The organism is Metabacillus crassostreae, from assembly GCF_016908395.1.
GTDB lineage: Bacteria > Bacillota > Bacilli > Bacillales > Bacillaceae > Metabacillus > Metabacillus crassostreae.
Genome location: NZ_JAFBDU010000001.1, coordinates 1,095,223 through 1,528,110 on the forward strand (window position 1 = coordinate 1,095,223; position 432,888 = coordinate 1,528,110).

General features: G+C 33.5%; 409 protein-coding genes, 2 pseudogenes, 1 riboswitch and 1 other annotated feature (1 of these 413 only partly in view). Of the genes and pseudogenes, 61 read left to right on the forward strand and 350 right to left on the reverse strand.

Annotated features, from left to right (window positions below):
- From JOC75_RS05835 to JOC75_RS06440, 121 genes and pseudogenes are all read right to left on the reverse strand, one after another.
- On the reverse strand, positions 1 to 40 hold the start of the coding sequence (locus tag JOC75_RS05835; protein ID WP_204953124.1) for a 2-oxoacid:acceptor oxidoreductase subunit alpha. The gene continues 1,697 nt to the left of window position 1, outside the view; only the first 40 of its 1,737 coding nucleotides appear in the window; it begins with the start codon at positions 38 to 40; its stop codon lies beyond the left edge, outside the window.
- Between the two features lie 191 nt (positions 41 to 231).
- Positions 232 to 1,152, reverse strand: coding sequence for a membrane dipeptidase (locus tag JOC75_RS05840; protein WP_204953525.1), 921 nt, complete (start codon positions 1,150 to 1,152; stop codon positions 232 to 234).
- 206 nt (positions 1,153 to 1,358) lie between these two features.
- Positions 1,359 to 1,619 carry a stage V sporulation protein SpoVS gene (spoVS, locus tag JOC75_RS05845; RefSeq protein ID WP_010193268.1) on the reverse strand — a complete coding sequence of 87 codons (261 nt, stop codon included), beginning with the start codon at positions 1,617 to 1,619 and terminating at the stop codon, positions 1,359 to 1,361.
- 334 nt (positions 1,620 to 1,953) lie between these two features.
- Positions 1,954 to 2,748 (reverse strand): TIGR00282 family metallophosphoesterase, encoded by a 795-nt coding sequence (locus JOC75_RS05850; RefSeq protein WP_204953125.1) that lies wholly within the window; start codon positions 2,746 to 2,748, stop codon positions 1,954 to 1,956.
- 166 nt (positions 2,749 to 2,914) lie between these two features.
- Positions 2,915 to 4,477: a ribonuclease Y gene (gene rny, locus JOC75_RS05855; RefSeq protein WP_420828002.1), complete on the reverse strand. Its 1,563-nt coding sequence runs from the start codon at positions 4,475 to 4,477 to the stop codon at positions 2,915 to 2,917.
- A 641-nt stretch (positions 4,478 to 5,118) separates the two neighbouring features.
- Positions 5,119 to 6,153, reverse strand: a complete 1,035-nt coding sequence (recA, locus tag JOC75_RS05860; protein ID WP_204953126.1) for a recombinase RecA — start codon at positions 6,151 to 6,153, stop codon at positions 5,119 to 5,121.
- A 250-nt stretch (positions 6,154 to 6,403) separates the two neighbouring features.
- A complete protein-coding gene (locus tag JOC75_RS05865) occupies positions 6,404 to 7,654 on the reverse strand; it encodes a competence/damage-inducible protein A (protein WP_239589295.1) in 1,251 nt (416 codons plus the stop codon).
- Between the two features lie 23 nt (positions 7,655 to 7,677).
- Entirely contained in the window at positions 7,678 to 8,259 is a 582-nt protein-coding gene (pgsA, locus tag JOC75_RS05870; RefSeq protein WP_146947078.1) for a CDP-diacylglycerol--glycerol-3-phosphate 3-phosphatidyltransferase, read from the reverse strand.
- Positions 8,260 to 8,410: 151 nt separating this feature from the next.
- Positions 8,411 to 9,292, reverse strand: coding sequence for a helix-turn-helix domain-containing protein (locus JOC75_RS05875; protein WP_204953127.1), 882 nt, complete (start codon positions 9,290 to 9,292; stop codon positions 8,411 to 8,413).
- Positions 9,293 to 9,308: 16 nt separating this feature from the next.
- Positions 9,309 to 10,103 (reverse strand): DUF3388 domain-containing protein, encoded by a 795-nt coding sequence (locus tag JOC75_RS05880; protein ID WP_204953527.1) that lies wholly within the window; start codon positions 10,101 to 10,103, stop codon positions 9,309 to 9,311.
- A 205-nt stretch (positions 10,104 to 10,308) separates the two neighbouring features.
- The gene (locus JOC75_RS05885; RefSeq protein ID WP_146946635.1) at positions 10,309 to 10,566 is read right to left on the reverse strand and encodes a DUF3243 domain-containing protein; all 258 of its coding nucleotides are present in this window, start codon (positions 10,564 to 10,566) and stop codon (positions 10,309 to 10,311) included.
- An 80-nt stretch (positions 10,567 to 10,646) separates the two neighbouring features.
- Complete coding sequence (gene ymfI, locus JOC75_RS05890) at positions 10,647 to 11,369, reverse strand: elongation factor P 5-aminopentanone reductase (protein WP_204953128.1); 723 nt, start codon at positions 11,367 to 11,369, stop codon at positions 10,647 to 10,649.
- Positions 11,370 to 11,465: 96 nt separating this feature from the next.
- On the reverse strand, positions 11,466 to 12,752 hold the full coding sequence (gene yfmH, locus JOC75_RS05895; protein ID WP_204953129.1) for an EF-P 5-aminopentanol modification-associated protein YfmH: 1,287 nt from the start codon (positions 12,750 to 12,752) through the stop codon (positions 11,466 to 11,468).
- Entirely contained in the window at positions 12,749 to 14,026 is a 1,278-nt protein-coding gene (gene yfmF / locus JOC75_RS05900) for an EF-P 5-aminopentanol modification-associated protein YfmF (protein ID WP_204953130.1), read from the reverse strand. The genes yfmH and yfmF overlap by 4 nt, the downstream gene beginning before the upstream one ends.
- A gap of 164 nt (positions 14,027 to 14,190) precedes the next feature.
- Positions 14,191 to 15,429, reverse strand: coding sequence for a bacillibactin exporter BcbE (locus tag JOC75_RS05905; protein ID WP_204953131.1), 1,239 nt, complete (start codon positions 15,427 to 15,429; stop codon positions 14,191 to 14,193).
- 213 nt (positions 15,430 to 15,642) lie between these two features.
- Positions 15,643 to 16,596, reverse strand: a complete 954-nt coding sequence (locus tag JOC75_RS05910) for an ABC transporter permease (RefSeq protein WP_420828014.1) — start codon at positions 16,594 to 16,596, stop codon at positions 15,643 to 15,645.
- 6 nt (positions 16,597 to 16,602) lie between these two features.
- Positions 16,603 to 17,649 (reverse strand): ABC transporter permease, encoded by a 1,047-nt coding sequence (locus JOC75_RS05915; RefSeq protein WP_204953133.1) that lies wholly within the window; start codon positions 17,647 to 17,649, stop codon positions 16,603 to 16,605.
- A complete protein-coding gene (locus JOC75_RS05920) occupies positions 17,646 to 19,175 on the reverse strand; it encodes an ABC transporter ATP-binding protein (RefSeq protein ID WP_204953134.1) in 1,530 nt (509 codons plus the stop codon). The genes JOC75_RS05915 and JOC75_RS05920 overlap by 4 nt, the downstream gene beginning before the upstream one ends.
- Positions 19,176 to 19,427: 252 nt before the next feature.
- Positions 19,428 to 20,504 (reverse strand): BMP family lipoprotein, encoded by a 1,077-nt coding sequence (locus JOC75_RS05925; RefSeq protein WP_204953135.1) that lies wholly within the window; start codon positions 20,502 to 20,504, stop codon positions 19,428 to 19,430.
- 241 nt (positions 20,505 to 20,745) lie between these two features.
- Positions 20,746 to 21,471 carry a GntR family transcriptional regulator gene (locus tag JOC75_RS05930; protein WP_204953136.1) on the reverse strand — a complete coding sequence of 242 codons (726 nt, stop codon included), beginning with the start codon at positions 21,469 to 21,471 and terminating at the stop codon, positions 20,746 to 20,748.
- Positions 21,472 to 21,996: 525 nt separating this feature from the next.
- Positions 21,997 to 24,372, reverse strand: coding sequence for a DNA translocase FtsK (locus JOC75_RS05935; RefSeq protein WP_204953137.1), 2,376 nt, complete (start codon positions 24,370 to 24,372; stop codon positions 21,997 to 21,999).
- Positions 24,373 to 24,462: 90 nt separating this feature from the next.
- On the reverse strand, positions 24,463 to 24,711 hold the full coding sequence (locus JOC75_RS05940; protein WP_204953138.1) for a YlzJ-like family protein: 249 nt from the start codon (positions 24,709 to 24,711) through the stop codon (positions 24,463 to 24,465).
- On the reverse strand, positions 24,708 to 25,445 hold the full coding sequence (locus tag JOC75_RS05945; protein ID WP_338036550.1) for a ClpP family protease: 738 nt from the start codon (positions 25,443 to 25,445) through the stop codon (positions 24,708 to 24,710). Before JOC75_RS05945 ends, JOC75_RS05940 begins: the two co-directional genes overlap by 4 nt.
- Positions 25,446 to 25,732: 287 nt before the next feature.
- Entirely contained in the window at positions 25,733 to 27,394 is a 1,662-nt protein-coding gene (locus tag JOC75_RS05950) for a ribonuclease J (protein WP_204953139.1), read from the reverse strand.
- Between the two features lie 315 nt (positions 27,395 to 27,709).
- Positions 27,710 to 28,588 carry a 4-hydroxy-tetrahydrodipicolinate synthase gene (dapA, locus tag JOC75_RS05955; RefSeq protein ID WP_204953140.1) on the reverse strand — a complete coding sequence of 293 codons (879 nt, stop codon included), beginning with the start codon at positions 28,586 to 28,588 and terminating at the stop codon, positions 27,710 to 27,712.
- 91 nt (positions 28,589 to 28,679) lie between these two features.
- On the reverse strand, positions 28,680 to 29,894 hold the full coding sequence (dapG, locus tag JOC75_RS05960; RefSeq protein ID WP_204953141.1) for an aspartate kinase: 1,215 nt from the start codon (positions 29,892 to 29,894) through the stop codon (positions 28,680 to 28,682).
- 71 nt (positions 29,895 to 29,965) lie between these two features.
- A complete protein-coding gene (gene asd, locus JOC75_RS05965) occupies positions 29,966 to 31,009 on the reverse strand; it encodes an aspartate-semialdehyde dehydrogenase (RefSeq protein ID WP_204953142.1) in 1,044 nt (347 codons plus the stop codon).
- Positions 31,010 to 31,133: 124 nt separating this feature from the next.
- Complete coding sequence (locus JOC75_RS05970) at positions 31,134 to 31,736, reverse strand: dipicolinate synthase subunit B (protein WP_204953143.1); 603 nt, start codon at positions 31,734 to 31,736, stop codon at positions 31,134 to 31,136.
- Entirely contained in the window at positions 31,733 to 32,635 is a 903-nt protein-coding gene (gene dpaA, locus JOC75_RS05975; protein WP_204953144.1) for a dipicolinic acid synthetase subunit A, read from the reverse strand. The genes JOC75_RS05970 and dpaA overlap by 4 nt, the downstream gene beginning before the upstream one ends.
- Positions 32,636 to 33,319: 684 nt before the next feature.
- Positions 33,320 to 33,580, reverse strand: coding sequence for a YlmC/YmxH family sporulation protein (locus JOC75_RS05980; RefSeq protein ID WP_146946654.1), 261 nt, complete (start codon positions 33,578 to 33,580; stop codon positions 33,320 to 33,322).
- Between the two features lie 358 nt (positions 33,581 to 33,938).
- Positions 33,939 to 35,177, reverse strand: a complete 1,239-nt coding sequence (locus JOC75_RS05985) for a M16 family metallopeptidase (RefSeq protein WP_204953145.1) — start codon at positions 35,175 to 35,177, stop codon at positions 33,939 to 33,941.
- A gap of 26 nt (positions 35,178 to 35,203) precedes the next feature.
- Positions 35,204 to 36,184 carry a polysaccharide deacetylase family protein gene (locus JOC75_RS05990; protein ID WP_204953146.1) on the reverse strand — a complete coding sequence of 327 codons (981 nt, stop codon included), beginning with the start codon at positions 36,182 to 36,184 and terminating at the stop codon, positions 35,204 to 35,206.
- A 421-nt stretch (positions 36,185 to 36,605) separates the two neighbouring features.
- Positions 36,606 to 38,732, reverse strand: coding sequence for a polyribonucleotide nucleotidyltransferase (gene pnp / locus JOC75_RS05995; protein ID WP_146946657.1), 2,127 nt, complete (start codon positions 38,730 to 38,732; stop codon positions 36,606 to 36,608).
- Positions 38,733 to 38,888: 156 nt separating this feature from the next.
- On the reverse strand, positions 38,889 to 39,158 hold the full coding sequence (gene rpsO / locus JOC75_RS06000; protein WP_146946658.1) for a 30S ribosomal protein S15: 270 nt from the start codon (positions 39,156 to 39,158) through the stop codon (positions 38,889 to 38,891).
- Between the two features lie 124 nt (positions 39,159 to 39,282).
- Positions 39,283 to 40,230 (reverse strand): bifunctional riboflavin kinase/FAD synthetase, encoded by a 948-nt coding sequence (gene ribF, locus JOC75_RS06005; protein WP_204953147.1) that lies wholly within the window; start codon positions 40,228 to 40,230, stop codon positions 39,283 to 39,285.
- Between the two features lie 65 nt (positions 40,231 to 40,295).
- Positions 40,296 to 41,207, reverse strand: coding sequence for a tRNA pseudouridine(55) synthase TruB (truB, locus tag JOC75_RS06010; protein ID WP_204953148.1), 912 nt, complete (start codon positions 41,205 to 41,207; stop codon positions 40,296 to 40,298).
- Between the two features lie 431 nt (positions 41,208 to 41,638).
- The gene (gene rbfA, locus JOC75_RS06015) at positions 41,639 to 41,995 is read right to left on the reverse strand and encodes a 30S ribosome-binding factor RbfA (RefSeq protein WP_146946661.1); all 357 of its coding nucleotides are present in this window, start codon (positions 41,993 to 41,995) and stop codon (positions 41,639 to 41,641) included.
- A gap of 18 nt (positions 41,996 to 42,013) precedes the next feature.
- Complete coding sequence (locus tag JOC75_RS06020) at positions 42,014 to 42,292, reverse strand: DUF503 domain-containing protein (RefSeq protein WP_146946662.1); 279 nt, start codon at positions 42,290 to 42,292, stop codon at positions 42,014 to 42,016.
- Positions 42,289 to 44,430 carry a translation initiation factor IF-2 gene (infB, locus tag JOC75_RS06025; RefSeq protein ID WP_204953149.1) on the reverse strand — a complete coding sequence of 714 codons (2,142 nt, stop codon included), beginning with the start codon at positions 44,428 to 44,430 and terminating at the stop codon, positions 42,289 to 42,291. Before infB ends, JOC75_RS06020 begins: the two co-directional genes overlap by 4 nt.
- A gap of 19 nt (positions 44,431 to 44,449) precedes the next feature.
- Positions 44,450 to 44,758, reverse strand: a complete 309-nt coding sequence (locus JOC75_RS06030) for a YlxQ family RNA-binding protein (RefSeq protein ID WP_146946664.1) — start codon at positions 44,756 to 44,758, stop codon at positions 44,450 to 44,452.
- A gap of 8 nt (positions 44,759 to 44,766) precedes the next feature.
- Positions 44,767 to 45,036, reverse strand: coding sequence for an RNase P modulator RnpM (rnpM, locus tag JOC75_RS06035; protein WP_146946665.1), 270 nt, complete (start codon positions 45,034 to 45,036; stop codon positions 44,767 to 44,769).
- A 12-nt stretch (positions 45,037 to 45,048) separates the two neighbouring features.
- Positions 45,049 to 46,179, reverse strand: coding sequence for a transcription termination factor NusA (nusA, locus tag JOC75_RS06040; protein WP_204953150.1), 1,131 nt, complete (start codon positions 46,177 to 46,179; stop codon positions 45,049 to 45,051).
- Positions 46,180 to 46,447: 268 nt separating this feature from the next.
- Positions 46,448 to 46,918: a ribosome maturation factor RimP gene (gene rimP / locus JOC75_RS06045; protein ID WP_204953151.1), complete on the reverse strand. Its 471-nt coding sequence runs from the start codon at positions 46,916 to 46,918 to the stop codon at positions 46,448 to 46,450.
- Positions 46,919 to 47,641: 723 nt separating this feature from the next.
- The gene (locus tag JOC75_RS06050) at positions 47,642 to 51,955 is read right to left on the reverse strand and encodes a PolC-type DNA polymerase III (RefSeq protein WP_204953152.1); all 4,314 of its coding nucleotides are present in this window, start codon (positions 51,953 to 51,955) and stop codon (positions 47,642 to 47,644) included.
- Between the two features lie 240 nt (positions 51,956 to 52,195).
- Entirely contained in the window at positions 52,196 to 53,896 is a 1,701-nt protein-coding gene (locus JOC75_RS06055; RefSeq protein ID WP_204953153.1) for a proline--tRNA ligase, read from the reverse strand.
- Positions 53,897 to 54,074: 178 nt separating this feature from the next.
- On the reverse strand, positions 54,075 to 55,334 hold the full coding sequence (rseP, locus tag JOC75_RS06060) for an RIP metalloprotease RseP (protein ID WP_204953154.1): 1,260 nt from the start codon (positions 55,332 to 55,334) through the stop codon (positions 54,075 to 54,077).
- A 15-nt stretch (positions 55,335 to 55,349) separates the two neighbouring features.
- Positions 55,350 to 56,501 (reverse strand): 1-deoxy-D-xylulose-5-phosphate reductoisomerase, encoded by a 1,152-nt coding sequence (gene dxr / locus JOC75_RS06065; RefSeq protein ID WP_204953155.1) that lies wholly within the window; start codon positions 56,499 to 56,501, stop codon positions 55,350 to 55,352.
- A gap of 190 nt (positions 56,502 to 56,691) precedes the next feature.
- On the reverse strand, positions 56,692 to 57,495 hold the full coding sequence (locus JOC75_RS06070) for a phosphatidate cytidylyltransferase (RefSeq protein WP_204953156.1): 804 nt from the start codon (positions 57,493 to 57,495) through the stop codon (positions 56,692 to 56,694).
- 17 nt (positions 57,496 to 57,512) lie between these two features.
- The gene (locus JOC75_RS06075) at positions 57,513 to 58,292 is read right to left on the reverse strand and encodes an isoprenyl transferase (protein WP_204953157.1); all 780 of its coding nucleotides are present in this window, start codon (positions 58,290 to 58,292) and stop codon (positions 57,513 to 57,515) included.
- A 124-nt stretch (positions 58,293 to 58,416) separates the two neighbouring features.
- Positions 58,417 to 58,974, reverse strand: coding sequence for a ribosome recycling factor (gene frr, locus JOC75_RS06080; RefSeq protein ID WP_146946674.1), 558 nt, complete (start codon positions 58,972 to 58,974; stop codon positions 58,417 to 58,419).
- A gap of 2 nt (positions 58,975 to 58,976) precedes the next feature.
- The gene (pyrH, locus tag JOC75_RS06085) at positions 58,977 to 59,699 is read right to left on the reverse strand and encodes a UMP kinase (protein WP_146946675.1); all 723 of its coding nucleotides are present in this window, start codon (positions 59,697 to 59,699) and stop codon (positions 58,977 to 58,979) included.
- Positions 59,700 to 59,938: 239 nt separating this feature from the next.
- A complete protein-coding gene (tsf, locus tag JOC75_RS06090; RefSeq protein WP_204953158.1) occupies positions 59,939 to 60,820 on the reverse strand; it encodes a translation elongation factor Ts in 882 nt (293 codons plus the stop codon).
- Between the two features lie 240 nt (positions 60,821 to 61,060).
- The gene (gene rpsB, locus JOC75_RS06095; RefSeq protein WP_146946677.1) at positions 61,061 to 61,762 is read right to left on the reverse strand and encodes a 30S ribosomal protein S2; all 702 of its coding nucleotides are present in this window, start codon (positions 61,760 to 61,762) and stop codon (positions 61,061 to 61,063) included.
- Between the two features lie 215 nt (positions 61,763 to 61,977).
- The gene (locus JOC75_RS06100) at positions 61,978 to 62,448 is read right to left on the reverse strand and encodes a hypothetical protein (RefSeq protein ID WP_204953159.1); all 471 of its coding nucleotides are present in this window, start codon (positions 62,446 to 62,448) and stop codon (positions 61,978 to 61,980) included.
- Positions 62,449 to 62,532: 84 nt separating this feature from the next.
- The gene (locus tag JOC75_RS06105; protein WP_204953160.1) at positions 62,533 to 62,814 is read right to left on the reverse strand and encodes a hypothetical protein; all 282 of its coding nucleotides are present in this window, start codon (positions 62,812 to 62,814) and stop codon (positions 62,533 to 62,535) included.
- A 175-nt stretch (positions 62,815 to 62,989) separates the two neighbouring features.
- A complete protein-coding gene (locus JOC75_RS06110) occupies positions 62,990 to 63,757 on the reverse strand; it encodes a FliA/WhiG family RNA polymerase sigma factor (RefSeq protein ID WP_204953161.1) in 768 nt (255 codons plus the stop codon).
- An 82-nt stretch (positions 63,758 to 63,839) separates the two neighbouring features.
- Positions 63,840 to 64,340 (reverse strand): chemotaxis protein CheD, encoded by a 501-nt coding sequence (locus JOC75_RS06115; protein WP_204953162.1) that lies wholly within the window; start codon positions 64,338 to 64,340, stop codon positions 63,840 to 63,842.
- On the reverse strand, positions 64,330 to 64,974 hold the full coding sequence (locus JOC75_RS06120) for a chemotaxis protein CheC (RefSeq protein WP_204953163.1): 645 nt from the start codon (positions 64,972 to 64,974) through the stop codon (positions 64,330 to 64,332). Before JOC75_RS06120 ends, JOC75_RS06115 begins: the two co-directional genes overlap by 11 nt.
- Before the next feature lie 10 nt (positions 64,975 to 64,984).
- On the reverse strand, positions 64,985 to 65,449 hold the full coding sequence (locus JOC75_RS06125; RefSeq protein WP_204953164.1) for a chemotaxis protein CheW: 465 nt from the start codon (positions 65,447 to 65,449) through the stop codon (positions 64,985 to 64,987).
- A gap of 176 nt (positions 65,450 to 65,625) precedes the next feature.
- Complete coding sequence (locus JOC75_RS06130; RefSeq protein WP_204953165.1) at positions 65,626 to 67,674, reverse strand: chemotaxis protein CheA; 2,049 nt, start codon at positions 67,672 to 67,674, stop codon at positions 65,626 to 65,628.
- 97 nt (positions 67,675 to 67,771) lie between these two features.
- Entirely contained in the window at positions 67,772 to 68,866 is a 1,095-nt protein-coding gene (locus JOC75_RS06135; protein ID WP_204953166.1) for a protein-glutamate methylesterase/protein-glutamine glutaminase, read from the reverse strand.
- A complete protein-coding gene (locus JOC75_RS06140) occupies positions 68,866 to 69,738 on the reverse strand; it encodes a MinD/ParA family protein (protein ID WP_204953167.1) in 873 nt (290 codons plus the stop codon). The genes JOC75_RS06135 and JOC75_RS06140 overlap by 1 nt, the downstream gene beginning before the upstream one ends.
- A 4-nt stretch (positions 69,739 to 69,742) precedes the next feature.
- Complete coding sequence (gene flhF / locus JOC75_RS06145; protein ID WP_204953168.1) at positions 69,743 to 70,888, reverse strand: flagellar biosynthesis GTPase FlhF; 1,146 nt, start codon at positions 70,886 to 70,888, stop codon at positions 69,743 to 69,745.
- Positions 70,885 to 72,921 (reverse strand): flagellar biosynthesis protein FlhA, encoded by a 2,037-nt coding sequence (gene flhA / locus JOC75_RS06150; protein ID WP_204953169.1) that lies wholly within the window; start codon positions 72,919 to 72,921, stop codon positions 70,885 to 70,887. The genes flhF and flhA overlap by 4 nt, the downstream gene beginning before the upstream one ends.
- Before the next feature lie 113 nt (positions 72,922 to 73,034).
- On the reverse strand, positions 73,035 to 74,114 hold the full coding sequence (gene flhB / locus JOC75_RS06155) for a flagellar biosynthesis protein FlhB (protein WP_204953170.1): 1,080 nt from the start codon (positions 74,112 to 74,114) through the stop codon (positions 73,035 to 73,037).
- Positions 74,115 to 74,117: 3 nt separating this feature from the next.
- Complete coding sequence (gene fliR, locus JOC75_RS06160) at positions 74,118 to 74,894, reverse strand: flagellar biosynthetic protein FliR (protein ID WP_204953171.1); 777 nt, start codon at positions 74,892 to 74,894, stop codon at positions 74,118 to 74,120.
- Between the two features lie 2 nt (positions 74,895 to 74,896).
- Positions 74,897 to 75,166 carry a flagellar biosynthesis protein FliQ gene (fliQ, locus tag JOC75_RS06165; protein ID WP_146946691.1) on the reverse strand — a complete coding sequence of 90 codons (270 nt, stop codon included), beginning with the start codon at positions 75,164 to 75,166 and terminating at the stop codon, positions 74,897 to 74,899.
- 15 nt (positions 75,167 to 75,181) lie between these two features.
- Positions 75,182 to 75,847 carry a flagellar type III secretion system pore protein FliP gene (gene fliP, locus JOC75_RS06170; RefSeq protein WP_146946692.1) on the reverse strand — a complete coding sequence of 222 codons (666 nt, stop codon included), beginning with the start codon at positions 75,845 to 75,847 and terminating at the stop codon, positions 75,182 to 75,184.
- Positions 75,840 to 76,535, reverse strand: a complete 696-nt coding sequence (locus JOC75_RS06175; RefSeq protein WP_204953172.1) for a flagellar biosynthetic protein FliO — start codon at positions 76,533 to 76,535, stop codon at positions 75,840 to 75,842. Before JOC75_RS06175 ends, fliP begins: the two co-directional genes overlap by 8 nt.
- A 13-nt stretch (positions 76,536 to 76,548) precedes the next feature.
- The gene (locus JOC75_RS06180) at positions 76,549 to 76,911 is read right to left on the reverse strand and encodes a response regulator (RefSeq protein WP_204953173.1); all 363 of its coding nucleotides are present in this window, start codon (positions 76,909 to 76,911) and stop codon (positions 76,549 to 76,551) included.
- Between the two features lie 27 nt (positions 76,912 to 76,938).
- Positions 76,939 to 78,171, reverse strand: coding sequence for a flagellar motor switch phosphatase FliY (gene fliY, locus JOC75_RS06185; protein WP_204953174.1), 1,233 nt, complete (start codon positions 78,169 to 78,171; stop codon positions 76,939 to 76,941).
- Entirely contained in the window at positions 78,161 to 79,159 is a 999-nt protein-coding gene (gene fliM / locus JOC75_RS06190; RefSeq protein ID WP_204953175.1) for a flagellar motor switch protein FliM, read from the reverse strand. Before fliM ends, fliY begins: the two co-directional genes overlap by 11 nt.
- A gap of 31 nt (positions 79,160 to 79,190) precedes the next feature.
- Positions 79,191 to 79,619: a flagellar basal body-associated protein FliL gene (gene fliL, locus JOC75_RS06195; RefSeq protein WP_204953176.1), complete on the reverse strand. Its 429-nt coding sequence runs from the start codon at positions 79,617 to 79,619 to the stop codon at positions 79,191 to 79,193.
- Positions 79,612 to 79,833: a flagellar FlbD family protein gene (locus JOC75_RS06200; RefSeq protein ID WP_204953177.1), complete on the reverse strand. Its 222-nt coding sequence runs from the start codon at positions 79,831 to 79,833 to the stop codon at positions 79,612 to 79,614. Before JOC75_RS06200 ends, fliL begins: the two co-directional genes overlap by 8 nt.
- 56 nt (positions 79,834 to 79,889) lie before the next feature.
- On the reverse strand, positions 79,890 to 81,425 hold the full coding sequence (locus JOC75_RS06205) for a flagellar hook-basal body complex protein (RefSeq protein WP_204953178.1): 1,536 nt from the start codon (positions 81,423 to 81,425) through the stop codon (positions 79,890 to 79,892).
- 114 nt (positions 81,426 to 81,539) lie between these two features.
- Complete coding sequence (gene flgD, locus JOC75_RS06210; RefSeq protein WP_204953179.1) at positions 81,540 to 81,968, reverse strand: flagellar hook assembly protein FlgD; 429 nt, start codon at positions 81,966 to 81,968, stop codon at positions 81,540 to 81,542.
- A gap of 11 nt (positions 81,969 to 81,979) precedes the next feature.
- Positions 81,980 to 83,359, reverse strand: coding sequence for a flagellar hook-length control protein FliK (locus JOC75_RS06215; RefSeq protein ID WP_204953180.1), 1,380 nt, complete (start codon positions 83,357 to 83,359; stop codon positions 81,980 to 81,982).
- Between the two features lie 15 nt (positions 83,360 to 83,374).
- Positions 83,375 to 83,974 (reverse strand): MotE family protein, encoded by a 600-nt coding sequence (locus JOC75_RS06220; RefSeq protein ID WP_204953181.1) that lies wholly within the window; start codon positions 83,972 to 83,974, stop codon positions 83,375 to 83,377.
- A gap of 12 nt (positions 83,975 to 83,986) precedes the next feature.
- A complete protein-coding gene (gene fliJ, locus JOC75_RS06225) occupies positions 83,987 to 84,430 on the reverse strand; it encodes a flagellar export protein FliJ (RefSeq protein WP_204953182.1) in 444 nt (147 codons plus the stop codon).
- A complete protein-coding gene (gene fliI / locus JOC75_RS06230; protein ID WP_204953529.1) occupies positions 84,430 to 85,740 on the reverse strand; it encodes a flagellar protein export ATPase FliI in 1,311 nt (436 codons plus the stop codon). Before fliI ends, fliJ begins: the two co-directional genes overlap by 1 nt.
- 9 nt (positions 85,741 to 85,749) lie before the next feature.
- Positions 85,750 to 86,517: a flagellar assembly protein FliH gene (gene fliH / locus JOC75_RS06235; protein WP_204953183.1), complete on the reverse strand. Its 768-nt coding sequence runs from the start codon at positions 86,515 to 86,517 to the stop codon at positions 85,750 to 85,752.
- Positions 86,510 to 87,526, reverse strand: a complete 1,017-nt coding sequence (gene fliG / locus JOC75_RS06240; protein WP_146946707.1) for a flagellar motor switch protein FliG — start codon at positions 87,524 to 87,526, stop codon at positions 86,510 to 86,512. The genes fliH and fliG overlap by 8 nt, the downstream gene beginning before the upstream one ends.
- 12 nt (positions 87,527 to 87,538) lie before the next feature.
- Positions 87,539 to 89,140, reverse strand: a complete 1,602-nt coding sequence (fliF, locus tag JOC75_RS06245) for a flagellar basal-body MS-ring/collar protein FliF (RefSeq protein ID WP_204953184.1) — start codon at positions 89,138 to 89,140, stop codon at positions 87,539 to 87,541.
- A 62-nt stretch (positions 89,141 to 89,202) separates the two neighbouring features.
- Entirely contained in the window at positions 89,203 to 89,529 is a 327-nt protein-coding gene (gene fliE, locus JOC75_RS06250) for a flagellar hook-basal body complex protein FliE (RefSeq protein WP_204953185.1), read from the reverse strand.
- A 9-nt stretch (positions 89,530 to 89,538) separates the two neighbouring features.
- On the reverse strand, positions 89,539 to 89,988 hold the full coding sequence (gene flgC / locus JOC75_RS06255) for a flagellar basal body rod protein FlgC (RefSeq protein ID WP_204953186.1): 450 nt from the start codon (positions 89,986 to 89,988) through the stop codon (positions 89,539 to 89,541).
- Between the two features lie 2 nt (positions 89,989 to 89,990).
- Positions 89,991 to 90,380: a flagellar basal body rod protein FlgB gene (gene flgB / locus JOC75_RS06260; RefSeq protein WP_204953187.1), complete on the reverse strand. Its 390-nt coding sequence runs from the start codon at positions 90,378 to 90,380 to the stop codon at positions 89,991 to 89,993.
- A 545-nt stretch (positions 90,381 to 90,925) separates the two neighbouring features.
- Positions 90,926 to 91,705, reverse strand: coding sequence for a GTP-sensing pleiotropic transcriptional regulator CodY (codY, locus tag JOC75_RS06265; protein ID WP_146946712.1), 780 nt, complete (start codon positions 91,703 to 91,705; stop codon positions 90,926 to 90,928).
- Between the two features lie 30 nt (positions 91,706 to 91,735).
- A complete protein-coding gene (gene hslU / locus JOC75_RS06270) occupies positions 91,736 to 93,142 on the reverse strand; it encodes an HslU--HslV peptidase ATPase subunit (RefSeq protein WP_204953188.1) in 1,407 nt (468 codons plus the stop codon).
- Positions 93,143 to 93,159: 17 nt separating this feature from the next.
- On the reverse strand, positions 93,160 to 93,702 hold the full coding sequence (gene hslV / locus JOC75_RS06275) for an ATP-dependent protease subunit HslV (protein WP_146946714.1): 543 nt from the start codon (positions 93,700 to 93,702) through the stop codon (positions 93,160 to 93,162).
- A 24-nt stretch (positions 93,703 to 93,726) separates the two neighbouring features.
- A pseudogene (gene xerC / locus JOC75_RS24190) lies at positions 93,727 to 94,636 on the reverse strand (tyrosine recombinase XerC).
- A 62-nt stretch (positions 94,637 to 94,698) separates the two neighbouring features.
- Positions 94,699 to 96,009 (reverse strand): FADH(2)-oxidizing methylenetetrahydrofolate--tRNA-(uracil(54)-C(5))-methyltransferase TrmFO, encoded by a 1,311-nt coding sequence (gene trmFO / locus JOC75_RS06290; RefSeq protein ID WP_204953190.1) that lies wholly within the window; start codon positions 96,007 to 96,009, stop codon positions 94,699 to 94,701.
- A gap of 110 nt (positions 96,010 to 96,119) precedes the next feature.
- Positions 96,120 to 98,195 (reverse strand): type I DNA topoisomerase, encoded by a 2,076-nt coding sequence (gene topA / locus JOC75_RS06295; protein WP_204953191.1) that lies wholly within the window; start codon positions 98,193 to 98,195, stop codon positions 96,120 to 96,122.
- 451 nt (positions 98,196 to 98,646) lie between these two features.
- Positions 98,647 to 99,528 (reverse strand): DNA-processing protein DprA, encoded by an 882-nt coding sequence (gene dprA, locus JOC75_RS06300; protein WP_204953192.1) that lies wholly within the window; start codon positions 99,526 to 99,528, stop codon positions 98,647 to 98,649.
- 65 nt (positions 99,529 to 99,593) lie between these two features.
- The gene (sucD, locus tag JOC75_RS06305; protein WP_146946718.1) at positions 99,594 to 100,496 is read right to left on the reverse strand and encodes a succinate--CoA ligase subunit alpha; all 903 of its coding nucleotides are present in this window, start codon (positions 100,494 to 100,496) and stop codon (positions 99,594 to 99,596) included.
- A gap of 18 nt (positions 100,497 to 100,514) precedes the next feature.
- A complete protein-coding gene (gene sucC / locus JOC75_RS06310) occupies positions 100,515 to 101,675 on the reverse strand; it encodes an ADP-forming succinate--CoA ligase subunit beta (protein ID WP_204953193.1) in 1,161 nt (386 codons plus the stop codon).
- Positions 101,676 to 101,948: 273 nt separating this feature from the next.
- The gene (locus JOC75_RS06315) at positions 101,949 to 102,227 is read right to left on the reverse strand and encodes an EscU/YscU/HrcU family type III secretion system export apparatus switch protein (RefSeq protein WP_204953194.1); all 279 of its coding nucleotides are present in this window, start codon (positions 102,225 to 102,227) and stop codon (positions 101,949 to 101,951) included.
- Positions 102,224 to 103,795, reverse strand: a complete 1,572-nt coding sequence (locus tag JOC75_RS06320) for a flagellar hook-length control protein FliK (protein WP_204953195.1) — start codon at positions 103,793 to 103,795, stop codon at positions 102,224 to 102,226. Before JOC75_RS06320 ends, JOC75_RS06315 begins: the two co-directional genes overlap by 4 nt.
- Before the next feature lie 16 nt (positions 103,796 to 103,811).
- A complete protein-coding gene (locus JOC75_RS06325) occupies positions 103,812 to 104,576 on the reverse strand; it encodes a ribonuclease HII (RefSeq protein ID WP_204953196.1) in 765 nt (254 codons plus the stop codon).
- Positions 104,577 to 104,703: 127 nt separating this feature from the next.
- The gene (gene ylqF, locus JOC75_RS06330; protein WP_204953197.1) at positions 104,704 to 105,573 is read right to left on the reverse strand and encodes a ribosome biogenesis GTPase YlqF; all 870 of its coding nucleotides are present in this window, start codon (positions 105,571 to 105,573) and stop codon (positions 104,704 to 104,706) included.
- An 18-nt stretch (positions 105,574 to 105,591) separates the two neighbouring features.
- The gene (gene lepB / locus JOC75_RS06335; protein WP_204953198.1) at positions 105,592 to 106,143 is read right to left on the reverse strand and encodes a signal peptidase I; all 552 of its coding nucleotides are present in this window, start codon (positions 106,141 to 106,143) and stop codon (positions 105,592 to 105,594) included.
- A 295-nt stretch (positions 106,144 to 106,438) separates the two neighbouring features.
- Positions 106,439 to 106,783, reverse strand: a complete 345-nt coding sequence (gene rplS, locus JOC75_RS06340; protein ID WP_146946725.1) for a 50S ribosomal protein L19 — start codon at positions 106,781 to 106,783, stop codon at positions 106,439 to 106,441.
- A gap of 154 nt (positions 106,784 to 106,937) precedes the next feature.
- Positions 106,938 to 107,672: a tRNA (guanosine(37)-N1)-methyltransferase TrmD gene (gene trmD / locus JOC75_RS06345; RefSeq protein ID WP_204953199.1), complete on the reverse strand. Its 735-nt coding sequence runs from the start codon at positions 107,670 to 107,672 to the stop codon at positions 106,938 to 106,940.
- Positions 107,672 to 108,193: a ribosome maturation factor RimM gene (rimM, locus tag JOC75_RS06350; RefSeq protein ID WP_204953200.1), complete on the reverse strand. Its 522-nt coding sequence runs from the start codon at positions 108,191 to 108,193 to the stop codon at positions 107,672 to 107,674. Before rimM ends, trmD begins: the two co-directional genes overlap by 1 nt.
- 5 nt (positions 108,194 to 108,198) lie before the next feature.
- Positions 108,199 to 108,579 (reverse strand): YlqD family protein, encoded by a 381-nt coding sequence (locus tag JOC75_RS06355; RefSeq protein WP_146946728.1) that lies wholly within the window; start codon positions 108,577 to 108,579, stop codon positions 108,199 to 108,201.
- Between the two features lie 186 nt (positions 108,580 to 108,765).
- The gene (locus JOC75_RS06360) at positions 108,766 to 108,996 is read right to left on the reverse strand and encodes a KH domain-containing protein (protein ID WP_146947082.1); all 231 of its coding nucleotides are present in this window, start codon (positions 108,994 to 108,996) and stop codon (positions 108,766 to 108,768) included.
- A gap of 14 nt (positions 108,997 to 109,010) precedes the next feature.
- A complete protein-coding gene (gene rpsP, locus JOC75_RS06365) occupies positions 109,011 to 109,283 on the reverse strand; it encodes a 30S ribosomal protein S16 (protein WP_204953201.1) in 273 nt (90 codons plus the stop codon).
- A 159-nt stretch (positions 109,284 to 109,442) separates the two neighbouring features.
- Positions 109,443 to 110,783, reverse strand: a complete 1,341-nt coding sequence (ffh, locus tag JOC75_RS06370; RefSeq protein ID WP_204953202.1) for a signal recognition particle protein — start codon at positions 110,781 to 110,783, stop codon at positions 109,443 to 109,445.
- A gap of 12 nt (positions 110,784 to 110,795) precedes the next feature.
- Entirely contained in the window at positions 110,796 to 111,128 is a 333-nt protein-coding gene (locus JOC75_RS06375) for a putative DNA-binding protein (protein ID WP_204953203.1), read from the reverse strand.
- A 278-nt stretch (positions 111,129 to 111,406) separates the two neighbouring features.
- On the reverse strand, positions 111,407 to 112,408 hold the full coding sequence (ftsY, locus tag JOC75_RS06380) for a signal recognition particle-docking protein FtsY (RefSeq protein WP_204953204.1): 1,002 nt from the start codon (positions 112,406 to 112,408) through the stop codon (positions 111,407 to 111,409).
- Between the two features lie 14 nt (positions 112,409 to 112,422).
- The gene (gene smc, locus JOC75_RS06385) at positions 112,423 to 115,989 is read right to left on the reverse strand and encodes a chromosome segregation protein SMC (RefSeq protein ID WP_204953205.1); all 3,567 of its coding nucleotides are present in this window, start codon (positions 115,987 to 115,989) and stop codon (positions 112,423 to 112,425) included.
- Positions 115,990 to 116,298: 309 nt separating this feature from the next.
- A complete protein-coding gene (gene rnc / locus JOC75_RS06390; protein WP_204953206.1) occupies positions 116,299 to 117,042 on the reverse strand; it encodes a ribonuclease III in 744 nt (247 codons plus the stop codon).
- 204 nt (positions 117,043 to 117,246) lie between these two features.
- Positions 117,247 to 117,480: an acyl carrier protein gene (acpP, locus tag JOC75_RS06395; protein WP_146946735.1), complete on the reverse strand. Its 234-nt coding sequence runs from the start codon at positions 117,478 to 117,480 to the stop codon at positions 117,247 to 117,249.
- Between the two features lie 118 nt (positions 117,481 to 117,598).
- Positions 117,599 to 118,339: a 3-oxoacyl-[acyl-carrier-protein] reductase gene (gene fabG / locus JOC75_RS06400; RefSeq protein WP_204953207.1), complete on the reverse strand. Its 741-nt coding sequence runs from the start codon at positions 118,337 to 118,339 to the stop codon at positions 117,599 to 117,601.
- Between the two features lie 2 nt (positions 118,340 to 118,341).
- Positions 118,342 to 119,283, reverse strand: coding sequence for an ACP S-malonyltransferase (gene fabD, locus JOC75_RS06405; RefSeq protein WP_204953208.1), 942 nt, complete (start codon positions 119,281 to 119,283; stop codon positions 118,342 to 118,344).
- A gap of 18 nt (positions 119,284 to 119,301) precedes the next feature.
- Entirely contained in the window at positions 119,302 to 120,300 is a 999-nt protein-coding gene (gene plsX, locus JOC75_RS06410; RefSeq protein ID WP_204953209.1) for a phosphate acyltransferase PlsX, read from the reverse strand.
- A gap of 12 nt (positions 120,301 to 120,312) precedes the next feature.
- Positions 120,313 to 120,885, reverse strand: a complete 573-nt coding sequence (gene fapR, locus JOC75_RS06415) for a transcription factor FapR (protein WP_204953210.1) — start codon at positions 120,883 to 120,885, stop codon at positions 120,313 to 120,315.
- Positions 120,886 to 121,052: 167 nt separating this feature from the next.
- Positions 121,053 to 123,098: an ATP-dependent DNA helicase RecG gene (recG, locus tag JOC75_RS06420; protein WP_204953531.1), complete on the reverse strand. Its 2,046-nt coding sequence runs from the start codon at positions 123,096 to 123,098 to the stop codon at positions 121,053 to 121,055.
- A 4-nt stretch (positions 123,099 to 123,102) separates the two neighbouring features.
- Positions 123,103 to 123,981, reverse strand: a complete 879-nt coding sequence (gene sdaAA / locus JOC75_RS06425; protein WP_204953211.1) for an L-serine ammonia-lyase, iron-sulfur-dependent, subunit alpha — start codon at positions 123,979 to 123,981, stop codon at positions 123,103 to 123,105.
- 44 nt (positions 123,982 to 124,025) lie between these two features.
- Positions 124,026 to 124,688, reverse strand: coding sequence for an L-serine ammonia-lyase, iron-sulfur-dependent subunit beta (gene sdaAB / locus JOC75_RS06430; protein ID WP_204953212.1), 663 nt, complete (start codon positions 124,686 to 124,688; stop codon positions 124,026 to 124,028).
- Between the two features lie 307 nt (positions 124,689 to 124,995).
- Positions 124,996 to 126,666, reverse strand: a complete 1,671-nt coding sequence (locus tag JOC75_RS06435; protein ID WP_204953213.1) for a DAK2 domain-containing protein — start codon at positions 126,664 to 126,666, stop codon at positions 124,996 to 124,998.
- 17 nt (positions 126,667 to 126,683) lie between these two features.
- Entirely contained in the window at positions 126,684 to 127,046 is a 363-nt protein-coding gene (locus JOC75_RS06440; RefSeq protein ID WP_146946743.1) for an Asp23/Gls24 family envelope stress response protein, read from the reverse strand.
- A gap of 279 nt (positions 127,047 to 127,325) precedes the next feature.
- Here JOC75_RS06440 and rpmB point away from each other — a divergent pair, with 279 nt between their 5' ends.
- Positions 127,326 to 127,514, forward strand: a complete 189-nt coding sequence (rpmB, locus tag JOC75_RS06445; RefSeq protein ID WP_046514638.1) for a 50S ribosomal protein L28 — start codon at positions 127,326 to 127,328, stop codon at positions 127,512 to 127,514.
- A gap of 230 nt (positions 127,515 to 127,744) precedes the next feature.
- Here rpmB and spoVM read toward each other — a convergent pair whose 3' ends face one another.
- The 18 genes from spoVM to JOC75_RS06535 form a co-directional block, all read right to left on the reverse strand.
- Complete coding sequence (spoVM, locus tag JOC75_RS06450) at positions 127,745 to 127,825, reverse strand: stage V sporulation protein SpoVM (RefSeq protein ID WP_003328987.1); 81 nt, start codon at positions 127,823 to 127,825, stop codon at positions 127,745 to 127,747.
- A 156-nt stretch (positions 127,826 to 127,981) separates the two neighbouring features.
- Positions 127,982 to 128,626: a thiamine diphosphokinase gene (locus JOC75_RS06455; protein WP_204953214.1), complete on the reverse strand. Its 645-nt coding sequence runs from the start codon at positions 128,624 to 128,626 to the stop codon at positions 127,982 to 127,984.
- Between the two features lie 75 nt (positions 128,627 to 128,701).
- Entirely contained in the window at positions 128,702 to 128,878 is a 177-nt protein-coding gene (locus JOC75_RS06460; protein WP_168714468.1) for a hypothetical protein, read from the reverse strand.
- A 100-nt stretch (positions 128,879 to 128,978) separates the two neighbouring features.
- Positions 128,979 to 129,632, reverse strand: a complete 654-nt coding sequence (gene rpe / locus JOC75_RS06465) for a ribulose-phosphate 3-epimerase (protein WP_204953215.1) — start codon at positions 129,630 to 129,632, stop codon at positions 128,979 to 128,981.
- A gap of 1 nt (position 129,633) precedes the next feature.
- Positions 129,634 to 130,518 (reverse strand): ribosome small subunit-dependent GTPase A, encoded by an 885-nt coding sequence (gene rsgA / locus JOC75_RS06470; protein WP_204953216.1) that lies wholly within the window; start codon positions 130,516 to 130,518, stop codon positions 129,634 to 129,636.
- 76 nt (positions 130,519 to 130,594) lie between these two features.
- Positions 130,595 to 132,568, reverse strand: a complete 1,974-nt coding sequence (pknB, locus tag JOC75_RS06475) for a Stk1 family PASTA domain-containing Ser/Thr kinase (RefSeq protein WP_204953217.1) — start codon at positions 132,566 to 132,568, stop codon at positions 130,595 to 130,597.
- Entirely contained in the window at positions 132,562 to 133,320 is a 759-nt protein-coding gene (locus JOC75_RS06480; RefSeq protein WP_204953532.1) for a Stp1/IreP family PP2C-type Ser/Thr phosphatase, read from the reverse strand. Before JOC75_RS06480 ends, pknB begins: the two co-directional genes overlap by 7 nt.
- A 5-nt stretch (positions 133,321 to 133,325) precedes the next feature.
- Positions 133,326 to 134,423, reverse strand: coding sequence for a dual-specificity RNA methyltransferase RlmN (gene rlmN / locus JOC75_RS06485; protein ID WP_420828003.1), 1,098 nt, complete (start codon positions 134,421 to 134,423; stop codon positions 133,326 to 133,328).
- Between the two features lie 2 nt (positions 134,424 to 134,425).
- Positions 134,426 to 135,778: a 16S rRNA (cytosine(967)-C(5))-methyltransferase RsmB gene (gene rsmB, locus JOC75_RS06490; protein WP_204953219.1), complete on the reverse strand. Its 1,353-nt coding sequence runs from the start codon at positions 135,776 to 135,778 to the stop codon at positions 134,426 to 134,428.
- Positions 135,768 to 136,706: a methionyl-tRNA formyltransferase gene (gene fmt / locus JOC75_RS06495; protein WP_204953220.1), complete on the reverse strand. Its 939-nt coding sequence runs from the start codon at positions 136,704 to 136,706 to the stop codon at positions 135,768 to 135,770. The genes rsmB and fmt overlap by 11 nt, the downstream gene beginning before the upstream one ends.
- Before the next feature lie 5 nt (positions 136,707 to 136,711).
- Complete coding sequence (def, locus tag JOC75_RS06500) at positions 136,712 to 137,194, reverse strand: peptide deformylase (RefSeq protein ID WP_204953221.1); 483 nt, start codon at positions 137,192 to 137,194, stop codon at positions 136,712 to 136,714.
- A 66-nt stretch (positions 137,195 to 137,260) separates the two neighbouring features.
- The gene (gene priA / locus JOC75_RS06505) at positions 137,261 to 139,678 is read right to left on the reverse strand and encodes a primosomal protein N' (RefSeq protein WP_204953222.1); all 2,418 of its coding nucleotides are present in this window, start codon (positions 139,676 to 139,678) and stop codon (positions 137,261 to 137,263) included.
- Positions 139,675 to 140,889 carry a bifunctional phosphopantothenoylcysteine decarboxylase/phosphopantothenate--cysteine ligase CoaBC gene (gene coaBC / locus JOC75_RS06510; RefSeq protein WP_204953223.1) on the reverse strand — a complete coding sequence of 405 codons (1,215 nt, stop codon included), beginning with the start codon at positions 140,887 to 140,889 and terminating at the stop codon, positions 139,675 to 139,677. The genes priA and coaBC overlap by 4 nt, the downstream gene beginning before the upstream one ends.
- 276 nt (positions 140,890 to 141,165) lie before the next feature.
- Entirely contained in the window at positions 141,166 to 141,366 is a 201-nt protein-coding gene (gene rpoZ / locus JOC75_RS06515) for a DNA-directed RNA polymerase subunit omega (protein WP_146946755.1), read from the reverse strand.
- Positions 141,367 to 141,368: 2 nt separating this feature from the next.
- On the reverse strand, positions 141,369 to 141,983 hold the full coding sequence (gene gmk / locus JOC75_RS06520; protein ID WP_204953533.1) for a guanylate kinase: 615 nt from the start codon (positions 141,981 to 141,983) through the stop codon (positions 141,369 to 141,371).
- 14 nt (positions 141,984 to 141,997) lie between these two features.
- Positions 141,998 to 142,261, reverse strand: a complete 264-nt coding sequence (gene remA, locus JOC75_RS06525) for an extracellular matrix/biofilm regulator RemA (RefSeq protein ID WP_146946756.1) — start codon at positions 142,259 to 142,261, stop codon at positions 141,998 to 142,000.
- Positions 142,262 to 142,335: 74 nt separating this feature from the next.
- Positions 142,336 to 143,211, reverse strand: coding sequence for a YicC/YloC family endoribonuclease (locus tag JOC75_RS06530; protein ID WP_204953224.1), 876 nt, complete (start codon positions 143,209 to 143,211; stop codon positions 142,336 to 142,338).
- Positions 143,212 to 143,501: 290 nt separating this feature from the next.
- Positions 143,502 to 146,180, reverse strand: coding sequence for a calcium-translocating P-type ATPase, SERCA-type (locus tag JOC75_RS06535; RefSeq protein ID WP_204953225.1), 2,679 nt, complete (start codon positions 146,178 to 146,180; stop codon positions 143,502 to 143,504).
- A 280-nt stretch (positions 146,181 to 146,460) separates the two neighbouring features.
- On the opposite strand from JOC75_RS06535, the gene JOC75_RS06540 reads away from it, so the two are divergent.
- Positions 146,461 to 148,176, forward strand: coding sequence for an Rqc2 family fibronectin-binding protein (locus JOC75_RS06540; protein WP_204953226.1), 1,716 nt, complete (start codon positions 146,461 to 146,463; stop codon positions 148,174 to 148,176).
- A gap of 87 nt (positions 148,177 to 148,263) precedes the next feature.
- Here JOC75_RS06540 and JOC75_RS06545 read toward each other — a convergent pair whose 3' ends face one another.
- Positions 148,264 to 148,788 (reverse strand): GNAT family N-acetyltransferase, encoded by a 525-nt coding sequence (locus tag JOC75_RS06545; RefSeq protein WP_204953227.1) that lies wholly within the window; start codon positions 148,786 to 148,788, stop codon positions 148,264 to 148,266.
- A 361-nt stretch (positions 148,789 to 149,149) separates the two neighbouring features.
- Here JOC75_RS06545 and JOC75_RS06550 point away from each other — a divergent pair, with 361 nt between their 5' ends.
- Entirely contained in the window at positions 149,150 to 150,064 is a 915-nt protein-coding gene (locus tag JOC75_RS06550) for a DMT family transporter (RefSeq protein WP_204953228.1), read from the forward strand.
- A 57-nt stretch (positions 150,065 to 150,121) separates the two neighbouring features.
- On the opposite strand, the gene JOC75_RS06555 is transcribed toward JOC75_RS06550, so the two are convergent.
- The 51 genes from JOC75_RS06555 to JOC75_RS06805 all read right to left on the reverse strand — a co-directional run bounded on the left by JOC75_RS06555 (position 150,122) and on the right by JOC75_RS06805 (position 206,378).
- Positions 150,122 to 150,646, reverse strand: a complete 525-nt coding sequence (locus JOC75_RS06555; RefSeq protein WP_239589301.1) for an NAD(P)-dependent oxidoreductase — start codon at positions 150,644 to 150,646, stop codon at positions 150,122 to 150,124.
- Positions 150,609 to 151,397, reverse strand: coding sequence for a sirohydrochlorin chelatase (locus JOC75_RS06560; protein WP_204953229.1), 789 nt, complete (start codon positions 151,395 to 151,397; stop codon positions 150,609 to 150,611). Before JOC75_RS06560 ends, JOC75_RS06555 begins: the two co-directional genes overlap by 38 nt.
- Positions 151,397 to 152,173 carry a uroporphyrinogen-III C-methyltransferase gene (gene cobA / locus JOC75_RS06565; protein WP_204953230.1) on the reverse strand — a complete coding sequence of 259 codons (777 nt, stop codon included), beginning with the start codon at positions 152,171 to 152,173 and terminating at the stop codon, positions 151,397 to 151,399. The genes JOC75_RS06560 and cobA overlap by 1 nt, the downstream gene beginning before the upstream one ends.
- Before the next feature lie 147 nt (positions 152,174 to 152,320).
- A complete protein-coding gene (gene cysC, locus JOC75_RS06570; RefSeq protein WP_204953231.1) occupies positions 152,321 to 152,923 on the reverse strand; it encodes an adenylyl-sulfate kinase in 603 nt (200 codons plus the stop codon).
- An 18-nt stretch (positions 152,924 to 152,941) separates the two neighbouring features.
- Positions 152,942 to 154,081: a sulfate adenylyltransferase gene (gene sat / locus JOC75_RS06575; protein WP_204953232.1), complete on the reverse strand. Its 1,140-nt coding sequence runs from the start codon at positions 154,079 to 154,081 to the stop codon at positions 152,942 to 152,944.
- 71 nt (positions 154,082 to 154,152) lie between these two features.
- Positions 154,153 to 155,220 carry an inorganic phosphate transporter gene (locus tag JOC75_RS06580; RefSeq protein WP_204953233.1) on the reverse strand — a complete coding sequence of 356 codons (1,068 nt, stop codon included), beginning with the start codon at positions 155,218 to 155,220 and terminating at the stop codon, positions 154,153 to 154,155.
- A gap of 14 nt (positions 155,221 to 155,234) precedes the next feature.
- Entirely contained in the window at positions 155,235 to 155,936 is a 702-nt protein-coding gene (locus tag JOC75_RS06585; RefSeq protein WP_204953234.1) for a phosphoadenylyl-sulfate reductase, read from the reverse strand.
- Between the two features lie 1,122 nt (positions 155,937 to 157,058).
- Positions 157,059 to 157,691, reverse strand: coding sequence for an orotate phosphoribosyltransferase (pyrE, locus tag JOC75_RS06590; protein WP_204953235.1), 633 nt, complete (start codon positions 157,689 to 157,691; stop codon positions 157,059 to 157,061).
- Positions 157,688 to 158,404, reverse strand: a complete 717-nt coding sequence (pyrF, locus tag JOC75_RS06595) for an orotidine-5'-phosphate decarboxylase (protein ID WP_204953236.1) — start codon at positions 158,402 to 158,404, stop codon at positions 157,688 to 157,690. The genes pyrE and pyrF overlap by 4 nt, the downstream gene beginning before the upstream one ends.
- On the reverse strand, positions 158,376 to 159,311 hold the full coding sequence (locus tag JOC75_RS06600; protein WP_204953237.1) for a dihydroorotate dehydrogenase: 936 nt from the start codon (positions 159,309 to 159,311) through the stop codon (positions 158,376 to 158,378). The genes pyrF and JOC75_RS06600 overlap by 29 nt, the downstream gene beginning before the upstream one ends.
- Before the next feature lies 1 nt (position 159,312).
- Complete coding sequence (locus JOC75_RS06605) at positions 159,313 to 160,092, reverse strand: dihydroorotate dehydrogenase electron transfer subunit (protein WP_204953238.1); 780 nt, start codon at positions 160,090 to 160,092, stop codon at positions 159,313 to 159,315.
- The gene (carB, locus tag JOC75_RS06610) at positions 160,089 to 163,301 is read right to left on the reverse strand and encodes a carbamoyl-phosphate synthase large subunit (RefSeq protein ID WP_204953239.1); all 3,213 of its coding nucleotides are present in this window, start codon (positions 163,299 to 163,301) and stop codon (positions 160,089 to 160,091) included. The genes JOC75_RS06605 and carB overlap by 4 nt, the downstream gene beginning before the upstream one ends.
- On the reverse strand, positions 163,301 to 164,386 hold the full coding sequence (locus JOC75_RS06615; RefSeq protein ID WP_204953240.1) for a carbamoyl phosphate synthase small subunit: 1,086 nt from the start codon (positions 164,384 to 164,386) through the stop codon (positions 163,301 to 163,303). Before JOC75_RS06615 ends, carB begins: the two co-directional genes overlap by 1 nt.
- Complete coding sequence (locus JOC75_RS06620; protein ID WP_204953241.1) at positions 164,383 to 165,669, reverse strand: dihydroorotase; 1,287 nt, start codon at positions 165,667 to 165,669, stop codon at positions 164,383 to 164,385. Before JOC75_RS06620 ends, JOC75_RS06615 begins: the two co-directional genes overlap by 4 nt.
- Positions 165,653 to 166,570 (reverse strand): aspartate carbamoyltransferase catalytic subunit, encoded by a 918-nt coding sequence (locus JOC75_RS06625; RefSeq protein WP_204953242.1) that lies wholly within the window; start codon positions 166,568 to 166,570, stop codon positions 165,653 to 165,655. The genes JOC75_RS06620 and JOC75_RS06625 overlap by 17 nt, the downstream gene beginning before the upstream one ends.
- Before the next feature lie 149 nt (positions 166,571 to 166,719).
- The gene (locus tag JOC75_RS06630; protein WP_338036552.1) at positions 166,720 to 168,006 is read right to left on the reverse strand and encodes a solute carrier family 23 protein; all 1,287 of its coding nucleotides are present in this window, start codon (positions 168,004 to 168,006) and stop codon (positions 166,720 to 166,722) included.
- 178 nt (positions 168,007 to 168,184) lie between these two features.
- Positions 168,185 to 168,730, reverse strand: coding sequence for a bifunctional pyr operon transcriptional regulator/uracil phosphoribosyltransferase PyrR (gene pyrR / locus JOC75_RS06635; RefSeq protein WP_204953243.1), 546 nt, complete (start codon positions 168,728 to 168,730; stop codon positions 168,185 to 168,187).
- A gap of 206 nt (positions 168,731 to 168,936) precedes the next feature.
- Positions 168,937 to 169,851: an RluA family pseudouridine synthase gene (locus JOC75_RS06640; RefSeq protein ID WP_204953244.1), complete on the reverse strand. Its 915-nt coding sequence runs from the start codon at positions 169,849 to 169,851 to the stop codon at positions 168,937 to 168,939.
- On the reverse strand, positions 169,851 to 170,318 hold the full coding sequence (gene lspA / locus JOC75_RS06645) for a signal peptidase II (protein WP_204953245.1): 468 nt from the start codon (positions 170,316 to 170,318) through the stop codon (positions 169,851 to 169,853). The genes JOC75_RS06640 and lspA overlap by 1 nt, the downstream gene beginning before the upstream one ends.
- Before the next feature lie 430 nt (positions 170,319 to 170,748).
- Positions 170,749 to 171,072, reverse strand: coding sequence for a TraR/DksA family transcriptional regulator (locus JOC75_RS06650; protein ID WP_146947092.1), 324 nt, complete (start codon positions 171,070 to 171,072; stop codon positions 170,749 to 170,751).
- A gap of 447 nt (positions 171,073 to 171,519) precedes the next feature.
- Positions 171,520 to 174,282, reverse strand: a complete 2,763-nt coding sequence (ileS, locus tag JOC75_RS06655) for an isoleucine--tRNA ligase (RefSeq protein ID WP_204953246.1) — start codon at positions 174,280 to 174,282, stop codon at positions 171,520 to 171,522.
- Positions 174,283 to 174,394: 112 nt separating this feature from the next.
- Positions 174,395 to 174,628, reverse strand: a binding site (T-box leader).
- Between the two features lie 85 nt (positions 174,629 to 174,713).
- A complete protein-coding gene (locus tag JOC75_RS06660) occupies positions 174,714 to 175,220 on the reverse strand; it encodes a DivIVA domain-containing protein (protein ID WP_146946780.1) in 507 nt (168 codons plus the stop codon).
- Between the two features lie 279 nt (positions 175,221 to 175,499).
- Complete coding sequence (locus tag JOC75_RS06665; RefSeq protein WP_204953247.1) at positions 175,500 to 176,276, reverse strand: YlmH family RNA-binding protein; 777 nt, start codon at positions 176,274 to 176,276, stop codon at positions 175,500 to 175,502.
- Between the two features lie 103 nt (positions 176,277 to 176,379).
- A complete protein-coding gene (locus tag JOC75_RS06670; protein WP_204953248.1) occupies positions 176,380 to 176,643 on the reverse strand; it encodes a YggT family protein in 264 nt (87 codons plus the stop codon).
- A 6-nt stretch (positions 176,644 to 176,649) separates the two neighbouring features.
- Positions 176,650 to 177,093: a cell division protein SepF gene (locus tag JOC75_RS06675; protein WP_204953249.1), complete on the reverse strand. Its 444-nt coding sequence runs from the start codon at positions 177,091 to 177,093 to the stop codon at positions 176,650 to 176,652.
- 2 nt (positions 177,094 to 177,095) lie between these two features.
- Positions 177,096 to 177,782, reverse strand: coding sequence for a YggS family pyridoxal phosphate-dependent enzyme (locus JOC75_RS06680; RefSeq protein WP_204953250.1), 687 nt, complete (start codon positions 177,780 to 177,782; stop codon positions 177,096 to 177,098).
- 8 nt (positions 177,783 to 177,790) lie between these two features.
- Complete coding sequence (gene pgeF / locus JOC75_RS06685) at positions 177,791 to 178,618, reverse strand: peptidoglycan editing factor PgeF (RefSeq protein WP_420828015.1); 828 nt, start codon at positions 178,616 to 178,618, stop codon at positions 177,791 to 177,793.
- Between the two features lie 93 nt (positions 178,619 to 178,711).
- A complete protein-coding gene (locus JOC75_RS06690; protein WP_204953252.1) occupies positions 178,712 to 178,966 on the reverse strand; it encodes a YlmC/YmxH family sporulation protein in 255 nt (84 codons plus the stop codon).
- 256 nt (positions 178,967 to 179,222) lie between these two features.
- Positions 179,223 to 180,044, reverse strand: coding sequence for an RNA polymerase sporulation sigma factor SigG (gene sigG / locus JOC75_RS06695; protein ID WP_193559353.1), 822 nt, complete (start codon positions 180,042 to 180,044; stop codon positions 179,223 to 179,225).
- 102 nt (positions 180,045 to 180,146) lie between these two features.
- Entirely contained in the window at positions 180,147 to 180,866 is a 720-nt protein-coding gene (gene sigE / locus JOC75_RS06700) for an RNA polymerase sporulation sigma factor SigE (protein ID WP_146946787.1), read from the reverse strand.
- 54 nt (positions 180,867 to 180,920) lie between these two features.
- Complete coding sequence (gene spoIIGA / locus JOC75_RS06705; protein WP_204953253.1) at positions 180,921 to 181,850, reverse strand: sigma-E processing peptidase SpoIIGA; 930 nt, start codon at positions 181,848 to 181,850, stop codon at positions 180,921 to 180,923.
- A 929-nt stretch (positions 181,851 to 182,779) separates the two neighbouring features.
- Positions 182,780 to 183,928 carry a cell division protein FtsZ gene (gene ftsZ, locus JOC75_RS06710; protein ID WP_146946789.1) on the reverse strand — a complete coding sequence of 383 codons (1,149 nt, stop codon included), beginning with the start codon at positions 183,926 to 183,928 and terminating at the stop codon, positions 182,780 to 182,782.
- Positions 183,929 to 183,972: 44 nt separating this feature from the next.
- Positions 183,973 to 185,256: a cell division protein FtsA gene (gene ftsA, locus JOC75_RS06715; RefSeq protein WP_204953254.1), complete on the reverse strand. Its 1,284-nt coding sequence runs from the start codon at positions 185,254 to 185,256 to the stop codon at positions 183,973 to 183,975.
- A gap of 170 nt (positions 185,257 to 185,426) precedes the next feature.
- A complete protein-coding gene (locus JOC75_RS06720) occupies positions 185,427 to 185,789 on the reverse strand; it encodes a small basic family protein (RefSeq protein WP_146946791.1) in 363 nt (120 codons plus the stop codon).
- A gap of 1 nt (position 185,790) precedes the next feature.
- Positions 185,791 to 186,519, reverse strand: a complete 729-nt coding sequence (locus JOC75_RS06725; RefSeq protein WP_204953255.1) for a DUF881 domain-containing protein — start codon at positions 186,517 to 186,519, stop codon at positions 185,791 to 185,793.
- A 79-nt stretch (positions 186,520 to 186,598) separates the two neighbouring features.
- Positions 186,599 to 187,303 carry a DUF881 domain-containing protein gene (locus JOC75_RS06730; RefSeq protein WP_204953536.1) on the reverse strand — a complete coding sequence of 235 codons (705 nt, stop codon included), beginning with the start codon at positions 187,301 to 187,303 and terminating at the stop codon, positions 186,599 to 186,601.
- Entirely contained in the window at positions 187,293 to 188,078 is a 786-nt protein-coding gene (locus JOC75_RS06735; RefSeq protein WP_204953256.1) for a cell division protein FtsQ/DivIB, read from the reverse strand. Before JOC75_RS06735 ends, JOC75_RS06730 begins: the two co-directional genes overlap by 11 nt.
- A gap of 392 nt (positions 188,079 to 188,470) precedes the next feature.
- Entirely contained in the window at positions 188,471 to 189,379 is a 909-nt protein-coding gene (gene murB, locus JOC75_RS06740; RefSeq protein ID WP_204953257.1) for a UDP-N-acetylmuramate dehydrogenase, read from the reverse strand.
- A gap of 55 nt (positions 189,380 to 189,434) precedes the next feature.
- Positions 189,435 to 190,529, reverse strand: a complete 1,095-nt coding sequence (gene murG, locus JOC75_RS06745; protein WP_204953258.1) for an undecaprenyldiphospho-muramoylpentapeptide beta-N-acetylglucosaminyltransferase — start codon at positions 190,527 to 190,529, stop codon at positions 189,435 to 189,437.
- 367 nt (positions 190,530 to 190,896) lie between these two features.
- Entirely contained in the window at positions 190,897 to 191,997 is a 1,101-nt protein-coding gene (gene spoVE, locus JOC75_RS06750; RefSeq protein WP_204953259.1) for a stage V sporulation protein E, read from the reverse strand.
- Positions 191,998 to 192,093: 96 nt separating this feature from the next.
- Positions 192,094 to 193,449: a UDP-N-acetylmuramoyl-L-alanine--D-glutamate ligase gene (murD, locus tag JOC75_RS06755; protein WP_239589302.1), complete on the reverse strand. Its 1,356-nt coding sequence runs from the start codon at positions 193,447 to 193,449 to the stop codon at positions 192,094 to 192,096.
- Entirely contained in the window at positions 193,450 to 194,424 is a 975-nt protein-coding gene (mraY, locus tag JOC75_RS06760) for a phospho-N-acetylmuramoyl-pentapeptide-transferase (RefSeq protein WP_204953260.1), read from the reverse strand.
- A gap of 400 nt (positions 194,425 to 194,824) precedes the next feature.
- Positions 194,825 to 196,294, reverse strand: coding sequence for a UDP-N-acetylmuramoyl-L-alanyl-D-glutamate--2,6-diaminopimelate ligase (locus JOC75_RS06765; protein WP_204953261.1), 1,470 nt, complete (start codon positions 196,292 to 196,294; stop codon positions 194,825 to 194,827).
- A 336-nt stretch (positions 196,295 to 196,630) separates the two neighbouring features.
- A complete protein-coding gene (locus JOC75_RS06770) occupies positions 196,631 to 198,574 on the reverse strand; it encodes a stage V sporulation protein D (RefSeq protein ID WP_204953262.1) in 1,944 nt (647 codons plus the stop codon).
- Positions 198,575 to 198,724: 150 nt separating this feature from the next.
- Positions 198,725 to 200,905: a penicillin-binding protein gene (locus tag JOC75_RS06775; RefSeq protein WP_204953538.1), complete on the reverse strand. Its 2,181-nt coding sequence runs from the start codon at positions 200,903 to 200,905 to the stop codon at positions 198,725 to 198,727.
- Between the two features lie 112 nt (positions 200,906 to 201,017).
- Complete coding sequence (gene ftsL, locus JOC75_RS06780) at positions 201,018 to 201,380, reverse strand: cell division protein FtsL (RefSeq protein ID WP_204953263.1); 363 nt, start codon at positions 201,378 to 201,380, stop codon at positions 201,018 to 201,020.
- Positions 201,381 to 201,433: 53 nt separating this feature from the next.
- Positions 201,434 to 202,366 carry a 16S rRNA (cytosine(1402)-N(4))-methyltransferase RsmH gene (gene rsmH / locus JOC75_RS06785; RefSeq protein WP_204953264.1) on the reverse strand — a complete coding sequence of 311 codons (933 nt, stop codon included), beginning with the start codon at positions 202,364 to 202,366 and terminating at the stop codon, positions 201,434 to 201,436.
- Positions 202,367 to 202,437: 71 nt separating this feature from the next.
- Entirely contained in the window at positions 202,438 to 202,869 is a 432-nt protein-coding gene (gene mraZ / locus JOC75_RS06790) for a division/cell wall cluster transcriptional repressor MraZ (RefSeq protein WP_146946804.1), read from the reverse strand.
- A gap of 124 nt (positions 202,870 to 202,993) precedes the next feature.
- Complete coding sequence (gene bshC / locus JOC75_RS06795; protein WP_204953265.1) at positions 202,994 to 204,622, reverse strand: bacillithiol biosynthesis cysteine-adding enzyme BshC; 1,629 nt, start codon at positions 204,620 to 204,622, stop codon at positions 202,994 to 202,996.
- Between the two features lie 466 nt (positions 204,623 to 205,088).
- Positions 205,089 to 205,481: a DUF3397 domain-containing protein gene (locus JOC75_RS06800; protein WP_204953266.1), complete on the reverse strand. Its 393-nt coding sequence runs from the start codon at positions 205,479 to 205,481 to the stop codon at positions 205,089 to 205,091.
- The gene (locus tag JOC75_RS06805) at positions 205,482 to 206,378 is read right to left on the reverse strand and encodes a 2-dehydropantoate 2-reductase (protein ID WP_204953267.1); all 897 of its coding nucleotides are present in this window, start codon (positions 206,376 to 206,378) and stop codon (positions 205,482 to 205,484) included.
- 278 nt (positions 206,379 to 206,656) lie between these two features.
- Between JOC75_RS06805 and JOC75_RS06810 the strand changes: the two genes are divergently transcribed.
- Positions 206,657 to 207,121, forward strand: coding sequence for an N-acetyltransferase (locus JOC75_RS06810; protein WP_204953268.1), 465 nt, complete (start codon positions 206,657 to 206,659; stop codon positions 207,119 to 207,121).
- A gap of 171 nt (positions 207,122 to 207,292) precedes the next feature.
- On the opposite strand, the gene JOC75_RS06815 is transcribed toward JOC75_RS06810, so the two are convergent.
- From JOC75_RS06815 to JOC75_RS06830, 4 genes are all read right to left on the reverse strand, one after another.
- Positions 207,293 to 207,943, reverse strand: a complete 651-nt coding sequence (locus tag JOC75_RS06815) for an RsfA family transcriptional regulator (RefSeq protein WP_204953269.1) — start codon at positions 207,941 to 207,943, stop codon at positions 207,293 to 207,295.
- Between the two features lie 351 nt (positions 207,944 to 208,294).
- Positions 208,295 to 209,071, reverse strand: coding sequence for an enoyl-CoA hydratase/isomerase family protein (locus tag JOC75_RS06820; RefSeq protein WP_239589303.1), 777 nt, complete (start codon positions 209,069 to 209,071; stop codon positions 208,295 to 208,297).
- 340 nt (positions 209,072 to 209,411) lie between these two features.
- The gene (gene rpmF / locus JOC75_RS06825; RefSeq protein ID WP_102229597.1) at positions 209,412 to 209,585 is read right to left on the reverse strand and encodes a 50S ribosomal protein L32; all 174 of its coding nucleotides are present in this window, start codon (positions 209,583 to 209,585) and stop codon (positions 209,412 to 209,414) included.
- A gap of 79 nt (positions 209,586 to 209,664) precedes the next feature.
- Positions 209,665 to 210,180 carry a YceD family protein gene (locus JOC75_RS06830; protein ID WP_204953270.1) on the reverse strand — a complete coding sequence of 172 codons (516 nt, stop codon included), beginning with the start codon at positions 210,178 to 210,180 and terminating at the stop codon, positions 209,665 to 209,667.
- A 323-nt stretch (positions 210,181 to 210,503) separates the two neighbouring features.
- Here JOC75_RS06830 and JOC75_RS06835 point away from each other — a divergent pair, with 323 nt between their 5' ends.
- On the forward strand, positions 210,504 to 211,724 hold the full coding sequence (locus JOC75_RS06835; RefSeq protein WP_204953271.1) for a nucleotidyltransferase: 1,221 nt from the start codon (positions 210,504 to 210,506) through the stop codon (positions 211,722 to 211,724).
- Positions 211,725 to 211,870: 146 nt separating this feature from the next.
- Here the strand turns inward: JOC75_RS06835 and JOC75_RS06840 are convergent, their stop codons facing one another.
- Positions 211,871 to 212,896, reverse strand: a complete 1,026-nt coding sequence (locus JOC75_RS06840; RefSeq protein ID WP_204953272.1) for a SepM family pheromone-processing serine protease — start codon at positions 212,894 to 212,896, stop codon at positions 211,871 to 211,873.
- A complete protein-coding gene (locus tag JOC75_RS06845; protein ID WP_204953273.1) occupies positions 212,886 to 213,686 on the reverse strand; it encodes a patatin-like phospholipase family protein in 801 nt (266 codons plus the stop codon). The genes JOC75_RS06840 and JOC75_RS06845 overlap by 11 nt, the downstream gene beginning before the upstream one ends.
- A gap of 468 nt (positions 213,687 to 214,154) precedes the next feature.
- Here JOC75_RS06845 and ylbJ point away from each other — a divergent pair, with 468 nt between their 5' ends.
- The gene (gene ylbJ / locus JOC75_RS06850) at positions 214,155 to 215,378 is read left to right on the forward strand and encodes a sporulation integral membrane protein YlbJ (protein WP_204953274.1); all 1,224 of its coding nucleotides are present in this window, start codon (positions 214,155 to 214,157) and stop codon (positions 215,376 to 215,378) included.
- Between the two features lie 143 nt (positions 215,379 to 215,521).
- Here the strand turns inward: ylbJ and coaD are convergent, their stop codons facing one another.
- Complete coding sequence (gene coaD, locus JOC75_RS06855; RefSeq protein ID WP_204953275.1) at positions 215,522 to 216,013, reverse strand: pantetheine-phosphate adenylyltransferase; 492 nt, start codon at positions 216,011 to 216,013, stop codon at positions 215,522 to 215,524.
- 2 nt (positions 216,014 to 216,015) lie between these two features.
- On the reverse strand, positions 216,016 to 216,585 hold the full coding sequence (gene rsmD / locus JOC75_RS06860; RefSeq protein WP_204953276.1) for a 16S rRNA (guanine(966)-N(2))-methyltransferase RsmD: 570 nt from the start codon (positions 216,583 to 216,585) through the stop codon (positions 216,016 to 216,018).
- A 495-nt stretch (positions 216,586 to 217,080) separates the two neighbouring features.
- Between rsmD and JOC75_RS06865 the strand changes: the two genes are divergently transcribed.
- Positions 217,081 to 217,470, forward strand: a complete 390-nt coding sequence (locus JOC75_RS06865) for a DUF7147 family protein (RefSeq protein WP_204953277.1) — start codon at positions 217,081 to 217,083, stop codon at positions 217,468 to 217,470.
- Positions 217,471 to 217,540: 70 nt separating this feature from the next.
- On the opposite strand, the gene JOC75_RS06870 is transcribed toward JOC75_RS06865, so the two are convergent.
- From JOC75_RS06870 to ylbD, 5 genes are all read right to left on the reverse strand, one after another.
- Positions 217,541 to 217,813, reverse strand: a complete 273-nt coding sequence (locus tag JOC75_RS06870) for a YlbG family protein (protein WP_204953278.1) — start codon at positions 217,811 to 217,813, stop codon at positions 217,541 to 217,543.
- Positions 217,814 to 218,071: 258 nt separating this feature from the next.
- A complete protein-coding gene (locus tag JOC75_RS06875) occupies positions 218,072 to 218,515 on the reverse strand; it encodes a YlbF/YmcA family competence regulator (RefSeq protein WP_204953279.1) in 444 nt (147 codons plus the stop codon).
- Between the two features lie 87 nt (positions 218,516 to 218,602).
- Positions 218,603 to 219,016 carry a hypothetical protein gene (locus tag JOC75_RS06880; protein WP_204953280.1) on the reverse strand — a complete coding sequence of 138 codons (414 nt, stop codon included), beginning with the start codon at positions 219,014 to 219,016 and terminating at the stop codon, positions 218,603 to 218,605.
- A gap of 231 nt (positions 219,017 to 219,247) precedes the next feature.
- On the reverse strand, positions 219,248 to 219,487 hold the full coding sequence (locus JOC75_RS06885) for a YlbE-like family protein (protein WP_204953281.1): 240 nt from the start codon (positions 219,485 to 219,487) through the stop codon (positions 219,248 to 219,250).
- Positions 219,488 to 219,717: 230 nt separating this feature from the next.
- Positions 219,718 to 220,122 (reverse strand): YlbD family protein, encoded by a 405-nt coding sequence (gene ylbD / locus JOC75_RS06890; protein ID WP_204953282.1) that lies wholly within the window; start codon positions 220,120 to 220,122, stop codon positions 219,718 to 219,720.
- A gap of 233 nt (positions 220,123 to 220,355) precedes the next feature.
- On the opposite strand from ylbD, the gene JOC75_RS06895 reads away from it, so the two are divergent.
- Positions 220,356 to 220,844: a PaaI family thioesterase gene (locus JOC75_RS06895; protein WP_204953283.1), complete on the forward strand. Its 489-nt coding sequence runs from the start codon at positions 220,356 to 220,358 to the stop codon at positions 220,842 to 220,844.
- A 392-nt stretch (positions 220,845 to 221,236) separates the two neighbouring features.
- On the opposite strand, the gene JOC75_RS06900 is transcribed toward JOC75_RS06895, so the two are convergent.
- Positions 221,237 to 222,310 carry a CAP-associated domain-containing protein gene (locus JOC75_RS06900; RefSeq protein WP_204953540.1) on the reverse strand — a complete coding sequence of 358 codons (1,074 nt, stop codon included), beginning with the start codon at positions 222,308 to 222,310 and terminating at the stop codon, positions 221,237 to 221,239.
- Between the two features lie 465 nt (positions 222,311 to 222,775).
- Between JOC75_RS06900 and JOC75_RS06905 the strand changes: the two genes are divergently transcribed.
- Together JOC75_RS06905 and ytvI are read left to right on the forward strand one after the other, a co-directional pair.
- Entirely contained in the window at positions 222,776 to 223,132 is a 357-nt protein-coding gene (locus JOC75_RS06905) for a YugN family protein (RefSeq protein ID WP_204953284.1), read from the forward strand.
- A 146-nt stretch (positions 223,133 to 223,278) separates the two neighbouring features.
- On the forward strand, positions 223,279 to 224,337 hold the full coding sequence (ytvI, locus tag JOC75_RS06910; protein ID WP_204953285.1) for a sporulation integral membrane protein YtvI: 1,059 nt from the start codon (positions 223,279 to 223,281) through the stop codon (positions 224,335 to 224,337).
- Here the strand turns inward: ytvI and JOC75_RS06915 are convergent.
- From JOC75_RS06915 to cyoE, 9 genes are all read right to left on the reverse strand, one after another.
- Positions 224,334 to 224,519 carry a hypothetical protein gene (locus JOC75_RS06915; protein ID WP_204953286.1) on the reverse strand — a complete coding sequence of 62 codons (186 nt, stop codon included), beginning with the start codon at positions 224,517 to 224,519 and terminating at the stop codon, positions 224,334 to 224,336. The two genes, ytvI and JOC75_RS06915, sit on opposite strands and share 4 nt — an antisense overlap.
- Positions 224,520 to 224,551: 32 nt before the next feature.
- Positions 224,552 to 225,073, reverse strand: coding sequence for a GNAT family N-acetyltransferase (locus JOC75_RS06920; protein WP_204953287.1), 522 nt, complete (start codon positions 225,071 to 225,073; stop codon positions 224,552 to 224,554).
- A gap of 333 nt (positions 225,074 to 225,406) precedes the next feature.
- Positions 225,407 to 225,874: a DUF420 domain-containing protein gene (locus JOC75_RS06925; RefSeq protein ID WP_204953288.1), complete on the reverse strand. Its 468-nt coding sequence runs from the start codon at positions 225,872 to 225,874 to the stop codon at positions 225,407 to 225,409.
- Between the two features lie 92 nt (positions 225,875 to 225,966).
- The gene (gene ctaG, locus JOC75_RS06930) at positions 225,967 to 226,866 is read right to left on the reverse strand and encodes a cytochrome c oxidase assembly factor CtaG (RefSeq protein WP_204953289.1); all 900 of its coding nucleotides are present in this window, start codon (positions 226,864 to 226,866) and stop codon (positions 225,967 to 225,969) included.
- A 320-nt stretch (positions 226,867 to 227,186) separates the two neighbouring features.
- Positions 227,187 to 227,519: a cytochrome c oxidase subunit IVB gene (gene ctaF / locus JOC75_RS06935; RefSeq protein WP_146946839.1), complete on the reverse strand. Its 333-nt coding sequence runs from the start codon at positions 227,517 to 227,519 to the stop codon at positions 227,187 to 227,189.
- A gap of 4 nt (positions 227,520 to 227,523) precedes the next feature.
- Positions 227,524 to 228,150 carry a cytochrome c oxidase subunit III gene (gene ctaE, locus JOC75_RS06940; protein ID WP_204953290.1) on the reverse strand — a complete coding sequence of 209 codons (627 nt, stop codon included), beginning with the start codon at positions 228,148 to 228,150 and terminating at the stop codon, positions 227,524 to 227,526.
- The gene (ctaD, locus tag JOC75_RS06945) at positions 228,150 to 230,015 is read right to left on the reverse strand and encodes a cytochrome c oxidase subunit I (RefSeq protein WP_204953291.1); all 1,866 of its coding nucleotides are present in this window, start codon (positions 230,013 to 230,015) and stop codon (positions 228,150 to 228,152) included. The genes ctaE and ctaD overlap by 1 nt, the downstream gene beginning before the upstream one ends.
- Positions 230,016 to 230,046: 31 nt before the next feature.
- Positions 230,047 to 231,126 carry a cytochrome c oxidase subunit II gene (gene coxB, locus JOC75_RS06950; RefSeq protein ID WP_204953292.1) on the reverse strand — a complete coding sequence of 360 codons (1,080 nt, stop codon included), beginning with the start codon at positions 231,124 to 231,126 and terminating at the stop codon, positions 230,047 to 230,049.
- Between the two features lie 101 nt (positions 231,127 to 231,227).
- Entirely contained in the window at positions 231,228 to 232,148 is a 921-nt protein-coding gene (cyoE, locus tag JOC75_RS06955; protein WP_204953541.1) for a heme o synthase, read from the reverse strand.
- Positions 232,149 to 233,022: 874 nt separating this feature from the next.
- Here cyoE and JOC75_RS06960 point away from each other — a divergent pair.
- Positions 233,023 to 233,964, forward strand: coding sequence for a COX15/CtaA family protein (locus JOC75_RS06960; RefSeq protein WP_204953293.1), 942 nt, complete (start codon positions 233,023 to 233,025; stop codon positions 233,962 to 233,964).
- A 110-nt stretch (positions 233,965 to 234,074) separates the two neighbouring features.
- Here JOC75_RS06960 and ftsW read toward each other — a convergent pair whose 3' ends face one another.
- Both ftsW and JOC75_RS06970 read right to left on the reverse strand, forming a co-directional pair.
- Positions 234,075 to 235,292 (reverse strand): putative lipid II flippase FtsW, encoded by a 1,218-nt coding sequence (gene ftsW, locus JOC75_RS06965; RefSeq protein WP_204953294.1) that lies wholly within the window; start codon positions 235,290 to 235,292, stop codon positions 234,075 to 234,077.
- Between the two features lie 265 nt (positions 235,293 to 235,557).
- Positions 235,558 to 235,839, reverse strand: a complete 282-nt coding sequence (locus tag JOC75_RS06970) for an Fpa/YlaN family protein (protein ID WP_146946853.1) — start codon at positions 235,837 to 235,839, stop codon at positions 235,558 to 235,560.
- A gap of 219 nt (positions 235,840 to 236,058) precedes the next feature.
- On the opposite strand from JOC75_RS06970, the gene JOC75_RS06975 reads away from it, so the two are divergent.
- Positions 236,059 to 236,559, forward strand: coding sequence for a molybdopterin-binding protein (locus JOC75_RS06975; RefSeq protein WP_204953295.1), 501 nt, complete (start codon positions 236,059 to 236,061; stop codon positions 236,557 to 236,559).
- Positions 236,560 to 236,690: 131 nt separating this feature from the next.
- Here JOC75_RS06975 and JOC75_RS06980 read toward each other — a convergent pair whose 3' ends face one another.
- A complete protein-coding gene (locus JOC75_RS06980) occupies positions 236,691 to 238,019 on the reverse strand; it encodes a PhoH family protein (RefSeq protein ID WP_146946858.1) in 1,329 nt (442 codons plus the stop codon).
- A 298-nt stretch (positions 238,020 to 238,317) separates the two neighbouring features.
- On the opposite strand from JOC75_RS06980, the gene JOC75_RS06985 reads away from it, so the two are divergent.
- A complete protein-coding gene (locus JOC75_RS06985; protein ID WP_204953296.1) occupies positions 238,318 to 238,923 on the forward strand; it encodes a YhcN/YlaJ family sporulation lipoprotein in 606 nt (201 codons plus the stop codon).
- A 332-nt stretch (positions 238,924 to 239,255) separates the two neighbouring features.
- Here JOC75_RS06985 and JOC75_RS06990 read toward each other — a convergent pair whose 3' ends face one another.
- Complete coding sequence (locus JOC75_RS06990) at positions 239,256 to 239,714, reverse strand: pyridoxamine 5'-phosphate oxidase family protein (RefSeq protein WP_204953297.1); 459 nt, start codon at positions 239,712 to 239,714, stop codon at positions 239,256 to 239,258.
- A 209-nt stretch (positions 239,715 to 239,923) separates the two neighbouring features.
- Between JOC75_RS06990 and JOC75_RS06995 the strand changes: the two genes are divergently transcribed.
- Both JOC75_RS06995 and JOC75_RS07000 read left to right on the forward strand, forming a co-directional pair.
- Positions 239,924 to 240,124: a YlaI family protein gene (locus tag JOC75_RS06995; protein WP_146946864.1), complete on the forward strand. Its 201-nt coding sequence runs from the start codon at positions 239,924 to 239,926 to the stop codon at positions 240,122 to 240,124.
- Positions 240,118 to 240,549: a hypothetical protein gene (locus JOC75_RS07000; protein WP_204953298.1), complete on the forward strand. Its 432-nt coding sequence runs from the start codon at positions 240,118 to 240,120 to the stop codon at positions 240,547 to 240,549. The genes JOC75_RS06995 and JOC75_RS07000 overlap by 7 nt, the downstream gene beginning before the upstream one ends.
- 101 nt (positions 240,550 to 240,650) lie before the next feature.
- Here JOC75_RS07000 and JOC75_RS07005 read toward each other — a convergent pair whose 3' ends face one another.
- A complete protein-coding gene (locus JOC75_RS07005; protein WP_146946868.1) occupies positions 240,651 to 240,968 on the reverse strand; it encodes a YlaH-like family protein in 318 nt (105 codons plus the stop codon).
- A gap of 131 nt (positions 240,969 to 241,099) precedes the next feature.
- Positions 241,100 to 242,941 carry a translational GTPase TypA gene (gene typA / locus JOC75_RS07010; protein WP_204953299.1) on the reverse strand — a complete coding sequence of 614 codons (1,842 nt, stop codon included), beginning with the start codon at positions 242,939 to 242,941 and terminating at the stop codon, positions 241,100 to 241,102.
- A 359-nt stretch (positions 242,942 to 243,300) separates the two neighbouring features.
- On the opposite strand from typA, the gene JOC75_RS07015 reads away from it, so the two are divergent.
- Positions 243,301 to 243,486, forward strand: coding sequence for a YlaF family protein (locus tag JOC75_RS07015; protein WP_204953300.1), 186 nt, complete (start codon positions 243,301 to 243,303; stop codon positions 243,484 to 243,486).
- A gap of 174 nt (positions 243,487 to 243,660) precedes the next feature.
- Here the strand turns inward: JOC75_RS07015 and JOC75_RS07020 are convergent, their stop codons facing one another.
- The 3 genes from JOC75_RS07020 to JOC75_RS07030 form a co-directional block, all read right to left on the reverse strand.
- Positions 243,661 to 244,128, reverse strand: coding sequence for a GNAT family N-acetyltransferase (locus tag JOC75_RS07020; RefSeq protein ID WP_204953301.1), 468 nt, complete (start codon positions 244,126 to 244,128; stop codon positions 243,661 to 243,663).
- Positions 244,125 to 244,916: an inositol monophosphatase family protein gene (locus JOC75_RS07025; protein ID WP_204953302.1), complete on the reverse strand. Its 792-nt coding sequence runs from the start codon at positions 244,914 to 244,916 to the stop codon at positions 244,125 to 244,127. The genes JOC75_RS07020 and JOC75_RS07025 overlap by 4 nt, the downstream gene beginning before the upstream one ends.
- A 142-nt stretch (positions 244,917 to 245,058) precedes the next feature.
- A complete protein-coding gene (locus tag JOC75_RS07030; protein WP_146946878.1) occupies positions 245,059 to 245,247 on the reverse strand; it encodes a hypothetical protein in 189 nt (62 codons plus the stop codon).
- A 315-nt stretch (positions 245,248 to 245,562) separates the two neighbouring features.
- Between JOC75_RS07030 and JOC75_RS07035 the strand changes: the two genes are divergently transcribed.
- Positions 245,563 to 246,180 (forward strand): YktB family protein, encoded by a 618-nt coding sequence (locus tag JOC75_RS07035; protein ID WP_204953303.1) that lies wholly within the window; start codon positions 245,563 to 245,565, stop codon positions 246,178 to 246,180.
- An 86-nt stretch (positions 246,181 to 246,266) separates the two neighbouring features.
- On the opposite strand, the gene JOC75_RS07040 is transcribed toward JOC75_RS07035, so the two are convergent.
- Complete coding sequence (locus JOC75_RS07040) at positions 246,267 to 246,536, reverse strand: UPF0223 family protein (RefSeq protein WP_204953304.1); 270 nt, start codon at positions 246,534 to 246,536, stop codon at positions 246,267 to 246,269.
- A 42-nt stretch (positions 246,537 to 246,578) separates the two neighbouring features.
- Positions 246,579 to 247,538, reverse strand: coding sequence for an NAD(P)H-dependent flavin oxidoreductase (locus JOC75_RS07045; protein ID WP_204953305.1), 960 nt, complete (start codon positions 247,536 to 247,538; stop codon positions 246,579 to 246,581).
- 488 nt (positions 247,539 to 248,026) lie between these two features.
- Here JOC75_RS07045 and JOC75_RS07050 point away from each other — a divergent pair, with 488 nt between their 5' ends.
- Entirely contained in the window at positions 248,027 to 249,502 is a 1,476-nt protein-coding gene (locus tag JOC75_RS07050; protein WP_204953542.1) for an aminotransferase class I/II-fold pyridoxal phosphate-dependent enzyme, read from the forward strand.
- Positions 249,503 to 249,717: 215 nt separating this feature from the next.
- Here JOC75_RS07050 and JOC75_RS07055 read toward each other — a convergent pair whose 3' ends face one another.
- From JOC75_RS07055 to JOC75_RS07070, 4 genes are all read right to left on the reverse strand, one after another.
- Positions 249,718 to 249,858, reverse strand: coding sequence for a GapA-binding peptide SR1P (locus JOC75_RS07055; RefSeq protein ID WP_204953306.1), 141 nt, complete (start codon positions 249,856 to 249,858; stop codon positions 249,718 to 249,720).
- A 258-nt stretch (positions 249,859 to 250,116) separates the two neighbouring features.
- On the reverse strand, positions 250,117 to 250,578 hold the full coding sequence (locus tag JOC75_RS07060; RefSeq protein WP_204953307.1) for a tetratricopeptide repeat protein: 462 nt from the start codon (positions 250,576 to 250,578) through the stop codon (positions 250,117 to 250,119).
- 23 nt (positions 250,579 to 250,601) lie between these two features.
- Positions 250,602 to 252,359, reverse strand: coding sequence for a tetratricopeptide repeat protein (locus JOC75_RS07065; RefSeq protein ID WP_204953308.1), 1,758 nt, complete (start codon positions 252,357 to 252,359; stop codon positions 250,602 to 250,604).
- Between the two features lie 407 nt (positions 252,360 to 252,766).
- Positions 252,767 to 253,621 carry a polysaccharide deacetylase family protein gene (locus JOC75_RS07070; RefSeq protein WP_204953309.1) on the reverse strand — a complete coding sequence of 285 codons (855 nt, stop codon included), beginning with the start codon at positions 253,619 to 253,621 and terminating at the stop codon, positions 252,767 to 252,769.
- 146 nt (positions 253,622 to 253,767) lie between these two features.
- On the opposite strand from JOC75_RS07070, the gene JOC75_RS07075 reads away from it, so the two are divergent.
- A complete protein-coding gene (locus tag JOC75_RS07075) occupies positions 253,768 to 255,279 on the forward strand; it encodes a glycine betaine uptake BCCT transporter (protein ID WP_204953310.1) in 1,512 nt (503 codons plus the stop codon).
- Positions 255,280 to 255,329: 50 nt separating this feature from the next.
- Here the strand turns inward: JOC75_RS07075 and JOC75_RS07080 are convergent, their stop codons facing one another.
- Entirely contained in the window at positions 255,330 to 255,587 is a 258-nt protein-coding gene (locus tag JOC75_RS07080; RefSeq protein WP_204953311.1) for a hypothetical protein, read from the reverse strand.
- Positions 255,588 to 256,017: 430 nt separating this feature from the next.
- Between JOC75_RS07080 and JOC75_RS07085 the strand changes: the two genes are divergently transcribed.
- Positions 256,018 to 256,395, forward strand: a complete 378-nt coding sequence (locus JOC75_RS07085; RefSeq protein WP_204953312.1) for a hypothetical protein — start codon at positions 256,018 to 256,020, stop codon at positions 256,393 to 256,395.
- Between the two features lie 114 nt (positions 256,396 to 256,509).
- On the opposite strand, the gene lpdA is transcribed toward JOC75_RS07085, so the two are convergent.
- The 5 genes from lpdA to JOC75_RS07110 all read right to left on the reverse strand — a co-directional run bounded on the left by lpdA (position 256,510) and on the right by JOC75_RS07110 (position 262,822).
- Positions 256,510 to 257,922 carry a dihydrolipoyl dehydrogenase gene (lpdA, locus tag JOC75_RS07090; protein WP_204953313.1) on the reverse strand — a complete coding sequence of 471 codons (1,413 nt, stop codon included), beginning with the start codon at positions 257,920 to 257,922 and terminating at the stop codon, positions 256,510 to 256,512.
- Between the two features lie 3 nt (positions 257,923 to 257,925).
- Positions 257,926 to 259,227, reverse strand: a complete 1,302-nt coding sequence (locus JOC75_RS07095; RefSeq protein WP_204953314.1) for a dihydrolipoamide acetyltransferase family protein — start codon at positions 259,225 to 259,227, stop codon at positions 257,926 to 257,928.
- A 204-nt stretch (positions 259,228 to 259,431) separates the two neighbouring features.
- Positions 259,432 to 260,409 (reverse strand): alpha-ketoacid dehydrogenase subunit beta, encoded by a 978-nt coding sequence (locus JOC75_RS07100; protein ID WP_204953315.1) that lies wholly within the window; start codon positions 260,407 to 260,409, stop codon positions 259,432 to 259,434.
- A gap of 3 nt (positions 260,410 to 260,412) precedes the next feature.
- A complete protein-coding gene (gene pdhA, locus JOC75_RS07105) occupies positions 260,413 to 261,528 on the reverse strand; it encodes a pyruvate dehydrogenase (acetyl-transferring) E1 component subunit alpha (RefSeq protein WP_146946910.1) in 1,116 nt (371 codons plus the stop codon).
- Between the two features lie 631 nt (positions 261,529 to 262,159).
- On the reverse strand, positions 262,160 to 262,822 hold the full coding sequence (locus JOC75_RS07110; RefSeq protein WP_239589305.1) for a YkyA family protein: 663 nt from the start codon (positions 262,820 to 262,822) through the stop codon (positions 262,160 to 262,162).
- 556 nt (positions 262,823 to 263,378) lie between these two features.
- On the opposite strand from JOC75_RS07110, the pseudogene JOC75_RS23890 reads away from it, so the two are divergent.
- Positions 263,379 to 263,459: pseudogene (locus JOC75_RS23890) on the forward strand (YjcZ family sporulation protein); the annotation flags it as partial.
- Between the two features lie 309 nt (positions 263,460 to 263,768).
- Positions 263,769 to 264,323: a peptide deformylase gene (gene def / locus JOC75_RS07120; protein WP_204953318.1), complete on the forward strand. Its 555-nt coding sequence runs from the start codon at positions 263,769 to 263,771 to the stop codon at positions 264,321 to 264,323.
- Between the two features lie 118 nt (positions 264,324 to 264,441).
- Here def (JOC75_RS07120) and JOC75_RS07125 read toward each other — a convergent pair whose 3' ends face one another.
- Both JOC75_RS07125 and JOC75_RS07130 read right to left on the reverse strand, forming a co-directional pair.
- On the reverse strand, positions 264,442 to 265,215 hold the full coding sequence (locus tag JOC75_RS07125; RefSeq protein WP_204953319.1) for a Cof-type HAD-IIB family hydrolase: 774 nt from the start codon (positions 265,213 to 265,215) through the stop codon (positions 264,442 to 264,444).
- A gap of 15 nt (positions 265,216 to 265,230) precedes the next feature.
- On the reverse strand, positions 265,231 to 266,142 hold the full coding sequence (locus JOC75_RS07130; protein ID WP_204953320.1) for a DMT family transporter: 912 nt from the start codon (positions 266,140 to 266,142) through the stop codon (positions 265,231 to 265,233).
- 608 nt (positions 266,143 to 266,750) lie between these two features.
- Between JOC75_RS07130 and JOC75_RS07135 the strand changes: the two genes are divergently transcribed.
- A complete protein-coding gene (locus JOC75_RS07135) occupies positions 266,751 to 266,960 on the forward strand; it encodes a DNA-dependent RNA polymerase subunit epsilon (RefSeq protein ID WP_146946923.1) in 210 nt (69 codons plus the stop codon).
- Positions 266,961 to 266,965: 5 nt separating this feature from the next.
- The gene (gene rnjA, locus JOC75_RS07140; protein ID WP_204953321.1) at positions 266,966 to 268,633 is read left to right on the forward strand and encodes a ribonuclease J1; all 1,668 of its coding nucleotides are present in this window, start codon (positions 266,966 to 266,968) and stop codon (positions 268,631 to 268,633) included.
- A gap of 113 nt (positions 268,634 to 268,746) precedes the next feature.
- On the opposite strand, the gene JOC75_RS07145 is transcribed toward rnjA, so the two are convergent.
- Positions 268,747 to 269,409, reverse strand: coding sequence for a potassium channel family protein (locus JOC75_RS07145; RefSeq protein WP_204953322.1), 663 nt, complete (start codon positions 269,407 to 269,409; stop codon positions 268,747 to 268,749).
- A 421-nt stretch (positions 269,410 to 269,830) separates the two neighbouring features.
- Between JOC75_RS07145 and JOC75_RS07150 the strand changes: the two genes are divergently transcribed.
- Positions 269,831 to 270,931, forward strand: coding sequence for an AbrB family transcriptional regulator (locus JOC75_RS07150; RefSeq protein WP_204953323.1), 1,101 nt, complete (start codon positions 269,831 to 269,833; stop codon positions 270,929 to 270,931).
- Between the two features lie 233 nt (positions 270,932 to 271,164).
- Here the strand turns inward: JOC75_RS07150 and recQ are convergent, their stop codons facing one another.
- A complete protein-coding gene (gene recQ, locus JOC75_RS07155) occupies positions 271,165 to 273,309 on the reverse strand; it encodes a DNA helicase RecQ (protein WP_204953324.1) in 2,145 nt (714 codons plus the stop codon).
- A 277-nt stretch (positions 273,310 to 273,586) separates the two neighbouring features.
- Positions 273,587 to 275,935, reverse strand: coding sequence for an immune inhibitor A domain-containing protein (locus JOC75_RS07160; RefSeq protein ID WP_476703446.1), 2,349 nt, complete (start codon positions 275,933 to 275,935; stop codon positions 273,587 to 273,589).
- A gap of 651 nt (positions 275,936 to 276,586) precedes the next feature.
- Here JOC75_RS07160 and mreBH point away from each other — a divergent pair.
- The 3 genes from mreBH to JOC75_RS07175 all read left to right on the forward strand — a co-directional run bounded on the left by mreBH (position 276,587) and on the right by JOC75_RS07175 (position 278,495).
- Positions 276,587 to 277,594, forward strand: coding sequence for a rod-share determining protein MreBH (mreBH, locus tag JOC75_RS07165; protein WP_204953325.1), 1,008 nt, complete (start codon positions 276,587 to 276,589; stop codon positions 277,592 to 277,594).
- A 468-nt stretch (positions 277,595 to 278,062) separates the two neighbouring features.
- Positions 278,063 to 278,200, forward strand: coding sequence for a protein YkpC (locus JOC75_RS07170; protein WP_168714469.1), 138 nt, complete (start codon positions 278,063 to 278,065; stop codon positions 278,198 to 278,200).
- 28 nt (positions 278,201 to 278,228) lie between these two features.
- On the forward strand, positions 278,229 to 278,495 hold the full coding sequence (locus JOC75_RS07175; protein WP_204953326.1) for a hypothetical protein: 267 nt from the start codon (positions 278,229 to 278,231) through the stop codon (positions 278,493 to 278,495).
- Positions 278,496 to 278,712: 217 nt separating this feature from the next.
- Here the strand turns inward: JOC75_RS07175 and JOC75_RS07180 are convergent, their stop codons facing one another.
- Positions 278,713 to 279,876 (reverse strand): acyl-CoA dehydrogenase family protein, encoded by a 1,164-nt coding sequence (locus JOC75_RS07180; RefSeq protein WP_204953327.1) that lies wholly within the window; start codon positions 279,874 to 279,876, stop codon positions 278,713 to 278,715.
- Between the two features lie 177 nt (positions 279,877 to 280,053).
- On the opposite strand from JOC75_RS07180, the gene JOC75_RS07185 reads away from it, so the two are divergent.
- Both JOC75_RS07185 and JOC75_RS07190 read left to right on the forward strand, forming a co-directional pair.
- A complete protein-coding gene (locus tag JOC75_RS07185; protein ID WP_204953328.1) occupies positions 280,054 to 281,286 on the forward strand; it encodes an aminopeptidase in 1,233 nt (410 codons plus the stop codon).
- A gap of 243 nt (positions 281,287 to 281,529) precedes the next feature.
- Positions 281,530 to 282,450 carry a CobW family GTP-binding protein gene (locus JOC75_RS07190; RefSeq protein ID WP_204953329.1) on the forward strand — a complete coding sequence of 307 codons (921 nt, stop codon included), beginning with the start codon at positions 281,530 to 281,532 and terminating at the stop codon, positions 282,448 to 282,450.
- 378 nt (positions 282,451 to 282,828) lie between these two features.
- Here JOC75_RS07190 and JOC75_RS07195 read toward each other — a convergent pair whose 3' ends face one another.
- Positions 282,829 to 283,752: a ketopantoate reductase family protein gene (locus tag JOC75_RS07195; protein WP_204953330.1), complete on the reverse strand. Its 924-nt coding sequence runs from the start codon at positions 283,750 to 283,752 to the stop codon at positions 282,829 to 282,831.
- A gap of 342 nt (positions 283,753 to 284,094) precedes the next feature.
- Between JOC75_RS07195 and JOC75_RS07200 the strand changes: the two genes are divergently transcribed.
- Positions 284,095 to 285,834 (forward strand): sensor histidine kinase, encoded by a 1,740-nt coding sequence (locus JOC75_RS07200; protein WP_204953331.1) that lies wholly within the window; start codon positions 284,095 to 284,097, stop codon positions 285,832 to 285,834.
- A complete protein-coding gene (locus JOC75_RS07205; RefSeq protein WP_204953332.1) occupies positions 285,831 to 286,568 on the forward strand; it encodes a LytR/AlgR family response regulator transcription factor in 738 nt (245 codons plus the stop codon). The genes JOC75_RS07200 and JOC75_RS07205 overlap by 4 nt, the downstream gene beginning before the upstream one ends.
- Positions 286,569 to 286,744: 176 nt before the next feature.
- On the opposite strand, the gene JOC75_RS07210 is transcribed toward JOC75_RS07205, so the two are convergent.
- Positions 286,745 to 288,364: an ABC-F family ATP-binding cassette domain-containing protein gene (locus tag JOC75_RS07210; RefSeq protein ID WP_204953333.1), complete on the reverse strand. Its 1,620-nt coding sequence runs from the start codon at positions 288,362 to 288,364 to the stop codon at positions 286,745 to 286,747.
- A gap of 191 nt (positions 288,365 to 288,555) precedes the next feature.
- Between JOC75_RS07210 and JOC75_RS07215 the strand changes: the two genes are divergently transcribed.
- Positions 288,556 to 288,984: a hypothetical protein gene (locus JOC75_RS07215; protein WP_204953334.1), complete on the forward strand. Its 429-nt coding sequence runs from the start codon at positions 288,556 to 288,558 to the stop codon at positions 288,982 to 288,984.
- Between the two features lie 144 nt (positions 288,985 to 289,128).
- On the opposite strand, the gene JOC75_RS07220 is transcribed toward JOC75_RS07215, so the two are convergent.
- A complete protein-coding gene (locus JOC75_RS07220) occupies positions 289,129 to 290,022 on the reverse strand; it encodes a CPBP family intramembrane glutamic endopeptidase (RefSeq protein WP_204953335.1) in 894 nt (297 codons plus the stop codon).
- A 355-nt stretch (positions 290,023 to 290,377) separates the two neighbouring features.
- Between JOC75_RS07220 and JOC75_RS07225 the strand changes: the two genes are divergently transcribed.
- Complete coding sequence (locus tag JOC75_RS07225) at positions 290,378 to 291,820, forward strand: carbon starvation CstA family protein (RefSeq protein WP_204953336.1); 1,443 nt, start codon at positions 290,378 to 290,380, stop codon at positions 291,818 to 291,820.
- 207 nt (positions 291,821 to 292,027) lie between these two features.
- Positions 292,028 to 292,288, forward strand: coding sequence for a hypothetical protein (locus JOC75_RS07230; RefSeq protein ID WP_204953337.1), 261 nt, complete (start codon positions 292,028 to 292,030; stop codon positions 292,286 to 292,288).
- A 17-nt stretch (positions 292,289 to 292,305) separates the two neighbouring features.
- Here JOC75_RS07230 and JOC75_RS07235 read toward each other — a convergent pair whose 3' ends face one another.
- The 13 genes from JOC75_RS07235 to JOC75_RS24200 form a co-directional block, all read right to left on the reverse strand.
- Complete coding sequence (locus tag JOC75_RS07235; protein ID WP_204953338.1) at positions 292,306 to 293,244, reverse strand: DUF4349 domain-containing protein; 939 nt, start codon at positions 293,242 to 293,244, stop codon at positions 292,306 to 292,308.
- Between the two features lie 149 nt (positions 293,245 to 293,393).
- The gene (gene lepB, locus JOC75_RS07240; protein WP_204953339.1) at positions 293,394 to 293,954 is read right to left on the reverse strand and encodes a signal peptidase I; all 561 of its coding nucleotides are present in this window, start codon (positions 293,952 to 293,954) and stop codon (positions 293,394 to 293,396) included.
- 350 nt (positions 293,955 to 294,304) lie between these two features.
- Positions 294,305 to 294,730, reverse strand: coding sequence for an organic hydroperoxide resistance protein (locus JOC75_RS07245; RefSeq protein WP_204953340.1), 426 nt, complete (start codon positions 294,728 to 294,730; stop codon positions 294,305 to 294,307).
- A 441-nt stretch (positions 294,731 to 295,171) separates the two neighbouring features.
- Positions 295,172 to 297,034, reverse strand: a complete 1,863-nt coding sequence (locus tag JOC75_RS07250; protein WP_204953341.1) for a PTS fructose transporter subunit IIABC — start codon at positions 297,032 to 297,034, stop codon at positions 295,172 to 295,174.
- Positions 297,031 to 297,954 carry a 1-phosphofructokinase gene (pfkB, locus tag JOC75_RS07255; RefSeq protein WP_204953342.1) on the reverse strand — a complete coding sequence of 308 codons (924 nt, stop codon included), beginning with the start codon at positions 297,952 to 297,954 and terminating at the stop codon, positions 297,031 to 297,033. Before pfkB ends, JOC75_RS07250 begins: the two co-directional genes overlap by 4 nt.
- Positions 297,955 to 298,867: 913 nt before the next feature.
- The gene (gene yknW, locus JOC75_RS07260; RefSeq protein WP_204953343.1) at positions 298,868 to 299,554 is read right to left on the reverse strand and encodes a YknW family membrane protein; all 687 of its coding nucleotides are present in this window, start codon (positions 299,552 to 299,554) and stop codon (positions 298,868 to 298,870) included.
- Positions 299,555 to 299,963: 409 nt separating this feature from the next.
- Positions 299,964 to 301,406 carry an NAD-dependent malic enzyme gene (locus JOC75_RS07265; RefSeq protein ID WP_204953344.1) on the reverse strand — a complete coding sequence of 481 codons (1,443 nt, stop codon included), beginning with the start codon at positions 301,404 to 301,406 and terminating at the stop codon, positions 299,964 to 299,966.
- Positions 301,407 to 301,567: 161 nt separating this feature from the next.
- Complete coding sequence (locus JOC75_RS07270) at positions 301,568 to 302,653, reverse strand: AbrB family transcriptional regulator (protein ID WP_204953345.1); 1,086 nt, start codon at positions 302,651 to 302,653, stop codon at positions 301,568 to 301,570.
- 121 nt (positions 302,654 to 302,774) lie between these two features.
- Positions 302,775 to 302,933: a hypothetical protein gene (locus tag JOC75_RS07275; RefSeq protein ID WP_204953346.1), complete on the reverse strand. Its 159-nt coding sequence runs from the start codon at positions 302,931 to 302,933 to the stop codon at positions 302,775 to 302,777.
- A 380-nt stretch (positions 302,934 to 303,313) separates the two neighbouring features.
- Positions 303,314 to 305,134, reverse strand: a complete 1,821-nt coding sequence (locus JOC75_RS07280; RefSeq protein ID WP_204953347.1) for an ABC transporter ATP-binding protein — start codon at positions 305,132 to 305,134, stop codon at positions 303,314 to 303,316.
- Between the two features lie 8 nt (positions 305,135 to 305,142).
- Positions 305,143 to 306,897 (reverse strand): ABC transporter ATP-binding protein, encoded by a 1,755-nt coding sequence (locus JOC75_RS07285; protein ID WP_204953348.1) that lies wholly within the window; start codon positions 306,895 to 306,897, stop codon positions 305,143 to 305,145.
- Positions 306,898 to 307,210: 313 nt separating this feature from the next.
- Positions 307,211 to 307,453 carry a GrpB family protein gene (locus tag JOC75_RS07290; RefSeq protein WP_338036553.1) on the reverse strand — a complete coding sequence of 81 codons (243 nt, stop codon included), beginning with the start codon at positions 307,451 to 307,453 and terminating at the stop codon, positions 307,211 to 307,213.
- 85 nt (positions 307,454 to 307,538) lie between these two features.
- Positions 307,539 to 307,742, reverse strand: coding sequence for a GrpB family protein (locus JOC75_RS24200; protein ID WP_204953349.1), 204 nt, complete (start codon positions 307,740 to 307,742; stop codon positions 307,539 to 307,541).
- 276 nt (positions 307,743 to 308,018) lie between these two features.
- Here JOC75_RS24200 and mscL point away from each other — a divergent pair, with 276 nt between their 5' ends.
- Together mscL and JOC75_RS07305 are read left to right on the forward strand one after the other, a co-directional pair.
- On the forward strand, positions 308,019 to 308,396 hold the full coding sequence (gene mscL / locus JOC75_RS07300; RefSeq protein ID WP_204953350.1) for a large-conductance mechanosensitive channel protein MscL: 378 nt from the start codon (positions 308,019 to 308,021) through the stop codon (positions 308,394 to 308,396).
- Between the two features lie 161 nt (positions 308,397 to 308,557).
- Positions 308,558 to 309,565, forward strand: a complete 1,008-nt coding sequence (locus JOC75_RS07305; RefSeq protein ID WP_204953351.1) for an NADP-dependent oxidoreductase — start codon at positions 308,558 to 308,560, stop codon at positions 309,563 to 309,565.
- 103 nt (positions 309,566 to 309,668) lie between these two features.
- Here the strand turns inward: JOC75_RS07305 and JOC75_RS07310 are convergent, their stop codons facing one another.
- The 7 genes from JOC75_RS07310 to JOC75_RS07340 form a co-directional block, all read right to left on the reverse strand.
- Positions 309,669 to 310,217: a hypothetical protein gene (locus tag JOC75_RS07310; protein WP_204953352.1), complete on the reverse strand. Its 549-nt coding sequence runs from the start codon at positions 310,215 to 310,217 to the stop codon at positions 309,669 to 309,671.
- 219 nt (positions 310,218 to 310,436) lie between these two features.
- Positions 310,437 to 312,467 (reverse strand): methyl-accepting chemotaxis protein, encoded by a 2,031-nt coding sequence (locus JOC75_RS07315; protein ID WP_204953353.1) that lies wholly within the window; start codon positions 312,465 to 312,467, stop codon positions 310,437 to 310,439.
- A gap of 440 nt (positions 312,468 to 312,907) precedes the next feature.
- Positions 312,908 to 313,603, reverse strand: coding sequence for an exonuclease domain-containing protein (locus JOC75_RS07320; protein ID WP_204953354.1), 696 nt, complete (start codon positions 313,601 to 313,603; stop codon positions 312,908 to 312,910).
- Complete coding sequence (locus JOC75_RS07325) at positions 313,600 to 314,589, reverse strand: DUF294 nucleotidyltransferase-like domain-containing protein (protein ID WP_204953355.1); 990 nt, start codon at positions 314,587 to 314,589, stop codon at positions 313,600 to 313,602. Before JOC75_RS07325 ends, JOC75_RS07320 begins: the two co-directional genes overlap by 4 nt.
- 54 nt (positions 314,590 to 314,643) lie before the next feature.
- Positions 314,644 to 315,912: an ammonium transporter gene (locus tag JOC75_RS07330; protein ID WP_146946997.1), complete on the reverse strand. Its 1,269-nt coding sequence runs from the start codon at positions 315,910 to 315,912 to the stop codon at positions 314,644 to 314,646.
- A 441-nt stretch (positions 315,913 to 316,353) separates the two neighbouring features.
- Positions 316,354 to 317,856 carry a glycine betaine uptake BCCT transporter gene (locus tag JOC75_RS07335; protein WP_204953356.1) on the reverse strand — a complete coding sequence of 501 codons (1,503 nt, stop codon included), beginning with the start codon at positions 317,854 to 317,856 and terminating at the stop codon, positions 316,354 to 316,356.
- A gap of 99 nt (positions 317,857 to 317,955) precedes the next feature.
- Positions 317,956 to 318,459: a metallophosphoesterase family protein gene (locus JOC75_RS07340; protein WP_204953357.1), complete on the reverse strand. Its 504-nt coding sequence runs from the start codon at positions 318,457 to 318,459 to the stop codon at positions 317,956 to 317,958.
- A gap of 249 nt (positions 318,460 to 318,708) precedes the next feature.
- Between JOC75_RS07340 and JOC75_RS07345 the strand changes: the two genes are divergently transcribed.
- Positions 318,709 to 318,996 carry a DUF6509 family protein gene (locus JOC75_RS07345; RefSeq protein ID WP_204953358.1) on the forward strand — a complete coding sequence of 96 codons (288 nt, stop codon included), beginning with the start codon at positions 318,709 to 318,711 and terminating at the stop codon, positions 318,994 to 318,996.
- Positions 318,997 to 319,129: 133 nt separating this feature from the next.
- On the opposite strand, the gene JOC75_RS07350 is transcribed toward JOC75_RS07345, so the two are convergent.
- Complete coding sequence (locus JOC75_RS07350) at positions 319,130 to 320,245, reverse strand: phosphatidylglycerol lysyltransferase domain-containing protein (protein WP_204953359.1); 1,116 nt, start codon at positions 320,243 to 320,245, stop codon at positions 319,130 to 319,132.
- Positions 320,246 to 320,701: 456 nt separating this feature from the next.
- Here JOC75_RS07350 and JOC75_RS07355 point away from each other — a divergent pair, with 456 nt between their 5' ends.
- Complete coding sequence (locus tag JOC75_RS07355; protein WP_204953360.1) at positions 320,702 to 320,881, forward strand: H-type small acid-soluble spore protein; 180 nt, start codon at positions 320,702 to 320,704, stop codon at positions 320,879 to 320,881.
- Positions 320,882 to 321,028: 147 nt separating this feature from the next.
- Here the strand turns inward: JOC75_RS07355 and JOC75_RS07360 are convergent, their stop codons facing one another.
- The 10 genes from JOC75_RS07360 to JOC75_RS07405 form a co-directional block, all read right to left on the reverse strand.
- Positions 321,029 to 321,232: a cold-shock protein gene (locus tag JOC75_RS07360; protein ID WP_204953361.1), complete on the reverse strand. Its 204-nt coding sequence runs from the start codon at positions 321,230 to 321,232 to the stop codon at positions 321,029 to 321,031.
- Positions 321,233 to 321,666: 434 nt separating this feature from the next.
- Positions 321,667 to 322,332 (reverse strand): molybdate ABC transporter permease subunit, encoded by a 666-nt coding sequence (gene modB, locus JOC75_RS07365; protein ID WP_204953362.1) that lies wholly within the window; start codon positions 322,330 to 322,332, stop codon positions 321,667 to 321,669.
- Between the two features lie 2 nt (positions 322,333 to 322,334).
- Positions 322,335 to 323,093, reverse strand: coding sequence for a molybdate ABC transporter substrate-binding protein (gene modA / locus JOC75_RS07370; protein ID WP_239589306.1), 759 nt, complete (start codon positions 323,091 to 323,093; stop codon positions 322,335 to 322,337).
- A 1-nt stretch (position 323,094) separates the two neighbouring features.
- Positions 323,095 to 323,328 (reverse strand): molybdopterin converting factor subunit 1, encoded by a 234-nt coding sequence (moaD, locus tag JOC75_RS07375; protein WP_204953363.1) that lies wholly within the window; start codon positions 323,326 to 323,328, stop codon positions 323,095 to 323,097.
- Positions 323,325 to 323,792 (reverse strand): molybdenum cofactor biosynthesis protein MoaE, encoded by a 468-nt coding sequence (locus tag JOC75_RS07380; protein ID WP_204953364.1) that lies wholly within the window; start codon positions 323,790 to 323,792, stop codon positions 323,325 to 323,327. The genes moaD and JOC75_RS07380 overlap by 4 nt, the downstream gene beginning before the upstream one ends.
- Positions 323,785 to 324,297: a molybdopterin-guanine dinucleotide biosynthesis protein B gene (gene mobB / locus JOC75_RS07385; RefSeq protein ID WP_204953365.1), complete on the reverse strand. Its 513-nt coding sequence runs from the start codon at positions 324,295 to 324,297 to the stop codon at positions 323,785 to 323,787. The genes JOC75_RS07380 and mobB overlap by 8 nt, the downstream gene beginning before the upstream one ends.
- Positions 324,276 to 325,556 (reverse strand): molybdopterin molybdotransferase MoeA, encoded by a 1,281-nt coding sequence (locus tag JOC75_RS07390; RefSeq protein ID WP_204953366.1) that lies wholly within the window; start codon positions 325,554 to 325,556, stop codon positions 324,276 to 324,278. Before JOC75_RS07390 ends, mobB begins: the two co-directional genes overlap by 22 nt.
- Positions 325,557 to 325,599: 43 nt before the next feature.
- Complete coding sequence (locus JOC75_RS07395; protein WP_204953367.1) at positions 325,600 to 326,193, reverse strand: molybdenum cofactor guanylyltransferase; 594 nt, start codon at positions 326,191 to 326,193, stop codon at positions 325,600 to 325,602.
- A 318-nt stretch (positions 326,194 to 326,511) separates the two neighbouring features.
- Positions 326,512 to 326,967: a TlpA family protein disulfide reductase gene (locus JOC75_RS07400; RefSeq protein ID WP_204953368.1), complete on the reverse strand. Its 456-nt coding sequence runs from the start codon at positions 326,965 to 326,967 to the stop codon at positions 326,512 to 326,514.
- A gap of 285 nt (positions 326,968 to 327,252) precedes the next feature.
- On the reverse strand, positions 327,253 to 327,795 hold the full coding sequence (locus JOC75_RS07405) for a peroxiredoxin (protein ID WP_204953369.1): 543 nt from the start codon (positions 327,793 to 327,795) through the stop codon (positions 327,253 to 327,255).
- Positions 327,796 to 328,426: 631 nt separating this feature from the next.
- On the opposite strand from JOC75_RS07405, the gene JOC75_RS07410 reads away from it, so the two are divergent.
- Positions 328,427 to 329,263: a mechanosensitive ion channel family protein gene (locus JOC75_RS07410; protein WP_204953370.1), complete on the forward strand. Its 837-nt coding sequence runs from the start codon at positions 328,427 to 328,429 to the stop codon at positions 329,261 to 329,263.
- Between the two features lie 358 nt (positions 329,264 to 329,621).
- Here the strand turns inward: JOC75_RS07410 and JOC75_RS07415 are convergent, their stop codons facing one another.
- From JOC75_RS07415 to JOC75_RS07430, 4 genes are all read right to left on the reverse strand, one after another.
- Complete coding sequence (locus JOC75_RS07415; protein WP_146947031.1) at positions 329,622 to 329,867, reverse strand: YkuS family protein; 246 nt, start codon at positions 329,865 to 329,867, stop codon at positions 329,622 to 329,624.
- Between the two features lie 179 nt (positions 329,868 to 330,046).
- A complete protein-coding gene (locus JOC75_RS07420; protein ID WP_204953371.1) occupies positions 330,047 to 331,174 on the reverse strand; it encodes an N-acetyldiaminopimelate deacetylase in 1,128 nt (375 codons plus the stop codon).
- Positions 331,175 to 331,231: 57 nt separating this feature from the next.
- Positions 331,232 to 331,942, reverse strand: coding sequence for a 2,3,4,5-tetrahydropyridine-2,6-dicarboxylate N-acetyltransferase (gene dapD, locus JOC75_RS07425; protein ID WP_204953372.1), 711 nt, complete (start codon positions 331,940 to 331,942; stop codon positions 331,232 to 331,234).
- Between the two features lie 124 nt (positions 331,943 to 332,066).
- Complete coding sequence (locus tag JOC75_RS07430; RefSeq protein WP_204953373.1) at positions 332,067 to 332,936, reverse strand: LysR family transcriptional regulator; 870 nt, start codon at positions 332,934 to 332,936, stop codon at positions 332,067 to 332,069.
- Positions 332,937 to 333,076: 140 nt separating this feature from the next.
- Here JOC75_RS07430 and JOC75_RS07435 point away from each other — a divergent pair, with 140 nt between their 5' ends.
- The gene (locus JOC75_RS07435) at positions 333,077 to 333,472 is read left to right on the forward strand and encodes a VOC family protein (protein ID WP_204953374.1); all 396 of its coding nucleotides are present in this window, start codon (positions 333,077 to 333,079) and stop codon (positions 333,470 to 333,472) included.
- Positions 333,473 to 333,481: 9 nt separating this feature from the next.
- Here the strand turns inward: JOC75_RS07435 and JOC75_RS07440 are convergent, their stop codons facing one another.
- The 5 genes from JOC75_RS07440 to JOC75_RS07460 all read right to left on the reverse strand — a co-directional run bounded on the left by JOC75_RS07440 (position 333,482) and on the right by JOC75_RS07460 (position 337,095).
- A complete protein-coding gene (locus JOC75_RS07440; protein WP_338036554.1) occupies positions 333,482 to 334,930 on the reverse strand; it encodes an MDR family MFS transporter in 1,449 nt (482 codons plus the stop codon).
- 155 nt (positions 334,931 to 335,085) lie between these two features.
- Positions 335,086 to 335,535 carry a cyclic-di-AMP-binding protein CbpB gene (gene cbpB, locus JOC75_RS07445; protein ID WP_204953375.1) on the reverse strand — a complete coding sequence of 150 codons (450 nt, stop codon included), beginning with the start codon at positions 335,533 to 335,535 and terminating at the stop codon, positions 335,086 to 335,088.
- Positions 335,536 to 335,823: 288 nt separating this feature from the next.
- Positions 335,824 to 336,342 carry a ribonuclease H-like YkuK family protein gene (locus JOC75_RS07450; RefSeq protein ID WP_204953376.1) on the reverse strand — a complete coding sequence of 173 codons (519 nt, stop codon included), beginning with the start codon at positions 336,340 to 336,342 and terminating at the stop codon, positions 335,824 to 335,826.
- A 341-nt stretch (positions 336,343 to 336,683) separates the two neighbouring features.
- Entirely contained in the window at positions 336,684 to 336,836 is a 153-nt protein-coding gene (locus JOC75_RS07455) for a hypothetical protein (protein WP_168714470.1), read from the reverse strand.
- A 22-nt stretch (positions 336,837 to 336,858) separates the two neighbouring features.
- Entirely contained in the window at positions 336,859 to 337,095 is a 237-nt protein-coding gene (locus JOC75_RS07460; protein WP_146947045.1) for a YkuJ family protein, read from the reverse strand.
- A 636-nt stretch (positions 337,096 to 337,731) separates the two neighbouring features.
- Between JOC75_RS07460 and JOC75_RS07465 the strand changes: the two genes are divergently transcribed.
- Complete coding sequence (locus tag JOC75_RS07465) at positions 337,732 to 337,974, forward strand: glutaredoxin family protein (RefSeq protein ID WP_204953377.1); 243 nt, start codon at positions 337,732 to 337,734, stop codon at positions 337,972 to 337,974.
- Between the two features lie 451 nt (positions 337,975 to 338,425).
- Here JOC75_RS07465 and JOC75_RS07470 read toward each other — a convergent pair whose 3' ends face one another.
- From JOC75_RS07470 to fadH, 4 genes are all read right to left on the reverse strand, one after another.
- Complete coding sequence (locus tag JOC75_RS07470; protein ID WP_204953378.1) at positions 338,426 to 339,103, reverse strand: DUF3993 domain-containing protein; 678 nt, start codon at positions 339,101 to 339,103, stop codon at positions 338,426 to 338,428.
- A 237-nt stretch (positions 339,104 to 339,340) separates the two neighbouring features.
- Positions 339,341 to 339,580, reverse strand: coding sequence for a hypothetical protein (locus JOC75_RS07475; RefSeq protein ID WP_239589307.1), 240 nt, complete (start codon positions 339,578 to 339,580; stop codon positions 339,341 to 339,343).
- A gap of 59 nt (positions 339,581 to 339,639) precedes the next feature.
- Positions 339,640 to 340,863, reverse strand: coding sequence for an EAL-associated domain-containing protein (locus JOC75_RS07480; RefSeq protein ID WP_338036565.1), 1,224 nt, complete (start codon positions 340,861 to 340,863; stop codon positions 339,640 to 339,642).
- Positions 340,864 to 341,312: 449 nt separating this feature from the next.
- Positions 341,313 to 342,077 (reverse strand): 2,4-dienoyl-CoA reductase, encoded by a 765-nt coding sequence (gene fadH, locus JOC75_RS07485; protein ID WP_204953380.1) that lies wholly within the window; start codon positions 342,075 to 342,077, stop codon positions 341,313 to 341,315.
- A gap of 255 nt (positions 342,078 to 342,332) precedes the next feature.
- On the opposite strand from fadH, the gene JOC75_RS07490 reads away from it, so the two are divergent.
- Positions 342,333 to 343,193: a metallophosphoesterase gene (locus tag JOC75_RS07490; protein WP_204953381.1), complete on the forward strand. Its 861-nt coding sequence runs from the start codon at positions 342,333 to 342,335 to the stop codon at positions 343,191 to 343,193.
- Positions 343,194 to 343,247: 54 nt separating this feature from the next.
- On the opposite strand, the gene JOC75_RS07495 is transcribed toward JOC75_RS07490, so the two are convergent.
- The 3 genes from JOC75_RS07495 to ppx all read right to left on the reverse strand — a co-directional run bounded on the left by JOC75_RS07495 (position 343,248) and on the right by ppx (position 349,747).
- Complete coding sequence (locus tag JOC75_RS07495; protein ID WP_204953382.1) at positions 343,248 to 345,335, reverse strand: EAL domain-containing protein; 2,088 nt, start codon at positions 345,333 to 345,335, stop codon at positions 343,248 to 343,250.
- A gap of 513 nt (positions 345,336 to 345,848) precedes the next feature.
- Entirely contained in the window at positions 345,849 to 347,960 is a 2,112-nt protein-coding gene (locus JOC75_RS07500) for an RNA degradosome polyphosphate kinase (protein WP_204953383.1), read from the reverse strand.
- 257 nt (positions 347,961 to 348,217) lie between these two features.
- Entirely contained in the window at positions 348,218 to 349,747 is a 1,530-nt protein-coding gene (gene ppx, locus JOC75_RS07505) for an exopolyphosphatase (RefSeq protein ID WP_204953384.1), read from the reverse strand.
- Between the two features lie 345 nt (positions 349,748 to 350,092).
- Between ppx and JOC75_RS07510 the strand changes: the two genes are divergently transcribed.
- The 4 genes from JOC75_RS07510 (at position 350,093) to JOC75_RS07525 (ending at position 354,402) form a co-directional block, all read left to right on the forward strand.
- A complete protein-coding gene (locus tag JOC75_RS07510; RefSeq protein ID WP_204953385.1) occupies positions 350,093 to 350,587 on the forward strand; it encodes a L,D-transpeptidase family protein in 495 nt (164 codons plus the stop codon).
- 98 nt (positions 350,588 to 350,685) lie between these two features.
- Positions 350,686 to 351,987, forward strand: a complete 1,302-nt coding sequence (locus JOC75_RS07515) for an MFS transporter (RefSeq protein WP_204953386.1) — start codon at positions 350,686 to 350,688, stop codon at positions 351,985 to 351,987.
- A gap of 146 nt (positions 351,988 to 352,133) precedes the next feature.
- Positions 352,134 to 353,663, forward strand: coding sequence for an HD-GYP domain-containing protein (locus tag JOC75_RS07520; protein WP_204953387.1), 1,530 nt, complete (start codon positions 352,134 to 352,136; stop codon positions 353,661 to 353,663).
- 259 nt (positions 353,664 to 353,922) lie between these two features.
- Positions 353,923 to 354,402, forward strand: a complete 480-nt coding sequence (locus tag JOC75_RS07525) for a YkyB family protein (RefSeq protein ID WP_204953388.1) — start codon at positions 353,923 to 353,925, stop codon at positions 354,400 to 354,402.
- Between the two features lie 68 nt (positions 354,403 to 354,470).
- Here JOC75_RS07525 and JOC75_RS07530 read toward each other — a convergent pair whose 3' ends face one another.
- From JOC75_RS07530 to JOC75_RS07540, 3 genes are all read right to left on the reverse strand, one after another.
- Positions 354,471 to 355,025 (reverse strand): HD domain-containing protein, encoded by a 555-nt coding sequence (locus JOC75_RS07530; protein WP_204953389.1) that lies wholly within the window; start codon positions 355,023 to 355,025, stop codon positions 354,471 to 354,473.
- Positions 355,026 to 355,184: 159 nt separating this feature from the next.
- A complete protein-coding gene (locus JOC75_RS07535) occupies positions 355,185 to 356,090 on the reverse strand; it encodes a chemotaxis protein (protein ID WP_204953548.1) in 906 nt (301 codons plus the stop codon).
- Positions 356,091 to 356,255: 165 nt separating this feature from the next.
- Positions 356,256 to 356,906: a glycoside hydrolase domain-containing protein gene (locus JOC75_RS07540; protein ID WP_204953390.1), complete on the reverse strand. Its 651-nt coding sequence runs from the start codon at positions 356,904 to 356,906 to the stop codon at positions 356,256 to 356,258.
- A gap of 287 nt (positions 356,907 to 357,193) precedes the next feature.
- Between JOC75_RS07540 and JOC75_RS07545 the strand changes: the two genes are divergently transcribed.
- Together JOC75_RS07545 and JOC75_RS07550 are read left to right on the forward strand one after the other, a co-directional pair.
- A complete protein-coding gene (locus JOC75_RS07545; RefSeq protein ID WP_204953391.1) occupies positions 357,194 to 358,480 on the forward strand; it encodes an NCS2 family permease in 1,287 nt (428 codons plus the stop codon).
- Between the two features lie 283 nt (positions 358,481 to 358,763).
- Positions 358,764 to 359,165: a hypothetical protein gene (locus JOC75_RS07550; RefSeq protein WP_204953392.1), complete on the forward strand. Its 402-nt coding sequence runs from the start codon at positions 358,764 to 358,766 to the stop codon at positions 359,163 to 359,165.
- 47 nt (positions 359,166 to 359,212) lie between these two features.
- Here the strand turns inward: JOC75_RS07550 and JOC75_RS07555 are convergent, their stop codons facing one another.
- Positions 359,213 to 360,310, reverse strand: coding sequence for an ATP-binding protein (locus tag JOC75_RS07555; RefSeq protein ID WP_239589308.1), 1,098 nt, complete (start codon positions 360,308 to 360,310; stop codon positions 359,213 to 359,215).
- Between the two features lie 541 nt (positions 360,311 to 360,851).
- On the opposite strand from JOC75_RS07555, the gene JOC75_RS07560 reads away from it, so the two are divergent.
- From JOC75_RS07560 to JOC75_RS24210, 3 genes are all read left to right on the forward strand, one after another.
- A complete protein-coding gene (locus JOC75_RS07560; protein ID WP_204953393.1) occupies positions 360,852 to 361,802 on the forward strand; it encodes a GGDEF domain-containing protein in 951 nt (316 codons plus the stop codon).
- A 334-nt stretch (positions 361,803 to 362,136) separates the two neighbouring features.
- Entirely contained in the window at positions 362,137 to 362,793 is a 657-nt protein-coding gene (locus tag JOC75_RS07565) for a hypothetical protein (RefSeq protein ID WP_338036555.1), read from the forward strand.
- A gap of 270 nt (positions 362,794 to 363,063) precedes the next feature.
- A complete protein-coding gene (locus JOC75_RS24210) occupies positions 363,064 to 363,192 on the forward strand; it encodes a hypothetical protein (RefSeq protein WP_275580263.1) in 129 nt (42 codons plus the stop codon).
- A gap of 250 nt (positions 363,193 to 363,442) precedes the next feature.
- Here JOC75_RS24210 and JOC75_RS07570 read toward each other — a convergent pair whose 3' ends face one another.
- Complete coding sequence (locus JOC75_RS07570) at positions 363,443 to 363,628, reverse strand: hypothetical protein (RefSeq protein WP_204953394.1); 186 nt, start codon at positions 363,626 to 363,628, stop codon at positions 363,443 to 363,445.
- Positions 363,629 to 363,707: 79 nt separating this feature from the next.
- A complete protein-coding gene (corA, locus tag JOC75_RS07575; RefSeq protein WP_204953395.1) occupies positions 363,708 to 364,685 on the reverse strand; it encodes a magnesium/cobalt transporter CorA in 978 nt (325 codons plus the stop codon).
- Between the two features lie 217 nt (positions 364,686 to 364,902).
- On the opposite strand from corA, the gene JOC75_RS07580 reads away from it, so the two are divergent.
- Positions 364,903 to 366,060, forward strand: a complete 1,158-nt coding sequence (locus tag JOC75_RS07580) for an aminotransferase A (RefSeq protein WP_204953396.1) — start codon at positions 364,903 to 364,905, stop codon at positions 366,058 to 366,060.
- A gap of 248 nt (positions 366,061 to 366,308) precedes the next feature.
- On the opposite strand, the gene JOC75_RS07585 is transcribed toward JOC75_RS07580, so the two are convergent.
- The 23 genes from JOC75_RS07585 to JOC75_RS07695 all read right to left on the reverse strand — a co-directional run bounded on the left by JOC75_RS07585 (position 366,309) and on the right by JOC75_RS07695 (position 392,325).
- Positions 366,309 to 368,117, reverse strand: a complete 1,809-nt coding sequence (locus tag JOC75_RS07585) for a PAS domain S-box protein (RefSeq protein ID WP_204953397.1) — start codon at positions 368,115 to 368,117, stop codon at positions 366,309 to 366,311.
- 435 nt (positions 368,118 to 368,552) lie between these two features.
- Complete coding sequence (locus JOC75_RS07590) at positions 368,553 to 369,536, reverse strand: quinone oxidoreductase family protein (protein WP_204953398.1); 984 nt, start codon at positions 369,534 to 369,536, stop codon at positions 368,553 to 368,555.
- A 95-nt stretch (positions 369,537 to 369,631) separates the two neighbouring features.
- A complete protein-coding gene (locus JOC75_RS07595) occupies positions 369,632 to 371,386 on the reverse strand; it encodes an acyl-CoA dehydrogenase family protein (protein ID WP_204953550.1) in 1,755 nt (584 codons plus the stop codon).
- Between the two features lie 23 nt (positions 371,387 to 371,409).
- Complete coding sequence (locus JOC75_RS07600) at positions 371,410 to 372,480, reverse strand: phosphotransferase family protein (protein ID WP_204953399.1); 1,071 nt, start codon at positions 372,478 to 372,480, stop codon at positions 371,410 to 371,412.
- A 26-nt stretch (positions 372,481 to 372,506) separates the two neighbouring features.
- Entirely contained in the window at positions 372,507 to 372,917 is a 411-nt protein-coding gene (locus tag JOC75_RS07605) for an acyl-CoA thioesterase (protein WP_420828016.1), read from the reverse strand.
- A 161-nt stretch (positions 372,918 to 373,078) separates the two neighbouring features.
- Positions 373,079 to 373,954, reverse strand: coding sequence for a 3-hydroxyacyl-CoA dehydrogenase family protein (locus tag JOC75_RS07610; RefSeq protein ID WP_204953401.1), 876 nt, complete (start codon positions 373,952 to 373,954; stop codon positions 373,079 to 373,081).
- 123 nt (positions 373,955 to 374,077) lie between these two features.
- Entirely contained in the window at positions 374,078 to 374,641 is a 564-nt protein-coding gene (locus JOC75_RS07615) for a TetR/AcrR family transcriptional regulator (protein ID WP_204953402.1), read from the reverse strand.
- A 106-nt stretch (positions 374,642 to 374,747) separates the two neighbouring features.
- The gene (locus JOC75_RS07620; protein WP_204953403.1) at positions 374,748 to 376,367 is read right to left on the reverse strand and encodes a long-chain-fatty-acid--CoA ligase; all 1,620 of its coding nucleotides are present in this window, start codon (positions 376,365 to 376,367) and stop codon (positions 374,748 to 374,750) included.
- A gap of 47 nt (positions 376,368 to 376,414) precedes the next feature.
- A complete protein-coding gene (locus JOC75_RS07625; protein WP_204953404.1) occupies positions 376,415 to 377,191 on the reverse strand; it encodes an SDR family oxidoreductase in 777 nt (258 codons plus the stop codon).
- Positions 377,191 to 378,423, reverse strand: coding sequence for an acyl-CoA dehydrogenase (locus JOC75_RS07630; RefSeq protein WP_204953405.1), 1,233 nt, complete (start codon positions 378,421 to 378,423; stop codon positions 377,191 to 377,193). The genes JOC75_RS07625 and JOC75_RS07630 overlap by 1 nt, the downstream gene beginning before the upstream one ends.
- 134 nt (positions 378,424 to 378,557) lie before the next feature.
- Positions 378,558 to 378,734, reverse strand: a complete 177-nt coding sequence (locus JOC75_RS07635; RefSeq protein WP_204953406.1) for a hypothetical protein — start codon at positions 378,732 to 378,734, stop codon at positions 378,558 to 378,560.
- 126 nt (positions 378,735 to 378,860) lie between these two features.
- Positions 378,861 to 380,951: a peptidoglycan D,D-transpeptidase FtsI family protein gene (locus JOC75_RS07640; RefSeq protein WP_204953407.1), complete on the reverse strand. Its 2,091-nt coding sequence runs from the start codon at positions 380,949 to 380,951 to the stop codon at positions 378,861 to 378,863.
- A gap of 380 nt (positions 380,952 to 381,331) precedes the next feature.
- A complete protein-coding gene (locus tag JOC75_RS07645; RefSeq protein WP_239589310.1) occupies positions 381,332 to 381,739 on the reverse strand; it encodes a GNAT family N-acetyltransferase in 408 nt (135 codons plus the stop codon).
- A gap of 41 nt (positions 381,740 to 381,780) precedes the next feature.
- Positions 381,781 to 382,647: an NAD(P)-dependent oxidoreductase gene (locus JOC75_RS07650; RefSeq protein ID WP_204953409.1), complete on the reverse strand. Its 867-nt coding sequence runs from the start codon at positions 382,645 to 382,647 to the stop codon at positions 381,781 to 381,783.
- Positions 382,648 to 382,714: 67 nt separating this feature from the next.
- Positions 382,715 to 383,731 carry a S66 family peptidase gene (locus JOC75_RS07655; protein ID WP_204953410.1) on the reverse strand — a complete coding sequence of 339 codons (1,017 nt, stop codon included), beginning with the start codon at positions 383,729 to 383,731 and terminating at the stop codon, positions 382,715 to 382,717.
- 81 nt (positions 383,732 to 383,812) lie between these two features.
- Entirely contained in the window at positions 383,813 to 384,601 is a 789-nt protein-coding gene (locus JOC75_RS07660) for an SDR family oxidoreductase (RefSeq protein WP_204953411.1), read from the reverse strand.
- A gap of 133 nt (positions 384,602 to 384,734) precedes the next feature.
- Positions 384,735 to 385,763, reverse strand: coding sequence for a spore photoproduct lyase (splB, locus tag JOC75_RS07665; protein WP_204953412.1), 1,029 nt, complete (start codon positions 385,761 to 385,763; stop codon positions 384,735 to 384,737).
- Between the two features lie 294 nt (positions 385,764 to 386,057).
- Positions 386,058 to 386,294: a transcriptional regulator SplA domain-containing protein gene (locus JOC75_RS07670; RefSeq protein ID WP_204953413.1), complete on the reverse strand. Its 237-nt coding sequence runs from the start codon at positions 386,292 to 386,294 to the stop codon at positions 386,058 to 386,060.
- Positions 386,295 to 386,462: 168 nt separating this feature from the next.
- Positions 386,463 to 388,184: a phosphoenolpyruvate--protein phosphotransferase gene (ptsP, locus tag JOC75_RS07675; protein ID WP_204953414.1), complete on the reverse strand. Its 1,722-nt coding sequence runs from the start codon at positions 388,182 to 388,184 to the stop codon at positions 386,463 to 386,465.
- 1 nt (position 388,185) lies between these two features.
- The gene (locus JOC75_RS07680) at positions 388,186 to 388,452 is read right to left on the reverse strand and encodes a phosphocarrier protein HPr (protein ID WP_146947172.1); all 267 of its coding nucleotides are present in this window, start codon (positions 388,450 to 388,452) and stop codon (positions 388,186 to 388,188) included.
- 98 nt (positions 388,453 to 388,550) lie between these two features.
- Positions 388,551 to 390,656, reverse strand: coding sequence for a glucose-specific PTS transporter subunit IIBC (gene ptsG / locus JOC75_RS07685; protein ID WP_204953415.1), 2,106 nt, complete (start codon positions 390,654 to 390,656; stop codon positions 388,551 to 388,553).
- Positions 390,657 to 390,937: 281 nt separating this feature from the next.
- Positions 390,938 to 391,777, reverse strand: coding sequence for a glucose PTS transporter transcription antiterminator GlcT (gene glcT / locus JOC75_RS07690; RefSeq protein ID WP_204953416.1), 840 nt, complete (start codon positions 391,775 to 391,777; stop codon positions 390,938 to 390,940).
- Between the two features lie 128 nt (positions 391,778 to 391,905).
- A complete protein-coding gene (locus JOC75_RS07695; RefSeq protein WP_204953417.1) occupies positions 391,906 to 392,325 on the reverse strand; it encodes a DUF6843 domain-containing protein in 420 nt (139 codons plus the stop codon).
- Positions 392,326 to 392,435: 110 nt separating this feature from the next.
- Between JOC75_RS07695 and JOC75_RS07700 the strand changes: the two genes are divergently transcribed.
- Entirely contained in the window at positions 392,436 to 392,864 is a 429-nt protein-coding gene (locus JOC75_RS07700; RefSeq protein ID WP_204953418.1) for a hypothetical protein, read from the forward strand.
- 264 nt (positions 392,865 to 393,128) lie between these two features.
- Here the strand turns inward: JOC75_RS07700 and JOC75_RS24480 are convergent, their stop codons facing one another.
- The 4 genes from JOC75_RS24480 to JOC75_RS07715 all read right to left on the reverse strand — a co-directional run bounded on the left by JOC75_RS24480 (position 393,129) and on the right by JOC75_RS07715 (position 396,411).
- Positions 393,129 to 393,215 carry a putative holin-like toxin gene (locus JOC75_RS24480; protein ID WP_369127096.1) on the reverse strand — a complete coding sequence of 29 codons (87 nt, stop codon included), beginning with the start codon at positions 393,213 to 393,215 and terminating at the stop codon, positions 393,129 to 393,131.
- 158 nt (positions 393,216 to 393,373) lie between these two features.
- Complete coding sequence (locus tag JOC75_RS07705; protein WP_204953419.1) at positions 393,374 to 393,670, reverse strand: hypothetical protein; 297 nt, start codon at positions 393,668 to 393,670, stop codon at positions 393,374 to 393,376.
- Positions 393,671 to 394,692: 1,022 nt separating this feature from the next.
- Positions 394,693 to 395,652, reverse strand: a complete 960-nt coding sequence (pfkA, locus tag JOC75_RS07710; protein WP_204953420.1) for a 6-phosphofructokinase — start codon at positions 395,650 to 395,652, stop codon at positions 394,693 to 394,695.
- A 96-nt stretch (positions 395,653 to 395,748) separates the two neighbouring features.
- Entirely contained in the window at positions 395,749 to 396,411 is a 663-nt protein-coding gene (locus JOC75_RS07715) for a haloacid dehalogenase type II (RefSeq protein WP_239589311.1), read from the reverse strand.
- A gap of 261 nt (positions 396,412 to 396,672) precedes the next feature.
- Here JOC75_RS07715 and JOC75_RS07720 point away from each other — a divergent pair, with 261 nt between their 5' ends.
- On the forward strand, positions 396,673 to 397,707 hold the full coding sequence (locus tag JOC75_RS07720) for an EAL domain-containing protein (protein WP_239589312.1): 1,035 nt from the start codon (positions 396,673 to 396,675) through the stop codon (positions 397,705 to 397,707).
- A gap of 292 nt (positions 397,708 to 397,999) precedes the next feature.
- On the opposite strand, the gene JOC75_RS07725 is transcribed toward JOC75_RS07720, so the two are convergent.
- The gene (locus JOC75_RS07725; protein ID WP_204953421.1) at positions 398,000 to 398,716 is read right to left on the reverse strand and encodes a thermonuclease family protein; all 717 of its coding nucleotides are present in this window, start codon (positions 398,714 to 398,716) and stop codon (positions 398,000 to 398,002) included.
- Complete coding sequence (locus JOC75_RS07730) at positions 398,716 to 399,816, reverse strand: M24 family metallopeptidase (protein WP_204953553.1); 1,101 nt, start codon at positions 399,814 to 399,816, stop codon at positions 398,716 to 398,718. The genes JOC75_RS07725 and JOC75_RS07730 overlap by 1 nt, the downstream gene beginning before the upstream one ends.
- A 314-nt stretch (positions 399,817 to 400,130) precedes the next feature.
- Between JOC75_RS07730 and JOC75_RS07735 the strand changes: the two genes are divergently transcribed.
- From JOC75_RS07735 to JOC75_RS07745, 3 genes are all read left to right on the forward strand, one after another.
- Complete coding sequence (locus tag JOC75_RS07735; protein WP_204953422.1) at positions 400,131 to 401,636, forward strand: phytoene desaturase family protein; 1,506 nt, start codon at positions 400,131 to 400,133, stop codon at positions 401,634 to 401,636.
- A gap of 329 nt (positions 401,637 to 401,965) precedes the next feature.
- The gene (locus tag JOC75_RS07740) at positions 401,966 to 403,084 is read left to right on the forward strand and encodes a glycosyltransferase family 2 protein (RefSeq protein WP_204953423.1); all 1,119 of its coding nucleotides are present in this window, start codon (positions 401,966 to 401,968) and stop codon (positions 403,082 to 403,084) included.
- 114 nt (positions 403,085 to 403,198) lie between these two features.
- Positions 403,199 to 403,429: a hypothetical protein gene (locus JOC75_RS07745; RefSeq protein WP_204953424.1), complete on the forward strand. Its 231-nt coding sequence runs from the start codon at positions 403,199 to 403,201 to the stop codon at positions 403,427 to 403,429.
- A gap of 436 nt (positions 403,430 to 403,865) precedes the next feature.
- Here JOC75_RS07745 and JOC75_RS07750 read toward each other — a convergent pair whose 3' ends face one another.
- The 10 genes from JOC75_RS07750 to JOC75_RS07795 all read right to left on the reverse strand — a co-directional run bounded on the left by JOC75_RS07750 (position 403,866) and on the right by JOC75_RS07795 (position 415,214).
- Positions 403,866 to 405,794 carry a heavy metal translocating P-type ATPase gene (locus tag JOC75_RS07750; RefSeq protein WP_204953425.1) on the reverse strand — a complete coding sequence of 643 codons (1,929 nt, stop codon included), beginning with the start codon at positions 405,792 to 405,794 and terminating at the stop codon, positions 403,866 to 403,868.
- A gap of 289 nt (positions 405,795 to 406,083) precedes the next feature.
- Positions 406,084 to 406,581, reverse strand: coding sequence for a peroxiredoxin family protein (locus JOC75_RS07755; RefSeq protein WP_204953426.1), 498 nt, complete (start codon positions 406,579 to 406,581; stop codon positions 406,084 to 406,086).
- Positions 406,582 to 406,990: 409 nt separating this feature from the next.
- The gene (locus JOC75_RS07760; protein ID WP_204953427.1) at positions 406,991 to 408,316 is read right to left on the reverse strand and encodes a polysaccharide biosynthesis protein; all 1,326 of its coding nucleotides are present in this window, start codon (positions 408,314 to 408,316) and stop codon (positions 406,991 to 406,993) included.
- Positions 408,317 to 408,469: 153 nt separating this feature from the next.
- Positions 408,470 to 409,540 carry a Ger(x)C family spore germination protein gene (locus JOC75_RS07765; RefSeq protein ID WP_204953428.1) on the reverse strand — a complete coding sequence of 357 codons (1,071 nt, stop codon included), beginning with the start codon at positions 409,538 to 409,540 and terminating at the stop codon, positions 408,470 to 408,472.
- Positions 409,537 to 410,628 carry a GerAB/ArcD/ProY family transporter gene (locus JOC75_RS07770; protein WP_204953429.1) on the reverse strand — a complete coding sequence of 364 codons (1,092 nt, stop codon included), beginning with the start codon at positions 410,626 to 410,628 and terminating at the stop codon, positions 409,537 to 409,539. Before JOC75_RS07770 ends, JOC75_RS07765 begins: the two co-directional genes overlap by 4 nt.
- Positions 410,629 to 410,644: 16 nt before the next feature.
- Positions 410,645 to 412,120 (reverse strand): spore germination protein, encoded by a 1,476-nt coding sequence (locus JOC75_RS07775; RefSeq protein ID WP_204953554.1) that lies wholly within the window; start codon positions 412,118 to 412,120, stop codon positions 410,645 to 410,647.
- A 332-nt stretch (positions 412,121 to 412,452) separates the two neighbouring features.
- Positions 412,453 to 413,055 carry a cell wall hydrolase gene (locus tag JOC75_RS07780; RefSeq protein ID WP_204953430.1) on the reverse strand — a complete coding sequence of 201 codons (603 nt, stop codon included), beginning with the start codon at positions 413,053 to 413,055 and terminating at the stop codon, positions 412,453 to 412,455.
- Positions 413,056 to 413,279: 224 nt separating this feature from the next.
- Positions 413,280 to 413,474: a hypothetical protein gene (locus JOC75_RS07785; protein WP_204953431.1), complete on the reverse strand. Its 195-nt coding sequence runs from the start codon at positions 413,472 to 413,474 to the stop codon at positions 413,280 to 413,282.
- 148 nt (positions 413,475 to 413,622) lie between these two features.
- Positions 413,623 to 414,270, reverse strand: a complete 648-nt coding sequence (locus JOC75_RS07790; RefSeq protein ID WP_204953432.1) for an SDR family oxidoreductase — start codon at positions 414,268 to 414,270, stop codon at positions 413,623 to 413,625.
- A gap of 92 nt (positions 414,271 to 414,362) precedes the next feature.
- Positions 414,363 to 415,214, reverse strand: a complete 852-nt coding sequence (locus JOC75_RS07795; protein WP_204953433.1) for a patatin-like phospholipase family protein — start codon at positions 415,212 to 415,214, stop codon at positions 414,363 to 414,365.
- A gap of 349 nt (positions 415,215 to 415,563) precedes the next feature.
- Here JOC75_RS07795 and JOC75_RS07800 point away from each other — a divergent pair, with 349 nt between their 5' ends.
- On the forward strand, positions 415,564 to 415,752 hold the full coding sequence (locus tag JOC75_RS07800) for a YkvS family protein (protein WP_146947212.1): 189 nt from the start codon (positions 415,564 to 415,566) through the stop codon (positions 415,750 to 415,752).
- Between the two features lie 215 nt (positions 415,753 to 415,967).
- Here the strand turns inward: JOC75_RS07800 and JOC75_RS07805 are convergent, their stop codons facing one another.
- The 5 genes from JOC75_RS07805 to queC all read right to left on the reverse strand — a co-directional run bounded on the left by JOC75_RS07805 (position 415,968) and on the right by queC (position 418,935).
- Entirely contained in the window at positions 415,968 to 416,237 is a 270-nt protein-coding gene (locus JOC75_RS07805) for a hypothetical protein (RefSeq protein WP_204953434.1), read from the reverse strand.
- 296 nt (positions 416,238 to 416,533) lie between these two features.
- Entirely contained in the window at positions 416,534 to 417,031 is a 498-nt protein-coding gene (gene queF, locus JOC75_RS07810) for a preQ(1) synthase (protein WP_204953435.1), read from the reverse strand.
- A 76-nt stretch (positions 417,032 to 417,107) separates the two neighbouring features.
- Positions 417,108 to 417,836, reverse strand: coding sequence for a 7-carboxy-7-deazaguanine synthase QueE (gene queE / locus JOC75_RS07815; protein ID WP_204953436.1), 729 nt, complete (start codon positions 417,834 to 417,836; stop codon positions 417,108 to 417,110).
- On the reverse strand, positions 417,833 to 418,276 hold the full coding sequence (queD, locus tag JOC75_RS07820) for a 6-carboxytetrahydropterin synthase QueD (RefSeq protein WP_204953437.1): 444 nt from the start codon (positions 418,274 to 418,276) through the stop codon (positions 417,833 to 417,835). Before queD ends, queE begins: the two co-directional genes overlap by 4 nt.
- The gene (gene queC, locus JOC75_RS07825; protein WP_204953438.1) at positions 418,273 to 418,935 is read right to left on the reverse strand and encodes a 7-cyano-7-deazaguanine synthase QueC; all 663 of its coding nucleotides are present in this window, start codon (positions 418,933 to 418,935) and stop codon (positions 418,273 to 418,275) included. Before queC ends, queD begins: the two co-directional genes overlap by 4 nt.
- Positions 418,936 to 419,171: 236 nt before the next feature.
- A riboswitch (PreQ1 riboswitch) is annotated at positions 419,172 to 419,216 on the reverse strand.
- Between the two features lie 106 nt (positions 419,217 to 419,322).
- On the opposite strand from queC, the gene JOC75_RS07830 reads away from it, so the two are divergent.
- Positions 419,323 to 420,666 (forward strand): DUF2254 domain-containing protein, encoded by a 1,344-nt coding sequence (locus JOC75_RS07830; RefSeq protein ID WP_204953439.1) that lies wholly within the window; start codon positions 419,323 to 419,325, stop codon positions 420,664 to 420,666.
- Positions 420,667 to 420,697: 31 nt separating this feature from the next.
- Here the strand turns inward: JOC75_RS07830 and JOC75_RS23895 are convergent, their stop codons facing one another.
- The 3 genes from JOC75_RS23895 to pucL form a co-directional block, all read right to left on the reverse strand.
- The gene (locus JOC75_RS23895; protein WP_239589313.1) at positions 420,698 to 420,823 is read right to left on the reverse strand and encodes a DUF6254 family protein; all 126 of its coding nucleotides are present in this window, start codon (positions 420,821 to 420,823) and stop codon (positions 420,698 to 420,700) included.
- A gap of 593 nt (positions 420,824 to 421,416) precedes the next feature.
- Positions 421,417 to 421,758: a hydroxyisourate hydrolase gene (gene uraH / locus JOC75_RS07835; protein ID WP_204953440.1), complete on the reverse strand. Its 342-nt coding sequence runs from the start codon at positions 421,756 to 421,758 to the stop codon at positions 421,417 to 421,419.
- The gene (gene pucL, locus JOC75_RS07840; RefSeq protein ID WP_204953441.1) at positions 421,755 to 423,248 is read right to left on the reverse strand and encodes a factor-independent urate hydroxylase; all 1,494 of its coding nucleotides are present in this window, start codon (positions 423,246 to 423,248) and stop codon (positions 421,755 to 421,757) included. The genes uraH and pucL overlap by 4 nt, the downstream gene beginning before the upstream one ends.
- 216 nt (positions 423,249 to 423,464) lie before the next feature.
- On the opposite strand from pucL, the gene JOC75_RS07845 reads away from it, so the two are divergent.
- Entirely contained in the window at positions 423,465 to 425,129 is a 1,665-nt protein-coding gene (locus JOC75_RS07845) for a PucR family transcriptional regulator (protein ID WP_204953442.1), read from the forward strand.
- Between the two features lie 95 nt (positions 425,130 to 425,224).
- Here JOC75_RS07845 and JOC75_RS07850 read toward each other — a convergent pair whose 3' ends face one another.
- The 6 genes from JOC75_RS07850 to JOC75_RS07875 all read right to left on the reverse strand — a co-directional run bounded on the left by JOC75_RS07850 (position 425,225) and on the right by JOC75_RS07875 (position 432,420).
- Positions 425,225 to 425,749 (reverse strand): (2Fe-2S)-binding protein, encoded by a 525-nt coding sequence (locus tag JOC75_RS07850; protein WP_204953443.1) that lies wholly within the window; start codon positions 425,747 to 425,749, stop codon positions 425,225 to 425,227.
- Between the two features lie 52 nt (positions 425,750 to 425,801).
- Positions 425,802 to 428,075 carry a xanthine dehydrogenase subunit D gene (gene pucD, locus JOC75_RS07855; RefSeq protein ID WP_204953444.1) on the reverse strand — a complete coding sequence of 758 codons (2,274 nt, stop codon included), beginning with the start codon at positions 428,073 to 428,075 and terminating at the stop codon, positions 425,802 to 425,804.
- A 277-nt stretch (positions 428,076 to 428,352) separates the two neighbouring features.
- A complete protein-coding gene (locus tag JOC75_RS07860; RefSeq protein WP_204953445.1) occupies positions 428,353 to 429,225 on the reverse strand; it encodes an FAD binding domain-containing protein in 873 nt (290 codons plus the stop codon).
- 9 nt (positions 429,226 to 429,234) lie between these two features.
- Positions 429,235 to 429,852 (reverse strand): nucleotidyltransferase family protein, encoded by a 618-nt coding sequence (locus JOC75_RS07865; protein WP_204953446.1) that lies wholly within the window; start codon positions 429,850 to 429,852, stop codon positions 429,235 to 429,237.
- Between the two features lie 77 nt (positions 429,853 to 429,929).
- A complete protein-coding gene (locus JOC75_RS07870; protein WP_204953447.1) occupies positions 429,930 to 430,943 on the reverse strand; it encodes an XdhC family protein in 1,014 nt (337 codons plus the stop codon).
- Between the two features lie 133 nt (positions 430,944 to 431,076).
- Positions 431,077 to 432,420 (reverse strand): 5'-deoxyadenosine deaminase, encoded by a 1,344-nt coding sequence (locus tag JOC75_RS07875; protein WP_204953448.1) that lies wholly within the window; start codon positions 432,418 to 432,420, stop codon positions 431,077 to 431,079.
- Positions 432,421 to 432,888: the final 468 nt, after the last annotated feature.

Consider the following 432,888-nt stretch of genomic DNA (forward strand, 5'->3'; position numbering starts at 1 on the left):
CTTGCTGTCCTCCAACTTTCCAGGAAAGCTGATTTATCATGTAATTACACCCCTCTATAAAGCAATGTTGAAATTTTTTATATATAACTATCAGTTTATCAATAATCTTGTCGAATTTCATTATTATATCATCTGAAATTTCTTCAGACTACACTAAACGTATCAATTGTAGACTTTTCAACAAAAAATTACAAGAGTTTCACTTTAATAGAGTAAAAGTCTTTGGGTATATCAAAAATTGATATGTTCAAGGAAATTTCGATACATAAACTTATGTACGAGTTCTTCGTTGTAATGTTTTTGAAGCTCATTAAGCAATGTTGCATAACATGCATAATTTTCTAAACCTTCTATTGTTACATCGATCCCATCAAAATCCGATCCAAATCCAAGCTGATTTTCACCACCTAATCCACAAATATAATCCACATGTTTTATAACATCTGAAATTGTTGGATTACTTTTACTCGTTGTAAAAAATGGAACAAACGTCACACCTATCATACCTTTATTTTTTAATAGAGCAACAATTTGTTCATCTCGTAGGTTTCTTACATGCGGACAAATCGAATAAGCATTTGAATGGGATGCAATCGGGTACTTAGCTATTTCTAGTGCTTCCCAAAAGCTTCTTTCACTAGCATGTGAAACATCTGTCCATAGCTGTTTTTCATTTAAATACTCAATAACATTTCGACCAAAGTTTGTTAAACCACCATTTCTTTTTTCATGTGCTCCATCTGCCACCAGATTAGCAAAATTCCATGTCAAACCAACCGATCTAACTCCCAATTGGTACAAAATTTGTAGATTCTTTAACTGATCTCCTATCGCATCACATCCTTCTAAGGTTAAAACTGCGCCTATTTCTTGCTTAGTTAATTGATCAATATCTGATTTTGTTTTTATTAGTTTTATTTCTGGATAAAACTTAACGATTTTTTCATAAAAGATCGTAATTTGTTGTAAAGCAATGTCCATTCTATTAATAAACGGAGCATCTTCAGGAATAAAGATGGCAAAACACTGGATATTATTGTTCATTTTTTTTAGTTTTGAGATTGAAACCTGGAGTCTCTCATCTTGGTAAACGTCTATATCAGGTTCTCTCCATAGCTTATATAATAAATCACAATGAGCATCAAATATTATCATTACTCATTACTCCTTTCTATATTGTGAAAAACTCTCATTTTGTTTTAGATATTTTGAGGGTCAATAAGTGAGTCTTATTGTTCGATAATCAGGTTAATAACCTACTGTGTTTAGAACCTATAGAACATGACAAAACAGGGCTTGACTCTATTGAGTCAAGCCCTTGTATTATTAACATCACATATATAAAGAATCTAACGCTTTCAACGCGGCTCCACAATTAACTTAATAGCTGTTCTTTCTTCGCCATCTATTAAAATATCTGTAAAAGCAGGTATACAAATTAAGTCTACACCACTTGGCGCTACAAATCCTCTAGCAATTGCTACAGCCTTTACAGCTTGATTCAATGCACCAGCACCAATTGCTTGTATTTCTGCTCCACCACGTTCTCTTAATACCCCTGCTAATGCACCAGCTACAGAGTTAGGATTTGATTTTGCTGAAACCTTTAATATTTCCATTTCTAGTTCCCCCTTAGTTTTCAATGAATCCTTGAGTGTTCATTAGAACAATCATTGGCATATCTTGTTTAAAGGCTCCCCTTACCTACCTTTAAACAGTATTAGTTAATCATCCAATGATACTATATTCACTAGAGTTGGAAAATATTCCTGCTTGTTCGTACATTAATTCGAAATCTGCGAATAGAAAGGAAATGCTTATAACAAAATCAACAGTACAGCAAAGCACTAAAAAGGATTTAGCACTAGATCTGTTTAACTAAGATGGAGACATTTTGATTACAATTAAAGCTAAGCGTGAAATATGTGTTTATTGTTGAAGAGCTCTTTTTACTTATTCAAAAAACATATGATCATCATTAATTAGGATACGCTCAATCTTACTTGCTTTTCCAGTTTTATCATCTATATCAATAATAACTCCACTTAATTGTTTACGACCTTCAGCGACATCGTGACGCACAGGTAAACTTGTTAAAAAACGTTTTAGGATCATATCTTTATCCACACCCAATATTCCATCGTAAGGACCTGTCATTCCTACATCCGTAATATAAGCTGTACCTTTATCTAATATTCTATTGTCAGAGGTTTGAACATGTGTATGTGTTCCTACAACAGCAGACACTCGTCCATTCAAATACCAGCCCATTGCCTGTTTCTCACTAGTTGCCTCTGCATGAAAATCCACAAAGATAATGGAAGTTCGCTTCTGAGCTTCTTCAATCAATTCATCAGCTTTTCTGAATGGACAATCTGAAGGAGGAAGAAACGCACGACCTTGTAAATTGATAACAGCAATCTCCTTCCCTCCAACAGTAATAAAGACCATCCCTTTACCTGGGTTATCAACAGGAAAATTTGCTGGTCTGATCATTTTCGTTGCTTTGTCTATAAACTCGAAGATTTCACGGTTATCCCAAGTATGATTCCCCATCGTCACTACATGTGCACCATTCTCGATAAATTGCTGGTACATTTTCTCAGTGATCCCTCGACCATGTGCTGCATTTTCTCCGTTGATAATTACAGCTTGTGGACGATATTTAGTTTTTAATTTAGGTAAATATTCCTTAATCATTTCACGACCTGGTGACCCAAAAATATCTCCAATAAACAATAACTTCATAATTAAAAGCCCTCTCTGTCATATTAATTTTAAGTTTCTTTTTCTTATAAGACTGTCTATATGTATAAATTGCAGTTTCAATTATTTCTTTAAACCTATTTATGTTCCTACTTAGTGTTACACAAAAAACGCAAAAAATAAAGCGGTGCATATCTGCACCACTTTATTATTTTGCATATTCAACTGCCCTTGTTTCACGAATCACCGTTACTTTAATATGACCAGGATAGTCTAATTCTTCTTCAATTCGTTTTCGTATATCTCTCGCTAAGCGATGTGCTTGTAAATCATCAATACTATCAGGTTTAACCATGATACGAACTTCACGACCAGCCTGAATTGCAAATGACTTTTCAACACCCTCATAAGATTCAGAGATTTCCTCAAGCTTTTCTAGACGACGAATGTAGTTTTCAAGTGTTTCACTACGTGCGCCTGGTCTAGCAGCAGACAATGCATCAGCTGCAGCAACGATCACTGCTATAATTGACGTTGGCTCTGTATCACCATGATGAGATGCTATACTGTTGATAACAACTGGATGCTCTTTGTATTTTGTACCAAGTTCTACACCAATTTCAACATGACTTCCTTCAACTTCATGGTCAATTGCTTTACCGATGTCATGTAATAAACCAGCTCGTTTAGCTAACATCACATCTTCACCAAGTTCTGCAGCCATTAATCCAGATAAATAAGCTACCTCAGTTGAATGCTTTAATACATTTTGACCATAGCTTGTACGGAATTTCAAACGACCAAGAATTTTAATTAAATCTGGATGCAGCCCATGTACCCCAACTTCAAAAGTTGTTTGTTCTCCAGTTTCTCGGATGTATTCGTCAACCTCACGACGAGATTTTTCAACCATCTCTTCAATACGTGCAGGATGAATACGTCCATCTTGAACAAGCTTATCAAGAGCAATTCTTGCTGTTTCACGTCGAATAGGGTCAAAGCCTGATAAAATAACTGCTTCTGGTGTATCATCAATGATAAGATCAATACCCGTTAATGTTTCTAACGTACGTATATTACGACCTTCACGTCCAATAATACGCCCCTTCATTTCGTCATTTGGAAGGTTAACAACTGAAACTGTTGTTTCAGCTACATGATCTGCCGCACATCGTTGAATAGCAAGTGACAGGATTTCTTTCGCCTTTTTATCTGCCTCTTCTTTTGCACGATTTTCGCTATCTTTAATCATTATAGCGATATCATGTGTGAGTTCATTTTCTACCTTTTCAAGAATGATTGACTTAGCTTCATCTCGAGTAAGGCTAGATACGCGTTCTAGCTCTGTTTGCTGTTTACGCACAATCTCGTCCACTTTGCTTTCCATCTCTTCAATATGCTGTTGTCTGTCATTAAGAGAATCTTCTTTTTTCTCTAGCATAACTTCACGTTTATCTAAAGACTCGTTCTTACGATCGAGATTCTCTTCTTTTTGTAATAAGCGATTTTCTTGTTTTTGAAGTTCATTCCTTCTTTCACGAACTTCTTGTTCTGCTTCTGTTCGCAACTTATGGATTTCATCTTTAGCTTCAAGAAGCGCTTCCTTTTTCGTTGCCTCTGCATCACGTTTTGCTTCTTCTATAATCTGCTCAGCAGCATTATTAGCTCCAGCAATTTTCGCTTCTGCAATAGATTTACGAACAAAATAGCCAACAACTGCACCGACGATTAGGCCAAGCAAAATGGAGATGATTATTGATACTATGTCCATCATTACACCTCCTCTTGCTATGAACTTGTTTTTCTAGATTAAAGTGTCGGCATGTACATTGTTCAATTTAAGTTGTCAACATACAGCACAAAGCTTTCTGATCATGTTGAACTTTGCGTCTTTATAAGTTTTTAGGAAGACCATTTCAAGTACCAACATTTTGTTTGCTTTTTAAAATTCTTCAATCATCATTCTACAAAATTGTAAAATATACATCCTAATTGTAAATCTGTGAATTTTTATTGTCAAGCCTATGACCGTAGTGATTTCAGTGTTTCTAGCGATTTTGCTAAATAAATCATTGAATCAACGAGATTAATTGTTGCTTTTTGTCGAATCACGTCGCATTAATAGCAGATATTTTCGACACACTATGATTATATCGAGATGAGTAATGATCATGTATAGGTGTTACATCTTCACTAATTGATTTTACGACTATATGTAAGCTGAATCACGCTTTCAATCATGACGGGATTTTCTATGGCAGTGGTTTACAATCTATTTTAGTGATATATTTTTGAAGATATATCTTTTTTAATAGTAACTTATTTTCACCCAATAACTTAGTTATATACTAAATATTTATGTAATACTAAAATTTAAACAAAAAAAGGGCATATCTGCCCTTTTTTACTACCTTACTCTCCTAATAGGTTTAATTCTTCATTCTCAGGAGCAATTACTTCTTCATCTAATCCATAATGCTTACGGATTTTCTCTTGAATCTCAAGTCTAATTGCTGGATTCTCTTTTAGGAATTGCTTGGCATTTTCACGACCTTGACCTAAGCGTTCTTCATTATATGAATACCAAGAACCACTTTTTTGCACAAGATCAATATCTGTACCTAAGTCGACAATTTCACCTTCTTTAGAGATTCCCTCACCATACATAATGTCTACCTCAGCAACTTTAAAAGGAGGAGCAACTTTATTTTTCACAACTTTAATTTTCGTTTTGTTACCAACAATGTCATTTCCTTGCTTTAGTGTCTCTGCTCTACGAACCTCTAAACGTACAGATGAATAGAATTTAAGCGCACGGCCACCAGGAGTAGTTTCAGGATTTCCGAACATTACACCAATTTTTTCACGAATTTGGTTGATGAAGATAGCAATTGTTTTTGATTTATTAATAGATCCTGATAATTTACGTAAAGCCTGTGACATTAAACGTGCTTGAAGACCAACATGAGAATCACCCATCTCACCTTCAATTTCAGCTTTTGGTACTAGAGCTGCAACTGAGTCAATTACAAGAATATCTACTGCTCCACTACGTACAAGAGCTTCAGCTATTTCAAGTGCTTGTTCACCGGTATCAGGTTGTGATAATAATAGTTCATCAATATTAACACCGAGCTTTTGAGCATATACAGGATCAAGAGCGTGTTCTGCATCAATAAATGCAGCTTGACCACCTTGTTGTTGTACTTCTGCAATTGCATGAAGAGCAACAGTGGTTTTACCAGAGCTCTCAGGACCATATATTTCTATTATTCTACCACGTGGATATCCACCTACCCCTAATGCAGCATCAAGTGCAAGTGAACCACTTGGTGAAGTTAAAATCTTTCTATCTGTTTGTTCACCTAACTTCATTATAGAACCTTTACCAAATTGTTTCTCTATTTGTTTTAACGCCATATCTAAGGCAGCTTGACGATCGCTCACAAAATTTCCTCCTCTAAATGAATCTATAATAAATATAACGCATTTTAAATCATTTGCCAAGTAAAAACCGAACATTTATTCGATTGTTTTAGCTATGAAATTTTCTTCATAATTATATTTTGTCTTACTAAAAATTCTATTTTCTCAGCATAATAACGTGCGAAAAGTCAATTTTAATTTTAGTATATCAATTCTAAGAAAAAAGATCTGAATAAGTACCTGATCAGATCTTTTATCATCAATTAGTATATCATTCTATTTCATTTAATAGTTTGACCAAATAGTGACATCCATACTTTACCGTCTTTAGTCTTATTCCGTTTCTTGATCCTGCTAAATTTAAGTTATACACCTTTGTATAATCATCACTAAGTGATATGCCGATAAAGACAGTACCTACTGGTTTATTTTCCTGTGTAGCGGGTCCTGCAACACCAGTAAAGCTTATTCCTATATCACTACCAGTAAGCTTGCGTATTTGTTTAGCCATTTCATTTGCACATTGTTCACTCACTGCACCATATGTTTCAAGAATGTGTTGATCTACTTGTAAAATACTATGCTTAACATCATTCGTGTAACCAACAACACTGCCGTTGAAAATGATTCCTGCACCCTCTAGTGCTGTAATATGCTCTGAAAACATTCCACCAGTTAAACTTTCTGCAGCGGCGATTGTTTTTTTCTTCTCCATCAGAAGATTTTTCAGCTCATTAACAATTGTTGTTTGTTCATAGCCATAGAAAAACACACCAACACGTTCATTTATTTTATTCTCGATTTCATCTAAAAGCTTATTAGCTACTTTTTCGTCCTTATGCTTTGCTGTTAGTCTTAAAGTAACTTCTCCATCTGCTGCTAAAGGAGCTATTGTAGGATTGGTTTGTTGATCAATTAAATCTTGGATATCAGTTTCTAATTGAGATTCTCCTATACCAAAATAACGTAAAACCCGTGAAGTTAATCGATCTTGAAGACCTAATTTTTCATGAAAGTACTCTATGCCATATTTATTAAACATAGGTCTCATTTCACTAGGCGGACCAGGTAATAGCATGTATGTTATTTCATCCACTTGGAAAGCCATGCCAGGAGCCATACCATAGTCATTTTGTAATATGTATGAACCATCTATAACAAGTGCTTGCTTTTTATTGTTTTCAGACATGACACGTTTTGTTTGAGAAAAATATTGCTCAATGCTTTGTAATGCATGTTGATCAAAAATAAGTGTTTTACCAACTGCTTTTGAAATAGTTTCTTTTGTTAAATCATCTTTAGTAGGTCCTAGACCGCCAGTAAATATAATTACATTAGACCTTTTTTGAGCAATTTCAATAGCTTGTTCAAGACGTCCTGGGTTATCACCAACTACTGTATGGTAGTATACATTTAGACCAAGCTCCGCTAATTGCTTTGATAAAAATTGTGCATTACTATTAACGATTTGACCTAGTAATAACTCAGATCCAACAGCAATTATTTCAGTACGAATATTCATTGTTTCCCTCCTTAGAATAAACGTTATTTTGAGTTAATAAACGCTTGTTTATTTTTAATAAAATAATCCCACCCAGAATAAACAGTAAAAAATGTTGCAACCCATAAAGAAATAGAAGCAAAAGGCAGATTAATAAATTCGAAAGGAATATTATGTAATAAAAGAGCTGAAATAGCTATAATTTGCGCCCAAGTTTTAATTTTACCTAACATATTAGCTGCTACAACTTCACCCTCACCTGCTAAAACAAGTCTTAGCCCTGTAACTGCAAACTCACGACTAATAATAAGAATGACCATCCATGCAGGAGCAAGTTCAAGATCAACCAAGATAATAAGTGCAGCAGAAACTAATAGCTTGTCTGCTAGAGGATCTAAGAATTTCCCAAGGTTTGTAACCATATTTAGCTTTCTTGCATAATAACCATCAATCCAATCTGTTGTTGAGGCGATAATAAAGATAATTGCTCCTATAAAATGTGTTAGTAAAATAGACTCTGACCCTAATGTCAATGTTCCCCATTCAAAAGGAGCAAGCATAATTAGCATAAATACTGGAATTAAGAAAATTCGTGAAATCGTTATTTTATTCGGTAAATTCATAATACATATCCTCCGTATTCGTTGTGTGTAAATGGTACATTTTTTCTTCCAATTAAAACAGGACGACTCTAAAAATGTCAGAGCTCTCCTTAAGATATTCGTGAAACAAACTTCATACCTTAGGAGAGGTTTTAGACATTCTTTGAGTCAGTCCCTATTCTTTCATATAAATAATTGTGATATTCTGAGGAGTTTTCTTCGTATCCTCATATTTTAAAAGCTCACCATTAATCTTTAAATCTGTTCCAGGAACGTTGCCGACCCTTACTGTTATTTCAGTTTCTGCTGAAAAATCATTTGTTTGTGTTTCTCCTTTTGGAATTTCCTCACCAAAAAAGGTTTTTCCTTTACCATTTTTAATACCCACCCAAGTCCGGTCTTTTGCGATGACCTCTAACTCAAACTTATCTGTTCCTGAAAGTTCATATACTGTATTTGTACCTTTAACTTCTTTAAACGTTAAGGTTTGTACAGGTTTTTCTTCTTCAGGGGGAGCACTTTCCTCATCAACAGCTGCAGGATCTTCATCTGCTGTTTCTGTTTCTGTTTCATCCTCAGATGAAACATTATCAATTTTCTCGAATTCACTATCACTTACTTCAGTTATGTTTGTTTCATTCTCATTTCCCTGATCATTTACCGCTGCAGTTTGTCTCCAAATCCAAAAGCCAACTGCGATAATTAGAATGAGCAAAATCAAACCAAATTTAGGAAGCAACTCAACAAATTTAGAAGCAGTTTTGGGTAATTCTCTTTGCGTTTTCACCCGTGAAAGTTGTTCAGGGACATCCTCTTTATATGTAGTTGGTACTTCATTCTTGAATTCCTCAAAAAGATCATCTGCATTCAGATTAACAGCTTCAGCATATTGCTTAATAAATGCTCTTGCATAAAATTTCCCTGGCATCATAGAGTAATTACCCTCTTCAATACCTAATAAATATCTTTTTTGAATTTTTGTTATAGCTTGAAGGTCATCTAAACTAATATTTCTTTCCTCTCTTGCTTGTTTCAGTCGATTTCCTAATTCACTCAACCGTAACACCCCATAATTAAAAGTCAAAGCCTGAAAGACTTGGAGAATCAAACCTCATTTGTGGTTCTTCAACATCTTTATACGTAATTTCTTCGTCAGGATCATTGCGAATTTCTATTATATAATCGAAATCATCAATTGTATATTCTGTATTTTGCACAAAAATATCTGGATGCTCTACGACCTTTGTTGCAGATAGTCTCATGATCTCTCTTACTAACTGTAAATGCTTTTCAGATCCTCGTCTAGTAGAAACTATACCATCTATTATAAATACATTATCTTCACTATATTCATCAGCAATCAACTGACTTCTAATTGTTTGCTTAAGAAGTGTTGATGAAACAAATAACCATTTTTTATTGGCATTTACACTTGATGCGACTATCGATTCAGTTTTCCCTACCCTGGGCATTCCACGAATCCCCACTAACTTATGACCATCTTGCTTATATAATTCTGCCATAAAATCAACTAAGAGTCCAAGCTCATCTCTTACAAACCGAAATGTTTTTTTATCATCAGCATCTCTTTGTATATATCTTCCATGTCGCACTGCTAAACGATCTCGAAGCTTAGGTACACGTAGCTTTGTAACAGTTATATTGTCCATTGTATTTAATATTGATTCAAGTCTTTTTACTTGATTATTACTTTCACACTTTAATAATAATCCTCGACGTGAATCATCTACACCATTGATCGTCACAATATTTATTGATAACATTCCTAATAAAGATGCAACATCACCTAGAAGACCAGGTCGATTTTTTTGTATTTCATATTCTAAATACCATTCATATGGCAAAATAAACCCTCCTTATTAGAAGGCTCTGTTAAATTCAAGAAGATTTTGTTGCTACTGGTATTAACAAAGCCATATAAATAAAAGTTCGAATCATCTTCATTATATCATATATGATTTTTCCAAAAGATGAAAGATTTAGAAGTGAAAAGATGTATGAGGAAAATAACTTAAAAGAACTACATTGAAAAAAGAGAGGAAATCTCCTCTCTTAGTTAGAACCGTTATCTTGAACAAGCTTAACCATCATGTTAGCAATAGCGTGCTGTTCTTGCTCTGACGCTACACTCCATAAATCTGCTAGTACTTTTTCTTGAGGATTTTTAGCTTCTACTTGTTTAGCTAAATAATCGCCGATTTCAAAAGCTAAATTAGAAATAACTTGATCATTCATACCTTCGTTTTGTGCATGATCTAAACGATCACCAAGAAAACCTTTCCACTCATTCCAATTATCTAAAACAGACATAGGAGTACCTCCTTTTTTTATTGTTACATGTGTATTATTCCTTTAGGAAAAGCATTTTATTCAAATAAATAAAGAAACCTTTAAATCCATCCTCCATCAACTGATATTACTTGTCCAGTTATGTATGAGGATTTTTCAGAAGCTAAAAATACGACAGCTTCAGCTACTTCGTTAGGATGCCCCAATCGCCCAATAGGAATTCCTTCGGCTAATTCTTCTAATTCATCTTTATTAAAATTTGAAAGCATTTTGGTTAAAATTGCACCTGGTGCTATTGCGTTTACTCTCACTTTACTTGGACCTACTTCTTTTGCCAGAGCCTTTACAAACGAATTTTGTCCACCCTTGACCATTGAATATAATACTTCACATGAAGCACCAGTTATTCCCCATATTGACGAAATAACAATAATATTCCCTGATTTTTTACTAATCATTGGGGGTATTAATTTTTGCGCTAAGCGAAAAGGACTTGTTATATGTAATTGAATCATTTGATCTATTTCATGATCATTCATATCTGTTATTAATCCATAGAAACTATTACCGCTATTTAATACAAGTAAATCGATTGGAACTGAAATTTGATGAATTAGTTCATTAACACCAGATATTGTAGACAGATCTGCTTGAACTGGAATGATCTTACTTTCACTAGCTGTGAATTTTTCAATAAACTCCTTAATTGCTGTTTCATTTTTATTGAAATGAACATATAGTGAATACCCTTCATTCAATAATTTTTCTGCTATGGCAGCTCCAATCCCTCCACTAGCACCTGTTATTAATGCGAATTTCCCCATTTAAATGAACTCCTTAAGATCTTATTATACTTGGTATTTAAAAAGGTCTGACTATTTGTCAGACCTCATTATTATATCATCTATATTTTAGTCATGTTACTTTGGAATAACCTGACAAACTGAAAATAATTTCTCTTCCACAGCTTCATTCAAAACCTGATTTATGTCTTCTTTTGTTAAAGATTCTAATGTAGGAACAACATCAAAGAGGTTCATATCATTAAAAGCATATCTTGTGAATTGATTTGCAATATATTCAGGTGAATTAACAGCCCTTAAAAATGCACCAATTTTTTTCTTCTTCGTAGCATCAAACTGACTAAAATCTCCACCATCCTTTTTTGATGTAATAAGGATATTTTTGATTTTTTCTGCCAAAAGATCTGGGTTATTAGTATCTCCACCGATCATAGCAAAGCCGAAGCCTTTTTCTTCAGTATAATCATAGCTAAATGTATCATCTATTAACCCTTCACCATATAATTCCTCATAATGATTAGAGCTTTTACTAAAGAGCATATCTAAAATAATATTCATTGAAAGCTCATACTTTAATAGTTCTTTCCCAACTCTTTTAGGGTTCTTAGCTTTTAATCCTACTAAACATTTTGAGCTTTGGACATTCATTCGTAGTTTTTCGATTGACTTATATACCTCGTCTTCTTCAATAGGGAATTCTCTTTTAATTTCTTCTTGATTTGTAAAATCCTTTTTCTGTTGATTTTCTCGAACCTGATTCAAAATTTGCTCTGGCTCTACCGCACCTACAATAAATAAAAGCATGTTACTTGGATGATAAAAAGTATTGTAACATTCATATAGCGAATCCTTAGTTATTTTAGCAATAGACTCTACTGTTCCAGCTATATCGATTCTAACTGGATGATTTTGATATAAGTTTTGAATGAGCCCAAAATATAAGCGCCAGTCTGGATTATCATCGTACATATTTATTTCTTGTCCTATGATACCCTTTTCCTTCTCAACAGTTTTCTCAGAAAAGTAAGGTGTTTGAACGAAATCAATTAATGTTTCCAGGTTTTTATCAACATTACTTGTGCTAGAAAATAAATAAGCTGTTCTTGTAAATGATGTAAATGCGTTTGCTGATGCCCCTTGTTTACTAAATTGCTGGAATACATCACCATCTTCTTTTTCAAAAAGCTTATGTTCAAGAAAATGAGCAATACCGTCTGGAACTGATATTGATTTCTCTTCATTTAGAGGCACAAATTTATTATCGATCGAACCATATTTTGTTGTAAATGTGGCATACGTCTTGTTAAACCCTTTTTTGGGCAAAACATAGACATCAAGTCCGTTCTCCATTTTTTCATGATAAAGTGTTTCTTCTAATTGATCAAAACGAATAGGATTTGTCATGCATTTCCCCCCATTCCTTTAAGAAAATAAATAGTATCCAGTTCAATTTTGTTAGCTACCTGTATTACCTCTTCTTTTGAAACATTATCAATTCCATTTAGATAGTCATCAAATGAGCGATGAATGTTTGCAATCACATTATGATAGACGATTTCAACTAATCCATATGGTGTATCAACTGTTTCAAGCAGCTGATTTCGGATTACAGCCTGTGTTTGCTCAAATTCTTCTTTTGAAAACTCACCGTTTTTCATTGCATTCATTTGTTCTTTTATAATTGTCACAGCCTGCTCATAATTCTGTTCTTCAATGCCTGACATTACCATTAATAGCCCTTTATGACTCTCAACTCTAGATGCCGCATAATACGCTAAACTTGCTTTTTCACGGACGTTAATGAATAGCTTCGAATGAGAAAACCCACCAAAAATGCCATTGAACACCTGAAGAGCATAATAATCATCATCTTTATATGTGCTATTTGTTCGATATCCTATATTTAACTTTCCTTGTTTCACATCCTGCTCTTCAAGGACCTCTGTTTCCTTTACAGACTTTTGCTTTTCTGTCTCAGCTGTTCGCTGAGAAGTATTAGTGAAGTTAAAATATTTCTTTACAAAATCTTCTACTTCTTCTTGCTTTGTATCACCCACAACATACATATCTATTTTGTCAGTTGTTATTGATTTTTTGTAATATTCATATAGAGTTTCACCAGTAATTTGATCAACTTGATCAATTTCACCATTTACATGTAGTGCATAAGGTTCATCTTTACACATTTCTTGAACAAGTCGTAAATTTGAGTATCTCATTTTATCATCATAAACTGCCTGAATGCGTTGTTTAAGAGTACGTTTTTCCTGTGTTACAACATCTTCTTTAAACACTCCATTTTCAATCACAGGCTCAAGTAAAATCTCTGATAAAAATTTCACTGCTTTTTCAAGTAATGGTGTTGAGTCTTTTAGAAATTTCTCATTTGCAATTTCCATTCTGAAAGAAATAATGTGATTCTCACCTTTTTTTGCTAGATCAACATGAAGTGTTGCTCCATATAATTCATCCAAATGTTGTCTTAGACTTGTACTCGTAGGATAAGACTTTGTACCTCTCTGAAGAACATAAGGCAATAAAGCTCTATTAGTAACATCAGTTTCATTCAATGGCGCTAATAGCTTTAGTACAATTGTATTTGTTTTAAATTTTGTTGTAGAAATAGTATGTAATGACATTCCGTTAACTTCTACAATTTGCTCATTTATGTACGACATTTTGAACCTCCTTTTATTGACAGTTTTGCTTGTAATTATAACAATACGAGGATAATAAAGGAAATAATACACATTTTCAATCTTTATTTAGTCTTTCTAAGCAATTTAGTATTTATACATAATTAAAGAAGACTGACAAAGGGGATCCCTTGAGTCAGCCTTCTTTATGCAAGCTTTGGCATCTGTTTTGAATTAGGGTCATTTTCCTTGCCTTTATTAGGCTTAATAAAGAGGAGGACCACCATAACTGCAATAAAACTGCTTCCAGCAGAAATATAATAAATGAGATGCTCAGACGCTGTCATAAAATAAGAATATGCAGGTGGACCTGCAGCAACACCGATAAATCTCATTGAACTATATATCGAGGTAATTGTTCCTCTTTCTTCCTTTTCAATACCTTCTGTTATCATTGCATCTAAACTTGGTAAAGTAATCCCGATACCTATACCAGTAAAGACTAAAAATGAAATAAGGAAGATAATGGAGTGTTGAATTCTTAACGCTATAAAAGAAATAGCAACAGTTCCCATTCCAACAATCATCACTGTTTTCATTAATTGCTGATTTTGACCTATTTTTTTGCCTGATATAAAAGAACTTATTGATAATGCTAATAATGGAATCGCAAGTACAAGACCTTTTTGAATACCATCTATTTTGTATTGTTTTTCTAATATATCTGATAAATAAAACAGAACTCCAAATAAAACAAACATAATGATACAGCCTACTGCAAAAATAGAATATAACCATCTTCCATTTTTCTTAAAGATATCTTTCACACAGTGAGTAAACTCTTTGAAAGATTGTTTTTCCTGTTTCTTTTTCTTAGGTATTTTAACTAATAAAAAAACGAGTAGCACACTAATCCCACTGAAAAACGGAATAAACCAAAATGGCAGGTACCATAAAAAAGAGGCTAGTGCAGCACCTATTATTGGACTTAATACTTTCCCAGCAGTATTTGCCGTTTCAGTTAAACCAAGCCCTGCGCTAATTTCATCATCATTTTTAAACATATCACCTATTAAGGGCATCACAACTGGGGCTGCCCCTGCAGATCCTATCCCTTGTAAAATCCGTCCTAATAAAATTATAAAAAAGGGATCATCCATCTTCCATGCAGCCCATCCCGATACTGCTCCTCCAATACCTGCAATAATTAAACAAGGAACCATTACAACTTTTCTTCCAAAACGGTCTGATAAATAACCTGCTATTGGAATTAAAATAATTGCAACGATAGAGTAGACCGTGATAATAAGGGAAACTTGAAAAGAGCTGATATCTAATTTTTTTGCTATGAGAGGTAATACTGGAATTAGCATAGAATTTCCCAAAGTCATAACAAGTGGAACAGATGATAATGCAAGTAAGTCAAGCTTCTTTCCTGATTCCATTTTGTCTTCTCCTTGTCTTCTTATTTATTTGTTACCAAGTACATTTTGTGTAATTTCTCCCTAACATATACTGGAATTTAGTAACAAATCTGCTTATGAGTACCCTTGCATAAGGACCCTTTCTAAAAATAAGATTCCATTCAGCTCGTTATTCAATTAACAAATGAAAAAGCTTCTACAAAATAAATTGTAGAAGCTTTTTTTTCATTACTATTATCTTTTACCTTTTTCATAAGGTGTTCCTAAAGCTTTAGGAGAATCCGCTCGCCCAATAAATCCTGTTAAAGCTAAAATTGTTAATACATAGGGTAGAATGAGCAAATAAACTGTTGGAATATCTTTAAGCAATGGTATTGTGCCACCAATAATACTTAAACCTTGTGCTAAGCCAAAGAACAGTGCTGCTCCCATTGCACCAAGTGGATGCCATTTACCAAATATAACAGCAGCAAGAGCCATAAAACCTTGTCCGCTTATTGTTGCATGACTAAAGTCTCTAGCAATGATTGTTGCATAAACTCCGCCACCAATTCCAGCAAAAGCTCCACTTAAAATAACACCTATATATCTCATTTTTGTAACGTTAATTCCCATAGTATCAGCAGCCATTGGGTGTTCACCGACTGAACGTAGACGAAGACCAAATGGTGTCTTGAATATAACATACCATACAATAAATGCAGCGAATATCGCTATATACGAAGTAATGTAACCTCCAGAGAAGAAAATATCACCAATTATCGGAATATCACTTAAAAAAGGTACATCCATTTTATTAAAGCTGATTGTGATACGATCGGTTTGTCCTTTTTCATAAATATTCTTCACTAAGAACAATGATAAGCCAAGTGCTAAGAAGTTAATAGCAACACCACTAACAACTTGATCAGCTTTAAATGTAATTGAAGCTACGGCATGAAGCAAAGAAAAAATACCTGCTGCAATCATCGCGGCTAATATGGAAAACCATGGTGTGGCATTTCCTAATATATCTGCAAATTGCAAGTTAAATATTATACCGACAAATGCACCAATAATCATTAAGCCTTCAAGCCCAATATTTACAACACCAGATCTTTCACTAAAAACTCCACCTAGTGCAGTGAAAATAAGTGGTGCTGCAACGAATAATGCAGTGGGAATGATAATCTCTAGAGCTTGTAATATACTCACTTATTTCCCCTCCTTTTTAAAACGAAGTAAAATCCAGCGGATAAAATAGCTAGAAGCTACAAAGAAGATAATAAGCGCAATAATAATCTCAACAAGCTCATTTGGAACACCAGCCTCAGAAGGCATATTTAATGCTCCTACCTTTAAACCTCCAAATAAAGCTGCTGCTAAAATAATTCCAATAGCTGCATTTCCTCCAATTAAAGCTACTGCTATTCCATCAAATCCTATACCAGTAAACCCGCCTTTTACTGAAACATATTCAAAAGTACCTAAACCTTCCATGGCACCTGCTACACCAGCGAAGGCTCCAGATATAACCATAGATAGAATAATATTACGATTAACGTTCATACCTGAGTAATGAGCTGCATCATGATTAAACCCTACTGCTCGAAGTTCATACCCTTTTGTTGTTCTTTCAAGTAAAAACCACATAATAAACGCAGCAATTAGGGCAATAAAAATACCATAATGCATACGAGAATAATCAGTCATATTTTCAAAAAACTCAGATCTTAATGATGCAGTTGGGAAAATTTTATCTGATTTATCAGCATTATCTGTCATAACATTACGTATTAAAGCATTTGTAACATGCAATGCAATATAGTTCATCATAATCGTGACAATAACTTCATGCACCTTAAATTTAGCCTTTAAAAATCCAGGAATAAATCCCCAGAACGCACCAGCTAGACCAGCAGCTAAAATAGCTAATGGAATATGAATGATTGCAGGTAATTCAAATGCAACCCCGACCCATACAGCGGCTAACCACCCAACTATTACTTGTCCTTCTACACCAATATTAAAAAGACCTGTACGAAAAGCAAATGCAACAGCTAAACCTGTTAAAATATAAGGTGTTAATTGTCTAATTGTTTCACCTATATAATACGATTCCCCAAAGATCCCATACCATAATGCACTATATCCTGCTATAGGATTATAGCCACTTACAAGCATGATAATTGCACCAAATAATAATCCTAAAAATACAGCAATAACTGGAATTAATAAGTTCATATAACGATTTAGATTCATGATAGCTTACCTTCTTTCTGACGTTTACTACCAGCCATTAAAAGGCCTAGCTCTTGTTCAGTTGTTTCTTTAGGATCTACTATATCTATTATTTCACCTTCATAAATAACAGCAACACGGTCACTAACATTCAGAATCTCATCAAGTTCAAAGGAGATAAGAAGAACCGCTTTTCCATTATCACGTTGTTCAATAAGACGACTATGAATAAATTCAATTGCCCCAACATCTAATCCTCGAGTAGGCTGAGCAGCTATTAAAAGATCTGGATTACGATCAACTTCTCGCCCGATAATTGCTTTTTGCTGATTACCACCAGACAATGCTCTTGCTAATGTAGATGTACTTGGTGTTCTTACATCAAACTCTTTAATAAGTTGTTTAGCTTTCTCATAAATGTTTTTATAATTTAAAACACTTCTTTTAGAAAATGGTTGATGATAATATGTCTGTAGAACCATATTTTCACCTATCGGAAAGTCAAGAACAAGGCCGTGTTTATGTCGATCCTGTGGAATATGTCCAACACCCTTTTCTGTTATTTTACGAGGGTGCATATTTTCTATTTTCTTATCATTTAATTTAATTGTGCCTGAATCGACTTTTCTTAATCCTGTAATCGCTTCAATTAGTTCTGTTTGTCCATTACCATCAACACCAGCAATTCCAACAATTTCACCTGCTCGTACTGACAAATTTAATGATTTCACTTTAAATACTTGACGATTATCCTTTACGTTAAGGTTCTCAATCGTTAGAACATCTTGTTTTGGTTTTGCTGCTGTTTTTTCTGTAGTAAAAGAAACTTCTCTTCCCACCATTAAAGACGCAAGTTCGTTTGGATTTGTCTCTGCTACATTAACTGTACCTATTCCTTCTCCCTTTCGGATAACAGTTACACGATCACAGACTTCCATTATTTCTTTTAACTTATGTGTAATTAAAATAATTGATTTACCTTCGTTAATCAGTGTTTTAAATATTTGAATTAATTCCTTTATTTCTTGAGGTGTTAACACCGCAGTTGGTTCATCAAAAATTAAAATTTCAGCACCACGGTACAGGGTTTTTAAAATTTCGACCCTTTGTTGCATTCCAACAGAAATATCAGCTATTTTTGCTGTAGGATCTACTGACAGACCATAACGCTCTGAAATCTCTTTTACTTGTTTTTCTGCATCTTTTAAATTAATTGAACTACCCTTTTTTGGTTCGTTACCTAAAATAATATTTTCTGTTACAGTAAATGTGTTAACAAGCATAAAATGCTGATGAACCATTCCAATACCTAGATCATTAGCAATATTGGGATTGGTAATATCAACTTTCTTTCCTTTTACTTTGATTTCACCTTTTTCAGGTTGATAAAGTCCAAAGAGTACGTTCATTAATGTTGATTTACCTGCTCCATTTTCTCCTAATAGAGCATGAATTTCTCCTTTTTTCACCTGTAACGTTATATTGTCATTTGCTACTATGCCAGGAAATTCCTTACGAATATTTAGCATTTCAATTACATAGTCCAAACATGCTCACTCCTTTATCCTGAACAACATTAAACATTAATTTTTTTTGCTTATACCTTGTATAAAAATCAGCAAATTCAAAGCTTTCATCATATATTTACTATTAAATACTTAGATAAAAGATTTGAATTTAACGATTTTCAGGAATAAGGGCTGACATATTTAGTCCACTCTCTCTAACAATTTGTTATTACCTCTTTTGCTAGAGAGAGCTGAGACTTCACAATGTAGTCAGCCCATTTCCATTTACTCTTATTTCGTAGGTACTTCAATTTCACCATTAAGAATTTTTTCTTCGTATTCTTTAACTTTAGCTTTAATTTCATCATTTAGATGCTGATCACTCGGAGCGATACCAATAGCACCTTCTTCGATTCCATACTCAATAACTTCGCCACCTGGGAATTCATCAGCTGCAGCTTTTTCAGCTAAATCTTGAACAGCAACGTCAACACGTTTTACCATGGATGTTAAAGTAATATTAAATTCTTCTCCATCTTTTGTTTTACCATTACCTTCTTCGTGTTGGTCTTTATCAACACCAATTACCCATAGTTCACGAGTTGGATCTTCGACTTTCAAATCAATTGCTTCTGAAAATACTCCATTACCAGTTCCACCTGCTGCATGATAAATAATATCTGCGCCTAAACCGTACATGCTTGAAGCAATTTGCTTACCTTTTGCCGCATCACCAAATGAACCAGCATACTGAATTTCAACTTTTGCATCAGGATTTACGGCTTTAACACCTTCAACAAAACCAACTTCGAATTTCTTAATTAAGTCACCTTCAACTCCACCAACAAATCCAACTTTATTTGTTTTTGTTGTTAAACCAGCAACAACACCTGCTAAGAAAGAACCTTGATGCTCTTTAAATGTAATACTAGCTACATTAGGCTGTTCTACAACACTATCAACGATAGCAAATTTTGTATCTTTTTGTTGTTGAGCAATTTCATCTACAGCGGGTTGAAGTAAATATCCAATACCATAGATAAGATCAAAATTCTTACGAGCTAACGTATTTAAGTTAGTTGCATAATCTGCATCACTTTGAGATTGTAGATAGTCATATCCATCAGTCCCTTTTTCAAGACCATTAGCTTCACCATATGCAGTTAAGCCTTCCCATGCGGATTGGTTGAATGATTTATCATCAACTCCACCTATATCTGTTACCATTGCAACTGAGAAGTTATCTTTTGTTTCACCAGCACCTTCTCCGCCACCAGCTTCTTCCTTCTGATCTCCACCACCACAACCTGCTAAAAGAGTACCAGCAGCTAGTAATAATGATAATGCTAATCCATGTTTTTTCTTCATCTTTTTAATGCCCCCTCAATAATTTAAGTATAAGTATTACATTTTACTAAAAAATGATAGTCTATACGAGAACAACCACCTCCTTGAAGTTATGTAATACTAATTTATATTAGATAACTTTAGGTAAAAAAGCAGAAATATTGGAGATTTTCTCACAATGTTTTATATTTTTTCACAAAAAGCTCTGAATAACACAGTAATTTTAATAGTTTATAAAAAGCTCATCCCTTTTATTCTTAACCTATATTCTCTTTCTTACTACATGGAAACTAAAGTTATCAGCTCTAAAGTAATTTAAAGAGTATAAAATAGGTCGATCTTCATCATCGAAATGCATCTGTTTTAGCAATAATAATGATGTTTCAGGGTCACATTCTAAAATAGGAGAAATTTTATCATGGTATCCTATCGGTTCAATATGTGTCACTGCGTAGCTTATATAAATACCGGCTTTTTCTTCGAGAACCTTTAGTAACGATTCTTGTTCATGTTCAAATGTAGCTGGAAGCAGGTCAGTAGGTATTTTATCAAGACAATAAACTACTGGTTCAGCGTTAGCAGTCCTAACTCTTTCTAATAAAAAGATATCCTCTTCCTTTTTACACTTAAATCTTTTAACATCATCGTCTGTTGCACCTATGATTGATGATGAAAGAAAAACGGTTCCAGGAATTGAGTTAGCTTGTTCAATCATACCTGTAACACTATTTAATTGTTCGATACCAGAAGTAAAACGTGGTTTCGCATTCACAAAAGTTCCGACCCCATGTCTTCTTATGATAACGTTTTCTTCTTCTAATGTACGAAGTGCTTCTCTTAAAGTAGCTCTACTTACACCTAAACTTTTTGAAAGCTCAAATTCAGAGGGTAATTTCTCTTTTTCTTTGTATGTACCGTTTTCTATATCCTCTTTTATCTTATCAATCACTTGCAGGTACAAGTGCCGATTATCAGATTTTATGGTCATTCATCCACCCCCACTTTATCCGCTAACTATAAGAGATCAGACATCTGATGTTATACACCTTTCTCTAATCGAAATTACTATAACACGTTTTATGCTAGAAATAAATAGAAACTCGTCAAATTTGTCGAAAGAAGAGAAATAAAATGTTTAAGTTTGATTCTATTGTTAAAAAGCTTTAATACCATTCTTTAGCATTATCCAATTCTCTCCATATATTTCATCTAATATTTTACTCTTAATGTCGTAATTTGTCGATTTTAAAATAAATTTAAAATATTAAGATAATTACACCTATCAAAGTCAATCGATAAAAAAATTGCTTTATAAACAAATTTAACCTATTCCAAAGTGATTGTTTTAAAATAGCAATTTTACTATTTCTGCTTTTGGATTTTGCTTTTCTATTTTAGAAAACATATCATAAAAAAAAGTGATGGTTATAGTTTAACCATCACTTCCATATTTTCTCCTAATTCACATGTGGAATTTTACTATTTAGAGTTTGCCTTCTTTTGTTATTGCTTATTAAGAAGTAAGTTCTTCATGTTTTTCCTTTGATATTAGGACGTCACGTGGTTTACTTCCCTCATAGGGACCTACCACACCTCTTTCTTCCATTGCGTCTATTAATCTAGCTGCTCTTGTATATCCAACTCGAAATCTACGTTGAAGCATTGATACAGAAGCGGTTTGCATATCCACAACAAGTTGTACAGCATCATCATATAAATCATCTGTTACCTCAGTTTTCGTCTCGACAACCTCTGTTGGGATCATTTCCTCCTGATATTGAGCTTTTTGTTGAGCAATAACAAAATCTACTGCTTGTTCAACCTCTTCATCTGATAAAAATGCTCCTTGTACCCTAACAGGCTTTGATGCTCCAACAGGTAGAAATAACATATCACCTCTACCAAGTAGCTTCTCAGCTCCACCCATATCAAGAATTGTTCTTGAATCTGTTTGTGATGATACACTAAACGCAATACGAGAAGGAATGTTCGCCTTAATGACACCTGTAATAACGTCTACTGAAGGACGCTGTGTTGCTATTATCAAATGAATACCAGCGGCACGGGCCATTTGAGATAATCTTGTTATCGAATCTTCCACATCTGAAGAAGCAACCATCATTAGATCTGCAAGCTCGTCCACAATTACTACGATATAAGGAAGTTCCGGCTGCTTTGCTAATTCCTCTTGATTATTTCTTCTAATTATCTCATTATAACCTTCAATATTACGTGTTCCAGTATGTGAAAATAATTCATATCTTCTTTCCATCTCATTAATCACTTTTTTTAGTGCCTGTGATGCTTTCTTAGGATCAGTTACTACAGGTGCTAAAAGATGAGGAATACCATTATAAACATTCAATTCAACCATTTTAGGATCTATCATCATTAGCTTCACTTCATGTGGCTTAGCTCTCATTAAAATACTTGTAATGATTCCATTAATACAAACACTTTTACCACTTCCAGTAGCACCAGCTACTAACAAATGAGGCATTTTATTTAATTCAGCCAAAACAGCATCACCTGAAATATCTCGACCTAGTCCAATTAAAAGTTTTGCGTCAGGTCGGTCATTAGATTTGGATTCTAATACTTCTCTTAAAGAAACCATCGCTACTTCAGAATTAGGAACTTCAATTCCTACTGCTGATTTACCTGGAATAGGTGCCTCAATTCTTATATCCTTTGCAGCTAAAGCTAAAGCTAAGTCATCACTTAAATTGACAATTTTACTTACCTTTACACCTACATCAGGATATACTTCATATTTTGTTACAGCAGGACCTAAATGAACTTGTGTAACTTTTGCTTTTACTCCGAAACTTTGAAATGTTTTTTCTAATTTTCTCGCATTTTCATAGATATTTTTTTTATCTGCCGCTTGAGAATTATGTTTTGGTGCTTTTAATATTTCTATTGATGGCAGTTCATAATCTTTATTTTCTACCTCAACAAATGCCATCGGCTGGAGTACTTCCTGATTTAGATCTTGAGTTTCTTCTGCCACCACTTTTTGTGTGTCTGAAGCATTACTATGAGCTTTATAATCATTATTTGTATCCATTGTATGAATAATCATTTCCTGAGCAGGTTTTTCGGGCTCTGAACTATCAGAGAAGCTTGAAATAATTGGTTGCAGTTCATCTTCTTCAATATCATGTTCCATTTCATTTTCTTTCTTTTCTTTTTGTTCAGCTCTTTTCTGTTTTTGTTCTATTCGTTTTTTCTCCCATGTTTCGGGGAGTCCCTTCATATCTTCGATAAATCCTAGTGTTTGATTTTTAATAAATTTCCCTATAGGTTGAAGTATTTTGGTAAGTGTACCTTGTAAAGAACGGCCAGTAATTAATATAATTCCTATTACTATTAAAACAACAGCAATAATTCTCGATCCTGCCTCAGCAAATAAATAATATGAAGCTGCAAATAATATTGCTCCAAGCATACCACCGCCTAAATCAACCGAACTAGCTTCCCCTCTTACATCCATCCAAAATAGCTCAAGGGTATTTGAAAGGACACTCGGAGAAACAAATGTTCCATTGTGAGAAAGCATTTTAAAAAGGGTTACATGGCTTAATAATAAAAGTGATGCAGTTATACAGAATATACCTGCCATTTGTCTTGAAAATAAAGGAGGTATTTGCCTTTTCCAAATTAAATATAGTGAGAATAATACAATACCAACTAAAAAGAGCATATACCATTCACCACTAAAAAAACGAAATAGATGGACAAAGGCTGTACCAACAAAACCTAATTTTGATATTGCTATAAGAGCTATTGCTAAAATAATTAAGCCAGAAAGCTCAAATTTTAATATACGTTTCCAATCTTCCTTCGGTTTTCGTTGTTTTCTCTGTTTCCCTTTTCTTTTTGTCATTTATATCACCTATGTATAGTAATCTGTTTTCTATTTTTTAAAATTATTTGTTGCAAGAAAGAAAGCAGCCATAATGGCTGCCTACCTCTTTTAATTCATTATACCATAATTCCCTTGATTGGTAGAAATGGACATCGTAACTTTTTGTCCAGGACATATTGCAGAGTCTAAATAGTGATTAGGATCACTGCTTAAAATTCGGACAATTTCAAATTGAGAATTTGTCGTTTCTTGCACAAGTAGTTGTACTCCATTCACTTCAACAATCGATTGTTTTTTATATTCTTCTTCTAATGTTGGAAACATGTGTTCAGTTGGTACCATTGTGTAAAAGATCATTGTAGCATCGTGTCCTCATCTTTAGATTTTTCTAACAAACTATTCAGCTTTTGTATAGCTTGTCCTACACCACCGACTTCATTGATTAAACCATATTCAACTGCATCCTTACCAACCACATTTGTTCCAATATCACGTGTAAGATTCCCTTTTGAAAGCATTAGTTCTTTAAATTTCTCGTCAGTAATATTTGAATGCTTAGTAACAAAATTAATAACTCTTTCCTGCATTTTATCAAGATATTCAAACGTTTGAGGAACACCAATAACAAGTCCTGTTAATCTTACAGGATGAATTGTCATTGTAGCTGTTTCAGCAATAAATGAATGGTCACATGATACAGCAATTGGTACACCAATTGAATGACCTCCACCTAGAACAATTGAAACAGTTGGCTTTGATAAAGATGCAAGCATTTCAGCAATGGCTAGCCCAGCTTCAACATCTCCACCAACAGTATTTAGAATAACTAACAAACCCTCAATATTAGGATTTTGCTCAATAGCAACAATTTGCGGAATAACATGTTCGTATTTAGTTGTTTTATTTTGTGGTGGTAGCTGTATATGTCCTTCTATTTGACCTACAATTGTTAAACAATGAATTTTAGAATCACTGCCCATTTGCGGCACATTTGTTTGACCTAACTGTTGAATTTTTTCAACTATTGAGCTTTCCTTACCTTCTTGTTTTTCAGTGCCTTCACCCTGTATGTAACGATCATTATTTTCCACGTAAGCCACCCTTTCATAATCATTCTGTTTCTTAGTATTTACAAGGGTGGCTATTTCATGCAAATGAAAACTCAGAATAGATAAATGCATTAAATAGAGGATTAATGTTGATTTCATGCTGAGAGAAATTGCCTTTTTAAAAAATACTGATAGTTGAGCAATTTCATTCGTAGGAAAAAACGAATGCATGTAAAAAAAGCAACAGCAAAATTTACTAGAGCATAAAATAAAAAGACTAACTCAATATAAATATTGTGAGTTAGCCTACTGTTTGTCCAAATAAACCCTTACACTTCCATAATAATTGGAAGAATCATTGGTCTTCTTTTTGTTTTCTCGTATAGGAACTGATTTAAAGATTCTCTTATATTTAACTTAATCTGTGACCACTCAATAGCTTGTTCACGCATACTTCTTTCCACAACATCAGAAACAACTTTTGTTGCATTTGCAATAAGCTCTTCTGATTCACGGACATAAACAAAGCCTCTTGTAATAATTTCTGGACCAGAGTTTATTTTCTTACGTTGTTTATCAAGTGTAACAACAACGATCAAAATCCCATCTTGAGATAATAATCGTCGATCTCGTAACACAATGTTTCCTATATCACCAACTCCAAGACCGTCAATTAAAACATTACCAGACGGTACCTTGCCACCTGTATAAACATGGTTACCCTTAAACTCAATAACTTCACCTTTATCAACTAAAAAGATATTTTTATCTTCCAATCCAATTTGTTTTGCTAATTTTGCATGTGCTTTCTGCATTTTGAATTCACCATGTATTGGAATAAAATATTTAGGTTTTGTTAAATTAAGCATTATTTTTAATTCTTCCTGATGTCCATGTCCAGATACATGAACTTGCTTCTCACCAAATACAACATTTGCTCCAGCTCTAAATAGTAAGTCAATTGTTCTTGAGAAAACTAACTCATGTCCAGGCATAGGTGTAGCAGCTATTAGAACTGTGTCTCCACTTCGAACATTAACTTGCTTATGAGTTTGTTTCGCCATTCTTGATATAACTGCTAGTGGCTCGCCTTTGTTACTAGTTGTTAAAATAGCTATTTCTTTTTGTGAATGCTTGTCTATATCATTTATAGAGATAAATAATTCATCCTCAACATCTATATATCCTAAGTTGATTGCCAAGTTTAAAATATTTCTCATATTTTTACCAACGACAGCTAATTTTCTGTTATTCTTAACAGCGGCATTAATAACTTGTTGAATTCTATGCAAATTCGAACCGAAAACAGCAACAATCACTCTTCCTTCTGCATTATACATAACATCAGAGATTTCCTCACCAACAAGTGCTTCTGAGCCAGAATAGCCAGGTTTCTCTGCATTTATACTATCTGATAGTAAACACAGTACACCTTCTTCACCTATTCTAGCAATTTTACCAATATCCATATAATTATCACCAACTGGAGTTTGGTCAAATTTAAAATCACCAGTATGAACGATTGCACCCATTGATGTAAAAAAACTAATTCCGACTGAATCAGGAATACTATGATTTGTTTTGAAAAAGGTTACTTTTGTGCTTGAGAATGATAAAACAGTTTCATTATTTATTTCCTTAACTAAAACAGATTGACTCATACGATTTTCTTTTAATTTCTCACCGACTAATGCTAATGTTAACTTAGTACCGTAAATAGGTACATGGATATGATGTAGTAAATTAAAAATACCACCAATACTTTCATCATGTCCATGAGTAAGGAATATACCTTTTACTCGATCTTTATTTTCTTTAAGATACGTGATGTCTGGTATGACCATATCAATACCAAGCATTTCATCTCCTGGATACATTAATCCCGAATCTACAACAAAAATATCTGAATTAATTTCCACAACAAACATATTTTTTCCGACTTCACCAACACCGCCTAAAGCGATTAATTTAATTTTTTCTGTCTTTTCCATGATTTAATAAATCCTCCCCGCTGAAGTACCCGTTCACCGTCACTTAGAGATATTATAACTGATGAAAGAAATGGAATACAAGGAAATTTTCACCGTATAATTTTTTTACTAATTCTCTTATTAATAGTTTGTTACAAATTAACCTATTTATCTGTTAGAAACTGTGAATGTAATGCTAAGGTTACAGCAGCTACAGCCTTCTACTAAAAATTTGAAATAAAACAAAAATAGAGCAACACTTACTACATATCACTAGTTATCCGGAGTCATGAATAACTTGATATCTTGTAAGTGTTGCTCATAGTTTATAAAACCTTATCTTAAATTGTGATCGATTATTTCCATTAGTTCTATACGTTCAACACTTGTTAATGGTAATAATGGTAAACGAACAGATCCTACATCTAATCCTTTAACTTGTAGTGCCGTTTTCACTGGGCCAGGATTAGGAACAGCAAATAATTGCTTCATGATTGGTAGAAGTGTCCGGTGCAGCTTTGAAGCACCAGCGTGATCTCCGTTCTCAAAAGATGAGATCATTTCTTGCATTTCTTTACCAATTATATGAGATGCTACAGAAACGACACCAGTTCCACCTATAGATAGGATAGGAATTGTTAATCCGTCATCTCCAGAATATAAGAGAAAATCATCACTAGTTTTAGCAATGATTTCTGCCATTGCATCAAGATTGCCGCTAGCTTCTTTAATTGCTTTAACATTAGGAAGTTTTGCAAGACGAACAATTGTATCAACAGACATATTTACAACACTACGTCCAGGTATGTTATACAACATAATTGGCAGTTTTGTTGATTCTGCAATTGCTTTAAAATGTTGATACATTCCTTCTTGACTAGGTTTATTATAATATGGTGTTACAAGCATTATAGCATCTACGCCTGCTTCTTCTGCTTGTTTAGTCAATTTTATTGAAGCTGCAGTGTTATTACTTCCTGTTCCTGCAATTACAGGGATTCTCCCATTTACTTCTTTTACTGTATGTTTAATTAATGCGATTTTTTCTTCTGTACTTAATGTAGGTGATTCACCTGTTGTTCCTGCTACTACTAACGATTCCGTACCATGGTTAATTAGATAATCAATTAAAGTAGATGTTTTCTGAAAATCAATATTCCCGTTTTTATCGAAGGGAGTTACCATAGCTGTAGAAAGTTTACCAAAATGACACATTACCCTCACTCCTTTTGTTGCAATCTAACTAATTAAAGCTTATGAAAAGCTTTATTTATATTTATAAAACCAATAAAGAAACTGGTCTATTCTATTTTGATAGATTAAACGCCTCATGTAAAGCATTAACTGATTTTATCATATCTTCTTCTTTTACAAGTACCCAAATTGTTGTATGGCTATCAGCTGATTGAAGAATTTGTATTCCTCTCTCGGATAATGCAGTAACTATTTTTGCTGTAACACCTGGTACACCCATTATTCCTGCGCCTACTGTAGATACTTTTGCACAATGTCTGTTTACAATAGGGTCATAACCTAGGTCCTGTAAAATGTTGACGGCATGATCTGTCTCTTTATCTATCACAGTATAGATAACCGCTTTTGGCGTTATATTAAAGAAATCTACACTAATTCCTTCATTTGCCATCGCTTTAAAAACTTCTGTCTGTACATCATAGTGTCCTTCTTTTGCTTGAACTTTTATTTGGGTAACATTTGATACATGAGCGATACCGGTAATAAGTCGTTCACATACATCACTACCTTTATTAGCAGAAGAATTAGATGTGACAAGAGTTCCTTCTGATTTTGAATAAGTTGATCTTACACGAATAGGCACTTCTGCTTGCATAGCAATTTCAACTGCTCGAGGGTGGATAACCTTTGCACCTTGATAAGCAAGATTAACTATTTCAGTATATGTTACTTTTGAAAGAGGTTTTGCATTCTCCACAATCCTTGGATCTGCTGTCATCACACCTTCAACATCTGTAAAAATGTCAACAAACTCTGCCCCTAATGCTGCTCCTAATGCTGCTGCTGAAGTGTCACTTCCACCTCTACCAATTGTAGTTGTATCTCCATTGATAGAAGCTCCTTGGAATCCAGCTACTACCACAACATCGTGGGATGAGAGGGTTTCTACCAATCGCTCACAATTCATTTCAAGGATTTTTGCATTCGTGTGTTCTTCATTAGTAATAAAACCAGCTTGAGCTCCTGTTAACGAAGTTGCATTAATGTTCTGTTGATTTAACAAACTTGAAAAAACAATAGAGGAAATGACCTCTCCACATGACAAAAGCATATCTTGTTCACGATTCGATATATTTTCAATGCCACCGTATAGAAGATCATTTAATGTATCAGTTGCATACGGATCTCCTTTACGTCCCATTGCTGAAACTACGACAACTACTTTAAATCCTTCACCAAGTGCTTCTTGAATATGATAAAGTGCCATCTGACGACTATCATCATCCCTTACAGAAGTACCACCAAATTTTTGAACTATAATTTTCAAATTAAAACACCTCTACTATAGACGTGAGAGAAGAGAGCCGGAATTCCCCCATGCTCTCTTCCAAATAAAGATTAAACTAATTTTAACTTAACCAAACTTTCCGCAATTTGAACAGAGTTCCATGCAGCACCTTTTAAAAGATTGTCTGAAACAATCCACATATGGAAACCATTATCACGATCAAGATCTTTACGGATTCTACCAACAAATACATCATTTTTCCCTACGCAATCTGCTGGCATCGGGTATAACTGCTGTGATGGATCATCTTGTAAAGTAATCCCTTCAGATTCTTTTAATAGCTGTTTAACCTGTTCTGCTGAAACATTTAAATCATCAATTTCAACATAAACAGACTCAGAATGTCCTGTTTCAACAGGCAAACGAACACAAGTTGCTGCCACATGTAATTGAGACATATCCATAATTTTCTTTGTTTCATTAATCATTTTCATTTCTTCAAAAGTAAAACCATTGTCTTGGAATTTATCAATTTGTGGAATTGCATTAAAGGCAATTTGATAGTGTTTTTCATCACCTTTTACAGGTAAGATTTCAGGAGAAAATGATTCCCCGTTTAAAATAGCCTGTGATTGTTCTCTCAATTCATTTATTGCAGCAGCACCTGCTCCTGACACAGCTTGATAAGTTGATACAATCACTTTACTTAAACCATATTGTTTACGAAGAGGTTCAAGAGCTACAACCATTTGAATCGTTGAACAATTAGGGTTCGCAATAATACCATTGTGGTTCTTCAATGCTTCTTCATTAACCTCAGGAACAACCAAGGGTACATTTTCATCCATACGATATGCACTTGTATTATCTACAACAATAGCTCCACGTTTAACAGCTTCTGGTGCTAGCTCTTTTGACACACTTCCACCTGCACTAAATAAAGCAATTTGAACACCTTCAAAGCTATCAGGAGTTGCTGTTTGAACTGTATATTCTTCATCTCTAAACGTCACTTTCTTACCAGCTGAACGTTCAGAAGAAAGCAATGTTAATTTTGAGATTGGAAAATTACGTTTTTCTAAAGTATTGAGCATTTGTTGCCCAACTGCTCCCGTTGCTCCGACTACTGCTACATGATAACCTCTTGCTTCCATTAAACTCTATCTCCTTCCAGCTATAATTAAATAAATTATAGCTTCAAATCTTTTACGTATTATTCTATCACATTACTAGTCGTATTGATTGAAAAATTTTTTATAATTTGTTTGAATTGTTACATTATTTCTCAAGATCTTTGAATTTCTCTACAACAACTGGTTGAAATTGTTTTCCAGCCATAGCTGCTAACACTGTATCAAGTAATGATTCCATTCTAGCAACCATAGAATTTGGTTTCTTATCAGGAGCATCCTGACCAAATGGGATAAAGTAAATATCTTTAGTTGCCATTAATTTCATTAAATTTACACCATTTAAGCCTAATGCATCATTTGTTGAAATTCCTAACACAACTGGTCGATGAGTTCTTAACGTTGCTTTAGCAGCCATTAACACTGGTGAGTCAGTTAAGGCATTTGCAAATTTACTCATGGAATTCCCTGTTAAAGGAGCAATTACCATGCAATCTAGAGGTCGCTTAGGTCCAAGTGGTTCTGCTGACACAATGGAATCTACAACCTTATTGCCCGTTAGCTTTTCAATTTTTTCTACCCATTCACCAGCTTCACCAAAACGTGTTGTCGTAGTTTTCATCGTATGTGAAACTACTGGAACAACCTCAGCACCTTCGTCAAGTAGAGATTTGATTTGTGGATATACTTCTTCATACGTACAATGAGACCCAGTAATTCCAAACCCTATTCTTTTACCTGTAAGTTTCATGAAGAAAACCCCTTTCTATTCTTTTTAACCTCTTCCAATAGCTGTGTTAAAACATTTGCAACAATCTGCCCTGCTGTTTTCGGTGCAACAATACCAGGTAGACCGGGAGCTAATAATGCTTTAATTCCTCGTTTTTCTGCATAACGAAAATCAGTACCACCTGGCTTAGAAGCCAAATCTACTATTAATGTGTGAGCAGGCATATTAGCAATAACACTAGAAGTTACAACAAGATGTGGGATGGTATTAATACACACATCAATATCAGAAACATGATCTTCAATATCATTTAGTTGAAATGGTGTAAGACCCATTTCACTAATTCTTGCTAGATGTGCAGTATCTCTTGCACCTACTTTTACGTTAGCTCCTAATGCAGCAAAAGTTCTTGCAACACTCATTCCAACCCTTCCAAGACCTAATACAGCAATATTTGATCCATGGATTGTTATATCTGTGTGTTGAATGACCATCATAATTGTTCCTTCAACAGTAGGAATAGAATTGTAGATTGCTACATCATCACGTTTAAACAATTGAATTAATTTTCTATTTGTATTTTCAACAAGACTATTTAGATAATTATTCGTAATACCAGAATAGATCACACAATGATCTGGTGTTCTTTTTAGTAGATCTTCACTAAATTTAATTTCAATATTGGAAAAAACAGTATCTATTATCCCCTCTTTATCCGTCCCAGGGATTGGTAGAATAATCGCATCTATTTCTTCAAATTGAACATCTTCAATTTTCACTTTTGTAGCACCTGTAAATCCATGATCTAATTGATCAAAACCTACTAGGAATAGTTTTGCCTCTAATTCCGTTAATTTCCGGATAACTTCTAGCTGACGGGCGTCACCGCCGATTACAGCTATATTCAATCCTGTTAACATAATAAAATTTCACCTTCTTTTTTGGCAATGTTATCTATATAGATTTTTTAAGCTATCAGGATAACTTACTTCAACATTCTATGTAGGTAAGCTATTATAGGTGAATAAACTGAAGGAATTTTGAGAAGTGTTTTATAATAAGCATTGTTGATTTTTTATACCTCTTAGCAACTACCTAAACGTTTTAAAATTCAAGATCATGAGCAAACATGTGTATTTAGTCCTGGACTAAGCTGTTGAAGATCAGTAATTGGAATGCCGATGTTCTTATCAATGGAAAGATAAGATAATTACAGGTAATAAAAATTCACAATGACGTTTAACTTAAGAAAAAAGTAGAAGATCATAAAAAAAACGACTAGCTTCTGCTAATCGCTTTTTTAATATTGGCTATGTTAAAGCTTAATGTTGATTTTTAGCACTTTGTTGATTGCAGGTGAATGTATGTGAGACTCCTGCTTAGAGAAGCGTGTCAAAGGGAGACCCCACAGGCGCGCATCTTACAAGGAGACTCCCGGACCTAGGAAAAAAGGGGCCTGTTTTTTCCCTAGGAAGAATTGTTCTTTGAAAAAGCCGGCAGTTAGGATTTTTCATTATATTTCCCTAGGAAAAAAGGTACTTTTTTCCCGGGAAAGCGAATGCCTGTAACGGAAATCAACAACAAAGTTTAACAGAGCCTTAATATTAAGAATCAATCTTTTCAATTTGTTCATTAGGGATATCTAAGATAATCATGTCAGTTCCAATTTTTTTTATGTGTTGCCAAGGAACTCTTATTTCATTTCCTTGCTTTCTTAATCCAAACCATTTTAATGAAGGAATAATAAGAGTTGTTATTTGCCCCGTTTGTTCATTAATTTCAAGATCAGTTTGACCTAATACCCCTAAACGCTCAGCACGTTTAACATCCACAATTTCTTTTCCACTTAATTCACTTAACCTCATGTCCATTCCCCCTTACTACTATCATATCGTCACTAAACATAAAAAAATGCCTACAATTTGAAATTGTAGGCATTTTTATTCTTTTTTTATAACATGGCTATAGCTATCGACAGTTGTAACGAACACTTTTCAGACGTAAGCAAATTAGCAGTGAGCTGACGACATTCGAAAGCTATTTTTCCCGGACTTTTTGAACTTCCCTTATAAGGATGTTCTAAAAGGAGGACAAAAAGAGCCGAGAAGGTCTAGGAAGTGAAGCTACGAGCACCACAGCGTATGCTTTTAATACGTGAGGAGCGGAGTAGTGAGCTGACGACGACATTCGAAAGCTATTTTTCCCGGACTTTTTGAACTTCCTCTATTGAAGTTTGCTTGGAAGCTTACCATCAGGACTAATCAACGAAACAGAATACGAATCAGTAAACAGTTGATTTGCTAATGCGTTTACACTTTCTTCACTTACTTCATTTACTTTTTCAATAATTGAGTCTAAAGAACGGTGTCTACCAAGAACAAGTTCATTTTTTCCATTTCTACTCATTCGGCTATTTGTACTTTCTAGACTTAGCATTAAGCTACCCTTCATTTGCTCTTTACTATTAGCTAATTCTTTAGAAGTAATTCCCTCTCCCTTTAAAGTAGCTAAAGTTTCTTCTATTGTTTCATACAATTGATTAAGCTGGTTGCTTCCAGTACCACCATATATAGTAAGCAAGCCATTATCTGCATATGAGGAATGATAGGAAAAGACTGAATAAGCTAAGCCTTTTTGTTCTCTTACATCTTGAAATAACCGACTACTCATACTTCCACCAAGAATGTTATTTAGAACAATTAAACTATAGATATTTTCATGTCCTACCTCTAATCCATTAAATCCTAAACAAAGATGTGCTTGTTCTGTATCTTTTTGTCTAGAAATTTTCTGATCCATAAACCCTGGCTTTTCAAAAGTACGTTTTGTTGAACCCGTTTCATATGAACCAAATAATTTTTCAACATTTTTAATAAAATCTTCTGACACATTTCCCGCAACAGATATGACTACATTATCAGGTGTATAATGAGAATTCATATACTCTCTTAATGTATCACCATTAAAGGTTTGTAAAATCTCTTCCGTACCTAATATTGGATAACCAAGTGGATGATTACCATATGTAGCCCGACTTAGAATATCATGAACAATGTCATCAGGAGTATCTTCATACATCTTGATTTCTTCATAAACTACATTTTTTTCTTTTTTTAATTCTTCTTCATCAAATGTTGAATGGAAAAACATATCTGATAAGACGTCTAATGCATATTGTGCGTGCTCATCCAACACTTTTGCATAATAACAAGTATATTCTTTAGATGTAAATGCATTTACTTGACCACCAATACTATCAAAGGATTCAGCAATTTCTCGTGCAGTCCTTGTTTTTGTTCCTTTAAAAAACATATGTTCTAAAAAGTGAGAAATTCCGTTGTTATGCTCGTTTTCATTTCTAGATCCTGTACCAATCCAAACTCCAATAGCGACTGAGCGAACAGTAGGTATATTTTCTAATACAATTCTTACTCCATTTTGGCAAGTATATTTCTTGATCAAATTAGCTCCTCCTTCATAGATGCTGCTTATTCATCGCTCTTTTTCTCATTTGTTGCTAATCTCTCTTCATCAGCCATCATTGAAATAGATCCGAATGAGTAGCCTTTTTTCCTTATAGACAATATTAGGGTTTCAAGACTCTCGGAAGTAGGTGAAGTGGGATGCATTAAGATTAAAGCACCATTATGCACCTTACTTGTTACCCTTTCTACTAACACATGCGGCTCTGGACGCTGCCAATCGATTGTATCAACAGTCCACATGACAGTATTCATTGACATTTGATCTGCTATTTTTACTACTTCGTCTCTGAGACTTCCACTTGGTGGTGCAAACCAAGTTGGTGTTACATCTGTAACTGATTTAATGACTTCACTTGTTTTTGAAAGCTGCTCTTTAATATCTGCTGTTGATAGCTTACTCATATCAGGATGTGTATACGAATGATTTCCTACTTCATGCCCTGCATCCACAATCATTTTTGCCATTTCAGGGTTTTCTTTGGTCCATCTACCTTCTAGAAAGAAAGTTGCTTTCACATGGTATTTATTTAATGTTTCGAGCATATCAGGAATATATTCATTTCCCCATGCAACATTAATCAAAAAGGATACCATAGGTTTATCCGGATGACCACGATACATAGGTTCTGCTGGTAAATCTTCTAAATGAACTTCAGGTGATATTTGACGAAAAACAAGGAGTTTTTCATTAAATTCTCCTTTCACCTTCATTTTTTTGTATGATTCTTCAACATCTACCTCTAAACCGTTATAACCTGGAGTAGCCTTCCATACTTTATGAACTTCTGCATTTTGAGCAGGGATATGATAATTCTTAGCTTTCTCAACAATTTCTTTATGTAAACTGTCCTGATGTTTCATTACAGTAATATCTGCATGTTTCATCTGATCAACATAAGAAGAAGTAAATGGATTTTTAATAAATCCAATACTGACCGTTAAAATTAAGATAAACCCAATGAAATGAATGATTTTCCTTTGCATTAAATATCCCCCTTTTTACTAAAAAATATGTAAAAAGAGGACAAGGTAGAACAAGAAAAGGTCTGATATACTCAAATAAGAAGTGTAGATCATGTGTAAAAAGAAAAGTCAGTTGTGTTTCTTCAATAACTAGTTAAAAAAACTAAATCTTTATTTCCAGGTTATCTAGTGAAAAGGAAACAACTATCTCTTTTGTACCATATCATACGAAACTAATTCTTTAAAGTAAATGTACTTAACGTAGATCGTTAATTAATCTGTTTTCTGCATACTATATAGCTTTTCACATATTATAGACTCATGCATTCACCGAAGACAGGTTTCTTTTCTTGCAAACCTACATATATAATGAAAGAAACTCAGAAAAAATCAGTATTGTTATGTAAATTGAAAAAAGCCCGGTACAAAGCCGGACTTCTTTTTAACCTTTTTGTTCTGACTTTTCCTGTTGTTCTTTTTGCTCTTTCAGAACAGCTTTTCTAGATAAGTTCACTCTTCCTTGTTTATCTATTTCAGTTACTTTAACAAGTAATTCATCACCAATAGAAACAACGTCCTCTACCTTACCTACTCGCTCTTCAGCTAACTCAGAAATATGAACTAATCCATCTTTGCCATTAAAAATTTCAACAAAAGCTCCAAACTTTTCAACACGTTTAACTTTACCTAAGTACATTTGTCCGACAACAACTTCACGAATAATGTCTTCGATAATTTTTTTCGCTTTTTGGTTCATCTCTTCATTAACTGATGAAATAAAGACAGTACCATCTTGTTCTATATCTATTTTCACACCAGTTTCTTCGATAATTTTATTTATTTGTTTTCCACTTGGTCCAATAACATCTCTAATCTTATCTGGGTTAATAGCCATCGTTAAGATTTTTGGTGCATAAGCAGAAAGCTCACCTTTTGGCATAGGAATTGTATCAAGCATAGATTTTAGAATTTCCATACGACCTTTTTTGGCTTGCTGTAATGCTTCCTCTAGGATTTCACGAGAAAGACCATCGATTTTAATATCCATTTGTAAAGCTGTAACACCTTTTTCAGTTCCAGCTACTTTAAAATCCATATCACCTAAAGCATCTTCCATACCTTGGATATCTGTTAATACTGAGTAATGCTCTCCAGATTTAACAAGACCCATTGCTATTCCAGCTACCGGTGCTTTGATTGGAACACCTGCATCCATCATAGCTAATGTACTAGCACAAATACTTGCCTGTGATGTAGATCCATTTGATTCAAGTACTTCTGATACTAGACGAATGGTATAAGGAAAATCTTTTTCAGATGGAATGATTGGTTCTAAAGCCCTTTCTCCTAAAGCACCATGTCCGATTTCACGACGACCTGGTCCTCTCATTGGACCTGTTTCACCTACACTGAATTGTGGGAAGTTATAGTGATGCATGAAACGTTTTGATTCTTCAATTCCTAACCCATCTAAAATCTGAACATCACCTAAAGCACCTAATGTACAAATACTTAAAGCTTGAGTTTGTCCACGTGTGAACAATCCAGATCCATGAGTTCTAGAAAGTAGACCAACCTCAGAATATAGTGGACGAATTTCGTCTACACCACGGCCATCAGGTCTGATTTTTTCTTCTGTTATTAAACGGCGAACTTCACCTTTTACAATTTTAGAAAGAATTTGTTTTACTTGTTTTAACGTACTTTCGTCAGCTTCTTTATTTTCATACTCAGCAACAACTGCATTTCTTACATCTTTAATTGCAGCCTCTCTAGCATGTTTTTCTTGAACCTGAATCGCTTGAAGTAAATCCTTTTCAGCCATTTCTCGGATTTCTTTTTCTAATTCTGCATCTAATTCAAATAGCTCAATTTGTGTTTTTTCTTTCCCTACTGCTGCTACAATTTCTTCTTGGAATTCAATTAATCGTTTAATTTCATTATGACCAAACATAATTGCTTCAAGCATTGTTTCTTCAGGTACTTCCTCTGCGCCAGCTTCAACCATGTTTATTGCATCTTTTGTTCCAGCAACAACGAGGTGAATATCGCTTTGATCAGCTTGTTCGACAGTTGGATTAATAACATATTCATTATTAATACGTCCAACAGTTACACCTGCAATCGGACCTTCAAATGGTATATCAGATACACATAATGATAGTGAAGATCCAAACATTGCAGCCATTTCTGAAGAACAGTTTTGATCCACACTCATTACAATACTGATAACTTGTACTTCATTTCTAAAACCATCTGCAAATAATGGTCGAATCGGACGATCAATTAAACGACTAGCCAAGATTGCTTTTTCACTTGGACGTCCTTCTCTTTTGATAAACCCACCTGGAATTTTCCCAACTGCGTATAAACGCTCTTCATAATTAACTGTTAGTGGAAAGAAATCTAGAGGCTTTGGTTCCTTTGAAGCAGTAGCGGTACTTAATACAGCTGTATCACCATATCGAATTAAAACAGCTCCATTGGCTTGCTTAGCTAGTTGACCAATCTCAACAGTAAGTTTACGGCCAGCCCAGTCTATGGAAAACTTTTGCTTTTCTTGTGCCATATATGTAAAACTCCTTCTCTAATTTAATTGCTTTATGTACTAGTATTGACCATTTAAATTGAACATATCAATTTCATTTTTATATGTAAATAGATTTTTGTGATATTCAAATTTAAATACACTAAAAAAGCGGGAAAAATCCCGCTTCTAAAGTAATTAACGACGTAAACCAAGCTTGTTGATTAACTCACGATAGCGAGTTACGTCTTTATTACGTAGGTACGTTAATAAGTTACGACGTTTACCTACCATTTTTAAAAGACCGCGACGTGAATGGTGGTCCTTTTTGTGAACACGTAAATGATCATTTAAGCTATTGATGTCCTCTGTAAGGATAGCAATTTGAACTTCTGGTGATCCAGTATCAGACTCATGTGTTTTATACTGAGCGATTAGTTCATTTTTACGTTCTTGAGTGATAGCCATCCTTTTCACCTCCTTAATTTTACAAAACCCCAGTTACCGAGCAATCGTTGGTGAATCGATTTGCCAAGCAATGGTTTTAAGTTACATTAATTAGAATACTATTTTTCTCATCATAAAGCAAGAACTAAACAAGTTTTTTTTCAAAGAATTGTATTGTAGCTGCTTTATCTAACTTAATTTGCTCAATGAGTTCTTCTACATTATGAAACTTTTGTTCACTTCTTATACGTTTATACCAAAAAACTGTCACATTTTCACCGTAAATTTCATCATTAAAGTTAAAAATATGAACTTCTACACTTGGTTTCAGAGGCTTTTCTTCATGAAAAGTTGGTTTATAACCAATGTTACACACACCTTCATATTCTTGATTCTTTATGTTAATTGTCACCGCATAAACACCTGTAGGTGGAATAATGTAGTCATCAAACACTTCTACATTTGCTGTTGGAAACCCGATTGTTCGTCCTCTTTTATCACCATGAATCACTCTACCTTTTGTTGAGTGAGGCCTGCCAATCAATGTCTGAGCATAAGCAACATCCCCACTCCTAATTACTTCGCGAATTAAAGTAGAGCTTATTTTTCGATCATGATCAGTTTGTTTTTCAACAGTTGTATGTAAGAACTGTTCTCTTGAATGAAAAGGAATTGTTTCCATCGTACCCTTTCCTAAATGACCATATGTAAAATCAAAACCTGCAACAACATGCTTGACATTTAAGTTAATGATAAATTCATCTACAAATTGTTGTGGTAATAGTGCTGCAAATTCTCTTGTAAACTCTACAATAAATAATATATCTACACTCAAATTTTCTATAGTTTGAATTTTATCTTCCAATGGTGTGATGTAATCAATACCTATTTCTTTCCGAAGTACAACTAATGGGTGTGGATTAAATGTCATCACTGCACTTTTAACACCCATCTTGTCAGCAATTTCCTTTGCTTTTAAAATGACCTTTTGATGACCTTTATGAACACCATCGAAATATCCAAGTGCTAGCACCATTTCATCAAATTCATTTTTTTTAAAATTATGTGGATAAGACAGCTTAATAAGTTTCATAGTTAATTCACCTTTTTCTCACTTATAACAGCATACTTTTTAAGAACACTACACCTTAACCTAGCTCAAATCAATAAAACTTTAATTGGTTTCATTAAATTTTGTTTAGTAGGGTGCTTAGCATAGATCGCGATACAATGACTATTCTTATTATAAACAGCAATAGGTGCTCCAACTTCAAGTTGCTCAAACTCATTAGGTAACTCAAGAACTGCGCCGTTTTTTACTTTCTCTGCTAGGTTATCATGGATAATTAGTTTCGGCAAATCTTTTAACGCTTCACCAATTGATATAAGTGAATCCTGAAATGTATTGTCTTCAATTGATTTCTCAATTTCTTCAAACGTCATACAATCGTCTAAATCAAAAACACCTGATTTTGTTCGAACTAAATGAGACATATGAGCCGGATACCCCAGTTGTTCTCCAATCATAACCGCCAATGTACGGACGTACGTTCCCTTTGAACACGTTACGCGAAAACGAAATGTTACGTTGTTTTCGTTTTTCACATCACCTAATAATACAAAATCATGTATTGTAATTGTACGTGATGGTCTTTCAATTTCTATACCTGCTCTTGCATACTCATAAAGCTTTTTGCCATTAATTTTAACAGCTGAGTACATAGGTGGAGTTTGTTCTAATGATCCTACCATTGAAGATAAAACTTTTTCTACATCCTCCCTTTTAATCAAACGATCAACTATCTTTCTTTCAACAATTTCTCCTGATGCATCTTCGGTAGTTGTAGAAAAACCGATCGTTACCTCAGCTTCGTATGTTTTTGATGATGCAGTTAGATATTCTACAATCTTCGTTGCTCTTCCTATGCAGATTGGTAATACTCCTGTTACATCAGGATCTAGTGTTCCTGTATGACCTACTTTTTTTGTTTTTGCCAATCTGCGCATTTTTGCCACACAATCATGTGATGTCATTCCAGCAGGCTTATTTAATAATAATACCCCTTCCATTCTTAACGCCTCCTCATGAATTATCTCAAAATATCACCAATTAATTAACTTTATCTTAAGGCGCTGTTAAGCATTGTTGTTGATTAAAGTTGATCTACTCGTAAGCAAAGCGCCCGTGGGAGTCTCCCTTTGACACACTAATTAGGAGTCTCATATTTCACTAAAAATTAACAAAGCCTCTAAAGATCAGCATTCACGCTTTAACATAGCCTATCTTAATTGTGTAATGGATCCAGTTCTCTTGTCTTCTTTGTAAAGCAAGTGTTTTAGAAGTATAGACAGTTATTTATAGTTCTATCTATGTAAAATAGCTATTTTATTAAACCTAAGTGTTGTTTTTTTGTTTTTTAAAAGCCCTTTTTAAAAAGATCAATAAAATTCTTTACAAAAAGTAAAGGGATAGACGAAGGTGTCTATCCCTTTAAAGGAGTTTATTCCTCCTGTTTATTTTGAGCATTTAACTCATGAATAAGAGTTTCGATTCGATTTCCATAATCAACAGATTCATCAAATTCAAAATGAATTTCAGGTGTTTTTCTCAAGCGAATTCGCTGGCCAATTTCAGAGCGAATAAATCCTTTTGCTTTTGCTAAGCCCTTTAATGTATTTTCTCTTTGTTCCTCATCACCCAGAACAGAGATAAATACTTTTGCAATTTGTAAATCACCTGAAACACTAACATCTGTTACAGTTACGAATCCAATACGCGGGTCTTTAATTTTACGACCGATTATATCGCCTAACTCTTTTTTCATTTGTTCACCGACACGGTTTGCTCTTAAGCTCATGCCAATCACCTCTTCAAATTAAAACCACTCAAATGATGTAATGGTTCTCTCAATTTCAGGAAAGGAATCAAGAAATCTCAATACCTGATTTAATTCTCTTTCTGTTTGTACTTTCGCCGAGCTAACAGCAACAATCCCAAATTTTGTACGTTGCCATGAATCTTGAAAGTCTATTTCTGAAATAGAAACATTAAACTTTTGCTTGGTTCTTGTCAGAACCCGTTGTAAAACGGCTCTTTTTTCTTTTAATGACTGTGAGTCGTATACTATGCATTCACAATCAACATATCCGATCATTTACGTTCGATTTCTTCCATCACATAAGCCTCAATAATGTCGCCTTCTTTAACATCATTGTAGTTTTTAATTGTGATACCACATTCGTAATTTCGTGCAACTTCTTTAACATCATCTTTAAAACGTTTAAGTGTATCAATTTCACCTTCAAAAATAACAATTCCGTCACGGATAAGTCTTATTCCGCTATCACGAGTTATTTTACCTTCTGTTACATATGCACCAGCAATTGTACCAATTTTTGATACTTTGAAAGTTGTACGCACTTCCACTTGTCCAATGATTTTTTCTTGGAATTCAGGATCAAGCATACCTTTCATTGCTGATTCAATTTCTTCAATTACTTTATAAATAATACGGTGTAAGCGGATATCAACTTCTTCAACATCAGCTGTTTTCTTAGCACCTGCATCAGGACGAACGTTAAATCCGATAACAATTGCATTTGATGCTGAAGCTAAAATAATATCTGATTCTGTAATTGCTCCTACACCTGTATGAATAATTTTAACACGGACACCTTCAACATCAATCTTTTGTAAAGCAGCAGCTAATGCCTCAACAGAACCTTGAACATCTGCTTTAACAATTAAATTGATATCTTTAATATCCCCTTGTTTAATTTGTTCAAACAAATCATCAAGACTAAGTTTAGATCCTTCGCTTCGCTGAGCATCAATTTGCTTTTGAGCTCTTGCTTCACCTACTTGACGAGCCGATTTCTCATCTTCAAACACCATAAACTGATCTCCAGCTTGAGGAACATCACTTAAACCAGTAACTTCAACAGGTGTAGATGGTGCTGCTTCTTTAACACGTCGTCCAAGATCATTTACCATTGCACGCACACGTCCAAATGTATTACCAACTACTATTGGATCACCAACGCGTAATGTACCGTTTTGTACAAGTAATGTTGCAACAGATCCACGACCCTTATCTAATTGAGCCTCTATAACTGTTCCAGTTGCACGACGATTTGGGTTAGCTTTAAGTTCTTCTACTTCTGTTACTAAGAGAATCATTTCAAGGATATCTTCAATACCTTCACCAGTTAATGCTGAAACCGGTACAAAGATAGTATCCCCACCCCAAGCTTCAGGAACTAATCCATGTTCTGTCAATTCTTGCATAACACGATCTGGATTTGCAGCTGGTTTATCCACTTTATTTACAGCAACAATAATTGGTACCTCTGCAGCTTTTGCATGGTTAATTGCTTCTACTGTTTGAGGCATAACCCCATCATCAGCAGCAACAACTAAGATTGTAATATCTGTTACCTTAGCTCCACGTGCACGCATTGTAGTAAAAGCAGCATGTCCTGGTGTATCAAGGAAGGTAATTTTTTGATCATTTGCAACAATTTGATAAGCCCCAATATGCTGAGTAATACCACCAGCTTCACCAGCTGTTACCTTTGTATTACGAATCGAGTCCAGAAGTGTTGTTTTACCATGGTCAACGTGTCCCATGATTGTCACAATAGCAGGACGAATCTCTAAGTCCTCTTCTTTGTCTTCTTCTTCATATTTTTCAAATTCAGTTTTTTCAAAGATAATTTCTTCTTCTACCTCAACACCATACTCACCAGCAATCAATTCAATCGAATCTTTATCAAGATCTTGATTAATAGTTGCCATAGTTCCTAAAAGAAGAAGCTTTTTGATGATTTCTGATGGCTCTTTACCTAGCTCTGAAGCTAATTCTCCAACAGTTAAACTACCAGAAAACGTTATTTTACTTGGTAGCTCTTTTTTAGGCTTAGGTTGAGCAGGCTGTTGAAAATTATTTTTACTTTTCTTGTTATTAGAATTGGTATTCTTTTTCCCTTTATTTTGGTTAAAAGGCTTATTATTATTATTATTATTATTATTCGGCTTTGTATTTGAGTTATTGTTTGGTTTAGAATTATTAGTCACTTGTTTCCCCGGTTTCTTTGTTGATTCGTTATTTGTTTTTTGATTATTTGCAGCTGAAGCTGGTTTGAATTTTTGATCTAGCTTTACAATAACATTATCTTCTATAGTTGACATATGATTACTAACTTCAACATTCATTTCTTGTAACGTAGAGATAATATCTTTGCTTGATACATTTGTTTGTTTCGCATATTCATATACTCGCATTTTTGTCATACGTTCACCCCCAAGAATATTAATCGAGCAAGGTTTTCAACTTTGCAGCAAAGCCTGCATCACTGATCGCTACGACAACTCTTGCTTCTTTCCCAATTGCCTTACCTAATAAGTAGCGATCCTCTACTAAAATAAATGGAGTCTCATAAAACTTACATTTATCCGAAACCTTCTTCATTGTATTAGCCGATGCATCCTTTGAAAGAAGAACAAGCTTAGCTTTTTGTTGTCTTATTTCTTTAACAACAAGTTCCTCTCCCGAAATAACTTTTCGTGCTCGATTTGCTAAGCCCAATAAGGACATCCATTTTTGTTGCTGCTGATTCATGTTAATAATTAGTGCTCCTTTTCGGCTAATTGAAGTAACTCATCGTATAAAGAGTCTTCAATCTTTGCCTTTAAATGATTGGCAAGAATATTTTTCTTTTTCGCTTGTAAAATGCACTCTTTATTAAGAGTAATATAAGCGCCACGCCCATTTTTTTTGCCAGTTAGGTCTACAGAAACATCGCCTTCCTTTGATCTAACAACTCGGACAAGTTCTTTTTTTGTTTTCATCTCTCCTGTTGCAACACATTTACGTAAAGGAATTTTGCGATTGCTCATAGATCTCACCTCTTATTCACTTAGCTCAGGTTCATGTATACTCGTTAAAAGTGGTTCGTCACTGTCATCATAATCAGATTCCTTTTTCTCTAAAGGATAAATCCCTGCTTTTTCAGCATCTGACTCACTTTTGATATCAATCTTCCATCCTGTAAGCTTTGCAGCTAAACGGGCATTTTGTCCACGTTTACCAATTGCTAATGATAACTGATAATCAGGAACAATAACAGTAGTAGACTTTTCATCTTCATTTACAAGAACTTCAGCTACTTTTGATGGACTTAAAGCATTTGCAACGAACTCAACTGGATCTTGTGACCATTTCACAATATCAATTTTTTCACCTTTTAGTTCATTAACAATTGCCTGTACTCGTTGTCCTTTTGGTCCAACACAAGATCCTACAGGATCTACTTCTGGATTGTCAGAGTGAACAGAGATTTTTGAGCGATCTCCAGCTTCACGAGAAACAGATTTTATTTCAACTGTCCCATCATAGATTTCAGGAACTTCAATTTCAAATAGACGTTTTAAAAGACCAGGATGAGTTCTTGAAACAAATATTTGTGGACCTTTTGTAGTCTTTTCTACTTTAGTTAAGAAAACTTTTATCCGATCATGTGGTCTATATGTTTCATTTGGCATTTGCTCACTAACAGGAAGTAATGCTTCGATTTTACCTAAGCTTACATAGATAAATTTCGAATCTATACGCTGTACAATACCAGTCATGATATCTTCTTCACGATCAATAAATTCACTATAGATCACACCGCGTTCTGCTTCACGAACACGTTGAGTAACAACTTGTTTTGCTGTTTGTGCAGCAATTCGTCCAAAATCTTTTGGAGTTACCTCCATCTCGATAACATCATTTACAACATAGTTTGGATTAATGCCACGTGCTTCACCAATTGATATTTCTAGGCGAGGGTCATAAACCTCGTCAACAACATCTTTACGAGCAAAAACCTTCATAGTTCCTGTATCACGATTTAAATCAACACGAACATTTTGTGCTTGATTAAAGTTTCGTTTATAAGCAGAAATTAGTGCAGCTTCAATAGCTTCGATAATGATCTCTTTACTAATGCCTTTTTCCTTTTCTAAAATTGTTAAGGCATCTAATAATTCACTACTCATTTTAACGGTTTCCCCCTTAAAAATAAGCTCAATACATATTTCTTCTTTATCTTCTTTTAAATAACCTAGAGGTTGAAAACTGTCAGAGTCTCATTTCATAAAAGTGGCCCAGGGATTTAAAAACGAAACATAATCATTCCCAAAATAAACTTTTCTGCATGCTTTGTGATGGCAAGGCAGATTTCAACATAGCTTCTTCTAATGAACAGATTAAAGAAGAAAAACCTATTTTGCTTACAAGTTGTCTTAAACTTTCATTTCTTTTCTTCTAGAATGTAACCGCTAATCTAGCTTTTGCTACTTTCTCATATGGAATTTCAATCTGTTTTTTTCTAGTCTTAATCGTTACAGTAATTGTAAGAGTTTGACCATCAAAATCAGTTAAAACTCCTTCAAATGTTTTTTCTCCATTAATCGGTTCATATGTTTTTACATGAACTTGTTTTCCAATTGCTTTTGTTACATCTGACTCTTTCTTTAGTGGTCTTTCAGCTCCAGGTGAGGAAACCTCTAAGAAGTAGTTGTGTTGAATTGGATCTAACTCGTCCAACTTCTCACTTAGTCTTTCACTTACTACACCACATTCTTCAATATCAATACCTTTTTCTGAATCGATGAATAAACGTAGAAACCAATTAGCACCTTCTTTAACATATTCGATATCTACTAGTTCAAGATTCATATCGTCTAAAATTGGTACGACTATTTCTTCTACTGTTTCTGTCACTTTTTTGCTCATTCTCTTCCTCCTTGCTAAGAAAAGCGCAAGTGCTTTCGTTATTTTTATTTTTAGCCCTATACTCTTTTCTAATAGTTGTTACAAATTGACTGTGAATAATTGTTATATTGTGTCATTGTATGAAGAAAAGATCGCACTAGCATTTATACGTACTGTTTACTTTTAGTATTAAAGTACAAAGTATTAAATACAGACAATATAAAAGGCTAGAATTTAAAATAAAATAAGATTCAACACTAGAGCTTGACATTTCTAACAGAAGTAATATGATACTACCTTTATTAGTTGCTGAAAAACCCTGCCTTTTGAGCAGGGAATGAGTATGTACAACACTATCCGAAAATGAGGCAATACAATACGAAAGAGTGGGTTTCCCCACTCTTTTTCCTCTGCTTATCGTTAGCATTTCCATTAATAGCATAACATAACCATCATTTTTATGCAAATTTATCCTGATCCAATATAGCATAGGTGTTAACTCTGGAATGACATTTTATTGAGTCAGAAAGCTGTATATCAGAACTCTAATGTTTAAATCATGCAATTAGCATTTGCTTTTAAATTGGGTTAAAAATTGCTTTTTTTATCATATTTAAGTCAATAAGCTTGTAAACTTTAAATAATGAAGAAACTTAAAATAAAGCTGTTTTCTCAAACTCTGTTGCTTTAAATAATACTGTTTTCACAACATGCTTTGTTAGCAATAATCGTTCAGAAAAGAGCTTAAAATAAAGACAATTGATTCTGATCTGGTAGCTCATCCAAACAACCATGTGTTGTTAAATATTCAATGATTGTTTTAGACACTCTTCCCCTTTGTTGAAGATCTTCTTTTGACAAAAATTCACCATCTTCTCTCGCCTTTACAATATTGATGGCAGCGTTTGTCCCTAATCCAGGGATTGAGTTGAAAGGTGGAATTAAACTATTTCCGTCAATAAGAAACTCTGTTGCACTCGAACGATAAAGATCAACTTTTTGGAAGGAGTACCCTCTTTCACACATTTCTAGTGCTAATTCGAGAACTGTTAAAAGATTTTTCTCTTTTGGAGATGCATCTAACCCTTTAACATTTATTTCTTCAATTTTCGCTTTTATTGGTGTGGATCCTTTAACCATTGTGTCTATATCAAAATCATCTGCACGTACGGTGAAATATGCAGAATAATATAGCAAAGCATGATGCACTTTAAAATAAGCAATCCTAACAGCCATTAATACATATGCTGCAGCATGAGCTTTTGGAAACATGTATTTAATTTTTAGGCAAGAGTTGATATACCAATCTGGAACCTCTTGTTTTTTCATCTCTTCTTCCATTTCATCTGATAAACCTTTTCCTTTACGAACAGACTCCATTATTTTAAAAGCAAATGAAGGATCTAGCCCCTGGTAAATAAGGTAAACCATAATATCATCTCGACAACCAATAACTTCGCTTAAGGTACAGATATTATTATGGATCAATTCCTGAGCATTACCTAGCCATACATCTGTTCCATGTGAAAGTCCGGATATTTGTACCAACTCGGAAAATGTTGTAGGCTTTGTATCTTCAAGCATTTGACGAACAAATCTTGTTCCAAACTCAGGAATACCTAATGTTCCAGTTTTACACATAATTTGTTCTGACGTGACACCTAATGATTCAGTTCCACTAAAGATTTTCATCACTTCTGGATCATCTGTTGGAATCGTCTTTGGATCTATACCACTTAAATCTTGAAGCATACGTATAACTGTTGGATCATCATGCCCAAGTATATCAAGCTTTAGTAAATTATCGTGTATAGAATGAAAATCAAAGTGTGTTGTCTTCCATTCAGAACCTGTTGCATCAGCCGGAAATTGGATTGGTGAAAAGTCAAAGATATCCATATAATCAGGAACTACTATAATTCCACCTGGATGTTGCCCTGTTGTTCTTTTAACACCAGTGCAACCTTGTACAAGACGATCAACCTCTGCACCTCTATGAACAATATTGCGATCATTTGCATAACCTTTTACATATCCATAAGCTGTTTTTTCAGCAACTGTCCCTATTGTTCCAGCACGAAAAACATTATCTTCTCCAAATAGAATTTTTGTATAATTATGAGCTGTTGGCTGATATTCACCAGAGAAGTTCAAATCTATATCAGGTACTTTATCACCTTTAAAGCCAAGAAATGTTTCGAAAGGAATATCATGTCCATCTTTTTTATATTGACCACCACAATGTGGACATTCTTTATTAGGTAAATCAAAACCAGAACCAACTGAACCATCATTAAAAAACTCTGAATGCTGACAATCTGGACAAACATAATGTGGAGGCAATGGATTAACCTCTGTTATCTCTGTCATTGTTGCTACAAACGAAGAACCAACAGACCCACGAGATCCTACTAGGTAACCGTCATCTAGCGATTTTTTTACAAGCTTATGAGAAATCAAATAAATAACAGCAAATCCGTGACCGATGATACTTTTCAACTCTTTTTCTAGTCTAGCCTCAACAAGTTCAGGGAGATTTTCTCCATATATGCTTCTTGCTCTTGAATAACTCATCTCTCTGACTTCTTCATCAGCACCCTCAATTTTTGGAGTGTAAAGATCATCTTTGATAGGTTTAATGTCATCGATCATATCTGCTATTTTATTTGTATTATCAACTACAATTTCCTTTGCTTTCTCTTTACCAAGAAATGAAAAACAGTCCAGCATTTCATCGGTTGTTCTAAAATGAACATCAGGAAGCTCATGACGATTTAAAGGATTAGCTCCACCTTGTGAACTCACTAAAATCTTTCGGTAAATTTTATCGACAGGGTTTAAATAATGAGCATTACCTGTTGCAACTACTGGCTTCTCTAACTTTTCACCTAGTTTCACAATATTTGAAACGATCTCTTGAAGTGCAACTTCATCTCTAATATAATCCAAGTCAATTAAATGATTATATACCTCTAAAGGGTGAACCTCTAAATAATCATAAAACGAGGCGATCTCTTCAACTTCCTCTGGAGATTTTTGCATCATACCTTCGAACACTTCACCTTTATCACAAGCAGAGCCTACTAAAAGTCCTTCTCGATATTTATTTAACTGTGAACGAGGAATACGAGGAACTCTGTAAAAATAGTTTATATGAGATATAGAAACAAGTTTAAATAAGTTTTTTAAGCCTGTCTCATTTTTAGCCAAAACAATTGCATGGTATGGTCGTGACCTTTGATACGAATTTCCTTTTCCCATATTATCATTAAACTGATCGTGATATTCAATTTCCTTTTCAGCAGAATCTTTTAACATCTTAATTAAAAGATAGCCTGTTGCCTCAGCATCATAAATTGCTCTGTGATGCTGTGTTAATTCAATATCAAATTTCTTACATAAGGTGTTTAGACGATGATTTTTCATTTCTGGATATAGAAAACGACCTAATTCAAGTGTATCAATAACAGGGTTTTTAGCTTTTGCTTCTCCTAGAAGCTTTTTGTAACCTACATTTAAAAATCCCATATCAAAGCTGGCGTTATGAGCAACTAAAATATCATGACCTATCCAGTCTTTGAACTTTCGTAAAACCTCATCTACATTTGGTGCAGTTCTTACCATATCATCAGTAATACCTGTCAACTCAATAGTGGTTGCTGATAATGGGTGGTGGGGATTAGCGAAGGATTCAAACCGATCGATAATTTCTCCACCACGAATTTTAACTGCAGCAAGCTCAATTATCGTATCATAAACTGCAGAAAGTCCTGTTGTCTCAACATCAAAAACTATATAAGTTTCATCAGGTAGAAACCGATGTTCATCATTATAAGCTATAGGTACACCATCGTTTACAAGATTAATTTCCACACCATATAAAACCTTTACGCCATTCTTTTTACCCGCTGAATAAGCTTCAGGAAAGGATTGTGCCACAGCATGATCTGTTAAAGCAATCGCTTTATGCCCCCACTTTTTTGCTTGCTCTATATACTTGCTAACAGATGTTACAGCATCCATTTGACTCATTGGTGAATGCAGGTGAAGCTCCACCCTTTTTTCATCTTCTGGTGCTTTATCTTTTCTTTCCCTTGGAGAAATTTCATTAATATCATTTGCGATCATAACCAAATCACGTACAAAAGTATCATTTTGAATGCTTCCTCTTACCTTTAACCACATTCCTTTTTTAACAGCTTGAACTAATGCAGCATCTTCTTTGTCTCTAGCGAACATCTTGACAAGTATTGAGCTCGTATAATCAGTAATTTTGAAGGTTAGTAATGTTCTTCCACTACGTAACTCTCTTGTTTCAGCATCAAAAACATACCCTTGAATAGCAATTCTTCTTTCTTCATCTTCAATAGAGACAAGAGTCCGAATGTCTTCATCATCTTTGATCGTATATCCAATTGTTAATGGGCCTGAAAGTTCAGGCATGGATGATTCTTCTCTTTCCGCATTCTCCATATCTGTTAATGCTTGGAAGCCACGTTCTTTGTCTTCTTGCATCTTTTGTTCTTGGAATTGTTTAACTTCCTCTTCGCTCACAGCGACAGTTGTTTCCATTTGAAAAGTTGGGAAGCCAAATTGTTGGAAGCTATCTTGAATTAATGAAGCATATTTACGCTTAATTGTCATTGATTCTGTATCATTTCTTGTTTTGATTATGACTTTGACCCCTTGAACAGTTGGTTTTTGTTCATTTAACAATGAAAGCATCGGTGGAGAAATGCCATCCATTTGCTGAATACAAGTTGACCAATAATCTTGCACTAAATTTTCATCAAATGCTTGGTCTACAGTTTCAAAGGAAAATGTCACATCTGCAATATGAGAAAATGCTTTAGTTATTTTTGAATAAAATAACTGATATATATTAAAAGGGAGGATCTTTTCAAACTGAAAATGAAAGTGCCATTTTTTTATTTGTTTATGAACCGTTAATTTTGCAATAGAACCATTTTTAAAGTGAACAACAGCTGCATCTTCAGTTAAATTTATTTGTTGAAGTAAAAGTTGAAATCGCTCTATTTGTGTTGTCTGATTCTCCATTATCTTTTCCCCTCTCCATGAAGGTAATATCTACTAAAACATATTAGCAATCACAACTGAAGAGGCTGCCTCATTTTTATAGACATCATACATATGTCCATTCACTCGAGTCAGCCTCTTCTCGTCTTATATTTATCTATCTTAACATGCTTTTATAGTTACTGTAAGCTTTTTATAATATCTGAATTTAAGAGAAGCAATAAAATATTATTTTCAGATCCCTTAATTCAACTATTATCATTAACCTAGAATTTCTGTTAATTTTTCAGTAAGATCATTAAGATTAACTTCAAATGACTCTCCTGATTTGCGTAATTTGACCTCTACAATACCTTCATCAGCTTTTTTACCAACGGTTATACGAACAGGTAATCCAATAAGATCTGAATCAGCAAATTTCACACCAACTCGTTCTTGTCGGTCATCTAAAAGTACTTCATAGCCCTTTGTATTAAGCTCCTGATATAGGTTTTCAGCAAGTTCTCTTTGTGAATCATTTTTAACATTAACTGGTATAATGTGAATGCTAAAAGGTGCAATATTTTCCGGCCATACAATTCCGTTTTCATCATTATGTTGTTCAATAATCGCAGCTAATGTTCTAGAAACTCCAATTCCATAACACCCCATAATCATAGGTTGAGCACGACCATTTTCATCCAAAAATGTTGCATTCATAGCTTCACTATATCTAGTTCCTAGCTTAAATACATGACCTACTTCAATTCCTTTTGCAAATTGAATGGACCCTTTTCCATCTGGTGATGCATCACCCTCTAGAATAAAGCGAAGATCAGCATATTGAGAAACTTTAGCATCTCTGTCAAGATTAACGCCCTTATAATGGTGATTTTCTTCATTAGCACCACAAACACCATTAATAATAACAGAAACAGCTTGATCTGCTACAACGTCTATTTCATTTGGAATGTTTATTGGTCCTACATAACCAGGCACACAATTTAATACTTCTTTCGTTTCGTCTGCGGTTGCTAGCTCAACAACAGAAGCACTAAAAAGATTTTTCACTTTTATATCATTTATTTCATGATCACCACGAGCTAATACTAAAACAAATTTTTCATCAACTTTAAATAAAATCGACTTTATACAAGTTTCTTTGGAAACATTTAAAAAAGAAGAAATTTCTTCAATTGTACGTTGATTAGGTGTTACGATTTTCTCAAGCTCATTTTCTGCTTCATTGCTTTTCTCATATTCTGCAATAACCGGTGCCATTTCAACATTAGCTGCATATTGTGAGCTATCGGAATATGCAATTGTGTCTTCACCTATTTCTGACAATACCATAAATTCATGAGTATCAGTTCCACCCATTGCACCTGAGTCAGCGATAACAGCTCTAAAATTCAAGCCACAGCGTGAAAAAACATTTTGATACGCTTCGAACATTTTTGTATAACCTTCATCAAGACTTTCGTTCGTTGCGTGAAATGAGTAAGCATCCTTCATAATAAATTCACGTCCACGTAACACACCAAAACGTGGTCGTTTTTCATCTCTGAACTTTGTTTGAATTTGATATAATGCAAGTGGTAGCCTCTTATAAGACTTCACTTCATCGCGGACAAGGCTTGTGATCATTTCTTCATGAGTTGCCCCAAGAGCAAAATCACGGTTATGGCGATCTTTAAGTCTCATCAATTCAGGACCATAAGAATACCAGCGTCCTGATTCCTGCCAAAGCTCAGCTTGTTGTAATGCTGGCATCAGTAATTCAGATGCACCTGCATGATTCATTTCTTCACGCACAATTTGCTCTATTTTCTTAAGAACTTTATGAGCTAATGGTAAGTAACTATAGACACCACTTGTGTTTTGTCTAATAAATCCTGCTCGTAGCATAAGCTGGTGACTTTTGACCTCAGCATCAGCTGGAATTTCTCTTAGAGTAGGAATAAACATCATACTTTGTTTCATAACGAGCACCTCTACCTTATCAAACTTCTTTAAAATCTCCGGAAACCCTCTAGAGCTCAACGGATAATAAATTTACCCAAATAATTCCAATGTATCAACTTTAATTCTAGTTTTATTTCAATAACACATAATGATCTGCTTTTGATTATCGATTTAGTTTTAGTAAATCAGTATATTTTTATAAAAATAATCGTTGAATATCATTCCATGTAACTACAAGCATTAATAACATAAGTAAAGAAAATCCAATAAAATGAACAATACCTTCTTTTTGTCGATCAATCGGCTTTCCTCTTAATGCTTCTACAAATAAGAAGAGTAGTCTTCCACCGTCTAAGGCAGGGATAGGTAACAGATTGACAATACCTAAATTAATACTTAGAAGAGCAGCCCATCTTAGTAAATTAGTTGTACCAGATTCTGCAACTTGATCTGTCATATCATATATCCCAACTGGACCTGAAAGCATATCAATTGAAAATTGACCTGTAACTAATTTTCCAAACCCTATTAAAATCTCTTTAGTCCAAGTGTATGTTTCAACAAAACCATACTTAAGAGAGCTTACAAAGGATTTATCAACTGGGTTATACGCCCCAATTCTACCAATCGTTTCTTCACCAACTTTAGCAGCATCAGGTACTACTTCATAACTTAAAATATCTCCTTGACGCTCAATTTCAAATGTTAATTCTGTTTCAGGATTTTGCTGAATGATTTTAACGACTTCTGCCCAAGATGAAGTTGATTCTCCTTCAATGGAATGAATAATATCTCCTTCTTGTAACCCTGATTCTTTTGCTGATCCATCATTAGTTAACTGTCCTAATTTTGGATCATCAACAGGAGCACCTTGAAGAAGTCCTAATGAAAAAAGAATGACAAAAGCTAATAAGAAGTTCATTGCTGGTCCAGCAAATATCGCTGCAATTCTTTGTCTTACTGTTTTAGACTGAAATTGACGATTGTATGGTGCAATTTGTATTTCCTGACCATCTACAATAAAATAAGATGTTTCACTAACATCAAATCGCTTTATAAAATCTTCTTCACCGTGTTCGTAACCTGAAATAAACATGTTATGTTCTAAATCAACATTTTCTACTTCAATTACACGAGCATTTGGATACTTTTCTTTATTATTCAAAATAATTTTTTCCACTTGTTCTTCTTTGTTAAAAAGTAACCCCACGTTATGACCAGGCTTAACTTCAATTACTTCGGGATCCTCACCTGCCATTCGAACAAAACCACCTATAGGTAGTAAGCGAATGGTATAGATTGTTTCATTTTTTTTAAATGACAATATTTTTGGACCGAACCCTATAGCAAATTCCCGACAAAGTATTCCTGCACGATTTGCAAATATCAAATGCCCTAATTCATGAAAAAATACAAGAGCACCAAAAATAAGAACAAAAGCTATCACTGTATTCATACTGTATGACCACCCTTATGAGATTAATGTTTGTACAAAATTTCTTGTTAGTTGATCAACTTCTTGAATCTGCTCTAAACCTGGATGTGCGATGCTCTCATGCTTATCCATTGCTCTTTCAATACATTCCTCTATTTGTAGAAACTTAATTTGCCCCTTCAAAAAACTGGCGACAGCTTCTTCATTTGCTGCGTTCAAAACTGTAGGCATTGTTCCACCTATTTTACCTGAATCATAAGCAAATTGTAAGCATTTATATCTGTTAAAATCAGCTTTTTCAAAATGAAGCTTTCCAAATTCCCATAATTCAAGTCTTTTAGATTTTTCTAACGGCAGTCTATCAGGATAAGTTAAAGCATATTGAATAGGGCCTCTCATATCTGGTGTACCTAATTGCGCTTTTATACTACGATCTTGAAACTCTACCAAAGAGTGAATTATGCTTTCTTTATGTAGTAATACATCAATCTTTTCATAAGGAATATTAAATAACCAATGCGCTTCAATAACCTCTAAACCTTTATTCATCATTGTAGCTGAATCTATGGTAATTTTTGCACCCATGGACCAGTTTGGATGATTGAGTGCTTGCTCTACTGTTACTTCATGTAGTTCTTCTCTTTTCTTATCACGGAAACTACCGCCTGAGGCTGTAACAATTAACCGATCAATTGTTTTTTCATTTTCACCTTGAAGACATTGAAATATAGCAGAGTGTTCACTATCAACGGGTAATAACTTCACATTATACTTTGCAGCATGCTCCGTGACTAAATGCCCTGCTGTAACAAGAGTCTCTTTGTTTGCTATAGCAATAGTGATGTTATTCTCAATGGCTCTTAAAGTAGGAACTAACCCTACACTTCCCACTACTGCATTAACAAGACAATCTACCCCATCATAAACTGCTGCTTCTATAAGAGCATTATCGCCATATCCAAATTTAATGTTGTTACTTGAAAATTCTAATTTAAGCTTTTCATATGTTTCTTTGTCTTTTACAGCTACAAATGCAGGTTTAAATTTAGAGATAATTTCTACACCTGTTTTAATGTTACTTCCAAATGACATTGCCACAAGTTGAAAATGTTCAGGATGTGATTCAATGACATCCAAGGTTTGGGTACCTATCGAACCTGTAGCTCCTAATAAGCTAATTTTTTTCACAAGTTCACTTCCAATCAATAAGAATGCGTAAGATACGCGTCCATTTTAACATTAGGCACTGTTAAGATTTCTGTTACAAGCAGTCCCTATTGAAATGAATAAAACCTTTTAAAATGCTTTAAAACTGCCAAACTTAATTTTTCAACTTAATCCATCGTCTGAAACCTTGATAATATAAGCTTTTAAACAATTAGTTAAAAAGGATCAACATAAAATGTAGAAGTGGCAAAACAAATAGCAAACTATCGAATCGGTCTAAAATACCACCATGACCGGGTAAGATCGTTCCAGAATCCTTCACATGATAATGTCGTTTTAAAGCAGATTCAACAAGATCACCGATTTGTCCAAAGATTGAAAGTAAAGTTGTCATCACAATAACCACAAATACATTATCTAAAATATCTGTAAAATAGTGATAGATACAAGCAAAAATTACAGCAAATAAAACCCCACCAACAGCACCTTCAATTGTTTTATTAGGACTTATTTCAGGCCACAGTTTATTTTTACCCATTGCCCGCCCTACAAAATATGCTCCAGAATCAGTCACCCATATCAATAATAATGCATAAAAGATCAGCTCTAGACCACCTTGTAACTCGGAATTTCTAGTTTCAATAAGAAAATAAAAACCGATGCCTAAATAAAAAATTGCAATAACGACGAAACCTACATCATCGAACGTAAATTTATTTTTCGTTACGACAGTATAAGTTAATAACAAAAGTAATGCTAATAATGCAAACTCAGATTTAGAAAAACCTTCTAATAGTACTGTTATATAAGTATTTGGTATTAATAGAACCCATAATATTAATAAACTGACTAGCCCTGGGAAACTAAATAAAGATATTTTTTTCATTTTTAACAGTTCATGTAACGCAATTGATGCTAGCAAGTAAACAAATATAGTAAATGGAAGCTTTCCATAAATAACAAATGGAAGAAAAAGAGCTGCAGCTAATATTGCGGTTAAAATTCGTTGTTTCATTTTTAGTTCATCACCTTTTAAATACCACCAAATCTTCTTCCGCGTTGTTGGTATGTATATATTGCTTGTAAAAGACATTGTTCATTAAAGTCCGGCCATAGTACTTCTGTAAACCAAAACTCAGTATAAGCAAGCTGCCAAAGCATAAAGTTACTTAATCTGATTTCTCCACTTGTGCGAATTAATAAATCAGGATCAATTAATGATCGTGTCATTAAATATGAAGATAAAACATCTTCATCAATGGCTTTGCTTTCTATATTCCCATCTGCAACATCTTTTGAAATGTTTTGAACAGCGGTAATTATTTCTGCACGGCTACCGTAATTTAATGCAAAGTTTAATACAAGTCCATTATTATGTTCTGTTTCTTTAATTGCCTTTTCTACAGCATTAAAAGTATGCTTCGGGAGTTTACTTTTGTCTCCCATTATTCTAACCTGTACATTTTCCTCAATTAATTCAGGTAAGTAGGTATTTAAAAACTCTTCAGGAAGCTTCATTAGATAATCGACTTCCGTTTTTGGTCTTTTCCAATTTTCTGTAGAAAAGGCATATAGCGTAAGCACTTCAACACCGAGCTCATTCGATTGTTTAGTAATTTTACGTACTACCTTCATACCTTCATGATGACCTGCAATTCTTGGAAGTGCACGTTTCTTTGCCCATCTCCCATTACCATCCATGATGATAGCAATGTGCTTTGGTATCTCACCCTTTATTATTTCCTCTTTATTAAATGTTTGTTTGTCAAAAGGCTGAGGAGTTCCCTTTAATTTTTTAAGTAGTTTGAGCATGTGATTCCTCCATCACCCAATAATTCATGATCTCTTTATACCATGATTATGTTAACAGTATTAACAAAAAAACCCCCTGTAAACGTTAGAGGGTCTTTCATTACTTATTGTACATATTTTTTTGTTAAACTTCCATGATTTCTTTTTCTTTATCTTTTGCAACACTGTCTACTTTAACAATGAATTCATCTGTTAACTTTTGGATGTTTTCTGTGTTGCCTCTTAGCTCATCCTCAGTAATTTCACCATTTTTTTCAAGTTTTTTCAAATCATCATTACCATCTCTTCTAACATTACGGACAGCAACTTTTGCTTCTTCAGCATATTTCTTTACTAATTTCACAAGCTCTTTACGTCTTTCTTCTGTAAGAGCAGGGATTGATAAACGAATAATAGATCCGTCATTAGAAGGAGTTATACCTAAATCAGATTTTTGGATAGCTTTTTCAATATCTCCTAAAACTGATTTATCATAGGGCTGAATTACTAATAGACGTGCTTCAGGAACACTTATAGAAGCAAGCTGATTAACTGGAGTAGGAGCACCATAATAATCAACAGATAATTTATCTAGTAAATTAGCACTAGCTCGCCCAGCTCTAATTGATGCTAACTCACGACTTAAAGAACTAACTGCCTTTTCCATTTTATCCTTAGTGTTTGCCAATACTTCTTTAGCCACGTTTATTTCCCCCTTACGATTGTTCCGATATTTTCACCGACAACCACACGTTTAATATTACCTTCTTCCATAATCGAAAAGACAATTAATGGAATATCATTATCCATACATAAAGATGAAGCAGTTGAATCCATTACTGCTAAACCTTCTTTTAAAACATCTAAATAAGATAATGTTTCATATTTTACTGCATCTTTATCTAATCTAGGATCAGCATTATAGACACCATCAACATTGTTTTTAGCCATTAAAATGACATCAGCTTCAATCTCAGCAGCACGTAAAGCTGCAGTTGTATCAGTTGAAAAGTATGGATTTCCTGTTCCTGCTGCAAAAATAACGACACGTTTCTTCTCTAAATGACGAATCGCTTTCCTTCTTATGTAAGGCTCAGCCACTTGTCTCATCTCGATAGAGGTTTGTACTCTAGTTTGAATACCAAGTGTTTCAAGACTATCTTGTAAAGCAAGAGAATTCATTACTGTAGCGAGCATTCCCATGTAATCAGCGGTTGCACGATCCATGCCCATCTCACTACCAATTTTACCTCGCCATATGTTTCCCCCGCCTACAACTACAGCAACCTCAACATCTAACTCAGCGATTTCTTTTACTTGTTTTGCTATTGATTGAATGACAGATGGATTAATACCAAATCCATTATCACCTGCTAGTGCTTCACCACTTAATTTAAGTACAATACGTTGATATTTTGGTTTACTCATATTTACCTCCAACTCTAGTTCCGCTTCTAATTAAAGCGTTAACGGCTCGCTATAGCCTTAGATCGGATAAGCGGTTCATTAATAGAAGGTATTTGACCTTCTATTAATGGGCAGCTTATATTTTTCTTAGTAAAATTACTCTGTTTATCTTCAAAAGAAGGGAACACACAGCTGTGTTCCCTTTTTACATTTTTAGCATCAAGTTTAAATATGTTGTATATTTTTCCGAAAAATGAAAGTTATTTTTTAACTTGGCTCATTACTTCTTCAGCAAAATTGTCTTGACGCTTTTCAATACCTTCTCCTACTTCGTAACGGATGAATGTATTTACAGTACCACCTTTTGATTCAACAAATTGCTTTACTTTTTGATCAGGATTTTTAACAAAGCTTTGGTCTAATAAACAAATATCTTCAAAATACTTTCCTAAACGACCTTCAACCATTTTAGCTACGATATTTTCAGGTTTTCCTTCGTTAAGAGCTTGTTCAGTTAAGATTTTACGCTCATGCTCAGCTTCTTCAGCAGAAACTTGGTCACGAGAAACATATTTTGGGTTAACTGCAGCTATATGCATAGCAACATCTTTAGCAGCAGCTTCATCAGTAGTTCCTTCTAATAAAGTTAACACACCAATGCGTCCGCCCATGTGTAAGTATGCACCGAAAGAATCATTGTCTGTTTTAGAAACGATAGTGAAACGACGAAGAGTAATTTTCTCACCAATTTTTGCAATTGCAGAATTAATGTAATCAGCAACTGTTGTTCCATTATCCATTGTTTCAGTTAAAGCTGCTTCAGCGTCAGCAGGCTTCTTAGCTAATAAGAAATCTGCTAATCCATTAATTAATTCTTTGAAACCTTCATTTTTTGCAACAAAGTCTGTTTCAGAGTTAACCTCTAAAATTACTGCCTCATTACCACTAACTTTAACTAGAGTAGAACCTTCAGCAGCAATACGATCAGCTTTTTTAGCTGCTTTTGCAATTCCTTTTTCACGAAGGTAATCAATTGCTTGATCTAAATCTCCATTTGTTTCAGTTAACGCTTTTTTACAATCCATCATTCCTGCGCCTGTTTTCTCACGTAATTCTTTTACCATTTGTGCAGTTACTGCCATAACGGTATTCCTCCTTAAAGTTCAATTAAATTTATTTAACACTTGTACATTAGCAAGGGATAACCAATATACATCATCTTCCTATTTGAAAGGTTAATGTAGTAGAAATCTCGCTATTGCTTTTCATATATTATATCCAAAACAATAGTTACTCAAAAAATGTTACCCTATAAAAATCATATGTAGCTTACTTTAAAAAAAGGTGATAAAAGGCTATTCCCCCTTATCACCTTTTGCACATTAAGCAGGTGTAGTTTCTTCACCTTGTTTAGATTCTAAAATTGCATCTGCAATTTTTGCAGTTAGAAGCTTAACAGCACGGATTGCATCATCGTTTGCAGGGATTACGTAATCAATTTCATCTGGATCACAGTTTGTATCAACGATACCTACGATCGGAATGTTTAATTTACGAGCTTCTGCTACTGCGATACGCTCTTTACGAGGATCGATAATAAATAATGCATCTGGTAATTGCTTCATGTCTTTAATTCCGCCTAGGAATTTTTCAAGACGCTCAAGCTCTTTTTTAAGTTGTACAACTTCTTTTTTAGGTAGAACTTCAAAAGTTCCATCTTCCTGCATTCTTTGAATATCTTTAAGACGCTTAATACGTTTTTGGATTGTTTCAAAGTTTGTTAATGTACCACCTAACCAACGTTGGTTTACAAAGTACATTCCAGAACGTTCTGCTTCTTCTTTAACAGAATCTTGTGCTTGTTTTTTTGTACCTACGAATAGGATTGTACCGCCTTCAGCTCCAAGTTCTTTAACGAATTTGTAAGCTTCCTCAACCTTTTTAACAGTTTTTTGAAGGTCGATGATATAAATTCCGTTACGCTCTGTGAAGATGTAACGTTTCATTTTTGGGTTCCAACGACGTGTTTGATGACCGAAGTGAACACCAGCTTCAAGCAATTGCTTCATTGATATTACTGACATGATTTGTTCCTCCTAATGGTTTTGATCTCCTCCGCTTATATCATCTTTAAACAAAACTGTTAATTTTACTTATGAAAAAAACAGCACCAATGCTTAAATCTATAAGCGTGTGTATTAACACCAAAAATTAATATACCATATCGAAATATGACAATCAAGGTTTAAGTGAAACTTCTTTTGTAATTAATTGTCGATAAGAGGTTGTCTTCTTCAAATTATTGACGAAATTTTAAGATAAGCTCAATCTCAGTTTTTCCTTTATTAAATTTTCTGGCAATCTGTTCTATACTATAGCCATTTTCATAAAGATTTATAGCCTCGATTTCAAATGGTAATGTATCTGTTTCAGTTAGTGATGATTCACTTATTTCAATCGTATCTTTTACTTCTTCTATTTGACTTAGATGCTTCGGTAGAGCCTCATCCTCATTCTCTTCTGGTTTACTTTGTTTCACCTTATCGAGGTCATAACTATTGGCTTTAACTGCTATGTTATTTACTTTGGCATTCTCGCTATCCTTTTGAACTATTTCCTGAGAAGACAATGCAGAATTGTTCGATAATTGATCTATTAATCGATCATTTTCATCTTTCATCTCAATTAAAAAGCTAGTCATCGAAGTTTCTGTATCTTCTAGAATTTCCCTTTGGCTATCTGTTAAACTTTTCATTGTAGAATATTTCATATAGAGAACCACAATAAAATAAAAAGCTACTACATGAAGTAGTAAACTTATCAAAATTAATATAGTCGTAATAAACATCCTCTCTTATCCAAAAAAATCTATGTTTTTACCTTTGTAAGGATGATCGGGATTCTCTTCTTCTATTTGTTCCTCTTTATTTCTTCTTTCATCTTTACTTTGATGATTAGATTGCTCCTTCTTTAAGAGCAATTTTGCACTTTCATCATTCTCTTGAACTTGGGTTCTCTGCAATTCTACTTGTTTTTGAAGAGAATTTGCAAGCTGGTCTTGGCTTATTTGACCTCTTTGGTTTAATTGCTCCTGTATCTTTCCAGCATCATGTGTACGAGGCAGAGCAATTTGCATTTCAATACTTTTGAAACTCAGAATGAATCACACCCTTTTGTCTCTGTATGTCCATACTCATTCTTTATATCTTGGTGTTATTTATATTGTCCTGGTGTTTAGCAAACAATGGTACCTACATAAGATTAAATGATCCTAGTAAACTATTCGTTTGTTTTTTGCATGTAGTTTTATACTAATGAACAACATTTTCAAGTATTTTTCTTAACTTAAATAGCGCCTTCGAATGGATTTGTGAAATTCTAGAGGTTGATAAATTCATCACTTGACCAATTTCAGTTAGTGTTAATTCTTCTTTATAGAAAAAGCTAATAACTAATTGTTCTTTTTCACTTAACTGAGTAATCACTTCTGACAATTTTTCAATTAATTCTTCTTTAATTAATTTTTCATCTGGCGTTTCTTGGTTATCATCCTTAATAGTAAATCCTAATGTTTCACCGTCATCCTGATCAAACATTTGATCATCTATTGACAAAACATTAGCAAAAAAACCTTCATTTATAACATTAACAACTTCACCTTCGGATAAACCTAGTTCAGTTGCAATTTCTTGTGGAGTTACATTTCTCATATGCCTTTGTTCAAGCTTAACAATGGTTGCTTCAACCTTTTTTGCTCTTTCACGAGAGCTTCTAGGTAGCCAATCCTCTTTACGAAGACCATCAATAATCGCTCCTCTTACTCTAAAAGAAGCATAGGTATCAAATTTAAGGTCACGATTTGGATCAAATTTCTCTAAAGCATCGTATAGCCCAAATAAACCCAGGCTCATTAAATCGTCCTTGTTAACACTTTTGGGAAGACCTACAGAAATCCGTTGAACATGATAAGAAACAAGGGGCATATACTTTTTTATTAGAACATCACCTGCATAAGAGTCACGAACATCTATCCATTTTTGCCATATTGCTTGTTCTTCAGTTAAAGTTATTTGTGACATTTCAATCCCCCTCATCATGATTTTTTAAATTTATTGGCTATGTTATAAACTGCTATTAAATGTGATAAACATAGCCAACCTATTAAATCACTTTTGTACCTTGATTGACTGTTCGAATCATTAATTCACATGTTGCCGGATTAAATTCAATAGTACGACCACTATTTCCTCCAACGTCTTCGCTCAGAAGATGAATATGGTTAGAGTGTAGAATTTTTTTTATAGCTTCGACATTTCTTGGCCCTATCCTCATCATGTCACTAGCAGATTGGAATTGGAACATCTGAGCTCCTCCAGCCATTTTAGCTTGAAGAGACCTTACTTTTGCTCCAGCATCAGCTAACTGACTAATTAACAATGGAATAGCAGTATCTGCATACTTAGCATGATTAAAATCGTTCTTATTAGCAAGTGAAGAATCAGGTAGCATAATATGAGCTAAACCGCCAATTTTATTAATTTTGTCAAATAAAATAAGACCTACACAAGAACCTAATCCTGATGTGCGGATATGATTTGGCATTTTCACTACATTTAAATCTGCGATACCTACTTTAATTATCTCTAATGATTCAAGCTTCATTTGTTACACCCAGTGCTTTGAATAATTTATCAAATGAATCGGGATCTGGTAGAAGGAAGAAATGACCTTTTACTAGATCACTTTCAAGCTGATCTTCTTCTTTTATAACCGTGTCAATTATTATTGCATAATCACTGACATGAGATAATTCAATTAATCCGTGACTAATAACAGCCCCAAACATGTCAACAGTAAATGCAGGTACAGAAGGATATATAGTGAGATTCGTTAGATCAGACAATGAAGAAAGATATGATCCCGTTAGAATATTTCCTAGTTCTTGAAATGCTGATAATCCTAGTTCATTTTCACTTGATTGTGACGAAAATGAGAAGCTTGGATCCATAATCAACTGTTGAATAAAACTTTCTGCTTGTTCAATGCTTAGAACAAAAAAGAGAGAACCAGGTATATCTCCTTCCATTCTTAAAAACACACTGGCAATAACAACATCAGGTCCACCCAAACGTTCCATTAATTCATTAAAGGAAACCACTTTTACATCAGGTACATTCATATCAATTTTTTTATTTAATAGTTTCGAAAGAGATGTAGCAGAGTGACCTGCTCCAATATTACCAACCTCTTTTAAAATATCTAAATGTTCAGGCGATATACCTCCGATAAAATCCATACATTAACTCCTATACACTTAGCTTAGAAGACACATTTTCCGCTTTTAACACCTGTGCTAAGTCAATCATTACAATTAATCTTTTATCTAATTTTGCTACACCCTGGATATACTCCGCCTGCACAGACCCTACTACTTCAGGTGCTGGCTCTATTAAATCTTGATTAATATCAATAACATCATTTGCAGCATCCACTATAAATCCAACTTCAATATCTTCCCTTGAAACAATGATCATTCTAGTACTATCAGAGTTCTCAACTTCTTCAAGATCAAAACGTCTACGTAAGTCAATTATTGGTGTAACAACACCTCGTAAATTAATAACTCCTTTAATATAAGAAGATGTTTTTGGAACTCTCGTTATATGTTGGACTTTTTCAATTGATCGAACTTGTTCAACAGGAATACCATATTCCTCATCCTTTAATTGAAAAACAATAACTTTTACATCATTTGATTGAAATTCACTCATCTTATAAACCCCTTTCTAATAAGCACTTCTATTTGTTAAAACAAATAGTTAATTATTTCTATACTATTATTCAATTGACCGTTGTTCCTATTATCTAATTTTCATTGTTAAATAATCTTATAATAGGAACCTCAAATCAATTTATCTATTAAGTTCTTTCCTTCTTAAAAAGTTGCTTATTTAATTAATGAATTACAGTCTACAATTAATGCGACTTGTCCATCACCTAGAATTGTTGCTCCAGAGATAGCGAAAACGGAATTTAAATAGTTTCCAAGTGACTTTAGTACAATTTCCTGTTGACCAATGAAAGAGTCAACAACTAAAGCGGCCATTTTTTCTCCTTTACGGACAATTATTAATGAAACAAAGTCTTCATTCTTCACAGTATCTGCCATTTCAAATACCTCTGATAAAAAGACTAACGGTACTATTTTCCCTCTAAAATCAATTACCTTTTGATTATGAGCATGAAGAATTTCTTCTTTTTTAATAACGGCAGTTTCAATAATAGAAGATAAAGGTATAGCATATTTTTCATTTTGTAGTTCTACTAACATGACTGAAATAATAGATAAAGTTAATGGTAGTTGAATTGAAAATAGTGAACCTTTTCCTTCTTGAGCATCAATATCCACTGTCCCACCAAGTGATTCTATTGTACTCTTAACAACATCTAACCCTACACCTCGACCAGATATATCAGAAATTTTATCAGCTGTAGAGAAGCCTGAAGCTAATATAAGCTCATAAACCTGTTTATCAGTCAATGTAGAAGCAACCTGAGGTGTAACAATTCCTCGATCGATTGCTTTATTTAACACTCGTTCTCTGCTTATCCCTGCACCATCATCTTCAATCTCAATAAAGACATGGTTTCCGCTATGATATGCTCTTAAAACAACATTTCCTTCTTCAGGCTTACCATTTTTCATTCGAACATCTGGCATCTCAACGCCATGATCTATTGCATTTCTTAACAGATGAACAAGTGGATCACCAATTTCATCTATTACTGTTCTATCCAATTCTGTCTCAGCACCGACAATTTCAAGATTAATTTTCTTATTTAAATCTTTTGCTAATTGTCTAATCATTCTTGGGAAGCGATTGAATACTGTTTCAACAGGTACCATTCTCATATTTAAGATGATATTTTGAAGATCTCCTGAAATTCGAGACATTCTTTCTACCGTTTCATCTAATTCATTATTATTTAGTTCTTTTGATATTGACTCTAATCTACCACGATCTATAACTAGCTCTTCAAAAAGGTTCATCAGAATATCTAAACGTTCAATATTAACACGAATTGTTTTAGAGCTTGTGGCAGCTGCTGCAACCTGCTTTGAGGCTGTTTTCACTTCTTGTTCTTGAACCTTAGTTGAGTTGGTGTCATTAAGAATTACTTCATTTTCCTGAGTTGAAGATTGTGACTGATTTTGAGTTTGATTATTTCTTGAAGTGTCAATGATGTGTACCTGGACATCTTCAATTTCTGAAACCTTCATCACTTTATTTTTGATATCATCACTAGATTCCTTTGTAACAAAAGCGACTGTAAACTTAGAATCAAACTTCTCCTCTTCTAGTAAATCTACTGATGGTATTGATTTAATTACTTCTCCAGAGTTCTCAAGTATTTCAAATACCATGAAAACCCTAGCAGCTTTTAACAAGCAATCCTCTCTAAGAGTGATCGTCAATTCATATGCATGAAACCCTTGTTCTTTAGATTGGTTAATAACTGTATATTCGAAATCATCATAGTCTTCAATTACTCTACTAGATTGGTTAAGTTCATTTGTTACAACAGCTTCTGGTGCTGATTCAGAAGTTAAATCCTCACCCTTTTCTATTTTTTTAAGTAGCTCAACTACCTTTGATACATCCTTCTTACCATCTCCACCTTCAGCAATCGAGAATACCATTTCCTCTAGGTCATCTACTGAAGCAAATACAACATCTAAGATATCGGCATTGACAGATAGTTTTTCATTTCTTATTAAATCAAGTACGTTTTCCATTTGATGTGTAAGACTTGCTAAATCTTCATAACCCATTGTTGCACTCATACCTTTTAGAGTATGGGCTGAACGAAAGATATCATTAACAATAGAGATGTCACTAGGGTTCTTCTCCAACTCTAGTAATTTTTCATTACAAGCTTGTAAGTGCTCTTTGCTTTCTTCTATAAATACTTCTAAGTACTGGTTCATTTCCATTAAGGTACACCCCTTAGTTTCGTCTGTTGTTAATTGTAAAATCAAATTAAAACACTGCTTAATGCACATTAAAGTATAAATACTTAACAGCTTTTTATTAATTCTCTAGAAAATCCACAATAGCTGCTGCAATATTTTGAACATCCTCTACTTTATCAACAAAAGTTGTGCCAACAGCAGCTTTAGGCATTCCATAAACAATAGATGTTTGTTCAGATTCTGATATTGCTTTCACGTGACCTGTATTTTTAAGCTTTTTTAATCCATCAGAACCATCTGCTCCCATACCTGTCATAATTACAGCGATTTTATTATAATCAGGGATTTCAGAAATGGATTCGAACATAACATCTACAGAAGGTCGATGACCGTTTCTTATATCAGATTGATCGATTTTAATTGTTAAAGAAGTTCCTGATTTTATAACCTTTAAGTGGGAGCCACCAGGCGCAATATAAGCAGTTCCATTCTTAACGACTTCTCCATTTACAGCTTCTTTAACTGTTATTAACGAAACTGTATTTAAGCGATTAGCTAAAGATAACGTAAATCCTGGAGGCATATGCTGTACAATAAATATTGGAGCATTAATATCTGCAGGTATTTTCGGTAACACTTGCTGTAGTGCTCTGGGCCCACCTGTTGATGTACCAATACAAACCAATGATTTATTTTTAGAGATTTTGTCGATAAACTTTGGTCTTTCTTTACTCTTTGAGTCTATTTTACTATATTCTTGTTGCATTTTGGGATATTTTTTCGAATTTTGTTGTTGTAATGAATTAGGTATATTAGCTCTTTTTGCCAATTTAACTTTTTCAATTAGATCCTCTTTCACTTTATATAGATCTAATGAAATAGCACCCGAGGGTTTAGCAATAAAATCAAAGGCACCATACTGTAATGACAGGATTGTATTTTCTGCCCCTTCTTTTGTTGTACTAGATAGCATAATGACAGGTCTTGGGAACTGTTTCATAATATCCTTTAAAGCCTCTAGACCATTTTTAACGGGCATTTCTACATCTAGTGTTACTACATCTGGATTTAATTCCTTAATTTTTATTAAAGCATCTTCACCATTCCTAGCTACACCAACAACTTCTATATTTTCATCCTCATTTAGAAAATCAGTAATTAGTTTTCTCATAAAAGCTGAATCATCTACAACAAGTACACGTATTTTTACCATTATATTTGCCTACCTTTCATGAAGAAACTCTTTAATTTCGATATAAAAGGTGTTGATTCTGGTATTTCTTCATCTTTATGACTTCTAGTCAAAAAGTCCTTAGAAATTGATAAAAGTGCTTTGCTTGCTTTGCAGCTCGGCTGATATAAAAGAACTGGTTGTTGATCTATAACAGCTTTCATTATTGAAGAATCATCAGGTATAACTCCTAATAAAGTAATTTCACGGTTTAAGAACTGTTTCATTGTTTGAAACAATCTTTGAAAGGTTTGATCACCAACTTTATTGTTAAACGCACGATTTACAACAATGGAAAAAGGCATTGTTTGGTGATTTACACAAATATTCTTAATAGCTGAATAAGCATCTGTCATAGAAGTCGGTTCTGGTGTTGTTATGACAATAATTTCATCAACAGATAATATAAACCTTAAGCTATCTTCTGAGATGCCGGCCCCCATATCGAAGATTATAAAATCGTATGCTTTAAAGAGATAATCTAACTCATTTAAGAACAGGTGAAACCTTTCTTCATTCATTTTAAAAATATCACCTAAACCTGTACCACCTGATATATAATCTAGACCATTTGGACCATGAGAAATGATATCAACTAATGAAAGATTTCCTCGAAAAAAGTCAACAATTGAATGATTTGAGCTTTCACCAATAAGGATGTCAATATTCCCCATACCTATATCTAAATCAAATAATAAAACTCTTTTATTTTCTTTTTGTAATGCTAAGGAGAAATTAAGAGAAAAATTTGATTTCCCAACTCCTCCTTTTCCACTCATAACAGCAATCGATTTAGCTCGAAGCTTTAAACTTTTTAATCGTTCTCTTAAACGTTCTGCTTGATCATTCGCCATATGATTACCTCAATATTTGATTAACTATTTTTTCTCTAGTTGCCATTTCAATATCATCTGGAACATTTTGACCATGTGTTGTATATGCTATTCCTTTTTTCGTTTTCAGCATCACATCAAACAAAGTACCCCTTGTAGAGGTTTCATCCATTTTTGTAAAGATGAGTTTATTAATAGGAATAACTGAAAATTGTTTATACACAGCAAGCATATCGGTTGCTTTCGCGGTAGCTGCTAAAACAAGAAAAGTTTCCATTTCATCAGTAAAATCTATTAGCTTCCGAAGGTCATTAACATACTGCGAGTCAAGAAAATTCCTACCTGCTGTATCAATAAAAACATAATCATACATAGCAAACTTCTTTTGTGCAGCTTTAAAATCGTCAATACTATAACAAACCTCTAATGGTACATTAAGAATTTTTGCATATGTTTTTAACTGATCTATAGCAGCAATTCTATATGTGTCAGTCGTGATAAACGCTACCTTTTTTTGCTTCTGTATCACACATTCAGCTGCTAATTTAGCCAACGTTGTAGTCTTACCGACTCCTGTTGGACCTATCACATTTATATATTTTTTCTTATATGATACTCCACCAAAGTCTATATCTTTTAAAAGCTCGATAAATAACTCATTTTCTTTAAGCTTTAGTTTCTCTTTAGTAACTTGTCCATTTTGTTTATACCAATATTCTAATAGCTCCGACATAATCTGTCCTCGAATATCTGGATTAACATCTCTGATTACAAGTTTATTTAACATATCCTGAAGTAGCTCTGGATAATATTCATTCTTTTCATTTGAAGAGATTGATTTAATCATCTTTTTCATTTCGATTATTTCATTTAAAAGTGAATTATTTTCAGTAACATTTGAGTCTGTTTGTTCATTTATTTTCTCTTGTTTTGTTGTTTCTGTAAGCTTCGATTTAACTTTTTGAGAATTTTGTGTATCCTCGTTCATTTTTCGAGGTATATCAGGATCCATCGCAGCAATTACTTCAATCTTTTTCTTAGCAAAAAGTCCTAAAAATCCACCTGTATAAATCATTTTTGAATTTAGAATCACGGCGTCATTACCCATCTCAGACCTAATTTTTTTCATAGCCTCTTGCATAGATGGAGCAATATATTTTTTTACCTTCATTCGACATTTACCACCCCAATGCTCTGTACTTCAACATTTGCTTCTAACTCATTATAAGATAAAACCGGAACTTGCGGAAAATAGCGATCTGTTAATTGTCTTACATACATACGAACAGCAGGAGAACACAACAAAATTGGTGTTTGCTGTTGTAATGCAAGCATTTCAACCTCTTTTGCTACAGATTCGATGATTTGTTGAGAAACATCTGGACTTAATGATAAGTAATTACCATGTTCAGTCTGTTGTACACCCTCAGCAATTAGTTTTTCTACTCTCCCAGATAGTGTGACTACTTTTAAAATTTGATCTTGATCAACATATTGAGTTGTGATCTGTTTAGCTAGAGCTTGTCTAACATATTCTGCTAACAGCTCTGTATCAGAGGACATCTTCCCATAGTCTGCTAATGTTTCAAAAATAATCGGTAAATTTCTAATCGAAACCTTTTCTCGTAGTAATTTTGCGAGCACTTTTTGAATATCACCTATATTAAGTGGTGATGGTGTTACTTCTTCTACAAGAATTGGATATGACTCTTTTAAATGATCAATTAATTGTTTTGTTTCTTGTCTACCTAACAATTCATGTGCATGCTGTTTAATCACTTCCGTAATATGAGTAGACACAACAGACGGTGGATCTACTACTGTGTATCCGTACATTTCGGCAGTGTCCTTCATTTCCTCATTAATCCACTTAGCAGGTAATCCAAAAGAAGGCTCTATCGTATCAATTCCTTCAATTGAATCCTCCTCTATTCCTGGAGCCATTGCTAAATAATGATCTAATAAAATCTCACCCTTAGCTAATTCATTACCTTTAATTTTTAAACGATATTCATTAGGTTGTAACTGAATGTTATCTCTTATCCGTACAACAGGGATAACAATACCAAATTCAATTGCTAATTGTCTTCTTATCATAACAACACGATCAAGAAGGTCTCCCCCTTGATTTGTATCAGCTAATGGAATTAACCCATAACCAAATTCAAATTCAATCGGATCTATATTCAATAGATTAACAACACTTTCAGGACTTTTCATCTCATCCATTTCTGTTTCCTGCTCTAATACTTCTTCATCAGGTATTTGTTCTTTTTTAGACTTTGTAATCATATATCCGCCAATACCTAATAGCGCAGCGATTGGAAGTGTTAAAAGAACACCGATTGGAGTAAATATTCCTAATAAGAAAATTGTCCCAGCAGCAACATAAAGCATTTTAGGATAAGCAAATAATTGTGATGTAATATCTGATCCTAAGTTACCCTCTGATGCTGCTCTAGTTACAACGATACCAGTTGCGGTAGATATTAATAATGCAGGAATTTGACTTACAATACCATCTCCGACTGTAAGCATCGTAAAATGTGCTGCAGCTTCTCCTATTGGCATTCCTAATTGCATCATACCGATAATAACACCAAATAGCATGTTAATTAGGACAATGATAATACCAGCTATTGCATCACCTTTAACGAATTTACTAGCACCATCCATCGCCCCATAAAAATCTGCTTCATTTGATATTTTATCTCGACGTTCACGTGCTTGCTGCTCTGAAATCATCCCAGCATTAAGATCGGCATCAATACTCATCTGTTTACCTGGCATAGCATCAAGTGTAAAACGTGCTGCAACCTCAGAAACACGCTCAGATCCTTTTGTGATAACGACAAATTGAATAACGATTAAGATGACAAAGACAACAAAACCTACTAAAACATTACCACCTGTTACAAATGTTCCAAACGTTTCAATAACCTTACCTGCATCTCCCTCAGCTAAAATAGCACGAGTAGTTGATACATTTAAACCTAGTCTAAATAACGTTAGCAATAAGATTAACGAAGGAAAGATTGAAAATTGCAACGGCTCATTCATATTCATTGACGTAAGAATAACTAATAAGGCAAGAGAAATATTAATTATAATTAAGAAGCTTAATAACCAACCTGGAAATGGAATAATAAGCATCGCTACGATTAAAATAACACTTAGTAATACCGATAAATCTCTTGCAGACATGTTTATTCTCTCCTTAAAACCAATCATTCTTTCTATATTAACGATAGGGGAATCTATTTTTGATTATACGTTGACTTTCTTTTTAACAGATTGATTTGCAATATCATAGAAGTTTAAACAGACTTTGCTTGATAAACATAGGCAATAATTTCAGCAATAGCTTGGAAAAACTCTTCAGGTACTGCATGTCCAATTTCTACTTGATCATATAGTGCCCTTGCAAGTGGTCTATTTTCTACCATCATTACATCATTTGTCTTTGCGATTTCTTTTATTTTTTGAGCAACTAGATCGACACCCATTGCAACAACAAATGGTGCATCCATTTTTGAATCATCATATTTTAAAGCAATTGCATAGTGAGTTGGGTTTGTGATAACAACATCAGCAGTTGGAACATCCTGCATCATTCTTCTCATCGCCATTTCACGCTGTCTTTGCTTAATTTTCGATTTGATTAGTGGGTCACCTTCAGATTTTTTATACTCATCTTTAATGTCCTGTTTAGACATTCTCAAATTCTTTTCATGATCATATCTTTGGTATAAATAATCTAGTAATGATAGAAGTAATAAAGCTCCTGAGGCAAATAACCCCATCTTAACTGTAAGTTGTGCAATATAAACGAAAGATTGCTGAACTGTAATATGAGATAACATCAAAATTTTGTCCAGGTCTAACCAAAGAACCGCAAAAGTAACAAAACCTACAAATGAAATTTTGAGTAAGGATTTTAATAATTCTACAATAGCCCTAACCGAATATATTCTTTTAAATCCTTGTATCGGATCAAGCTTATTTAGTTTCATTTGTACAGCCTCTGTAGAAAAAAGAAAACCGATTTGCAAATAATTACTCAACACACCAGCCACTAAAGCAACTCCCATAACTGGAGCTAATATAATTGCAGATTGATATGACATTGTAAGAAAAAAATCATGAACATTTTGATCTGTTAAATTTAAAAGTAAAAAATCTTGAAACGTACCTCTCATCATATTTAAAATACGATCTCTCATAAAAGCGCCAATGAATATGAACGATAAAAAAATTGTTAATAACGATATTGCTGTATTTACATCAGCACTCTTAGCAACTTGCCCTTTTTTTCTAGCATCCTGCTTTTTTTTAGGAGTAGCTTGTTCAGTTTTCTCACCAGCGAAAAATTGTAAATCTAATGATAATAACTTCATACACTAACTACCTCCTAACAATTGCATTAATCCACGCATTGTATAAGCCATTGTTTCAAATAGTTTTTCCATCAATAAAAACAACGAGCCCATAACTAAAATCAACATAATAAAGCTGACACCTATTTTTAATGGCAATCCAACAACAAATATGTTTAATTGTGGTACAGTTCTAGCAACGACACCTAAAGCAATATCTACTAAAAAAAGTGAACCTACAACAGGAATTGACATTTGAAAAGCTATTATAAACATTGAATTAAATGATTGGATAATAAATTCAACGATGTTTTCTTGACCAAAAGGAAGAACTAGCTGATCAATCGGAACAAATTGATAGCTGTAAAAAACTCCATCTAACAAAAGGTAGTGTGCATTAGTACTTAACATTAATAAAAATGCAAAAGTGTATAGGAATTGTCCTACAAGTGGACTTTGACCTCCTGTTTGAGGATCGATAACATTGGCTATTGCAAACCCCATTTGAAAATCAATGAAGCTACCAGCTATTTGAATAGCCGCTAAAATAAAGTAGGCAGAAAAACCAATTAATAATCCAAAGATTGCTTCTTTAATAAGCAACATAATAAATGTACTATCTAATTCAATAATTGGAGGCTCCAGAGAAAAAAACATAATCCATGACAACATAAATGCAAAGCCAATCTTATGAATATTAGGGATATTACGATATGAAAACAATGGTAAAGTTACAAAAAATGCAGACACTCGCATAAATACTAATAAAAATGCTGGATAGTTATCTAATACAGTTATCATCTCTACCCAATAAACCTATTTAAATTTCCAAAGATATCTTGTGCATAGGACACAAGTGTTGTTAGCATCCATGGACCAAAAAAGATTAATCCTAGTAAGACAGCGACAATTTTCGGAATAAATGCAAGTGTTTGTTCCTGTATTTGAGTAGTAGCCTGAAAAATACTAACAGCAAGACCGATAATTAAGGCTAATAATAATAGAGGCCCACAAATAATTAATGTCGTATATACAGCCTTTTCTGCCAGAGAAATGACAAATTCTGAACTCATTTATTATCACCCGTTCTAAAAACTTTGTAACAACGATTTAATGATTAAATACCATCCATCTACTAATACAAATAAAAGAATTTTAAAAGGTAATGAAATCATAACTGGAGGTAGCATCATCATCCCCATGGACATTAAAACACTAGCAACAACCATATCAATAACTAAAAAAGGAATAAATATCATAAATCCAATTTGAAAGGCTGTTTTAATTTCACTAATAGCAAATGCTGGAACAAGTGCAGTAAGTGGAATATCTTCTACTGTTGCTGGTTTTTCAATCCCCGCATAATTAAGAAATAATGCTAGATCTTTCTGTCTAGTATGCTTACTCATAAATTCTTTAAATGGAATTGCTGCACGTTCATAGGCTTCTTCTAAACCAATTTCTTCATTAAAAAGCGGTGTTAATGCTTGTTCGTTTACTTCTGAAAATGTTGGAGCCATAATGAAAAAGGTTAAAAACAAAGCAATACCAATTAAGATTTGATTTGGTGGCATTTGTTGTGTAGCTAAAGAGGTACGAACAAACGAAAGAACAATAATAATTCTCGTAAAGCACGTCATTAGTATTAAAATACTTGGGGCAATTGATAGTACTGTTAATAATAATAGTAACTTTACAGACGTACTGACATTTTCCGCATCACTATTATTAAAAAACTCCATAAACTCATTCATGCTTGCCTAATCCCTTTCTTTTAACATCCTCAAGCTGTTTCGCTCTTTCTTCCTTTAACTTTTTCAATTGTTCGTTAAATTGTAATGAAAATGTTTGACTAGATTTTTGTTCAGGTTGATTTTTTTTATGAGTAGAAATAATTGTTGTAACTTTATTAATAATATCCTTAGGTTCGATCATTTGATCTTGCTTTCGTTCAAACTCTTCAATCAAATCTCGGCTTTCTTCATCATCATCTATTTCTTTTAATAATGTAATGGACTCACCTACACCAACAACCAAAATTCGCTTTCCTACTTTGATCATTTGGATAGATTTACTTTGACCAATACTTGTGCCACCCATATTAACAATGCCTTGACCTTGGTAAGAAAGCCTATTTCTTTTCGTAACAAATTTCAGTAAAAAATAAATTAACGCAAGAACAAAGGCTAAAGCACCAAACATTTTAATAAAATCAAATGCAGACACAGATATATCACTAGCTTCAACTTCAGAAACATCTTCTACTTCTTCATTATTATCTACAGTACTATTTTCATTGTTATTTTCAGTTGTATCTTGGTTTTTTATATTATCAAAAACACTTTCATCTAATGATTCCTCCGCAAATACTAAAGTTGTAGTTTGCGGAGAAACAATGAAAAGAGTTAATAAAAACAATATGAGGTAAGTTTTATGAAGCAATTTCACTCCACCTTTAGCTTAATGTTTTTCCAATAGCCTCTAAAACACGATCTGCTTGGAATGGTTTTACAATAAAATCTTTAGCACCAGCTTGAATTGCATCAATAACCATTGATTGTTGTCCCATTGCAGAACACATAATAACCTTTGCACTACCATTAATTTGTTTAATTTCTTTTAATGCTTGAATTCCATCCATCTCAGGCATTGTAATATCCATTGTTACTAGATCCGGCTGATGCTCTTTGTATTTTTCAACAGCTTGTGCTCCATCTGCAGCTTCAGCTACTACTTCATAACCATTTTTCGTTAAAATATCTTTAATCATCATTCTCATAAATGCTGCATCGTCAACGATCATAATTCTGTGTGCCATAATATTCCCACTCCTAATAATAATTATTTATCTAAGTTTATTTAACCGCTCTGATTGACTTGCTATATCTGTAACACGAACCCCAAAGTTTTCATCAATAACAACAACTTCGCCTTTAGCAACTATCTTGTTATTAACTAAAATATCTACAGGTTCTCCTGCTAGTTTATCTAATTCAATGATAGATCCAGAAGATAATTCTAAAATTTCTTTTACTGATCGTTTAGTTCTTCCTAATTCAACAGTCACCTTTAATGGAATGTCTAGTAACATATCAAGGTTTTGTATTTCCTGCTGCTGATATTGTATAGGCTCAAATGAAGCAAATTCAGCAGGCTTTACATTAACTGTTGGTTGCTCTCTTTGTGCATATTGCTGTGGAGCTGTATACATAGGCTGACTAGGCTGTCCCATATGCTGTGGTTGATGCATATGTTGTTGATCATATTGATGTTGCTGTTGTTGCGGAATTTGCTGCTGACTGTAAGCTGCCTGTGGAGATGTTGATTCTTCAACAACTTCTTTAACAGCTTCTATCGTTGCTGCTTCTTGCTTAGGATTAATTAATTGATCAATTAAATCTTTTGCAAAATATAAAGGTAATAATTGCATGATATTTGAATCAATTAATGTTCCTATTTTAAGTCTGAAAGAAACTTGGATCATCAAATCTGAATCAGGTATTTCAGCATTATCTGTTACATTTGCTTCAAGTAACTCAACTCTAGGTGGAGATATATCTACCTTTTTATTAAAAATAGTAGACATAGACGTCGCAGCAGATCCCATCATTTGATTCATTGCTTCTTGAACTGCGCTAACCTGAATTTCACCTAGCATTTCATCAGGATTTGTTCCATCACCACCGATCATCAGATCTGCAATGATTGCCGCATCACTTTGCTTAATAACTAAGAGATTACTTCCTGAAAAACCTTCAGTATAATTCACCTCAATCGCAACATATGGATGCTCAAATTGCTTTCCTAGTTTGCTTTTGCGAACAACGGATACACTTGGAGTCGTAATTTCAACCTTCTGCTGTAGTAATGTTGAAAGAGCTGTTGCTGAACTTCCAAAAGAGATGTTACCTATCTCTCCAATAGCATCCTCTTCCATTGCATCAAAATAATCTTCTGTTTTAAGTTGATCATTTTCACTACTATTCTCACTTGCATCAGCAGGGCTGTCATTATCATCGCTTGATCCTTTTAATAGAGCATCAATTTCATCCTGTGATAACATTCCATCACTCACCATCTTCGTCACCTCTCGATAAGTGGTCAATAATTTGAACCGCTATTTTTTTGTTTAATTTCCCTGGTTGTCCAGTAAACTTTGGCTTATCACCAATATTAACTACTAATGGTTGGTCGATGGTGCTGTCTAATTGGATAACATCTCCTATTTGCAACTGAAGAAAATCTTGAATTGACAAATCAGAAGAGCCAAGTTGAGCAGATATCAAAAGATCTGCCAAATGAATTTGCTTTTTAAGAGCTTCAATTTCATTTGGTTTTGGTTCTTTTCTATCAGATTGCATCCAGTAATGACCAGATAATTTTGGTATGATAGGTTCAAGAACAACATGCGGAATACACAAATTAATCATTCCACTAGTTTCGCCTACCTGAATATTAAGTGATATAACAACGACCGTTTCATTTGGTGAAACCATTTGTAGAAACTGTGGGTTAACTTCAAACTCCGACATCATCGGTTCAATTTCAATTAACGAATCCCATGCTTCTGCATAATTTTCTAAAGCTTTTTCAAAAATATTAGAGATAATCTTTGTTTCAATTTCAGTTAAATTCTCAATTTTATTAACACTAGAACCTAATCCACCCATAACCCGATCCATCATTGCGTATGCTATATTAGGGTTTACTTCCATAAGAACTCGTCCTTCTAAAGGTTGAACCTCAAACACATTAAGAACGGTCATTTTAGGAATTGAACGTATAAACTCCTCATAGGGCAATTGATCAACTGAACCGACAGCTATTTGAATATAAGTTCTCAGTTGTGCAGAAAAATGTGTAGTTAATAATCTTGCAAAATTATCATGAATTCTTGTCAAACTTCTAATTTGATCTTTTGAGAACCTTAAAGCTCTTTTAAAGTCATAAACTTTTACCTTTTTACTTGTTTCTTCTTTTTTCAGTTCGTCTGCATCCATCTCACCAGTGGAAATAGCAGACAGCAAGGCATCAATTTCACTTTGTGATAAGATATCACCCGCCAAAGATTTCACCTCCTATTATAATTGTCATATTCTATTGAAGGATATAGGAAGTGGTATAAACCTTATTGACCTTGCCTTCTTGCATTAATTCATTTATTTTTTGTTTAATTAATTCTTTAAACTTGTCCATGCCTTCTTTTCCTTCTAACTGTTCAGTTGTCATGTTGCCCAATTCAGAAATTATGATATCACGAACTTGAAACTCACGTTGCGTTAATTCTTCCATAGCTTTTTTTGAATCTGTTTCAATTTTAAATGATAAACGTACTATATTACCACTGGATAAATTTGTAGTGATCTCTGGAATGTCTACAGAAGCTTCAACAACTTCCTTTGCTGACGGCTGTTTGTGCTCATCTTCATCTCCTAAAAATTTCATAACAACAACTAGTGCTGTTACCCCAATAAGTGTAATAGATACGATAATGACAAGCATAATACTTAAAAGCTTCTTATTCATCGTCCAATACCTCCGAGTCGTTCCTTAGCGACAAAACGTTAATCTTATGATAAAATTTAACAATTTTTTTACATACCTCTTGTTCAGATTCTTTTACAACATACTTATGATTATTTGATAAAGTGATTGTTGTATCAGGAAATGACTCAATAACTTCTATAAATAAAGCATTTAAGGAAAATGACTTGCCGTTTAATCTAGTTAATTGGATCATAGATTTTTAAGGGCTGACTTAGGTTATAGTAAGTCGGTCAGCCCCATCCCCCTTTATTAACGTTTTAAGCCCATAAGCTCTTGTAGAATCTCATCTGAGGTAGTGATTATTTTCGTATTAGATTGGAACCCACGTTGAGCTACAATCATTTCTGTGAACTCTTCAGACAAATCTACGTTTGACATTTCCAGTGCACCAGCAACAATAGATGCTGCTCCATCAGTGCCTGGTGCAAATAATTCATTTAAGGTTATACCATTTCCATTTTTATCAACAGTACCTGAGTTAGCTGATTCTCTGAATAAGTTTCCTCCTACTTTTTCTAAACCACCTGCATTTGCAAAATTTGCAAGTCTTATTTGACCAGCTACATTTAATTGACCACTGTTATTAACAAATGTAACTGTACCATCAGGTCCGATTGAAAAGCTCTTTGCATTTAATGGGATTTGAATAAGTCCCGCTTCCCCACTTAAGCTATCTGACCATTTTGGTAAAAGTAAATTTTCAGCAGCGTTTTCGAGTGTTACAACAGATTGGGCTACTTGATCTAAATCAACTTTGAAATTTGTTACTTTATCAATTAAAGATTTTATCGAATCTACATCGTTATTAGGTACTACCGCACCACTTGCAGTCGGATTTAGTGTAGCAGGATAGTCTGTCCCTGAAGTAAGCTTAGAAACAATTGTACTAATCGGGCTAACAATTTCGCTTACAGGAGCACCATTAAAAGTTGTAATACTATCATTTAATTCCTTAACTGCTTCTCCGTCAGCATTCGTGTCATTAAATTGCTTCACTATATCATTAAAACCATTTCCACCAGCATAACTATTAACTCCTGGATCAGAAACATAATCATTAAAATCATTATAGGCAGATTGTAATGCTCCATAAGCAGCTGATGCAGTTGCTGCTGTTCCTGTGGATACTGCATCATTATATTCAGTATATGCAGTCAAAAGTGTGTTGGTTTTATTCTCAAGCACTTTAACAGCATCAAGGGTATTCTTATATGACCCCTGGAATATATTTATCGCAGCTAATGCAGCATTTGCTTTATTGATTTCTGGATTAGTAGGAAGAGATTTTTCACCTGTTTCACCAACTAAATACATTCCCTCTGCAGTAACTAAGTAACCTCGATCATCTAAATATAAATTTCCAGCTCTTGTATAACTAATGTCCATAGCTCGATCTATCGCTCCAGTAATCACATTGCTGCCCATTTGATTACCACGATCAACCCCAACACGAGCTAAATCAGAAATAGTTGCAACTGGGAAAAACCCATCTCCAGCAAGTGCTAAATCAAGTGTTCTAGCTGTTGTTTGTGTGGCACCTGTAGTATGAATAACATCAATAGAAGAGCTTTGCGAACCTAATCCAATTTGTTGAGCGTTTGTTCCACCACGATTTTGATTTGCTGCACCTGCTCCTGAAATTTGTTGGCTGATTAAATCTTTAAATGTCGTACGTGACTTCTTAAAACCATAAGTATTTACATTTGCAATGTTGTTACCAATAACATCTAATTTCATTTGAAAATTTTTCATACCACTTATACCAGAATACATGGACCGTAACATAGTTTTTCTCTCCCTTTTGAAAAATAGAAATGAATTGTACTACCCATTACTATTTTTATTAATTAAGTATGAAATAAGTTTTGTTAACCTGACAATTCTTAGAACAATATCTATTTATGCTTGACTAATCTTTTTAATTAGGTCACTCGATACTTCAGTGCCATCATTGAGCTCAACTAATATATTATTTTCAGTTTGTTTAATCGATTTTACAATTCCGACTCCCACACCATTATCTGCAGTTTCACTTTTATATTCGATTTCTTTGCCGATTAGTTCTGAATACTTGAGAAAGTCAGCTGGACCACTTTGTGAATTAACAAATTTACTTAATAGAGAGCTCATATTTGTCATCTGCTCCAGAGACGAAAAGCTAGCCATTTGAGAAATGAACTCTTTGTCTTCCATTGGATTTAATGGATCCTGATTTTGCAGCTGTGTCATTAATATTTTTAAAAACTCATCTTTCCCTAAATTTGAGCCTGTATTTCTAACTGATACGTTCTTTGAAAGCAAAAGGTTTGTATCTATTGTCGTACTCATATAGCTACCTCCTACACCATAATATTTAAAGCATCAAGAAGAGTTTCTTTAAAATTACCTTCACGATCTTCTTCATCTGAATAAACTTGATCTTGTTGATCATCTTCTTTATTCTCTTTATTCTCTTTATTCTCTTTATATTGTTTAAAGAGTTGAGACTTATCCTCTGTATATACGTCAAAACGATCAATCTCAATATTTATATTTGGTAATGATTGTTTTAATTGTGAACTACTAAACTCCAGTAACTCTTTAGCAGACTGACTATTAGCAATTATTTGAGCTGTCATTGTACCGTTATGTTTTACTAACTTTATAGTAATCGATCCTAAGTGTTCAGGTGTTAGCTTCACAATCATTCTTCCAGACCCATTATTAAGTTGAGATAATCTACTTTCTTTCAATATTTCTAACAGTTTATTAGTGAATTCAGACTTGGCTGAGTTTACTTCACCCTCAGAATTTATTTGTTGATATTTTGGAGATAATGACTCTAAATTAAGAGAAATTGTCTGGTCCAATAATTTACTAGACCCTTTATTATCAATGATTTGTTTCTGAGATAATAGTTGGTTATTTGGTAGAGTGTCCTCCATTTTATGTTCATTCATCAATAATTTATCTAATAAATGCTGTATTTTATTCTTATCTTCAGATAACAATATCTTTTCTAAATTTTTAGTAGAATTTTCTTTAGGAAGAAACTCTTCAACAATAGTTTTCATAGAATTTTTTAGAGATTTATCAGGCATATCCGATAATAAACTATGATAATATCTTGTCTCTTCTTTAAGATGCTTATTACCTAAGATAAATTGTAACTGTCCTTCTAACAAAGCCTTATCATCAACATTCATAGCATTTAATGAATTCATTAAATCCTTCGTATTATTGTTAGGAGGAGAATTATAACTAGAAAACTCACTTTCCAGTAATTGATTTAATTTTGAGAGGATGCCTTTTTTTATAGGTGAGTCTATTTCAGTAAAATTATTCATTTTACTAACAATCAGGAGCAAATTTACACCTAAAGGTATATCAAGATTTTCATTACTAAGCTCATTAAATGCTATGTCTGAGTTTAGTACTTCTTTCAATTTTGATAATAAATCCAAAATAAATTCATCTTGATTTTCTTCAGATATATTATTTGAATCTACCAATCTTAAATTGGAATCTTGTAGAAATTCATTCACCTCATCTAATATATCTGAAAGATTAGGTAAATCAGGATCTTTTTGTTCAACACTCATTTTTCTATTGCTTGAATTAGCACTTGAATCAATTGAAGATAAGATATTTTTGAATTTATTTTCACTTGTGTTCGTATTAACTTTTTCTTTAACTTGAGGAGTAACATTTTTCGTTTCAAAAAATAGAGAAATATTCATAACAATACCCCCTTTCTACTGTGCACTTGTTGCTAAAAGATTCGTAAACTTCACAGCATCTTCAACAGTCATCTTTGTCAATATATCAGCAACTTGCTTATCATCTAATGAAGTTAGAATAAGCATTGCATCATCCTGAGATAGATTAGGAATAATCTCAGCTGCTTTTTTACTTGTCATATTATCGTATAACTTTCCAATATCTTTTGCTTTAGTTTCAGATTCTGAGGTAATATTTATTTCTTCTAACTGTTTTTCTAAAGAACTAATATCTTGATTAAGTTTTTGGATTTCTTTTTCTTTTAAAGTTACATCCTTCTCCAAGGCACTAATCATTGTTGTTTGTTCTTCAATTGTTTGATTTAATTTCTCATTTTCTTCTTCCTCTAAAGATGTTTGCTTTGAGGTGTCTGAGGTTTCTGCTTGTTCTTCTTTAAATAAATTTTCAATAACAGGTACTTTTTGTAACACAGTTTTTGATTTACCTATAACATCAAAGCCTGCAACAGATAAAATGACAACTACTAAAGTAATCGTGAAGAGAATAGGAATCAAAATAACAAAGAAAAACCACTGGATTTTCCCATAATCCTGTTTATCATTTTCATTTTTCATTTTTCATATCACCTAATTTCCACGATACATATATGACTGAATCGAAAGATCATCCATATGCTTGTTCTCTATATATTTCAAGTCAACTAAATAATCTTCTTGTTGTTTTTGTTTTAATTTCTCATATTTTTTTACTTCGATATTTTTTTGCATCAATTTAACCTGTTGTTCGTTCATTCTGTTTCTAGTTAAAGAAACTAATTTTTGGTAATGTGCAATAGTTTTTTCTATATTCGTTACGAATTGTTGGTAATGTCGGATTTCATGAACAGATATTCCTTTATGAAGTCCTGATAAGGTATTCTCTTCTAAAATTTCTTTTTGTTTCAGAGATTCATATAATTTGTGTGCCATATTTTCAAAATCGTTAACAGATTGGTTGTATTCCGCTAATGATTTCTCTTTTTCATTTTCTTTTATATCCATTACTTTTTGAAATCGAAATTGAAAAGTCATTAAAACTCACCTTTTTCCATAAACTCTATAAGAGAATAGATGCTTTGATCGATTGTTACCTTATCTTCAACACTTTGTTTTAAATATGAGATAATTTTTGGATAATATCTTATCGCTTCATCAATTTCTTTTGATGAACCTCGTTTATATGCCCCAATATTAATTAAATCTTCTGAGTTTAAATAGGTTGAAAGAAGATCTCGTAATTTTGTTGCAGATGCTTTATGACTGTCATCAACAATTTGATTCATAACCCTGCTAATACTTTTTAATACATTAATTGCAGGAAATTGTCCCTTATTTGCTAATTGACGATCTAAAACAATATGACCGTCTAAAATCCCTCTAACGGTGTCTGAAATTGGTTCATTTAAATCATCACCATCAACTAGAACTGTATAAAATGCAGTAATTGTTCCTTTTTCATTTGTGCCAGTCCGTTCAAGTAACTTCGGTAATATTGCAAAAACCGATGGTGTATACCCCTTTGTAGTAGGTGGTTCTCCTACAGCTAAGCCAATTTCACGTTGAGCCATCGCAACTCGAGTAACAGAATCCATCATAAACATGACATTTAACCCTTTATCGCGAAAATATTCGGCCACAGCTGTTGCTGTATAAGCAGCCTTGATCCTCATTAATGCAGGTTGATCTGAAGTAGCTACAATGACAATTGACCGCTTGAGCCCTTCAGGTCCCAAATCGCGTTCAATAAACTCTCTAACCTCTCGACCACGCTCTCCTACTAGTGCGATCACATTTAAATCAGCATTTGTATTACGAGCAATCATTCCCATTAAAGTACTTTTACCAACACCACTTCCTGCAAAAATACCAACACGTTGGCCCTTTCCTACAGTTAGTAGGCTATCAATAACCCTTACTCCTACTTCAATCTTTTCATCAATAGGAGGGCGCTTCATTGGATTTGGTGGAGATTGGTCAGTTGGTACACTTGTTAATCCTGTTGGTAAACTAGATTCATTTAATGGCTGACCAAATGCATTTATTACGTGACCTATCAAGCTTGTACCTACTTTTATCTTAAGAGGCTCATTTGTTGCCTCTACAATACTTCCAGGAGAAATATTTGTTACTTCCAAATAAGGCATTAATAAAACATTTTCATCCTTAAAGCCAACAACTTCAGCTGGGATTTTAGTTTTTTGATTAGAGCCTGTGTAAATATAGCATAAATCTCCAATTGAGCTCTCGGGTCCTCTTGATTCAATCATTAACCCAACAACCCTCTTCACTTTACCAAATCGTTTATAGGAATCTATTGTGTCAATTACTGTCATAAGATCCATTGCTCTCAATTAGTGCTCACCTCTGTTTAAAAATTCTGTTAGCTGTTGTTTTAATTGCTCTAATTGAGTATCAATACTTAAATCAATTCGTCCATAAGCAGATTCTATAAAACAATCATTCTCATTTAATTCTGCATTTGCATAAACATTTATGTCTGTGCTATTTGTCACAAGTGATTGTAGTTCATTTTTTTGCCCTAAAACAAATTCATAAAAAACAGGATGAACGTGTATTTTAATATTTTCGTAATCCTTCACTTCTAGAAGTGCCTTTTTAACGATAGGTAAAAAGCTTTCAGGTGTATTATCTAAAGTTGAATTCAAGATATTCTCAGCTACTTTAATAGCTAGATTCAGTATCTCGTTTTCTGCCATCTGAATTTTTTCATCGTAATTTAATTTAGCCATATCAACAATTTTTTGAGATTCAGTAATAATTGACTCGTATTGCCTTAAAGATTCCTGTCTACCAAGCTCTATACCTTCAGCGTATCCTTCTTGTCTAGCCATCTCAAATACTTGTTCACGTTCTTCATCCCATAACGTCTTCTCATGAGTAAGCTGTTCCATTATTCTAGTTTTTTCTTCAATCGCTTCTTGAACAAGTCGTTCAGCTTCATCATTTGCTTTTTGAATAATTAACGACGATTGAAGAGTGATTTCCGGATCTTGGACCTCTTTATATTTGTCACTTAGTATGTCTTGTAAGGTTTGAACTGATATTTGTCTTCCATCTTGATTATTTCTGGTAAAATGTGACTTAATAAGCCTAGACAATAATATCATCTCCTCCACCACGGGCAATGACTATTTCACCTGCTTCTTCAAGTCGTCTAATCACTCCAACAATTCTTGATTGAGCCTCTTCTACATCTCGGAGTCTTACAGGGCCCATATATTCCATTTCCTCTTTGAATGTGTCTACCATTCGTTTAGACATATTCTTGAATACAACATCACGTACTTCTTCGCTAGCAACTTTAAGAGATAGCATTAAATCGTCGTTTTCTACATCTCTTATGACACGCTGAATAGCACGGTTATCAAGAGTAACAATATCTTCAAATACAAACATTCGCTTTTTAATCTCTTCTGCAAGCATTGGATCTTGGATTTCTAATGAATCAAGTATCGTTCTCTCTGTAGTTCTATCTACACCATTTAACACTTCAACAACTGCTTCAATACCACCAGTTTGTGTGTAATCCTGAGTCACAGTTGAAGATAATTTTCTTTCTAGTATTTGTTCTACTTCATTGATAATTTCTGGTGCAGTTCGATCCATAACAGCAATCCTTCTAGCAACATCAGCTTGCAATTCTTGTGGAAGTTCAGATAAAATCTGTCCAGATTGTGCTGGCTCTAAATAAGACAAAATGAGTGAAATTGTTTGTGGATGCTCATTTTGGATAAAATTCAATATTTGGGACGGATCAGCTTTTCTAGCAAAATCGAAAGGCCTTACCTGTAATGATGATGTTAAACGGTGAATAATACTTGATGCTTTTTCTTCACCTAACGCTTTTTCTAGCACCTGCTTAGCGTATGAAATACCACCCTGAGAAATAAAATCTTGAGCCATTGCAATATCGTGAAATTCTTCAATTATCTCTTCTTTTTTATTAGCTTCAACTTTTCGAACTCCTGATATTTCTAAAGTTAGTTTTTCAATTTCTTCTTCTGATAAATGTTTATAAACTGACGCTGACACTTCAGGACCTAAAGAGATTAAGAGAATGGCAGCTTTTTGTTTACCATTTAACGTGTTATTTTCTTTCCTAGCCAATATCTTAACCCCCTAATCCTCTGAAATCCATGTACGAAGAAGTTTGGCGAAATCTTCCGGTTTTTCTTTTGCCATTTTCTCTAGTTGCTTCTTACGAACAGTTCCTTCAGTTTCAACTTCATTATTTATATCCTGTACATTAATTGGATCTTGTATTTCAAATTCTTCATCTTCAAATTCTTCTTTTTCTTGTTTCTTCTTTCTAACCAGTAAAATTATTAGAATAACAATTGCCAATAATAGTACTCCAGCAACGATCCAAATCCACATTGGGATTGCTTGCTCAGCTTGTGCTTCAGCAAATTGTTGCTTACCATCAAACGCTTGAACAGATACTACAACCTTATTTGCAATTTCTTCATCTGTTAATGGTTCTTCATTGGCTTCCTTATTTATAGATGTTCGTATAACTGTAGAGAGAATTTGTTGAATATCTTCTTCTCTTTCAGGAGTGAAAGATAATGGATCATCCGGATCTGGTGGTTCAACCATTACTTGTATCCCTAAATCACGAACTTTGTATGGACTTTCAACTATTTGTTTATTAATCCGGTTTACTTCATTATTAATTCTTTCCTCAATTCGTTCGTAATCACCATCACCAGTACCCTCTGCTGCTCCTTCGTAACCTGGGATATCCTCAGCACCAGCACCGTTTACACCACCAGCAGCTGCAGCACCGTTACCTGTATAAGCTTCTGTTATTCTTTCAACACTAACAGCAATACCTTCATCATTTCCTTCAACAACTGGAGAAACTAGGTTTTCTTCTCTCGTTTCTTGGGTAAAGTCTATATCAGTAGTTACTGCTACAACAACTTTATCCTGACCCATCATTGTACCTAAAAGCTTTTGAACATTTCGTTGTATATCCTGTTCAATTTGCGATTTAATTTCTTGTTGTGAAGCATAATTTGCACCTTGAGATGAATTTGTTCCATTATTTAGGTCATAATAATTAAAGTTTTGGTCCATTATGACGATATTATCTGTAGTAAGATTTGGTACACTTTTAGAAACTAAATGAAATAATGCATTTACATTTTCTTGATCTAACTGAGAACCAGGTTTTAAGTTAAGAACAACTGATGCTGATGAGCCTTCAACTTGATCGCCTACGAAAACTGATTCAGTTGGAAGGTTGATCATTACACTTGCATCATTTACTCCCTCAATACCCTTCATTAAGTTTGCTAGCTCAGTTTGTGTGGCTTTTAGTTTAATAACATCAAACTCTTTATCTGTCATTCCAAAACCAGTGTCTTGTCCAAAAAAGGAATAATCAATAACTCCAGAGTTTGGAACTCCTTCTGCAGCAAGTTCAACCATTAATGAATCAACTAATTCTTTTGGAACCAAGATTGATGAACCATTATTTATAATTTCTGATTTAACTCCTTTAGCATCTAACGTTTCTTTTATCTGCCCTGTCTCTGCTGGTGAGAGATTTGAGTATAGAGGGACCAAATTAGGCTTAGAGATAAAATAAGTTAGCGAACCAGCTATAACAAAAAACAAAATTGTACTAACTATTGCTAGTGTTTTTTGTCCTTTGGTTCTGCCTTGCCAAATAGTTAATAGTTTATTTTTAGTGTTCGTTAGTTTCTCGTTCATTCCATAAAATCCCCCGGTTACGATGACATGCGTTTTTTCTTACTTATAACATCAACTAGTAATTAAACTTGCATTCTCATCATCTCTTGATAGGCTTCTATTACTTTATTCCGTACTTCAACAGCCATTGTTAATGCAACACTTGATTTTTGAGCAGAAATCATCACATCATGTAATTCAACATTTTGACCACTAGCAAGGGCATTCGTCATTTTGTCTGAATTAGTTTGTGCTTGATTAACTTGATTTATTGACTCTTTCAAAAAATCTCCAAAGCTTACATTGTTTGTAGCAGTATTTTTATCTAATCCGATTGCTGGTTTTTGTTGTAGTTGTGTTTGTTGTAATTGTTGTGTTGCAATTTGAAATGGACTAACGCGATTTATCATTCATCTCACCTATTTCCCGATTTCTAAAGCTTTCATTAACATTCCCTTTGTTGCGTTCATCGTAGTTACATTTGCTTCATATGAACGTGTACTACTTATTAAATCAACCATTTCTTTTAATGGATCAACATTTGGCATTGCAACATATCCTTCATCATTCGCATCTGGATGCTCTGGATCATAGATAAGTTCAAATGGTGTATCATCTTCTACTATTTCAGTAACTTTTACACCATCTGTTTTAGCTGAAGATCCCATTGCTTTATTCAAAAAAGATGAAAAATTAGTACCATTGGGCTGAGTAACAACCATTTTTCTTCGATATGGTTGCCATTCACCATCAATAAATTCCCCTCTAGTTGTATCCATATTAGCCATATTTGAAGAAATAACATCCATTCTAACTCTCTGTGCTGTTAATGCAGAACCAGATGTATTAATCGCATGAAAAATTGACATAATTACCTTCCACCTTTAATTACTGTTTTTAACGAATTATATTTACTACTTAAACGATCAATCAACGCATTATATTGAATCTGGTTTTTTGCCATTGCAGTCATTTCTTGATCAATATCAACATTATTTCCATTGTGTTGATAGTTGGTGTTATTTTTCGTTACAATTTGATGAGCTCTAGAAGCAGAACCAAAGTCTATGTGTTTTTCATTTGTTTTAATTGCATTAAACTTACTCATCTCATTTGACAGAGCTTTATTAAAACGTACATCTTGGGCTTTATAATTTGGTGTATCTATATTGGCAATATTATTTGATATTACTTTCTGTTTTGCAGTCGAATATGATATTGCATTTTCTAAGTTTGTAATTGTGCCTGAAATAAGTTTCATAGTGTCCCCTCACAAAATAATAAATACGATCGTATCGTATAGTGTCGAAATCTGTTACTTGATATTTCAATTGTATGAAATAATAGTCTTAAAGTCTATCAAGACTTTGTAAAAAAAAGTCGGATTTTCTATATATTTTACATTAAGGACTATTGGACTATGCGCATTGTTAACTGAATTTTAATGTTAAAGTAGCATATTACAAAGGTTTAACAGATATTGAGGGGTGTTATTTCTTCTTGTACAAACGTAACACATTTTTCGACAAATCCCTACATATAATTTTTTTCCAATTTTAATAACAGATGCAGGATTTATTAATCAGATTAGTGTAAATAAGTAAGAATTACACAATTGTTTCATTACTATTATTAACAATCCAAAGACCTAGGAAAAACTTACCTCACCTCTTCACTCTCTATGAGTTAATAAATAACCTTTGATGAAAATTCAAATGTTGAGGCACCAATTAAACTAAAAACTTAAGGTTTCGTTATAAAACAGAAAAAAGCACCTCTATTTTAAAAATAGAAGTGCTTTTTTTATTAATTTGCTTTCATTTTTTCTAATTCTAAAAGAAACTTATCATTTAAAACTTTAATATATGTCCCCTTCATTCCTAAAGAGCGGGACTCAATAACTCCTGCACTTTCAAGCTTTCTTAGTGCATTTACAATAACTGAACGTGTAATTCCAACTCTGTCTGCAATTTTACTTGCTACTAACAAGCCTTCATTACCATTTAACTCTTCAAATATATGCTCAATCGCTTCGAGTTCACTATATGATAGAGAGCTTATCGCCATTTGAACAACAGCTTTACTTCGAGCTTCTTCCTCAATTTCTTCTGCTTTTTCTCGTAGAATTTCCATTCCAACTACAGTTGCTCCATATTCAGCTAAAATTAAATCTTCGTCTTCAAATTGTTCTTGGACTCTTGCTAAGATCAACGTACCTAGACGTTCACCGCCTCCAATAATAGGAACAATAGTAGTCAAACCATTTTTGAACAATTCACGATTTTCAATCGGAAATGCCGTATATTCACTGTAAACATCAATATTTGATGAAGTTTCAGTTATATTAAATAGATTATTCGTATATCCTTCTGGAAATTGACGATCCTCTAACATTTTTTTCATTCTTTCATTTTCAATTAACTGATTTACTGCAAAACCTAAAAGCTTTCCTCTTCTGCTTACAACGAATATATTCGCTAAGATCACTTCACTTAATGTTTCGGACATCTCCTTGAAGTTCACTGGTTTTCCTGCTGCTTTTTGAAGCATTGCGTTAATTTTACGCGTTTTTTGTAATAGAGCCATAATTGGTTCCTCCTGTAACATATTAAGTTGTTATAATATGAATTGACTTAAGTCTTTATTTTTAGATATTTTTCCTAATTTCTCTTCAACATATTGCGGAGTAATGACAATCTTTTCTAAATTTATGTCTGGAGCTTCAAAAGAGAGATCCTCTAACAAGCGTTCAAGTATTGTATGTAATCTTCTCGCTCCAATATTGTCAGTATCTTGATTTACTTCAAATGCTACTTCTGCTAATCTACGTATAGCATCGTCAGAAAATTCTAATTGTATACCTTCTGTTTCGATTAATGCCTGATATTGTTTTAACAATGCATTATCTGGTTCAACTAATATTTTAACAAAATCATCTATGCTTAATTTAGTTAATTCTACACGTATTGGGAATCTTCCTTGTAGCTCTGGAATTAAATCAGAAGGCTTGGCAATATGAAAAGCTCCTGCTGCAATGAACAATACATGATCTGTTTTTACTGATCCATATTTTGTGACCACTGTTGATCCTTCTACAATCGGAAGAATATCTCGTTGCACACCTTCTCTTGAAACATCTGCAGAAGCTCCACCTTTTGATTTCCCGGCAATTTTATCGATTTCATCAATGAAGATAATTCCTGACTGCTCTGCTCTAATAATAGCATCTTGAGTTACTTCATCCATGTCAATTAATTTACTAGCTTCTTCATTTATTAAAGCTTTTCTAGCTTCGCTTACTGTTAGCTTTCTTTTCTTCCTTTTTTTAGGCATGAAACTACCTAACGCATCTTGCATATTCATTCCCATTTGCTCCATCCCAGAGCCTTGAAGCATGTCAAACATTGATGCTTGTTGTTCATCTACCTCTATTGTTACATATTGATCTTCCAATTCACCTAATGCTAATTGATGTGCAATACGACGACGTTTTTCTTGGATACTACTTTCTTCAGCAGTAGTCTCATCCTGTTCTTGACCTTGATTAGCACCAGCTCCTCCAAATAACATCTCTAAAGGATTTTTAGCTGTACTTTGCTTTTTCTTCCCAGGAACAAGAATATCAACAAGTCTTTTATTAGCATTTTCTTCTGCAAGTCCTTTTACATCTGCAATCTTTTCTTCCTTTACAAGGCGAACCGAAGTTTCTACTAAGTCTCTAACCATTGACTCAACATCTCTACCAACATAACCAACTTCAGTAAACTTTGTCGCTTCTATTTTAATAAAAGGAGCACCAGATAGTTTAGCAATTCTTCTCGCTATTTCCGTTTTCCCAACACCCGTAGGTCCAATCATAAGAATATTTTTAGGAACAACTTCATCCCTAAGCTTATCACTTAGAAGACTTCTTCTATAACGGTTTCTAAGTGCTACCGCAACCGCTTTCTTAGCATCCTTTTGTCCTACGATATATTGATCAAGTCTTTCAACAATTTGTTTTGGTGTTAGCTCTTTATTCAATCTATATGCCTCCCTTTTTAAAGTTCTTCGACAATAATATTTAGATTGGTGTATACACAAATTTCACCAGCTATTGTTAATGCATTTTGTGCAATATCTTTCGCAGATAAACTTTCACCTGAGAAGCGCTTTAATGCACGTCCCGCAGACAAAGCATAATTACCACCAGAACCAATTGCTAATATTCCATCATCAGGCTCAATAACCTCACCAGTTCCTGAAACTAGCAATAAATGTTCATCATTCATGACAATTAACATTGCTTCTAATCGCCTTAGAACTTTATCACTTCGCCATTCTTTTGCTAGTTCAACAGCAGCTCTTTGTAAGTTACCATTGTATTCTTCAAGTCTATTTTCAAATAACTCAAATAATGTGAACGCATCTGCTACAGATCCTGCAAAACCCGCAATAACTTTACCATTAAAAAGCTTTCTTACTTTTTTTGCAGTATGTTTCATAACCACTGCGTTACCGAAAGTGACCTGGCCATCTCCTGCCATTGCAGCCTTACCATTATGTTGAATAGCAAATATGGTTGTCGCATGAAATTGGTTCATATATTTACCTCCTTGTACTCTCTATTAAGCTCTTGGGTGGTGGGACATATAGATTCTTTTTAAATGAGCTTTGGTCACATGAGTATACACTTGTGTTGATGACAAATGTGTATGACCTAACAATTCCTGAACACTCCTCATATCTGCACCTTCATTTAGAAGATGTGTTGCAAAACTATGTCTTAACATATGGGGGTGAATATGAAGTGTCGATGAAGCTTTTTTAATTAATTCACTTAAGATATGTCTTACTCCACGATCAGTTAATCGAGTACCACGGTGATTAACAAATAAATAAGTATGTTGATCTGAAGTATTTAATTGACTGGTTAGAGTATTTCTTGCTTCTTTAATATATTGCTCAAGAGCATCTAATGCATAGCTTCCAAAGGGAATATATCTTTGTTTTCCACCTTTCCCATTAACAAGAACTGTTCCGATGTGAAAATCAAGATCTGTAAGTTTAATATTACAGCACTCACTAACACGCATTCCAGTTCCATATAAAATCTCAATCAACGCCTGATTTCTTTGCCCTAAAGGAGTTTCACAATCTGAGACCAAGAACAGTTTTTCAATTTCTTTTTCATAAAGAAATTTAGGTATTTTTTTGCTCTGTTTTTGGTAATGACACTAATGAAAATGGATTTTCATCAAGCATTTCTTCTCTTACCAAAAACTTAAAAAAGCTTCTTAATGCAGATACTTTTCTTGAAATTGTTTTCCTAGAATACTTTCTTTTATGTAACTCCGTCAAATATAAACGTGTATCATTATATGTAATTTCTTCTAGATGTTCGAGTGCTTGCTCTTCCATAAAGGAAGAAAAATTCTCTATTTCAGTGACATAATTCACAACTGTATATTGTGAATAACTTTTCTCAATTTGTAAATATTCAACGAACAAATTTAACAAAACCTTAACATTATTCATCAAAACACCTCACAAGGGCTACTAAATGTTATCACAACTTTAGTAGCCCTTGCAAATAGTTTCTATAAATTTTTCGAAATGTTTTGAATTGTTTCTATTGCTCGATTAGCATGCATTTCATTTCTATCTTTTTTACTTTTTATTCTTGTCGGCAACTCGGCAAAAATGCCGAAATTCGCATTCATTGGCTGAAAATTATCAGGATTTGTCGTTGTAATATATTTAGCCATACTTCCAATAGCAGTTTCATGTGGAAACTCTACTAATTCTTTACCTAAGACAAGGTTAGCAGCATTTATCCCTGCAACTAAACCTGAAGCAGCGGATTCTACATAACCCTCTACTCCCGTCATCTGTCCAGCAAAAAATAGATCTTCGCGATCTTTATATTGATAAGTTGCCTTTAAAAGTCTTGGTGAATTTATAAATGTATTACGGTGCATAACACCATATCTTACTACCTCCGCATTTTCCAATCCAGGAATGAGTGAAAGTACTTCTTTTTGAGGTCCCCATTTTAAGTGAGTTTGAAAACCTACTATATTATATAACGTTCCTGCTGCATCGTCTTGACGAAGTTGAACAACTGCATAAGGTCTTTTCCCTGTTTTAGGGTCCTCTAAACCAACTGGTTTAAGGGGACCAAACAACATCGTTTTTCTTCCTCTTTTAGCCATTACTTCAAGAGGCATGCAGCCTTCAAAAAATATTTCTTTTTCGAACTCTTTTAGTGGTACTGTCTCAGCGGAAATTAATGCTTCATAAAAACGATCAAATTCTTCTTCAGTCATTGGACAATTTAAGTAAGCTGCTTCACCTTTATCATAACGTGACTTTAAATAAACTTTATCCATATCAATGCTATCTTTTTCTATTATTGGTGCAGCTGCATCATAGAAATAAAGATACTCTTCACCAGTTAACGTTTTTAATTGATCTGATAGATTTTTTGAAGTGAGCGGACCTGTTGCAATTATTGTGGGTCCACTAGGAATCTCTCCCATCTCTTCATTAAATACAGTAACGTTTGGATGCTCTTTAACAAGCTGAGTAACTCTCCCAGCAAATTCATGACGATCTACCGCTAATGCTCCCCCTGCAGGTACAGCACATTCATCAGCAGCTTTTATTATAACAGAGTCAAGTACTCTCATTTCTTCTTTTAGGACACCTACTGCGTTTGTTAGCGTATTTGCTCGTAAAGAATTACTACAAACTAATTCAGCAAATTTATCTGTGTGATGTGCAGGTGTCTGTACAACAGGTCTCATTTCATATAAATGAACCTTAATACCTCTTTTAGCCAACTGCCATGCTGCCTCACTACCTGCTAAGCCTGCACCAATTACATTTACAAAAGCCTCTTGATTCATGTTGATAATTCCTCCAATATCATTTTAACTATGTACTATTAATTATGTTTGTTCAACAATGTCATGTTTGGAATAATACAAAGATAAAGAGGTGAGCTAAAGAGGCTCACCTACTTTTGTTGTTCTTCTTTGTAGTCACATTCCATACATTGGACTTGAACACCTTTTTTAAGCTTTTTCTCAACCAACATATTATCACATTTTGGACAATTTCTTGCTATTGGTTTATCCCACGATAAAAATTCACACTCAGGATATTGATTACATCCGTAAAATATACGACGTTTTTTTGATTTACGTTCTACAATCATGCCTTCTTCACAGCTAGGACACTTAACACCAATTTCCTTAACAATCGGTTTTGTATTTCGACAGTCTGGGAAATTGGAACAAGCCATAAACTTACCATATCTACCCATCTTATAAACCATATGATGGCCACATTCTTCACAATCTACTCCTGCTGGCTCATCTTTAATTTCAATTTTCTCCATCTCATTTTCTGCTTTAATTAATCTAGGTGAGAAGTCTTTATAAAAGTCATCAATAATTTTTATCCATTCTTTCTGACCATCTTCTACCTCATCCAAACTATGCTCCATGTTAGCAGTAAACTCAACATTAATAATTTCAGGGAAAAACTCCATGATTAGCTCTAATACAATTTCACCAAGCTCTGTAGGAATAAATCTCTTATTATCAAGAGCAACATAACCTCTTTTTTGGACAGTATCAAGGGTAGGAGCATATGTTGATGGACGCCCAATACCTAGTTCTTCTAAAGTTTTCACTAATCTTGCCTCTGTATATCTCGGAGGTGGTTGTGTAAAGTGCTGTGCTGGTTCAATATCCTTCGAAAATACTTCATCGCCTTCTTTTAAATCTGGTAATAGACGATCTTTTTCCTCTATTTGATCATCATTTCCCTCTACGTATACCTTCATGAAACCTGGGAATTTTATTTTTGAACCGGTTGCTCTAAAAATCACTCCATTGTTAACCAAGTCAACACTCATCGTATCTAAAATACCAGGTGCCATTTGACTTGATACAAAACGTTCCCAAATTAGCTTATAAAGTCTTAATTGATCTCTACTTAAAAACTGTTTCATTGTCGCTGGATCACGCAGGGTTGACGTTGGACGAATTGCTTCATGTGCATCTTGTGAATTTGAATTCTTCTTGGTTGATTTCACATTATTACCAAGATAGTCTTTACCATATTTCTCTTCAATATATTGACCAGCCTCTGTTTGAGCTGTTTCTGATATTCTTGTTGAATCTGTTCTCATATATGTGATTAACCCAACAGTTCCCTCTTTACCAAGTTCAATTCCTTCATAAAGTTGCTGTGCAATCATCATTGTTTTCTTTGCTCTAAAATTTAATTTACGTGCAGCTTCTTGTTGAAGAGTAGAGGTTGTAAAAGGAACTGCAGGATTTCTCTTGCGTTCTTTTTTTGTAACCCTATCAACACTAAAGCTGTTTCCTTGAATATTTTTTAAAATATCTTTCACATCAGCTTCAGAACTCAATTCTTTTTTCTTGCTTTCTATTCCATAAAAAGAAGCATCAAAAGCTTTTTGTCCTTTTAGAAACTGACCTTCAATTGACCAATATTCTTCTGGAACGAATTTCTTTATTTCCTTTTCTCGGTCAATAATTAGCCGTACCGCAACAGATTGAACTCGCCCAGCACTTAATCCTTTTTTAACTTTCTTCCACAAAATTGGACTAATTTTGTAACCAACAAGTCTATCAAGAACTCTTCTTGCTTGTTGTGCATCGACAAGGTCCATATTAATTGATCTTGGATGTTTAAAGGATTCTTTTATTGCATCTTTTGTAATTTCATTGAAAACAACTCGACAATCAGAATGAATGTCTACATCAAGACTGTGAGCTAAATGCCAAGCAATTGCTTCCCCTTCACGATCCGGGTCAGCTGCGAGGTATACTTTCTTTGCTTTTTTTGCTGCCGTTCTTAATTCTTTAAGAACAGATCCTTTTCCTCGGATCGTAATATATTTAGGTTCGAAGTTATGTTCAACATCAACACCTATCTGACTTTTGGGCAGATCGCGAACATGTCCCATTGATGCTTTTACCTTATATTTTTTCCCTAAATACCGTTCAATTGTTTTTGCTTTTGCAGGTGATTCCACTATGACTAAATACTCCGACATAACTTTTCCTCCTTAAGAGGTATTCTTTTTATATTTGTTTTTATGATTTTTTTATGCTTATTTGTAAATCAAAGTTTTAAAAATAAAAAATCTATAGCTTTTTATTATATTGAAGCCCCTTACTTCTTATTTAAAACCTCAGGGCTGCTATCTAGCTAGATTTCAATTGTGTGAAATCAATTTTTTATATGATTCTTTAACAATGTATTAAAACCTAGCCTGAATGTTTATAGTAAAATTCTATTTTATATACCTTCAATGGTGTTTAATCATTTTCCACAGTAATACATGAAATGATCAATTACTTTCTAAATCTCCACTATTATTAAATATAATTTTATGTTTTGTCAAACTATATTAAAGAAATTATACCTATCATATACCATTTTACTATGAAAGAACATGAATATTTTAACTAAAATTACAGATAATGCTATATCTTACTCAACAATTAATCAAAAAAATGAAATTCATCTTTGATATCCTCTGCCTTTCGAACAAGTTTAGCTCCACTTAAGATTAGTTCATTTGTTCCTGAACTACATTCTTCAAAAATAGAACCAGGAACTGCAAATACTTCCCTATTTTGCTCTAAAGCTTGATGTGCAGTTATAAGAGAACCACTTCTTCTTTTAGCTTGTATGACAATTGTACCAATTGATACACCACTAATTATCCTGTTTCTCATTGGGAAATGCCATTTTTGGGGTTTAGTATCTGGAGGATGTTCAGAAAGCAATAAATGTGAAGTAATTATTTTTTCAGACAGTGGAATATTTTCTTTTGGATACACATGATTTAGCCCTCCTGCAATAACCGCTATCGTTTCACCATTGTTGGACAAAGCCGCTTCATGTGCAATTGTATCAATACCTTTAGCCATACCACTAACAATCACCCAATTTACTTTAATAAGAGGTTTTAAGATATGTTGTAATGCTAATCTTCCATATTGAGAAGGAAATCTAGTTCCTACAACGCTTAATAATTTTGAATGACTCGCTAAGCTAATATTTCCTTTATAGAAAAGTATTGGTGGAGGATCAGCAATTTGTTTTAACAAGGTGGGGTAATTATCTTGAAAAGTAGTTGTAAAGGAGATTTTATTACGGTTATATTGATCATTTAGTTGTTCAAAACAGAGGCTGTTATATTCCTGCTTAATTAGAGTTGCTTGTTGTGCCTGTATATTCAAGTATTGTGTCCACTCTATTTCTTTGAACAGTAAAAAGTTAGTTAACGTTGGGTCAATTTTTAGTAGATTATTAATAAGTTGGTTACTCACGCTTTTACAATGTGCCAATAAAAAAACTCTTTTTATTACTCCATTCATTTGGTCCTCTCCTCCTTTTAAACATGATTAAAAGGAACAGGCTAGAACCTGCTCCTTTTTTATAATTAATGTGTTTTACATTTTTCCAATAATCCCTGCTCTTTTAAAACAGAGATAAGAGTTTCACCCATTACAGAAGGTGTATCAGCTACTTTAATACCACATTCATTCATTGTTTTGATCTTTTCTTCAGCTGTACCCTTACCACCTGAAATAATTGCTCCAGCATGACCCATACGCTTTCCTGGAGGTGCTGTTTGACCACCAATAAAGCCTACTACAGGTTTAGTCATATTAGCTTTAACCCATTCTGCAGCCTCTTCTTCTGCAGTACCACCGATTTCACCAATCATGATCACTGCATATGTGTCTTCATCTTCATTGAAAGCTTCAAGAACATCAATAAAGTTCGTACCATTAACAGGATCTCCACCGATACCCACAGCAGTAGATTGACCAATCCCAGCTTGTGATAATTGGTGTACAGCTTCATAAGTAAGTGTTCCTGAACGTGATACAACTCCGACATGACCTTTTTTGTGAATATATCCAGGCATAATACCTATTTTACATTCGTCAGGTGTAATAACTCCTGGACAGTTTGGCCCTACTAGTCGTGTTTTCTTACCTTCCATATATCTCTTAACATTTACCATATCCAATACAGGTATATGCTCTGTGATACAAATGACTAGATCAAGTTCTGCATCTACGCCTTCCATAATTGCATCAGCAGCGAAAGCAGCAGGTACATAAATAACAGATGCATTTGCACCAGTTTTTTGAACTGCTTCTTGAACTGTATTAAAAACAGGTACTCCTTCTACTTCAGTGCCACCTTTACCAGGTGTAACACCACCAACAATATTTGTACCATACTCAAGCATTTGCTTAGTATGGAATAGAGCAGTTGATCCAGTAATACCTTGTACGATTACTTTTGTATCTTTATTAATAAATACACTCATGTTTGTCCCCTGCCTTTCTTACTCTACTAATGAAACGATTTTTTGTGCGCCGTCAGCCATCGACTCTGCAGAAGTAATATTTAATCCAGATTCATTTAAAATTTTCTTCCCTAAATCAACATTTGTTCCTTCAAGACGAACAACAAGTGGAATTTCCAAGCCAACCTGTTTTGTTGCTTCTACGACACCTTCTGCAATAACATCACATTTCATGATTCCACCAAAGATATTTACAAAAATACCTTTAACATTTTCATCAGACAGAATAATCTTAAATGCTTCTGTTACTTTCTCTGCAGTTGCACCGCCCCCAACATCCAGGAAGTTTGCGGGATCTCCACCATAATATTTAATAATATCCATAGTAGACATCGCAAGACCTGCACCATTTACCATACATCCAATATTTCCATCTAATGAAATATAGCTTAAATCGTATTTAGATGCTTCAATTTCTTTTGCATCTTCTTCCTCAAGGTCACGATATTCTACTATATCTTTATGACGGTATAATGCATTTGAATCAAAGTTAAGCTTAGCATCAAGTGCCATAACTTTTCCATCGCCAGTCACAACCAATGGGTTGATTTCAGCAATAGAGCAATCCTTATCAATAAATACTTTATATAATCCCATCATGAACTTAACAGCTTGCCCAACTAGTTCTTTTGGAATATTAATATTAAAAGCAATTCTTCTAGCTTGATAGCCTTGTAATCCTACGGCAGGATCAATGACTTCTTTAAAGATTTTTTCTGGAGTTTGCTCTGCTACTTCTTCAATTTCTGTTCCACCTTCTTCAGAAGCCATTAGAACAACTCGAGATGTAGCACGATCTAATACTAGACCTACATAATATTCTTTCTTAATATCACAGCCCTCTTCAACAAGAAGTCGTTTCACTTCTTTACCTTCAGGACCTGTTTGGTGTGTTACAAGGGTTTTCCCTAAAATTTCTTCAGCATATGTACGTGCTTCTTCAAGGTTTTTAGCAACTTTTACCCCACCAGCTTTTCCACGTCCACCTGCATGGATTTGAGCTTTAACTACCACTACTTCTGTTCCAAGTTCTTTTGCAGCTTCAACCGCTTCATCTACTGAAAAAGCCACTTGTCCATTTGGTACAGACACTCCGTATTTACGAAGGAGTTCTTTTCCTTGGTACTCATGGATATTCATTTGCCATCCTCCTAACCTATTTGCAAGAATAAAAATTAGACTGCGCTTTCATTTTATATAATAGTTTGAACATTGTCTATAATTCCACGCAAAATAGTAAAATCCTTTTTTAAATTTAATTTTTATTTTTTTAGTATAAAGCTATTTTAGTGAGTTTATAAACGATTTTAATTATAAAGAAAATTTATTTTATAAGGTTATTTACTTTTTTCATTTCTAATAGTCCTTTAGACCCCTATAGGTTTTATAGGAGTCTAATGCACAAGATTTTATTTATTTTTTCTTTATATCATTTTCCAACTGATAAACAAAGGCAAAAATCTCAGCAACTGCTTCATATAATTCATCTGGTATTTGTTGATGAATTTCTAACTTGGATAATAATTCAATTAGTGCTGGGTCTTCTTGTATATGAACTTGATGCTTCTGTGCTGTTTCTACGATTTCATCAGCTACAAGACCTTTTCCTTTTGCGATTACTATTGGTGCTTGTTCTTTTTCAGCATTATATTTTAAAGCAACTGCTTTCCTTGATTCATTTTCTTTACTCATATCCAGAGATCAACTCCTGTATAAGACAAATTCCCCTGATTATTCGTTAGTAATTTAAGTGGCTTATCCGATTTTACAGTTAATTCGATAGGCTTTACAGTTACTGAGGTTAACTGATAGTTCATCTCTGCTAATGATTGCTTTAATAAATCAGTTTTCCTTAATACGAACTCCTTTAGATCTTTATGATCATTTGTAATAGAAATTGTCATTATCCGATTTTGAATTTGAACATCAATCATTACGTCGGCTAATTTAGGTAATTGCAAATAGAAGAATATTCGACAAAAAGATGGGTCTATACTCCCGTCTTTTTGTTTCTTTCCTTCCCATTGGATCGTCAAATCCGATTGATGATCTAAGAAAAAAAGTGGTATTTGTGTAAAAATTTGCTGTGTTGGACCATGATCCTGTGTTAGTAGTGAATGACCATGTAAACGTTGAACTAAATGCTCCATTTGTTCTTTTAGAACAGGTAAATCCACTTCTTTACTAGCTATAATTAATAATTCTTTTAAAGATTGGATATTGTTTTTATCTTCACTCCCATTCATAACTTGTGAAAATAATTTAACATGACCTAACTGTTTCTCAAGACTTAAAAAATTTGTTAGCACTTCATCCTTAGTGAAAGAGCTCGTCATTTCAGTAGCAATCTTATTTATAAAATCTGACTCAATTTCACTTAACAATTTCGGTAAGTTAACATATCCATTTAAGTTTTGTACTGATTGCTTCGTCACTTGCTCACTTGTATCAAGTAAATTTATTATTTCTCCCTTAACTTGATTGAGAATTTGTTCATCTTGCAATTTTATATTTAATTGAGCTAAAATACGTTGCTCATTATTAGTAAGATCTCTATGAAGTTCTGGATTACCAATAAAATTAATTACTTTTTCTATTAAATTATTCACTGGATATTGCTTCAAATTTATTAATGATTTTGTCAAATGCAAGATATTAGGACTGTCTCCTTCGACATTTTGTAATGAATCGATAAGTGAATTAATTTGATTCGTTAAGGGTATATCCGTTTGTGCTTGAACTAAAGCCCTGATTATCCCTTGTGATATTGGGAAATTTTCTTTTATAGCATATTGAATTGCTTGTATTGTCTCAGGTATTGCTTGTTTGTTTGTATGTTTAATAACTTCTATAGCTGCACTAAACTGCTGACTTGTAATTGGTAGCTCTTCTTTCAATAACTGCTTAGCAAGTAGAATATTTTCTTTTGAAGGTTTTTGATGAAATAGTTGCACTAAATCTTTCGCAGCCTCTTGCTTCGAATTCTTATCATATTCAACCTGTTTTAACATTTTTAAGGAAATTCCTTGTTTCATTGAACCTCCTACTCTAAACCAATAATTCTCATTTATCGAAATTGACGTTTCTAGCTGTGCAACAAGCTTAGATTGACCTAATTGGATCAACGCCTTTTGATCAGGAAATAATTTTACTACTCTGCCTTGAACGATTTGATTTTCTTGTAAAGATAATTTATTTTCTGATTGTGACAACGTAAAACTGTGTTTAAGGAGATTTGAAAATGCATTTATGGGATTCATTATTATTCTCCTATTCTTATAGCAATGCTTTAACTGGGGCGAAACTTTTTCGATGATATTCAGTTACACCATATTGCTTTAATGCCTCTAAATGAATTTTAGTTCCATATCCCATATGTTTATCAAATCCATATTGAGGATACTCCTGAGCAAGATTCATCATCATACGATCTCTAGTAACCTTTGCAATTACAGAACTCGCAGCAATAGACACACTTTTTGCATCACCCTTGATAATAGATTGTTGATCGATAGATATATCTAATTTCATCGCATCCAGTAACAAATAATCTGGCTCTATTTTCAAATCCTTAATTGCTTCAGTCATGGCTAGCTTAGTGGCTTCATAAATATTAATGTGATCAATTATTTCTGGTGAAACAATTCCAATACCAATAGCTTCTGCATTTTCTTTTATTAATTCAAAATACTGCTCCCTGACAGTAGCTGTGAGCTGCTTAGAATCAGTTAAACCCGGTATGTAGCAATCTTCCTTCAATATAACAGCTGAAGCAACTACAGGGCCTGCTAGTGGTCCTCTGCCTACCTCATCTATACCTGCAAGTAATCTATAGCCTTTTGTACGAGCTTCACGCTCATAACGCAGCATACTATAAAATTGTTGCTGTTTTTGTTTCTCTGCTGCTTCATTCTTATACCACTTTTCAACAAGTTGTTGAACACCCTTTCTACTATCCTTTTGACACTCTAGAAAAAAGGGATCATGTTCGCTTTTGATACTAGCTAATTTTTGCTGTACTTCATTTGTAGTTAATGTCATTAGTTTTCCCCTACACTTTTTTTACATTTTCATAAATTTATACTTTATATATCGTCAAAGTACATAAAAAATAAAGAGGTTGACCCTAACTAACAGAGTCAACCATCCTAAAACTATTTATACTTATTTAAAGCTTATCTTCATTATCAAATTGTGATGGTGTTTCAAATGATAGTCTCCCTAACTTATCCGCTCTAATTTCTCTTAAAATAAGCTCTGATGTTTTATCATAATCAATGTAGCCACCTTGCATCATACACCCACGCTTTTTACCTATTTCATCAAATAAAGAAACTATCTCTTCTGGCAGTTCCTCTAAATTATACCGTTCTTGTAATTGATTTGGATAATGATCTTTTAGAAATCTTAAAGCGAATACAGTAATATCTTGAAGATTTAAAATAGCATCTTTAATAGCACCTGTAGTAGCTAATTTATAGCCGACTAACTCATCCTCAAATTTTGGCCAGAGAATTCCTGGTGTATCCAAAAGCTCTAATTCAGTTCCTACTTTTACCCATTGTTGAGCCGTGGTTACCCCTGGTCTATCTCCAGTTTTTGTTATATTTCTTTTGGCTAATCTATTTATTAAAGTAGATTTTCCTACATTAGGTATTCCGATAATTAATGCCCGAATTGCACGAGGTTTTATTCCTTTGGCAGCCATTTTATCGAACTTTTCCTTCAATAGTACTTTTGAGAGAGCTGTAATTTGTTTTAAACCAGTACCTGTTTGCGCATCAATAGCAATTGCAGGAATATTTTGTTCTTTAAAATAAGAGATCCATTGTTTAGTAATGAAATCATCTGCTTTATCTGCTTTATTCAACAAAACAATTCGTGGCTTTGTTGAAATAATTTCATCAATCATTGGATTTCTTGAAGACATTGGAATTCTAGCATCCACAAGTTCAAAGACTATGTCAATTAGTTTAATTTTCTCAGTTACTTGCCTTCTTGCTTTAGCCATATGTCCTGGAAACCATTGTATTGTCATAAAAACACCTTCTTTACATTACTCAGTAAATCTTATATCTGATATTGGCCAATAAACCAAGCTTGTTTTACCCATAACCTCTTCTATTGGCACAGTACCAATATGTCTGCTATCCTTACTTTGCCGTCTATTATCTCCCATAACAAATATATGACCTTCTGGTACTGTGGGTTGACCAATGATGCTTTCTAAATTAAAGGGTTCAGTTAATGGCCCATCGATAAGTTGATTTTGATAATCCTCAAGATATGGTTCAGCATATTCTTTTCCATTAATAATAAGAGTATCATTTTTGTACTCAACAGTATCACCTGGTAAGCCAATTACTCTTTTAATATAATCTCTATCTGAAGTAGCATGGAAGACTACGATATCAAAGCGTTTTGGTTCACCAATTTTATAAGAAAACTTATTGACGATCATTCGATCTTGCGTATGTAAAGTCGGCATCATGGAGAATCCATCAACTACGATTGGAGCAAAAAAGAAATATCTTATAATAGCAGCTAGTAATACAGCTATTGTAAGTGCCTTTATCCATTCAAGTAGCTCATTTTTCTTTTTTGTCATTTTTTCACCTACTCTAGCAATCATTATAACCACAGTCTATATAGTACTATACCCTATTACAAATGTAGTAATAGAAGTTTTTTAGATATCTTTAAACTTGAACTTGGTTGTTGGTCACCTTGTACCTGAACTCAGTCCTTTGAGACTGTTTTTTCAATTTTGAAAGTGACAAATTAAATTATAGACTTAAGAATAGCCTATTGAAAAAGGAGCTTGTTTAATAACAAGCTCCTTTTCAACTATACGGACAGTTAGCTGACCCATATATTTGAGACTTAGCATAAGCTAAGCTATCTTATCGAATTTCTTTGATACGCGCTTTTTTACCACGTAATTGACGTAGGTAGTAAAGTTTAGCACGGCGAACTTTACCGCGACGAATTACTTCTAATAACGCGATCTTTGGTGTGTGTACAGGGAAAGTACGCTCAACACCTACACCGTAAGAAATCTTACGAACTGTAAATGTTTCACTAATTCCACCACCACGACGCTTAATCACAACACCTTCAAACACCTGAATACGCTCACGAGTACCCTCTACAACTTTAACGTGTACACGTACTGTATCACCAGGACGGAATGCAGGAAGATCAGATTTTAATTGTTCTTTTGTGATTTCTTCAATTAGTTTTTGCATCGTTTTCAACTCCTTCCAACAGACGCTCATTCCAATATATTCATTGCAGCGGAACATCGTTTTAAAGCCTGCTCTCTCCGAAAGCATCCACAAGGAGCCTTCTTGAGCAAGTCACGAGATTCATCATACCATAAAGACTATTGACCTGCAATAGTTAGTTCCCATTTTTTAAGGTTTTTATAAATGATTGTTGCTTTTCTGTTAGTGGGTAAGAATCTAATAAATCTGGTCTTCTATTAAAGGTCCTTCTAAGAGACTCTTCCTCACGCCACTCTGCTATTTTTTTATGATTTCCTGAAAGAAGTACATCTGGAACCTTTAGACCTCTAAAATCTGCTGGTCTAGTGTAATGAGGGTGTTCTAACAATCCAGAGCTATACGAATCAAGTACAGGTGAATCTTCATTTCCTAATACACCTGGTAACAGACGAACAACACTATCTGCTATGACCATAGAAGCAAGCTCACCACCTGTTAATACAAAATCTCCAATAGAGATCTCATCTGTAACTAGATTTTCTCTTATACGCTCATCATAGCCTTCATAATGGCCACAAATGAACAATAGGTGTTCTTCTTTAGCAAGTTGCTCTGCTTTTTCTTGTGTATACCTCTCACCTTGAGGACACACAAGAATAACTTTAGGCTTTGAATTTGTTTTATTTTTAATATCTTCCACTGCATCAAAAATAGGTTGTGGCTGTAAAACCATTCCCGCTCCTCCACCATATGGGTAATCATCAACATTATGGTGTTTGTTTGTGGAGTAGTCACGAAAATTCATTACTCTAAATTCTACTGCAGCTTTTTCTTGCGCCTTTTTTAAGATAGATTCATTTAAAACACCTTGAAACATTTCAGGAAAAAGTGTTAGAAAGTCAATCTTCATTAGTCTAGTAATCCCTCCATAGGAGTGATGATAATTTTCTTATCCTCAATATTAATTTCACTAACAATATCATCAATATATGGTACAAGTAGATCTTTTCCTTCTTTTCTTTTCACAACCCAAACATCATTTGCTCCAGTAGCTAAGATTTCACGGATAACACCAATCTCAAGCCCATCATTTGTAAACATCTTACAACCAATAATCTCATGGAAATAATACTCTCCGTCATCTAACTCAGTCAATTGATCTTCTGTTACTTTTAATAATGAACCTTTAAATGGCTCAACATCTTGAATAGAGTTCATTCCTTTAAAAGTCAATAAGTCAAAGTTTTTATGAACACGATGACTATCAACTACTACTTCAAGATGTTCCTCAGAGTTTTCTTTAAATATGTATAGTTTATTTCCTGGCTGATATCTTTCATCTGCGAAATCCGTCTTTGAAATAACACGAACTTCTCCTCTAACTCCATGTGTATTTACAATCTTTCCTACATTAAACCATTTTTCTGCCATAATTATCACCTCAGGCGTATTTGATCTATAATTCCATCTTTAATCACAATTGTTTTTTCTTTCATTATTTCTGACCAATTATCACCAACATTTACTTCTATAATAGCTTCTACTTCTTTTTCTTTTAACTCGCTACCAAGTGGTAAGATATTGACTTGCTCTAGCTGAAATTCAACGAGCTTGATTTTCTCTCGTCTTTTATCTATCTCTTTTAGATATTGAGTTGCTAATGATTTACTCGTTTTTTCGATTTTCTTATATTCAAAATACAATTGGTCACATTCTTGTTCTAGTCTTTTTTTCTTTTCTGTAAACTGTTTGATTAATTCTTGTTTACTTGTCTCAGTTATAGTCTGTTTGACCGTTACGTGGTGGAGTATATTCATTATTGTTCCTCCCCTACTAAGCTTCATACAACAATAAACCTTCAAGTAACCTATATTTATCCTTCATCTCTATCTCTATAGTTCAAGAAAAGCACAAGGTCCCTGCTTAAGACCTTTTTAGCTAAACTCTAAATTTTTATACGTTCTTACCTATCAAAAAAAGGTGAGGAATCTTCCTCACCTTTTTCAGTCGTTAATTTCAAGTTGAATTCTTTTAGATGAATTAGATCCTGCTGCATATACAACAGACCGAATCGCTTTTGCTATACGTCCTTGTTTACCAATCACCTTGCCTACGTCATCTTTATGAACAGATAAACGAAACGTAATTTGATCTTCCTGAACAAGTTCAGTTATTTCAATATTCTCTGGTGAATCAACAAGTGGTTTAACAATAACAGCGATCAACTCTTTCATCTCATGTACATTCATTACTTGCTATTTTTTGCGTTATGGAATTTTTCCATAATGCCTTGTTTAGAGAACAAGTTACGAACTGTATCAGAAGGTTTAGCACCATCCTGCATCCATTTTAATGCTAACTCTTCATTGATTTTAACTTCTGCTGGTTGAGTAACTGGGTTGTATGTTCCAACTACTTCGATGTCACGTCCATCACGTGGTGAACGAGAATCTGCTACTACAATACGATAAAAAGGAGATTTTTTTGCTCCCATACGTTTCAAACGAATTTTAACTGCCATTTTATAAAGCACCTCCGAAAATGTTTCAACAAGATAGTATATTATCAAATAAATTATATGATGTAAAGGTTTTTTTCTTGTCAGAAGAAAATTCCTTTAGAAAAACGAATTAAAACCTAAGTTTGTAGTCAATTTTGATATATAAATCATCATAAATTGTTACATAAAAGGAAATTTCATCCCTTTTTTCTTACCTTTTGACATTGTTGTCATTTGTTTCATCATTTTTTTCATGTCTTCAAATTGCTTTAGCAGGCGGTTTACTTCCTGAACAGAAGTTCCACTTCCTTTAGCAATTCTTTTTTTACGTGAAGCATTCATCATTTCAGGATTGATTTTTTCAGCAGCTGTCATTGACTTAATAATTGCTTCAACATGACTAATCTGTTTTTCATCAACCTGTAAATTTTTCAGACCCTTCATCTTATTAGCACCAGGTAACATGCCAATTAGATCCTCTAAAGGACCCATGTTGCGTACCTGACCTAACTGTTCAAGGAAATCATCAAAAGTAAATGATGCAGTTCTCATCTTTTGCTCTAACTCTTTTGCTTTTTCAGCATCAACATTTGTTTGAGCCTTTTCAATGAGTGTTAAAACATCACCCATCCCTAAAATACGTGAAGCCATTCGTTCAGGATGAAATGCTTCAATTGCATCTAGTTTTTCACCAAGACCTACAAACTTAATAGGCGTCTCAGTAACAGAACGAATTGATAATGCCGCTCCACCACGTGTATCACCATCAAGTTTCGTAAGAACGACCCCTGTTAAACCGAGCAATTCATTGAAGCTTTTCGCCACATTTACAGCATCTTGACCAGTCATTGCATCAACCACTAAGAAGATTTCGTCAGGTTTTGCAATTGCTTTAACCTGTTCGAGTTCTTCCATCAAATGCTCATCTATATGTAGACGACCGGCTGTGTCAATTAACACATAGTCATGATGCTCTTCTTTGGCATGTTCAAGAGCCCTTTTAGCAATTTCAACTGGGCTTACTTGATCACCTAAAGAAAACACAGGCATATCTAACTGTTTACCTAACGTTTCCAACTGTTTAATTGCTGCAGGGCGGTAAATATCTGCAGCTACTAACAACGGTTTACGATTATGTTTCTTTCGCAATAGATTTGCAAGCTTTCCAGTTGTCGTTGTTTTACCAGCACCCTGTAAACCAACCATCATAATCACTGTTGGTGGACGATTTGAAACAGCAATTTTACTCTGTTCTCCACCCATTAGTTCAGTTAGTTCTTCTTTTACAACTTTAATAACCTGTTGGCCTGGTGTTAAGCTTTTCATTACCTCTTGACCAACAGCACGTTCACTTACGCGTTTAATAAAGTCTTTCACAACTTTAAAGTTTACATCCGCTTCTAACAGAGCAAGGCGAACTTCTCGCATCATCTCTTTTACATCCGCTTCTGAAACCTTTCCTTTACCGCGTATTTTCGCCATCGTATTTTGCAGTCGGTCGGCTAATCCTTCAAATGCCATAAATGCCGCCTCCTAATCTAATTTCTCAAGTTCATTTAGTAATGTATCAAACTCTTGTTGATTTTCCATGCTAGACGAAAATTCTCGAAGTTTTGTCATTAATTTTTGACGCTCTTGAAATTTTTGAAATAATAATAGCTTTTCTTCATATTGCTCTAGCATTGCATCAGTACGCTTAATGTTATCGTAAACAGCTTGTCTACTAACATCATACTCTTCTGCAATTTCACCAAGGGAGAAATCATCTAGATAGTATAACGACATATAGCTTTTTTGTTTAGGCGTTAGCAACGATTGATAAAAATCAAAGAGAAAAGTCAGCCTCGTCGTTTTTTCAAGCGTCATGTCGTCACCCCTTTGTTAAGTGAATTACCTTTACACCTTAACATTCTACATATGTAGCTTTTTCTTGTCAAGTATAAACTAAATGAAGTCTATTTAAGTAAGCATTGTTGCTTTAAGTTTAAAGAAATCCCCTTAAACAAGTACTCTTTTTGTGTGTTTAAACAAATAAAAAGCTCTAGACACCGGATAGTATTGACTCAAAATAAAAAGTCAAATTTATACAATGTAGATTAAACATTATAAAAACTTGACTTCTTTATCTTACTCTTAATCTTTATCTATTCTTCTTTTTCCTGTTCTTCAATAATCTCCGAGAAAAGACCATAAACATATTGATTTGTGTTAAATTCTTGTAGATCATCCATCTTTTCACCTAAACCGACAAATTTAACTGGAATATCTAACTCGCCTTTAATAGCTAACACAATTCCACCTTTTGCTGTTCCATCCAGTTTTGTTAGGACAATACCTGAGACATCAGTTGCTTGTGAAAATTGCTTTGCTTGAGTCATTGCATTCTGTCCAGTTGTAGCATCTAAAACAAGTAAAACCTCATGTGGAGCTCCAGGTATCTCTTTTTCAATAACGCGTTTTACCTTTTCAAGCTCCTTCATTAGGTTCACTTTATTTTGGAGTCTTCCAGCAGTATCACATAGTAGCACGTCTACTTTACGGGCTTTGGCTGCTTGTACAGCATCATACATTACAGCAGCAGGATCAGAACCCTCAGATTGCTTAATAACATCTACTCCAACACGTTGACCCCATACTTCAAGCTGCTCAATTGCACCCGCTCTAAAAGTATCTCCAGCAGCTAAAAGGACAGAATTCCCTTCGTTCTTTAGCTTGTGTGCTAATTTACCAATAGTTGTTGTTTTGCCAACACCATTAACTCCTACAAATAAAATAACATTTAAGCGCCCTGCCTCAAGATTTAGGCTATTAGATTTCTCCTCATCCTCATCACCTTCATAAATCTCAACAAGCTTCTCAGAGATAACTGACTGAACCTCTTTTGTATCTTGGATATTTCGTCGTTTAACCTCCATTTTTAACTCATCAATCAGATCCATTACTGTTGCCACACCAACATCTGCACTTATAAGAAGCTCCTCAAGTTCCTCAAAGAAATCTTCATCAACTTTTCTATATTTTGCTACAAGATCGTTCATCTTCCCTGCAAATGAATCTCTTGTTTTAGTTAAACCATCTTTAAATTTTTCTGTAACAGAATCTGTTTGCTGTGTAATTTTTTCTTTTAATTTTTTAAAAAAGCTCATACATACTCGTCCCTTCAACTAGATTGTACTAATTCTTTTGTTTCTTCAAGTCTAACAGATACAAGCTTAGATACCCCTGATTCTTGCATAGTTACTCCATACAAGACATCGGCTTCTTCCATTGTTCCTTTGCGGTGTGTGATAACAATAAATTGAGTTTCATGACTGAATTTTTTCAAGTACTGAGCAAAACGATACACATTTGCTTCATCCAATGCTGCCTCAACTTCATCAAGTACACAAAATGGAACAGGACGAACCTTTAAAATTGAAAACAAGAGTGCAATGGCAGTTAAAGCACGTTCTCCACCTGATAGTAACCCTAGATTCTGCAACTTTTTCCCTGGTGGCTGAGCGACTATATCTACACCAGTATTTAGAATATCTTCAGGATTAGTTAATTTCAGCTCAGCTCGTCCACCACCAAATAGCGCCTGAAAAACAGATTCAAAATGTGAGCGAATGGCATTGAAGGTTTCCTCAAATCGTTTTATCATTTCTTCATCCATTTCATCAATAACTTGGTATAGAGTATCCTTTGCTTCTAATAGGTCATCTTTTTGTTCTGTTAAGAAATTATACCGCTCTGATACACGTTCATATTCATCAATCGCTCCTAAGTTTACCGTTCCTAACTCATCAATTGCAAGCTTAATTAGCTTCACTCTTTTTCTAGCATCATTAACATCTATCTCTAAAGTATACTGCTCTTTAGCACCTTCGTATGTTAAAAAATATTCTTCACGAAGATGATTTAAACGATTATCTAATTCAACATCTAAACGATTAAGCTTAACTTCTTCATCCTTTAATATATCGCGCAGCTGTTTATCTTGACGTTTTAACTCTTTCAATTCTCTTTCTTCATTTTCAAGCTTTTCCTGAAGTTGAAGACGTTCTTCTCTTCTACTAGCTATTAATTCAATGGTTTTCGTTTTATCCTGCAGCTTCATTTTTGCTGCTTCTTCTAGTTTTTCCTCACCTGAAGAGCTAGAGTTCATCTCATTTGAAAGCAAAGAATAATCATCTGTCGTTTCTTCATATTTCTGTTCTGATTGTGAAAGCTCTTCTTGAATTCTTTCAACTTTTTCTTTGTGATTTTCGTATACTTGTTGCTTGCTAGCAAGTACAATTTTTAATTCGGTTAATTCATTCTGCAATTCATCTTTAGATGTTTGCTGTGAGGTTTTCTTTTTCGATAATGAATCAATTTCTGCATCTAATTTAACTAATTTTTCAGCAATACTTTGTAAATTTACTGAAAGTTCGTCTTTTCGTTTTGCATTCTTCACCTTTTCTGAATCAAATGATTCTAACTCAGCGTCATAAATTTTTAAATGATCATTTATATTTTTTTCATTTAATTCAATCTCTCTTATTTCACTTCTAATCTTCTGTTCTTCTAAACGTAACTCTTCCCCAGTAGCACGTAACTGCTCTTGTTCTCTTTCTTTATTTTGGATAGCTTGTTTGGTAGACTTTACATCTTGTTCAAGCTCCGCTGTTTTTTCTTCCATTACAGCTAACTTACCTACAAGTGTTTCTAACTCACGTTGACGACTTAATAAAGAGTTATTCTTTTGCTTTACTGCTCCACCTGTCATTGATCCACCTGGATTAACAACATCTCCCTGAAGAGTTACAAGTCGGTAGCGATAATTCATCAGCTTAGCAATCTCATTAGCTCCTTTTAAATCTGAAGTAACAATGACAGTACCTAACAAATTTCCGATAATTGATTTAAACTGTTGATTATATTTCACCAAATTTGTTGCAACACCAACAAAAGCTTGGTGATTCTTAATTGTTGTAAGATCATGAGGGTTTATTGATCTTTCTTTCATCACAGTTAAAGGAAGAAAGGTTGCTCTACCAAAAGAATTCGATTTTAAAAATTGGATAGCTTTTCTCGCAGAAGCTTCATCTTCAACAACTACATGTTGCATAGAGCTACTTAAAGCAATTTCGATTGCTGTTTCATATTCTTTAGCTGTAGAGACTAACTCTGCAACTGCCCCATGTATGCCAGGAATCTGATCTTTGGCCTTTAATACTTCCTTTACACCTTGAAAGAATCCTGCATAATCTTCTTGCATTGATTCTAGAACTTCTTTACGTGACCGTGACTGTTGCAAAAGCTGATATGCTTGATATAATGCAGATTCTTTTTTTTGATATGAATTTTTTAGATTATCTAACTTGTTTGATAAATCGCGAAACCCTTTTATCTGATCTGATAACTTTTTCTCTATTAACGAATAATTTTCTTCTATTAGCTTTTTCTTTTCATATATTTCTTCACGTTCAGTTACATAACGTTTGTTAGAATCTAAAAGTCGTGTATTTTTACGTTCTTGTTGACTCAATTGTTCATCTATATAGCTAATTTCATTACGTGCTGATGCTTGTTCATTTAATAGCTCAAAGTACTCACTTTTCAAACCTTCAATTAATTCTTCCATATTTTGATCATATGTTGAAAATAGCTTTTGCTTTTCGGCTAATTGATGCTTGATAGCTTTTAGTTCACTTTCACTGCTATTTAAGAAAGCCTCCTGCTGTTGTTTATCTTGCTTCAAAAGAGAAATACGCTCTTTTAGCTCTACAATTGTTTTTTCTAATTGAGCCTTATTTTGATGTGCATTTTTCTTACGTTCTTTAAGGACTTCTTTACGACCTTCTAATTTCTCAAGTTCCTCGCTAGCTAATAACAAAACCTGTTGAAGGTCATCTATAGAATCGTCCAGTGCAGTTAAATGATCTTTCATCTTTTCAACATCTGCTTCACGCTTTTGCATCATTGCTGACAGATTTAACTCTTGATCCTTGCCTACCTCAACAGATTTTGAAAGAGCTTCATATTTTTCGTGCAGCTCTTCAATTTCATAAACCGTTAACGCAACTTCTATCTGCTCCAGTTCTTTCTTTTGTTCAAGATAATCCTTAGCAATAGATGCCTGAATTTTCAATGGTTCAACTTGTACCTCTAACTCATGAAGAATATCTTGAACACGATTTAGATTTTCTTGTGTTTCTGCTAATTTATATTCAGCCTTCTTTTTTCGAGATTTGTACTTTAGTACACCGGCAGCTTCTTCAAAAATACTTCTTCGTTCTTCAGATTTACTACTTAAAATCTCTTCTACCTTACCTTGACTTATAATTGAGAATGCTTCTTTACCTAATCCAGAATCCATAAATAAGTCCACAATATCTTTTAAACGACATCCTTGTTTATTAATAAAGAACTCACTTTCACCTGAGCGGAAAACTCGACGTGTTACACTCACTTCATGGTAATCTATAGGTAAAAATTGATCCGTATTGTCTAAAGTAAGTGTAACCTCTGCTACATTAAGACCTTTTCTCGAATCACTTCCTGCAAAAATGATATCTTCCATTTTTGCTCCACGAAGAGATTTAGCAGATTGTTCACCTAACACCCATCTTATACCATCCGTTATATTACTTTTGCCACTTCCATTTGGTCCAACTACTGCTGTAACTCCATTAACAAAATCAACTGTTACTCTTTCAGCAAAGGACTTGAATCCTACAATATCCAATCGTTTGAGGAACATTGTGATCCTCCTTACTATTCTATTTATGTTTTTTCCTTTGTTATACTTCCTTGGTTTATTTAACTAATTAGTAGATGTAGTACAATTCAAAAAAATTTTAAATCAGTTAGACCTTCAACTGACTTTTATCCTATTATTTTCGATAAATAATAATCCTTAAATATTTTATCACAATATGTCGAACCTAGGTGATAACTTTAAAGATATTTAATCTAAGAAAAAAGGACAACTCGTTATTTGTATGATTCCCTTAACTAATAAGAAGTGTTAGGGTTACACGTACAAACGAGCCTGTCCTTTGAAGAAATTTTATTTATTAATTTGTTGCAATTTAGATAATGCCTCTTGAGCTGCATGCTGCTCTGCTTCTTTTTTTGATTTTCCGCTTCCTGTACCAAAAACTTCGCCATTTAAAGAAACAGTTGATATAAATTCACGATTGTGAGCTGGGCCTTTTTCTTGCAAAATTTTATACTCTAACATCCCTTTTGTATCACGTTGGACAAGCTCTTGTAGTTGGCTTTTAAAATCCATGACATGAGAAAAAGCACCCTCATCCACTTTCGGAATAACAAACTGGTCTAAAAATTGTACTGCAGCATCTAAGCCTTGATCTAAATATAAAGCACCAATAAATGCCTCAAATACATCTGCAAGCAATGCAGGACGAGCACGACCACCTGTCATCTCCTCACCTTTACCTAGCAGGACCAAGCTTCCAAAAGAAAGATGATTTGCAAATGCTACTAACGATGGTTCACAAACAATCGCAGCACGCAATTTTGTTAACTCACCCTCACTCATCATGGGATATTTTTTGTAGAGATATTGGGATATCGTCAGTTCTAGAACAGCATCACCTAAAAACTCCAATCTCTCATTATCTTCATATGGCTTTTTACGATGCTCATTTACATATGATGAATGTGTAAATGCTTGATATAGAAGTTTTTCATTCTTAAAAGAATGACCTATACGCTCTTGAAATTTTTTAAATTCCTCTGCTTTTTTTGCAAAGGTTCTTCTTTCTTTATAATTAATATTTCTTGCCATAACATAGGAACCTCCATTTTAAAAGCGAAAGCTACGCCTTAGATAAGTCACTTCATAATTGAAGGGAAATTCCTTGAATTATGGAGTGGCTTATGTCAAGTTAAACTTTTCATTTAATCATATTCTCAACTAACTTTTACCTAATTTAAAAGAACGTTAAAAAGGGTTAAAGTCCCGTAAAGCTACGGGACTTTTAAAGCAACATTATTGTGTGCTATTTATGTAGTTAACAGCGTCACCCACTGTACCGATCTTTTCTGCATCTTCATCAGAAATTTCCATATCGAACTCATCTTCAAGTTCCATAACAAGCTCAACTACATCAAGGGAATCTGCACCAAGATCATCTTTGAATGATGACTCTAACTTTACTTCAGCTTCATCAACACCTAAACGGTCAACGATAATCTTTGTTACACGTTCTAATACATCTGCCATTTTACTTCACCTCCCCTCAAGTATTATAGTGTATTTCATTTTAAAAAACTAGGTTTCATCTATTAATTTTCGATGAAAGATAGATATTTAGCTACTAAATATTAATAGCTAGGCTCTATTACATAAACATTCCGCCATTGACATGCATTGTTTGACCTGTAATATATTTGCTTTTATCAGAAGCAAGAAATGTAACTAAATTTGCAATATCACTTGGTTCTCCTAATTGTGCGAGTGGAATTTGTTTAAGCATTTCTGATTTCACTTCTTCAGACAGTTCATCCGTCATATCTGTTGAGATGAATCCAGGTGCTACAGCATTAACGGTTATATTCCGTGATGCTAATTCCTTAGCTGTTGTTTTTGTTAAACCAATTACCCCAGCTTTAGCTGCAACATAATTTGCTTGCCCAGGATTCCCGCTAACACCCACGATAGAAGTTATGTTAATGATACGACCATTTCTTTGCTTCATCATTTGTCTAGTTACACCTTTTGTACACAGAAACACACCTTTAAGATTTGTATTGATAACATCATCCCATTCATCATCTTTCATTCTCATTAAAAGATTATCACGTGTGATTCCTGCATTATTAACTAAGATATCTAATGAACCAAATTCCCCAATAACTGCTTTTATCATCTGCTGTACATCATCTTGGTTTGACACATCTGCTTTAATTGCAATTGCCTGTCCACCATTTGCTTTAATTTCATCAACAACTTCATTTGCTTTTACTTCATTGCCAGCGTAGTTAACAGCAATACTTGCTCCATTAAGAGCTAAATCTAAAGCGATAGCTCTTCCAATCCCTCTGGAAGCACCTGTAACAAGTGCAACTTTGTTCTTTAACATAACTATTCCCCCTTAAGTTTCTCTATAACAGATGTCATCGTTTCAAGATCATAAATATTATGTACAGTTGCTGAACGATCTATTTTTTTAACTAACCCTGTTAAAACTTTTCCCGGACCAATCTCAATAAAAGTTGTCACACCATTATCAAGCATAGCTCTTACTGATTCTTCCCATCTAACAGGAGAGTATAACTGTTTTACTAGTAACTCTTTAATTTCTTCTTGATCAACAACAGGCATTGCTGTGACATTTGCAATAATAGGTTTGTAGGCTTCATTAAATTTTAATTCAGATAGTACTTTACTTAATTGTGATGCTGCCGGCTTCATTAACTCAGAATGAAAAGGTCCACTAACTACTAAAGGTATTGCTCTTTTTGCTCCCTTTTCTTTAGCTAAAACTGAAGCTTTTTCAACACCCTCAGTTGTTCCTGAAATTACAATTTGTCCTGGGCAATTTAAGTTTGCTAATTGTACAGAATCACCAGCATTAGAAATCTCGTCTGTAATAGCTTCTAATTCTTCTGATCCCATACCTAAAATAGCAGCCATTGCTCCTTTACCAGAGGGTACTGCTTCTTCCATAAATTCACCACGTTTTTTTACAGCATAAACTGCATCCTCAAAGCTTAAAACACCAGCAGCAACAAGTGCAGTGTATTCACCTAAACTATGACCGGCTAGGTAATCAGGTTTAATATTATACTTTTTTAAGCCTTCTAAAATAGCAATACTTGTTGTAAGTAATGCCGGCTGAGCATTAAAAGTTTGTGTTAATGTTTCCTGAGGCCCTTCAAAAATTAATTCTGAAAGATTTTGAGCTAATTTTTGATCAGCCTTCTCAAAAATTATTTTCGATTCCTGGATTTGGTCAAACAATTCTTTCCCCATTCCAACTGTTTGAGATCCTTGTCCTGGAAATAAAAATGCGATTTTTGACATACAAAAAGCCCTCCCAATTTATGCTTTGTTCTTTGCATTTGCTTCTAATGAATCATAGATTGTTTCAGCAACATTATTTGATACCATATCACGAGTCTGGCGAATTGCATTATAGATCGCATTAGCATCAGAAGAACCATGTGCTTTAACAACAGGTGCTTGTAAGCCAAATAAGGCAGCACCACCGTATTCTGAATAATCCATCTGCTGTTTAATCCCTCTTAGTTGGGGTTTTAACACACCAGCTGCTAGCTTCGATTTAAGATTGCTAGTTAAAGCCGATTTCAACATAGAAAAGACAGATAGTGCAGTTCCTTCTATTGTTTTCAATGCTATATTCCCTGTAAATCCGTCTGTAACAATAACATCTGCTACACCATTCATTAAATCACGTGACTCGACATTACCGACAAAATTAAGGTCCGTATGTTTTAATAACTCAAAAGCCTGTCTAGTCAATTCATTACCCTTTTTATCTTCAGTGCCAATATTCAATAAACCAATACGTGGGTTTTTAATTCCCCGTACCTTTTCTACATAGATTGAGCCCATTATTGCATATTGCTGAAGATGCTCTGGTTTTGCATCCACATTTGCTCCCACATCTAAGAAAAGAAATCCATCACCGTTTAAAGTCGGTAATGTAGGTGAAAGTGCCGGCCTTTCAATCCCTTTAATACGTCCAACAACAAATAAACCAGCTGTCATCAGCGCACCTGTATTTCCTGCTGATATACATCCGTCTGCTCGTTTTTCCTTTACTTCATTAGCCATTAATACCATGGAAGAATCTTTCTTCCTTTTCACTGCACGAACAGGTTCATCAGTGCCTTCTATCACTTCATCAGTATGTATAATTGTAATTCTAGTAGAATCTGTTAAGAATTGTTTTATTTGATCTTCTTTCCCAAAAAGAGTGACCTCTAAATCAGGAAATTCAGTTATAGCTTTCATAACTCCTTCTACAACTGCTTGAGGAGCATTGTCTCCACCCATTGCATCAATTGCCAATTTCATTTATATCGTTACCTACCTTTGTATTGGATTTGAACGAAACATTTCAAATTCTCCAGAAAAAACCAATTCATTCACTACATAACTATTTACTTCGATAAGCGTTCTTCTATTTACTGAATCATTTTTAATAATCTTTGCTTTTGCAATAACACGTTCATTTTCTTTTACCTGTCTTGTAAAATGAATATTTGCTTTAGCAGTAAGTGCTAATTCATCATTAATCATCGCAACCGCTAACGAATTTGCTTGTGCAAATAAATGGTGACCACGTGCAATTTGATTACGACTAAAAACATGCTCTTTTTTTATTTCTAATATTGAGATGGCAGATTCATCTAGCTGAAGATCTATAATATCACCGATTACTTCCTCTATTGGTAGTGCTTTAACTTCATCATCAAGTTTTTTCTCTGCCACATGCTTAATTCGTTCTCTTAATTCAGGAATAGATAATTCGAGACGATCTAACCTAATCGTCTGAATACTAACTTGAAACTTTTCAGCAAGCTCTTCATCTGTAATAAATGGAGTGTTTACTATTGTTTCCTGTAGTAATAGTTGTCTATCTTTTTTGTTTTTTTTCATAATATTTATGACACCGTCCGAACTATTAAGACTAGGTACTAATAGTAGTATATAGATAAAGAAAACAGATTGCAAGACAAATGCAATCTGTTTTTAATAGGTAATCTGTTTACAAACATAGCTCCAATAAGGTATACTTCGTACTTTTAGAAATGAATTTATGTCTCTCAATCTAATTTTTCTCCATCAAGGATACCGGAGTGAGTTAACTGTATTCTTAAACCAGCATATTTTTCATCTATCCAAAATGCATCTGATCGCACTAGCTCTACAGCATCTTGTCTTGCAACCTCTAAAGCACGATAATCATGCACCATATCAGCAACTTTAAACACTGGCATTCCACTCTGTTTTTTCCCAAAGAAATCTCCAGGTCCTCTAAGCTCAAGATCTCTTTCAGATAAAACGAAACCATCATTCGTTTCCGTCATAATCTTCATTCTTTCTTTACCTGTTTCCGATTTTGGATCTGCAAGTAATATACAATACGATTGTTCACTGCCTCTTCCAACTCGTCCACGTAGTTGGTGCAGCTGTGATAACCCAAAACGCTCCGCATCATAAATCACCATTGTTGTAGCATTTGGTACATTTACCCCTACCTCTACAACAGTGGTTGACACTAATACATGAACATCATTTTCACTAAAGCTTCGCATTACAGCGTCCTTTTCATCTGAGGATAACCTACCATGCATAAGTCCCACTTTATATCGATTTTGAAAAAATTGAGTTAGCATACTATGAACATCCAATGCATTTTGTACATCTAACTTTTCAGATTCTTCTATTAAAGGACATATTACGTATGCTTGACGTCCTTTTGCTATTTCTTTTTCAATAAATGTTAAGATTCGATCTAACATATCTGGTTTAACCCAATATGTTTCAATTGTTTTTCTACCAGCAGGTAACTCATCAATGACTGACACATCCATTTCTCCAAAAGCAGTAATAGCAAGAGTCCGAGGAATAGGTGTTGCTGTCATAAACAAAACATCGGTGTTTGCTCCCTTTTCTCGAAGCATCCGCCTTTGTTCAACACCAAATCGATGCTGCTCATCTGTAATGACTAATCCTAGCTTATGAAAATGGATTTCATCTTGTATTAAAGCGTGAGTACCTATTAATAATTGAATATCATTATTCTTAAGTCTTTCTAACAACTCTTTTCTTTTCTTTCCTTTAACAGAGCTAGTTAAGAGAGCAATGTTAATATTAAATGGTTCAAACAATTTATACAAAGACTCGGCATGTTGTTCTGCTAGTATTTCAGTTGGAACCATTAATGCTCCCTGATATCCTGAAAGTATAGTCGCATATATTGATATTGCTGCTACTACTGTTTTACCTGAACCAACATCTCCCTGTAGCAGTCTATTCATCCGATAAGGTGATTTCATATCATTCAATATTTCATCTATCACTCGTGATTGTGCCCTTGTTAAAGGAAAAGGCAATGCTTTAATAAATAGGTTTAGATCATCTTGTGAATATTGTTGTTTCAATCCTTTAGATTGTTCTCTTTGGACCTTTCGTAAAGCCTGCATTTTCAATTGAAACAATAGAAATTCTTCATAAACAAATCTTCTTCTAGCTTGTTTTAAGTTTGTCTGCTCAATTGGAGCATGCATTGTTTGAATAGCAACTTTTCTTGTCATAAGTTTATATTTTTGCAAAAGCTCGGAAGGAAGTATCTCATCGATCTCTTTGAAATATTCCTTCATAGCAATTGAAATGAACTTTCTCATTCCTTTAACCGTTAACTTCCCTCTTACAGAATAAACCGGCTCTATTCCAGATGTTTCCTTTTTTGGTCCGAAGTTAACTTCTTGGGCTGTTATTGTTTGTCGATTTTTATCCCATTTTCCAGTAACAGTAATTGTTGAATTCAGGATAAGCTTACTTTTAAAATAAGGTCTGTTAAAACACACAACGGAAAGCAAATAGCGTCCTACTAATAATCTAAACGTGAGTCTCGAACGTTTTTTTCCAAAGTAAGTAAGATTCGGTTCACTGTGTATAACACCTTCAACAGTAACACGTTCATCATGTTTAACTTCTTCTAAATCTTTTAGACTATTGTCGTCATAACGATAAGGAAAATACTCAATCAAATCATTAATCGTATAAATCCCCATATCTTGCAATAGTACTGCTGTTTCTTCTCCTACTCCTCTTAAGGTAGTAATTGGTTCTACTAGTCTATTTATCACGTTATTTTTGCGAATCCCCGAAAATCTTGGCCTTAAGTTGTTGACCAGTAGGAGTCGCTGCTAACCCCCCTTGCGCTGTTTCTTTTAAAGCATTTGGCATCATCTGACCTATTTTAAACATTGCATCAATTACCTCATCACAAGGGATTCTACTTGTAATTCCTGCTAAAGCCATATCTGCCGCAACCATTGCATTCGCAGCTCCCATAGCATTCCTTTTCACACAAGGAACTTCTACTAATCCAGCAACAGGATCGCAAACAAGTCCAAGCATATTTTTTAACGTAATTGCCATTGCAGTTGCCGCTTGACGTGGTGATCCACCCGCTAACTCGACTATGGCAGCTGCTGCCATGCCAGAAGCAGATCCTACCTCAGCTTGACAACCCCCAGCTGCACCTGATATTGAAGCATTGTTGGCGATAACAAAACCAAATGCACCTGATGTAAATAAAAACTCAATCATTTCTTTTCGGCTAGGGTTCAGCTTATTTTTGACAGCAAAAAGTGTACCGGGAACAACACCGGCAGAACCAGCTGTTGGTGTTGCACAAATCGTCCCCATCGCTGCATTTACTTCGTTAGTCGCAACTGCTTTACTTACCGCATCAAGGATCGTGCTTCCTGATAGAAACTTCCCCTCATCAATATAAGATTGTAATAGTACAGCATCTCCTCCAGTTAAACCAGAATGTGATTTAACTCCTGCTAAGCCTCTTTCAACCGCTTGTTCCATAACAACTAAATTACGTTCCATTTGTGCCATAACATCTTCACGTGTTCTATTTGTTACGTTACACTCCTGTTGAATCATTATTTCCGCAATTTTGACGCCTTTATTCTCAGCTAGTGAAACAAGCTCTTCCACATTTCGAAACATAATGATTTCTCCCCTCCATATGCATTTATAATCATTCTGTAAAGCTAATCATCTATTTTAGTTACTTGTAATATATTTGGTAAGGTTTTTAACTCTTCTAAAACGTCTTTACTTAAATTTTGATCTGTTTCAATTGTCATCAATGCTAGCTGACCAACTTCTTTTCGAGAAACATCCATATGCCCGATGTTGATCGCATGTTTTGCCAGTATATTTGCAACAGAAGCAATTGCACCGTAACGATCATTATGAACAACCAAAATAGCAGGATGATTTCCAGAGAGCTTCAATTCAAAACCATTAAGCTCAGTGATCTCAATCTTTCCACCACCGATTGATACTCCAACTAACTCTAATTGACCGTAATCATCACCTATAATCAATCTTGCAGTATTAGGGTGATCTGTAATCGCATCTTCTTCAATAAAGGTTATCTTTATTCCTTTATCTTTCGCTATTTCTAAGGATGATTTTATTCGTTCATCATAGGTATCGAAATCCAACAAACCACCAATTAGCGCAATATCTGTTCCATGACCACGATATGTCTGTGCAAAAGAGCCATATAGCGAAATCGTTGCCCACTTTGGTTCCCGATCAAATAAGGTTCTTGCCACCCGACCAATTCTTGCCGCACCCGCAGTATGGGAGCTAGATGGGCCAATCATAATTGGACCAATAATATCAAAAACACTTCGATATTTCATTGTTAATCCTCTCCTCATTTTCATATCATTAAAGGTAAAAGAGTGAACCAAGTGTATAAATTGATTTATAAATTTAAGTGAATTTAATGTATTGAGTATTTAAAAACATTCTAATTCTTAGTTTAACAGATTTTACTCTCAACGGTACTTAGACAAAAATAACTATAAAATATTTATTTATTCAAATATTTCAATGAATTAATAAAAAACAAAAGAAAACCCGACACGTGGCCGAGTTTTCTTTTGTTTTTTAATTAAGCTGTTTTTTGTGCTTTTGTAATTCTAGTTTTCAGAAAAGAGCCTTTAATTATTCTACTGAGAATATATAAGAATACAGAGGCTGTTCACCTTTATGAACCTCAACCTCGACATGATCAAATTTCTCTTCAGCAAACGTGACAAGTTTTTCAACTTCTTCATCATTTGCATCTTCACCTTGAATGATTGTTAAGATCTCGTCATCTTCAGTAATCATTTCAGAGAGAAGTTTTTGAGAAGCTAATAATTGATCACGTTCAGTCAAAACAATTTTCCCATTTGAGATTCCCATAAAGTCACCTTTTTCAATATCAAGGCCATCTATATTGGTATCTCTAACAGCGAATGTAATTTGACCGCTCTTTACACTACTTAAAGCATCAACCATTGTCGACTCCACATCACTTGGCTCTGCAGTTGGATTGAACGAAAGTAGGGCCGCCATTCCTTGTGGAACAGTTTTAGAAGGAATAACAATCACATTCTCATCTACTACAGAAGCAGCTTGCTGTGCCGCCATAACGATGTTTGAATTGTTCGGTAATATAATAATATTATCAGCATTAACCTCATGTATGGCTTTCACGATATCCTCCGTACTAGGATTCATCGTTTGACCACCTTCAATGACCATGTTTGCGCCAATACTTCTAAATAATTCTGCTATTCCACTACCCATTGAAACTGTTACAATGCCAAACTTACTTCTTTCTTTTTTTGTATCCTGCTTTTGTGGAAGGTTCTTATCTGCTTTTTCACCAACGATATCTGTATGCTGTTGACGCATATTTTCAATCTTCATGTTAATGAGATTACCATATTTCTGTCCATATGATAGAACATCACCTGGGTGTTCAGCATGAATATGTACTTTTGCAAGATCCTCATCAGATATAACTAACAAAGAATCTCCAAATTCACTTAAATCATTACGGAAAACTTCTTCATCAAAAGTTTTTTTACCATCTTCAAAACGGACCATGAACTCAGTACAATAACCAAACTCGATATCTTCTGTATTCATATGACCTTGAACATTTTTATGATGCTCAGCGTTTACAAGATCATCCATTGAAAGTCTATTTGCATTAATCTCTAACTTTTCACCTTTTAAGATTGCCAAGAATCCTTCATAGACAAAGACTAATCCTTGTCCACCACTATCTACAACACCAACTTCTTTTAAAACAGGAAGAAGATCAGGTGTACGCTTCAAAGAAGCTTCAGCTTCCTTTAATGTAATTTCCATCAATTTATCAATTGATGATTCAGTTTCTGAAGCGATTACAGCAGCTCTAGCAGCATCTTTTGCAACTGTTAAAATAGTCCCTTCAACAGGTTTCATTACAGCTTTATAAGCAGTATCAACACCAGCCTGTAGTGCATCAGCAAATTCAATAGCTGTAATTGTTGCCTTTGATTCTATAGATTTTGAAAATCCTCTAAATAATTGAGATAAAATTACTCCTGAATTACCTCGAGCACCCATAAGTAAGCCTTTTGATAACGCTTGACCAACCTTACCAATATGATCTGACTGATGGTTGCGAACTTCTTTAGCTCCTGATGTTATCGATAAATTCATATTTGTTCCAGTGTCTCCATCAGGAACAGGAAAAACGTTAAGTGCATCGACTAATTTTGCATTATTCGATAGGTGGTCTGCACCTTGCAAGATCATCTCTGCAAAACGCTTACCATCTAAGGTTGTAATTGACACAGGTAATTTCCTCCTTACTATGGGTTCGAAACACGAACTCCTTGTACAAAAATATTAACGGAATCAACAGAAAGTCCTACTGTCTGATCTAATGTATATCTTACCTTCGTTTGCACGTTATGTGCGACCTCAGAAATTTTTGTACCATAGCTGACAATAATGTACATATCAATATTAATTGAATCATCATCTTGGCGAACAATAACACCCTTGCTAAAGTTCTCTTTTCTAAGAATCTCTGTGAAGCCGTCTTTTATTTGATTCTTTGATGCCATTCCAACAATACCGTAGCAGTCGATTGCGGCACCGCCCGCAACAGTTGCAATGACCTCATTGGATATATCAATTTGTCCGTACTTAGTTTTTAATTCAATGGACATGATGGTTCCCCCTTTGGAATTGTTCGCACTGGCTATAGCTATTTTACTATAAGCAACTTCATTTTAAAAGCGATTATAAGTCCGAAGTGAAAAAAGCAGACATCCTTATTATTATACAACAACATCAAAAATACTATGTCAAGGAAAAATTCTTGAAAGGAGTCCATCAGAAGTATTGCATTCTAATGGTAGTTATGATAAATTATTAAAGTATCTCATGGCTATGTACATGACTATCGTAAAATATGTAAGGTTTTTTTGTAGTAAGGAGGGAATAACATGGCACGTAAATGCGTTGTTACTGGTAGAAAGACACGTTCAGGTAATTCACGTTCTCACGCGATGAACGCTAACAAACGTACTTGGGGAGCAAACCTTCAAAAAGTTCGCATCTTAGTTAACGGTAAACCTAAAAAAGTATATGTATCTGCTCGCGCTTTAAGATCTGGTAAAGTTGAGCGAGTTTAATTCATTTTAAACTTACTTGATGAACATTCAAAAAGAAGGTAGCGAAGCTATAAAACTTTTATTCAAATAAAGATTTAATTGCTTAACGATCAGCTTTTTGAAAGAACCTATAAAGCAGAAAACATGAATGATAGCTTATCTTAGTAGCTAACTGCTACTTTGTTTCATATTCATACAATATTAAACGAATAAGCTAAGAAAAAAGCACCGAACATAACGGTGCTTTTTTCTTAGTCTTTTTTAAACGAACCGAGCATCGCTCGAACTATTCCTCCTAAAAACTTCGGTAATTTGATCGTATAGAATTTCATTGTTTCCCTCCTCAACCAAATCGATTAAACAAGTTTTTGCTAGCTTGTTCAAAGGTGTTTTTACTACGTCATAATCAAAAATATAAATCAGTTCTCTAGCATTATATTCAAGTTTCTCAAAAAAATGACGCCTATAACCACTTTGGACAAACAATGCTAATCACAGCTTCTTATCATTATTAATATGCCATCTTCAAAAGAAAAAGTACCTACTTCATGAATGAGTTCATTACTAATACATAATGTTGACCCTAATCCAATATGACAATTTTTTAAAGGATACTTAAAACCCTCCAACGATATTCCCTTCACCTCTAGGCTTATCGGGATAAATGATGTATATTTTTTATCTGTGTCTTTCTTTATTGTATATGTACCAGGAGTATGAAGCGTGATACGATTTTGTTGATCTATTATTTCTATTTCTGTTTCACTTTTTATTGAGTGAATTAACAGGTGAATATTTGCGAGTAAGTGGTCAATTCTCCCGCCTGTTGCGCCAAAAATTTTAATACTTTCCGGATTTTGATTAATAGACCATTCTAATGCAATTTCTGTATCAGTTTTATCTTTTTCTGGAGAGAAGATTGCAACCTCTTCAATACTATCTACCAGTTCGTTCATTTCCGATGAAGAGATTGAATCAAAATCTCCAAAGGCATTATGAATTGGTAACCCAAATTCCTTTAAGTATGTCACTCCTCTATCTACACCTATCCATGTAACTTCATCAGTATGGTAATCTTCTATATTTGCTAAATATTCTCTAGGACCACCTGCAACAATCGCAATTATCATCATTGTTTCTCCTTTATTACTTTCGTTAATGACATTGATATGAAAAAAGCCTGACATATAAATATGTCAGAGCTTGGTTTAAAATGAGCTATCATCATAATCATACCTAAATCCATCATTTTGAGCAGAAGAATTTTTGTCTAACTTCTTTAATACCGATTCATACTGTTCTATTTCCTCGTAATCAGTACTATTTATAGCTGCTGTCTTTAAGGCTTGTTCAATGATAGCCAAATCATTTTTTGAAACGTCCATTAAAACCCTCCTTTTAAAATTTCGACTTAAGTCTAGTCTTTATTAGGATGGGAATTAAATCGTTTTTTATAAATTTTTTTAAAGAATCTTATTTCTTGTGTTATTTCGTTGTTTCCTTTAAATCTTGAATCGCTTTACGTCTATCAGCTTTATTAAAAACTGCAGAACCTGCAACAAGAACAGATGCCCCTGCTTCAACTACTAGCTTTGCTGTTTCTTCATTAATTCCACCATCAACTTCAATCTCAATAGATAAGTTTCTAGTTTTAATTATATCAGACAATTGTTTAATCTTCGGTACTACTTGAGGGATAAAAGCTTGCCCTCCAAAACCTGGATTAACAGTCATTAACAACACCATATCAATTTCCTCTAACACATGGAGAATTGATTCGATCGGTGTATGAGGGTTAAGAACAACACCTGCTTTTATACCCTGGGACTTAATCAATTGTATTGATCGATGTAAATGCCTGCATGCTTCGACATGTACAGTAATGATATCTGCACCTGCATTAGCAAATTCTTCAATATATAAATCAGGCTGTTCAATCATTAAATGCACATCAAGTGGCAATTTAGTAATAGGACGAATTGCATTAACTATTAATGGACCAATTGTAATATTTGGAACAAAATGACCATCCATAACATCTACATGAATATAGTCAGCACCAGCTTGTTCTACTTCTTTAATCTCTTCTCCCAATTTTGCAAAATCTGCCGATAAGATTGACGGAGCTATCTTTATCATATTAGTACCTCGGCTTTCTATCTTTTATTTCTTCTAAAAATGTTACATAATGGTCATACCTATACTGTGGGATCTCTCCATTATCAAGTGCTTGTTTTACAGCACATTTTGGTTCTCTTATATGTGTACACCCTCGAAATTTACAGTCACTGCTTCTTTCTCTCATTTCAGGAAAACAATATGATAGATCTTCTACCTCTATTCCAGTAAAATCAAGCGAGCTAAACCCAGGTGTGTCTGCAACAAAACCATTTCCTACAGATATTAGTTCAACATGTCTAGTTGTATGTTTTCCCCTACCAAGGTGTGAAGATATGTCGTCGGTTTTCAAGTCAAGATCCGGCCTTAACACATTTAATAAAGAAGATTTACCAACACCAGATTGACCAGCAAATACAGAAATATTGTTTTGTAAAAGTGGTAAAAGATCTTCATCAACAGTTGACTCTACTGTTGATGTTAACAATACTTTGTACCCAATATCTTCATAGTCTTTTGCGTAGTTGTGAACTTTCTTTTTCACTTCTTCTGAAGAAATAAGGTCTGACTTACTAATGACAATAAGCGGTTCAATATCATTAGCCTCTATAAGTACAAGAAAACGATCTAAAAGAGTTGGACTAAAATCTGGTTCAACAGCAGAAAATACTAGTATTGCTTGATCCACATTGCTTATAGGTGGTCTTACTAGTTCATTCTTTCGCTCAAATACTTCAAGAATATAACCTTCTTGATCATTTTCCGCCTGATACTTCACCTCATCTCCTACTAAAGGAGAAATATTATTTTTGCGGAAAATACCTCGACCTCTACACTGAACTAATCTACCTTGATCTTGCACATAGTAAAAACCACTAAGAGCTTTTACAATTTTCCCTTGTGGCATGGATAACCTCCTCGATGGTATTTCACCATTTGATTTCTTATAAGGTAATCATAGCTATCAAAATTTAAAATATCAATTAATCGACTGGATAGGGTATTGTTTTAGAAGTAACAACCTTATTATCAACAATAATTTGATAAAACGCACTTTCACTAGGATTAATCACGAATTCTAATTTTCTTTCTTGGGTACTAGTTATTTTAAAGGTATCGTATGGTTCAGAGATTGAATTTTCAGCATCATCAATTAATATTGACACTTCTAATTCCTGACCTTCTTCAGTTGGTTCATATGGAATGACAACTGTTTCTGACACAGTTTTAGGCGGCTTAGCTTTTGGACCTAGAGAATAAACAAGAGATAGATTCGTACCCTTTTGAACCTCCTCACCAGCACTTGGTGATTGCGAGATAATTTGACCTTCTGGTACTTCTTCTGAATGAACCTCTGACACACTTGCGTTAAATCCTTCTGAACTGATATACTCATCAACCTGGCTTTTCGTTTGCCCTTTCAAGTCTTTAACTTTAATAAGCTTCGGACCAGCACTAACAGTAAATTCTATCGTATCTTCTGAAGGTATCACATAATCTCCTACCTCAGGGTCTTGAAAAAGAATAGTTCCAGCTTGTGCAGAGTCATGTGTTTCTTCTTTCACTCTTATATCTGTGAATCCATTCATTTCAAGTATTGATTTTACCCGATCAATGTTTCTGTCCACATAATCATCTAATAAAACTTTTTCTTTACCAGTGCTTTCGTGTATGATAACTGTTGAACCTTCTTTTACTACCGTATTCGCTTCAGGATCTGTTTTAATAACATAACCTTCTTCTATTTCTTCATGAGCAACTAGTTCTGGATCACCAACTTCAAAACCTGCTTCATATAAAATACTTACAGCATCTTCATAAGATTTATTTGTTACATCTGGTACTTCAATATCCTTTGGTAAGAATAACGATGGAATGACTGTAACAGCAGCAATAGCAGCAAGTCCCAGTATCACAAAAAGTGTAATAATAAAAACACCAAGTTTGCTTTTTTTCTTTTTGGGCTTTTTGGTCTTTTTACTTTGCTTCTTATTATCATTAGATTGATTATTTACTGGAGGACGAACTAGAGTATCATCCAATTTGTTTTTTTCAATCGTGTCATTCGTAATAATCGGTATGGCTTTAGTCGCTTCATCGTCATCAGGAATGGTAAAACGTTGTTCTGAAATTCTACTCACTTCAAACACAGTTTCTAAGTCTTTTTCCATTTCTTCTGTAGATTCATAGCGATGAAATGGATCTTTAGCTGTTGATTTTAAAATTATATTTTCCAGGCTTTGTGGAATATCAGGATTCCATCTTTTTGCTGATGGTGTTTCAGACTGTAAATGCTTTAGGGCTATCGATATAGCTGACTCCCCATCAAATGGCAAACGACCTGTTAAAAGTTCAAATAACACAATACCTATCGAGTAGATATCTGACTTTTTATTAGCTAATCCACCTCTTGCTTGTTCAGGAGAAAGATAGTGTACAGATCCTAATACTGAGTTTGTTTGTGTGATAGTTGTTGAACTTAATGCCATAGCAATTCCGAAATCTGTCACTTTTACATTTCCATGATGATCGATTAAGATATTATGAGGCTTAATATCTCGATGAATGATTTGATTATCATGTGCATGTTGAATAGCTGCTACAATTTGAAGCATAATATTTACTGCTTTTCTTGGATGTATTGGGGCAAATTGTTGGATATATTGCTTTAGTGTTTGTCCCTCTACGTATTCCATTACTATGTAATAAACTCCGTCTTCCTCACCAACATCATATATACTAACAATATTAGGGTGAGCTAGACTTGTAGCAGATTGAGCTTCTCTTCTAAAACGTTTAATAAATTCATCATCGTTGGAAAAATCAAAACGCAATACCTTCATTGCTACTTCTCGTTCTAGAATCATATCTTTAGCTAAATAGACATTTGCCATTCCGCCGCCGCCAATTACTTCTAGAATTTTATAACGACCACTGATTCTTTTGCCAATTAACACGGCTCTTCACCTAATTCATCATGCGTCGCCTTTTTAATAACAACTAAAGTAATATTATCCTCTCCACCATGATCATTTGCTAATTGCACTAATGTAGTTGCTGTTTTTGAAAGGTTATCATTATTTGTCAATTCTTTTTCCATTGTTTCGTCTGTAATCTTGTTTGATAGTCCATCTGAACATAATAAAAGAACATTATTTTCTTCAAATTCAATCGTTTTCACATCTAGCTCTACTGTCTGTTCAGTACCTAGTGCTCTTAATAGTACATTTTTCCTTGGATGATGTTCTGCGTCTTCCTTAGAAATTTGACCTGATTTTACTAATTCATTTACTAGAGAGTGGTCCTGTGTAACCTGTTTATAGCCACTATTATTTAATAAATAGCAACGGCTATCACCAATATGACCTATTGTCGCAAAGCTAGATGTCACGATTGCACCAACAATTGTTGTGCCCATACCTTGACATTCCGGGTTCTCAATAGAATGCTCATATACAGCTTTATTTACTACTGCTACCTTATCTCTAAACCAAGTTTCAGCATCTTGTGGTCCATCAATTTTCTCAACTTCATTCCATAATGACTCGAATGTTGAGATTGTCATTTGGCTCGCAACATCTCCAGCCAAATGACCTCCCATACCATCAGCTACAATGGCTAAAATCCCAACATTATTTTCAAATACACCAACACTATCTTCATTATGCTGTCTTACTTTTCCCCTATCAGATAAATAAGCTCGTTCCAAAGCGGTCACCTCGTCTCCTCTTTACGCTCCTTAGCTCGTAGTTGTCCACATGCTGCATCTATATCATGGCCTTGTTCTCTTCTTGTTGTTACATTTAGACCATGCTTTTTAAGCGTATCTTCGAATAATGTAATTTGTTCTTTCGGCGTACGTACATAATTTCTTTCAGGTACATAGTTTACTGGAATTAGATTAATATGACATTTTAGCCCTTTTACAAGTCTAGCTAGTTCTTCAGCATGTTCAACTTGATCATTTTCTCCACCAAATAAACCATACTCAAAACTTACTCGTCTACCTGTTTTATCAACATAGTACTTAACAGCTTCCATTAAATCTGGTAATTTATATGCACGATTTATCGGCATAAGCTTAGAACGCAATTCAGAATTAGGTGCGTGCAATGAAATGGCAAAATTAATTTGTAATTTCTCATCCGCAAACTTATAAATTTTTGGAATAATACCACTTGTAGATACAGTGATATGACGCGCACCAATGTTAAGACCATTATCATGATTGATGATTTTAAGGAATGACATCATTTCATCGTAATTATCAAAAGGTTCACCTATACCCATTATTACAACATGACTTACTCGTTCTTCAAATTCATCAAGAGCCTGCTGTACTTTTACAACCTGAGCAACAATTTCTCCAGCTTCTAGATTTCGTTTTAATCCACCTAAAGTTGAAGCACAGAAAGTACATCCAATTCGACAGCCCACTTGAGTTGTTACACAAACAGAATTCCCATATTCATGTCTCATTAAAACAGTTTCAATTGAATAACCATCATGTAATTCAAAAAGAAACTTTATTGTGCCGTCCTTTGATGTTTGTTGAATCAGTGTTTTAAGAGTTGTAAGCGTAAAGTTTTCATTTAATAATGTTCTTAAGCTTTTTGATAAATTTGACATATCATCAAAACTTGTAGCTCGTTTAGTATATAGCCATTCGAAAACTTGATTTGCTCTAAACGCTTTTTCTCCATTATTTTTTAGCCAATCCTCTAATTCATGTAATTCCAAAGAATAAATCGACGGGTTTGCTTTACTTTCTTCGTTGTCTTTCTTCGTTCTCGTTGTTTTTGCTTGTTCCAATTTTAACCCTTCTTTCGTAAACATACTATATAAAATCCATCTGTTCCAAAATAATGAGGCAATAGCTGGATCTCTCCGTCTTGATAATACGGCTGTAGCTTTTCTGGTAATAAATCCTTTACGGCTATATCACGTTCAAATTCTGGATGAGTATCTAAAAATGCTTGTACAACATCATGATTTTCTTCATGATCGATTGTGCATGTACTATAAACTAACACACCATCTCTTTTTAATAAAGGGGCAACAGCATGTAAAATGTTTTTTTGAAGCTCAGCAAGCTTTAAAATATCATCTTCAGTTTTAGTATATTTAATATCAGGCTTTCTTTTGATAACGCCAAAACCAGAGCAAGGTGCGTCAACTAAAATTCGATCAAAGCTTTCTTTCTCAAATTTTTCTCCAGCTAACCTGCTGTCTAATGCCTCAGCTTTTATATTTTGGAGATTTAAACGCTCTGCCTGTTGTTGAATTAGTTTCACTTTATGCTCATGTAGATCTAGTGAATGAACAGTACCTGTTCCACCCATTCGTTCTGCTATATGAGTAGATTTACCTCCTGGTGCCGCACATGCATCTAATACAAGATCATTTTCCATTGGATTTAACGCCCGTGCTACTAACATGGAGCTTTCATCTTGAATGGTTAAGAGTCCATCAGAAAAAGCCTTAGTTAATGCAAGATTTCCCTTTAAACCTTTAATAGCATCCTCTGATAAATCTCCTTTTTCAACCGCAATCCCATTTTCAGACAAGATTTGCACAAGCTCTTTCACAGAATTTTTCATTTTATTAACTCGAGCAGTTTGAGTAGGAGCCTTTAAATTTTCTTCACACATTTGTTCAGTTTCTTGATAGCCGAACTGCTTTACCCACTTTTCTACTAACCATTTTGGATGACTAGTTTGTATTGATAATCTTTCAATAGGGTCTTCGATGTTATTAATATCTGGAATACCTTCACGTTGGACCGTTCTTAGTACTCCATTAACAAAAGAAGAAATCCCTTTATGTCCCCGTTTTTTTGCAACTTCTACAGCTTCGAAGAAAATAGCCCTCTCAGGAACTCGATCAAGATAAACCATCTGATATATGGATATACGAAGCAGTATTTGCACCCATGCTTCAATTTTCTTCGCCTTTTTTAAAAATCCAGCTAAGAAATAATCTAACGTTTTTTGTCTTTGTAAAGTTCCATAAACAATCTCAGTTAAAAGGGCAATATCCTTGTCCTTAACATGGTGCTTTTTTATCATTGTGTTCAATAGTAAATTGCTATACGCTTGATTTTTCTCGATTTGAAGCAATGTTTCTACTGCAACATCTCGAACATTCATTTGCTTTTTATTCGTCATTTTGTAATTTATCTCCAACTGAAATAGTGGTCCCTCTTAAAAAGTCTTCTCCACTCATCTTCTTTTTTCCTGATGGCTGCAGCTCAGTGATTTTTATCGCTGTTCCATTGCCAGTTGCTACAACAAACCCATCTGTATCAATACCAATTACAGTACCTGGTTTTGCATCATTTTTATTTGGCATCTTTTCACTCCACCATAGCTTAAGGACCTGGTTGTTTAACATTGTAAAAGCGACAGGCCAAGGATTCAGTCCTCTAATTTGATTGTATATTTCTTCTCCTGTTTTACACCAATCGACCTTTTCTTGTTCTCGCTTAATGTTTGAAGCAAATGTTGCTTGTGAATCGACTTGCTTTATAGGTGTAATCTTTCCCTCCAATAAATTAGGGATTGTTTCTAGAAGTAATGTTACACCTGCTTGACTTAATTTATCATGTAAAGACCCAACAGTATCACGTTCTTCAATTTCAACCTCTACCTGTGTCAGAATATCACCTGCATCAAGCTTTTCTGCCATATACATGATTGTTATTCCTGTTTTTTTCTTACCTTGGAGGATTGAATAATGTATTGGTGCGCCTCCTCTTAATTCAGGTAGAAGAGAAGCATGAACATTTATACAACCGTACTTTGGAGCTTCCAATAGTCCTTTTGGTAGTATTTGACCAAATGCTGCTGTAATTATTAGGTCTGGCTTTAATGCAAGAACATCAGCAACTTCATTCCGTATTTTTTCTGGCTGTAGAACTGGTAATTGATGTTTCTCAGCTTCTACTTTTACAGGAGGTGGTGTTAATGCCTTTTTTCGACCTTTAGGACGATCTGGCTGTGTAACAACACCAACTATATTATATCCTTCATTAACAAGACTTTTCAAAACCGGTACAGAAAAATCTGGTGTTCCCATAAAAACGATTCTTGTCATAATAGTCATCCTTCCGTGCTTTCTAAATCTTCTGCATCCAAATATTTTTCAACTTTTGATGTAAATAACACACCTTCCAGATGATCTATTTCATGTTGAATTGCTCTTGCAAGAAATCCCTCTGCCTCAAGTGTTCTAACTTTTCCTCTTCTGTTATATGTTCTAACTTTAACATAATTAGCCCGACTTACTTCGCCATATAGTCCTGGAAAGCTTAAACATCCTTCTGGTCCAGTCTGCACACCTTGTTTTTCGAGAATAACAGGATTTATCAACTCTATTGTGCCGTTTTGATCATCAATGTCAACAATTGCTATTTTTTCTGATATACCAATTTGTGGTGCCGCTAACCCTACACCATCATTCTCAATCATTGTGTCATACATATCTGCTAATAATTTCGAGAGTTTCCGATCAAAGGTTGTAACCTCTTTACAAGGTTGTTCTAAAACATCTGCTGGAAACATAACTATTTCTCTAACTGGCAATTCTGCTCCTCCAAACTATCTTTTATCTTAACAAGTGTTTATTCTTCACTTTTAAAAAATTCATTATCACATCATCGAGCTAGGGTTCAAATCCACTGTAATCAATAAATCATTCGAAGTTATGTCTTGCTGAAAGTATTCGATGATTTTCCTTAGTGTCTCATTCAAGTTTTTTTCTCGTTTGTATTTTACCATGCATTGGTAACGATATCTATCTTTGATCCTTGGTATTGGTGATGCAACAGGCCCGAGAATTTTGGTTTCATTTGAAACATTTCTTTTTAAAAATTGTGAGACTTTTTCAGTTACTGACACGACCTTTGTTATTTCTGGATGTGAAACAGTTACAAGAGCAATATAATAATACGGTGGATACGCATGATTTTTTCTTAATAGCATTTCTTGTTCATAAAATAAATCATATTCATATTGGCTAGCCAACTGAATACTGTAATGCTCTGGGGCATATGTTTGAATAATCACTTCACCAGGAAGTTCATGTCTTCCTGCTCTTCCACTTACTTGTGTTAATAATTGAAAGGTTTTCTCTGAAGCACGAAAATCCGGTAAATTGAGCATTGTATCTGCAGCTAGGACACCAACTAATGTAACATCAGGAAAGTCAAGGCCCTTTGCAATCATTTGAGTCCCTAATAAAATATCAGCTTCTTTATTTCCGAATTTTGTAAGTAGCTTTTCATGTGCACCTTTCTTTCCTGTTGTATCAACATCCATCCGAATTATTCGGGATTCCGGCAGTACCTTTACCAACTCTTCCTCTACTTTTTGTGTACCTGTACCAAAAAAACGTATATGCTCACTTTGACATTCTGGACATACCTTTGGCATATGTTCCTCATGACCGCAATAATGACACTTTAGCTTTTGTCCATGTCTATGATAAGTTAAAGAAATATCACAATGTTGACATTGTATAACAAATCCACAATCACGACACATAACAAAGGAAGAATAGCCTCTTTTATTAAGAAATAGAACTGATTGTTCTCCTTTACTTAACCGATCTTGGAGCTTTTCAATTAATGAAGTTGAAAACATCGTACGATTTCCACTTCTTAACTCTTCTCTCATATCAATAATATCCACACTTGGCATTGAGCGCCTATTTACTCGTTCCTTTAAGGTTAATAGTTTATAAACACCTTTTTGAGAGCGAGCAAACGTTTCTAACGTGGGTGTTGCACTGCCTAATACAACAGGACATCTATGAAGCTGTGCCCGATAAATTGCAACGTCTCTAGCATGATAACGAGGGTTTTCTTCTTGCTTGTAACTTGATTCATGTTCTTCATCAATTATTATCATTCCTAGGTTATCAAAAGGAGCAAATATTGCTGACCTAGCACCTACAACAAGTTTAACTTCTTTGCGTTGAATCTTTCTCCATTCATCATATTTCTCTCCTATTGAAAGACCACTATGTAATACTGCGACTTGTGAGCCAAACCTACCTTTAAATCGATGAACCATCTGAGGAGTTAGAGATATTTCTGGTACGAGCACAATTGCTTCTTTTCCATTCTTTAATACTTCCTCAATTGACTGAAGATACACCTCTGTCTTACCACTACCTGTTACACCGTACATAAGAAAAACTTCATGATGAGAATGTTTAACAGAAGACAAGATCGGAGCGATCGCGTTTTGTTGTTCTTGATTTAATTGAAGAGAAGATGTTTGCTTAAAGTTTCTATCTTGATAGGGATCTCTATAGATTTCTTTACTTTCTTCAATTAGAACCCCCTTGGAAATGAGAGACTTAACTGAAGTGTCAGAAGTTTTTGCTTCCACCAGTAGTTCTTGTAATTGGATCTGACTCTTTGAATTTAATTTAAAATAGTTGAGAATGTCCATTTGCTTTTTTGCATTTGAAGGTAACTCGTTAATTAATTGTTCTAGCTGACTTACTGGTACATTTAATTTTATTACCTTGACCATTTTTTTGTTCGTTTTTTGTTTCACTTTATAGATAAGTTCTAGATGACCAAGTTTAATTTGTTTTTGTATGAAAGCAAGTGAAATCGTTTTTTCAATATCTTTTAAAATCACCTGACCTGTTTTTTGAAAATATGGATGAAGCATTTCAGGTAAGTTTACTAATTCTTGATCTTTAGCTAGTCTGATTACTTTTTCGTATTTTGCTTTCATTGCAGCAGGTAGCATTACTTGAAAAGCAGAAATTTTAAAACATAATGTTTTTTCTGTTAACCAATGTCCTACTTGTAACAGTTCTGGAGTTAAACAGGGTGTTAAATCCAATAATTCGGTTATAGACTTTAACCGATTAAAATCAGAATGGTTTTTTGTTTCAATAATAAACCCTTGAACCTTTCTTGGACCAAATGGAACGATCACTCTCATACCTGGTGCAACTAGTTCTTGCCATTCATCAGGTATTTTATAATCAAAGGCACGATCTGTTTGCATAGCTGGCACATCGACAATTACACTCGCAAACTTCATGTTCTTTCTTCCTTCAGCATGTTTTCAATTTTTTCTAGTAATTTTATTGCAACATCTCTTTTCGACATAAGTGGAAGCTCCACCTTATTGAAATCACGATCATACATCGTGACAATATTTGTATCTGTCCCAAAACCCGCACCTTTTGTTGTAACATTATTTGCCACAATCAAGTCTAGGTTCTTTCTCGTTAATTTAGATTTTGCATATTCCTCTAATGAATTCGTTTCTGCCGCAAATCCAACTAATAGCTGTTTATTTTTACGTTCACCTAGTTCTTTTAAAATATCTGTTGTTTTTTCCATTTCTATTGTTAAATGATCTTTTTGCTTTTTTAGTTTCTGATCATATGTTACAACAGGACGATAATCAGCTACAGCAGCCGATTTTATTACTACATTTGTTTCCTCATAATATTCAAGCACTTTCTCTAGCATATCCTGAGCAGACTCAATCATAATGGTTTTCACTAGGTCTGGTGGATTGAGGTTCGTCTTTCCTGAAATCAATATTACATTCGCCCCTAATTTAGCTGCCTGTTCTGCTATTGCATATCCCATTTTTCCAGAAGAATGATTTGTAAAGTAACGAACAGGATCAATTTTTTCCCTAGTAGCTCCTGCAGTAATTAAAAAATTCATTCCTTTAAAGATTTGTTTACCTTCTTTTTTACTAAAGTAGTCCTTTAAAAGATCAACAATTTTCTCAGGCTCTTCAAGTCTCCCTTTTCCAACATAACCACAAGCTAAAAAACCTTCACTTGGTTCGATAAATTTATATCCAAATTCATCTAGAGTTTTTATATTTTTTTTAACAGCAGGATGATCATACATATGTACATTCATAGCGGGAGCAATCCACACTGGTGCAGTTGAAGCTAAAAGTGTTGTCGTAAGCATATTATCTGCTATACCATTTGCCAGTTTACCTATAATATTTGCTGTAGCAGGTGCAACAAGGACAATATCTGCCCAATCAGCAAGATCTATATGGGAGATAACTTGTGGATTTTTTTCATCAAAGGTATCATAATAAACATCATTACGAGATAAAGCTTGGAAGGTTAGAGGTGTAACAAATTCCATTGCTGACTGACTCATGATGACCTTTACTTCTCCACCAGCTTGGATAAGCTTGCTTGTCAAAGCTGCTGCTTTATACACAGCAATACCACCACTAACACATAATAAAATCTTCTTACCGTTTATCATGATTACCCACCTACCTTTCCAATCTATCTTTCCTAATCATCGATATTTGTTAAGCCTTACTTATGACTTAATCTTCTATAAGTAGCCATAAAGGTACTAAAATTTATAAGAATTACAAGCAACCAACCCAGTATACAATATTAACAATAAAGCTTAGGAATTTGTACTATAGCAAAGGGCCAGACCTCTCAATCAAAAATAGATAGTGAAGATGTTCCCAAGATCACTTCCATCCAGATTTATTGAGGGGTCAGGCCCTTTTCACTGTTAAATTTTTTACTTTTCTACTCTTTTATAATTTAGTAGTCCTTCATTAATTTCCTCTAGCGCTTTACCAACATATTTAAAAGAAACAGGCTTAGCAATTTGTTGATCACTTTCTTCTTGCATTTCACGTGCTCGTTTAGCTGCAACAGTAACAAGAGTATATTTAGAATCTAACTTATTCATTAAAACATCAATAGAAGGATATAACATTTTTATTCAACCTCCAGAATTTTTTTATAACGAGGTGCAACTCGTTCACGACGACAATGCTCTGCTGTTACAATTGCCTTAATTCGATCACATGCTAATTCAACATTATCATTTTCAACAACATAATCATAGGCATCCATCATAACAATCTCTTCTTTTGCTACTTTCATACGATTGTTAATGAGCTCTTCTGACTCTGTTCCTCTTGTTACAATTCGATTTTTGAGTTCATTTAAGCTAGGAGGACTTAGAAAAATAAATAAACCTTCAGGAAATGCATTCCGAACTTGAAGTGCACCCTGAACTTCTATCTCTAGAAATACATCTTTTCCTTCGCTCAATGTTTTTTCTACATAATCAACTGGCGTACCGTAATAATTACCTACATATTCAGCCCATTCAAGAAGTTTATTTTGAGAAATAAGCTCTTCAAAATCCTCACGTGATTTAAAGAAATAATCAATCCCGTCTACTTCACCTTCACGTGGCTTTCTAGTTGTCATTGAAATTGAATATTCAAATGCTGTGTCTTCCTGTGAAAATAATTCTTTTCTAACAGTCCCTTTTCCTACACCAGAAGGTCCTGATAAAACAATTAACAAGCCTCTTTCTTTTATCAAGTTGCTATTCCCTACCCTTCATCTGACAGATCTTCTTTATTTGATAGCCTTTGAGCAACCGTTTCTGGTTGTACAGCAGATAAAATAATATGATCACTATCCATAATTACTACTGCTCTCGTTCTGCGGCCATATGTAGCATCTATTAACATTCCTCGATCTCTTGCGTCTTGAATAATTCTCTTTATTGGAGCCGATTCAGGACTAACAATTGAAATGATTCGGTTGGCAGATACAATATTTCCAAAACCGATATTGATTAGTTTAATGCTCATACATGTGCTCCCCCTAATTAAGGACAAAACTATTTTTGCCTTATAAGCCCTTTTATAATCAATGAAACGTTTCCCTATTCAATATTCTGAACTTGTTCTTTCAATTTTTCAATAATACTTTTTAATTCAACAACATTTTTTGCAATAAGTCCATCATTTGCTTTAGAACCGATCGTATTTGCCTCTCTATTTAATTCTTGAACAAGAAAATCAAGTTTCCTTCCGACAGGCTCTTGCTCTATGAGCGTTTCCTCAAATTGATGAATATGACTATGTATTCTCGTAAGTTCTTCGGTTATATCAGCTTTGTCAGCAAATAGAGCTACTTCGGTTAAAATACGATTTTCATCTATATTACCTGTTATAAACTCTCCAACTCTTTTTTTGATACGCTCACGATAATGCTCAACAACATCAGGAGCAATTTTTTCCAGATCAAGTGTTATCTCTTGAAGGCTTTTAACTCTCTTCTTTAAATCCTGAACTAGTTGTTGCCCTTCAATAGCTCTCATGTCTGCTAATTGCTTAACTGCTGTTTCAATAAGCTGAGCAATCTCTATTTCATATTCATCACTTGGGAGAGATTCTTCAGTAACCTCAATACCTGCACCAAAAGACAAAATATTTTCTAAGGATATCTGGTCTTCTATTGAATAACGTTCTTTTATTTCTTTTAGCGAATCAATAAATTGATCTACGATCGCCCAATCAACCTTTACTGTTTTGTTTGCTAGAAACTCACCTTCAAAATTAATGTAAACTTCAAGTCGACCACGATTGATTGATTGAGAGATGATTTTTTTAATTTTGTCTTCAATTCCCATAAATTGCTTGGGCATTTTAAGATTAATATCTAAAAACCTGTGGTTGACAGACTTCATTTCAACTGTAAAAAAACATGATCCTATTTGTTTACTAGCACGACCAAAACCCGTCATACTGACTACCATTATGTATCACATCACTTTCTTTTTAACTCATTAGATAAGGATTAAAAGCAAGCGAAGTTATGGGACTTACTAATAATAGTTATGAACTTATCTAATCTTTACTTGTTACTGTCAGTAATCCCCATTATACCTTATAGCATTCATGGATTTCCTTAGGGGTTGACTACTTGTAAAGAACCGGATAAAAAGAATACGACCTTGAGAATATAAGGATTTTTTAGACTATGTATTTAAAAAACAAGTAAAGGGGATGACTTTTTGGGTCATCCCCTTATGAATTATATCATATTCTAGGAAGATTTTCTTGTTAAAAGTGAGCCAGCTAATAAAAAAGTTGGAATTGCCGACATACCCAGTATTAATAACCAATCTCTTAGCAGTATCGGAACTGTATGGAATATCGGTTGTAATGGCGGATAATAGATAACAATTAACATTAAAACTATAGAGGAAATCACTGCCCAAATCAAATACATATTTTCAAATGGATTTCTCTCGAAAATTGACTTTTCACTTCGACAATCAAATACATGTATAAGCTGTGCCATAACAAGTGTTGCAAAAGCTATTGTTTGTGCATAAGCTAAATCCTCTGGATTGCGATAATAAACAATCATAAATGCAGCTAGAGTTGCTATTCCAATTAAAAACCCTCGAGATATAACCTTCCAGCCTAACCCTCTAGCAAACACCCCTTCTTTAGGGTGTCTAGGCTTTCGCTTCATTAAATCTCCTTCTGGTTGATCTAAGCCAAGTGCCATAGCTGGCAAGCCATCTGTAACAAGATTTACCCAAAGTATTTGAATTGGTACTAAAGGTAATGGAAGTGCTAAAAGCATAGCGAACAACATAACTAATATTTCCCCAACATTCGAAGCTAATAAATAGCGAATAAACTTTCTAATATTTTCATAAATATTTCTTCCTTCTTTAATTGCAGATTTTATTGATGCAAAATTATCATCAACAAGCACAAGTGAAGAAGCCTCTTTAGCTACATCTGTTCCAGTAATCCCCATTGAAATCCCAATATCTGCAGCTTTTATAGCTGGTGCATCATTTACACCATCACCAGTCATTGCTACAATATGTCCACGATTTTGCAAAGCTTTTACAATCTTAAGTTTATGTTCTGGAGAAACTCTGGCAAAAACATAAACATCATCAACAACACCTTCCAGCTCTTCAACAGATAATAATGATAATTCCTTACCTTCCATTACTCTTCCGTTTTTTGGTAAAAGCTGCAATTGTGTAGCAATTGCTTTCGCTGTTATAACATGATCACCTGTAATCATAACTGTTTTAATACCTGCATCTCTGCATTCTTTTACTGCTTGTTTTACTTCAGGTCGTGGTGGATCAATCATCCCTTGTAAGCCAATGAACACTAAATCCTTCTCTGCTTCAAAACTAGAGTTGATTTTATCCGAGGCTTTTAAAGGTTTAAAAGCTATTGCTATTGTACGTAATGCTTGAGATGCTAGAGATTCTATTGCAGCTTTTACCTTATTACTATAATCACTTGTCATACCTTCCTGTCTTTCACTCCATAAGATATTAGTCGAAACACCTAATAATACATCAGGAGCACCTTTAGTCACGACAAAACGATTACCACTTTTGTCTTTTACAATCACACTCATCATTTTTCGTGCAGAGTCAAAAGGGAATTCTTCAATAATTTCAAAACCGTGTAGCAATTTTTCCTTTTTTAAGCCTGCTTTCATTGCTGAAACGATTAATGCACCTTCAGTTGGATCTCCATCTAAATGATATTGCCCTTCTTTTTCAATAATCTCTGCACTGTTACACAAAGAGCCGAAGGTTAGAATTTGCTGAAGTGTTTTTGTTTTTGTTACATCAACTTGTTGTTCATTAAATAAGAACTCACCATGTGGATGATAGCCTGTTCCAGTAACATTCCATAATTTATCACCAGACCATACATGTGTAACAGTCATTTTATTTTGTGTCATTGTACCTGTTTTATCTGAACAAATAACTGAAGCACAACCTAGTGTCTCCACAGCAGGTAATTTACGAACAATAGATTTTTGCTTAATCATTCGCTGTACACCAAGTGATAACGCAACAGTAACAATTGCAGGAAGTCCTTCTGGAATAGCCGCTACCGCTAATGAAACACCAGCTAAAAACATATTATAAAGATCATGTCCTTGAAGCACACCAATACCAACTACAAGCACTGTTAATAATAAAGCAACAACTATTAATATTTTTCCAAGTTGCTCTAAACGTCTTTGAAGAGGTGTTTCCATCGTTTCAGCATTTTGAAGAAGATCTGCAATTTGTCCCATTGCAGTATTCATCCCAGTACCAATTACAACTCCAACACCAGAGCCTCTCGTTACTAACGTTCCCATAAAAACCATATTCGTTAAATCTCCTAGACCGACATTATCTCCTGCAATCGGTTGAGTAGATTTTTGAACTGGAAGAGATTCACCTGTAAGCGCTGATTCCTCTACCTCCAAGCTTTTATTTTCTATTAACCTCATATCAGCCCCAATGCGATCTCCACTTGTAAACTTTACTACATCACCTGGTACCAACTCTTTCGATAGAATCTTTACCCATTCACCATCCCGTAATGCCATTACTTGAGGAGCAGACAGCTCCTTTAATGCTTCTAGTGATCTTTCAGCACGCCTTTCTTGAAAAAAGCCTAAAACCCCATTAACAATAACAATAGCGATAATAGCTATAGCATCTATATACTCACCTAAAAGGCCTGAAATAAGAGTTGCTGCTAATAAAACAAGCACCATAAAATCTTTGAATTGACTTAAAAATATAATAATAGCTGAAGGACGATCAGCTTCTTTAAGTTCATTTAGTCCAAATTTCTGCTCCCGTTTTTTAACCTCCTTTTCCGTTAGCCCTGATTTTACATCTGTATTAATTGAATTCATCACTTCTTCTGATCTCATCTCATGCCATTTCATGAATCACCTACACACCCCTTAAACACAAAAAATTTTAGATGTTAGCTATCCTTATTACATGGACTACCCTCTCCTATAAGACAACTTATTCAGCCTCGTCCAAAAACATGCTATAATCAAGAAGAAAACTTGTATTAGTTTTATATGTAGAAAAAAGGAGCTTTTCTAAAACAATATCTACTATAAATAGGTCAGATTAAATCTTAATAATACTCAATAAAAAAAGAAATTTCTTATCATTCTCACATACAACGTAGATGTTAAAAAAGGAGTTTTACCCATGTCATTCGACGGTTTATTTACATATACAATTACACATGAATTAAAAGAAGCTTTAAATAACGGGAAAATCACAAAAATTCATCAGCCCTATAAATACGATCTTATTTTTCAAATAAGATCAGGAGGTAGAAATCACAAGCTTTTTATTTCAGCTCACCCAAGTTATGCTCGTATACATATAACAAACGAGAATTATGAAAACCCAAGTGAACCTCCTATGTTTTGTATGCTTTTAAGAAAGCATTTAGAGGGTGGCGTTATCGAGAATATCCAACAATTAGAAATGGAAAGAATTTTTATTATTGATGTTAAAAGCAGGAATGAACTTGGAGATACCACAACAAAAAGGTTAATTGTAGAAATTATGGGCAGACACAGCAACATCATTTTGCTCGATAAAGAGAAGAACACCATTTTAGATAGTATTAAACATCTGTCACCAGCAGTTAACCGTCACAGAACCGTATTACCTGGTCAGCCATACATACTTCCACCTAGTCAAGGAAAAACAAATCCATTTGATGCTGATGAAGAAACATTACTCAAGAAATTGGATTTTAATGCAGGGAGAATTGACCAGCAGCTAGTCGAAAATTTTGCAGGAATTTCGCCTTTATTTTCTAGAGAAGTAACACACAGAGCTGGACTAATCAATCGTACGACAATTCCTAAGACATTTTTAGCTATGATAAAGGAATTAAAAATGGTCCAAGTTACTCCACAAATTTTTTATAAACAAAATAAAGAAATCTTTTATATGCTAAACCTAACTCATCTTAGTGACTATGAGCAAAAAAGCTTCACTTCTATTTCCGAGTTACTAGATCGTTACTATTACGGCAAATCTGAGAGAGATCGCGTTAAACAACAAGGAAATGATTTAGAACGTTTTATCATTAATGAAAAGAAGAAAAATGAGAAAAAAGTAAAGAAATTAGCTGCAACTTTAGATCAAGCTGCAAAAGCTACTGAGTTTCAGCTATACGGGGAATTATTAACCGCTAATTTATATGCAATTAAAAAGGGTGATAAAACCGCTGAGGTGATTAATTATTATGATGAGAATAATGAAACAATCATCATTCCATTAGATATTCAAAAATCACCTTCTGACAATGCTCAAAAATACTTTTCAAAATATCAAAAAGCGAAAAACTCAGTTGAAGTTGTTCAGCAGCAGATCGAACTGGCTCAACATGAAATCGATTATTTTGAAGGTTTAACACAACAGATTGGATCTGCTTCACCAAGAGATATAGAAGAAATTCGTGAGGAGTTAATAGAAGGAGGCTATTTAAAACAAAGAAAATCTAAAACAACCAAAAAGAAAAAACTGCAAAAGCCAAGTCTGGAATATTATTTATCAAGTGATGGTACTGAAATCATAGTCGGTAAAAACAATAAACAAAATGAATTTTTAACAAATAAATTAGCTGCACGTGATGATGTCTGGTTTCACACAAAAGATATCCCAGGATCACATGTTGTTATCAGAAGCACAAATCCTTCGGAAAAAACACTATTAGAAGCTGCAAATATTGCCGCCTATTTTAGTAAAGCTAAAAACTCAAGTTCTGTTCCGGTTGATTACACTGCAATTAGATATGTAAAAAAACCAAATGGTTCAAAACCTGGGTATGTTATCTATGATAATCAACAAACCGTTTATGTTACGCCAGATGAAGATTTAGTATTTCGTTTACGGAAGAGTTAGTAAAAAGGTACAATCTCTGAAACTGGTCTTATAAGGTTAGAAAATTCTGGAGAGAATAACACATTTCTTGTTATCCTCTCTTATTTTCTATTCCTCGATCCAAAATCTTTTGATCACATTTCCATTATCTTCAACAAAATCTAACTCTTCTATTCCCCCATTATTTTTAATTGTTTTATATGATCCTATATTCCATTCATCACAGACAACCAATACCTTTTTAATTCCTAATTTCTTTGTTTTTTCTAAAGCTAAACGTAAGAGTTTAGTAGCATATCCCTTTTTTCTTTCTGATGGACGAATACCATAGCCTATATGACCTCCTCTAGTTAAAAGAAAGTCTGTTAACTCATGCCGTATATTTACTACACCCAAAATTCGATTTTCTTCGTTTATAAGCCAATAGGTTGAGTCAGGAACCCAGCCTGTTGGTAGATTAATGCCTTTTTCGTTATTAGTTAGAAACTGAATCATATTATCAAAGTTTGTTGGATCTTTTTCAATAACCCAAGGAATCATCTCTTCCTTACTTTGAACCCATTCATCATAAAAAGAAAGGTACTCTTCTTTTAAATCCGTTGTTGGTTTTATCAGTGTTAATGAACTACTCATTATCATCTGTCTCCTTATAAAAAATTAAATTTCTCATATTTTATCATGTTTTCCTTTTTTAAGGCTCTTTTTTGAATGATCATAGCTAATTGCCCTAATTATTTAGTAGAAACATTGTTGTTATAGCAAAATAGGTACAAATTTATGAAGAAAAGCTGCGACCTTGCTTTATTATACAATGTTGTTTACTTGAAGTTATTAAAAGCAACAAAGTTTACGAAACAAGCCTTTCTCAACAAGATTTGTATAGGCAAGCAGGATCTTTTATAAAATCCATTAAAAACAATTATGGTTTCCATTTCTAAATTCTTACTTTTTTGTTAAGATTAATTTTACATGTTTGTGAATGGAAGTGGTCATTATGCAGAAAAACATAGCCTATTTGTACATTTTGTTAGGTGCAACTTTATGGGGTATGATTGGTATCTTTGTTAGCTTTTTATACAAAGCAGGATTTACCCCGACCCAAGTTGTCGCAATCCGAGCTTTATCTGCTTGTTTTTTTCTTTTATCTTTTGTTTTGATCAAGAATAGAGAGATGTTAAAAATTAAGGTAGCTGATAGCAAATATTTTATTGGAACTGGAATTGTCAGTATTGTTTTCTTTAATTGGTGTTTATTTAACAGTATAGAGGAAACATCAATTTCGATAGCAAGTATATTGTTATATACAGCTCCTGCATTTGTAACCATACTTTCTAGAATTGTATTTAAAGAGTTTTTTACATTCCGTAAAGTGTTAGCATTACTATTAACCTTTTTAGGATGTATGCTAGTAATTGGTCTTTATCCTAGTTCAAGTCAAGCTATTTCCGTTTATGGATTAATTTTAGGAATTGGTTCAGGGCTTTTTTATGCCATGTATAGTATTTTTGGAAAACTCGCTCTTAAAAAATATAAATCTTTAACTGTAACTGTTTACACTTTTATTTTTGCTTCTGTGGGAATCCTACCATTTAGTCAATTATGGAATGTTTTGGATTTGTTTCAACATGTAAATGTCTGGTTTTACATAATTGGATTAGGTTTTTTATCAACTGTGCTAGCGTATACCTTTTACACGAAGGGTCTTGAAACAGTAGAATCAAGTCGTGCCTCAATACTTGCAACAGTTGAACCGGTTGTTGCTTCCTTAATGGGGTTTTTTATTTTTCAGGAAAAATTAAGTGCTTGGCAGTACATAGGAATCATATTAGTGATTATTGCGGTTATTGTTGTACAGGAAAGACGAAGTGGAGACACATTAAGGCCCTCCCTCACGAAGCAAGCTTTGTAGAATTTAATAATACTCCAAAACATTAATAATAAAGAAGAGAAAATGACTATTATACATTCATTTCCCCTTCTTTTTTTTATTTTCTTGTCTTTTTTCATACATAATATCTAACTCTTTAATAAAAGATTCATCAAATTGCTGTGAAATCTGCTCACAAATTTGTTTAGCTAACTTGGGACTAGCACCATTTGTTGAAACAGATAGGGTTAATCTGCCTTTTTGAATCGATTTAGGGACAATAATATTTCCCTGCTCTGCATTACTTGCCACATTAATAAGTTGATTTGGTGTTACTTGTTTAGCAACCCATTCATTTATTTGATGATCATTTGTTGCTGCAATAATTATAAAAGCCTCTCTAAGATCAGACAGTTCAATTTTCTTTTTCTTCCAAATAAGTTGACCACTTTTTGCCAATTTTTCAATTTCCTCTACAGCTTCTGGACTAACAACTATTACATGTGCATCTTCCTCTAAGAAAAGCTGAAGGCGACGAAGTGCAATGCTTCCTCCGCCTACTATGAGAACATTTTTATTTTGTACATTAATGTGAAGAGGCAGCATAGTTAATTCCTTTATCAAATGTATAAGAACCATCGTTATTAACTATTGCTTCATTAACTCTTTCAACAAAAATATCCAATAAAATCGGATGTGGTCCAAGGTAAGAGCACACTTCAACTTTACGGCTACCCCAATCATATTTCGCAATTGTTTCATCTACTTCTTTCTTTAGTAACCCAGTAAAAATTAGGTATGGAATGACATATATCGATTGTTCATTAGATTGATAATATTCTTCAATACTTTGTGAAAATTTTGGTTCAGCTGCTGTTAAGAAGCATGTATGAACTTTCTTAAGATTTGTTTTAGCATGTAATCTAGAAGAAATCTCATTTAAATCATTCACTACATCCATATCACTGCTACCTCTTCCAACTAAAATAGCAACAGATTCATCACTAATAGGTGATAGGTCATTCATTTTCTCAACAAGCATTCTAGTTAATCGATCATCAACACCGATTGGTTTACCATACGTTACCTCAATGTTCGGAAAATGAGCTGCAGCATGAACAACTTCTTCTGGTATATCACTTTTAGCATGTGCTGCCGTTAGAAGTAATAACGGAATAACTGCAATATGTGTTGCACCTTGCTCTACACAAGATCTGAACCCTTCATCAATAAAAGGCTCTGCTAATTCCAAAAAACACACCTCTTGTATGGGAGCATCAACTTTAGGTTTAACTAATTCAATAAATTCAACTGCTTCATCACGCGCCTTCGGAACTCGACTTCCATGGCATACATATAAAACTGCTTGCTTCATTATACTAGAGCCTCACTTTGGGATTTATTTGAAATCATATCTTCAAACCAACTTAGCCTCTCTCTTAAAGATACAACTTCACCAACAATGATCATACTTGGATTTGAAATTCCCTCTTGTTTAACACGGTCATATATATTTTCAAGTGTACCAATGACCGTTTTTTGCACATCTGTTGTCCCCCAGTTTATTACAGCAACTGGTGTCTGAAGGGATTTACCATATTTAATAAGCTGACTTTGAATATATGGTAAATTACTTATTCCCATGTAAATAGCTAATGTATCAATACCTTTTGCAAGTGATTCCCACTTAGCCTGCTCATCAATCCCTTCTCTTCGATGCCCTGTGACAAAAGCTACACTCGCACTTAAATCTCTATGTGTAACAGGAATACCTGCATATGCTGCTGCTGCAACTCCTGATGAAATACCTGGAACAATTTCATAGGGGATGCTATTCAAGCTTAAGGCTTCAGCTTCTTCTCCCCCCCGTCCAAAAATAAACGGGTCTCCACCTTTAAGCCTAGTAACAACTTTACCACTTTTTCCGTATTTTACTAAAAAATGATTAATTGTTTCTTGCTTCATCGCATGATAGTTCGGTAGCTTTCCACAATAAACAAGTTCACACTCTTTCTTCGCATGCTTTAAAATATCTTTATTTACTAAACGATCATATAAAATAACATCCGCTTTTTGTATGCATTTGAGTGCTTTTATCGTTAATAATTCCGGATCACCAGGGCCTGCTCCTACTAAATATACCTTTGCCATCATTACTCCCCCTTTCTGTTTACATAATCACTTTTCTTATCTTACATAATAACTCAATTAATTAGAAAAGTAGCAACCGGCTTTCATCACCGATTGCTTATTTTTCAAAATCTATTTAACTTTTATAAATGAACCTCTATGATTAGTTCAATTATTAATTAAGCCTTTACTAACAAGGAAATCTACGATAGATTTAACTGAATCCTCAACACTTTGACTTTCAGTATCTACTATTATAGCAGGGTTTTCCGGTTCTTCATATGGAGAATCAATTCCTGTAAAATGTTTAATTTCATTGTTTCGTGCTTTTTTATATAATCCTTTAGGATCTCGGACTTCACATTCATCTAATGAACATTTAACATATACTTCAAAAAATTCATTTTCAGCTAGGATATCTTTCACTTGTTGTCGGTCTTCACGGAACGGTGAGATAAATGCAGTTAAAACAATCTGACCACTGTCAACAAATAATTTAGAAACTTCTCCAATTCGACGGATATTTTCTTTACGGTCTTCATCCGTAAATCCTAGGTCATTATTTAAGCCGTGTCTAATATTATCTCCATCAAGTACATAAGTCCCGATATTTTCTTCGAAAAGATATCTAGCAAGTGCATTGGCTAATGTTGATTTACCTGACCCTGACAAACCAGTAAACCATAAAACATAGCTTTGATAATTGTTTTTCTTTCTTCTTTCTTCTTTTGTAACAGATGTATTATGCCATACAATATTATTAGTAGTCATAAAATAATCTCGACCTCCTTATGAATTGACTGTTTGTTTCATTCCTTTTATTAACACTTCAACAACTTCTTTACGACTAAATGTACTCGGCGGTAGCTCACCATTACGAAGCATTGCACGAACCTTTGTACCAGATAAAATAACTCTGTCCTCTTTACCATGTGGACATGTTTTAGATGATGCCATTGCCTCACATTTTGTGCAATAAAAGCTATGTTCAAAGAATAAAGGTGAAATCCCTAGTTCATCTGCAGTAAAGTTTGTGAATATTTTTTGTGCATCATATGTTCCGTAGTAATCACCAACACCAGCATGATCTCTACCAACAATAAAATGGGTACAACCATAATTTTTACGAACAAGTGCATGGAAGATAGCTTCTCTTGGTCCAGCATATCGCATAGCTGCCGGGAATACTGCAAGGTGAACTCGATCTTCTGGATAATAATTCTTTAGTAGTACTTCATAGCTTTCCATACGAATATCTGCTGGAATATCATCAGACTTCGTCTCCCCAACTAAAGGATTTAAGAACAAACCATCTACAGTTTCTAAAGCAGTTTTTTGGATATATTCATGTGCACGGTGAACTGGATTACGTGTTTGAAAGCCAACAATTGTTTTCCAGTTAAGCTCCGAAAATTTTGCTCTCGATTCCTTTGGATCTAGATAATAATCTGCAAATTTCTTTTCAGGACGTGACACAAGCTTTATTTCTCCACCTACATAAACATTACCACGGTCAAACATTTTTTTAACACCAGGATGTTCTAAATCTTCTGTACGATAAACATTCAATGCTTCTTTTTTCTTATCTGGTGTAAAAATATCAGCTACCTTAACCGTACCATATGTAACACCGTTTGCTACAAGACGTACTTCTTCCCCAACAGCTAAACTAGAAGCCTTGTCTTCAGAAATAGGTAACGTAATTGGGATACTCCACACTGCTCCATTTGATAATTTCATATTTTCAACAACAGATTCATAATCTTCTTTAGTTAAAAACCCTTCAATAGGGCTGTATGCGCCAATTGCAATTAATTCTAGATCACTTAAAGCAATACCATCAAGTTCAATTTCTTTACTAATGTTAGAAACATCTTCACCTAATGATAATTTTTGAATTAATGTTCCTCCGTGTGGCTGTAAGCTCATTTTTAAATCCTCCAGTTCATTTATTGTTTAACAATTTCCAATTCATTAAGATCTGCTTTATAGGAATGATCTTATATTCCTCCACCTTCTTGATGTACTGTACGTCTTTCTTGATTACTAGCCTTCATTAAGCTTATAGCACCAATTGTAGCTAGCAACAAACTAAGTAAAACAAATATTGTATAAAAATCACTTTCGATTAATAATTTTACTAAGAAATAAGACATCGTCAGTGAAACAAGTGGTGATATTAACCAAACCATTAGCATCTTTTTAACAATCTTTTGTTGAAAAACTGTTTTACCTGATTTAGCAATTCCAATTCCAAGAATAGAAGATGTTGTTATTTGTGTTAATGGCACCGGAATACCGAAAAGCGAGGCAATAATAACAAGCGTTGCACCAGTTCCTGATATGAGGACACCCTCAATTTTGGAGAAGCTTGTAATTTTCTTACCATTTGTCTCTAAAACTCTACGACCAAGAAACAAAGCCCCAAGTGCAACGAAAGCACCTCCTATGAAAGTACCTTTTGAAACTGTTATAATACCAGCACTTACTAAAGGACCCACTGCATTTGCAACATTATTCATTCCAGCTGAAAAGGCTTCAAAAAAACCAGCAAAAATCAACAAATAAGTTATAATCTTACCCTCAAATGAATATTTTTCAGACAACTTGAAATAATGCAATATTTTAATAAATAAAAATGCTATAACAAAAGCAACAATTGGCACTATAACCCAAAACATAACAATCCATAGCAAACTATTAATATATAATGCTTGAAATGCAATACCAACGCCAACAACAGATCCAACTGTTACTTCACTTGTTGACAGAGGTATACCTAATAGATTTGATAAAAAAAGTGAAAAGGTTGCTGAGAATAGGATAATAACAACAATTTTAATTGAGATAAATGATGTTGGGATGATCCCAGAACTTATTGTTTTTACAACCTCTCCACCACCGATTGCTGCACCTAGTATAACTCCTATACCACATAATATTAATGCATTTCTGGGATTTTTAATTGCCCCAGATCCATAAGCAACTCCCATTGAAGCTGCTGCTCCACTTGCCCCTATATTCATGGCAAAAAAGAAGCTAATTACAATCGCTATTATTTCTAACATCTTTTAGTTTCCTCCTATTGATGGAGGCCACATTCTGTTTTCATTTGCCCTGACCATCTTCCAGATCTTAAATCATCTTCATTAAATGCAGGTTTCGTGCAATGAAAACAACCGATACTTGGATATCCTCTGTCATGAAGGGGGTTATAGATTAGGTCATTTTTATGAACATATCTCCATACATCCTTCCATGTCCAGTGAATAAGTGGGCAAACCTTTACCGAATGAAAGCGTTCATCCTTGTTAATAAAATTAACGTGCTTTCTAGTTTCAGATTGTTCACGTCTAAGACCTGAAATCCATGCTGTCGCACCATTTAATGTTTCTTCTAATGGGATAATTTTACGAATGTTACAGCACTTGTTTGGTTCTCTCTCCCAGAGCTTATCACCATGTTGAGCAGCCTGCTCTTCTAATGTAAGCTTTGGTTTTTTTAACTGTATATTTAAGGAAGGATACTTTTCTTTTACTTTATCAATAAGCTCATATGTTTCCTTAAAGTGAACATCAGTGTCTAAAAAAACAATCTTTGCATCAGATTTTATTTTTGAAATCAGATCGATAAGGACAATCCCCTCAATACCGAAGCTACATGCATAAACAACATCATCACCATAATGGTCATACGCCCATTTAATTACATTCAAAGCACCACGATATGTTTCATCAATTTCAAAATCTTCTTTAGGTTCTACCCAATTATGAAAAGTAAGCATTCTTCGTTACACCTCTTTCAATCTATTATTCATTAAAAACCATTTATTCGTACATTAATAATCGGAATTATATTTAAAGCCGAGTATTTTAATATGAATTATTTTATGAAGAACACATTCATTGTGTTCCTTCACCCAATGTTTCTTGGAATGAAGCACAGTCTCTACTTCAACTCCTTGAAATTATTATACTATTGACAAAATTTTAACACAATTACCTTAAAAGTCAACCCGAGTTTACTGATAGGATTAATATTTTTTCTTATCTTATATAACTTAAACATAGTTCTTATATCATGGAAAATAATAAGACAGCTTTTAGATATTCTTACATACACGTTCAATTAATCAGAGATATCAATAGTTGATCCGTTTGTTCACAATATTGTTAATCACAAAGAGCATCACTTTTTAAAGCCAACAAAAAGACTCTGAATTAAGGTGTTTGGTTTGAGGAATATGTTATACAGAGAAACATATATTAATAGTATGTAGAATTTTGTGTGTAGGAGGTCATTATTGTTGTCACTTTTAGTTAATATACTCATTGTCTTTATAAGCTTTTACTTTTTTTGCTTATGTAGTGCTCATGTTTTTATGTACAAGCCAGACCTACAGCTCTTAAAGCATATGAAGAAACGTCCAGTTACCTTTCTTTTTTCTATCTTAGGCCTTGCTGCTTTCTATTTGTTAAAAAAACTAAAACTTTCGGGTCGATGGTTTTATCCTGCTTATATGGGGTTATTTATCTTCCTTTCGACTACCTCATTTATCATGATGGTCTCTTCTATATAAGTGATGTTTTTACTAAATTAGCTATTATCATTAATGATTATTGATCAGATTATTAAATACCTTTGGTTTAGATTTTCTAAGCAGTTATTTTTATTTTTGCTAATTGATCAATTATAATGGCAATTTTCTGAAAGTTGTTGTTTTTAGACGTATTTATCTGTTGAAAACCAGTAGTGTGTTATCAAATAAAAGGTTCGATTTGTAGAAGAAAAGATGCCACTAGACATTATACAAAGTTGTTTTCATCCTGATTCTAAAACACAAAGTTTACGAAAACAGCCATTATAAAAAAGCAAAAAGTAATCAATGCTTTTTGCTTTTCATACTTTAAATATTTAACCAAGCTTCAGAAGAGGGATTTTGTCTCCACATTTTTAACTTGTTTATATCATCGTCACTGACATATCCTTCTTTTGCAGCAACCTCTATTAAAGTATCATAATCACATAAAGATTTCGAATCTACATTTGCCTCAGTTAGCTTTTCTTCACCAACAGCTAAACCATAAGTAAAGATTGATACGATGCCAAGAACTTCACATCCAGAAGCTCTAAGTGCCTCAACAGCTGTGATTGCACTACCACCTGTTGAAATTAAATCCTCGACAACAACAACCTTTTGATTCTCTAGAATTTGTCCTTCAATTTGATTTCCTTTACCGTGTCCCTTTGCTTTGCTACGAACATAGCACATTGGTAAATTCAGTTTATCACTTACCCATGCTGCATGGGGAATTCCAGCGGTAGCAGTGCCTGCAATCACATCTACCTCTGGGTAGTTTTCTTTAATTAGATTTGCTAGACCTTCTGCAATTTTTGTTCTTATTTCAGGAAAGGATAATGTTAAGCGATTGTCACAATAAATGGGCGATTTAATTCCACTAGACCATGTAAAAGGTTCATTTGGTTGGAGATATACAGCCTTAATTTCTAGTAAATGTTTTGCTATAGTTGTTTTCATTCCTCTATACCCTCCCAAGATTTCTTTACATGTAGATATGCTTCATACGGATTTTGTTGTTTTGTGATGCTTCTTCCTACTACAATGGCAGTTGAACCGAGTAAACGAGCTTGGTCAGGAGTGGCAATCCTTGTTTGATCATCCGCAGAATCCTCTTTCATACGAATACCAGGAGTAACTGTAATAAATGAATCTCCAATTTCTTCATTTATAACCTCTACCTCATGTGTAGAACATACAACTCCATCTAATCCACTTTCTTTAGCTAACTTTGCATAGTGAAGCACTACATCATCAAGGTTTCTATTTATTAAAAGTTCATCTTGAACCATTCCTTGTGAAGTACTTGTAAGCTGGGTAACTGCGATACAAGTAGGACGCTTCTTACCAGTAGGTGTTCCTTCATTTAAACCTTCTATCGCAGCTGTCATCATCTTTTTCCCACCTGCAGCATGAACATTTACAAGATCTACTTCAAGCTTTGCTAAGCCACGCATTGCTTGTTTAACAGTGTTAGGTATATCATGTAACTTTAAATCTAGGAAAATATCATGACCTAACTGTTTAATGTGAGAAATAATTGAAGGTCCCTCTTGATAGAAAAGCTCCATCCCAACTTTCACAAAGAGCTTTTCCTCTTGAAAATGACGTAAAAATTCATCTACTTCAAGACGATCTTGAAAATCAAGAGCTATAATTAGGGGTCTTTGCATCAGTTTTCCAGCTCCTTCCGATACACTCTTTAACAGAATTAAAGCCTAACTCATTTAATTTTCCAGGTAACTGCTGGATGATTTCCTGACAAACAAACGGATTCACAAAATTTGCCGTGCCTACTGCAACAGCACTTGCCCCTGCATACAAGAATTCAATAACATCGTCCACATTTTGTACGCCACCCATTCCAATAATCGGAATGTTTACAGCTTGGCTAACTTCATACACCATACGAATAGCCACTGGTTTAATAGCAGGACCTGATAATCCACCAGTTTTGTTCGCTATCACTGGTTTTGCAGTTTTTAAATCCAGTCTCATACCAATTAATGTGTTGATCATCGTTAACCCGTCAGCACCAGCTTGTTCGATAGCTTTGGCCATTTCAACAATATTTGCAACGTTTGGAGAAAGCTTTACATAAACAGGTACTGCTGAAACCTCTTTGACTGCTTTCGTTAACTGTGCTGCAACTTCTGGTATTGTTCCAAATGCAATTCCACCTGTTTTTACATTAGGACATGAAATATTTAATTCTAATGCATGCACATTATTTGCTTGACTAATTTTTTCGGCCACATATACATAATCATCAATTTGAGAACCAGCGACATTCGCAATGATTGGCACATCATATTGTTCAAGCCAAGCCAATTCTTCTGATATGATTTTTTCAACTCCTGGATTTTGTAATCCAATAGCGTTTAACATACCTGCTTCTGTTTCCGCTACACGTGGTGTAGGGTTACCAAAGCGGGGTTCCTGTGTGCTTGCTTTAATCATAATTGAGCCGAGTTCACTTAGATCATAAAAATTGCTATATTCTCTTCCAAATCCAAAACATCCAGAAGCTGGCATGATTGGGTTTTTCAATGATAAACCAGGCAAGTTTATTTGTAGCATATTATAAAACCACCTCTCCAGCCTTAAACACAGGACCATCACTACATACTTTTTTATAGCTTGTTCCTGTTGGATCTTCAACAGTGTGACAGACACACGCAAAGCAAGCCCCAATACCACATCCCATTCTTTCTTCAAGAGATAAAAACAGTGGTTTATGACCATGTAGCTTTTCTAGCGCTCTTAACATTGGGGTTGGTCCACAAGTATACATAGCATCAAATGTTAACTCATGATCTGTTATTGCATTAGTAACGAATCCTCTGTATCCATAAGAGCCATCATCAGTTGTAATAATGGTTTTGCCTAATTTTGAAAATTCCTCTTCTAAGAAAACAGCCTTCTTTGATTGAAAACCTAATACATGTTGTACTGTAACACCTTTAGCAACTAATTGTGTTGATAGCTCTAATAAAGGCGGAACACCAATTCCTCCCCCTACCAAAAGCACAGTTTGACCACTTGTAACCTCATCAACTGGGAATCCATTTCCTAATGGACCAAGTACATCAACCACATCTTCAGTTTTCTTAAGAGAAAGGAGCTGTGTTCCAGCTCCTTCTGCACGATAAATCATAGTAAATTGCTTTTTCTCTTTGTTAATTTTAGAGATACTGATCGGTCTTCTTAATAGAGGAGTTGTCCCTTCAGATACTTTTAAATGTACAAATTGACCAGGACTACCCATTTCAAATACTAGCTCTCCTTGAAGTGTTAATTGGAATATTTTCTCTGCAATGTTTTCATGTTTCGTTACGACCATCAGCTCTTTTTTAATCACGTTAAGCTCACCTCTAGCTGTTTATTAATTTTAGGCATTGTATCTGTTGAGAATGTCATAGACTCAAGTACACGTAAAATTGCTACAGCTGTATCTAATGAAGTTAAACATGGAATACCATTTTCAACTGATTCTCGACGGATTTTAAAGCCATCTCTTGCTGGCTGCTTTCCTTTTGTTAATGTATTGATAATAAATTGTGCTTCACCTTTACGAATAACATCTAGTAAATTATGCTCTTTTGAACCAATTTTGTTTACAACTTTAACTGGAATATTATTGTTTTCAAGATAATCTGCTGTACCACTTGTTGCAAGAATTTGATATCCTATTTGATGGAATCTACGTGCTATTTCTAATCCTTCTTCTTTATCTTTATCAGCAATTGTTAATAAAACTGATCCATGGTTTTTAATTTGAATACCTGATGCTACTAAAGCTTTGTAAAGTGCTTTTTCTAACGTGATATCTTTCCCCATAACCTCACCTGTTGATTTCATTTCAGGTCCAAGCGTAATATCTACATTACGAAGTTTTGCAAATGAGAAGACAGGAGCTTTTACGTATACCCCTTCACTTTCAGGATAAAGACCCGTTTCATAACCTAAATCTGCAAGATCCGCTCCAAGAATCACCTTGGTTGCTAAGTTCGCCATCGGCACACCCGTTATTTTACTTAAAAATGGTACTGTACGACTTGATCGTGGATTTACTTCAAGTACAAAAATCTCACCCTTAGATAAAACAAATTGGATGTTAAGAAGCCCTACTATATTTAACCCTTTTGCAAGCTTAATAGTGTAGTCAATAATATTATTTTTAATTTCTTCAGATAAAGATTGAGGTGGATATACAGCAATTGAGTCACCAGAGTGGACACCAGCTCTTTCTATATGTTCCATAATTCCTGGGATTAAGACAGTCTTACCATCAGAAATAGCATCTACTTCAATTTCTTTACCTGTTAAATATTTATCGATTAATACTGGATGCTGTGGATTAATTTTCACAGCGTTATTCATGTAATGTAATAGCTCAGCTTCTTGATAAACAATTTCCATTGCACGTCCACCTAGGACATATGAAGGACGTACTAATACTGGGTATCCGATATTTGTTGCAATTTTTACTGCTTGCTCGACAGATGTAGCTGTTTTACCAAGTGGCTGAGGAACTCCTAATGAAACTAATGTTTGTTCAAACTTATCGCGATCTTCTGCTCGATCAATATCTTCTAATGTTGTTCCAAGGATCTTAACTCCTCTTGCTTGTAATTCACTTGCTAAGTTAATGGCTGTTTGTCCACCGAATTGAACAACAACACCTTTTGGTTTTTCTAAATCAATGATGTGCATAACATCTTCAATTGTTAATGGTTCAAAATAAAGCTTATCTGAAATACTGAAATCAGTTGATACTGTTTCAGGGTTATTGTTAACAATGATCGCTTCATAACCTGCTTCTTTAATAGCCCATACTGAATGAACTGTTGCATAATCAAATTCAACACCTTGACCGATTCGAATCGGACCTGATCCTAGTACAACAACACTTTCTCTTTCTGTAACAATAGATTCATTTTCATCTTCATAAGAGCCATAGAAGTATGGTGTAGATGATTCAAATTCTGCTGCGCATGTATCAACCATTTTATAAACTGGAATGATATCTGCTTGTTTACGAAGTTCATAGATTTCACGTTCATTTGTGTTCCAAAGATTAGCAATTTCAGAATCTGCAAATCCCATTTCTTTTGCCTTTTGTAGAATTGTTAGGTCATATTGATTTTCTTGGAGCTTTGTTTCAAACTTGATTACTTTTTCTATTTTCATTAAGAAAAATAAATCAATTTGACTCCACTCATGAATTGTTTCTTTTGTAACACCTCTTCTTAATGCTTCAGCAATGTAGAATAGACGCTCATCACCAGCACGGCGAATACGTTTTTCTATTAAATCATCCTGGAATCCTTCAGCATTTTTCAAGCGTAAGTAATCAACATCAGATTCTAAAGAACGAACTGCTTTTAATAATGATTCTTCTAATGTTCTTCCAATCGCCATTACTTCACCAGTGGCTTTCATCTGTGTTCCTAATCGACGATTTGCTGATTCAAATTTATCAAAAGGCCAACGTGGAATTTTTGAGACAATATAATCAAGAGCAGGCTCAAAGCAAGCATACGTTCTTCCAGTTACTGGATTTTTCATTTCATCAAGAGTTAACCCTACTGCAATTTTCGCCGCCAATTTTGCAATTGGATAACCAGTTGCTTTTGAAGCTAATGCTGATGAACGACTTACACGTGGATTAACTTCAATAATGTAATACTTAAAGCTATTTGGATCAAGTGCAAGCTGAACATTACAACCGCCTTCTATTTTTAATGCTCTAATAATCTTCAAAGATACATTACGAAGCATCTGATATTCACGATCACTTAATGTTTGACTTGGTGCAAATACGATTGAGTCGCCGGTATGAACTCCAACAGGATCAAAGTTTTCCATATTACACACAACGATCGCATGATCATTTGAATCACGCATAACCTCATATTCAATCTCTTTAAAGCCAGCGATACTTTTTTCAAGAAGACATTGTGTAACCGGGCTATGCTTTAATCCACTTGAAACGATTTCGATTAACTCTTCCTCGTTTTCGCAAATTCCTCCACCTGTTCCACCTAAAGTATAAGCAGGTCTAACAATAACCGGATAGCCAATACGTTCAACAAAAGCGAATGCCTCTTCTAGGTTGTGGATAATATCACTTTCTGGTACTGGTTCATTTAACTCATTCATTAATGATCTAAAAAGATCTCTGTCTTCAGCTTGTTTAATTGCTGATAATTTTGTACCAAGGATTTCTACATTACATTCATCTAATACACCTGATTCTGCAAGTTCAACAGCCATATTTAATCCCGTTTGTCCGCCTAGTGTTGGTACTAAAGCGTCCGGGCGCTCTTTTCTAATAATATTGCTTAAAAACTCTAATGTAAGGGGCTCAATATAAACTTTATCTGCAATTTCTGTATCTGTCATAATCGTCGCAGGGTTAGAGTTAACAAGAACAACCTCATATCCTTCTTCTTTAAGTGCAATACAAGCTTGTGTTCCTGCATAATCAAATTCTGCTGCTTGACCGATTACAATTGGACCTGATCCGATAACAAGAATTTTATTAATATCTGTACGTTTTGGCATTATAGAACCCCTTCTTTCTTATTAAGTTCAATCATATTTAAAAATTGATCAAATAATCCGTTCGAATCCTCAGGACCTGGAGACGCTTCTGGATGGTATTGTACTGTAAATGCTGGAACATGTTTGTGCTTGAGCCCTTCAACCGTCCCATCATTTAATGCAATATGTGTTATTTCTAAATCAGTATTATGAATTGAATCTTCTCTTACTGTATATCCGTGATTTTGTGATGTAATATCAACTTTACCTGTGCTCAATTCCTTTACAGGATGATTTGATCCACGATGACCAAATTTCATTTTTTCTGTATCAGCACCACTTGCTAAGGCAAACAACTGATGTCCTAAACAAATCCCAAACAAAGGAACCTTGCCCAATATTCCATTAATCATTTCAATCGCTTGTGGAACTTGTTTTGGATCCCCAGGACCATTTGAAAGCATAATTCCATCAGGTTTTAGCTGTAATACTTCCTCTGCAGTGACTGTATGAGGGACAACAACAATATCACAATTACGCTTATTTAATTCTCTTAAAATACCATGCTTCATTCCATAGTCTACCAAAACTACACGATGACCTCTCCCAGGACTTGGATAAGCTGTTTTCGTTGAGACCACTTCTACTTGATTTGTTGGTAAATCTGTTGCTTTAAGTTTATTAATTACATCCTCAACATTCGCATCCCCTGAGCAAATAGCACCTTTTAATGTTCCATGCTTTCTTATAATTCTAGTTAGTTTTCGTGTATCTATCCCTGCAATTCCGGGTATGTTTTTCATTTTAAAATATTCATCAATTGAATATTCACTTCTCCAGTTAGATGGGTAGTCACAATATTCTTTTACAACAAAGCCGTTGATAAAAGGAGTGATTGTTTCAAAATCATCACGATTTATTCCATAGTTTCCTATTAAAGGATAAGTTAAAGTAACAATCTGACCACAGTAAGATGGATCTGATAAAATTTCTTGATATCCAGTCATCCCTGTATTAAAAACGACTTCACCATAATTTTCTTTATCACTTCCAAATGCTTCACCTAGAAAAATTGTTCCATCTTCTAAAATTAATTGTCTTTTCATACTGTAACTCCTCCCTTTTTCCATGCAATATTTCCATCAACGATTGTTAATGTTGGCCAACCCTTACAAGACCATCCAGTAAATGGTGTATTCTTCCCTTTTGAAAGGAAATTCTCCGGATCAATAGTAGCTTCTAAGTCCAAATCAACTACTGTTATATCAGCTACTTCTCCAACTTTTAGCTCGCCACTTCGTAATCCAAATGCTTTCGCTGGTTTAACAGTTAAATAATCGATTATTTGCTTAAGTGTGAATTTGTTTGTTAAAACAAGATTTGTATACAATAATGGGAATGCCGTTTCTAATCCAACAATCCCGAAAGGTGCTAACTGCATCCCTTCTGCCTTCTCACTTGCAGCATGTGGTGCATGATCTGTTGCGATAAAATCAATCGTTCCATCTAATAAACCCTCTATTAGTGATTCTTGATCAGCTTTTCCTCTTAAAGGAGGATTCATTTTAAAGTTAGGATCTAATCCTGGAATATCATCTTCACAAAGAAGCAAATGGTGAGGTGTAACTTCTGCTGTTACGTTAATTCCAGCTCGTTTTGCATCTCTTACTACTCGAACCGATTCCTTTGTACTAATATGGCACACATGATAGTGACACCCGGCAGCTTCAGCTAAAAGAATATCTCTTGCAATATGTACAGATTCACATACTGAAGGAATTCCGTTAATACCTAGCTTTTTCGAAAACTCTCCTTCATGAACTGAACCTTTATTAATTAATGTATTTTCTTCACAATGTGCAACAATTGTAGCTCCAATTGATGCTGCTTCCTTCATTGCCTCTAGCATTTTTCCTGCCGATTGAACACCAACACCATCATCTGTAAAAGCAAAAGCACCAGCATTTTTTAAAGCTTCAAAATCTGTTAATTCTTCTCCAAGCTGTCTTGTGGTAATAGAAGCATATGGCAATACCTTCACTACTGCCGTTTCTTTAATTCTGTTTTGTAACCATTCCATTTGTTCCTTTGTATCAGGTACCGGTCGAGTGTTAGGCATTGGAGCAATTGTCGTAAATCCGCCTTTTGCTGCACTTTGCGTTCCCGTTTCTATAGTTTCTTTATGTTCACCACCTGGTTCTCTTAAATGAACATGAAGGTCGATAAAACCCGCTGATACAAGCTGACCATCCACTAAAATTTCCTCGTAGCCATCAGTTGTTAAAATTTCTCCAATTTCTACAATTTGATTGTTTTCTACCTTTACGTCTGCTCTTTTTAATTCACCAAGATCATCTATGATAAAACCATTTTTAAGAACAAATAACATGTTTATTGACCTCCTGTATGTGATTAATTTGTTGTAAAGCTCTCTTTAAAACTGCCATTCTAGCAAAAACACCATTTTCCATTTGTTTAAAGATTCGAGATCGTTCACATTCAATTAAATCTCCATCAATTTCTACATCTCTATTTACTGGAGCAGGATGCATAATGATCGCATGTTTTTTCATTTGTCTTTCTCTTTCCTTCGTTAAACCATATTGAGACAGATAATTTTGTGCATTTGCCTTTTGTTCATGTCTTTCATGCTGAATGCGAAGCAGCATAACTACGTCTGATTGAGAGATTGCCTCATCAACTTCAACATATGTTCCATTAATATTTAATGGATCTTGCCATTCTTTTGGTCCCGAGAATAGAACTTTTGCACCAAGTCTAGTTAAAACCTCAGCATTTGAACGAGCTACACGACTATGCTTAATATCACCATGGATAGAAACCGTCAAATCTTTAAAGCCACCAAACTCTTGCTGAATCGTTAACAAATCAAGAAGAGACTGTGTTGGATGATGACCACAACCATCTCCAGCATTTATGATAGGAATTGAAACCTTTCCAATCAAATCCTCAAAAAAATGATCTTCCTGATGCCGTATCACTACTGCGTTTGCACCGATTGATTCTAACGTTTTCACTGTGTCATATAACGTTTCACCTTTTTGAACACTTGAATGCTCAGCACTAAAATTTAATACTTCAAGTCCTAACTTTTTTTCAGCTACTTCAAAGCTAAATCTTGTTCTTGTGCTTGGCTCAAAGAATAAGTTTGAAACAAACATCATATTCGATGGCTTCCATCCATTTCCTAACTTATATTGCTGAGCATCATAGAGAATTTCAATAATTTCTTCATTAGTAAGCTCGTTCATCATCAGTAAATTTGACATAATAACCACTCCTTAGTAAAAAAACACCCTGATTCAAATGATCAGGGTGTTTTAAAGTAGAGCAAATTTAGGTATAGATATACCTTCATATTGCCTTACACCCTTTCAAGCCTCTCTGGACTTACATTAAAAGATCTAAGCAAATTTATTTATACAGTTTGATTATCATTAATTGTAGCTTCTTTATCTTGAGGTAAAACCAAGTTTAGAATAATACCGATAATTGCTGCTAAAGCCATACCATGTAAATCAAAGTTTTCAATTTTAAGTGTTGCTTCGCCAATTCCGATCACAAGGATAACCGAAGTGATGATTAAATTCCTTTTGTTTCCTAGATCAAGTTTACTATCAATCATCATTCTTAATCCAGAGGATGCGATGATTCCGAAAAGGAGTATTGATACCCCCCCCATTACAGGTGTTGGAATTGTACTGATAAACGCTGAAATTTTACCAATGAATCCAAACACAACCGCTAACACGGCAGCTCCCAAAATAACTAACACACTGTATACTCTTGTAATTGCAAGTACACCAATATTTTCACCATAAGTTGTATTTGGTGGGCCACCAAGCACAGCTGCAATCATTGTTGCTACACCATCACCTAATATTGAACGATGTAAGCCTGGTTTTTCAATATAATCTCTTCCAACAACTTTACCTAAAACTAGTTGATGCCCAATATGCTCTGAAATTGTTACAACAACAACCGGTACCATTAGAAGGATAATGTCCAGTGAAATTCCCGGTGTATAATCAACGAATGGGATAACAAAATTTGGTACTTGGAACCAGTTTGCTTCGATTACTTTTGAAAAATCTATGATACCAATTGCTAAAGAATATAAGTAACCTCCTGCAATCCCAAGTAGTACCGGTATAAGATTGAAAAAGCCTTTTAAAAAGATTGAACTTAAGATTGTAATTAGTAATGTTACAAGAGCTACTGTAAAATACTGCAGGCTATATTCATTTGCATTTAGTGTTGCCATATCAACAGCTGTACCTGCTAACCCTAATCCGATTACAATAATAACAGGACCAACTACAACTGGTGGTAGAACCTTCATTACCCAATTATGACCAGTTGCTTTTATAAGTAGAGCAATAAGTCCATAAACCAAACCAGCTAAAAAGCTTCCTACCATTGCTGCACCTACACCAGCCTCAGCCTTAGCCACGATGATTGGTGTTATGAAAGCAAATGATGAACCTAGATATGCAGGTACTTGCCATTTTGTAATAAGTAGAAAGGCAATAGTTCCTAATCCACTTGAAATTAAAGCAACCGCAGGATCTAATTCAACAAGAAATGGTACGAGTATTGTTGCCCCAAACATGGCAAACAAGTGTTGAAAGCTTAACGCTATCCATGTTAAAGGTTTTGGAGTATCTTTTACATCTAGTACGATTTGTTTTTCATTTTCATTCACTGAGAGAACCTCCGATATGTTTTTCTTGTTAGTTATAATGTGTGAAAGAATCACTGTTTAAACAAAAAACCTCTTCGCCATAGGTGCAAAGAGGTACAAGAAGGTTTCAAGCATAACTCATGCTTGATTCCTAATGTGCCCCTTTGTAGCCTCTCTGGACCAATCTTAAAAGGGTTTATTATTCATTTTCATGTATTGTTACTTGGTCATTTTGATCAGCTTCATGAAGTTCTACAACAATCTTCTCTGACCCTGACGTAGGTATATTTTTCCCTACATAATCTGCACGTATTGGCAACTCTCGATGACCACGATCAACTAAAACAGCTAATTGAATATTTGCAGGCCTTCCGATATCTACAAGAGCATCCATTGCTGCTCTAACAGTTCTTCCTGTATATAATACATCATCCACTAAGATGACTTTTTGATTTGTCACATCAACCGGTATATCCGATCCTTTTACAAGTGGTTCTTGATCACTTGTTTTTGTAGACAAATCATCTCGGTATAGGGTGATATCTAATTCCCCAATGGAGATTTTTTTTCCCTCAATCTGTTCAATACGTTCAGCCAGTCTTTTGGCCAAATATATACCGCGAGTTTTGATACCTACAAGGACACTATCTTCAATGCCTTTATTTCTTTCAATGATTTCGTGAGCAATTCTAGTTAATGCACGACTAATTGCTTGTTCATCTAATACAACCGCTTTTTGAGACATTATTTAATCTCCTTTCCCTTTCGTTACTATAAAGTAACCTTGAAAACGAAAATACCCTCTCACCGATAAGTGAGAGGGTACACGAAGACATAGTTATACTTAGCCTATTAGCTAAAGTACTATTCCGTTTTCCTTCTCAGCCTCACGGGACTGTGTTAAAGGTTCTTATTAAGTTACATTTATTATGACAAACATGTAGAAATGTGTCAACGATTATTTTTTATGTCTTGTAACACTTGTTCAAATTCCTTTGGAAGCGGTGCTTCAAATTCCATATACTTCTTTGTACGTGGATGTTCAAAACCTAAAATTCCTGCATGTAATGCCTGTCCATTAATAGGCATTGTTTTTTTCGGTCCATATTTAGGATCACCAACTAGTGGATAGCCTATATATTTCATATGAACACGTATTTGGTGTGTTCTACCTGTTTCTAGTTGACATTCGACAAATGTAAAATTCTCAAAACGCTCTAATACATGAAAATGAGTAACAGCTTCTTTGCTACTTACATTTGTAACAGTCATGCTTTGACGATCAACTTTATCACGACCAATTGGTGCATTAATTGTTCCATGATCATGTTGTATTGTTCCATGAACAATTGCTTTATAACGTCTTGTAACAGTTTTATCAACGAGCTGTTGAACTAATGATTCATGTGCCATATCATTTTTTGCTACCATTAATAATCCTGACGTATCCTTGTCAATACGATGAACGATTCCTGGTCTTAACACACCATTAATACCTGAGAGATCCTTACAATGAGCCATTAAACCATTTACAAGTGTTCCATTTAAATGACCTGGGGCAGGATGTACTACCATGCCTTTTGGTTTATTCACAACAAGAACATCTTGATCTTCATAATAAATATCAAGATCCATTTCCTCTGGTACCACATCTAATGGTTCCGGATCAGGAATTGTGACAACAATGTTATCATTTACTTGACATTTATAATTCGTCTTAATAATTTTATCATTAACTTTAACCAATCCATCTTTAATCCATATCTGAACTTGAGATCTTGACCACTCATCATTAGATGTTGAAAGAACTTTATCAATTCTCTCACTTTTTAATTCTTCATTTACTTGTATTTCAACGATGTTCATTATGCTTGCTCCTTCTCTTGTTTCCCTTCAAAAAACAACATATGAATAAATAATAATATAACACCTACACAGAGTGCAGAATCTGCTACATTAAAGATTGGGAAGTCGTAAGAAAAAATGTATGTATTTATAAAATCAACAACTTCTTTACGAAATAAACGGTCAATGAAATTACCAATTGCTCCACCTAGCATCAATCCTAGAGCAACACCCATTACCTTATTTTCCTTTGTATATTTCTGAATATAGTAAATCATTCCAACAATCACAATTGTTGTTACTATATAGAAAAACCACATTTGACCTTGTAAAATTCCCCATGCAGCTCCCTTATTTCGATGGGAAGTAATATATAAGAAATTTTCTATTATTGTTATATTTTCTCCAAGCTCCAAATTTTTCACGATAAACCACTTCGTCACTTGATCTATGGCAATAATAATTGCTGCAATTAAGTAATAATACACTTTAGTCCCCAACTTTCCTTTATTCTCTTTACACATTTGTCCTTCTGAATTGTACCATATAAAAAAACAAAGCGTAAAGAAAATCAGGAATAATTAGCTAATCAGGAAATAACTCTTTAGGTTTATTGAAAGGTGTTTTTTATAAAAACTTGAGAGTTTAAAATAATGTATTTAAAAGTCATTATGAAGATGACCCAAACCTTCTTTATTTAAGGCTCATTGCTGAAAGATTGTTGCTAATAGACATCTTTATCTGTTTTCTAAAGTAACCAATGCGTTATCGCATAACAGGTACGATTTGTAGAAGAAGATGCTATTAGACTTTATACAGAGTTGTTTCCAACATGATTCTAAAAACAACGAAATTTACAAAAACAGCCTTATTTAAAAGAAAAATTTGAGTCAAAACATAAAGGCAGATAAACTATAATTAGAAGTCACTGCCTGTAATATAGGTCTCTTCATGATGATAATCATATTGAGGGAGAGTTTTTCTTTCATATAATTCCTGGAAAAAGAAATCAAATTTTGTTCTTGCTGTTGGGAGTATCCTTAGTTTTTCAAAGGGAATTTCTTCACCCGTTTCTTCACAGTAACCATAAATTCCTTTATCAATCTTCATTAAGGCACGCTCTACATCTTGAAGTTCTTCTTTAATATGATGCATTAAGGTATGACTTTTCCCTTGATAATCACTATAAGTCATATCAAATAAACTGTGATCAAAAAGCCTAGTTCGCAGTTCTTCTTTCATCACTTGTAATTCATATTGAATCCCAGAAAATTTATTCAAGATGGACAACTCCTTATCCTTCTCATGGTGTAAGATTATTCTTTCCTGAAAAAACTAAACTCACCCTATTAAGAATTTTCCTGTGATTGAAATGGTTGTTAATGTGTATGATAAATTTGGTGAATGGATATTTTTTACCCAACCTCACTTATCTTCAAACATTTTTAATTAAAATTAGGCGGATACCATGTTTCTAATTTCATTTGAAGTTATTGTCCCTTTTAAATGTTTTCATATACTAAATGAATAATTCCTCAGGAAACTCTGCCATATCACTAAATAACTTTGAAAAGTACTTAATGGAAATCAAAAAATGGTTATTACGATGTTGCTAGTATCAATTAGCAAACATCGTAATAACAAAGAAAAAAACAGCCTTCCATTAAAGGATGGCTGTTTTTTCACTACTTAATAATGCTCATTAACAATTGAAGCACATCGTTTACAAAGTGTTGGATGTGATTCTACTTCACCGACTTCTGGTGTGACAATCCAACATCGATCACAAGTTTCTCCATCCGCTGAAGTAATCGTAATTTTAACAGTATCAAAAACTTGAGCATTTTCAGGTGCTTCAGTATAATCACCTGCAAGATTAAAGCCAGATACAATAAATAGTTGCTTTAAGTCTTCATCAACTGATTCAAGAAGTGCCTTAGTTTCTTTATTAGGATATAAGGCAATGCTTGCCGTTAGAGATTTCCCGATTATTTTTTCATTTCGTGCAACCTCTAATGCCTTTAATACATCATCACGTAGTAACATGAACGCATCCCATTTTTTCTCTAGCTCAGTGCTTTGAGGATAATCTTTCACCTCAGGCATATCTACTAACTGAACACTTTCTTCAGTAACAGAATCAATTTGTTCCCATACTTCATCAGCTGTATGTGGGAGAATAGGTGTTACTAGTTTTACTAATGACATAAGTGTTTCATAAAGAACTGTTTGAATTGCACGACGTTCATTATTTTCTTTAGATTCAATATATAAAACATCTTTTGCGAAATCCAAATAGAATGAGCTTAATTCAATTGTACAGAAATTGTGTACTGCATGATAAATTGCGGCAAATTCATAGTTCTCATAAGAATCTTTAACACGTTTTGTTAGGTTATTCAGTTTCACAAGCATATAACGATCAACATCACGTAAGTTTTCCACGTTAACTGAATCTGTAGCAGGATTAAAATCAGCTAAGTTTCCTAACAAGAATCGGAATGTGTTACGAATTTTTCGATATACCTCTGCAACTTGTTTTAAGATTGCATCAGAAACTCTTACATCTGCTTGATAATCAACAGAAGCTACCCATAAGCGAAGAATGTCTCCACCTAATTGTTTCATTACTTTAGCAGGTATAACTGTATTACCAATTGACTTACTCATTTTGCGACCTTCTCCATCAAGAGCAAAGCCATGACTTAATACACCTTTATACGGTGCTACGCCAGTTACAGCAACTGCTGTTGATAACGAAGAGTTAAACCATCCACGATATTGATCAGAGCCCTCTAAATATAGATCTGCAGGTCTTTGAAGGTCATCTCTTTCTAATAATACTGCTTGGTGTGAAGATCCAGAATCAAACCATACATCCATGATATCTTGTTCTTTCGTAAATTTACCATTTGGACTTCCTTCATGTGTAAAGCCTTCTGGTAAAAGATCAATAGCCTCACGCTCGAACCAAACGTTAGATCCATGTTCTCTGAACAAGTTTGATACATGCTCAATTGTCTCATCCGTTATAATTGGCTCATTATTTTCTGCATAAAATACAGGGATAGGTACACCCCAAGCACGTTGACGGGAAATACACCAATCTCCACGATCACGAACCATATTGTATAGCCTTGTTTCTCCCCATGCAGGCACCCATTTTGTTTCATTTACAGCTTTTAAAAGGTCCTCACGGAAATCTTTTATAGATGCAAACCACTGTGCTGTAGCACGGAAAATAGTCGGCTTCTTTGTTCTCCAATCATGCGGATAAGAATGTGTAATAAATTGAAGCTTTAATAATGCTCCAACCTCTTGAAGCTTTTCTGTAATTGGCTTATTAGCTTCATCATAGAATATACCTTCAAAACCAACAGCCTCTTTTGTCATATATCCTTTTGCATCAACAGGGCATAATACATCCAAACCATATTGTTGACCAACAATAAAATCATCTTCCCCGTGTCCAGGAGCTGTATGAACACATCCAGTACCACCATCACTTGTTACATGCTCACCAAGCATAACTAGTGATTCACGATCATAAATAGGATGCTTTGCAACTACTTTGTCTAGCTCAGCTCCTTTAATTGTTCGATCAATCTCATAAGACTCCCAACCAATTGTTTCCGCAACTGCTTTAACAAGGTCAGAAGCTACTACAAACTTGTCACCATCAACAGCAACTACACTATATTCAAGTTCAGGATGAACAGAGATTCCTAAATTTGCAGGAATTGTCCAAGGCGTTGTTGTCCAAATAATAATTTTCTCATCATTTGTCAATACACCTTTCCCATCTTGAATCGGGAAAGCTACATAAATAGATGGTGATCGTTTGTCAGCATATTCGATCTCTGCTTCAGCTAAAGCAGATTCACTTGAAGGAGACCAATAAACTGGTTTTAACCCTTTATAAATATAGCCTTTTTTCGCCATTTCTCCGAATACTTTGATTTGTTGAGCTTCATATGCAGGATCTAATGTTACATAAGGATTTTCCCAATCACCGCGAACTCCCAGACGTTTAAATTGCTCTCTTTGACCATTAATTTGCTCCCAAGCATATTCTTCACAAAGCTTACGAAACTCAGCAACTGACATTTCTTTTCTTTTTACTTTTTTATTTTTTGTTAATGCTGTTTCAATCGGCAAACCATGCGTATCCCAACCTGGAACATATGGAGCACAAAAACCACTCATTGATTTGTAACGAACAATAAAGTCTTTTAAAATTTTATTTAATGCATGCCCCATATGAATGTCGCCATTTGCATATGGTGGTCCATCATGTAATACGAAAAGTGGTCGATTCTTCGTACGTTCTTGAACTTGTTTGTATATATTCATTTCTTCCCATTTTTCTTGCATTAATGGTTCTCTGTTCGGTAAATTTCCACGCATAGGAAATTCAGTTTTAGGCATTAAAAGAGTATCTTTATAATCCATGCTTAATCCTCCAGTATAATTTAGTGAAAAAAATATTAAGTGATCTGACCTTGATTCCGTTGAAATATTAAGGGATTAATTGGTGAAAAACGCAAAAAAACCTTCACATCCCACAAGGGACGAGAAGGTTTTCTCGCGGTACCACCCTATTAGATTAATCATACAAAAATTAATCCACTCAAGCATTCTTAACGTGAATGAAACGCCATATCCTACTAACAAAATTAGGTTTCAGTATGGAACTCCAGGGTGATCTTCATCCTGTATACTTATCTCGAGCTCACACCATCCTCGATTCGCTTAATAAGATATATTACAGGAATACTATCCCTTTCAACATTTATTATATAAGGTTATAAAAAACTTGATCTCTTCATAATAATTTCTCTATGTTTTCGTATTATATGCGATAAAAAAACAAAAAGTCAAGTTTAGCTTTTAGCTTCTTCTGTTTCACCAAAAATTGGCTCTACTTCATATTCCATTAAATGATCCCAATCATCATTTTTAAGTAAATCCAATTGAGCTTCAATTAACATTTGGAATCGTGTTCTAAATACTTTAGATTGTTTTTTAAGTTCTTCAATCTCAATTGCGATTTTTCTAGATTTTGATAAAGATTCATTAATTATACGGTCAGCATTTTTCTCAGCTTCTTTAATAATAAGCTTAGATTCTTTCTGAGCATTACGCTTAACATCTTCTCCAGCTTCTTGAGCGATAATAATTGATTTATTCAGAGTCTCTTCAATATTAGTGAAGTGATTTAATTTTTCAGTTAATTCAGAGACACGAGCTTCCAATTCTTTCTTATCACGAATGACCATTTCATAGTCTTTAATAACCTGATCTAAAAATTCGTTTACTTCATCTTCATCATATCCACGAAATCCTTTGTTGAATTCCTTGTTATGGATATCTAACGGTGTTAAAGGCATGGATGCCACCTCCAATATGTAGTTAAATAGTTAATCCTTGACAACATTATAAATCATATTTCGACAGTTATGTTGAAAAAACCTTTAATTTCTTATTTTTATTTAGTTTTTTCTCTTTTTTAGTATAAAGGCATTGTTAAAATTTAGTTGTTGATTCTGTTACAGGCACTCAATTTTCCGATCTCATGTCTTTCATTACAATCAACAAGGTGCTAAAAACAACATTAAGCTATAACATAGCCATTATAAAGAAAAATACCCTATGTAAAAAAACTATATTTATTTCTGTTTTTCAACAATAATTCGGAAACGATCTTTCTTTGTTTTACCTTCAATAGACGCTAATTTACTTCGACCATATCCTCTTATTGAAATGGTATCTCCTTCTTGGCATTCAAATGATGTAGAATCAACTACCTTCCAATTCACCTTCACCAACTCATTATTGATTAGCGGCTGAATTTTCTGCCTTGAAATATTATAGATAGCAGCTCCAACTACATCTAATCTTAAAGATGAAACGGTAGTAATGAGTTCCTGAATTTCATCCTCATGTGGTATAAGTTCATTAAGAGATATCTGTTTAAGGTTAATTTTAGAACGACCCACTTCATTAAAGTTCATATTCAAATAATCAGATACCTCATCAGCACATATAATCTGTACACTATCTTGATAAAATCGGATATCTCCAAATTTAGAGCGTTTAAGCCCTAGACTCATTAGCGAGCCTAATACTTGTCTATGACTTAAAGTAATAAATTTACTAGCATATTGTACTTCAAAAAGAGATAAATGGAAGTCTTCCTGACTAGGCTCAAAATAATCAGGATACAACAAAGCCCTTTTTCTCTCTGTTTCATGTACTCCACCTAGAAATGAAACCTTCACTTCTGCATTTTCTCCAATAACCGATGAAACAATCTCCTGCTCACGAGGATCTAGAAAATCTGTTAATTTCGGACTATATTGTATAAGGACATTTTCTTTCCATTCAACAACCTGGTCAATAAAATGATGTTCTTCACTACGAAAATGTTGATAAATATGATTCATATAAACACTCCACTTAAAATAACTCGAGTTTAATCATTAATAATTACCTGCGCCGGACAAGGTTTTAAATTAATATAATAAAAAAGAGGGACCATATAGTCCCTTAACCTATCATATTAAATATTGAGGCTACTCCATATTGAGCAAACCTTAAAGCCAAAATTGCTACAATTGGTGAAAGATCAATCATTCCTAGTGGCGGTATAATTTTACGAAAAGGTTCAAGGTATGGCTCAACTATTTTTGCTAGCAATCCACCAAAGCTTGATTCTCTGGCACCTGGGAACCACGATAATAAAATGTATACGATAATCGCATAGGAATAGATCGATAACACTGTACTAATAATACTGTATAAAAAATCCATGTTTGTTTACCACCTTTGATGTTCTTCTTCTGATACTAATTCTGAAATTGATCCTGTTACATCAACATTATCGGGTGTACAAAGAAAAATATTCATTCCAACTCGTTGAATATCTCCACCGATTGCATAAACTGTTCCACTTAGGAAATCAACAATCCTTTTAGCTTGGTCTCTTTGAATGCTTTGAAGATTTACAACAACAGCTTTACGATTTTTTAATTGATCTGCTATTTCCTGTGCTTCAGCATAAACTCTAGGTTCACTTAAAACAACTTTAGAGGATTTTTGTACACTTTGCAAACTAACCACATTTTGTTTATGATTTTGAGGTTGTTTTTGTGGTAATGCTTGCTGTTGACTTTCATACTCATTTTCTTGTTCATCTTCAATATATTCATATTCTTCATCTTCTAATGCAAAAAAACTTTTAAATCTGTTTTTTATTGACATTTCTATACACCTCCATTTTCATTTCCAACAAGTGAAGTGCCAATTCTTATATAAGTTGCTCCTTCTTCAATTGCGATTTCGTAGTCATTAGACATTCCCATTGAAAGCTCCTTACAAGGTGCTGAAGGTAGCTGTAAAGCTTGTACATGTAGTTGGCATTTTTTTAGCATAGCAAAGCATTGACGAATACGTTTGGTATCATCTGTATATGGTGCCATTGTCATTAAACCCACAACTTCTATATTAGAATATATAGCTAACTCTTTAATAAAACCTTCAAGCTCTTCCGGTTTACAGCCATGTTTTGACTCTTCTCCGGAAACATTAACCTGTACAAAACACTTTACTGGCTTCTCAGCTCGCTTATTTATTTCTTTAGCAAGTGAAAGTCGATCTAAAGAATGTATGTAGTCAACTTTGTCCAGGATGTTTTTTACTTTTCTTGTTTGAAGGGAACCAATAAAATGCCATATTGCTTTATCACCAATCTCATGATACTTTTCACTTAAGCCTTCATCTCTGTTTTCACCTAGATGAAACACTCCAGCTTCAACTGCATCTCTAGCACGTTGTACACTAACATACTTTGTAACAGCAACGACTTGTATTTCATCTGAATTACGCCCAGTTCGCTCACAAATGCTTTTAATATCATTTCTTATTTTATTGAAATTCGCTTGAACATCCATAATAATTGTTAAGCCTCCTCATTAATACCAATAAAGCTTAACATTCTACCAGTTTTCCCGTTATCTCTTCGATGTGAGAAATAAAGCTCAGCTTCACAACTAGTACATTGTTTTGAAACCAAAATATTTTCTTCTTTTATTCCTGCATGAAGTAGCAGATTTTTGTTAAGCTTTTTTAAGTCTAATTTATATTTCCCGGTTGTTAACGTTTCATATGGCTTTGAATACACTTCAAGAACTTCACTATCTATTGCTGAAATAACTCGTTCATCAACTGTGTAACAGCAAAATCCAATAGATGGACCAATTGCAACTAGTATCTCATTACGAGGAATCTCTTCATCAACACTCCAGCAATTTATCATTTCACCTGCAATATTTTGAACAGTTCCTTTCCACCCAGCATGTGCAAGTCCTACTAATTGTTTCTCCGGATGAAAAAAGTAGATAGGTACACAATCTGCAAAACAAAGTGATAGCATGATTCCTGTTTGGTTTGTATAAAAAGCATCACAATTTACCATCCCATCAGAATATTTCAGTGTACCTCTTCCACTGTGTTGTTTTGTAACCTTTTGAATGTTATTAGAATGTGTCTGTTCAGCAAATACCCAAGCTTCTAAAGGAGCATTTAATTTTTCCGCCAGTCTATTTCTATTGTTTATAACAGCCTGATGATGATCATGCACATGTAACCCAAGATTTAAGGAACAAAAATCCCCAGTACTCTCTCCACCATTTTTTGTTGTAAAACCAACCTTCAGTCTATTATCTTTTTTATTCCACGAATCTAAAGTCAAGTATGATTCATCTCTGTGCTGAAAAGGCTCTGCTATCATCTTGCTCAACCCTCATTTTCGACATTTATTACATAACGATCGACTTTATTTTACCACATCTTGCTGATAAGGTTTAGCATGAAAGTGAATTTATTCATCTTGGACTTCAATTTGTCGATTCATTCGGACTAAAATGACATCTTCACCTATCTTTACTATATTTCGCCATGGAATGACGAATTCCTCGTCTTTACCAAAAAAACCAAGCATTCTACCTTGACCACTAATAATAATTGCTTGTATTTTACCAGTTGTAACATTTATATCAAAATCATCAATATTTCCCATTTTCTTTCCGTCAGAAACGTTAACAACATCTTTTGTTTGAAAATCTGAGATATACATATAAAAATCCCCCTTAGTCTTTAACTTGGATTTATTATCGATTTCTTTGATTTATTTCATTATTTATAATCAATGTCCAAACTACTCTTATTTATATGTATGTTAGGAAGGGGCAAAAAAATTCGAATGGTTTTATATTTTTCTTTTACTATGTTTAATTTGAAAATGTTTTATTGATTCAGAAATTAATATTCAACGAGCTGACTCAAATCGTTCCTTTGAAAAAAAAAGAAAAGACTACTTTAAAAAAGTAGCCTCAATTTTGGATATTTTTATTCATTTGTTTTATTGCAGCTTTTTCTAAACGAGAAACTTGAGCTTGTGAGATACCAATTTCTTCAGCAACTTCCATTTGCGTTTTCCCTTGAAAAAATCGTTTTCGAAGAATCAATTTTTCACGACTATTCAAGCGCCTCATGCCTTCTTTTAACGCTAATTCTTCAATCCATTGAATGTCACGATTTTTTTCATCACTTAGTTGATCCATGACAAAGATTGGATCACCTCCATCATTATAGATGGGTTCAAATAATGAAACTGGATCTTGAATGGCATCAAGTGCAAAAACAATCTCTTCGTGCGGTACATCTAACACCTTCGAAATTTCTTCTGCAGTAGGTTCTCTCGACGTTTCACTCATAAGACGTTCTCTAACTTGGAGAGCCTTATATGCGATGTCCCTTAAGGAACGAGACACGCGGATTGGGTTGTTATCTCTTAAGTATCTTCGTATTTCTCCGATAATCATCGGTACAGCATATGTTGAAAATTTGACATTCTGGCCTAAGTCAAAATTATCGATTGATTTCATTAATCCTATACAGCCAACTTGAAACAAATCGTCAACAAATTCTCCTCTGTTGTTAAAACGCTGGATAACGCTAAGTACCAATCTTAAGTTGCCATTCACCAGCTCTTCTCTTGCTGATATGTCTCCGCTTTGCATCTGCTTAAAAAGTTCCCTCATTTTCTCATTCTTAAGAACCGGAAGTTTTGAGGTATCAACCCCACAGATTTCAACTTTATTTCTTGTCACCTTTTTCCCTCCTAACAGGAGTTGCTGTACAGAGTTAAGTATCTCCTCGAGTGGAAAAAATATGCACAAGCTATTAAAGTTAGGTGGGGGGAATAACCTCTAATTAATTGATATTATAGGCATTATCAAGTTTAAAAAAATTTTTTAAACCATTTTGTTGAATTCTTTTTGTAATCTTTTGATAATTCTCTTTTCTAGTCTTGAAATATAGGATTGAGATATACCAAGCATATCCGCAACGTCTTTTTGCGTTTTTTCTTCTCCGCCAAGTAAACCGAACCTAAGCTCCATAATTTGCTTCTCCCGATCATTAAGCTGGTGAAGAGCCTTCATTAACAATTTCCGATCTACGTTTGCTTCAAGATCTTTTGTAATGATGTCATCTTCTGTCCCCATTACATCTGATAATAATAATTCGTTTCCATCCCAATCAATATTTAACGGTTCATCAAAAGAGACTTCTGATCTCAATTTATTGTTTCTTCTTAAATACATAAGAATTTCATTTTCAATACATCTTGAAGCATATGTTGCTAACTTGATTTTTTTCTCCGGATTGAATGTATTTACAGCCTTTATTAATCCGATTGTACCAATGCTAATTAAATCCTCAATGTTAATTCCTGTATTTTCAAATTTTCGAGCTATATAAACAACTAATCGTAAATTACGCTCAATTAAGATGGATCTTGCTGCTTGGTCACCACTTGGTAGCTTTTGTAGTAATACTTCCTCTTCATCTTTTGATAGGGGTGGTGGTAGAGCTTCACTACCACCGATGTAATAGACCTCATCGGTTTTAATCCCTAGTTTAATTAATAGCTTATACCATAAATAAGTTAGATGTAATTTTAATTTTTTCATTTTCCTCCCCCTTCTAAAATAAAAGAATCAGAGTAAGATAGAAATATGTGATTGTTAAGATACATTCTTAATTGATTGACCTTGGAGCATTTTCGGATGAACAATACATGAATATTCATCTTCTGAAGAGAGCTTTGTTCTATTTAGGCCAACAATCGTTTTTTGCACCTTAATTTTCTCATCTTTTGTTTCTATCCACACTTCATCAGGTTTAAATCCCAGCAAAAATTGATGATCAGTTCCAATAACACGATAAGGTATAATTCGCACTCGATGTTCCCATGGATGGCTTTCGCTAGATTCACTTAGCGATTTCATAACATCATCCTGTAAAGCCATGTCAATTAGCTGTTTTGGTATGTAATCTTGTACCATCAATGTGTCAATAATCATCACTGGACTTCTTGTAATAGGATCTACAAGCTGATTTCCACTATCAATCAAACCATTTAAAGTGAATTGAATTGCATCTACTTTAATCGTAACAGTTACCAATTGTTCATAATGAATCTTCTTTGCTTCTATACCTTCTAGACGCTTTCTTGAAAAAATCCAAACAACAGGAAACCCAATTAATATAAATAACCAGCTTATCGGATGGCCAAAACCATTTGAATTTGTCATTAAGATTCCGTCTAAATAATTAACCTCTGACTGTAGAAAATAATGTGCACCTATCATTCCACCACCTACCATAAAGGTGACAAAATAGAAAGTTAACAATCCATGAAAGTAATAGCTAAAACGTTTAAAACCAAATGCTATTAAAACCATTAAGATTGAAATGATCATTTTGCCAACTGGGTGTGTAGCAATAAATGCTAAAGGTGTAAACATCATTAATACAATACTTGAGCCCAGTAGAGAAGCTAGAAAAATCCTAAATTTAAATACTTTTCTTTTTAAGGTAATTGCTGTTAGAAGAAGTAAAAACAAATCAAAGGAAAAGTTCAAGAGCCAAATAACGTCTAAGTAAATAGACATTTGTTACTCCTTTCCCCTATGTAAGATAATAGGTCCTTCTCATTTACTAAAAGCTTTGTTGTGTTGTTGATGTTTGCTTGGTAACAAGGAAAGTCTAGTTCCTTTACCTTGAACAATCTGTGACTCTTCACTTTCCACTTACAATGGGTTTTCTCAACAATAGTTACCCGTAATGACGCACAGATTCGGCATATATCAACAGGTGATTTAACAAAGTTTTTCTTTAAATCGAATCAATTTAAGAACCTGTTAGCAACTAGTATAAATCTTCATAGACAGGAAGTCTGTCAATTACTGCCGATAAAGTGTAAGTATTTTTGCAAGATTATTAGAATTTTTGTCGAGTTAGCATAAAAAGGAAAAACCTTTTCTTAGTTATTTATTTTTACCTTCGCATCATCTCTTTTAACTTTCAATAAGATATACTTCCGTAAATTTGGTTAACTCCACTGCCTTGATTCAGTAGTTTCTTAGATTCAAGATCTAGCTTTTCTGCAAAAAGTAAGGGCATTATGAATTGACCTAGTACCGCTATATCAAAGGGATATTACAGGGAAAAAGAAGCAACTTCCCTGAAAAAATTCTACGAAACCAGCTACATTTTAAACGGTGAACTAGAAGGTTCATGAGAATAAAATACCTTTCAATAAAGAGCCTTTATCTCATCTATCTCTAAAAGCCCATTAATTTTTTATGCTCATTATTTTTAATTAGTAGGCGTTGTTAAACATTTTTATTGATTTCCGTTACAGGCATTCGCTTTCCTGCGAGCGTACTGGGAGCTTCCTCCCGCAGGAGTCTCATACCTTTCACTTCAATGAACGAAGTTCCAACATTAAGCTTTAATATAGCTTAAAAGTAAGTATCAATATAAAAATAAAAAGAGGTGCTAAATTCTTTTGAATTTTAGCACCTCTTTATGGGTCAAGTTAACGACGCTTATTACGGTTTCTTAAGAAAGTTGGAATATCTAATGTATCATCAGATTGTTGTTGCTGAACATTATTACGAGTTGTATCTTGTGGCATTTCCTCACGCTTATTTTCACGTTTTGGAGCCGGCTTTGTCATTGTATTAGTGGCACCACTAAACTGGCGTGGTGGTTGCTTCAATGGATTTGTATCTTGTTCTGCAAACCCTGTTGCTATTACCGTAACAATAATTTCATCTTTTAGATTCTCATTAATAACAGATCCGAAAATCATATTTACTTCTTGATCAGAAGCAGTAGCAACAATATCAGCTGCCTCTTGTACTTCATACAAGCTTAAATTCATTCCGCCTGTAATGTTCATAAGAACGCCTTGAGCTCCATCAATCGATTTCTCTAATAATGGACTAGAAATAGCTTTCTTCGCTGCTTCTGAAGCACGATTTTCTCCTGTAGCTACACCAATACCCATTAGGGCAGATCCTTTATTAGACATAATTGTTTTTACATCTGCAAAGTCTAAGTTAATTAACCCTGGTGTTGCAATTAAATCTGAAATACCTTGTACACCTTGTCTTAATACATTATCTGCTTCTCTAAACGCTTCTAACATAGGAGTATTCTTATCTACAATCTCAAGTAAGCGATCGTTAGGAATAACAATGAGTGTATCAACAGATTCCTTCATTGCTGAAATACCGCCTGCTGCTTGCATTTGACGTTTACGACCTTCAAATGTAAATGGTCTAGTCACAACACCAACTGTTAATGCTCCTAAATCCTTAGCAATCTGGGCTATAACAGGAGCTGCACCTGTTCCTGTTCCACCACCCATTCCAGCCGTTACAAAGACCATGTCAGCGCCTCTTAATGCTTCTTCTAGCTGCTCTCTACTTTCTTCAGCAGCCTTTTTCCCAACCTCTGGATTAGCACCTGCACCTAAACCTCTAGTAAGTTTAGAGCCTATTTGCATTTTAACTTCTGCTTTAGATAAATTTAAAGCTTGTGCATCAGTGTTAACTGCTATAAATTCAACACCCTGTACTCCATGTTCTATCATTCGATTAACAGCATTGTTACCACCGCCACCTACTCCGATTACCTTGATGGTCGCCAAGCCGTCAATATTTGTATCAAACTCCAACATGCGAAATCCTCCTAATCCATCAAATGACTTCTAATTGATGTGTACTATTCAAAGAAGTAGCCAAAAAATTTCTTTACTTTATTAGATTTTTTCTCTTCTTGCTGTTTTTGCGGTTTTGTACGATGTTGCTGAGGTTCTTGAGCTGCTGCTACCTCAATAGCATTTACCGTAACATTTGAACCAATTTTTCTACCTTGTATCTTTGCATTTTTATGAGCGAATTGAATTAAACCTACGCCTGTCATATATTGTGGTTCTCTTACACCAATATAATCCGGACTGGCGATTCTTACACTATTTTGAAGGATTACTTGTCCTAATTCAAGTACACCTGGCATTCTAACCGTACCTCCAGTAAGAACAAATCCACCAGGTAAATCTTGTATTCCGAGTCTCCTTAATTCATGTACTAATAGCTCGTAAATTTCTTCCATTCTTGCTTCAATAATATCAGCTATCTCTAATTGATTAAAGGTTCTTTTTTGATCAGAGCCTATTACAGATGCCTCAAATATTTCGTCTTCAGATGCATGGTCATAATAAGCATGTCCATACTTGAGTTTAATTCGTTCAGCTTCATCTGTTGTAGTTCGAAGTCCGATAGATAAATCTTTTGTTATGTGCTCTCCACCAAGAGGTAGAACACTTGTTGCTACAAGATGGTTTTGTTCAAAAACAGCTATTGTTGTTGACCCTCCACCAATTTCAACTAGAGCAACACCTAGATTTTTCTCATCCTTTGATAATGCGACAGAACCTGCTGCTAATGGTTGTAAACAAATGTCTGTAATCTCTAAGCCTGCACGCTCTACACAACGTAATAAATTATGTAAAATCGTCTTAGAACCTGTAATGATTGTTCCTTCCATCTCTAGACGAACACCTAACATCCCTCTTGGATCATTAATCTCATCTAAACCATCAACAATAAATTGTCGTGGAATAACATCTATTATTTCTCTCTCAGGCGGAACTGATATAACTTGAGCAGCATCTAAAACCCTTCTAACATCTTCATTAGATATTTCACGGTTCTCACTGGAAACAGCTACTACTCCATGACAATTTTGAAGGTGCACGTGGTTACCAGTAACACCCACAACAACCCTTTTCAAAGAAATTCCAACCATTCGTTCTGCTTGCTCTACTGCTTTTTTTATAGAATGAACGGTTTCATCTATATCAACTATAGATCCTTTTCTCAATCCTTCTGATTTTACATTACCAACACCAATTATGTTCAAAGCATCATTTGTCATTTCACCAATAATTACTTTAACACTGGATGTACCGATGTCAAGACTTACAAATAGTTCATTGCTGTTCATTCTAAGGCACCTCCTCATCTATTACTACTCTTCTTATTCTAATCTTCGAAGAACAACATGACAATGAATCTAGTTTTACATATTTGTAACAAAATATTTTTTTAATATTTATTGATTTTTGCTTCACTAGTGTTTATTCGTCAAATAATTCGAATTCCCTTTTTAAATAATCAAGTTTTTTTCATTTTTTCTCTAGAAATTGACCATTTTGAAATTAAAATTCTTCTTATCACTGCGATATTTTGGAACAATCTAACACCAAAAGCAAAAACAGCTACTAGATACAAGTCTACACCAAGATGAACACCGAGAAAAGCTAAACTTGCAGCAAGTATAATGTTAAAGAAAAAACCGGACACAAACACTATTTCATCATAGATATCTTGCAAGTGTGCTCTAATACCACCTAATAATGTATCAAGTGCTGCTAAAATCGCGATTGATAAATAATTAGAGTATTCCGGGGGAATTCGTAGCTCTGATACAAGACCTAAAAAAACACCTAAAATCAAACCTAGTATTGGTAGCCACATATTATCCCCCTTCTTTCTCTGCTTCTATAGGTTTCATGTTTTTCACTCGAATTGTGTCTTCATATGCTGGAATTGTTATGTTTTCTTCTGGGTTAGAAATAAACAAACTTAGATTATCGATTGCAAAATCCTCATCTGTTGTTGAAGCATTCATTCGATTATAAAGCTTTTCGACATTTTCGGAAATAACTTTTATTTCTATCGGAAAGTTATGTAAACTGAAATTATCCATTTTAGTTTGGCCATTGATGTCACGTATGACCGTAGAGTTAATAACTCGCCTTCCTTGAATGGAAATATCTTTTGCTCCGTAAGAATTCAATTCATTTATTAACCTCTTAAGTAATTCAGGTGAAATGTCTTGAACTTGGGACCCAATTAATTCTTCAGAAAACAATTTGTCTATCTTAATCGTAATACCCGAACCTTTTACCTCTGTTAGTCCCGCTTCTTCCTTTAATATATTTAATGTCTCTTTTAATGCTGTCTCCGGATTCTGATCTTCTTCATTTTCATAGGTTTTTAGCATCTCATTATATTTTCTTATTTCACTTGAAAGTTCAACTTGTAATTGTTGCTGTTTCTTTAAATCTTCTCTTAGCTGCCACATATCTCGGGTATCTCTTACGATAGGTTCTTGTATTGTGTGAAATTGCACCGCAAGCATCATTCCAAATATCATCAAAAGGATAGTAAAGCTAATTCCTCTTTTCCAATCCTTACTTTTCATACAAACCACCTAGCTATTCTTTTCTTATATAAACTTTACTAAATCTTACATAGCAGCAAGAAGTAAAAAAGTCTAGATCTTAAGAAGACGATTTTTGCTCTTGCAATAAAGGTTCCATTTTTATCTTATCTTTTTTTTCAATAGATACCACAATGTTATCATAAGCAAGTTGATCAATAATTCCTCCAGTAATATTTAAAGATGGTATTAAAACATTTGGATCACCAATCGCTGTTATTACAAACGGAGCAGGAAATTGGTTACCATCAACGGTTATGACAGGTCCGTTGCAATATATATAGGAGTGACTTGATAACCTCTGACCATTAACAGACACTGAGTCAGCACCAGAGATATATAATTCATTGATTACATCAAAAATATGGCTTTCATGAACAATATAATTGTTGACATTTTCTCCCTCAGGCACATATGATGCATCCTCTAAAACAACCTCTACACCTTTTCCCTCGACCGCAACATCCCCAACATACATACGGTACTTTTCTACATCTTCTACTAGATTAAAATATACCTGTTTCTGATCTTTTAATGCTTCTTCTATTTTCTTTACTTGTTCCTGTTTCGCATATAATTCTTTTTGAAGTTCTCTATTCATTTTTTCATTCATAACTAATTGAGACCTTATTTCATATTCTTTATCCCACTGCTCAGGGGAAATTGTCTGATTTTCGTTTCTTTCCTTAGTCAATTGAAAAGAATATGAAATTAAAAAACCTAAGACAAGAAGGACAAGGGATAAAATAACATAACTACCCCTCAATTTCACTTTCATTTCCTTCCTCCTCTTTATTTAATTGATCGTATGACCTAAAGTAGGATCCAACTTCTAAGTGAATAACACCTCTACTATTCTCATCAAGCGAATTCACTATACTTGGGTAAGATTCCATTTTTTTTGAAAATGTTCGCACTGAGGCAATAACTTCAAAACCATCATTCATATATAATTTAATAAGCCAAGGATCTGTCTTTCCTGGAGTATGATGTATTTCGGAAATTGAATTTGTTATAGTAGGTGATATTTTTTTTAATTCACTAACTAGTTCTTCAATTTCTTCATCACTCTTCCAATTTATTAAAATTGGAGCATCAGCTGGTGTTGTGACAACCTGATCTTGAAGTGCTTGTCCATTTTCTAAGATAGGATAATATGCACCTGCTTTTTCAAGATAAGCAACACTTTCAAACTCCTCTACCTGCAAAATGATATAATTAGGGAGTTGTTTTTGGATCTCCACTTTTTTGATTTGCAAATGCTTTTCAATTTTTTCTTTTACAGTTTCAGAATTTATATTCCAGAAACCTGTTGACTTTGATATGCCGCTCATTTCAATAATTTCATCTGAAGTCACATAATTATTGCCACTTACAGTTATCCTAGAAACTTTACTTAATGGAGATTGAAAATAGATAACAAGTAATATTAATAGGAAAAATATTGACAAAAAAGAAATAAGTCTGCGATTAGTCTTGTGTTTACGCTGCTGTTGTAATTTAGGTATGCGGTCTTCTAACGAAACAACTTTTTTTTCCAATCAATTCACCCCACCCTAGCATGGATAAGCTAGGTAGTTTTTCATTTTTTATTGAATAATAGTAAGTTTAAGATCTACTTGTTACCTCACAAAAAAATAACGTTTTTAATGTAAATGATAAAACAAACGGCATTTAAAATGCCGTTTCAGAGTGTAGACAAACCCCTTTTTCAGAAAAAGCACTAAAGAAAAAGGGGTTTTCACTTCATGAATTCCACATATATTGATATCAATTCAAAAATACCATACTATATATTGAACCTTATAGAGATAAAGAAAATAGCTGCTGACTTTGTCGACAGCCTGAAACGGCATTTAAAATGCCGTTTATTTTATCTAACTATTTTTTGTTATTATAACACAATAAAAGGAAATATAGGGATCTAATGTGATTATTTACTACCTATTATTTCAACTTCCGTTTCCATCTTTATTCCATACTTATCAAAAATTGATTTCTTAACAAAATCGATTAAATCTAACACATCCTGGGCTGTTGCTTCACCGGCGTTCACAATGAAATTACCATGCATATCAGATATTTTTGCTCCACCTATTTGGTAACCCTTTAAACCAGCTTCTTCAACTAATTGACCTGCATAATTAGGCAATGGATTACGAAAAATACTGCCAGCGCATGGGAAATTCCAAGGTTGTGTATCTCTTCGATAGTCTTTGTTTTTTTGCATAATCGCAACAATGTCTTCCTTTTTACCTTGTTGTAGCTGTAAAACAGCCTCAATACAAATCCCAGGCCTTTTCTCTTGAAGAACAGAGGTACGATATGAAAATTCTAATTCTTCATTTGTTAACCAAGTTAATTGTCCATCCTCAAATAAAACAAGAGCTTTGTTTACTATTTTAGACATATCAGATCCATGAGCACCAGCATTCATATATACCGCTCCACCAATAGACCCAGGTATGCCACTGGCAAACTCTAAACCTGCTAGACCCTTCTTACTAATAATTGTAGCTAACTTTATGATAGAATACCCTCCACCAACAGTCAGCATATCACCATCAATTTTCAGATCATCTAGTCCATTACCTAATTTAATGACAACACCTTCGATTCCCTTATCAGCAACTAGAAGATTTGAACCTCTTCCAATGGCTCTCCATTTAGCACCGTTAGATTTAATAATTTCCAATGCCTTTTTTAAATTTTCACTATTAGAAGGTTCAATTAATATATCAGCAGGACCACCAATTCTAATTGTAGTATGTTTTGCCAGCGGTTCATTTTCAAGCACTTTTCCTATGTTAGCATCTTTTAATTGCATCAATAATTTACTCATCACTACCTCCTTGATATAAACAGAGAGAAAATCAATAACCAATATCTATTTCTATTTATTTCCCACTAATTTTTTGCATAACTTCATATAATCTTTGAGCTGAATCTGGTATACCTAATCTTTTCGATGCTTGACTCATTTCATCTAGTTTTATTTGATTTAACAAAATATGATCAATTGTCGAAAGGAGAGTTTCACCATTTAATTCTTGTTCTTTTAGTAAGATAGCAGCATCCTTATCACTTAATGATCTAGCGTTAACTTCCTGATGATTCGCAGTAACGTATGGACTAGGAATTAAGATGCTTGGTAAACCAAGTGCTGTAATCTCAGCTAATGATGTTGCACCTGCTCTAGACACAATTAAGTCAACAGCTGATAATACCTCAGGCATATTATGAATAAATGGTTTTATAATAACATGAGAGGAATCACTTAATTTATTAATCTCCTCCATTACTTTTTCATAATGTACCTCACCAGTGACATATACAACTTGATATGACTTACCGGCTAAAGTAGGTATCATTTGTAACACAGCATCATTAATTGCCCTAGCTCCCCTACTACCTCCAAAAATCAGTACTGTTTTTTGATTAGCTTTTAAACCTAACGATTGTCTGCCTTTTTCGGCATCTCTGCCAAGAACCTCAGATGCTCTTGGATTACCTGTTAAAATTACTTTATGCTCAGGAAAGTATTTTTTTGCATCTTCAAAACAAATAGCTACTTTATCAACATATCTAGATAAAAACTTATTCGTTACTCCCGGCAAACTATTTTGCTCATGAATAACAGTTGGTATATTTAGTTTTGAGGCAGCATAAACGACTGGTCCGCATACATAGCCACCTGTACCAATTACAACATCCGGCTTAAAATCCTTCAAATATTTCTTACAAATAGTTACACCTCTTAAAAATCTCGTAATAGTCTTTACGTTCTCAAACGAAATCTTCCGTTTAAATCCAGTGATCTCAATAGCCTTAAAAGGTATCCCTGCTCTTTTCACTATGTTATTTTCTAATCCTTTTTCAGTGCCTATGTATAAGAACTCCACATTAGGATCATGTTTTTTTATCTCGTTAATTAAAGCTAAGGCTGGGTAGATATGTCCACCTGTTCCGCCACCACTTACTACTACCTTCATAGCTGTCCCCCCACTTCTCCTGATATATATGGATTTATTAATTGTTTAATTGAAGATATAAGACTCTTGTTTTTAGAAAATTGTTGTTATTTATCTTAATCATATGTTGTAGAACAGTGATATTTTCTTTTATGTTACTATAATAAGACAATAAAAGATTCTATAGACTGCATTCTTCCAGATACTAAACACAACAAAGCTTACGAAAAAAACAAAAAATCACATATGTAAAACGTATTTAAGGCTGACTATTAAGGACTGCTTAGAGGATATCCTCTTAAGTTTGTCACTCATCAATTGTCAGCCTTTTTTTAACTTCTTATATTGTATATGATAAATAGCTAATAATGAAACTTCTTTTCTTAATTCAGTATTTAGAATATCGACTAACATTCAATAAAACACCAATTGCCATCAACATTAACGTTAGTGATGAACCTCCATAGCTTAAAAATGGAAGCGTAATCCCAGTAACAGGCATCAATCCTGTGACGACTCCTACATTGATCATAACTTGAATGGCAACCATTGTGATAATACCGATTGCTAGAAAACTACCATATAAATCTGGTGCCCCAAGTGCTATCCTAATACCTCTCCATAGCAATAGTCCAAATAATAAAATAACAAAAGATCCACCTATAAAACCAAGTTCTTCTGCTAAAATGGCAAAAATGAAATCAGTTTGAGGTTCTGGTAAATAAAAGAACTTCTGTCTACTTTGACCAAGTCCTAAACCAAACAAACCACCAGGTCCAATTGCATACAACGACTGGATAATCTGAAATCCACTACCTAGTGGATCTTCCCAAGGATCTAAGAAGGAAGTGATTCGTTTTATTCTATATGGTGCTGATAAGACAAGAGCAACAAACCCAGCGACTCCAATTAACCCTAACCATACGAAATGAATAACTCTTGCACCTGATACAAAAATCATCACAATACAGGTTCCAACCATTACTGTACCTGTCCCTAAATCTGGTTGTAGCATAATGATTCCGAATGCAGTAAAAACAAGACCGAGTGAAGGGACTAGACCCTTTTTAAAAGAAGTTATTTTTTTCTGATTTTCAGATAGGAACTTAGCTAAAAATGCTATCATGGCTAATTTCATAAACTCAGAGGGTTGAATTGAAAATGCACCAACACCTATCCAGCTACGGGAACCATTTCGTTCCATTCCTATTCCTGGGATTAATACTGCAACTAGTAGAAAAAAACAAATGATTATTAACATTTTAGACCATGTTCTCCAGGTCCAATAGTCAACATTCATGATAAAAAACATCGCGATTACACCAACACCTGCAAATAACAGCTGACGTTTTGCAAAAAAGAATGAATCATCGAATTTATAAGTCGCCCAAACCGCACTTGCACTGTATACCATGACAAGACCAATTGTTAAAAGAAGTAATGTTAGAATAACTAATATAAAATCTGGTGTAGACCTTTTTGCTGTCAACGCCGAACACACCCCTGTATCAAGTTTATTAAGGGCTGTATCGTCTATAGAAAAACGCGGAATGCTCCGTCTACAAGTAAAACATTGTACAAGCCCTTAATTAAGCTTATGCACGGCTTGAATAAAAATGTCTCCTCTTTCTTCAAAAGTTTTATACTGATCCCAACTTGCACAAGCTGGTGATAATAAAATAACATCTTCTGTTGTGGAAACTTCAAACGCCGTATATACCGCTTGTTCCACATTATCGACACGTTTGATTACTTCTATTCCAGATTCTTTTGCAATCCGTTCTAATTTAGGTGCAGTTTCTCCAAATAAAACCATCGCTTTTACATTTTGTAAATATGGCTTTAACTCATCAAACTCATTACCTCTGTCAAGACCACCAGCTAACAATATAGTTGGTGTATGAAAAGCTTTAAGCGCTTTGCTTGTTGCCAATATATTTGTTGCTTTAGAATCGTTATAAAATTTTCGTTTCGATACTTCTCCAACGAATTGAAGTCTATGTTTTACTCCATTAAAAGAAGTTAACACTTTTCTAATTGAACTGTTCGTCACACCGCGTAGCTTTACCGCAGATATTGCCGCTAGAACATTCTCAACATTATGCTCCCCTGGCAGAACAATATCTTTTAAGGAAATAATACGTTCACCTTTAAACCAAACACTTTCATCTTTAAGATAGGTACCATCCATGCATTCTTTTGTACTAGAGAAAAAAAGCTTTTCAGCATGAGAGCTTTCAGCATTACGCATAACATCCTCATCATCATAATTAATAATAGCTACATCTGTAGAGGATTGATTTTCATAAATTTTACCTTTTGCATAAATATATTCATCTTTTGTTCCATGATAATCTAAATGGGCATCAAATATATTTAAAATCATGGCTATTTTTGGTTTAAATTCTCTAGTTCCTAGTAATTGAAATGAAGATAATTCCATAACAATCACATCATCCTTCGTAGCACTTTGTGCAACCTCGCAAGCAACTGTTCCGATATTTCCTGCAATAAGTGGTCGCTTGTTATCTACAAGAAGCATTTCATATATAAGGGTAGTTGTTGTAGTTTTTCCATTTGAGCCGGTAATGGCAATAATATCAGCTTCAGAAATTTTATATGCTAGCTCTACCTCTGTGATAATAGGTATGTTTTTTTCTTGGGCTAATTTTATTAGTGGATTTGAATAAGGTATCCCTGGGTTTTTTACAACTTCATCAATTTGAAATTCATCCAATATTGTTAGTGGATGATCTCCAGTAATTACTTCGATACCTACCTCGATTAATTCCAAAACTGCTGATTCTTGTTTATTTGCTTTTAAATCATTTACTACTACATTTGCACCAATCTTATGTAATAATTTAGCGGCTGCTAAGCCGCTTTTTGCTAACCCTATAACTAATACATTCTTATGTATATATTCGTTTGTTTTTATCAATTACAACCACACCTCAATATATATTCCAAGTACTGCAAATATTAAACCTATTGTCCAAAATGTCACAACAACTCTCCATTCAGACCAGCCTACTAACTCATAATGATGGTGAAGAGGACTCATTTTGAATATTCGCTTACCTGTTGTTTTAAAGGAAATAACTTGAATGATAACAGATAAAGTTTCGATTACAAACACTCCACCTATAAGTACAAGTAGGATTTCCAGCTTAGTTAATATGGCAATCGTCACAATCGCCCCACCCAATGCCAGTGATCCGGTATCACCCATAAATACTTTTGCAGGATGTGCATTAAAAACTAGGAAACCTAGTACTGCACCTACTACTGCAACTGAGAAAATAGCAACATCTAGTTGAGATTGATTCCATGCAAGTACTGCAAATGCACCAAAAGCTATTGCAGCAGTTCCTGATAACAAACCATCTAAACCATCAGTTAAGTTAACTGCATTTGATCCTCCAACTAACATAAAGATAACTAGAACAACATAACCCCAGCCTAAATCAAAGGAGATATTTGTCCCTGGAATACCAATATCAGTTGAAAATCCATATTGTGTATAAACAATATAAAATATAATAGCGATGATTATTTGCCCTAATAACTTTTGTCTAGACGTTAAACCTAGGTTTCTTTTCATTACAACCTTTATAAAATCATCTAAAAAGCCTAACAAACCGTAACCTACTGTTACAAATAATAATAAATACATCTCGACACTTAACTGAGAGTATTTCCCCGTCATCACAATCGTAGTAATTATGATCGCAAAGATAATCATTACCCCACCCATTGTAGGTGTACCTGATTTCTTTTGATGTGATTTTGGTCCTTCCTCTCTTATACTTTGACCGAATTTTAATCTTCGTAGAAATGGAATAATAAGTGGGGATAATAATACACTTATTAAGAATCCCATCGCAATTGTAATTAAGATCGCCTGCTCTAACATGTATAATCCCTCCTTTCTATCAATGTCTTATTACTATATACGAGCATGTTATATATGCAAATATCATATGTCTTATTTTCAAAAATATGTTTTCCTAACTTAATTTCAATCATCTTATCAACTTCTCTTTCTATCTATGTTACCTATTCTATGATTAAAAAAGTTCTAAAACCACACAATTTTACTTATGTACAATAATCCGATTAGAATAGATTTTTTATTTTTTAATTCGTTAATTCATTTTATATTTTTGTTACAGGAACTCTCTCTGGGCAAATGGATTATTTATTCTCGAAAGCCATCTTAGACACTAACACTTGTCGGCTCACCCTTTATATCTGTTCCTTTAAATAGTTATAATCCGCAGCTTTAACTATCCCGAAAAGAACATCTAAAGAACTTATTGTTTTAATAAGCGGATCGCCTTTATTGCGATTTCTTTGTCGTCAAAGTCAAGAGTTTGATTGCCAATTTGTTGATATGTTTCATGCCCTTTACCTGCAATTAAGATAACATCGCCTTTAATTGCCTTTTTTACAGCCAGCTGTATTGCTTCCTCCCTGTCGTGAATTAAGTGGTAGTGCAAACCTTCCACTCCCTTTTCCATATCTTTCAATATCATTAAAGGATCTTCACTTCTTGGGTTATCAGATGTAAAGATTGGTTCATCACTATAAACAGAAGCAATTTTAGCCATAAGAGGACGTTTGGTTTTATCTCGGTCCCCACCACAGCCTACAATACAAAATACACGACCTGTAGCAAATTGTTTAATTGTTTGAAGTACGTTTTCTAAGCTATCCGGTGTATGTGCATAATCAACGATAACTGTATAATCTTGGCCTGCATCAACTAATTCAAAACGGCCTCTAACTCCTACCATCGACTCAATTGCTTTAATAATTACCTGTAGATCAATTGATGAAGCTAGACAAGCAGCAACTGCAGCTAAAACATTATAAACACTAAACTTACCTACCATATTTATTGTTACTATTTTTTCAGCATTTGGTGTAATAAGATTAAACTGTGTTCCTTGTGATGTCATTTTTATGTCTTTTGCCATAATGTCTGCTTGTTGATCAATTCCATATGTTAAAATTTTTGCAGCAGTCATTTTTTTGTATTCTTTTGAAGCCTCTTCATCCTCGTTTAACACAGCAACCTTTATTTCGTTATGATTGAAACGGTTTCCTAGCTGTGCAAATAAGAGACCTTTTGCAAATTGATAGTCCTTCATCGTTTCATGATAATCTAAATGGTCTTGTGATAAATTTGTAAATACTGCTACATTGAAATCACAACCATGGATTCTCCCTAAATGTAAAGCATGAGATGATACCTCCATAATTGCGTGTGAAACTTTCTTTTTCATCATTTCATTAAAAGTTTTTTGTAGTGTTAAGCTTTCAGGGGTGGTATTTTTAACTGTTTTAATTTCATCGGCAATTTTTATGTACATCGTCCCAATTAGACCTGTTTTCTTATTTGCTTCATTTAATATACTTTCAATAATGTGTGTTGTTGTTGTTTTTCCATTTGTTCCAGTTACACCAATGAGGTGCATTTGATGAGTAGGTTGACCATAAAAAATATCAGCAAGTAAAGCCATTGCTCTTTTAGTATCTTTTACAATAACAACAGGTACATTTACATCTATTTCCTTTTCAGCAAGAATTGCAACAGCTCCATTTTCAACAGCTTTTTTAGCGTAATTGTGACCGTCAACTGTATAACCTTCAATACAAATAAACAGGCTCCCATTACCCACTTCTCTGGAATCCATTTCAATGGATTGTATAAAAGGATTTTCGGTAAAGTCATAGGTTTGATGATCGGTTAAATATGTAAGCAATTCATTTAATTTCATAATATATTCCTACTTTCATTTCAAAGCTTCACTTCTTAGATCACTTAATTGATGTTTTTTGCTCAGTCCTTATTTTATCTTACTTATAAAAAAAGAGCTATCCTTCTTCGTTTTATTTCTTGATAAAAATTGGTTTTTTTTCAGATATATTGTGAATTTATCAATAATCTTAGCTCCATAAAGCTTTGGTATTCAATTGCTGTTATTAACTTTTAAAATAGTATAAGTTGATTAGCGTTAGATGAAAGACTTCAACAGGCAGGACAAATATAATACTAAAACAACAGAAAGAAAGCGTGCCATCTATAATTTTTAAAAATGGCATGCTTTCTTTTATTAATCTTTATCTGATTTTACACTTTTATCTTCACCTAAATAGACACGTAATTTGGAGCCCTCTTTCACTTTCACACCTTCACTTGGGGATTGCTGCACAACAACCTCTCCTTCACCAGAAACATCAAGCTTCAAATTAACTAATTGCTCTGATAACTCTTGCTTCGATAACCCTATAATATTCGGTACCTCTACTAATTTTGTGTCCAACCAGTTATATTCTTTTTCAATCTGGTCTTTTCTAGGTTCAACACCTATTTCAGGAAGAACATCTCTCATTATATTACCAACAATTGGGGCAGCTACAGTCCCACCAAATTGAATTGTACCTTTAGGATTATCAACGGCAACATATATTACAACTTGTGGATCATCTGCAGGAGCAAATCCAATAAAGGAAACAATATGATTATTCTCCATATATTTTCCGTCCTTAACTTTTTGAGCTGTACCAGTTTTCCCACCTACACGATAACCATCAACAAACGCGTTACGTCCTGTTCCTTGTGCAACAACACTTTCAAGAGCATAACGAATTTCCTTTGATGTTTCCTCAGAGATCACCCTCCGTTTTGCCTCAGGAGTTTGTCTACTTATCACTTCATTTGTAACAGGGTCGACCCATTCTTTAGCAATATAAGGAGTATATAATATCCCTCCATTAACAGCAGCAGATACTGCCGTAACCTGTTGGATTGGTGTAACAGAAACACCTTGACCAAAAGCTGTGGTTGCAAGCTCAACAGGACCTACACGCTCAGGCTTAAACATAATACCTGTACCTTCACCTTGTAAATCGATGCCTGTTTTTTGACCAAAGCCGAAATTTTTAATGTACTTAAATAGTGTTTCTTCACCAAGTCTTTGTCCTAACTCAACAAAGCCTGGATTACAGGAGTTTTGAACAACCTCTAAAAAAGTTTGATGTCCATGTCCTCCTCTTTTCCAGCATCTTAATCGAGCTCCATCTACCTCCACAGAACCAGTGTCATTAAATTCATCTTTCTCAAGATCTACCTTTTGTTCTTCAAGTGCTGCAGCTAACGTAATAATTTTAAATGTTGAACCTGGTTCATATGTGCTCCATACAGGTAAATTTCGATTATAAACTATAGGATCTACATTTCTGAAGTTTGCAGGATCAAAATCAGGTCTACTTGACATACCAAGTATTTCCCCGTTATTTGGATTCATTGCAATCGCAATAATTCCATCTGGATTATATGTAGCCTGTACATTATCTAATTCTCTTTCAATAATGGTCTGAACTCTAGAATCAATTGTCAGTTTTAAATTATTCCCATCTACAGGTGCTGTATAATCATCCGCTTCATCAGGCATACGTTGACCTTTAGCATCAGAGAAAAATTTAACATATCCTTTTTCTCCCTTTAACTGTTTATCATAAAATGATTCTAACCCTAATAACCCTTGGTTATCTATACCCGCAAAACCAAGAACATGTGATAAATAACTACCATAAGGATAATATCTAATCGAATCCTCAGCAATGTAAACACCTTTAATATCTAAATCTCTCACTTCATTTGCTTTTTCATGAGAAATTTTCCGTCCCTCAGGATTTATTCGTTCTATAGATACCTTATTAGTAAGATGTCCATAAGCTTTTTCTTCTGACATATTTAAAGTCGCTGCCAGTTTTTTTGCAGCTTCAGCAGGATTTTCAATTTGTCTTGGAACAACATAAATTGAAGGAGCACTCATATTCGTGGCGAGCTTTACACCATTTCGGTCTAAAATTTCTCCCCGTTCAGGTTCGAACGGTATATTTCTACTCCACAGGTCTTTTGCACCTGAAGTTAATGAATTACCAAGAAAGAACTGAACATATCCTAGACGTATATCAATCACTAAAAAAATTATCAACCCAAAAAGCAAAGTTAAAGCAAGTCGCTTTCTTACAGTTACATTTGATACCCGCATATCCTATCCCCCCTTGTCTAGGCTCGTTGTAAAATATATGCTTGTACATAGGAGATTAGAACATAGAAAAGTAGAGATGAAATTTGAAAAACTAGCCCTAAACTTATATACATAATGAAAAAAAGTTACTCAAATTGAGTAACTTCTTAGTTAATTATTCTTCTTTTCTAAAGTTTGATCGTCTGAGGATTTGCGAGTATTTAACGTAATTGTTAATAAATCTCCCACTTTTACGATACTGTCCTTCTTAATACTTTGTTTTGTCACATATCCTGATCCTTCCGTTTTTATCGATAAATCTAAAAGATAACCTAACTTCATAACATCTCTTCTAGACCAATCAGTGATATTTGGCATTTTAATAGAATCGGAAGTTTTCAGCAAGATTTTTTCATCATTAATCACTGCTGTATCAGCCTTGGGATATTGTGAGATAATTTTCTGACCATCACCAAGCATTACTGCTTCTAAGCCTAATTTATCAAGCTCAGCTTTTACTTCAGTGAGATTTTTCTCTTCGAATGATGGTAACTTGATTCCATCATTTTGGTTGGTTGATTCTTTTTCAGAAACAGTACTAGTAGGATCGATTTGTAGGTATTGAAGACTGTTTTTCATAACAGTGTTAAACACCTTTGAAACTGGCATTGCTCCTGCTTGACCATCTAATTTAGGTCTTTGAACTGCAACATAAACAATTAGTTCTGGGTCTTCCTTTGGTGCCATTCCGAGGAATGAAAAAATATAGTTATCATGACCTCTAAGAACTTCACCCGAGTCAGAATACATTTGTGCAGTACCAGTTTTACCAGCAACATTATAACCTTCAATTTTAAAAGGCTTACCTGTACCTTTTTCTCCAGTTACAACTGTTTCTAATAAATTCATCACTTCTTGCGATGTTTTAGCAGAAATGGGTTCACCCACAATCGTTGGTTTCGTTTCCTTAACAATTTCTTGTGTATCTGTATCTACTATCTTTTCAATTACAAATGGTTTCATCATTTTTCCACCATTTGCTATCGCAGTAGCTGCTTGAATTTGTTGAATTGGTGTAACAGCAGATGCTTGTCCAAAAGATGTGGAGATTTGATCACGGTGAAATTTATAATTGAACTTACTATTAACTTCATCTGGGAGATCAATTCCAGTCGTTTTTAAAAAACCAAATGAGTTGAGATATTGGTAAAATCGATCTGTTCCTAAAAGTTTATCAGCAATAATAGAAAAGCCTACATTTGAAGAACGCTGTACACCTTCATTAAAGGTAATTGGTCCCCATCCAGTCTTATTGTGGTCATAAATATCCGGTCCATCTACAGAATATGATCCAGACTGAAAAGTAGCATTACCATTATAGACTCCTTCTTCAATTGCAGCTGCAAGGGTAAAAATCTTCATAGTAGATCCAGGTTCATAGCGTGATGAAACCACATCATTGTAATAAGAGTTAATGTCTCTTACATTTGGATCAAAGCTTGGACGTTGGCTCATCGCAAGTATTTTACCTGTTTTCGGATCTGCAACTACTCCTATAATCTTTTCTGGCGTGTATTCATCTACAACCTGATTCATGGCATCTTCTAAAAAGGTTTGAATTTTCTGGTCAATCGTTAAATAGACATCATTTCCATTTTCAGGTGCCGTTATTTCATCTTTACTATTTGGCAACTTCCAATTGTATCCATCCTTCTGATATTTAACAAAACCATCTTCTTCATGTAAATATTTATCTAAGGTTTTTTCCAAGCCCATCATACCGACAGTTTCTCCACTATCATCTTTTTGCTGAGCATAACCTATTAAATGGGACGCAAATATACCATTTGGATAAAATCGTTGTGTATCACGGCTGAAGATTATCCCAGGAAGTTCAAGCTTCGTAATTTCTTCTTTTAAACTATGACTTATATCCCTTCCTGCTGCACCAAATTCAACCTGGTATAAATCTTTAGAAAGTAGCTTTTCAATTTCATTTATGTCCATATTTATCAAGGGTGCAAGCTTTTGAGCAGTTTCAGAGACGTCAATAACATGTTGAGGGTTATCAGGATCAGTTGTAATTTTATCATCAAGAATTGCTACAAGTTTATAAGATGATTTATCTTCAGCAATAACATTACCTTTACGGTCTAAAATAGAACCACGTTCAGCCTCAATTGTTCTCTGGCTTTTATAAAGTTCTTCGACTTTTGCTGCTAGTGCTTGTCCATGTACAGTACCTGTTGATTGAATGTAAAAGAACCGAATGAATATCGTTAAAAAAAGCAGCGCAAAAAATACTGATAATATTGCAGCTCCTCTATTCATATTTTTATTTTTTTGAGTCAATTTCATACAAAACCTCCCCGTTAATCATACCACCATCGTTCGAAAAATCCTACAATACTTTTAAGGGACTAAACTACTATTAATAAAGTAGTCTAGTCCCCGATTTGAGCTATTAGTCTTGTACTGTTTTCACACTATTTTGATCTAAAGTTAAGCCTAAACTTTTTGCTTTCTCCCAAATTCTTTCGTATGTACTCAGTTCCTCAACCTGAACATGGAGGTCACTATTAAGCTTTGTTTGTTCATATATCTTTGCTTCCATTTTTTGAATATCTACATTCGTTTGATAAATGGTATAACTGCTTGAAACAATTTTCACAGCTCCAATAACAAAAAGTCCAATGAGTAATATAACGAGAAATTTCTCACCTAATGTTATAGAAGCTCTTCTTTTAATAATAATTGGTTCAGTATTAGGTTGATGCTGATGCTGCTCTTGTCTTTGTTGCTCTATTTTTCTTGCTAAATTACTCATACTTATAACCTCCTTAGATAAATTTACACAATGTAAACTTTAATTTTTGTCCTTTATAACTTTTCAATAATTCTTAATTTTGCAGACCGAGCACGATTATTTTCTTCAAGCTCTTCTTCAGAAGGTAAAATTGGCTTTCTAGTTACTAGTTTTGCTTTTGGTTCATACCCCTCCGGAATAACAGGCATATTACGAGGTAACTCAGGTGGTGTTGCAGCCTCCTTAAAGGCTGATTTACAAATTCGATCTTCCAGGGAATGAAAGGTAATAACACTAACCCTACCCTCTGGCTTTAACAATTCAATTGATTGTTCTATTGCTTCTTCAAATACCTTTAATTCATCGTTAACAGCAATTCGTATAGCCTGAAAAATCCGTTTTGCAGGATGACCACCTTTTCTTCTAGCAGGAGCTGGGATTGCATCCTTTATGATCTCAACTAGCTCTCCGGTTGTCTTTATCGGATTGTTTTCTCGTTGCGCTTCAATTTTTCTAGCAATTTGCTTAGAGAATTTTTCCTCACCATATTTAAAGAAGATTTTCACCAAAGCCTCATATGGCCAATTATTTACAACTTCAAATGCAGATACATCTGATTGTTGATCCATTCTCATATCTAAAGGCGCATCATGATGATAACTAAATCCACGTTCAGGTGTATCAAGCTGTGGTGAAGAAACTCCTAGATCAAAAATAATTCCATCAACCTTTTCAACGCCTAACGCTTTTAACTCCTCAGCTAAATAGCGGAAATTACTTTTGATAAAGGTTACTTGTCCCTCATAAATAGCTAATTTCTCTTTAGCATTAGCCAATGCAACGTCATCTTGATCAAAAGCGTATAAATGACCCTTTTGCGATAATTTCGATAAAAGGTAGCTGCTATGTCCAGTACCACCTAATGTACAATCTACATATGTACCATCTTCTTTAACATTTAAGCCGTCTACCGTTTCCTTTAATAAAACGGTTGTATGTTTAAACATAAGTTGTACCACCTTTTCAAATCATTTCTATTAGCTTGTCCACTTTAGTCAATATTTTGCTTAAGTGAAGATTATATATCAAAATCAATCATATTTTCTGCAATCTCTTCAAAAGAATCTTCTTGTTCAGCAACATATTTTTCCCAAATAGGCTTACTCCATAGTTCAATTCGATTTGAAACGCCGATTACAACACATTCTTTTTCTAGTTTTGCATATTGCAAAAGTGGTGTAGCAATATTAACACGACCTTGTTTATCTAACTCACACTCAGTCGCGCCAGAAAAGAAAAAACGGGTAAAGGCACGTGCATCTTTTTTTGTTAATGGGAGAGCTTTAAGCTTTTCCTCAATTGTTTTCCACTCACTCATCGGGTAACCAAATAAGCATTGATCTAATCCTCTTGTTAGTACGAAGGCTTCACCTAAACCTTCTCTAAATTTAGATGGGACAATCATTCTGCCTTTTAAATCGATGGTGTGTTGATATTCTCCCATGAACATGCTCATTGCCCCCACTTTCTTCCCTTAACTCACCACTTCCCCCCACTTATCTCCACTTCTTATTCTACATTTCTTTTCACAAAAAAAAAACCCTGTAATAACAGGATTTTCAAAAAAATTTCATTTATAATTTGACAATTTTATGCTTTTGATTAAAAGAATATGACAAGTTTAGCAAATCTCTTACAAATTCCGGTCCGAATTTGTTTATATAGTAGTAAATATTCCAAATTCTTTCTTGCGGATGTAAATTTGGGACAAGTGACAATTCCATTGATTTATATTTAGAAAGTTGAACCTGATGCTTTTGTTTTTGGCGTTTTTCCACACTTTTCAAAAGAAAATCAAGATGATCTTGGATAAAAGCCCCATTTTTTTGCAACATAGGATCTAGACTAGGATCTATTTCCACTGCAGCATTTATCAGACTTGAGTGTATTGAAGAAATTTCTTTTTTTGCTTCATCAACTATTTTTTTCATATCAACAGGTGTTACCGAATCTAAATACGATTTCATTGCAGCTTCAATTCCATTATGAAGTAGATCCTCGAGCAATACGCTCGTTTCAATTAAATTTCTTTCAATAGATCTTTCCAATAAAGTAATTTGTAGCCTTGGCATTACTGGTGGCATTTTCATTTCCATTACTGAGAAGACTTTCTTTAACTCAGCCCAATATGTTACTTCCCCTGGACCTGCAATAAAAGCAAGTGTCGGGAATAAGAATTCCTGCATTAATGGCCTCGTTACTACATTATTACTGAATTTTTCAGGGGTTGTTTCAATAAGATCCATTAATTCTGCATATGAAAAATGAATATTGATATCAGGTATAATAAATTCTCCGTTTATAGCCCGTTCTATAAGAAATCTCTCTCCATCATGGTGATAAAATAAATTCACACTATTTTCACCTAAGTCAATGATTGGCGAATAGTTATGGCTGATCATTTTTTGTTGTTGGTCAACAACTGCAGCATAAATAGATTGATTTTGTTCTAATATTAACCTGAAGCAAGCTTTCTCCAAATTTCTTAGCTCCGGGTCTCCTGAGTTAATTAGAACCAGTCCTTCATCTCGAAATAAATTCATAATCACTTTTTCAAAAAAATGAACATATGTATCGGACTCACTTATATCTACTTTTAATTGTTGAATTAATTGATTCGTGAAATCAGTTTCACCATAAGCTTCAAAAATTTCCTCGATCCACTCTACTGTTTTTTTCTGGTTTAGAGGTAATTGTGAAACAGATTGTTTTTTTAATGGAGAATCCTTTATTGTATGCTTTTTAGGCACACCGTTTTTGTTAACAAATAGATGATTGATTTCAGCAAAGTCATGATCCTCGCCAGCAATCCAAAATACTGGTATAACAGGTAAACCTAATTTTGCCTCTTGTTCTCTTGCTAAGACAATAATTGAAATTATTTTATGTATTGTATATAAGGGACCTGTAAGTAATCCTGCTTGTTGACCACCAATTACAACAACACTATCTGGATCCTTTAATCTCTCTATATTATTCAATGTTTTATGATACCCAGGAAAACACCTGTTAGTATATTCAAATAAATATGAGCTTAAAGTATCACGCTGAAAGGAGCGATTTTTTAGATCCAGTGCTCTTCTATTAAATAGTTCTTCAGAATGGATATCATAGTCAAAATATGTTCCATCCTCTATTTTATTGTCCATCAAATCATTCATAAATTGATTTGATGAGCGTAGGGAGAGTTCAACAATCTCCATTTAGAAACTTCCTTTCTAGATTAAATCTAAAATTTGTTCCGGCTGTTGACAAAGATATATTTCTTAAGGCTCTTTTCTGAAAGCTTGTTGCTAAGAGACGTCATTATCTATTGTAATTAGTTTGTTATCGCTTAAAAGGTGCAATTTTTAGAAGAAAGGATGCCACTAGATTGTATACATAGTTGTTCCTTCATGATTCTAAAGACAACAAAGATTACGAAAACAGCCTATCTTGATTTATGTTAGATACAATAACTCCATTTCAAGCACTACGCTTTTTAAGGTTTTGAATCAATAAAAAACATCTTATTGCTTTACCTTACTGTATATAAACACGTTTTTTGTCCACAATCCAAAGTAACAGTTTAGTTGTATTATGTATTATTTATCATGATATCTATATCTATCAATTTTGAGTATAGCATTAATGGTAAAGAAACAAAAAAACTTTGCCTATAGGAACATTTTATAATGGTAATGTATTTTGTATGATTCCATCAACTACACCATATAGGGTTAAAAAAAGATAGCTGACAAAAAACACTAAAAATGAAAGCCTCCACACTTTTTTTGAGGCTGTAACTATTGATGGCATTTTCGTTTTTTTATAATCAACGTAGTAGAAAAGGACGATCAATCCAACTAACACTAATACTATGTGAAGAATAAAAGATTTTTCAAAAATAGCTATAAGATGAAAATGAACAGATGTAATAAAGATAATAGTTGTTATGTCAGCTGTCCAAAGAATTGTTTTCTTTTTATTACCTGCGATATAACGTAAAAGAAAATAAATGGCAATTAAGCTCAATAAAGGTAGAGTAACAGCTAATGAAACAAACCATTCAAAAATATCCATCTAATCCCCCCCTTTGTTAACCTCATTCTCAATTCCTTTTACTGCGTAATACAAGAATCTGATATATGGAATGTTTTTTCCATCAGCATGATCAATTAAATAACCCAGTATGGAATCAATCTCTGTTGACCTTCCTTCTTTTACGTCCTTATACATTGAAGAAACATTACCAGCAGTATTTTCACAAATCTTTACTACGTGTAACCAAAGTTCATCTACATCGCTTTCATTTAATACATCGATAACCTCAAGAAACAATTCATATAATAGCTTTTTAAAATAGGGATTGGAAGCCAATTCACCGTTTTTAGCTTTTAACACTGTGGTTAAAGGATTAATTGTCGCGTTCACAACTAACTTTTCTTTTAAAATTGGCTCCCATTCTGAAAATAATTTAAACATAAATATCGAATGCTCGTTATTTATAAGTGAATTCGTTATTTCTGAATCTATTTTCTGCTTATTATAAAACGCCATTTTAGTCAAGCCTATTCCAGTGTGCCTTACAGTTGATTCATCCAATTTTAAAGCTCCATGTTCTGAAACACCAAAGAGAATTTGATGATGTTCTATTTCTGGCATGAACCGAATATGCCCCATACCATTTTGAAGAAACAAGATTGTTTTTGCAGGTTGATCTTTTAACTTTTCAATAATTTCTTCTAACTGATACTGTTTAACAGTAATAATTAAAAATTGCTCTTTATATTCTCTAGAATCATTAGCATTCAGATTCGTATGAAATAAGTTATTATCTCTTTGAACAGTAATTCCCTTTTCATTGATAAGAGTTGCTTGGACAGCTTTGTTTGTATAAAGAGTTACTGATTGATTAATTGAAAGATAATAACTATATAATAATCCTAACGAGCCTGCTCCAATTATACCAACTTCCACTTATTTCACCCACTCGTAAATTGTTCTACACATCATCATTTAATCATCTATAAATGATCATATCAAAGTTACGTTATGAGCACTATAAATTCGTCCTTCTCTCTTTAATATAACTGGGTATACCAAGTAAGAGAGCAAATGAAAACGGTAACTAAATATGTAACAATATTCACTTTCCACATGTTATAATAATTGTAATGTAATAATGTTATGAATTAAATAAAAATTTACTTCGATATAATTAATTATTTATTATATACAGCTAGGAGGAAATGACTATGTTAAAAGTTGAAAGGCTATTAGTCAATTATAAAACATTAGAAGAATTTAAGAAATTTAGAGAGTATGGCATTCAAGAACTTTCGATGCTAGAAGACTTACAGTCAAATATCATCGAAAATGACAGTGATTCACCATTCTATGGAGTTTACTATGGAGACAAACTTGTCGCTAGGATGAGTCTTTACCGAGTTGACAAGAAATTTGATCAATATTTCAATCCACAACAAGACTTTTTAGAGCTTTGGAAGCTTGAAGTTTTGCCTAATTACCAAGGAAAAGGTTATGGGAAAGCACTTGTTGATTATGCTAAAACCTTTCAATTACCTATTAAAACTAACCCACGTGTAAAATCAGGTGACTTTTGGTCAAAAATGGATTTTGAACCTGTGAAATATGATATGGAAAGAGATAAAGGTGAAAATCCTTTAGTGTGGTATCCAGCTGGAGTCTCTGAACAATAAACATAAGGAAAAGTGCAAGCCGGCCTGGAGCTTAGACTTTAAAACTAAAGTGCAGTTTTTATACTTCATCAATCATCTTATAAACAGAAGCAACAAAAAAAGTAGTGGATAAAATCCCACTACTTTTTTGTTGTTTCTAAAATTATTACTCTTTGAAACAGTACTTTCATCTTACTTTTCAACTCTTTCTAATACACCATTTTTATCCATTTGAAACTTCACTTTTCGATTTCTCTCATCCTCTTGTAGAATAACCATTTTTCTAACTTTATCCATCACTTCAATTAAAGCATGATAATCCGCTTCTATTACTTGTAAATTGTTTGATAATGTAGTTTTCTCTTGCTTAAGTTTTTTAATAATCTCTTTCAGTTCCATATTCTCAGTTGTTAACCTTTGATTTTCTGCTTGAATTTCATTTACCGCAGGTGCTTCTTCATACTGTTTAAGAAATGTAATAAGTTCTTTTATTGTATTTGAACTTTGACTTTGGTTTTGATTGACGGATTTCTCATTTGGAACTTCAACCACTTCTTTTTCTTCATTATTTTGATCTTGTTCAACAGTGGATTGCTCAATATCTGAAGTATATGTTCTTAACTCTTTTCTTTGCTTTTTTGCAACTTCAATACCAGTTTTATATTGTTTACGAACATGTGAATTCCATCTAAACCCACATGCTGCTGCAGTTCGAGATAATTTTCTACCTACTTCTTCAAATGCAGCAAGTTGTGTTGCTCCTTCACGTATATGTCTCAGCACCACTTCAGCTAATAGTAAATCTTCATCATGTGTCCATGCATCTTGTCGTGTAGTAGTCATCTTAATACCTCCAATAGTCACTTTTAATTAATACATATGCAACTACTAGAAAAGATAGACTAATTACACTCTATTACTTATAAAAATATACAAAACCACAAATTGCTATTTATCAAAAACTTTCTATAATAAAAGGCTTTACTTTCTTAGGAAAAAAACATGGCCCTCTTATCCTAAAGGGCTAAGAGTTTACTTGTTAGTTGAACTCCTGTGAGATAGCCATTTGACTCCTTCTTTAAGCTAGAATGCTTGTATATCCATCCATGTCCAATCAACACAATCAACAGGTTATTAAAATTCAATATTAAGCTTTATCAGGGCCTAATTATCAAATAACCTTAAACTCTATGTTCATTCCTTTTTTCTGCTCATAAAATTTGCAACAGCTTGATGATGTTCATCTAACTCCCATAACACTGAACAGTTATATATCTCAGACATCATCCGATTATGTAATCCGGTTTGTTTCCATTGATTTACTTTAATTGATTTATATGCTCTTATTACATTTGGGTCGGTAACTAATGAGTTTTCTATAAATTTGTAAGTAACAGGGTAAAAGTCATCCTCAGAAGAGAAAACTTTGTTAATAAAGCCTAGTGATTCTGCTTCTTCAACTAATATCTTGTCTGCAGAATACAAGAGAGACATTGCCTGATCATACCGTAATTTTTCCAAAAGCATTGTTGCTCCACCCCAACCTGTGGTAATCGCTAATTGCCCTTGAATGAATCCAACAGAAACACCTTGTTTAGCTAATCTAAAATCACAAGCTGTTGCTATTTCACAGCCACCTCCTAAAGCAACCCCATTTAATAAAGCATAAGTTGGTACAGGAAAAGTCATTAATTCATACAATATATCTCCCATTTTCGAAAGCATTTGATAGGCTTCTTTTTGTGTTTTCAACGCATGAAACACCTTTATATCTCCACCTGAACAAAAAGCTTTGTCTCCTTCCCCCGTTATAATAAGCGCTTTCAAATCTTTTCTATCTTTAATAGCCTCAAAACTTAACTTAAGTTGATCCATACACTCAAAATCAATTGCATTATATTTATCAGGACGATTTAATCTTAATTCTATAACCCCTAACATAGGTTCACTCATGACTATTTTTTGTTGCATGTTTCTTCTTCCTTTCTTTCATTTAATAAGGACTTCCCTCATAAAGTTGTTTTTTTACATGGAAAAAGTTTAATACGAATCTCAAGTACCATTCTTTTTCAGTGTTTAGTACATATAAGGTTCCTTCTATTAGGAACAGGTATCACAAGACTCCATATCATGCTATTTCCTTCAAGTTACTAAAAAACTCGACAATTCGCAAAGCTTTTATATCAAAACTAAGTTATTAACTTGTTCTACTTACAATTTTGAATAATCTTATCTTATATAGTTCAAAAATATCTTGTAAATATAAAAACGTGAGAATCAATAGATTCTCACGTTTTTAATGGCAAACATATTATTTGCTTACAACGTCTTTTCCTTTGTATGTTCCACATGCTTTACATACACGGTGAGCAAGTTTGCTTTCACCGCAGCTTGGGCATTCTACCATACCAGGTACTTGTAATTTAAAATGAGTACGACGTAGTCTTTTTCTTGTTTTAGAAGTTCTTCTAAAAGGTACAGCCATTATTCCCACCTCCTTAAAGAGCATTACATAGATGAATCCGAATAAATCGGTTCATTGTAAGATATTAGCTAAAATATCATTAGCTTTCTTCATTTTCGAAGAATTTTGCCAGTCCAGCTAATCGAGGATCAACCTTGTTATTCTGAGCTTCCTCAGAAATCACTTCCCAGTCTTTACCTGATTGTGGAGCAGCTCCTTCTACTTTGTCATCATCACAGAAAACTTGTATCGGAATTTCTAATATAATGATTTCTTTTATTATTGGGGTTAAATCCAAAACATCACCATCAACTAGATGAAAATCATCTTCCGTATCATAATCTGCTGGTTTTAATAAAAATGTTTCTGTTGTATCAATTGAAAATGGATATTTAACATCCACTAACGTTCGAGAACAAGGAAGAACCATTGAACCAGTTATTGTTAAGTGAAATGTTGCTTTAGTTGAGCTAAGATCTGCTCTACCAATAACATTTACCGGACTTATATCACGTATGTCTTTATGACTTGTGACAAGGTCACTTACATTAACTTCTTCATCAATCTTCAATCCCTTGCTTTGCAATTGATGTAGTTGACTAATTGTCCATTTCAACGTGTATCACCTCAAGGCAACAAAGGTAATTATAGCCTTCGCAAAATAATTTGTCAATATTTTTTCTTTACAGTGTTAGTATACATGATAATTTCTATAATGCAAAATTAACACCAGTATTTACACCATATATTTTGCCGTTCCGTTAGAACACTATACAGAAAACAATGGAATAAGTAAAGAGGTTTATCCATAACACTTCTTAATCTATAATAGAATTAGGTTTGAAGTGGGATCAGTAAATAGACATGTTTGATTTATAAAGATACCACACTTTAAACACAAATGTTCAAATAGAAAAAATATGAATTGTTGGTGATAACATGAATGTTCTCGGATTGATTGTAGAATATAATCCATTTCATAATGGGCACTTATACCATTTAAAAGAATCAGTAAAAAAAACAAATGCTAATGTTGTTATTGCTGTAATGAGTGGGAATTTTCTTCAAAGGGGTGAACCATCGATCATCTCTAAATGGAAGCGTACTGAAATGGCTTTACTAAATGGTGTTGATTTGGTTATCGAGCTTCCGTATGTGTTTGCAACACAGAAAGCAGAAACCTTTGCAAACGGTGCAGTTTCAATATTAGAAGCATTACATTGTGACAGTCTTTGTTTTGGTAGTGAATCAGGTGAAATTAATCCGTTTCTTCAAACAACTCAATTTTTATTGAAGCGCCAATTAGAGTATGATGAACTAATAAAAAAGCACGTTCAAACTGGAGTGAGTTATCCTAAAGCATTAACCCTTGCTTTTCAAGAATTAGCGGGAGATCAAGAAATACTAGATCTTTCTCTTCCAAATAATATTTTAGGATTTCATTATGTGAGTGCCATTTATAAACAAAAGTCCAAAATTAAACCATATACAATTAAACGATCATCAGCCGGATATCATGATGAAACTATTACAAGTCCTACAATTGCTAGTGCAACAAGTATTCGGAAAACCTTGTTCTCAAGCGACAGTGAGGAGGTGAATATTAGTAATTATGTACCACCTGAAACATTAGAAAGAATAAACAAATATAAAGCTGAAAACACTCTCCTCCATAATTGGGAAAATTATTTTCATTACTTAAAGTACTCAATTTTGACAATGCGTAAAGAAGAAATCCAGTCAATTTACGAGGTTGAAGAAGGGTTAGAAAACCGAATACTTAAGTTTATTATCCAATCGACTAGCTTTCATGAATTTATTGAAAAATTAAAATCAAAAAGATACACATGGACAAGACTTCAAAGAGTATGTACCCACATATTAACAAACACAACAAAACAGCAAATGAAAGATATAACCGAATTATCTCCATACATAAGATTATTAGGAATGACAGAGAAAGGCCAAAAATATTTAAATTCAATCAAAAAGGACGTTCCAATACCTCTTATCTCTAAGGTATCTTCTTTTCAACATCCGTTTCTTGACATTGATATAAAAGCATCATACACATATAACATGGTATTTCAGGAACCAAATCGTTCATTACGACTGCAAGATGAATATACTTCTCCTCCAATTAGAATTGTTAGGAAATAATTAAGCAATTTAGTAGGGATTTTTCAATAATTAATATGATACCAACTTGCTATCTGAATAGAGAGATCAAAAAATGCCTGGATTAGGTGATTAATCCAGGCATTTTTATTTAAAGATCTTTGATTGAAGCTAATTTTCATGATGTTTTAATTCTTAACCTCTATTTTCATTAAATAATTCAATGCATCGTCAAACTCATCGACTGGAATGATTTTCATATTTGTATTAATATCTTCTGCTGTCTTGAGGGCTTCTTGATAATCTGATGTAGAATTGTTTTGTTCATTTGGTGCAAAAAATATATCAACATCATCATGATCAGCAGCAACTATTTTTTGTGAGATCCCTCCTATTGGACCAACTTCACCCTCTGCATTAATTGTGCCTGTACCAGCAATTTTATATCCTTTTGTTATATCTTCTTCAATAAGTTGATTATAAATCTCCAATGACATCATTAAACCTGCTGATGGACCTCCAATTTCTTCGGTTTTTAAGGTAATTGTAGGGTCAACATCAATTTCCCGATCAGTAACTAGCCCTATACCTATCCCTACTTTACTTGGCTGTTCTTTGAACGCCGCTAGCTTAATCTTTGCTTCCTTTTGCTCTCCATCTCTTTCATAATTTATGAGCACCTCATCACCTTCATTCTTTTTACTCACATACTCAATAAATTCCTCTGCTGTTTGAAATTCAATTTGATCAACTGAATATATTCGATCTCCCACATTTAATACATCATAAGCAGGCATATCTTCTACAACACCGTCTACATAGATTCCATTGAATGTAAAATCAACCTTTTTATTTGCTTTTTTATAAGCAACGGCAATCGCAGATTCTTGAGAAACTTCCATCATGTGTAATTGGCGATTAATATATTCTTTATCAGTTTCATCTTCACGCCTAATCTCCTCAAGAGGGTGAAGGTAATGATAGTCATTTAATTTTGCCCAGACATATGTTAGGGGGTTTGCTCTACCAAACCTTACAGTTGTTAAAGAAAAACTACCTTCTTCCTTATCAAATCCATTCTCCACCTCTATTATCGGTTGTAATTCTGAAGCCATCCCTGGCTGTGTAATATAATAAGGAAGTTTGATAAATGTTGTAATGAGAATAATAATTGCTAAAAAAAGGCTCGTTCTAAAAATAGTTCTACCCTTCATCAGAGTTGTTCTCCTTCCATTTCTCGATAAGGTTATGTATTTTATCAACCTGTAACCTTGCTTCCTTTTCACCAATATCAATAATTTCCTTCGTATTTTTAAACGCCCTAGAACTATATTGCTCTACATGTGGACGAATCATGACATCTGAAGCAATTTCCCGGTGATGTACAAGTTCATCCTGCATAATGTCTAAACTTTGTAAAATAACATCAAAAATAGACGTTATATCTTCATTTTTCTTTACATGTGATACATCAACAGCAACGACAATATCTGCCCCCATTTCTTTCACAACTGAAACAGGTACTCTGTCAACTACTCCTCCATCCACTAACAGTCTACCATTAATTTTTTCCGGAACAAAGATTCCAGGTATAGCAATACTTGCTCGAACAGCATCTGCAACAGATCCTTCTTTAAAAACTACTTTTTTCCCATCATATAAATCAGTTGCTATAACAGCAACAGGAATGTCTAATTGATCAAATGTTTTATGATGTGTAAATAAACGAATCAGTTCTTTTACACGATTACCTGAAATAAATCCCATTTTAGGAATTGTATAATCTAAGTAGTATTTTCTTTTAAATGCTAACGCAAATTGGTTCATTCTTTCAATGCTTAAACCTGATGCATAAAAGGTTCCTACAAGAGCCCCCATACTACTTCCTGCAATTAAGTCTATTGGAATTCCTTCTTCTTTTAAAACTTTTAGTACTCCTAAATGAGCAAATCCCCTTGCTCCACCAGAACCAAGAGCTAAACCAATTTTAGGTTCCTTTTTCAAAGAGAATCCCTCCTTTTTTCGCTTACTTTATCTCTTTACATAAGCTGAAGCAAACAGCTTGATATAAAGCCTATTCACTTCTTTTCTTTCTTTGAAATCGTTAATAATAAAACTCATACCAGATAATTTATTCAATTAGCAATCTTAGCAAAGAGCTCCACATAAAAATGTATGTGTAATATATAATGCTTATCCAATATTTTCATTTTATTTCCTTATAAATCTAGATAAAGGTAAATTTCAAATCAGATAATTATTCTATACGTCATTCTTATGGTCTAAAAAGTGTACCTATTCACGTATATTGAACTAATGAGGATTGTACAAGTATATTTGATAAAGCTGATTAAAGCTTTATCAGTATAGTCGTTCATGCTCTGGGTGTGCTTATTTTAGTAAATTCACATTCAGAAGATTATATTTATAATCTGTAAATTATTATGACCGTGATTTAGGAGGCGTCACATTTTGAGTCTTTCAAAATTCAAAACCATATTCTTAGCTATTTTTATTAGTGGTCTTACAATTTCCATCATTTTAAATCCTAAAGAATCACTTGATGCCTCAACTAGAGGATTAGAAATTTGGTGGGAAGTTGTTTTCCCATCACTTCTACCATTTTTTATTGTTTCAGAATTACTCATAGGTTTTGGGGTTGTGAAATTTTTAGGCGTTTTATTAGAACCACTAATGCGTCCTATCTTTCGTGTCCCTGGTGTTGGTGGCTTCGTATGGGCAATGGGAATGGCATCTGGAAATCCTGCTGGCGCAAAGCTTACAGCAAGGCTAAGGCAAGAAAACCACCTTACAGCAATACAAGCAGAACGACTTGTATCATTTACTAGTTCTTCAAATCCGTTATTTATCTTCGGAGCAGTTGCAGTTGGATTTTTTAACAATCCAGCTTTAGGAATCCTTTTGGCATCTGCCCATTATTTGGGGAATTTGTGTGTAGGAATAACGATGAGATTTTATGGTGGATCTAGTGAAACATTACATGATTCAAAGAAGGTTACCTTTCTTTCTTCGATCATGACCGCGTTTAGGGAGTTACATACAACACGAATACAAGAAGGTCGTCCTCTCGGCAAAATGCTTGGAGATGCTGTTATTTCGTCAATTCAAACTCTCTTAATGATTGGCGGATTTATTATATTATTCTCTGTTTTTAATAAAATTCTTTCTATAATTCATGTTACAGAGATGATTGCCTTTATTATTTCCGGTATCTTAGCTCTCTTTCATTTAGCAACTGAACTGAGTGTTCCACTAATAACAGGGATTTTCGAAATCACTCTTGGAAATCAGTTAGTTAGTGAAACTAATGTAAAGTTGGTAGATAAAGTAATGATTGCAAGTTTTATTTTGGCATTTGGCGGGTTATCTATACAGGCTCAGGTTGCAAGTATATTAGCAGATACAGATATACGGTTTAAACCATTCTTTTTTGCAAGAATCCTTCAAGGAGTCTACTCATCATTTATTGCTTACTTGCTCTTCAATCCTCTATATGTAAATATTCAAGCATACAACACAAGTGATTTGCCTGTCATGCTGATGTTGCATAGTCCAGAGTGGGCAAGAAACTATTGGGAGTCTGTTATCCAAATTGGTCCGCTAATTACGTTATCATCACTAATGCTGTATGTATTCTTGTATGGTAGACGCAGTGTCTTTTCTAAGCCATTGTAATAACAGGATTAGCATGGATTATTTTCACATACTCTGTGACACCTAGTTGAATACCTTTAGTGGATATGAATCCTAAAAAAATACAATGATTAACTAACAATCAAAAAACAAAAAAGCCTAATAATAAGGCTTTTTTGTTTTTCCTAATTCATTTCATTATTAAATTTATTTTTTAGAGCCTTTTCAACGACTGACGGTACCAGATCAGAAATATCTCCTTTATATTTAGCAACTTCTTTAACAATGCTAGAACTCAAAAAAGAATATTGATTATTAGTCATCATAAAAAGAGTTTCAATATTATCATCCAGCACACGGTTCATGGATGTGATTTGCATTTCATACTCAAAATCTGAAACAGCTCTTAAGCCTCTTAAAATTGCTTGTGCTTGTTTATCACGAGCATAATCAATTAGTAAGCCTTGGTAAGATTCAACAAACACATTCGGTATATTATGGGTCACTTCTCTGATTAATTCACATCGTTCTTCAACTGTAAATAAAGGCTTTTTCGAAGAGTTGTTCAGCACACAAATATACACTTGATCAAATACCTTTGCCCCTCTTTTAATGATATCTAAATGTCCAAAGGTAATTGGATCAAAGCTTCCAGGACAAACCGATATACTCCCCATCATTACTCCTCCTCTTCAAAATTTTTTAGTCTATATATGGTTATTGAACTCATTCCATATGTTTCATGCTTACATTGAACAAATTGACCAATTTCCATATCTAATTTAACATCTGATCCATGCTCTGTAACGATATATCCTTCTTTATGTAGAAGATTATTATCACCAATTGTATTTATAAGCGCTTTCAATTTTTGTTGCTTGTACGGTGGGTCTAAAAAAATCAAAGAAAACTGAACTTCTCTTTTAACGATTGGTTTTAAAGCTCGTTCAGCATCATTACGATAAACTTCTGATAATTTTTCAGCTCGACAAAGCTCCAAATTTTTATGTATTGTTTGAATGGCCTTTGCTTCTCGGTCAACAAATATGCAATGTCCAATTCCACGACTTAAAGCTTCTATTCCAAGACCACCACTACCAGCAAATAAATCTAATGCAGTACCACCTTCAAAATAAGGACCTACCATATTAAAAATGGCTTCTTTAACTTTATCTGTTGTAGGCCTCGTTGTTACTCCTGGCACAGCTTTTAATTGTCTTCCCTTAAAATTCCCTGCTACTACTCTCAAATCTTTCACCACTATTTCTATTTGTTAATTTGCATCAAGGATAATTAATGCACGATTTTTAAAATTAAACTACTAAATAAAGTTCAATTTTATCCTACCACAGCTATTCTAGTTGTTACAATAAATTCCCTTCTAAACATATTTCAAGAAAAATTTTTCCTATTTATGTATACAGAAAAGCCATTTGGTGATAATGAGAGTAACAACATCGATTCGTTGATGTTGTTGCCAACCGCGGAGAAGACTTACGTTTCCCCATAAGTTCTTCCTCCGGTTTCTCCTCTCCCTTTGCCTTCAGCCTTTTATTTTTATAAAAGGTTTTGAAGGACCCTACAGGATTTTCTGTAGGGTTTTTTTATCATTATATAGAATGATTCAAGCTATTATCAATTAAAGCAACATGATATAGTAAGACTTGGTTTATTACTTGTCAAAGTAACTATATGCAACAAAGATACAATAACAGTTTTATTAAAGTCTCAGGGGGAATGAAGAATGATACAAAGATTTATTGAGCTAGGTGAAGGTTATTCAGATATTTATGAACTAATTGAAACAGCGAAAGCAAATCAGCATAGAGTATCAAGATTAATTGCATTACATACAAAACTAGAAGAAAAAGCATTTACTTCAATAGTAGTTGTTATGCAACCAACAACCATGGGAGACTTTCAAGCTCTCTATTTATGTAGAGAAGGTATTCCAAATCCATCAATTAAAGCAAATAAAAGATATCAGCTATTTGAGGAGCTAGCTGCCTCCTTACAATTAAACATTATTGCCATTGATGTTAAACCTTCTACAATGTTCAACGAAAAAGAATTATATCATCAATATTTAATTGGCATTTTGCGATTAAATCATTTCATTCCGCCGATGCGCTAGCATATGTTTTTCCACAACAAAGGCAGATACTATAACTTTGTGTTTTCAAAGCTAAGTATCTGCCTTCTTTTCATAATCCAAGTTTGTAATCGTATTCTTTTGCCTTATCAATTTTAGATTCAAATTCCAATTTTAGATAAGGCTTATATGATGGTTCTGCATGTTTAACAAACGAATATGTACAGAGCTTCTGTACAGTTTGCTCAACTGCATTCATATCACAATAAAGAACAACATATTTTAAACGCTTTGAAACATAATGGACATTACCAAATTTTCTTAGCATTTTTAACTGTTTTAATGAATGTACCCACACAACAATTCCCTGCCGCTTTTCAAACATAATAATTCTCCTTATTATAAGGTGTAGATTCTTTTTCTCAGTAATTTACAAACAACACTATACCTATATTAGCATCATGAATCAATATCAAACAAAAGTCTAGCAAATATTTTCATTTGTCTTACTATTTTTCGTTATGTATTTGAATTATGAGCTTTATAGATATTACAAAACCACAAATGGAAAGAAGAGAAAAACTTTTCTTCCATCATTTGTGGTTTGTTTTATCCATCTTATATTAGATATTAATAATAAGAGTTATGATACTTTGCAGCCACAACCTCCACCGGAACCACAGCCTCCACCACAGCTGGATTCAAAGAAAGGATTTCCTGTTGGTACTTTAATATGGATCGATACTGCTTGACCTAATTCAACACTAATTTCATCCAAAAGTGATTGCAAGTCATTTTCAGATTTTTTAAAGCTAGAGATAACCTCATTTAGATCAAGTTCTCTTTTGGTATCTCGTAACTCCTTTGTAATCTTTCGATAATCAGGATGATATTTACCAAATCGTTGAACATCTTCGTAAAGATCTTTTATTTTCGTAAATCTATAAATTAACTCTTGAGCTTCTTTATCATTTTTTAATATATTGTAACTACGACGATACTGATCTGCAATCTCGGAATTCAGGACTAAATCCGCGAGTTGTTCAGCTTCATCTAATAATTGAATACTCTCAATAGTTGCAAACATAGGCTGTATGCACCTCCGCTATTCATTTTAACATGAATAACAAAAAATGAAAAATCCAATGTTTAGATGAACTTTCTTATTTTTATTTTACTGAACCTTTACATTTAATGTCTTTTTCAAATCCTTCACATTTTGAGCATTATGCACAACCTCAACTACAATATTGTGCTCACCCTTTTCTAACCCTTTTAAAATAAAAGCAGCAGTATAAATTTCCTTTGTCTTTTGACCATCTACTGTGACATTCAGATGACCCTCGCCTTTTTCAAGTTGTAAACCAGGAATAAAACATTCTACATATACGTTTTGTTCTCTTGTATGGTAATTAATATCAAATGTTGCTTTCGGGCTTTGACTTGCAACAGCTACAATATCATTTGAAATTTCATTAACTTGAACGGGAATAATTTGATCTACTATTCCCTTTGGTCTAGGCTTGTCCTCTGTACAACCGACTAAAATACTCAATAATAATACAAACATGGTTAATAACCTTTTCATTTTATTTCGCCTCCTTTTTTTATTGTTTACTGAGAAGAGCGAAAACATGAATCCTTAGTTTTAACCTTTTATGACGCTGTTTTCTCTCGGTTAATTGGTCAAATTACAACTTTTCAAAAAAAGAGCCATCAAAAAATAGTTTCGAGCTTAAGTTAAATCAAGCGTGAAATTATATCTTACTTTGATTAACCCCTAAACCCGAAACTAATTTTATTAGCTAAAGAAATATTTTCAATCCTGTTGTCTCATTGATTGAAACATCGCTACCATCATCGAAGCCATTTGTACTGAATTAGTAAATTGTTGGACTTTATGTGGAATGGTTCTTTGGTAGTAGTTCATCATTTCAATTTCCAAGGTATCAAAGTCATTAGGGTTTCTAGATAGCTTCCTGTACCAATGAGGCTGTTCTCTTATAAATTGTTTTCGGTCACTTTTAGCTTGTATAAACTCTTGAACTTCCTTTCTCATCAGCACCCTCCCCAATTTTGACATCTAATGTTGAATAAAAAACTATGTTCATTACTTAAAAAGTTTTAGAATAGAGACGTTCTTGCCCTCTATCCTAAAATGGCTTATATCTCAGGAATAAAGGAGTTGTTTATTCACCTTTCACGACCATCTGCCTTTTTTACTAGGCTCTGTTAAACTTTGCAGTTGATTTTCGTATCTGACATAAGATTTTCCTCGAATTAAGAGCGTTAGTCCTTTCTAAACGTGAAAGGATGATTCTGACTATTGTTTGTCGCTTGTTGATTGGATCCCTTCGAACTTCCAAATTGATCGAATAGACCTTGAATAGTTGAAATTGTGCTGCTCATATTTGTAATATGATGATTAACTGTATTCATATCCATTTTCTTTACTGCTGACAGCATTTGCGACATAAAGTCAGCTTTACTATCTTTTTTATCATCCTCTTGCTCCTGCTCTCCGTCTCTATATTGCTTCCACACAACATCACTCTCACCAAGTAAGTACCAGTCTTCAAACACTTCCTGCCAATCTTTATTACCCTTACGAACTTCCTGTACAAGTTTAGGATGCTTCTTAACAAATTCTTTAAATTGCTGAACAGAAGGATGCGATTTCTTTTTTGATGTCATCTAATATCACCTCGTCAATACATTTGCCTATGATATACTATCAAAAACTCCACTAATTGGTTCGCCCATTTTTTGTATTTATAAACAATCAATTTAAACCTCTTTCAATCCGACCCTTCTGAACTAGCAGCTTGGTTAAACTAAGTAACTCCTTGTTCCAAACCCAAAAATTAATTGCTACTCTCAAGAAAATTTTGGTAAAATATCACTACATAAAGGAGTTGGATAAGCGGATGAATAAGGCAGAATTACTACAAACAACAAATGAGATTTTAGAAGAAGCTAATCAAGACGAAATAGAAGTTCTTACATTACTGCTAAATGGTCTAAAGAAGAAGCAAAATAATAAGATAAGCTCATATATTGGTGCCCTTCTTCATGCAGAAGGTGAATATCTCGAAGAATCTTTTTCGATTAGAATTCCGAATACACCAATTATTCAAAATGCGCTTAATATTGTTCATGGTGGAATTACTGCTACATTACTAGATTCAGCAATGGGAGGGTTAGCTCACCACATCCTACCACCAGATAAAGCTGCGGTAACAACTGAAATTAAAATAAACTATGTAGCACCAGGTGTTGGAAAAGAATTATCATGTAAGTCAAACCTTATTCATAAAGGAAATAAAACAATTGTGACAGAAGGAAAAGTCTTTAGAGACGATGGAACGCTTATTGCACATAGTACTGCAAGCTTTTTTATAATAAATCGAGGCTAGGAAGAGTGATATGAAAAAACATTTTTTCAAAAAACAATGTGAATTATGCAAAAGGAAAAGTAAATTGGGAAGAAACTATTATAATGAATTTAACAAAAAAATTTTCATCTGCTCACTTTGTGTCGAGTATGCTGAAAGACGGGCTTATCGAAAAGTTAATTAATTGATTAAATGAAAGACATATTGAAACATTGCTTCAGAAATATAAAAAGGTGAAGATCTCATTTTTTGAGTTTCTTCACCTTTTGTTCACTATTCTTAAATAAAGGATACATTGTATAAAGTCTAATCTTTCTTTTATTCTTAAAGTAGATAAATAAATCCCCTAAAACAGGGCAACTAACAGTGATGCACGATATCTATTTACAAAATTTCTACGTAAGACCTTAACTCTATTTTAACGGTTCCCATGTTTTCAAGAAATTTTGTGTATAGTATAATTCATCAACACCAATTCCTAAGTGGGTAAAATCATCATTTAACATTGTCTCCCGGTGACCTTTAGAATTTAACCAGCCTTCTGAAGCAGCTATTCCATCTACATACTGTGCTGCAATATTTTCCCCAGCCATTTCATACTTTATGTTTAATTGAGCAAGACGGTCTACTAAAGATCCTTCAGTAGGTGATTCATGTGAGAAGTAATTATTAACCTTCATATCTTGGCTATGTGAAAATGCTACATTTGCTGTTTCATCATGCCATTTTAATGGTTGTGCATTATGTCTTAAACGTAACATATTTGTTATGGCTAAAATCTGTTTCTCAGAACCAGTTTCTATTTTGTCCCACTTTTCTTCGGTTATTTCTTCTGGTTCTATTAAATTCCCTCTATAAGTTACTTCATAAGAACGTTGTTTAACAAAGGTTTCAGCATCCATTACACGGACACTTGATAATACTCCATCAAATTTATCTATATACAATTGTACATAAACATCACCTAGTTGTATCGTAGGTCTTGTGTTCATATCTTCTTCTGAAAATTCAAAACGATACGAATTTCCTTCATAATCGAGTGTTAAGCTTGATGTTATTGGTTGTATATTAAAAATATCTTGTAGAGATTGTTCGATAGTAAAAGGCTTTACATTCAGTTCACTACCAATTCCATAAACAGAAACAACTTTTTGATTTAAAATTCCTACTTGAATATATTGTTGACTATCTTGTTCATATATCCACCAATCATAATCATATGCAGAAGGATCAATCCGATCAGGCTCACCCATTAATGCAGTAATTTCCTCTGAAGATTTATTCATAAGAGAAATAATACCTTCCTCTGGTAAAGTAACTTGTTTTTCTTCGACGTTATCTTCTTTAATTGATAACTCTTCGTTTGATATCTGTACATTTTCTTCTTGATGTTGTTCATTGGGTGTATATTGTCCAAAATACATAAATAATGTATAACTAAGAAAAATAATAATAAAAATAATGATTGCTCGTAATAATATTCGAATTTCAAACCCCTCCTTACAACCTCTACTATCATTATATGAAAAATCAGCTTATATATTCTAGTTAAATATGAGTTTTGAGTGTTAAAACTTTTAACAATGATAGAGTTCTTAACTAAATTCTATCTTTTCTAGCAACTATTTCACTTAAAACAGTTTCTTTACTATTATTACCCTAAGTAACTTTTTCTAAAACAATGGTTTAGTATTTTGTTTATAATTATAGGCAAGATATTACTACTTGACAAAAATTAACCTATTGTAAAGATGTCATTATCTATCAAAATAATCATTTTCTTATATACAATCACATGTTTGGCATTGATGTTAATTCTTTTTCATACTATTATTATACAGTAGGCTTATATAATTTACCGTTAGTATACAAAATGAAAGTTTTACTTTATCTTTCAAAGAGATTTAAGCTATAATAAAATTCGTGAAAAGGCTTTAGGAGGGACATTACATATGAAAATAGAAGGTACTGGTTTAGAAGGTCTTACAGTCGATCTTTCTCGTTTAGACGAAATTATGGAAGATGCCGGACTTGTAAGAGCTGGGCAATGGGATTATGAGCGTGTGACTTATGATCGTAAAATTGAAGCAAAAGGAGAAATTTTCTACTTACGTGTTCAAGCTTATGCTGTAGAAGGAGATATCGGTGGTCGTCATGCATTAGTTAAGCTAATGACTCCTTTATTAGGAAAACATTATTACCCGCACGGTGTTGAATATGGTGAAGGTGAGAACTTCCCATCAGCTATTTTAAACACTAGTAAAGGACTTCTAAAACAAGTCTCTGAAGAATTACAAAAAGTACAATAAATCTTATATGTTCATTAAAAGCAAAGGAGAAATTCCTTTGCTTTTTTATTCATAAATCACAAATTTTTCAATGAATTTTCTTTGTTTTCTCATGAATTAAGTAATATAATGTAGAGAGTTAAGTTTAGATAGAGAGGGGCACTATATTGACCACATTGTTAAACAGGCGTAGTCTTTTTATAATCCTTGCAATTGTGATTATAGGAGCTATTGTATTTTTTATTTTACCAATTTCAGTACCACTAATTGTAGCATTTATTACTGCCCTCTTTCTTGAACCAGTTATTAGACTGCTTAAGCATAGAACAAAATTAAATAGACATTTGGCAGTGTTAATTGTATTTCTATTATTTGTTATTTTAATAGGAGTAAGCGGTTATATATTATCAACAAAAGTAATTGGCGAAGTTGTGCAGATCGTTGATAACGCACCTTCTTATATAAATGAAATAACTAAAGTATGGGAAAGCTTCGAAGATGAAATAACAACAACAACTCAGGATCTACCACCAATTGTTGTGGATGAGGTAAGTGATCAAGTCACAAATTTTTTACAAAAAACACGAACTGAACTAACTAGTTATGTGAATATAGAAAATGTCAAAACTATATTTACAAATATTCCAAATTATCTAGTAAACCTTATTGTATACTTAATTGCTTTATTTTTATTTATGTTAGAGCTTCCACGCTTAAAAAAGAAGACATATTCTTATTTAACTGATAAAACCGCTGAAAAAGTATCCTTCATGACTTCAAGGCTAACATATGTTGTTATGGGGTTTATAAAAGCTCAATTTTTAGTTAGTATTATAATTTTTGCCGTCTCATTAATTGGCTTATTATTTATCGCTCCTGAAATAGCTTTAATTATGTCATTGATTATTTGGATTATCGATGTCATTCCTTTAATTGGTTCAATTATCATCATGGGTCCATGGACGCTATATCATGTTATTACTGGGGATGCAGCACTTGCTGCAAAACTCGGGATCTTAACTATTACACTCTTAGTAATTAGAAGAACAATTGAACCAAAGGTTATGGGAACACATATTGGCCTTTCACCTCTAGCGACCCTTATTTCCATGTACCTAGGCTTAAAACTTTTCGGAGTACTCGGATTTTTCATCGGTCCAATGATATTAATTATTTATAATTCAGCACGTGAGGCTGGGCTTATTAAAATTAAATTTAAAATTTAAAAGCAGAAGAATATCTCTTCTGCTTTTACCTTTGGCGCTGTTAAACATTGTTGTTGATTAACTTTACAGGCATTCGTTTCCCAGGAGAAAAGTAACTTTTTGCCTAGGGAAGAATAATGAGAAATCCCAACTGCCGGCTTCTCATTTCTTTCTAGATTATTATCTTTTTTGCTAAAAAACATATTATCTACTTCATGATTAGATCATCACTCCATTATTCACCTTTTTTCTGAATCTCCCATGTTAAAAAATTCCCATCCTTCTTTTTACAAATAAAGCCTAGTTTATTATAAAGTTTAATTGTTTGCTGATGCTCTACCTCGCACTCCATAATAATTTTTTTTACAGCTTGCTGATAAGTTAGCCAATCGATAAATGCATCAATAGCTTCATAGGCAATTGTTTCATCAACATTATCCCCATCTATATGATAACTAAGTTCCACTTCCCCTTCCTTTTCGGGTTTACCCTTCATTAATAAGTCACCAATAATTTTTTTTTGCTCGTATAAAATGATCAACCAAAAACCACAATCAAGATCTTTTTCTTCTTTTTCCATCCTTTCCATACTCTCAATGTAATATGGAATAAATCCTCTTACAACCGATGTTGGCCAGTAAGATGGTATTTCAATAGGAGATCTTTTCTCTAATTCTTTCCGATGAAAAACTAAAGACTTTGCGATATCAAGTGAACATGGAACAATCATTAATCGATTTGTTAAAATTTCAATCAAGCCATTCTCTCCCCTCTTACTAATTTTGTTAATAAAAGAGATACGAATGATTCTTTCATCGCAACAAGGTGAGACGATTCTTCACCTCTAAGCACCCATTCTTTCCTCTAGGAACATTAGTAGTAATCATCTAACAACTAATTATTATTATTACAATTTAGTACCCACACATACTAACCTATCTATACTCATCAGTGCTTTGATCCTAAAAGACTAGCATCTTAAGATAAGTCAGCTATATATAACCTGAAGAGCATTTTTCGAAAAATTTAAAATTAAACAATAAAAAAGGTGGTTTAGAATATTTTATTCTAAACCACCTTCAAATTATGTTTAAAAACCTAAGATTGCTTTTATTACAGATGTAGTTTCCCCACCACTGTAAAACACATAAAGTAATAAATAGACTGCAACACCAGTTATACCAGTAAAAAACCAAATAATACTTGTGTAAGGTCCTAATTTACGATGCTTTTCATAATTCTTTTTATATCCAGTTATTAAAGATATAATTCCAAAAACAGCTCCAATTGTAGCTAATGTAATATGAAATACAAGAAATATTGTATAATAAATTTTAATATCCTCGGGTCCTCCAAAAGCGGTGTTTCCAATAAAAATGGTTCTTGACGCATAGATAACAAAGAAGATAACAGCAAAAACTCCAGCAAGTGTCATGACTTTAATATGTGCATTTATCTTACGCTTTTTAATCAAGTACCAGCCAATTGCTACAAATATAGCACTTAGGACAATAAATGTTGTACTAATCGTAGGTAAAATAGGTAGTGATGAATTCATAAATGTTCCTTTCCTTATCATGAGATAATACGTTTTCATCAATCTTACAAAGCAGATAGAAAACCTGATTAACTTACGTCAGACTTTACATCTTATTTAATCGGATCTAAAGATAAATCTTTATAATCTTGCTGATCTTTTTCACGTTCTTTACGAGCCCACTGGAAGAATATATATGCAAGTATTGTACCATATACAATTTCTTGAATAATCTTCATTAATACTCCGCCTAATTGTTGATCTTCAACTAATGGCAAAGTGTTAAACATATCAGGCCCTGTTAAATTTAAACCAGCTAACATATCTGCAGGAACACATAATTGCAAAGCATTTAACCATGCTTGTGGTTCTGAATATGTTAAGTAAAGCGGTTCTGTAGCAAAAATAATTAAGGCACATGCAGGAGTTAACAAAACACCATCTGCAAAGATATATCCTACTTTTTTAATTCCATTAATAGATTTCCATCCAGGTAATGTATTTAAGAGAGGCCACCACATTGACATGGCACCAACAAAAATAATGGTAGTCATAATCGAATGATAGACAGGATCTGTTTTCACAAAATCAAATACTAACGGTACATGGTAGAGTGAAAATACACCATTAAAGAATATAAGAGCAATAATTGGTTTGGAAAGTAGCTTGAAAACTGGTTTAATGACAGGACGATATAAAATAAATTCCCATAACCAATTTGGTATTCCCAGAATGACTAACGGTGGTACAACTAAATATAAGATAGCCATTTGTGTCATATGAGCACTAAACATAATATGACCTAATAAATCTACAGGACTTCCTTTACTTATATAAAGAGATAAAATGGCAAGTACAAAAATCACTTGCTGTTTTACAGGTACTGGAGTACTATTTTTAAATTTTGTACGCCATGGTCCGATAGCCAAGAAAAACAATGTTGTTATAATTATTAATGTAATTAAGAAATAAGGACTCCATAACGCTCGAAATCCAAATATATCAAAGCTCATCTACAAATCAGCTCCTTAAACTAGTCCTTCCCGACTATTATACACTTCACAATTTAGTCTATCAATGAACGTTCTATGACAAATGAGAAATAACTAGAGAAAGAAGGGATATAAAAAAACATGTGATAAAAGATGAAAAAAATCAGGGATTGAAAATCGATTATTGCTTATACAATAGAGCAATGAAAAAACAATTTTTCCTCACAATCAAAATCATGATGCATGAGATAATCAATCACATCACATATTTACTTTTGATCATAGAACAAAATAAGGACAATCAGCATAAGCCAATTGTCCTTTACTTTTATTTGATTAGATTACCACCAAATAATTGTTACAAACGTTAATACAGTTAGTGCTGCAACACCAACACCAGAATATAAGAATAATGCTGGTGTTTCATGGCCTTTATGGCTCATGTGCATGAAATAGTATAGCTGAAAAATAACTTGAATAACTGCTAATGTGATAATAAATGGAATCTTAAATGATTCACCAATTCCATCATACCCCACTGCAATAAAAGCAACGATTGTTAAGAAAATCATCATTGCAAATGTTACAATTTGATGCTTCATATCTTCTGCATTTTTTTTGCGTCGATATGCCCAATCTACTTTAGGGTTTGCTGAATTATGATTATTTGCCATCAGTTTATCCCACCATTCCCATTAAGTATACAACTGTAAAGATGAATACCCAAACAACATCAATAAAATGCCAGTAAAGACTAGCAACATAATATTTAGGTGCATTATATAAGCTTAAGCCACGTTTTGAATTACGAACGATTAATGTTGTAATCCACAATAATCCGAAAGCAACGTGAAGACCGTGTGTTCCTACTAGTACATAAAATGCTGATCCTAGAGCACTGCCAGTAATTGTGAAGTCAAATTCATGTATATAATGATTGAATTCATAAATTTCAAGCAATAGGAAAGCAAAACCTAATAGAACTGTAATGATTAACCACAATTGCATTTTAGCAAAGTTGAAGTTCTTCATATGATACATTGCGTATACACTTGTTAAACTAGAAGTTAAAAGTAACATTGTAGCTACGAATACAAGTGGAAGCTCAAATAGTTCCTGAGTTGTTGCTCCACCTGCAGTTGATTCTCTTAAAGCAAGAAATGTTGCAAAGAGACATGCAAAGAGTACAGTCTCTCCACCTAGAAATAACCAAAAGCCTAAAAACTTGTTTTTACCTTCGAGGGTAGCTTTTTCAGGCGATGCAGGAAAATTCTCTGCTGTTAATTTTTCTTCAACATTTGCCATTAGGCTTTCCCTCCTTTATCTTCATTAATCAAGTCTTCTTTATGGATATGATATCCGTGATCATCAATGATCGAACGGAAGAACATTGCACCTAATGTAATGATGAAGCCTACAATGATTGCAGCTAAACCCCATCCAAATTCTGCTCGATACATTAAACCAAACGATACAATGAATAATCCAAACGACATAATGAACGGTAAAATTGATCCATTAGGCATATGAATGTCACCAAGTGGTTCAGCTGGTGTCATTTCTTTATTACCTTCCATTTTCTCGATCCAAAGTGGATCAAGTCCACGAACAAGTGGAGTTTGCTTAAAGTTATACTCAGGTGGTGGTGATGGTATTGCCCACTCAAGTGTACGACCATCTTTCCACGGATCGATACCAACCTTTTTACCTTTAACAGATGTAATAACAATGTTAACAAGGAACAAGATTGTTGCGGCTGCCATTAAAAATGCACCGATCGTACTAATAAAGTTAGCATTATCTAAACCTTGACCAGGTAGGAATGTGAATACACGACGTGGCATACCCCATAACCCTAAGAAATGCTGAATAAAGAAAGTTAAGTGGAAACCTGTAAAGAATAATGCAAAAATAATATAGTTTAATTTTTCATTAAGCATTTTCCCAAACATTGTCGGCCACCAGTAAATAGCACCAGCAAATAATGAGAATACTACTCCACCAACAATTACATAGTGAAAGTGAGCTACAACAAAGTAGGTATCATGATATTGATAATCAGCTGCTGCTGCAGCTAACATAACACCAGTTACTCCACCCATAACAAATGTTGGTATAAAAGCAACAGACCAAACCATTGGAGATGTGAATTTAATTGATCCACCCCAAATTGTAAATAGCCAGTTGAAGATTTTAATACCAGTTGGAACCGCAATGGCCATTGTTGCTACCGCAAAGATTGCATTTGCAATTGGTCCCAAACCTGTTGTGAACATATGATGAGCCCACACCATAAAGCCTAAGAATCCAATTAACACTGTTGCAAATACCATTGAAGAATATCCAAATAAACGTTTTCTTGCAAATACAGGTAGAATATCAGAGAAAATACCGAATGCAGGTAAAATCAAGATATAAACTTCAGGGTGTCCAAAGATCCAGAATAAATGCTCCCAGATTACAGTATTACCACCCAATGCTGGGTCAAAGAAAGCAGTACCGAATAAACGGTCGAACATTAGTAAAGCCAATCCTACTGTTAAAGCAGGGAAAGCAAATAAGATAAGTGCAGATGCTACAAATGTAGTCCAAGTGAATAACGGCATACGCATGTAAGTCATACCAGGTGCACGCATATTAATAATCGTTACAAGGAAATTAATACCCGCTATCAGTGTACCTAAACCTGAAACCTGTAGACCAAGTAAGTAAAAATCCACACCATGACCAGGTGAATGTAATGCTAATGATGCATATGATGTCCAACCTGCATCAGGAGCTCCTCCTAAAAACCAGCTTAAGTTTAAGAATACTCCACCGAAGAAGAATAGCCAAAACCCAAGTGAATTTAAGAATGGAAATGCAACATCACGTGCACCTATTTGTAATGGTACAACTGCATTCATTAATGCAAATAATAAAGGCATTGCAGCTAGGAATATCATTGTTGTTCCATGCATTGTTAATATTTCATTATAAAGTCCTGCACTAACAAAGTCATTATCTGGAACAGCCAGCTGAATGCGGATCAGCATCGCTTCTAATCCACCAACAAGGAAGAAGAAGCCACCGGATATCAGGTAAAGGATGGCGATTTTCTTATGGTCAACTGTTGTTAAGTAATCCCATAATGTTGCACCAATCCCCTTTTTCTGAGTTAACGTGCTCACAGTGTTACCTCCCTTTTCATTTTACAAAAAATTAGTTACTAGAGACTTTAAGTCCCATTAAGTATTCTGTAAGAGCATCAAGCTCCTGATCTGACAATTTCGGATAAGTATTAGTCATCTTATTGCCAGGTTTGTATGTTTCTGGGTCTTTTAACCAATTGCGAATATTTTCAGCGTCATTTGGTAGAATACCCGCTACACGTGCACGTTCACCAAATGTTGCTAAGTTAGGTGCAGTTCTTGCTGCTGCAGGACGTTCGTCAGTTGGAGAAACTGCATGACAAGCAATACATCCTTTTTCTTCAAATAATTGTTCTCCTTGTACAGCTAAATCAGTTGAAGCTACTGCTTGAGCACCTTCCATATCAGAGATCCATTGGTCAAATTCATCTCTTGATACTGCTTTTACTTTAAAATCCATTAAACCATGTGATGGACCACAAAGTTCAGCACATTTACCGTAGAAATATTCACCGGCTTGGTCTGCTCTTTCAGAATCGAAAGATAACCACATTTGGTTCACGTTATCTGTGTTTGTATCCATCTTACCACCGGCAGAAGGAATCCAAAAAGAGTGCTTAACATCAGAAGCAATTAAGTTGAAATAAACTTTTTCATCTGTTGGAACAATTAAGTCTTGACTAGTTATAACTCCGTAGTCAGGGTATTCAAATTCCCACCAGTATAAATTTGCTCTTACATTTACAACAATCGCATCTTCCGCTTTTCGATTTTCATCATCAATAGCATCCACTTCTGCAAGTTTAAATGTTGCAGAAACAACTGGAACTGTTAAGACTAGTAGTAAAAGAATTGGTATAACAGTCCAAATAATTTCAAGTTTATGATTTCCTTCCACTTGAACAGGAATGTTGTTTTCTTCACCTTTACGTCTACGGAATTTAACGACAACATAAATGAAGATTACGGTTACGACTGCAATGACCACAACCATTATAAGTGTACTAAGCACCATTAGGTCGTATTGCATATCCGCTACTTCTCCAGCAGGTTTAAGTGTGGAAAGAAACGGTTCCCCACAGCCGGCTAAGAAAAGCGTCAACATTGCAAATAATGGAAGCAGACGCCATTTTGTCAGCCATTTTCTCATAGCTTAATCAAACCCCTCTTTCAGTAATTTAAAATTCCTATTATTTTAAAAATAAGGAACCCTTTTTATAAATAAATTCTTTTTAAGAAAGAATTTCAACATTAGACAATGGTAAATAGCACCATTGAGACGAACAAGATGGTTAAATAATTAATGGAATATACAAACATTTTTGTTGCCCATTTCATCTCTTGTTCCTTGTTTTTGAAGTTTTTAATTCCTAGGACAATCCAACCAATATTCAACAAAGTCGCTAAGATTACAAAGCCGATACCTAGTTCATACAAATAAAATGGTAAAGGTAATAAACATAAAATCCATACCATAATCTGGCGCTTAGTAATATCAAATCCATGAACGACTGGAAGCATCGGTATATTAGCAGCACGGTATTCTTCAGTTCTTCTCATAGCAAGTGCAAGGAAATGAGGTGGCTGCCAGATAAACATAATAAGAAATAACACCCAAGCTACAACACTTAAGTTTGCATCAATCGCTGCCCAGCCAATTAAAGGTGGTACTGCACCAGAGACACTACCAATCACAGTGTTGATGGTATAAAGTCGTTTAGACCACATTGTATAAAGGAAGACATATGTTACAACACCAACTAAAGAGATTAGTGTTGCAGTTAATGTCGTCATTAACATAAACATAAAACCAATTGTTAACAAAAAGATTCCTATCCATAAAGCATGAATTGGATTCATTTTACCTGTAACCGTAGGTCTATCTTTCGTTCTTTCCATAAGATGATCGATATCTCTGTCATAATAGTTATTAATTGCACATGAACCAGCAATAACAAGCGAAGATCCAATCATAGTAAATAATACAATATCTATATTTGATAAAAACCCTTTACCGCTAAAGTAAAGCGCTAGCCAAATACCAGTAAATGTAGTTATTGCGTTAGAATTAACAATCCCTACTTTTATAAGAGCCAAAAACTCTTTCCAAAGTGTTGTTTCACGTATATCAGCAGAATGCTGCTTAAGAGTAGCATCATCCAAAGCTTTCATGTTAGCCAATTCTTTACCTCCTTACTCCTAGTTATTCTTAGATGTTCCATTTTTCTTTTTGTTTTCACAAGAATTTCTAGCAGCAATTAAATTCTAATTCAAGAACTCTTTCATTTGTTGATCCATCATTGATTTCTTATGAAGGCGGTTGCAACAAGTGAATTTTCTATATCCTATGATACTAAAAAATAAATGAATTAAAAATGGTCTACTTGAAATTAAAACATAATTACTAATACATTTGTGAACAAATTATGAAGTATATTTGTCGAAATTGTGAAGAAAGAAATTCAGTCAATTTCTATCAAAACAAATTTAGACATCAAGCCTAGTCTATTTTAACATAAATTGCTGAGCAAATCTTAGGAAAAAATAAGTTATTTATTGAATTCATTTTCCAATTTGTTATTTACTATAACATTACCTATCTATTTCTAGCAAAATAAGACCAAATATTCAAGCCTTTTGTATGAAGTTATTCATACTTTACACGTTACTCTCTTTCTAGTTAGGTTAAACTAATATTGATTTATAAAATTATATTTGTTCTTTAAGCAATGTCAGTTTTGTTATCAAGTTATTCATTGAAATACGATGAATAAAAAAAGTCCTTCTGTAAAGAAAATTACCATCTAAACTAATTATCTATTACAAACTTTGTATTAAACAGTATAAATAAGTAAATCATTATCACTTAGTATGATTGTCAATACATTAATTATTCAAATAACTAATTTACGAAGAAGTAGTTTAAAGATCCAATAACTTTGTGAACATTTCAGTTATTTTATTGTCTTTTTTTGCTACATTGTGTACTATCTAAAAGTATTTACTATTTAACGTTACCATTTTACTATATAAGTAGGTGAACATTTTGCAACACGCTCTAAAATGGTTTGCCGTTTTTACAACACTCATTATGGTCGTTGTTTTATTAGGCGGAGCCTTAGTAACAAAAACTGAGTCAGGTGCAGGGTGTGGAGATTCTTGGCCATTATGTCATGGTGAACTTATACCTAGTGATATTACCTTTGAGCTTATAGTCGAGCTAAGCCACCGTTTAGTTAGTGGACTTGCTGGCTTTACTGTTCTAATCCTATCTGTATGGTCTTGGAAAAAGATAGGTCATATTAGAGAAACAAAATTCCTTGCATTATTATCAGTATTTTTCCTAGTATTACAGGCTTTAATTGGTGCCGCAGCTGTAATGTGGGGACAATCTGATGCAATACTAGCTCTTCATTTTGGTATTTCTCTTATTTCTTTTGCATCCGTCTTATTGTTAACTTTATTAATTTTTGAAATTGATAAAAAATTTGATGCTAAATCTCTTGTTATCAATAAAGATATGAAATTCCATATGGTAGGAATAATTGTATATTCTTATGTAGTTGTTTATACCGGAGCATACGTTAGACATAAAGGTGCTAGCCTCGCTTGTCCTGAATGGCCACTTTGTAGCAACAGGGCTGGTGGTTTACCCACAACATTACATGAATGGATACAGATGGGACACCGATTTGCTGCAGGAATAATCTTCATATGGATCGCTTATGCAGCTTGGCGTGCAATCAAGCATTACAAACATGAAAAAGTTATTTATTGGGGCTGGATTATTGCGTTTATATTAGTTTCTATGCAAGTAACTTCAGGTGCTTTAGTTGTCATCACTGGTTTGAACCTATATATTGCACTTGTTCATGCTTTGATTATTTCTTGTCTTTTTGGTCTCTTAAGTTATTTCTTATTACTTGTTAGTCGAAGCAATACTAACATTGAGGTAGATTCATCATCAGATCAATCTCTAACAAAATAAAAAATGGAAACCTCCGCGGTTTCCATTTTTTATTTTGTTGACTTTTTATTAAATTTGTTTGAGTTTCTCTACAGACATTTCTTGCTGTGAAAATCCAATATAAAAAATTATTATCTTATTGAACTGGTTTGATTTCGTTTAAATTGCTTTACATTTCCGGTTTGATCAACTTCTTGATTCAATGGTTTCTTATATGTTTCCCGATACGTTGTAAACATAGAAACATTAACTAATAACCCCATTGAAATCATTAATAATAAGATTGATGAACCACCATAACTTATGAAGGGTAACGGTACACCCGTTATTGGTAGTAATCCAGTTAGGCCACCTAGATTTATCATAGATTGGATAGCAATCATACTTGAAATACCTACAGCAAGTAGTGTACCAAAAGGATCTTGACATTTACGTGCAACTGAAAATCCTTTTAAGATAACAAACGTTAAAAGGATCAACACAAACAATACACCTAAAATTCCTAATTCTTCCGCAATGACAGCCATGATAAAATCAGTATGAGATTCAGGTAAATATCCGTACTTTTGGACACCTTGTCCTAAACCCAGACCTTTTAATCCACCGGATCCTATCGCATAAAATGAATTAACTAACTGGTATCCTGCTCCATCAATGTTACCAAAAGGATCTGTAACTCCTACAAAACGACTTAACTGTTCATCACTAAACAGACCCTTCATAATAACGATAGGAGCCATTAAAACTCCAGCTAATATTAAAAGAGCTATAAGCTTTGCAATACTTTTAAAAGCCATTCCAGAGCATAAAATCATACATATTGAAATCATTGCAATAATAAAGGCTGTCCCAAAATCGGGTTGTATAACAACAAACAAACAAATCAGAACTGTAAAGATTAATGGAGGTAATACTCCCCTTCCAAACTCATCAATATATGATTGTTTTTTATCATAAACTGCAGCCAAATAGATGATTACACTTAATTTCACAAATTCACCTGGTTGGATGCTAAACCCCCCAATAGAGATCCAGCTTTGAGCACCACCAGCAGCATGTCCAATAAAAAACAATGAAATTAGCACTATAATAGATCCAAAAGTAATTAACTTTATTATCTTATCATGTAGAAATGCTCTGTATGGAAAAATGATCATAACAAAAAATGCAAGTCCCCCTGCAAGCAAAGCTAGTTTTTGCCTTTGAAAAAAGTGATCAGGCTCATACCCAAAGCGTGATACAGCAGTAATCATGCTTGAGCTATACACCATCACTAAGCCAAAGCAGCATAATAAGACTATTGCTATTATTAACGAATAATCATATGATTTTAGTATTTTTTTTACCATACATATCTCTTCCCTTGTCATATATATGTTTATAATCTAGTTGTGTCCTTTATTTTACTACAACTTCGACTTCAAGAGAGTAAAATCCTCTAAAAATATCTTTTTTAAAATTTTTAAGTTCACAATGTTTTAAATAAGTCTAAACAAGTAAATTAAATAATTAAGTCAGTTCAATGACTTAAAGGGAAATAACTACTAAAGGGTTAAGTTTAAAAAAGCGCTAAAAAATAAAAAACCCAAACTGTGCAGTTTGAGTTCTTATCAATTATTTGGTTGTAAATGCATCATGCAATGCAGACAACTCTCTTTCAAGTGAAACAAGCAGAGCTTTTCCTTCACGTTCCTCAACCAGGCCAAGCCTTACAGCAAAGTCTATTTCTCTAGATAGACCAAACATTTGTGTATCTAAAACCTCTTCATAAAGAGGACATTGAGGCATCGTTAAATTATCCATTTGAACCTTAATCAGTTTCATGATCTTATTAGCATCTGCCTTAAGTAATGCAAGTGCTTTTTCTTGGTGATTAACAGCAATCTCAGACGCCAATTTAATCCCTCCGTTTCCGAGCGATTACCCTATTCTATGTATTAATATTAAATCCATTGAGCTAAAAAAGCAAGGACAAACAGAACAAACTAGAACATTTAAATAAAATAATTCGACAAAGTATTAGGTACAGACATAAAATAATACATTAATTGATTGTTATGATATGTGACAAATTATCCTTAAACGCTTATACTAGCGTTGTAAGGGGTGTGAATAATGGAAAAGATTATAATGATTACAGGTAAGGTGAATTATCAAATAACCTTAGATCCTGGTGTATGGATTTTTGATGATAGAAAAGTAGATTTAAAAAGTTATTTTGAACAAGAAAGAGAAACAAAAGATGAACTAGAAGAATATACAAAGGCTGTATCTAAACATTGGGAGCGTGAAATAAGAGAAGGTGCAATTCATCCTCCAACACTAAAAACGGAGCGTACATATGAAAAACAAAGGATTCTAAATGGAACTTTTGGCATTCCGTTAAAACCATTTTTAGAAAATGCGGGTATTAAAGCTGATGCAAAGGAAGTTCAATTTATAACAAGTGATAACGAATCCTTCTCACTAACTGTAGAAGACGCACTTGATGTGGTTGTTGGATTTAGTAACAAAGGAAAACCCTTAACTGAAGATGGTCCCATACATGTATATTACGGTGATGGCTCAAATGTTAAGAACCCTATAAAGAATATTCAAAAAATAGTTATCAATTAATGAGTTGTTGCTAACTTGAATATGGTATGAAAAAGTAGGTACTACTTTAGAAAGTAAATAGATGGATATATAGTGACGTGTCGGGGATGCCCTATAGAGTCATCCCCTTATCACATTAATTATCAAAATAGTTATAGCAAGTCAGCAGCCAGTTGAGCTAAGCCAGAACGCTCTCCTTTTACAAGTCTAACATGGCCAGCAATGGGTTGTTCTTTGAATTTCTCAACCACATATGTAAGTCCATTATTATACTCATCTAAATAAGGATGATCTATTTGTTCTGGGTCGCCCATTAGCACAATTTTACTTCGCTCACCAACACGAGTTAAAATGGTTTTCACTTCATGCTTTGTTAAATTTTGCGCTTCATCTATTATAATGATTTGTTCTGGTATACTTCTTCCTCTTATATAAGTTAATGCCTCTACTTCTATCGATCCCATTCCAGCTAATATTGCGTCAAGTTCACCAGGCTTTTTGGTGTTAAATAAATACTCTAGATTATCATAAATTGGCTGCATCCAAGGTCTAAGCTTCTCTTCTTTTTCACCAGGTAAAAACCCTAAATCTTTTCCTACAGGAACAATTGGTCTTGCTACTAGTAATTTTTTGTATGAACCTAAATCCTCCGTTTGCATTAAACCTGCTGCAAGAGCAAGTAATGTTTTGCCTGTCCCGGCTTTCCCAATTAGTGTAACTAAGGGCAAGTCCGTTCTAAGAAGAAGTTCTAGTGCCATCGTTTGTTGAACATTTCTAGGTTTTATTCCCCATATATGTTCATGATCAAATACTAATCGCTGTATTTTTTTTCCTGATTGATCAACTTTTCCTATTGCAGAAGAAGAACCACCTAAAGCATCCTTCATAATGACGAATTGATTTGGATAAAATGGATGATTTGTAATTTCTGATAGGATCAATTCACTTTTTTCATAAAACCGGTTTAAATTGTCGGTACTGATATACAAATCAAGAAAACCTGAGTATATATGATCAATCTCAACTACACGGTCACTTAAGAAATCCTCTGCAATTAAGCCAATTGCATCTGCCTTTACTCTAACAAGTGTATCCTTACTCACAAGTATGACAGAACAACCCTTTTCTTTTGTTTGCTCTTCTAACGATAAATTTTTTGCCACAGCTAAAATGCGATTATCATTTGTTTTTTCAACAAATATTTCTTGAAGTTGATGGAATGATCTGTGATTTAATTCAATCCTCAACGATCCACCATTCGGTAAAGGGATTTTCTCATGCAGTCTCCCCGATTCTCTTAATTGATCGATGAGTTTAGAAACTTGTCTTGCATTACGACCTATTTCATCCATATACCTCTTTTTGGAATCCACCTCTTCTAAAACCACTGCTGGAATAACTACTTCATTTTCTTCGAATGAAAAAATCGAATTGGGATCCTGCAACAATACATTTGTGTCTAATACATAAATCTTCCTCAAACTTCCGCCCCCTACTCCGTGCTATTTTTTTATGGAGTTTAACATAAAAGTGTTTAAAAAAAGTCAAGCTGTGAATGAAGCGTTGCTAAAATATATGAAAGAATGAATAAAGATAGAAGGTTTATTAGACAATAAAATTAAAAAGCAACAAAAAAACTTGTCTTCACTCTTTTTAAAATGATCCACTTGACAAAAATGAGAGCGATTTTAAATTGAATAACCAATCGCTAACACTTCTTTTACAAGTGGTTTCCTAAAAGACAAGCTTTCGTTGACTAAAAAGTTAAGGAGTGATTTGATGCAATCTTTTATCAAGATATTATTGTTAACAGCTCTAGCCTTAACAGGTTGTTCAGCAAATCAAGGTGCCGATAAAAATGATAAAGCACAAGAAAATGGCACACCGATAAATGTTAAAAACAGTGTTGATGAAAATGTAGATCGTAAAACTGGACAAGAAATTTCACAGCATTTAGTTGAACTAGCAAATGAAATACCTGATGTAAATGATGCAACTGCTGTTGTATTAGGTCAATATGCGGTTGTTGGTATCGATGTTAATGCAAAATTAGACAGAAATAAAGTTGAATCAATTAAATACACAGTAGCGGAAAGTTTAATGCATGATCCTTATGGTGCTCGTGCCATTATAATTGCAGATGCTGATACAAATGAAAGACTACGTGAAATGGGTGAAGAAATTCAAAATGGACGCCCTGTAATCGGCATCCTAGATGAACTAGCAGCAATTGTTGGTCGTTTAGTTCCTGAGTTACCCAACGAAATACTAGATAATCAACAAAAACAACCAACAGAGCAAGCTGATGATCAATTAAACAATAAAGAAGAAAAGAAACTTGAAAAAGAACAACAGGATCAATCTAATAATCATATGAATAAATAAGTAAGACTCTAAGATCTCAACAAATATAGTATGGTATGTTATGGGGCCAGATTAGGCTTCAGGTTGATTTTATTTAGATTAGAAGATAAACTTAAACTTTCACCTATCCAGAGAAGTTTTGTACAAGGATGAACTTACAGGCGCTGTGCTTATAAGCAAGGCTCCCTCTTGCAGTTAAAGAAATAAGACATTGTACACAGTAATAAAATTTCGTAAGACCACAGGTACAGAGCAGAGCTAATAAAAGACTGTCCATTTGCTAAGATATGGAGAATAGTATAGAAGGGACTCTTCTAGTTTTTCTTAATCTTAAGTAATGGACAGTCTCTTTTTTATCCTTTATCTTTCATTGCTTGTAAAACTTGTTTATCCAATTTAGCTGCGGCCTTTTCATCATAAGTTTTATCATACTGTGGTTCAACTGATATTCGTGAACCATAGAACATAACATCTCGAACTTCGGAAATTCCTAATTCAATTAATGAAAGCTTTAAAGGTATGTTATCAAGTTGATCTTCTTTTATATGAGCATTACCGTTTATGGAATATGTAGATTCATTTGCAATTAAATTCAAAACAATTGCAGGATGTTTTTTTATATTATCGACAATTCTTGATTTCTGGTCGATTGCGAAAAGAATACGATGAGCATCAGGTGAATATACCCATGAAATTGCGCTTACATTTGGAGAGCCGGTTTCATAGTCAATTGATGCAATGGTAACAAATCTCTCCTTCTGTAGACTTTTAAATAAAGGATCAATTAAAGAAGTTTCAATCTTATTAGCCATTTGAATCCTCCCTTTTTACTTTATACAACTATCATACCCTTTTTTCTAATGTGTTCCAACCATAAACATTCATTCATTTTTTTTGTAGTCATGATATACTAATAAAAAAAGAACTTTCCCTAACTAATCAAGCATTAAAAGAGGAGTTAACATCAATATTTAACAACACGAACTTTTGGGGGAGTTACTTAATTTCTATGAGGTGTATTATGAGAGTTAAATGTGTAATTTGTGATACGGTTGAATCTATTAACGATGAGACTTTAATAGCTAAACGATTAAGAAATCGCCCGATACATACATATATGTGTAATACTTGTCACAAACGGATTGAAGACAGAACAAACGAACGTATTGCTACTGGTAATTTCAAGCTATATCAAGACAAAAAGACAGATGATTCATGGTAAAACTGAAAACTGGACTTTTCACTGGCTTAATTAGTGGTGTGATTTTAGGCTTATTTTTAAAATCATCTCAAATGATCACTGGACATAAAGTTTATACTTTATTATTGAACATTGATTTTTTATACAATAAACCATTACCAGAGATGATCGAATTTGTATTACATCTATTAATTTCAGTTATAATCGGCATTGTCTATATATCTATTTGTGATTTTAAAGGATTAGTTAGGTTTAAAGAGAAATTTATTTTATCCTTAATTCTGACTGCTCCAACTTTTTTGTTGTATTTCCCACTAACTATACTAGCTATAAAGAATACACCAAGTGTATCAAACATCTCAGCCATTTCCTTGTGGGTAATTGGTCATTTACTATATGCATTGATTTTACCAATTAGTTTTAAAAGATCAAATCCAAATAAATAACTCTGATTGGAAACCTATTTTTATATCACAATATGCAAGCTTGTCCTTTATCGAAAGCCACAAATTTTAAAAAGGTTCTGACTAAATAGTCAGAACCTTTTTTAACTAGCCTCTTCAGCTTCCTGCTTTTTTGATTGATGTAGTCTTATCTTATAAATAATTAAAATTAGTGCTGCAACAACAAGTCCTTCTGCAACAGGTAGGAAGATCCCTAAAAATGTTAAGATCGTGCAACCAAACGCTAAAAATGTATAAATGACAACTGATTTCAAAATAGGCAGTTTTTTTGCAAAGCCTAGCTTATATACAAGAACAGAAAGGAAAAAGATGGTTAAATAAAGCAGCCACATGCCTACCTTTGGGTGTTCGATTACTTGATATAAACTAGGGAAAAATGAAAGTCTTTCAGATACATCCATTAAAAATCCCTCCTCACAACAATTTGTAGTAGGAACCTAAAGAAATAGACTAAACTCAACTCTACACTCTCCTCTCTATTTGTTTGATTATATAAATAGGAGGAGAGTTATTGAATCTTTGTCTGTATAACTTAGTTACCTGCTAATTTTTTCTTTTTAGCAGATTTCTCACGTTCATTTTTATCAAGAATTTTCTTTCTAAGTCTGATTGATTCTGGAGTCAATTCACAATACTCGTCATCATTCAAATACTCAAGTGCTTCTTCTAATGACATAATTCTAGGCTTTTTCATACTATTTGTTTGATCTTTATTAGCAGAACGAATATTTGTTTGTTGTTTCATTTTACAAATATTTACTACTAAGTCATTTTCACGAGTATGTTCTCCAACGATCATACCTTCATAAACATCTACACCCGCTTCAAGGAAGATGATTCCACGATCTTCAATACCTTGAATACCATAAGTAGTTGATTTACCATTTTCCATTGATACAAGAACTCCTTGGCGGCGTCCTCCAACTTGACCTTTTTGCATAGGCTGGTAGCTATCAAATGTATGATTAATGATACCAAATCCACGTGTTAATGACATAAATTCAGTTGAATACCCAATTAAGCCACGTGCTGGTACATTAAAGATAAGTCGAACTTGACCATTACCATTATTAATCATATCAATCATTTCACCTTTACGGGCTCCGATCGATTCCATTACACCACCAGTGTTTTCTTCTGGAACATCTATTTGCACACGTTCAATTGGCTCACATTTCACACCATCAATTTCTCTAACAATAACTTCAGGCTTAGACACTTGAAGTTCAAAACCTTCACGACGCATATTTTCAATCAAAATAGACAAGTGAAGCTCTCCACGACCAGACACAATCCACGCATCTGGTGAAGCAGTTGGATCTACACGTAAACTCACGTCAGTTTGTAATTGTGCCATCAAACGTTCCTCAATTTTACGAGAAGTAACATATTTACCTTCACGACCAGCAAATGGACTATTGTTAACAGCAAATGTCATTTGTAATGTTGGCTCATCAATACGAAGAATTGGTAATGCTTCTTGATGTTCAACTGGACAAACTGTTTCTCCAACATTAATATCTTCCATTCCAGATACTGCTACAAGGTCTCCAGCTATTGCTTGTTCAATTTCAACACGTCTTAAGCCTTGGAAACCAAATAATTTTGTTACACGGAAATTTTTAATACTACCGTCAACCTTCATCAATGAAACTTGTTGACCTACTTGCATAGTACCGCGGAATACTCGACCAATTCCAATACGACCAACATAATCATTGTAATCAAGTAATGCAACTTGGAATTGTAAAGGCTCGTCTCTATTATCTTCTGGTGCTGGGATATGATCTACAATCGCTTCAAATAATGATTCCATCGTTTCTTCTTGATCCGCTGGGTCAGCACTAGTGCTAGCTGTTCCATTCATAGCTGAAGCAAAAATTACTGGGAATTCCAGTTGATCTTCATTTGCACCAAGCTCAATAAATAGATCAAGTACTTCATCAACAACTTCTGATGGGCGTGCAAAATCACGGTCAATTTTATTAACAACTACAATCGGTGTTAAATTCTGCTCTAATGCTTTCTTTAATACGAAACGTGTTTGAGGCATACAGCCTTCATAAGCATCAACAACAAGTAAAACACCATCTACCATTTTCATGATACGCTCTACTTCTCCACCGAAGTCAGCATGTCCAGGTGTATCCATAATGTTAATACGAGTATCTTTATAATTGATTGCTGTATTTTTTGCTAGAATTGTAATCCCACGCTCACGCTCAAGATCATTTGAATCCATTGCACGTTCTGCAACCTGTTCATTTGTTCGGAAAGTTCCAGATTGATGTAAAAGTTTGTCAACCAAAGTTGTTTTACCATGGTCAACGTGGGCAATAATAGCTATGTTGCGAATATCGTTACGAAGTTTCACAATTTCATCTCCTAAAATATATATATTAAAAACATAAGCGTAAACGCCATGGTTAGGCTTTAACAATAACAATCATGAGTTGAAGGTGCTTATTAACAATCAACACAGAAGTGATTTTGCATTTTTTATACTATGCATAAACTAAATCCTAAAAAACATATAAGTAATGCTCGACATTTTATTAAAACACATTTTACTTATAAAAATATAGTGTTTTTCACATATAAAAACAATTATCTACATTATTTCAAAATCACCTTGGATATTATACCATAAACAATATAGAAAAGCGGAATGTTTTTCTGTAAACTAAGAGAAGATACAAAAAATTCGCGAATAAGTTGGGAGTTGTCATAGGTATGAAATTAGGAAAGTGGGTTTTTCTTGTACTATCCTTTTTAGCAGCAATAAGTATGATTGGTATAGGAATTGCTGTAAGTGAACGGAGTATTCTCGGCATAATCTTAGCTATAGTCGCGCTAAATGTCATTATGGGGTCAGGTTTTGTACTAAAAAAAAGAATGCGAGAAAAAGGGTTGATCTAAATTATCATTTTCTCTGAAAACAGTTCTAAACAAATCTTTTAGCTAAAAGGAGTCTTGAAAAATAGACTCCTTGTTTTATCTAAACACATTTCACTTACCTCAATTGTTTATTGATAGCTATAGAGTTCATTGTATATAACAAAGTGATAAAACAATATTAAGGTTGTACCTAAACTATAATAGAGGCATTACTGAAATCATATATTCTTTTGAAGTAGTAACATCCTTCTCTAACTTAAACTGCTCAAACCCGCAATTCCCAAGAAACCTTAGCCAACCATCTTGATTTATTGAACAACCCACATAACAAGCTTTATGACCCTTTGACTTTAATTCATATCCAATTTCCTTTATTATATTCTGGCCAAATCCTCTTAATCTCTGGTCGGGATGGATAAGTATTGTACCAATCCAAGGTCTTTCATTTGAAGGAGACCATTCTATATGATAACTAATGCCTATTCTATTATTATTTTTATACCATAATCTCCATTGCCCATTGAACATCTGATAGGTAAGTAAATAATTTTCTAGCTCATTTTCAGAACATTCTTCTTGTTGCCAATCATTACTTACTCTAATTATATCTTTAAAAAAGTTATAATCACCTTCGTATAATTCCCTAAACTCTAAATTCTTCACTTCTTTAGATATTCAGTCAATAGATGATTATGGAGACTTTTCTCACCAACAAAGAAAGTATTCTTTGACACTAAATTAAGCTCATTTCCATCTAATGTCGATGCGGTCCCACCTACTTCGCTTATTAAGACGAGTCCAGCTGCAAAATCCCATGGAGCTAATCTCATCGTTAAGTAAGCATCTAGTCGACCTGATGCAACATATGCACACTCCAAAGCAGCAGATCCATACGACCTTGTGCCTCTCACTTTTTGAACAATTGGTGAAATGAGATTATGATCAATTCGTTTATTTTCAGTTACCCATATTGGACTAATACCAATTACTGCTTCTTCGATGTTAACTTTATCTAGCTTAGGTAGAGGAAGGTCATTCATAAATGCTCCTTCTCCCTTAAACGCATGATAAAGCTCATTATGTACAACATCATAAATTAATCCAATATAACCAATACCATCTCCATATATCCCAACAGATATGGCAAAGTTACGTTGTTGATGAACAAAATTCATTGTTCCATCAATTGGATCGATAATCCAAACAACACCTTCAAGACTTGTTACTTCATCACCATAACCCTCTTCACCTAAAATACGATGATCTGGATACGATTGTTGTATTTTCCCGATTAAGTATTGCTCGATTTCTTTATCCATATTCGTGACTAAATCATTTGGATTAGATTTGTATTGAATAGAGAGGGAGGAATCAAAAGAGTTTCTAATTATTTCTCCAGCTTCCTTCACCCATTGCTTAGCCCTTTGATCAATTTCCTTCCAATTCGTCATAAAGCAACCTCATTTCTATGTATAAATAACCTTTACAATAAGGATACTGTATGGAATTAATGGAAATCAAGTTACAGACTCATTGTAGCGCAGATAAAAACGAACCTACCTAAGGTTCGTTTGTAGATTTAGCTATCTCCAATTATGCCTGGAGCTTCATCCACTCTTTTCGTAACTTCTCTAGTTTTTGTTTACATTCTATTTTTTTCTGATGATCTTTACTTTGCATTGCTTCGTAAAGGGTGGCTAATTCGTAATCAAGCTCAAGTTTAAGCACCCCGATACGTTTGCTAATGATTTTTTGTCCACTTGTTTTAACAATTTGTTTCACTTTTTACCGCCCCTTTCATTTACTTATCATATTATCCTTATAGCGATTTCAAAGTTGCTTTTTCAAGTTGTTATATAGCTTTTTTATATCTTATGTTGGATTAAAAAAAGTTGGAACTAAACCTATAAAATTGTGTATTTACCTAATTCATACCACCAATTTTTCGTGATGAAACGTTGATTAATTCCTGTTATTGATTTCATTTTTGGAAAAATCACGTTTGTAAAACCAGTCGTAAATTCTTGTGGAAATAATTTAAGTAAGTTTATAATTAAAATAGAAAAAAAGTGTAATGAACTTCTAGGAGGAATTTTAATGAATTTTAAAGGTTTTTATAATGAGGATTTCCAAACATTTACTATAGATGGGCTAGAGGAAAGAATGGAGGCTATTCGTGAAAGAATTCAGCCTAAATTTCAAGTGATTGGACAAGCTTTAGCAGATGATCTTTCCGCAACATTACAAACTGAAATGTTTCTTCATATTGCAAAACATGCAAGAAGAACTGTTAACCCTCCTAAAGATACTTGGTTGGCTATTGCAGCTAATAAAAGAGGATATAAACAACATCCACATTTCCAAGTTGGGCTTTTTGATGATCATTTGTTTATTTGGTTAGCATTTATTTATGAATTGCCAAATAAAGAAAACATAGCTCGAAATTTTTTAACTAATATGGAGGAAATCACTAAAGCTACAAATGAAAAGTACTATATTTCATTAGATCATACTAAAAAGGATGCTAAGCTAATTGGAGATATTGATTTAGAATCTTCACTGGTGAGATTTCGAGATGTTAAAAAAGCAGAATTTTTAATAGGTCGTCATTTTGGAATAAATGATCCAATTTTAAAAGATGGAGATAAATTATACCAAGTTATTCGTGAAACCTTTGAAAATTTAATTCCATTATATAAGCTTTCGTTTGAGTAAGGCCTTTTACCAAGCGCTTAATTTTAAAGTTCAACCAAAAAAAGTCTAAGCTTCATAGCTTGGACTTTTTTTGAATAATTAATTTTTCACATCTTTACTGTACTAACGACTTCATCAGACTTTGCCTTTTTAATCACTCTATAAGTAGAGTATCCGCTCACTTCCTCAAATTCATTGCAAATGGTTTTTTCTTCAGATTTACTTGGTACAATTTCTTTGAACCTACGATAATGTCTCATTAAAAGATCTCGATCTATTCCTTTTTCATATGCTTTTTCTATACACTCGAAAAACTTAATAACATCAACCGTTTCATCTGTACTCCAGTCTAAAGAAATAGGATATTGATAATCCAAGTTGTTGTCCCCCTATTCATACATTTAGTAGTTCTTATTAAATTAATATATCCAATTCCTCCGAATCTCTTCTGCTTCTAAAATTGTTCGTGTTATAAACTCATTCACAGAAGGTATATCAGAAATTAGTCCCATTACTTGGCCAGCCCAAGCAAAACCTTCTTCTATATTACCATCATAAATATACCTTTTGTTAGCTATTCCACTTATGTAGTCCTTGAGCTCATCATAGCCACCGTTATTTTTTTCTATATCTATAATTTTATTTGTCCATTTGTTTGCTATTGCTCTAGCAGGTGCACCGATAGATTTTTTAATAACTACAGTACTATTTTCATCACCATTTATTAATGAACTTTTATAAACCTGATGAGCATGAACACACTCCCTAGTTGCTATGAACCTTGTTCCCATTTCTATTCCCTCAGCACCTAGGCTTAACGCAGCCATCAATCCTCTTCCATCTCCAATTCCTCCTGAAGCTATGACAGGAATGGAGACAGCATCAACAACTTGTGGAACTAATACCATTGTCCCTGTATCCGATCTGCCTAAATGTCCTCCTCCTTCTTGACCTACAACAATTACTGCATCTGCACCTAGTTCTTCGGCCTTGACTGCTTGACGCTTAGCGGCTACTAAAACAAGCTTCTTCACATTTGTTCCCTGGAGTAATTGAAAAATAGGGGTTGGATTTCCACCTGTCATTGATATAACTGGAACATTTTCCTCTATTGCAACTTCTATAAGCTTTTCATACCCATGTCCATACTGACCAATTGCAAAATTAACGCCAAAGGGTTTTGTTGTTTTTGATTTAACCTTTATAATTTCTTCTCTTAAAGCTTCAGGTGTTCCTAAGGACATAGCTGTAATTTGCCCTAACCCACCTGCATTTGATACTGCTGCTGCTAACTCCGAGTAAGCTAAATAAGCTAAGCCACCTTGCACTATTGGGTAATCTACGCCTAGAAGATTTGTGATTTTAGTATTCCATTTCATCTGTTATTACCTCCCTTTATAAATTGTATTTCGGTCTCTTTCTAGAATATCCTCTAAAAAAATTGGAAAGGCTTAGTTCATAAGAAAAGTGTAAGACGCCCAAGATGAACACTGTAGCTATGTAAAGAACATTATACTCTTTCATACACTAATGCTCGCATAAAGATATTGTTGATTTCTCTTACTGCTGTTTGCTTTTCCCTGGTATATATACCCCCATTTCATAACGTCCTGCTTTAATATATCTAAAAAGAGAAAACCCTCTCTAAAAGAAATGTATTGTTTTTTATTGACTGTCATAATTGATAACGGTATAATTCATTTGTTTTAATAAATATACAGAATTCGACACTACAAGGTTTTTTATTAATATGACATTAGATAATCATTTACATATAGCGCTGATTGTTTCTTTAGAAGCAATTTCACCACAAAAAACAGCCGTCATTAGTAAGAAACTATTACTGAAAAAGAAGGTGGGAACAACTTTGTCACAAAATGATACACCATTATTCACAGGGCTAGTCCAACATGCTAAAAAAAATCCAATTCAGTTTCATATTCCTGGTCACAAAAAGGGAGCAGGAATTGATCCTGAGTTTAGAAATTTTATAGGTGATAACGCACTTTCAATCGATTTGATAAATATTGGTCCTTTAGATGATCTACACGCCCCTAAAGGAATGATCAAAGAAGCACAAGAATTAGCTGCAGAGGCTTTCGGAGCTGATTACACTTTCTTCTCTGTTCAAGGAACAAGTGGAGCTATTATGACAATGGTAATGGCTGTATGTGGACCTGGAGATAAAATTATTGTCCCTAGAAATGTTCATAAATCAGTAATGTCAGCTATCGTTTTTTCAGGTGCAACTCCAATATTTATCCATCCTGAAATAGATAAAAATCTTGGGATTTCTCATGGAATAACAACAGATTCAGTTGAAAGAGCTCTTGAACAGCATCCTGATGCTAAAGGTGTTCTTGTGATAAACCCAACATATTTCGGCATATCTGCTGATTTAAAACGTATTGTTGAAATCGCCCATTCATATTCCGTACCTGTGTTAGTCGATGAAGCACACGGAGTCCACATCCATTTTCATGAGGACCTGCCTTTAAGTGCTATGCAGGCAGGTGCAGACATGGCTGCTACAAGTGTTCATAAACTTGGTGGCTCTATGACTCAAAGCTCTGTATTAAATGTACGAGATGGTTTAGTTTCACCTCAAAGAGTTCAATCGATCTTAAGTATGATGACGACAACTTCTACATCATACTTATTACTAGCATCACTTGATGTAGCAAGAAAAAGATTAGCAACTGAAGGTAAAGAATTAATTGAAAACACAATACATTTAGCTAATTACACTCGCGACAAAATAAATGAAATACCGAAGATATACTGTATAGGAAAAGAAATTCTTGGATCAAAAGCAACCGTAGATTATGATCCAACTAAGTTAATCATTCCTGTTTATGGTTTAGGTATTACAGGATATGATGTTGAAAACTGGTTACGTGAAAACCATCAAATAGAAGTGGAACTGTCTGATTTATACAACATTTTATGTATTATTACACCTGGTGATACTAAAGTTGAAGTAGATCTTCTTATTAATGCTTTAAAAGAATTATCAGTTGAATTTGGTTCAAATGTTCAGGAAAATGATGAAAAAGAACGAATATTTTTACCTGATATCCCTGTGTTAGCTCTTACCCCTCGAGATGCTTTTTATTCTGAAACAGAGGTTGTTTCAATAGAAGAATCAGCTGGGAGAATCATTGCTGAATTTATTATGGTCTATCCTCCAGGAATACCGATCTTTATTCCAGGCGAAATTATCACCGAAGAAAATTTAGCATACATTAAGAAGAATTTAGAAGTCGGTTTGCCAGTACAAGGACCTGAGGATCCAACACTTAGTAAAATAAGAGTAATAAAGGAACACAGAGCGATTAGATAAAAAATATTTTTTATTTCTAAGAAGTTAAATGATAGTAACAAACAATATACACATGATCAACAGACCAAATTGAGATAATTTGGTCTGTTTTCATCGTAATTAAGAAACGAGTTCGTTCCGTGGCCTGTTCTATGACAACAATTCTAAATTAAACAAAGCACTCAATAGTGAAATTGAGTGCTTTGTTACCCCTTTATTTCTTTATATAAACCCCTTTATTTGACTTTGACAGCATTATTTTTTTGGTTCTGATTAATGCAATCATGATGATTGCATTTACCATATAAAGTTGTCACCTTTTCTACTTCAATTTGACCGATAGTTGAGCTGCAGTGTTGACACACGATTGTTCCCATCTCCATACCCCTTTTCAATCATCTAATTTTGTAAGTTCCAAATCTCCCAAACCTTGAAAGCGTTTTATCTTTGTTATTTATATATTAATATGACATACTAATTACGTCAATACTTAAATTGTATAACATATAACTTTTTTGTGTTTTATTTAATGTTGATTTTCAATAAATTATTCCACAATAAAATAAAGCCACTTGTTATCGACTTTGAACAATTTTGATCAAAGCTCAATAATAAATGGCAGACGAGTTTTTAATTTATTTCAATCTTTTCTTTGCTGTAGTTATATCTTTTACAATGTTTTCATAAGAATTTTTTGTTAAGATTGTTGAATTTTTTTCATACCTATCAATTAAATATTCAAAATCATCTACCGCTGTTTGTGTTCGATGAAACACTGATTCTGGCATTCTCATACAAACATTTCCACGTAATATTCGTATTGTAATATTATCAGGAGATTTTGTTACAGCTTGATCTAACATTTCTAGACCTTCTAAAGCAAACTTTTTCTTGTCCTTTGGAATTGGTGTATCTCTTGCCATTAGAGCTGTTACACTCCCAAAATAAGCAAAAATCTCATTATTAGAAGGTTGTTCTTTATTTAGTTCTTTTAATAAATTGTATACCTGTGTTGTAGCTTTTCGATTTCCCTTGACTGCTTTATGGTAAATTTCTATAGCTTCAGTTAAACGATTTTGCCATTCTTGCTGACTCATAAAACCACTCCCTCTTCTTACTTTTAGATACCTTTTATTTCTAAGAATTCTTTGAAACTAGAATTTTCATCTTCTTTAGCAAGCTTCGCCCAGATTTCTCTTGCTTTATGAGCAAAGTATTTACGCTCATACATCGTACCAAGGTCTGCTAATACCTGTAGATATTGTTGTTTTGATAAATCAATTTCACCGTTACGATCTTCATACTTCTTAGTAACCGTTTCAAAATCATTAATAATTTTATCATTACTATGGAAAAAGCTATCAGGAAGAGGATATAGGATATATGCTCTTTTTAAATAAAGCTTCACATGATCTTCACTTTTAGTTGGGATAGCCTGATCCAATAGTTTAAGGCCTTTCATCGTTTTTCTAAAAAGATCGTTTGGATCATCACAAAAGGTTCCCATTAAGGTAAGCGAAGCTGCATAATAAAAAGCTGCTTTTGTACAATTAGGATTTTTTCTAGTAATTAATTCCCATACTTCAACAGATTGTTGTGCAGCCTTTTCACTTCCACGAACTCCTAAATCATGAAGAGTATAACCTATTGAGTATAGTTTTTCCGTATTATTACTAGAAATGCTATTCATGTCAATTTCTTCATATGTGTATACCTCAATACATTTAAGAGCTGCTTTAGCTAAATTCGATTTTGGTGAAGTTTTAATAAGCTTCTTCCAGGTTTGTACCGCTTCCTCAACCATCTTTAATTTGGCAAAGGATTTACCAAGTAAAAACAAAATTTCTTCATATTGTTGCTGACTAAATATACTAGAGTCTTCCTCAAACTTTGACACTAAAAAATGAAAATCTCTTGCTGCAGTAGAAGCTCGAAAAAAGAAAAACTCTGGTAATCTATAGCTTTGTAAAGCTCGAACTAATCGAATATTATAAAAATCTGGAAAGTCACTTACTAACTTATCTAGAAATTGTGATGTTTTAATTGCAGTAGTAAATAATTCTACATATCCGGTTGCAACGTTTGTAGACTTCATAGATTGACAATGTGTCACAAAAGCTTTAATTGTGGGATCTGATGAATTCTGTATTTCTAATTCAGAAAAATATTTATTAACTTGATAAAGTGCTATTTCATTGCCTTCTACAGCTAATCTATATAATGAGAGAAGTTCATCGGGTATTCTAATTGACTCTACTTCTTCCATTTTTTCAGTATCATTATTATTACTAATGGGAGGAAGTTGGTATGAAGAATCTCTTTCCTTTACTTTTTCAGCATATTGAATAGCAATTTGATTATTCCCTAATCTCGCATTTGCCTTAACTAAGTTTTTCATGCCTTCTAGATAAAGTGTTTCTGGAATTGCGCTTGGATTTTTTTCATACATTGCAACAATATGTTCAAAATCCTCAATTGCTGTTTGTGTTCTACGAAAACGATTTTCAGGAAGGTTGTTTGCTACATTACCTCGTAGCATTCTTATTAATGGATTAGAAGAATCCTTTAATACAGCAATATCAAGTAGTTTTAATCCTTCATTTGCATATTTACCCTTATCTCTTAAGTTTAGTTCATCTCTGGCAAGTAGTGCCTTAACTGCACCTAAATAAGCCATTATTTCTGTGTTTGTTGGTTCTTCTTTTAATAGTATAGTAAAAAGGTCATGCGCTTCTTTTGTCACGTCCCCTCTCCCTTTAATTGCCCGATAATATAGTTCAACAGCATTATCAAAAATCTCCTCAAATTGATCTTCATCTATAGTTTGATCTTCTATTAGATCGCTATTTGAATTAATTGACTCACTATCTTCTTTCATCTCTTCTAATACCTCCTTAAGGTTCACTTAATAAAGCTTTTTTCTCGAATGAATGTTGCTAAAGTCTCCAAATATGTTACAGAAATAGTGATTTCATCGTTATAGGGTACCGTTTAGTAATAAAAAGCAAAGAACTAGACTTTATACGGTGCCTTTATTTTGAAGTATTAATAGCAACATAAATTTTACGAATAAAGCAAATAAATAAAATGAAAACACAATGATAATCTATGTTATGACGTTTAAAGAAGTTCTAGACGATACTAAATAGAATGAAATAGTCTACAAACAAATTTAATATGTCTCTAGGCTACAAACCATTTCCATATGCATTAAGCTAGTAGATTTTAAAGAAATTCCCTTAAAAATCCACAAAAAAAAGCCACATTCTCAATGGCTTGTATTTATCACAAAGTTTTAATTTTTTTAGGATCAACAATCTTATAGCTTTTCTCTTGTAAGCCTTCAATTATCTTCTGTAATCCATCATTTGTCCATTTTCTATCATGCATAAGAAGATTGGCCCCATTTGTTAAAAGGGGTGTATTTACCATAATATCTGCTAAAGCATCCTTGTTCATAAAGTCTTTTTCCCAATCATAACCGTAGGTCCAGTTCATCAATACCATTCCATGTTCAGCAACTAGTTTCTTGCTAAAATCAGTATTACTCCCGAATGGTGCCCGAAAAAACCTTGGTTTTTCGCCTGTTATTTCTTCAATCTGATGATTTAACTCAATAATTTCATTATATTGTTCTTCTTCTGTTAAGTCATTTAGGTTAGGATGTGTCATCGTATGATTTCCAATCGAAAAACCAAGATCATAGATTTCTTTTAAAATCGCTTTTTTTTCAGCAGATTGTATAAAATGTCCGTTCACAAAAAAAATCGCTTTCACTTCATTATTCTTTAGGGTTTTTGCCATTTCCAGTGAATACTTATCAGGTGCATCATCTATTGTAAGAAGAACAAGCTTTTCATCATTACCATTATCAATCGGCTCGACCTTCCAATTCGTACTGTTAATCACATACATTGGTTTCTCTTCAATTTGACTATGATTCTTCACAACATCAACTGGCAATTCTTTATCTTCATTAGCACTATCTTTAGGTTCAGTTTCTTTATTATTCCCAATCTCCTCACTTATTTCTGGTTTCTTTGTGATTTCTTCATCTTTAGAGGTTTCAGGTTCAGAATTTGAACAACTAGTAACAAAAATGAAAATAGTGATACTTTGTATTATTGTTAAGATCTTCATGTTCACAGCTCCTAGATAAATAATTCTATATTTAGTATATATTTGTCCATAAAGCCTCAATATAAGAAATAGTCTTTAGGCTTTTATGTATACGATTAGCCACCAATAAGTTCCCTCATAAAGTATTAAAGGAGTGTTTAATTCGAATGAAGATGAAATTTACCCCTGTATTTATCATATCTGTAATTGTAACATCTCTTTTTATTCTCTGGGGATTAATTCCCGAATCAGTTTTACCTAACGGAAATATTACTGTAGTGACATCTAGAATACAAACATTTATTATTGAAAAATTTGGCTGGTTCTATTTATTAACCGCCACATTTTTCCTCATCTTTGCAATCAGCTTGATATTTTCGAAATATGGAAATATAAGATTAGGAAAAGATACGGATGAACCTGAATATTCATATTTATCATGGTTTGCCATGCTGTTTAGTGCTGGCATGGGGATCGGTTTAGTATTTTGGGGCGTCTCAGAGCCTATTTATCATTATAGTGGACCTCCAACTGGTGAAGGATTTACTGATCAATCTGCACGAGATTCCTTAAGGTATTCCTTTTTCCACTGGGGATTTCATCCATGGGCAATTTATTCTACTATAGCTTTAGCTTTGGCTTATTTCACATTTCGAAAAGAACAAAGTGGAGTTATGAGTAATATTCTTCGACCTTTACTTGGAGATAGGGTTGATGGAAAAACTGGAATATTAATTAATTTCATAGCAGTCTTCGCTACTGTTTTTGGTGTAGCCACTTCTCTTGGGTTTGGTGCTGCTCAAATTAGTGGAGGTATTTCTTATTTAGTTGATGGTGTTGAAAATAATTTCACAACGCAAATTATAATTATATTGATCGTAACAGTGTTATTTATGCTTTCTGCGCAAACTGGGTTGAATAAAGGAATCAGATATATAAGTAATCTCAATGTCATCTTAGCTATATCTCTAATGCTATTTTTGTTATTTGTAGGGCCAACAAATTTTATTATGGATTTATTTACAACTACATTGGGAAGTTATCTGCAAAATCTCCCTTCAATGAGCTTTAGAATGACGCCTTTTCAACTAGACAACACCTGGGTAAAGGATTGGACAATCTTCTATTGGGCTTGGTGGATTTCATGGGCTCCTTTTGTTGGAACTTTTATTGCAAGAATCTCTAAAGGAAGAACAATACGAGAATTTACTATCGGTGTACTAGCAGTTCCGACAGTCTTTGGAGCGCTTTGGTTTTCAGTATTCGGAGGATCAGCAATTTTCTTAGATTATTTTCAAAATGCACCTATCGTCGATATAGTTAATGAGCAAGGGAAAGAAGTAGCACTGTTTGCTGTTTTAGATTATTTCCCTCTTGGAACGCTAATGTCGATAATTGCGATATTTTTAATCAGTACTTTTTTCATTACATCAGCAGATTCTGCCACCTTTGTACTAGGAATGCAGACAACAAATGGTCAACTCAATCCACCAAATCGAATCAAATTTATTTGGGGAATTATCCAATCTGCTTCAGCAGCTATTTTGCTTTGGTCAGGCGGTTTAAACGCTTTACAAACTTCAGCCATTATTGCAGCACTTCCATTTGCTATTATTATGATACTAATGGTATTTTCACTACTTAAGTCATTACAACAGGAAAAAATTATTCGTAAATAATGTAAAGGGTACCTGATAAGGTACTCTTTTGATTTGGTATTGAAAGAAATTTAATAAATACTTCGTAAAATTCCAAATATCTCATATCCTATAGCATAAATAATTAAAGAAATACTTGATAGGAGAATTGCCCTTTTTTTGATTTTTAAAATGTTAAAAGCTATTAAATATGACAAATATAAAAAGAAGATAAACAAAATCCCTTTAGCTATATAGCCATCTTTAGTTGATAACCATTCTATTATATTATAACAAGCCCATAATAGAGCTTGAACACAAGCAACAACTATCCACTTATACTTCTCCATTTTCATCTCCTCCCTTAATAAGTCTATGCATGATGTTACCGATTTTTTCTAAGTAAAAGGCTATTGTCTCAAGATAAATAGTGGAGAAAACCTAGCAATTTCCCCTAAGCTCTAGGATTTCATCAAAGAATGTAGCCTGTAAACGACTGTGGGCCCTCTCATTGATAATCGATCCCTTAGGAGATTCAAATGTATACATCCAATAATCTAATTCATCAAAGTGCAATCAACCTTAAGGCATAACTTAACACTTTAATAAACAAAGAATAATGATGAGACCGTATTTTTCATTTATGTAACAAATCGATGACAGTAGGAAGAAAATTCAATTTTTATGTTAGAATAGGATTAATTTAACAAATAAATCTTACATTTTTACTATTTATATAAACATATCCTTATTAATATAATCCAAAAGAGGTGGGCAAGGATGAAAAAACTACTACTCCTCATTACATTTATACCAGTTATTGTTCTTTCATCATGTGATAACATCTTTTTTTCTAAAAGTTCACCAACTGAAGATATAGCCGAAGAAAAACAGTTATTATTTTTTTCTGATGATGACAATATTGATCGAGAAGCAGTTTACTATGAAGCTTTACTAGATATAAAAAAAGATTATCCTGAAAAAATAGAGAAGATGCAAATCTACTCTGAAAAAAAAGATCATAAACTTTATAATGTAGATACTTATCCTACACTTCTAGTTGTTGATAAAGAAGAAGTTGTTGTTCATATAGAAGGAGCAGTTTTTTCAAAGGAAGAAATATTAGAATCAATTTCAAATGCCTTATCTAAAGAATAGATACTTTATATTAGGTTGATTCGAACACTTCGGATTTTGACAAATTGATAAAATTATCTATTATGGTTAAACAAAAAAAGAGATTGACGTTTTCGTCAATCTCTTTTTTTAGCTTTATTTTACAATATGGATCGGGCTACCGATTGCAACCTCTGCAGCTTCCATTGTAATTTCTCCTAAAGTAGGATGAGCATGGATTGTCATTGCAATATCCTCAGCTGTCATTCCAGCTTCAATCGCTAGTCCAAGTTCTGAAATCATATCAGAAGCACTAGGACCTGCAATTTGTGCACCAATTACTAATCCATCTTCTTTGCGTGTAATAAGCTTTAAGAAACCATCTGAATTGTTAAGTGATAATGCACGACCATTAGCTCCAAATGGGAACTTAGATGCCAACACTTCAATTCCATCTTCTTTTGCTTGAGCTTCAGTATAGCCAACTGTTGCAAGTTCAGGCTCAGAGAATACTACCGCAGGAATTGCTAAGTAATCAATTTCTGCTTTTTCTCCAGCAATCGCTTCTGCAGCAATTTTACCCTCGTATGAAGCTTTATGAGCAAGTGGCGGTCCTTCGACAATATCTCCAATTGCATAAATGTTTGAAATGTTTGTACGGCATTGTTTATCAATTTTGATAACGCCTCTATCACTCATTTCAACACCAACTTGTTCTAAGCCAAGTTCATCAGTGTTTGGACGACGCCCAACTGTTACTAATAAGTAATCTGCTTCTACTGTTTTTTCTTCACCTTTAACTTCAAAGGTAACCTTTACGCCATTCTCAGTTTCTTCAACACCTTTTGCCATTGCATTAGTGTGAATTTCAACATTACCTTTTTTCTTAAGGTTACGTTTTACTAAAGAACTCATTTGTTTTTCAAAGCCTGCAAGAATTTCATCAGCCGCTTCAATGAAAGTAACTTCTGTTCCAAAGTTCGCATATGCAGTACCAAGCTCTGTTCCGATATATCCCCCACCAATAACAACCATTTTATTAGGGATTTCTTGAAGGTTTAGAGCACCCGTTGAATCTAGTACACGTTTTGAATATTTAAATGCAGGTATTTCGATCGGGCGTGAGCCAGTTGCAATAATTGCATTTTTAAATTTATAAGTTTGTGAAGAAGTTTCGTCCATAACTTTTACCGTTTCACTATCAACAAAATATGCTTCACCACTGATAACATCAACTTTATTACCTTTAAGTAATCCAGCTACACCACCAGTTAATTTTTTTACAACACCTTGTTTGAACTCTTGAACTTTTGAGAAATCAACTGTTACGTTCTCAGCTTTAATTCCCATGTCTTCTGAGTGTTTTGCATTTTCATAGCGATGTCCTGCTGCGATTAATGCTTTTGAAGGTATACAACCAACGTTTAAACAAACTCCTCCAAGAACGCTTTTTTCAACAACTGTTACTTTTTGTCCTAATTGAGCAGCGCGGATTGCTGCAACATATCCGCCTGGTCCTGCTCCGATTACAAGAGTATCTGTTTCAATCGGGAAATCTCCAACTACCATCGATTACGCCTCCATTAAAATTAATTGTGGATCATTAAGTAAACGCTTGATGTGGTTAAGAGCATTTTGAGCAGTAGCACCATCAATCATTCTGTGGTCAAAGCTTAGTGATAAAGCAAGAACCGGAGCTACTACAATCTCTCCATCACGTACTACTGGTTTTTCTGCAATACGTCCAATACCTAAAATTGCAACTTCTGGATGATTAATTACTGGTGTAAACCATTGACCCCCAGCAGATCCAATGTTTGTGATTGTGCATGAAGCACCTTTCATTTCATTTGGTGCTAACTTACCATCACGTGCTTTTGTAGCAAGTTCATTAATTTCATTTGAGATTTCAAATACAGATTTACGTTCTGCATTTTTAACTACTGGTACAAGAAGACCTTTTTCAGTGTCAGCTGCAATACCAATATTATAATAATGCTTTTGAACAACCTCATCTGTCTTATCATCAAGTGATGTATTAAGAACTGGGTACTTCTTCAGGGCAGAAGTAAGAGCTTTCACTACGTACGGTAAATATGTTAACTTAATACCTTGCTCTGCTGCAACATTTTTGAATTGTTTTCTGTGAGAAACTAAGTTTGTCACATCAATTTCATCCATTAACGTCACATGTGGAGCTGTATGCTTAGAATTTACCATCGCTTTAGCAATTGCCTTACGGATCGGGCTGATTTTTTCACGTGTTTCAGGGAAGTCACCCTCTGGGATAGCTTGTGCTGCTGGTTTTGCTTGTTTCTCTTCTTTTGCAGCTGGTGCTTCTTCAGTTGTTTCTTGAGCTTGAGTTGTACCACCTTGAAGGAATGCATCTACATCCTCTTTAAGAACACGACTGTTTTTACCACTACCAGATACTTGACGAATGTCAACTTCCTTTTCACGAGCATATTTACGCACTGAAGGCATTGCAATTACTCGTTTATTTGTATCTACTTCAACTTCTGCTGCTTCTTCTTGTTGAGGAGCTTGTTTTTCTTCCTCTTTTTCAGGTGCTGCTTTTTCTTCTTTTTTAGGTTCATCATCACCATGATCACCTTTAAATTTCAAGTCTTCATAGCCTGGTGCGTCAAGTGTAATAATTGTTTGCCCAACAGTTGCTACAGTTCCTTCATCAACATTTAACTCAGTTACTGTACCTTTTACTGGTGACGGAATTTCAACAACAGCTTTATCATTTTGTACTTCTGCTAAAACGTCATCTTCTTCAACTTTATCGCCTGCTTTAACGAACCACTTTACTATTTCACCTTCGTGGATTCCTTCACCGATATCAGGCAATTTAAATTCGAATGCCAAATCATTCAACCTCCTTAAGAATGTAAAAAATTATGTGAATTTACGGTAGCATTACGTTTACAAAACAAACGTAACCTTATATGTTTCTACTATGATTTTTAATACTTACGTAAGAAATTTTATTTTTAAGTAGTGTAGTGGTAGGTTATGAAAAGATCCATATTTCCCTTCCACTACACACATCGAATTAATAACTTAGTGTTCTTAGAAATTAACTACTTTTTTAGCTGTTTCAAGGATGTCCTTGTAAATTGGCAGCCAAATGTTTTCTGCTTCTGTGAATGCATATACAGTATCAGGAGCAGTTACACGTAATACTGGTGCTTCCAAGCTTAAGATTGCTCTTTCAGTAATTTCAGCTACAACATTTGCTGCAATACCAGCTTGTTTTTGCGCTTCTTGTACAACAATTGCGCGACCTGTCTTTTCAACAGAAGCAATGATTGTATCAATATCAAGAGGGCTGATTGTACGTAAGTCAACTACCTCAACAGATACGCCATCTTTTTCCAACTCATCAGCTGCTTTTAAAGATTCATGGACCATTGCACCATAAGTGATGATTGAAAGATCAGTACCTTCACGCTTAACATCTGCTTTACCAATCTCAATAGTATACTCTTCTTCTGGTACTTCCTGACGGAATGAACGATATAACTTCATATGCTCTAAAAATACGACTGGATCATTGTCACGGATTGCCGCAATTAATAGACCTTTTGCATCATAAGGTGTTGACGGAATAACCACTTTTAATCCAGGTTGTTGTGCAACAAGACCTTCCAAGCTGTCTGCATGTAGTTCTGGTGTATGTACGAATCCACCAAATGGAGAGCGAATTGTTACAGGAGCAGTCCAACGTCCACCTGAACGATATCTCATACGAGCTAATTGACCATTTAATGAATCCATTACCTCATAAACGAAACCAAAAAACTGGATTTCCATTACTGGACGGAAACCTGTTAAACTAAAACCTACTGTAAGTCCACCAATACCTGACTCAGCAAGTGGAGTATCAAATACACGATCTTCACCAAATTCTTTTTGAAGTCCTTCCGTTGCACGGAATACGCCACCATTTACGCCAACATCTTCTCCATATAAGAGGACGTTTTCATCGTTTTTTAACTCTGTGCGTAAAGCATCAGTGATGGCTTGGATCATTGTCATTTGTGCCATGGCTTATTTCGACTCCTTTGCTTTGTAAATTTCATATTGCTCTTTTAAGTTATAAGGCATTTCTTCGTACATGATTTCCATCAAGTCCGTAACCTTTTGTTTAGGATATTTATCTGCTTTTTGGATTGCTTCTTTAATATCTTCTTTTGCTTGTTCAATCACTTTATTTTCTTCCTCTTCGCTCCAAATACCTTTTTCTTCAAGGAATTTACGGAATCGAACTAAAGGATCTTTTGCTTCCCATTCGTTTTCTGTTTCTTTTGTACGGTAACGAGTTGGATCATCTCCAGCCATAGTATGAGGACCATAACGGAATGTTAAAGTTTCTATTAAAGTAGGACCATCACCATTTACTGCACGGTCACGAGCTTCTCGTACTGCTGCATAAACAGCAAGTGGATCCATACCATCTACTTGAACACCAACAATTCCGGCTGCAACTGCTTTTTGTGCAATTGTTTGAGCAGCAGATTGCTTTTCAACAGGAGTTGAAATTGCGTAACGGTTATTTTGAACAACAAAGATCGCAGGAGCTTTGTATGCACCAGCAAAGTTAATTCCTTCATAGAAGTCACCTTGTGATGCTCCACCGTCACCAGTATATGTGATTGCAACTGCTTGTTTACCCTTCTTCTTAAGTCCAAGTGCAACACCTGCAGTTTGAATGTATTGTGCACCAATAATAATTTGTGGTGACAAGCAATTTACTCCTTCAGGCATTTGATTTCCGTGGAAATGACCACGTGAGAATAAGAATGCTTGATAAAGTGGTAGGCCATGCCAAATAATTTGAGGCACATCGCGATATCCTGGTAATACCCAATCTTCTTTTTCTAAAGCATATTGAGAAGCAATTTGAGAAGCTTCTTGTCCAGCTGTTGGAGCATAAAAACCTAAGCGACCTTGTCGATTCAAGGAGATAGAACGTTGATCCAAAATTCGTGTATAAACCATACGACGCATTAATTCCTTTAACTGATCGTCGGTAAGGTTTGGCATTGCCGTTTCATTAACGACTTTACCTTCTTCATTTAAAATCTGGAATGTTTCGAACTGCTTAGAAATAGCTTCAAACTGTTTTTTACTGTCTACAACAGCGCCTTTTGTTTTTGCAGCCATCTTATAACCTCTTCCTTTCCTTTTTAAGAGTGTGTTCAAAAAATTCTTGAACTTTTTTAGTATTTAGTAAGAGAATTCCAATATTCACAGCCTTAGGTTACCCTAAAACATAAAGGATGACACAATTTTTTCGAATTCGTACCTACTTACTTTTATACCACTCATGAGAGTAGTAAAAACTCTCTCTATGTATGGATTCTAAGAAATAAACTATTTTAGACTGTACTAGTTAAGTTTTATCGCAAACTAATACAACCTTCATAATACATTATTAAGTTTACACTACTATTTTTAAATTCGTCAATCAGTTTGTATAACGATTTCTTAAATTAAAATACTGGAGAGGAATAAAAATTTTATTTTGAATTCCCAACTGTATTATTACAAAGAAACGATCTGTAGTAGTTTTTATAGTACAGATTATTAAAATTTTAAGGAAATAAGTTTTCAGACGCCCAATCTAATTAAACGACTCATAAATTCTCCCCTATCCTAACGTAACCTGTTTAATTCCGTTACAGAATTTCACTTTCCCTAAAAAAGACCTTTTTTTGCTAATCCCGAGCTAAACATAACTTTTCACCAAAAAAATAGACGGACTTGATGGAAATCATTCAAGTCCGTCTAACCTTTACTCAGTTTCTTCAATATTTAGTTCAGCTTGTTCGTAAAATTCTAGTTTTAATTGATTATATTCTTCCGTCAAAGAATTAAACTCTTCATTTTGTTCTATAATTTTTTTGTAAGATTCATTAATTTTATTGATTTGGGATTCCAATTCTTCAATTGTTAAGTTTTCTTGTTGTAGCATGCTATAAAGTTCTTTATCAAGTTCTATAGAGCTTTTATAGTTGTTAAATAACCGATCATAAGAGCTATAACGTTCACTCATTGTATCTTTAAGCTCTTCTGCCTTCTTCGCTAGTTTTTCATCTTCAATCTTATCGAATTCTTCATTTACAGTATTAAATTCTTCTTGTGAAGACTTGATACTATCGTATTCTGCTTTCATCTTTGATTCACGGTCTTCAACTATACTTAATGCTTCTTTTGATAATTCAACAACTTTTTCAAATTCTTTCATTCCTAAGCTCATAATTTCATTATAAAGCTCTGATTCTTTTTTCTCTAAATCTAATAAAGGCTGTTGTTGCTTCTTAAATGAGTCCTCCAATTCAACAACTTTTTCTAGTTTGTTATATATATTTTCTTCTGCTGATTGCCCCATACAAGCAGAGAGAAATAATACACATATCAATAATAAAACTGATTCTTTAATAAATGTTTTTTTCATCATTGTTCCCCCTAAAAATTAACACAAGTTTACTATAATGTTTTTAACTTATTTTTACAATTACACAGTTTCTCTAAAAAATATGACTAATTAAAGTTAAATTTTCTCTTAATAAGGCTGTTCTCCAAACTTTGTTGTTTTTATAATTATGTTGGAAACAAATCAGTATAAAGTCTAATGACAGCTTTTCTTCTACAAATCGTACCTTTTATGCGATATACACTGGTTGCAACAGAAAATGGCTTCTAAAAGCAACAATTTTTCAGAAAAGATTCTTTAATAATGTTAAATTGAACTTAAATTATGAATCTGAAACCAAAACTTGATAAACACTACTACATAATATTACATCATATGAGCTTGTCTTATATATATTACAGCGAAAACAAATTTAAATATAATAGGCGAATGACTATACACATTTTAACTACTTTCATATTGTGTACTATACGTCAAGACAAAAGGCGTAATCAACATTAGGAGGTTGTTAACTATGCATAACTATTATGGATGTGGATATGAAAATTACGGGTACGGATATGTAGCTCCAACAACAGGATATGGTAATAGCTTCGCGTTAATCGTTGTTCTATTTATCCTTCTTATCATCGTTGGTGCGGCTTATATTGGTTACTAATCACTCTAAATAGAAAATGAATGACTAAACGTATGACCCCCACGACTATTCCCATAAAACCCAAATGGGAAACATAGTGTGGGGGTTTTACTCTTTTTAATATAAGTTCAAACTTCTTATTTACTGATATATTGAATTTCTCCAATAGTTAAAAATTCATCAGAAACACAACACTATACTTTTCGTTTTTCATTTATTCATTTATAATTTTATATCATAATGAAACTATAGAATGATTAGCGGCTGTTGAACATACATAATTTTTAAGTTCTTATATTAAAGCTATACTTATTAAAGGAGTGTTACATCATGATTACTATGGAAGATATTATTAGAGAAGGCCACCCAACATTAAGACAGATAGCTGAAGAAGTTGCAATACCTGCATCAAATGAGGATAAATTAATTTTAGAAAAAATGCTTGAATATGTTAAAAACAGTCAAGACCCTGAGATTGCACAAAAGTACGAATTACGTCCTGGAATTGGTCTAGCAGCACCGCAGATTAACGTTGCCAAACGGATGCTTGCCATCCATACAATAGATGAACAGGGAGTCCAGCATAGTTACGCACTTTTCAATCCAAAAATCGTAAGTCATTCGGTCGAAAAGAGTTATTTAACCTCTGGTGAGGGATGTTTATCTGTAGATCGAGCAGTACCCGGAATTGTGCCACGCTATGCACGTATCCGTGTTAAAGCTGTTAATTTAGAAGGTGAACAACTTGATATTCGATTAAGAGGTCTATTATCTATCGTGTTCCAACATGAAATCGATCATTTAAATGGTATTATGTTTTACGATCATATTGATAACAATAATCCCTTCAAAGAACCAGATAACGCTATTGCAGTAGATCGATAACAGTTAATGTTAATTCTTTTAAAATATATCTGCTAAACATCGTTGCAGATTTCTGGTGGTGCTTAAAAATCATCATTAAGCTATAACATAGAGTTAAGATAAGAAGGGATTACCCTTCTTATTTTAATAACCCAAGCTTTTCAACAGCATATTGTATACCATTTTCATCAACTGGTTTTGTAATAAAGTCTGCTAATTCTTTTAATGAATCAACAGCATTCCCCATTACTACACCTGTCCCAACATATTCAATCATTTCTAGATCATTAAGTCCATCACCAAATGCATAAATATTTTCCTTCGTAATATTTAAACGTTTTGCTAAGTGTTTAATCCCTTCAGCTTTAGAACCATTAACAGGTAATATATCGGTTGAAACATCATGCCATCTGATAAGCTTAATATCTTCATATCTTTGGTAACCTTTATCCTGACCCTTTTCGCAAAACAATAATGTCTGGTATATATTTTTCTCAAGATAATAATTTCGATTCTGCTCTGGATGAGTAAATTTTAAACTTCCCATACTTTCCTCAATTAAAGGATGTATACCTGTTGTGGCCATCATATTCTCTTCACTCATAAAAACAAGCGGATGATTTTCTTTTTCTGCAAAATCTAATAAATTTGCTAATGTATCCTTATTAAGAGGATTCTCATAAATTACTTCATTCTCAAATACAACGTATTGTCCATTAAAACTAATAAAAGATTGAATATCTAATTCTTTACGTAAATCTTCAAACATAAAAGGAGCTCGCCCTGTTGCAATAGCTACGTGATGTCCATGTTCTTTTAAGCTTCGAATTGTATCTCTAGTAGATAAGGGAATTTCCTTATCATGATCTAAAATGGTCCCGTCAATATCAAAGAAAATCACTTTTTCGCTCATTATACTGTTCCCTCCTTATACTACTTTACTGTTTAAGGCATTTTTCTTTCTGGAGGTGCTCGTACTTAAATACACACCAGTAAATACAACAAATAAACCAATTACCATATTAGCGGAGATTTTCTCGCTAAGCAATAAATATCCCCATAGCATAGCTGTAATTGGCACGATATAGGTAACGAGGGAAGCAAATTCAGCACTCCCCTCTTTTACCATATAATAATAAAAGAGATAAGCTATACCAGAACCTAATACTCCGAGACCAATAAGAGAAAATAATATGTCAGTTTTAAATGAGGGAAATATAACACCTTCATTACTCATCATCATTAAGAAAAAACTAATAATAGAAGATAAACCTAATGTAAGAACAGAAACAACAACAATAGGCACATCCGCTAAATATCTTCTTGCTAGTTGTGCACCAAGCCCATAACAAAACGTTGCAAAAAGCATAGTGCCAGCACCTATAAAGTTTTCTTTTAAAAGACTATTAACATTTAAATTTAATAATAATAAAATCCCGACAAAGCCTGTAAATACACCTAACCATTGCCTAGAACCCAAACGGACCTTAAAGAAAATAGCCCCAATTACAATTGTCCATATTGGTGTTGTAGCATTGATCACTGATGCAAAACTACTTGATATTTTTAATTCGCTCATTGCGATAAATCCAAACGGCAGTGTATTATTAAAAACTGCTACAAGCAACAAATAAAGCCATGGCAATCTTTTTTCACGTAATTTCCTTAATTCTTCTCTTTTAAATACTATTAACACAACACATAAAGTGATTGTCCCCAAAAAACATCTCCAAAACACAACACCCCATGGTCCTAACTCTTCTACTAATATTTTTATAAATAAAAATGAAGCTCCCCAAATAATGCTAAGAATTACTAGCGAACTATATAACTTTCTCAACCTAATGTTTCCTCCTGATGATGTAATTTGTTTTTTCTGTGTAAACGATAAGCACAGTCTTAAAAATTTATTAATTTAAAGAGACAAATATTAAGCTAATTAAAAAAAAGAATAGTGTCAATCATTCACCATTATTTCCCACCATTAGTTATGTAAGACTTTAGCATGATTTACATATACTACTGTTGATAAATTTTAAAATGGACGGTTAATTTTATTATTTTTAGGAGGAATATTTATGTTGAAAAAAATTAGAAGATCATTAAAAAAACAATGGAAACATCTGTTAAAAAAGCGAACTATCGCTTAATATAAGAAATAGTAACTTATTTACATGGATAAATGGTACCATTAAATTATAGATCTCTTAATAAGTAACTGAAGTTACGTTATAATATATTAAGTTAAAAGGTAACCGGAGACACGTCATAAAGCGCTTTATCAAGAGGTATCAACTGATGTAATATTAAAGTTTTCACAAGCTAATTTAGCTTCAAACCCAAAAGTTAAACATTCACTTTTCTAGTCGAGGCTTGGCTTGTTTGTAAATATCGAATATAATAGAAAAAGTTAGTACAACATACGGAAGCTAAGGAGAGATTTGGTAAATGATTTTCAAGGTTTATTATCAAGAGAAAAAAACAGAGGTACCTGTTCGCGAACGAACAAATACTCTTTATATTGAAGCATCGACTGAAGGAGAAGTACGTTCTAAATTAAAGGACCGTCCTTATAATATTGAATTTGTTACACCGCTAGATGGAGCATATTTAGAATATGAAAAGCAAAGTGAAAATTACAAAGTATTGGAGATTTGATGGGTATGAAATTTGTTAAGAATGACCAAGTCGCTGTTTTCGCCTTAGGTGGACTCGGTGAGATTGGTAAAAACACGTACGGTGTACAATTTCAGGATGAAATCATCCTAATTGATGCAGGGATCAAATTCCCTGAAGATGAGTTGCTCGGTATTGATTATGTTATTCCAGATTACTCTTATTTAGTAAAAAATGAAGACAAAATTAAAGGTTTATTTATTACGCACGGACACGAAGATCACATTGGTGGTATTCCATATTTACTTCGCCAAATAAACATACCTGTTTATGGTGGTAAACTTGCATTAGGTTTATTAAGAAACAAGCTAGAAGAGCATGGTCTTTTACGACAAACAAAATTAATTGAAATTCAAGAAGATGACATTATTAAATTCAGAAAAACTTCTGTCACTTTCTTTAGAACAACTCATAGTATCCCTGATTCATATGGGATTGTTGTGAAAACACCTCCAGGAAATATTGTACATACTGGTGACTTCAAATTCGATTTCACACCAGTTGGTGAACCTGCTAACTTAACAAAAATGGCTGAAATTGGTCGTGATGGTGTACTTTGTTTACTCTCGGACAGCACAAATAGTGAGATACCGAACTTCACTATGTCTGAAAGACGTGTTGGAGACAGCATCCATGAAATCTTCCGTAAAGTTGATGGACGTATTATATTTGCAACCTTTGCATCTAATATTCATCGTTTACAGCAGGTTGTTGAAGCCGCTGTAACATACGGTCGTAAAGTTGCAGTATTTGGAAGAAGTATGGAAGCAGCAATCAATATCGGACAAGAATTAGGATATATAAGTTGCCCTAAAGATACTTTTGTAGATGCTCACGAGATTAACCGTATGCCTGCACATAAAGTGACGATATTATGTACTGGAAGTCAAGGTGAACCTATGGCAGCATTATCTCGTATTGCAAATGGAACTCACCGACAAATTCAAATTATCCCTGGTGACAATGTAGTATTTTCTTCTTCACCGATTCCAGGGAACACATTAAGTGTTAGCAAAACAATCAATCAGCTTTTTAGGGCTGGCGCTGAGGTAATACATGGTTCTTTAAGTGATATTCACACTTCTGGTCATGGTGGACAAGAAGAACAAAAACTTATGCTCCGTTTAATGAAGCCTAAATACTTTATGCCAATTCATGGAGAATATCGTATGCAGAAAATGCATGCAAGACATGCTGTTGATTGTGGAGTAGAGGAAGAGAATTGCTTTATTATGGACAATGGAGAAGTATTAGCAATCGGTGATAAAGAAGTTGGAGTAGCAGGTAAAATCCCTTCAGGCTCTGTATACATTGATGGTAGCGGAATTGGCGATATCGGTAACATCGTTTTACGCGATCGTCGTATTTTATCTGAAGAAGGCCTGGTTATCGTTGTTGTAAGTATCAATATGAAAGACTTCAAAATATCTGCAGGTCCTGACATCATTTCTAGAGGATTTGTCTACATGAGAGAATCTGGTGATCTTATAAATGATGCTCAATCTCTTATATCGAAGCATTTGAATAAGATTATGGAGCGTAGAACAAGTCAATGGTCTGAAATTAAAAATGAGATTACTGACACACTTGCACCTTTCTTATATGAAAAAACAAAACGCCGTCCAATGATTTTACCGATCATAATGGAGGTTTAAATTACAGCAATAGGCCCCCCGAAACTTCAATCGGTGGGCCTATTTTTATCTAGATAAACAATACAGCTGTTCAATATAAGTTTTCAAATTACAAACATGTCTTTCTTTACGACTTAATCACCTAATAATCTCTTCTCAAACCTATTAATATCAGTATCAGCACCAATAACAATTAAGATATCATTTTTTCTTATCATTTCGTTTGCTTGGGGAGAAACAATGATGTCTTTATCCCGTTTCATCGCCACGATGTTAATACCATATTGAGCACGGATATCTAAATCAATAATAGAATTTCCATCAAGGCGTTCATTAGCAACAATCTCTACAATACTATGCTCATCTGACAACTCCAAATAATCCAGAACATTATTTGAAATAATATTATGAGCAATTCTTTTACCCATATCTCTTTCTGGATGAACGATTCGGTCTGCACCAATTTTTGAGAGTACTTTCTCGTGATAATCATTTTGAGCTTTAACGGTAATATGCTTAACACCTAATTCCTTAAGCATTAAAGTAGTTAAGATACTCGCTTGAATATTATCACCAATAGCAACAATTACATGATCAAAATTCCGAATTCCTAAACTCTTTAACACAGTTTCATCAGTTGTATCACCAACAACAGCATGTGATGCTACATTAGCAAATTCATTCACTTTATCTTCATCTGTATCAATTGCCATCACTTCCATGCCTTCTTCACTTAAAGCTCTACATATACTGCCGCCAAATCGACCGAGCCCAATTACTGCAAATTCTTTTTTCATATCTATTCCTCCGCTAACTTAAAAAATATAATTCATACTTATAAACTATTTTCTATAACATTGTAACTAATGGAGCTATTATGCAAAGAGACATTGTATGTAGCATAAAAGAAAAAGTTATTTATCTTCATGCTTTTTGACTACCTGTTTCACTATTATCTAATTTGATTTTCTTTAATCATAAATAAATGAAAATCGAGTAATTTTAATGTTGATATAAAAATCCTACCACACACAATAGAAATTTTACAGTATTACGACAAATTATCTTTCCTTGGAGATAAGCTTAATAAAAACACATATCATGATACAACTGAAGTATGAATATGATAAGTGATTTTCACTTAATAAGAATATCACTAGATTAAATTTTAATTATTTATGATAAAATATCATAATAGATTCAGTGGAGGATTTATTTATGAAGAATAATATAGTTAATATTGTATCACCATACATAATAGGTATTGTAGGCGGTTTATTGTTTCACATTTGTCAGGCTCCACTAGCATGGATACTTGGACCAATGTGTAGTCTAATTGTCTTTAAATCTTTCCCCAAACACAAAAATACATATTATCAACCTGCCTTTTTAAAGAATGGCTCTTTTATTATTTTAGGGATTTCTTTTGGACTATCATTTACAAAAGAAACTTTTTTAACAGTTGGTCCATATGCTCTGCCATTTTTATCAATTACGATTTTCTTAATATTGATTAGTATTATTAATGGCATTTTCATTAGTAAATTTGTTAACATTGATAGAAATACAAGTATATTAGCTTCCATACCTGGTGGTTTAACGGAAATGGTCGCTGCGAGTGAATCATTAAATGCAAATTCTTCTCTTGTTACCATCTTTCAAACTGTAAGATTATTAGCTGTCGTCTTCTTAGTGCCTTTTACAATTCTTCATTTATTTGAACCTAGTAATTTTTCAGAGCTAGTGAAAATAACCGAACATAACACTAATCCACTTTCTTTTATATGGTTTATTTTAGCTGGTATTGTTGGCTGGTTATCGAGATTAAAATTGCCTGCAGCATATGTAATAGGTCCCCTCCTAACAATTGCATTATTAAATGTATTAGGCATATCTTTACCAAGCTTTCATGAGATTTTTTTCATTTTTGCACAGCTTTCAATTGGAGTAAGCTTTGGATTGATGATCTCATTAAATGATTTGAAAAAAGGTGGAAAATATTGTGGACTTTATTTAATAACAACAATGATCTTAATAGGAGCTAGCTTTGGGGCAGGTTTCCTTTTTTCAACGTTTACAAATCTCGAATTAGCAACAGCTATGTTATCATTTGCACCAGGAGGTCTAGTAGAAATGGTTCTCACAGCATCTACTATTGGTGCTGATTCTGCAGTCGTAAGTTCGTTACAATTCATACGCTTATTATTTATAATAGGTATTGTTCCGTCAGTTTTAAAATTTGTATTACGAAATAAAACTACGAATGAAATTTCAACAAATTATACCTCTACACCTATCAATCCCGAAAGAGATAGATAAGTGTAGAGGTTATTTAGTAAATGAATATTTATTGAGACCTCAGTGGAAGAAGGTTGTCAGAAGACCTCACAGGTTCGCACTTACGAGGAAGGCTCCCTGACATAGAAAGAATTGTCCTTTAAAGAAGCCGGTAGTTGCCTTGGAAAAAACGAACTTCATTTTTTCCAAGGTAAACGAATGCCTGTTACTGAACTCAACAACAAAGTTTTTTAACAGAGTCTAAAATAATTTTTTCAATGTTCAACTAGTTCTCTCTTCATTTTACAAATTACAGCTTTTATCTGAAAATAATCTATGTCTTTTGGCATAGCTTCTTTTAATGGTTTTAAAAGCTCAGTATCTAATTGCTTTACTATCTCTAAAATCAGCTTTTCTTCCTCTGGTGTAAAAATTTTCAACCAATCTATTGAATGTCCTTCCTCTACACAGCGAATAATGTGGTTTTGAACAGTTATTTCTGATAAATCTCTATTTTTGCTAATTTCTTTAATTGTTTGACCTGCATTATATAATTCAAATGTAATAACATGACTTGGAGTTTTACCATTATCAGCAACCCCCTCTGTCTTACCACTGATTTGCTGTACTTGCTTAGTTGTATCTCTTTCTAGATTCAAGAATTCACATATTGCTTTAATAAACTGATCGCCATAACGTTCCAATTTTGTTTGAGCTACACCTTTTACTGCTAAAAACTCTTGATCATTTGTAGGGCATTTACTACTCATATCCTTTAAACTGCTATCTGAAAAAATAATATATGGTGGAATTTTAAGCTCTCCTGCTAATTCTCTACGAATTAGCTTTAATTTTTCAAATAATTCATCATTCTCTTCAATAGCATTGATTATAATTTGTTCTTTTTTAAACACTTGTTTTTTCTCAACTAACACATGTAATGCCTTCTGAGTAAGCTCTAACACTGGATATTGAGAATTCGTTAAAGAGAGGTAGCCCTCCGCAACAAGAAAATCAATAAACTCGACAATTTGCTTTTCTGTTTTATTTTTCATTAGTCCATATGTTGAGAGGCTTTTAAAGTTGAACTGAGATATTCGCTTATTATTAGATCCTTTTAAAACTTGGGCTACGAGTGTTTTCCCGAATTTTTCATTCATTCGTTTTACACAAGATAAAACCATCAGCGCTTCATTTGTTACATCTATTTTTGAACGTGTATCACGACAATTTATACATTTTCCACAAGCAGGTACAGGCTCTTCTTCACCAAAATATTCAACGATATAGGTTTGGATACATTTCTCAGTATGACAAAGATCAACCATTTGCTGAAGTTTTTGGTATTCATGAATTTTTTTATCATCATTTAGTGTAGATTGTTCAATTAAAAACTTTTGTAGCTGAATATCCTGTCCAGCAAAAAGAATTGTACAGTCACTAGGTTCTCCATCTCTACCTGCTCTACCAGCTTCTTGGTAAAATGCCTCAATATTTTTCGGAAGATTATGGTGAATGACATATCTTATATTTGATTTATTTATCCCCATACCAAATGCATTTGTAGCAACCATAATATCTAATTCGTCAAATAAAAACTTTTCCTGTTGATTTCCTCTTTCTTCTTCATTTAAGCCCGCATGATACTTCCCTGTTCGAAATCCACTTTTATTTAAAAACTGGTAAAGTTCATCAACTTCTCTTCTTGTTGCAGCATATACGATTCCAGCTTGATCTTTGTTCATTTTGATATATCTTTTAATAAAATCTCGCTTATTTTCACCTTTTACAACATTGAACGTTAAATTATTTCGTGCAAATCCAGTTACAAATGTATGATCTTCTTGTATGTCTAGTAGCATACGAATATCATTTGTCACTTCTTTTGTAGCTGTTGCTGTTAGTGCTATAACCTTTGGTCTAACAGGTAAGTCAGCAATCATCTTTTTAATAGATCGATAACTCGGACGAAAATCATGCCCCCATTGAGAAATACAATGAGCTTCATCTACGGCAATCATAGAAATTGGCAGTGAGAAAAGTAATGAACGAAATGCTGGAGCTTCTAACCGTTCTGGTGCTATATAAAGAATTTTAAATATCCCATCTTCTACCTTTTTCATTCGTTCCCTTACTTCATTATTTGTTAAACTACTATTTATATATGTTGAAGATATACCCACACTTGATAGCGCATCAACCTGATCTTTCATAAGTGAAATTAATGGAGAAATAACAATTGTAACACCCTCAAATAAAAGTGCAGGTATTTGATAGCATATAGACTTCCCTCCACCGGTTGGCATTATTGCCAGTGTGTCATTTCCATTTAGAATACTGTCAATAATTTCTTCCTGCCCTTTTCGAAAAGAAGTATAACCGAAATATTGCTGTAATTGATTTTCTGCTAGCTTTAACAATTTCCATCACCTAAATTCATTGATTAATATCTATTTAGTAGTATAACATGTATAAATCTATTAACTATTTATCAGAATTAGATTTTATCAGGATATTTTACCGTTTTGTGGGATGAAGTTTCTGAAAGATTTTTTATTGAAGATTGTAGGTATTATCCGCAACATATGTTTGTGCTTTTAAAAAGATTGTTTTTGCTTCTTTAAAAACAGATCACCATCCAAAAAAACAAAAAACAAACACAAAATAGGATCACCCTACCTTGTGTTTGCTTTTAAATCACTTATGAATCCAAACTGCTCCTGCAGAATTGTCTTTTGCCTCACCAATTACTTCAAACTTTAAACCATGTGTTGGAACAATTCGTCCAGCATCTGGAATGGCACTATTAATATAAGTTTTAGAGTCATCAAATTTTCTAGATCCTTTATAACTTAAGAAGTCATATGCCCCACGAGTTGGTGAATCGATATAAAATCCTGGTGTTTTGTCCAAAGAAAATGCAGCATCAGCTATTTGATAGCGAGTACTTTGAGTGACTGTCTTTTGACCATTCAATGTTCCAAATACTGCTTCAGGATGTGAATCAACAACACCTAAGAAACCCTCTCCAGGATGCGCTCCAACCCAGTTATCTGTATAGCTATCATCAGCATACCAAACAACTAATCCTGTGTTATAAACTGCTCCACGAGAGTATGCAAGTGCCTTATCTGAACCTGCATAATTTCTCCACTCTAGGTAGTAGTGATTGTCAGCTTGAGAGTATCCATTAGATACAATAAACCCATCAAGTGTTACAGCAGAATTACTTTCAGCATCATCAGAGAAAATCACTTTGTTATCTGCTGTTACACTTAAATTATCAATCGCAAATCCTTCTGGTGCTAATCCACCATCTGTTACATATTCAAACATCAGCTTTACTTTCTTTCCAGCAAACTGACTTAAATCATAGGATAAATCATTCCATTTTCCTAAAGTAGATTCATAGCCACCTTGTGTATTTTCATCACCAATAACATCTAATTCTACAGTTTCTCCACCTTCAACAACAGCATTTACGTATAAATAATCATAATCAAATTCTACTTCGTAATATGCTTTAGCGTTAAACGTAGCATTTGATACTCCTGTTAAATCAAACTCTGGCGTTTCTAATGTTGTATGAAGGTCATCACCCTTTGTACTGTAATAGTACTTTTCACCGTAAGCTGGTAGTATTCCTTCAACATTCTTTTTTGGTAAGTTTACTTTGATAATTCCCGGATTTTTGGATTTTGTAACACTTTGATCAATCACTGAAGCCATACCTTTTTTATCAATATCCTCGTAGTTAACTTCAAGAATGTTTGCCCAATTTCCACCCATCATTTTTTGGAAATACTCTTTATTTTGTGGCGAAAAACTTGTTGGTGCTGTTCCTGCAATTTTTCCATTCCAGCTTCCACCGCTCATAATTGACCATGAAGCAACAGGCTCACCTTGACCTGTATATTGAGTGTCATATTCATCAGGCAACCCTAAGTCATGTCCAAATTCATGTGCAAATACTCCAACAGCTCCATCTTCAGGCTGGATCGTGTAATCAAATGCTGCTATATTGCCACCCCAATAATCAACTGCAGCATCTGTACCTGCAACAGGGTAGACGCCATCTAAAGTCCAGCGGTGTGACCATATCGCATCATCTCCTAAAGAACCGCCACCAGCTTCCTGACCTGTACCAGCATGGATAATCATTAAATGATCAACTAACCCATCCGGCTCATTTTGATTACCATCACCATCAAGATCGTACAAATCAAATTGATCATATTCAGCTAGGTCCATCCCTGATGCAGCAGCCGCGTTTAGCGCATCTTTCACAAGATCTCTTGGACCCTTTGGATCTAAGTTATCATGACCACCTGCAGGATTGTCATCTCCATATTCCTTTGCATTTCCAGGAACAGTTAACCATTCAGATACAGTTCCATCAACAGTGTAGCTTCCACCAGACTGCTCTTCATAAAACTGCTTAAACGTTTTCACTTTCTCCCCATTAAATAACGTGAATGCTTCATCGCCAAACATTAGTTTTTCATAATGTTCTTTATTGAAGTCATCTGAGTACATATAGCCTTCTTCTTGTACAACATTATTATGCTTAAAATCAGCAAATTCAGTTAAAAGCACTAGAACTTTATCTGTACGAACATCACCTTTGTATGGAGCTTGTTTTGCTGCATTTACTTTTACTGCTCCATTCGGCTTGCCTTTTTTGTAATTTTTATGTCCTTTATTTAACTGCTTAGCTAGCTTGTCCTTTTGTTTCGTTAAGAAATCTTTAGCTTTTTTATCTAGCTTTTCTTTCTGTTCTTCTGAATGATGATGATCTGAATGATCTTCACCTTCACCAGCAGGCTTCGTGCCTTGCTTATTATTAATATATTCATTTACTGCTTTTTTCACTTGTGCAGCAGAAGCATTTTTTGAAATAACTCCCTGCTCCTTCAGTGCTTCAGCTAAGCGATCCTCTGGAATGATATTTAAATCAATAGGTGCAGATTCTAATGGAGCAGAAGCTGCTTGTACGGTTTGAGTAAAAGGTAAGTATGTACCAAACAGCAAGCCTCCTACTAAAATAGTAGTTGTTGACACTTTAGTTAATCGGTACAAGCTTTTCTTTTTTCTTTCTCTTGCTCTTTTCAATTTTCTCACATCTTTTCCCCCTTCAGTTTTTATATAGTAGATTGTTACCTTTTAAAATACTTTTTAAAAGAAACTATTTACTCTATGAAACTATTATAGAATCTTATTTGAATATAATAAATAGTACGAAAATTCTATTTTCTAAAAATTCTAACTAGCATTTATACCTAGTTTATTCTTTTATCTAGGACTTTAAACTCATTTATATCTCTATATCCTAAAAACCATATATATCAATTACTTCGTCACCTTTTCTACCATATAAATTAAAATTCACATTCTAATTCTCTTTTCTTTGAAAAATATTATATAAACTATGCTACTTTAAAATACTTTTACTTTAAAGCTTTTAACCAGTAAAGAATGTTATTTCAATAAAATCTTAAACCATTAAATTGATGACAGTTGTATTACAATATGAAGTCAACCTACAAAAAACTACAGCATATAACAAATAATATAAAAGAACTGATTCACTAAAAAATTGGCTTTAAAAAGTCCATTAACGGCTTACCATCATGGGCATTGTAAAACTTTATAGTAATTTTCACCATTTTAAAAAAGTAAGAAATGAGGTTTATTTATATGTTAACTACTACTGAGATTGGTATTGATTTAGGTACTGCAAATATACTTGTTTATACAAAAAATAAAGGAATTATTCTTAATGAGCCTTCTGTTGTAGCGATTGATACCACAACAAATAAAGTGCTTGCAGTAGGAACTGATGCTAAAAATATGATCGGAAAAACGCCGGGGAAAATTGTAGCAATAAGACCATTAAAAGATGGAGTTATTGCAGATTATGATGTGACTACAGATATGCTACGACATATAATGAAAATTGCTTCTAGAAAGCTTGGAATGTCCATTAGAAAACCTACAGTCGTTGTATGTACTCCCTCCGGGGCCACTTCTGTGGAGAGAAGAGCGATACAAGACGCAATAAAAAGCTCTGGCGCTAAGCAAGTCCATTTAATAGAGGAACCTGTAGCTGCAGCAATTGGAGCTGACTTACCTGTTGAAGAACCGATTGCTAATGTTATTGTAGATATAGGTGGAGGTACAACTGAAGTTGCAATCATCTCTTACGGTGGAGTTGTTACTTGTCATTCTATTAGAATTGCAGGAGATCAGTTAGATGAAGATATAGTTCAATATGTTCGAAAAAATTATAACCTTCTTATAGGTGAACGAACAGCTGAACAGCTGAAAACAGAAATTGGTTATGCGCTTATTCATCATGAAAGTATTGAAAAAGAAATACGTGGAAGAGATTTAGTTACAGGATTACCAAAAACAATTTCGGTATCTTCTCTAGAAATGCAGGATGCAATGAAAGAGTCTCTATTACATATTTTAGAGGCTATAAGAGCCACCTTAGAAGATTGTCCACCAGAGCTAAGCGGAGATATTGTCGACCGGGGTGTGATTCTTACTGGTGGTGGTGCTTTATTGAAGGGACTTCAAGAATGGGTCAGTGAAGAAATGGATGTTCCCGTTCATATTGCTCCTAATCCTTTAGAGTCTGTTGCAATTGGAACTGGAAAATCACTTACGGTTATAAATAAATTACTAAAAGCTGCAAAATAATAAATAATTGCTTTCTGCCAAACTTAAAGTTCTCCATTTAGAGCTTTAAGTTTTTTTGCATGTTATACCATTTATGTTGCTCAGTATATGGAGGATTGTCCCTACTATATTTACCCAGATCATATCAGTTAGATTAAAGCTACTTTTTCCTTAACATTAGGGAATTACAATATACATTCCTAAAAAAGAATCTACATTAGAGAAGCACTTATTCAATTTACAAAAACTTTACAATTTTTTTAGCATCAATTCTGTTATTTTCGAATAAATTATATCTGGCTCATATAGTAATGAAATAAGACACACTTTAATGTTTAACTTTTTGATCGTGCATTCTAGGCATCTTTACATTTAATTATACAGCTTGTTTCAACTTACTAATAAACGTAAGGTTAGTTTTGTCAAAAGTTGTGAAACTTTCTTATATATCACAACGTCTAATATTTGATTTTAATAGGAGGTTCATTTGTGAGAGATCTTAGTAGAAGAATTATTATCAGCTTAACTTTAGCAGTGGTTATTATGGGGGGCATGAGTGTTTCATTAGCAAATATGCCAACTAGTCCTACTTCTAATAATGAAGTTGTTCAAGTTCAAGGGAAATAAATTTACGAAGTAAGGAGGAGCATTTTCATTGAACAAGGGGAAAAACTCTACTTTCTATCAATTCATTCCGTTTTGTTTTCCAATTTTATCTTTACTTATACTTACGAGTAACTTGATAGGTACATATTCAATTTCTGTCGCTGTAGGGATATTATTGATTGGTTTTACCTATTCGTTTATTGCTATGATTTCAAGAAGAAGCTTAATTAGCGCAATAATCAACATGTATGTTATAGGTATCTTAATATTTGGAAGTGGTGTTATGTATATCATGACTATAGCAAGCAGAGTATAAAGTTAAACCTTAAATGACTTATAGTAAACAAAGCATTCTCGAATGAATTATTCACTCTAGAATGCTCTTTTATTTTGCTTTGATGTTTATTATGTGAGCTTTTTATCAGCTCTTTTTAAAAAATCTATCAAACTAAACCTACTTTATGTGAAAATGAGATCGATAATCACTTAAGATTCTGATTTATTCAAGTAGTAATCCGTTGTTTACTATCATTTTAATCTCTAAACGCTCGGTCTCCTAAGATTTTATACGTTATATCATCTGATGGAGGATTATGCAGTCCGGCTCTTACATCACGGTAATATCTTTGAAGTGGATTAGTGTTAAATAAACTCTGTCCTCCTACTACCCTCATTGCCAAATCAACTACTTCAACAGCATCATTTGTTACAATTGTTTTTGTAACTGCCAAATCATAGGCCAATTTAGCACGGTCATCTGGTACTTTATCCCATTTTTCAGCAGTTGAATACATTAAGGTTCTAGCTGTAGTAAGCTTTATATCCATCTCAGCTATTTTTCTTCTTACCTCTGGTACCTCTTTAATTGGATAGGTAAGGCTTGTAGGCTGATATGTTTTGGCAAACTGAACAGCTTCATTTCTAGCCGCAATAGCAATACCGATATAACAAGCTGGTACATGTAGAAGCCACCCTTGTGCAGAAGGTCTTTCTTTTTTTTGTTTTCTTTCCACTAATGCTTCCTCTGGCAGTTCAACTGAGTGTAATAGCAAGTCGTCACTTCTTGTTCCACGCATACCAAGTGTATCCCATGTAGCTTCAATTGATAAACCGTTTGCAGATCTTGGGATAAGAAAATCACCGATTTCACCTGTTGCTTCAATTGTTGCCGGAACAATAAAATAATCAAGTGCAGGTGCTAATGATGTGAAAATTTTCTTACCATTTATGATCCACTTTCCCCCTACTTTCGTTGCAACTGTTTCTGGTTTCCCTCCCCTTGCCGGACTTCCAGAGTTAGGTTCTGTAGCAGCACTATTTATTAGCTTATCTCTTTTAATAATATCTTCACATACATTTTTAAAAGTAGTGTATTCCCACTTTTTTGTTTCCCTAAGATGCATAATTAATCCTAAGTGCCATCCTAATGATAAGGAAGTGGGAGCATCACCCTGAGCGATTTTTTCTTGTACTAATAAAAAATCGTAAAGTGATGCACCTGCCCCACCGAACTCCACTGGTATTGTAAGCTTTAAATAGCCTTCTTTCTTTAAGCGTTCAAAGTTATCAAAAGGAAAACTACCTTCTTTATCATGCTTCTCAGAAAACAGCGCAAATTCCTTGGATAATTCATCTGTTTTTTCTAGTAATTTCTTTTGAGTAATATTTTTTATAAATTGTTCATCTAGATAGTTCACTTCATCACCTCATTAATCCTTATTTTATATACTTTCCTTTTTAACTCAAAGTATTTTGACTTAAAAAGGCTATCTCTTTTCTTTCTTATCAATGTTTTGATAAAATGAATTGAAGAGTTACATAAACTTTTTAAAAAATACATACTACATAATGCACTCATATTAGGAGGGTTATTTTTGTCTAATTTCCAAAGCAATTTAGAAAAATATGCTGAATTAGCTGTACGTGTTGGTGTGAATATCCAACAAAATCAAAACTTAACAATAAATGCGTCAACAGAAGCAGCGGAATTTGTTCGTCTTGTTGTAAAAAAAGCTTATGAAGCAGGAGCAAGAAATGTTTATGTTGAATGGCATGATGATGTTATAACACGAACGAGGTTTGAGTTAGCTTCAAGTGATGCTTTAAGTGACTATCCAGAATGGAAAGCAAGAGGATTAGAAACACTTGCCGAAAACGATGGGGCATTTATGTCAATCATTTCTTCTGATCCTGACCTTTTAAGCGGAATAGATCCTAAGCGTATTGCACAATCAACAAAAGCTGCTGGAGTTGCTTTAACAAAATACCGAAACTACTTACAAGCAGATAAAGCAAGTTGGACAGTTATTGCTGCAGCTTCAAAAGAATGGGCTGCAAAAGTTTTTCCAGATGAAACACCAGACAAGCAAATTGAAAAGCTATGGAAAGCTATTTTTAAAACAACTCGTATTGACCAGGAGGATCCTGTAGAAACCTGGAAAAAACATAATGATAGCCTACATGAAAAGGTAGAATATTTAAATAAAAAGCGTTATAAAAAACTACATTATAAATCAACAGGCACAGATTTAACTATTGAACTTCATGATACACACACATGGGTTGGCGCAGGTAGTGAAAACGAAAAAGGAAATTTCTTTATGGCAAATATGCCTACAGAAGAGGTTTTCACAGTCCCACTTCGTAATGGTGTAAACGGTGTTGTTCAAAGTACAAAACCTCTTAGCTATAGTGGAAACTTAATTGATAACTTTAGTTTGAAGTTTGAGAATGGCCGAATTGTTTCTGTTACAGCCGAAAAAGGTGAAGAGGTACTAAAACAGCTTGTCGACACAGATGAAGGATCACATTATTTAGGTGAAATCGCCTTGGTGGCTCACGATTCACCGATCTCACAATCAGGTATTCTATTTTATAACACACTATTTGATGAAAACGCATCAAATCATTTAGCAATTGGAAACGGGTATGCTTTCTGTGTTGAAGGTGGAAAGAAAATGTCTCGAGAAGAGCTAGAAAAAGTCGGAGTGAACTCTAGTATTACACATGTAGATTTCATGATTGGCTCTGCTAATATGGATATAGACGGTATTTCTGAAGATGGTACTTCAGAAGCAATTTTCAAAAACGGCACATGGGCATTTTAAACTGTTAGTTCAAGAAATAATTACGTTATGATTCATAGAGGTATTAATACCAGCTAATTTATTCTTAAAAAAGTCAGATGTGAATCACTACACCTTTGGTAGGGCTTTCTTCCATAGATTACAATAACAGAATACTAATGCAAGCCCAAACTATAGCTTTATATTGCAAAGTTATGTAAAAGGGTCGAGACTTTTAGTCAGACCCTTTTTGATTTTTTACCACAATAATGAGAGGAAATAAACATGAAGAAAGTAGAAGTATATATTTTATCAGGGTTTTTAGGTGCAGGAAAAACATCATTACTTCAAAATATTTTATTTCAAGAAAAGCAACAACAAAGAAAGATTGCCGTTATTATGAATGAGCTTGGTGAGGTTTCGATTGATTCAAATGCTGTTTCAGAAGAAACACCACTAAAAGAGTTATTAAACGGCTGTGTTTGCTGTACAATTCAGGGTCAACTTGAGGTACAGCTCGAAAACATGTTACGTGAATTTGATCTTGATGCTATATACATTGAAACGACTGGAGTTGCACATCCAATAGAGGTATTAGATGCTTGCCTTTCACCCCTTTTTGCGGAAAAGCTAAATGTAAAAGCAATCATATCGACTGTGGATGCTAAAAGGTGGAAAGATCGTTCAAAATTAAGCATTCAATTACGTAAGCTTTTAATTGAACAAGTACAACACGCAGACGTTATATTACTAAATAAAATAGATTCGATTTCTGAAGATGAACAATCAGCAATAGTTTCTGAAATACAAGGATTAAACAAAAGTGGAAAACTGCTTATGACAGAGTTTGCAAGAGTACCACTTTCGATGATTCAACCTAAAGAAATGATAAACAAACAACAGCATGAATCAGCACATGTACATGAAAAACTCCACCTGCGTACTTATGTTCATACATTTATTCATCCAATTGATTTAAGTGAGTTCGAACAGTTTTTAAGAGAAATGCCAGATACAATATACCGAATTAAAGGATATATAGGCTTCACCCATTCATCAGATAGCTACCTTTTCCAATATTCTTATGGTATGCCCCTATATATGAAAGAACCGATGAAAAGGACGCAAACACTAGTATTTATCGGTGAAGACTTAGATCACAACATGTTGAGAGAAAAACTTTTACTTTTAGAGAAACATCAATAAACTAAAAGAGGCTGGGACATAAGTATTTAGGCTAATGACAACCCGAATTATTAGGTGATATTACGGGTTATCATTAGCCTAATAGTTCGGGTATTTATTTGCCTTCTTCAATAGATTTTTTTAATTTATCATACAATTTTTAAGAACTAGTTAATGAAGCGGAAGACAACTCGACTCCTATGGGAATAGAGGAATGAGAGTGTCTCCAGCGTAATGGAACGAATATTATTTCTTTCAACTGAACTAAATTTAGATTGATTCGTTTTTTTGTATCACTTCTTTAATTATGCCTTATTATTATGTATTAATTATTATTTCGAAGTAATTTACAGTTATTCTATCTTCATCATAGTCGAAAGCAAATGAAGAAAAAAGCCGTTAAGCAAAGTGCTGTTTGTTATAGGTAGAAAGATTAGAATAAGTCATTTTTAAGTATGGTGTATGGATATTATTTTCTTTAGCTAAAGTTAACAAGTGACCATGTAAATGCTCTCCTTCAATGGACTCTTTCTTTTCCATATCTCTTTGCATAGACGATTTCATATCATATGACATTTCGTTTATTTTATGAAGTTGTAAATTCTCAATATGATCATCAATAGGCGCACCAATTCCTCGCATAATTGACCCAATCTCTAAAAATAAATTTTCAATCATCTCTAATCCATATTTCGCTTCTCTTATTGGACCAATACTTGAACGAAAAAGAGTAGTAATACCAGAAAGTCCGCTAATGAACATATATTTATGCCACATATCTTTTAAAATTGTATCACTTTTTCTTATGGATGCTTTTGTTTGTGAAAAAGCCTCATTAATTTTTTGTATTCTATCTGTTTCTATTCCGGTAAATTCTCCATAAACAAAGTCATGGGTTTTGCTTGATTGAATTATGACTCCATCTTGATCAACTGTTGATTCAACAAAACATAAGCCACCAATAACTTGATTTTCTAGAAAAGTACTTTTTAGTACGTCTATATGCTTTATTCCGTTTAACAATGGGATGATTACAGTTTCCTGAGCAACAAAATGTTTAATATCCTCGATAGCATTTTGTAAATGATAAGATTTTGTACCAATTATCACAACATCATATTTCTCATGACTCAAATCAGTACTTACTATTGTTTTTGGTGAAAATGAATAATCTCCATGAACACTTTTTATCTTAAGTCCATTCTCTTTCAGTTGTTGTTGACGTTTCTCTCTAACAAGGAAGGTAACATCTACACCTGATTCAGCCAATCTTCCACCAAAATAACCACCTACTGCTCCTGCTCCTACAACTAAAACCTTCATTATCTCAGCTCCTTTTCTAATGGTTATATTAAAGCTTAATGTTGATTTTTCATATGTTCTACTAAAGCACTGTAAGACTTAGACATCATTCTTGACAAGGAACTTCTACTTAACTATAAGTATTCTTAACACCCATTCTTTTTATTATCTATTTTACTAGTTCCTCCACAACTATGAATTTTTATATGTTTTGAGAACTCATTGATCAATAGTTTCCTTCTAGTATAGGAAAGCGCTGACAATTTGTCATGTGAAAACCATTATTTTAATGATATTATTTAAATTACGGTGTTGGTTAATGATTGTTCTCTAAATTTACAGAAGAATTAGGGAGAAATGTCTATGTTTGAACTTCTACTCACAATGCTTGAGCGACTTGGAATCATAGTTACTGTTGCATTTCTAGTAACAAGATTACCATTTTTCAGGCAAATGATACAACGAAATGAGATAAGTAGAAAGCATCAATATTACGCAATTGCCTTCTTTGGTCTTTTTGGAATTATTGGTACATATTCTGGAGTTACATTTGATACAAATTCTCTTCAATTTAATCGATGGGCATATGAACTTTCAAGCGAGGAAGCTATAGCAAACTCACGAGTAATCGGGATTATCATAGCTGGTTTACTTGGCGGATACAAAGTTGGAATTGGAGCAGGGATTATTTCTGGACTTCACCGCTTTTCACTAGGTGGATTTACTGCTGTTTCTTGTGGATTATCTGCAATTTTAGCTGGTGTCTTAGCAGGATATTTTCATAAAAAGCGAGCACGCATTAATTTATCTACAGCTTTAGTTGTTGGTGCTTTTGCAGAAGCTACTCAAATGCTAGTCATACTTCTCGTTTCAAAGCCTTTTCTACAAGCACTTCAATTGGTTCAATCAATAGGAATCCCTATGATTATCGCTAACGGGGTCGGCTCTGCAATTTTCCTCCTGATAGTAAAAAGTGTTGTAAATGAGGAAGAAAAGGTTGGTGCTACACAAGCACAAAAATCTTTAAGACTAGCAGAACAAACGCTTACTTACTTAAGAAATGGGTTATCACCAAAAACAGCTGAAGTCGTATGTCGTATTATACTAAAAGAAGTAGATGCTATTGCAATTTCCATCACAAACCAAGATAAAATACTTGCTCATATCGGTTTAGCAGATGATCACCATAAAACAGATATCTCAATTCAAACTTCCTTAACAAAGCAAGTATTAAAAAAGGGAACATTAACAATAGCAAACCAAAAAGATATACAATGTAAAATGAATAATTGTCCGCTAGGTGCTGCTGTTATTGCTCCATTAAAAATAAGAGATGAAACAATCGGAACTTTAAAATTTTACTTTCATTTTGAAAAAGACATTTCAAACCTGGATATCGAGCTAGTACGTGGCCTTAGCTCTTTATTAAGTAATCAATTGGAAATTTCTGAAGCGGAGCAAGCTAAACAATTAGCAAAAGAAGCTGAAATAAAAGCACTTCAGGCACAAATTAGTCCTCATTTTTTATTTAATTCATTAAATATTATCGTCTCATTAATACGCACAAATCCTGAACTAGCTAGAAAGCTAATTGTTTACTTATCACAGTATTTCAGAAAGAACTTAACAGGTACAACAACAAATTGGACGACTCTCAAAGAAGAATTAGATCATGTTCAAGCATATTTAGCAATTGAAGAGGCTCGTTTTGTAGATCGTTTAGTGATTTTATATGATATTGATCAATCAGCTTTGACCAAAAAAATCCCAACCCTAACATTGCAGCCTCTAGTTGAAAACGCAATAAAACATGGAATAAAAGATTTGGCACATAATTGTATGATTAAACTCTCCATAAAGAAAATTGATAATAGTAGCGTGAGAATCATCGTAAAAGATAACGGTAAAGGCATTGATGAGGAAAGGCTTCAAACTATTATCACATCCATTGTTGATAGTCAAAATGGTACAGGGTTTGGATTGTATAATGTGAATAGACGATTACTTTTGTTACTCGGTGAAGACAGTAGATTAAGAGTGGAATCTAAGCTAAATAAAGGAACATCAGTTTCTTTTAAAATAAAGGAGGTTGAGATGAAATGAAAAAACATCAAATTACAGCCTTAATCATAGATGATGAAAGATACAGTCGAGATGAGCTTCGGCATTTATTAGAACATGATCACTCGATCGATGTTATTGGTGAGGGAGATTCAGGTGAAGCAGCAATTGTAAAAGCAATTCAGCTAAAACCAGATGTTATATTTCTTGATGTGGAAATGCCACAGATGAATGGAATCGATACGGCTAAAGCTATTAACAGCCTAAAAGATCCACCACTCATCGTCTTTGCAACAGCTTACCCTGATTTCGCTGTTGATGCATTTCGATATGGTGCTATCGATTATCTCTTAAAGCCCTTTGAAGAGGAAAGAATAAAGGAAACGATAATAAGACTAGAAGATCGTTTGTTCAATGCTAACCATGAAAAAGAAGCTACACCCCTACCCAAAAAATTAGCGATTGAAAGTGAAGATGGAATTGTTTATATAGATCCGAATGAAATTATTTTTGCTTATCGAGATGATCGGATGACAAAAATAGTTGGTAAAGTGTTTGAATATGAAACAAAAACACCACTGAAAGATTTTGAACTTCGTTTAAAGGACTACCGTTTTTTTCGTATCCACAAAAGTTATCTTGTAAACCTTAAGGATGTCAAAAAGTTAGTTCCATGGTTTAATGGTGCATATCAGCTTGAATTACATGGTCACAAAGAAACGCTTTCCGTTAGTAGAAATTATGTGAAGGCTCTGAGAACAAAGCTAGAAATATAATTACATAAATATGGTTTCAACATATTTAGAATCAAATTCCTTCAAACTTTTTATAACTATCCTCATAGTCGACTTAGCCAATGTTAAAAGGTAAAAAAAGAGATAGGCTAAATAACAAAAGTTATTTTGCCTATCTCTTTCAATATTGTTATTATTCGTTAAAAATATATATCCTATTATGCGTATAGTTCCTTGACTTGTTTCTGAACAGTACTGTCAGCTAAAAACTCGTCATATGACATTTGTTTATCTACTATTCCGTTTGATGTTACTTCAATAATACGGTTTGCAATAGTTTCGACAAACTGATGGTCATGAGATGTAAAGATCATTGCACCTTTGTATACTGTTAAACCATTATTTAGTGCTGTAATTGATTCTAAGTCTAAATGGTTTGTAGGTTCATCTAATAATAGGACATTTGATCCGCTAAGCATCATTTTTGAAAGCATGCAACGAACTTTTTCTCCTCCAGATAAAACACTAGGTTTTTTCAGAACTTCTTCACCCGAGAAAAGCATACGCCCTAAAAATCCCCGAAGGAAGCTCTCACTTTGATCATTTGGAGAGTATTGACGAAGCCAATCCACAAGATTAGGTTCATTCCCAGTGAAGTACTCACTGTTATCTTTAGGGAAATAAGCTTGTGATGTTGTTACACCCCATTTGTAAGTTCCACTATCAGGTTCCATTTCACCAGATAGAATTTTAAATAACGTTGTGATGGCAATCTCATCGCGACCAACTAACGCAATTTTATCTTCTTTATTCATCATAAAGCTTACATTATCTAAAACCTTAACACCATCGATCGTTTTTGATAAACCATCTACACGTAAAACATCGTTTCCTATTTCTCGCTCTGGGGTAAAGTTAACATAAGGATAACGTCTAGAAGAAGGCTGTATATCATCTAATGAAATTTTGTCTAACAACTTTTTACGCGATGTTGCTTGCTTTGATTTAGATGCATTTGCACTAAATCGAGCGATAAAGTTTTGTAACTCTTTAATTTTTTCTTCTTTTTTCTTATTTGCTTCTTGCCCTAATTTTGCGACTAACTGACTTGATTCGTACCAGAAATCATAGTTACCTACATATACTTTGATTTTAGAGAAGTCCAAGTCAGCGATATGTGTACATACTTTGTTTAAGAAATGACGATCATGCGAAACAACGATTACAGTATTCTCAAAATTAATTAAAAATTCTTCTAACCATTGAATTGCTTGAATATCAAGATGGTTTGTAGGCTCATCAAGAAGTAAAACATCAGGTTTACCGAAAAGGGCTTGTGCTAAAAGAATCTTAACCTTATCTCCACCTGTTAAATCAGCCATTTTCTTCGTATGAAGATCTTCACTAATTCCTAAACCTTTTAAAAGAATAGCTGCTTCACTTTCTGCTTCCCAACCATTAAGTTCAGCGAATTCACCTTCTAATTCTGCTGCTTTCATTCCATCTTCATCAGTGAAATCAGCCTTCATGTAGATAGCATCTTTTTCTTGCATTACTTCATAAAGACGCTTATGTCCCATAATAACTGTTTTTAAAACTTCAAACTCTTCATATTCAAAGTGATTTTGTTTTAAAATAGCCAATCTTTCACCAGGTGCCATACTAACATCACCTGTTTGTGCTTCGATTTCACCTGATAATATTTTTAAAAACGTGGATTTTCCCGCGCCATTTGCACCAATTAATCCGTAGCAGTTGCCCGGAGTAAATTTAATATTAACATCTTCAAAAAGCTTGCGATCACCGAATCGTAAGCTAACATTAGTAACTTGAATCATGAAATATCCTCCAATACTTTAAACATCTAAATAATTATAACACTTAAAGTCCAATTTTTATACGTATATTGGTGTTAACTTTACATACACTTAAAGATTCTATAACGTTCTTTAATAGAGTGAAAAAAAAACATACGAATAATTCCTTGCAAATTTGTTAAAGATTTATCTTAGGGAATGGAGGTCGCAACATGTTTTCATCACGTGGAGATGCACATAAGTTATATATAAAGTTTAAAAAAGCCCAAAATCAAAACCAATCATTGGATGATTTAAAAGAATTAATAGAAATTGAAGAAATAAAATCTTTTTATAACAACCAAGAAAGTTCAACACTAGAAAAAATCTATTATCGTGTTTTAAAGGAGAAAAATGGGATGGGAATGATCCCTGTTTTCGTTTCTGCTGGTCCATGGTTATTATTTCTGTTTTCAAAAAAGCTACAAGAAGTTTTGTTTCAAAACGGCAGTTTACCTTTCATCATTTTCATTACCTTATATTTGATCATTTTAACTTCTAGCGTCATATTACATTTTCGTGAGAAAGCTTGGGCAGCAATTCACTCGACTATTATAAAAGACATATTAAATGATCGCAAAATGAAAAGTAGCTCTACATAAAATGGCGTTATTAAATAATCAGTTTTTTTGACCTACATACTTTACAGGCATTCAACTTGCAAAGATTCTCTACTACCGCAAGCGCCTGTATTGTCTCACAATCAAATAATTCACTAAAGTTACTTATGTAAGTAAAACATAAGATTAAAATCTACTTTTCTCTATTTTATATTTCCTAAGAACGATAAGCATAAATAGTAGACCAATTAAGACTGTTGTAATTGCAGATGACATCGCATTCACGTTTTTCAAAACGAATAATGAAGGAATATCCCCTACAACTGTATCTTCCATCGTTAAGAAGATACATAAAAACATATTGTTAGCCGCATGGGCACCTATACTATATTCAGAGCTATTCGTTTTGATTGTTATGTAAGTCCAGATAAATCCCATTGCCAAATAATCAATTGCTATCCAGATAGCTCCGTGCTCCATTTCAGGGTTCCAAAAATGTAGGCTTCCAAAAATCCCTCCAACTATTAATGTAAGAACCACTGGATTTTTCGTCACTTTTCCGACCCATTGTAACAAAAAACCTCTAAAAAATAGTTCCTCAGATGTTGTTTGAATAGGAACCAATAATATTGATGCAAGTACTAGCCATACAAAACGAGATCCATCAAAATTATTCAACATATAATCATTTGGTGAGATAATATAATCCACTAGTGAAAATAGAGCAAACAGTAAAAAAGAAACTAAAAATCCATATAATATTTTAGACCAGTTCACTCTATTATATGGTGTAATAAAGGATATTAATTTCCTTTTGAGTATCATTCTAGCTGCTATCCACATTCCAATAACCGTTGTAATGTTTACAATATGATATAAGTAAAAGTCAACCAGGGGATCTGTTATCACCATTTCATTTAAATTTATAAGATCTGGGTTAACATGACCAGTAATTAGCATACTTATGATGTAACATATCACACCAATGATAAACATAAATGCTAAAATTACTAATAGGGAGAGAATGTATCTCCAATGAGTGTTTTTCCCATTTACTATCTTAATAAAATTTGGTTCCATTTTAATTCTCCTTTTAATAGATTTACATAAACTTGTCTGATGTAAAGATCAGCATCTACTATCTGACTTAAAACAATTAGTTATATTCCTTTTAAAATAAAAATAGAACAAACACCAATTATTTTACAGATATTAACATCATATATGATTATCTCTACTATGAAAATATTTAATTAAATTATTAAATTAAATGCACATTTTCTATTTTTTCATACAAATGCATGTTAATAACCCTTACCTACATGTTAAACTCCTTTTCTTACATGTTAAACATAAATTAAGCTATTAAACTTATAACTTTGATACCATAAATGTAAGCGTATTCAAGAATAAAAATACTAGGAGGTTTCCCTATATGTATACGTTTATTGGCGGAATAGTACTTCTTATAGTAGGTTATTTTATTTATGGTCGTTTTGTTGAAAAAGTATTTGGTGTGAAAGAAGCTAGACAAACACCAGCTATTACAAAAAGAGATAATGTAGATTACTTACCAATGGGTAAAAAACGTAATTCATTGATTCAATTACTAAATATCGCAGGTGTCGGACCGATATTCGGACCAATTATGGGTGCATTATATGGTCCAGCTGCATTCATTTGGATTGTGATTGGCTGTATCTTTGCCGGTGCTGTTCATGATTATTTAACTGGTATGATTTCAATACGTAACCGTGGTGCACATTTACCAGAACTAGCTGGTAAATTTCTTGGGAAAACAATGAAACATGTTGTAAACGCATTTGCCATTCTTTTGTTACTTTTAGTTGGAACCGTATTCGTTACAGCTCCTGCAAATTTACTAGCAGGAATAACTCCTGAATGGGTATCTTTCGGAGTGATTATAGCTGCTATCTTTATTTATTATGTTTTAGCAACACTACTTCCAATTGATAAAGTAATTGGTCGATTATATCCTTTCTTCGGAGCTTTACTTTTAATAAGTGCTATTGGAGTAGCTGCATCACTAATTATTACAGGCGCACCAATTCCTGAATTAACTTTGGAAAACATGCATCCTGATAAAGCACCAATTTTCCCACTATTATTTTTAACGATTTCTTGTGGAGCTTTATCTGGTTTCCACGCTACACAAACACCGATCATTTCACGTACAACAGAAAACGAGTCACAAGGACGATTTATATTTTACGGAATGATGATTGCAGAAGGTATTATCGCGATGATCTGGGCTGCGGCGGCTATGAGCCTTTTTGATGGATACAATGGATTAGCTGATATATTAGCTAATGGCGGTCCAGCTGCAGTTGTAAGCGAAGCATCTACTGCCATGTTAGGAGCTATCGGAGGAACTTTAGCGGTTCTTGGAGTCATTGTACTACCTATCACTTCTGGAGATACTGCATTTAGAAGTGCTCGTATGATTATTGCTGATTATTTAAACATTTCACAATCAAAAATTGTTAGCCGATTATGGATTGCTATTCCTTTATTCGTAATTTCCTTTGCTTTAACTAAGATTGATTTCACATTATTATGGAGATATTTTTCATGGGCAAATCAGTCGACAGCTGTTATCGCATTATGGGTTGGTGCTATGTACTTATTTATCGCCAAGAAAAATTATTGGATTGCAATGATTCCAGGAATCTTTATGACAATGGCAACATCAACTTATATTCTAAACGCAGCAATAGGATTTGGCTTACCACTAAACATTTCTTATATTGGCGCAAGTATGATAACTGTTGTTATCATCGCCTTATTTTACAAAGCTGCAATTAAATCCAGATCACAATCCTTCCAACTTGATGATGATCTAACTAATGTTGCTTAAATAAAGATCATAGATAAAAAAGTCTGCACATTAATTAAGTTTCTGTTAATGTGCAGACTTTTTCTAATGATTAGGCTCTTTTGCAGGGGATCTGGTAATGGAAATCAACAACAAAGATATAACTAAATCAATTATTAAAACGATTCACTTGCAACAACTATTGATGGATATGATAAAATAAGCTATCTACTTATAAAGGAGTACAGCATGAAATTACAAACATTAATCGAATATTGCTTATTAATATTCTTCTCAGGTATTTATTTTGCATTTCTAGGGTTTCAATCGAACGGGATTACTTTCATAGTTGGTGTTATTTTCATCTATATCGTGATCACATTATCAACTAAAAGGATTTTACCTCGATATGGAATCGTAGATAAAAAAACATCTATTTTGCTAAGTGTTAGTTCTATATTAGGAACTATTTTTATTACCATGTTTATTTTAACGATATTAGCAACGTAATCACTGCTTTTATCATGTTACATCGGTGGTTTCGTGTCCTTTGTTTTTTTTCGTTTTTTAATCGTTATTAAGGCAATCGTAAGGAGACCACCTAAAACAAGTAAAACAGGCAAGCTACCTACAATGAATATCGTAAAAGCAGAAACTATATTTAAAAGAAAATTAACGCTATCCATAAACTGTTTTTTGGTTTTATCCCAAGTGTTTAACTCTTTATTATCCAAAGTCGGTATATTCACTTTGTCTTCTATTACATGTAACGTTACAGTTGCTAAATTCACTTTATTTTTCAAAAAATTCATTCTTCCTTTAATTTGCTCAATCTCTTCTTGAACTGCTGATAAATCATTTGAGATTTTTAATAATTCTTCTGTTTTTTCTGCTTTCTCCATAAAATCTAGTAGACGTTTTTCCACAACTTCTTTTGATTTCAACCTTGATTCAAGATCAACATACTCCTCTGTTACATCTTGACCTGAAATTGACTTATTAACTACTTTAGTACTTCCTGTCTCAACTGAGTTTAGAAAATCACGGAATTTTTCTTGGGGTATGCGAACAGTGATTGTTCCTTCTACTGATTTACCTTCTTCTACAGTATATGAGTTCGATTCAACGATATAGCCATTTTGAATTTCTAGTTGTTTTTGTATAAAAGTTAGTGTTTCTTCATAGCTTGAAACTTGAATAGAAAGGTCAGCTGTATAAATAACCATTCTCTCATAAGATCCGTCATCTTGATTAGAAGACGTCATGTTTTCTTCTTTAATAACCTCTTGTTCAGAAACCTCATCAGAATTTTCCTGTATTTTTTCTTCTGTCATTTCTTGAGATGAGTTATCTAAACTTCCACTGCTAGATTTATCCATCTGACTTTCCTCAGTTGAGCTACTACTACACCCGGTAACACTAATAATGACTAGAAATAGTAAGATAATGTACAGAACCTTCCTCATTTCGACACTTCCTTTTAAAGTAGTTAATCTTAACTCATTAGTCGTATTATTTGAGGAAATGTTACAAAAAGATTACATAAAATAAAAACTAAAAAAGCCGGGTTTCACAATTTTATTAAATGTGAAATCCAGCTAGTACTGTTACTGATTTATTCTGTCTTACTTAAATGATCAAAAGGAAAGAAGATAAATTCTGACTTTCCAAGTATCCGTTCTTTCTCAATTAAACCTAAGCCATTTCTACTATCCATACTATTTAAACGATTATCACCCATTACAAAATAACTTCCCTCTGGTACTTCGATCTCGTCAAAATCACTTGTTAACATCATACCCATTTGCTCTGCTTCTGTTTCATTACCTTCTAAGTAAGGCTCCGTTATTTCCTGTCCATTTACATAGACTTTACCCTGTTCAGCTGTTATTTTATCACCAGGTAACCCAATAATCCTTTTTACATAGCGAATTTTTTCTTCTTTGCCTTCAATAATGACTATGTCACCTTTTTCAATTTCTCCGATAAACTTTAATGTTTTATTCACAAATAGACGATCTCCGTCTTTTAACGTTGGGTCCATTGAAGATCCTTCTACCAAATATGGTTCAAATAAAAAGAAGCGGATAATCATCGCCAACCCAACAGCTAGTACTATTGCTTTCGTCCATTCCCATATCTTTGTTTTCGATGATTCTGTTTCGGTTTGCGACATAAAAATCCTCCTATATAAGCTCTTTTACCATTATACTTTATTACCAATTTATTTGCTAAAAAATTAAAAAATCCTTTATTTTTTCAGATGAATTTCTCTTAAATTGGAAAAACAGTAAGTTTAATTATAATGAAATTGTAAATTAAGACTATAAAAGTGACAAAACTTAATTCTCTGTCTTCGTATATACTCACAACTTGTTTACTATTATAAAATGAGAACACAAAAGAGACCAGAAACAAAAGGCCCCATGTTAGCCTTTAATTTCTGATCAATTAATTTATTATGCAACTAGTTTATGCAAACGTTGTATGTAAATCCTCTAAACCTTATGAGTAGCAAAGTTTATTTTAAGATACAACCTCAAGAGTTACATCAATATTTCCTTTTGTTGCTTTTGAATATGGGCAAAAATCATGTGCTTTTTTTACAAGCTCTTCTAATTGAGATTTTTCAATTCCTGTACCTTTAATTTGCAAAGATACACCTAATTTAAATCCTTGATCTGCTTCATCTTTTATTAGACTGACATTAGCAGTAACCTCCGAATCAAAATTCGCCTTTTCTTTTTTAGCTATTAATTGTAAAGCTCCATCAAAACACGCTGCATAACCTGATGCAAAAAGCTGTTCAGGGTTTGTTGCCTCAGGTATTTCTTTCGCTCTTGGAGATCCAGGCATTGCAAGTTTCACATTAATATTTCCGTCAGAAGATTCTACTCTTCCTTCTCTTCCTCCAACAGCTTTTGCAGTAGATGTAAATAGTACGTTTGACATTCATAATCATTCCTTTCACTATTATATTAGAAATGGATTACTTATCGCTAAATACTATAAAAATTAGCACCTGAAGAATAAATGGCAATCTTTTCTTTATAGGCTCTGTAAAACTTTGTTGTTGATTTCCGTTACAGGCATTCGCTTTCCTCGGACAGTCCGAGAGCCTCCTCGGCGCAAGCGCGTGTGTGGTCTCCCTTTGACACGCTTCTCTAAGCAGGAGTCTCATGCCTTGCACTCCAATCAACAATGTGCTAAAAATCAACATTAACCTTTAACATAGCCTCTTTATAAATAGTATCATTTTTACGATAAGCATACAGAACCAAGAAAAGATCTCTAAATTTGTATCACTATTAAAATTTACCCTCTTTCAAGAAATTTAAACAAAAAAGCTGAAAGATTCGAAGTACATTCGTCTCTTATCAGCTTTTATTTTCATTATTCAGTAACTGGCTTTTTTAATAGACCAAGCATGATTGCAGTTATAACCGCACCAATTAAAATAGCTAGCAAATAAAGCAACGGATTTCCTTCTACTAACGGGATAACAAATGCACCACCGTGTGGAGCACGTAATCCGTTTCCAAAAAACATCGCTAAAGCTCCTGCTACAGCAGAACCAGTTATGACTGATGGAATAACACGTGCCGGATCAGCAGCTGCAAATGGAATCGCGCCCTCTGTAATAAAAGATGCACCCATCACATAACAAGTGATTCCAGCTTCACGTTCACGTTTTGTGAATTTGTTACGGAAAATAGTTGTTGCTAAGGCAATCCCAAGTGGTGGTACCATTCCACCTGCCATTACAGCAGCATGTGGAGCAAAATTACCAGCATCAATCATTGCGATACCAAATGTAAATGCAGCTTTATTGATTGGACCACCCATATCGATGGCCATCATCCCGCCTAGTATAAGACCTAAAAGAACTAAATTACCAGTTCCTAAATTACCTAAGAAATTACTAATTGAAACATTTAATGCACTTACAGGTTGATTAACAACAAAGAACATGATCATACCTACAGCGAAAATACTTAATACAGGGTAAAGTAATACGGGTTTAATTCCTTCTAAAGATGCAGGCATTCCTGCTAAAAGCTTTTTCAATAATACGACAATATAACCTGCTAAGAATCCTGCGATTAACCCACCTAAAAATCCTGCTCCACCTTGTGCTGCCATAAATCCACCGACCATACCTGGTGCTAACCCTGGTCGATCTGCAATACTTAATGCAATGAATCCAGCTAATACAGGTATCATTAATCCAAATGCATTTCCACCACCGATCGTACTTAAAGCTTCAGCAAATCTGTTGTATGATTCGTGATTAGGATCGGCAGCGTGTATACCAAACATAAATGATAAAGCAATTAATATCCCGCCACCTACAACAAATGGTAGCATATTTGAAACACCGTTCATGAGATGTTTATAAAACCCTGTTCTTTGGTTACTACTTTCTTCTGTCTTGTTTTCTCCACCACTACCCTGGTAAATTGGAGCATCTTGTTTGACTGCACGCTCTAGTAATTCTTTGGGCTTTCTAATCCCATCAGCAACAGGAACAATGATCACGTGTTTTCCTTTAAAGCGATCCATATCCACCTGCTTATCAGCAGCAACAATAATTGCTGTTGCTTCTTTTATATCACCTGAAGTTAAAACATTTTTTGCTCCACCAGATCCATTTGTTTCAACCTTTATTGATAAGTTCATATTTTTGGCATGTTCTTTTAAAGAATCTGCTGCCATATACGTATGTGCAATACCTGTTGGACATGCTGTAACTGCTAGAATTTTACCAGAACGAGATTCAGTTAGTTCTTCTGTTTTATCTTCAACATCATATTCATCGATAATAGATAAAATATCATTTTCAGTTTTAGCTGATAATAGCTTTTCTCTTACTTCTTGTTTCATTAAGATTGTGGACAGTTTTGATAATGCTTCTAAATGAGTATTATTAGCACCTTCAGTCGCAGCAATCATAAAGAATAAATGGCTAGGTTGACCATCAAATGCTTCATAATCTACTCCTTTTGTAGAACGACCAAAAGCAATTGCTGGTGTTTTTACTGCATTGGTTTTAGCGTGAGGTATTGCAATACCATCACCAATTCCTGTAGTACTTTGTTTTTCTCGATCTAATACTGCACGCTCATAAGCTGCTTTATTTGATAACTTACCAGCCTTATCTAATACATTAACTAATTCCCCTACTACATTTTCCTTTGTTGTTGATTGGATATTCAATTTCATTGTGTCTTTTGTTAATAATTCTGTTATTCTCATTTTACTTCCCCCTCTTTCTCTATTTTAATTTGAGGTAATAGTTCCTCTACTTTTTCCTTTGTGCACAACTCTAAAGAAAATGCTGTTGCACTACCTGAGGCAACACCAATCCTAAATGCATCTTCTATTGGATGATTTTTAGATATAGCACTTAAAAATCCTCCAACAACTGAGTCACCTGCTCCAACAGAATTCAACACTTTACCTTTCGGAACATTCGCAATATAACTACTATTTCCTGTTATAAGTAATGCTCCTTTTTCAGCTAATGAAACGATAACATTTTCAACACCTTGATTAACTAGTTGTCTACCATAATATAAGGCTTCATGAATTGAAGAAATCTCTGTTTCGAACAATTCTCCTAGTTCATGGTGGTTTGGTTTAATTAAGAAAGGCTTTTCAGAAATAATTTCTTTTAAAGCATCACCAGAGACATCTGCAACGACCTTTATTTCTTTATCTCTACAAATCGAAATAATTTCATTGTAAATAGTCGATGATAGTGTTCCAGGTATACTTCCAGCAAGAACGACAATATCTTGTTTTTCCATCTTTTGAAAAGCTTTAAAAAATTCCTCTACTTCTGAATCCGCTATACTAGGTCCAAGTCCGTTTATTTCTGTTTCCACATTTGTTTTTAACTTTATATTGATACGTGTATCACCTTTAACAGTAATAAAACTAGTATCAATGTTTTCCTTTTTTAAGAAATCCTTTACATAATCACCTGTAAATCCTCCGATAAATCCTAGTGCGCTAGATTCAACACCCAACCGCTTCAATACACGTGATACATTAATTCCCTTTCCTCCTGGAAACTTAGAATCTGAAGCTGTACGATTTAATGCTCCTAATTCAAAATTTGCAACCTCAGTAATATAATCTACTGACGGATTTAAAGTTACGGTATATATCATGTCTTCACGACCTTTATAACTGTATTTTTGATCAACATCCTCAGTTTCATTGTTATAATTCTTGCGTCTGAGAGATTAGCAAAATTTAAGAATGAAATCTCATCACATTTTGAATGATCTGCTAAACATATATTTCTTTTAATAACGTAAATATTGATATTTTAATTTCAGTATTTAGTAATTAATTTATTATACTGATAGTTTTTGATTGAATTTTCACTTACATATGGTTCTGCTAATTTCTTTTTAATAGGTCAGCAATACCATGATTTCTTTTTTATTATTTCTCCCATTTTCTAATTTAGTTGAATATCTTATAATCGACGCTTCAAAGGTATTTGTTGGTTCTACACGCTTTTGAATGTAAATAAATTTGCTCTTAAATGATCCAAAAATCAGGAAATGACGCTCAGATATTAACATAAAATGAACACCACCTAATATTTGTAAGCGAATTCATTATCTTTACATTTTCATTATATAATCATATTCAGTCAAAATCAATTACTTTTTATCATTTTCTATCATAATATTTCATCATAATTCTTTTACTCTTTCAAAAACATTCATTTTTATCATTTTTCACCTCATTTCGTCTTTGTAACTATCCATATATCAATTAGTGTTGATACAGTAAGTAATACCTTTAGGATGTTAATCATAAATTTTCATTAACCTTTCTCTAAAAGCAATCATTTTCGATCATATATCATCCATACCTTTTGAACTTAAAAAAACCCTATTGTAGAAAAACTACTTTTTGAAATAGTTTCTACATTGAGGATAATCTTCATTCATATCTAATTATTAAATTGAAAGGAGATGAGCAGTCTTTTTAGATCTTTTAACACTCCATTTTTGCTTAAATAATCAAGTAAAGAGAACTAGTGACCTTTTTAAAATTTTTGTGTTTCTATATATTTCCTTGAAATAGTCCATTAATTGCAGCAACAATAAGGGTAATAATGAAGAAAATAACCATAATTGTGTATGCTACAGGTTTTGAAATATTAGCAACCTTTACTAAACCTATGCCTAAGAGAATATAATACCAAATACTAAACACTTCAATAACACCTAGCATTCCACCCAAAACCCCATTTGCACGAATAAAGCCATTTAAGCTTGTCAGATAAACAGCTGGATTTCCATCAATCATCATGATAAAAAACTGATTTATTACTTGACCAATCATGCTTATGAAACTTACATAAATTATTAATGAAAACAGTTGTTTATATCCGACTTCTGCTTTAATCATTCTTGATATTCCAAGTAAAATTAAAGCAAATATTGCATAGCTAATAGGCGCTCCTAATAATCCACCAAGAGTGGCAAGCACTAGGTTAATTGCTTTCATTACTGATATTTCATCATCTGTCAATTCAAGACCATACACAGCACCATATTCAATATCAATATTCAAGGTAACAAAAATCGCCACACACATTGAAACTATGGATAATAATATTAATGGCAGCCATATTACTGGTCCTGCTTTAATTCTTTCAAACTGTTCTCTTGGACTAAAGATCATCCCATATAATGTTGGTTTTTTTATTCGAATTGTTTCTCGCCCTATGATTGTCTCATTTTGCATGAAAAAACACCCTCCAATAATTGTCATTAATTACTATTACGAAAGATGCTTTAAATAGTTTCATAAGTTAGTAATAAACCTCAACTATTAATATGATTCTCATATATATTAACAAAGCTTAAAGCTAGCAATAAGAAAGTGGTTATTTTTGTTAAAGTATTTAAAGCGAAGACAAACTTTATTTGTAAAAACACACCATTATCCACGAAAATAAACAGATAATTTTTACATATATTAATTACTACACCACTATAGGTCAACTATATAAGCATAAAAAAGAAAGACTGATATTTCATTCACAGTCTTTCTTTTCATTAACCTACTACCTGTATGTTGTGTTCTGCCTTAATGACTTTTGACATAATAGATTTACTAATACCCTTTATAAAGTATCCTGATAAGTGAGTGACTAAAAAGTCTCTACTAACCTGTTTTCTTCTTTAAATAAATCTTTACGAGCTACACCGGATTCATATGCAGCCTTTACTACTGCCTCACGAACCTTCTCAACCACTTTTTGATTAAAAACACTTGGGACAATATATGTTTCACTTAGTTCATCATCTGAAACAACTTCAGCAATTGCTTTTGCAGTAGCAATTTTCATCTCTTCATTAATTTCTGAAGCACGGCAATCTAGTGCACCTCTAAAAATTCCTGGAAAGCAAAGAACATTGTTTATTTGATTTGGAAAATCTGATCTTCCAGTTGCCATAACCTTTACATATGGCTCTGCTAATTCCGGGTCTATTTCAGGAACTGGATTCGCTAATGCAAAGACAATTGGATCAGATGCCATTGATTTCAAGTGTTCAACTTTTAGTACACCTGGTGCTGAAACCCCAATAAATACATCTGCACCATCTATCACGTCAGTTAATGAACCACTTATATTTTCTGGATTCGTTATTTTAGCAAATTCTGTCCAATTTTTATTTTCGTATATCGCAGCCCTATGAATAGCTCCTTCGCGATCAACTCCAATAATATTCGTCACTCCAGCAGCTATCAGCATTTTAGCACAAGCAGTTCCAGCAGCACCAACACCATTTAAAACAAGCTTAATAGATTCTATTTTTTTACCAGTTAGCTTTAAGGCATTGTATAGCCCAGCTAGCAGAACAACTGCTGTTCCGTGTTGGTCATCGTGAAATACTGGTATATCTAGTTCAGCTTTTAGTCTCTCTTCAATCTCAAAGCAACGAGGAGAAGAAATATCCTCCAAATTAATTCCTCCAAAAGCAGGTGAAATTGATTTTACAATAGAGATAATTTCCTCAGGATCTTTTGTATCTAGACATATTGGAAAAGCGTCTACGTCCGCCATTTGCTTAAAAAGCATAGCTTTCCCTTCCATTACTGGCATAGCTGCGAGTGGTCCAATATCTCCTAATCCTAAGACTGCCGTACCGTCTGAGACAACAGCTACCGTATTTCTTTTAATTGTCAAAGAGTGTGCTTTAAGTGGTTCTTCTGCAATAGCATGACAAACCTGTGCTACTCCAGGAGTATATACTCTTGAGAGATCGTCTCGATTCTTTATAGGGTTTTTAGGTGTCACTTCAATCTTTCCACCTAAATGCAAAAGGAATGTCCGATCTGAAACTGAAATGACTTTTACACCCTTCAACTGACCAATAAAATCCATTACAGCTTGTCCATGTTGTTGATTTTTCACAGTTATCGTTATATCACGTACTGTTTGAGATTTGCTTGTAGAGATAACATCAATACCAACTATATCTCCTCCTTCTTCTCCAATGACTTTCGCAATTTCACTAAAGGTGATAAGCGTCTTCTGAAAGTGAAGCCGTATAATGATATTCATGCTTGCATTACCTAATTGAGACATTTGTTACCTCCAAATCTTAAATCATAAAGGGGATATTAGAACATTGGAAGCGTTTTAACATCCTAATCTCATCTTAATATGTTACTTCTAATCTGTAATCGTTTTCTCATTATTCTTCTTTTAATTTTTATTGTGTATTTTATTCATTTTGTTCACATGAATTAGCTTAGTTTAACTATCTTTTCCTCTTTGTTCTCGCCAAATACCTTTCTTAAAAATAGTGGAATGATAAAGAGAATAAAGAATACACGAAATAACTGAAAAGCAGCCACCAAGGATAGATCCGCATTTACTATTTGAGCAGTGACTCCCATTTCTGGTAGGCCACCTGGTGCGATACATAGAAATGCGGTAGCCATAGATATTTGAAAAATACTGTGTAATCCATAAGCTAATAATAAAGAAAATCCCACCACTAAAAATGATGATAAAAGCGTAATTGGTAAGAGCATCCTCCAATTATTCAGTTTATTAGTTTTCATACCAAGACCTAAATAAATTCCTAGACAGAGCTGAGCAATAATTGTAAAGAAATTTGGTACATGTAAGGGCTCAAAACCACTTAAGCTTAATAAAGCTGATGAAAGGAGAGGACCAATAATCCATGGTGTCGGACAATGTAAACGTACAGCCAATTTTGTAAAAAGAAAAACGACAACAAAAAAAATAAAAAGTTGGAAGTATCCACTTTCACTTACTTGGGATTGCTGCACTACAAAATCCCCTTCTATATTAGAAGCAACTAACGTATTAATTGTTAAAATTGGAACGATAAAGATAACCGTCAACATTCTAACGGTTTGCATAAATGTCACAATTGTAGGCTCTGCTTCACTAATTTCTTCACTTAACACAACCATTTGTGATAAGCCGCCCGGTGTTGTTCCCATTACTGCACTTGGTAGTCCAATTCCGACTATTTTTGAAATAATGATTGCTATTACAAATCCAAATAACACCATTGAAATCGTGCTAATTAGCATTGATGGAAATTGATGTAGAATTTGTTGGGCACTTTCATTTGTAAATGACAATCCCATACTATACCCTAAAATCAGTTGTCCTGTATTCCTAAAACCTATAGGCCAATGTAGACTTCTTTTCGTAAGTAACCTCCATATCAATACAAAAGTTAAAGGTCCTAACATCCAAGCTAATGGCAAATGAAGGAATTTGAAAATAAATCCTCCCACTATTCCCAGGATCACCGCTTCTATAATAGGAACTAAACTTATTTTTCTCTCCAAATATAGTTCCCCCTCACCTATTACTATTAATTACATAAAAAAACTGACCCTATAATTTCCTTCTCACTAATTACTGGCTGTGAGAAAAGATATTACAACATTAGGTCAGAATATTAACTATTTATTGGATAACTGCTTCAACTAGCTGATCATTAAAATAAACTACATGCGAAAGAATTTTGCGACCTCTCATGTTTTCTATAGATTTCTTCGCTTCAAGCTCATCTTCATACTCAAACATTTTAATTGTTTCATTAGCAAAAACAGTTATTACCCACATTTTACATAGCTCCCACAGTTTACTTTTAGTTTGTTAAACTTTAATGTTGTTTCCTCTCCAGAACCTATTATCCTTTTTCTCCCCCTATTCACAAACATATCTTTAAATGAAATCTGTGCATCATCATTTTATTAAGAAGCTGTCATGATCTTCTATGAATAGAATAGTATCAGCCCCTGACCAAAGTAAATAAATCAATAAATTATTTTATAATATTTATAAACTATATTTTGTTCATTTTGTTTATAGATATAAGCTCCTCGTTTTCACTCTTTGTTTATATACAGAATAGATAAGAAATTATAGATAAAGGATCATTAATGAGGGGATTTGAATTCTCATAAATTCATAAAAAAAAAGAGGTGAAAAATCACCTCTTTTTATCCGACCTCTAGCATATTAAACTGTGCCTTCACTAATCCATAATAGATACCTTTTCTCTCCATCAACTGTTCATGATTTCCTTGCTCCATAATATTTCCATGATCCAATACAATAATATTATCCGCTTCACGAATTGTTGATAATCGATGAGCAATCATAATTGCTGTTCTACCGTTTAAAAGTGTTTTTAATGCATGCTGAATTTTAACCTCTGTTTCAGTATCAATACTTGCAGTTGCTTCATCTAGAATAATGATTGTTGGATTTGCAAGCAATGCCCTTGCGAAAGAAATGAGTTGACGCTCTCCTACAGAAAGGACATTTCCTCTTTCCTCGACTTCTGTAAAGTAACCATTTGATAAGTTTTGAATAAAATCATTCGCTCCTACTGCTTTCGCTGCATCTATTACTTCTTCATCAGATGCTGTTGGACGACCAAATCTTATATTATCAATAATCGTTCCTGAGAAAATAAACGTATCTTGTAAAACAACACTAATTTGTGAGCGCAGTGCTTCAAGTGACAAATTCTTAATATTTACATTATCGATTTTCACATTCCCACCTGTCGCATCATAGAACCGGCTGATTAGGTTAGCGATTGTTGTTTTACCAGATCCAGTATGACCAACTAATGCAACAGTTTGACCAGCTTCAATCGTTAATGAAATATCATTAAGTGCTTTTCTAGACGAATCATAAGCAAATTCAACATGCTCGAATTCTATTTTACCTTCCATATTAGAAAGTTTAGTAGGATTTTGTAATTCAGCCACTATTGGCTTTTCATCGATAAACTCAAAGATTCTTTCTGACGATGCCATCCCCATTAATAATTGATTGTAAACCTGACCTAAACGAGAAATTGGTTCCCAAAACATTCCTAAGTAAAAAGCAAAAGAAACAAAAGTCCCAATTGTTATCGATTCATTAGCTATTAATGTTGCACCATAGGCAATGAGAATTGCTGTACCAATAGCATTTGTCATTTCAACCATTGGAGTGAACATCGCATTCCGTTTTGTGGCATTTTGCCATGATTGAAAATTCTCAGTATTTACGCCTTCAAAGAATTCAATATTTTCCTTTTCTTGAGTAAATGATTGAGTAACACGAATTCCTTGAATCGACTCATTTAAATGTGAATTTAGCTTTGATTGCTTAAGCCTAACTGTTTGCCATGAACGACGAATTTTTTTTCTTAAACTAGTAGAGATAAAAAACATGATTGGAACAATAACCATAATCGCTAATGTCAGTTCAGGACTTAATGTAAACAACAAAACAACAACACCAATTAACAAAATAAAATCCATTAAGAGATTAATAACACCACTTGTAAAAAGCTCTTGAAGTGAGTTAATATCATTCATAATTCTTACTAAAATTGAACCAGCTGAACGTTGATCAAAAAAACGATGTGATAATGATTGAACATGTGTAAACAAATGTCTTCGTATATCATAAATGACATTTTGACCAAGCATATTCATCCACCTTATACGAAAGGTATTAGCAATATACGATATTATGTATAAACCTGCAATTGTAACCACTAATATTGTTAATAGACTCATATCTTTATTGGCAATTGCATAATCAAGTGTATATTTTCCAATCAAAATTGGTGCAACTAATCTAACTAATGCTGAGATGAGTACGGCTATAAATGCTGAAGGAAGTAATGTTCTTGAATATGGTTTTAAGTAACTAAAAAGTCTCCACATTTGCTTCCAGTTAAACGGTTTATCAATGACTGTTTCTGTTGAATAATGAAATCTTTCCATGATCCTAGTTTTCTTTTCTTTATGTTCCATGCTTTCACCTACCCTACTGTTGACTGTAAAACAGCCTTTTGATCTTGATATTGGATATCAAATATTCGTTTGTAATATCCTTCTCTCATAATTAATTCATCATGTGTTCCTCTTTCAACGATTGAACCGTTCTCAAGAACTAATATTTCATCTGCGTGCTTCAAAGAAGAAATACGATGAGCAATAATAAACGTTGTTCTTCCTCTCATTACTTCCTTTAATGCTTTTTGAATATTAAATTCTGTGGTCATATCAACAGCACTTGTAGAATCGTCTAAGATAAGTATGCTCGGATTCATACAGATAGCTCTTGCAATAGCAATTCTTTGTTTTTGACCACCTGATAACCCAAGACCACGTTCACCTAGCATTGTGTCATACCCATTTGGCAATTCCATAATAAAGTCATGTGCTTGCGCTCTCTTCGCCGCCTCAATGATTGTTTCCATGGTAGAATCAGGACGTCCATAGGAAATATTATCTTTAATTGTTGAAGAAAATAAAAAAGACTCTTGTAAAACGACACCAACATTTGAGCGCAGTGTTTTTAATGGATAATCCTTAATATCTCTTCCATCTATGAATATTTGCCCGCTTGAAGGTTTGTAAAACCTTGTCATCAGTTGGGTTAAACTTGTTTTCCCGGAACCTGTAGCTCCAATTAAACCAATTGTTTTTCCAGCACCTACTTCAAATGAGATATCACTAAGCGCTAATGCATCTTCCTCTTGATAACGTAAGCTAACAGTGTCAAAAGCTACATGTCCTTTGATATTGTTAATTGGAACTGTATTTTCTTGATCTCGAATGCTCTCGTCTGCTTCAAGGATCTCTAGTAATCTTTCACCAGAAGCCTTGGATTGTGAAAATAAATTAATAACAAATCCTAAGTGCATGATAGGCATCATTAAATACCAAACTAAACTAAAGAAGGCAACAAGCTCTCCAGGCTGCAAGCTTCCTCTGATAACAAGGACACTTCCATATGCAAGTAAAGCAACAACACAAATATTACCAATCAACTCCATAAGCGGGAAGAATTTTGCCCATATCCCTGAAGTAATTAGTGACTTTTCTTTATAACTGCCATTAGCTTGATTGAACTTAGAAATTTCAAAATCTTCTCTTGAAAGAGCCTTCACTGTCTGAATTCCACTTATATTTTCTTGTACATTTGTATTAAGTTTTCCAAAAGACTCACGTATGTTACGAAATGCCGGATGTACTCTTTTATCAAAATGATAGACAGCTACAGCTAAAAACGGTAACGCTGCAACTGTAACCAGAGTTAATGGTACTGAATAAATAAACATAACTGTAAGTGTTCCACATATTAATAGTAAAAAGCGAACAAGCTCTGAAAAACCAAATGATAAAAAGAAACGAAATCCTTCCACATCTGCTGTTAGCCTTGACATTAAATCTCCTGTTTTCGCATTATCATAATACATAAAAGGTAATCGTTGTAACTTCTCATACAATGCATTTCGAAGTCGGTAAACAGAATTAATACCAAACATATCACCAAGATATTGATGGAAAAATGCAGAGATAGCTTTAATGCCCATCAAAGAAAGAAACCCGATAACAATCCAAGGGATATATTCATATTGTTCCTTTAAAACAATCTCATCAATTGTGAGTTGCAATACGATAGGATATATGACGGTAATGGCCGTCATAAACAAAACAAAAAACAATGACCATAAAAAGTATTTTTTATACGGCCAATAAAAGCTTTTTAGCTTCTTAAAAGTATCCATATTTTCTCCTCCAGGATTATATTCTAAAAATCATACTATCTATAAATATAACAGTATCTATATAAATATATCGGTATTCGAAATAATTTTCCATAATTGTGGTAAGGTTTTTTTAATTACAACTTTAGTCTTAGGTTTATCACCTTCCAACTAACTAAGACCTTTGTATGAATAAAATCAAAGATAGCACCTCAACTACTCCACAAATCGAAGTAAATCGCGATGCCAGATAATCTCCTTTAGTTAGGTCGAAACATACTTGTGATTACATACATAATCTAATATTTAACACCATATCGGTAGATGAAAAGTTTTATTTCCATTCACGATCCCTTTTTAATATTGCCTTAATATGATCTGACTTCGCACTTGCATATTCATTTCCATTATTCCAATTACGAACTGAAAGCTCTTTTTTGATTCCTTCGTACTGGATACGATCCACATGAGATACTCTCAAGTAATCTCTAAATAGAATATGATCGTACCACCAATTACTATGCAATGGGACAACGTGTATATGTGTCTTTCTGTGCTCATGATGAATATCAACCAAATTATCTGCTGTGATAATAGCTGAATAACGATCTATACTGTTATCCTTTACCCCAATAAAAAAACGTCGAAAAGGAATTTCTTTGTTATAAGCTGATATATATATATGGTTTATCAGTTAGTTTCTTCGCTACAACATCTAATAATTTTTCATCACTTATTCCAATTATCATATCAATAATTGGCTTTGCTGATAAACCCTCTATAGAAGTGCTTCCAATATGTTCAATCACGAGAACTAGATCACCGATAATACTATATAATTTCTTTTTTTCTTTTAGAAAAAACATTGGCCAGTCTTTTTTATTCAGTCAAGTTAATCTTCAATTTAATGTTCTCCTTCTAAACTTGTCTATAGTGAATACATCTAAATTAAAGAGTTTTTCACACTACAAGTATTTTTTTATGGTTTCCTCGTAAATGTTGACTTTTCTGAAGAAATTATTTCGCAAAATTTTTTGTTATATACCGAAGTGTAAAGCATCTTAATAGAAAGCTCTTTCAACCAAAATATCAACATAATAATAATCAAAAATCTGAATATATGAAAGATTGGAGAGGCAACTATGTTTAAACAATTTCTTCGCTTTGCAGTAAGAGGAAATGTTATTGATTTAGCTGTAGGAGTTATCATTGGGACTGCATTCGGTAAGATTGTAACATCGTTAGTTGATGACCTAGTTATGCCAATCATAGGTATTGCCCTTGGTGGTATTAATTTAAAGGAGTTTTCATTTACTTTTAAGGATTCATCTATACAGTATGGTTCATTTTTGCAAACTGTTTTAGATTTTATCATCATCACATATAGTATCTTTTTCTTTGTCCAACTCTTCTATAAATTAAGGAAAATAGATCATGATAAACCAATAGGCCAAACCAAAACAAATAGTGAACTTTTATTAGAGGAAATACGAGATCTATTGAAAGAGAAGCGAAAATGAATAGTATACTTTAAAATATTACTATATCCTTATATTGATCATTTTCTTAGAATCAACTTGGTTATAATGAAATACTTTTAAACAAGTCTTTTTATTTTATTTAATTTCATTGATTCGTTATATTAGAATAGAACATATCCAAATTTTGAAAGGTGAGGAATATGCAAAAACAAATATTACTTAAAAACAGACCCATAGGAACACCTACACATAATGACTTTGAAGTTGTTGAAACAAGCATTGGAACACCCTCAAATGGAGAAATTCTTGTCAAAACTGTTTATATCTCTGTCGATCCATATCTACGCGGGAGAATGAATGATACGAAATCATATATCCCTCCTTTTCAATTAAATGATGTTATTTCTAGTGGTGTTATTGGACAAGTGATCGAATCAAAATCAAATTTATTTAAAAAGAACGATTTCGTCCTTGGATCACTTGGTTGGCAGGAATATAGCATAATAAAGGAAAATACAGTTCGCAAAATTAACCCAAACATAGCACCAGTGTCAACTTACCTTAGTGTATTAGGCATGACTGGGTTAACAGCTTATTTTGGTTTATTAGATATCGGTAAGCCTAAAGAAGGTGAAACAGTTGTTGTATCAGGTGCTGCTGGTGCGGTCGGATCAATCGTTGGTCAAATCGCGAAAATTAAGGGCTGCCGCGTTGTTGGTATTGCTGGATCAGAAGATAAAGTGAATTTACTAGTAAATGATTTTGGATTTGATGAAGCAATTAATTATCATACTGAAGATGTTGCTGTTGCCCTTCAAAAGGCATGTCCAGATGGTATTGATGTATACTTTGAAAATGTTGGAGGAACAATTTCGGATGCTATTTTTCCTCTTCTAAATAATTTTGCAAGAATTCCAGTTTGTGGTGCTATCTCATCTTACAATAATACCACTGAAGATATAGGTCCACGAGTTCAAACACATCTAATAAAGACTAGCACGTTAATGCAAGGATTTACTGTTGGAAATTATTCTGATCGATTTGAAGAAGGAATTCAAGAATTAGCAGGATGGTTAAAAGATGACAAATTAAAATATAAAGAAACAATCACGGTTGGTTTTGACCAAACAATTAATGCTTTCTTAGACCTTTTCAAAGGAGTCAATATTGGCAAATCACTAGTAAAGGTAGCTGAGATTGAAAAATAATATCCTTCTTTTGATAAAGAAAGAACAAGGTACGTTGATCTAAGACCTAAAAAGAAAACATAGAAAAACGATTGATTTATTGTCAATCGTTTTTCTATTACTCTTAAACACCTTTATAGCTTGTTACACCAAACGTATCATCCTCAGAATATCCATTAAAATAAATATCTAAGTCATGAAATAAGCGGTGAAGTTTTATCATCGCATCACGGTCATCAGAATCTATTACTTTTTTTGCAGTATTTTCAATAGTTAAAAAATCTTCATAAAGCATTTTATCTTTCACTTCAATATCTTTGAAGATAGACACAATATGTAACGCCTTTTCCTGTTGTTTCCTATAATCAGCTGTATGTACACGCCCCCAGCATAACGTTTCATTGTAAAATTCATGTAATTCAATTATAAAATCATGACCATTTTCATATTCGGTTGTTGAAAAAACGACAACATCTTTTGATGCTGGAACATTAATAACATCAGTGGAAACATCCTCATTAATGTCTATATCACTTTTCTCTATTGCTTTTTTGGGATCTTTCTCAAAGACTTTTGTTGATGTCATATAGTCCAAACCCTTATAACTAGCTATTATTAATATAAATAGAATTAATAATATACCTATAACTATTTTTGCTTTTTTATATTTCATAGTACCTCCCTTATTAAAAGTTTATATAAAAAACCATATTTATGTAAATTATACCAGTAGACTACCTGGGAAAAGGTGATAGTACGTAAAATAGAGGCTCTTTTCATTACTACCTATAAAAATATTTAAAAAGCAACAAAGTATTAGAAAGGAACCAATAAAAAGAAGCTAATTAAGTTAGATATAAATATTAACTCAATTAGCTATTTTAATTATTGGTTAAACTTTAAATTGTTCAATTAATGATTGCAGCTCTTCTGCCATTCCTGTAAGAGCTTTAGCTGCCGAATTAATCTCTTCCATTGATGCTAGTTGTTCTTCAGTTGTTGCTGCTACCTCTTCAGATGTTGCTAAGCTCTCTTTTGCAATGATTGATAATTCATTCGCAGATGCACTTACCTCTTGTACCGCAGCAGACATTTGTTGAACTGTTGCTGTAACTTCTTCAATTTGTGGAGTCATTTGATTCATTCTATTCATGATAAAACCAAATTTCTCTGATGTTTCCGTTGAGATTACCAGACCCTCTTCAGCATTTTTAGATACTTTACTCATAATATCAACTGATTTATTTGTATCTTCTTGAACACTTTTAATCAGCAAGGCAATTTGGCCTGCAGATTGTTGAGATTGTTCAGCTAATTTTCTAACCTCATCTGCAACAACAGCAAATCCTTTACCATGCTCTCCAGCTCTTGCTGCTTCTATAGCAGCATTTAATGCTAAAAGGTTTGTTTGATCAGCAATCTGTGAAATCGCATCCAGAATTTTCCCAATTTCATTTGATCGTTCTGAAAGAGATTGTATTACTTTGTTAGATTCTAAAACAGAAGAATGAATAAACTTCATTTGTTCTAGATTATTTTTTACATATTTTTCGCCTTCTATAGCTTCAAGCGCAGTTTCTTGCGCCATATCAGACACCTGTGTTGAGCTACTCGATATATTTAAGATTCCTTGCAGTACTTCTTCTAATGAAGAATTATTTGCTTCTATCTTAGCAGTTTGATTTTCTGCACCACTTGCAACTTGTTGAACAGCTGCAGAAACTTGCTGAGTACCAGCTGTTGTTTGATTCGCACTTGCAATAAGCTCTTCAGAAGAAGCACTTACACGCTCTGAAGAAGTTTGCAAGCTCAAAATCACAGAGCGTAAATTATTTACCATTCTTTGAAAGCTCTTTGATAACTGACCTATTTCATCTCCTGAAGATACATCTATTTCTTCTGTTAAGTCTCCATCACTAATTCTTTCTGCAGAGACAACAAGTGCACGAATTGGTAGTAAGATCGTTCTGATAATAATAAAGACAACAAGCCCACCTATAATAAGAAAGCTAATAATAACAGTTAATGTTTTTATAAAAATACTTTCAGCAGCCTTAGAGAATTCCTTTGAATACATTGTACCTGCTATTTTCCATCCTGTAGCTTCATTTGTAGTAAATTGCATTTCTTTGTCTGCACCATCAAATTCATATAAAAAATGACCATTGTCACTTTCAAATAGATTACTAATCCATTTTCCAGTTTCTTTTTGTCCTTGTTTTGTAGGATGAACAAGATACGTTTCTGTGTTGTCTATTATTGTTACATAGCCTTCATCGCCCACTTTTACTTGTTCTGTTAGCTGACTTAATGCAGCAATATTTATGTCTACTGCAATAACACCTGATCGATCATCTAAAGTTTTTGCAATAGTAACAGAAGTTTCATTTGTACTTGCATCTATATAAGGATCTGTGATGATCACTTCTCCTTTTCTTTCCATTGCTAATTCATACCATGGTCGATTGGTTGGATCATAATCATCAGGTAATTGAGTATACGGAGCAATAATCATGTCTCCCTCTGCTGTACCAATATAAATAGTCTGTGCCTCGGTCTTTGTTTGAATATACTGATTAAATTTCGCTACTATATTTCTTTTGTCTTCTTCAGTAATTGTTGTATTAGGAGTTTTGGCAGATTGTGCAAAATAGTTTATATCTTCTTGTATTGGCTCTAGTTGTGTATTTAGAGAAGTATTTATTAATTGAACACTTTCTCTAGCAGTTTGCAACATGCTTTTTTCAATTTCCGTTTTGGCAGACTGATAAGATATAAGTCCAATTGATATGCTAGGCAACAATAAAACAACAGCAAATGCAATAATTAGTTTCATCCTTATGGTTAATTTTTTGTTTAAACCAATTAAGTTGTTAAAATGGTTTCTAATAGCTTTCAAAGCTTTTTTCCATCTACTGTTCATTAATTTCTCCTCCAAGGTGCTCTTTCTTTAATTTCTTTTTAAATTTGTTTATGTAACCTAAAGATGGCCGCCAAAACATATTTACATAATTAGACACCAGTACATTATTAATGAGCGTTATCTAGGTACTAGTTACTACTCAGCCACATAACATTTTAGTCATAAAAACCAAACAAACTTACAAATACCATAACGTATAACAATTCATGCTGAAGCTAGGTTAGATAAATCAAATTAAATATGTAAAGCGTTAGTCCTATTTTACTACTTATACAACTAAATTAAAATAACTTATTTTATATTCAAAATTTTCAGGAAACCTTAATAATTGGATACATAATGCTCAAAAACATTAAATTTTATTTTACTAAGAAAATTTACACATTAAAAAATACACATATTCCCATTACGAAACATGCGCATATTTAATATGATATCTTTTATCCTTTTGCAATTTCCTCGTAAAGATCTTTCAAGGATTCACACCCGATATCTTTCAATTTTTTTACGTAGCGACTCCATAACTCTGCTGTTAATTTGGCATCATATAGCGCATGATGCCTTCCAAATATAGGAATACCATTATACTCACAACACTCATCAAGTGTAACTAGTTTACATCCAGGATCTGCCATTCTATATAAAAAAGACATATCAACAAGACGATGTTTAAAAGGTGCACGATATAACTTCCAAGAAGCGTGTTGCAGGAAGTTTTTTTCATGATTAGCATGATGTGCGACAAGTGTGAAATCTTCAACAAAACGGAAAAATTGAAACAAAACTTCTGATAATGGTGGAGCATCTTTTAGATCTTCATTTGATAAACCTGTTAAAGATGTGATTTCATCTTTTAATGGTTTCTCACATTTAACTAATGAATAAAAACTATCTTCTTCTTTAATTACTTCACCTTTTACTTTAATCGCACCAATTGATATGATTTGATCTCCTTGATCAGGATAAAAACCAGTTGTTTCAATATCAAAAACAATTACATTTAAATCAGAAAGTGGGATATTTAATGTTTCTTCAACACGCATCTCCCTTTGTAACTGTCGCAAATAGGCGACTTGTTGCTGACTTTGTGAAGCACCTAATTTACCTTTCATGAAGAAAAATGGGTCTAATGTCATCGAAAACACCCTTTATCGATTATCCTTTGTACAAATTGATGCAACTTCTTCCCATCCCTTAAAATATCCTTGATCTCTCTTTTTTCTTGTTTAGTTAATTTTTTCACATTCAGATAATGAACATCATCATATGCTTCTGCATTTGAATACAATAGAGATCTGTATTTCAGTAATTTATCAAAGTTATCTCTATAGTGTGAAAGTTCATTATAGCAACTATTAATTTCACATAGCTTATTTATCCTCTGTAATGTAGAAGTTTCATTTAAACCTTCTTTTATAGCTAAAAGTCTAATAGCGTTAACATATGGTAAGAAAGCTGTTTTTTTCAAATCAATACAACCCTCGTATTGTCCTATAGGCTCAACATATATTTGACCGAGTGGCCCCACCGAATTTTTAATATGCTGAATATTATCCATGAAACGTTGCAGTAATTCTTTGTTATTATTTAAATAGTCAAATATAGTACACTTTAAATCAGTTATTAAAGGATTATCTCCTAGTATACTTCTTGAATCATAGAAAATTTGCAAATATCGAATAGATTCCCAACTTTTATCATCCATCCAATTTATAAGTTGTTTTTTCCATTCAGTTAATGATTTACACCATAATGGATTAGAGCTCATAACTTTTCCTTCACAAAATGGATAACCAATTTCATTGAGACCTTTGGAAAGCTCATCTCCTAGCTTCTTAAAATAATTAAGTGCATGTTCAGAATCCTCTTTATATACAATTCCATGATCTTGATCACTGATAAGACCTTGTTCATTTCGTCCTCCACTCCCCATAACAAACCATGAGTAGTCACAAGGGGGACGACCAGTTTCTTTTTCAAGGTGAAAGAGTGCTAGCTTGCTAGCACTCTTCATCATTTGGTCATGAAATTCGTTTAATTTTTGAGTATCTAACTCATATTGATGAATATAGGTCTCTTTATATTTTTTAATAGAATGATAAGAATCGAAATCATCTTGCATGAAAGACACTTCCTCACATTTCTTCAAAATGAGCGTTCTAGACCATGCATTTGATTATGAGCTAACATTTTGATTTTTAGCTTCAAATACTTCTGGATAACCATAGCTACCATGTTCACTCATATCTAAGCCCATTACTTCTTCTTCCTCAGTTACACGAAGTCCATTCATTACCTTTTTAGCAATAGCAAGTATAACGAATGATACAACAAATGCGTATAGACCTGAAACTGCCACTCCCATAAATTGTACGCCTAATTGATCAAATCCGCCACCATAGAATAATCCTGGCTTACCAACTGTTGCAAGTTCTGGTGTTGCAAAGAAACCTGTAGATAAAGTTCCCCAAATACCTGCAACACCATGTACAGATAAAGCAAAGATCGGGTCGTCAATTTTACGTTTTTCAAAGAATCTAGCACTATAGAACACTAACATTCCTGCGATAAACCCAATAACAACCGCTGCCCAGGTATCAACAAAAGCACAAGATGCTGTGATTGCTACAAGTCCTGCCAAAGCACCGTTTAGCATTGTTGGAATATCAGACTTACCTAATACCATCCAAGAAATAATAAGTGCTGCTACCGCTCCTGCACCTGCTGCTAAGTTCGTGTTTAAAGCAACAAATCCAAAGAATCCATCATCAACTGCTACCGTACTACCAGCATTAAATCCAAACCAACCAACCCATAAAATTAAAACCCCTAAAGCTGTAAACACTTGGTTATGACCTTGAATATTGTTAGCTGAGCCATCTTTATTATATTTTCCAATACGTGGTTTTAGAAGGATTGTTGCAGCAAATGCTGCCATTGCACCTGTTAAATGAACAACTGTTGAGCCAGCAAAATCTTGTTTACCATGTTCTGCTAACCATCCACCACCCCAAATCCAATGTGCAATAACTGGATAAATAAGAGCTGAGAATAAAACCGTAAATACTAGATACACCGAAAGTTTTGCACGTTCTGCAAATCCACCTAAAGCGATTGTAATAGCAATTCCTGCGAAGGCACATTGGAAAACGAAGAATACCGCTGTTGAAAAGCTAGCTCCTTCTGCTTGCTCTCCTGAGTAAAAGAAATCTGTTAATCCTACGAAAAAGTTACCATTTCCTCCAAAAGTAAAGGCGTAACCTACTGCCCAGTAAACTAATGATGCAAGACCAACAGTGAAAATTGTTTTACCAGCAATATGACCCGCATTTTTCATTCTAGTTGAACCTGCTTCAAGTAAAATAAATCCACCTAACATAAATATAACTAAGATTGCACTTAACATGATCCAAAGACTGTTCATTAAAAATAAAGTATCTTCCATTACATTTCCCCCTCGTAAGTTATATGACTTGTGATGTTAGAAAACATAACATCTTGTTCTTAAGTACTATTCTATACGAATTTCATAAAGTGTCAACCCGTTTTTATAAGTTTCTGATAATTCCATGTTAGATTTTCTAACATACTATGATAAAACCCTGATATATCTCTATTTAGAGTACGTTCATTAACAAGTAAAAAGACACCATTTTATGATATAGAGCCTTGTTTATGAGAAAAATCTTAAAAAGTAATAAAAATAGACATAAGCAAATCAAACAAAAGTACTATTTAAAAAACGAATGCCTGTAAAGTTTTTCAGAGCCATAAATAAAAAAACAGACCAAATCGATTTGTGAATTGGTCTGTTTTATTCCGGCTTACAGCTTCCTTTACCAAAGGAAACAAGCAACTCCACTATCTACTAAAAAGCAATGTTGTATTATTTAAATGTGTTTGATTTTAGCTTCTTAATTTTTATTTCTTCATTAAAATCTTTTAAAATCGAAAAACTCATAGCAATCAATACAAAGGTTAATGGAAATGCACTGACTATTATTGCTGTTTGCATGGCACCAAGTCCTCCAGAAAGCATTAAAACTATTGCTGATGCAGATAGATAGATACCCCAAACCACTTTAACGAACTGCGGTGGATTTAAATTCCCATGAGCTGTTTGCATCCCTAAAACAAAAGTGGCTGAATCCGCTGAAGTCACAAAGAAAGTCGTTATTAGCATGAGAGTAACGATAATTAATAAACCTGTTAACGGTAGCTGTTGGTATACAAAGAACAATACAGTCTCGAGACTTTGTTCACTTACGTTAAGTCCTTCGAAAAATTCAAAGTAAATGCCTGTCCCACCGAACACAGCAAACCAAAATGCACAAACTAATGTAGGAATGACTAATACCGCAACCATAAATTCCCTTACAGTTCTCCCTTTCGAAACACGCGCGATAAATGTTCCAACAAAAGGTGCCCAAGCGATCCACCATGCCCAATAAAATATTGTCCACCCCTGTATCCAGGATGCATTATTTTCATTGAAAGGAGCAAGCCTCAAGCCCATACTCGGTAAGTTTTGTATATAACTTCCTAATGTTGTTGTAAATAAATCTAATAGAAAACCAGTCGGACCAATAAATAGGAAAACAATTAATAAAACAACAGCCAATATCATATTTGCATTACTTAAATATCTTATACCCTTTTGAATACCTGTGCTTGCTGAAATGATAAATAAAACTGTAACTACAGAAATAATAATCAATTGAACAGTGAAATTATTTGGTATATTAGAAATATAACTTAATCCACTATTAATTTGTGCAGCACCCAGTCCTAGTGAAGCTGCCACTCCAAAAATGGTTGCAAATACAGCAATTACATCTACTACAGTTCCTATAGCACCTGATGCTCTTGAACCTAATAATGGTGTTAATGTAATACTCATTAATCCTGGTAGCTGTTTTCTAAACTTATAATATGCTAACACAAGTGCTATTACAGCATATATTGCCCATGCATGAAAACCCCAATGCAAATAAGTATAACGTAAAGCAATCTTTGCTGCTTCACCAGTTCCACCTTCCCCTATAGGTGGATTTGCAAAGTGAGAAACAGGTTCAGATACACCAAAGAACAATAAACCAATTCCCATACCTGCACTAAACAGCATCGCAAACCAAGTTGAACGTTTAAATTCTGGTTCATCATGATCAGCTCCCAATTTTATTTTGCCATACTTACTAAATATAAGGAAAATGGCAAACAACAAGAAAAATGTTGCTGCTAATTGATAAAACCAACCAAAATTACTTAAAAAGAACACATTCGCTTTATTCATAACAGCTTCTAACCGATCAGGCGCTATTACCCCCCACCCAACAAAAAGTGTAGCAAGCACGATCGAAATCCAAAAAACCTTTGAGACCTTTTTCATATACCTTGCTCCTCTTTAAACGAATAATTAATAAGTCGAACAATTCACTTGAAATTAGTCTGCTTAAAGAAAGTGAAGTTTATGCTAAATACTTAGAATCTAAACAAAAGATTCTTTCTGAAAGAAAACATGCTCCGCTTTTATTTCATCTGTAATAGTAAGAATCCCATATGAACAATATTCCTGTTTCCTTTTATCAGTTGCTGAACCAGGGTTAAATAGAAGGGTATTATTTATGTATTTATGAATAGGAATGTGAGAGTGACCAAATAAAATACAATCAACTTGATTTCCATCGAATGCAGATAAAGCTCTTTTTTCAGTTGTTTTAGATTTTCCATGACCATGAATAATACCAATTCGCTTTTCATTTATTGTGATAATTTTCTTACTCGGAAGCACTTCTACTAAATCAGAGCTATCTACATTACCGTATACACCTTCAACTTTCCCTAAACGCTTTAAATCATTATATACTTCTATTGTTTGCCAATCTCCAACATGTATGATTAAATCAGCACTTTCACATTCTTCTTTAACTATATCGGGTAATTTTTTAGCTCTTTTTGGAATATGAGTATCACCTAAAACGATTATTTTCATAATAACCTCCATTATATTTGGATTATTTACTATAAACAGATATAATATGAGTGCTTCTAGTGATTAAACCACTAATCAAATAAAGCTAGTACATAATAAAGCAAAACGTTTTATGTATTCTTTGTTAATGCTTGATACTTGAATTCCATTTCTCAAATAGGGAAAGGATTTACCCACTAGAAAATCAGCTTCTGGCTTTAAAATAGCCATTTATTAAAAAAAATGCAACAAAGAAAAGAGGAATAAAAGATGAATGTTATTGAATCAAAAATCGAAAAGTTACAAGATCCATTCGGCATTTTAACAGGTGATCGTTACGAAATCTTCCTAACATTAGAGTTAGATGAGGATGATGAATTATATAGTGAGCACGGGGTTGTACTAAAACTTATATATGTTATTGATGAAAACCAAACAAAAATCGTTCAATATGATTTTACTGAAAAAGTAACCGATCGCTATTTAGATTTCGCTCTTGAGGAAGAAGAAGAAACGGAAATTAAGGAAATCTGTCAGCAACTTGTTGATAGTAACTAATTCTAAACAAAAAACAAAAACCAGAGGCATATACCATAAATCGCCCTCTGGTTTTTTATTATGATTTCTAAGACCTTACTTAAAGAGAAGTACACTGGAGTAACAGCATCTCTTGTCACCTAAAAGTAAAATATTAAACAGCTTTTTTCTGATTAAAAAACTTCCTGGATAAGAATAATCTTTTTGAATTAGGTTCTTGTTTTACAATTGAGATAATTTGTAGTATTACATATAAAAATGAACCTCTTTTATATGCGATATATCTCGGACTCCACTCTGTCGCAAACTTCGCTTTATAATTTCTTAATCCTTTGAAATTATAAAACCTACACCCATTTAAAAAGGCATAACGAGCTACTTTCTCCTTTAACGATGCGTTTTCTTCTACTCCCACATTTGATAAAGGTGATAAACCAAGACTACATGAAGAGTAACCTGAATTTTTTGCCCATATGAATGTTGAAATAAATACCATATCCATCGCACCAGCAGGGCTATCATTTGTATACCTCATAAGGTCAATGCTTAAAGTAGCGTTTTCTTGATAGTTTGATGGAAGACTCGCAAATGCGATTAGCCTTTTGTTTGTGTCTCTTAATAAAGATACAGGAAAAAGGGAAATATATTCCTCCGAAAAAGAACTAACCGAAAAACTTTTCTCCTTCCTTCCATTAAGCCACTCATCAGAAACTTTTCTTAATTCTTGTAATAACTCTTTACTAAATGGCGGAGAAACCACTTCAAAGTGATATCCCTCACGATTAAATTTATTTAGAGTTGTTCTAAATTTGCCTGATTTCTTTCCTTCAATTGTAAATTGATCTAAACTTACTTTTGCTTCTTCACCTATTTTAAAAAGTTTGTATCCTTTTTCTGTAAATGTAGATAAAAACTTCTCAGTTACTTGATAAAATACCGGAGTTTTCCCTTCTGTTTTAGCAAACAATAAAAATTCATCAAGCCCATTTTTAAGTTTGTTTTCTGAACCAATAGGATCTCCTAAAACATAAAGGCGGCTTCCTTTTTGTCTATATGAAAGAAGTACTGATTTATTATTAGCGATAAATAATTGTTTATCTTGAAGAAACGTAAGATGTGATAAAGTGTTTCCTCCAAATCTTTTTAATAACCATAATACAAAAGAAACATTGAAACTGTTTTCCTCTTCTTGTTTATACAAATACAAATAGGTTATTAAGGTGAATAAAATTAAAACAAATAAAAATAAGAAAATAATTGCATTTAACAATAATCTAAATCCCTCCTTATTTTCCCTCTATAAAAGATAACATAATATATAGTTCTAGAGTATAGTTTTTAATTAGTAGATTTAACTATTTAAGTTCTATACTTGAATAATTTGAACAAAACTTCACAGTTTATACCTTTTAAAAATGATTTTTCATTGACATGTTTTTCATAAAAAAACTTCGTAGTAGACTTCAGTTACAGCCAGGTACATTTCCGGTAGAAAATAAGTTCCTGGGAGAAAAAATTAACCGAGCCCACCTACCACATTTTTAAAAAAACTTTTTTTCTTCTCCGCCTACTTCTCCCCTTTTCATAGCCTTTATGAAAAATATAATTTATGGATAACTCGATGTAAAATGGGTATCTTATGAATAGATCAGTAGTTTGAATAAAAAATCACTACTTGAAAGTGTAACTACAATAAATATCCGTATATCGAAAGGAGAAATAAAATATGAATGTTAATAGAGCAAAGGAAATTGCCCAAATGGGAGAAATGGTAAATGTACAATATGGAGGAGAATCTATATACATACAATCAGTAAACGAGACACAAGAAACAGCAAGGATTTTCCCAATAAATAATCCACAGGCAGAACAAAGCGTCCCAGTAGCTAATTTAATAGAAAGTTAAATAAATTAGATGTAAACTAAGATAGCTCTCACTATTTCCTTGATTAAATTAATGTCTAATCACGCTTGATTTTTAAAAAACTTCAGCAAAGCTGTATTTTTATTAAAAAAGACTAACTATACATATAGTCAGTCTTTTGTATGCTTATTATAATTTCACAACGTCTTCTGCTTGAGGGCCACGGTTTCCTTCAACTATGTTGAATTCAACTTTTTGACCTTCTTCTAACGTTTTAAAACCATCACCTGAAATAGCGCTGAAATGAACAAATACATCGTTTCCTTCTGCAACTTCGATAAATCCGAAACCTTTTTCTGAGTTAAACCATTTTACAGTACCTGTCGTTTTCATAAATGAAACCTCCAAAGATTTTTTAATATGTTACTGCATTTAAAAAATTCACATAATATAGAGAATATCAAGATACGGAGTAGATACTCTTTATAATATGTGAATTATATAGCTCCATATCTGTTAATAGAAAATAAAAACTTATGTTAATCATTTATATTCTACTTCATTTATAATTATATTATTGAAATTGCAAAGCCCAAAACAACGAAAGCCCTACCTCTCTCTCGTCCTTACGGCTCCAAGACCGCGCCAGTGTGAATTGATTGAACGAATCTGTTATGACATAAAATTATATGTTAAACCTACATTTCTATCATCCACAAAGCACTATTAAAAAGTTATATTAAATAAGCACTAATTACAACTATATAGAAATAGTTTACAAAAGTCAACAACAGAATCCTTTTTCTGTAAAAAACTTTACCTTTAGATCATTTTCTTGGATCATTGATTCGCTGAATAAACAATAATAAACTAAATGAAACAATGATGATAGAAAATACCCATAACCATGCAAGACCCATTTTACCACTATCAATTGCAACAAATATAGCAGTTGAAACAGTCTGTGTTTTACCTGGAATGTTTCCCGCAAACATTAACGTCGCACCAAACTCACCTAAGGATCTAGTAAAACTTAAAACAAAACCTGATATTATGTAATTTATTGAAAGTGGTAATGTTATTTTAAAAAATACTGCTATTTCATTAGCTCCATCTACTCTTGCTGCTTCTTCTATATTTATATCTATATGCTTAAACCCTGCTTTCGTCATTTGATACATAAGTGGGAAGGATACAACTATTGCTGCAATTAACCCTGCCCACCAAGTAAATATGACTGTACTATTAAATATAGATTCAATCATTTGACCAATTGGACTATTCGCCCCAAAGATTATAATTAAGATAAAGCCTATTACAGAAGGAGGCAAAACTAAAGGTAAAAGAAGTAATGTTTCAAGAAGCATTTTACCTTTAAATACATTTTTAGCCATATAGTTCGCTATTACAGTACCTATTACCATCACAATAATACTTGCAATACTAGCTATTTTTATTGATAAAAGAATAGGATCCCAAAAATCGTTTATCATATTTACTCCTCATTCATCATATCAAACCCATGCTTTTCAAAAACACCCAATGCTTCTTCTGTTTGTAAAAAATCACTAAACTCTATAGCAGCATCAATTTCTTTTGTTGACTCTGTGACACCAACAGGATAGATAATAGGGGAATGTAAGGAATCATCAAAAGTAAAGATGTTGTTCACCTTATCTGTAATAAAAGCATCTGTTTTATACACTATTCCTGCTTGTACATTCCCTGTCTCAACATAAGATAACACTTGTCTTACATCTTTTGCGTAGATGATACTTCCTGCAATTGATTCCCATTTCCCAAGATTTATTAAAGCTTCTTTTGCATACAAACCTGCTGGGACAGTTTCAGGTAATCCTATCGCAAAAGTATCTGATTTCATTGCTTCAGCAAATGAATCAATATCAGAACTAGAAGATGATATTACCACTAGCTTATTTTTCAATAATGGAACAACTGAGTTTTCTCTAATTTTTTTATTTTTAACTAATTTAGCAAATTCCTCATTATTAGCAGAGAGAAACACATCTACTGGTGCACCTTGCTCAATCTGCTTGCTTAAAGTCCCTGAAGAAGCTAAATTCAATTGTATATCGATATTATTTGTTTCTTCAAACAGAAGTACAACTTCTTCCATTGCATCCTTTAAACTAACTGCAGCTGATACTGTTAGTTCAGTTTTGGTGGTTTCATTATGTGATGGAGAACAACCAGATAATAATGATAGCAAAATTAAAAAAGTAAAAACCTTCAATTTATCCACCGCTTACTGGTGGAATAAACGCCACAACATCTCCAGACGCAACATTATCCTCATCAAGAGCATATTCTTCATTAAGAGCAACCATTACATGAGCTAAAGAACCTAAATTGAATTTCTCACTAACATACTCCTTTATCTCCATAACTGAAATTGAATCTTTTTCAATTACAATCATTTCACTTCCTACTTTTTCTTGCAGATGAGCAAATAATAATACTTTAATCATTCTTTTCCCTCCAAAGGAGTTCCGTTTGGATAAGGTGTTTTTTCAAGCTGATCACCTATCCACTCTTGTCCATCCTCCCAAATTTCCTTCTTCCAGATCGGTACAATTTGTTTAATCCTTTCAATCGCATACTCATTTGCTTCATATGCATCTTTTCGATGTGGTGTTGAAACTGCAATGACAACCGCAATTTCACTTATTTCTAATTTTCCTACCCGATGGGAAATCGCTACTTTTGACATCTCCCATCTTTCATTTATCTCTATGCCAATTTGTTCAAGCATTTTCACTGCCATTTTTGTGTAAGCTTGATATTCTAATGATAAAGTTCGTTTACCATGAGTGAATTCTCTTACTGTACCTATAAATGTAGTAACAGCTCCTGCTTCGTTCCTAATAACTTTATTTGCTATTTCCTCTACAGAGATTGGCTTATCAACAATCTCAAACAATGATTTAGTCAATTGTTTCACCTGCTTTTTTCGTTAGTAACCATGTTATACACTCTTTTTGGTTTGTAAACACTTTATAATGATTCGTAAACGTTTGTGGAAGAGTAAAGCTTGCAATTAGACAGTATATATTATCTATCATCATTAGCATAGGTAGATCATCTTCAGATCGTAGTAATACAACCTTTGGAAAAGATTCAAGCTTATACCCTTCGATAATAATGACATCAAGCTCGAAGGACTTATAAATAGCAATTAATTGGGACAAATTTAAATGTAGATTATTAGAGGTTAACATAAGCGTACCATTTCCTTCTACTAAAGAAACACTCGCTCCTGCCCTTCTATGCTTACCCGTATCTTTATGTTCATCATAGTTCAGTAGAGGTGTATTGTGTCCATGATGCTTTATTGTCCCCACTTTAAGGTTATATTTAACAGATTCCTTTATATAATCAACCACAAATGTCGTTTTTCCACTATTTTGATATCCGACTACTTGAAGGACTCTGCCCAAGGTTTATCACTTCCCGTTTGGTCGTCAATAAGCAACACATCTACTTTATCACCTGCTTGATATCCCCTTGTCCCACCTGGCAATGTAATAAGAGAATCTGCTTCTGCAAGAGATGTTACAACATTAGATTTATCCAATCCTACGGGTGATGCCTTTACTTTACCATCACTAAATTCTAGCTTACCTCTTACAAATCTAGTAAATGGATTTGGTTTTAAGAAATCTTTTCCTAATTCTGCTTTTACCATTTGAAGATGAGGACGTTTGGATCTTAAAAAGTGGCGAATAATCGGACGCACTAAAAGTTCAAATCCAACATAACATGCTGATGGGTTACCAGAGAGCCCAAATAACAATTTACCATCAATTTCAGCAACTGTTGTCACACTTCCTGGTCTCATAGCTATTTTATTATATAAAACATTAGCACCTAACCTTTTATAGATTTCAGGTAAATAGTCAAAATCGCCAACAGATACACCTCCTGTAGTGATTAGAAAATCTACTTTATCTAATGATTGTTTAACAGCTTGTAAGCATGATTCTAAATCATCCGGTAGCTTTCCTAAGTATAATGGTTCAGCACCGCTTCTTTTTACTTGAGCCTCAACCATATAAGAATTACTATTTCTAATTTTCCCAGGAACTAGTTGCTCTCCAACATCTAACAACTCACTACCAGTGGCAATAATTCCGACTTTTGGTTTCTTTGAAACTGTAACCAACTCATAGCCAAAGGTAGCTAAAAGGGCTATAATTCCTGGTGTTATTTTTGTTCCTTTTTTCACCAAGATACTACCCTCCTGAGTATCCTCACCTCTAAAAGAAACATTATCACCTTCTTTAAAAGATCTTTTCAACATCATGTATGTTGTACCAGATTTATTTATTACCTTCGCTAACTCAAGCATAACAACTGCATCACTTCCACTTGGCATTTGGGCTCCAGTCATAATTCTCACTGCTTGATTTTCACTCAGCGACTGCTCACTAACACTACCAGCACCAATTTCATCGATGACCTCAAATTCCACAGGGTTTTCTGCACTCGCTAATTTAGTATCTTTAGAACGAACAGCAAAACCATCATATGGTGATCTGTCAAACGGTGGCACAGGATGATCAGCAACTAAATCTTCTGCTAAAAACCTATCTATACTATCATGAATGGATATTTTCTCACATTCACCAATAGTCGAGTATTTCATCACTTCCTCAATAGCCAGCTTTACTGGTAATGGTTTTCTCTTTTCTAACATATAATCACTCCTATCTATAAAAGCTCCACTTTATGTAATGTATTTAATCATTATTTAGAAGTTTATGATAATCACTTTGTGTGTTTATATTACTAAAAACTTCTTGATTTATCATTAAATCTTGTTCATTCACATAGCAAACATCAATTAAATCTAATAAATTCGTTAATTTTAATTGATTTGTTAATAGCTGATTTTCAATTTCCGGAAAAATTGAAATGTGATAAACAGCTACTAATGGTTGGACCCTTCCAGAAATTTTGGGAATAACTGCCTTAATATGATTACTTCTGAACTTTAATAAATTTTCCAAAGTCTTCGACGTTATCTGAGGAATATCACATGATAAAACAATATACCACTCAGCTTGCTCCTTCTTCATCGCTGTATAAATCCCTGCGAGAGGTCCTTTACCTTTAAATACCGATTCATCCTCATATACACTAACACTGTTTTCTCGTTTAAATCGATCAATATATACTGATTGACTTATAATAATATTCGCATCAGTAACTTTCTCTATTGCTTGATAAGAGATTTCCCAAAAATATTGATTTTTATATGTCGCAAATGCTTTAGGTTGACCAAATCTTCTTGATTCTCCACCAGCCAGAAGGACTCCTAATGTATTATACAATTTCGCTACTCCTATCTCTATCATTTAAATTAGTTCTTTGTTTTTTATTCTACTATCCTCTCGTACAAAAAAATAGCGATAAGGATTTTCCCACTAAAAAAGCCAGTTACAAATATTTGTAACTGACTTTTCACGTAAACCTTTTAAAAAAAGGCTGTTTCCGTAAACTTTATTGTTTCTAGAATCTTAAGGGAAGATCTTTTAGTTGCATCAGCTAATATTACACACCATACCTTTATCCAATAAAACAACAGTTCTACCAGATTAAGACGTCAACAATCGATAATTTTTCAAAAAAGCACCTCTAAAATTAAAACATCATTCAGGGTTTTCAAGCTCTGTAAGCACACGGTTTACACGCTTTTCTAGCATCTTCATTCCACTTCCACCTGCTTGAAAATGACGGAGTCTTCCTTCTTTATCAAATACATAATAAGCAGGAACATATTGATTTTCAAAAGCATCTGTAAGCTTATGTTCACTATCTACAAAAATAGCTTGGGTAATATCATGCTCAGCTGCAACCCTTTTAATTTCATCGATGTTTAAATCATCTTCTGAACGAGGCATATGTACAGCAATAACATTTAATTTATCATGATATTGATCACGGAACTCATTTACTTGAGGCATTGCTTCCTTACATAAATGACAACTAATCGACCAAAAGTGGAAAAGGGTTGGTTTTTCACCTATTAACTGTTCTTTTGTCACCTCACTATTTAACCAGTCTGTTGCTCCTGATAACTCTGGCATTTGCTCACGTAGCTTCATATAATAAGACCTCCTTAAAGTAGTTTTATTTTATTAGGAACTAACCAAAACCCTCTATACTTCATTTAGATTAAGTTAATTTTCTTTAAAAATGGCTCTGTTAAACTTTGTTGTTGATTTCCGTTACAGGCATTCGCTTTCCGCGGGCGGTCCGGGAGTCTCCTCGGCGCAAGCGCCTGTGGGGTCTCCCTTTGACACGCTTCTCTAAGCAGGAGTCTCATGCCTTTCACTCCAATCAACAAAGTGTTGAAAATTCAACATTAACCTTTAACATAGCCTTAAAAATTAAAGTGTAGTTTGACCAGGCTTCCAGTTTGCTGGACAAAGTCCACCCGTTTGAAGTGCTTGCAATACACGTAATGTTTCATCAACATCACGACCTATATTGTTATGATTTACAACTGAATATTGTAGCTCTCCTTCTGGATTAATAATAAATAATCCTCGAAGAGCTACCCCTTCTTCCTCAATTAAAACTCCATATTCACGAGATACACTGTGATTGGTATCAGCAGCAAGTGAATAATTCAAATCACCAAGTCCATTATCTTTGCGATCAGTTTTAATCCAAGCTAAATGAGTGTGTATTGTATCTGTTGATACACCAATAACCTCTGCATCTAAATCATCAAATTCCTCATACCGATCAGAAAGAGCAGTAATTTCTGTAGGGCATACGAAAGTGAAATCCATTGGATAGAAAAAAAGAACTGTCCATTTGTCATTTTTCATATTTTCTTCTAAACTTACTTTACCAAATTCTTTATTTGCTAAAACTGCTTCCATTTCAAATCTAGGAGCTTGTTTACCTACCATACGTTCTGCCATAATATATTCCTCCAATTTTAATTTCGAATAATTAGGATTAATTAAGTCTAGATTAAAGAATCATATGTACACATTTAATAGTGAAACATTATAAAATTATAGTAAATCCATGGAAATAAGTTATCAAATTTCAAACATAAGATCCACATCTACTATTTACTATTTATCACAAATTCATTCATGATAAATTCTTACTAAGTAGATAATTATCTATTCATAACCTTCTTTCAGATTATTGCAATTTATAATATATCCTTTCACTATCCATTTTAAAGGATCTTATCTCAAAGATTGTTATTTTTATTCCTTGCATACTTAACAGTTTGTGATTATTGGAAGCAAAGGGTGCGTAACTCCTCCAGGAAAGCCTGGTCCTATAGCAAATTAGTCTCCTAAAACTTTTATATAGCAACAACGTTTGTTGCTAGAGTACCTACTTATCTAGATTTCCCAAAAAACATTTTTAAAACAAATTAAGCTAAAATCCTTCATTTTTGTACAAAATATGTTTAACATTGTGTAAGAAGGGTATAAATATTTTGTTCTTTTCTTTCAAAATCTAGAGCGTAAAAACTTGCATAATTACGTACTTAAGGAAAAGACTCTCTATGTCGAGAAAGGATGTTATGAAATGGAGTTTTTAGAAAATATTAACTGGTCAGCTCTTATGACCAGCGCAGGAATTATCATTTTAAAATTAATTGGAATCATCATCGTGTTTTTAATTGTGAAAGCAGTTGGAAATAAGGTTATTAAGAAAATGTTTGATCGAATCCAACAGAGAGATAATATTTCTCCTGGGAGATCATTAACTTTACAAAGTCTCTCTTTAAATGTATTTTCTTATGTGTTAATTTTCATTTTTGTAGTCATGGTATTTCAAGTTTTTGAGTATGATGCAACTGCTTTATTAGCTGGAGCTGGTGTTATAGGACTAGCAATCGGATTTGGAGCACAAGGACTTGTTAGTGATGTTGTAACTGGTTTTTTCCTCCTTCTTGAAAAACAAATTGACGTTGGAGATTATGTAACAGTCGCTGGATTTGATGGAATAGTCGAGCAGGTGGGTTTACGCACAACTCAAATACGCGGCTTCGATGGTACACTTCATTATGTGCCTAACAGAGAAATTACGAATGTAAGCAATCATTCTCGTGGAAATATGAGAGCACTTGTTGATATTGGTATATCCTACGATGACAATATCGATAAGGCCATTGCGATCTTGCAAAGTGTGTGTGATCAAATTGCAGCTGAAGACGAAAATATTGTTGACGGGCCAAATGTTTTAGGTGTTCAAGCTTTAGGATCCTCTGATGTTGTCATTAGAGTTCTTGCGAAAACTGAGAATATGCAACAATGGGCAGTAGAACGTAAGCTTCGTAAAGCAATGAAAGAAGCATTTGATGCTAATGGAATTGAAATTCCTTTTCCACATCAAGTTTATATTGAAAAGAAATCTGAGTAAAAATAAGTAGCTATAATTCAAACAGTTAAAAAAGAGGCTGGGACATAAATAAAGAAATCATTCAAAAAGACGAATAACCCTAAATTCAGTTAAGTTGAAAGAAACAATTTCGTTCCATTGCGCTGCAGACATAAGATTCGCCGGGGAGGAAGCTAAGCCTCCTCGGCACCCGCAGGAGTCAAATGTCTTCCGCTCCATTACACTAGTTCTTAAAAATAGTATGCAAAATCAAAAAACATTGAAGATTGCAAGTAAAAACCCGAACTATTAGGCGAATGTTTAATTGACATATCACCTATTAATTCGGGTTTTTCATTAGCTTAAATACTTATGTCCCATCCTCTTTTTTGCTTAGATATTAGCGATTAATTCTGTTTTCAACTTGCTCGCATACTTCGTTAGCAGATAAACCACTTGCTTGAATAACAGATCCCGCGGTTACTGCATTCGTAATACCCATTACATTTTGATCTTGTCCTGTAATGACACAGCAATCGCAACCTTTTGCATCACTTTCGTTATTTAACTGGACAACATCGTAGCCTTTTTCTTGTAAAGCAGCTGTTACATCTGATAACGATTGTTCGACACCGATTTTTGGCATTATTCATCCACCTCCTATATGTATTGTGTACAGGGGCAGATAAAATATACTTAAATTTTTGGCACTGCTAAACTTTGTTTTTGATTTATGGCATGGAGATTCAACTTTTGCTTTGGTCTCATATCTTGCACTCAAATAAACAAAGTACTAGAAAACAACTTCATTTAGCGTTATCATAACTAATTATTTGCTTTAAAAGATATATACTTACTCATTGCTTCCACAGCAACCTCGATTGCTGTTTCATCAGGTTGTAGCTTTGCATGATGGAGACCGTATGAAGATTGTACACCTAACCAAAACATAAACCCTGGAATTTGATCAACCATATAACCAAAATCCTCACCTGTCATCGCTTCTCTGCATTCATTTACTTCAAAATTTGTTGAATCACTTACAAAGTTCATAAATTCTACCGTTAAGTCCTCATGATTATAAACTTGATGATACATTGAGCCATAATCTATGATTGCTTTACATGAATAGCCAATTTCAACCCCATGTACTATTGCTTCGATTCTTTCTTTAACTTTATTCATAGATTCAACTGATAAGGTACGAATAGTGCCTTCTAATCTTGCATTCTCAGCAATTATATTTTGAACTGTTCCCCCTGTTATTTTACCAATCGTAATCACAGCACTATCTAATGGATCTACATTGCGCGAAACAATTGATTGTAATTGAGTGACTAAAGAGCAAGCGGCAACAACCATATCATTGGTTGTATGAGGATATGCAGCATGTCCGCCTTTTCCCTTTAAATCAATAAATAACTCAGATGTGTTTGCAAATAACAATCCAGGTTTTGTAGCAATTGTACCTACAGGTAGCTCAGGAGAAATGTGAAGTGCTGTTATCAAATCAGGCTTCCACATCTTAGCTACATCACTATTTAGCATAGGTTCAGCCCCACCAGGTCCTTCTTCTGCAGGCTGGAACAAAAATAAAATATGATCTTGAACAGGATTCAAAACAAAATGTGATAATAAACCTATGGCAATTGTCATATGAAAATCGTGTCCGCACGCATGCATAAAACCCGGATGCTCTGATTGAAAGTTATAATCAGTCTCTTCTATTATAGGCAAACCATCAATATCTGCTCTATAACCGATTGTTTTCTTAGGGCTTGTTCCTTTCACTAAAGCAAAAATCCCAGTCTTCCATGTTTTTACTTCTACACGATCTTCTGGAAACTGTTTAAGTAAATTTAATAAATACTGCTGTGTCTTAAATTCTTGGAAGCCAATCTCTGGAATTCGATGTAGATCCCTTCTAATTTGAATCAAATGATCTCTATCCATTATCCACTCTCCTCTATATATACAAAGACGTGGATTTTCATCCACGCCTTTAAGGTATTATAATTGTCTAAGCTCTTGCATAATTTCTGTTTTAGATTTTGTTTTAGCATCAATGTCTTTGATTTTACGTGCAGGTGCACCCGTTACTACAGTAAAAGGCTCTACATCTTTAGTTACAATTGCCCCAGCTCCAACAACTGCACCTTTTCCTACTGTAACTCCTTCTAAAACAACAACATTTGCTCCAATTACTACATCATCTTCAATAACAACAGGCTTAGCAGAAGGTGGCTCAATTACACCTGCTAGAACTGATCCAGCACCAATATGGCAATTTTTACCTACAGTTGCACGACCACCAAGAACAACATTCATATCTATCATTGTCCCTTCACCGATAACACTACCGATATTAATAGAAGCGCCCATCATAATTACTGCATTATCACCAATTTCCACTTGATCACGGATAATTGCACCCGGCTCAATACGTGCTTTAATACCTTTAAGATCAAGTAATGGAATTGCTGAATTGCGACGGTCATTTTCAACTACATAATCCTCAATTTTTTCTTTATTAGCTTCTAGAGCTTCTGAGATTTCAGACCATTCACCAAACACTACTCCAGTGTTTCCAGTTAGAAATGTTTGTGTTGATTCACCGAAATTCACACCCTCAAGATTACCTTTTACGTATACTTTTACAGGTGTAGATTTTTTACTGTTTTGTATAAATGAGATAATCTCATTTGCATCCATCATTTTCATATGTATTTTCCTCCTAAACTAGAATTATTATAATTTGTCATTCTTTACTCTATCAAAGGATAACAGCGTTGACAAGCGTTCTTGATTATTTTTTTAAATGGTTTTATAAAATAAGACAAAAACCTTATTGATTATATTCCTTAACAACTTCTAAAAAGGCTTTTACTTGTTTTAATTGAAAGGAAGATTCAAAACCTAACAACCATGTATCACGTTCAATTTGATTGCCTTCTTCATCAAGTAATGGAATTTTATAAACATCCTCCTGTTCTTCTTGCAACGTGACGGAAGGTAAAATAGCGTATCCGATTCCATTTAACGCCATTTGTTTGCATGTTTCTATTTGATCCACTACTATCGTTCTTTTAGGTGAAGTTTGAAATTGACGATGCCACCAATCCTGAATTTCTTGATAGTAGGAAGAATCACTTTTGAATTGAATAAAAGGTCTTTCTGTATCGAGCACATCTTCAATTTTTTGGATTTCAGTATCAACTAAATATAGTGTATCTGTTAATAAATGCTGCTTCATTCCCTTCCATTCTGGGTTACCTCTTATAATACCGATATGCACGTGATCTTCATACATGCTTCTTAGTATTTCACTACTCCAGCCAGTTATGAGTGATATTTTTGCATGAGGATACTTTTGTACATATTTTTTCAATACCTCTGGTAACCAGTGTTGCCCAATAATAGAAGCAACAGCAAGTTTTAAGGTTCCATGCACCTCACCTTCAAGCTCTAGTATCTCGTCTTTCACTCTTTCTTCTTTCAGCACTACTTCCTTAGCATATGTTATTACTTTTTCACCAGCTGGAGTTAACGTTAGACCTTTTTGAGAACGAAGAAATATTGGAAAACCCCAAGATTTCTCAATTGTTTGCAGTCTTTGAGATAATGCAGGCTGTGAAACGAATAAACGTTCCGCAGCTCTTCTCATATTCATTTCCTCTGATAACACAACCAAAATACGAAGTTCAGATGTTTGCATAATATACCACCTATAAGTTTTCCTTATGATATGTTAATAAATATTAATAATTTAATTATGACCTCTATAATTGTATGATAAAGATGTCATAGATATTTGTAAAGATATAATGGTTATCTGTCAAAGTAGGAGTTGATAAAATGAGTATTGAAATTATCAGGCTAGATCATATTCAAATATGTATACCTATAGGTAAAGAAGAGCTGGCACGAAAATTTTATCTTAATCTTCTTAATTTTATAGAAATAGAAAAACCAGAAAGCTTAAAAAGAAATGGTGGTTTTTGGTGTCAGTCAAAAGAAGTTACATTGCATATAGGTGTGGAAGACATCAAAGAAACTAAAAGCAAGCGCCATGTGGCATTTATTGTTCATGATATTACACAAGCGAGAAAAGCTTTAGAGAAAAATGGAATATTGATCCGTGATGAAATTCCAATTCCAGGCATAGATCGTTTTTCTTGCTTTGACCCTTTTCATAATAAAATAGAATTTCTAGAAAGAGTTGGTACTTCTACAACAATGAGAGAAAGCTGACAAACTTACTCAGTCAGCTTTCTCCCCTTTAGGTAAAAATAAAATCAAAATGAAACTGATTATCGCAAACAGAAACACAACCCAATATACACTATTCAATGCAAAACTTAGCCCATCTTGTATAAGTACTTGTCCTTCTTCAGATAAATGATTTCGTTGACTTTGATCTAACAACATTGCTGTTGAGTCTAAGCTTAATGTATCTTCTACTCCATGTTTTGAAAAAAAGTTAATAAGTTGGGTATTTAGTATTCCACCTAGTAGTGCTGCTCCAATTGTACTCCCTACATTTCTCATAAACATATTTGTAGCTGTTGCAACACCACGCTTATTCCAATTCACATTACTTTGAATAGAAACAATAAATGCTGTAGTAGTAAGTCCCATACCAATACCGATTAAAAATGAGCCTGTTGCAGCAAAAAGTGGACTGTCATTACTTTTTAGAATGATAAAAATAATACTTCCTAAAATAAGAGAAATTCCACCAATAATAGAAGTTGTTCGATATCCAATTTTTAAAATTGATTTACCAGCTAAGGTTGCCGCAATGGGCCATCCTATTGACATGGTTGTTAATGTTAATCCAGCAATAATAGCCGGTTCTTCCATAACTCCTTGTACAAAAGTAGGCAAAAAGGTAGAAAGACCAATAAGAATAACGCCTGTAGTTAAAGATGTTAAATTTGCAATCAAGATTGAACGTTTTTTCCAAAGATCAAATGGCATCATTGGGTCTTTTGCCTTACGCTCAACATAAATAAATATAAGGAAAGCAAATATTGAAAAAACAAGGAGCGCTATAGTAGGTAATGAAATCCATTTCCACCTTACTCCTCCTTCGACAAGGACAAACATAAAGGAAGTTACTGATAAAGTCAGTAGAATGGCTCCCACAAAATCAATTGATTGTTTTTTCTTTTCTATGGTCTCATGGAGAAATAAATACAATCCTATTATTGCTAAAATTCCTAGAGGAACATTTAACCAAAAAACAAACCTCCAACTAACAAATTCTACAAGCAAACCTCCAAGTGCCGGTCCCATAATAGCTGAAATTCCCCACACACTTGATAAATAACCTTGTATTTTAGCCCGTTCCTCTTTTGTATAGATATCTCCTACGATCGTTGATGCTATAGGCATAACCGCGCCAGCACCAAAGCCTTGTATAAAACGAAAGAAAATAAGCCACTCCATCGAAGGAGCAAAGCCACATAATATTGAACCAATTAAAAAAACAACAATTCCAAAGGTTAGAACAGGTTTTCTACCATATAAATCTGATAATTTCCCATAAATTAAAACTGTCACTGCATTCATCAGTAAATATGAGGAAAATACCCAGCTATATAAAGAGAAATCTCCTAACTCTGCAACAATGGCAGGCATTGCTGTTGCTACAATTGTCGCCTCTATTGCAGCCATAAACATGGCAAGCATAACAGTAACCAACACATAGGCCCTTTTTGTAGTATTAGATTTTCTTAGCCTCAATTTAAAGTGTTCCACAAAATGTACCGCCTTAACATAAGTGTTTTATGTAAATTCAACATATGAATTGAAGAAAAGAAAACGATGTAATAAATTTATACATCGTTTCCATAAAGTAGCTATTTTTTTTGATTTAACAAATCTAATTGTTTTTTTAACTGCTTCAAGATTGCTCTTCTTGTAAATATACCTTCGAATACATGATCATTGTTTTGTACACATATAAAGGGATGGTTAATCACAAGATCTAACCCTTTATCTAGAGTATCATTTAAATTTAACCTTGGGATTGTTGTGTTCATTACTTCTTCGACTTTCATATTTTCTAGTTTTTCAAATTCGATTCGTTCAAGACCAAAGATATTGTCCATAATTAAATTCATTCCTATTAATCCATGCAACTTAAAGGTAGGATCTAGAACAGGCAATGCGGTATATCCAGTTTTCGTTAACACAAGTAATGCATGCTCTAAATTATTACCAACTTGTACATGTGCCACTATGTCCGCGGGTATCATAAGATCTTTTATTTTAATATCTATTAACTTATCTGTATCATTACTAAACATCGTTGTTCTTCCTCTCTAGATAACTATGTCTATTCTACTTAAGATTATATAGAGGTTAATTCCCTTTTCTATCATATCATAATTAAATTAGATAGAGTATTGGCAGGAGTACTAAAAGCTTGTCAATTTTATGGGGTTTTATTAAAGAAAGAAAATGATATAAATCTACAATAATTGAGGACAAAAAGGAGTGTAGTTTAACTGTTGTATTGATCTCTAAAACAAGTATGAAGCATTTAACATCTTACTTCATATTTATTGTATATTTATCGGGAAATTTTAATTATCTTACTTTGTATATCTATTTGCGTAACTAAACGCAGCATATGAATTGGGCTTAATTTTCGCCTCAATGCCCATCGATTCTATTCTACCAGTCATTTCCTGAATGAGCTCCTTTGTCATTCCATTTCTTCCTATATCCAAATGAATTTCAAATAATAAATCTCCTCCATCATCAGCAAATGGAATAAGTAAATCTAATAATTCATTTAAATATTGTGATGTAAAGTAAGAAGCTATCTCAATGCTAAGTGCAGTTTCCATTGAAATTTTTTCACGGACACTATTTATAGGACGTTTAATATGATAGTTTCTTAAACATCCCCATGCTCCTTTTCCAACTCTGTGTATGTGGATAGCTGTTATAAATCTCGTTTCATTTTGATGGACTTGTGAATCAGATCCTATTGATAAAACATAACATGATCGTGGGTCTTTTAGGATAAAATCCTTCAAACGATTTATAACAGATTCAAACGTCATTTGTTTTTCAGACACATTATAAAAGGTAAAGGATTCGTTCATGTCACAACTCCTTTTTATATTTAAGCTATTCAAACTCATTCGCTAATATAAGCAATACGGGAATCAAAAAAAAGGAACGTAGAATGTAATTACCGACTAGTAAAGATTTTAAATCTCAAGATTAATCACCCTTTATAAACGGTTAATTTCACCTTATTTATATATATGTATGAAACAAACTAATATTGTATACGAATTTCCATTACAAGGTTAATTATTGGTACGCAAATTCTTTTATCTCAAACAATACATTTAAACATAATAGAGGGCTACTTTTGTATAATTAAGTAAAACAGTTTAAGAAAAACAGCCACAAAAAAAGCCAAACCCATTGGGTCTGACTAATTTCCTTTACTTGTTTCAATATTTTTGATTGTCTCATGGCAATGAGAACAAGTAAAAATAACATTTTGATTTGATTGTGCAGTTAATGAGTTTGAAAGCATATCTTGCTCACGACAAAGCGGACAAATAACAATAGGCTCTTTTCTCATGCTGACTCCTTTACTTCCATATTTACTGAAGTAGGTCGAAAATTTCCATAGCAATCATATCAATATTATCAAACTGATAAGATTGAGGCTTATCACCTTTTTGGTAAACCTCTAATTCAAATGTGCTATTTTTATCAAAGTACTTTACACTACAGCGTTTCTCACCTTCAACTTCAAAAAAACGTTGAAGTGGTTCTCCTGAACCTGAATTCTCTTGTAAGTTTTGAAGCCTTGTAATAATGCCTAATAATTGTGACATTTCATATCCCCCTTCCGGAAGAGTTAACGTATAACTAATTCCTCTTTTTATTATTTTACTCTACCATACATTATATCCACAAAACAACGATCCGATAAATACTGTCTTTACTTTGTGCCAAATCAATTTTACACTATGTATGAAAGGATTACCAAGGAAATCCCTTTTCATTCTTGTTCTTTTAAAATAACGAATTGTATCAATCAAACTGACTTGAACCGGAATGTACGTTTAAGGAGAGTAATGCATGGCCACAAAAGCTTTCTTTGTAAAGACTTCATAGTACTTCTTATTAGAATCACATTTAAAAAGCAATAAAAAATCTAGTGGCAATTGTTTCTTTAATTAAGATACCACATATAATAGCATTAAATATTTAGTATCACTTTTTAAGAAAAGTGTCCTTACAAATTAGCCTATGTTATTGTAACACATTTTTTATAAAATCATCCTAGTTTTAAAAATTTGTATAACTGACTTTCCTAATAACTAAAAGAAGATAGAACTACATAGCCAATAAATGTGTATCTAAAGTAAAAAGTTTAATGAAAATGAAGTTTTACAGATTTCCTAATTACATAATAATAAAACAGTACTATTATAAAAGAAATAGTATGTCTGGAGGAAAATATCTACATGAAACATGTCATTGTCTATTCACAACCAAATTGCCCGCCATGTCAAGTTGTTAAGCAATTTTTAGAGCATCATCAAATAGAATTCATTGAAAAGGACGTAAGTCAAGATCATGCTGCCAGAGAAAAATTAATCAATGAATTACATTCTACTTCTACACCGACAGTTACTATTAATCAAGATATTGTAACAGGATTTGATTTAAAAAGGTTAGAGGAACTTTTGGATATTAATTCTAAATAAAAAACTCAAAAGTCAACAGGTTTAAATTCAATAGTTGTTAAAAATATGCAAATAAAAAAGCTTGGTGACCAGCCAAGCTTTTTTTCCGTTCTATTTATTAAAAGGGGTTTGGGGAAAATTGAGAGTTTAATGACTAATCAAGTACCTACATAGATGAATGACCAATTCATCTTTGCTTTGTCTAAACTAGCTTCACCTCCTAAATATTATCTTATGTAAATCAAAGTTGATTATCTTTCTTAATTACAATGATAATGATTATCATTGTCGTTGTCAACAACATTTTTCAAAAATATTAATACAAAATATTTATTACCATACTATGCGGGCTAGTAACACACACTTTTGAAATGAAAAATAGAATTGTGCAGAAGAAAATTAAATGCTTCTTGGAGACGATGAAAGGTTTAAGTCCCACAGAAGAAGCCAATGATGCCTAGAACTGAAATCTTTAAAAGTAGAAATCATTAATAAGATTTTTTGATAAAAGATATGTAGATAAAAAAGATATTCCTTGTGTCGCATTAGTTAAGTTAAAGTGATTAAATTCAATAGCCTCACTTGTCGATAACCCATTTACCACATTTGTATCAATCAAATCTTGGGTAACCATATTACTTTGAACCGGTTTATTATTTAGAAACGGTTTATTTACGTCATCTTCAATACTGCTTATTTTCCAATTATTATTTGTCTTTTTCAAAAAGACAACTTCATAATGATCCTCATATGATACAGGACCTTCGTTATTAGCTTCAAAATATTCATATATCATTGCCTGTTCATCAACAATTTCAATAACTGTCTCTTCGCTATATTGAAAAAATGGAATTGTATTTTTAGGGAAATCTGTACCATATACTATGTATTGGTTATTTACTGACTCTACATTTTCCTTTAAATATACTTTAATGAAGGAATCAAAGAAGTATTCTTCTAAAATCCTTTCTATTTCTTCCTTAGATCTAGGTTCTTCTGTTAGTGAAACTTGAGCTTCAAACGCATTTTGGACATGTGATAAAATATCTGATTGAAGCTTTTCATTAGGTTCCTCAGCTGCTACATGTTGAGAAAGTGAAAATAAGAAGATAAAAAACATAAATAGAACTTTCATTCGAACTTGTCCCAACCATACTCATCCCTTTCAACATAATCATTTTTTTAATAAACTAAATAGTGTATACCTCTATCTTAACAACTCTAATACCTATTTTGATGAATTATAATTCGTAAAATTGCTTTAAAAAGCGACAATATTTCTTATAATATTTACCCCTATTTACATAATACAAACCATATAAGATGCTATACTTGAAAAATGGTTAAATTAGACACAAAAAAAGTGGACAATTAGTGTCCACTTTTATCACCAGGATATTGTAAAGGCTAAATAAAAGATATAAGCCAATGAAAGAATACCTGCAATTATATAGGCTAGAAAAATCGGATTTCGCATATAAGGATGTTCTTGAACTTTTTCATTTATTTGAGTATCATAGGTTGATTTTCGCTCACTTACAAGTTTCCCAACTTTAAATGTATAAATTAAACTAACAGCTAAAATCAAAAGCGCTATTACACCGAGTACCATTGTTAAGTAAGTCATCTACTTAAGTCACCCCTTTTAAAAATAGGATAACTCAACACAAACAAAAATATGCTACCTTATAACAGTCCCTCTTCTTCAAATAAATATTCGTATGATAAATCTACAAATAAATAATGGTTATGATTTAAAGGATATGAGAATGTTCTAATGAGCTCCCCTGTTTCAATATCACTATAAACATCACTTAAAAAACCCTTCTTCTCATATCGCATTTTTATAATATTGGCCAAAAAATATGGACGCCAACTCCAATTCTTCATATGATATTCTGGTTGTACAATCCAATTATCTTTTTTAAAAATATTAACCGATTGTTGAAAGCCATCTTCATCACAAATATAAATACGAAAACAGCAATCATCTAAATCAACTGATAATTTGTTAAGTAACAATTCATAATTATCGTTTTCTTTATCATGTTTTAAAAGACTTTGCTGTATTCTTTTATGAAATTGTTCTGTAAAATTGTAGAGATTTTCAAGCTTCTTTTTCTCGGTAGAAATAAATCTCTGGAATTCATGCTTTAATCTTATCTTTGAAGCATCCCTCTGTGTGAATTCTCTCTTAGGTTTATCAAGATAGTAACCTTGATAATAACGACCGCCATTTTTCCAAGCATATTGTAGCTGAAAATTCACCTCAACATCCTCATATAAAAGAGTGGCACCTATTTTTCTTGCTAATAGCGAAATTGAATACAACACATCATAATAAGACTGCAAAGGTGATGTTAATCTTAACGGGTGTAAATCAATTTTAAGAATGTCTGGTGACAGCAATCCTATCCGATCTAAATTGCTACTTGATTTACCGATATTATCTATAGCAATTTTTATTCCGTATGTTCTATAGTAAGTTAACAAATGATAAAGCTGTTCCATGTCACCAAGAAAATTATGTTCTGTAATTTCCAGAACTAGTTGATTTAAATTTAATCCATCCTCTTTCTTTTCAAGCAAAGATTCTAAAAAGCTTTCGCCATGATCAAGCATAAGTAAATTTGCATCCCTGTTAATAAAAAGAAGGATTTCGCTATCATTAAGATCTATAAATTCATTTAGGGCTTTATGTAAAATATAATCATCAACTTCTATTCGGTATTCATCAGGAATATTTTCATCATGGAAAAAAAACCCTAAGCTCTCAACATCATGATTAACCTGAATTCTCCCCAAAACCTCATAACCCACTACCCGCTGTTCATCAGCACTAAATATTGCTTGATAGTATGGAATAACCTTTTCAAGATTTGTTAACACATCTAACGGATCCAATACAATCCCCTCACCTATATCTATCTAAAGTATTAAAATTATACCATAAAGTGAGGCTTCCTTCACTTATAGTGTACTTTACGAACAAGAGGTGTTTTACTGAGCTAGCTTATAAGATGTTTAACACTTGAAAGCAAAAGGAAGGCAATATTATTAAAGGACAAAGGAGAAACAAAACCAGGATTGAAGATGTAGTTAGTTAAGCTTTTACTTTGGTCGGAATTTTGATCATCACCATAAGTTAAGTCTATACAGATAAGAATAAAAACTCCTAGAATATCACCTAGGAGCTTTCTTCGTTTTCTCTTTTTGCGAGCAGTCAATTGTCTTGAGCTCCAGTAAACTAACACTATAAAAATATATAGGTAAATAACCTTTCCAACACAGGTAAAACAAATTATTATAGACGATCTTCTGATTTCATTTCTAACATGAGTTACAGAGATGTTACCAACTTAAAAAGGATATTGGTTTAGCCACTGTCCTCCGTCTAATGTTATACACTCGCCATTCATATATGCTGCATCATCAGATAATATAAAAGCAGCTAAAGCAGCAATTTCTTCTGGTGTCCCTAAACGGTTTAGCGGTACACTATTTAATGTTCTTTTGGCTGCTTCTTCTGATTCCCATAATTTATCTGCTCCACCTGTCCTTTCTATTGGACCAGGAGCAATTGCGTTAACCCTTATACTATATTTTCTACCCCATTCAACAGCCAATGTTCTAGTCATCGATAGAACACCAGATTTTGCAGCAGCTGAATGAATAACACCTGGACCAGCATTCCATGCATAAGTAGCAACCATATTTAATATTGCACCTTTTGATTGCTTCTCTATCCAGTACTTACCTATTGCGGAACTACAATAGAATGTTCCATTTAACACTATATCAATGACAGACTTCCATCCATTTACAGACAGATTCTCAGCAGGACAAAGGAAATTACCAGCTGCGTTATTCACAAGAGCATCAATTCTACCAAATCTTTCATCTACCATATTGATCATATCAAAAACCATTGTTGAATCTCTAACATCCAATTGAATCGGATAAACTTGGTCTTCGAATGTCTCTATTTCTTTTTTCGTATTTTCAAGCTTTTCTAGTGTTCTACCAATAATGACTACATTTGCACCATCCTTCGCAAATCGTTTCGCCATTGCTTTTCCCATCCCATTTGAACCACCAGTTACAATAACTACTTTACCCTTCATACATATTACCCCCTATAAAAATGAATGTTCATTCATTTTTATTTTACCATAAAAAACACAGTTTTTTTTCTATTGTAAATTTTTTTAGAAATAAAACTTCACTTTTAAGACTTATAATTGTAATAGAACTCTTAATTTAAACCATGATATACTTAGACTATTCAGTATGTTCTTGAAGATGCGAAACTTATGAACATATATACTTATTAGATTAATATGGAAGAATAATTATAAAATTAGGGATTGATAGATAGCATGACAAAACAATATTCTAGAAGATCTTTTTTAAAAGGTCTTCTTTCCTTTTCTTTCGGTAGCTTATTATTAGCTTCAAGCGGTTATACATATGCGAGATATTTTGAGCCAACAATGCTTGGGGTAGAAAAACTAAAGATGATCGATCCTAAAATTCCAATATCATTTGAGGGTTTTACAATTGTTCAATTTAGCGATACTCATTTAAGTGAGTATTTTACATTAAAACAGTTGGAGACGTTAGTAAATAAAATAAATAGCCTTTCACCAGATCTTATTCTATTTACAGGTGATTTAATGGATGAGCCTAATAACTATACACATATTAATGAAATTGTTCCTGTTTTAGAAAAGCTTAAAGCCCCATTTGGTAAATATGCTGTATATGGAAACCACGATCATGGTGGATATGGAACAGATATTTATAAAAATGTTATTGAAATGTCTGGATTTACACTTTTACTTAACGAAGCAACAAATATATCAAAGGCAGATGGTAGTAAAATAGTGATTGCTGGGATCGATGATTTGATGCTAGGTAAACCAAGCTATGAGGGAGCTTTAGGAAACTTAAATAAAGAATTTTATAATATTTTATTAGCTCATGAACCAGATGCTGCACTTGAAACAAAAAACTATTTTGTTGATTTGCAGTTATCAGGTCACAGTCATGGAGGTCAAATACAACTGCCTTTTTATGGCCCTCTCATAACTCCTCCTTATGCTATGCATTATTTTGAGGGTATGTATGAGGTCGATTCAATGAAGTTGTATGTGAATCGGGGAATAGGTACTACTAGGCTTCCTTTCAGGTTTTTATCACCGCCTGAAATTACTCATTTCACTCTTTCTCCAAAATAAAACGTGAAGAAGGAATCTGTATGTGTCGATTCCTTCTTCACGTTAATCACCCATTTATTCAAAAAACTTTGTAATTTGTTCAGCAGGAATAGGTCTACTAAATAGATAGCCTTGTCCTTTATGACACTTTAAATTGCTTAAAAAATCTAATTGTTCATCTGTTTCAATACCTTCAGCAACAACAGTGAGTCCTAAATGTTCAGCTAGATGTAAAATCGTTGTTACGATCGCTTCATCTTTTTTATCAAGCAAAACATCTTTAATAAACGATTGGTCAATTTTTAAAGTATCAATTGGAAACTGTTTTAAGTACATTAATGAAGAAAAACCAGTACCGAAGTCATCAACTGAAATCATTACTCCCAGTTTCTTCAGCCTTGTAATCATCTTGAGTGCTTCCTCAGCATCTTGTAAGGAACCCTCAGTAATTTCAAATTCGATATGTTTCGGACTTATTTTATACGTTTTAAATAAGGATTCGATCATATCGATTAAATGTGGCTGTTGAAATTGTTTAGCTGAAAGATTAATAGCAATAGTAGTTTCTGGGTATCCTTCTTCTTGCCAAGAAAGTATTTGTTTGCATGCTTCCTCTATAACCCACTCTCCAATAGGTATAATCAAACCCGATTCCTCAGCAATTGGAATAAAAACGCCTGGAGAAACGTTTCCAAGCTTGGGATGATTCCATCTTAATAATGCTTCAAAGCTAACTACTTTATTTGAAGACAAATCAATTTGGGGCTGATAAAATAGAGTTAATTCCTCATGCTCAATAGCCCTTCTTAGCCCAGTTTCAATTTCAAGTAACTCGTTGGTATTTTTATCCATCTCGTTATCATAGAAAAGGTATTGAGCACGATTCCTTTGCTTTACGACAAACAAAGCTTTGTCGGCTTTAGTTATAAGAGAATCATCGTCATTACAATCTTCCGGAAACATACTTATCCCGATACTTAAGGAAATGAAATATAGTATTTCATCTAAATAAAAGGGTTCCTTGAACTTTTGAATTAATTGATCTGCAACTAATTTTGCCTTTTTTCGATCAGTGTCAGGTAAAACAATGATGAATTCATCCCCTCCATGTCGATAAACAGAATACAGAGGTCCAACTAGGTCGGAGAGTCTTTTACTTACTTCAATCAAGAGTAGGTCGCCACTATTATGACCTAGAATATCATTTAGCATTTTAAACCGATCTAAATCGATATACATAACTGCAACAGATTGCTTATTATTAAATTGTAAGATATGTTTCAAATCGCTTTTTAAGGCACTTCGATTTAATAAGCCTGTAAGAGGGTCATGATAAGCCATATGCTCAATCATTTCTGATTGTTTTGTTTTTTCAGTTATATCTCGAAGGATAAAAAAGATTCCATTCACTTTTCCATTGATAATAATAGGAACTGTTTTATAATGGACATTTAATTTTTTATTTTTATAAAGTAGTATTGCTTCTCCTTCAACTGAGTTACCGTCAATTGTCTGGTGAAAAGCATTTCTTAAAGGTTTAACATCCTGTGCTTCAAATAAATCAAAAATACTATTTCCTTCAATAGCATTCTGATTACTGTTTAATAGTCTCAATACAGAAGGATTCACCGTTAATATTTCACTAGATAAGTTAATAGAAAATACTGCATCCATATTATGATCAACCAATGATTTATACATTTCTTGACTTTCTAGTAACATTCTTTGTTCTATTACACGATCTGTAATGTCCCTCGTAACCGCAATTATGTATATTACTTTGCCCTGATCATTTTTAATTGGAGTCAAGATTGTTTCACCATATGAGAATAATTTCTCATTGATTTGCACCTTATCTTGGTAAGAAAATGTTTTTTTTGATTCAACTGCCTTCAAATACTTTTCATGCAAATGGTCAGCTATTTCACTACGAACAAAATCATAAAAGGTTTTGCCAACATAATCTTGCCCTAATTTAGCATGAATCTTCCCAATATCATTTGCAAACAAATATGTAAAAGAATTATCGCTTTCAACTTTCATAATAAATATTAAATCTTGAACATGTTTTAAAATTATATCAAAAATAAATGGTTCGATTTCAGTATATCGCTCATCATTTTCAAGATCTTTTTTAATTAAATTTAAAAAATAGTTGTTCACTAGTCATCATCCTGTACATTTCTATTTATATTGCTGCTGTTAAACATTGTGTTGATTTTTGTAACAGGCATTCGCTTTCCCGGGAATATCCTCTGCAGGAGTCTCATGGACCCTTCACTCCAATCAACAAAATGCTAAAAATCAACATTAAGCTATAACATAGCCATTATAGTAGAAATAGTTAAAATTCAAAGTATATTTTAATAGTACCACAATGTCTTATGATGTGATATATCAATAAAATGCCCACATGATTAATGCTTTATGAATTGATTTGTTAAACTTTGTTGTTGATTTCCGTTACAGGCATTCGCTTTCCCGGGGGAAAAAAGAGAAAGTGCTAATAATAAGAGAATTTGCCACTAACTGTATAAATTAAAGTTTTTCCTACAAATGACAAATGGAACAGAATTTTAATGAACAAATAAATGTTAAAAATATTCTATATACAAAAAAAGATAGTGCTCATAAAATAAGCGCTACCCCTTTTGTTATGTAATATTTATTGTTTCTTTATTCTTCATCTTCCATCACTTGATAAGCTTTACTGAACAATAATAACTGACTATCTACAATTGGTTCATCTAGTTTACGTTCTACATAATGATAGATTCCGAACTCATCTTGTTCTCTAGCCTTCACATTATCAGCTAATGCACTATCTAAGATTGCATTAATACGCATCTTAATGTCTCCGTCATAAATTGGGAATAAAATCTCCACTCTTTTTTCCATATTTCTAGTCATCATATCCGCAGATGATAAAAATGTTTTACCTTCACCATTATGATGGAAAAAATAAATCCTGCTGTGTTCTAAAAATCTTCCCACAATACTTCTAACTCTAATATTTTCACTAACTCCTTTAATACCAGTTCTTAAACAACATGTACCTCTAACGATTAAGTCGATTTTCACACCAGCATTTGATGCCTCATAAAGCTTTGTAATGACTACTTTATCAGTTAAAGAATTCATTTTAGAAATGATTCTTCCGTTACCAAATCTTTTATGAAAGTGAATTTCTTCTTCTATTAAGTTTATAAAGTCCTTTCGAATATCAAAAGGTGCAACAGATAAATGATGAAAATCAGGTTTCTCAGTATAACCACTTAAATAATTAAAAAAGTTCGTAGCATCAATTCCAAACTTCCTTTTTGATGTTATTAGTCCCATATCTGTATAAATTTTAGCTGTTTGATCATTATAATTTCCAGTACCTAAGTGAACGAATCTCTCTATTCTGTTATTCTTTCTTCTAACAACGAGAGTAATTTTGCTATGGGTTTTTAAGTACGTCATTCCATAAATAACATGACACCCTGATTTTTCTAATTCTTTTGCCCACTGTACATTATTTTCTTCATCAAATCTAGCTTTTAGCTCCACTAACACCGTTACCTGTTTACCTTTCTCAGCAGCACGTTTTAATGCTTCAATAACAGGTGAATCACCACTAACCCGATATAATGTTTGTTTAATAGCTAATACATCTGGGTCTTCCGCAGCTTCAGTAACAAACTCAATAACAGGCTCGAACGACTCATAAGGATGATGAAGAAACACATCCTGTTCGGAAATCTTTTCAAAAATATCTTCATCTGAAGATATATCACGCGGTGGTTGCGGAATTAGTGTCTGAAAAACTAAATCTTCACGGGTTTTGGCCATATTTTTATAAAATCCAAATAATATTGTAAGATCAATTGGACCATCTATTTCGTATACATCTTTTTCATGAACTTCTAATACTTCAGTCAAATAACGTAAAATATTTAAATCAAAGCGATCCTTCTGTATTTCAAGTCTAACCGCAGCTCCCCACTTACGTTTCTTTAGTTCCTTTTCAATTTCCTTTAATAAATCTCTTGCACCTTCTTCGTGAATCGTTAAATCTGCATTTCTAGTAATACGAAAAATTGAAACAGATACAACATTATAGCCCTTAAATAATTTGTATATAAAATGGCTAATAATTTCTTCTAATAAAATGAACTGAGTTTTTTCACCAGATGTGTGAAGGGATACGAAACGGTCCAACACTGCTGGTACTTGAACTATAGCCGTTTTGAAACGATTTTCCTGGTATTCATCATTATCCTCAATCACAATAGCCAGATTTAGACTTTTATTTAAAAGCATTGGGAATGGACGGTATGCATCAACTGCCATTGGAGTAAGAACAGGAAAAATATTCTCATCAAAGTACTCTTCCAAATTCCTTCTTTGTTCAGAAGTAACATCAGCCATCTGAACCATTTCAATACTTTCTTCTTCTAATTTTGGAATAAGAACCTTGTTATAAGCCTCGTATTGTAGCTCAACAAGACTATGTGTTTTTTTCGCAATTTGATTTAATTGCTGCTTTGGCGTCATACCTGCTTTATTTTCAGGTTTATTAAACCCTGCTTTTACTTGATCTTTCAGTCCTGCTACACGGACCATAAAAAATTCATCTAAGTTGGAACTAAATATCGCTAAGAATTTAAGACGTTCTAATAAAGGATTTTTCTCATCAAGAGATTCTTCTAATACACGTTCATTAAAAGCCAACCAGCTAAGTTCTCTATTGTTATAATAAAGTGGACTTTGAAGTTTTATCATATTTTTATCTATTGTATTCATTTCTACTCCACCCCTTATTTCGACATTTATATACAATTCCATGATAGCATTAAGATAACAATTCAATTGTAAATTATATGTAAAATTTTTGTATTTTTTTCGTAAATACCGATAATTTATTTCACACAATATAAAATTTAGCTTTGGATTATTATAAACCACTAGGGAAAGGCAATTAACTAGAGTGAAGATGATAAGAAATGTCGTAATTTCATGATAATAAAAGACTTTTTTTCGTAAATTATAGTCCTAATTCTCTATTCACTTTGAAAGTGAACAGTTATAGATTTTTTTAATAATTTCTCAAGATGTTTCTTCTGTTTTTCAACTTGATATTGTTCAGGTTTCCAATCTTTATAACAAGTAATATCAAATACAAGCTCATCTTTTTCATTTTTGATACTAATATTTTTAATAATATTTCTTCTTGTTGCATTTAAGCTATTAGCTAATTTCACAATTGCTCCCAAAAGTCTATATTTTGCTAACTCATCTTTGGTGAACCAATCTAAATATGGATTTACATATCTTTTAAAGCCCGCTTTACTTGTATATGAAGCAATTAGAGCTATAATAAGTCGATCTTTATGTAATAAACCATCAATCGTCCGGTTGGCTAATAAATAAAATGTATGTTGGCTACTTGCTTCAGTATCGATATAAGAGCCGACATTATAAACAAAAGCGGCACGTTTAAGTAAAAATGAATCTTCTCGATTTATTGAAGCAAGTCCAATTTCATTTAATAATTGTGATATATTCAAAGCACAATTTGACACATGAAAAACATGGTTTAAGTCAATCGTATAATCTGTTGCTAATTCATAGAAGCTTTCTTCTATTACATTTGGAAAAATTGAAATTCCGATGTCTTTAGTTAATTCTTCAAAGAAGACTCCATCTCTCAAGCCTTTTCTACTCAATGCAAATTGGTCAGTATTCACAATGTTCATTACATTTTTAAAAACCTCGATCGCAGGTATAATGATATCTGCCCTGTCCTTTGATAACCCTTCTACTCTTTGCAATTCGGAAAATGATAATGTATGTAAGTACTGATCCACATTAGATATATCCTGATAGCTCATCATGTACTGATGTACACCTGCGATTGGATATCCTATATATTCTTGGTGAATTTGAACAAGATTTCGTGCACTTCCTCCAATTGCAATAATAGGCATTTTTTTATTTTTCAGCCATTCAAGAGTTTGAAATTGTTTTAATAGAAATGCTTTTAGTTCCTCTAGTTCTTCATCTGTTGGAATATCACCACGAATAAACTGTTTTTTCAAAGAAAGTGCTCCAAATGGAAAACTATGATAATTCAAAAGCTCCCGCTTTGCAAAATAAGTTACTTCAGTACTTCCTCCTCCAATATCTATCGTAATGCCACTATCAAATGGAGTTGTATTCACAACCGCTAAATACCCAAAATATGCTTCCTCATACTCTGATAAAACCCGAATTATTAATCCAGATTCTTTTTCTACCTTTTTAACAATTTCATCCTTATTTTTAGCTTGGCGAACTGTTGCAGTTGCTACACACTTTACATCTTCCAAATTATGATGTTTTGTTACTTCGCTGAAGCTTTGCAATGTTTCAATTAATATTTCGATTCCTTTGTCTGTTAGTATTTCAACATCTGATAGGTAATTACGTAGGCGTGCAACCACTTTTACATTTTCAATTTCTTTTAATCTCCCACTATTTTCTCGTAAATAAATGACTAATCTCATCGTATTTGAGCCAATATCAATGATTGCATATTTTTCTTGATTCACATCCAACACCCTTACCTATTTAATGGAATTTATATATATTTTAAGTGCTGTACTCAAACATTTGCTTCTGTAATATTATATTTTACTGCTCTGTTACATCACATAAAATAAACCCTAATAGAAATCTATTTTATCATTCTAAACAATTCATTTTTCATATTTAAGCTTTTTTAAGCCACAGAGTATAGACGCTTTATAAGCCTTGAGACAATTTTTTTCTCTAAATAAATTAAACTTTCAACAAGATAAATTATAACATATTAAAACATTTGGTATATTCAGTATTTCCTGAAATATTTTATACAAAACAATATCTACACTAATAAAATCCTTGAGGTGAGTAACATGATTCATATTGTTAAATCTAGTGAAACGTTAAACTCAATTGCATTGGACTATCGCACTTCAATCACTAATTTAATTACAGCTAACAATATCACGAATCCAAACAAAATCTACATAGGACAACAAATTCTTATTCCAAATATTCCTGACCCAAACACTATTCCCTATAAAATTTCCATATCATTAACACAAAAACGTTTAACACTTCTAAAGGAAGGACAAGTTAGTAAGATCTATCCTATTGCTGTTGGAAGCATAGCGACTTCTACTCCAACTGGGGAATATGTTATTGTAAATCGCCAGCCTAATCCTGGGGGTGTCTTTGGAGCAATGTGGTTGAGTTTATCTAAAGTCCATTACGGGATACACGGTACAAACAACCCAAATTCTATTGGTAAAGCTGTTTCTCTAGGTTGCATTCGAATGCATAACAAAGATGTACTTGAGCTTTCATCAATTGTACCTAATGGAACAAAAGTAATAATTTCACCTTAAGAAATTATTAAGTTTTCTTTAATTTCATATTCAAACGGTAATTATTCCCTTATAATGACAATTAGAGCAATGGACGAAGCAATTTAAGGAGCGTATTCATGAAAATATTTCGCAATCCAAATTTTGTTAAACTATTTTATGCAGCACTTTTTTCTCAGATGGGAACAACAATAGGAAATATGGCTTTCGCCTTTTATTTATTAGATCATTTTAGTCATCAGCCTTCTTATGCAACACTAGCTGAACTTATGTATTCTTTACCAACAATACTTGTCTTTTTTATTGTTGGTGTTGTAGCTGATCGGTTTGATCGTAAAAAAGTTGCAGAGAACTGTGATTGGATACGTGCGTTTTTAACAGTGGTTTTATTTGGCGCACTATTTACCGGTTCAATTCCTTTTATATTTTTTGTTTTATTCTTACGGAGTGCCGTAACTAAATTTTTCTTCCCAGCAGAAAACAGCCTTGTCCAAGGTATTCTTAGCAAAGAACAATATGCACAAGCAGCTGGGCTTAATCAAATGCTATTTAGTATTTTTATGGTATTTGGAGTAGGTATAGGAGCAGCTATTTATAAAACAGTAGGAATTCATGGAGCTATCATTGTGGATTTTATTAGCTTTGTTATTTCAGCTTTATTAATAAGATCCTGTCACATCCCTTTTGCTGCTAGGCTTCCAAATGGAAAAGTTAAATGGAAAGATTTAAGTATTAAATCATCTGTTAGTGATTTTAAAGAGGGAATTAGTTATATAATTAAAAATAAGTTATTAGCTTCTCTAATATTTGGTTTTTTCATTTTTGGCTTGTTCAATGGTGCTTTTGCAATTTTACCGATGTTCACTATGAAATATGAACTGTCACCTGATAATTATGAATGGTATGCTTCGATAATTGCTATTTCACTTGGACTCGGGCTTTTAACAGGAAGTGGTATTGGTACACTTATTTCGTCAAAATTTAAACCACATCAGCTTATGGTTATTCCTATCTTTGTAACTGGATTACTGATATTTCTATTAGGCTTTACCGATAGAATTTCGATTTTTCTTGGTATTGTTTTCATAATTGGTACATGTTTAGGCCCTATTAATATTGCTATAGGTGGCTGGATGCCTAAAATTGTTCATCCAAAGTTAATGGGAAGAGTTAGTGGATGGATTGATCCTCTTATGATGCTAGCACAGTCTATGACACTAGGTATTATTGCTGTGATTTTCCCAAAAGTAATTGAAACAATTGATTATCTTTACTACGGAATAGCAATTATTATTCTCATTGTTGCACTTTTTTACGCATTAACTTTACCTAAGCTTAGTCGAGCCCTTGAAGAAAAAGAAAGAAATCTAGATCGAAAACAGAAAACAAAAAATACAAAACCTAATATACGTACAATTTAATGTTCAGATCTACAATTAGAAAAGTGTGTGTTTCTTTAAATAATAGAGAAGCACACACTTTTTTATTATAGTTTTCTTAAGTATTTTGTTTATAAACCGATATAATGAAAGAATTATTATTTAAAATTTAGTAAGGTTGTGAACAAATGGTCCAACAAACATATAAGCAATTTATTATCATCCTGTTGAGAAACTATATATTCGGATCCTTTGTGGCAGTGTTTGGAATTGGTGCATTGTTTATGTTTACAACATTAAACATTAATTTCAAAGAATCCTTTGTTTTATTTTTGATTCTTATAATTTCTCTCTTTATCATGTTAATACTAGAGAGTATTGTATTTTCCAAACATATATCGCCAATTAAGAAGGTTTTTCTAGAACAAAATTCTTCATTAGAAGATTTAAAAGCTGCTTATCGTCAGACACACCGTCTACCTATATTAACCGTTTATCGAATTTTTGGACCTCATTTGTTTGGTCTCTCTTTACCAGCAATGCTTATCAGCTATATATGTATAAAGATGGATTTAATTCAATTACCACTTTACTACATAGGCATCGCTTTTGGAGCTTCTGTTTTAGTCGCGGGGATGCATAGTATTATTGAGTTTTACTTAGCTACTAAAGCCTTAAAACCGATATTAATAACAATTCGCAAAAAAACTTTAACACAATATAAATTTGACTTTTCACACCATTCACATTTATACATTTCAATTCAAAGCAAAGTTTTGTACAGTGCCATTTTCATTGGTGTTTTTCCTATATTACTATTTAGCTTGGCAACTCATGCACGTTTTGCAGAAGCATCCATTCCACTTCTTACAGAATATTGGAGTTGGGCAATAATTGTTATTATCGTTTCAATTCTTTTTGCTTTTTATGGTGCTTATTTACTTTTTAATAATATTTCCGAACCCATTCAAATACTTGAGGATGGGATGCGTCAAATCCAGCTTGGTAAACTTGTCTATCAAAACGATGTTTATTCTGATGAATTTTCAAAACTCATTTCAGGTTACAACCAAATGGTTAGTGGACTTATAAGAAGAGATTCGGTTAATAAACAACTGTTAGACAGTCTCTTTACAACATTGGCATTAGCATTAGATGCCAGAGATGCCTACACAGCTGGTCACTCAGTGAGAGTCGCTCAGTACTCAGTACTCATTGGCGAACAAGCAAACTTAGATGATGAAACTCTCGATTTATTGCGTAAATCAGCTTTACTACATGATATTGGTAAAATAGGAATAAGAGATAGTATATTACTCAAAGACGGAAGGCTAACAGAAGAAGAGTTTACCGAAATCAAAACACATCCAGTTATTGGAGCAACTATACTCTCACAGGTTCAACCAAAAGAAGAGATGGAATCATTAATCCCAGGTGTAAAATACCATCATGAAAGATTTGACGGGCTTGGTTATCCTGAAGGATTAAAAGGAGATAGCATACCTTTATTCGGAAGAATTATGGCTGTTGCAGATGCCTATGATGCGATGACATCTGATCGTCCTTACCGGAAAGGAATGCCTAAACAGAAGGCTTTATCTATTATTGAAGAAGGAAAAGGGACACAATGGGACCCATATTTCGCACAACTTTTCATTGATTATATGAAGAAAAATGTTGAAGAAACAAATGATAATCGTGACAAGCAAAGTGTATAACTTGAATGAAACCAGATAAATCTTGACTACTAGGGGTGGTTTAAAAGACTACCCCTACGCGGCTAGTATTTGGAATGTTTTATTATTATTAAAAAATTCTATTAAGAAAGTTACAAAACAGTCTATAAAAATAGAGATTAATTGATTTTAAAGAATTTTCGCAATAAAAAAATCATTAAAGCTTGCAATTTATTATTCGCTAAGTATAATTTAAATAAGAATGACTTAAACTTAATGTGTACAATAAAGGAGAGAAACGATGGACGACCATAAACGACTCGATCCTACCAAACAATCAACAACAGAAAACCTCGCTCGAGCTATTTACGTAGTTAACCGTCATGCAAAAACTGCACCTAATCCCAAATTTCTATATTTATTAAAAAAGAATGCATTAATTAAACTTCTACAAGAGGGAAAGGCGCAAAAAAAAGGTCTGCATTTTTCAAATAATCCAAAATTTAGTCAACAGCAATCCGATGTATTAGTTTCTGCTGGAGAGTATTACTTTCACATGCCTCCTACAAAGGATGACTTCGATAAACTTCCACATTTAGGAACCTTAAATCAAACATACCGTAACCCTAAGGCGAATATGTCTTTAACAAAAGCAAAAATCCTATTACAAAATTATGTTGGTATAAAAGAAGACCAAAGCACACCTCAAACTATTCATTCTAACAAATCCCGTACATACCAAAAGCCGGTATTTAAAAGATTAGGTGAAAGCTACAGATAGATAATTATTTTATACCTCAATAATATAAAAACGACAAAGAATTTTTCTTTGTCGTTTTTATATTTTACTTAGTCGCAGTGACCAAATAAGTCTTCGACATTCTTTTTAAGTGTATTGAAAAATTCAGGTACTTGATCTTTTAACACCCCATAGAATATCGAATTAACCATTTCGTTATAATACCAAAATTGCTGATTATAACCTCTATTAAAGTGTTTCCATACCTTTTCACCATATTGTCGATAATATATGAGTAAATCTTCACTATTATCTAGTTTGTCTGCAGCTATAAGAGCTTTCGATTCTAAGCTGAGTGTTTTTACTTTATTAATTGTTTCCTGTTTTCTCTCTTCCCAGCTTAAATTCTTATTTTCAGTGTTATCTAAAACATACTGCAGAACATCCTTTCCAAAGAGTTGTAGTATTTCTTGTTCAGTTACATTTGTATCCTCAATTACATCATGAAGATACCCTGCAATGACAACTTCCCTAGAAAATCCTGCTTTTTGCAATGTATTTGCTACAGAATCAACATGTGCATAATATGGCTCTGAGCTAATTTTACGAACTTGATCAGCGTGTGCAATTTTCGCAAAATTTTTTGCATACTCTAAAAGATCCATAAAACCTCCTATTAGTGGTGAAAAATAAAAAAATCTCAAATCAGAAGTCACATCATCATCAACTACTTCTATTTACACTGGGTGTTTGTGAATAGAGCTTTTCAAACTAAAAAAGGTTGCATGTCCAAGATTTGTCCAAACAACCTTTTAAGTTTGATTTTATAAAATGAATTCATCTACCTTTTGAACTAATTCACTTATTTCAGGCTTACTGATTTGTGCACTAGCACCTACCATTTGACCTTTATGTCGCAAATCATTTGTAATTAGCGAAGAGAAAATGACAACAGGGAGAATACTCAATTGTTGATCTTCTTTAATCCTCTTAGTTAAATGATGACCATCCATTTGAGGCATTTCGACGTCAGTTATTACCAACTGGACTACATCTTCAATTGCTTTTCCTGATTTTGCAATGGCTTGAAGATATAAAAGTGCATCTTTACCATTTTCAAAGAAATCTAAATCTTCAAATCCAGCTTCATTTAATGTTTCTTGTAATAGTTTACGCAACAGAGGTGAATCCTCAGCAACAACCAGTTTTTTTGTAGAGCGATCTCTCTTACCTAATTTTTTTACTTGATCTACATTTATACCAGATTCTGGATTAATATCTAAAACAATTTTTTCAAAATCGAGCATTAAAACCATCTCGTCTTGAATCTTTACAACACCGGTAATTTGACTTTCAAATCCTTGATACATTCCAGAAGGTTTTTCAATTTTCTCCCATGAAATGCGATGAATCTGTGATACTGAATGTACGTGAAAAACAACCTTCGTTTTATTAAATTCAGTAACAATATATTTTTCATCTCTTTGGTTATCACTAGGTCCAAAACCTAAAACCTTTGCAACATCTACAACTGGTAATATTTCTCCCCTAATATCAATTATGCCTTCTATATTTGGATGAGAATGTGGAATTTTAGTAACTTGTAAAGGCTGAATTATCTCTTTTACTTTTATAACATTAATTCCAAACTTATTATTACCTACACTAAATTCCACAATCTCAAGTTCATTTGTTCCACTTTCAAGCAAAATACCTTTTTGTTGATCCATACTATTCATTCATCCTTCCATGAGAACTACACTGTAATCATTATATCGGCTATTGTTAGGAAAATGTAAAGAGGATATTTCATTTTGAAAGAAAATTATAGTAATAATAATAAAAAATTAAGAGCTTGTCCTAATTCCTCCTAAAAGCTTGGATATCTTCCAAGCTTAATATAAATAATTCATTACCTTTTCATCAGCAAGGTTTGTGTCGATAGGACATTTTTTTGCATCACGCCCATATTGCCACAACCATACCTTGGCTTTACAATCTGGTGAAACAGGATGAAACCTCGGAGCTTTCCTCTCTGATGTTGTTCCTACATCAGGTTCGGCACTCCATAGTATTGACTGAACAGCCACTTCCTTATTTTCATGAACTGCTTGGCAATATGCTTCAGTAAAACCTCCTTCAAGTGGATCATTATAGATGCCAGATTTGTACCCTGAAGGTATTAGTGTTTCCACCCAGCCCCTTATCCAAGCAGAATCAACATTAAAAAACATTTCTACTTTTGCAAAAATAATAGTATCTGTTGGTATTCCAAGTCTTCTTGCATGGAAGACTGCATTTCTTGCAGCTAATTGAGCTTCTTCATATCCGATAGCTTCTCTAACCAAATTATATATAGGCATAATCTTAATGTTCTTACTTTTAATAAACCCTATTTCAGATTTTGTTAGTCCATTTGATACATTTTGTAATTCTGTTAGAGATCTACCCCAATATTTTGGTATTCCAAAATGTTTTTTCACACAATCATATAGCTCCTGGTTCACAGGATTAGCTGAATCAACTCCCCAGATTTTCCGTGCCATAAAAAATACACAACCCTTCTGTAATAGCTCTTACCATATATATGTAAAGTAAGGGTTGTCTAAATCATAAAGTTTAGCTCTTCTACCTCAAATACATGTCTATTTTGTTAAAAAGCCATGATATACCTGAAGACCTTTAACCTATTAATCTGATCACTTAATTTTTTGTATATATTAGAATAAATAAAATTAATGCAATTCTGTTACTCTCTTGTTATAATCTCCTTGTAAATCGTTTATTCGATTAAACGGGATGGGTTGAGGGTTACACTTGAGGAAGGTATACATTGGATAGATTTTTTAAATTAAAAGAAAATAGTACAACTTTTAAAACAGAAATTCTTGCAGGAACAGTTTCATTTTTCACCATTGTTTATATTGTAGTGGTGAATGCATCTATTTTATCAGATGCTGGAATTCCGTTAGAAGCTGGCATCATTGCCACTGTTTTAACTTCTATTGCCGGATGCTTTATTATGGGATTATGGGGTAATACGCCTATTATCCTAGTTCCAGGTATGGGTGTGAATGCCTTGTTCACTTATACAATCGTCCTTGGAATGGATTTAACATGGCAAGAGGGTTTAGCTGTTGTCTTTGTGTCTGGTATTTTATTTACAATTATTGCATTTACAAAGCTTGCAACAATCATATCAGAGTCGATTCCACATTCATTGAAGGAAGCAATCACAGTCGGAATTGGATTTTTCCTCACCTTTATTGGTCTCCAAAAAGGTGGAATAGTTGTATTAAGTGAAGATACATATGTTGCATTAGGTGATTTTAGTGAAACAAGTGTTTTATTAACAATCATTACATTGCTCATAACTGTAGCATTATTCGCGAAGCAAATTCCGGGAAACTTCCTGATTAGTATCATTTTAGGTACTCTTCTTGCTGCAATGTTTGGTGGTGTTTCGTTTGATTCAACTACAAACACAATTGATGCATTTCATTCCTATTTTGATGTCTTAGGAGCGATGTCGTTTGAGCGCTTGATTGATTTAACTTTTTGGACTGCTACCTTTTCATTAACAATGGTAATAGTTTTTGAAAATATAGGGTTAGTGTTTGGTCAAGTTCATATGATAAATCGACCTAAAACGTATAAAAGATCACTACAAGCAAATGCTTTATCAACAATAACATCTGGTGTTTTTGGATCAAGTCCAACTGTAAGTACAGTGGAAACAGCTGCAGGTATAACGGCTGGAGGCCGTACAGGATTAACTTCTATCGCAACTGGTACACTTTTTTTAACTTCGTTGTTATTTTTACCGTTTATCAAAGTGATACCAGATAGTGCAATTGCTCCAATATTAATTTTAATAGGAAGTTTGATGATCCAAAACATAAAGCATATAGATCTGGACGATTTCAGTGAAAGCTTCCCAGCTTTTTTAATCATTGCGTTAATCCCATTAACTTATAGTATTGTTGACGGAATGGCTTTTGGGTTTATTATGTATCCATTACTTAAAATTATCTTAAAAAGAACACATGAAGTAAAAATGCCACTTTATTTTATTGCATTATTATTTTTATTAAATTTCATTTTCCATTCATTGCATTAATTATTTTGGCTTTTACCACCATTTTCTAAAAGTAAATGGGTTTATCCTAACAAATCTGTTAGGATAAACCCATTTTTTGTTGACTTTTATTCAAAATAAGAGAACGTAACTGTATTTAGTTTAGTTCTTCTATTCTTCCCGATAGTACCTTTTATCGATCAGTAAAGCTTTAAAATAATATACTTTTCATTAACATCCTTTGTATAAAAATCAATAATAAACTTCACAATATAAAGAGATATGAGCATTATCTCTAAAAAATTATTAATTTGTGAGGTGAATTATGAGACATACTATCTTATTAATTGCTCTATTATCATTAACAGCTTGTAATAATGATAACCAAGGAGCAAATAATGTTACTAATCAAGGAACTAATAATAATGAATTTGAAATACTTGAAACTCGAAACAATCAAGCAAATAGTAATGATGAAATGTTAGTTAAGTCAAGAGATATCATTGAATTAGAAGAAAATACGAATGAATCCATAAGACAGTCATTAGCTGAAAACTTAGTCAAAGAAAAAATTGACAGAGATGAAAATTTAGTTGTTCAGTATGATCATAAAGAAGAAAACCACTACATTATACATGTTTATTCAGTTAATAATGTAAAGGAAAATAGCGAGCAATGGTATATGGTAGATTTAGGTTCTAAGCAAGTTGAACCTTTGAAACAATAAGTAGGAAAAAAAACAATGAAAGAGTTACTGAAAAAGCTGACAAATTGTCAGCTTTTTTTTGAGACAAGTTGAAAAGTTATTGTTACTGTTGTCCCTTTTCCTAATTCACTTTCATAATTAATTGTTCCGCCTATTTGTCTGATCAGTCGATTAGTAATCATGCTTCCTAATCCGGTCCCCTTTGTCTTAGTGGTATAAAAAGGTAACCCAATTTGTTTTAGTTCGTCTTTTGTCATGCCTTTTCCATTGTCCTTAATAATAATGGTGACGACTTCATTTTGATAATCAACTAAATTTAAAATCTTGACAACGCCTCTTTTATCGATCGATTCAATTGCATTCTTTATAACATTCAGTAATGATTGTTTGATATGCTGGGTATCACCCTTTACATAACAATTCTCAGCATTATCATATTCAAGTGTTACATTTGAAAAGTTTCCTAAAGGTCTTAATAATTCAATTGAATCCATTAATACCTTGTCAATATTCACATTAGAAAGTTCATATGGTTCAGGCTTTGCTAATTTAAGATAATTTGTAATGATCATATTCGTTCGATCAAGTTCTTCTAGGATAAGCGGTGAAAACTGCTTAAGTTTTTCATCACTTGTGTCCTGTTGCATAAATTGAATAAATCCTCTAACAGTTGTAATAGGGTTACGAATTTCATGAGCAATTGAAGCAGCCATTTGACCTGTTGTTGTTAGCTTATCCATATAAACCATTTCATCAAATTGCTTATTAAATTTAATTAGCGTTTCAATTATATATATGATTGAAATAAATGTTACAAAAAAAGCAATGAAATACACAATATAGAAGTTCAGTTCAAGAAAGGAAACAACAAAATAAATAATGATAATATAGATTATTAAGTAAATAAGAGCAATATAAGAAGCCTTTAGAATACGTAAAGTCGATGAATGAAACCATCTTCTAAATATTAAGGCAATGATAAAAGCTGTAACTGAAACAAGTATACCAATATGCAAAAATGTTCCACCTATTATTATCCTTATTATTGAAACGATAATAACAGTAATTAAGCCAGGAACCCACCCTGCATATAGTGTTACAACTAATATTGCAATCATTCTTAAATCAAAATTTGTTTCACCTAAAGTTTCTATTGGATATGCCATACAAAGTGTTGCTCCAAAAGCACTTATATACCCTATAAGGCATTTTGTTTGAAGGATAAATGAGAGTTTTTCTGAAACGGTAAAAATAAATTAGCATTAAAAGTAAGTGAAAATAAAATTGTAACGTTAACAATTAGTGGTTTAATGATTGAAATGATAACAAGTTTACCTCCAAAGAACTCAATTTTTAAGAATTTCTTATAATTCTGCTAGTATTCACTATTTGCACCATATCAACAAAAGGTACACATTTTACTTGCTGAAAAGATAAATATAGAATACCAATTTTTTATGTAGCGACGCAAACCAGTAAATTGTAAAACCTAATAATTTTTAAGGATTAGCATAAACACAAAAATCATTACCCTTTAACTAGTACAATAAACCGAATGTTTCAAGTGTTTTTTATAAGTAAAAAGATCTATAAATGCTCCACGATTCTCCTTTATTATAAAATTTACAGTTTCTTAACAAAATTTCGGAAATCAATATAGTAAAATAGGAGTAAGTATTAAGCCTAAGTATATTGGAGTCGTTGAAGATGTTAAGTATAGGAGATATATCAGAAAACGTACCTGTTGTTACTTTGAAAACGAAAAGCTCAGACGTAAATATTATTTTTGAAGAACAACCTAATCTTGAAGGAATTGTAGTTGCCAAAGATAATAAACCTATAGGTCTTGTTATGAAAGCTCAATTTTACAAAAAAATCTCTGTAAAGTATGGATTTGATTTGTTTATGGGAAGACCCATTGAATTGGTCATGGACACTAAACCATTACTTGTTGACTATTTTGATCCAATTACAAAGGTAAGCTCTTTAGCTATGGATCGTGAACAAGCTAACTTATATGATTATGTTGTTGTAACAAAGAATGGTAACCTACAAGGAATTGTCAGTATAAAAAACTTACTCATTAAACTTGCAGAAGAGCAAGTAAATCAAGCAATGTATACAAATCCTTTATCTGGATTACCTGGTAATGTTTTGATCGAGGAAAAAATCTCGGAGTATCTGATTAATAGAGATAGGGAATTTTCTCTTTTATATATCGATCTGGATCACTTCAAGGAATATAATGATACATATGGTTTTAAAAAGGGTGATCTGCTATTAAAGGAGATCTCAAATTTATTAAGTAAGAACGTCTTATTAAACAACTATGACTCCTCTTTTGTAGGGCATATAGGTGGCGATGATTTTGTTGCTATATTGCCTCACTTTTATTATCAGCAAATTTCTCAGTTACTAATAACAGAATTCGATATTCGTTTAAAACAATATTATAATGAAATTGATTGGAAAAATAAATTTGTGTACACCAAAAGTAGAAACGGGCAATTTAGTAACGTTCCCTTAGTCTCTCTTTCAATTGCAGTTGTGACAAATAAGCAAAATGTGTTTCATTCAATAGAAGATATAAGTAAAATAGCTGCAGAAGTAAAAACAAAATGCAAAGAAATAGATGGGAGCTGCTATATTTGTTACTAAATATTAGCATTCTAAATCAATTCTTCCCACAAGTGACACATCTGATAGTCTCTCAGTAATTAGACAAACTTATAATTAATAAACTCCTCTAACTGATTGGAAACGCTTGACTTTCAAAGCCAAAAGCTTTTTGAGAAGCGAAGTTGCTCTGTTTGGTTAAGGAGCACAACCTGAGCAAGGTTTGTAACGAAGAAAGCGAGCGTTTGTAAAACTGTCTAAGAGCCCAATGTGATGGGCTCTTTTTTAATCTTCATTCTTTCTTCAAAAGGACATTCACCTATAAATAAAAACTGCATAATGTAAATTTGAAAGTAATGAGGGGAGAGAATTTAATATGTATCCAAATAACAATCTTTTTTCAGGGCAATATTATGGTTCCCAGCCAATCAACAATCAAGGTATGTATCCACAAGAATCTATTGAATCGGTAGAATTCAGTAATGATCACGCTAGATTTCCTGGCCAAGGTGATTATAATCCAGGGTTCGGGCAAGGACCTGGCCAAGGGGGCTTTAACCCAGGGTTTGGGCAAGGACCTGGTCTAGGGGGCTTTAACCCAGGATTCGGGTATGGACCTGGTCTAGGGGGCTTTAACCCAGGATTCGGGTATGGACCTGGCCAAGGGGGCTTTAACCCAGGATTTGGGCAAGGACCTGGCCAAGGGGGCTTTAACCCAGGATTTGGGCAAGGACCTGGTCAAGGCGATTTTGATCCAGGATTCGGGCAAGGACCTCCACAAGGACCACCGCCTAGTGACATACCACCAGCACAACAAAATCAGTTTGAAGCTTTTGCAGTTGATCCTGGTGGAATACGTGGTTGTCTTTATCGTTTCACCTATATACGCCTAAACAATGGTCGTGGTTTTTGGTTTTATCCTACTTTTGTTGGGAGAAACTCTGTTGCAGGATACCGTTGGCGTCGAAGACAATACCGTTGGGATTACTTTGGAATTGATTTAGACCGTATCCGTTCTTTTAGTTGTAGATAAAAATATAGTTTTTTTCTTTGAGGAATCGAATTCACTTCGGTTCTTTTTTGATAAGTTCAGTAAATAAAGATATGCCTTTATCTTCCTACGATAAATTATCATCGATTTTCTGTTGGCTACGTTTTTTCTCTATTCTCACTTTTACTCAGTATGTAGAGTAATTACCATAGAGCTTAAGCCTTTCTTATTGGTAGCAATTTCAAAAATAAAAGCAACTGGAAAAGTAAATAATATTTTTGCATCAAAAAACTCGCTTGGAGGTTTTTACACATGACCAAACGTAATCGAAAAACAAAGTCTGGGTTACAAACAGCAAAGTCTATTACAGACCCTGAAATTGCAAAAGAGCTTTCTCCAACTAATAAAAAAGCAGAAAAAACTCATCCAAGAACAAAATAATAAACGAGCACAACTTACATGGAGGCTCCCGGACCTAGGAAGAATTATCCTTTTAAAAAGCCAGCAATTGGGATTTTTCATTATTCTCCCCTAGGAAAAAAGGTACTTTTTTCCCAGGAAAGCGAATGCCTGTAACGGAAATCAACAACAAAGTTTAACAGAGCCTTAAATAAAAAGGATTTACTTAGGGAGATATATAAGAGCAATAATTAGTGCTCTATAATTTCTAAGTAAATCCTTCATTAATTTCTTATACATTTAAAATACTTTTATGCTCGTTAACTAATAAATTTCGCCTTTTAGCATGATTCATAATTGTTTGTATTTCATTTTTATAAAAGCGAATTTGGTTAATTGTTAAAGCATAAAACATTTCTGTTTCAAGCTTATTAATCAATTTACGTTCTTGATCTGTTAACAATGTTTGATCTATCAATGTTACTCACCTCGGATATATAAATCATGAATAGAAGCTGATTATATGATACGTTTGATTTATAAATTTTGAGTCGGTACTATAACTTTGTTCCTTTGTGGAATCGAAACCAGCCCATTTTGAAAAAAAACCATATCATCCCAAGGGCTATTAATACCATTAAGCCGAGAACGATAAAATAGCTATATTCCCCTGCTAATTCAGGCATATATTGAAAATTCATTCCATATACCCCCGCAATGAAAGTTAAAGGAAGAAATATAGATGACATGACAGTTAAAGTCATCATCACTCGATTCATCCGATCTGAGCTAATTGAAAGATAACTGTCTCTAATATCAGATGATAATTCTCGATTTGCATCAATCATTTCTACTAGTTTTAATAAATGATCATAAATATCTTGAAAATAAATATGCTTTTCCTTTATAGAGTTAAGTCTTGAAGATGAAATAATTCTATATAATAAATCTCTCATTGGAACAATGGTTCTTCTTAATTTATTTAATTCTGAACGTATATCAAAAACTTGTTCCATTAATTCACTAATTGTTTGATCACTTGTGTTATCTTCAACCTGGTTAACTAAATCTTCTAATTTATAAACTGGAGGAAAATACTCATCAACTATTTTATCAATAACTTGGTACATAATTTGCATCGGATTATCTTGAAGCGTTTTCTCTTTACCAACCTGCTGCAAAATATTTTTCAGATCTCTAACAGGCTTTTTATGGAACGTAACAATAAACTTATCTGAAACGAATATATCTACTTCATCAGCATCAAGTGTATCCTGATTTATTGAATGAATGACAACAAAAAAATAGTTATCATAAAAATCGAGCTTGGGTCGTTGAACAAACTCTAAGCAATCTTCAATAGCTAAAGGATGAAAATGAAAAAAACTTGTTAGTAGCTGTATTTCATTTTCATTAGGCTCTTGAAAATCAACCCAATACCATTTTATATTTTCACCTTTTAACTTCTCCATGGAAATATCATAGATTATTTCCCCGTTAGTTGTGATGGCAACTGTTTGGATCAAAATACTCACTACTCTCTCTTAAACAATCTCTTATTAATATACCCGTGGTATATACTACTTAAACTTTTACTAGTATTTCTGTTTTTCAAAAATATGTTTGTTACTATAGTTATCAGAAAAAAGATGACATGTCTTAGGAAAATGGTAAAATAACACCTATACATTCAACATCGTAAAAAAGTATTTATTGATATAACTTAATATATATTAGGAGGTAAGATTAGAGATGGAGCACTTAGTAAATTCAAAGGTGAAAAACATAGAGTTATCAGGTATAAGAAAATTTTTTAATATGGTAGCAGAGTATGATGATGTTATTTCATTAACGATTGGTCAACCTGACTTTACTACCCCTGAACATATTAAAGAAGCAGGCTTACAAGCGATCAGGGACAATTTCACTACATATACGCAAAATGCTGGATATATTGAACTTCGAAAAGCAGCGAGTCATTATGTAAAAGAAAAATATCAGCTTACATATTCACCAGATCATGAAGTTATCGTTACAGTTGGAGCTAGTCAGGCAATAGATTGTACGTTTAGAACCTTATTGGAAGAAGGCAGTGAAGTCATACTACCAAGTCCTGTTTATCCTGGATATGAACCTTTAATTAAACTAGCTGGAGGCATTCCTGTTTATGTTGATACAACGAAAAGTGATTTCAAACTAACAGCAGATCTTATAAAGCCACACCTTACCCAACAAACGAGATGTATTGTTCTTCCATACCCATCGAATCCGACAGGTGTTACATTGGAAGAAGCTGAATTAAAGGAAATCGCAGAGCTTGTGAGAGAGAAAAATATATTTATTTTATCAGATGAAATTTATAGTGAGCTAGTTTATGGGAAAGCTCATCATTCTATTGCAAAGGTTCTCCGCGATCAGACAGTTGTGATAAATGGTCTTTCTAAATCTCATAGTATGACAGGATGGCGTATCGGGCTTTTATTTGCACCTGAGGCAGTGGCAAAGCATATTCTTAAAGTTCATCAATATAATGTTTCATGCGCCACATCTATTGCTCAAAAAGCTGCACTTGAAGCACTCACAGTAGGTATTGATGATGCCAGTGATATGAAAAAAGCTTATAACGAAAGATTAGATTATGTTTATAATAGATTAGTCAATATGGGATTTGAAGTAGTTAAGCCTGATGGAGCCTTTTACTTATTTCCTAGTATTCAAAAATTCAATAAATCTTCTTTTAATTTTGCCCTTTCACTTGTTAAAGAAGCAGGAGTTGCATTAGTTCCCGGCAGTGCCTTTTCACCATATGGAGAAGGATACGTCCGATTATCCTATGCTTATTCAATGGATCAACTAGTTAAAGCAATGGATCGCATTGAGAATTATTTAAAAGGCTATGTTAAAGCTTAATGTTGGTTTTTAACACTTTGTTGATTGGAGGTGAATATATGAGACTCCTGCTTAGAGAAGCGTGTCAAAGGGAGACCCCACAGGTGCGCAGCTTACGAGGAGGCTCCCGGACCGCCCGCGGAAAGCGAATGCCTGTAACGGAAATCCACAACAAAGTTTAACAGAGCCATTTAAAAAAGAATGACAATTAAATAAAGCTTAATAAACAAAAACAACGGCCGTTTAGCCGTTGTTTTTGTTTATTTCAGTCAAGCTATGTCACATGGTAATTCAACAATAAAGGTCGTTCCCATCCCAATTTCACTATCCACTAAAATATTACCCTTATGATCCTCTATAATTTTATATGTAATCATTAAACCTAGTCCATTACCATTTTCCTTTGTTGTTAAAAATGGCTCTCCTATTCGTTCTATTAAATCTGATGAAATTCCTTCACCTTCATCTTTAACAGATACAACCACTTTATCTCTTTCTCTTTTTGTAGAAACAGAAACCTTACCACCACTAGTCATAGCATCAATTGCATTCTTAAATAAATTTATAAATACCTGTTTTAACTGGTTTTCATCACAATATACTGATAACGTAGATTCGGTATGTTGTTCTTCTATAAATACGCTATTCATATTTGCCTGAGTTTCTAGAAGCATCGCTACCTCTTGAAGCAGTGTCACTATGTTTGTCTTTTTAAATTGAGTTTCTTGTGGCTTAGCAAGCATTAATAACTCACTTAAAATTAATTCAATTCTATTTAGTTCCGAAAAAATGATCTGATAATATTGGCTATGTTGTTCCATATCTGGCTTCATTATTTGCAGAAATCCTTTTATTGCTGTAAGAGGATTTCTTATTTCATGAGCTATACCTGCTGCAAGCTGACCAGCTATAGATAGTTTTTCTGAGCGCAACATTAACTCTTCTGTTTTTTTTCGATCGGAAATATCTCTTAAAATCACCTGAACTGCTTGTTCCCCAAAGTATGTGGTTGGAATACAAACCATTTCAGTAAAAATTTTTTTCTTGCTATCTACTAACCAAGATTGGTTTGAAATATGTACTTCCATCTTTCGATCAAGTATAGATTTAAGAGCAGCCTTCATTGTGTAATGGTCTTCAGGATGTAGGTCTCTATAAATATTTCTACCTAACATTTCCTGATAATCTCCGGCCTGGAACAGCTTAATACCTGCTTCATTTACAAACACCCATTTGTCTTGATGGATCACAGCAATCATATCGATTGAATTATCGATCAACCGTTGATATCGCTCCCTACTTTTTTGAAGGATCTTTTGAAAATTTCTTTTAGATGAAATATCTGTTAATATAATTAACTCCGCATTTTTGCCCTCATGTTCAGTGAGACGAGCAAGTACCTCGACATTAACAGTCGATCCATCCGTTCTATTCCATAATTGTTCAATAATACCAACTTGTTCGCCATTATGTAATCGTTGAATCCGATTTTTAACAATATCATGAAAACTATGCTCGATAAAATCATAGATATAGTTTCCAATAAATTTTTCCTTTGAATCTGAACCCAAAAGCTCTTGGAAAGCTCTATTTACATAACAAACCTTCCCTTGTGTGGCTAATATTAGTGGACTTGGTAAATCCTCTATCAATAAATTACCATTAATATCGTCCAATTCATTTATTACATCTTGCTTCTTGTAAACATTCTTATTTGAAGCAACATTATTTGTGTTTAGTGCCTTCATCTTAAGAATAACTTCTTTTCCTTCATTCTTGATGGAACTTCTTATAAAGTCGACACATGCTTCAAACCAAATATAGGTCCCATTTTTACAAAGGAAACGAAATGAACAAGGATATAGATGATGCTCATTATGAAAGTAGCTTTCTATTAGGAATAAATCTTCAATGTGGATAAATTCTTTCATATATTTATTAACTACTTCATCATTTTTGAAACCAATTAATTCATATGAATTGGAAGAAATGTATTGGAAGCGCCCACTTGAAGATACAATAGCGTATATCTCAATATTCTGATTGGTTGTTTCTCTATATGCAGATTGTTGATCCATGGCTTCCTCCCCTTAAAGCTTTACCATAAATTTATCTCTGATTTTGGATAAGTAATATATAACGAACGATATTAAAACAAACGGTATTAAAAATCTTACGGTATGTATGTATTTATATATTATTCTATCATTTTCATCAAAATCCTTTTTTTATCAAAGCTCTTTTCTGAAGATTGTTGCTATGTAACCAAAATATACATTAGGAACAGTGTAATTTCGCATAAAAAACAACTATTTTAAGAAGAATAGATGCCAATAGACTTACAACTGTACTAATTTCACAAGTATTTAAAAGTAAAAAAGTTTGCGAAAACAGCCTTTATCAAAACTTTCATCGATTATCAACTCATTCAGCAATCAATGATAAGAAAGCACCCTTAATTTTAAGGATGCTGAACCACAATAATACGAATGTATTCATATCTTTAATACTAATCAAGGAATGAGAACTAACTTCCCCTTTGTTTGCCTTGCTTGAAGTAAACGATGTACTTCTGCTGCACTTGTCAATGGAAATATTCCACCAATCGTTAGTTTTAATTTTCCTTCACCAACAAAAGTAAGTAACTCCATTAAGCTACTACGATATAACTCTTGCTTTTTCATAATACCCGGCAAAAAGAAGCCAATTACTGATTTATTTTCTGCCATTAATGTTGATGGATAAAGGCGTGCTTGCTCACCACTTGCTACACCATATATAACCAATCGACCAAACGGTGCTAAACAATCTAGTGATTTACTGAATATATCACCACCTGCCATTTCAAGAACAACATCGACTCCTACGCCACCTGTGGATTCATGAACATGCTTCTCCCAGCCCTCTTCTGTATAGTTAATACAAACATCGGCACCCAGTTCCTTTGCTAAAGATAATTTTTCTTCATTACTTGCTGTTGCAATTACCTTCCCAGCTCCGAATAGCTTTGCAAGCTGAATAGCGATCGTACCCACACCACCAGCCGCTGCATGAACTAAAACGGTCTCACCTTTTTCAAGCCTTCCCATTGTTTTTAAGATATGATAAGCACTTAATCCTTGTAAAGGTAGAGCGACTGCAGAATTCATATCAACACTTTCAGGAATTGGAATAAGTGAACTTGAGTTTGCTACAGTATATTCTGCATATCCTGTGGCTCTTTTTGAATTAAACAACGTTACAACTCGATCTCCAACACATACATCTTTTACATTACTTCCTATCTCTATAACTGTACCGGCAACTTCTGAACCTGGGACATATGGTAAGGGTGTATTAACTACATACTGCCCTTCTCTTCTAGCGGTGTCAGCATAATTAACTCCGATTGCTTCAATTTTAATGAGCACTTCAAAGTCTCTCGGTTTTGGCTTCTCTAATTCAATATAATTAAGTACCTCTGGTCCACCATACTGTGTAAATTGAATCGCCTTCATTTTCTTCCTCCATTCTTTTCCCTTATGCAACTTTATTACAAAGACATCGAATAGTAGATTAATATTGAATTAAACACAGCTCTATAAATAATAAGTTAAGTTGATGTATATTGCTCAGCTTCTATTTGAGCTTCTGCTATTTTACGTTTCTCAAATGAAGTGATGACTACATCAAGTGATTGTAAGTGATAGGTTACAAGATGAACTAATTGCATTCTTTTCTTTTTATCAGTTATTGACTCATTTATAAGTTGTCTTGAGAGAAATTCAGTTTCATAAATAGCTTTCTCTACAATAGCCCTCGCTAGAAGGTTAGTTAATTGACTGTCATTTTTCATTGCTCTTGCAAGTGAAGATTCTGCAGCAAATAATTCAATTGCCATATTAGATAACTTGATCATAGCTTCTTGTTGGTCAAAAATCTTCTGCTCATACTCTTGATAAATAGTGCCGATACATACAAGAAATACATTTCGAATGGCCAATATCGCTGCTTTTTCACTTGAAAATACTTCTTCATTAATAGCATGACTTGTAGATAAATTTTCTACTGCTTTACCAACAATACTTTTTATGTCTATTACACCTTTTACTACATTTTTAAATAGAAGTGTTGGTAATAGTAAACGATTAATCTCATTCGTACCTTCAAAAATCCGATTAATTCTAGAATCTCGGTAAACTTGTTCAATTTTGTATTCTTTTATATAGCCCGCTCCACCGTGAAGCTGAAGTGCTTCATCACTTATCTTGTCTAAGGTTTCAGATCCATACACTTTACAGATAGCACATTCTGTTGCGTATTCCATAAGACTTGAGGCAATTTTTGATGTGTCCTCTGAAAGATATAAGTCACTTAACTTATCTTCAAGTAATCCTGCTGTTCGGAATTGAATCGATTCTGAAGCATAGATTTTTGCTGCCATCAAAGCTAGCTTTTCTTTTGTTGCATTGAACCCTGATATAGGCTTACCAAATTGATAACGTTGATTTGTATACTTTAATGCAAGCTCTAATGCATATTTAGCTCCACCTACACAAGCTGATCCTAAATTAAATCTACCTAAATTCAGTACATTTAAAGCAATCACGTGCCCTTTACCCACTTCTCCTAATAAATTTTCCTTAGGAACAAGACAATCCTCAAAAATAACAGATCTTGTTGAAGAACCCTTTATCCCCATCTTATTTTCCTCTGGTCCTAATACTAAACCTGGAAAATCTTTTTCAACAATAAAGGCTGTAAACTTTTCACCATCTATTTTTGCATAGACAATAAAAGTATCAGAAAAAGCAGCATTTGTAATATAAAGTTTTGTACCATTTAATACATAATGAGTATTTTCATCGTTTAATTTTGCTGTTGTTTGTGCTGCAAGAGCATCTGAACCTGCATTTGGCTCAGTTAAACAATAAGCACCAATAAATTCACCATTAGCAAGCTTCGGTAAATACTTTTCCTTTTGTTGTTTTGTACCAAAGTACGTGATTGGTAATGTAGCAATACAGGTATGATTAGAGTGTGCCACACCGTATCCACCAGCTCTACCTACCTCTTCACCAACAAGGCTTTTGCTTATTTTATCAAGTCCAAGTCCTCCATATTTCTCTGGAACACTATGAGCTAAAAGACCAAGATCACCAGCTTTTTTTAATAACTCGACAACTTTATTAAAATCCTGGTTTTCAATTTGTTCTCTACAGGGTTCAACTTCTAATCTTATAAAATGAGCTGCTGTTTTCTGAATCAAGGTATGCTCAATAGTTAAGTCTTCTGGAGTGAAAATATTTTGTGGTAGCTCATACTCATATAGAAAACTACCACCTTTTACAGGTTTCGTTCGACTCACCTTCAAATTAACCCCTCCATTTACTATCTAACTTTATTAGGCTGTTGGCATACTGCTGTTGCATGTTGAATAAGTGTTTTCACGTACAAATGAAAGTTTTTGAAACGTGGATCTGTTGTCTGCCCTTTATGATAACGAAAGTAGATTTGTTGGCAAATAACAGCTAATTTAAAATAAGCAAAAGTAAGGTAATAGTGGATTTGACTAACATCTCGACCACTTTTCTTTGCATAACTTTCAATAAACTGTTTTCTTGTAAAAAAGCCCTCTCTTACTGTAATGGGTGGTTTACCTAACCCATTCTTTAACAAATATGGATCATCAGCTTGACACCAATAACTTAAGGCTGCTCCCACATCAGCTAATGGATCACCAACTGTTGACATTTCCCAGTCAAACAAACCTGATAGTTCATCTAAATCACTTGTAAATAAAGTGTTATTAAATTTAAAATCATAATGGATAATTGTTGATGCTTTACTCTGAGGAATGTTCTTTACTAACCAATTAGTGATATCATCAGCTTCTTTAATTTCTTCTGTTTTTGATCGTTCATATCGCTTAATCCATCCAAAAACCTGACGTTCCATAAAACCTTTAGGATTACTCAATTCTTCAAGAACAGTTCCTTTGTAGGGTAGCTCATGAAGCTGAACAAGGGTATTTACCATCTGCTCACTTAACTGCTTTCCAAGTTCCTTCGATTCTTTAATATTAGGTGGAAATTCTGTGTCTACTAGCACCCCATGTTTTCTTTCCATTATAAAAAAAGGACTTCCTACGATAGAATGGTCATCACTAAATATATAAGGCTTAGGAGCAATCGGAAACATCGGATGTAATGTTTTTAAAACTAAATATTCACGTTCCATATCATGTGCCTTTGGTGCAACAGGACCAAGAGGTGGTTTTCTTAAAACAGCTTCCCATTTCCCTATTGTTAATTCATAGGTTAAATTAGAAGCACCTACTCCAAATTGACGTATTGAAAGTGGGATATCCCTTGGAATTTCAGGCAGACTTTTTAACAAAAAGGTATGAACTTTCTCAATATTTAGTTCTTCACCAGAACGAACTGGGATGATATCATTCATTTATAGGACTCTCCTTTTCAAAAAGACTATGTTAATGCTCTATAGTGTTCTTCTAGAGCACTTTTTAAATCAGAAGACAAAGGCATACTTTTTTGAAGCTCAAAATTAAAATACACAATAATCGCTTCTCCTCTTGCAACAAGCTCCACTGTATCTTTATTGTGTATTGAGTGAGAAAGATGAAAGCTTTTTGTTCCAATTTTGCTAACTTCAGTTGTTATTATTAGTTTTTGATTAAAAAATGCCTGCCCTATAAAATCACATTTTGTCGATGCTAAAATAAACTGCCACTCATTCGTATTCATTTCGTAACCAATTTCCTCAAAAAATTGTACCCTTGCTTCTTCCAGATAAATAAAATAGCTTGTGTTATTCACATGTCCAAGTGCATCTGTTTCACAAAATCGTACATTAACAGTTGTTTGATGCTCCATGATTTTATCGCTCCTTACTTTGAGAAATTTTCGTAATCTTTTTAAAGCAATTTAATTGAAACAGAATTGTATAGAATCTATCAGGATCCTTTCTTAATTAATAAATACTTAATATTCTATATAAATTTTTCTAGCTTAACTGAAGGTCAAATTGAAAACAGCTTTTAATTTCTTACCTCTTCTTTGTTATAGAGATACCAGCCTTTACCTGTTTTCCTTCCTAAATGTCCTTGTTCTACCTTTTCCTCTATACACCTAGAAGGCTTATCTATTAGATCACCAGTTTCTGCAAAGCGTTGTTGCATCACATAATACCCAACATCAATTCCTGATAAATCCATTAATTCAAAAGGACCAATTGGATGATGCAATGCTTTTTTACATATTAGATCAATATCCTTGAAATCTGCATAGCCATTTTCATAAAGATAAACTGCTTCACGCTGCAGGGCACCAAGTATACGATTAGCTATAAACCCTGAGATTTCTTTTTGTAAAAGAACAGCCGTACGATTCATTTTCTTACTTACATCCAATGTAAGTTGAACTGTTTTTTCTGATGTTCGTTCACTCTTCACAACTTCAATACAATCCATAACAAGTGGTGGAAAGAAAAAGTGCATATTAATAACTTTATCAGGGCGATTTGTCACTTCTGCAAGTAACGAATTGACAATTGTAGAGCTATTAGAAGCTAAAATAGTAGTAGGCTTTGCATATTCATCAAGTGTTTTAAAGAGTTCCTGCTTTGCATCTAATTTTTCAACAATAGCTTCAATGATAAAATCCGCTTCAGAAGCTGATGTTTTTATGTTGGTTGAAAATGTAAGATTATTAAAAGCTGTAGCTTTAAAATCCTCAGTTATTTTGCCTTTAGCTACCCATTTTTCCATAATTGTTTGCAAATTTGTTTTTGCTTTATCCAGAGCTGCTTCATTTAAATCCTGTAATATTGTTTTAAATCCTGCTAAAGCAGATAACATCGCAATTTGATGTCCCATCTGTCCAGCACCTACAACACAAACTGTTTGAATGGACATAAAATTCCCCCTCTTTTTTAACTAACCGGTTAGTATGTATGTGAATTAATAGAAATTCACATGCCCATCACTTATCAAGAGCCAAGATTTCGATTTAATGAAAGCTTGACTCCTTAGCCTTTTCTACTTTTCTAAACCTTCTAATAATACTTTAATAAAAACATCTGAAACCTCTTGATCTGTTCTACGTCCATTAGGATCGAACCAAAAGTAACTCCAATTGGTCATTCCTAGAATACTAAAAGTAACTATATCAGTTGGTAAATCACTCCTAATTTCATTAGTAGTAATTCCTTCATCAAGTACTTTTTGAATATTAAGACGGAATAGATCTCGTTTTGGAACTATAAGGGCAAGATGCTGTTCGTTTAGATTTCTCATTTCTCTAAAAAACACCTTTGCACTTAATCCTTCCTTCTTAATATCATGGATGAGGAGATAAACAATTTTATATAATTTTTCTTTACAATTTATATTTTTGTCATTAATAATAGCTTCCTGTTTACTTAATAATTCATCGATATACTTAAGATGAATATCCATCAAAAGCTGTTCTTTTGATGTAAAGTAATAATAAAATGTGCCTTTTGTTACATTAAGAGCATCCACAATATCTTGTATGGATGTTTCTTTAAATCCTTTCGTTGCAAATAACTGGATGCTAAGCTCTCTTATCTTCTCTTTCATCTTGTATTCCTCTCAATCTATTCTACTTTTATCAGATTATACCATAGTGATAAAAGGAAACAGATTTGAAAATTTGTTCTATCTTCTCTTTTTTCGGTAGAAAAATTTAGCTACCACTATTTAATACTTCTTCTCTTAAAGCACGTCGTAAAATCTTCCCTACATTTGTTTTTGGCAATTCATTTCTAAATTCCACTTGGGTAGGAACTTTATATGAAGCTATGTGTGCACGACAATAATCAAACATTTCTTCTTTTGTAACTGATTTCTCTGATTTCAATACAATGAATGCCTTGACTGTTTCTCCTCGGTATTGATCAGGTACACCAATAACAACTGCTTCTTGAACACATGGATGTTCATATAAAATTTCTTCAATATCTCGTGGGTAGATATTGTAACCGCTTGCAATTATTAGATCCTTCTTCCGATCTACAATCGATACATAACCATCTTCATCCATTCTGGCAATATCACCTGTAAATAACCAACCATCTCGTAATGTAACAGCTGTTTCCTCTGGCATATTCCAATATCCCTTCATAACCTGAGGACCACTTATAATGATCTCTCCAAGCTCACCGACTGGTACCTCGATAGTGCCTGTAGCCACATCGACAATTTTATAAGCTGTATTTGGTAGCCCTAATCCAACAGTTCCTGGTTTCCGATCTGCAAACGCTGGATTACAATGTGTAACTGGTGATGCTTCTGACAATCCGTATCCTTCTAATATTTTGGCACCTGTTTTACGTTCAAACTCTTTTAAAAGCTCAACAGGCATAGGTGCACTACCACTATTACAAATTCTAATAGATTCAATATGATAATCTTCAGCATTAGGATGGTTTGTGATGGCAACATACATCGTCGGTACACCTGGGAATAATGTTGGCTGTTCACGTTTAATTGTTTGTAATACTTCCTCAAGATCAAATCTAGGAAGCATAATCATTGAATTCCCAAAAAGAATCGTTAAGTTCATACAACTGGACATACCAAAAACATGGAAAAGAGGAATAACAGTTAAGCATTTTTCTTTACCAGCCTGTATTTCATTTTTGAAAAATTCACCTGATTGATAAGCATTCGCCACAATATTACGATGTGAAAGCATTGCCCCTTTCGAACGTCCAGTTGTTCCACCCGTATATTGTAAAACTGCGATATCATCTTCTGGCATAATTTCAATAGGTAATACCTGACCGTTTTGTTTGCCTAGAAAACTCTCAAATGTATAATCTTCTACTTGAGCTGTTTCAGTTGGCTCAAGACTTACAGTGATGATATTTTTTAAATTAGTTTTAAGCTGTACTAGCTTAACTAAAGGATAAAATGCATTGAAAACAATAATCGTTTCTGCACCTGAATCATTAAGGATATATTCTAATTCTCTTTCAACTAGCATTGGATTGATTTGTGTCACAATTGCACCTGCTGATAAAGCACCATAATAAGACACAACGTATTGAGGACAGTTTGGTAGCATTATTGCTACTCGATCACCTTTTTGTACATTTGACTGCTGCAGTGAGGAAGTAAAAGCATAAACCATTTTTGCTAGTTCATTATAAGTAAAGGTTTTACCATAAAAGGAGATTGCTTCATGATTACCATAAGATCGAACCGTTTGTTGAAGCATTTCTGGAACAGATAGTAGAGGTATATCTATTTCATTTGGAACAGATTCAGGATATTTAGAAAACCACTTTTTCATATTTTCCATTACATTTTCCTCCTTAAAACTATTTAACTAATAAACAGCTTTCAACATCACATTATATGCATTCCACCATCAACTACTAATACATCACCTGTTATATAATCTGAAGCTGCTGTGGCTAAAAAAACAGCTGCTCCTTTTAAATCTTGATTAGAGCCGTAACGTTTAAGCGGTGTTCGATTCATAAAATAATCATTACCATTTTCAATGATGGCCTTTGACATTTTTGTAGGGAAAAAACCCGGTGCAATAGAATTCACATTAATATTATACCTTCCCCATTTTGCAGCTAAATCCTTTGTGAAAGTAATAACAGCTCCTTTACTTGTGTTATATCCAATCGTGTCCATAAACATCGGGTCTGTTCCACCTAAACCAGCTATAGAAGAAATGTTAATAATTTTCCCGCTATTTTGTTTCATCATATGCTTACCAACTTCTTGACTCATTAAAAAAGTACCAGTTACATTCACATTCATTACCTTTTCCCATGCTGTAACCGGCATATCTACAGCAGGTGACCCCCAGGTTGCACCACTGTTATTAACTAAAATATCAATTCTCCCAAACTTATTTATTGTTTCTTCAACTACATTTTTTATGTCCTCTTGACTTGTTACATCACACTTTAAACCGATCGCTTCACCTGCACCACTTTCTGATAGGCGACTTGCTACTTCATCACATGCCTCTTTCTTTCTAGAACATAGCACGATATTAGCCCCAGCTTCTGCGAAACCTTCTGCGATTTGTTCTCCTAAGCCTCTACCACCTCCCGTAATGATGGCTGTTTTCCCGGTTAAGTCAAATAAATCTTTGATATGCATTATTTTCCCTCCTGCACAAATGTATTTAATTGTTTTTTTAACTCTAATTTAGCTACCTGTGCTCGGTGTACTTCATCAGGTCCATCTGCAATTCTTAGAGTTCTAGCATTTGCCCATTGTGCTGCTAGAGGGAAATCATCACTAACACCTGCACCACCAAAACCTTGTATTGCACGATCTAAAACTTTTAAAGCCATTGATGGAGCGACAACCTTTATCATCGCAATCTCAGACTTTGCTTTTTTGTTTCCTACCGTGTCCATCATGTATGCTGCTTTTAAAGTTAACAATCTAGCCTGCTCAATTTCTATTCTTGAATCTGCAATCCACTCATTTATAACTCCCTGCTGAGAAAGTGTTCTACCAAAAGCTTCGCGTTCATGAACGCGCTTACATAAAAATTCAAGAGCACGTTCGGCAGCTCCAATTAACCGCATGCAATGATGTATTCTTCCTGGGCCTAATCTTCCTTGGGCAATTGCAAAACCTTTTCCTTCTCCTAAAATCATATTTGAAACAGGAACACGTACAGAATCAAATGTGATTTCAGCATGACCATGTGGTGCATGGTCGTAGCCAAAAACCGGAAGCATTCTTTCAATCTTTACACCTGGTGTATCAAGTGGCACCAAAATCATTGATTGTTGTTCATGCTTTGGAGAATTGGGATTTGATTTTCCCATAACAATCGCAATTTTACACCTAGGATCACCAGCACCAGATGACCACCACTTCGTTCCATTAATAATGTAATGGTTACCATCTTTCTTTATTGTAGCACTAATATTTGTTGCATCTGCAGAGGCTACATCAGGCTCTGTCATTGAAAAACATGAGCGTATGTCACCATCTAATAAAGGTCTTAACCATTGTTGCTTTTGATCTTCTGTACCATATCTCTCAAGTACTTCCATGTTACCGGTATCAGGTGCATTACAATTAAATACCTCTGGAGCAATTAGAGAACGACCCATTATTTCACAAAGTGGCGCATATTCTATATTTGATAAGCCTGCACCATATTCACTGCTTGGCAAAAATAAATTCCATAAACCTTCAGCCTTTGCTTTTGATTTTAACTGTTCAATAATTGGTGGGACATTGCTCCATCTAGATTTCTGTTGCTGTAGCTGCTGCTCATACAAATATTCATTTGGATAAATATATTCCTCCATAAATGAATGTATTCTCTCTTGAAGATCAATTACCTTCTTTGAATAGGAAAAATTCAATTACTCTCACTTCCTCCCACAACTTACTAACCGGTTGGTATGTACCTATCATATTATGAAATTAGCTTACTATTCAACTATTATTTTCATTTATTTAAAGACCAAAAGACAAAAAAAGAGGCAATAGCCTCTTTTTACCCTTTATACTTCCCATCATTTTTCGGTGCTTTTTCTTTCTTTGCTTTATCTTTATGAATTTTATTTGTATCAGTACTTCCAACTTCATGACTAAATTCAGAATCAATTACACTTGAATCAAAGCCTTTTTTGTTCTTTTGCTGTGGATCATTTTTCTTTGTTCGCTTTGCCATGTTAATCACTCCTTTAAAGAAATTTAATCAGCTGATATTCAGTTTGTGGAATGAGAGAAACCACCTGTTTATTATTTCAAAAGAGATTAAGTTTTATGTCCTAATGAATAAAAAAAGAAGAAGAGATCACTCCTCTTCTTCCTGCTTCGTATATTCAATTTCAGTAGTTGTTACATATTTCTTCTGTAGTTTAATGTATGCTTCAACAATACGATTTGTAATATCTTTATTTATGGAGGTTTTGTCATTGCTTGCCCATGGGACAACAACACTGAAAGAAATCTCTGGATTGCCTGATGGATAATAACCAACAAAATTCAGGTTATTTGTTTCTCTTCCCCAATATTCACGTTTTGGACCGTAGTACAAGGTTTGAGAAGTTCCAGTTTTCCCTGCAACATCGTATATAATACTTTTTCCAGTTCCTGAAGGTGATACTACTTGTTTAAAGCCTTGTTGAACTCGTTCAATTTCTTCAGGAGTATTGTTAACTCTATTCAGGACATTTGGTGCTTTATCGACTACGATTGGACCTAATTCAGCTTCATCAACAGGTGCATGAATACTTGTAACAATTCGTGGCTGAACTCGAGAGCCACCATTCGCAATAACTGATACATATTGTGCTAATTGTAGAGGTGTGTAAGTATCAAACTGACCAATTGAGATATCTAATAATTTACCAGGGTTATCTGGTGTGCTCATCAACCCTGAAGATTCCTGTGGCAGATCAACACCTGTTGGTACTCCTAAACCAAATTGAGCAAAATAATTGCGTAATGTTTGAAAATCTTCTGTTGAAGCATTTAATGGACCATTTGGGACATAATCTACACCAGCTATATGCAATGCAACAAAAAACATATATACATTTGATGAAAGTTTTAATGCACTTAAGTCATTCATCGGACCTAACGTTTTGTAAGAACTTTTTGGTGGTGTTCCTTTGAAGTTCAATGTACGATCTCTATAAGGCTTATTAATTGGTAAACCGTGCTGATACCCCGAAAGTACTGTTGCACCCTTCACAGTAGATCCTGCTTCATATTGTGTAGCAAACGTTCCATAAGCAAAATCTAACATATCACCAGATCTATCTTTAGGATTTAATTGCTTACCAACCATTGATAATACATCACCTTGATATGGGTCCATCATGACAACAAATGCACGATCCATTAAATGGTGACTGGCACTTGCTTTTCGTAATTCTTCTTCAACAATTTTTTCCACTTCAATCTGTAATTCCATATCAAATGAAAGCTTTAAATCATAGCCTCTTTGACCTTCATCAACTACTTTTTGAGTAACTATATTTCCGCTTTTATCAGAAACATACTCAACTTTCGCTTTACGTGGATTTAAATAATCTTCATATTCATATTCAAGATAGCTTTTACCTACTCGTTCATTTCGTGCATATCCTCTTGCTTTATAATAATCAGCACGTGATTCAAGTATACCTTGTTCAGGTGACGTTACTCCTCCAAAAATTGTTGAAAGGTATTCCCCATATGGGTTTTCACGATCCCAATCTGTAATAACATCTACACCTGGAAGCTGTTCTAGGTTTTCCGCTACACTTGATACTTCCTTATCTGTTAAATTTAATGATTTCACAACCTGTGGCTCATATTGGTAGCCAGAAGAAAAGCGAGTGTACATATAAGCAAGCTCTTGTTCTTCTTGATTTGCTTTTATAGCCTCAATTTCTTTTTCAGAAACACGTTCTACTTGAAGCTTGTATGTTTCAGAGGGCTTTAGTTTTAATTCCTCTTCTGATAGTAAAGCTTTTGCTTCCTCAGGGTTAGCGGCTAACCAATAATCACGTATATCTCGATCCTTAAGTTCTTCTGCTAAATATTCTGGCTCATAGCTAATAAATTGTGAAAGCTTTTTTGCCGTATCAATTTTATCTTGTGTTTTCGTTGTTTTGTCTACAGTATAAGTTATTGCTGGTACACTTTTATTATCAACAACAACTCGATCATAACGATCGTACATTTTCCCACGAGGTGCTGGTAAACGTGCATAATCTGATTCTGTTCTAGATACCTCTTTAGAGAATTCTTCTCCTTGTACAATTTGAACAACACCTAAACGAACAACAAGAGCAACAAATAAAATAAACACTAGAAAAAAGAAAACATTAATCCGGACATATCTAGATTTTCTTAATTTCCGCTGCTCTGATGCATTTGTATTTTGATCTGTCAACGTTGATCCTCCTCTAAAATAATTATAATTAATAACCTGCTTTGGTTCTTCTTACTTTTAAGTGTACGAAAACACTATTCTATATTAAGTTTAGTGGTATCCCTGTAACGCGTATATGATCGACCACTGTTATCTTTGCTTCAATTGTGCTATGTGTAACAACATCCCATAAAAAGAACCTTTAATAGTGGTTATTATTTAGGTTTACTCTTTATTTTATCATAACCTTCGTGAAGATATCTTGTACATTATGAATTAAATGTGAAACAAACCATGTAAGCTGTTTTTTTACAATACAAAAAACAATGCAAGCAGATTACATTGTTTTTTGTCATAATATTAGACGTTTTCAACAGTAAAAAGTTTCAAATTTCACTATATTATCCTATTATTTTTTTTAGCATAACCATATCTAGACACGGAATACCATTTTCAACAATCAAGTCAGTGTAATTTTCCAAAAAATAATTTCTTTTTACATAGTCAATCCGAAAGCCACATTTTTGATAGAGGGCTAATTGATTAATACTTGAATTACCTGTTCCAACAATAATAAACTTTTTACCCTTTTTTCTAGAGTAATCACAAGCAGAGTTAATAAGTTGTTTTGCCAAGCCCTTACCTCTGTACTTTTCTTGAATAGCTAAATTTACAATCTCGTTTTCATATTGACTTACTTCAGTTATGATCACTACACCTACGATATCTTCTTTATACACCATCACAAAGCAGCTACCTTTCAAAAGGTAATTATCTACTATTTCCTTTGAAGGATCTGCTTCTAACAATAGCTTGTATGGCACATCATCATTTTTTAATAAAGGCCTTATTATGATTTCCATAGCTTTAATAGAGCTTGTGTTCCTTTATTTTCATCTCCATTCTTTGCTAACTCATTGTATAGCTTGTGAGCTAGCTCTAAACCAGGTGCATCCATTTGCATATGGTTTGTCTCCTCTAACGCAATTCCCATATCCTTAATAAAATGCTTCACAAAGAAACCTGGCTCGAAATCTTCCTTAAGCATTCTTGGTGCCAAATTGCTTAAAGACCAGCTTCCTGCCGCTCCAGTTGAAATACTTTTTAGGACAGTTTCAGGATCTAAGCCTGACTTTTCTGCATATACTATAGCTTCACAAACACCGATCATCCCCGAAGCGATTGCAATTTGATTACACATCTTTGTATGTTGTCCTGAACCAGCTTCACCTTGGTATACGATGTTTTGCCCCATAACTTCAAATAATGGTAAACAATCTTCATAGGCAGCACGATCACCACCAACCATAATCGCAAGACGTGCTTCTTTTGCACCAATATCACCACCTGAAACAGGTGCATCCAATGCTTTAATATCTCTAATTTTTGCGTTTTCGTATATCGTTTTAGCCAATGAAGGCTGAGAGGTTGTCATATCAATAAGAATTGTTTTAGGTCTTGCAGATTGAACGAGACCATTATCACCTAAATAAATTTGTTCAACATCTTGTGGATAGCCAATGATCGTAATAATAACATCACTTTCTTCCGCTAGCTCTTTAACTGTATTCTTCCATACAGCTCCTCTCTTTAATAAGTCATCTGCTTTTTCTTTTGTTCTTGTAAAAACGTTTAGGTGATAACCAGCTTGTAAAATATGATTTGCCATACTTCTACCCATAACACCTAAGCCAATAAAACCAATTGTTTGTTTCATTATTATCAATCCCTTCTCTATCAAACTACCTAGAAACACTTATCTTGAATATGAACAAGAAAAGAAACTAAGCAAAAAACTGTACAACAGTACCTTTACCATCTTGAACTTCAATTTCGGCTATTGCTCCGTTAATTAATGTAACTTGTGGTGGAACATGACCACAATCTATATCATAGATAATAGGCACGTTTAATTCTTGTGCCAATTCTTGATAAACATCAAGGACATCATATTGATTTACTGGTTGGTTTGCAGCACTTCTACCAAACATGATGCCAGAGCAGTTTTTAAACCAACCGGCTAATTTTAATTGAACTAGTGATCTTCGTAAATCTGTTGTAGATAATTCACAGTTTTCAAAATACCAAATAATCATTTCATCAGGTTTCATATGGTTTTCATAAAACTTTTCTACATTTCCAAAAGGAGTCCCAACTAAATGGCGAATAATATCAATACAACCACCAAGTAATCGTCCTCTTACGGAAGCTTTCTTGTTATCAGATGTTTTCCAGGTAGTTTTCTCTGTTAAATGAAAAATTTGTGGAGTTGGGTTATTATGATCCCATTTCTCTTGAAATTTTTCTGAAGATAGTTGTAGGATTGATTCTCCTGGTTTAGTATGTAAGACATTTCCCCACATAGCTGTTGTTGGATCAGAATCTTCTCCTCGAATATCCACTAAATTTGTACCGTGTGCAGTGGCAATACCTGTCTTTAAAGTAATAGCTAGTAACAGTGCACTAGTATCAGAATAACCTAAAATCCACTTAGGCGTCATTTTCTCAAATTCTATATACTCAAGGATTTCAATAAGTAGTTCTCCTCCCCATGGTGGAAAAATAAGCTTAACATCTTCATCCTGAAGTAAATCATTTAATTCTTGCGCACGCACATTAGACCCTGCTGATTTTGCTTTATATTGAGTCCAAACAGTTTCTTTACAAATAACTTTATATTGTTTTTCTTCCAGTCTCATTAAAGCTTTTCGAAACATACTATGTAACTCTAATGGAACACCAGATGAAGGGGCTGTCACGCCAACTACATTTTGTTTTTCTAGTGAAGGGTATCTAATCATCTCTTCTCCTACTCCTTACAAAATCTAACGTTAGGGATTTATTATTTCTTTCATTAACATTAAGGAAAATAAGATTCCTATCTAGATTGATTTAACCATACCTCCATCTACTAAAAATGTTTGTCCAGTCATATAACTATTTATATCTGATAAAAGAAAACTAACGTAATTTGCAAATTCTTCTGGATTACCATACCGACCTAATGGAATGGTGTTTCTTACTTTATTTTGAATTTCCTCTATTGCCATCCCCTGCTTTTTTGCAGCATTTTCATCTAAGAAGGCAACTCGATCGGTTGATATTCTTCCAGGTGCAACCGTATTGATTACTATTTGGTAGCTTGCAAGCTCCGATGCAAGTGTTTTGGTTAATCCAACTATGCCAGTTCTAAATGTATTTGATAAAATTAAACCGGGTATAGGCTCCTTAACAGAGGAAGAAGCAATATTGACTATTTTGCCACCACCATTTTCTTTCATATGTGGTAACACTTCTCTGATCATTCTTATATAGCTTAATAGATTTAATTCAAATGCATGCTGCCAATCTTCATCAGTCATCTCTTCAAAAGTCCCAGCAGGAGGGCCACCAGCATTATTGACTAATAAGTCGATAGATCCCAACTCGTTTATTGTTGTAGCTACTAGCTCTTGTATTTCATTTTTATTTTTTATGTCACAAACTTTGCAGATGATTTTCCCATTATTCAACTCTAAAAGTTCTTTTTTCACATTTTCTAATTTACTTTGATCTCTGCTTGAGATCATCACATTTACACCTTGTTCGGCTAACTTCTTTGCAATAGCTTTACCTAAACCTTGACTTGAAGCAATAATGAGAGCATTTTTGCCTTTTAAACCTAATTCCATTTTCAAATCACCCCTTATGTAGCTTATACACATATTTTAACATGTTATTTCCAGAAAAAATCACAAAAACACTCACATATAATGATATGAGAGCTTTGTGATTTTTTTAAAAGAAAACACAATATAGAGTTTTTTATGTGAAATATTCTACTTTGGCACTAGGGAAATAATGATCAACATAATCTTCAAGCGTTTCTCTTAATTCTTGCTCTTGATCTTTTTGATAAATATATTTTCCAATTCCATATCTTCCCCACTTGTAACGTCTTTCTTCTTCATTTAGTTCAAGCTTCGTTTTCGGGTAATTCTTTTGGATTACTCTTTTTGCAGGCTTAGTAAATCGATGCTGAATCATTTCAAAGGTTATATCGTTTCTTAGATCAGAAGGAATTGAAGCATCTAGCTTTTCAAAAAGGTTTTTGTATCCTTCTTGCCAGTTGTCATGGATATAAATTGGAGCAACAATGAAACCTAAAGGATAGCCTGCTTTTGCTACTTTAACTGCTGCCTCAATTCTTTGATCAAGGGCAGATGTTCCTGGTTCAAAGTTTTTAATAACGAAATCTGCATTAATACTAAAACGAAAACGAGTTTTTCCATTATGCTTTGCATCTAATAGATGATCGACATGATGGAATTTCGTTACAAATCTTAATCTTCCCATATCGGTTTGCCCAAAAAATTCGATAGCTGATTTTAAAGAGTGTGTTAAATGATCAATCCCTACGATATCTGATGTACAAGATGCTTCAAATCTTGTAACTTGAGGTGAACGTTCTTCCATGTATGTTTGCGCCTGCTCCAATATTTCATCAACATTTACATATGTTCGTATATAAGGTTTACTACCCATTGTTGTTTGGAGGTAACAATAATGACAATGCCCCATACAACCTGTTGCAAGTGGTATCGCATACTCTGCTGAAGGTTTAGATGTATCAAACTCTAATGTTTTTCTTACACCAACTACAAGTGTAGATTTTGCTGTACGATATTGCTGAAGATGGTTTTTACCTGGTATATTCCGCACTTGATTGTGTGAGGTTGTTTCTCTAATTTCCAAACCCATCTTTTCAAATTTTTCTTTTAATTCGATACCTCGTGGGTATTCAAGTGCTCTAGGCTCAATATAAACTAATTGTGGTACAAATGGTTTAATCATTTTTTACCTTCTTTCTATATATAATAAAGGATTTATACATGATTAACCTTTGCTAAAGTGATTATTGATAACCTGAAAAAATATTTCCTTTTATTTATCAAGGCTTATTTGTAAACATAGTTGTTTTTAGAATGATGATGAAACAACTATGTTAAAGTCTAGTGGCATCTTTTCTTCTACAAATCGCACCTTTAATGCGATACCACACTGGTTGTAATAATGACGTATAAAAGCAACAATCTTTCAGAAAAGAGACTTGGTCAAAAATAAAAAAAGAAGCTAATTTGCTTCTTTTTAATCATATTGTTCATAATCAAATATCTCGTTATACAATTCCTCAGCTTCTTCAAAACTAGAAAACACAGCATCATCTTCAGCAAGTGGATGGTAAGCATCATGAAGAAATATTGCCAACTCTTGAGGATTTTTTGGATGTTCTACAACTTCAGCTTTCTCAATGTTCGCAACAACTGCAGCATGTGGGTTTCTGTATATTACGTATACTTCTTCTCCAACACGAAAATTTCCCATTTAGATATCTCCTCCTATGTACTGTTATCTTCTATAGGTTCGTTCTAAATGGTCTGAAGTATGTAAGTTAAATAGTAAAATTTATGTTTTGCTCTTCGCAAAGGCCAATTTTTGTTACAAATTATTACATGCAAAAGAGACAGGCATTCAGACCTGTCTCTTTACTTATTATTGAACATTAAATTTCTCTTTTACTAAAGCGACAACTTCTTCAGTTGTAGTCATTGATAAAACAGTTTCTTTAATGCTTTGTGCTTGTTCTTTAGAAAGACCTTTAATTTGAGTTCTAGCCGGTAAAATAGATGTAGCACTCATTGAGAATTCATCTAAACCTAATCCAAGTAACAATGGAATAGCAATTGGATCTCCTGCCATTTCTCCACACATACCTGCCCATTTCCCTTCTTTATGCGCTGCATCAATAACCATAGAGATTAAGCGTAAAATAGCTGGGTTATAAGGCTGATATAAATATGAAACACGTTCATTCATTCGATCTGCTGCCATTGTGTATTGAATTAAATCATTAGTTCCTATGCTAAAGAAATCTACTTCTTTTGCAAAAGTATCAGCCATAACAGCTGTTGAAGGAATTTCTACCATGATTCCAATTTCAATAGAATCTGATACCTTCGTACCATTTGCAACAAGCTTTTCTTTCTCTTCTAATAGAATTGCTTTTGCTTCTCTAAATTCAGTCACTGTTGCAATCATAGGGAACATAATTTTCAAATTCCCAAAGCTACTAGCACGTAATAAAGCGCGAAGCTGTGTACGGAAAATATCTTGTTCTTCTAGACATAAACGAATTGCTCTAAATCCAAGAAAAGGGTTCATTTCTTTAGGAAGATTTAAATATGGTAATTCTTTATCTCCACCTATATCTAAAGTACGAACAACAACTGGCTTTCCTTCCATTCTTTCAAGAACAGTTTTGTAAGCATCAAATTGCTCGTCTTCAGTTGGTAATTGATCTCTTCCCATATATAAGAATTCTGTACGATATAATCCAACCGCTTCTCCGCCATTTTCCAGAACACCTTTTACATCATTAGGTGTACCGATATTAGCCGCAAGCTCTACATGGTGACCATCTTTAGAAACAGTTGGTTCATTTACTAATTTTGCCCACTCTGCTTTTTGTGATTCGTATTTAGCTTTTTTATCTTCGTAATGAGCAATTTCTTCTGAAGTTGGATTGATAATCACATCACCATCAAGTCCATCAACAATAACCATTACATCATTTTCAATTTTTTCTGTAGCATGCTTTGTACCAACTACTGCAGGAATCTCCATTGAACGTGCCATAATAGCTGAATGAGAAGTACGCCCACCAATATCAGTAGTAAATCCTAAAACAAATTGTCGATTTAATTGAGCAGTATCAGATGGTGTTAAATCTTCAGCAATAATAACAACCTCTTCAGAAATTAAGCTAGGATTAGGAATTTGTACACCAAGTAAATGTGCTATAACTCGCTTAGTTACATCACGTATATCTGCAGCACGTTCCTTCATATATTCATTATCCATTGATTCAAACATCGTTACAAACATGTCTGCTGTTTCTTTCATAGCAAATTCTGCATTAACTGATTCAGTATTGATGCGATCTATTACTGGATTCAGCAGTTCAGGGTCACTTAGTACTAATAAGTGAGCAGCAAAAATCTCTGCTTTATCTTTACCAAGCTCACGATTAGCATGTTCTTTAATTTTCTCAAGCTCTGATTTAGATTTTTCAATCGCTTGCTCAAAGCGAGCTTTTTCAGCTTCTTTATCTGCAACATCAGTTTTTTCAATCTTTAGTTCAGGCTCTTCAAGACGGTACGCTTTAGCGATTGCAATACCTGCAGAAGCACCTATTCCTTTTAGAAGGTTACTCATATTATTCGCCAAGCCCCTCGTTTTTCAACGTTTGACCGATACCTTCAACTGCTTCATCAGCATCTGAACCTGCAGCAATAATTTTAATTTGTGAACCTTGAGGTATACCTAAAGACATTACACCCATGATAGATTTAAGGTTAACTGTTTTACCATTATATTCTAAGTTTACATCAGCATCATATTTACTTGCAGTTTGTACTAAAACTGTTGCTGGACGTGCATGAATTCCTGTTTCTGCTGTTACTGTAAAAGTTTTTTCTGCCATTTTTCATCAATCTCCTTTAAAATCATTCATTTATCTACAAGATATTATTTTATCAGGCACACCCAAAAATACAAGTGTGCCATATTATTTTTCAGTTCCTAGCCTTCAATCGTGATGATATCAGAATCTTTTGCCTTAACATTGCCTTGTGCTTTAATAGCTATTGTTTGACCTTCTTTAAGATTCGTAAAAACAATTGGTGTCATGACTGATGGTGCATTTTGTTTTACATAATCTAGGTTAACTTCAAGTAGCTTTTGCCCTTGTTCTACAACATCACCTTCTTGAACAAATGCTTCAAAGCCTTCACCCTTAAGGTTAACTGTATCAATTCCAAAATGAATTAGGATTTCTTTTCCACCTTCAGATTGGATACCAATTGCGTGTTTTGTAGGGAAAACATTTAGTATTTTACCGTTTACTGGTGAAACAACTGTCCCACTAGTAGGTAAAATAGCAAATCCATCACCCATCATTTTTCCAGAGAAAACTTGATCTGGAACCTCAGTTATTGATTTTAATTCACCAGTAAGAGGTGCTACAAATGTTTCATCTTTAATATCGTTCTTCAATCCGTCTGCAACTACATCCTCAACTTGTTCTTGTACTTCTTTTTCTTGAGAATGAGTTTTCGTTACTTTCGGACGTTTACCTGACATTACATCCTGCATTTGAGTTTTTAGATTATCAGACTTAGGTCCAAAGATCGCTTGAATATTGTTTCCAACTTCAAGAACTCCAGATGCACCAAGTTTTTTCAAACGATTTTTATCTACTTCTTTACTATCATTAACTGTAACACGTAGACGTGTAATACAAGCATCAAGGTGCTTAATATTTTCTGCTCCGCCAAATGATTCTAAGATTTGATATGGCAGGTCACCAGCAGTAGTTTTAGTATCTTCTTCATCAGACGTCTCTATGTCTGCATCTTCACGTCCAGGTGTTGCAAGATTCCATTTGCGAATAGCAAAACGGAAACCAAAGTAATAAATAACTGCAAACACTAAACCTACAGGAATAACCAACCACCAATTTGTTTGAGAGTTTAATACACCAAACAATAGGAAGTCAATTAACCCACCAGAGAATGTCATACCTATTTTTACATCGAGCATGTGCATAACCATAAATGATAGCCCTGCAAAAATAGCATGAATACCAAACAGTACAGGTGCTACGAATAAGAATGAAAATTCAAGTGGCTCAGTAATACCTGTTAAGAAAGAAGTTAAAGCAGCTGAACCCATTAAACCTGCAACAACCTTTTTATTTTCAGGTCTTGATTCATGATAAATTGCTAATGCCGCAGCTGGTAAACCAAACATCATAAATGGGAATTTACCTGTCATAAATGTACCAGCAGTTAGATCTTGAACATTATCTTTAATTTGATTAAAGAATATTGTTTGGTCTCCACGAACTGTATCTCCTGCTGCATTTACATAGCTTCCAAATTCAAACCAGAAAGGTGAATAGAAAATATGATGTAAACCAAATGGAATAAGAGAACGTTCGATAACACCGAATATAAAAGCAGCTAATGTTCTGTTAGCATCAAGTAAATTAGTTGAGAATGCATTTAATCCAGTTTGGATTGGTGGCCAAACAAAGTACATGACAATACCAAGTAACACAGCAGAAGCAGCAGTTACAATTGGTACAAAACGTTTTCCTGCAAAGAACCCTAAGTATTGAGGTAATTCAATTGTAAAGAATCGATTGTACATGGCAGCAGCAATAATACCAACAATGATCCCACCAAATACCCCGGTCTGTAATGTTGGAATACCTAGCACATTTCCATATGCTGCACTATTATTTGTTAAAAACTCTGTTAACTCTACACCACCACCTGGTAGTGTACCAACACCTTTTAAGATACTGCTCATTGTTACGTTCATAATTAAGTAACCAATTAAAGCAGCAATCCCAGCAACACCATCACCATTGGCTAATCCTATAGCGACACCAACAGCAAATAGCACTGGTAAGTTAGAAAAGACAATATTCCCTGCGTTTTCCATAACACTTGCAATTAAAATAACCCAATCACTTGTTAAGAATGGTGCCAAATTTGTCAGTGTTTCGTTTTGTAAAGCATTTCCTAATGCAAGTAAAAGACCTGCAGCAGGTAATAATGCAACTGGTAACATTAAGGCGCGTCCAACTTTTTGAAGAACACCAAATGCATTTTTAAACATATTTCTACCTCCCATATTGAATCTTATTAATAAAAGTCATGTGTGAAGCGTAAGACAATCCAAGCTTATAAACCGGTTACAATTAGACAATTTATTTTCCATAGGAACTTTATTTACGTTCAACTATAAAAAATTTAATTGCCTATAAACGCACAAAAAAGGCATGGTGAACACGTTTTTAAGCTACTAGTAGGTATACTTCCCTAAAAGAGCAAATAAAAACATTTTGTTCACTCATGCCTGATCGAATCAGTAACACGTGATTAAAATATCGGTTACATTTATTTATTTGTCAGTCGATATAAGTGCATTGTTAAATAAACTGCTTCTGCTTCATAAACAGGCTTTCGTAAAACCTGTTGCATAACTTTTATCATTTTCCATGATGTATTGTAGCATAGTGGATATTCTCTTTTCAAGAGTAAAGATAATTTTTCTGGTTCCGCAACTGATTCCCCAAGGTTAATTCGCTCAATTGTAGAGCGAATATGGCGAATTAACCTTAGATAATTCACACTTTCACGATCCACTTTAATCTTTAATGATTCTTCAATAACTTCAGTTAAGCCACTAATTAACTGAGAATATTGATTTACCTCTGAAAGTGGTTTATCTGAAATAGAGCTATGAATATGTAAGGCAATAAATCCAATCTCACCTTCAGGCAATTGAACCTCTAATTTATTATTTATAAGTTCAATAACATTTTGTGCAAGATTATATTCAAATGGATATAAAGACTTGGTCTCTAATAAAAATGGATTTTTTATGTCCATCCCTTGTTGTAACCGCTTTAAAGCAAATGCAATATGATCTGTTAAAGCAATATGGATATGTTCATTAAGTGGGTGGTCAACCATTTCTGAGATATAATGAATAGCTTCTTGGACAACTTCCAAACTTTCTTCATCAATATCAGAAAGGAGCATTTTATATTGTTCCTGCTCTTTTTGGTTTTTTAGCACAAACATTTTATCATAATCATCATCTTCGACTATGTCACCATTTTTTTTGCCAAATCCAATTCCTTTACCTATTAAAACAACCTCACCATATGAATGGTGATTAACGATTAATACATTATTATTTAATGCTTTTTTTATTTCAAAGGACTCCTTCACGAAATCCACAGCTCCTTTGTTATTGAATCTTACATATAGTACAGGAGTTATTTGTGAACGTCAATGAATTTGTCGATTCCAACAAATAAATCTCTTCGTTAATAATTTTAATTCCTTGGTAGATTCAATTAATTTTCAAATTCATTAGGTATATATTGATCTTTTTCAAATTGTTTTGAAGTTCCTACATAAAAGTATTCAGTTGTTTCCCCACCAAGCTCCATTCCGCTAGATGAACCATGAACCATTTTTCCTGGAAGAAGTTTCGTTCGGTTCCCATCTTGATTTATATAATAATAGTTATTTGTAGCCCAACCCTCATGAATATGTTGATCTGGTGTCTTCACAATACCTTCAGAACTTACTTTATATTCTTGTGATGAAGTTGATGTCTGTGTAACTTGAGGTGTTCCTGCCTCATTATATTCTATTTTTACCCAACCAGTATATCCATCAGGTATTAAAAATGTCCTAGGTGAAACTTGATCATCCTGTTTACATCCTAGTAGAAAGAGAAAGCAAGAAAGCACAATTATTATTCTCTGCATCTTAAAAAATCACCTCCTATTATCTAGGATGGCAATTTTCGCTAAATATATTAGATCAAAAATAAAATTAAACTTTAGCTATTGGGTATACTTAGACGGAGGTGATAAACATGAAGAAGCTGTTATCTGTTTTTCCAATGTTAATATTTACTACCTTTTTGTTGAACACTCAATTATTTCAGGCAGAGGAACCTACTATAAAAGTTCTGGAATTAAAAACAAATAAAATAATTACAGAAGCTCAAGCTTCCACTGATTTTGATAAATATGGCAAAAAAGCAATAAAATCAATTAATAATGTAACGGTAGAAGCTAACCCCTTACCTACAGAAGGATTTTTAATCAAAATGAGCTTAACAAAACCTCTATTAGTTAAGAATAAATGGTTTAATGATTTAGTTAATGAAGTCATCCTTATTTATCAACCAAAATATCCAACAAACGGAAAAGTGGTTTTATATACAGACGAAAATACTCCAATGTTCTTTGATATTTCATATGATTTAAAAGAACTCTCAGAAGAACTAGAAATAGAATAACTTTATCAAAAAATCATTTTTATTTCTTTGGCTATTAGATTAGATCAAAGGCAAGCTTTGTCGTGTCATAAAATAAATACTCTTAGCTATTTATAAGAATTGAACATTTAGATAAGTAGCATTCTTATTTCTTTAGCTTTATAAAATTTTCATTCATACTTTTCTTTATGATATAATAAGTATTAATGACCGTGGATGTTACCGCATCCACAGCCTGCAGTCTTAACTTAATCAAATGTACTTATAGACCTTATAAAATTGGGTCTATTTTTTTTGCGAAAATGCTAAAATTGCAACAATTAAAGAAGCGAACGTTAACATTACAATTAGACTTTCAAATATTGTCAACAAATACCACCCCCTTTCAAAAAGGGGCTTGTTTGAGCCCTAAGACTGCAAAATCATTGTATCATAAAGAGTAATATTTTACGAACACTTGTTCCTTTTTAGTTATTTTATCCTAACTAAAAGAAAAAAAAGAGGCTCAACACCTCTTTTAGCATCAAGTATTAAACTCTTTTTATTACTATTGAAGGTTTTTTAGACTGTTCTATTGTATTATAGGCGATTTTCACTTTGGATAGTGTTCCTTTAAGTATTTCATCATGATCTGTTTGAGGAGATAAGTACATAACGGAAAAATCACACATAGCTCTTGCAAGTAACTCGATTGACTTTTCCTGTTCACTCATGACCCTATCTTGTTTGTCTTTTACCGACAATTTTATAATATCTTCTGATATCTTTTTTATTAATTCCACTTTCCTATTTTCCGTCAAAAGCATGATCCCCTTTCTTCCTTTCAATCTTAAATCTCATACAATTATACGTATGCTACATAAGAAATATGGTAAAAAGGTAAAAAACTCTTTATCTTTCAGTAATTTTTCAAAACATTTTTAAAGAGAAGCTTTTGCTTTTTTAAATAAATGGATACTAGTCCATACCTTAAAGAACGAAAATATGTTCGTTTTTTTATAGACTAAAGAACACGTGTTCGCATATAATAAATACAAACATATCTGAAAGGTAGAGGATTAAGTGATGAAATACTTGTTAAATTGGAGTTTACAAAAAAACATGCCTATAACAATAATTTATCTCTCAGGTAATGGACACATTTCTCAAAGAGAAGTTGTTGTAAAGAAGCTAAATAATCAAAAGTTGTTCGCATACTGTTATCTCCGAAAGCAGATTCGCACATTTTCTTTAACTAATATTTTATCAGCTGACCACATTGTAAAATCTTCTGCTGTATGATTGATTTCCACTCTAAATATGTCTGAGATAGCTATACACTAAATTTTTTAAAATATATTCTCTAAAATATCAATTGAGTATAAAAATACACTTTACTTTTTGCGGATAAACCTGCTAATTATTCGCAGAAAGTGGATTTATATGTAAATCTTATTGACTACCTCATTAATTCTGCACATAAACAGCTCCTATAACATATACATACTTAGTTCTGTAAAAACAATTGAATAAACTGCTTGGACTCAGGTTTTTACAGCTATCGATATGGGTAATACATAAGTAGAGCGCTACTACTATGACACCTTTAGAAATCCATGATGACGCTTAAATAACAAGTGGCGCGGCCTAGGAGCCGCAACGATATAAGAGAGGCAGGGCTTATATCTGCGTCAAGAAAAAGGATTTATTATCGTATAAAAACAAAATCATGTTCTTAAGACAATAAAGCACTTTTAGATTACATACTTAGGTTGAGAAACGACTCTAAATTACCGTTTCCTAACTTAGCGATAAGTAAAAGAGGCTGACTCAAGTAATGAGTCAGCCTCAATCTATTTAACAGATGTTATTAAATCGATAATTCCTGTGATAATTTATAAACACCTTCTGGTAACGGATCTTTTTGCTTTAAAACTTCAATGATATCATGATCTACGATTTGCTGTTTTTGCATGCCGATTGCTCGTCCAGATTTTCCCTCCTGAAGAAGTTCGACAGCTCTTGCACCAAGACGAGATGCTAATACTCTATCAAAGCCTGTTGGGGAGCCACCTCGTTGCATATGCCCTAAAACAGAAATTCGAGTTTCAAGAGAATATTTTTCTTTCATTTTTTGAGCCAGTTCATTTGCTGAACAAACACCTTCAGCTAAAACGATAATTGAGTGCTTCTTTCCTCTTTCAATTCCCTGATTTAGTTTTTTCACAACTGAATCGAGCTCATATTCTCTTTCTGGAATTAAGATTGTTTCTGCACCCACTGATAACCCTGCAAAAAGGGCAATATCTCCTGCATGGCGCCCCATAACCTCAATAATAAATGTGCGGTCATGAGAAGTTGCGGTATCACGGATTTTATCAATACTTTCAATAACTGTATTAAGAGCAGTATCAAAACCTATTGTATAATCTGTTCCTGGAATATCATTATCAATCGTACCTGGTAAGCCAATACATGGAAAGCCTTTTTCCGTTAGCTTGGCTGCTCCACGGTAAGAACCATCTCCACCTATTACAACTAGTCCTTCTATTCCTAAATCCCTCAAATTTTTTATCGCTTTATGTTGTGATTCATCTTTCTTAAATTCTTCAGATCTTGCAGTATATAAAATCGTACCACCACGATGAATAATATCACCTACAGAACCCAGTTCAAGCTTTTTAATATTACCTTCCATTAATCCAGCATACCCTTGGTAGATACCATAAACTTCAATACCGTCGTGAATACCTTTACGAACAACAGCTCGCACTGCTGCATTCATTCCTGGAGAATCTCCTCCACTTGTTAAAACGGCAATTTTCTTCATAAAAAAATATCCTCCTCTATAATTTATTAATAACTCCTACAAACACACAGCTATAAATATCTTTCTAAAATTAACTTTTAAAATTTTTTAACTATTTTAATCTATTAACCCTAATAAATCTGTATATTCAGCATCTGTTGTAACACCTAAACAATCAAAAATTACGTTTTGACGATTAATCCATGCTGTATTAAAGCCGAAATTTTTAGCACCAGCAATATCCCATGTATTCGAAGAAACAAATAAAACTTCCTCACGCCTTACACTTAACTGCTTTAGAACAATTTGATAAGACATTGGTGTTGGTTTATACACCTTTGCTTCATCAACTGAAATTACTTTTATATTGATATCTTTTAGTGGTGATTCATTGATCAATGGCTTTAACATATCTAATGAACCATTTGAAAATACTGCTAATTGTTTATCTTCTAATGATTTCAAAACATCTTCAACTTCTTTATAGAGTTTCAAATGTAAATAACCATTGAGCAGATTCTCAATTTTCTGGTCATTGTATGTAAGCTCCAATTGCCTACACGAATATGTTAAGGCATTTCTTGTTATTGTATAAAATGGTTCATATGTACCCATAAGCTGTCTTAGGAAGGAATACTCTAATTGCTTTCTTCTCCATAGCTCACAAAGTTCCCTTCCCTTACCTGGAAATAGCTTCTCACAATGCTGTTCTACAGAGTATACGTTAAATAGTGTACCATATACATCAAAAACAATAACCTTAATACGGCTCTCTATCATAATCACTCCTTTATTATCTTTACCTATACATTCTTTTCTAAACTAGATAATACCTTTTACCCTTATAAATAGTAATAAAAACTTTAGCTCTATTTAACGACCTAGACATTGCAGACTACTTACCTATATTAAGGTGTATTACCATAGAATAAAACTACATTAATATAATAAGTTTATTACGTTAAAGGACATTTATGTTTAACTTTTGTATAATCTTTGATAAAATATACTTAACATTAAATAAAGAAATGAGGAATAAGATTGGACCAATTATGTAGATCTTGTTTTCAACCTCTTACTATACATAAATGTGGATACTTTTCAATTTACAATGATAGTGATGAAAAGCTAACAGAGGTCTTATTAAAATTATACTTTGAGGAAATCAGCCCTTCACACTTCAAAAAATCGTATGAAACAAAAGCTGAATTAAAAGAGTACCTATCTTTTATTAATACAGAAATTGGGGATACATCAAAAATCACAGGCTCAATTCATCATATGGAACAACCAAGCCAATTTGAAATTTATTCATTCAATACATTATATGAGCATACTTTTCATGAAAAATATGTGCACTTAATAAAAAACGGGAATTTCACTAGCTTCCTTCAACCAATCGTAAAAATGAAGAATGATGAACTTTTTGGTTATGAATCCTTATTAAGATCTAAAGATCAGTCTTTTTATCCTAGTCAGCTTTTTGAAATTGCAAGAAAAACAGAAATGCATTCTATATTAGATAAAAAAGCACGTGAAGTAGCAATAAAAGCAAGAACTAACAAGATTCCAACAGGTATCAAAAGCTTTATAAATTTTTTACCATCAACAATCTATAACCCAGAACACTGTTTAAAGCATACATTTAAGATAGTAGAAAAGTATAATGTAGATCCTAATGATCTTGTATTTGAAGTTGTTGAAACAGAAAAAATTCATGATGTTGACCACTTAAAATCAATATTAGACACATATCGTAATCACGGAATGAAGGTGGCATTAGATGATGTTGGAGCAGGTTACTCGACATTAGATATGTTGTCAAAGCTTCAACCTGATTATATTAAGATTGATAGACAATATATACAAGATTGTCATATTAATAAGGAAAATCAAGTATTTTTACAGAAGGTATTATACCTCTCTACACAATTAAATATTGTTGTGTTAGCTGAAGGAATTGAACTTAAAGAGGAATATGAGTATTTAAAAAGTATTGATGTAACTTTAGCACAAGGCTATTATATCGGGAAACCAAGTCCTAATCCTGTCCTTTTACCAGAAACCCTTTGCTAAATCCTTTCAATTTTTTGTTCGATAAATGAAACCTCTCTTTTCAATGATTCGGACGCTGTTTTATGGTAAGAAATTTTAATATAAAGTGACCCATTAGTACTCAATATTACGATAATAAAAGAATCCATCTAAAGATATAGATGGATTCTTCTATTATAGGGCTTAAAAAACACTATACCAATGAGTCACTTTTTTAGCTTCCCTTTGTTGCTTATATTGAGCCAATTCGTTTAGATATTATAAATTTCTCTAAAGGAATAACCTAAGTTAAAACTAAAATAATAATGAAACATTACCTTCTTATCGCACGATAACCAGCAGCTTCTGCTTCCTGCTTTGAACAAAACATTTCCTCCGGCTTGGTTACCTTATAAGATGGAGATGCTTCCGTATGATAAATCTTCTCACCCTTAGAATTAATATTCCCTTTTATCATACACTCCATAGAATGAGCTAACTCATTCTCCACAGTGGAACTACTTGCTTCATTACGATTAAATCCTTTATCTGTTGCGTAATTCTCAATGCTCCAAATTCCGATTGCTTTATTTTGAGCTTGTTTTTGTATTTCATAAAACTCATCAACATATTTTGTATTTGGTTCAAAAACGTACGCGACTCTCGCTAGCCCCTTTTCAAGTAATAATTTATTAACCATTTTTTCTTCAAAATAAATATAGGCAAGCAATCTACCGTATTTATCTCTTTCACCTACATCAAGCTCTATGTCCACTTTATTTCCTGTTAAAAGTTCCTTCATATAAGTACTAGCCTCTGGCCCAAAAGGCTCCACTGGTTTGGTAGGGTGAACAGTTTCAGGAGTATCTACTAGCAAAAGACGAACTGTTTCCTCTTTACCATCTATACTTACATTTAGGGTATCACCATCAACAACTCTATTCACTTCAGCATTGATGAAATTAGAATTAGTATTTTCTGTTGAACATCCAGTTAATAAGAATAAAACGACTGTTATAATTAATTTTATAGTGGTATTATAAACAGTCATTATGAAACTACAGTGAATTCCTTATTTGTCTTCGTTAGAATTTCGTGTCCGTTTTTGGTTATTAAAATATCATCTTCAATTCTAACACCTCCTATTGAAGGCAAATAGATTCCTGGCTCTATCGTATATACCATTCCTTCTTTTAGAACATCATTATTGATATGACTCATTGATGGGAATTCATGAACATTAATACCTAATCCATGTCCAAGACGGTGTGGAAAATACTCTCCATAGCCTGCATCAGTAATAACCTTTCTTGCAATTACATCTAAGTCACCTATTCGAACACCAGGCTTACTAGATTCTATTGAAGCTTGTTGAGCTTGTAAAACAGTTTCATATATTTCTTTTTGTTTCTCATTATATGATTTATAAACAAAGGTTCTCGTAATATCAGAGCAATACCCATCAAGTACTACACCTAAATCGAATAAAACAAAGTCACCTTCAGTTAACTTCTTCAAGCCCGGATTACCATGGGGATCACCAGATTTATCTCCGAATAATACCATTGTAGAAAAGGACATTTCACGTATTCCTTTTTTCTTTAATTCAAATTCTATTTTTGCCAAAACCTCCATTTCAGTTATTCCTTCTTTTAAAGCTTCAATTCCCACCTGAACTCCATAATCTGCAAGTTTTGCCGCTTCTCGTAAGACCTTTATTTCATTATCGTCTTTAATGACTCTAAAACTATTTAACATTTCTTCAGCAGGTACTATTTCTGCTCCTTGTACTAGTTTTTGAATTGATTCCACACGACTATAAGAAATCTCTTCTTTTTCTACGGCTATATTTTTAAACGATTTTACATTATGTTTTTGTAGGCTGTCATCAATTAAATCCCATGGATTTTCATGATCACTATATCCAATTATGTCATAGCTCCATCCGGCAGCTTTCATCTGATTTATTTCCATTTTAGGACAAACAAACATTGGTTCATTATGTTTAAAAAGAAAGAGGCCCATTAACCTTTCATGAGGATCTGTATAAAAATTCGTTAAATAAAATACATTTTCCTTTGTTTGAATAAAGCACATATCAATATCTTGTTCTTGTAACATTTCTCTTACTTTCTCTAGACGAATTTGCATTGTTTCACTACCCTTCAAATATTCATTCTCTCATCATAGCAAGCATGGCAAAAAAGTACAATTAACAGACCGTTCAGCTTTATTCTCACAATAAATTGCAAATGCAATGAGTTTGAATTTAGATATTATGGGCAAAATAAAAAGTTGAAAAGAAGAAAGAATTGTTAAACCTGTTTTTAGATTATCTGTCTTGGTGAGAGTCGTTCCTTATAAAACAACTTATGTATATTTGGTTATCTTTATTAATTAGTAGGAAACAGCAATATCTGATGTTTACAGAATTAAACTTATTTATTTTTTGGGAGGTAAGTAATTTGAAAAAGAAAATAGTCATAATTGGTGGTGGACTTGGTGGTATGTCTGCTGCAATAAGACTTTCAGCAGATAATTATGACGTAACCATTTTAGAAAAAAGTGAACGCCTAGGTGGAAAACTAAACAAACGAGGTAGAAAAGGATATTCTTTTGATACTGGTCCTTCAATTCTGACAATGCCATGGGTGCTTGAGCAGCTCTTTCAAAATGCCAATAGAAAACTATCAGATTATGTAACAATTAAGAGAATTGAACCACAATGGAAAACTTTTTTCGAAGATGGTACAACGATAGAACTAACAAGTGACTTACCAAATTTACTTAAACAATTAGAAAATATTTCTAAAGAGGATGCAAGTGAGCTCTATAACTACTTAAATTATTCCAGCAAAATGTATGATTATTGCATGAAAAGTGTTTATAAAAAAAGTATTTCTGGACTACATGATCTACGCTCAATGCACAGTGTAAAAGAACTTCTATCTATGGATCCAATGAAAACAATGAATCAAGGAACAAAAAAATTCTTTAAGAATAAAAAAATTCAACAATTATTTAATTTTTTAATTATGTATCTTGGATCTTCTCCATATCATGCACCTGCTGTTTTATCACAATTAGCACATGTTCAACTTGGGCTAGGAATTTATTATGTAGAGGGTGGAATGTATAAAATTGCAGATGCGATGTCTAAAGTACTTCATGAATTTCAAGTAAAGGTACATCTTAACACAGAGGTAAAAAGAATCACTTCGAATGGTTCAAAAGCAACAGGAGTAGAAATAGAAAATGGCAGAACAATTGATGCTGATATTGTTATTTCCAACTTAGAAGCAATTCCAACATACAATACATTACTTCTAGATCACACTTTACCACCTCATACAAAGCAAGAATTGGAAAAATTCCCACCAACTGTATCAGGACTAGTATTATTACTTGGTGTGAAGAAAACATATGAAAACCTATCACATCATAACTTTTTCTTTTCATCTTCCCCCGAGAAAGAATTTGATCATATTTTTAATCAAGGGAAAATAGCTGAAGATCCAACGATATATGTTGGAATATCTTCAAAATCAGATTCGACACAAGCTCCTAAAGGAAAAGAGAATTTCTTTGTCTTAACACATGTACCTCCTTTAAAACATGGCGAAACATGGGAAAATAAAAAGGATGCATATACAGAAATTATTCTTGATAAGCTTGAGAGTATGGGTATTGAAAACCTAAAAAATAATATCGAATTCCAATATACATTTACTCCAAACGATCTTCAAGATTTATATGGAGCTAACGGAGGATCAATCTACGGTGTTATGACAGATCGGAAGAAAAACGGTGGATTTAAAATACCAAGTAAATGTTCAATAATAGATAACTTATATTTTGTAGGCGGTTCAACACACCCTGGTGGCGGTGTGCCTATGGTGACACTATCGGGACAATTAACTGCAGATTTAATTTTAGAGCAGGACATTAAATTCCAAAGCGAAATTGGTTAGTTCTCCTTTGCTAAAGATCTTTTCTGAAGGATTGTTGCTAAAAATTCCATTATCTGTTGTAACCACTGTGATATCGCATAATAGGTGCTTTTTTTTGAAGAAAAGTTAACACTAGACTTTATACAATACAGAGTTGTTTTCATCATGATTCTAAAAACAACAAAGGTGTACGAAAACAGCCTTATTTAAAAAGAAACGTACCTTTTGAAACTAACTAGTTACTAAGAGCAATTACGAAACAGTTAACTATAAAAAAGAGTCTTTTCGTGTGAAGTAAGGTAAAAAGATGTAAGATGATTGTAGATATAGATTCTACGGGGGCTTCTACTATGCTTATTTACAATATAATTTTGTTTATTTTTTTAATTTGGACCATGATTAATTCACTATTTATACCAAAGCTACATCGTAAAACGGTATCAAATTCTAAGAAATTCGTCTCTATACTAATACCTGTACGAAATGAAGAAAACAATATTAAGCCTTTAATAAATTCATTAAAAAACCTAAACTATAAAAATTATGAAGTTATCCTACTCAACGATCAATCAACAGATCTAACTAAAGAATATATTTTATCATCTATAAAAGATGATGATCGTTTTATCCTAATAGATGGAGATGCTTTACCTACAGGGTGGACTGGTAAGGTTTATGCATGTCATCAACTCAGTAAAAAAGCTCGAGGTGAACTGCTTTTATTTTTAGATGCTGATATTCGTTTACATCAAAACACACTTCAATCAGCTATACATACGCTCCAAAGTAGATCAGGAAAACTTCTGACTGGATTCCCGCGTTTTCCGGTAGCTTATTTATTAGAAAAGTGGCTCGTTCCCATGCAGCATTTTTTAATTTATTTTCACTTACCATTATTTTTTGCAAATTATACAAAGCTACAATCTGCTACAGCTGCACATGGATCATTTATGCTCTTTGACAAAGAATCATATATGAAAATTGGCGGGCACGAGTCCATCAAGCATTCACTGTTAGATGATGTTCACCTTGCTAGGTTAATGAAAAAACATCATCATAAAGTGTTATTAACAAACATTACATCATATGTAACCTGTTATATGTATACGAGTAACAAAGAGGTCTGGAATGGCTTTAAAAAGAATATATTTATAGGTATTGGACGTTCTGTTTCTTTAGCTATCCTGCTTACAATGTTTTATTTATTCTTTTTCATCTTGCCTGGCATTTTATTACTATATGGAATTGGTCAAATCATTTTATTTCATACGGTTACATGGCTATTATTATTTCCATATATAATTATTGCATTGCAAAAGTTTATTATTGATTGGCAAACAAAACAAAAAACATCGATTTGCTTTGCCATGCCTTTAATTGCATTTACATTCATTACACTGTTAAATGCCTCAATGATTACGTCACTAACAAAGAACGGATATAATTGGAAAGGCAGGACTTATCTATAAAAATACCTTTAGAAATTTGTAATATTTATTTAATATTACAATGATACTTTTCATTATTTTTTCTTGTATAATGTTTCTATATACATCTTTCTTCCTACTAAGGGGTTGGTCATTTTGCTTCAATTGGTTAGACGTCATCTTGTTGCCATTCTTTGTTTAATAGGAGCATTAGCACCATTTATTGGTATGTTATTAATTGATTTATTTTATTATAGTACAATTTGTGGATGGATTTTAGGATTCTGCTGTTTTGTCATTTCCTATATTATTGTGAGCAAACGCCCTGATGAGGAAGATGCAACAAATTCTCCTACAAATAAGCCAATCTATAAGGCTATAAAATAAGACTTCTATTAGCAAAATGAAAATTGTCATTTCTGCTTTAATTTTTCATTACTTATTTAATAAGTATCATAAGCTATAGGTAAAGTGAAAAAAGAGGCAAGTACATTAAATATTTAAGCTAAAGATAAACCAGAATTATTAGGTGAGGTTAAGTTAAACTTCCTAATAGTTCTGGTCTTTATTTGCTGTCTCCGATAGTTTTTTTGATTTTTGCTTACTATTTTTAAGAACTAGTGGAATGGAGCGAAGACACTAAGGCTCCTAGAGGAATTGAGGAAAGGCTGAGACCTAAGTAGGCGTAGCCGAGAGACGTTCAGCTCCCCACAGAACGCCTGTGTCTGCAGCCACTAGAAAAAATATGTTCCACTCATTATAACGATTGGCATAAATACAACTACGTTTAAACTTTTGTCTGACCTCTAAATAAAGAAATTTATTAATTTCCTTTTAACAGACGTAAACCATTTAAAATAACTAAAATCGTACTGCCCTCATGTCCTATAACTCCTAAAGGAAGATCTAGTACTTGAAAGAAGTTTGAACAAATTAGTAAAGCAATTACCGACATTGAAAAAACAATATTTTGCTTAATAATTCGATTCATTTTATTTGAAAGTGTTACAGCATTTGATAGTTTTAATAATTCATTTTTCATCAAAATAATATCAGCCGTTTCTAATGCAACATCTGTTCCTTCACCCATTGCAATTCCCACATCGGAAGTGGCTAAAGCTGGGGCGTCATTGATACCATCACCGATCATAGTAACAGTTCCATATTTCTCTTTTAGTTTCTTAATTTCTTGTACTTTTCCTTCTGGTAAACACTCACCTTTAAACATATCAATATTCAGTTCCTTTGCAATAACTTCTGCTGTGGACTGACTGTCTCCAGTAAGCATAACCGTTTTGATCCCTATTTTCCTTAGCTTATCAATTACTTCCTTCGCTTCTTTTCTCACTACATCCTTCAAAGCTATTAACCCGACAATCTCACTTTCTCTTACTATATAAACAATTGTCTTTCCTTCTTTTGAAAGCTTCTCACTTACCTCATCTTGAAATACCTTTGCTTTTTCTTTTCCAACAAAATCAGCTTTTCCAATCTTCCAGGTAATATCATCGATAACTGCAGAAACTCCAAAACCTGACTTTTCGTCCACAGATACCATTTCAGCAGTACCTACTGGGAATTCATTATGAATTTTAGCCACAATTGCCTTTGCCAAGGGGTGTGTTGACTGATTTTCGATAGCTAAAACCGCTTTATAAAATTCATTTTGATCAATTGTATCTATCGAAAGAATATCTGTTACACTTGGTTCACCTTTTGTTAGTGTGCCAGTTTTATCGAAGACTACAACATCTGTTTTGTTTAATTTCTCTAAATGGATACCACCTTTGAATAATAAACCATTTTTTGCTCCATTTGAAATTGCAGACAATGTCGCTGGCATAATAGATGCTACTAATGCACAAGGAGAAGCTACAACCATTAAAACAAGTGCACGATAAATAGTTTCATTCCAGCTCCACCCTAATGCAAAGTGAGGAACTACCATCATTAAGCCAACAAGTATTAATACTGCTTTTACATATGTGCCCTCAAATTTTTCAATAAATTGTTGTGATGGAGATTTTTCTGATTGTGCTGATTGAACCAACTCTAAAATTTTATGAAACATCGTTTCAGTACTTTTTTTCATAACAGAGATTGTAATAGATCCATTACCATTTACAGTGCCTGCAAAGACCTCATCACTTTTATTTTTTTCTACAGGCATTGATTCTCCTGTTATAGCAGATTGATCAATATTTGTCTTCCCAGATAAAATCACACCATCCGTAGGAATTCTTTCACCAGGTTTGACTAAAATTGTATCACCAATATTCAATGTTGAGACATGAACTTTCTTTTCCTCACCATTTACAAGAATCATTGCTTCCTCAGGCTGTAAACTCATTAGAGCTAAGATTTCACGCTGACTTTTGTTCATTGTATACGTTTCGAGTGCGCCACTTAATGCAAAGATAAATATAAGTATAGCCCCTTCTTCCCAATACCCTATTAGAGCAGAACCGATTGCAGCAAATACCATTAATAATTCAACATTTAATTTTTTATCTGCAATCGTTTCTTCTAACCCTTCTTTGGCTTTCGCGTAACCACCAATCACAAATGCCAATATAAATATAGGTATAGCAATAGCTTCATTTCCATTAGAATTATAAAACCATCCAAATCCAATAAGAATTCCTGCTATTAATGCATTTACTAATTCAATATGCTCTATCCATTTATTAAAAAATTCATGATTTTGTGAAGATCTTGTTTCAGATATTTTCTCTGCACTGTTAAGTTCCACTATTACCGCTCCTTATAATTGAGAATAAAAATCAAACTCATTCATTTGTTTTTCTTTTAAAATAGTGTATTTTCGAGGTTTTCCATCCATACTCTTAATAATAATTATTATAAACAAAGAGTTGAAATATAGCAATAATTAATTAATATTATTACTATTTAATAATTATTATTGATAGCAATAAGCATTCTCAATTACTAAAAAAAGAAAGAGATGTAATTAAACAACGAACAAAACAGAACGTAAAAAAGAACAGTCAGAATAATATCCAACTGTTCCAGAATTCGATTTATAGCTGCGAAATGGCATTGTGTAACATTTCATTTGTTACTGGTCCCAACAATTTATTTCTAATTATTCCTTTCTGATCAATAATTATAGTTGTTGGAATACCCATTAAATGATAATCTTTTGATACCTTTCCTGTTAAATCAAGTCCAATTGGAAAGGAAAGGTTAAACTGTTTTGCAAAGTGACTTACAACATTCTTACTATTTTCTGAAGAAGTAACATTAACACCAATCAATACTATATTTTGTGCTTTATTTTCATTAGTGAATTTATTTAGATCTGTCATTTCTTCCTGGCAATAATTACACCAAGTGGTCCAAAAATTCACTATAACAATTTGACCCCTAAAATCAGATAAACTTATTGCTTCATCAGATAAAGAAGGTATAGTAAAATCACTAGCTTTCTCCATGGGTTGATTCTTCGCTTTAATTTCATCTGAACAAGTAATACATAAAGCGAATAATAGGAAGAAAAAGAAAAGCTTTTGTTTCATATATAAAGCTCCACCTTTTATTAGTCGATACTATACTTTTCCCAGTTTTATATCTATTTTATTCAAGGAAATCTTAATCCGTTTTTCAAATCATTATGGCTAGCTAAATAGTTAATTCACCTACATGAAAATAAAGAAGATTTAGTAAACACCCTTAGCATTTTCCTATGGAATATAAGTATTTTAAGCTCATGATAACCCAAATTTCCAGGTGATATTTCGATTAATCATTTGCCTAATAATTCGGATTTTTATTTGTCTTCATAAATATATTTTTTGATTTTCTGCAGCGCAATGGAATGAACTTGTTTCTTTCTGCTTAACTGTATTTAGATTTATTCGTCTTTTTGTATGACTTCTTTAATTATGTCCCAGCCCTACTATAAGCTCCACTTTCTTACAGTATTGTTTAATAAACAACGCGTCTTTTCATGAAATAGACACTAACATTTAGCTTATGACATATCGTCACATAGTGCATAAGCATAAGAAGAACTGCTCCCATATTCATCCCAAGAATAATACCTTTCATGTTTAACATCTCCATTGAACCTAGCATATACATCATTCCAAATGAAATAGCATGTGACCAGATTGTGTGAAACAATGCATCCTTTACGAGTCCCAGACCTATAAGGTAAGCTTGCATCGGGATAATAAAGAAGTGAAAAAGGAAATAGGGCCAAAGCAACTTTAAATAAAATGATGCTGAAGAAGAATGAAAGAATAAATGTGTTAATGGATCAGCAAAAATGTACATGACAATAACAGAGATTGTTCCGTAAAAAAATGTAATAATCATCGCTTGTTTTAATAACCGAACCAATTTGTTATTATCATGATTCGCATATGCCTCAGATACATTTGGTATTAACATAATCATTAAAGCATGCCCTATAAAGGCTGGAAAAAAACCGATTGACATCGCAACACCAGCTAACATCCCATAGTGCTCTGTAGCCATTACACTAGAAAAGCCTGCACCCATTAAAGCCCATTTCACTAAGAATGGTTGAATTGCATGTGTAAAAGAATGAAATAATCTCAAGCCTGTTGTAGGAAAGGAAACAGAGAAAAGAGCTTTCCGTACTTTTCTACCTTTAATAGGTTGATTTTTTTCCTTGCTTAATACCTGATATTCAATCATATATGCTGTAATTAAATAGGCACTAACAATTAACTCACTACCAATTAAAGTTGCAAGAGAAATCATTAAAGCTTTTTCCAAATCAAATTGAAATGTCTGAAATACCCAAAATAAGATAATAAGCTGTACGACTTTTTTTAAGAAATTTGAAATAGCTATTTTCCCCATATGTTGTACACCCATAAAATATCCTCTTGCAATTGATGAGAAGGATACAATTGGAATTAAGAGAATAATAAGCCATTTCACGTAAGGGTGATACCTTTGAAAAACAGGGAGGCTTGGCAATACAAACAGTGCAATGACTGTAAAACCAATCGTAAACAATATTGTTAACATTATCGTGTGTTTAAGCATATGGTAATGTGTTTCTCGTTGCTTTTCTGCAATAAATTTAGAGATTGATATTGGTAATTCAAGGCTCGCAATAATCACAATAAAAAAAACAATCGGAAGAATGGACATATACAAACCCATACCTTCCTCACCAAGCTCTCTTGCTAAAATAATATTAATAAAAAACTCTAGACATTCACCAAAAAAAGCTGCGACTACCAGAATTAATGTTCCTTTAACAAATGCATTCATGTTGTAAGTCCCTTCTTATTAAACTAGTCCATAGTTTAACAATATGAGAACAAATACAATATTAAAACAAGCTAATGTAAAATCATCAAAAAAACTTTATTATAAATGCCCTACTCTATAATTAGAACGCTTAAACCATTTATTCAACAAGTACTATTCTATAACGCCTGACTCAGAAATGATAACCTCTGGTATAACATCAACCGTTAATTCTGGAATTCTATCACGCCAATTTTCAATATTGAACTCTCGAGATTGAGATCTAATTTGATCACCAATCCCAACAGGATCAATTTTTAATTCTTTAAAATAAGTAAAAAGTGAATTTATTTCATTTTTCATTTTCTCCTCAAAAACCCGTTCAACGTCTTTTATAACTTCAGGTGTTATTCTTTTACCTGTGTATTCATGAATATATCCTTCTACCTTCACCTTTACTTCAACTTTAAGAGGTTCCAATGATTTCACTTTTAATTCTCTTGATGAAGCAATACTTTTAATTCCCGCTGAATGATTTTCCTTCGCTAGCTCCAATGTATAAGATCCTTTTGTATACTGATCAGCCAGTGTTTTAAAAAATAATAGTTGATCATTAGGGATACTACCTACAACCTTTTTGTCATCAAAAAGTGCTAAACCATCAATTTCTACTCCTCCTGTTTGTTCATTTTTTTTGATAAATGGAAGATAGGGATCCTGACCCTTAGAATAGAATTGATATAAAAATAGATGTAAATTTGATCTAGGTAAATCTCGATTTAACTTATTATGTTGAATTATATTAGAGATAAAATTTGATGCTCCTTGATTCTCAAATTTGGAATCCAGGACAGTTTTTGATTCTCCTCTTGCAACTGCAAGTTGTAACCTTTCACCAATTGATGCATCACGCTGTAAAGTATCAACTAAATCACTAATATCTTTTTTGGCTAAATCTTCGCCAAATAGCACAATTTCAATTTTGCCTAGTACTAATTGATCGGGAGATTGCTTTTGCATGTTATCAAGGATATCACGACTTAGCTTAGATTCATCCGTTATCACATAATCATTGACAGGTTGATCTTTAATATATGTATTTATTACTGCAGATCCTCTGATCGATTCTTTATCTATTAAATCAAAACCTATACTAGTAATAAGATTCACATCATCTAATATCTCCTTCTCAACACACCCACTTAAAATCAACATTGTAAGAAACATTGATAAGCACTTTTTCATGCTTTTTTCTCCTTTATTTTACGACTAATCATAGAAACCAAGAAAAGCATTGGTATATAACCTACTACTAAATAAAAACCCACTTGGCCGACAAAATCACTCAAAAAACTAATTTGTTCTCTCGTTTTTGAAAGAGAATTTGTAAAAAAAGCAATAAGCAAAATAGTGATTAATGTGTATTTTTGATTAAATTTAAATGAATCCTTTAAACATCTGCTAGCACTCCAAAGTGTTAAACATACATTTGGCAATATAATTAAACACCAATTCGCAATTCCTATATATTCGAAACGTTCCACAAAAGGTATCTCAACAATTTTCCAAATTGTTAATGTTGCCCATACGTTTTTTTGTAATTGTTCCTCACTAAAATATACAAGTGTAATCATCATAATTAGTGTATAAATAAGTGTACTTGTTGCAACAGCCATATGTGCCCACTTTTTAGATTTATCAACATTTTTAATAAAAGGATAATATACAAGTAATGCTTCAAAACCAATAACAGTTAGCGACATGCTTTTTGTCGAAACAGCCAAGTCTTTTACAGAATGATTAAAAACAGGCAATAAGTTACGCAAGTCTGAAAACTGTAATGGAAAAAGAAAAGTAAGAAATAGATAAACTGGAAGTATTATGCCAAAGAAACTAATACCAGTAACAATCCTAAATCCTCCACTAATGATATAGTAAACTAACAATAGAAAAACAAAACTAAAAAGCCATACATTTATATCAGGAAACATCCAAACTTCAATTATTTCAATATACGTCCTCAACACAGTAATGGCTAATAAAGTAAAATAACAAGCCAATATAGCACTTATCGTGTTACCCACCCATTTCCCAAAGACTGCTTTATGTACTGTCATGACGTTTCCATTAGAATTTTGTAGAATTTTATAAATCATCCATAAAGAAATATGCACAATGAACCCTGATAAAATAACAGCGATCCAAGCATCTCTTCCTGATTTTTCAGCAACAATTCTTTGAAAACCTAATACCCCTACTCCAAATTGAAGTGAATGAATTAAATAAAACACTAAGAAATGAGACACTTGGAATCTTTCTGCTATTTTAATCATCTTTATTTCACCTCATTCATTCGTCAATGTCTTTATTCATTTTTGCTTTTACGGCTGAAAATCGTTTAGGCTTATTTGTACGCAAATGCTCCGGTCTTTTTGATAATAACGAAAAGGGAAGTCTTATAATAGCATCCTTCATATCTACAGTTCTTGGTGGATAAATTGGTTCTAAGAATGGTCTTCCAAGTGAAGTTAACCTTAGTAAGTGTGTCAATAAAAAGCAGAAACACAATACAATTCCTAGTAACCCAAGCCACTCTGCAAAAAGCAGAAATGGAAATCGGAGCATACGAATCGTGTTACCCATTGCATAAATTGGAGTTGTAAAAGATGCCAATGCAGATAAAGCTACTATAATGAGTAAAACATTACTAGTTAAACCAGCTTCAACAGATGCTGTTCCAATTACAATACCTCCTACGATACCGATTGTTTGCCCAACCTTTGTAGGTAATCGCGCTCCAGCTTCTCGTAAAAGCTCAATTGTTAACTCCAGGAATAATGCTTCTAAAATTGGTGGTAATGGTACTTCTCTTCTAGATGAAATCAGTGTGTTAAGCAAATCGCTTGGAATTAACTCATAATGATAAGTTAAAGTCGCAACATATATAGGTGTGACTAGTATTGAGAAAGAAACAGCAAATAAACGAACTAATCGAAAGAAAGATGCATTAATCCAATTATAAAAATAATCATCAAATGCAGAGAAAAATTCAACTAAAGTTGTTGGTCCAACTAATACATGTGGAGAACCATCAACAATTATTCCCACCTTTCCTTCAGCTAATATTGATGACACACGATCAGGTCTTTCCGTATCTAATATTTGTGGAAATGGGGAATTATGATTATCAGAAATCATTTGACTAATAAAAGAGCTGTCACTTATTTGGTCAAATTGAATGTCTTTAATTCTTTGAATGACTGTATGAACATTTTCTTCATCACATACACCTTCAACATATAAAACAGCAAGCTTTGTTTTAGAAAGATCACCTACATTCATTTCGAAAATTCTTAAATTCTCATTATTAATTCTTTTTCTTATCAAATTAATATTGGATTCTAATGATTCTACAAACGCTTCCTTAGGTCCGACTACACTAAACTCAACTTCAGGTAATGAAACATCACGTGCTTTGTTTAAAGTTGCTTTAATTAAAGCACTCGGAAGACCGTATTCTGTTAAACTGACAAGAATATATCCATCAAGTAACTTTTCTTTAATCACATCTGTATCAATTGTTAAGATAATATTTTCAATCGGTATTTCTTTTTTTAATTCTTCAAGAGTTTTCCATCTATCACTTTTTACTATAGGCATAATACTCTGTTGCAGTGTTTGCATATCTACTAATGTTCTGATATAAGAAATCCAATATTTAACTTCATTTGTTTCTGCTTCATATTGTAAAAAGTCTGAGGAAGTCCTAAACCGAGCAATAAGTTGGACTAATGAGGGCTTTTCTTTACCACTTTCATATGTCATTTTCTCCATTTTGCTTCACCTCGGTTCAACATTCAGTCTTTTTTATAGAATGCCTTCATTGTTTGGAATTATGCACCAATTTGGTCTGTTAATTAGCTAAAATAATTCGTTTCATTACTGTGTTTAGGTACTTCCTGAAACTTATTTGAAGTATTAAATCATTTATTTGGTACTTTAATAGATTTATTTGACGTTTTCTCCACTTTATTTGTTTGTTCGGTCATTTTATTTGCTGTAATTAATGATATATTTGACTTTCGACAAAAACCCCCTTTTACTAAACAGAAAAAGAGCGGAAAGCTATTTATAGCTTTCCGCTCCCATTTATATGATTATTTAGCAAAACGATGATTTCCAATAACAGTTGTTACTTCACGAGATGTAATCCATGTACTTTTAGCCGTTTTCGGATTATAAAAGTATAGAGATCCTTTTCCCATTCCACGGAATGCTAATGCTTCTTTAACTGCTGTTTTAGCCGAATTATCTGCTGGTTGGTTAATTGCACCGTTTTTCACAGGTGAAAATGCATAGTATCCTTGATCTTTTTGATTGATAACTCCATTAACAGTATTAGGAAATAATGAACTATCTACACGATTCAATACAACAGTAGCTACAGCTACCTTCCCTGCATATGGTTCACCTTTTGCTTCTGCATGAACAAGACGTGCTAACAAATCCATTTCTTTTGATGTAATCGTTTGGGGAATCACAAGTTTTTCACCTACAAACAAAACATGTGAAGATTTTCGGTTTGCTGACATTAATGTATTTACTGAGATACCGTGTTTTTTTCCTATAAGCCATAGCGTATCACCAGATTGTACTTGATGTGTTGTTGCAGCACTAGCTTTTGATTGTGGTGTAGAAATCGCAACGAGCGATAAAGCTAATGTTGAAACAGCAACAAGTTTCAATATTAATTTTTTCATAAATTCGTAACCTCCTAGGTTCGTAATTGTTTTTGCTACAAAAACAAGATTAACAGGTTTATATCTTTAAGACACCCCTCAATATATGGTAGGTTACCCAATAGTTTATTAACAGATGACGGTCATAAAATTATTTGGTCACAAATCATAGCTCCCGTTAACCCTTGTAATAAAGGAATATTTCTCCTAATAAAACAACACTAACGAAAAAAAGCCAAGAAGTTTTAACTTCTTGGCTCTTCTAAATAACGGTAAATGATACTTCCACCTTGTTGAGCAATCCCACGAAAATGCTTAAAATCATCGCGATTAACTAATACAGTACGAAAAGGAAGAAATTGATCTTTTGATACATGGTATTCGTGTAACTCACCATTTCTAAGTTGATCCAATAGTTCATTTATTGTTCGTTCATCCATTAACTTGTCCTCACTTTTCATAACGTAAATACTCAATTTGAATTTTACTTATACCTACCTAATATGTCTATTACTTCTTTTATAAAAAAATATTTGACCTAACTAAATAAGGAGAGTGATGAGTTTACTCAAATATCGCTATCTACAATCAATGAATATATTTTAAAGCCTCAATTGGTTCTTTTTCACCCTCAGTAATTTCGAATGTCTCATTTTTTGTTTCCATCATCGTTAAGCTATTTATAAGAACATTTGCTACAGCTTTACGAGGAATTGTCTTACTTTTATCATCTAGAGAAACACTAGCTTTTATTGTTAAATTGTTATCTTCATCAGATAAGCTAGTAGGTCTAACAATTGTATATGGGATACCTGATCTTCTTAAATGTTCATCAGCATTAGCTTTTGCTGTTAAATAGTTCCTCATATTATCAGGTGCCATCTCTGGAACATCAGCACCTACTGAACTTAACATAACGAAATGTTTAATAGAATGCTTTTGTGCTTCATCAATTATTTTTTTAGCACCTTCTTGATCAATTGCTATTGTTTTCTCAGGACCTGTGCCAGAACCTGAACCTGCTGCAAAAATAATTGCTTCTACATCCTCAAAAACATGATCAATATCTCCCTCAAGATCACCAATAACATAATCATCTGCACCTAATTCTATTAAACGATTTGCTTGATTTTCATCTCGAATCAATGCAATGGCTTTATGCTCTTTTTCTTGATTAATTTGATGAATTATATGTCTTCCAGTATGTCCATTTGCTCCAATAATTAGTACATTCATTAAAATCACCCTTTAATTTTAGTCTAGTATTATTAGGTTTCCCTTAATGACTTGTTCGTAAACTATTATTATTTTACTATACTAGAATCCCGCTAGCATTCTAACCAGCTTTTCAAATCCAAAAAACTTCTTTTTGCATCGTTTATTCCTAACAAGTATAATTCCTCAAGTTTTTTCGGATTTCTTTCAATTCTACCTACCTTGAGTTTCTTGCTAGGACGCAGAACAAATATATTTCCATTTCTTTCTTGTTCTGAAATATGCTCCAATGTTTTGTTATACATCTCATATCGAGACAAAACAGCCTCCACTAGTTTTGGGTATTGACTATAATAGCGATTTAGCATCCATTTAATATTTGACTTTTTCTTTTTATAAAAATCATTTTTCGTTAAAATTACAATATTTCGCTTAAAACCATCTGTTTCTGCTTTCTTAATTGGAATAGAGTCAGATATCCCTCCATCTAAGAGAAGCCTACCTCCGAATTCAACTATTGGTGAGATAAACGGCAAAGAACTTGAGGCTCTAATAACTGTCAAAACATCCTGCTCATAATCTGCTTTTTTATAATAAACAGGTAAACCTGTTTGACAATCTGTAGTTGTGATAACAAATTCCTCTGGGCTTGAATGAAAGGTTTGAAAATCATATGGAACAATTTTATTGGGTATTTCATCAAACAGAAAATCCATTCCGAATAATTGCCTATGTTTGATAAAGTTTTTATATGATAAATATTTAGGGTGTGTTATGTAATCGATATTAACTTTTTTATTTCTCCCCTTCTGACGCGAAAGATAGGATGCTCCAAAACAAGCTCCTGCTGAAACACCAATTACATAAGGAAGATATAAATTCTGTTCCATAAAATATTCTAAAACTCCAGCTGTATAAATACCTCTCATACCTCCACCTTCTAGTACAAGTCCAGCATTAACCATATAACAACCGCTCCTTATTTAAAATTGTTTTATAAATATACCATATTCTCTATCATTTAATTGCCATATTCTATGAAAATTAAAAACATAATACCTCCAACATTTATGTTCACATTTAGTAATAAAAACAAGCTTATAAAGATCTAATCCCATGATCTGTAATTTTTTCTTTAAATTTAATTGAAACGCTTTACTTACATAGAAAAATAGTGTTAAATAATGCTAATAGAGTTTTTCAAATAATAAAATTAACAGTAAATTAGGCTGATTAGCCAACAAAAACTTAGTTTGTATGAAATAAAATGCAAGAGGTTTTGCTCGTCTAATGAATATGTAAAGGAGCGAGGCAATGAAGATCGCTAAAGTTGGAAGTATCATTGAATTTAGAGACGGTTTATCAGGTGTTGTTGAAAAAGTAAATGAAAATTCTGTAATTGTTGATTTAACATATATGGAAAACTTCAGAGACTTAGATCTTGATAGACGAACAGTCGTTAATCACAAAAACTATAAAATTGTTAAAGATTCATTCTCTTAATATAACAAATATAAAACATGAAGATGAAGATTCTTCGTGTTTTTTATATACTCATTAAATTTAAATTTGGTTAATGAACAATCAACTATAACTCCTGTCAGAATGAATGAAAATTAAAGAGGCTGGGATATCATTCTTACGTCCCAGCCTCTTTAGCTTCTTATCGTTAAAATTCTTAAGGTTAAACAGAAACTACAAAAAAACTACTAGACCAGTTAATTCATGAGCCCTTCATCTATGTATACTTCCATTCCCTCTTCCTCAAGGCAATCACCAAAATATTTAACTTCTTTCTTATAATCGTAGTTGATGATATTTAAGTCTTGATCATCGGCGTCATACACAGCAACTACTGCATCATTTGCATAGAGGTTTATATAATCATCTGTTCCTTTTAATTGTGCCTTCACACTAAATTTCTCGCCTTTGATTAATTTTTTATTATCTTTTAATGCTTTTGATAGTAAAGCTTTAATTTCATCCATATACTTTGCCTCCTATAAATTCAACTTCTTATAGGTTGTATCATATTGTAGAGTGTATATACAAGTTCTTTCATCTTTTTAAAAAAAGTTCCATGTATCACCACTTATTATTTATAGGAAAATTGTTAAGGAGATACGTCTATCTTACTTCCATATGATTGAACAAAAATTAATTAAACTCTTAATTTTATCCAGAATAAAAAGACAATCCAATATTAGATTGTCTTTTATAAATGCAATTTATCAATAGAAAACTTTGAATTATGATATCAATTTCTCAAGAATTTATAATGATATTATCGATTATCAATCGTCTCAGGATATAAATCATGATTCATTAAACGAAAATTTGCCATTTCCTCATATTTCGTACCTGGTTTGCCATAGTTTGTGTAAGGATCAATAGAAATTCCTCCACGCGGAGTGAATTTGCCCCATACTTCAATATAACGAGGATCCATTAATTCAATTAAATCATTCATGATGATATTCATACAATCTTCGTGGAAATCTCCATGATTTCTAAAGCTGAATAAGTAAAGTTTTAATGATTTGCTTTCCACCATTTTCACATCAGGTATATAACTAATATAAATTGTGGCAAAATCAGGTTGCCCAGTTTTTGGACAAAGACTAGTAAATTCTGGACAATTGAATTTCACGAAATAATCTCGATTAGGATGTTTATTATCAAATGCTTCTAAAATTTGTGGAGAATACTCAAATAAATAGTTCGTTCCCTGATTACCTAGTAGTGTTACATCTTGTAGTTCTTCATCTTTTCTTCCTGACATGTTCTTTCCTCTTTTCATAAACTAGTTTTATCTTAATAGTCAATCATAATAATAATTTAATTTAATAGAAGAAACTTTATACACCTCGTTTATTACCCCAGACCAATGTATGTAGCTGTGGTAATACGCGGACATCGTTCAAGTCTCTATCTTCAATAACTTGGTCTATTAACCATTCATATTTTGTTAATAATGTTTGAACTAGCTGATTTGTTTCAGCTTTAGATACATCTTCATTTCCTACTTGTAGATAAAATGGAATTGAAGGATAACGAAGATGAACCTTTTTTGCATAAGTAAGATCTTCTAAATCGAATACTACTACCTTTAAACTGATTGAGTTCTGCTGGTATTCTACCGAAACTTTTTCAATGATTTCATCAAGCTTATCAAAATCTGTTTTCATCCCAGAGCTTGGTGGTTTAGGAGATATTGTTAAATCATCAATATCCTTTAACCACTCCTGGTACTTACTTCCTTGTGTCTCAATAGCAATCTTTTTACCATTTTGCTTTAGAAATGAAACAAGTTCAACTAGATTTGTTAGAAGTGCAGGGTTACCTCCTGAGATTGTTACATGTGAAAAACGATCTCCACCTAATTGAACCAATTCTGACCATATGTCGTCTGCTGTCAGTTGTCGAATATCATCTTTAGCAGAGCCATCCCAAGTGAAAGCTGAATCACACCAACTGCAAGAATAATCACATCCTGCTGTTCGAACAAACATCGTTTTTTGTCCGATAACCATTCCTTCTCCCTGAATTGTCGGACCGAATATTTCTAAAACAGGAATTTTTTTCATTCCTGTCCCTCCTTCTTCTTAGGACGGAACACAACATAGCTTGTAGGTGTTTCTCTTACGAAAACTTGAACACATTTTGGCTTATTGTCTTTTGTATCAAGATCACTTTGCGCCAATTCCCAAATTGCTCTAGCAACGCCTTCAGTTGTAGGAAAGTAATTAGGATCCACTTCTGAAAATACATCACTATGATCATTAAGGATAGAGTGATCAAAACGATTGTGAATCAGTTTTTTTAATGAAGCAAAATTAACAAGAAAGCCAGAATCATCTAACTCGTCACCCGCAATTGTTACATTGACAAAATAAGTATGACCATGGACCTTCTGACACTTCCCAGCATCTTCATGAGGGATATAATGTGCTGCTGAAATATGCATATCCTTATTTAATTCAAATTGATAATTATGCTGTACTTGTGGATAGATTTGTTGAATCATTGTCCATCAACACCTTTTTCTAGTAGATAGTCATTAAGACCCTTTTTTCTCAATTCACATGCAGGACATTCTCCACATCCTTCGGCAATGATCCCGTTGTAGCAAGTTAACGTTTTTTGACGAACAAAATCAAGGACTCCAAGATCATCTGCAAGTTTCCATGTTTCAGCTTTATTAATCCACATTAAAGGAGTATGAATAACAAATGATTTGTCTAACGCAAGGTTTAATGTCACATTACACGATTTCACGAAAGCGTCTCGACAATCTGGATAACCGCTAAAATCTGTTTCACATACTCCTGTTACAATATGCTTTGCTCCAATTTGGTTAGCCAAAATCGTTGCAAATGACAAAAATAATAAGTTTCTACCTGGAACAAAGGTTGAAGGTAGCTCACCATCTTTTTGTTCTATTTCAATATCCGATCTTGTTAAGGCATTTGGTGCCAGTTGATTTAAAAGTGACATATCTAACACATGGTGCTGCACACCTAGTTCTTTTGCAATTGACTCAGCAACCTCAATTTCTAAACTGTGTCTCTGATTGTAATTAAATGTCACAGCAACTACTTCTTTAAATTGCTTAAGAGCCCAAAATAAACAAGTTGTACTATCTTGACCACCACTAAAAACCACTACTGCTTTTTCATTTTTCATAAATAAAACGTTCCCTTCTTACCTATATAAATGCATAACCAAATTTATATTACGCAACCTATTAAATATCTTTTTACTTGCTTATGTTGGATATTTTGTTAATTTCTCAATACGACCTATAGCTGTGCTTATCCACAGAACTACTTTATTCCGTCACAACCCTAAACAACAAAAAACACCTTCGAAAGATTCGAGGTGTCCAGCATTTATCATATAAAAAAACGCATATCAAAGATATTGTCGTAGTTTTTTATAGAGGGTTGTGCTAGAACCTCTCCCGATTCATTTATTTGTAATTGAATGCGGATTGGCTATTAAATTTTCAACTTAAAAAATATATCACGAAAATCTCTAACTTGCAATGAAATTGTAACAGGAGTGGTCATCATGTCATTTAAGCAAATAATCATTCGTATCCGAAATAGCTTTTGGTATTTGCCAACAGTTTACGGAGTATTAGCATTTATTTTAGCTATTTTAAGCATGTTATTAGATCGTTATTTAATTCAGAACTCCTATTATAAAGTAATTCCAGATGTTTTTTTATCGGATATGGATCTAGCTCAAACAATATTGAGTTCTTTGTCTACATCATTATTAACCATGACAACCATTACCTTTTCTTCCATACTTGTTGTATTAACAACTTATCTATCACAATTTTCGCCAAGAACACTTCAGAATTTCATTACAGATCACCATACTCAAAGAGTTCTCGGTATATTTATTGGGGGATTTATTTATACCGTTATTTTATTACTCTTAGTTCGTAAAAATGATATAAGTACACTATTCATTGTACCTACACTTGCGATCATCGTATCAATTATTTGCTTAGGAATGTTTGTTTTCTTCATTCATCATGTGACTACATGGATAAAAGTCAGTAATTTAATATTTAATATTACATCAAAGACGATATCTTCCATTCATAAGCATTTTGTAGATGAGCAGGAATTTATAAAAATTTCACCTTGGGAGGACTGGGAGTACGAGGAGATCAACACAATCCAACCATTTCAACTAAAAAGTAAACGCTCAGGATATATCGAATACATTGAATTAGAAAAAATAATCCTACAAGCTACAAGAGATAATGTTATTGTAAGAATTGAGCAAAGCTTAGGTAAATATGTTGATGAGGATACAACAATCTTCTCAATATGGTATTTAAAAGATGTGAAATTAGCTTCCAAATTTTTATCATTTATAACGATTTCAACAGACCAAGAGCCTGTTCAAGATGTTAATTTTGGACTTCAAAAATTAGTTGAAATAGCTTTAAGAGCAGTTTCACCAGGAATAAATGACCCATATACAGCAATCAATAGCATAAATCATTTAGCAAAGATTCTTTCTCTTCTTGGTAAAAAGCACTTGGAAACACCCTTCCATTTTGATAACTACCATCAATTAAGAGTGATCTTTGAAAAGCCTACTTTCGATGATTATCTTTACGAGACATTCTACCAAATTCGCCATTATGCAAAAGAAGATGTTTCTGTTATGGCATCTATTTTAAAAGCTTTAGCTTTTATTTGCGAAGGTAATTCGAAATATATTAAGAAAAGTGTTTGGGAATTTTCTTTTTATATATCTGAAGGATTAAACCAAGAAAAATGGCTTTCGAAAGATCGTGATTTCTTAAATAAAATGTTGCGCAAAATTGCACTAAACTGTGATAAACAAAAAAAAGAAAATGAAATATTTATTAAAAAAGCTCCTGATTAAACAGGTGGGGATGAACCACCTGTTTTCCCGATTAACTATCTTTCTTTTTCCCGCCTTCTTCAGCAAGCTGATCAAAAGATTTCACTTTACCGTGTGGATTTTGGGATTGCTTACGAACTGTCCATTGACGTTCCTGCTGTGATTTTGATTGTGTCATTTTCAAACTCCCTCTGTTCGCATTTTGCTTCATACTTTGAAGTCTCTTTTATTTTTTCCTGTAACTCTAATTTCATTCTTAGATATCTTTTAGCCTCCGATTAGTTCTAGCAAAAATGAGAAAGAGACGTACAATAATTAATAGTGCCTGTCAAACAAAAAGCAAACACAATAAATGTAAACAGATTTTGTATAATAAAAACAAAACTTAATCCAGATAAAATAAAAATTAGTATAAGTAATCCAAACTCTCGTCCACCAAAAAAAACATAGCTCGAACAAGCAATTGCAACTGCAAAGATATAACCAGGCCATGTATATTCTAAAAAATGCCAATATGTCTTTCTTCAAACATAAATAGCATACTTAATACAAAGAGAATACCATCTGGAGCTAATAAACCTCTTGTACCATGAAAACAACCCCATTGATTTCCATATTTCTCCTTACTAAAACTTGTTTTTTTAAAACTCGATGGAAACATATCACATAAAGCTTAGAAGGCTTACCGAAAAAACAAAAAGACCAAATCATCACTATATAGACAATCGGTCTTTTTACTATGAATTATTTATATTCAGTATTGCTTTCAAGTTAACTTCCACGGTATGTTTGATAGCTCCAAGGAGATACTAGAAGTGGAACATGATAATGCCCTTTTCCTAGTTCAACTCCAAATCGAATCGGCACAGAATCTAAAAACCTTGGTTCACCAAGCATTTCATTCACCTTAAAATATTCACCTACATAAAAAACTAATTCATAAATCCCTGCAGCTTTTAACTCCTGAGGAGACACACGACCATCAGAATTGGTCACCATTTTCGCTAAGAATAATCGATCATCATCATTAAGCTTCCACAATTCAACTGTCATTTCCTTTGCCGGTATTCCTTTTGCAGTATTCAGTACATGTGTTGATAAAGTAATTGTCATCCTTGCGCGATCTCCTCAATACCTTTATTTAATTTCTCATGGTTAAGATCTTCTCTTGTAATTGTAAAGCCTTGGAATCCAAACGGCGGTTGTGGCTCTGTATATACTTTACTTGATGAGTTTGACTCTTCAATTTGATCAACAACTGTAAGCCATGTTCGATTCTGTGATTGAAATGTAACCTTAGAAAGCTGTGGAAAACGAGCTAAAATTCTTAAACCGATTTGATATATTAAATGTTGGATCGATTTTGTTTCCAAATGATGAAAAACAGACGTTACAATATCCTTTACTTGTTCAGCTGCTACATATTTCTCTGGTAATTCACCATAAGAATCTTGCATATTAACGTAATTCCAATTAATGTTTAAATAGATAAACAATGGACGGTTATTTGATTCAGGAAGTGTTGTATATTCATCTTGAATATAACCAGAAAAAGAATTACCACTAATTTTTATAAGCTGTAAATCCTTTATACCACTAAAAGCATTTATCACATCTATACTGTCTTGTTCATCTTTTCTAGTATGATGATATGATGTTGCTTGCTCATTCCTAGAGCGATTAAAAACCAAACTACTTACTTTATTTTCTTGGTTTTCTAACACAACAGTTGGAAGAAAAGGCACCTCTTCTGCTGAAAGTTTTATTGTTTCTATATGAGCATAAGTCTGTAGAAACCGTTCAGAAACAAATTTCAAAAATCCTTCAATCGTATTTCCTTGATAATACGCTAAATGCTTTTGTATAAAGTTTTTCATAGAGTCAGTTGCAACAACAAGCTCATTTTCACCTTCTGAGAACGATGAAAACAATTCTTTTCCACCGACTTCCATTTTGATATTCCAACCAAAAACATCGTTATTTATCTCTGTTATTAATGATTCAGGTATTTTTTTTAAACCTATTACTGGTTGAAGTTTCGTTCGATAAACAAAGACATCTCCCTTACCATAATACATCACTCTATTTTCCATTGAATAACCTCCTTCATTGCAAACAATATCTCTTAATCTAAAAAACGAAATTTTATAGATTTCCTTTAAAGCAGTTTGGAACTCTTCATTATCACTATTTTTCATTCTTCTTTTCATTGCATCAAAAATTGAATATTTGTTGTGACCACGTACCGCTAAAACAAAAGGAAAACCAAATTTTTTCACATACTTATTATTTAAAGCATTAAATTTTTTATATTCTCTTGGGTTTAATTGATCAAGCCCCGCTTGCTTTTGTTCCATTTGAGAAGGAGCTGAAAGTTTTAATTTTGAACCCAAATCTGGATGACTTTGAATTAATGCAAGTTTTTTCTCCTTTTCAGCTATCTCAACAACCTTAACCATAGACCGATGCAATTGTTGTACAGAATGAAAAGGTGCAAATTCCCATGACTGTTCAGCGATCCAAGGAGTATGCTCAAATACCCAACCCACTTTATGACTAAATTCCTCTTTTGTGAATGTGTTCACCTCATAAATTGATAGCAAATTATCACCCTCTTCATCATTTTTATTATAATTAGTGACAACTTATGTTATATTTATTAACATAATAAACGTTTTTTACATATATTCCATTAGCTACAAACACCAAATCGCAATAAAAATTCTAGTTATTATAACTAATTCATAGAATGATAAACTCATTTTTTTAACAAATCAAAATATAATGTAATATTATCTAACAAACATGGAGGGATTTCTATGAAAATGAGTGAGTTACTAAATATTCCTATATTCAGTCACTCAAAGGTGGTTGCAGGTTTTAACGGTATTGAAAGAACCGTCCAAACTGTCAACATGATGGATGCACCAGACATTATCAATTTCTTAAAACCACACGAATTATTAGTCACAACAGCTTACTTCATTCATGATAATCCAGATGAGTTAATGAAATTGGTTAAATATATGGCAAATCATAATTGCTCTGGGCTCGGCATAAAAACTAGACGCTTTATCCAGGATATCCCTACAGCAGTAATAGAACTAGCGAATCAGGTTAACCTTCCAATTATCGAGCTAACAAATCACCATACCTTAGGTGAAATTGTAAACGATTCTTTAAGTTATATTCTAAAAAAGCAAGCAAAAGAATTACAATTTGCTATGCAAACTCACAGAGAATTTACTAAGCTCGTTCACAGAGGTGAACAACTTTCCAAACTAATCGATCGACTATCAAATATATTAGATAAGCCAATCTTATTAATTAATCATATGAATCACACCATTGTTGAAACCCATCATTTTAGAGGTAATAAAATGAAGACTTTAGCGAAGCAAATCATCCAGCATCTTGAAGGTAATAATGTCTATGGTAATGATCAAAGCCTGTGTTTCTCAATCTTTAGCCCTGAGTCCTTAAGAGGGCAGCTTGTTTATTTCTTCCCAATTGAAACATACTTAAAGAAAAGTTATTTAGTTATTATCGGATTAGACTTTCCGATCGATACATATACACTGTTGTCAGTAGAACAGGTTGCAAACGTCATATCATTTGAGCTCCTTAAACAGCATGCATTATCTGAAAGAAGTCTCCATATCAAAAATAACTTCTTTAAAAATTTGTTAGACGGAGATATCCCAGAACAAGAAATACTTAAACATGGGAAACAATACGGCTTAAAAAAGGATCATTATTACCACATTGTGACCTGCAAAGTAGATGATGATAAAAAAGATTTGTCTAGTTCTTTATTTTTTTCTAATACCTTTCAAGCTGAAAGCTATCATTACACCATCTATGAACATATCCAAACAAAGCTTGCAAAGGTTAAAGATGAATGTATTATTTTTATCAACAAAGATATTATTGTTATATTATTAGCTTATGATATGACCGAGAAACAAACAGAGCAGCAGCTTTTCCAAGTGGTACAATCATTACAGCAAGAAATGATACTACAAGCAAATATACAAGTTTCTTTTGGAATAAGTAGCACTCGGGATAGTCTACAAAACTTGCAAAAAGGCTATCTACATGCAATGGATGCACTAGAGACAGGATTTAAGAAAGGAAAGTGCCCGTTTATTCAAATTTATCACACAAAAAATATGACTGAGCTTCTTCAAATGATCCCCACAGAAAGCCTAACTGAATTTTATGTAAATGCACTAAAAGGCTTGGCTTTTACAACAAATAAAGATTCACTAAGTTTAATCCACACGATGAGTGTATTCTTAGAGAATCATTGTCAAATTGCTGATACAGCTAAACAATTATTTGTTCACCGGAATACTGTCATTTACAGAATTGAAAAATGTGAAGGTATATTAGGGGTCTCAATAAAACAACCTGATGAAACATTAAAACTAAGAATCGCATTATTAATCAGAGAGTTTATATTAGAAAAGAATCACCCATAAAATTTCTTAATACTAAATATTCACACATCATACTTTAAGGTCAAAAAAGCCGTTCAAAACTAACAATTTTAGTAGATGAACGGCCTTTTATATTATTAAGAGTTTGTTTCTTCTGAACATTGCTTTTTATACTTTTCAACCGCACGTAGAATACCATTATACCCCGTACACCGACATAAATTTCCAGACAAATGGTTCTTCACTTCCTCTTCAGTTGGATTTCCACCTTGATCAAGCAATGACATTAAACTAATAACCATCCCAGGAGTACAATAACCACATTGCAAGGCACCCTCTTCTAGAAAAGCCACTTGCAATGGATGTAATTGCTCTGAAGAAACACTCTCAATTGTTTCTATTGATGTGTTATTTACTTGATAAGCCATTACCAAACAAGATGTAACCACATTTCCATTCAACAAAACCGAACACGCTCCACATCTACCGATCTCACAAGAAACTTTCGTACCAGTTAGATTTAAATTTTTTCTTAGAATGTCAATTAATCGATATGCTGGAGGCACTTTCAGATGTCTTACTTCTCCATTAATCGTTACAGTTACATCAACCACATTTTGCTTTAATCGTTCTATCGTTTCATCTATTTCACTTGTTTCCATCTCAACTCCTCCAAACTTCAATTCTAACGTTTCTCTAAAAAAAACTTTTTGGTTAGTCAGATAATACATTTGAAGCAGCATGAAAATGATCTAGCATTTTTTCTGGTGAAATCGGTAATTTATTCACCCAAACTCCAGTAGCATTAAAAACAGCTGAAGTTATAGAAGGAGCGATAGCAACAGTACCTATTTCCCCCACTCCCCTTGGTCCAAATACATCACCTTTAGACAACATCTCATCCACTTCTACATTTGATGAATTTGGAATATCCTTAATAGTTGGAAGAAGATACGAATCAAAATTCTCGGTATGATACCTTCCGTTTTCCATTAAAGAATCTTCAAGTATGGTAAAACCCAGCCCCATAATCGCACCACCTTCAATTTGCCCCAAGTAGCCCATAGGATTAACAACAGGACCCGCGGATATTGCATGATCAAATTTCGTGACCCTTACTTTACCAGTTAACATATCTACCTCAACCTCAGTAGCAACAGCAGCAAAAGTATACAAATAATGTCCCCCTACTACCGGATCAGGAGTAGTTGGAAAATGAAATTGAGTGTGAAATACAGGCAATTCACCCTTTAATAGCTTCGCTACTTCTTTGTATGACAAAACAAGTTGATCCTCAGTACCTTCTTTCCATATACCATTTTCTCCTATTTTCAAACAAGACATTGAAATACCTGTAAACCGAGAGACTATTTCTAGTAATTTCATTTCCCATGGCTTTTTCAGTTTATTAATACCTTGCCAAATCATATTAGTAGATCGTGATGCTGTCGATGATCCTGAGACCGGAACCAGATCAGTATCACCAATCACGATTTTTAAGTCTTCCTTGTCACAATAAAGCATTTCAACCATCATAATTTCAATTGAAGCGAGAAGCCCTTGGCCACACTCTTCAAACCCAAAAGCAATTTCAATTTTCCCTTCCTTCGTTAATGATAATCTAGCACCAGATGGATCAGGTCTTCCATACCCAAGCCCTCCACCATGCATCGTTATCGCTACACCCCTACCTCTCATAATCCATTCATCATTCTCTTTAAGTGGTGTTGATAATATAGATGATTTCTCTATCATTTCCAGCACTTTCTTTGCTCCATCATTTTGAACTACCCTTTGCCCAAGAGGACCTAAATCATTTTCTTTCCTTACATTGTTGTAACGAAAGGTAAGTGGATCTATATTCAGTTTCTCAGCAAGCCGATCCATTTGCGATTCTAGCGCAAACGTCACCTGGTTACCCCCAAAACCTCTAAATTCTCCTGCTACTCCGTTGTTTGTAAAGACAGAAAAACCCTCAACATCTACATACGGTATACTATACGGCCCTGTTGAGTGCTCTACAGCAAAATCCAAAACAGCTGGCCCCAAGGTAGCATAAGCCCCTGTATCAGCAATTATTTCAACAGAATGACCTACTAACAACCCATTTTCATCAGCACCCGTTGTCATTTTAATTTTCATAGGATGTCTTTTAATTCCAGCTTTTACAGATTCATTTCTTTTATTATGGATTTTAACTGGTCTTTGTGTTACCAACGCTAATATTGCTGCATAAGGTTGAATGTTTAACTCATCTTTTCCACCAAACGATCCTCCAATAGGACTTGAAACGACCCGGATATCTTCTTCTGGCATAGCCAAAATTCTTGAAAGCTGTAATCGATCCTTAAATCCATGCTGTGTTGCAGCATAAACTGTGATTTTCCCATTCTCTTCAGGTACAACAACCCCACCTTCTGTTTCCATGTATCCATGCATTTGCCTCGGAGTTTCATAGATTTCTTCTACAACAAACGGACATTTGTTTATCTTCTCCAATACTTCGCTACCTTTTTTATAAGAGGCTTTGTGTAGGATATTTCCATTCTGATGCAATTTAACAGCATCCTCTTTCATCGCTTGTTCAGGATCATCAATAACAGCAAGTGGCTCAAAATCCACTTCAATTAATTGAAGTGCTTTGCTAGCAATTTCTTCACTAGTAGCAGCAACACAAGCAACTGCATCTCCTACATATCTCACAATATCTTTACACAAAACCGGTTGATCTTGAAAAATAAGCCCAAACCCATTTAAACCTGGAACATCTTTATGCGTAATAACAGCAACCACTCCATCTAACTCTTCTGCCACTTCAGTATTGATTGAGTTTATCTTCGCATGAGGAAATGAACTTCTTAGAACTTTCGCATAAAGCATTCCAGGAAACGAATAATCAGTTAAGTATTTTAACGAACCTGTTACCTTACCAATTCCATCAGGTCTAATTTTCCATCTATCCTGAAACGTTCGTTGCTCTAATTTCATTGTTTCGCCTCACTTTTTTTAAATAAACTTCTTTAAAAGTCACATTAGTAAACTTTATAACTTTTTTAATCAAATGAACTTTTCTCCTCAAAAGCATACCTTTATGCGATAAATATACTATTAAGATCAAATCACGAGGTCAATTAGCAGCACTAAAAGTAAAGAACATATATAAAAGAACGGCGGTAGTCTTGTTGAGATATCACTACACACTTTGTTAACACCTGAGGAATATAGAAGTTCGAGAGTTTATGAAGGAAATGATGGTCTTTTCTTCTCAATATATAAATTGCTTTTTTAATTCAGATATAATAAGATTCGCAGCAACTTTTTTTCGATATTGATCATTAAAAAAAGAATCTGAATAAGAATTAAATTCATTTATTATTTTTGAAAAAACAAGCTCTGAAGAATATTCACATCCATCTTTTTTCAGTAATTCCTCAACTTGATATAACCTAACCGGCTCATGACTCCCCCCTCCAACAGCTAATCGAACGTCCAAAAGCTCACCTTTCTCAAACCTCCACATTCCACTTACAGATACAATCGCAGGTGTAAAAGCTTCACGCCTTCCAACTTTTTTATAATAATAACTAAACTGCTTCTCTTTATAAGGGATCCTGATATCAATCAATAAAAATGAAGAATCTCGACTTTCTTTAAGCCACTCACTAATTTTCTTTGTCTTTTTTTCGCCATTTATTAAACAAGTTATTTCAGCATCCAATACGAGCAGCACCGGTAAAGAATCTCCTATTCTACTAGCCACATTACCTCCTAAAGTGGCTAGATTACGAACCGCTGGAGCAGCTATATTTTGGCATGCAGTTACAAATAACGGACAGTACTTAGTCATAATACTAGAATGTAAACATTCATTAATCGTCGTTAAGGCCCCTATTTTAACAAAGTGTTTCTGACCCTCTTTTATAACTTCAATATCTTTTAGTTCTGTTAAATTATTTAAACTAATTATTTGTTTTGACATTGCTTCATTAGCTTCCCAATTCAGCTGCAGTAATGTGCCTCCTGCAACATAAACCCCTTCTTTAAGTTGTAGCTTGGATTGTTGTGCATCTACTAAAGTAACAGGAATAGAAACTGATATATCCGATCTTGATACCATATCACTCTTCGCACTAACCATTACTAACACCTACCTTTTAGCCAATAAGGTCTTTTTCGCATAATCATAGTTTTCTATTGTATCAATATCATAAAGTTGTTTTTTATCAACATCTATGATTTTTCCTGATAAAGCATTCGTTTTTAACAGAGAACGCGCACCCATATCTCCTTCAATCTCCAATAATCTTTCTAGAACAGTATCTCGAAATAAGATAGGTGGCTTCATAACCCCATCCTCACTTGAAGCTACATACTCTATTTCATTATTAAATGTCATGATAAGTTCATTAATCGTTTCCTTCTTAATAAAAGGCTGATCAGCAAGTAATACAATAACAGCATGAGCCTTTAACTGCTCAGCCATTGTTATCCCAACTCGCAAGGAATATGATTGACCTTTATTTGAATCTTCACTTAAAACAATTTCCCACTTATCAGGAAACAATTGTAACGCACCAGAGCTTTCAAACCACAGTATCTCTCCTTTTTCTTTTGTGATAATCAATAAATAATCTATTTTGGAGGCTAAAATTTCAGCTAAAGCAAAGGACCCTAAAGGTTTTCCTCCTAAAGGTAATGACAACTTGCACGTTCCCATTCGATTACTATTTCCAGCTGCAAGATATATCCCGATTATCTTCTTCATCTCCCAAGTTCCTTTCCTACAGGAGTTCATACTATTCCTCAGCCTTTTTGACTAGATGATGCTGATCGAATATCAATTCAGCAATAAGCTTTAACAGAGTCTTTTCTCAAACTGATGATTTCAGCTATTATACTTACCGCTATCTCATTAGGTCCCTCCGCGCCAATTGGTAAACCGATCGGAAAACGAAACGTAGGAGGAATCTCTACTCCTGCCAATAACCTTTTTGCCCGAGCTTTTGAACCTAGTATGCCAACATAATTCAGTCGCTTTAACTGAAGCAGATCAATTAATTGTTTATCTTTTTCATAGCTATGTGTCATTAAGACGAATGAATCAGCTTCACGCAAACATAGTTTCTTTTCTAATTCTTGAGGAAAAGCTACTATTCTATCATCTGCATACGGAAAATATTCTTCACTACAATAGCTAGGCCTCCAATCAATAACTATCGTTTCATAGCCCAATTGTTTTGCAAGTATTGCAAGCGGTATAGAATCTGGTCCTGCACCATATATAATAAATCTTGGTCTTGCTCGAATCGTTTTAAAAAACAAAAAATCATCACTTGTGTCATCTTCACTTAATTTATCTTCTTGCAAGAAACCCAAATTAGGAATATCTCCTTTCCATTCACCAAAATATATTTTGTTATCTAAGGAGAATAAATATTCCAGAACCTTACCTGTTTTTGAAATCCTCCTAATATATTTCACATCTTGCCCTTCGTTAACAAAACTTCTCACTTTACCAAAATCAGTGATAAGCTTTGGCGAAAGAGACTCAATTAACACTTTCACCACACCATTACATCCAGTTCCTTGTCCCCATGAAAGATCATCCTCACCAGACATGTCGTATGTCACAAATTGCGAACGAGGCTTGTAATGACTCTCCGAAATCCTCGCCCTCAAATCAGCTTCTAAACACCCTCCACTCAACAAACCTACTTGATTATCATTTTCTTGAAATAGCATTACGGCCCCCTCTTTTCGATAAGCCGAACCCTCAACCTCAACAATTGTGGCAAGAACATTATTATAATCAGAAGATGATAAAACATCCAAAATTTCAAAAATGTCAGTTCTCACAGCACTCCCCTCCCCTTATGAATTTTGTTTTAAGGTTATAAGTTTGTAAGAGGTTTTCATATATTTATCTATTAATTTGGTTATTGATTTTCAATTTAAACTAAAAAAATGTTCATGGTTTACATCATAAATATTACATCGCTAGTGTTTGGCTGCTTATCTTGCTTAATAATCTTTTAATTGAGCTATTAGCTTCTTTCAGCACAATTGATTTATCTATTGTCTTCATGATTTTATTTTCCATTATAATTTTCCCATTAATAATTGATGTTTCAACATTACCTCTAGTTGCGGAATAAACAATTCTTGAAATAGGGTCCACGTCGACTGATGGATATGTGTGAAAATCGTTTAAATCTAAAATAACAAGATCTGCTTTTTTACCTACCTCTAAACTTCCTATCTCATCCTCTAAGCCCATCGCTTGTGCACCGCCCATCGTAGCCATTTTGAAGACTTTGTGCGCATCCATTGAAGTTGGACCATGTTTCGGCTTTTGAATCAGTGCAGTTAGCCTCATCTCATTAAACATATCTAAATTATTGTTACAAGGTGCTCCGTCTGCTCCAATACTTAAAAACACATCATTTTCAAGCATTTCTGGTGTCGAGGCAACACCTGAAGCCAATTTTAAATTAGAACCTGGACAATGACTGACTTTAATCCCTTTTTCCTTTATGATCTTTTTTTCTTGGTCATCTAACCAAATACAGTGAGCCAAAATGAGTCTAGGATTAGCTAGACCGATGTGATCTAAATAAACAATATTTCTCATTCCTCGTTCCTGTTCCACAATCTCAATTTCTTTTAAATTCTCTGATGCATGTGTATGCACCTTCACATTATAATAAGCAGACAAGTCTCTAACTTCTGTTAATAATTTCTCTGTACAAGAAATAACAAACCTCGGCGAAAAAGCGTATTGAAGCCGTCCACCATCATATCCATTCCATTTTTCGAGAAGATCAACACTTTCTATTAGAGATTGGTCAGTTTTCTCAAGAAGGTTTTTCGGTACACCTTCACCTTTATCCATCATTACTTTTCCAGCAATTGCTCTAATTCCACTCTCTGCCATCGCTTGAAAAGCAAAATCTGTATGTTTAACTGTTTCCATATCAATAATTGAAGTTGTGCCACTTTGTATTAACTCACCTAGACCTAGTAAAGCCGAGTAATAAATAGAATCTTCATCATGCGCTGCTTCTAATGGCCAAATTTTCTTTGCTAACCAATCCATAAGCTCTAAATCATCTGCTTGGCCTCTAAATAACGTTTGGCAAAGGTGAATATGACTTTGTATTAAACCAGGAATCACTGTTTTCCCTGAAGCATCTATGATCTTTTCAACCATTACACCTTCGATAGATTTAGCCATTTGAGTTATTCGATTACCTTCAATGAGTACGTCACCCACAAAAATATCATTTGTTTTATTACCAGTTACGATTTCTGCATTTTTTATTAATATACTCAACGAAACTCCCCCTCTATGACAAAAAACAACACTATCAAAAACTATATATGTTATATAACGTTACATTATGTGTTATACATATATTTATAATAATCAGATTAACATAATATGTCATTGTACAGATTAACTAAATCACAATAATCAAATCAGTTATCTTAGCTAAACTTTTAGATAATTCAGATGAATTATGTTAGGTTTTATTACAAGTTTTATATTAGATTTCCGTAGTATTTCAGCTGAAATGTTATTGAGGTGTAAAGAAGAAGGTCCAATTCAAATAAAAATCAGAAAAAAAAGAACTTACATTTGTAAGTTCTTTCAGACTGTAGACAAACTAGCGAAAATCTAGTTTGTTTACAGTCTTTTTTTCATTTAAAATAATAGTAATAATAATTCTGAGGTGATTTTTGATGCTTACGAAACATAACTCTACTCAACGTGATCAAATTGAAATGGTGGCTTTAGATC

Excerpts from the sequence above, each read along its gene's own strand:
- spoVS (WP_010193268.1), bottom strand. The coding sequence starts at position 1,619 with ATGGAAATATTAAAGGTTTCAGCAAAATCAAATCCTAACTCTGTAGCT.
- JOC75_RS05850 (WP_204953125.1), bottom strand. The coding sequence starts at position 2,748 with ATGAAGTTATTGTTTATTGGAGATATTTTTGGGTCACCAGGTCGTGAA.
- rny (WP_420828002.1), bottom strand. The coding sequence starts at position 4,477 with ATGGACATAGTATCAATAATCATCTCCATTTTGCTTGGCCTAATCGTC.
- JOC75_RS05865 (WP_239589295.1), bottom strand. The coding sequence starts at position 7,654 with ATGAATATTCGTACTGAAATAATTGCTGTTGGATCTGAGTTATTACTA.
- JOC75_RS05885 (WP_146946635.1), bottom strand. The coding sequence starts at position 10,566 with ATGTCTGTTTTAGATAATTGGAATGAGTGGAAAGGTTTTCTTGGTGAT.
- ymfI (WP_204953128.1), bottom strand. The coding sequence starts at position 11,369 with ATGGGGAAATTCGCATTAATAACAGGTGCTAGTGGAGGGATTGGAGCT.
- yfmH (WP_204953129.1), bottom strand. The coding sequence starts at position 12,752 with ATGACAAATCCTATTCGTTTTGATCAATTAGAAGAAACACTTTATCAT.
- yfmF (WP_204953130.1), bottom strand. The coding sequence starts at position 14,026 with ATGTCGTACATAAATGAGCAAATTGTAGAAGTTAACGGAATGTCATTA.
- JOC75_RS05905 (WP_204953131.1), bottom strand. The coding sequence starts at position 15,429 with ATGGAATCAGGAAAGAAGCTTGACTTACTTGCATTATCATCTGTTCCA.
- JOC75_RS05915 (WP_204953133.1), bottom strand. The coding sequence starts at position 17,649 with ATGAATCTAAATCGTTATATGAACTTATTAATTCCAGTTATTGCTGTA.
- JOC75_RS05925 (WP_204953135.1), bottom strand. The coding sequence starts at position 20,504 with ATGAAGAAAAAACATGGATTAGCATTATCATTATTACTAGCTGCTGGT.
- JOC75_RS05930 (WP_204953136.1), bottom strand. The coding sequence starts at position 21,471 with ATGACCATAAAATCTGATAATCGGCACTTGTACCTGCAAGTGATTGAT.
- JOC75_RS05935 (WP_204953137.1), bottom strand. The coding sequence starts at position 24,372 with ATGACAAAAAGAAAAGGGAAACAGAGAAAACAACGAAAACCGAAGGAA.
- JOC75_RS05940 (WP_204953138.1), bottom strand. The coding sequence starts at position 24,711 with ATGATCTTTTACACAATGGTACCAACTGAACACATGTTTCCAACATTA.
- JOC75_RS05950 (WP_204953139.1), bottom strand. The coding sequence starts at position 27,394 with ATGGAAAAGACAGAAAAAATTAAATTAATCGCTTTAGGCGGTGTTGGT.
- dapA (WP_204953140.1), bottom strand. The coding sequence starts at position 28,588 with ATGTGTCATTTTGGTAAACTTTCTACAGCTATGGTAACTCCCTTCGAT.
- asd (WP_204953142.1), bottom strand. The coding sequence starts at position 31,009 with ATGGAAGCAAGAGGTTATCATGTAGCAGTAGTCGGAGCAACGGGAGCA.
- JOC75_RS05970 (WP_204953143.1), bottom strand. The coding sequence starts at position 31,736 with ATGAAACTTACAGGTAAAAGAATAGGGTTTGGAATTACTGGGTCTCAT.
- dpaA (WP_204953144.1), bottom strand. The coding sequence starts at position 32,635 with ATGTTAACAGGATTGAATATAGCTGTAATCGGCGGTGACGCCCGTCAG.
- JOC75_RS05980 (WP_146946654.1), bottom strand. The coding sequence starts at position 33,580 with ATGAGGTTAAGTGAATTAAGTGGAAAAGAAATTGTGGATGTTAAACGT.
- JOC75_RS05990 (WP_204953146.1), bottom strand. The coding sequence starts at position 36,184 with ATGCAAAGGAAAATCATTCATTTCATTGGGTTTATCTTAATTTTAACG.
- pnp (WP_146946657.1), bottom strand. The coding sequence starts at position 38,732 with ATGGCACAAGAAAAGCAAAAGTTTTCCATAGACTGGGCTGGCCGTAAA.
- rpsO (WP_146946658.1), bottom strand. The coding sequence starts at position 39,158 with ATGGCTATCACTCAAGAACGTAAAAATGAACTAATCGCTCAGTATAAA.
- ribF (WP_204953147.1), bottom strand. The coding sequence starts at position 40,230 with ATGAAACTTATTAAGCTGTCTTATCCACATAATTTTAAAAAAAATGAA.
- truB (WP_204953148.1), bottom strand. The coding sequence starts at position 41,207 with ATGGAAGGGGTATTATTATTAAATAAGCCTGCTGGAATGACATCACAT.
- rbfA (WP_146946661.1), bottom strand. The coding sequence starts at position 41,995 with ATGAGCTTAAGAGCAAACCGTGTCGGTGAACAAATGAAAAAAGAGTTA.
- JOC75_RS06020 (WP_146946662.1), bottom strand. The coding sequence starts at position 42,292 with ATGATCGGATATGTTGATTGTGAATGCATAGTATACGACTCACAGTCA.
- infB (WP_204953149.1), bottom strand. The coding sequence starts at position 44,430 with ATGACAAAAATGCGAGTATATGAATATGCGAAACAAACAAATGTATCA.
- JOC75_RS06030 (WP_146946664.1), bottom strand. The coding sequence starts at position 44,758 with ATGAATCAGCAGCAACAAAAATGGATGTCCTTATTGGGCTTAGCAAAT.
- rnpM (WP_146946665.1), bottom strand. The coding sequence starts at position 45,036 with ATGAGCAATCGCAAAATTCCTTTACGTAAATGTGTTGCAACAGGAGAG.
- nusA (WP_204953150.1), bottom strand. The coding sequence starts at position 46,179 with ATGAGTAGTGAATTATTAGATGCCTTAACAATTTTAGAAAAGGAAAAA.
- rimP (WP_204953151.1), bottom strand. The coding sequence starts at position 46,918 with ATGAGCAAAAAAGTGACAGAAACAGTAGAAGAAATAGTCGTACCAATT.
- JOC75_RS06050 (WP_204953152.1), bottom strand. The coding sequence starts at position 51,955 with ATGGAGAATCAGACAACACAAATAGAGCGATTTCAACTTTTACTTCAA.
- JOC75_RS06055 (WP_204953153.1), bottom strand. The coding sequence starts at position 53,896 with ATGAAACAAAGTATGATGTTTATTCCTACTCTAAGAGAAATTCCAGCT.
- rseP (WP_204953154.1), bottom strand. The coding sequence starts at position 55,334 with ATGAATACAGTGATAGCTTTTGTTCTTATTTTTGGTGCTCTTGTATTT.
- JOC75_RS06070 (WP_204953156.1), bottom strand. The coding sequence starts at position 57,495 with ATGAAACAACGAATTTTAACCGCAATATTAGCTGCAGCTCTTTTTCTT.
- JOC75_RS06075 (WP_204953157.1), bottom strand. The coding sequence starts at position 58,292 with ATGCTCAAACTACTTAAAAAATTAAAGGGAACTCCTCAGCCTTTTGAC.
- pyrH (WP_146946675.1), bottom strand. The coding sequence starts at position 59,699 with ATGAGTAAACCAAAATATCAACGTATTGTACTTAAATTAAGTGGTGAA.
- tsf (WP_204953158.1), bottom strand. The coding sequence starts at position 60,820 with ATGGCAGTAACTGCACAAATGGTAAAAGAATTACGTGAGAAAACAGGC.
- rpsB (WP_146946677.1), bottom strand. The coding sequence starts at position 61,762 with ATGTCAGTAATATCAATGAAGCAATTGCTTGAAGCTGGTGTTCACTTC.
- JOC75_RS06100 (WP_204953159.1), bottom strand. The coding sequence starts at position 62,448 with ATGAAATATTCTACAATGAAAAGTTTAACAGATAGCCAAAGGGAAATT.
- JOC75_RS06105 (WP_204953160.1), bottom strand. The coding sequence starts at position 62,814 with ATGCAAATTGCTCTGCCTCGTACACATGATGCTGGAAAGATACAGGAG.
- JOC75_RS06110 (WP_204953161.1), bottom strand. The coding sequence starts at position 63,757 with ATGTCACAAATAACTTTAACTGAAGAACAAGCAATATGGCAAAAATGG.
- JOC75_RS06115 (WP_204953162.1), bottom strand. The coding sequence starts at position 64,340 with ATGAAGCTTGAATCATTAGAGATAATTAAAGTAGGTATCGCAGATTTA.
- JOC75_RS06120 (WP_204953163.1), bottom strand. The coding sequence starts at position 64,974 with ATGGATTTTATCGGAGGTATATCGCCTGAACATTTAGATATTTTAAAA.
- JOC75_RS06125 (WP_204953164.1), bottom strand. The coding sequence starts at position 65,449 with ATGAGTGAATTTCAATCAAATGATGTAAAAGTTATTGTTTTTCAATTA.
- JOC75_RS06130 (WP_204953165.1), bottom strand. The coding sequence starts at position 67,674 with ATGGAAATGAACCAGTACTTAGAAGTATTTATAGAAGAAAGCAAAGAG.
- JOC75_RS06135 (WP_204953166.1), bottom strand. The coding sequence starts at position 68,866 with ATGGTAAAAATACGTGTACTTGTTGTAGATGATTCAGCTTTTATGAGA.
- JOC75_RS06140 (WP_204953167.1), bottom strand. The coding sequence starts at position 69,738 with ATGGCGAATGATCAAGCAGAACGTTTAAGAGAACGATTAAAAAGTTTA.
- flhF (WP_204953168.1), bottom strand. The coding sequence starts at position 70,888 with ATGAAGGTAAAAAAATATATTGCTCCATCTATGCAAGAGGCTATGAAA.
- flhA (WP_204953169.1), bottom strand. The coding sequence starts at position 72,921 with ATGTCTGCAAGAGATTTATCGGTATTACTAAGTGTTATTTTAATCGTA.
- flhB (WP_204953170.1), bottom strand. The coding sequence starts at position 74,114 with ATGAAGTTATTATCATTAGATTTACAATTTTTCGCTGGTGAGAAAACT.
- fliR (WP_204953171.1), bottom strand. The coding sequence starts at position 74,894 with ATGATAACTGTATTAGATAACTATCCAGCATTTTTATTAGTATTTATG.
- fliQ (WP_146946691.1), bottom strand. The coding sequence starts at position 75,166 with ATGAGTTCAGAATTTGTCATTTCTCTGGCAGAAAAGGCTGTATATACG.
- fliP (WP_146946692.1), bottom strand. The coding sequence starts at position 75,847 with ATGAATGAGTTTATGGAGTTTTTTAATAATAGTGATGCGGAAAATGTC.
- JOC75_RS06180 (WP_204953173.1), bottom strand. The coding sequence starts at position 76,911 with ATGGCACACAGAATTATGATCGTTGACGATGCAGCATTTATGAGAATG.
- fliY (WP_204953174.1), bottom strand. The coding sequence starts at position 78,171 with ATGGTGAGTGATGGAATGTTATCACAGGATGAAATTGATGCTCTATTA.
- fliL (WP_204953176.1), bottom strand. The coding sequence starts at position 79,619 with ATGAATAAGAAGCTTTTAAGTATTATGCTTGTCATTATCGTATCTATT.
- JOC75_RS06200 (WP_204953177.1), bottom strand. The coding sequence starts at position 79,833 with ATGATCCAATTAACTAGATTAAACGGCAAGTCATTTTCCTTAAATGCT.
- JOC75_RS06205 (WP_204953178.1), bottom strand. The coding sequence starts at position 81,425 with ATGTTACGGTCCATGTATTCTGGTATAAGTGGTATGAAAAATTTTCAA.
- flgD (WP_204953179.1), bottom strand. The coding sequence starts at position 81,968 with ATGAGTACGACAATAGATACAAACCTTTTGCTTTCAAAGAACGTATCA.
- JOC75_RS06215 (WP_204953180.1), bottom strand. The coding sequence starts at position 83,359 with ATGAATATTTCTCTATTTTTTGAAACGAAAAATGTTACTCCTCAAGTT.
- JOC75_RS06220 (WP_204953181.1), bottom strand. The coding sequence starts at position 83,974 with ATGAAAAATGAAAATGATAAACAGGATTATGGGAAAATCCAGTGGTTT.
- fliJ (WP_204953182.1), bottom strand. The coding sequence starts at position 84,430 with ATGACTTTTCAATTTCGATTTCAAAAAGTAATGGATATAAAAGAAAAT.
- fliI (WP_204953529.1), bottom strand. The coding sequence starts at position 85,740 with ATGGATCTTATGACAGTAATTGACACAATAGATTCCTATAAACGATTT.
- fliF (WP_204953184.1), bottom strand. The coding sequence starts at position 89,140 with ATGAACGAGAAACTAACGAACACTAAAAATAAACTATTAACTATTTGG.
- fliE (WP_204953185.1), bottom strand. The coding sequence starts at position 89,529 with ATGATAAATCGCGTTAGTCCATTTCAAATTGCAACACAACAATTACAA.
- flgC (WP_204953186.1), bottom strand. The coding sequence starts at position 89,988 with ATGTCAATTTTTCATGCGATTAATACATCTGGTTCTGCATTAACAGCA.
- flgB (WP_204953187.1), bottom strand. The coding sequence starts at position 90,380 with ATGAAACTTATTTCAGGCACAATTACAAACTTAGAAAATGCAATATCA.
- codY (WP_146946712.1), bottom strand. The coding sequence starts at position 91,705 with ATGGCTCTATTACAAAAAACGCGTAAAATTAACGCAATGCTTCAAAAA.
- hslV (WP_146946714.1), bottom strand. The coding sequence starts at position 93,702 with ATGAACCAATTTCATGCGACAACCATATTTGCTATTCAACATAATGGT.
- trmFO (WP_204953190.1), bottom strand. The coding sequence starts at position 96,009 with ATGAATCAAGAGGCTTTTGTAAATGTAATTGGTGCAGGCTTAGCAGGT.
- topA (WP_204953191.1), bottom strand. The coding sequence starts at position 98,195 with ATGTCGGAGTATTTAGTCATAGTGGAATCACCTGCAAAAGCAAAAACA.
- dprA (WP_204953192.1), bottom strand. The coding sequence starts at position 99,528 with ATGAATGGAGTAATAAAAAGAGTTTTTTTATTGGCACATTGTAAAAGC.
- sucD (WP_146946718.1), bottom strand. The coding sequence starts at position 100,496 with ATGAGTGTATTTATTAATAAAGATACAAAAGTAATCGTACAAGGTATT.
- sucC (WP_204953193.1), bottom strand. The coding sequence starts at position 101,675 with ATGAATATCCATGAGTACCAAGGAAAAGAACTCCTTCGTAAATACGGA.
- JOC75_RS06315 (WP_204953194.1), bottom strand. The coding sequence starts at position 102,227 with ATGAGTAAAGAAAATGAATCAAGGAAAGCAGTTGCTTTAAAATATAAT.
- JOC75_RS06320 (WP_204953195.1), bottom strand. The coding sequence starts at position 103,795 with ATGAATCCCATAAATGCATTTTCAAATCTCCTTAAACACAGTTTTACG.
- JOC75_RS06325 (WP_204953196.1), bottom strand. The coding sequence starts at position 104,576 with ATGACATTAACTACAAATGAAGTACAGCAAAAATTAGCTAGTATCAAA.
- ylqF (WP_204953197.1), bottom strand. The coding sequence starts at position 105,573 with ATGACAATACAATGGTTTCCAGGACATATGGCTAAAGCAAGAAGGCAA.
- lepB (WP_204953198.1), bottom strand. The coding sequence starts at position 106,143 with ATGACAAAAAAGAAAAATGAGCTACTTGAATGGATAAAGGCACTTACA.
- rplS (WP_146946725.1), bottom strand. The coding sequence starts at position 106,783 with ATGCAAAAACTAATTGAAGAAATCACAAAAGAACAATTAAAATCTGAT.
- trmD (WP_204953199.1), bottom strand. The coding sequence starts at position 107,672 with ATGAAGATTGACTTTCTAACACTTTTTCCTGAAATGTTTCAAGGTGTT.
- rimM (WP_204953200.1), bottom strand. The coding sequence starts at position 108,193 with ATGGCAGAAAAATGGTTTAATGTAGGAAAGATTGTAAATACACATGGA.
- JOC75_RS06355 (WP_146946728.1), bottom strand. The coding sequence starts at position 108,579 with ATGAATATACTCCACCACGTAACGGTCAAACAGACTATAACTGAGACA.
- JOC75_RS06360 (WP_146947082.1), bottom strand. The coding sequence starts at position 108,996 with ATGAAAGAGTTGATCGCTGTTATTGTTAAACCACTTGTTGATTCACCA.
- rpsP (WP_204953201.1), bottom strand. The coding sequence starts at position 109,283 with ATGGCAGTTAAAATTCGTTTGAAACGTATGGGAGCAAAAAAATCTCCT.
- ffh (WP_204953202.1), bottom strand. The coding sequence starts at position 110,783 with ATGGCATTTGAAGGATTAGCCGACCGACTGCAAAATACGATGGCGAAA.
- JOC75_RS06375 (WP_204953203.1), bottom strand. The coding sequence starts at position 111,128 with ATGACGCTTGAAAAAACGACGAGGCTGACTTTTCTCTTTGATTTTTAT.
- ftsY (WP_204953204.1), bottom strand. The coding sequence starts at position 112,408 with ATGAGCTTTTTTAAAAAATTAAAAGAAAAAATTACACAGCAAACAGAT.
- smc (WP_204953205.1), bottom strand. The coding sequence starts at position 115,989 with ATGTTCCTCAAACGATTGGATATTGTAGGATTCAAGTCCTTTGCTGAA.
- rnc (WP_204953206.1), bottom strand. The coding sequence starts at position 117,042 with ATGGCAAGAAATATTAATTATAAAGAAAGAAGAACCTTTGCAAAAAAA.
- acpP (WP_146946735.1), bottom strand. The coding sequence starts at position 117,480 with ATGGCAGATGTATTAGAACGTGTAACAAAGATTATCGTTGACCGTTTA.
- fabG (WP_204953207.1), bottom strand. The coding sequence starts at position 118,339 with ATGTTAAAGAACAAAGTTGCACTTGTTACAGGTGCTTCCAGAGGGATT.
- fabD (WP_204953208.1), bottom strand. The coding sequence starts at position 119,283 with ATGTCAAAAATCGCATTTTTATTTCCAGGACAAGGATCTCAAACAGTT.
- plsX (WP_204953209.1), bottom strand. The coding sequence starts at position 120,300 with ATGAAATTGGCAATTGATGCAATGGGTGGAGACAATGCTCCTCAAGCA.
- fapR (WP_204953210.1), bottom strand. The coding sequence starts at position 120,885 with ATGAAAAAAAACAAAAAAGATAGACAACTATTACTACAGGAAACAATA.
- sdaAA (WP_204953211.1), bottom strand. The coding sequence starts at position 123,981 with ATGTTTCGAAATGTGGAAGAGCTTGTTTCACTAGCTGAGAATAAAGGC.
- sdaAB (WP_204953212.1), bottom strand. The coding sequence starts at position 124,688 with ATGAAATATCGAAGTGTTTTTGATATTATTGGTCCAATTATGATTGGC.
- JOC75_RS06440 (WP_146946743.1), bottom strand. The coding sequence starts at position 127,046 with ATGTCCATTGAATTAAAAACTAAGTACGGACAAATTGATATATCCAAT.
- rpmB (WP_046514638.1), top strand. The coding sequence starts at position 127,326 with ATGGCACGTAAATGCGTTGTTACTGGTAGAAAGACACGTTCAGGTAAT.
- spoVM (WP_003328987.1), bottom strand. The coding sequence starts at position 127,825 with ATGAAATTCTATACGATCAAATTACCGAAGTTTTTAGGAGGAATAGTT.
- JOC75_RS06455 (WP_204953214.1), bottom strand. The coding sequence starts at position 128,626 with ATGATGATAATTGCGATTGTTGCAGGTGGTCCTAGAGAATATTTAGCA.
- JOC75_RS06460 (WP_168714468.1), bottom strand. The coding sequence starts at position 128,878 with ATGGACGTTTCAAAAAATGATTTGGCTATCATTGAACAAGCCTTAAAG.
- rpe (WP_204953215.1), bottom strand. The coding sequence starts at position 129,632 with ATGATAAAGATAGCTCCGTCAATCTTATCGGCAGATTTTGCAAAATTG.
- rsgA (WP_204953216.1), bottom strand. The coding sequence starts at position 130,518 with ATGCCACAAGGGAAAATTGTAAAAGCTCTTAGTGGTTTTTACTATGTG.
- rsmB (WP_204953219.1), bottom strand. The coding sequence starts at position 135,778 with ATGACGAATAAAAAGCAAATGAATGTTCGAGATGTTGCAGTAGAAACA.
- fmt (WP_204953220.1), bottom strand. The coding sequence starts at position 136,706 with ATGACAAGAATCGTTTTTATGGGAACACCAGATTTTTCTGTACCGGTT.
- priA (WP_204953222.1), bottom strand. The coding sequence starts at position 139,678 with ATGAAGTTTGCGAGTGTAATTGTCGATGTGCCAGCTATGCAAACAGAT.
- coaBC (WP_204953223.1), bottom strand. The coding sequence starts at position 140,889 with ATGATAAACGGTAAGAAGATTTTATTATGTGTTAGTGGTGGTATTGCT.
- rpoZ (WP_146946755.1), bottom strand. The coding sequence starts at position 141,366 with ATGTTATATCCTTCTATTGATGTTTTAATGAATAAGTTAGATTCTAAA.
- remA (WP_146946756.1), bottom strand. The coding sequence starts at position 142,261 with ATGAGCATTAAACTAATCAATATCGGTTTTGGAAATATTGTATCTGCC.
- JOC75_RS06530 (WP_204953224.1), bottom strand. The coding sequence starts at position 143,211 with ATGGTAGTCAGTATGACGGGTTTTGGTCGTGCTAGTAAACAAATAGGA.
- JOC75_RS06535 (WP_204953225.1), bottom strand. The coding sequence starts at position 146,180 with ATGAAATGGCATGAGATGAGATCAGAAGAAGTGATGAATTCAATTAAT.
- JOC75_RS06540 (WP_204953226.1), top strand. The coding sequence starts at position 146,461 with ATGTCATTCGACGGTTTATTTACATATACAATTACACATGAATTAAAA.
- JOC75_RS06545 (WP_204953227.1), bottom strand. The coding sequence starts at position 148,788 with ATGAGTAGTTCATTAACACTGATAAAACCAACAACGGATTTAAAAGAA.
- JOC75_RS06550 (WP_204953228.1), top strand. The coding sequence starts at position 149,150 with ATGCAGAAAAACATAGCCTATTTGTACATTTTGTTAGGTGCAACTTTA.
- JOC75_RS06560 (WP_204953229.1), bottom strand. The coding sequence starts at position 151,397 with ATGAAGCAAGCAGTTTTATATGTATGCCATGGAAGTCGAGTTCCGAAG.
- cobA (WP_204953230.1), bottom strand. The coding sequence starts at position 152,173 with ATGGCAAAGGTATATTTAGTAGGAGCAGGCCCTGGTGATCCGGAATTA.
- cysC (WP_204953231.1), bottom strand. The coding sequence starts at position 152,923 with ATGACTACTAATAATATTGTATGGCATAATACATCTGTTACAAAAGAA.
- sat (WP_204953232.1), bottom strand. The coding sequence starts at position 154,081 with ATGAGCTTACAGCCACACGGAGGAACATTAATTCAAAAATTATCATTA.
- JOC75_RS06580 (WP_204953233.1), bottom strand. The coding sequence starts at position 155,220 with ATGTTAGAAATAATAGCGATTGTAATTAGCTTCTTTTTTGCCATGAAT.
- JOC75_RS06585 (WP_204953234.1), bottom strand. The coding sequence starts at position 155,936 with ATGCTTACTTTTCATAATTGGGTAGAACCTAAAGAAGATTTTGAAATT.
- pyrE (WP_204953235.1), bottom strand. The coding sequence starts at position 157,691 with ATGAAAACAACTATAGCAAAACATTTACTAGAAATTAAGGCTGTATAT.
- pyrF (WP_204953236.1), bottom strand. The coding sequence starts at position 158,404 with ATGCAAAGACCCCTAATTATAGCTCTTGATTTTCAAGATCGTCTTGAA.
- JOC75_RS06600 (WP_204953237.1), bottom strand. The coding sequence starts at position 159,311 with ATGCTACAAATAAACTTGCCTGGTTTATCATTGAAAAACCCAATCATG.
- carB (WP_204953239.1), bottom strand. The coding sequence starts at position 163,301 with ATGCCAAAACGTACAGATATTAATAAAATTCTTGTTATCGGATCAGGT.
- JOC75_RS06615 (WP_204953240.1), bottom strand. The coding sequence starts at position 164,386 with ATGAAAAGACAATTAATTTTAGAAGATGGAACAATTTTTCTAGGTGAA.
- JOC75_RS06620 (WP_204953241.1), bottom strand. The coding sequence starts at position 165,669 with ATGTTATTTGTTCTTAAAAATGGTTTTATCATAGATGATCTTGGTGAA.
- JOC75_RS06625 (WP_204953242.1), bottom strand. The coding sequence starts at position 166,570 with ATGTCAAATTTACTGATGATGAACGAGCTTACTAATGAAGAAATTATT.
- pyrR (WP_204953243.1), bottom strand. The coding sequence starts at position 168,730 with ATGTCTCAAAAAGCGGTTGTATTAGATGAACAAGCAATTAGTCGTGCA.
- JOC75_RS06640 (WP_204953244.1), bottom strand. The coding sequence starts at position 169,851 with ATGAACATCGTTGAAATACAAGTAAATGAAGAATTAAAAAGTGAGAGA.
- JOC75_RS06650 (WP_146947092.1), bottom strand. The coding sequence starts at position 171,072 with ATGAAAGAAGAACTGCGAACTAGGCTTTTTGATCACAGTTTATTTGAT.
- ileS (WP_204953246.1), bottom strand. The coding sequence starts at position 174,282 with ATGGATTATAAAGATACTCTTTTAATGCCTAAAACTGAATTTCCTATG.
- JOC75_RS06660 (WP_146946780.1), bottom strand. The coding sequence starts at position 175,220 with ATGCCTTTAACACCGTTAGATATCCATAACAAGGAATTCAACAAAGGA.
- JOC75_RS06665 (WP_204953247.1), bottom strand. The coding sequence starts at position 176,276 with ATGAATCATATTTATCAACATTTTCGTAGTGAAGAACATCATTTTATT.
- JOC75_RS06670 (WP_204953248.1), bottom strand. The coding sequence starts at position 176,643 with ATGGATTTTTTATACAGTATTATTAGTACAGTGTTATCGATCTATTCC.
- JOC75_RS06675 (WP_204953249.1), bottom strand. The coding sequence starts at position 177,093 with ATGTCAATAAAAAACAGATTTAAAAGTTTTTTTGCATTAGAAGATGAA.
- JOC75_RS06680 (WP_204953250.1), bottom strand. The coding sequence starts at position 177,782 with ATGGATGTTCAAGCGAATTTCAATAAAATAAGAAATGATATTAAAAGC.
- JOC75_RS06690 (WP_204953252.1), bottom strand. The coding sequence starts at position 178,966 with ATGTATATCTCAGATTTTCAAACAAAAGATGTTGTTAACGTTTCTGAC.
- sigE (WP_146946787.1), bottom strand. The coding sequence starts at position 180,866 with ATGAAAAAATTAAAATTACATCTAACTTATTTATGGTATAAGCTATTA.
- spoIIGA (WP_204953253.1), bottom strand. The coding sequence starts at position 181,850 with ATGTCTATTTACTTAGACGTTATTTGGCTCTTGAACTTTTCCTTTGAT.
- ftsZ (WP_146946789.1), bottom strand. The coding sequence starts at position 183,928 with ATGTTGGAGTTTGATACAAATATTGACGGCTTGGCGACCATCAAGGTA.
- ftsA (WP_204953254.1), bottom strand. The coding sequence starts at position 185,256 with ATGAACAGCAATGAACTATTTGTAAGTCTTGACATCGGTACATCCAGT.
- JOC75_RS06720 (WP_146946791.1), bottom strand. The coding sequence starts at position 185,789 with ATGTGGCTACCAATACTAGGTTTGATTTTAGGTGTTTTTTTAGGTCTT.
- JOC75_RS06725 (WP_204953255.1), bottom strand. The coding sequence starts at position 186,519 with ATGAAAAGTAAGGATTGGAAAAGAGGAATTAGCTTTACTATCCTTTTG.
- murB (WP_204953257.1), bottom strand. The coding sequence starts at position 189,379 with ATGAGTAAATTATTGATGCAATTAAAAGATGCTAACATAGGAAAAGTG.
- murG (WP_204953258.1), bottom strand. The coding sequence starts at position 190,529 with ATGAAGGTAGTAGTAAGTGGTGGCGGAACAGGTGGACATATCTACCCA.
- mraY (WP_204953260.1), bottom strand. The coding sequence starts at position 194,424 with ATGTTAGAGCAGGCGATCTTAATTACAATTGCGATGGGATTCTTAATA.
- JOC75_RS06765 (WP_204953261.1), bottom strand. The coding sequence starts at position 196,294 with ATGAAATTAAATGAATTGCTTACATATTTAACCGATCATCAAACCTAT.
- JOC75_RS06770 (WP_204953262.1), bottom strand. The coding sequence starts at position 198,574 with ATGCGGGTATCAAATGTAACTGTAAGAAAGCGACTTGCTTTAACTTTG.
- ftsL (WP_204953263.1), bottom strand. The coding sequence starts at position 201,380 with ATGAGTAATTTAGCAAGAAAAATAGAGCAACAAAGACAAGAGCAGCAT.
- rsmH (WP_204953264.1), bottom strand. The coding sequence starts at position 202,366 with ATGTTTAAACATACAACCGTTTTATTAAAGGAAACGGTAGACGGCTTA.
- mraZ (WP_146946804.1), bottom strand. The coding sequence starts at position 202,869 with ATGTTCATGGGAGAATATCAACACACCATCGATTTAAAAGGCAGAATG.
- bshC (WP_204953265.1), bottom strand. The coding sequence starts at position 204,622 with ATGGAGATTGTTGAACTCTCCCTACGCTCATCAAATCAATTTATGAAT.
- JOC75_RS06800 (WP_204953266.1), bottom strand. The coding sequence starts at position 205,481 with ATGGATATTTTTGAATGGTTTGTTTCATTAGCTGTTACTCTACCTTTA.
- JOC75_RS06810 (WP_204953268.1), top strand. The coding sequence starts at position 206,657 with ATGTTAAAAGTTGAAAGGCTATTAGTCAATTATAAAACATTAGAAGAA.
- JOC75_RS06815 (WP_204953269.1), bottom strand. The coding sequence starts at position 207,943 with ATGACTACTACACGACAAGATGCATGGACACATGATGAAGATTTACTA.
- JOC75_RS06820 (WP_239589303.1), bottom strand. The coding sequence starts at position 209,071 with ATGCAACAAAAAATAGTCATGAGTGAACCTATGTTAGGGGTTATAGAA.
- rpmF (WP_102229597.1), bottom strand. The coding sequence starts at position 209,585 with ATGGCTGTACCTTTTAGAAGAACTTCTAAAACAAGAAAAAGACTACGT.
- JOC75_RS06835 (WP_204953271.1), top strand. The coding sequence starts at position 210,504 with ATGAATGTTCTCGGATTGATTGTAGAATATAATCCATTTCATAATGGG.
- JOC75_RS06840 (WP_204953272.1), bottom strand. The coding sequence starts at position 212,896 with ATGAAGGGTAGAACTATTTTTAGAACGAGCCTTTTTTTAGCAATTATT.
- coaD (WP_204953275.1), bottom strand. The coding sequence starts at position 216,013 with ATGGGGAGTATATCGGTTTGTCCTGGAAGCTTTGATCCAATTACCTTT.
- JOC75_RS06865 (WP_204953277.1), top strand. The coding sequence starts at position 217,081 with ATGATACAAAGATTTATTGAGCTAGGTGAAGGTTATTCAGATATTTAT.
- JOC75_RS06870 (WP_204953278.1), bottom strand. The coding sequence starts at position 217,813 with ATGTTTGAAAAGCGGCAGGGAATTGTTGTGTGGGTACATTCATTAAAA.
- JOC75_RS06875 (WP_204953279.1), bottom strand. The coding sequence starts at position 218,515 with ATGTTTGCAACTATTGAGAGTATTCAATTATTAGATGAAGCTGAACAA.
- JOC75_RS06880 (WP_204953280.1), bottom strand. The coding sequence starts at position 219,016 with ATGAAAAGGTTATTAACCATGTTTGTATTATTATTGAGTATTTTAGTC.
- JOC75_RS06885 (WP_204953281.1), bottom strand. The coding sequence starts at position 219,487 with ATGAGAAAGGAAGTTCAAGAGTTTATACAAGCTAAAAGTGACCGAAAA.
- ylbD (WP_204953282.1), bottom strand. The coding sequence starts at position 220,122 with ATGACATCAAAAAAGAAATCGCATCCTTCTGTTCAGCAATTTAAAGAA.
- JOC75_RS06895 (WP_204953283.1), top strand. The coding sequence starts at position 220,356 with ATGAATAAGGCAGAATTACTACAAACAACAAATGAGATTTTAGAAGAA.
- JOC75_RS06905 (WP_204953284.1), top strand. The coding sequence starts at position 222,776 with ATGAAAATAGAAGGTACTGGTTTAGAAGGTCTTACAGTCGATCTTTCT.
- JOC75_RS06915 (WP_204953286.1), bottom strand. The coding sequence starts at position 224,519 with ATGTTTTTTAGCAAAAAAGATAATAATCTAGAAAGAAATGAGAAGCCG.
- JOC75_RS06925 (WP_204953288.1), bottom strand. The coding sequence starts at position 225,874 with ATGAATTCATCACTACCTATTTTACCTACGATTAGTACAACATTTATT.
- ctaG (WP_204953289.1), bottom strand. The coding sequence starts at position 226,866 with ATGAGCTTTGATATATTTGGATTTCGAGCGTTATGGAGTCCTTATTTC.
- ctaF (WP_146946839.1), bottom strand. The coding sequence starts at position 227,519 with ATGGCAAATAATCATAATTCAGCAAACCCTAAAGTAGATTGGGCATAT.
- ctaE (WP_204953290.1), bottom strand. The coding sequence starts at position 228,150 with ATGGCAAATGTTGAAGAAAAATTAACAGCAGAGAATTTTCCTGCATCG.
- coxB (WP_204953292.1), bottom strand. The coding sequence starts at position 231,126 with ATGAGAAAATGGCTGACAAAATGGCGTCTGCTTCCATTATTTGCAATG.
- cyoE (WP_204953541.1), bottom strand. The coding sequence starts at position 232,148 with ATGAAAGCTTTGGATGATGCTACTCTTAAGCAGCATTCTGCTGATATA.
- ftsW (WP_204953294.1), bottom strand. The coding sequence starts at position 235,292 with ATGGTAAAAAAAATACTAAAATCATATGATTATTCGTTAATAATAGCA.
- JOC75_RS06975 (WP_204953295.1), top strand. The coding sequence starts at position 236,059 with ATGGAAAAGATTATAATGATTACAGGTAAGGTGAATTATCAAATAACC.
- JOC75_RS06985 (WP_204953296.1), top strand. The coding sequence starts at position 238,318 with ATGCAATCTTTTATCAAGATATTATTGTTAACAGCTCTAGCCTTAACA.
- JOC75_RS06990 (WP_204953297.1), bottom strand. The coding sequence starts at position 239,714 with ATGGCTAATAAGATTGAAACTTCTTTAATTGATCCTTTATTTAAAAGT.
- JOC75_RS06995 (WP_146946864.1), top strand. The coding sequence starts at position 239,924 with ATGAGAGTTAAATGTGTAATTTGTGATACGGTTGAATCTATTAACGAT.
- JOC75_RS07000 (WP_204953298.1), top strand. The coding sequence starts at position 240,118 with ATGGTAAAACTGAAAACTGGACTTTTCACTGGCTTAATTAGTGGTGTG.
- JOC75_RS07005 (WP_146946868.1), bottom strand. The coding sequence starts at position 240,968 with ATGGATGTATCTGAAAGACTTTCATTTTTCCCTAGTTTATATCAAGTA.
- JOC75_RS07015 (WP_204953300.1), top strand. The coding sequence starts at position 243,301 with ATGAAATTAGGAAAGTGGGTTTTTCTTGTACTATCCTTTTTAGCAGCA.
- JOC75_RS07025 (WP_204953302.1), bottom strand. The coding sequence starts at position 244,916 with ATGACGAATTGGAAGGAAATTGATCAAAGGGCTAAGCAATGGGTGAAG.
- JOC75_RS07035 (WP_204953303.1), top strand. The coding sequence starts at position 245,563 with ATGAATTTTAAAGGTTTTTATAATGAGGATTTCCAAACATTTACTATA.
- JOC75_RS07045 (WP_204953305.1), bottom strand. The coding sequence starts at position 247,538 with ATGAAATGGAATACTAAAATCACAAATCTTCTAGGCGTAGATTACCCA.
- JOC75_RS07055 (WP_204953306.1), bottom strand. The coding sequence starts at position 249,858 with ATGGGAACAATCGTGTGTCAACACTGCAGCTCAACTATCGGTCAAATT.
- JOC75_RS07060 (WP_204953307.1), bottom strand. The coding sequence starts at position 250,578 with ATGAGTCAGCAAGAATGGCAAAATCGTTTAACTGAAGCTATAGAAATT.
- JOC75_RS07065 (WP_204953308.1), bottom strand. The coding sequence starts at position 252,359 with ATGAAAGAAGATAGTGAGTCAATTAATTCAAATAGCGATCTAATAGAA.
- JOC75_RS07070 (WP_204953309.1), bottom strand. The coding sequence starts at position 253,621 with ATGAAGATCTTAACAATAATACAAAGTATCACTATTTTCATTTTTGTT.
- JOC75_RS07075 (WP_204953310.1), top strand. The coding sequence starts at position 253,768 with ATGAAGATGAAATTTACCCCTGTATTTATCATATCTGTAATTGTAACA.
- JOC75_RS07080 (WP_204953311.1), bottom strand. The coding sequence starts at position 255,587 with ATGGAGAAGTATAAGTGGATAGTTGTTGCTTGTGTTCAAGCTCTATTA.
- JOC75_RS07085 (WP_204953312.1), top strand. The coding sequence starts at position 256,018 with ATGAAAAAACTACTACTCCTCATTACATTTATACCAGTTATTGTTCTT.
- lpdA (WP_204953313.1), bottom strand. The coding sequence starts at position 257,922 with ATGGTAGTTGGAGATTTCCCGATTGAAACAGATACTCTTGTAATCGGA.
- JOC75_RS07100 (WP_204953315.1), bottom strand. The coding sequence starts at position 260,409 with ATGGCACAAATGACAATGATCCAAGCCATCACTGATGCTTTACGCACA.
- pdhA (WP_146946910.1), bottom strand. The coding sequence starts at position 261,528 with ATGGCTGCAAAAACAAAAGGCGCTGTTGTAGACAGTAAAAAACAGTTT.
- JOC75_RS07110 (WP_239589305.1), bottom strand. The coding sequence starts at position 262,822 with ATGAAAAAAACATTTATTAAAGAATCAGTTTTATTATTGATATGTGTA.
- def (WP_204953318.1), top strand. The coding sequence starts at position 263,769 with ATGATTACTATGGAAGATATTATTAGAGAAGGCCACCCAACATTAAGA.
- JOC75_RS07125 (WP_204953319.1), bottom strand. The coding sequence starts at position 265,215 with ATGAGCGAAAAAGTGATTTTCTTTGATATTGACGGGACCATTTTAGAT.
- JOC75_RS07135 (WP_146946923.1), top strand. The coding sequence starts at position 266,751 with ATGATTTTCAAGGTTTATTATCAAGAGAAAAAAACAGAGGTACCTGTT.
- rnjA (WP_204953321.1), top strand. The coding sequence starts at position 266,966 with ATGAAATTTGTTAAGAATGACCAAGTCGCTGTTTTCGCCTTAGGTGGA.
- JOC75_RS07145 (WP_204953322.1), bottom strand. The coding sequence starts at position 269,409 with ATGAAAAAAGAATTTGCAGTAATTGGGCTCGGTCGATTTGGCGGCAGT.
- JOC75_RS07150 (WP_204953323.1), top strand. The coding sequence starts at position 269,831 with ATGAAGAATAATATAGTTAATATTGTATCACCATACATAATAGGTATT.
- mreBH (WP_204953325.1), top strand. The coding sequence starts at position 276,587 with ATGTTAACTACTACTGAGATTGGTATTGATTTAGGTACTGCAAATATA.
- JOC75_RS07190 (WP_204953329.1), top strand. The coding sequence starts at position 281,530 with ATGAAGAAAGTAGAAGTATATATTTTATCAGGGTTTTTAGGTGCAGGA.
- JOC75_RS07195 (WP_204953330.1), bottom strand. The coding sequence starts at position 283,752 with ATGAAGGTTTTAGTTGTAGGAGCAGGAGCAGTAGGTGGTTATTTTGGT.
- JOC75_RS07200 (WP_204953331.1), top strand. The coding sequence starts at position 284,095 with ATGTTTGAACTTCTACTCACAATGCTTGAGCGACTTGGAATCATAGTT.
- JOC75_RS07205 (WP_204953332.1), top strand. The coding sequence starts at position 285,831 with ATGAAAAAACATCAAATTACAGCCTTAATCATAGATGATGAAAGATAC.
- JOC75_RS07210 (WP_204953333.1), bottom strand. The coding sequence starts at position 288,364 with ATGATTCAAGTTACTAATGTTAGCTTACGATTCGGTGATCGCAAGCTT.
- JOC75_RS07215 (WP_204953334.1), top strand. The coding sequence starts at position 288,556 with ATGTTTTCATCACGTGGAGATGCACATAAGTTATATATAAAGTTTAAA.
- JOC75_RS07220 (WP_204953335.1), bottom strand. The coding sequence starts at position 290,022 with ATGGAACCAAATTTTATTAAGATAGTAAATGGGAAAAACACTCATTGG.
- JOC75_RS07225 (WP_204953336.1), top strand. The coding sequence starts at position 290,378 with ATGTATACGTTTATTGGCGGAATAGTACTTCTTATAGTAGGTTATTTT.
- JOC75_RS07230 (WP_204953337.1), top strand. The coding sequence starts at position 292,028 with ATGAAATTACAAACATTAATCGAATATTGCTTATTAATATTCTTCTCA.
- JOC75_RS07235 (WP_204953338.1), bottom strand. The coding sequence starts at position 293,244 with ATGAGGAAGGTTCTGTACATTATCTTACTATTTCTAGTCATTATTAGT.
- lepB (WP_204953339.1), bottom strand. The coding sequence starts at position 293,954 with ATGTCGCAAACCGAAACAGAATCATCGAAAACAAAGATATGGGAATGG.
- JOC75_RS07245 (WP_204953340.1), bottom strand. The coding sequence starts at position 294,730 with ATGTCAAACGTACTATTTACATCTACTGCAAAAGCTGTTGGAGGAAGA.
- JOC75_RS07250 (WP_204953341.1), bottom strand. The coding sequence starts at position 297,034 with ATGAGAATAACAGAATTATTAACAAAAGACACAATGAAATTGAATATC.
- pfkB (WP_204953342.1), bottom strand. The coding sequence starts at position 297,954 with ATGATATATACCGTAACTTTAAATCCGTCAGTAGATTATATTACTGAG.
- yknW (WP_204953343.1), bottom strand. The coding sequence starts at position 299,554 with ATGCAAAATGAGACAATCATAGGGCGAGAAACAATTCGAATAAAAAAA.
- JOC75_RS07265 (WP_204953344.1), bottom strand. The coding sequence starts at position 301,406 with ATGTCTCAATTAGGTAATGCAAGCATGAATATCATTATACGGCTTCAC.
- JOC75_RS07275 (WP_204953346.1), bottom strand. The coding sequence starts at position 302,933 with ATGTGGGTAATAACTGTTTTTGCTAATGAAACAATTAAAATGTTTGAG.
- JOC75_RS07280 (WP_204953347.1), bottom strand. The coding sequence starts at position 305,134 with ATGGAACATAAAGAAAAGAAAACTAGGATCATGGAAAGATTTCATTAT.
- JOC75_RS07285 (WP_204953348.1), bottom strand. The coding sequence starts at position 306,897 with ATGGATACTTTTAAGAAGCTAAAAAGCTTTTATTGGCCGTATAAAAAA.
- JOC75_RS24200 (WP_204953349.1), bottom strand. The coding sequence starts at position 307,742 with ATGTTTTTTCTAAAAGAAAAAAAGAAATTATATAGTATTATCGGTGAT.
- mscL (WP_204953350.1), top strand. The coding sequence starts at position 308,019 with ATGTTTAAACAATTTCTTCGCTTTGCAGTAAGAGGAAATGTTATTGAT.
- JOC75_RS07305 (WP_204953351.1), top strand. The coding sequence starts at position 308,558 with ATGCAAAAACAAATATTACTTAAAAACAGACCCATAGGAACACCTACA.
- JOC75_RS07310 (WP_204953352.1), bottom strand. The coding sequence starts at position 310,217 with ATGAAATATAAAAAAGCAAAAATAGTTATAGGTATATTATTAATTCTA.
- JOC75_RS07315 (WP_204953353.1), bottom strand. The coding sequence starts at position 312,467 with ATGAACAGTAGATGGAAAAAAGCTTTGAAAGCTATTAGAAACCATTTT.
- JOC75_RS07320 (WP_204953354.1), bottom strand. The coding sequence starts at position 313,603 with ATGACATTAGACCCATTTTTCTTCATGAAAGGTAAATTAGGTGCTTCA.
- JOC75_RS07325 (WP_204953355.1), bottom strand. The coding sequence starts at position 314,589 with ATGCAAGATGATTTCGATTCTTATCATTCTATTAAAAAATATAAAGAG.
- JOC75_RS07330 (WP_146946997.1), bottom strand. The coding sequence starts at position 315,912 with ATGGAAGATACTTTATTTTTAATGAACAGTCTTTGGATCATGTTAAGT.
- JOC75_RS07335 (WP_204953356.1), bottom strand. The coding sequence starts at position 317,856 with ATGAAAAAGGTCTCAAAGGTTTTTTGGATTTCGATCGTGCTTGCTACA.
- JOC75_RS07340 (WP_204953357.1), bottom strand. The coding sequence starts at position 318,459 with ATGAAAATAATCGTTTTAGGTGATACTCATATTCCAAAAAGAGCTAAA.
- JOC75_RS07345 (WP_204953358.1), top strand. The coding sequence starts at position 318,709 with ATGAATGTTATTGAATCAAAAATCGAAAAGTTACAAGATCCATTCGGC.
- JOC75_RS07355 (WP_204953360.1), top strand. The coding sequence starts at position 320,702 with ATGAATGTTAATAGAGCAAAGGAAATTGCCCAAATGGGAGAAATGGTA.
- JOC75_RS07360 (WP_204953361.1), bottom strand. The coding sequence starts at position 321,232 with ATGAAAACGACAGGTACTGTAAAATGGTTTAACTCAGAAAAAGGTTTC.
- modB (WP_204953362.1), bottom strand. The coding sequence starts at position 322,332 with ATGATAAACGATTTTTGGGATCCTATTCTTTTATCAATAAAAATAGCT.
- moaD (WP_204953363.1), bottom strand. The coding sequence starts at position 323,328 with ATGATTAAAGTATTATTATTTGCTCATCTGCAAGAAAAAGTAGGAAGT.
- JOC75_RS07390 (WP_204953366.1), bottom strand. The coding sequence starts at position 325,556 with ATGTTAGAAAAGAGAAAACCATTACCAGTAAAGCTGGCTATTGAGGAA.
- JOC75_RS07400 (WP_204953368.1), bottom strand. The coding sequence starts at position 326,967 with ATGAAGCTACGTGAGCAAATGCCAGAGTTATCAGGAGCAACAGACTGG.
- JOC75_RS07405 (WP_204953369.1), bottom strand. The coding sequence starts at position 327,795 with ATGGCAGAACGTATGGTAGGTAAACAAGCTCCTAGATTTGAAATGGAA.
- JOC75_RS07410 (WP_204953370.1), top strand. The coding sequence starts at position 328,427 with ATGGAGTTTTTAGAAAATATTAACTGGTCAGCTCTTATGACCAGCGCA.
- JOC75_RS07415 (WP_146947031.1), bottom strand. The coding sequence starts at position 329,867 with ATGCCAAAAATCGGTGTCGAACAATCGTTATCAGATGTAACAGCTGCT.
- JOC75_RS07420 (WP_204953371.1), bottom strand. The coding sequence starts at position 331,174 with ATGGATAGAGATCATTTGATTCAAATTAGAAGGGATCTACATCGAATT.
- dapD (WP_204953372.1), bottom strand. The coding sequence starts at position 331,942 with ATGAAAATGATGGATGCAAATGAGATTATCTCATTTATACAAAACAGT.
- JOC75_RS07430 (WP_204953373.1), bottom strand. The coding sequence starts at position 332,936 with ATGCAAACATCTGAACTTCGTATTTTGGTTGTGTTATCAGAGGAAATG.
- JOC75_RS07435 (WP_204953374.1), top strand. The coding sequence starts at position 333,077 with ATGAGTATTGAAATTATCAGGCTAGATCATATTCAAATATGTATACCT.
- cbpB (WP_204953375.1), bottom strand. The coding sequence starts at position 335,535 with ATGTTTAGTAATGATACAGATAAGTTAATAGATATTAAAATAAAAGAT.
- JOC75_RS07450 (WP_204953376.1), bottom strand. The coding sequence starts at position 336,342 with ATGAACGAATCCTTTACCTTTTATAATGTGTCTGAAAAACAAATGACG.
- JOC75_RS07455 (WP_168714470.1), bottom strand. The coding sequence starts at position 336,836 with ATGAGAAAAGAGCCTATTGTTATTTGTCCGCTTTGTCGTGAGCAAGAT.
- JOC75_RS07460 (WP_146947045.1), bottom strand. The coding sequence starts at position 337,095 with ATGTCACAATTATTAGGCATTATTACAAGGCTTCAAAACTTACAAGAG.
- JOC75_RS07465 (WP_204953377.1), top strand. The coding sequence starts at position 337,732 with ATGAAACATGTCATTGTCTATTCACAACCAAATTGCCCGCCATGTCAA.
- JOC75_RS07475 (WP_239589307.1), bottom strand. The coding sequence starts at position 339,580 with ATGACTTACTTAACAATGGTACTCGGTGTAATAGCGCTTTTGATTTTA.
- fadH (WP_204953380.1), bottom strand. The coding sequence starts at position 342,077 with ATGAAGGGTAAAGTAGTTATTGTAACTGGTGGTTCAAATGGGATGGGA.
- JOC75_RS07490 (WP_204953381.1), top strand. The coding sequence starts at position 342,333 with ATGACAAAACAATATTCTAGAAGATCTTTTTTAAAAGGTCTTCTTTCC.
- JOC75_RS07500 (WP_204953383.1), bottom strand. The coding sequence starts at position 347,960 with ATGAATACAATAGATAAAAATATGATAAAACTTCAAAGTCCACTTTAT.
- JOC75_RS07510 (WP_204953385.1), top strand. The coding sequence starts at position 350,093 with ATGATTCATATTGTTAAATCTAGTGAAACGTTAAACTCAATTGCATTG.
- JOC75_RS07515 (WP_204953386.1), top strand. The coding sequence starts at position 350,686 with ATGAAAATATTTCGCAATCCAAATTTTGTTAAACTATTTTATGCAGCA.
- JOC75_RS07520 (WP_204953387.1), top strand. The coding sequence starts at position 352,134 with ATGGTCCAACAAACATATAAGCAATTTATTATCATCCTGTTGAGAAAC.
- JOC75_RS07525 (WP_204953388.1), top strand. The coding sequence starts at position 353,923 with ATGGACGACCATAAACGACTCGATCCTACCAAACAATCAACAACAGAA.
- JOC75_RS07530 (WP_204953389.1), bottom strand. The coding sequence starts at position 355,025 with ATGGATCTTTTAGAGTATGCAAAAAATTTTGCGAAAATTGCACACGCT.
- JOC75_RS07535 (WP_204953548.1), bottom strand. The coding sequence starts at position 356,090 with ATGGATCAACAAAAAGGTATTTTGCTTGAAAGTGGAACAAATGAACTT.
- JOC75_RS07540 (WP_204953390.1), bottom strand. The coding sequence starts at position 356,906 with ATGGCACGGAAAATCTGGGGAGTTGATTCAGCTAATCCTGTGAACCAG.
- JOC75_RS07550 (WP_204953392.1), top strand. The coding sequence starts at position 358,764 with ATGAGACATACTATCTTATTAATTGCTCTATTATCATTAACAGCTTGT.
- JOC75_RS07555 (WP_239589308.1), bottom strand. The coding sequence starts at position 360,310 with ATGGCATATCCAATAGAAACTTTAGGTGAAACAAATTTTGATTTAAGA.
- JOC75_RS07560 (WP_204953393.1), top strand. The coding sequence starts at position 360,852 with ATGTTAAGTATAGGAGATATATCAGAAAACGTACCTGTTGTTACTTTG.
- JOC75_RS07565 (WP_338036555.1), top strand. The coding sequence starts at position 362,137 with ATGTATCCAAATAACAATCTTTTTTCAGGGCAATATTATGGTTCCCAG.
- JOC75_RS24210 (WP_275580263.1), top strand. The coding sequence starts at position 363,064 with ATGACCAAACGTAATCGAAAAACAAAGTCTGGGTTACAAACAGCAAAG.
- JOC75_RS07580 (WP_204953396.1), top strand. The coding sequence starts at position 364,903 with ATGGAGCACTTAGTAAATTCAAAGGTGAAAAACATAGAGTTATCAGGT.
- JOC75_RS07585 (WP_204953397.1), bottom strand. The coding sequence starts at position 368,117 with ATGGATCAACAATCTGCATATAGAGAAACAACCAATCAGAATATTGAG.
- JOC75_RS07590 (WP_204953398.1), bottom strand. The coding sequence starts at position 369,536 with ATGAAGGCGATTCAATTTACACAGTATGGTGGACCAGAGGTACTTAAT.
- JOC75_RS07600 (WP_204953399.1), bottom strand. The coding sequence starts at position 372,480 with ATGAATGATATCATCCCAGTTCGTTCTGGTGAAGAACTAAATATTGAG.
- JOC75_RS07610 (WP_204953401.1), bottom strand. The coding sequence starts at position 373,954 with ATGTCCATTCAAACAGTTTGTGTTGTAGGTGCTGGACAGATGGGACAT.
- JOC75_RS07615 (WP_204953402.1), bottom strand. The coding sequence starts at position 374,641 with ATGAAAGAGAAGATAAGAGAGCTTAGCATCCAGTTATTTGCAACGAAA.
- JOC75_RS07620 (WP_204953403.1), bottom strand. The coding sequence starts at position 376,367 with ATGGAAAATATGAAAAAGTGGTTTTCTAAATATCCTGAATCTGTTCCA.
- JOC75_RS07625 (WP_204953404.1), bottom strand. The coding sequence starts at position 377,191 with ATGCATATCAAAGATTTATTTGACTTAACCGGGAAAACAGCCATCATT.
- JOC75_RS07635 (WP_204953406.1), bottom strand. The coding sequence starts at position 378,734 with ATGGCAAAGCGAACAAAGAAAAATGATCCACAGCAAAAGAACAAAAAA.
- JOC75_RS07650 (WP_204953409.1), bottom strand. The coding sequence starts at position 382,647 with ATGAAACAAACAATTGGTTTTATTGGCTTAGGTGTTATGGGTAGAAGT.
- JOC75_RS07655 (WP_204953410.1), bottom strand. The coding sequence starts at position 383,731 with ATGATTAGATACCCTTCACTAGAAAAACAAAATGTAGTTGGCGTGACA.
- JOC75_RS07660 (WP_204953411.1), bottom strand. The coding sequence starts at position 384,601 with ATGGAATTAGGTTTAAAAGGCAAAAATGCTCTCATTATTGCTTCAAGT.
- splB (WP_204953412.1), bottom strand. The coding sequence starts at position 385,763 with ATGATTAAACCATTTGTACCACAATTAGTTTATATTGAGCCTAGAGCA.
- JOC75_RS07670 (WP_204953413.1), bottom strand. The coding sequence starts at position 386,294 with ATGGGAAATTTTCGTGTTGGAGAAGAAGTATACGTAATATACAGAAAC.
- ptsP (WP_204953414.1), bottom strand. The coding sequence starts at position 388,184 with ATGAGTAACCTTCTAAAAGGAATAGGTGCTTCTGCAGGTATTGCAATC.
- JOC75_RS07680 (WP_146947172.1), bottom strand. The coding sequence starts at position 388,452 with ATGGCAGAAAAAACTTTTACAGTAACAGCAGAAACAGGAATTCATGCA.
- ptsG (WP_204953415.1), bottom strand. The coding sequence starts at position 390,656 with ATGTTTAAAAATGCATTTGGTGTTCTTCAAAAAGTTGGACGCGCCTTA.
- JOC75_RS07695 (WP_204953417.1), bottom strand. The coding sequence starts at position 392,325 with ATGCAGAGAATAATAATTGTGCTTTCTTGCTTTCTCTTTCTACTAGGA.
- JOC75_RS07700 (WP_204953418.1), top strand. The coding sequence starts at position 392,436 with ATGAAGAAGCTGTTATCTGTTTTTCCAATGTTAATATTTACTACCTTT.
- pfkA (WP_204953420.1), bottom strand. The coding sequence starts at position 395,652 with ATGAAGAAAATTGCCGTTTTAACAAGTGGAGGAGATTCTCCAGGAATG.
- JOC75_RS07715 (WP_239589311.1), bottom strand. The coding sequence starts at position 396,411 with ATGATAGAGAGCCGTATTAAGGTTATTGTTTTTGATGTATATGGTACA.
- JOC75_RS07725 (WP_204953421.1), bottom strand. The coding sequence starts at position 398,716 with ATGACTGTTTATAATACCACTATAAAATTAATTATAACAGTCGTTTTA.
- JOC75_RS07730 (WP_204953553.1), bottom strand. The coding sequence starts at position 399,816 with ATGCAAATTCGTCTAGAGAAAGTAAGAGAAATGTTACAAGAACAAGAT.
- JOC75_RS07740 (WP_204953423.1), top strand. The coding sequence starts at position 401,966 with ATGCTTATTTACAATATAATTTTGTTTATTTTTTTAATTTGGACCATG.
- JOC75_RS07755 (WP_204953426.1), bottom strand. The coding sequence starts at position 406,581 with ATGAAACAAAAGCTTTTCTTTTTCTTCCTATTATTCGCTTTATGTATT.
- JOC75_RS07760 (WP_204953427.1), bottom strand. The coding sequence starts at position 408,316 with ATGAATGCATTTGTTAAAGGAACATTAATTCTGGTAGTCGCAGCTTTT.
- JOC75_RS07765 (WP_204953428.1), bottom strand. The coding sequence starts at position 409,540 with ATGAAAAAGTGCTTATCAATGTTTCTTACAATGTTGATTTTAAGTGGG.
- JOC75_RS07770 (WP_204953429.1), bottom strand. The coding sequence starts at position 410,628 with ATGATTAAAATAGCAGAAAGATTCCAAGTGTCTCATTTCTTAGTGTTT.
- JOC75_RS07775 (WP_204953554.1), bottom strand. The coding sequence starts at position 412,120 with ATGACATATGAAAGTGGTAAAGAAAAGCCCTCATTAGTCCAACTTATT.
- JOC75_RS07780 (WP_204953430.1), bottom strand. The coding sequence starts at position 413,055 with ATGAAAAAATTAATATTGAAACTTGTTGCTGTTTCAACATTAGCTTTA.
- JOC75_RS07785 (WP_204953431.1), bottom strand. The coding sequence starts at position 413,474 with ATGGATGAACGAACAATAAATGAACTATTGGATCAACTTAGAAATGGT.
- JOC75_RS07790 (WP_204953432.1), bottom strand. The coding sequence starts at position 414,270 with ATGAATGTACTAATTATTGGAGCAAATGGACATACTGGAAGACATATA.
- JOC75_RS07795 (WP_204953433.1), bottom strand. The coding sequence starts at position 415,214 with ATGGTTAATGCTGGACTTGTACTAGAAGGTGGAGGTATGAGAGGTATT.
- JOC75_RS07800 (WP_146947212.1), top strand. The coding sequence starts at position 415,564 with ATGAAGATCGCTAAAGTTGGAAGTATCATTGAATTTAGAGACGGTTTA.
- JOC75_RS07805 (WP_204953434.1), bottom strand. The coding sequence starts at position 416,237 with ATGGATGAAATTAAAGCTTTACTATCAAAAGCATTAAAAGATAATAAA.
- queF (WP_204953435.1), bottom strand. The coding sequence starts at position 417,031 with ATGTCAGGAAGAAAAGATGAAGAACTACAAGATGTAACACTACTAGGT.
- queE (WP_204953436.1), bottom strand. The coding sequence starts at position 417,836 with ATGAAAAAAATTCCTGTTTTAGAAATATTCGGTCCGACAATTCAGGGA.
- queD (WP_204953437.1), bottom strand. The coding sequence starts at position 418,276 with ATGATTCAACAAATCTATCCACAAGTACAGCATAATTATCAATTTGAA.
- queC (WP_204953438.1), bottom strand. The coding sequence starts at position 418,935 with ATGAAAAATGAAAAAGCAGTAGTGGTTTTTAGTGGTGGTCAAGATAGT.
- JOC75_RS07830 (WP_204953439.1), top strand. The coding sequence starts at position 419,323 with ATGTCATTTAAGCAAATAATCATTCGTATCCGAAATAGCTTTTGGTAT.
- JOC75_RS23895 (WP_239589313.1), bottom strand. The coding sequence starts at position 420,823 with ATGACACAATCAAAATCACAGCAGGAACGTCAATGGACAGTTCGTAAG.
- uraH (WP_204953440.1), bottom strand. The coding sequence starts at position 421,758 with ATGACAATTACTTTATCAACACATGTACTGAATACTGCAAAAGGAATA.
- JOC75_RS07845 (WP_204953442.1), top strand. The coding sequence starts at position 423,465 with ATGAAAATGAGTGAGTTACTAAATATTCCTATATTCAGTCACTCAAAG.
- JOC75_RS07850 (WP_204953443.1), bottom strand. The coding sequence starts at position 425,749 with ATGGAAACAAGTGAAATAGATGAAACGATAGAACGATTAAAGCAAAAT.
- pucD (WP_204953444.1), bottom strand. The coding sequence starts at position 428,075 with ATGAAATTAGAGCAACGAACGTTTCAGGATAGATGGAAAATTAGACCT.
- JOC75_RS07860 (WP_204953445.1), bottom strand. The coding sequence starts at position 429,225 with ATGGTTAGTGCGAAGAGTGATATGGTATCAAGATCGGATATATCAGTT.
- JOC75_RS07865 (WP_204953446.1), bottom strand. The coding sequence starts at position 429,852 with ATGAAGAAGATAATCGGGATATATCTTGCAGCTGGAAATAGTAATCGA.